Source organism: Larkinella insperata (assembly GCF_026248825.1).
In the GTDB taxonomy this organism is placed as follows: Bacteria; Bacteroidota; Bacteroidia; order Cytophagales; family Spirosomataceae; genus Larkinella; species Larkinella insperata.
Map to the genome: position 1 here is coordinate 4042171 of NZ_CP110973.1, position 461373 is coordinate 4503543.

General features: G+C 53.9%; 401 protein-coding genes, 2 tRNA genes and 1 other RNA gene (1 of these 404 only partly in view). 213 read left to right on the plus strand and 191 right to left on the minus strand.

What is annotated here, in order from left to right; translation table 11 throughout:
* Positions 1-181 precede the first annotated feature (181 nt).
* Both OQ371_RS16245 and OQ371_RS16250 read left to right on the plus strand, forming a co-directional pair.
* Entirely contained in the window at positions 182-2053 is a 1872-nt protein-coding gene (locus tag OQ371_RS16245; RefSeq protein WP_265989186.1) for a 3-keto-disaccharide hydrolase, read from the plus strand.
* A gap of 6 nt (positions 2054-2059) precedes the next feature.
* Positions 2060-4087 (plus strand): c-type cytochrome, encoded by a 2028-nt coding sequence (locus OQ371_RS16250; RefSeq protein ID WP_265989187.1) that lies wholly within the window; start codon positions 2060-2062, stop codon positions 4085-4087.
* 166 nt (positions 4088-4253) lie between these two features.
* On the opposite strand, the gene OQ371_RS16255 is transcribed toward OQ371_RS16250, so the two are convergent.
* A complete protein-coding gene (locus tag OQ371_RS16255; protein WP_265989188.1) occupies positions 4254-4796 on the minus strand; it encodes a DUF2911 domain-containing protein in 543 nt (180 codons plus the stop codon).
* A 239-nt stretch (positions 4797-5035) separates the two neighbouring features.
* Here OQ371_RS16255 and OQ371_RS16260 point away from each other — a divergent pair, with 239 nt between their 5' ends.
* The 4 genes from OQ371_RS16260 (at position 5036) to OQ371_RS16275 (ending at position 10035) form a co-directional block, all read left to right on the plus strand.
* Positions 5036-6037, plus strand: a complete 1002-nt coding sequence (locus OQ371_RS16260) for a YheT family hydrolase (protein WP_265989190.1) — start codon at positions 5036-5038, stop codon at positions 6035-6037.
* A 154-nt stretch (positions 6038-6191) separates the two neighbouring features.
* Positions 6192-8096 carry a phosphoglycerate dehydrogenase gene (serA, locus tag OQ371_RS16265; protein ID WP_265989191.1) on the plus strand — a complete coding sequence of 635 codons (1905 nt, stop codon included), beginning with the start codon at positions 6192-6194 and terminating at the stop codon, positions 8094-8096.
* 77 nt (positions 8097-8173) lie between these two features.
* Complete coding sequence (locus OQ371_RS16270) at positions 8174-9250, plus strand: aminotransferase class V-fold PLP-dependent enzyme (protein ID WP_265989192.1); 1077 nt, start codon at positions 8174-8176, stop codon at positions 9248-9250.
* A 119-nt stretch (positions 9251-9369) separates the two neighbouring features.
* Entirely contained in the window at positions 9370-10035 is a 666-nt protein-coding gene (locus OQ371_RS16275; protein ID WP_265989193.1) for an outer membrane protein, read from the plus strand.
* A gap of 59 nt (positions 10036-10094) precedes the next feature.
* On the opposite strand, the gene OQ371_RS16280 is transcribed toward OQ371_RS16275, so the two are convergent.
* Together OQ371_RS16280 and OQ371_RS16285 are read right to left on the minus strand one after the other, a co-directional pair.
* Positions 10095-12134, minus strand: a complete 2040-nt coding sequence (locus OQ371_RS16280) for a M13 family metallopeptidase (protein WP_265989194.1) — start codon at positions 12132-12134, stop codon at positions 10095-10097.
* Positions 12135-12954: 820 nt separating this feature from the next.
* The gene (locus tag OQ371_RS16285) at positions 12955-13467 is read right to left on the minus strand and encodes a hypothetical protein (protein ID WP_265989196.1); all 513 of its coding nucleotides are present in this window, start codon (positions 13465-13467) and stop codon (positions 12955-12957) included.
* Positions 13468-13799: 332 nt separating this feature from the next.
* Between OQ371_RS16285 and OQ371_RS16290 the strand changes: the two genes are divergently transcribed.
* A complete protein-coding gene (locus OQ371_RS16290; RefSeq protein WP_265989198.1) occupies positions 13800-14333 on the plus strand; it encodes a GNAT family N-acetyltransferase in 534 nt (177 codons plus the stop codon).
* A gap of 9 nt (positions 14334-14342) precedes the next feature.
* On the opposite strand, the gene OQ371_RS16295 is transcribed toward OQ371_RS16290, so the two are convergent.
* On the minus strand, positions 14343-14690 hold the full coding sequence (locus OQ371_RS16295) for a DoxX family protein (protein WP_265989200.1): 348 nt from the start codon (positions 14688-14690) through the stop codon (positions 14343-14345).
* A gap of 151 nt (positions 14691-14841) precedes the next feature.
* On the opposite strand from OQ371_RS16295, the gene OQ371_RS16300 reads away from it, so the two are divergent.
* Complete coding sequence (locus tag OQ371_RS16300; protein ID WP_265989201.1) at positions 14842-15639, plus strand: SDR family oxidoreductase; 798 nt, start codon at positions 14842-14844, stop codon at positions 15637-15639.
* A 12-nt stretch (positions 15640-15651) separates the two neighbouring features.
* Here the strand turns inward: OQ371_RS16300 and OQ371_RS16305 are convergent, their stop codons facing one another.
* From OQ371_RS16305 to OQ371_RS16315, 3 genes are all read right to left on the minus strand, one after another.
* Positions 15652-16824, minus strand: a complete 1173-nt coding sequence (locus OQ371_RS16305; RefSeq protein ID WP_265989202.1) for a glutathionylspermidine synthase family protein — start codon at positions 16822-16824, stop codon at positions 15652-15654.
* A 27-nt stretch (positions 16825-16851) separates the two neighbouring features.
* Positions 16852-17325: a hypothetical protein gene (locus OQ371_RS16310; RefSeq protein ID WP_265989203.1), complete on the minus strand. Its 474-nt coding sequence runs from the start codon at positions 17323-17325 to the stop codon at positions 16852-16854.
* Between the two features lie 76 nt (positions 17326-17401).
* Positions 17402-17860, minus strand: a complete 459-nt coding sequence (locus tag OQ371_RS16315) for a cytochrome B (RefSeq protein WP_265989205.1) — start codon at positions 17858-17860, stop codon at positions 17402-17404.
* 155 nt (positions 17861-18015) lie between these two features.
* On the opposite strand from OQ371_RS16315, the gene OQ371_RS16320 reads away from it, so the two are divergent.
* Positions 18016-18318, plus strand: a complete 303-nt coding sequence (locus OQ371_RS16320) for a DUF4286 family protein (protein WP_265989206.1) — start codon at positions 18016-18018, stop codon at positions 18316-18318.
* Positions 18319-18372: 54 nt separating this feature from the next.
* Here the strand turns inward: OQ371_RS16320 and OQ371_RS16325 are convergent, their stop codons facing one another.
* The 3 genes from OQ371_RS16325 to OQ371_RS16335 form a co-directional block, all read right to left on the minus strand.
* Positions 18373-20736, minus strand: coding sequence for an efflux RND transporter permease subunit (locus OQ371_RS16325; protein ID WP_265989208.1), 2364 nt, complete (start codon positions 20734-20736; stop codon positions 18373-18375).
* 145 nt (positions 20737-20881) lie between these two features.
* A complete protein-coding gene (gene hmpA, locus OQ371_RS16330) occupies positions 20882-22093 on the minus strand; it encodes an NO-inducible flavohemoprotein (protein WP_265989209.1) in 1212 nt (403 codons plus the stop codon).
* A gap of 71 nt (positions 22094-22164) precedes the next feature.
* On the minus strand, positions 22165-22599 hold the full coding sequence (locus tag OQ371_RS16335) for an RrF2 family transcriptional regulator (protein ID WP_265989210.1): 435 nt from the start codon (positions 22597-22599) through the stop codon (positions 22165-22167).
* Positions 22600-22989: 390 nt separating this feature from the next.
* On the opposite strand from OQ371_RS16335, the gene OQ371_RS16340 reads away from it, so the two are divergent.
* The 10 genes from OQ371_RS16340 (at position 22990) to OQ371_RS16385 (ending at position 37452) form a co-directional block, all read left to right on the plus strand.
* Positions 22990-25332 (plus strand): glycosyltransferase family 4 protein, encoded by a 2343-nt coding sequence (locus OQ371_RS16340; RefSeq protein ID WP_265989212.1) that lies wholly within the window; start codon positions 22990-22992, stop codon positions 25330-25332.
* Positions 25333-25433: 101 nt separating this feature from the next.
* Positions 25434-26924 carry a glycoside hydrolase family 130 protein gene (locus tag OQ371_RS16345; RefSeq protein ID WP_265994324.1) on the plus strand — a complete coding sequence of 497 codons (1491 nt, stop codon included), beginning with the start codon at positions 25434-25436 and terminating at the stop codon, positions 26922-26924.
* 548 nt (positions 26925-27472) lie between these two features.
* Positions 27473-30706: a SusC/RagA family TonB-linked outer membrane protein gene (locus tag OQ371_RS16350; RefSeq protein ID WP_374761419.1), complete on the plus strand. Its 3234-nt coding sequence runs from the start codon at positions 27473-27475 to the stop codon at positions 30704-30706.
* Between the two features lie 28 nt (positions 30707-30734).
* Positions 30735-32294, plus strand: a complete 1560-nt coding sequence (locus tag OQ371_RS16355; protein ID WP_265989214.1) for a RagB/SusD family nutrient uptake outer membrane protein — start codon at positions 30735-30737, stop codon at positions 32292-32294.
* Positions 32295-32456: 162 nt separating this feature from the next.
* Entirely contained in the window at positions 32457-32846 is a 390-nt protein-coding gene (locus OQ371_RS16360) for a VOC family protein (RefSeq protein WP_265989216.1), read from the plus strand.
* An 82-nt stretch (positions 32847-32928) separates the two neighbouring features.
* Positions 32929-33399 (plus strand): hypothetical protein, encoded by a 471-nt coding sequence (locus tag OQ371_RS16365; RefSeq protein WP_265989217.1) that lies wholly within the window; start codon positions 32929-32931, stop codon positions 33397-33399.
* 46 nt (positions 33400-33445) lie between these two features.
* On the plus strand, positions 33446-33817 hold the full coding sequence (locus tag OQ371_RS16370; RefSeq protein ID WP_265989218.1) for a hypothetical protein: 372 nt from the start codon (positions 33446-33448) through the stop codon (positions 33815-33817).
* Between the two features lie 119 nt (positions 33818-33936).
* Positions 33937-35574 (plus strand): ArnT family glycosyltransferase, encoded by a 1638-nt coding sequence (locus tag OQ371_RS16375; RefSeq protein WP_265989220.1) that lies wholly within the window; start codon positions 33937-33939, stop codon positions 35572-35574.
* A 45-nt stretch (positions 35575-35619) separates the two neighbouring features.
* Positions 35620-36564, plus strand: coding sequence for a glycosyltransferase family 2 protein (locus tag OQ371_RS16380; protein WP_265989222.1), 945 nt, complete (start codon positions 35620-35622; stop codon positions 36562-36564).
* 12 nt (positions 36565-36576) lie between these two features.
* The gene (locus OQ371_RS16385; protein ID WP_265989224.1) at positions 36577-37452 is read left to right on the plus strand and encodes a lysylphosphatidylglycerol synthase transmembrane domain-containing protein; all 876 of its coding nucleotides are present in this window, start codon (positions 36577-36579) and stop codon (positions 37450-37452) included.
* A 25-nt stretch (positions 37453-37477) separates the two neighbouring features.
* Here OQ371_RS16385 and meaB read toward each other — a convergent pair whose 3' ends face one another.
* From meaB to OQ371_RS16415, 6 genes are all read right to left on the minus strand, one after another.
* Entirely contained in the window at positions 37478-38458 is a 981-nt protein-coding gene (meaB, locus tag OQ371_RS16390) for a methylmalonyl Co-A mutase-associated GTPase MeaB (protein WP_374761454.1), read from the minus strand.
* Entirely contained in the window at positions 38455-39135 is a 681-nt protein-coding gene (locus OQ371_RS16395; protein WP_265989228.1) for a 2-C-methyl-D-erythritol 4-phosphate cytidylyltransferase, read from the minus strand. Before OQ371_RS16395 ends, meaB begins: the two co-directional genes overlap by 4 nt.
* An 83-nt stretch (positions 39136-39218) precedes the next feature.
* Positions 39219-40262: a tRNA preQ1(34) S-adenosylmethionine ribosyltransferase-isomerase QueA gene (queA, locus tag OQ371_RS16400; protein ID WP_265989230.1), complete on the minus strand. Its 1044-nt coding sequence runs from the start codon at positions 40260-40262 to the stop codon at positions 39219-39221.
* A 188-nt stretch (positions 40263-40450) separates the two neighbouring features.
* Positions 40451-40822: a hypothetical protein gene (locus tag OQ371_RS16405; protein ID WP_265989232.1), complete on the minus strand. Its 372-nt coding sequence runs from the start codon at positions 40820-40822 to the stop codon at positions 40451-40453.
* Positions 40823-40989: 167 nt separating this feature from the next.
* A complete protein-coding gene (locus OQ371_RS16410; RefSeq protein ID WP_265989233.1) occupies positions 40990-41643 on the minus strand; it encodes a 3-keto-disaccharide hydrolase in 654 nt (217 codons plus the stop codon).
* 107 nt (positions 41644-41750) lie between these two features.
* A complete protein-coding gene (locus tag OQ371_RS16415; RefSeq protein ID WP_265989234.1) occupies positions 41751-43250 on the minus strand; it encodes an acetyl-CoA carboxylase biotin carboxylase subunit in 1500 nt (499 codons plus the stop codon).
* Between the two features lie 221 nt (positions 43251-43471).
* Here OQ371_RS16415 and OQ371_RS16420 point away from each other — a divergent pair, with 221 nt between their 5' ends.
* Both OQ371_RS16420 and OQ371_RS16425 read left to right on the plus strand, forming a co-directional pair.
* Positions 43472-44782 carry an aminotransferase class I/II-fold pyridoxal phosphate-dependent enzyme gene (locus OQ371_RS16420; RefSeq protein WP_265989235.1) on the plus strand — a complete coding sequence of 437 codons (1311 nt, stop codon included), beginning with the start codon at positions 43472-43474 and terminating at the stop codon, positions 44780-44782.
* Positions 44783-44939: 157 nt separating this feature from the next.
* Positions 44940-45122: a BF3379 family histone-like protein gene (locus OQ371_RS16425; protein ID WP_265989236.1), complete on the plus strand. Its 183-nt coding sequence runs from the start codon at positions 44940-44942 to the stop codon at positions 45120-45122.
* A gap of 78 nt (positions 45123-45200) precedes the next feature.
* Here the strand turns inward: OQ371_RS16425 and OQ371_RS16430 are convergent, their stop codons facing one another.
* A complete protein-coding gene (locus OQ371_RS16430; protein ID WP_265989237.1) occupies positions 45201-45608 on the minus strand; it encodes a MaoC family dehydratase in 408 nt (135 codons plus the stop codon).
* Between the two features lie 17 nt (positions 45609-45625).
* On the minus strand, positions 45626-46057 hold the full coding sequence (locus tag OQ371_RS16435; RefSeq protein ID WP_265989238.1) for a YybH family protein: 432 nt from the start codon (positions 46055-46057) through the stop codon (positions 45626-45628).
* A 187-nt stretch (positions 46058-46244) separates the two neighbouring features.
* Here OQ371_RS16435 and OQ371_RS16440 point away from each other — a divergent pair, with 187 nt between their 5' ends.
* The 3 genes from OQ371_RS16440 (at position 46245) to OQ371_RS16450 (ending at position 49436) form a co-directional block, all read left to right on the plus strand.
* Complete coding sequence (locus tag OQ371_RS16440) at positions 46245-47120, plus strand: diacylglycerol/lipid kinase family protein (protein WP_310586580.1); 876 nt, start codon at positions 46245-46247, stop codon at positions 47118-47120.
* A 122-nt stretch (positions 47121-47242) separates the two neighbouring features.
* On the plus strand, positions 47243-48805 hold the full coding sequence (locus OQ371_RS16445) for a PQQ-dependent sugar dehydrogenase (RefSeq protein ID WP_265989240.1): 1563 nt from the start codon (positions 47243-47245) through the stop codon (positions 48803-48805).
* A 256-nt stretch (positions 48806-49061) separates the two neighbouring features.
* The gene (locus OQ371_RS16450; RefSeq protein ID WP_265989242.1) at positions 49062-49436 is read left to right on the plus strand and encodes a YegP family protein; all 375 of its coding nucleotides are present in this window, start codon (positions 49062-49064) and stop codon (positions 49434-49436) included.
* 12 nt (positions 49437-49448) lie between these two features.
* Here the strand turns inward: OQ371_RS16450 and OQ371_RS16455 are convergent, their stop codons facing one another.
* Both OQ371_RS16455 and OQ371_RS16460 read right to left on the minus strand, forming a co-directional pair.
* The gene (locus OQ371_RS16455) at positions 49449-49595 is read right to left on the minus strand and encodes a hypothetical protein (RefSeq protein WP_265989244.1); all 147 of its coding nucleotides are present in this window, start codon (positions 49593-49595) and stop codon (positions 49449-49451) included.
* Positions 49596-49737: 142 nt separating this feature from the next.
* Positions 49738-50832: a dihydrodipicolinate synthase family protein gene (locus OQ371_RS16460; protein ID WP_265989246.1), complete on the minus strand. Its 1095-nt coding sequence runs from the start codon at positions 50830-50832 to the stop codon at positions 49738-49740.
* Between the two features lie 314 nt (positions 50833-51146).
* Here OQ371_RS16460 and OQ371_RS16465 point away from each other — a divergent pair, with 314 nt between their 5' ends.
* The 8 genes from OQ371_RS16465 to OQ371_RS16500 all read left to right on the plus strand — a co-directional run bounded on the left by OQ371_RS16465 (position 51147) and on the right by OQ371_RS16500 (position 63574).
* A complete protein-coding gene (locus OQ371_RS16465; RefSeq protein ID WP_265989248.1) occupies positions 51147-54332 on the plus strand; it encodes a SusC/RagA family TonB-linked outer membrane protein in 3186 nt (1061 codons plus the stop codon).
* A gap of 15 nt (positions 54333-54347) precedes the next feature.
* Positions 54348-55919 (plus strand): SusD/RagB family nutrient-binding outer membrane lipoprotein, encoded by a 1572-nt coding sequence (locus tag OQ371_RS16470; RefSeq protein WP_265989250.1) that lies wholly within the window; start codon positions 54348-54350, stop codon positions 55917-55919.
* 256 nt (positions 55920-56175) lie between these two features.
* On the plus strand, positions 56176-56742 hold the full coding sequence (locus OQ371_RS16475; RefSeq protein ID WP_265989252.1) for a putative antibiotic biosynthesis monooxygenase: 567 nt from the start codon (positions 56176-56178) through the stop codon (positions 56740-56742).
* A 431-nt stretch (positions 56743-57173) separates the two neighbouring features.
* A complete protein-coding gene (locus OQ371_RS16480; RefSeq protein WP_374761420.1) occupies positions 57174-58403 on the plus strand; it encodes a glycosyltransferase family 1 protein in 1230 nt (409 codons plus the stop codon).
* A 43-nt stretch (positions 58404-58446) separates the two neighbouring features.
* Positions 58447-59715, plus strand: coding sequence for a family 1 glycosylhydrolase (locus tag OQ371_RS16485; RefSeq protein ID WP_310586581.1), 1269 nt, complete (start codon positions 58447-58449; stop codon positions 59713-59715).
* Between the two features lie 55 nt (positions 59716-59770).
* Positions 59771-60892: a UDP-galactopyranose mutase gene (gene glf, locus OQ371_RS16490; RefSeq protein WP_265989256.1), complete on the plus strand. Its 1122-nt coding sequence runs from the start codon at positions 59771-59773 to the stop codon at positions 60890-60892.
* A gap of 70 nt (positions 60893-60962) precedes the next feature.
* The gene (locus tag OQ371_RS16495; protein ID WP_265989258.1) at positions 60963-61364 is read left to right on the plus strand and encodes a response regulator; all 402 of its coding nucleotides are present in this window, start codon (positions 60963-60965) and stop codon (positions 61362-61364) included.
* 2 nt (positions 61365-61366) lie between these two features.
* Positions 61367-63574, plus strand: a complete 2208-nt coding sequence (locus OQ371_RS16500) for a bifunctional alpha,alpha-trehalose-phosphate synthase (UDP-forming)/trehalose-phosphatase (protein ID WP_265989259.1) — start codon at positions 61367-61369, stop codon at positions 63572-63574.
* A gap of 237 nt (positions 63575-63811) precedes the next feature.
* Here OQ371_RS16500 and OQ371_RS16505 read toward each other — a convergent pair whose 3' ends face one another.
* The 4 genes from OQ371_RS16505 to OQ371_RS16520 all read right to left on the minus strand — a co-directional run bounded on the left by OQ371_RS16505 (position 63812) and on the right by OQ371_RS16520 (position 66032).
* Complete coding sequence (locus OQ371_RS16505) at positions 63812-64048, minus strand: helix-turn-helix domain-containing protein (protein WP_265989261.1); 237 nt, start codon at positions 64046-64048, stop codon at positions 63812-63814.
* 65 nt (positions 64049-64113) lie between these two features.
* Entirely contained in the window at positions 64114-64524 is a 411-nt protein-coding gene (locus OQ371_RS16510) for a GreA/GreB family elongation factor (protein WP_265989263.1), read from the minus strand.
* Positions 64525-64662: 138 nt separating this feature from the next.
* On the minus strand, positions 64663-65343 hold the full coding sequence (locus OQ371_RS16515; protein ID WP_265989265.1) for an MCP four helix bundle domain-containing protein: 681 nt from the start codon (positions 65341-65343) through the stop codon (positions 64663-64665).
* A gap of 371 nt (positions 65344-65714) precedes the next feature.
* Positions 65715-66032, minus strand: coding sequence for a hypothetical protein (locus tag OQ371_RS16520; protein WP_265989267.1), 318 nt, complete (start codon positions 66030-66032; stop codon positions 65715-65717).
* Positions 66033-66164: 132 nt separating this feature from the next.
* On the opposite strand from OQ371_RS16520, the gene OQ371_RS16525 reads away from it, so the two are divergent.
* Both OQ371_RS16525 and pfkA read left to right on the plus strand, forming a co-directional pair.
* Positions 66165-67142 carry a hypothetical protein gene (locus OQ371_RS16525; RefSeq protein WP_265989269.1) on the plus strand — a complete coding sequence of 326 codons (978 nt, stop codon included), beginning with the start codon at positions 66165-66167 and terminating at the stop codon, positions 67140-67142.
* A gap of 141 nt (positions 67143-67283) precedes the next feature.
* Positions 67284-68258, plus strand: coding sequence for a 6-phosphofructokinase (gene pfkA / locus OQ371_RS16530; RefSeq protein WP_265994328.1), 975 nt, complete (start codon positions 67284-67286; stop codon positions 68256-68258).
* A gap of 119 nt (positions 68259-68377) precedes the next feature.
* On the opposite strand, the gene OQ371_RS16535 is transcribed toward pfkA, so the two are convergent.
* Positions 68378-69037, minus strand: coding sequence for an HPP family protein (locus OQ371_RS16535; protein ID WP_265989270.1), 660 nt, complete (start codon positions 69035-69037; stop codon positions 68378-68380).
* Positions 69038-69432: 395 nt separating this feature from the next.
* Here OQ371_RS16535 and OQ371_RS16540 point away from each other — a divergent pair, with 395 nt between their 5' ends.
* On the plus strand, positions 69433-69768 hold the full coding sequence (locus tag OQ371_RS16540; protein WP_265989271.1) for a translation initiation factor: 336 nt from the start codon (positions 69433-69435) through the stop codon (positions 69766-69768).
* 76 nt (positions 69769-69844) lie between these two features.
* On the opposite strand, the gene OQ371_RS16545 is transcribed toward OQ371_RS16540, so the two are convergent.
* Positions 69845-71335 (minus strand): peptide MFS transporter, encoded by a 1491-nt coding sequence (locus OQ371_RS16545; RefSeq protein WP_265989272.1) that lies wholly within the window; start codon positions 71333-71335, stop codon positions 69845-69847.
* Positions 71336-71556: 221 nt separating this feature from the next.
* Here OQ371_RS16545 and pckA point away from each other — a divergent pair, with 221 nt between their 5' ends.
* Positions 71557-73134 (plus strand): phosphoenolpyruvate carboxykinase (ATP), encoded by a 1578-nt coding sequence (gene pckA / locus OQ371_RS16550; protein ID WP_265989273.1) that lies wholly within the window; start codon positions 71557-71559, stop codon positions 73132-73134.
* 131 nt (positions 73135-73265) lie between these two features.
* Positions 73266-73907, plus strand: coding sequence for a peptidoglycan DD-metalloendopeptidase family protein (locus tag OQ371_RS16555; protein ID WP_265989274.1), 642 nt, complete (start codon positions 73266-73268; stop codon positions 73905-73907).
* Here OQ371_RS16555 and OQ371_RS16560 read toward each other — a convergent pair.
* Positions 73904-74491: a hypothetical protein gene (locus OQ371_RS16560; RefSeq protein ID WP_265989275.1), complete on the minus strand. Its 588-nt coding sequence runs from the start codon at positions 74489-74491 to the stop codon at positions 73904-73906. The two genes, OQ371_RS16555 and OQ371_RS16560, sit on opposite strands and share 4 nt — an antisense overlap.
* Positions 74492-74594: 103 nt before the next feature.
* On the opposite strand from OQ371_RS16560, the gene OQ371_RS16565 reads away from it, so the two are divergent.
* Complete coding sequence (locus OQ371_RS16565) at positions 74595-75317, plus strand: SIMPL domain-containing protein (protein ID WP_265989276.1); 723 nt, start codon at positions 74595-74597, stop codon at positions 75315-75317.
* A 16-nt stretch (positions 75318-75333) separates the two neighbouring features.
* Here OQ371_RS16565 and OQ371_RS16570 read toward each other — a convergent pair whose 3' ends face one another.
* Positions 75334-77571: a T9SS type B sorting domain-containing protein gene (locus OQ371_RS16570; RefSeq protein ID WP_265989278.1), complete on the minus strand. Its 2238-nt coding sequence runs from the start codon at positions 77569-77571 to the stop codon at positions 75334-75336.
* 553 nt (positions 77572-78124) lie between these two features.
* On the opposite strand from OQ371_RS16570, the gene OQ371_RS16575 reads away from it, so the two are divergent.
* Positions 78125-78529, plus strand: coding sequence for a VanZ family protein (locus OQ371_RS16575; RefSeq protein WP_265989279.1), 405 nt, complete (start codon positions 78125-78127; stop codon positions 78527-78529).
* Between the two features lie 172 nt (positions 78530-78701).
* Here the strand turns inward: OQ371_RS16575 and OQ371_RS16580 are convergent, their stop codons facing one another.
* Positions 78702-78899, minus strand: a complete 198-nt coding sequence (locus tag OQ371_RS16580; protein ID WP_265989280.1) for a hypothetical protein — start codon at positions 78897-78899, stop codon at positions 78702-78704.
* Between the two features lie 134 nt (positions 78900-79033).
* Here OQ371_RS16580 and OQ371_RS16585 point away from each other — a divergent pair, with 134 nt between their 5' ends.
* Both OQ371_RS16585 and OQ371_RS16590 read left to right on the plus strand, forming a co-directional pair.
* Entirely contained in the window at positions 79034-79252 is a 219-nt protein-coding gene (locus tag OQ371_RS16585; protein ID WP_265989281.1) for a hypothetical protein, read from the plus strand.
* 252 nt (positions 79253-79504) lie between these two features.
* On the plus strand, positions 79505-80917 hold the full coding sequence (locus OQ371_RS16590) for a hypothetical protein (RefSeq protein WP_265989283.1): 1413 nt from the start codon (positions 79505-79507) through the stop codon (positions 80915-80917).
* 120 nt (positions 80918-81037) lie between these two features.
* Here the strand turns inward: OQ371_RS16590 and mdh are convergent, their stop codons facing one another.
* Complete coding sequence (mdh, locus tag OQ371_RS16595) at positions 81038-81973, minus strand: malate dehydrogenase (RefSeq protein ID WP_265989285.1); 936 nt, start codon at positions 81971-81973, stop codon at positions 81038-81040.
* Between the two features lie 271 nt (positions 81974-82244).
* Here mdh and OQ371_RS16600 point away from each other — a divergent pair, with 271 nt between their 5' ends.
* The 7 genes from OQ371_RS16600 (at position 82245) to OQ371_RS16630 (ending at position 96077) form a co-directional block, all read left to right on the plus strand.
* The gene (locus OQ371_RS16600; RefSeq protein WP_265989287.1) at positions 82245-82649 is read left to right on the plus strand and encodes a YkvA family protein; all 405 of its coding nucleotides are present in this window, start codon (positions 82245-82247) and stop codon (positions 82647-82649) included.
* Between the two features lie 85 nt (positions 82650-82734).
* On the plus strand, positions 82735-82944 hold the full coding sequence (locus OQ371_RS16605) for a Sec-independent protein translocase subunit TatA/TatB (protein WP_265989288.1): 210 nt from the start codon (positions 82735-82737) through the stop codon (positions 82942-82944).
* Positions 82945-83097: 153 nt separating this feature from the next.
* Positions 83098-84537 carry an Asp-tRNA(Asn)/Glu-tRNA(Gln) amidotransferase subunit GatA gene (gene gatA, locus OQ371_RS16610; protein WP_265989290.1) on the plus strand — a complete coding sequence of 480 codons (1440 nt, stop codon included), beginning with the start codon at positions 83098-83100 and terminating at the stop codon, positions 84535-84537.
* A gap of 233 nt (positions 84538-84770) precedes the next feature.
* Positions 84771-86345, plus strand: a complete 1575-nt coding sequence (locus OQ371_RS16615; protein WP_265989291.1) for a lytic transglycosylase domain-containing protein — start codon at positions 84771-84773, stop codon at positions 86343-86345.
* Between the two features lie 209 nt (positions 86346-86554).
* Entirely contained in the window at positions 86555-87148 is a 594-nt protein-coding gene (gene ruvA, locus OQ371_RS16620; protein WP_265989292.1) for a Holliday junction branch migration protein RuvA, read from the plus strand.
* Positions 87149-87317: 169 nt separating this feature from the next.
* Positions 87318-94823, plus strand: coding sequence for a T9SS outer membrane translocon Sov/SprA (gene sov / locus OQ371_RS16625; protein ID WP_265989294.1), 7506 nt, complete (start codon positions 87318-87320; stop codon positions 94821-94823).
* A 219-nt stretch (positions 94824-95042) separates the two neighbouring features.
* A complete protein-coding gene (locus OQ371_RS16630) occupies positions 95043-96077 on the plus strand; it encodes a BamA/TamA family outer membrane protein (RefSeq protein ID WP_265989295.1) in 1035 nt (344 codons plus the stop codon).
* On the opposite strand, the gene OQ371_RS16635 is transcribed toward OQ371_RS16630, so the two are convergent.
* Together OQ371_RS16635 and OQ371_RS16640 are read right to left on the minus strand one after the other, a co-directional pair.
* On the minus strand, positions 96074-96400 hold the full coding sequence (locus tag OQ371_RS16635; protein WP_265989296.1) for a DUF2752 domain-containing protein: 327 nt from the start codon (positions 96398-96400) through the stop codon (positions 96074-96076). The genes OQ371_RS16630 and OQ371_RS16635 overlap by 4 nt on opposite strands.
* A 43-nt stretch (positions 96401-96443) precedes the next feature.
* Positions 96444-96974 (minus strand): CD225/dispanin family protein, encoded by a 531-nt coding sequence (locus OQ371_RS16640; RefSeq protein ID WP_265989298.1) that lies wholly within the window; start codon positions 96972-96974, stop codon positions 96444-96446.
* A 158-nt stretch (positions 96975-97132) separates the two neighbouring features.
* Here OQ371_RS16640 and OQ371_RS16645 point away from each other — a divergent pair, with 158 nt between their 5' ends.
* The 7 genes from OQ371_RS16645 to OQ371_RS16675 all read left to right on the plus strand — a co-directional run bounded on the left by OQ371_RS16645 (position 97133) and on the right by OQ371_RS16675 (position 103417).
* Positions 97133-99250 carry an outer membrane protein assembly factor BamB family protein gene (locus OQ371_RS16645; protein WP_265989300.1) on the plus strand — a complete coding sequence of 706 codons (2118 nt, stop codon included), beginning with the start codon at positions 97133-97135 and terminating at the stop codon, positions 99248-99250.
* A gap of 78 nt (positions 99251-99328) precedes the next feature.
* Positions 99329-99709, plus strand: coding sequence for a glycine cleavage system protein GcvH (gene gcvH / locus OQ371_RS16650; RefSeq protein ID WP_265989301.1), 381 nt, complete (start codon positions 99329-99331; stop codon positions 99707-99709).
* A 97-nt stretch (positions 99710-99806) separates the two neighbouring features.
* Entirely contained in the window at positions 99807-101102 is a 1296-nt protein-coding gene (locus OQ371_RS16655; protein ID WP_265989303.1) for a dihydroorotase, read from the plus strand.
* A gap of 6 nt (positions 101103-101108) precedes the next feature.
* Positions 101109-101702, plus strand: a complete 594-nt coding sequence (locus tag OQ371_RS16660; RefSeq protein ID WP_265989304.1) for a DUF4199 domain-containing protein — start codon at positions 101109-101111, stop codon at positions 101700-101702.
* Between the two features lie 14 nt (positions 101703-101716).
* Complete coding sequence (locus OQ371_RS16665; protein WP_265989306.1) at positions 101717-102244, plus strand: DUF4199 domain-containing protein; 528 nt, start codon at positions 101717-101719, stop codon at positions 102242-102244.
* A 95-nt stretch (positions 102245-102339) separates the two neighbouring features.
* Positions 102340-103068: a gliding motility-associated ABC transporter permease subunit GldF gene (gene gldF, locus OQ371_RS16670; protein WP_265989307.1), complete on the plus strand. Its 729-nt coding sequence runs from the start codon at positions 102340-102342 to the stop codon at positions 103066-103068.
* Position 103069: 1 nt separating this feature from the next.
* Complete coding sequence (locus OQ371_RS16675; RefSeq protein ID WP_265989308.1) at positions 103070-103417, plus strand: VanZ family protein; 348 nt, start codon at positions 103070-103072, stop codon at positions 103415-103417.
* Positions 103418-103501: 84 nt separating this feature from the next.
* Here the strand turns inward: OQ371_RS16675 and OQ371_RS16680 are convergent, their stop codons facing one another.
* Complete coding sequence (locus OQ371_RS16680; RefSeq protein ID WP_265989310.1) at positions 103502-104602, minus strand: alkaline phosphatase family protein; 1101 nt, start codon at positions 104600-104602, stop codon at positions 103502-103504.
* 158 nt (positions 104603-104760) lie between these two features.
* Here OQ371_RS16680 and OQ371_RS16685 point away from each other — a divergent pair, with 158 nt between their 5' ends.
* Positions 104761-106041 carry a Gfo/Idh/MocA family protein gene (locus OQ371_RS16685; protein ID WP_265989312.1) on the plus strand — a complete coding sequence of 427 codons (1281 nt, stop codon included), beginning with the start codon at positions 104761-104763 and terminating at the stop codon, positions 106039-106041.
* Positions 106042-106044: 3 nt separating this feature from the next.
* Here OQ371_RS16685 and OQ371_RS16690 read toward each other — a convergent pair whose 3' ends face one another.
* From OQ371_RS16690 to OQ371_RS16720, 7 genes are all read right to left on the minus strand, one after another.
* Positions 106045-107358, minus strand: coding sequence for a DUF4270 family protein (locus OQ371_RS16690; RefSeq protein WP_265989313.1), 1314 nt, complete (start codon positions 107356-107358; stop codon positions 106045-106047).
* Between the two features lie 183 nt (positions 107359-107541).
* Positions 107542-107865, minus strand: coding sequence for a DUF4907 domain-containing protein (locus tag OQ371_RS16695; RefSeq protein WP_265989314.1), 324 nt, complete (start codon positions 107863-107865; stop codon positions 107542-107544).
* A gap of 8 nt (positions 107866-107873) precedes the next feature.
* Positions 107874-108929: a Kelch repeat-containing protein gene (locus tag OQ371_RS16700; protein ID WP_265989316.1), complete on the minus strand. Its 1056-nt coding sequence runs from the start codon at positions 108927-108929 to the stop codon at positions 107874-107876.
* 102 nt (positions 108930-109031) lie between these two features.
* Positions 109032-109988: a hypothetical protein gene (locus OQ371_RS16705; RefSeq protein ID WP_265989317.1), complete on the minus strand. Its 957-nt coding sequence runs from the start codon at positions 109986-109988 to the stop codon at positions 109032-109034.
* Positions 109989-110111: 123 nt separating this feature from the next.
* On the minus strand, positions 110112-111578 hold the full coding sequence (locus tag OQ371_RS16710; RefSeq protein WP_265989318.1) for a S41 family peptidase: 1467 nt from the start codon (positions 111576-111578) through the stop codon (positions 110112-110114).
* Between the two features lie 96 nt (positions 111579-111674).
* Positions 111675-112511 (minus strand): PepSY-like domain-containing protein, encoded by an 837-nt coding sequence (locus OQ371_RS16715; RefSeq protein ID WP_265989319.1) that lies wholly within the window; start codon positions 112509-112511, stop codon positions 111675-111677.
* A gap of 46 nt (positions 112512-112557) precedes the next feature.
* Entirely contained in the window at positions 112558-113223 is a 666-nt protein-coding gene (locus OQ371_RS16720) for an SGNH/GDSL hydrolase family protein (RefSeq protein WP_265989320.1), read from the minus strand.
* Between the two features lie 244 nt (positions 113224-113467).
* Here OQ371_RS16720 and OQ371_RS16725 point away from each other — a divergent pair, with 244 nt between their 5' ends.
* From OQ371_RS16725 to OQ371_RS16735, 3 genes are all read left to right on the plus strand, one after another.
* Positions 113468-114070: an RNA polymerase sigma factor gene (locus OQ371_RS16725; RefSeq protein ID WP_265989321.1), complete on the plus strand. Its 603-nt coding sequence runs from the start codon at positions 113468-113470 to the stop codon at positions 114068-114070.
* Positions 114060-115607 carry a hypothetical protein gene (locus OQ371_RS16730; RefSeq protein ID WP_265989323.1) on the plus strand — a complete coding sequence of 516 codons (1548 nt, stop codon included), beginning with the start codon at positions 114060-114062 and terminating at the stop codon, positions 115605-115607. Before OQ371_RS16725 ends, OQ371_RS16730 begins: the two co-directional genes overlap by 11 nt.
* 70 nt (positions 115608-115677) lie before the next feature.
* On the plus strand, positions 115678-116097 hold the full coding sequence (locus tag OQ371_RS16735) for a DoxX family protein (protein ID WP_265989324.1): 420 nt from the start codon (positions 115678-115680) through the stop codon (positions 116095-116097).
* Between the two features lie 184 nt (positions 116098-116281).
* Here OQ371_RS16735 and OQ371_RS16740 read toward each other — a convergent pair whose 3' ends face one another.
* Together OQ371_RS16740 and OQ371_RS16745 are read right to left on the minus strand one after the other, a co-directional pair.
* A complete protein-coding gene (locus tag OQ371_RS16740; protein ID WP_265989325.1) occupies positions 116282-117988 on the minus strand; it encodes a carboxylesterase family protein in 1707 nt (568 codons plus the stop codon).
* 50 nt (positions 117989-118038) lie between these two features.
* Positions 118039-119229, minus strand: a complete 1191-nt coding sequence (locus OQ371_RS16745) for an esterase (RefSeq protein WP_265989327.1) — start codon at positions 119227-119229, stop codon at positions 118039-118041.
* A gap of 84 nt (positions 119230-119313) precedes the next feature.
* On the opposite strand from OQ371_RS16745, the gene OQ371_RS16750 reads away from it, so the two are divergent.
* Entirely contained in the window at positions 119314-120078 is a 765-nt protein-coding gene (locus tag OQ371_RS16750; RefSeq protein WP_265989328.1) for an NUDIX hydrolase, read from the plus strand.
* Between the two features lie 46 nt (positions 120079-120124).
* Here the strand turns inward: OQ371_RS16750 and OQ371_RS16755 are convergent, their stop codons facing one another.
* From OQ371_RS16755 to OQ371_RS16770, 4 genes are all read right to left on the minus strand, one after another.
* A complete protein-coding gene (locus OQ371_RS16755) occupies positions 120125-121102 on the minus strand; it encodes a sugar phosphate isomerase/epimerase family protein (protein WP_265989329.1) in 978 nt (325 codons plus the stop codon).
* Positions 121103-121117: 15 nt separating this feature from the next.
* Positions 121118-123979: a PQQ-dependent sugar dehydrogenase gene (locus tag OQ371_RS16760; RefSeq protein ID WP_265989330.1), complete on the minus strand. Its 2862-nt coding sequence runs from the start codon at positions 123977-123979 to the stop codon at positions 121118-121120.
* Positions 123980-124140: 161 nt separating this feature from the next.
* Complete coding sequence (locus tag OQ371_RS16765; protein WP_265989331.1) at positions 124141-124794, minus strand: YceI family protein; 654 nt, start codon at positions 124792-124794, stop codon at positions 124141-124143.
* A 105-nt stretch (positions 124795-124899) separates the two neighbouring features.
* On the minus strand, positions 124900-127599 hold the full coding sequence (locus OQ371_RS16770; RefSeq protein ID WP_265989332.1) for a TonB-dependent receptor: 2700 nt from the start codon (positions 127597-127599) through the stop codon (positions 124900-124902).
* A 757-nt stretch (positions 127600-128356) separates the two neighbouring features.
* On the opposite strand from OQ371_RS16770, the gene OQ371_RS16775 reads away from it, so the two are divergent.
* Complete coding sequence (locus OQ371_RS16775) at positions 128357-129427, plus strand: sensor histidine kinase (RefSeq protein ID WP_265989333.1); 1071 nt, start codon at positions 128357-128359, stop codon at positions 129425-129427.
* Positions 129424-130182: a LytR/AlgR family response regulator transcription factor gene (locus tag OQ371_RS16780; protein WP_265989334.1), complete on the plus strand. Its 759-nt coding sequence runs from the start codon at positions 129424-129426 to the stop codon at positions 130180-130182. The genes OQ371_RS16775 and OQ371_RS16780 overlap by 4 nt, the downstream gene beginning before the upstream one ends.
* Here the strand turns inward: OQ371_RS16780 and OQ371_RS16785 are convergent.
* The 4 genes from OQ371_RS16785 to OQ371_RS16800 all read right to left on the minus strand — a co-directional run bounded on the left by OQ371_RS16785 (position 130154) and on the right by OQ371_RS16800 (position 135153).
* On the minus strand, positions 130154-131698 hold the full coding sequence (locus tag OQ371_RS16785; RefSeq protein ID WP_265989335.1) for a tagaturonate reductase: 1545 nt from the start codon (positions 131696-131698) through the stop codon (positions 130154-130156). The genes OQ371_RS16780 and OQ371_RS16785 overlap by 29 nt on opposite strands.
* Before the next feature lie 183 nt (positions 131699-131881).
* Positions 131882-132553: a bifunctional 4-hydroxy-2-oxoglutarate aldolase/2-dehydro-3-deoxy-phosphogluconate aldolase gene (locus OQ371_RS16790; protein WP_265989336.1), complete on the minus strand. Its 672-nt coding sequence runs from the start codon at positions 132551-132553 to the stop codon at positions 131882-131884.
* Between the two features lie 79 nt (positions 132554-132632).
* The gene (locus tag OQ371_RS16795; protein WP_265989337.1) at positions 132633-133628 is read right to left on the minus strand and encodes a sugar kinase; all 996 of its coding nucleotides are present in this window, start codon (positions 133626-133628) and stop codon (positions 132633-132635) included.
* A gap of 187 nt (positions 133629-133815) precedes the next feature.
* Positions 133816-135153: an MFS transporter gene (locus tag OQ371_RS16800; protein ID WP_265989338.1), complete on the minus strand. Its 1338-nt coding sequence runs from the start codon at positions 135151-135153 to the stop codon at positions 133816-133818.
* Positions 135154-135301: 148 nt separating this feature from the next.
* On the opposite strand from OQ371_RS16800, the gene uxuA reads away from it, so the two are divergent.
* Positions 135302-136507, plus strand: coding sequence for a mannonate dehydratase (gene uxuA, locus OQ371_RS16805; protein ID WP_265989339.1), 1206 nt, complete (start codon positions 135302-135304; stop codon positions 136505-136507).
* A gap of 143 nt (positions 136508-136650) precedes the next feature.
* The gene (gene uxaC / locus OQ371_RS16810) at positions 136651-138063 is read left to right on the plus strand and encodes a glucuronate isomerase (protein ID WP_265989340.1); all 1413 of its coding nucleotides are present in this window, start codon (positions 136651-136653) and stop codon (positions 138061-138063) included.
* A gap of 42 nt (positions 138064-138105) precedes the next feature.
* On the opposite strand, the gene OQ371_RS16815 is transcribed toward uxaC, so the two are convergent.
* The 7 genes from OQ371_RS16815 to OQ371_RS16845 all read right to left on the minus strand — a co-directional run bounded on the left by OQ371_RS16815 (position 138106) and on the right by OQ371_RS16845 (position 147584).
* Positions 138106-138561 (minus strand): DUF4920 domain-containing protein, encoded by a 456-nt coding sequence (locus OQ371_RS16815; RefSeq protein WP_265989341.1) that lies wholly within the window; start codon positions 138559-138561, stop codon positions 138106-138108.
* Between the two features lie 128 nt (positions 138562-138689).
* Positions 138690-141947, minus strand: coding sequence for a DUF7948 domain-containing protein (locus tag OQ371_RS16820; protein ID WP_265989342.1), 3258 nt, complete (start codon positions 141945-141947; stop codon positions 138690-138692).
* Positions 141948-142153: 206 nt separating this feature from the next.
* Positions 142154-142768 carry an ABC transporter ATP-binding protein gene (locus OQ371_RS16825; RefSeq protein ID WP_265989343.1) on the minus strand — a complete coding sequence of 205 codons (615 nt, stop codon included), beginning with the start codon at positions 142766-142768 and terminating at the stop codon, positions 142154-142156.
* A gap of 82 nt (positions 142769-142850) precedes the next feature.
* Entirely contained in the window at positions 142851-143645 is a 795-nt protein-coding gene (gene lpxA, locus OQ371_RS16830; protein WP_265989344.1) for an acyl-ACP--UDP-N-acetylglucosamine O-acyltransferase, read from the minus strand.
* A 95-nt stretch (positions 143646-143740) separates the two neighbouring features.
* On the minus strand, positions 143741-145135 hold the full coding sequence (locus OQ371_RS16835) for a bifunctional UDP-3-O-[3-hydroxymyristoyl] N-acetylglucosamine deacetylase/3-hydroxyacyl-ACP dehydratase (RefSeq protein WP_265989345.1): 1395 nt from the start codon (positions 145133-145135) through the stop codon (positions 143741-143743).
* Between the two features lie 68 nt (positions 145136-145203).
* Complete coding sequence (lpxD, locus tag OQ371_RS16840; RefSeq protein WP_265989346.1) at positions 145204-146235, minus strand: UDP-3-O-(3-hydroxymyristoyl)glucosamine N-acyltransferase; 1032 nt, start codon at positions 146233-146235, stop codon at positions 145204-145206.
* A gap of 74 nt (positions 146236-146309) precedes the next feature.
* Positions 146310-147584, minus strand: a complete 1275-nt coding sequence (locus OQ371_RS16845; RefSeq protein ID WP_265994329.1) for an HD domain-containing protein — start codon at positions 147582-147584, stop codon at positions 146310-146312.
* Between the two features lie 174 nt (positions 147585-147758).
* Here OQ371_RS16845 and OQ371_RS16850 point away from each other — a divergent pair.
* Positions 147759-147832: transfer RNA gene (locus tag OQ371_RS16850), tRNA-Ile, on the plus strand.
* 152 nt (positions 147833-147984) lie between these two features.
* On the opposite strand, the gene OQ371_RS16855 is transcribed toward OQ371_RS16850, so the two are convergent.
* The 4 genes from OQ371_RS16855 to OQ371_RS16870 form a co-directional block, all read right to left on the minus strand.
* A complete protein-coding gene (locus OQ371_RS16855) occupies positions 147985-149286 on the minus strand; it encodes a sensor histidine kinase (protein WP_265989347.1) in 1302 nt (433 codons plus the stop codon).
* A 57-nt stretch (positions 149287-149343) separates the two neighbouring features.
* The gene (locus tag OQ371_RS16860) at positions 149344-149613 is read right to left on the minus strand and encodes a hypothetical protein (protein ID WP_265989348.1); all 270 of its coding nucleotides are present in this window, start codon (positions 149611-149613) and stop codon (positions 149344-149346) included.
* Between the two features lie 60 nt (positions 149614-149673).
* Positions 149674-149931 carry a hypothetical protein gene (locus OQ371_RS16865; RefSeq protein ID WP_265989349.1) on the minus strand — a complete coding sequence of 86 codons (258 nt, stop codon included), beginning with the start codon at positions 149929-149931 and terminating at the stop codon, positions 149674-149676.
* A gap of 245 nt (positions 149932-150176) precedes the next feature.
* Positions 150177-150359: a hypothetical protein gene (locus OQ371_RS16870; protein WP_265989350.1), complete on the minus strand. Its 183-nt coding sequence runs from the start codon at positions 150357-150359 to the stop codon at positions 150177-150179.
* A gap of 792 nt (positions 150360-151151) precedes the next feature.
* Between OQ371_RS16870 and OQ371_RS16875 the strand changes: the two genes are divergently transcribed.
* The 9 genes from OQ371_RS16875 (at position 151152) to OQ371_RS16915 (ending at position 158177) form a co-directional block, all read left to right on the plus strand.
* Positions 151152-151631 (plus strand): MgtC/SapB family protein, encoded by a 480-nt coding sequence (locus tag OQ371_RS16875; protein ID WP_265989351.1) that lies wholly within the window; start codon positions 151152-151154, stop codon positions 151629-151631.
* A 422-nt stretch (positions 151632-152053) separates the two neighbouring features.
* A complete protein-coding gene (locus tag OQ371_RS16880) occupies positions 152054-152872 on the plus strand; it encodes a response regulator transcription factor (protein WP_265989352.1) in 819 nt (272 codons plus the stop codon).
* Positions 152873-152984: 112 nt separating this feature from the next.
* Complete coding sequence (locus OQ371_RS16885; protein ID WP_265989353.1) at positions 152985-153845, plus strand: manganese catalase family protein; 861 nt, start codon at positions 152985-152987, stop codon at positions 153843-153845.
* 129 nt (positions 153846-153974) lie between these two features.
* Positions 153975-154328 (plus strand): hypothetical protein, encoded by a 354-nt coding sequence (locus OQ371_RS16890; RefSeq protein WP_265989354.1) that lies wholly within the window; start codon positions 153975-153977, stop codon positions 154326-154328.
* 47 nt (positions 154329-154375) lie between these two features.
* Positions 154376-155371, plus strand: a complete 996-nt coding sequence (locus OQ371_RS16895; protein WP_265989355.1) for a GRP family sugar transporter — start codon at positions 154376-154378, stop codon at positions 155369-155371.
* A 135-nt stretch (positions 155372-155506) separates the two neighbouring features.
* Positions 155507-155866, plus strand: coding sequence for an SPW repeat domain-containing protein (locus OQ371_RS16900; protein WP_265989356.1), 360 nt, complete (start codon positions 155507-155509; stop codon positions 155864-155866).
* Between the two features lie 36 nt (positions 155867-155902).
* Positions 155903-156430: a DUF2231 domain-containing protein gene (locus tag OQ371_RS16905; RefSeq protein ID WP_265989357.1), complete on the plus strand. Its 528-nt coding sequence runs from the start codon at positions 155903-155905 to the stop codon at positions 156428-156430.
* A 70-nt stretch (positions 156431-156500) separates the two neighbouring features.
* Positions 156501-157655, plus strand: coding sequence for a zinc-dependent alcohol dehydrogenase (locus OQ371_RS16910; protein WP_265989358.1), 1155 nt, complete (start codon positions 156501-156503; stop codon positions 157653-157655).
* A 3-nt stretch (positions 157656-157658) separates the two neighbouring features.
* Complete coding sequence (locus OQ371_RS16915) at positions 157659-158177, plus strand: hypothetical protein (RefSeq protein ID WP_265989359.1); 519 nt, start codon at positions 157659-157661, stop codon at positions 158175-158177.
* Between the two features lie 120 nt (positions 158178-158297).
* On the opposite strand, the gene OQ371_RS16920 is transcribed toward OQ371_RS16915, so the two are convergent.
* The 5 genes from OQ371_RS16920 to OQ371_RS16940 all read right to left on the minus strand — a co-directional run bounded on the left by OQ371_RS16920 (position 158298) and on the right by OQ371_RS16940 (position 163188).
* A complete protein-coding gene (locus OQ371_RS16920) occupies positions 158298-159401 on the minus strand; it encodes an alpha/beta fold hydrolase (protein ID WP_265989360.1) in 1104 nt (367 codons plus the stop codon).
* Positions 159402-159453: 52 nt separating this feature from the next.
* Positions 159454-161334 carry a glycoside hydrolase family 2 protein gene (locus OQ371_RS16925; RefSeq protein ID WP_265989361.1) on the minus strand — a complete coding sequence of 627 codons (1881 nt, stop codon included), beginning with the start codon at positions 161332-161334 and terminating at the stop codon, positions 159454-159456.
* Between the two features lie 45 nt (positions 161335-161379).
* Positions 161380-161736 (minus strand): SPW repeat domain-containing protein, encoded by a 357-nt coding sequence (locus OQ371_RS16930; protein WP_265989362.1) that lies wholly within the window; start codon positions 161734-161736, stop codon positions 161380-161382.
* Positions 161737-161825: 89 nt separating this feature from the next.
* A complete protein-coding gene (locus OQ371_RS16935; RefSeq protein ID WP_265989363.1) occupies positions 161826-162314 on the minus strand; it encodes a ferritin-like domain-containing protein in 489 nt (162 codons plus the stop codon).
* 52 nt (positions 162315-162366) lie between these two features.
* Positions 162367-163188 (minus strand): hypothetical protein, encoded by an 822-nt coding sequence (locus tag OQ371_RS16940; RefSeq protein ID WP_265989364.1) that lies wholly within the window; start codon positions 163186-163188, stop codon positions 162367-162369.
* Between the two features lie 246 nt (positions 163189-163434).
* Between OQ371_RS16940 and OQ371_RS16945 the strand changes: the two genes are divergently transcribed.
* Positions 163435-163854, plus strand: coding sequence for a hypothetical protein (locus OQ371_RS16945; RefSeq protein ID WP_265989365.1), 420 nt, complete (start codon positions 163435-163437; stop codon positions 163852-163854).
* A 138-nt stretch (positions 163855-163992) separates the two neighbouring features.
* Here OQ371_RS16945 and OQ371_RS16950 read toward each other — a convergent pair whose 3' ends face one another.
* Both OQ371_RS16950 and OQ371_RS16955 read right to left on the minus strand, forming a co-directional pair.
* Positions 163993-164886 carry a cyanophycinase gene (locus tag OQ371_RS16950; RefSeq protein WP_265989366.1) on the minus strand — a complete coding sequence of 298 codons (894 nt, stop codon included), beginning with the start codon at positions 164884-164886 and terminating at the stop codon, positions 163993-163995.
* 27 nt (positions 164887-164913) lie between these two features.
* On the minus strand, positions 164914-165666 hold the full coding sequence (locus OQ371_RS16955) for a succinate dehydrogenase/fumarate reductase iron-sulfur subunit (RefSeq protein ID WP_265989367.1): 753 nt from the start codon (positions 165664-165666) through the stop codon (positions 164914-164916).
* Between the two features lie 273 nt (positions 165667-165939).
* Here OQ371_RS16955 and uvsE point away from each other — a divergent pair, with 273 nt between their 5' ends.
* Positions 165940-166881, plus strand: a complete 942-nt coding sequence (uvsE, locus tag OQ371_RS16960; protein WP_265989368.1) for a UV DNA damage repair endonuclease UvsE — start codon at positions 165940-165942, stop codon at positions 166879-166881.
* Here uvsE and OQ371_RS16965 read toward each other — a convergent pair.
* Positions 166873-168036, minus strand: a complete 1164-nt coding sequence (locus OQ371_RS16965) for a hypothetical protein (protein ID WP_265989369.1) — start codon at positions 168034-168036, stop codon at positions 166873-166875. The two genes, uvsE and OQ371_RS16965, sit on opposite strands and share 9 nt — an antisense overlap.
* A 230-nt stretch (positions 168037-168266) precedes the next feature.
* On the opposite strand from OQ371_RS16965, the gene OQ371_RS16970 reads away from it, so the two are divergent.
* The 3 genes from OQ371_RS16970 (at position 168267) to OQ371_RS16980 (ending at position 170590) form a co-directional block, all read left to right on the plus strand.
* Positions 168267-168950: an MCP four helix bundle domain-containing protein gene (locus tag OQ371_RS16970; RefSeq protein ID WP_265989370.1), complete on the plus strand. Its 684-nt coding sequence runs from the start codon at positions 168267-168269 to the stop codon at positions 168948-168950.
* A gap of 123 nt (positions 168951-169073) precedes the next feature.
* Complete coding sequence (locus OQ371_RS16975; protein WP_265989371.1) at positions 169074-169976, plus strand: ROK family protein; 903 nt, start codon at positions 169074-169076, stop codon at positions 169974-169976.
* Between the two features lie 59 nt (positions 169977-170035).
* Positions 170036-170590: a D-sedoheptulose-7-phosphate isomerase gene (locus tag OQ371_RS16980; protein WP_265989372.1), complete on the plus strand. Its 555-nt coding sequence runs from the start codon at positions 170036-170038 to the stop codon at positions 170588-170590.
* 81 nt (positions 170591-170671) lie between these two features.
* Here the strand turns inward: OQ371_RS16980 and OQ371_RS16985 are convergent, their stop codons facing one another.
* From OQ371_RS16985 to OQ371_RS16995, 3 genes are all read right to left on the minus strand, one after another.
* A complete protein-coding gene (locus OQ371_RS16985) occupies positions 170672-171382 on the minus strand; it encodes a molybdopterin-dependent oxidoreductase (protein WP_265989373.1) in 711 nt (236 codons plus the stop codon).
* A gap of 167 nt (positions 171383-171549) precedes the next feature.
* On the minus strand, positions 171550-174096 hold the full coding sequence (locus tag OQ371_RS16990; protein ID WP_265989374.1) for a YfhO family protein: 2547 nt from the start codon (positions 174094-174096) through the stop codon (positions 171550-171552).
* Between the two features lie 201 nt (positions 174097-174297).
* Positions 174298-176721, minus strand: a complete 2424-nt coding sequence (locus OQ371_RS16995) for an endonuclease MutS2 (RefSeq protein WP_265989375.1) — start codon at positions 176719-176721, stop codon at positions 174298-174300.
* Positions 176722-176931: 210 nt separating this feature from the next.
* Here OQ371_RS16995 and OQ371_RS17000 point away from each other — a divergent pair, with 210 nt between their 5' ends.
* Positions 176932-177795, plus strand: coding sequence for a hydroxymethylglutaryl-CoA lyase (locus tag OQ371_RS17000; RefSeq protein WP_265989376.1), 864 nt, complete (start codon positions 176932-176934; stop codon positions 177793-177795).
* Positions 177796-177882: 87 nt separating this feature from the next.
* On the opposite strand, the gene OQ371_RS17005 is transcribed toward OQ371_RS17000, so the two are convergent.
* Positions 177883-178410: a DUF7935 family protein gene (locus OQ371_RS17005; protein WP_265989377.1), complete on the minus strand. Its 528-nt coding sequence runs from the start codon at positions 178408-178410 to the stop codon at positions 177883-177885.
* 170 nt (positions 178411-178580) lie between these two features.
* Here OQ371_RS17005 and OQ371_RS17010 point away from each other — a divergent pair, with 170 nt between their 5' ends.
* Both OQ371_RS17010 and OQ371_RS17015 read left to right on the plus strand, forming a co-directional pair.
* A complete protein-coding gene (locus tag OQ371_RS17010; protein WP_265989378.1) occupies positions 178581-178913 on the plus strand; it encodes an iron-sulfur cluster assembly accessory protein in 333 nt (110 codons plus the stop codon).
* 152 nt (positions 178914-179065) lie between these two features.
* Positions 179066-182746, plus strand: a complete 3681-nt coding sequence (locus OQ371_RS17015; protein WP_265989379.1) for a sensor histidine kinase — start codon at positions 179066-179068, stop codon at positions 182744-182746.
* Positions 182747-182790: 44 nt separating this feature from the next.
* Here the strand turns inward: OQ371_RS17015 and OQ371_RS17020 are convergent, their stop codons facing one another.
* Entirely contained in the window at positions 182791-183360 is a 570-nt protein-coding gene (locus OQ371_RS17020; protein ID WP_265989380.1) for an HNH endonuclease, read from the minus strand.
* Positions 183361-183710: 350 nt separating this feature from the next.
* On the opposite strand from OQ371_RS17020, the gene OQ371_RS17025 reads away from it, so the two are divergent.
* Positions 183711-184073: a CoA-binding protein gene (locus tag OQ371_RS17025; RefSeq protein WP_265989381.1), complete on the plus strand. Its 363-nt coding sequence runs from the start codon at positions 183711-183713 to the stop codon at positions 184071-184073.
* Positions 184074-184138: 65 nt separating this feature from the next.
* On the opposite strand, the gene OQ371_RS17030 is transcribed toward OQ371_RS17025, so the two are convergent.
* Complete coding sequence (locus OQ371_RS17030; RefSeq protein ID WP_265989382.1) at positions 184139-185140, minus strand: 3-oxoacyl-ACP synthase III family protein; 1002 nt, start codon at positions 185138-185140, stop codon at positions 184139-184141.
* 87 nt (positions 185141-185227) lie between these two features.
* Positions 185228-185920: a CDP-diacylglycerol--serine O-phosphatidyltransferase gene (gene pssA, locus OQ371_RS17035; RefSeq protein ID WP_310586638.1), complete on the minus strand. Its 693-nt coding sequence runs from the start codon at positions 185918-185920 to the stop codon at positions 185228-185230.
* A gap of 231 nt (positions 185921-186151) precedes the next feature.
* Between pssA and dinB the strand changes: the two genes are divergently transcribed.
* The gene (gene dinB, locus OQ371_RS17040; RefSeq protein WP_265989384.1) at positions 186152-187231 is read left to right on the plus strand and encodes a DNA polymerase IV; all 1080 of its coding nucleotides are present in this window, start codon (positions 186152-186154) and stop codon (positions 187229-187231) included.
* Between the two features lie 99 nt (positions 187232-187330).
* Complete coding sequence (locus OQ371_RS17045) at positions 187331-187705, plus strand: hypothetical protein (RefSeq protein ID WP_265989385.1); 375 nt, start codon at positions 187331-187333, stop codon at positions 187703-187705.
* Positions 187706-187753: 48 nt separating this feature from the next.
* On the opposite strand, the gene OQ371_RS17050 is transcribed toward OQ371_RS17045, so the two are convergent.
* Complete coding sequence (locus tag OQ371_RS17050) at positions 187754-190198, minus strand: DUF5060 domain-containing protein (protein ID WP_265989386.1); 2445 nt, start codon at positions 190196-190198, stop codon at positions 187754-187756.
* A gap of 407 nt (positions 190199-190605) precedes the next feature.
* Positions 190606-190679, minus strand: a tRNA-Asp gene (locus OQ371_RS17055).
* A gap of 103 nt (positions 190680-190782) precedes the next feature.
* On the opposite strand from OQ371_RS17055, the gene OQ371_RS17060 reads away from it, so the two are divergent.
* The 4 genes from OQ371_RS17060 (at position 190783) to OQ371_RS17075 (ending at position 194786) form a co-directional block, all read left to right on the plus strand.
* Entirely contained in the window at positions 190783-191304 is a 522-nt protein-coding gene (locus OQ371_RS17060; protein ID WP_265989387.1) for a DinB family protein, read from the plus strand.
* Positions 191301-192422, plus strand: coding sequence for a Nif3-like dinuclear metal center hexameric protein (locus OQ371_RS17065; RefSeq protein WP_265989388.1), 1122 nt, complete (start codon positions 191301-191303; stop codon positions 192420-192422). The genes OQ371_RS17060 and OQ371_RS17065 overlap by 4 nt, the downstream gene beginning before the upstream one ends.
* An 18-nt stretch (positions 192423-192440) precedes the next feature.
* Positions 192441-193190, plus strand: coding sequence for a zinc ribbon domain-containing protein (locus tag OQ371_RS17070; protein ID WP_265989389.1), 750 nt, complete (start codon positions 192441-192443; stop codon positions 193188-193190).
* A 102-nt stretch (positions 193191-193292) separates the two neighbouring features.
* The gene (locus tag OQ371_RS17075; protein WP_265989390.1) at positions 193293-194786 is read left to right on the plus strand and encodes a tetratricopeptide repeat protein; all 1494 of its coding nucleotides are present in this window, start codon (positions 193293-193295) and stop codon (positions 194784-194786) included.
* On the opposite strand, the gene OQ371_RS17080 is transcribed toward OQ371_RS17075, so the two are convergent.
* The 3 genes from OQ371_RS17080 to OQ371_RS17090 all read right to left on the minus strand — a co-directional run bounded on the left by OQ371_RS17080 (position 194764) and on the right by OQ371_RS17090 (position 197456).
* Positions 194764-195495, minus strand: a complete 732-nt coding sequence (locus tag OQ371_RS17080; protein ID WP_265989391.1) for a LytR/AlgR family response regulator transcription factor — start codon at positions 195493-195495, stop codon at positions 194764-194766. The genes OQ371_RS17075 and OQ371_RS17080 overlap by 23 nt on opposite strands.
* 98 nt (positions 195496-195593) lie before the next feature.
* A complete protein-coding gene (locus OQ371_RS17085) occupies positions 195594-196661 on the minus strand; it encodes a sensor histidine kinase (RefSeq protein ID WP_265989392.1) in 1068 nt (355 codons plus the stop codon).
* 156 nt (positions 196662-196817) lie between these two features.
* Positions 196818-197456: a histidine phosphatase family protein gene (locus OQ371_RS17090; RefSeq protein WP_265989393.1), complete on the minus strand. Its 639-nt coding sequence runs from the start codon at positions 197454-197456 to the stop codon at positions 196818-196820.
* A gap of 155 nt (positions 197457-197611) precedes the next feature.
* On the opposite strand from OQ371_RS17090, the gene OQ371_RS17095 reads away from it, so the two are divergent.
* The gene (locus OQ371_RS17095) at positions 197612-198031 is read left to right on the plus strand and encodes a hotdog fold thioesterase (protein ID WP_265989394.1); all 420 of its coding nucleotides are present in this window, start codon (positions 197612-197614) and stop codon (positions 198029-198031) included.
* Between the two features lie 189 nt (positions 198032-198220).
* Positions 198221-198688 carry a response regulator gene (locus tag OQ371_RS17100; protein ID WP_265989395.1) on the plus strand — a complete coding sequence of 156 codons (468 nt, stop codon included), beginning with the start codon at positions 198221-198223 and terminating at the stop codon, positions 198686-198688.
* A gap of 49 nt (positions 198689-198737) precedes the next feature.
* On the opposite strand, the gene OQ371_RS17105 is transcribed toward OQ371_RS17100, so the two are convergent.
* Entirely contained in the window at positions 198738-199784 is a 1047-nt protein-coding gene (locus OQ371_RS17105) for a sensor histidine kinase (protein WP_265989396.1), read from the minus strand.
* A gap of 1 nt (position 199785) precedes the next feature.
* The gene (locus OQ371_RS17110) at positions 199786-200553 is read right to left on the minus strand and encodes a LytR/AlgR family response regulator transcription factor (RefSeq protein ID WP_265989397.1); all 768 of its coding nucleotides are present in this window, start codon (positions 200551-200553) and stop codon (positions 199786-199788) included.
* 248 nt (positions 200554-200801) lie between these two features.
* On the opposite strand from OQ371_RS17110, the gene OQ371_RS17115 reads away from it, so the two are divergent.
* Positions 200802-202022: an isochorismate synthase gene (locus OQ371_RS17115; protein WP_265989398.1), complete on the plus strand. Its 1221-nt coding sequence runs from the start codon at positions 200802-200804 to the stop codon at positions 202020-202022.
* A gap of 53 nt (positions 202023-202075) precedes the next feature.
* Here OQ371_RS17115 and OQ371_RS17120 read toward each other — a convergent pair whose 3' ends face one another.
* The 5 genes from OQ371_RS17120 to OQ371_RS17140 form a co-directional block, all read right to left on the minus strand.
* The gene (locus tag OQ371_RS17120; RefSeq protein WP_265989399.1) at positions 202076-202234 is read right to left on the minus strand and encodes a hypothetical protein; all 159 of its coding nucleotides are present in this window, start codon (positions 202232-202234) and stop codon (positions 202076-202078) included.
* A 67-nt stretch (positions 202235-202301) separates the two neighbouring features.
* Complete coding sequence (locus OQ371_RS17125; protein WP_265989400.1) at positions 202302-202565, minus strand: hypothetical protein; 264 nt, start codon at positions 202563-202565, stop codon at positions 202302-202304.
* 306 nt (positions 202566-202871) lie between these two features.
* Entirely contained in the window at positions 202872-204272 is a 1401-nt protein-coding gene (locus OQ371_RS17130) for an efflux transporter outer membrane subunit (RefSeq protein WP_265989401.1), read from the minus strand.
* Between the two features lie 159 nt (positions 204273-204431).
* A complete protein-coding gene (locus tag OQ371_RS17135) occupies positions 204432-204725 on the minus strand; it encodes a hypothetical protein (RefSeq protein WP_265989402.1) in 294 nt (97 codons plus the stop codon).
* 232 nt (positions 204726-204957) lie between these two features.
* Complete coding sequence (locus OQ371_RS17140; RefSeq protein ID WP_265989403.1) at positions 204958-209607, minus strand: translocation/assembly module TamB domain-containing protein; 4650 nt, start codon at positions 209605-209607, stop codon at positions 204958-204960.
* 159 nt (positions 209608-209766) lie between these two features.
* Here OQ371_RS17140 and tsaD point away from each other — a divergent pair, with 159 nt between their 5' ends.
* Positions 209767-210762, plus strand: a complete 996-nt coding sequence (gene tsaD / locus OQ371_RS17145) for a tRNA (adenosine(37)-N6)-threonylcarbamoyltransferase complex transferase subunit TsaD (RefSeq protein ID WP_265989404.1) — start codon at positions 209767-209769, stop codon at positions 210760-210762.
* A gap of 35 nt (positions 210763-210797) precedes the next feature.
* Positions 210798-211634 (plus strand): MOSC domain-containing protein, encoded by an 837-nt coding sequence (locus OQ371_RS17150; RefSeq protein WP_265989405.1) that lies wholly within the window; start codon positions 210798-210800, stop codon positions 211632-211634.
* Between the two features lie 23 nt (positions 211635-211657).
* On the opposite strand, the gene OQ371_RS17155 is transcribed toward OQ371_RS17150, so the two are convergent.
* The 6 genes from OQ371_RS17155 to OQ371_RS17180 all read right to left on the minus strand — a co-directional run bounded on the left by OQ371_RS17155 (position 211658) and on the right by OQ371_RS17180 (position 221124).
* Positions 211658-212470, minus strand: a complete 813-nt coding sequence (locus OQ371_RS17155; RefSeq protein ID WP_265989406.1) for an endonuclease/exonuclease/phosphatase family protein — start codon at positions 212468-212470, stop codon at positions 211658-211660.
* A gap of 36 nt (positions 212471-212506) precedes the next feature.
* The gene (locus OQ371_RS17160; RefSeq protein WP_265989407.1) at positions 212507-213733 is read right to left on the minus strand and encodes a purple acid phosphatase family protein; all 1227 of its coding nucleotides are present in this window, start codon (positions 213731-213733) and stop codon (positions 212507-212509) included.
* Positions 213734-213882: 149 nt separating this feature from the next.
* Positions 213883-215613: a RagB/SusD family nutrient uptake outer membrane protein gene (locus OQ371_RS17165; protein WP_265989408.1), complete on the minus strand. Its 1731-nt coding sequence runs from the start codon at positions 215611-215613 to the stop codon at positions 213883-213885.
* Between the two features lie 22 nt (positions 215614-215635).
* Positions 215636-219238 (minus strand): TonB-dependent receptor, encoded by a 3603-nt coding sequence (locus OQ371_RS17170; protein ID WP_265989409.1) that lies wholly within the window; start codon positions 219236-219238, stop codon positions 215636-215638.
* A 204-nt stretch (positions 219239-219442) separates the two neighbouring features.
* Positions 219443-220471: a FecR family protein gene (locus OQ371_RS17175; RefSeq protein WP_265989410.1), complete on the minus strand. Its 1029-nt coding sequence runs from the start codon at positions 220469-220471 to the stop codon at positions 219443-219445.
* A 68-nt stretch (positions 220472-220539) separates the two neighbouring features.
* Positions 220540-221124 carry an RNA polymerase sigma factor gene (locus OQ371_RS17180; RefSeq protein WP_265989411.1) on the minus strand — a complete coding sequence of 195 codons (585 nt, stop codon included), beginning with the start codon at positions 221122-221124 and terminating at the stop codon, positions 220540-220542.
* Between the two features lie 358 nt (positions 221125-221482).
* On the opposite strand from OQ371_RS17180, the gene OQ371_RS17185 reads away from it, so the two are divergent.
* From OQ371_RS17185 to OQ371_RS17200, 4 genes are all read left to right on the plus strand, one after another.
* Positions 221483-222337 carry a hypothetical protein gene (locus tag OQ371_RS17185; protein WP_265989412.1) on the plus strand — a complete coding sequence of 285 codons (855 nt, stop codon included), beginning with the start codon at positions 221483-221485 and terminating at the stop codon, positions 222335-222337.
* 102 nt (positions 222338-222439) lie between these two features.
* On the plus strand, positions 222440-224197 hold the full coding sequence (locus OQ371_RS17190) for a phospho-sugar mutase (protein ID WP_265989413.1): 1758 nt from the start codon (positions 222440-222442) through the stop codon (positions 224195-224197).
* A gap of 214 nt (positions 224198-224411) precedes the next feature.
* Positions 224412-227669, plus strand: a complete 3258-nt coding sequence (locus OQ371_RS17195; protein WP_265989414.1) for a SusC/RagA family TonB-linked outer membrane protein — start codon at positions 224412-224414, stop codon at positions 227667-227669.
* A gap of 21 nt (positions 227670-227690) precedes the next feature.
* Positions 227691-229418 (plus strand): RagB/SusD family nutrient uptake outer membrane protein, encoded by a 1728-nt coding sequence (locus OQ371_RS17200; RefSeq protein ID WP_265989415.1) that lies wholly within the window; start codon positions 227691-227693, stop codon positions 229416-229418.
* A gap of 95 nt (positions 229419-229513) precedes the next feature.
* On the opposite strand, the gene OQ371_RS17205 is transcribed toward OQ371_RS17200, so the two are convergent.
* Positions 229514-230545 carry an oxidoreductase gene (locus tag OQ371_RS17205; protein WP_265989416.1) on the minus strand — a complete coding sequence of 344 codons (1032 nt, stop codon included), beginning with the start codon at positions 230543-230545 and terminating at the stop codon, positions 229514-229516.
* A 122-nt stretch (positions 230546-230667) separates the two neighbouring features.
* Between OQ371_RS17205 and tsaE the strand changes: the two genes are divergently transcribed.
* The 3 genes from tsaE (at position 230668) to OQ371_RS17220 (ending at position 232894) form a co-directional block, all read left to right on the plus strand.
* On the plus strand, positions 230668-231078 hold the full coding sequence (gene tsaE / locus OQ371_RS17210; protein WP_265989417.1) for a tRNA (adenosine(37)-N6)-threonylcarbamoyltransferase complex ATPase subunit type 1 TsaE: 411 nt from the start codon (positions 230668-230670) through the stop codon (positions 231076-231078).
* A 111-nt stretch (positions 231079-231189) separates the two neighbouring features.
* Positions 231190-232401, plus strand: coding sequence for an alanine dehydrogenase (locus OQ371_RS17215; protein WP_265989418.1), 1212 nt, complete (start codon positions 231190-231192; stop codon positions 232399-232401).
* Positions 232402-232486: 85 nt separating this feature from the next.
* The gene (locus OQ371_RS17220) at positions 232487-232894 is read left to right on the plus strand and encodes a hypothetical protein (protein ID WP_265989419.1); all 408 of its coding nucleotides are present in this window, start codon (positions 232487-232489) and stop codon (positions 232892-232894) included.
* Positions 232895-232936: 42 nt separating this feature from the next.
* On the opposite strand, the gene OQ371_RS17225 is transcribed toward OQ371_RS17220, so the two are convergent.
* The 3 genes from OQ371_RS17225 to thrA all read right to left on the minus strand — a co-directional run bounded on the left by OQ371_RS17225 (position 232937) and on the right by thrA (position 238103).
* Complete coding sequence (locus OQ371_RS17225; RefSeq protein ID WP_265989420.1) at positions 232937-234451, minus strand: capsule assembly Wzi family protein; 1515 nt, start codon at positions 234449-234451, stop codon at positions 232937-232939.
* A 190-nt stretch (positions 234452-234641) separates the two neighbouring features.
* Complete coding sequence (locus OQ371_RS17230; RefSeq protein ID WP_265989421.1) at positions 234642-235571, minus strand: homoserine kinase; 930 nt, start codon at positions 235569-235571, stop codon at positions 234642-234644.
* Positions 235572-235640: 69 nt separating this feature from the next.
* Positions 235641-238103 (minus strand): bifunctional aspartate kinase/homoserine dehydrogenase I, encoded by a 2463-nt coding sequence (thrA, locus tag OQ371_RS17235; protein ID WP_265989422.1) that lies wholly within the window; start codon positions 238101-238103, stop codon positions 235641-235643.
* Positions 238104-238425: 322 nt separating this feature from the next.
* Here thrA and OQ371_RS17240 point away from each other — a divergent pair, with 322 nt between their 5' ends.
* The 5 genes from OQ371_RS17240 (at position 238426) to OQ371_RS17260 (ending at position 243046) form a co-directional block, all read left to right on the plus strand.
* Entirely contained in the window at positions 238426-239529 is a 1104-nt protein-coding gene (locus OQ371_RS17240; protein ID WP_265989423.1) for a vWA domain-containing protein, read from the plus strand.
* A gap of 8 nt (positions 239530-239537) precedes the next feature.
* The gene (locus tag OQ371_RS17245) at positions 239538-239738 is read left to right on the plus strand and encodes a hypothetical protein (protein WP_265989424.1); all 201 of its coding nucleotides are present in this window, start codon (positions 239538-239540) and stop codon (positions 239736-239738) included.
* 6 nt (positions 239739-239744) lie between these two features.
* Entirely contained in the window at positions 239745-240134 is a 390-nt protein-coding gene (locus OQ371_RS17250; protein WP_265989425.1) for a type II toxin-antitoxin system death-on-curing family toxin, read from the plus strand.
* An 88-nt stretch (positions 240135-240222) separates the two neighbouring features.
* Positions 240223-241755 (plus strand): sigma 54-interacting transcriptional regulator, encoded by a 1533-nt coding sequence (locus OQ371_RS17255; RefSeq protein WP_265989426.1) that lies wholly within the window; start codon positions 240223-240225, stop codon positions 241753-241755.
* Positions 241756-241993: 238 nt separating this feature from the next.
* Positions 241994-243046, plus strand: a complete 1053-nt coding sequence (locus OQ371_RS17260) for a porin family protein (protein ID WP_265989427.1) — start codon at positions 241994-241996, stop codon at positions 243044-243046.
* Between the two features lie 50 nt (positions 243047-243096).
* Here the strand turns inward: OQ371_RS17260 and OQ371_RS17265 are convergent, their stop codons facing one another.
* Entirely contained in the window at positions 243097-243417 is a 321-nt protein-coding gene (locus tag OQ371_RS17265) for a heavy metal-binding domain-containing protein (RefSeq protein WP_265989428.1), read from the minus strand.
* 366 nt (positions 243418-243783) lie between these two features.
* Here OQ371_RS17265 and OQ371_RS17270 point away from each other — a divergent pair, with 366 nt between their 5' ends.
* Positions 243784-244338, plus strand: coding sequence for a lipocalin-like domain-containing protein (locus OQ371_RS17270; RefSeq protein WP_265989429.1), 555 nt, complete (start codon positions 243784-243786; stop codon positions 244336-244338).
* A gap of 57 nt (positions 244339-244395) precedes the next feature.
* Here the strand turns inward: OQ371_RS17270 and OQ371_RS17275 are convergent, their stop codons facing one another.
* From OQ371_RS17275 to OQ371_RS17285, 3 genes are read right to left on the minus strand one after another with little or no spacing between them, the layout of a single operon-like run.
* Positions 244396-245076: a uracil-DNA glycosylase family protein gene (locus OQ371_RS17275; protein WP_265989430.1), complete on the minus strand. Its 681-nt coding sequence runs from the start codon at positions 245074-245076 to the stop codon at positions 244396-244398.
* 1 nt (position 245077) lies between these two features.
* Positions 245078-245896, minus strand: coding sequence for a serine hydrolase (locus OQ371_RS17280; RefSeq protein WP_265989431.1), 819 nt, complete (start codon positions 245894-245896; stop codon positions 245078-245080).
* Entirely contained in the window at positions 245893-246834 is a 942-nt protein-coding gene (locus OQ371_RS17285; RefSeq protein ID WP_265989432.1) for a 2-hydroxyacid dehydrogenase, read from the minus strand. The genes OQ371_RS17280 and OQ371_RS17285 overlap by 4 nt, the downstream gene beginning before the upstream one ends.
* Before the next feature lie 139 nt (positions 246835-246973).
* Here OQ371_RS17285 and pdxA point away from each other — a divergent pair, with 139 nt between their 5' ends.
* Together pdxA and OQ371_RS17295 are read left to right on the plus strand one after the other, a co-directional pair.
* On the plus strand, positions 246974-248125 hold the full coding sequence (gene pdxA / locus OQ371_RS17290) for a 4-hydroxythreonine-4-phosphate dehydrogenase PdxA (RefSeq protein ID WP_265989433.1): 1152 nt from the start codon (positions 246974-246976) through the stop codon (positions 248123-248125).
* A 6-nt stretch (positions 248126-248131) separates the two neighbouring features.
* On the plus strand, positions 248132-249022 hold the full coding sequence (locus OQ371_RS17295) for a YicC/YloC family endoribonuclease (RefSeq protein WP_265989434.1): 891 nt from the start codon (positions 248132-248134) through the stop codon (positions 249020-249022).
* A gap of 58 nt (positions 249023-249080) precedes the next feature.
* Here the strand turns inward: OQ371_RS17295 and OQ371_RS17300 are convergent, their stop codons facing one another.
* On the minus strand, positions 249081-250136 hold the full coding sequence (locus OQ371_RS17300; RefSeq protein WP_265989435.1) for a saccharopine dehydrogenase family protein: 1056 nt from the start codon (positions 250134-250136) through the stop codon (positions 249081-249083).
* A gap of 64 nt (positions 250137-250200) precedes the next feature.
* Here OQ371_RS17300 and OQ371_RS17305 point away from each other — a divergent pair, with 64 nt between their 5' ends.
* Positions 250201-250800: a DNA-3-methyladenine glycosylase gene (locus tag OQ371_RS17305; RefSeq protein WP_265989436.1), complete on the plus strand. Its 600-nt coding sequence runs from the start codon at positions 250201-250203 to the stop codon at positions 250798-250800.
* 16 nt (positions 250801-250816) lie between these two features.
* On the opposite strand, the gene OQ371_RS17310 is transcribed toward OQ371_RS17305, so the two are convergent.
* Positions 250817-252730, minus strand: coding sequence for a CocE/NonD family hydrolase (locus tag OQ371_RS17310; RefSeq protein ID WP_265989437.1), 1914 nt, complete (start codon positions 252728-252730; stop codon positions 250817-250819).
* A gap of 122 nt (positions 252731-252852) precedes the next feature.
* On the opposite strand from OQ371_RS17310, the gene OQ371_RS17315 reads away from it, so the two are divergent.
* On the plus strand, positions 252853-255231 hold the full coding sequence (locus OQ371_RS17315) for a TonB-dependent receptor (protein WP_265989438.1): 2379 nt from the start codon (positions 252853-252855) through the stop codon (positions 255229-255231).
* Positions 255232-255274: 43 nt separating this feature from the next.
* Complete coding sequence (locus OQ371_RS17320) at positions 255275-256444, plus strand: PepSY-associated TM helix domain-containing protein (protein ID WP_265989439.1); 1170 nt, start codon at positions 255275-255277, stop codon at positions 256442-256444.
* Positions 256445-256531: 87 nt separating this feature from the next.
* On the opposite strand, the gene OQ371_RS17325 is transcribed toward OQ371_RS17320, so the two are convergent.
* Together OQ371_RS17325 and OQ371_RS17330 are read right to left on the minus strand one after the other, a co-directional pair.
* Positions 256532-258163 (minus strand): hypothetical protein, encoded by a 1632-nt coding sequence (locus tag OQ371_RS17325; protein WP_265989440.1) that lies wholly within the window; start codon positions 258161-258163, stop codon positions 256532-256534.
* A gap of 58 nt (positions 258164-258221) precedes the next feature.
* On the minus strand, positions 258222-258932 hold the full coding sequence (locus OQ371_RS17330) for a hypothetical protein (protein ID WP_265989441.1): 711 nt from the start codon (positions 258930-258932) through the stop codon (positions 258222-258224).
* Between the two features lie 198 nt (positions 258933-259130).
* On the opposite strand from OQ371_RS17330, the gene amaB reads away from it, so the two are divergent.
* Complete coding sequence (gene amaB, locus OQ371_RS17335; RefSeq protein WP_265989442.1) at positions 259131-260672, plus strand: L-piperidine-6-carboxylate dehydrogenase; 1542 nt, start codon at positions 259131-259133, stop codon at positions 260670-260672.
* A gap of 72 nt (positions 260673-260744) precedes the next feature.
* On the opposite strand, the gene OQ371_RS17340 is transcribed toward amaB, so the two are convergent.
* Entirely contained in the window at positions 260745-261710 is a 966-nt protein-coding gene (locus OQ371_RS17340; protein ID WP_265989443.1) for an aldose 1-epimerase, read from the minus strand.
* A 357-nt stretch (positions 261711-262067) separates the two neighbouring features.
* On the opposite strand from OQ371_RS17340, the gene OQ371_RS17345 reads away from it, so the two are divergent.
* Together OQ371_RS17345 and OQ371_RS17350 are read left to right on the plus strand one after the other, a co-directional pair.
* Entirely contained in the window at positions 262068-263090 is a 1023-nt protein-coding gene (locus OQ371_RS17345) for an acyloxyacyl hydrolase (protein ID WP_265989444.1), read from the plus strand.
* Positions 263091-263241: 151 nt separating this feature from the next.
* Entirely contained in the window at positions 263242-264075 is an 834-nt protein-coding gene (locus OQ371_RS17350; RefSeq protein WP_265989445.1) for a hypothetical protein, read from the plus strand.
* Between the two features lie 6 nt (positions 264076-264081).
* On the opposite strand, the gene OQ371_RS17355 is transcribed toward OQ371_RS17350, so the two are convergent.
* From OQ371_RS17355 to OQ371_RS17370, 4 genes are all read right to left on the minus strand, one after another.
* The gene (locus OQ371_RS17355; RefSeq protein WP_265989446.1) at positions 264082-264918 is read right to left on the minus strand and encodes a TIGR02757 family protein; all 837 of its coding nucleotides are present in this window, start codon (positions 264916-264918) and stop codon (positions 264082-264084) included.
* Positions 264919-264980: 62 nt separating this feature from the next.
* Positions 264981-265202 carry a hypothetical protein gene (locus tag OQ371_RS17360; protein WP_265989447.1) on the minus strand — a complete coding sequence of 74 codons (222 nt, stop codon included), beginning with the start codon at positions 265200-265202 and terminating at the stop codon, positions 264981-264983.
* Positions 265203-265332: 130 nt separating this feature from the next.
* Positions 265333-266385 (minus strand): LysM peptidoglycan-binding domain-containing protein, encoded by a 1053-nt coding sequence (locus OQ371_RS17365; RefSeq protein WP_265989448.1) that lies wholly within the window; start codon positions 266383-266385, stop codon positions 265333-265335.
* Entirely contained in the window at positions 266382-267245 is an 864-nt protein-coding gene (locus OQ371_RS17370) for a hypothetical protein (RefSeq protein WP_265989449.1), read from the minus strand. The genes OQ371_RS17365 and OQ371_RS17370 overlap by 4 nt, the downstream gene beginning before the upstream one ends.
* Before the next feature lie 94 nt (positions 267246-267339).
* On the opposite strand from OQ371_RS17370, the gene kdsB reads away from it, so the two are divergent.
* Positions 267340-268104, plus strand: a complete 765-nt coding sequence (gene kdsB / locus OQ371_RS17375; RefSeq protein ID WP_265989450.1) for a 3-deoxy-manno-octulosonate cytidylyltransferase — start codon at positions 267340-267342, stop codon at positions 268102-268104.
* A 376-nt stretch (positions 268105-268480) separates the two neighbouring features.
* Positions 268481-270037, plus strand: coding sequence for a T9SS response regulator signal transducer PorX (gene porX, locus OQ371_RS17380; protein WP_265989451.1), 1557 nt, complete (start codon positions 268481-268483; stop codon positions 270035-270037).
* 99 nt (positions 270038-270136) lie between these two features.
* On the opposite strand, the gene OQ371_RS17385 is transcribed toward porX, so the two are convergent.
* Together OQ371_RS17385 and fsa are read right to left on the minus strand one after the other, a co-directional pair.
* Positions 270137-270817, minus strand: coding sequence for a cell division ATP-binding protein FtsE (locus OQ371_RS17385; protein WP_265989452.1), 681 nt, complete (start codon positions 270815-270817; stop codon positions 270137-270139).
* A gap of 85 nt (positions 270818-270902) precedes the next feature.
* Positions 270903-271562 carry a fructose-6-phosphate aldolase gene (fsa, locus tag OQ371_RS17390; protein WP_265989453.1) on the minus strand — a complete coding sequence of 220 codons (660 nt, stop codon included), beginning with the start codon at positions 271560-271562 and terminating at the stop codon, positions 270903-270905.
* 498 nt (positions 271563-272060) lie between these two features.
* On the opposite strand from fsa, the gene OQ371_RS17395 reads away from it, so the two are divergent.
* Both OQ371_RS17395 and OQ371_RS17400 read left to right on the plus strand, forming a co-directional pair.
* Entirely contained in the window at positions 272061-272723 is a 663-nt protein-coding gene (locus OQ371_RS17395) for a tetratricopeptide repeat protein (RefSeq protein ID WP_265989454.1), read from the plus strand.
* Positions 272724-272798: 75 nt separating this feature from the next.
* Positions 272799-273149: a transmembrane 220 family protein gene (locus OQ371_RS17400; RefSeq protein ID WP_265989455.1), complete on the plus strand. Its 351-nt coding sequence runs from the start codon at positions 272799-272801 to the stop codon at positions 273147-273149.
* 123 nt (positions 273150-273272) lie between these two features.
* Here OQ371_RS17400 and OQ371_RS17405 read toward each other — a convergent pair whose 3' ends face one another.
* Positions 273273-276629 (minus strand): ThuA domain-containing protein, encoded by a 3357-nt coding sequence (locus tag OQ371_RS17405; RefSeq protein ID WP_265994330.1) that lies wholly within the window; start codon positions 276627-276629, stop codon positions 273273-273275.
* Between the two features lie 206 nt (positions 276630-276835).
* Here OQ371_RS17405 and OQ371_RS17410 point away from each other — a divergent pair, with 206 nt between their 5' ends.
* The gene (locus OQ371_RS17410; RefSeq protein WP_265989456.1) at positions 276836-277468 is read left to right on the plus strand and encodes a hypothetical protein; all 633 of its coding nucleotides are present in this window, start codon (positions 276836-276838) and stop codon (positions 277466-277468) included.
* A gap of 38 nt (positions 277469-277506) precedes the next feature.
* Positions 277507-277878: a transfer-messenger RNA gene (gene ssrA / locus OQ371_RS17415) on the plus strand.
* A gap of 852 nt (positions 277879-278730) precedes the next feature.
* Here ssrA and OQ371_RS17420 read toward each other — a convergent pair.
* Positions 278731-278979, minus strand: coding sequence for a hypothetical protein (locus OQ371_RS17420; RefSeq protein ID WP_265989457.1), 249 nt, complete (start codon positions 278977-278979; stop codon positions 278731-278733).
* Positions 278980-279411: 432 nt separating this feature from the next.
* The gene (locus OQ371_RS17425; protein ID WP_265989458.1) at positions 279412-279990 is read right to left on the minus strand and encodes a DUF2911 domain-containing protein; all 579 of its coding nucleotides are present in this window, start codon (positions 279988-279990) and stop codon (positions 279412-279414) included.
* 299 nt (positions 279991-280289) lie between these two features.
* Between OQ371_RS17425 and OQ371_RS17430 the strand changes: the two genes are divergently transcribed.
* The 3 genes from OQ371_RS17430 (at position 280290) to OQ371_RS17440 (ending at position 282911) form a co-directional block, all read left to right on the plus strand.
* Positions 280290-281174, plus strand: coding sequence for an oxidoreductase (locus tag OQ371_RS17430; protein ID WP_265989459.1), 885 nt, complete (start codon positions 280290-280292; stop codon positions 281172-281174).
* A gap of 24 nt (positions 281175-281198) precedes the next feature.
* On the plus strand, positions 281199-282038 hold the full coding sequence (locus OQ371_RS17435) for an SDR family oxidoreductase (protein WP_265989460.1): 840 nt from the start codon (positions 281199-281201) through the stop codon (positions 282036-282038).
* A gap of 63 nt (positions 282039-282101) precedes the next feature.
* Positions 282102-282911 carry a helix-turn-helix domain-containing protein gene (locus OQ371_RS17440; RefSeq protein ID WP_265989461.1) on the plus strand — a complete coding sequence of 270 codons (810 nt, stop codon included), beginning with the start codon at positions 282102-282104 and terminating at the stop codon, positions 282909-282911.
* Positions 282912-282920: 9 nt separating this feature from the next.
* Here the strand turns inward: OQ371_RS17440 and OQ371_RS17445 are convergent, their stop codons facing one another.
* Both OQ371_RS17445 and OQ371_RS17450 read right to left on the minus strand, forming a co-directional pair.
* Positions 282921-283691, minus strand: a complete 771-nt coding sequence (locus tag OQ371_RS17445; protein WP_265989462.1) for an MBL fold metallo-hydrolase — start codon at positions 283689-283691, stop codon at positions 282921-282923.
* Between the two features lie 264 nt (positions 283692-283955).
* Positions 283956-284363, minus strand: coding sequence for a hypothetical protein (locus OQ371_RS17450; protein WP_265989463.1), 408 nt, complete (start codon positions 284361-284363; stop codon positions 283956-283958).
* Between the two features lie 305 nt (positions 284364-284668).
* Here OQ371_RS17450 and OQ371_RS17455 point away from each other — a divergent pair, with 305 nt between their 5' ends.
* From OQ371_RS17455 to OQ371_RS17470, 4 genes are all read left to right on the plus strand, one after another.
* Positions 284669-285295 (plus strand): AlbA family DNA-binding domain-containing protein, encoded by a 627-nt coding sequence (locus tag OQ371_RS17455; protein ID WP_265989464.1) that lies wholly within the window; start codon positions 284669-284671, stop codon positions 285293-285295.
* Positions 285296-285429: 134 nt separating this feature from the next.
* The gene (hemF, locus tag OQ371_RS17460) at positions 285430-286329 is read left to right on the plus strand and encodes an oxygen-dependent coproporphyrinogen oxidase (protein WP_265989465.1); all 900 of its coding nucleotides are present in this window, start codon (positions 285430-285432) and stop codon (positions 286327-286329) included.
* A 5-nt stretch (positions 286330-286334) separates the two neighbouring features.
* A complete protein-coding gene (locus tag OQ371_RS17465; RefSeq protein WP_265989466.1) occupies positions 286335-286913 on the plus strand; it encodes a Crp/Fnr family transcriptional regulator in 579 nt (192 codons plus the stop codon).
* Between the two features lie 92 nt (positions 286914-287005).
* Positions 287006-287434, plus strand: coding sequence for a DoxX family protein (locus tag OQ371_RS17470; protein ID WP_265989467.1), 429 nt, complete (start codon positions 287006-287008; stop codon positions 287432-287434).
* Between the two features lie 22 nt (positions 287435-287456).
* On the opposite strand, the gene menC is transcribed toward OQ371_RS17470, so the two are convergent.
* Positions 287457-288566 (minus strand): o-succinylbenzoate synthase, encoded by a 1110-nt coding sequence (gene menC, locus OQ371_RS17475; RefSeq protein WP_265989468.1) that lies wholly within the window; start codon positions 288564-288566, stop codon positions 287457-287459.
* Between the two features lie 93 nt (positions 288567-288659).
* Between menC and lpxK the strand changes: the two genes are divergently transcribed.
* From lpxK to OQ371_RS17500, 5 genes are read left to right on the plus strand one after another with little or no spacing between them, the layout of a single operon-like run.
* A complete protein-coding gene (lpxK, locus tag OQ371_RS17480; protein WP_265989469.1) occupies positions 288660-289754 on the plus strand; it encodes a tetraacyldisaccharide 4'-kinase in 1095 nt (364 codons plus the stop codon).
* Between the two features lie 58 nt (positions 289755-289812).
* The gene (locus tag OQ371_RS17485) at positions 289813-291834 is read left to right on the plus strand and encodes a putative porin (RefSeq protein ID WP_265989470.1); all 2022 of its coding nucleotides are present in this window, start codon (positions 289813-289815) and stop codon (positions 291832-291834) included.
* Between the two features lie 9 nt (positions 291835-291843).
* Positions 291844-292794, plus strand: coding sequence for a DUF1835 domain-containing protein (locus OQ371_RS17490; RefSeq protein WP_265989471.1), 951 nt, complete (start codon positions 291844-291846; stop codon positions 292792-292794).
* Positions 292794-293381 (plus strand): MiaE family protein, encoded by a 588-nt coding sequence (locus OQ371_RS17495; RefSeq protein ID WP_265994331.1) that lies wholly within the window; start codon positions 292794-292796, stop codon positions 293379-293381. The genes OQ371_RS17490 and OQ371_RS17495 overlap by 1 nt, the downstream gene beginning before the upstream one ends.
* Before the next feature lie 28 nt (positions 293382-293409).
* On the plus strand, positions 293410-296367 hold the full coding sequence (locus OQ371_RS17500) for a PD-(D/E)XK nuclease family protein (protein ID WP_265989472.1): 2958 nt from the start codon (positions 293410-293412) through the stop codon (positions 296365-296367).
* A gap of 17 nt (positions 296368-296384) precedes the next feature.
* Here OQ371_RS17500 and OQ371_RS17505 read toward each other — a convergent pair whose 3' ends face one another.
* Positions 296385-296774 (minus strand): DUF1801 domain-containing protein, encoded by a 390-nt coding sequence (locus OQ371_RS17505; protein ID WP_265989473.1) that lies wholly within the window; start codon positions 296772-296774, stop codon positions 296385-296387.
* A gap of 125 nt (positions 296775-296899) precedes the next feature.
* On the opposite strand from OQ371_RS17505, the gene OQ371_RS17510 reads away from it, so the two are divergent.
* Positions 296900-298051 carry an efflux RND transporter periplasmic adaptor subunit gene (locus OQ371_RS17510; RefSeq protein ID WP_265989474.1) on the plus strand — a complete coding sequence of 384 codons (1152 nt, stop codon included), beginning with the start codon at positions 296900-296902 and terminating at the stop codon, positions 298049-298051.
* Between the two features lie 12 nt (positions 298052-298063).
* The gene (locus OQ371_RS17515; RefSeq protein ID WP_265989475.1) at positions 298064-301219 is read left to right on the plus strand and encodes an efflux RND transporter permease subunit; all 3156 of its coding nucleotides are present in this window, start codon (positions 298064-298066) and stop codon (positions 301217-301219) included.
* Between the two features lie 48 nt (positions 301220-301267).
* Here the strand turns inward: OQ371_RS17515 and OQ371_RS17520 are convergent, their stop codons facing one another.
* The 10 genes from OQ371_RS17520 to OQ371_RS17565 all read right to left on the minus strand — a co-directional run bounded on the left by OQ371_RS17520 (position 301268) and on the right by OQ371_RS17565 (position 311652).
* Positions 301268-302458 carry a S8 family peptidase gene (locus OQ371_RS17520; protein WP_265989476.1) on the minus strand — a complete coding sequence of 397 codons (1191 nt, stop codon included), beginning with the start codon at positions 302456-302458 and terminating at the stop codon, positions 301268-301270.
* A gap of 500 nt (positions 302459-302958) precedes the next feature.
* Positions 302959-303156, minus strand: coding sequence for a hypothetical protein (locus OQ371_RS17525; RefSeq protein ID WP_265989477.1), 198 nt, complete (start codon positions 303154-303156; stop codon positions 302959-302961).
* A gap of 137 nt (positions 303157-303293) precedes the next feature.
* Positions 303294-305945, minus strand: a complete 2652-nt coding sequence (locus tag OQ371_RS17530) for an ABC transporter permease (RefSeq protein ID WP_265989478.1) — start codon at positions 305943-305945, stop codon at positions 303294-303296.
* A 4-nt stretch (positions 305946-305949) separates the two neighbouring features.
* Positions 305950-306288: a PadR family transcriptional regulator gene (locus tag OQ371_RS17535; RefSeq protein WP_265989479.1), complete on the minus strand. Its 339-nt coding sequence runs from the start codon at positions 306286-306288 to the stop codon at positions 305950-305952.
* Between the two features lie 192 nt (positions 306289-306480).
* Complete coding sequence (locus OQ371_RS17540; protein WP_265989480.1) at positions 306481-307413, minus strand: aldo/keto reductase; 933 nt, start codon at positions 307411-307413, stop codon at positions 306481-306483.
* 14 nt (positions 307414-307427) lie between these two features.
* Positions 307428-307787: a glyoxalase superfamily protein gene (locus OQ371_RS17545; protein WP_265989481.1), complete on the minus strand. Its 360-nt coding sequence runs from the start codon at positions 307785-307787 to the stop codon at positions 307428-307430.
* Between the two features lie 38 nt (positions 307788-307825).
* The gene (locus OQ371_RS17550) at positions 307826-309157 is read right to left on the minus strand and encodes a PQQ-dependent sugar dehydrogenase (RefSeq protein ID WP_265989482.1); all 1332 of its coding nucleotides are present in this window, start codon (positions 309155-309157) and stop codon (positions 307826-307828) included.
* Positions 309158-309213: 56 nt separating this feature from the next.
* Complete coding sequence (locus OQ371_RS17555; RefSeq protein WP_265989483.1) at positions 309214-309594, minus strand: DUF3471 domain-containing protein; 381 nt, start codon at positions 309592-309594, stop codon at positions 309214-309216.
* Between the two features lie 30 nt (positions 309595-309624).
* Positions 309625-310614 (minus strand): alpha/beta hydrolase, encoded by a 990-nt coding sequence (locus OQ371_RS17560; protein ID WP_265989484.1) that lies wholly within the window; start codon positions 310612-310614, stop codon positions 309625-309627.
* Between the two features lie 78 nt (positions 310615-310692).
* Entirely contained in the window at positions 310693-311652 is a 960-nt protein-coding gene (locus OQ371_RS17565; RefSeq protein WP_265989485.1) for a YEATS-associated helix-containing protein, read from the minus strand.
* 111 nt (positions 311653-311763) lie between these two features.
* Here OQ371_RS17565 and OQ371_RS17570 point away from each other — a divergent pair, with 111 nt between their 5' ends.
* From OQ371_RS17570 to OQ371_RS17600, 7 genes are all read left to right on the plus strand, one after another.
* Positions 311764-312723 carry a sugar phosphate isomerase/epimerase family protein gene (locus tag OQ371_RS17570; protein ID WP_265989486.1) on the plus strand — a complete coding sequence of 320 codons (960 nt, stop codon included), beginning with the start codon at positions 311764-311766 and terminating at the stop codon, positions 312721-312723.
* Positions 312724-312840: 117 nt separating this feature from the next.
* Positions 312841-313527, plus strand: a complete 687-nt coding sequence (locus OQ371_RS17575; protein WP_265989487.1) for a response regulator transcription factor — start codon at positions 312841-312843, stop codon at positions 313525-313527.
* Between the two features lies 1 nt (position 313528).
* Complete coding sequence (locus OQ371_RS17580) at positions 313529-314896, plus strand: sensor histidine kinase (protein ID WP_265989488.1); 1368 nt, start codon at positions 313529-313531, stop codon at positions 314894-314896.
* Positions 314897-315188: 292 nt separating this feature from the next.
* The gene (locus OQ371_RS17585; RefSeq protein ID WP_265989489.1) at positions 315189-316442 is read left to right on the plus strand and encodes a TolC family protein; all 1254 of its coding nucleotides are present in this window, start codon (positions 315189-315191) and stop codon (positions 316440-316442) included.
* Between the two features lie 8 nt (positions 316443-316450).
* On the plus strand, positions 316451-317533 hold the full coding sequence (locus OQ371_RS17590; protein ID WP_265989490.1) for an efflux RND transporter periplasmic adaptor subunit: 1083 nt from the start codon (positions 316451-316453) through the stop codon (positions 317531-317533).
* A 107-nt stretch (positions 317534-317640) separates the two neighbouring features.
* Positions 317641-320775 (plus strand): efflux RND transporter permease subunit, encoded by a 3135-nt coding sequence (locus tag OQ371_RS17595; RefSeq protein WP_265989491.1) that lies wholly within the window; start codon positions 317641-317643, stop codon positions 320773-320775.
* Between the two features lie 757 nt (positions 320776-321532).
* Positions 321533-321946, plus strand: coding sequence for a response regulator (locus tag OQ371_RS17600; RefSeq protein ID WP_265989492.1), 414 nt, complete (start codon positions 321533-321535; stop codon positions 321944-321946).
* Here OQ371_RS17600 and OQ371_RS17605 read toward each other — a convergent pair.
* The 4 genes from OQ371_RS17605 to OQ371_RS17620 form a co-directional block, all read right to left on the minus strand.
* Entirely contained in the window at positions 321943-322905 is a 963-nt protein-coding gene (locus OQ371_RS17605; protein WP_265989493.1) for a threonine ammonia-lyase, read from the minus strand. The two genes, OQ371_RS17600 and OQ371_RS17605, sit on opposite strands and share 4 nt — an antisense overlap.
* A gap of 59 nt (positions 322906-322964) precedes the next feature.
* Positions 322965-323771: an alpha/beta fold hydrolase gene (locus OQ371_RS17610; protein ID WP_265989494.1), complete on the minus strand. Its 807-nt coding sequence runs from the start codon at positions 323769-323771 to the stop codon at positions 322965-322967.
* A gap of 206 nt (positions 323772-323977) precedes the next feature.
* Entirely contained in the window at positions 323978-324454 is a 477-nt protein-coding gene (locus OQ371_RS17615; protein ID WP_265989495.1) for a methylated-DNA--[protein]-cysteine S-methyltransferase, read from the minus strand.
* Between the two features lie 106 nt (positions 324455-324560).
* A complete protein-coding gene (locus tag OQ371_RS17620; RefSeq protein ID WP_265989496.1) occupies positions 324561-325814 on the minus strand; it encodes a PQQ-dependent sugar dehydrogenase in 1254 nt (417 codons plus the stop codon).
* Positions 325815-326075: 261 nt separating this feature from the next.
* On the opposite strand from OQ371_RS17620, the gene OQ371_RS17625 reads away from it, so the two are divergent.
* From OQ371_RS17625 to OQ371_RS17635, 3 genes are all read left to right on the plus strand, one after another.
* Positions 326076-326900 carry a serine O-acetyltransferase gene (locus tag OQ371_RS17625; protein ID WP_265989497.1) on the plus strand — a complete coding sequence of 275 codons (825 nt, stop codon included), beginning with the start codon at positions 326076-326078 and terminating at the stop codon, positions 326898-326900.
* Between the two features lie 72 nt (positions 326901-326972).
* Positions 326973-327524 carry an RNA polymerase sigma factor gene (locus OQ371_RS17630; RefSeq protein ID WP_265989498.1) on the plus strand — a complete coding sequence of 184 codons (552 nt, stop codon included), beginning with the start codon at positions 326973-326975 and terminating at the stop codon, positions 327522-327524.
* 78 nt (positions 327525-327602) lie between these two features.
* Entirely contained in the window at positions 327603-327947 is a 345-nt protein-coding gene (locus OQ371_RS17635; RefSeq protein WP_265989499.1) for a thioredoxin family protein, read from the plus strand.
* On the opposite strand, the gene OQ371_RS17640 is transcribed toward OQ371_RS17635, so the two are convergent.
* The 5 genes from OQ371_RS17640 to OQ371_RS17660 all read right to left on the minus strand — a co-directional run bounded on the left by OQ371_RS17640 (position 327934) and on the right by OQ371_RS17660 (position 331710).
* The gene (locus OQ371_RS17640) at positions 327934-328629 is read right to left on the minus strand and encodes a pirin family protein (RefSeq protein WP_265989500.1); all 696 of its coding nucleotides are present in this window, start codon (positions 328627-328629) and stop codon (positions 327934-327936) included. The two genes, OQ371_RS17635 and OQ371_RS17640, sit on opposite strands and share 14 nt — an antisense overlap.
* Positions 328586-329167 carry a hypothetical protein gene (locus OQ371_RS17645; protein ID WP_265989501.1) on the minus strand — a complete coding sequence of 194 codons (582 nt, stop codon included), beginning with the start codon at positions 329165-329167 and terminating at the stop codon, positions 328586-328588. Before OQ371_RS17645 ends, OQ371_RS17640 begins: the two co-directional genes overlap by 44 nt.
* Positions 329168-329178: 11 nt before the next feature.
* The gene (locus tag OQ371_RS17650; protein ID WP_265989502.1) at positions 329179-329892 is read right to left on the minus strand and encodes a dioxygenase family protein; all 714 of its coding nucleotides are present in this window, start codon (positions 329890-329892) and stop codon (positions 329179-329181) included.
* Positions 329893-330202: 310 nt separating this feature from the next.
* Positions 330203-330796: a TetR/AcrR family transcriptional regulator gene (locus OQ371_RS17655; RefSeq protein WP_265989503.1), complete on the minus strand. Its 594-nt coding sequence runs from the start codon at positions 330794-330796 to the stop codon at positions 330203-330205.
* A gap of 173 nt (positions 330797-330969) precedes the next feature.
* On the minus strand, positions 330970-331710 hold the full coding sequence (locus OQ371_RS17660; RefSeq protein ID WP_265989504.1) for a methyltransferase domain-containing protein: 741 nt from the start codon (positions 331708-331710) through the stop codon (positions 330970-330972).
* A gap of 130 nt (positions 331711-331840) precedes the next feature.
* Here OQ371_RS17660 and OQ371_RS17665 point away from each other — a divergent pair, with 130 nt between their 5' ends.
* Complete coding sequence (locus OQ371_RS17665) at positions 331841-332761, plus strand: ROK family protein (RefSeq protein WP_265989505.1); 921 nt, start codon at positions 331841-331843, stop codon at positions 332759-332761.
* A gap of 106 nt (positions 332762-332867) precedes the next feature.
* Here OQ371_RS17665 and OQ371_RS17670 read toward each other — a convergent pair whose 3' ends face one another.
* The 3 genes from OQ371_RS17670 to OQ371_RS17680 form a co-directional block, all read right to left on the minus strand.
* A complete protein-coding gene (locus OQ371_RS17670; protein ID WP_265989506.1) occupies positions 332868-335429 on the minus strand; it encodes a TonB-dependent receptor in 2562 nt (853 codons plus the stop codon).
* A 357-nt stretch (positions 335430-335786) separates the two neighbouring features.
* Positions 335787-336413, minus strand: coding sequence for a hypothetical protein (locus OQ371_RS17675; RefSeq protein WP_265989507.1), 627 nt, complete (start codon positions 336411-336413; stop codon positions 335787-335789).
* A gap of 8 nt (positions 336414-336421) precedes the next feature.
* Complete coding sequence (locus OQ371_RS17680) at positions 336422-336913, minus strand: RNA polymerase sigma factor (RefSeq protein WP_265989508.1); 492 nt, start codon at positions 336911-336913, stop codon at positions 336422-336424.
* Positions 336914-337118: 205 nt separating this feature from the next.
* On the opposite strand from OQ371_RS17680, the gene OQ371_RS17685 reads away from it, so the two are divergent.
* Complete coding sequence (locus OQ371_RS17685) at positions 337119-337619, plus strand: DUF4385 domain-containing protein (protein WP_265989509.1); 501 nt, start codon at positions 337119-337121, stop codon at positions 337617-337619.
* A gap of 78 nt (positions 337620-337697) precedes the next feature.
* On the opposite strand, the gene OQ371_RS17690 is transcribed toward OQ371_RS17685, so the two are convergent.
* The 3 genes from OQ371_RS17690 to OQ371_RS17700 form a co-directional block, all read right to left on the minus strand.
* Positions 337698-339965 carry an NADP-dependent malic enzyme gene (locus OQ371_RS17690; RefSeq protein WP_265989510.1) on the minus strand — a complete coding sequence of 756 codons (2268 nt, stop codon included), beginning with the start codon at positions 339963-339965 and terminating at the stop codon, positions 337698-337700.
* 233 nt (positions 339966-340198) lie between these two features.
* Positions 340199-340441 (minus strand): hypothetical protein, encoded by a 243-nt coding sequence (locus OQ371_RS17695; protein ID WP_265989511.1) that lies wholly within the window; start codon positions 340439-340441, stop codon positions 340199-340201.
* Positions 340442-340626: 185 nt separating this feature from the next.
* A complete protein-coding gene (locus tag OQ371_RS17700) occupies positions 340627-341880 on the minus strand; it encodes an MFS transporter (protein ID WP_265989513.1) in 1254 nt (417 codons plus the stop codon).
* Positions 341881-342149: 269 nt separating this feature from the next.
* Here OQ371_RS17700 and OQ371_RS17705 point away from each other — a divergent pair, with 269 nt between their 5' ends.
* The 17 genes from OQ371_RS17705 to OQ371_RS17785 all read left to right on the plus strand — a co-directional run bounded on the left by OQ371_RS17705 (position 342150) and on the right by OQ371_RS17785 (position 364694).
* A complete protein-coding gene (locus OQ371_RS17705; protein ID WP_265994332.1) occupies positions 342150-343286 on the plus strand; it encodes a Gfo/Idh/MocA family protein in 1137 nt (378 codons plus the stop codon).
* Between the two features lie 123 nt (positions 343287-343409).
* Positions 343410-344555, plus strand: coding sequence for a Gfo/Idh/MocA family protein (locus tag OQ371_RS17710; RefSeq protein WP_265989514.1), 1146 nt, complete (start codon positions 343410-343412; stop codon positions 344553-344555).
* A 107-nt stretch (positions 344556-344662) separates the two neighbouring features.
* Positions 344663-344818, plus strand: coding sequence for a four helix bundle protein (locus OQ371_RS17715; protein WP_265989515.1), 156 nt, complete (start codon positions 344663-344665; stop codon positions 344816-344818).
* 198 nt (positions 344819-345016) lie between these two features.
* Positions 345017-346069, plus strand: coding sequence for a sugar phosphate isomerase/epimerase family protein (locus OQ371_RS17720; protein WP_265989516.1), 1053 nt, complete (start codon positions 345017-345019; stop codon positions 346067-346069).
* A 187-nt stretch (positions 346070-346256) separates the two neighbouring features.
* On the plus strand, positions 346257-346460 hold the full coding sequence (locus tag OQ371_RS17725; protein WP_265989517.1) for a hypothetical protein: 204 nt from the start codon (positions 346257-346259) through the stop codon (positions 346458-346460).
* Between the two features lie 193 nt (positions 346461-346653).
* A complete protein-coding gene (gene modA, locus OQ371_RS17730) occupies positions 346654-347391 on the plus strand; it encodes a molybdate ABC transporter substrate-binding protein (RefSeq protein ID WP_265989518.1) in 738 nt (245 codons plus the stop codon).
* Positions 347388-348059 (plus strand): molybdate ABC transporter permease subunit, encoded by a 672-nt coding sequence (modB, locus tag OQ371_RS17735; RefSeq protein WP_265989519.1) that lies wholly within the window; start codon positions 347388-347390, stop codon positions 348057-348059. The genes modA and modB overlap by 4 nt, the downstream gene beginning before the upstream one ends.
* Complete coding sequence (locus OQ371_RS17740) at positions 348044-348919, plus strand: sulfate/molybdate ABC transporter ATP-binding protein (RefSeq protein WP_265989521.1); 876 nt, start codon at positions 348044-348046, stop codon at positions 348917-348919. The genes modB and OQ371_RS17740 overlap by 16 nt, the downstream gene beginning before the upstream one ends.
* A 643-nt stretch (positions 348920-349562) precedes the next feature.
* Complete coding sequence (locus OQ371_RS17745) at positions 349563-350399, plus strand: MBL fold metallo-hydrolase (protein ID WP_265989522.1); 837 nt, start codon at positions 349563-349565, stop codon at positions 350397-350399.
* A gap of 29 nt (positions 350400-350428) precedes the next feature.
* Positions 350429-351196: a patatin-like phospholipase family protein gene (locus OQ371_RS17750; protein ID WP_265989523.1), complete on the plus strand. Its 768-nt coding sequence runs from the start codon at positions 350429-350431 to the stop codon at positions 351194-351196.
* A gap of 411 nt (positions 351197-351607) precedes the next feature.
* Complete coding sequence (locus tag OQ371_RS17755) at positions 351608-354613, plus strand: SusC/RagA family TonB-linked outer membrane protein (RefSeq protein WP_265989524.1); 3006 nt, start codon at positions 351608-351610, stop codon at positions 354611-354613.
* Positions 354614-354690: 77 nt separating this feature from the next.
* Positions 354691-356088, plus strand: a complete 1398-nt coding sequence (locus OQ371_RS17760; protein ID WP_265989525.1) for a RagB/SusD family nutrient uptake outer membrane protein — start codon at positions 354691-354693, stop codon at positions 356086-356088.
* Between the two features lie 270 nt (positions 356089-356358).
* A complete protein-coding gene (locus OQ371_RS17765; RefSeq protein ID WP_265989526.1) occupies positions 356359-359403 on the plus strand; it encodes a SusC/RagA family TonB-linked outer membrane protein in 3045 nt (1014 codons plus the stop codon).
* Positions 359400-360779, plus strand: coding sequence for a RagB/SusD family nutrient uptake outer membrane protein (locus tag OQ371_RS17770; protein WP_265989527.1), 1380 nt, complete (start codon positions 359400-359402; stop codon positions 360777-360779). The genes OQ371_RS17765 and OQ371_RS17770 overlap by 4 nt, the downstream gene beginning before the upstream one ends.
* Positions 360780-360833: 54 nt before the next feature.
* Entirely contained in the window at positions 360834-361703 is an 870-nt protein-coding gene (locus tag OQ371_RS17775) for a Calx-beta domain-containing protein (RefSeq protein ID WP_265989528.1), read from the plus strand.
* An 8-nt stretch (positions 361704-361711) separates the two neighbouring features.
* Positions 361712-362218 (plus strand): lipocalin family protein, encoded by a 507-nt coding sequence (locus tag OQ371_RS17780; RefSeq protein WP_265989530.1) that lies wholly within the window; start codon positions 361712-361714, stop codon positions 362216-362218.
* A gap of 64 nt (positions 362219-362282) precedes the next feature.
* A complete protein-coding gene (locus OQ371_RS17785; protein WP_265989531.1) occupies positions 362283-364694 on the plus strand; it encodes a M43 family zinc metalloprotease in 2412 nt (803 codons plus the stop codon).
* A gap of 58 nt (positions 364695-364752) precedes the next feature.
* Here OQ371_RS17785 and OQ371_RS17790 read toward each other — a convergent pair whose 3' ends face one another.
* Together OQ371_RS17790 and OQ371_RS17795 are read right to left on the minus strand one after the other, a co-directional pair.
* A complete protein-coding gene (locus OQ371_RS17790) occupies positions 364753-365589 on the minus strand; it encodes a TIM barrel protein (RefSeq protein ID WP_265989532.1) in 837 nt (278 codons plus the stop codon).
* 87 nt (positions 365590-365676) lie between these two features.
* The gene (locus OQ371_RS17795; protein WP_265989540.1) at positions 365677-366006 is read right to left on the minus strand and encodes a DMT family protein; all 330 of its coding nucleotides are present in this window, start codon (positions 366004-366006) and stop codon (positions 365677-365679) included.
* 154 nt (positions 366007-366160) lie between these two features.
* Here OQ371_RS17795 and OQ371_RS17800 point away from each other — a divergent pair, with 154 nt between their 5' ends.
* The 4 genes from OQ371_RS17800 to OQ371_RS17815 are packed head-to-tail and all read left to right on the plus strand — an operon-like array spanning position 366161 to position 368234.
* Positions 366161-366481: an ArsR/SmtB family transcription factor gene (locus OQ371_RS17800; protein WP_265989541.1), complete on the plus strand. Its 321-nt coding sequence runs from the start codon at positions 366161-366163 to the stop codon at positions 366479-366481.
* Position 366482: 1 nt separating this feature from the next.
* Positions 366483-366950, plus strand: coding sequence for an SRPBCC domain-containing protein (locus OQ371_RS17805; protein ID WP_265989542.1), 468 nt, complete (start codon positions 366483-366485; stop codon positions 366948-366950).
* A 3-nt stretch (positions 366951-366953) separates the two neighbouring features.
* Positions 366954-367538: a DUF4256 domain-containing protein gene (locus OQ371_RS17810; RefSeq protein WP_265989543.1), complete on the plus strand. Its 585-nt coding sequence runs from the start codon at positions 366954-366956 to the stop codon at positions 367536-367538.
* 33 nt (positions 367539-367571) lie between these two features.
* Complete coding sequence (locus OQ371_RS17815) at positions 367572-368234, plus strand: endonuclease III domain-containing protein (RefSeq protein WP_265989544.1); 663 nt, start codon at positions 367572-367574, stop codon at positions 368232-368234.
* 152 nt (positions 368235-368386) lie between these two features.
* Here OQ371_RS17815 and OQ371_RS17820 read toward each other — a convergent pair whose 3' ends face one another.
* From OQ371_RS17820 to OQ371_RS17835, 4 genes are all read right to left on the minus strand, one after another.
* Positions 368387-369097, minus strand: a complete 711-nt coding sequence (locus tag OQ371_RS17820) for a LytR/AlgR family response regulator transcription factor (RefSeq protein ID WP_265989545.1) — start codon at positions 369095-369097, stop codon at positions 368387-368389.
* Complete coding sequence (locus tag OQ371_RS17825) at positions 369094-370137, minus strand: sensor histidine kinase (protein ID WP_265989546.1); 1044 nt, start codon at positions 370135-370137, stop codon at positions 369094-369096. Before OQ371_RS17825 ends, OQ371_RS17820 begins: the two co-directional genes overlap by 4 nt.
* 216 nt (positions 370138-370353) lie before the next feature.
* Entirely contained in the window at positions 370354-371217 is an 864-nt protein-coding gene (locus OQ371_RS17830; RefSeq protein WP_265994333.1) for a sugar phosphate isomerase/epimerase family protein, read from the minus strand.
* 239 nt (positions 371218-371456) lie between these two features.
* Positions 371457-372803, minus strand: a complete 1347-nt coding sequence (locus tag OQ371_RS17835; protein ID WP_265989548.1) for a D-arabinono-1,4-lactone oxidase — start codon at positions 372801-372803, stop codon at positions 371457-371459.
* 131 nt (positions 372804-372934) lie between these two features.
* Between OQ371_RS17835 and OQ371_RS17840 the strand changes: the two genes are divergently transcribed.
* Together OQ371_RS17840 and OQ371_RS17845 are read left to right on the plus strand one after the other, a co-directional pair.
* On the plus strand, positions 372935-373117 hold the full coding sequence (locus tag OQ371_RS17840; protein WP_265989549.1) for a hypothetical protein: 183 nt from the start codon (positions 372935-372937) through the stop codon (positions 373115-373117).
* A 134-nt stretch (positions 373118-373251) separates the two neighbouring features.
* Entirely contained in the window at positions 373252-374610 is a 1359-nt protein-coding gene (locus OQ371_RS17845; protein ID WP_265989550.1) for a M24 family metallopeptidase, read from the plus strand.
* A gap of 696 nt (positions 374611-375306) precedes the next feature.
* Here OQ371_RS17845 and fbaA read toward each other — a convergent pair.
* Entirely contained in the window at positions 375307-376386 is a 1080-nt protein-coding gene (gene fbaA, locus OQ371_RS17850) for a class II fructose-bisphosphate aldolase (RefSeq protein WP_265989551.1), read from the minus strand.
* 210 nt (positions 376387-376596) lie between these two features.
* Between fbaA and OQ371_RS17855 the strand changes: the two genes are divergently transcribed.
* From OQ371_RS17855 to OQ371_RS17865, 3 genes are all read left to right on the plus strand, one after another.
* Complete coding sequence (locus OQ371_RS17855) at positions 376597-378216, plus strand: tannase/feruloyl esterase family alpha/beta hydrolase (protein WP_265989552.1); 1620 nt, start codon at positions 376597-376599, stop codon at positions 378214-378216.
* Between the two features lie 113 nt (positions 378217-378329).
* A complete protein-coding gene (locus tag OQ371_RS17860) occupies positions 378330-378872 on the plus strand; it encodes an MOSC domain-containing protein (RefSeq protein WP_265989553.1) in 543 nt (180 codons plus the stop codon).
* A 149-nt stretch (positions 378873-379021) separates the two neighbouring features.
* Positions 379022-379378, plus strand: coding sequence for a hypothetical protein (locus tag OQ371_RS17865; protein ID WP_265989554.1), 357 nt, complete (start codon positions 379022-379024; stop codon positions 379376-379378).
* Between the two features lie 112 nt (positions 379379-379490).
* On the opposite strand, the gene OQ371_RS17870 is transcribed toward OQ371_RS17865, so the two are convergent.
* Both OQ371_RS17870 and OQ371_RS17875 read right to left on the minus strand, forming a co-directional pair.
* The gene (locus OQ371_RS17870) at positions 379491-379673 is read right to left on the minus strand and encodes a hypothetical protein (RefSeq protein ID WP_265989555.1); all 183 of its coding nucleotides are present in this window, start codon (positions 379671-379673) and stop codon (positions 379491-379493) included.
* A gap of 170 nt (positions 379674-379843) precedes the next feature.
* Positions 379844-380257 (minus strand): hypothetical protein, encoded by a 414-nt coding sequence (locus OQ371_RS17875; RefSeq protein WP_265989556.1) that lies wholly within the window; start codon positions 380255-380257, stop codon positions 379844-379846.
* Positions 380258-380542: 285 nt separating this feature from the next.
* Between OQ371_RS17875 and OQ371_RS17880 the strand changes: the two genes are divergently transcribed.
* A complete protein-coding gene (locus OQ371_RS17880) occupies positions 380543-381286 on the plus strand; it encodes a class I SAM-dependent methyltransferase (protein WP_265989557.1) in 744 nt (247 codons plus the stop codon).
* A gap of 44 nt (positions 381287-381330) precedes the next feature.
* Here the strand turns inward: OQ371_RS17880 and OQ371_RS17885 are convergent, their stop codons facing one another.
* The 4 genes from OQ371_RS17885 to OQ371_RS17900 all read right to left on the minus strand — a co-directional run bounded on the left by OQ371_RS17885 (position 381331) and on the right by OQ371_RS17900 (position 384346).
* Complete coding sequence (locus tag OQ371_RS17885; RefSeq protein ID WP_265989558.1) at positions 381331-381819, minus strand: outer membrane beta-barrel protein; 489 nt, start codon at positions 381817-381819, stop codon at positions 381331-381333.
* 251 nt (positions 381820-382070) lie between these two features.
* Positions 382071-382757, minus strand: a complete 687-nt coding sequence (locus OQ371_RS17890; RefSeq protein ID WP_265989560.1) for an HAD family hydrolase — start codon at positions 382755-382757, stop codon at positions 382071-382073.
* Positions 382758-382769: 12 nt separating this feature from the next.
* Positions 382770-383156 (minus strand): VOC family protein, encoded by a 387-nt coding sequence (locus OQ371_RS17895; protein WP_265989561.1) that lies wholly within the window; start codon positions 383154-383156, stop codon positions 382770-382772.
* Positions 383153-384346 carry an MFS transporter gene (locus tag OQ371_RS17900; protein WP_265989562.1) on the minus strand — a complete coding sequence of 398 codons (1194 nt, stop codon included), beginning with the start codon at positions 384344-384346 and terminating at the stop codon, positions 383153-383155. Before OQ371_RS17900 ends, OQ371_RS17895 begins: the two co-directional genes overlap by 4 nt.
* A 131-nt stretch (positions 384347-384477) precedes the next feature.
* On the opposite strand from OQ371_RS17900, the gene OQ371_RS17905 reads away from it, so the two are divergent.
* Entirely contained in the window at positions 384478-385326 is an 849-nt protein-coding gene (locus OQ371_RS17905; protein WP_265989563.1) for an AraC family transcriptional regulator, read from the plus strand.
* A 78-nt stretch (positions 385327-385404) separates the two neighbouring features.
* A complete protein-coding gene (locus OQ371_RS17910) occupies positions 385405-386283 on the plus strand; it encodes an SDR family oxidoreductase (protein WP_265989564.1) in 879 nt (292 codons plus the stop codon).
* A 16-nt stretch (positions 386284-386299) separates the two neighbouring features.
* Here the strand turns inward: OQ371_RS17910 and OQ371_RS17915 are convergent, their stop codons facing one another.
* Complete coding sequence (locus tag OQ371_RS17915; RefSeq protein WP_265989565.1) at positions 386300-388402, minus strand: outer membrane protein assembly factor BamB family protein; 2103 nt, start codon at positions 388400-388402, stop codon at positions 386300-386302.
* Positions 388403-388515: 113 nt separating this feature from the next.
* Between OQ371_RS17915 and OQ371_RS17920 the strand changes: the two genes are divergently transcribed.
* The 3 genes from OQ371_RS17920 to OQ371_RS17930 all read left to right on the plus strand — a co-directional run bounded on the left by OQ371_RS17920 (position 388516) and on the right by OQ371_RS17930 (position 392048).
* Positions 388516-389892, plus strand: coding sequence for an L-serine ammonia-lyase (locus tag OQ371_RS17920; RefSeq protein WP_265989567.1), 1377 nt, complete (start codon positions 388516-388518; stop codon positions 389890-389892).
* Positions 389893-390117: 225 nt separating this feature from the next.
* Positions 390118-391242 carry a sensor histidine kinase gene (locus tag OQ371_RS17925; protein ID WP_265989568.1) on the plus strand — a complete coding sequence of 375 codons (1125 nt, stop codon included), beginning with the start codon at positions 390118-390120 and terminating at the stop codon, positions 391240-391242.
* The gene (locus tag OQ371_RS17930; protein ID WP_265989569.1) at positions 391239-392048 is read left to right on the plus strand and encodes a LytR/AlgR family response regulator transcription factor; all 810 of its coding nucleotides are present in this window, start codon (positions 391239-391241) and stop codon (positions 392046-392048) included. The genes OQ371_RS17925 and OQ371_RS17930 overlap by 4 nt, the downstream gene beginning before the upstream one ends.
* 92 nt (positions 392049-392140) lie before the next feature.
* Here the strand turns inward: OQ371_RS17930 and OQ371_RS17935 are convergent, their stop codons facing one another.
* Positions 392141-392299, minus strand: a complete 159-nt coding sequence (locus OQ371_RS17935; protein WP_265989570.1) for a hypothetical protein — start codon at positions 392297-392299, stop codon at positions 392141-392143.
* Positions 392300-392582: 283 nt separating this feature from the next.
* On the opposite strand from OQ371_RS17935, the gene OQ371_RS17940 reads away from it, so the two are divergent.
* Positions 392583-395069 (plus strand): TonB-dependent receptor, encoded by a 2487-nt coding sequence (locus OQ371_RS17940; protein WP_265994334.1) that lies wholly within the window; start codon positions 392583-392585, stop codon positions 395067-395069.
* A gap of 176 nt (positions 395070-395245) precedes the next feature.
* Positions 395246-396313, plus strand: coding sequence for an AI-2E family transporter (locus OQ371_RS17945; RefSeq protein WP_265989571.1), 1068 nt, complete (start codon positions 395246-395248; stop codon positions 396311-396313).
* Positions 396314-396379: 66 nt separating this feature from the next.
* Here the strand turns inward: OQ371_RS17945 and OQ371_RS17950 are convergent, their stop codons facing one another.
* The 12 genes from OQ371_RS17950 to OQ371_RS18005 all read right to left on the minus strand — a co-directional run bounded on the left by OQ371_RS17950 (position 396380) and on the right by OQ371_RS18005 (position 409929).
* Positions 396380-396892: a dihydrofolate reductase family protein gene (locus OQ371_RS17950; protein ID WP_265989572.1), complete on the minus strand. Its 513-nt coding sequence runs from the start codon at positions 396890-396892 to the stop codon at positions 396380-396382.
* 57 nt (positions 396893-396949) lie between these two features.
* Positions 396950-397789: a helix-turn-helix domain-containing protein gene (locus tag OQ371_RS17955; protein ID WP_265989574.1), complete on the minus strand. Its 840-nt coding sequence runs from the start codon at positions 397787-397789 to the stop codon at positions 396950-396952.
* A gap of 239 nt (positions 397790-398028) precedes the next feature.
* Positions 398029-399984, minus strand: a complete 1956-nt coding sequence (locus OQ371_RS17960) for a glycoside hydrolase family 127 protein (protein ID WP_265989576.1) — start codon at positions 399982-399984, stop codon at positions 398029-398031.
* An 11-nt stretch (positions 399985-399995) separates the two neighbouring features.
* Complete coding sequence (locus tag OQ371_RS17965; protein WP_265989577.1) at positions 399996-403331, minus strand: UvrD-helicase domain-containing protein; 3336 nt, start codon at positions 403329-403331, stop codon at positions 399996-399998.
* 75 nt (positions 403332-403406) lie between these two features.
* Positions 403407-403934 (minus strand): hypothetical protein, encoded by a 528-nt coding sequence (locus OQ371_RS17970; protein ID WP_265989579.1) that lies wholly within the window; start codon positions 403932-403934, stop codon positions 403407-403409.
* A 12-nt stretch (positions 403935-403946) separates the two neighbouring features.
* Positions 403947-405044, minus strand: coding sequence for a histidinol-phosphate transaminase (gene hisC / locus OQ371_RS17975; RefSeq protein ID WP_265989581.1), 1098 nt, complete (start codon positions 405042-405044; stop codon positions 403947-403949).
* A 12-nt stretch (positions 405045-405056) separates the two neighbouring features.
* On the minus strand, positions 405057-405479 hold the full coding sequence (locus OQ371_RS17980) for a type II toxin-antitoxin system VapC family toxin (RefSeq protein ID WP_265989582.1): 423 nt from the start codon (positions 405477-405479) through the stop codon (positions 405057-405059).
* Between the two features lie 9 nt (positions 405480-405488).
* Positions 405489-405659 carry a hypothetical protein gene (locus OQ371_RS17985; RefSeq protein WP_265989583.1) on the minus strand — a complete coding sequence of 57 codons (171 nt, stop codon included), beginning with the start codon at positions 405657-405659 and terminating at the stop codon, positions 405489-405491.
* Positions 405660-405700: 41 nt separating this feature from the next.
* Positions 405701-406969, minus strand: a complete 1269-nt coding sequence (hisD, locus tag OQ371_RS17990; RefSeq protein WP_265989584.1) for a histidinol dehydrogenase — start codon at positions 406967-406969, stop codon at positions 405701-405703.
* A 93-nt stretch (positions 406970-407062) separates the two neighbouring features.
* Positions 407063-407923 carry an ATP phosphoribosyltransferase gene (gene hisG / locus OQ371_RS17995; protein WP_265989585.1) on the minus strand — a complete coding sequence of 287 codons (861 nt, stop codon included), beginning with the start codon at positions 407921-407923 and terminating at the stop codon, positions 407063-407065.
* 135 nt (positions 407924-408058) lie between these two features.
* Positions 408059-409093 carry an isoaspartyl peptidase/L-asparaginase family protein gene (locus OQ371_RS18000; protein WP_265989586.1) on the minus strand — a complete coding sequence of 345 codons (1035 nt, stop codon included), beginning with the start codon at positions 409091-409093 and terminating at the stop codon, positions 408059-408061.
* Positions 409094-409170: 77 nt separating this feature from the next.
* Positions 409171-409929, minus strand: a complete 759-nt coding sequence (locus OQ371_RS18005) for a hypothetical protein (RefSeq protein ID WP_265989587.1) — start codon at positions 409927-409929, stop codon at positions 409171-409173.
* A 173-nt stretch (positions 409930-410102) separates the two neighbouring features.
* On the opposite strand from OQ371_RS18005, the gene OQ371_RS18010 reads away from it, so the two are divergent.
* The 9 genes from OQ371_RS18010 to OQ371_RS18050 all read left to right on the plus strand — a co-directional run bounded on the left by OQ371_RS18010 (position 410103) and on the right by OQ371_RS18050 (position 421273).
* Positions 410103-413168: an amidohydrolase family protein gene (locus OQ371_RS18010; protein ID WP_265989589.1), complete on the plus strand. Its 3066-nt coding sequence runs from the start codon at positions 410103-410105 to the stop codon at positions 413166-413168.
* Positions 413169-413256: 88 nt separating this feature from the next.
* Positions 413257-414561 carry an amidohydrolase family protein gene (locus OQ371_RS18015; RefSeq protein WP_265989591.1) on the plus strand — a complete coding sequence of 435 codons (1305 nt, stop codon included), beginning with the start codon at positions 413257-413259 and terminating at the stop codon, positions 414559-414561.
* A 682-nt stretch (positions 414562-415243) separates the two neighbouring features.
* Positions 415244-416353 (plus strand): glycosyltransferase, encoded by a 1110-nt coding sequence (locus tag OQ371_RS18020; RefSeq protein ID WP_310586583.1) that lies wholly within the window; start codon positions 415244-415246, stop codon positions 416351-416353.
* A 105-nt stretch (positions 416354-416458) separates the two neighbouring features.
* Positions 416459-417355, plus strand: coding sequence for a hypothetical protein (locus tag OQ371_RS18025; protein ID WP_310586584.1), 897 nt, complete (start codon positions 416459-416461; stop codon positions 417353-417355).
* A gap of 270 nt (positions 417356-417625) precedes the next feature.
* Positions 417626-418198: a putative glycolipid-binding domain-containing protein gene (locus OQ371_RS18030; RefSeq protein WP_265989594.1), complete on the plus strand. Its 573-nt coding sequence runs from the start codon at positions 417626-417628 to the stop codon at positions 418196-418198.
* Positions 418199-418501: 303 nt separating this feature from the next.
* Complete coding sequence (locus tag OQ371_RS18035) at positions 418502-418870, plus strand: DUF4180 domain-containing protein (RefSeq protein ID WP_265989595.1); 369 nt, start codon at positions 418502-418504, stop codon at positions 418868-418870.
* Positions 418871-418949: 79 nt separating this feature from the next.
* On the plus strand, positions 418950-419702 hold the full coding sequence (locus tag OQ371_RS18040; protein ID WP_265989596.1) for a helix-turn-helix domain-containing protein: 753 nt from the start codon (positions 418950-418952) through the stop codon (positions 419700-419702).
* 30 nt (positions 419703-419732) lie between these two features.
* The gene (locus OQ371_RS18045; protein WP_265989598.1) at positions 419733-420872 is read left to right on the plus strand and encodes an FAD-dependent oxidoreductase; all 1140 of its coding nucleotides are present in this window, start codon (positions 419733-419735) and stop codon (positions 420870-420872) included.
* Positions 420873-420934: 62 nt separating this feature from the next.
* Complete coding sequence (locus OQ371_RS18050; RefSeq protein ID WP_265989599.1) at positions 420935-421273, plus strand: TfoX/Sxy family protein; 339 nt, start codon at positions 420935-420937, stop codon at positions 421271-421273.
* A 57-nt stretch (positions 421274-421330) separates the two neighbouring features.
* Here the strand turns inward: OQ371_RS18050 and OQ371_RS18055 are convergent, their stop codons facing one another.
* The 3 genes from OQ371_RS18055 to OQ371_RS18065 all read right to left on the minus strand — a co-directional run bounded on the left by OQ371_RS18055 (position 421331) and on the right by OQ371_RS18065 (position 424812).
* The gene (locus tag OQ371_RS18055; protein WP_265989600.1) at positions 421331-422068 is read right to left on the minus strand and encodes an SDR family oxidoreductase; all 738 of its coding nucleotides are present in this window, start codon (positions 422066-422068) and stop codon (positions 421331-421333) included.
* 86 nt (positions 422069-422154) lie between these two features.
* Positions 422155-423048, minus strand: coding sequence for an AraC family transcriptional regulator (locus OQ371_RS18060; protein WP_265989601.1), 894 nt, complete (start codon positions 423046-423048; stop codon positions 422155-422157).
* 24 nt (positions 423049-423072) lie between these two features.
* The gene (locus OQ371_RS18065) at positions 423073-424812 is read right to left on the minus strand and encodes an SWIM zinc finger family protein (RefSeq protein WP_265989602.1); all 1740 of its coding nucleotides are present in this window, start codon (positions 424810-424812) and stop codon (positions 423073-423075) included.
* 157 nt (positions 424813-424969) lie between these two features.
* Between OQ371_RS18065 and corA the strand changes: the two genes are divergently transcribed.
* Both corA and OQ371_RS18075 read left to right on the plus strand, forming a co-directional pair.
* Positions 424970-425920 (plus strand): magnesium/cobalt transporter CorA, encoded by a 951-nt coding sequence (gene corA / locus OQ371_RS18070; RefSeq protein WP_265989603.1) that lies wholly within the window; start codon positions 424970-424972, stop codon positions 425918-425920.
* Positions 425921-426007: 87 nt separating this feature from the next.
* Entirely contained in the window at positions 426008-426871 is an 864-nt protein-coding gene (locus OQ371_RS18075) for a mechanosensitive ion channel family protein (protein WP_265989604.1), read from the plus strand.
* A 74-nt stretch (positions 426872-426945) separates the two neighbouring features.
* Here OQ371_RS18075 and OQ371_RS18080 read toward each other — a convergent pair whose 3' ends face one another.
* Positions 426946-427809 carry an endonuclease/exonuclease/phosphatase family protein gene (locus OQ371_RS18080; RefSeq protein ID WP_265989606.1) on the minus strand — a complete coding sequence of 288 codons (864 nt, stop codon included), beginning with the start codon at positions 427807-427809 and terminating at the stop codon, positions 426946-426948.
* Between the two features lie 298 nt (positions 427810-428107).
* Between OQ371_RS18080 and OQ371_RS18085 the strand changes: the two genes are divergently transcribed.
* The 4 genes from OQ371_RS18085 (at position 428108) to OQ371_RS18100 (ending at position 433264) form a co-directional block, all read left to right on the plus strand.
* Positions 428108-428632 (plus strand): (2Fe-2S)-binding protein, encoded by a 525-nt coding sequence (locus OQ371_RS18085; protein ID WP_265989607.1) that lies wholly within the window; start codon positions 428108-428110, stop codon positions 428630-428632.
* A gap of 4 nt (positions 428633-428636) precedes the next feature.
* Positions 428637-429647 carry an FAD binding domain-containing protein gene (locus OQ371_RS18090; protein ID WP_265989608.1) on the plus strand — a complete coding sequence of 337 codons (1011 nt, stop codon included), beginning with the start codon at positions 428637-428639 and terminating at the stop codon, positions 429645-429647.
* Entirely contained in the window at positions 429644-431875 is a 2232-nt protein-coding gene (locus OQ371_RS18095; RefSeq protein ID WP_265989609.1) for a xanthine dehydrogenase family protein molybdopterin-binding subunit, read from the plus strand. Before OQ371_RS18090 ends, OQ371_RS18095 begins: the two co-directional genes overlap by 4 nt.
* 69 nt (positions 431876-431944) lie before the next feature.
* Positions 431945-433264, plus strand: coding sequence for a DUF6600 domain-containing protein (locus tag OQ371_RS18100; protein WP_265989610.1), 1320 nt, complete (start codon positions 431945-431947; stop codon positions 433262-433264).
* A 65-nt stretch (positions 433265-433329) separates the two neighbouring features.
* Here the strand turns inward: OQ371_RS18100 and OQ371_RS18105 are convergent, their stop codons facing one another.
* The 6 genes from OQ371_RS18105 to OQ371_RS18130 form a co-directional block, all read right to left on the minus strand.
* Positions 433330-433635, minus strand: coding sequence for a DUF3817 domain-containing protein (locus OQ371_RS18105; RefSeq protein ID WP_265989611.1), 306 nt, complete (start codon positions 433633-433635; stop codon positions 433330-433332).
* Between the two features lie 2 nt (positions 433636-433637).
* Positions 433638-434102, minus strand: coding sequence for a hypothetical protein (locus tag OQ371_RS18110; protein ID WP_265989612.1), 465 nt, complete (start codon positions 434100-434102; stop codon positions 433638-433640).
* A gap of 76 nt (positions 434103-434178) precedes the next feature.
* Complete coding sequence (locus tag OQ371_RS18115) at positions 434179-435084, minus strand: helix-turn-helix domain-containing protein (protein ID WP_265989613.1); 906 nt, start codon at positions 435082-435084, stop codon at positions 434179-434181.
* Entirely contained in the window at positions 435077-435571 is a 495-nt protein-coding gene (locus OQ371_RS18120; protein WP_265989615.1) for a DUF1905 domain-containing protein, read from the minus strand. The genes OQ371_RS18115 and OQ371_RS18120 overlap by 8 nt, the downstream gene beginning before the upstream one ends.
* A gap of 62 nt (positions 435572-435633) precedes the next feature.
* Entirely contained in the window at positions 435634-438204 is a 2571-nt protein-coding gene (locus OQ371_RS18125) for a DUF5686 family protein (protein ID WP_265989616.1), read from the minus strand.
* Between the two features lie 202 nt (positions 438205-438406).
* Positions 438407-438961 carry a GNAT family N-acetyltransferase gene (locus OQ371_RS18130; RefSeq protein ID WP_265989618.1) on the minus strand — a complete coding sequence of 185 codons (555 nt, stop codon included), beginning with the start codon at positions 438959-438961 and terminating at the stop codon, positions 438407-438409.
* A 272-nt stretch (positions 438962-439233) separates the two neighbouring features.
* Here OQ371_RS18130 and OQ371_RS18135 point away from each other — a divergent pair, with 272 nt between their 5' ends.
* Entirely contained in the window at positions 439234-439359 is a 126-nt protein-coding gene (locus OQ371_RS18135; RefSeq protein ID WP_265989620.1) for a hypothetical protein, read from the plus strand.
* Positions 439356-441077 carry a sodium:solute symporter family protein gene (locus OQ371_RS18140; protein ID WP_265989621.1) on the plus strand — a complete coding sequence of 574 codons (1722 nt, stop codon included), beginning with the start codon at positions 439356-439358 and terminating at the stop codon, positions 441075-441077. The genes OQ371_RS18135 and OQ371_RS18140 overlap by 4 nt, the downstream gene beginning before the upstream one ends.
* 62 nt (positions 441078-441139) lie before the next feature.
* On the opposite strand, the gene OQ371_RS18145 is transcribed toward OQ371_RS18140, so the two are convergent.
* Positions 441140-442051: a DUF2911 domain-containing protein gene (locus OQ371_RS18145; protein WP_265989623.1), complete on the minus strand. Its 912-nt coding sequence runs from the start codon at positions 442049-442051 to the stop codon at positions 441140-441142.
* 81 nt (positions 442052-442132) lie between these two features.
* Between OQ371_RS18145 and OQ371_RS18150 the strand changes: the two genes are divergently transcribed.
* The 3 genes from OQ371_RS18150 (at position 442133) to OQ371_RS18160 (ending at position 443456) form a co-directional block, all read left to right on the plus strand.
* Positions 442133-442675, plus strand: a complete 543-nt coding sequence (locus OQ371_RS18150; protein ID WP_265989624.1) for an NUDIX hydrolase — start codon at positions 442133-442135, stop codon at positions 442673-442675.
* Between the two features lie 84 nt (positions 442676-442759).
* Positions 442760-443143 (plus strand): hypothetical protein, encoded by a 384-nt coding sequence (locus tag OQ371_RS18155; protein WP_265989625.1) that lies wholly within the window; start codon positions 442760-442762, stop codon positions 443141-443143.
* Between the two features lie 31 nt (positions 443144-443174).
* Positions 443175-443456 (plus strand): hypothetical protein, encoded by a 282-nt coding sequence (locus OQ371_RS18160; protein WP_265989626.1) that lies wholly within the window; start codon positions 443175-443177, stop codon positions 443454-443456.
* Here OQ371_RS18160 and OQ371_RS18165 read toward each other — a convergent pair.
* The 5 genes from OQ371_RS18165 to mnmA form a co-directional block, all read right to left on the minus strand.
* The gene (locus OQ371_RS18165) at positions 443453-443965 is read right to left on the minus strand and encodes an O-acetyl-ADP-ribose deacetylase (protein ID WP_265989627.1); all 513 of its coding nucleotides are present in this window, start codon (positions 443963-443965) and stop codon (positions 443453-443455) included. The genes OQ371_RS18160 and OQ371_RS18165 overlap by 4 nt on opposite strands.
* 14 nt (positions 443966-443979) lie before the next feature.
* On the minus strand, positions 443980-445605 hold the full coding sequence (locus tag OQ371_RS18170; protein WP_265989628.1) for a S8 family serine peptidase: 1626 nt from the start codon (positions 445603-445605) through the stop codon (positions 443980-443982).
* Positions 445602-446123 carry a hypothetical protein gene (locus OQ371_RS18175; RefSeq protein WP_265989629.1) on the minus strand — a complete coding sequence of 174 codons (522 nt, stop codon included), beginning with the start codon at positions 446121-446123 and terminating at the stop codon, positions 445602-445604. Before OQ371_RS18175 ends, OQ371_RS18170 begins: the two co-directional genes overlap by 4 nt.
* A gap of 39 nt (positions 446124-446162) precedes the next feature.
* Positions 446163-446879 carry a hypothetical protein gene (locus OQ371_RS18180; RefSeq protein WP_265989631.1) on the minus strand — a complete coding sequence of 239 codons (717 nt, stop codon included), beginning with the start codon at positions 446877-446879 and terminating at the stop codon, positions 446163-446165.
* Between the two features lie 186 nt (positions 446880-447065).
* Positions 447066-448259: a tRNA 2-thiouridine(34) synthase MnmA gene (mnmA, locus tag OQ371_RS18185; RefSeq protein ID WP_265989632.1), complete on the minus strand. Its 1194-nt coding sequence runs from the start codon at positions 448257-448259 to the stop codon at positions 447066-447068.
* 373 nt (positions 448260-448632) lie between these two features.
* On the opposite strand from mnmA, the gene OQ371_RS18190 reads away from it, so the two are divergent.
* Genes OQ371_RS18190 through OQ371_RS18205 form a run of 4 tightly spaced genes read left to right on the plus strand, consistent with a single transcriptional unit; the run spans position 448633 to position 451519 of the window.
* Positions 448633-449379, plus strand: a complete 747-nt coding sequence (locus OQ371_RS18190) for a hypothetical protein (protein WP_265989634.1) — start codon at positions 448633-448635, stop codon at positions 449377-449379.
* Positions 449376-449795: a DUF2846 domain-containing protein gene (locus tag OQ371_RS18195; RefSeq protein ID WP_265989636.1), complete on the plus strand. Its 420-nt coding sequence runs from the start codon at positions 449376-449378 to the stop codon at positions 449793-449795. The genes OQ371_RS18190 and OQ371_RS18195 overlap by 4 nt, the downstream gene beginning before the upstream one ends.
* 14 nt (positions 449796-449809) lie before the next feature.
* Positions 449810-450829 carry a sensor histidine kinase gene (locus OQ371_RS18200; RefSeq protein ID WP_265994335.1) on the plus strand — a complete coding sequence of 340 codons (1020 nt, stop codon included), beginning with the start codon at positions 449810-449812 and terminating at the stop codon, positions 450827-450829.
* A 6-nt stretch (positions 450830-450835) separates the two neighbouring features.
* Complete coding sequence (locus OQ371_RS18205) at positions 450836-451519, plus strand: LytR/AlgR family response regulator transcription factor (RefSeq protein ID WP_265989638.1); 684 nt, start codon at positions 450836-450838, stop codon at positions 451517-451519.
* 89 nt (positions 451520-451608) lie between these two features.
* Here the strand turns inward: OQ371_RS18205 and OQ371_RS18210 are convergent, their stop codons facing one another.
* Positions 451609-451737, minus strand: a complete 129-nt coding sequence (locus tag OQ371_RS18210) for a hypothetical protein (protein ID WP_265989640.1) — start codon at positions 451735-451737, stop codon at positions 451609-451611.
* Between OQ371_RS18210 and trpF the strand changes: the two genes are divergently transcribed.
* The 4 genes from trpF to OQ371_RS18230 all read left to right on the plus strand — a co-directional run bounded on the left by trpF (position 451736) and on the right by OQ371_RS18230 (position 454656).
* Positions 451736-452362, plus strand: coding sequence for a phosphoribosylanthranilate isomerase (trpF, locus tag OQ371_RS18215; protein ID WP_265989642.1), 627 nt, complete (start codon positions 451736-451738; stop codon positions 452360-452362). The genes OQ371_RS18210 and trpF overlap by 2 nt on opposite strands.
* Before the next feature lie 143 nt (positions 452363-452505).
* Complete coding sequence (locus tag OQ371_RS18220; RefSeq protein WP_265989644.1) at positions 452506-453030, plus strand: PspC domain-containing protein; 525 nt, start codon at positions 452506-452508, stop codon at positions 453028-453030.
* Between the two features lie 4 nt (positions 453031-453034).
* Positions 453035-454033 carry a toast rack family protein gene (locus tag OQ371_RS18225; RefSeq protein ID WP_265989645.1) on the plus strand — a complete coding sequence of 333 codons (999 nt, stop codon included), beginning with the start codon at positions 453035-453037 and terminating at the stop codon, positions 454031-454033.
* A 227-nt stretch (positions 454034-454260) separates the two neighbouring features.
* Positions 454261-454656 (plus strand): immunoglobulin domain-containing protein, encoded by a 396-nt coding sequence (locus tag OQ371_RS18230; RefSeq protein ID WP_265989646.1) that lies wholly within the window; start codon positions 454261-454263, stop codon positions 454654-454656.
* A gap of 189 nt (positions 454657-454845) precedes the next feature.
* On the opposite strand, the gene OQ371_RS18235 is transcribed toward OQ371_RS18230, so the two are convergent.
* Together OQ371_RS18235 and OQ371_RS18240 are read right to left on the minus strand one after the other, a co-directional pair.
* Complete coding sequence (locus OQ371_RS18235; protein WP_265989647.1) at positions 454846-455349, minus strand: hypothetical protein; 504 nt, start codon at positions 455347-455349, stop codon at positions 454846-454848.
* Between the two features lie 16 nt (positions 455350-455365).
* Positions 455366-456514, minus strand: a complete 1149-nt coding sequence (locus tag OQ371_RS18240; protein ID WP_265989648.1) for a glycosyltransferase family protein — start codon at positions 456512-456514, stop codon at positions 455366-455368.
* Positions 456515-456700: 186 nt separating this feature from the next.
* Here OQ371_RS18240 and OQ371_RS18245 point away from each other — a divergent pair, with 186 nt between their 5' ends.
* The 4 genes from OQ371_RS18245 to OQ371_RS18260 form a co-directional block, all read left to right on the plus strand.
* The gene (locus OQ371_RS18245; RefSeq protein ID WP_265989650.1) at positions 456701-458059 is read left to right on the plus strand and encodes a GH1 family beta-glucosidase; all 1359 of its coding nucleotides are present in this window, start codon (positions 456701-456703) and stop codon (positions 458057-458059) included.
* Between the two features lie 260 nt (positions 458060-458319).
* The gene (locus OQ371_RS18250) at positions 458320-459018 is read left to right on the plus strand and encodes a DUF4369 domain-containing protein (RefSeq protein ID WP_265989651.1); all 699 of its coding nucleotides are present in this window, start codon (positions 458320-458322) and stop codon (positions 459016-459018) included.
* A 249-nt stretch (positions 459019-459267) separates the two neighbouring features.
* Positions 459268-459888 (plus strand): DUF6436 domain-containing protein, encoded by a 621-nt coding sequence (locus OQ371_RS18255; protein ID WP_265989652.1) that lies wholly within the window; start codon positions 459268-459270, stop codon positions 459886-459888.
* 2 nt (positions 459889-459890) lie between these two features.
* Positions 459891-461373, plus strand: the 5' portion of a protein-coding gene (locus OQ371_RS18260) for a response regulator (protein ID WP_265989653.1). The gene runs 776 nt beyond the window's last position; the window shows 1483 of its 2259 coding nt (coding positions 1-1483); its start codon is at positions 459891-459893; its stop codon lies off the right edge, out of view.

Here is a 461373-nt window from a genome sequence, read left to right on the forward strand (position 1 = left end):
AAAACTGTATGGGATTTATGTCTCTGAAAGATAGTCTGATTACCCAGCGGATTTGGGAATTTTGAGTCATATTTGTAACCCGAAAATTTACAGTTAGAAAAACAGTTTACGCCGATGGGGACAACTATTTATAAAAAAATTTAAAAATGTGGTAACTTTCCACCCCAAATTTCAAAACCATATGATCTTTAATTCTATGACCGCAACGATGGCTCGGGTGTTGTTGGGTGTCGGCTGGGTCTGCAACGTTGGGTTAGCAATTGCGCAACCCAAATCGGATCAGCCCAGTGCGCTGCCGCTCAACGACCTGAGCGCATTCCAGAAACCCGGAAAAAACTGGCAGATCGTCGGTGATGTTTCGGCGAACCTTAATCAGAACAACGTATTAACCAGCACAAAGGGCACCGGTGTGCTGGCCAACTTACCCGTCAAAGACGGTAACATCGATTTGGTGTCGAATTTTCAGCACGGTGACGTGGATCTGGACCTGGATTACCTGATCGCCAAAGGTTCTAATTCCGGCATTTACCTGCAGGGGCGGTACGAAATTCAGTTGCTGGACAGCTGGGGGGTGAAAACGCCCAAAGCGGGGGATAATGGCGGAATCTACGAGCGCTGGGACGACAGCAAACCCGAAGGGCAGAAGGGCTACGAAGGCCACCCACCCCGCCAGAACGCCAGCCGGGCACCGGGCTTGTGGCAACACCTGAAAATATCATTCCAGGCCCCGCGCTTCGACGCCAGCGGCAAGAAAATTGAAAATGCCCGGATGCTGCTCGTTGAACTGAACGGCGTGGCAATCCACGAAAACGTTGAACTCTCGGGACCGACCCGCGGGGCACTGGGCAACAACGAAGTGGCGATGGGACCGCTGCGGATTCAGGGCGACCACGGACCGGTGGCCATCCGCAACATCGTCATTAAAAATTACGACAAACCCCGTCCGGAGCTGATGAACCTGAAGTATGCGGTTTACAAAGGACGGTTTGACAAAGAGCCGGATTTCAGCAAGTTACCGCCCGAAGCCGAAGGTTCGTCGGTCATGCTGACGGCGAACGTAACCCGGATTCCAAACGATTTTCTGATTCGGTACACGGGCACGCTGCGCGTGAAAGAGCCGGGTGAATATGCCTTCAACCTGGGGGCCGCCGGTGGGGGTGGTATGATGAAAATCAACAACAAAGTGGTCATCACCCCGGGCGACCGTCGCCAGAACGGCAGCGTAACGCTACCGGCCGGAGATGTACCGTTTGAATTGATCTACGCCAAGCTGGAAGACTGGGCCAAACCGTCCATCGGACTGGCCGTTACCGGTCCCGGTATCCGCGAATACATCATCAGCGACGCCAGCAACAACAATTCCGGCGACCCAACCGACCCGATTCTGGTCGATGCGTCGTCGAACACCATTCTACGCAGCTTCATGGACATGCCCGGCTACAAGAACGCGCAGGGCCGGACGTTGCGGGTTGTACACGCGGTTTCGGTGGGCAGCCCCGAGCAGGTGCACTATACCTACGATATGGACAACGGTACGCTGTTGCAGGTTTGGCGCGGTAAATTTCTGGATGCAACGCCGATGTGGCACGACCGGGGTGATGGCTCATCGCGGCCAATGGGTATGGTACAGTGGTTGGGGACGCCGTTGCTGGGCTTGACCAACCTGTCGTCTCCGCAGGCCGCCTGGACCACCGATACGACCGGCAGTGGCTTCCGGCCAAGAGGCTACGTGCTCGACGAAAACGACCGTCCGACGTTCCGCTACCAAACCTACGGCGCTACCGTAACGGATGCCGTGCGGGTGCTCGAAAATGGCCAGGGGGTTCGCCGGGAGCTGACCGTGCAAAATCCGTCGGCTAATCTGTACGCCCGGTTGGTGGAAGGCAATAGCATTGCTCCGATGGAAAACGGCATGTACATCGTGGATGGCAAAGCCTATTACGTTCGCATCGACGATGCCGGGGGCGCAACGCCAACGGTGCGGAAAGTGGGCGAACGGCAGGAACTAATCGTTCCGGTGAAGGGAAAACTGAGTTACTCGATCTTGTTTTAACTATATATGAAGCGAATTAATACATCGATTCTTCGCCGGACGGCCTTCAGCGCTCTGCTATCAGCGGCCGCTTTCTCGATGGGTTGGGCGCAGGAATCGCCCAAGGAAGAAGATTTTTACAAAATTCTGAAAGTGTCGGCACCGGAAGGAACGCTGCTGGAAGTGGGCGGTTTGGCCGTGCTTCCGAACGGGGATCTGGGCGTGGCTACCCGCCGGGGCGACATCTGGATTGTTGAAAACCCAACCAGCCGCCGGCCGTTCTTCCGCAAATTTGCGTCGGGGCTGCACGAGGTGCTGGGGCTGGCCTACAAAGACGGTGCTCTCTACTGCGCGCAACGCGGTGAGCTGACCAAACTGGTCGACACCAACAAGGACGGCAAAGCGGATGTCATCGAAACCGTCACCAACATTCCGGTTTCGGGGCACTACCACGAATATACCTTCGGCCCGAAGCTGGCGCCTGATGGTTCGTATTTCATCTCGGGCAACGTAGCGTTTGGTGATGAGAAATGGTGGGCGGGCGAAAGCCGGGTCCCCTGGCGCGGCTGGATTATGCACATTACCAAAGACGGGCAAATCGAACCCTGGGCAACGGGCGTCCGGTCTCCGGCGGGTCTGGGCATGATTGACGGTGAACTGTTCTACGCCGACAACCAGGGCGACTGGATCGGTTCAGGCGGTGTTTGGCACGTTAAGAAAGGTGCGTATATTGGTCACCCGGCGGGTCTGCGCTGGAGCAGTGATCCGAAGTCACCGGTCAAACTGACGCAGGAGCAAGTGTACGCCAAAGTGAACCCCCGCGATAACCGCGACGAGCGGGGCCGGGCCATCAAACCGGAAAACGTGGTGGACGAAAAATTCGTGACTCTGTTTGAAATGAAGAAGGAGTTTCCGGAAATCCAGTTGCCGGTGGTGTGGTTGCCCCACGGTATTCAGGGAATTTCCAACTCCGAGATCACTCAGATTCCAGAAGGGTCGTTCGGGCCGTTCAAAGGCCAGTTGCTGGTGGGCGATCAGGGTCAGAGCAAGATCACGCGCGTGTTCATGGAAAAAGTGAATGGTGAATTCCAGGGTGCTTCCATTGATTTTCGCAGTGGTTTCCGCTCGGGCGTTTTGCGGATGGCCTGGGCCAAAGATGGTTCGCTGTTCGTGGGCGAAACCAACCGGGGCTGGGGCTCAGCGGGCGAAGCCGATGAAGGGCTGCAACGCCTGACCTGGAACAACCAGATGCCGTTCGAGATGCGGGCCGTTCGTGCCATGCCCGACGGTTTTGAGGTGGAATTTACGATGCCCGTTGACCGCAAATCGGCCGAAGACCTGGCTTCTTACTCCGTTGAAAGCTTCATTTATAAATACCACCCGGTATACGGCAGCCCGACGGTTAACAAACAAACCTGCGCGGTGAAAGGCGTAAAAGTGTCGCCCGACGGTTTGAAAGCCCGCGTAATTGTAGACAACCTGCGTCAGTATTATATCCATAACATCACGCTCGAGGGTGTTCGGGCGGTAGAAGGATCGTATTCGCTGGTGCACCCCACGGCGTATTACACGCTGAACAACATTCCGGAAGGACAGAAGCTGGCCATGAGCGAGGTAAGCACGACCAACTCGGCGGCTGCCAAAGCGGCTCCGGCCACGCCGGCCAAGAAAGGCGCTCCGGCGAAACCCGGCGCCAAAGCCGGTGCCAAAACCACGGCGGCTGCCGGTACAAAAACCGGGGTGCTGATCGCCAAAGCACCGACGTTTGAGGAGGTAAAACCGCTGCTGAACCGGCACACCTGCTCGGCCTGTCACAACGCCGAAAAACGGCAGGTAGGTCCGGCGTTTTCGGATGTTGCCAAACGGGGTTACAGCAACGAGAAAATTGTTGAGCTGATTTACAATCCGAAACCGCAGAACTGGCCGGATTATGCCACGGAAATGCCGCCGATGCCGCAGGTTCCCAAAGCCGACGCGCTGAAAATTGCGGCCTGGATCAATTCACTGGGCACCAACGGCAAAACAGCCGCCACCAAAAATCCAGACCAGCCTTAAAGGGTCATGAGTGAAGAAGTAAGAGTGAAGGGTCGCGCTGCGGTCACCAACTCATAACTCTTACTTCTTCACTCTTAATTTACTAAATGAAAAGAGCCCGGCCAGATGGCCGGGCTCTTTTCATTTAGTAAGGGCCTCGCTGGCGAGCTGCGCCGAGGGCTTTCCTTCAGTTGGTTCCGCCGGTTGGTTTAACCGGAATGGAAATAGAAGCCTGATCCCACGCAATGGTTACGTCCGATTCGGTGGGGGTGATCGTCAGTTTTTCCACCGGTGCGGAAGTTGTCTTGGCCGGAACCTTGATCTGGGCTACGTCCTTTTTCTTCAGTTCAGCGCCTTTTACCGGGTCGATGTAGTCATAAGCACCCCATTGACCGAGTTTGCTGTTCAGAATTACTGTCCACTCTTTCTCATCAGGGATGGTGAAGAGGGTGTACGTACCGGCTTTCACCATTTTGTCGCCGAACATAACATCTTTGGCAAACGTGATTTCGGTGGCTTCATCGGCACCCGTACGCCATACTTTACCGTATTTTTCCAGACCGTTCGGACCAAAGATAGCCCGTCCCCGTTTCGACGGCTGACCATAAACAACTTTTATGCTTTTGCCAGGGCTTTCGGCCTTTACGTGCGGACTTTTCGCCTGCGCCAAAACAAGGGAAGTGTTCGCGGTGAAGAGGAGCGCCAGAATGAATAACAATCCTTTTTTCATAGGTACTAAACTGTTTTAGGTGAATGATTTGTCACAAAGAAAACAAAACTTAGAGCAAAAAATAGTCAATTGGTTTAATTCGCCAGCAAAATAAGTTGAATTAACTGTAAAAATAATACAAACGTAAAGGCAAATACTGATAAATGGAGGGTTAAAAATAATCTCTTTGGTCTTTCCGGAGCTTTGATTTTCCCATTGATTCCTAACCGTGTACCTTTGTGTTTCTTCAATGAAATGCTATGCCGCTGATTGCTCCGTCAGATTACCGTCCGCCCGCTCATTTGTGGAATGGTCACCTGCAAACGATTATTCCGTCGCTGTTCCGGAAAGTCGAGGTACCGTACGTCCGCGAACGGATCGAGACGCCGGATGATGACTTCCTGGATCTGGACTGGAGCCTTTCCGGAGGTAAGAGTTCAGGAGCAGAACAACCTCTAATTCCTAACGCTGAAGTCTTAACGATTCTTTCCCACGGCTTGGAGGGTGACTCCCGGCGGCAGTATCTGGCCGGAATGGTGCGGCATCTGACGGCCAGCGGGTTTGACTGCCTGGCCTGGCATTACCGGAGTTGCAGCGGAGAAATGAACCGGCAGGCGCGGTTTTATCACCTGGGCGAAACGAGCGATCTACGGTTTGTGATTGAGTATGCTTTGCAGAAAGGGTATCGGCACCTCAACCTCATGGGCTTCAGCGCCGGGGGTAACATTACGCTGAAATACCTCGGCGAACAAGGGAAGCACATTCATCCGGTCATTGAAAAAGCCGTGGTGTTTTCGGTGCCGCTTCACCTGACCAGCGCATCCCGCCGACTGGAAGCCTGGGACAGTCAGATTTACAACAAACGGTTTAACCGGACGCTCAAACGGAAAGTTTTTGAGAAAGCTGCGATAATGCCGGGTGTGATTCATACGGACGGATTGCAAAAAGTGCGAACTTTGCGGGAGTTTGATAACCTGTTCACGTCCAGGCTGCACGGCTTTCGGGATGCGGAAGATTACTATCAGCAGAGCAGTTCATTGCAGTACCTGGATAAAATTGCGATCCCGACCCTGATCGTCAATGCTAAAAATGATCCTTTTTTGTCGCGCGAGTGTTTTCCCGAAGAACTGGCGCAGCAACTGCCCAACGTCTGGATGGAATTTCCGGCCCAGGGCGGTCACTGCGGTTTCGCTCCGGCCGACCGCCGTAAAGCAGCTTATTGGTCGGAGGAGCGGGCATTACGGTTTTTAAAAGGCGATTAGCGGGCGATAGCGGGGCGTTTGGGCGGTAAGGAATGCCGTCGTCACAGTGGTGTTGATTACGAGACTATCTGAAAAATAAGTATAGTTCATCTTCCGGTACTAAGGCAGGCATTGGAAGATAGTTTAAATGCCGACAATTATCAGGAGTAAAGCGATGTTAACCAAAACGCTCGAACAGACGTATTTCGTCATTGATTTCGACAGCACGTTCACCAAAGTAGAAGCTTTGGATGTACTGGGTGAAATCTCACTGGCTGCCCACCGTGACCGGGAAGCCATTCTCGAAAAAATCAAGATCATCACCGACCGGGGAATGTCGGGGGAACTTTCGCTGGCGCAGTCCATCGAAATGCGGCTGCAACTGCTGACGGCCCACCGCGACCACCTGCCCGCTCTGATCGAAACGCTGAAGAATGAAATCTCGGATTCTTTTCAGCGCAACCGGCATTTTCTGGCCGAACACGCCGATCAGATTTTGATCGTCTCGAGCGGTTTCAAAGAATTCATTGTGCCCATCGTTACGTTGCTGGGCATCAAAGAGGAAAATGTGTTTGCCAATACGTTTGTCTTCGACGAAGCGGGCAACATTGTCGGCTGCGACTGTGAAAATCCCCTGGCGACTGACAAAGGGAAAGTGAAGCTGATCAGGGACCTCAACCTGGACGGCGACATTTACGTAATAGGCGACGGATACACCGATTACGAGATTCGTGAGTCGGGGCTGGCCAACCGTTTTTACGCTTTCACCGAAAATGTTATGCGCCCAAAAGTCATTGAAAAAGCCGATTATGTTGCGCCTTCACTCGACGAGTTTTTATACCATAACAAATTGAACCGCAGTCAGTCTTACCCCAAAAGCCGGATCAAAGTGCTGCTGCTGGAAAACGTCCACCCCGTGGCCGTTCACCTCTTCGAAAGTGAAGGTTTCAATGTGGAAATCCTCAAAGGAGCGCTGGACGAGGACGAACTGATCGAAAAAATCCGGGATGTGTCTATTCTGGGCATCCGTTCCAAAACGCAGGTCACCAGCCGGGTGCTCGAACACGCCAACAAACTGATGTGTATCGGGGCGTTCTGCATCGGTACCAACCAGATTGACCTGAAAACCTGCACCGAAAAAGGGATTGCGGTGTTTAATGCGCCCTACAGCAACACGCGTTCGGTGGTGGAACTGGCCATCGGCGAGATTATCATGCTGGTGCGGAACATCGTACCAAAAAGCAACAAAATGCACGAGGGCGTTTGGGACAAATCGGCCAAGAACAGCTTCGAGGTGCGGGGCAAAAAACTCGGTCTGGTGGGATATGGTAACATCGGTACCCAGTTGTCGGTCGTGGCCGAAGCGCTGGGAATGGAGGTGTATTTCTACGACATTGTCGATAAACTGGCGCTCGGCAACGCCAAGAAGTGCAAGAGCCTGGACGAACTGCTGGCGATTTCGGACTTTGTCAGCCTGCACACCGACGGGCGGGCCAGCAACAAAAACCTGATCGGTGCGCGGGAGTTTGGCCTGATGAAGGAGGGCGTTATCTTCCTGAATTTGTCGCGGGGCCACATCGTGGATGTGCCGGCGCTGGTCGAAGCCATTAAGAGCGGACGGGTTGCGGGTGCGGGCGTTGATGTATTCCCGTACGAACCCAAAACCAACAACGAAGAGTTTATCAACGAACTGCGTGGTTTGCCCAATGTTATTCTGACGCCCCACATCGGTGGAAGCACGGAAGAAGCGCAGGAAAATATTGGTAATTTCGTGCCGGGTAAATTGCTTGAATACATGAACAACGGCAGCACCTACGGTAGTGTCAACTTCCCCGAACTGCAACTGCCCTTGCTGAAAGATTCGCACCGGCTGTTGCACATTCACGCCAACGTGCCTGGTATTCTGGCGAAAATCAACGCCATTTTTGCCAACTACCACATCAACATTCACGGCCAGTACCTGAAAACAAATGAGCAGATTGGGTACGTGATTACCGACGTTTCCAAAGATTATTCGGACGAGGTTGTGAGTGAGTTGCGGCACATTGACAATACCATCAAATTCAGATTGTTATACTAAAGAGTGCGGGTGTTGGGGAGTGAAAGCGCGGGTTCGTTCTTTCACTCCTGTACGCTTTCATCTTTCACCCTTTGACTATGAAACAAACCTACTTCACCGCGGGACCCGCAGAATTATATCCGACGATTTACCAGCATCTGCAAACCGCCATGGATGAGCAGATCGGGTCAATTTCGCACCGGAGTGCCAAATTTCGGAGTCTGTACCAGTTTTGCGTCGAGCAATTGCGCGAACTGCTGACCATTCCCGAATCGCACGGCATTTATTTTACTGGTTCAGCCTCCGAAGTGTGGGAGCGGATTATGCTCAATTGCGTTGAACACGAAAGCTTTCACCTGATCAACGGGTCGTTTTCGAAGAAGTTCTGCGAATACGCAACGGCGGTCCACAAGTATACCCACAAGCAGGAGAAACCGTTCGGGGAGGGGTTTGACTACGGCGAAGTGCAGGTGCCGGAATACGCCGAACTGATTGCCGTAACGCACAATGAAACCAGTTCGGGCGTGCAGATGCGGACGGTGGATATCCACAAGCTGAAGCGCAGCAACTCCAAGAAGCTGATGGCGGTCGATATGGTGTCGTCGGCTCCTTATCCGGATCTGGACTTTTCGCTGATCGATACGGCTTTCTTCTCCGTGCAGAAAGCGTTCGGGATGCCTGCCGGGCTGGGCGTCTGGATTGCCGGGGATAAGTGCCTTGAAAAAGCGGAGATGCTCAAGCACGGCGATCAGCACATCGGTGCCCACCACAACCTGCCGACCCTCTGGAAAAACTTCCAGACCTACGAGACGCCCGCAACGCCCAACGTCCTTTACATCTACCTGCTGGGCAAAATTGCGCAGGATTTCAACCGGATCGGCATTGAAACCATGCGCAAGGAAACGGAGGAGAAGGCCAAAATGCTGTATAAATTCATTGAAAGCCATCCGGAATTTTCACCCTTCGTCAAGGAAGAACGCCATCGTTCGCGAACCGTGGTGGTGGCCAACACCCAGCGGCCGTCGGCGGAGGTGATCAGTAAGGCGAAGGAAGCCGGTCTGATTGTCGGCAGCGGTTACGGCCAATTCAAAGATTCGCAGATTCGGATTGCCAATTTCCCGGCCACCAACGCTGAGCAGATCAGCCAGTTGATCGACGTATTGGGGCAAATCTAAACGTGTACACGCCAGATTACGGCGAATTACCGGAAGCGATTCCGTGTGATTCGCCGTTTTTTTGCTTAATAACAATTTTTGGATTGCTGAGTTGTAAGGGAACAACTCAATGCTAGCCAATGAAAACGTTTATTCACCGGATACTCTTTCTGGTAACAATAAGTCTGACAACAACCGCCATCGCACAGGCGCAGGAAACCGATACACTCCGGCGGGATACTCCTCCCGTAGCAACCCAGCCAGACACCACGTTGCGCTCAAACCGGGTATTTTTCGATGTTCGTCCCTCGTATTTTGACCGCACCAATTCGCCCTGGTTTCGCAGCGGGGCTTTCCTGCTGGGCGCTTCGGTTGGTTTCGCAACCGGTCGGGGTCAAGGATTGTATACAATATTTAGCCCACGGGCGGCCTGTTTTGTTCAGCGGGGCTTAGCAGTTGGTTTTCGGGGCGCTTTTGAAAACCGGGCCAACACCAGCTACCGGGCAAACTCAGCGGGGGCCTTTTTGCGGTATTACCCGGTACGCAACAACTTTTACGTCTACGGTGAAGGGGGCTTTAATGTGGGGAAATTCAAATCCAGTGATGTGGGGCCTAACGACCGTCGCGGTTTCAGCAGCATCAACATTGGTATTGGTATGGGCCTGAAAGTGGCAAATAGCCTGAGTGTGGAGGCCATGATCGAAAATAATTATTACGATAAAGCCCCGGTTTATTCGGGGAATAACCGGGGCCCACAGATCAAAGTTGGCCTTAATTACCACATCCCGGCCCGGGATCGGTATTGAAGAACTGCGGTTTTTCGCCCGTACGCAATTCAGCACGGGCGAAAAACCGCAGGTTTGCATTACCAGACTTTGGTTTGATCCACTTCGGGTTTGTACAGTTTCTGGCCGGATTTAACGTCAAATGCCCGGTAGAAAGGCGCAAAGTTAGTCAGCGGACCGTTAACCCGGAATTTGGCGGGGGAGTGCGGATCAACCTGCACACGAACCCGCTGCGCTTCGTCGCGGATGACGGTTCGCCAGATTTGGGCAAAACCCAGGAAAAACCGTTGGTCGGGCGTGAAACCGTCAATTTTCTCGTTGCTTTTGCCCTGATCGGTCAGCTTGAAGGCATCGTAGGAGATCGCCAGACCGCCCAGGTCGGCCAGGTTTTCTCCCAGCGTCAGGCGTCCGTTCAGGTTCAGGTTGTTCAGAACCGTGTAGTTGTTGTACTGAGTAACCACCTGATTGGTTTTGGCCGTAAACTTATCGGCATCCGATTTCTGCCACCAGTCGCGCAGATTTCCCTTCACGTCATATTGCCGTCCCTGATCGTCAAAAAGGTGCGTCAGTTCATGGCCGATAACCATCCCGATGCCTCCGTAATTGATGGCGTCGTCGGCGTCCTTGTCAAAGAACGGGAATTGCAGAATGCCGGCCGGGAATACGATCTCGTTGAACGTTGGGTTTGCGTAGGCATTTACCGTCGGCGGGGTCATTCCCCATTCGCTCCGATCCACCGGTTTTTCAATTTTACCCATGCTCTCCTTGTTGTCGTGTTTGCGGGCGCTCTGAATGTTGCCAAAATAGTCATCCCGGTTAATTTCGACATCCGAATAATCCTTCCACTTGTCCGGGTAACCAATCTTTTTGGTGATGCCGTCCAGTTTCTCGAGGGCAATTTTCTTGGTTTCCGGCGACATCCAGTCCAGTTTTTCAATCCGGTTCCGGTAGGCTTTCTGCAGGTTGTCAACCAGGGTCAGCATCCGTTCTTTGGCTTCGGGTGTGAAGTATTTTTCTACCCACAACTGGCCGAGCAGTTCACCCAGGTACGAATCGGTGTTATCAGCCACGCGTTTCCAGCGTTCTGACAGCGCTCTCTGACCGGATAGCGTTTTTCCGGCAAATTCGAATTTTGCCATCACGAACGGTTTGCTCAGCAGGCTGGCGTTGTTGTCAATAAAGCGAAACGTCTGCTGGTCTTTGATCACGTCGAAGGGCGTCGACGCCAGTAACGTACTGAGTGCCTGGTAGTATTCGGGCTGGCCCATCAAGACGGTATCGGTTTTGGCCGTCATGGTTTTCAGGAAGGCCGTCCAGTCGATGTTGGGCGTCAGTTTGTTCAGATCGGCTACCGCGTATTTGTGGTAATTTTTGATCGCATCGCGCAGGTCGGCCGCGGCTTTGTGCGATTTGGCTAAGTTGGTTTCGAAGGCCAGAATCCCGTCGGCTTTTTTGCGGGCCGTAGTCGAATCCACGCCGGTCAGCGTAAAGAGTTTGGTAATGTAATTGACGAAAGCCGCCCGGACTTTCTTCGTTTCTTCATCATTCTTAAAATAGTATTCCCGTTCCGGCAGGCTCAGGCCAGCCTGGCTGAAATTGATCCGGTTGATGTCGCTGCGCCGGTCGTCGGCCCCAACGTAAAACCCGAACAGGGCGCCCCCCCGGTCGGCTTCGTCGGCGGCTACGTAGTTCAGGTACTGTTGGTAGTCTTTCAAAGCCGCAATGGCCGCCAGACCCGGTTTCAGCGGTTCGTAGCCTTTTTTCTCGATGGTTACCGTGTCCATACCGCTGGCATAGAAATCGCCCACTTTCTGCTCCGTGCTTCCTTTCTTGGCTCCGGCGGCTGCGGCTTCTTCCAGAATGGACCGGGTTTTCTTCTGGTTTTCTTCGAACAAGGTGTAGAAGGAGCCCCATCCCGACTGGTCGTCGGGGATTTTAGTGTTTTTAATCCAACTTCCGTTGGCGTACGAAAAGAAATCGTTGCCCGGCGCAACGGTTGTGTCCATGCCGGTTTTGTCGAAAAAAACGGTTCGGGTCGCCGTTTCTTCTTTTTCCGTTTTGCAGGCGGTGAACAGCAGCGTTCCGCCAACGGCTAATAGAAGCGATTTTGAAAGGTTCATTTTTATGGTTTCGTATTGATTTAGCAGAAAGCCATAAAAGTAGTTTTTTTATTGATTGGTCCCTTCACCCGATCTGCCTTGGCGTGTAGAAGTTTATTGCCTAAAAGAAGGATGTTCGGCTTATTCAGGTGAAGTTCAGCCGGAGAAGGCTTCATCGTAAGAGCAATCCATTGATCCTTCTTGAGAGGAATGATCCGGGGCTGTTAACCGTTTTCGCAAGAGTAAACGGGTTGCTGACTTTTGGTATCATCAGGTATACGTTTTAGCCAGCTTACCAAGTCGAAACGGGAGTAATATCCATCTGGTAAGTACCGCCGTGTCGGATTATAGCGCGATTTGCTTCGCATCTTATAGAAATTGCTTCACCAGTTATAGTTTTTCTCAGACGTAACTCGGGCATTTTCAAGAACTTTACAACAGTCTTCGGGCTTCCTCTAAGGGCTGGAGCCACCCTTTGTCGTGGCGACGAAAGGGTACAAGCAGCGCTTAGAGAGATTCTTTTTCGGACTAATTAAGATGTTACAATACTTACAGGCCCGGCAGTTTTTGCCGGGTTTTGTTTTGGGTGGCCCTGTACGGTAATCCAGCATTCTGAATACGTCACGAATGGAAAACAACTCGATTGCGCTGCGGTCGGGTTTTGTTTTAACTGGGATTAGTAGACAATCGATAAAGCCGTTGAGAGTAGATCCAAGTAAGTTTAGGCGGCATTCGGGTGACTGCGGGGGCGATAGCGCTGGAGCGCAGAAAATGGGTAGGCAAAGTGCCTGGGTTCGCTGATCAAAGTAAAACCCGGACGTTTATACGTCCGGGTTTTGTCTCAGACCGCTTCGGCAAACAGGGCTTTGTACTCCTTCACTTCCGCGATTCCTTCGATCCGGCAGAGGGCATCGACAACCGCCATCAGACCGTTGTATTGATCCGCGCTGATCTGCTCTTTGGTGTGGGCGGGATAATCCTTTACGTGAATGGACGTATTGCGTTCAAAGGCGGCTTCAATCCGGGCCAGATCTTTAATGGAATAGCCGGTTATTTTGATGTTTTCCAGGCCCAGTTGAACAAAGTAAGGAACGATGCTGGGCGAGTTGATTAATTCTTTGTAGGAGTGAATCACCTGCCGCTTGCCGTGGGTAAAGAAAAAGCGGGCCCATTTGTTATTTTCAACTTCGCAGCGCAGTACGCCCAGCGAATCCTTATAAACTTTCGCACCGTAACCAGCTGCAACAATGTTGCCGACAGCACAGGCATTGCAATCTCCTTTGGCCAGCGTGTCGGTAAAATATGCGTTTACCAGTGCACTGATCGCACGGTTGAATCGTTCTGGGGTTTTCATAGACATTGCTTTTTGATGACAAAATCACTTGATCTATATAACTAGTCCCGTTTCATTCCGGCCCGTTTAGAATCCGTTTTTTTATTTAACAAGCCAGATTGTTACTCCCGTCAGTCCGTTCGACCTTGGGTGAGCCGTTGGCTCAAAACCTGAGCGGCAATTGGAGTGAATGCTTATTTTTGTATCGGTTTAAATAACTGCCTCTGAAAACGTTACTTCTTTACGGCTCCGTGCCGGGAATGGCTTACTGATTGATTAACGGGTCAAACCATCGCCCCTGGGGTGACATGCCCGCTATTGCCTTTTTTATCAATCAGTAAACCATTGCATCCATGACTCCCTTATTTTCAACGCGCTTACAACTCATACCGCTTAGCGAATCCGACCTCGAACACTTGCTTACTAGTCGCAGAGCCCTGGAAATTTCCCGGGGTCTAACGGTTTCGAACCTGGAACTGAATGCCGAAAACGGCTTCATGGAAGAATTTGCCGAAGCGACCCGGCATTTTGTCCTCCCCAATGTGAAGGCTCACCCCGAGGCCTGGTTTTGGTACACCAACTGGCTGATCGTCCACCGGGAATGGAACCTGACCATCGGGGGCATCGGAGTGGCTGGACCGCCGGACAATACCGGGCAGACAATGATTGGTTATTTCATGGACCGAAAATTTGAAGGCCAAAACTACACAACCGAAGCTGTCGGTTGTTTTGTGGATTGGCTTTTTCAGCATCCGGACGTGCAAACGGTGGTTGCCGATACGCCGGTGAACCATGTTGCTTCGCAGCGGGTGCTGCAGAAGAACGGTTTTCGGTGGGCCGGAGAAGTGGAAGAGGGGATTCGGTGGCGGAAAAGCCGTCCGGCCTGAACGGGTCGGTCAGGTAAATCGCCACGCCCACCAGATCAGGACGGCCTGAAGCGGTAACCGCCCCCAGCGGATCCAGGCGGGTATGCTGGCGAATTTATCGGCCGTTGCCATGTAAACATTCGCCGGAAAAACCGCAATCAACAGCAGAATCAGCCCCCATGCCGCCAGCGAACGGGTTGCCGGAAACAGCAACCCAACGCCCAGCACCAGTTCGGCAACCCCGCTGAGCAACACCATCAGCGAATGATAGGGAATGTAGGGCGGCATGATGTGGAGGTACGGTTCGGGGCGAAAAAAATGCAGTAAACCCGATATAATGTAAACGGCGGCAATGCTGTAAAGATTCAGGCTGTTCATGGAGGATAGAGATGGTTTGTGCCAAACGGTCCTGTACGATCCGTTTAAAACTATACGTTGCGTAGAAAATTTAGCATCATTTAGGGAATTTTCTAACAAAAGGGGCGGGGTTCGGGTAAAGTAGGATAGAAACACATAAGTCGCTGGTGACATGATGAGTCAAGATAAAGAATTTACCGGAAAAGTAGCGTTGATAACCGGGGCCGGTTCGGGAATCGGCAAGGCAGCCGCCCTGTTGCTGGCCCGCAAAGGAGCCCGCGTAGCTGCGCTGGGCCGCACCGACACCGAACTGAAGGAAACCGTTGAGGAAATTCAGCGGGACGGGGGCGAGGCCATGCTCGTGCTGGCCGACATCTCGAAGGCCGAGGACATGGAAAAGGCGTACGCGGACGTACAGCGTCAGTTTGGCGGACTGCATATTGTTTTTGCCAACGCCGGAATCAACGGCGTCTGGGCCCCTATCGAAGAACTGGAACCGGACGAGTGGGACAAAACCATGAACATCAACCTGCGCGGGACCTTCCTGACGTTGAAATACGCCATTCCACTGCTGAAAGAAAAAGGCGGTTCGGTTATTGTAACCGCTTCCGTGAACGGAACCCGGATTTTCAGCAACACCGGGGCAACGGCCTACTCGACCACCAAGGCCGGGCAGGTGGCCTTCACCAAAATGGCCGCCCTGGAACTGGCCAAACACCGGATTCGGGTCAACGTTATCTGCCCGGGCGCGATTGAAACCAAAATCGATGAGAATACCCAGAAACGCGACCTGGAGTCGGCCCGCGAACCGGTTGAATTTCCGGAAGGCGTTATTCCGTTGACCGACGGCGAGCCTGGCACCAGCGAACAGGTGGCCGAGCTGGTTGCGTTCCTGGCTTCCGACCGGGCCAGCCACATCACCGGTACGCCGATCTGGATCGACGGAGGGGAATCGCTGCTGATGGGGTAAGCAGTCGTTGCTTTACTCCACGATGTGCCCGACGAACTGCGCACCGTTGTCAAGAATGATCCCCCCGCGCCGGAAACCCAGCCCGCAGCCTTCGCCCGCGAAGAACACCCCGGCCTGGTACCGGTTGCCGGTGGCGTCCGTTGGCAGTTCAATGTATTCCTGATAAATTTTCGGGTAATCGCCATAGTCTCCTTCGGCTTCCGCGGTTACCCGACCTTTTTCATCCACGATACGAACGTTGGCCCCTTCGCGTCCGAACAGTACCTTCTCGACGTAAGGTCGGTCGGTGAGCGGTTGGGTATCGGTCTGGAGCAGCAGCGGGTGATACGGATACAACTCCCACAAAATCTTAAGGATGTATTTCGACTGAAACAGCAGCGAGTAGGCCGGGTTGATCACCACCACCTGCCGACGGCGTACGGCTTCGGTCAGAATATTGGCCAGATCGGCTTCTTCATAACCAATGTATTCCCAGGGAATTAGCTTAAACCAGAAGTTAAACTTGTCGAACTGCCCGTTCTCGGGGTTCTGCTTGTATATTCCTTCGTTGTCGGAAAACTCAACCCGGTCGATGTACTCGAAATCAACCGTAAAACCGGCTTCCCGGGCTGCTTCGCCCAAAACGGCCACATTGCTGTCGTCTTCGGGAAAACCACGCATGGCGGAAAGCAGCAGGGTCGGTGGCAGGTCGCTGTTTTGCTGCCGAACCTCGCGAAACTGGCTGACCAGCGTTTCGTAAACGGCATTAAACTGACGCTTCTCATCCAGACCGTTGGCGCGCAGGTGAGCATATTGAACCACCGCCGTTTCCGGAATGCAGGTGGCTGTGTCGGCGTTGAACTCGATGAGCTTGATGGGTTGACCGGCAATGCCACCGGCCAGGTCGAACCGCCCGTAGAGTTGAATGTTCCGATCATCATTCCACGATAGTTTGATCAGATCGACGAGGTTGGCGGGAATGCCCAGTTCGTTGAACCGATTGTTTTCGATGACGTGCTGCCCGGCTTCCACCAGCATCTCGAACAGTTGGTTGGCGGCTTCGTAGTAGGCGTCGGCTTCCTCCGGACTCACCACCACGGCTTCGTTGGTCAGGTAGGATAACGTGTCGGTGCCGAGCATCCAGTTCCAGCCAATGTTGCGGAGTTGCTGATCCGGCGATACGGATAGGGGACGGGTTTGTATCACGGTATGGGTTGTTACGTAAACGAAAAGTTAATGAAACCGTTTCAGCGATTGGGTCGCCAGAAAATAAATGCTCAGCCCCGCCAGCAGGGCCGACAAACCCGCGCGAATGGGGCGGTCGGGGGAGAAGAAGATCTGGCTCCGTTGCACCACCGCCCGCGGCTCTCCGTCGGCACTGCGCCAGATCCAGCGGCTGCGAAAAAAACCGGAAGACCTAAACCGCAGCGTGCGCCCATCTTCGAACGTCAGCTCCCGGCGCCCCCACCAGCCCGTCTGAATGGTCGCAATCAGCGAACCGTCCGCATCAGACACGGTAAGGGCCGTAAACTGGTTTTTTCGCTCGATGAGATAGATTCCGGAGCCGAATTCGAGGGTGGCCAGCCCAGGGCTGTTGATGGTCAGGACGGCCTGCGGAATGCCCAGCTCCGAATAAATTTCGTACCGTTCGGCCTGGGTTGGCTGAACCCAGGTCAGAACGGTACGTTGCTGGGGCGCAGGGTGCATTGATCCGTAAAATTGAGCGTAACTCCTGAACAACGAACGCCCCCGCGGCTGTAGTCTGTCGGTACGGAGCCAATTATTAAAACCAGCCCGCGCCGGGAATGCGGGAAGGCCACGGGATAGACGCCAGGATGAGGAGCAGGCCCAGACCAAAGAAAATGAAAACCGTGCGGTGTTTCTGAATGGGGCCGCTGAGCCGCCGGGACTTCGACCGGCCGATGGTAATCAGAACCACCGCGATCAGCATACCGGCGAGGTGTTCAACGGTGTAGAAGCGGTAAATGCTCTCGCGCATGATGCTGCCAAAATCAACGCCGGTGCCCAGGGGCACTTTCGGACTGATGAAGTACAGAATCAACCCGATCAGGAACTGGGTATGGGTGGCAATCAGGGCAAATAAATAGAGTTTGTTGTCGCCGGCCGTGTACTCATCGTGGGCCTGCCATTTGCGGAATGCCGTGACGATGGCAGCCAGTAACAGAATCAGTACAATCCAGCGGAGTCCCGAGTGGGCGTGTAGTAAAATATTGTAAAACATGGAGTGAGTAGTTTTGTCTCACGGCAAAGAAACAACATTTGCGGGTACGACAGATGAGAATCCCCGTAAGATTATGGACAAATCCGGGCAAATTGGTGTTATTTGATGAGCGGACTGGAAATTCCGTCAACCTCTATTCTCAAATCTTGAATTAAATGATTCTTTACAACCTGACAGTTAACATCGACAAGGGTGTTGAGCGGGAGTGGCTGAAATGGATGCGGGGAGAACACATCCCGGCGGTCATGGCCACGGGTCTGCCACAGGAGTACAAAGTTCTGCACCTGCTCACCGAAATTGACAACAACGGCGCTACCTACACCTTTCAGTATACCTTTTCGAGTAAGCTGGATTTCTTTCGCTTCCAGAAATACCATTCGGATGAATTGCTCGGCCAAATTCAGCAGCGGTACGGCAACCAGCACGTCACGTTCCAGAGCCTGCTGGAGGAAGTGTAGTGGTACCGAGCTATAAATGAGCAGCCCACGGTTTTGGCCGTGGGCTGCTGGCTTTTAAGCCGGACTTTCGTTGTTGGCAACGGCTTTCGGGCGGCTGCGTTTGTCGAGCGACAGCAGGAACGCCGGAAGCAGAATCAGGTTGGCGGCCATCCCCATCAGCAGCGTGATCGAGACCAGAACACCCAGCGCCACGGTGCCCTGGAAGGTGGAAAAAGCGAAAATGGCAAAGCCGGCGAAGAGGATAAACGCCGTGTAAATCATGCTGATTCCGGCCTGATGGATGGTGTTGGTGATGGCCTTGGAAATGCTTAAACCGCGCCGGAGTTCTTCCCGGTAGCGGGCTACAAAATAGATCGTACCGTCAGACGCAATACCGAACGCAACGCTGAAAATCAGGATGGTCGACGGTTTGAGCCGGATGCCGAAGTAACCCATGATTCCCGCCGTGATAAGTAGGGGCACGATGCGCGGCAGGGAGCAGATGATAACCGTGCGCACGTCGCGGAGCAGCAGCGCCAGCAGCGCCGTGATCAGGATTACGGCCAGGTAGACGCTCTCCTTCAGGTTGTCCACCAGGTACTCGTTACCTTTCGTAAAAATGGTGCTGCTGCCCGTAATCCGAACGTCGTACATGTCGCCGTTGGAAACCCGCTGGCCGGTTTCGCGGTCGATGTTGAAAATGGAATCTACTTTGGGTTGCAAGGTCGTCAAAAGCTCCCGGATGCGAACCGTGCCCACGTCGGCCATCTGGAAACTGACACGGGTATACCGCCGGGTGCTGTCCAGAAATCCTTTGAATACGTTGCTCTGGCCTTTCATCTGGGGAGCGTAGGCGGCCAGTTTGCTCATTTCCAGCGCCCCGGGCAGAACGTAGTATTTCGGATCGCCCCCGCGGTAGCCCTGGTACAGAAATTTGGCCGCTTCAACGACTGATAGCGGGCGCGTAAATTCTGGATATTTTTCAAACTCGCGCTGCAGAAGCCGCATCTTGGTCAGCGTCTGGGGCGTCAGAATCCGGCCCGGCTGACGGGAATCAATAAAGACCTCGAACGGTAAAACCCCCCGGAAATTTTTCTCGAAAAACTTCAGGTCGGTATAAATCGGATCGTTCTTCGGCAGGTCGTCAACCACGTAGCCCACGGCTTTGATTTGCGCGGCTCCAACCAGGCTGACGATGACCAGAATGCCAATGAACGCGTAAACGACCCGTCGGCGGTGGTGCACGATCTGATTCACCCAATTCAGGAACGAAACCACCCAGCGGCTTTCCAGGTGGCCGCGCTGCTTCGACGACGGCTCGGGCAAATACCCAAATACAATCGGAATCAGAATCAGGCAGATTGCGTAAGTGACGACCACGCCCAGGGCCGCTACCAGTCCGAACTGGGCAAGCATGGGGCTGCTGGCGAAATAGAAGACGAAAAATCCGATGGCGGTGGTTACGTTGGCGAAAAACGTCATCTCGCCGATGCGCTCCGTGGCGGTGTTCAGTGCCCGAACCTTGTCGCCGTGCTGGCTGAATTCTTCGAAGTATTTATTGATGAGGAAAATCGTGTTTGGAATCCCGATGACAATGATCAGGGGCGGCAGCAGACCCGTCAGCAGCGTAATTTTGTAGCCGAACAACACCAGAAAGCCCAGCGACCAGATGACGCCCACGCCTACGATGCTGATGGCTGCCAGTACCGCCACGAGGGAGCGAAAGAAAAACAGCAGAATCAGGGCCGTTACGCCAAACGCCAGCCCCATGAACAAAACCATTTCGTTGCTGACTTTCCTGGTAAACTTGGTCCGGATGTAGGGCATCCCGGATAGGTGCACCGGAATCTTGAACTTATCGCCGAAGGCCCTTACTTTCTTCTCAATTTCCAGCACGTAGCCAATGCGTTCTTTGGTGTTCACCGCTTTCGGGTCGAAGGTGACGGCCATCAGGTGAGACCGCCCGGCGCTGTCGGAAACAAAACCGCGGTAGAAAGGCAGCGAAGCCACCAGCGACTGCACGCTGTCTGCTTCGGCCTGGTTGGTGAGCGGTCGGGGAGAAATGGGCAAAACCTGAAACTGCCGGATGCTGTCGTTGCGGACAAGGCGGAACAGGCTGGCCGCCGACAGAACCGTCTGGACGCCCGGCGATTTCTTAATATCCTGATTCAGCGTGTGCCAGCCGTTGAAAACCGAGAGTTTGTACAGGTCCGGCGTATCAATGCCAATGACCATAACGCTGCCGTCTTCCCCAAACCGTTTCTTAAACGCTTCGTACAACTCAAAATCTGGATCGTTGGAGGGTAAAATCCGGGCCACTTCGTAGGAAAGCTGGATCTGGGTGACCTGGTAGGCCATGAATACCGTACCAACGAAAATGGCGATCAGGAGGGAGATGCGGTTTTTTAAGATAAAATCCGAAAGGCGGTGCCAGAACATTAAGAAGGAACTGAAGGTAAGGCCGCAAGGTACTAAAAGCGAAGGATTTTTTGAAGAAGAACCTGCGGCCTTTGGGCAAAACCGGACGGCTTTATACGGCCCAGACTGACGGGCTGCCGTCCGGTTACGGTTTTGTCGGTTTCTGTTAATTCAACGACAAAAGCTGCGGACCAAACTCTTCGTAATGAATCGCTTCTTTGCGGACGCCCAGAGCCAGCAGGTCCGCATACTGTCGGGTGATGAAGACAGGCGGGCCACACAGGTAATACTCGGCCTCCGTCGGCAATGAGTCGCTGGGCAAGCGGTTGAGATCTACGAAGCCCTCGTAAACCGGGTCTGTTTCGTTTAGTGTTTCCACTTCATCATAAAAAATGTGTTTCTCCAGCGGACGGTGATAGGATGCGTAGTAATCAACCACCCCTTTGAAGGCATGGACTGCCTGATTGCGACAACCGTGAATCCAATGAATTGGTCGGCTGCTGCCGTTTGCAACCAGGCTTTCGAGCATGCTTAGCAGGGGGGTCTGGCCGATTCCTCCGCTCAGGAAAACCACGGGTTTAGCTGCATCCGTTTTCAGGCTGAAATCCCCGGCGGGGGCACTCACATCCAGGCGGTCGCCCTCCCGAATGAAGGTGTGTAACTGGTTGCTGACCATGCCGTCGGGCGTGAGCTCCCGCCCACTTTCCCGCTTGACCGAAATGCGGTAGTATAACTGATTCGGGGCGTTGGAAATGCTGTACTGACGCGGCTGGAGCAGGTTGAGCTGGGGCACCAGCACCCGGACGCTCAGGTACTGACCCGGCAGGTGATCCGCAACTGGTCCGCCATCCGCCGGATACAGGTGAAAGGATGTAACTTCCTCTGATTCAATCACCTTGGTTTTGACAACAAACGGACGCCAGCCCGTCCAGCCCCCGGTTTTGTTGACCTGACTGGCGTAGAGTTGGGCCTCGGTTCCAATCATCAGATCGGCCAGCGCCTGATACGCGTTGCGCCAGGCTTCCAGGAGTTCGGGAGTGGCGCTTTCTCCCAGCACTTCGGCAATGGAAGCCATCAGGTGGCGCCCCACAATCGCGTAGTGCTCCGGCCGAATGTCCAGGCTGGTGTGTTTGTGGCCAATGTGCTCAAGAACCGGCAGCAGCACGGCGGGATTGTCGATGTGTTCGGCGTAGGCCAGTACGGCCATGGCCAGGGCGGTTTGCTGGCGGCCATTTTGCTGATTTCCCTGGTTGAAAACATTTTTTAACTCCGGATTAAAGGAAAACATCCGGCGGTAGAAATGAGACGTTAAGGCAACACCGGATTCGCGAAGCACCGGCACAGTGGCTTTGATGAGTTGTTTTTGTTCCGTAGTCATGATTTACGTGGTAATCAGGTTAAAAATGAAATAGTAAAATACCTTTTAGTCTTCTAATTGGTCAAAAAAAATCAACTCCGGCCCAAATACACCAATTGCTTGTCGAGCAAATCGTTGAACTGGCTAATGGTAGCCGATTCCAGCATCTGCTGCATTTGGTTACGGATGGCTTTGAATTCGTAATGAATAGGGCAGGGATTGCGCTCCGAGCAGTAGGTCAGTCCCAATCCACAACCCGTAAAGATTTTATCCCCATCGATGGCTTTTACTACATCGGCCAGGCTGCGTTGCATTCCCGCCTGATCGACAAAAAAGCCGCCGTGTGGACCTTTTGCCGATAGAATCAACTCCTTCCGGGCCAGATCCTGAAGAATTTTCGCAATAAACGGTTCAGGCGCGTCAACAGCCTGCGCAATCTGCCGGAAGCTAACCTTATTGCCTCCAACCGATTGCTGGGCAATGTAAATCATGGCCCGAATGGCGTATTCGCACGTTTTAGAAAACATAGCACGTTAAGCGTTTACGACTCCAAAAGTAGTATTTATTTAATAAAAGACAAATTTATCCTTTAATTTTTTGAAGAGCGTTCTGAAGGTGGATGCAATGGGCCAATCAGGAAATATGCAATTTTTAAACAAGGCCGGATTAAGTACGACAAAATGGTAAACAACGGGTCTGGTACTAGCCCGAAACTTTACGAAAAGAAAATGTCACTATTCTATAAACAGACAAATAAAAACGGGTTCAGAAATAATCAATTCAAGACTTTCCTAAACAACTGTGCAAATTTTCGAGTTTGACAGATGTACGCACCTGTCCGACCGCGAGCCTAGCTCTTTGATAAAAAACAGTCTGTTATCAGGATAATTAATCTACCATTATTTCTAGAAATAATTATGAATTATAACCCACTACCAAACGTAGCGCACAATGTGCACATGCCCACTAGTGTTGCGTTCATCGGTGATTACCTACCCCGTCAATGTGGTATTGCTACGTTTACCTCGGATCTCTATAAGTCGTTTACAAATTTTTATCCGGATGCATCGGCAATGGTAGTGTCGGTCAACGATGTGCCGGATGGGTATGATTATCCCGAGGAGGTTCGCTACGAATTTTACCAGCACGATCTGAATTCGTATAAAAAAGCGGCCGAGTTTCTGAACTCGATGAATACGGAAGTGGTGTGTTTGCAGCATGAATACGGTATTTACGGCGGCCCGGCGGGCAATTATATTCTAACGTTACTGCGGAATCTGACCATGCCCGTGGTGACTACGTTCCATACGGTTTTGCGCAACCCCGATCAGGACCAACTGATGGTATTGAAAACCATTGCCGACCTGTCGGCCCGGGTGATTGTGATGACCGAAAAAGGCCGTCAGTTCCTGAAAGATATTTACGAAGTGCCGGAAGATAAGATTGATGTAATCGCGCACGGAATTCCCGATATGCCTTTTGTCGATCCGCACTTCCACAAAGACCGGTTTGGAATTGAAGGCAAGCAGGTGTTGCTGACGTTTGGGCTGTTATCACCAAACAAAGGCATTGAAAATGTAATCAAAGCCTTGCCCCGGATTGTCGAACGGCATCCGGATACGGTTTATATTGTGCTTGGGGCTACTCACCCCAACCTGGTCCGCGATCAGGGTGAAGCCTACCGTGATAGCCTGAAAAAACTGGCTGAGGATTGTGGCGTCAAGGAGAACGTCATGTTCTTTAATCAGTTTGTTGAGTTGGATAACCTGATGGAATTTCTGGGCGCAGCTGATATTTACATTACGCCCTATTTAAATCCGGCTCAGATTACCTCGGGAACCTTGTCGTACGCCTTTGGCTGCGGAAAGGCCGTGGTATCAACGCCGTACTGGCACGCCGAAGAATTACTGGCCGACGGGCGTGGGATTCTGGTGCCGTTCAACAACTCGGAAGCCGTAGCCGACGAAATCATCAAGCTGATGAGTGACGATTCGTTGCGGCACGGTATGCGGAAAAAAGCATATATGCTCGGTCGCAGCATGATCTGGGAACGGGTGATGGAACGGTACGTGTCTACGTTTGTCCAGGCCCGCCAGCAGCCCATTGCGTTGCCCGGCAATCCGCAGTCGCTGATAAACGGCAGTGGAAGCGGAGCCTACAAATTACCGCCCATTCGGCTGGATCATCTTTACCGGCTGTCGGATTCTACCGGTATTATCCAGCACGCCCGCTACCATTTGCCGCACTACGATGAAGGCTACTGCACCGACGACAACGCCCGGGCGCTGATCCTGACCGTTCAGTTGGAAGAAGCCGGCATGGGCGACCACAAACTGTCGGAGCAGGCCGATGTGTACGCGGCTTTCCTGAATTATGCCTACATCCAGGGACGGGGGCAATTTCGCAATTTTATGAGCTACGACCGGCGCTGGCTTGAAGATGTGGGGTCCGACGACAGCACGGGCCGGGCGCTCTGGGCGCTTGGAACCTGCGTGGGCCGTACGTCGGATAAAAACCTGGTCACCTGGGCCATGCCCATGTTGCACCAGGCGTTGCCATCGCTCGTCGATCTGGCTTCACCCCGGGCCTGGGCGTTCGGAATTCTGGGAGCCTGTGAATACCTGAAACGCTTCGGCAACGACCGGCTGGTCAAGACGATTCTGCAGCAACTGGTCGACAAAATGCTTATCCGCTACAGCGATAGCAAATCCAAAGAGTGGCCCTGGTTCGAGGGTTATCTAACCTACGACAACGCCAAACTGTCGCACGCGTTGATCTGTGCTGGTGAAACCTTGCAGGATCATAAAGTAACGGATCTGGGCGTGAAGAGTCTGGATTGGCTTATTTCGCTGCAGATGAGTGGCAGCAGCGCCACCAATACGGGCTATTTCCAGCCCATCGGCACCAACGGTTTTTACGTCAAAGGAGCCGAACGCGCGTATTTCGATCAGCAGCCGCTTGAAGCCCAAGGGTCGGTATCGGCCTGTCTGGCGGCATACCGGGCCACGAAAGAGCCGATGTGGCTGAAGCGGGCTACCAAGATTTTCAAATGGTTTACGGGGCACAACGATCTTGGCTTATCCATTTACGACCCCAACACGGGTGGCTGCCGCGACGGTTTGCACGTAGATCGGGTCAATCAAAACCAGGGCGCCGAGTCGACGCTTGCGTATTTAATGGCGCTGACGGAACTTCATTTGTTCCAAAAACAAATTTCTGATACCGAAATTGCAAATGCGGCACTAACATTGTTAGTTTAAACGTTGAGGCAGAAACAGCGGGGGATTGAATCGGATCACCAAAATGGCCCCATTCAATCCCTCTTCCATTGGTTAACCTTCTGTCCGTCAAGATTTGTTTTATTATGATCAAAGCAACTCGCACAGGCATTGTACTACGTCCCGACCCTACTCGGGTTCTGTTTCGTCCGTTTGAACTCAGCAGTTCAACCCGTGTTCTGAAAATCATCGCCCGGGTGAACGCCATGACCGAAGAGGAAGTCGAGCGTAAACTGAATGAAGTAATCCGTGAATTTGGAAGCCGCCATTACAAACTGGAACGGTTTTTCTTAAAACGGTTCAATCATATAAAATCCCAGTTGCTGACGGACGAACCGTTGTCAACGGAGCGTAAATTGCTGCTCGGCGCGTATTTCACGATGGAATATTCGCTGGAGTCGGCCGCGCTTTTTAACCCGTCGATGGTTTGGCATCCCGATCAGACCAACGTGCCACCGGGCTTCAAACGCTTTATTTTAAGTATGCGTGCTACCGGTGAAGGGCATATCTCGTCCATCACGTTCCGGATGGGGTACATCGATCAGGAAAGCAAGATCATCCTGCGAAAGCCGTCGCGGTACGTAACTTCGCCGGAAATTGTACCCAATCACCGGTTTAACCGGGCGCAGTTTGAGCGAAAACTCTACGAACTGCGCATGTCGAACCCTATTTCGGACATGATGATGACGGGGCTAGGGGAGGAGTTTGGCCTGGAAGAAATGGAAGACCGGCTGAAACGCATCCTGAGCCAATACCGGCACCACGCCGAGTATGAGGCCATTGCCAGCAGCCTGCGGACACTGGCCCGCTCCAACTACGAGCTTGATTTTGACGAAGACCAAAGCTTGGATGAGCGCTGCATCTTCCCGACCTCCCCGAACGAAACCAACGGAATTGAAGATGCCCGCTTTGTGCAGTTTGTCGACGACGACGGCGAAGTGACTTATTACGCAACCTACACGGCCTACAACGGTCAGGTTACCTTCCCGCAACTGCTCATGACCAAAGACTTCACCCACTTCAGCGTCAGTACGTTGAACGGGGCCGAGGTGCAGAACAAGGGTATGGCGTTGTTTCCCCGGAAAATCAACGGGAAGTATGTGATGCTTTCCCGACAGGACGGCGAAAACATCTACCTGATGTATTCGGACGATCTGTATTTCTGGCAAACGAAGGAGGTGCTGCTGAAGCCTACTTACCACTGGGAATTTGTCCAACTCGGTAACTGCGGTTCGCCCATTGAAACGGAAGCCGGTTGGCTGGTTTTAAGTCACGGCGTGGGTCCAATGCGTAAATACGCCATCGGTGCTTTTCTGCTAGACCTAAATGATCCTTCAAAAGTGATCGGGCGGACGGTCGAGCCGCTGCTCAGTCCCGACGAAAATGAGCGCGAAGGCTACGTGCCGAACGTCGTTTACAGTTGCGGAGGGTTAATCAACGGCAATGACCTGATAATTCCGTATGCCATGTCGGATTACGCCAGCAGCTTTGCTACGGTTAACGTTCGGGAGTTGCTGGAGGTGCTGACGGGGAGCCAAAAAGAAGTGCAAGTAAACGTCGAGGAAAACAGCTAGTAATTTTCATCCCATAGCTACAAAGCCGCTCCTTATTTTCGGATGGGGAGCGGCTTTCTTTTGTCCGGTCCAGCCAATGCCGCTGATTGGAAAGCGTAACTTACAAATCTGCTCAATTATTTCTGCAAAATATGAAGAAATATACTCACCGTTTTTATCCGTTTCAGCGCCGGCTAGGGTAGGGGCTAATCCGAATGGTAACGATGTTTCCAAAAATCTCCCGCCCAGTTCTTTTGCTCCCGTCGGCAGAATTTTAAGACGGTCCTGCTTTGGATCAGTAATTCCATTTTATTGAGAATGAATGTTTTGCCAATAGGTAGACGGCTTTTATCCGCTTGGGGGTAAACCGAGATGCTTCAGGCGATAATTAAAGTAGCCGATATGGAATATCCAAGCGAGTTCACCATTTTTAATTTTTTTTAAGAATTATAAGAAATAGTAGGCGAATACGTGGATTGATTTCATTAGATTTACCAAAAAAATCGCATTTCTTTCCAATTAACTACCAGTCCATCTATTAGCCGCCGTATCAACGGTACAAAAAATCTATGGTGAAACACCTACTCCCTCCAGCTCAGCTTGGCAGGAAGATGAGCGTTTGTGTGCCTCAACTCCTCTTAGCTGTTCTCTGCACAAACTTCGCTCTCGCTGCGAAAGCTCCCGACCGGAACGTATCAGCCAGAAATCTTGTATCGGTCAAACTGATCGATCGGACGCTGACCGGTAAAGTAACAGACGAAACAAACTCTCCGCTGCCGGGTGTGAGTATCGTTCTGAAAGGAACCCAGCGTGGTACGGTAACTGATGCAAACGGCACGTATAAACTCGACGTTCCGGACAATGGCGGAACGCTGGTTTTCTCGTTTGTTGGTTACCTGCCGCAGGAGGTAAACGTTGGAACGCAGACCGCAGTGAACGTTAGCCTGAAAACCGACGACAAAGTTCTGGAAGAGATCGTCGTTATCGGTTACGGTACCGCCAAGAAAAGTGACTTGACCGGCGCCGTTGGCTCGGTGCGGGAAGCCGAATTGAAAGAACGTCCAACGGCTTCGCTGACCCAGGCGTTGTCCGGCCGGATGCCCGGTGTGCAGGTGAACACCAACTCGGGGCGCCCCGGTGGCCGGACTACCGTCCGCATCCGTGGTTTTAGCTCCATCAACTCATCGAACAACCCGCTTTACGTGGTTGACGGTGTGATGTTGCCCCAGGGAAACCAGAGCCAGTTTAGCTCGGCAATCGACTACATCAACCCCAATGATATCGTTTCGGTAGAGGTCTTGAAAGATGCTTCATCGACCGCTATTTACGGAGCTCGCGGTGCCAACGGGGTTATTCTGGTCACGACGAAAAAAGGAAAAGCAGGCGAAGGACAGGTCACGTACAACGCCGATTTCAGCGTGAACACGATTGGTCCGAACCGCCCCCAGGTGCTGAACGCCAAAGAATACCTGCAAGTGGAAGACCTGGCGTACGCCAACATCCAGAAATACGATCCGACGGGTTGGGCATCCGGTAAATATACAAGCCTGGACCCCATTGCCCGCAGAAGACGATTCAGCGAAGCCCACCCCGGTGTTTTCGACGCAAACCTGAACCCGCTTTACGATACCGACTGGTTCAAGGAAACCACGCAGAACAAACTTTCTCAAAACCACCAGTTGGGTTTCAGTGGGGGTAACGAGCGCACCCAGTACTCCTTGTCGATCGGCTACCGCAACGACGAAGGTCTGATCAAGACGTCGTACATGCGCCGGTACTCGGGCCGTTTTACCATTGACGATCAGGTTAAAAAGTGGTTGAAAATCGGTGGTACACTGAGCTACAACAACCAGACAGAGAACCTGGTGGACATCAACGATGCCGTTGCTCGCCAGATCGTGGAAGATTTCCCGTTCCTGCCGGTAAGATACTCGGATGGTACGTATGCTAGCAACCGTGATTACCCGAGCGCCGAAGGTTCGTTCAGTTCCATGCACCGGCTGATGGACCGGCGGTACATCCTGAACACGCAGACCACGCTGGGAAGCCTTTACAGCAACATTACCTTTGCTAAAGGGCTGGAAATGCGCACGGTATTGGGTGTCAACCTGATGACGCAGGAAAACAACGAATCGCAAACCCGGACGCTGAACCCCGGTCAGTTTGGGAACGCAGCCAGCCGGAACCGCCGGGAGAACTTCTGGTCACTGGAAAATTACCTGACTTACAACAAGCAGATCAGCGACAACCAGAACCTGACGGCCCTGCTCGGTTTATCGTGGCAGGAAACAAACTTCTTCAATATGTCAGCGACAGTTCAAAACTTCGCTACAGACTATTTTGGATACAACAACTTAGGAGCTGGAGCTACCAACCCGCAGGTGGGATCGGGTGCGTCACGGTTTGCATTTAACTCGTACTTCGGTCGGGTTAACTACAGCCTGATGGAAAAATACCTGTTCACCGTAACGGGCCGGGCCGATGGTTCGTCGAAATTTGGTGCCAACCACAAGTTTGCGTTCTTCCCGTCGGCTGCTTTTGCCTGGCGTGTATCGGAAGAAAGCTTCCTGAAAGGCAACCCGGTTATTTCCAACCTGAAACTTCGTACCAGCTACGGCTTAACGGGTAACTCCGAAATTCCGCCTTATACGTCACTGGCGCTGTTAAGCTCCAACTATGCAACCATTTACGGCGATACGCGCTTTAACGGAACGGGGATCGACCGCCTGGCCAACCCCGACCTGCGGTGGGAAAAAACGGCTCAGACCGACATTGGTCTGGAAATCGGTATCCTGAAAGGCCGCATCAACCTGGAAGCGGACTACTACTACCGTAAGACAACCGACATGCTGCTCGATGCGCCCGTACCGCGTACCAGTGGTTACGCAACCATTCGTCAGAACGTTGGCTCGATGCAGAACCAGGGCTTTGAGTTTGCGCTGAATACCGTCAACATCGACCGTCCCGGCTTCTCGTGGAATACGACGTTCAACCTGTCGATGAACCGCAACAAGGTGCTTTCGCTGGCTACGCCGTCGGACATCTTCAACGTGGGTGGCCCGAACTTCACCAACCCGACGAACATCATCCGCATTGGCGAGCCGGTTGGGTCATTCTGGGGTCTGACCCGTCTGGGTACCTGGAGCGAAGCGGAGCGCGAAGAGGCTGCTAAATTCACCAGCTACCGGAACAACCTGACCATGCTGCCGGGTGACATCAAATACCTGGACGTGAACGGTGATAAAATCATCAACGACGCCGACCGGAGCATTATTGGAAACGGTAGCCCGAAAGGCTGGGGTGCGTTCACTAACAACGTTCGTTTCAAAAACTTCGATGCAACGCTCGAACTTCAGTACATGTATGGCAACGATGTTATGCTGATGAACCTGCACGCCAGCGAAGACCGGCAGGCCCTGGCCAACAGCTATGCTTCGGTGTTGAACGCCTGGAGACCGGATAACCAGAATACGCCAATCGCCGAAATCCGGGAAACCCGGGCGGGCTACGTAACCAACGTAGACAGCCACTGGATCAAAAACGGTTCGTTCCTGCGGGGCCGTAACCTGCTGCTGGGCTACACCTTCCCGAGCCAGGTGACCGAGCGGATCAAAGTAAACCGGCTCCGGTTGTACGCTACGGTGCAGAACTTCTTCCTGCTGGTTGAAGATCCGATCGTTGGCGATCCTGAAGTAACGCCGACCAACCAGGGAGATGGCAACAGCGCCTTCTCACAAGGGATGATCTGGCACAACTATCCGAAGCCAACCACGTACATGCTGGGACTCCAGATTGGCCTCTAATTATTGATTATTCAAAAAGAAACTTGCAATGAAGCATACAATCATAAAAAAACTGAGTAAAGTGGCCCTGGTCGGTGCGGTTTTGCTTGGTCCCTCCAGTTGCTCCGATTTCCTGGAAGAACAGGCTCCCTCGAACCTGACTTCTGACATTTTCTATACCATTCCGGATCATGCCGAAGCCGCGCTGGCGTCGGTCTATGCCAGCCTGCGCTTTATTGGCGATGGAGCCAACATCTTCTCCAACAACTGGCAATTGCTGGAAGCCATGACGGGGACTTCCACGACGGAGACCGCCCAGAACTCGGACTTGAACAACCTCTACAGCCTTTCGCACGACGGAAACACCATCCACGTGGTAAACTACTGGAATGGGTTATACCGGGTTATCGCGCAGGTCAACCAACTGCTTGAGCGGGTGCCGGGTATCACGATGCCGGATGCGCAGAAAACCAAGATTTTGGGGGAAGCGCGGTTCCTGCGGGCGTGGGCTTACTTCACGGCTGTTCGGTTGTGGGGGGATGTGCCACTCGTCACCAAACCGCAGACCATCGAGTCGGCAGATTTCAAGCCAAGCCGGGCGTCTCAGGAAGAGATTTACAATTTAATTGTTGAAGACCTGAAGGCGGCTGAATCGGCCGGACTGGCCTGGATGGATGTCAGCGGACGGGTTAACCAGGCTGCCGTGAAAACGCAGTTGGCGAAAGTTTACCTGACGATGGCCGGTTTCCCGTTGAGCAAAGGGGCATCACACTACAAACTGGCTGCCGATAAGGCCTGGGAGGTCGTTCAATACGCCAACGCCAACCCGTCGAGCATCAACCTGTTCTCAACTTACGAAGAAGTTCACAGCGAAACCACCGAGAACCGATTGGAGCATCTGTTTATGCTGCAATACAACGCAATCGTGGCCAGCAACCCGATGGATAACTTCTACGGAAACTTCAAGCCGATCAACTACAATGGTCCGACCGGAACCGGTAGCTCCGTACCCACGAAATCATTCTACGATTCATTCGAACAGGGTGACCTGCGGGCAAAAGACCAGGAGGGGTATTTCTACACGACGTACTTTACCAACGGGACGGGTGCCCGGTTTGAGTTGGGCGCTCCGTATGTGTTCAAGCACTTCAACCGCATTGCCAACGGAACGTTTGGCGTAGCGGGAACGCGTTTGAACAACCTCAACGTACCGCAGATTCGTTACGCTGAAACACTGCTGATTTACGCCGAAGCGCAAAACGAAGTTGGCGGACCGACGCAGGCCGCTTACGATGCCATGAAGCGTATCCGCGACCGGGCCAAGTTAACGACGCCCGCGCTGGGTACCTACAACCAGGCCTCTTTCCGGGAAGCTGTTTGGCGGGAACGCTGGCACGAACTGTGCTATGAGCAGCTCACCTGGTTTGACATGGTTCGTTTGCGGAAAGTCTACAACGAGAAAACCAACGGGTTCGATAATTTCGTGGGTCACGTCAACCTGAATACGAACAAAACCTTGGAAGCGAAACACTTGCTGTTGCCGCTGCCAAGACAGGAGATGCTGAACAACCCGAACCTCCGGCCGCAAAATCCCGGTCATCCCGAATAGGTAAGGAATACAAACCATGAAAGCCGCCCCGATCGACGCTGTCAGTTGGGGCGGCTTTGTTTTTAAGCACGACAATCATATAACTTGTTGCCAAAACCGGGAAAGTTTCCTGCCAGTTTGAAGTCTTACTTGCTTGTGGGCTTTCCGTTTAGCCATTTTCCGATGAAACAGAACATTGCGCAGATCGCGCTTGTCGTTGACGATTACGATGAAGCGATTCAGTTTTATACCCAAAAACTAAGTTTTACGCTGGTCGAAGATACTGAACTGTCGCCAACCAAACGGTGGGTGTTGGTGCAGCCGCCGGGTTCAACGGGCTGTCGGCTGCTGCTCGCCAAAGCCGCCGATGAATTGCAGAAAAGTCGGGTAGGCAACCAGACCGGCGGACGGGTCTTCTTATTTCTGCACACCGACGATTTCTGGCGGGATTATCAGCGCCTGGTTGAAAACGAGATTGTCTTTGTACGAGAACCTGCCAGACAGACCTACGGAACGGTGGCCGTTTTCGAGGACTTATACGGTAATTTGTGGGATTTAATCGGGCCTGCGTGATGCCTTGGCATCACGAATTTCATAACCTTTTTTCCACTCGGTTGTTATAGATGTGTGGTCTTTACAACCAACAAACAACGGTATGGAAAAGGATAAGCAGATAAATGAAGAGGATATTGCCGCGATTGACAACCGACATCGTCATGATCAGGAAGATTCGGCAAACGCCATAGATAGCCGGGAAATTACTGGCGGTGAAGATGGTCGTAATGACCGCTTCATGGGCAGTACCGACATGGACAGTGGCAACGGTTTGTTGCGGTTTAACGATAGCGACGACCAGAATAACAGCCCGGCTGAAGATATCACGGAGGAAGGACAGAAAAGTGTGGTGAGTTCAGGCCCCACAACGAATTCGTCGATGGTGGAGGTCACAACCCACGGTCCAGATGATTACGCGTCTGCGGCAGATGTTCCGGTGCCGAATGCCCAGGAAGAAGCCAAAGAACAGGAAGAGGACGAGTTGGAGCCGGAAGTCGACCAGTCGGAGGAAAACACCGAAGATGAAGTGGCCCAAACCGGCACCGCCACCGAGCATAAACCAGTTTATTAATCTCACCTTACAGCCATCTGCCTGTAACATTCAACTCAACAACGTTATGAGCTTATCAAGCAATTCCCGGAAAGAAAGCACAGAATCATATGCCGCCCAACGCATGGGCAACACCATGGGTGTAGCACCCGAACAGAGCCAATTGGCCAAAACCGATCAGCCCGGAGACCTTCTGCCCTCCGAATCATACCAAACCGGTGAGATTGATGTAAGGGACCTGCAGCCTGTCGACGATGAACCCAACAAGGTTCAGAATGAAGGTGTAAACTCAGATACAGAACTAGTGGAAGTATCGGACGATGCCGTGGCTCGCGACGACGATGGCGGGCTGGGCGACTCAAAATGGGCGGAAGACCGCGTACCCGGTGCCGATTGGAACCGTGATACAGAAGAAACAAAAGAACTCGGCCATTCATAAGCAAACAGATTTGCACTTTTTTAAGCCCACCTCGTGTGGGCTTTTTTGTTGGATGGTGATTATTCCCCGCCGGTAGGTGCGGACGGATAGCAAATCCGTTCTACCTTTGCGGGATGCAAATGCCTTTCCATCAGAAACCGGTTTTCTGGCAACTGCTCAGTGTTGCACTGCTGATTCCGGCTCTTTTTTCATACCTGGGTTTTCTGCCGCTGGATACCGGAACCGACGAACCGCGCCGGGCGTTGGTGGCACTGGAAATGATTCTGTCGGGCGACTACCTGACGCCTACTCTGAACGGCGAGCTCTATTTCAATAAACCGCCCCTCTATAACTGGCTGATTGCGACCTCGTTTCAGCTCTTTGGGAACTATTCATCATTTGCACTGCGGTTTCCGATGATTGTTTCGCTGTTGCTCTATGGCGTAACCATCTACCTGCTCGTCAAACCGTATCTGGGTGGTCGGGTTGCGTTCGCGGCCGCGCTGATGCTTATCACCAACACCCGAATTTTATTGTACGATTCAATGTTGGGGCTGATCGACATTACGTTTTCGTGGCTTACCTACACGGCTTTTATCCTGGTGTATCGTTTCGACCAGAAGCGTAAGTATTGGGCGTTGTTTCTAAGTACGTATTTGCTGACAGCCCTCGGTTTCATGATGAAAGGACTGCCTTCGCTGGTGTTTCAGGGCTTTACTTTACTCGCTTATTTTCTCTACACAAAGCAGTTTCGCAGGCTCTTCAGCCCGGCGCATTTTGCGGGGATTGCGCTCTTTTTACTGATTGTTGGGAGCTACTATGTGGCTTATTTCGATCGGAACAACATTCCGCCGGAGAAAATCGCATCGGTTTTATTTGACGAGAGCGCCAAACGGACCGTCGTGAAGTTTGGCATCGGGGAGACGCTGCTTCACATGCTGACGTTTCCCTTCGAAATGCTGTACCATTACGCCCCCTGGATGCTGCTGGTGGTATTGCTGTTCCGGAAAGGGGCTTTGGCGTGGAAACAACCGGCCACCGCCCAGAGTCAGCCCACTGATCGGCCGTTAATCGCCGGGCAACCGTTTGTATTATTCAATGCCATTATTTTTCTGGCCAACTTTGTCATTTACTGGTCGTCTCCTCAGGTGTACGCCAGGTATTTGCTCATGTTGCTTCCCCTGCTCTTTACGATTTTTGCCTACGTTTATTACGAACGAACCTCTCCGACCGACTGGCGACGCCGGAGTTGGGAAGGGTTGCTGGGAATCGTTATGGTGGTGGTCACGCTGGGGGCATGGGTACCGTTATTTCACCCGGAAACGCAGGTAATACCGGGGGTATTGTGGAAATGTGGGTTGATGTTTGCGGGGCTTGGGTTCATTACATACCACTACATCCGGCAACCCGAACACCGGTTGATTATCCTGATTGCCTTTCTGGCGATGTTCCGTAACGGTTTCAACTGGCTGGTTATTCCGCCCCGGCTGGCGCACCGGCAGGAATACAAAGATTCTTCGGAGCGGATTGCGCGGCAGTCGCTCGGGAAACCGTTGTATGGTTATAAAGAAACCATCGGCGACGACGGGCAAACCGACGTGAACAGCTTTCACATCGAAGCGGTGCGCGGGGAAATCCTACGCAGAACCGACCGCAAACTGCCCAATGCCCTTTACATTGCCGACTCGACCGCGCTGTCCGGGGAGCGCTACCAAACTCTTTCTGATTTTGACTTGTTTGACAGACATCCGGCCAAGTTAGTTCGCTTTGCACCTTAGCAAGTGCTTCATTGACTCCGCGTTGTTCGTCCGAAAAAACATTCTATGCAACCGTATCTCTCCATTGTTATCTGTGTCTATAACGAAGAAGGCAATATTTTCCCGATGATCGAGCAGATTGAGCGGGCGTTGATCGGGTACGATTTTGAAATCGTGTACGTCAACGACGGCTCTACTGACCGGACACTGGTCGAGTTGAAATCCGTGCACAATGACCGGCTGGTGGTGGTCGATCTCCAAACGAATTACGGCCAGAGTCTGGCCCTGGCGGCCGGAATCGACGTTGCCAGGGGGGAGTACATCGTTACGATGGACGGCGATCTGCAAAATGATCCCGCCGATATTCCGATGATGCTCCGGCTGGCCGAAGAGGGCGATTATGACCTGGTAGCTGGTATTCGGGCCAAACGTCAGGACGGGGCGTTGCTGCGTAAATTACCCAGCCGCATCGCCAACTGGATCATCCGGCAAACGTCGGGCGTACACCTGAAAGATTACGGCTGCGCCCTGAAAGTGTTTCGGGCCGATCTGGCCAAAAGTCTCGGTTTGTACGGAGAGCTTCACCGGTTTATTCCCGTGCTGGCCCGGCTGGAAGGCGCGCGCATGACGCAGGTTGACGTACAGCACCACCCGCGTCGGATCGGGCAGTCGAAATACGGCTTGGGCCGTACGCTGAAAGTGGTCAGCGACCTGATCCTGATGCTGTTCATGAAAAAGTACCTCCGCAAACCGATGCATCTTTTCGGAAGCTGGGGGCTGATGGCGCTGGCCGTGGGACTATTGATCAACGGCTACCTGCTCTTCCAGAAGCTGCTGGGCCACGACATCTGGGGCCGTCCACTGCTGATTCTCGGAACCATTTTGGTACTAGCTGGTATCCAGTTAATTACCTTTGGTATCATGACGGAGCTGCAAATGAGAACCTATTACGAGTCGCAGGATAAAAAACCGTATAAAATCCGGCGGATCTATAAATCGGAGCTGGTATAAAGCGTTTTACTCATGCCAAAATTTGTAAAAACCGCCGTCAAAATTGCGTTATCCCTCCTTTCGTTATGGCTGGTATTCCGCAAGATTGAACCGGACCGGGTTTGGGAGGTAATAACGCGGGTACATCCGGCGTGGCTACTGGGAGCAGCGGCTCTGTTTGTGCTTTCAAAAGTGGCTTCGGCGGAGCGGTTACTACGGTTGTTTGAGCAGCTTGGCTTGTCCATTCGCCGTCAGGCCAACCTGAAACTGTATTGGCTGGGTATGTATTATAACCTGTTTCTGCCCGGTGGCATCGGCGGAGACGGGTATAAGGTTTATCTGTTAAATCGCCTGACCGGAACCCCGGTGAAAGCCCTGATTGGAGCCACGCTTCTAGACCGGCTGATCGGTCTGCTGCCGCTGATTTACGCCGTACTGGTGTTTGCCGTACTAGTGCCCGAGGTGTCGGTTTGGGTGGGGAGAGAGGCAGGCTGGTTCTGGCTGGCGGGCATACCGATTGTGCACTGGGGGGCCAAGTGGCTCTTAGGGCGGGTTATGCCGTCGTTTTCCCCGGCTTTCGAGCGGGCCGTCGGCTGGTCGGTACTGGTGCAGGGCTTACAGATGCTCCAGATTCTGGCGTTACTACGGGCCGTTGAAGCGGCAGGGAGACCAGAAACCTACCTGCTGATTTTCCTGATTTCGTCCGTGGTGGCCACCATTCCTTTCACGATTGGCGGAGCCGGCGCGCGGGAACTGACGTTTTTGCTGGGTGCCCAGTGGCTGGCAGTACCCGCCGATGCCGCCGTAGCGGTCAGTTTATTGTTCTACATCATTACGGCTTTGGTATCGTTAACCGGCCTGGTGTACAGCTTTCAGTCCTCATCACTAACTAAGGAGCTAAGCTCATGACAGGACAAAGCCGGATGAATTCGTTTCAACGCCACGACGCTAACAGGAGCTTGGCGGCCTGCAGCGGCAAGATTTCGCCTTTCTGGACCTGCTTTTCCAGTTTGGCCAGGTGCTCCGGCATACCGGGCTGTTGATAAAAACGGGTTTCGAGCTGCTGATGGATGGTGCGGTGAAGCCAGTCGAGATTTTGCTGCTGGCGGTTACGGTCGCGAAAACCGTTCTGGGTGAGCCGCGTCTGGTGTTCTATAATAAGCTGCCAGAGCTCTCCGATTCCCCGATTCTGAAGCGCCGAGCAAGTCAGTACGGGCGGGGCCCACTGCGACGGGGCAGGCGGGAAAAGGTGCAGGGCGTTCTGGTATTCCATCCGGGCGCGTTCGGCCGCGGCCGCGTTGTCGCCGTCGGCTTTAGTAATGGCAACGGCATCGGCCAGTTCCATGATGCCACGTTTCAGGCCCTGAAGTTCGTCACCGGCTCCGGCCAGCATCAGCAGCAGGAAAAAATCCACCATCCCGTGAACCACGGTTTCGGATTGCCCGACGCCCACCGTTTCAACCAGAATAACATCAAAGCCAGCCGCTTCACAGAGCAGCATCGTCTCGCGGGTTTTGTTGCCCACGCCCCCCGACGAGCCGCCCGAGGGCGAAGGGCGAATGTAAGCCAGCGGGTCCATCGACAGGGTTTCCATCCGGGTTTTATCGCCTAAGATACTGCCGTGAGATCGCTGGCTGCTGGGGTCAATGGCCAGAACGGCAATCTTTTTTCCCAACGAAGTCAGGTGCTTGCCAAACGCTTCGATAAACGTACTTTTACCCACACCCGGAACGCCCGTCACACCAATTCGGATTGAGTAGCCGGTTTGGGGCAAAACGGCCTCCAGTACCTGTAAGGCCAACGCCTGATCGCTATCCAACTGACTTTCAACCAACGTAATAGCCCGGCTTAGTACCAGTCGGTCACCGGCTCGAATACCGGTAATGTAGTGGTCGGGCGGCAGTCGGCGCATCAGCGGGCGGATCGGATTTTCTGTTCAGCAATTTCTAAATCTTCCGGCGTGGTAATTTTAATGTTGTCGTAAGAGCCGTCGATGAGCGTAACCGGAAAACCGGCATACTCAACAACGCTGGCGCAATCCGTGAAAAACGGTTGTTCTTCCACCTGAAAGGCCCTTCTGAAGAGGGGTAGCTGGAATGTCTGCGGGGTCTGTACCAGCCGGTAACTGGTGCGGTCGACGGCCTGACTACGACCATCCGGGTGAACCAGCCGGGCCGAATCCTTCAACGGAACGCAGGTAACGGCACTGCCCGTACGTTCGGCGGTTTCAAAGCTATTGCGAATGATCGCCGTGGTAACAAACGGGCGAACGCCATCGTGAACGGCAACGAGACCGTCTTCGGCCTGAATGAATTGTAACCCGTTACGAACCGACTGAAACCGGGTTTGTCCGCCTGGAATCAGTGTAATTAGCTCTCCAAACTGGTACTGCTGGCAAAGCTCCTCCCAAACTGGCAACTGGGCCGCGGGCAATACCACGATAATTTCCAGATTGGGGCTGTAGGACCGAAAGCGTCGGATGGTGTGCATCAGAATGGGTAAACCGCCAACGGGCAGAAATTGCTTCGGCGCATTTAGTCCCATCCGGCTGCCGTTCCCTCCGGCGACAAGTATCGCAAAACGGTTTTTCATACTGGACAATAAACAGAAAAGACAAGAGACAAAAGACCCGCAGAAAGCCGTCTTTTATCCCTTGTCTATTTTCTCTGGTCTTATTAGAGAATCAGCATCGCATCGCCGTAGCTGAAGAATTTGTATTTCTCCTGAATAGCCACTTCGTAAGCCTGCTTAACGAGGTCATACCCACCGAAGGCACTGGTCATCATGATCAGAATGGACTCGGGCAGGTGGAAATTGGTCAACAGGGCGTTGGCGATTTTAAAGTCGTAGGGCGGAAAAATAAACCGGTCGGTCCAGCCTTCGACGGGTTTCAACCGCCCATTGGCCGATACCGACGATTCGATCGCCTTGAGTGAGGTAGTACCAATGGCGCAAACTCGTTTTCCATTGTCCAGGGCCTCATTCACAACTTCGGCGGCCGATTCTGCAATTGAATAGTTCTCCGAATCGGTTTTGTGCTTCGTCAGGTCTTCCACGTCAACGGTCCGGAAGGTACCCAGGCCCACGTGCAGGGTGATCGGGGCAAAATGGATGCCTTTGATTTCCATCCGCTTCATGATGGTCTTCGTAAAGTGCAGACCTGCGGTAGGAGCGGCCACCGCCCCGACGTGCTGGGCAAAGATGGTTTGGTAACGATCCCGGTCAGCGTCTTCGGTTTTCCGTTTGATTTCGCGGGGAAGTGGGGTTTCGCCCAGTTCGTCGATGGCTTTCATGAATTCTTCATGTGAGCCTTCAAACAGAAACCGGATGGTTCGGCCGCGGGAAGTCGTGTTGTCGATTACCTCGGCAACCAGGTCGCTGTCACCAAAATAGAGTTTGTTGCCCACCCGGATTTTCCGGGCCGGATCCACCAGAACGTCCCACAACCGCATCTCACGGTTTAGCTCACGCAGGAGAAAAACTTCGATTTTAGCACCGGTTTTCTCCTTGTTGCCGTACAACCGCGCCGGAAACACCTTTGTGTCGTTGATCACCATGACATCGCCGTCCCCAAAATAGGAAATGATGTCGGAGAATTGTTTGTGCTCGATGGTTTTGGTTTTACGATCAACAACCATCAACCGCGATTCCCCGCGCTCGGATGGATAGAGGGCAACAAGACTTTGGGGTAAGTCAAACCTGAATTCGGACAGCTTCATACGGTCAAATAAAGAGCATCTCTTAAAAAGAGCGCAAAATTAGCAAAAAAACAGTTAGCAGTTGACGATGAGCCAATTGTATTCTACCGCCTATTTTGTAGAAAACGCGGTAGTAACAGGTGGGTCAACGGCAAATATACATTGCGCGGGGGGGGCATTGCAAGTATATTCTGTAAACGGTCCGCTCCTTACTGCTGATTTGCGTCCAGTCCGATGGCGTGAATGGGCTGTACGGACCCTTCGGTGTTGGTTTCCGGCCGTTCGGAAATCGAAAATTTCTGCATCAGTTCGGCGGTTACCTCGTTGGCGTATGTGCCCTGAGCCGATACGAAGACACCTTTCTTGCCGTCGGCGGTTGAGATGGCGTACAACGTCATTTCGTCACCGGGGTCGGAGGTGCCTTCAAAACGGTGAAACTCATCCACGTTAAATTCTTCGGATTTCAGTTTCAGACCGCTGCCACTTTCTTCCAGATAATCCCGTTTTGGTTTAAAATCGTGCGTGTAACCGCGCTCGCGCAGGTCTTCCATCGCTTCTGTCAGGGTTTCAAAATGCTGCATGGCGTTTCTAGTTATGTGACTACTTTAAGAAACCAGCAACCCCCAAAGTTGTTTTGAAACGACGGTGAAATATGAACGATGGACAATCGTGGGGCTGCTCACCCAGTACGTTGAAGCAGCGCAATCCACCGATTGTCCATCGTTCCGGTTTCAGCAATCTTTAAGGCTTAGTCTGGTAATACCTTTACCATGATGTCTTTGAAATAAACTTTGCTTTTCGGGTCGTGGGCCTGAAGGGCAAACGTGCCGCTGCTGATCTTACGCTCGGCCATGTCGTTGGGAAGGTTCACGTTATCCGGTTCGGTGTATTCGTTGACGACTTTGTCGTTGATTTTGATGGTCACTTTTTTGCCCTGAACCATGATTTCTTCGGTGTACCATTCATTGTCCTTGACGTAGGTTTCTTTCACGTCCTGAATGGCGTACAAGCTGGCGGTCCGGCGCCAGTCGGTGTGCGAGTTGTTGACCTGTACTTCGAAGCCTTTCTTCGGCCAGCTTTCCTCCTGATACTGCGTATGGAAATACATGCCGGAATTGGAGCCGGGCAGCGTCATCACTTTTGCTTTGAACTGAAAATTCTTGAAGTTATGGTCTTGAACGGGACCGACGTAGAAAAGGTGGGCCACCTGACCGTTAACGGCAATGGCACCGTCTTCAATTTTAAAGGATTGCGCATTTTTACCAACTTTCCAGCCGTTGAACGTTTTGCCATCGAAAAGGTTAATCCAGCCATCATTTCCCTTGCCCGCTTTCGGAGTTGATGATTTCGAGCACGCACCCAACAAGACCGCTAAACAACAAACTACAATAAGGTTTTTCATAGGGTTTATTGAAAATAAGTTTGATTTCCGGCACTAAGTTAAACAACCGGCGCAATTACTGTTGCCTTGCGCACCGATTGCCGTTTTATTTTTGACACCCTGACCGCTTACCGCAGCCGTCTTTCTTTCCATTTGCTTCTCGTTTGTTCGGTCGCAGGAAGGCTGCCCCCGGTTTTCGACTGATTGTTCTGAGACAACCAGGCCGCCAGTACGCCCGCCAGTTGCGCTTCTTCCGGACGGGTTTCCGGGAGCAGCTTCTCGGGCGTGAAATAATGACTGACAAAGTGCGTATCGAACTGCCCCGAGCGGAAAGCGTCGTGCTGCATCACGAACCGGCAGAAGGGTAGCGTGGTCTGCACCCCCGTAATGCGGTATTCATCGATGGCCCGGATCATTTTCTCAATGGCCTCGGCGCGGGTGGCCCCTGTTGTCACTAATTTGGCAATCATCGGATCGTAGTAGATCGGGATCGACATGCCCTGTTCAAAACCGTCGTCAACGCGAACACCGTTGCCCTGGGGCCGTACGTACGTTTCGAGCGTGCCGACGTCGGGCAGAAAATTGTTGGCCGGATCCTCGGCGTACACACGGATTTCGATGGCGTGGCCGTTGATCTGCAAATCTTCCTGTTTAATTTCCAGCGGTTTCCCTTCCGCGATGTAGATCATCTGCTTCACCAGGTCAATCCCCGTTATCTGTTCCGTTACCGGGTGTTCGACCTGCAAACGGGTGTTCATTTCCAGAAAATAGAAATTCAGTTGGTCGTCGACAATGAATTCCACCGTTCCGGCGCCGTAATAGCCACAGGCCCGCGCTACCTCAACCGCACACCGGCCCATTTCGGCCCGAATTTCCGGGGTCAGTACCGACGAGGGCGCTTCCTCAACCACTTTCTGGTGCCGGCGCTGCACGGAGCATTCGCGCTCGAAGAGGTGAATGATGTGGCCGTGCTGATCGCCCAGCACCTGAATTTCGACGTGCCGGGGCGAGGTAACGTACTTTTCAATGAACACCGATCCGTCGCCAAAGGCCGAAGTGGCCTCGCTGACCGCCCGTTCCATGCCTTCGTCAAAATCGGCCTCCCGTTCAACGATCCGCATGCCTTTACCACCGCCCCCCGCGCTGGCCTTAATCAGAATGGGGTAGCCAATCTGGGCGGCCGTTTGTTTGGCGGCTTCGCGGTCGGTGATGGCTTCCGGTGTGCCCGGCACCATCGGAATGTGGTAAGCGGCCACGGCGGCTTTGGCAGCCAGTTTGCTTCCCATGACTTCGATCGACTCCGGCGAGGGCCCCACAAAAATCAGCCCGGCGTTCCGGACGGCCTGCGCAAAGGCGGCATTTTCGGACAGAAATCCGTAGCCGGGATGAATGGCATCGGCCCCGGTCTGGTGGCAAACATCAATGATTACGTCGGTCCGCAGGTACGACTCGGAAGAGGGGGCCGGACCGACGCAAACGGCTTCGTCGGCGTAACGGACGTGGGGTGACTGGCGGTCGGCTTCGCTGAAAATGGCAACGGTCTGAATGCCCATCTCGCGGGCCGTCCGCATAATCCGCAGGGCAATTTCGCCCCGGTTGGCAACGAGCAGTTTCTTGATTTTTGTCATTGGGTTGTCGGCGCTATCCTCTCCACGGCGTTGCTGAGCCAATGAAAGAGCGCAACAACAGGCTAAAGATGCTTTTGCAAAAATATACTTCTGCCTGCCCGCTCCTAATTTTCCGCCCGTATTTCTAAGTCCAGCCCTGCTTTGCGGTTGGCAGATTTTAACTTACTTTTGTACTTATGTGGTTAATAAACTCATTATAAACCGATAAATAACGCAATAAAGTGGATTTATTTGAGAAATTACGCACCAACCTCGGACCCATCGGTTCGTCATCGCGGGAACTGAAAGCTCACCATTATTTCGCATTTCCGAAGCTGGAAGGCGAATTAGGGCCGCACATGACTTTTCGGGGAAAGCAGATGCTCAACTGGAGTTTAAATAATTATCTGGGGCTGGCCAACCATCCCGAAGTCCGGAAAATTGACGCGGAAGCCGCTGCTGAATGGGGGCTGGCGTACCCGATGGGGGCCCGGATGATGTCGGGTAATTCAGATTTACACGAAGAATTGGAGCGGCAACTGGCCGAGTTCGTTGGCAAAGAAGATGCCTTCCTGCTTAATTACGGGTACCAGGGCGTGATGTCAGCCATTGAGGCAGTGGTTGATTACCGCGATGTAATTGTGTACGATGCCGAATGCCACGCCTGTCTGATCGACGGTATTCGTTTGCACAAAGCCAAAATGGGCGAATACTACAAGTTTAACCACAACGACATCGATAGCCTGGAAAAAAATCTACAACGGGCGACCAAAAAAGCCGCTGAGAAAGGGGGCGGTATTCTGGTCATTACCGAAGGGGTGTTCGGGATGTCGGGTAAAGTCGGGAACCTGAAGGACATCGTCGCGCTGAAGGAGAAATACGACTTTAAATTGCTGGTTGACGACGCGCACGGTTTCGGAACTATGGGCGACACGGGAGCTGGTGTGGGTGAAATGCAGGGCTGTCAGGATGGAATTGATCTGTACTTCTCGACGTTCGCCAAGTCGATGGCCGCGATTGGGGCCTTCATCGCCGGGGATCAAGACATCATCATGTACCTGAAATACAACATGCGGTCACAAACATACGCCAAAGCGTTGCCGATGCCGTATGTGATCGGTGCCATGAAGCGGCTCGAACTGATCAAAAAGCACCCGGAATTGCGCGAAAAATTGTGGCAAAACGTTCGGGCTTTGCAGGACGGTCTGCGGGCACGCGGGCTGAATATTGGCGATACGACTTCACCCGTCACCCCGGTATTGTTACAAAGTGAGGGAGGGGTTCCGGAAGCTACAGCCATGGTTCGTGACCTGCGTGAGAACAAGGGAATCTTCTGTTCAATCGTGGTGTATCCGGTGGTTCCTAAGGGGGTCATTATGCTGCGGATCATCCCGACGGCCGCCCACTCACTCGAGGATGTGGAATACACCCTGAACGCCTTTAGTGAGGTGGCCGATAAGCTGTATCAGGGCTATTACCGGGAAAGTGCCCTGAATGGGCTCGGAGAAGGGGCTTTAGTACCCTCAGAAGTGGCAAAAACGGTCGCTGAATAACCGTTTAGTAAGGAATAAGGGTTTATTTGGACTTTTCCAACGATTTTTTTTGTGATTTTCTTGCGCTGAATGATAGATTGCGTATATTTCGTCAAAAACGCGGTTTTTGAGCGTTTTAGGGCATTTTTCCACAACTTAAAACCCATACAAATCAGTTATGGCACGCTTTGATGAAATAAAAGATCTGGTCTTGTCTTTGGAGGGCGATTTTGAAAAATTTTACGAAAAAGGCAATCAGGCTGCCGGTACTCGCGTACGGAAAGGCATGCAGGATCTGAAGACATTAGCCCAGAATATTCGCGCTGAAGTTCAAGATCAGAAAAATGCAAAAGAGTCGTAAGTAAAAGGTACCCCAAAACAACAAGCCCGGCCTGAAGGCCGGGCTTGTTGTTTTATAAGCAACAGGGTGTTTTGCGCATCATCCTTTTTTATACATCAGCGTTGCTACCCCGCGCGTGGTGACCTTGCCGGTCTGCCCATCTTTGATTTCGGTGGAAACCTCGGCCGTGTGCTTGTCGGGGTTGGTGGAAATGACGGTGAAAACGGCTTCGTAATCGGTATCGACAAACATCGGGCGCAGAAAATCCAGCGTCTGCTTCAGGTATACCGAACCGTGTCCTGGAAACTCCGTGCCCAGCACTTTCGTGAAAACACTAGCCCCGAGCATGCCGTGAATAATGGGTCGTTTGAACGGGGTCTGGCTGGCAAACTCCGGATTGAGGTGCAGCGGATTGTCGTCGCCGGTTACGCGGGCGAAAGCTTCCACGTCGGATTGGGAAAACCGGAACGGATGCCGGTGTACGGCGTTTAATTCAAAAGGTGTCATAGTGAAAAGAAGAACGGCTAGCTGGAATGATCGCTCACAATCACCCACTGGCCTTTAATTTTTCGCCAAAGTAAGGTAAAATGCCCTTCCGCATCGCCAACCTGGGGGCGGGTCAGGTGAAATTTCCCGATGACGTAGGCCACATCCCGGGCCGGAAATTCCAGTTTGAGGATAGTAAACTTCAGCGTTCCCATCGACGCCCGGTCGGGATACCGGCGTTTGTAGTTGCTCAGGGTAGCGCCATACCCGTAGGTTACACCGACCTTGCCCACGAACGTCAGCGAGTCCGACTTCCAGTACCCGTTCATAAAAGCCTCCGTATTACCAGCATTCCAGTCGGTAGTCTGGCGGTCGAGGATGCCCAGAATGGTTTTTCGTTCGGTAGCGGTTTGCGCCTGCGCAACGGTGAGGGTCAACAAAAAAAGGAGCAGGCCGTGCAGTTTTTTCATTTTATCACGAACTTTGATGGAGCCAGGTAAATCTGTATGGAACGGGCGTGTTGAATTTTCCTCCAATACTAATGAATAAAATCCGCAAATTTTACGAAGAATATAAGCCGTACATCTTTTCCGATGGCTGGTATTATGTTTTCATCCTCGTGTTTATTCTCTTCCTTTTCATCTTCTTTTCCTGATCGTGGCTCAAACGACTTTGCTGGCAATTGTCAACCCACTATCGGGCACGGCTTCGGTGTCCCAGAAGCAGCAATGGATCGACTTTCTCCGGAAAAAAGCCGCTGATGCCGGATTCAGCCCTGAAGCGGTATTTACCACCCACCCCGGTCACGCGACGGAACTGGCCCGGGAAGCCGTTCAGCAAGGAATCCGCCGGCTGGTGATCATTGGGGGAGACGGCACGATGAACGAAACCGCCCGCGCCCTCCTGCACACGCCAACCGCTTTAGGGATTGTTCCCGTCGGGTCGGGCAATGGCCTGGCGCGGCACCTGAATTTACCGCTCAACCCCCGGAAAGCCATCGAACGGGCCATTGACGGCCGCCCCGTTGTCATCGACAGCGGCCGAATCAATGACCACGCGTTCTTTTGTACGACCGGCATGGGCTTCGATGCGTACGTGGCTCAGGAGTTTGCCCGGCAACCCGTTCGGGGGCTGGCTACCTACATCCGGACGGCCTACCGGGCTTTCTGGAACTATCAGCCAGGCTCGTACGAAATCGGGCAGCAGCAGTATCCTTTGTTCTCCCTGACGGTTGCCAATGCGGGTCAGTTTGGGAACAACGCCTGGATTGCTCCGAAAGCTAATGTGGCGGATGGGCTGCTGGATGTTTGCCTGCTCAAACCGTTTCCGCGAACGGCGGCCGGAGGGCTGGCGTGGCGGCTTTTCAACAAAACGCTCGATCAGTCGGGGTACCTGACGGTGCGGCCGACGCGTTCGGTGGTAATAAAAGGCGAAGGGCCGCTATTGGTTCACATCGATGGTGAGCCGTTGCAGTTGACTACCGATACGGCAACCATACAGGCCGTACCGTCGAGTTTACTGGTCGTTGCATGAGAGGGGGTAGAATGACGGACGGCCGTTTCGGAATTACCCGGTTCCGTTGCGTTGTTTTTCGGGCTGAATCCTAACTTTTTGCCGGATCGGTTGGTATCCAAGTAGTGATTGAACCGATACCGATGGGCAGATTTGTTAGCGTGTTTTTCTTTTTTAGTTTGGTAATTACCCAATCCTGGAGCCAGATCATGACGGGGCCCCAGGGAGAGCGATTCCGGGTTCGGATTGTCAAAGACCGTTTGAGCGACCCCTGGGAGGTTACCTACGGCCCCGACCGGTTTCTGTGGATAACGGAAGCGAAAGGATACCGGGTTGGCCGAATCAACCCCGTAACCGGCACCCAGACCGTACTGATCGATCTGGGCCGGAACCGCAACTTTCCCCGTTACGATCAGGTTCCTGACTCCATCGACGGCGGAAAACCCTGGCCCCAGGGCGGGCTTATGGGCCTGGCGCTGCATCCCCAGTTACTCACCGGAAAACCGTATGTGTATCTGGCTTATGTGCACACCCACGAAGCGGCCGACCAGCCGGGCAGCGGTCGGGCGCCTAATTACGGCGGGCATTTTTTCCGGGCCCGACTGGTCCGTTACGAATACAATAGCAGGGGTCAGTCGCTCAGGAACCCCCGGGTACTGTGTGATACCATTGCGGCCAGCAATGACCACAATTCCGGTCGGTTGCTCATTGCGCCGGTTGACGGCCATCCTTATTTGTTTTACTCGGTGGGCGACTTGGGGGCTGGGCAGTTTGAAAATGCCGGGCGGCCAAACCACGCTCAGGATATAGCGGTGTACGAAGGGAAAATTCTCCGGTTTAACTTGGAACCCGATCAGGACGCCCGGCCCGATGATCAGTGGATCCCCAACGACAATCCCTTCAATTCGAACGGGCAGAATGCCGTTTGGAGTTACGGGCACCGAAACGTTCAGGGGCTGGCGTACGCGACGGTAGGCGGAAGGGGGACGTTTTACGCGGCCGAGCATGGCCCGTTTTCCGACGATGAAATCAACATCATTGAGAAAGGCGGCAACTACGGTCACCCGCTCGTCATTGGGTATGCCGATGGCAATTATAACGGACTGGCTGCCGGGGTGAGTGATCACGACAGTTTACCCGGTATCTGGCACACGACGTATCCCACCATTGGCAGCGAAAGCGAAAACCGTCGGCGCATCGGGGCGGCCTACCGTGATCCGATCAAAAGCATGTATCCGCTTTCGGCCCAGTTTCTGCAGAACCTGTTTGCCAAAACGCGGGCTAACGCCAAGGATAAACCCGACTGGCCGGCCGAAGCGCCCAGCAGCCTGACCGTCTATACGTCTTCGGCCATTCCAAACTGGCAAAATTCGCTGTTGCTGACGACGCTCAAAACGGGCCGTCTGGTTCGGCTGGCGCTGGATTCTGCCGGTACTCGTATTAAAGGCGACACGCTCGGTTACTTTAAACTACCCATTCGCTACCGGGACCTGGCAGTGTCGGCCGATGGGCGGAAGCTGTACCTGGCCGTAGATAGTTCCATTACGACATCCGGGCCTTCGCAGGAAGATCCCAAATCAACGTCGTACCGGGGCTGCATCCTGGAGTTTACCTACCTGCCGGACGGACAATCGGCGGAAGGGAGCCGGTCTCAGGCGACCCCGCCACCCGGGCGATCCCGGCGCAAGCGGGAGCAAGGTGGCTGAAGAAAGCGTTTTCAAAAATGGCATCCGGAATCTGGCATGGTCTTCGGAGCTGCTTGTCAATAAAAAGAAACCCGGCTTCGCACGAAGCCGGGTTGTCCTCCATACACTCTTTTACTGATAAGCTCTTCAAAGTTACACTTTTTAAGCGATAACACAGGAATGTTGTATATATATAATATATAAATTTCATAATGGTTGATATTTTGTTTCTTATGTATTATAGTTGCAATACGAAACTACCGTTATTGTCAATTACATGAGTCATAAGAATCATACAGATATGCATTTCATCATCGAAACTAACCCGCAGTCTGAAAACCAATATCAGTTCCGCCTGATGAGAAATGAGCAGGAAACGGTTATGACCAGCGAGTCGTTCAAGAGCAAGCTTGACTGTCTGACGGCCATCAGCGCCGTCCGTCGTGCCGGAAGTGATGCATCCAACTATCCCTTGTGGGATCTGGTCGGTAACATCCGTTTCAACCTGTTTTATGGCGATAATCGCCTGTTGATTGGCACCATCCGGTATAAATCTGTCGAGGATCGCGACCGGGCCTTGCAGGAAGTAGTGGATCAGGTTGCCAAAGCTCCGGCCCGTGATCAGGCTCCGCTAACGGCGCTGGCCGCTTAAGCCCGACTCCGGTTAGTTATAGTAAAACAGAAAGGTGGTGTCCAGCAGGCGCTTGTTGCCCATAATGAGCGCTGCCACCGGACTGGCTAAAAAGCCGGACTCGGATTCCGAATAAGTAATAAGATCAATCTGGGGAAGGTAATCCAAAAACCGAAGCATGCAGGTATTTTCTCTGATAACAAATCTACAGAGAAAAAAGCTGATAATCAATGCAAAATTAGGCTGTGGGCCAGCCCCGGTTTCAGCCTTGCCCAAGGGCTTTACGCCCAAGAAAACCGCAAAAAGCCCATTGAACGCATAGCTATTGCGGACCGTTCACCGCTTTGATTCCCAGCCGGTCGCACCAGCCGAGGAAGACGTCGTACGTTTTGTCCAGGACCGCCAGGTGTTCCGGTGGTATCGACTTTGCTTTCGCCCGACACACCAGTTCCAGCGGAAGACCCCGCTTTTTCAGAAAATACTTGGAACTAAGCGGGTAATACTTGGAGATGATGGGTTCAGTTCGGGTAATTTCGGCCTGGATCCAGTTAACCTCCGCCGACTTTGCCGGGTCGTTGGCATACTGGCAAAGCCAGCTATGAATTTCGGGGTAAAAATTTCCGGAGATTGGCGACATGCCTTTGGCGCCTTTTTGCAGCGATTCGGCCGCTGTAGCCGTGTGGGCGTTGTAAAATTCCAGTTGAGTTCCGCGCGCTAGGGCTAGTTTGGCTTCTATATTTTTAATGTCCTCTGAAGTGTCCTTGTGATAAATTAAACGCTTATCGGAAACGAGCGATCTGAAGACATCCGGCGCCAGCAACCGTTTATAAGGGACCGGACATTCGTACGTTCCTACTTTGATATCGTTCGTCAGGGAAAGAAACCTTTCAAAATTTTTCTCCAAAACGGCATCGCTTTCGTTGGCGAGGGCAAAATGACTGGAAATAAGAATAACGCCACGCGCACCGGTATCGTAAATCTTTTTGGCAAAATCTGCTTTCTCCTCGAGCGTATCCCCGAAAGAGCCCGTTGAGACCACTGCCGCTTTTCGGCCAACGTGTTTCACCACATGCCGGGTCAGGTCAATCCGCTCCTGATTGGTCAGGAGGTACATTTCACTGCTGAGGCAATTGGCAAAGAAGCCTTTGGCTCCGGCTTTGAGGTAGAAGTCGATCAGCATCGAAAGGCGATCGAAATCGATTTTCAAATGGGAATCGAACGGCGTGATCATCACCGGAACAAACTTTTTTTCATCCGATTGGGAAGGCTCAACGAGTCTTTGATCCGGCTGCGTCCGGCCGTTCCCGGCATACAGTGTCTGTCGTTGGAAGGGGGCGGCTCCCACGGCAATACCCAGGGAGGTGCGTGTTAGGCACTCCAGCAACGTCCGTCGGGAAATGGGTTTTTCTGCTTTCATCGATCTTGAAGGGTTAGGCAACTAAGCTTTGTGAAATCATTACTTTGAATTATGCCATTCGTACGTCTGGGAAGCGGCTGTTTTTTAGAAATTTTCGGTGCTTTTGGGTTAAATCCTGCTGGAATGGCCTAATCGGGTAATACCCAGTTTGAAACATAGGGACCGGTCCAATTAGGGATTATTCATTAGTTGTAATTTATTTTCTTTTAATTGAAAGAATCATAGTACGATAAGGGGGGTTTGGCGTATGGGAAATAGCGCGTTGATCTGTCCAGAGCAGTCAGACGCTGCGGCTATTCCAACCCTTAACTTTCATGAACAAGAAAACCCTACCAAAGAAGAGGGACCACAGCACCGTTCGGTGCAGTTGGTATACCCTCTTGGCCGCCGTTGCCGTCTTTTCGGCCACTACCCCCGCGGCCGTCGCACGGAAGCCGGAAACCCCGGAACGCAAAACAGAAAGGCCGGGCGCGGAGTGGCCCGCGCCCGTTGAAGTTATCAAGGGAAAAGTAACCGATGAAAAAGGGGAGGGCTTGCCCGGGGTCAGTATTATAGTGAAAGGCACGCAGCAGGGAACAACCTCCAACGCAACGGGCAACTTCTCCATCAATGTCCCGTCGGCCAATTCGGTGCTTGTTTTTTCGTTTGTCGGTTATACGGCTCAGGAAGTGCAGGTGGGCAGCCAGACGTCCCTGAACATCAGACTGCTGACCGAAAGCAAAGCCCTGGACGAAGTGGTGGTTACCGCCCTAGGTATCCGCCGGGAAACCAAGTCGCTGGGCTATTCCGTGACCAAAGTCGACGGTGATAATTTCACCAAAACCCGGGAAACCAACTTCGCCAACTCCCTGAACGGAAAGGTGGCCGGGGTGAACATCAGCCCGGCGGCTACGGGGCCGGCCGGCTCCAGCCGGGTGACCATCCGCGGCAACACGTCCATCTCGGGCAGCAACCAGCCGCTGTACATCATCAACGGCCTTCCGATGGACAACAGCCAGTTCGGCGGGCCAAAAGGAGATAATCCGGATTTTGGCGACAACATCTCCAGCATTAATCCGGATGATATTGAGGATATTACCGTTCTGAAAGGCGCTACGGCGGCCGCATTGTACGGTTCCCGGGCCAAAAACGGTGCTATTCTCATCACCACCAAATCCGGGAAGGGCAACAAAGGGCTGGGCGTGGAATTCAATACCAACAACACGTTTGAAGTACCCTTTTTTCTCTGGGAACTCCAGAAGGAGTACGGTCAGGGGTATGGCGGGGTCAAACCGGCGAGCCAGCAGGATGCGGCCAACCACGGTCAAAACCACTGGGGATCACGGTACGACGGTTCGGAGACGATTCAACTCGACGGGGTAAAAAGGCCGTATTCGTACGTAAAAGATCAGGTACTCGAAGACTTCTACGGCGTCGGTCACACCAGCTCCAACAACATTTCGTTCTCGGGCGGAGGGGATAAAGGCAGCTTCCGGTTGGGTATTACGGACATGCGCAACAAAGGCATTATTCCGAATGCAACCATGCGGAGAAACAACATCAGCCTGGGCCTTAATCAGAGCATCTCCAAAAACCTGAACCTGTCGGCCAACGTCGACTACGTCAACGAGCGTGTTGACAACCGGTACGTTTTTACGGGCACTTCCAGTAACAGCGCCGGAACTATCCTGTACGTGAACAGCAACATGCCGACGAGTGCGCTCTCGCCGGGTTACACCGAAGACTTCAAGGAAAAGGTGCTGGGCACGGATTTAAACGCGACCAACCCCTACTACACCCTCAACCGCATTAAAAACCGGACCGACAAGGACCGCTTTATCTCCACCGTTAACATACGGTATAACCTGTTCGACTGGCTGTTTATTCAGGCAAAAGCCGGGCAGGATTATTACAGTTTCATGGCCAACAAACTGGTTCCCGAAGGAACCGGCTACCGACCCAATGGTCAGCTTGATCAAATTCAGCAGAACTTCTGGGAGCGGAACTTCGAAGGGATGATTGGGTTCAACAAGAGTCTGAATAAAGATTTTGATCTGGCCGTAAACCTGGGCGGAAACCTGATGGCGCAGCACCGGTACACCACCACCATTGTCGGCTCCGGTTTTGCGGTTCCTCAGTTGCACGTAATCAACAACACCGTCAACCGGAACACCACCACGGCAACGTTCGATAAAAAGATCAACTCGGTATTTGCCACCGCCGAGCTAAGTTACCGCAACTACCTGTACCTGAACCTGACGGGCCGAAACGACTGGTTCTCAACGCTGAATCCTCAGTCGAACAATTTCTTTTACCCCTCGGCCGGGGTGAGTTTCGTGTTCTCGCAGGCGCTCAGCCTGCCCCAGGCCATCAGCTTCGGAAAGCTCCGGGTGGCGTATGCTGCGGTGGGCGGAGATACCGACCCGTACCTGCTCAATCTGACCTATGGCCTGCTGCCGTACAGTTACAACGGCCGTTCGCTCGGGACCATCAACCAGTTTACTGTACCCAACAGCCGGTTAAGGCCCCTGAGCGTCAACGAATTTGAGGCCGGTCTGGACCTGCGATTATTCAACAACCGGCTGGGCTTTGACATTGCGGCCTACAACAAATTGACGACCAACGATATTGCCGTCGAAAGCATTTCCTCCACCACCGGTTATTCGGGGGTGTCGGTCAATGTGGGCGAAATCCGGAACCGGGGCATCGAGTTGCTAACGACCGTAAAACCGGTTACGACCTCAAACTTTAGCTGGGACGTTTCGTTTAACCTGGCTTACAACAAAAGCCAGGTGCTGAAGATTTCGAATACCTCCAATGAGCTGATTCTGGCGACTTCTACCAAAGCTTTCATCAAACACGTAGAAGGGGAGGAGTACTCGCAGATTGTCGGGCGGACCATCAAACGCAATGAGCAGGGACAGGATATCATCGACGCGACTGGCCTGCCCATCGTCCCGGCCAACGTGGTTTCCTTTGGTTCGGGTATTCATAAATACACGACGGGGCTGATCAATACCTTCACGTACAAGTCGCTGACGCTATCGGCTCAGGTTGACGGCAAATTTGGCGGCAAGATTTATTCGGAAACCAATTACAGCCTCGACCACCGCGGAATGTCGCCCAAGTCGCTACTGGGCCGGGAAGCCGGGGCGATTCTGCCCGGTGTTACCGAAAGCGGGGAGGTGAACAACGTGCTGGTAACGGCAGACCGGGTTAACAACCGGGCCATCATCGTCCGCCGACGCGATGCCCTGGATGACTACATTTACGACGCCAGTTTCATCAAACTGCGGTACGTGTCGCTGACCTACAACCTGCCGAAAGCCGTTTACGAGCGCATTGGATTCCTGAAGGGGGCCAGTGTGTCGCTGGTAGGTCGCAACCTGGCAATTCTGCTCAAACACACGCCCGGCCTGGACCCTGAAACCAACATATCGGCGGGCAATGATCAGGGGATCGAATCCACGGCCTTACCACCCACCAGAAGTTACGGTTTCAACGTGAACTTGAAATTCTAGTTAACGCCAAAGACAATGAAAAAGACACTCTATACAGTATTGACCGGCAGCGTCCTGCTTTTTGCCGGTTGTGACAGTGGTTTTGAAGAGCTTAACAAAGACCCCAACGCCGTTACCGCCGACCGTTTCAACCCGGCTTATTTATTCACGACCGGGCAATACAACACGGCCAAGGGGGATGAGGTAAACAGCCTGAATTATGCCGAACCGTTCGTTCAGCACATGGCATCACTGAGTAACGTGGGTATTTTCGATTTTCAGGGGGATAAATACGTGTACCACAAAGCGAACAACGAAGCGCTGTGGAAGGCCACGTACAACGCTAATGCGGGTTCTTCCAAGCTGATTGAGGATGTCATTACGCTATCGAAAGACAAGCCGCAGTACCATAACCTCTACCACATGGCGAGAATCTGGAAAACGGTCATTTACCACCGGCTCACGGACATGTACGGGGACGTTCCTTATTTTGAAGCCAATCAGGGCTATTATCAGCAGATTTACAAACCCAAGTACGACGCACAAAAGGACATTTACGCCCACATGCTGGCCGAGCTGGAAGATGCCACCGCCAAGCTGAATGCTCAGCAACCCCTCTTCGGGACGGCGGATATTGGTTACGCGGGCGACATTCCCAAGTGGAAACGGTTTGGTTATTCGATGATGCTCCGGTTGGGTATGCGGCTGTCTAAGGTAGACCCGGCGGCCGCCGAGTCCTGGGTCAGGAAAGCGTATGCGGGCGGGGTTTTTGCGTCCATCGAAGACAACCTGCTGATCCGGGGAGCCGACAAGGTCGGTACGCAGGAAGTGCTGACCAACGGCCAGAGCTGGCTGTTGAGTGTTTCGCAGCGAAGCCCCGGCAAAATCGCCAAAACCTTTTTCGACTTCATGAAGAGCCACAACGACCCCCGGCTCAAACATACCGTTGCCGTGTACACGGACCCGACCAACGTGGCTACGAAAAATACCGATCCGGCCGTGCAGAAGGGAATGCCCAATGGCCTCGACCGGATTACCCTGCCCAACGACCCGAGCTACAACCCAAACACACCGGGTCAGGAACACCAGTTTTCGGGGGTAAACCGGGATGTGTTCGGCAAGCTGGACGGGCCGAGAATGCTCCTGACGTATGCCGAGGTACAACTGCTGCTGGCGGAAGCCGCCCTGCGGGGGTGGGTCGCCGGGGATGCCGCGCAATTCTACCGCAACGGAGTAACCGGCGCCATGAAGAGCCTCCAGCAGTACGACGCATCAGCCACGATTACGGACGCAGAGATCACGGCTTACTTAACCACCAACCCGTTTGTGGGCGTGGCCGACCGGGAGAAGGCGCTGGAGCAGATCAACTCCGAATACTGGGTGGCTACGTTTCTGAACGGGTACGAGTCCTACGCCAACGTCCGGCGCTCGGGCTATCCCAAACTAACGCCCATCAACTACCCGGACAACGAAACGGGGGGGACCTATCCCCGCCGTCTGCGGTATCCGGATGATGAACCGGTTTTGAACGCGGATCATTACAACGCTGCGGTAGCCCGCCAGGGGGCCGATACGTATAAAACCAGAGTTTGGTGGGACAAGCCGTAAAGGGGTAACCGGAGCGCAACAACCGAATGCGCCTGACGTATATGCCCGCAAGTGCGCAGCTTCGTGCGATAGCCGTAGATTTTTCGTCATAAAAACCGGGTTGCTGGGGAAGCGCCAGCAACCCGGAAAATACCGTTCTGGATTTTCCGCAGATGCGTTTTTCTGCGGATTTCTTTTTCCGTTTTTTGATTTCCTGCCGCTTCTTCCCGATCTTTTTCGCGGTAAAATCGACCGTTATCCCAAAGCAAGCATCTTTATGGCAGCCAGCATCCCCATCGACATCGACAGCGCTGTGACCACCATCATCGTTCAGCGACCCTTCAAAAATCAGGTTCACGTCTATGAAGACTGGTTAAAGGAAATGGTGACATTGGCGCAGGGAGCAACCGGGCACCGGGGGGTAAACATCATTCGTCCACACGGGCATAACGAAGGCTACACCATCGTCCTGCATTTTGCTTCGGAAGCAAGTCTGCGAACGTGGCTGGAATCCGACACCCGCCGGCAAATGATTGAGAAAGTGCGTCCGTTTCTGAATACGGAAGAAAAGATTGAAATCAAGACCGGCCTGGAGTTCTGGTTTACGCCACCGGAAGCCAAAAAACTGGCACCCCCCTACAAACAGTTTCTGCTGACCTGGTCGGCTATTTTTCCATTGTCCGTGCTGGTTCCCTGGCTGCTGACACCCATTTTGACGGCCCTGCCTTTTGGCTCTGTTCCGTTGCTGAAGCCCCTACTGACCAGCCTGGTCATTGTCGGGTTGATGACGTTTGTCATCATGCCCCGCTATGTTCGGCTTGTTGCCAAATGGCTTTATCGGTAATAGACGGCGAATTTTAACCGTAATGGAAGTCCTTCGTACTCCGTTTTTGTCGCTTTCTGCCGGGCGGCTACGGATGGTATTGTATGTAAAATAGGGTCGGTTTTCCAATTAATCTCTTTCTACCAGCCATCGTTTGGCCCTCTTTTCTCTGTTTGCTAGAATGTTTGCGCCTTATTGGACTAGTTAACGGACAGCAGATGCTTGTTATGCCTGGGAGTGCGTTGCAGCGTAAAAACAGACAAAGAGTAATCAGAGCTTGCTCCATTATGGTCACCGGCTGGGCCAGAACCTCACTTGGCGGTTGCCAAAACTCCCATTCTTACATTAATAGAGTTTACTAACTACCTGCGTTTCGCTGCCCGTGCGCAATCCATTTCACGTTCGTACACAGGTTGGCGTTAGCACCACATCATTCTTACCCTAACCAACGCATGTCTAATCAGCAGAAACAGGCTATAGGACAGCCATTTGCTCAGGAGCACGTTCAGCTCATGGGCTTAGCAAAGGATACGGTCATTCCATCTACCTCTTTTGCGCATCAGACCCAGGATTTAATTTGTTTTTCACACCTGCGCTGGAACTTCGTCTACCAGCGCCCCCAGCATTTGCTCAGCCGGGCCAGCCGCCACTTCCGCGTCTGGTTCTGGGAAGAACCCGTCGTCGACAACCGCTCCTGGCTGGAAGTGCGGCCCGTCAACGCCCAGCTCAACATCCTGGTGCCGCACCTGCCCGGCGGTACCGATGCCCACACCCAGCAGGCCATGCAGCGCAAGTGGCTCGACGAACTATTGACCCAGCACCAGATCACCGACTTTGTGGCCTGGTACTACACGCCCATGGCCCTCAACTTTACCGAGCATATCCAGCCCCGGCTGACCGTCTACGATTGCATGGACGAGCTGTCGGCCTTTCGGGGGGCGCCCCCGCAACTGCGGGAACGGGAGAAACAATTGCTGCAACAGGCCAAATTGGTCTTCACGGGCGGTCAGAGCTTATACGAAGCCAAGAAAAATCTGCACCCCTCGGTGCACGCCTTTCCCAGCAGCATCGACAACCACCACTTTGGGCAGGCCCGCCTGGGGCTGGCCGATCCGGCCGATCAGAGTTCGCTGGCTTACCCGCGCATCGGCTTCAGTGGGGTCATTGACGAGCGGCTGGACATCGCCCTGCTGGGCGAACTGGCGAAACGGCGGCCCGACTGGCAGTTTGTGCTGCTGGGTCCGGTGGTCAAGATTGACCCGGCTTCGCTGCCGCAGGGGCCTAACCTGCACTACCTGGGCATGAAGGCCTACGAGCAGCTGCCGGCCTATTTCAGCAACTGGCAGGTGGCGCTGTTGCCCTTTGCGCTCAACGAATCGACGCGCTTCATCAGCCCCACCAAGACGCCGGAGTACCTGGCTGCGGGTCTGCCGGTGGTGTCCTCGCCGATTCGGGATGTGGTCAGCACCTACGGGGAGTGCGGTCCGGTGTGGATTGCCGACGGGGCGGAGGAGTTTGAGCGTTCGATTGCTGCGGCGCTGGCAGATCCCGGGTCGATGTGCTGGAAACGGATTGATGCCCAGTTGGCGCAGAGTTCCTGGCAGCAGACCTGGAAAGATATGCATAAATTAATCATGGGGCAGTTCCAGTTAGAGCCCCAAAAGCAATCCCTGTATGAGTAAACAACCGGATATTAGATCATCTACAAATTCAGCTTCACAGCCCTTGGCGCTATGGGGGGGCATTGAGTGCACCGTCAACCGGGTTGGTGATACCTACCAGGATCAACTCCTGCGAAACGGACACGACCAGCGCGATCAGGACCTGTTTCAAATCGCTCAGCTTGGACTCAAGACGCTGCGTTACCCGCTGATTTGGGAGCGCACTGCTCCTCACTGCATCGACAAGCCCGACTGGCAATGGGCCGATCGTCGCCTTGGGTTGCTGCGGGAGTTGGGAATCCGGCCCATCGTTGGTTTGGTTCACCACGGCTGCGGGCCTCGGTACGCCACCTTTGCCGGCCTTGAGTTTGCGCAGCAGCTTCCCCGCTATGCCCGGCAGGTAGCCGAGCGCTACCCCTGGGTCGACGCTTACACGCCCGTCAATGAGCCCTTAACCACCGCCCGCTTTTCCGGCTTAAGCGGTCACTGGTACCCGCACGCCAACAGCCCCCGCGTGTTTGTCGATATTTTGCTCCGGCAGTGCCGGGCCACGGTTCTGGCCATGCAGCAGATTCGGCAGGTTCGGCCCGATGCCCAACTGATTCAGACCGATGACCTGGGGCAGACGCACAGTACCCCGAAATTAAGCTACCAGGGCGAGTGGGAAAATCACCGTCGTTGGTTGAGCTGGGATCTTCTCTGCGGCTTTGTCTCGAAGGAACATCCGCTCTGGGACTATCTGCGCTGGCTCGGAATTCCGCCCGCGGAACTGGCATTTTTTGTGGAGAACCCCTGTCCGCCGTCCGTGATTGGAATCAATCATTACATCACCAGTGAACGGTATCTGGATGAACGAATCTGGCAATACCCGGAACATCTGCGGGGCGGCAACGATCGCGATCGCTACGTGGATACGGAGGTCGTCCGGGCAGCGCCGGAGCAACGGGTTGGGTTGCAGGGGCTTCTGCTGCAAGCCTGGAAACGCTACCAGCGCCCCATTGCCGTAACGGAGGCTCATCTGGGATGTACCGTCGACGAGCAAATGCGCTGGCTGTGGGATATGTGGCAGCAAACCCAGCAGGCGCGTCAGGCGGGTGCTGACATTCAGGCGGTAACGGCCTGGGCTTTGCTGGGGTCATTCGACTGGCATTGTCTGCTGACGCGCCACGAAGGACACTACGAACCGGGCGCTTTTGACGTAAGCTCGGGACAGTTGCAGGCCACGCCCCTGGCGGAGCTGGTTCATTGCCTGGCGACGGGGCAAAATCCGGCCGCGCTCGTGCCGCCGGGGCCGGGCTGGTGGCAAACCGTACCGCAAACCGATCTTGCCTGAATCCGGCGCGGGTCATTTACAACTCATTTTATCACGTTAACCTTCTTATTTCTTTATGCAATATGATTTTGTAATTGTAGGAGCTGGATTTGCCGGGAGCGTACTGGCCGAACGATTAGCTACACAGGCCGGAAAAACGGTTTTGCTCATCGACAAACGGCCCCACATTGGCGGGAATGCGTACGATTGCCTGAACGAAGACGGAATCCTGATTCACCAGTACGGCCCCCACATCTTCCACACCAACTCGCCGGAAGTGATGGCTTATCTGTCGCAGTTTACCCAGTGGCGGCCTTACGAACACCGGGTGCTGGCGTCCGTTGACGGTCAGTTGCTGCCCATTCCGATCAACCTCGATACGGTCAACAGACTGTACGGGTATTCCTTTACCTCCGAAGAACTGGCCGATTATTTTCAATCCGTTGGTGAGCCGGTCGATGAAATCCGCACGTCCGAAGATGTGGTCGTGAGCCAGGTCGGTCGTGATTTGTACGAAAAATTCTTTCGGGGGTACACCCGCAAGCAGTGGGGCGTCGATCCCTCGCAGCTCGATAAAATGGTAACTTCCCGGATTCCGACCCGCACCAACCGGGATGATCGCTATTTCACGGACGAATTTCAATGTATGCCGCTGCACGGCTACACGAAAATGTTTGAGAAAATGGTCAGCCATTCCAACATTCACCTGCTGCTGAGCACGGATTTTAAGGAGATCAATAAACAGCTATCGTATAAGGAACTGATTTACACCGGACCCATTGACGAGTATTTTGATTACTGCTACGGCAAACTGCCCTACCGTTCGCTGCGCTTCGATCACCAGACGCTGGAGGTGAGCGATTACCAGCCGGTTTCCGTCGTCAACTATCCCAACGACCACGCTTATACCCGCATTACCGAATATAAGAAACTGACTGGTCAGGAACATCCCAAAACCAGCATCACCTTTGAATACCCGCAGGGAGAGGGTGATCCGTATTACCCGGTACCCCGGCCCGAGAATGCCGCGCTGTACCGGCAGTACAAACTATTGGCCGAACATCAGGAGAATGTCTACTTTGTGGGGCGTTTGGGTACATACCGCTATTACAACATGGATCAGGTGGTGGCTCAGGCGCTGACGCTGTATAAAAAACTAGTCGGTATGGAATCGCTCCAGGAAACCATTCAGAGCTGACGGTTTGACTCGTTCCACTGGTTAAAACCGTCCCCGGCGACCGGTTTTTGCCGGATTATGACCAGGTCTGATGACAACCCAGGGCCCCGTTATTTTTCTGGCGACCGATCAGGAGAGTGATCACTTCCTCTACCGTCAGGCATTGTACGAGGCCTGTCCCACGGCTGTTCTGTATTTTTTCGGCCGAAAGGGCGAAATGCTGCAAGCCCTGCGGGGTTCCGTTTTTCCGCTTCCTTCCCTGCTTATACTGGATTGGAAGATGGCGGAGCGCAACGGATATCCGTTGTTGAACCGGCTGAATCAGACGCCAGCCTGGCAGCATATTCCGGTTGTTATTATCGACAGTGATCCGCCGTCGGTGGATCAGCAGAAGTGCAAAGAAGCAGGCTACGAAATGGTCCTGCCCGCCGAGAAGGTGTATGAAAACGTGGTGGAACGATTACGTGGCCTGGCCCACGCCCTGATTTTATAAATATGAAAAACAATCGACTGGTCATTATTTCCCACCGCTTACCGTTCTCGTTCAAAACCGAAAACAGAGAGACTACTTTAAAGCCATCGGCCGGGGGCTTGGTAACTGCGGTAAAGTCACTGGACCTGTCTTCGTTCGCCGAAAAACCGGTGTGGATCGGATGTGCGGACTTCACCCAGCGAACCTGGGATAAGCACCGGGGTCTGGTGGATGATAGTTTTGAATACGTCCCGATTTTTATTGACAAACAGAGCCATAAAAGCTTTTATAACGGTTTTTCCAATTCGGTACTCTGGCCGCTTTTTCACTATTTTTCAACCTACGTTGATTACCACCACGAAGAGTTCAAGGCTTATCAACTGGTGAACGAGACGGTTTGTGATAGAGTAGTTGAAGTGCTGAAGCCGAACGACCTGATCTGGGTGCACGACTACCACTTCATTCCCCTTCCGCAGCTCATTCGCCAGCGGCAGCCCGACGCCCGGATTGGCTACTTTCTGCACATTCCTTTTCCGTCGTACGAACTGATGCGGTTGCTGCCCAGCGCCTGTCGGACGTACTTGCTGAACGGATTGCTGGGCGCCGATCTGGTGGGTTTTCACACCAGCGATTATTGCCTTCACTTTCTTCAGTCGGTCCAGATGGCTTTGGGGCAGCCAACTACTTTTGGCAGGGTGGCCTGCGGAAACCGGCTGGTTGAAACCGGCGTTTTCCCCATCGGCATCAACTACGCTCTTTACAACGAAGCCTACCACCAGCCGGAGGTTGTGCAGGAACGCGAGCAACTGCTGACTTCCTACCCGGGCAAATTGATTTTTTCCGTCGACCGGCTGGATTACACCAAAGGTGTTCTTCAACGGCTCGACGCCCTGGAAGCGTTTTTGAACCTGTACCCTCAGTGGCGCGAGCAGATTGTCTTTCTGCTGGTGGTGATTCCTTCGCGGGACGAAATCCAGCGGTACTCGGAGCGCAAGCAGATGATTGAACAGGCGGTGGGTCGTATCAACGGCAAATTTGCCACCTTGACCTGGCTGCCCGTGGTTTACCGGTATGCTCCGTTAAGCTTTCCGCAACTGCTGGCGTCCTACTCGGCCTGCGACGTGGCGATGATCACGCCCCTGCGCGACGGCATGAACCTCGTCGCCAAGGAGTTCGTGGCTTCCCGGCAGGATCAGCGCGGGGCGCTGGTGTTGAGCGAGTTAACCGGTGCGGCTAACGAGTTGGGAGAAGCCCTGCTGGTCAATCCGCTGGACGAATACGAAGTGGCTGAGGGGTTGAAGCAGGCCCTGGAGATGCCGCCCGAGGAGCAGGCCCGCCGGATGGTTGCGATGCAGCAGCGAATTGCCTTTTATGATGTCAAAAAATGGGCTTCTGATTTTATTCAGGTACTGCTAAACGCCCAATCGGCCACCCCTGTCGGCGCGGGCAAGGCACTGACCGGAAAAACAAAAAGTAGTTTGCTGGAGGCTTACGCGAAAGCCCAGTCCCGCTTGTTGCTGCTGGATTATGACGGAACCCTGGCTGAATTCGCGCCGGAACCGGAGCTGGCGGCTCCCTCGGCGGCCGTTCTGGAAACGCTGGATAAACTGGCTCGTCTACCCGAAAACAAGGTAGTCATCATCAGCGGACGCGACCGGCCGACGCTGGAAAACTGGTTGGGTGGATTGCCCATCGATCTGGTCGCTGAACACGGAGCCTGTCAGAGACAAAACGGAAACTGGCACGTCAATAGCGGGGATGAAACCCGCTGGAAAGCCAGCGTTCGGCCTTATTTGGAGGAAATTGTCAACCGGTGTACAGGCTCCTTTATCGAAGAGAAGGCAACGACGCTGGCGTGGCACTACCGTAATGCGGATGAGCACATTGGTTTTGAGCGGTCGCGGGAGTTGCTGTTCACCTTAAATCAGTTGCTTCCTCATGGACTCCGGATTCTGGACGGCAATAAGGTCGTTGAAATAAAATCAGCTGATTGGGACAAGGGGAAGCTGGCCGAACGGCTGATGGCGGAAAAACCGTATGATTTCGTTCTGGCCGTTGGTGATGACCAAACCGACGAAGACATGCTGGCGGTCTTGACCGAAAACCACCATTATCCCGTCAAAGTGGGCAAGGGAACGACCACGGCCGCTTTCCGGGTGGCCGATGTCAGCCAGGTGCTGGTGCTGCTCAATGCTTTTGTCAGGCAGTCAGATTCCGAGCCGGTCGGTTGACCCTCGTTAGAGCCGCAGCGTTTCAGTGAGCCGTATTGATATCTTTTCAATGCCGTCATTGGCATCCATCCGGCCATAAAAAAGAAGCCACCGGAGAAAATCGGGTGGCTTCTTTTTTATTTAGTATCAAAAGCCGCTGATCGACTAACGACCAGCAAGCGGTCGTTGACGAGCGGGCTGCCAGAAACTGCTACCTGAAAGCGGTATTTTGGGCCGGTTTTGCTACGGCTACTAGCCTTAAGTCTGAAAGCCTACCAGCAAATCCAACTCCAGAACCTGAGCGATTTTTGACAGCACTTCGATGGTGACCTGTTGTCCATTATTTTCATATTTGTTGACAGTCGGCGCTGATATGCCAAGCTTTTGAGCAAGTTCTTTCTGGGTAAGATCAGCCTTCAAGCGGCTCTCCCGGATGAGGTGCCCGATCTGCTGGAGGCTTGTTTCCTGGTCAGTGGCTTTGACCAGAACACACATTGAATGGACCATATAAGCTTTTGATAAACTGATCTTTCCAGAAATCGTGTCTCCCGATACGGCCGTTACAGGGTGTAATCGCCGGCGGCTTCGGGCTGATATACAATCTGATCTATTTTGATTTTAACCGTTCGGCTGGAAATGGGCAGGGTCACAATATCATGCTGTTTACACCCTAACAAGGCGGTTGCCAGGGGGGCAAATATGGAAATCTGGTTTTGATGAATGTTTACCTGTTCGGGATACACCAGCCGCAGTTCCAGGCTTTTGTTGTTTTCCAGATAGCTAATGCGCACCTGAGAGTTCATCGTCACCACATTCGCCGGAATTTCGGTGGGCTCAAGCAAGGTAGCCCGTTCTACACCCCGGGCCAGGTTCATGAGTTGATTTCGGGAAACAGAAGGGTCGGACTGGGCCTGAACGATCCGTTGCTTCAGGCGTTGATAATCCAGTTTACTGATGATTAAATTTTGCATAGTGTGAAAAGTTAAGCAGGAGTGGGGGCGTTGAAATACCGGACGACTGCCAAAAAAGCCAGCGGTAGTTGCTGTGCGTCATCGTCCTAGGTATCCGGTTGCACCCCGGCTTTTTCGGGAAAGCCGCCTGATTGGGTACTAATTAAGATGAAATGATGCCGGTCCCTGATCGGGCCGTTTTGCGTTGTGAATCAGCGACAGAATGATCAGGGCAATGATGATGGTAACGGCAACCTGTAGGGTTGAATTGGAATAAAAATGATTGGCCTCGCTGTGCGATCGTTTCAGGGTCTGCTGGCCAACGGTTGCCTGAATCTGCGCCAGTTCGTGCAGGGAATGGATTCCCTGCCGAAATAGAGACGCCCCCTGCTGATTGAACAACTCCAGGGCTGTCTGGTGCTGACCCGCCTGCTGAAGCCCTACCACAGTATGCTCCAATTGAGCATACCGGCTCAGGCTGGTTTTGAAAGACTGCAAATGCTTTACTTCGTCTTTGACCAGTACGGTCTTCTCAAATTCGCGAAGAATCCGCTTCATGGTGTCGTCACGCTGTTTTAACTGGGCATGCAAAAGCCGTACTGAGGGTTGTTGCGCGCCTAGATACGTGTCGAGCAGATGACGCTTGGTATGCAGGTTTTCACTCAGGTAAAGTACTTCAATGGCGGGTTGCAGGCGGTCCTGATAGACCGTTTTCATGGCCTGGTCCATATCCTTGACACTGTTTCGCATGCTGATAGAGGTGAGCACAATCACCACCAGCACGGGCAGGAACAACAAGACGGCTTTTAATTTTTGCTGGGTTAACGTAGATCGGTTCATGGTTTGATACTAGTAGGGCCGCCGTACCGACGGTATGTTCAAGGTAAGAGTTTAGGGCAGGGCGGTCAGTGGCCCTGCCCGGATGCCGCCCAATTTTTGCGTTCAAATGGACTTTCATGAATCTGATTCATCACCAGAAGCCCCGGTGATCAGACTACGAGCCCCACCGCTTCTGATGACGGCACCAGCGTAACAACTCAAGCCGCTCGGCGGGGGAAAGAAGCGCCAGCAGCTTACCCAACTCTTTTCGGAATAATCGGCGGTCAAAACCGACCTTTTTGAGGACCAGTTGACTATATTCTAACCAAGACATAAAGGTGTAGCGATAAAGGTTTTGAAACGATTTTCAAACCGGGCCTTTTCCGAGCGAGTCAGGCGGAAAAATCAGCTTCCTCACACAGAACGGGCCTTTGACAAAAGATTGCGTAATCCAGCGGACTCAAATGCACTTGTAAGTAATCTTTCAGGGAATAGCCCCGCCTTTCCAGCCAGTTTTGCCGAAAAGCATTGGCCGCCCGACACACCTGAAAGCCGAGCTTCCGGTAAAAAGCCTGCTCCTCTGGAGAAAGCTCTTGCAACCACTCCTGATACTCTCGAACCGTCGGCTCAAACGCCCCGGGAGCTGATAAATAATAGTGACAGATCACTCGCCCGATCCGACGGTAACAGTTCCGAAGTTCCTTGTCCATATCATCATCCGTTTAGTTTGAGAAGTCAATACCCAAAACAGCGCGTTAATTTTATGCTTTCCTGAATTTTGTTGGAATTCAAATTTTACAATTGTAAATTTACACTTGCAAAATATAAAAAGCAACTGAACGATGACCTATATTAGTGCTCAACCCCGCTTGACGGATTCCTGGGATGATATTTGTTTTCCGGTGGAATCGGTCTGGCTGGCTGACCTGTTACCTACCTACGATATTGTCGCCACCGATCGTCAGCAATTGATTGTGGGAAACATGGCCGGGGGGCGCAATACGATCTTTGGTATTCAAAGTGCCGATTATTCGGTTGTTCCCAATTCCGTTATCCGTCAGGTGGTTGACGAGTTGATTCCGAACTATAAGCTGCTGATCCAGCACACGCCAACCGGGGAGTTCAGTATCAATATTGTGCTGCCGGAAGTCTTTCGAATTGGAAAGGAATCCCTGCAACGGAGTTTGATTTTAACCAACAGTTACAACGGCAAAACGCCCTTCTCGCTTCAGGGGCAATCGTTTATTACCCTGCTGCATCCCGACTCCGCTCTGCGTAGCAGCATGTATCGGGGCGTATGTCAGAACGGTCTTTTAGGGTGGGCCGACCACTTTGAAGATGCCGCGGCTTACCAGAACTGGTTGGAGGAGTGGTCGGCTGCCAGCCCCAAAACCCGTGTGCCCAAAAACCGGCCGGTCGGCGGGCGGGCGGGTCGGCCAAGTCCGGGTATCCGAACGATTCACCACAGCGAACTGACCATCGACGTTTTTCGGCAACACCTGCGGGATTTGTTGATTGATCATCTCAAGCCGGAACTGACGCTTACCTCCGAAATCTACTCGCAGTTGCAACAGAGCGAAATGCGTCCGCGCGACGAGGGTCTGCTGAAGGAGTTACCGGTACCGGCTCAACTGGCTAAACAGGCGCGCGAACGTCTCCGGACGGAGGAACAACTGCTGAATGTCAGCCCTTCCTACTGGCTGTTGTACAACGCGGTCAACTATGCTCTTTTTACCAGCCGCAGCAGCCTGACCCTCAACGACCGATACCGGCTCGATGAGCAGGTCTTCCACCAGTTGGCGGCCCGTTCTTTCGCTTGACGGCTGATCGGTGAGTCGGGAAATCCACAAGCCTCAAGCTCGGTACATTCGGTTAAGCTATCCGCTCAACAACCCGTTTCGTTACGGTATTGATGGTCGGGGCAGCGGCCATTAACTTTTCTCAACATGAATCCATTCAGGATGAACCGGGTCGCAATCCTAACTTCCGGTAGCGATGCGCCCGGCATGAATGCCTGCATCCGGGCGGTAGTTCGGGGCGCCATTCACCACGGTATTGAAGTTGTTGGCATCCGCCGGGGGTACGGCGGGTTGATTCGGGGCGATATTTTCCCCATGACGTCGCACTCGGTCAGTAATATTATTCAACGGGGCGGTACCATTCTTAAATCCGCTCACTGCCCGGAGTTCATGACGGTTGAAGGCCGTCAAAAAGCTTACGAGCACCTGGTGAGTAATAACGTTGACGGCCTGGTCGTCATTGGCGGAAACGGAACGTTCGAAGGGGCTCTGCATTTCCATGACGAATTCCGGTTTCCGATTGTGGGCATCCCCGGCACCATCGACAATGATTTATTCGGAACCGATTATACCATTGGCTACGATACCGCCGTAAATACCGCGCTGAAAGCCATTGACCGAATCCGGGACACGGCCGATTCGCACGAACGGATTTTCCTGATTGAAGTGATGGGGCGCGATTCGGGCTACATTGCCGTTCAGTCCGGCATTGCCGGGGGCGCCGAGATGGTGATGGTGCCGGAAGTGTTGCTTTCGGCATCGGACCTGGTTGATGCCCTGAAAAAGGGATGGAACCGCTCCAAATCGTCGTCCATTATCATTGTGGCCGAGGGTGAAACAAAGGGCACTGCCGCGGCTCTGGCTGACCAGATTCGGGAGCAGGTCGACTGTCAGATCGATATGCGGGTAACGACTCTGGGCCATATTCAACGCGGAGGAGTACCCAGCGCCTACGACCGGACGCTGGCCAGCCGGTTAGGTCTGGGGGCACTGGAAGGCTTGCTGGAGGAAAGGACAAATGTCATGGTGGGAGTCATCAACAATCAACTGGTTTACACCCCGCTTCATGAAGCGGTTGGACGCCCAAAACCGATCCGAAATGAGTTGCTGCGGATGGTTACTATTCTGAGCGTTTAGGGCCGGGCATCTGGCCAAAGGACTCACCCAGAATTACAATTCCCACCCGGAAAACACCGCCTGCGCTCCTACTACCCACAGAGAAGAAGCGGATTGCAATCGACTCACTAGCCGCCCGTCTATTCGTTGAGTTCGCAGGATATGGACGCCGGGGCATTCGACGAGTCAGTTGTTGCTTTTGCCAGCTGCCCAGCCGTGCGTTTTTTCCGTTTGGTTACCTTACGACCCGGAATTATCGCCAGGGAATACGACCGGTTGGGCGGAATGTTGTTGACGATCAGGGCAATAACCAACAGGATCATCACGCCGGTCAGCACCGGGGATAGGGTGTACCAGAAGCCTAAACTTTTTATTTTTTCGGACCCAATGTTGGCAATAAGAGCCGTTGCGCCCGCCGGTGGATGCATGGTTTTGGTGATTTGCATACAGACAATCGAAAGCGAAACGGCCAGAGCAGAAGAGAGCCAGAGGTAATCCGGGAACAGTTTATAAACCGCCACCCCAATGATGGACCCCAGCAAGTGCCCGCCCACCAAATTTCGGGGTTGGGCAAGTGGGCTGTGGGTTGAACCGAAAATCAGGACGCAGGAAGCGCCAAAAGAACCAATAAGAAAAACATCATCCTGCTGCGTAAAACGCGATTGTTGCAATAAACCGATCAACGCGATGGCAATGAAAGCCCCCAGAAAAGTCCAGAAGTGGTCGGCTGGCTCCAGAATGGTTTGGCGGTAAATAACATAGCGGGCGATGCGGTAACGTCGTTTGATTCTTTGTTTCACAAGCAGACTTATAATTGGGCTGAACCGAATCAGCGAAAGCGAAGCATTAAAAGAGCTCAGAAAAGCCGTACCGGGACATGACCCAGCCCGTTGCCAGTCTCCCTTTCTGGCCGCAAAATTACGGAGACTAATTGGGAAAGTAGAAACAAAATGGGTTATTTGTTTCCAGTTTTTCGTCAGAAAAGCCTTTTTTTTGTTACTACGATAATTGTAGTTGATGGTATCCACTCAAAAAAGCAAATCGGCGGCTTCCTGCTTACGCCAGCGAAACCACCTCACAGCGTGGCCGGGTCGGATGCGTTTCTTTTACCAAATGGTGGTATTGGATAGATGATTTACAAGGAAGGAGCGTAATTTTGCTGATGCAGTAACATTCTGACTAGAGCGAAACCGTTATGAGCAAGAAAAACCGTACGGGGATTGTCTACTCGACGAATCCCGACTATCAATACCAAGACGATACTGATTCGGTAGCGGAAACGCTGCCACCCCAGCAGCAAAGTCTGAAAATCTGGCTTGATCGAAAAGGAGGGGGCAAAATTGTGACGGCCATCCGGGACTTTGTGGGCACGGAAGCCGATCTGACCGACCTCGCCAAACAACTGAAAGCCGCCTGTGGCTCCGGTGGTGCGGCCAAAGACGGAGAAATCCTGATCCAGGGCGACCACCGCGACAAAGTCCTGGTCTGGCTGACAAGCAAAGGCTACAGAGGCAAAAAAGCAGGAGGCTAAAGGAGTTAAGAATGAAGAGTTAGGAGTTAAGAGTAGGTTGACGCGCCCAACTAACTCTTCATTTTTAACTCTCCACTCATTTCACCCCCCCCAGCCAGTTTTTCAAGGGCCGTGAGAACAGCAGGATGAGCAGGGCAAAACCGAAGCTGAAGTAGACGACGCTCATAAACATGTCGGGCATTTGCTGGACGTTTTCTTCGTCGAAGCCGCCCGCAAACAAGCCCGCGATGAGGTTGCCCAGCGACGTTCCCACAAACCAGATGCCCATCAATTGACTCATGTATTGCTTAGGAGCCAGTTTGGTGAACGAACTCAGTCCGACCGGACTCAGACATAACTCACCCAACGTGTGAAATAAGTACGTAAACGTCAGGAAGATGGGGGTAGTGAGCTGGCCGGTCAGGGCGATTTTAGAAGCCACCACCATCACCAGATACCCCAGACCCAACAGCAGCAGCGCCACCGCAAATTTCAGGTGCGGAGCCGGGTTCTGGTTGCGATTGCCCAGGAAGATCCATAGGCTCGCCAGTACGGGCGAAAAGATCAGGATAAAAGCCGGGTTGAAATTCTGAAACCAGCTTGACGGCATCTGCCAGCCAAAAAAGGTCAGGTCGGTGTAACGGTCGGCGAAAATCTGGAGCGAGGAGCCCTGTTGCTCAAAACCGGCCCAGAAAATGGCCGATGCCAGAAAGAAGACAAACAGCACGCCAACCCGCTTTTTCTCCACGACCGTCAAGCCGCCCGCCAGCAGAATAAACAGGAAATAGCCTACGGCGGTCAGCGTAATGATCACGCCCGCTCCCTTGGCCAGCCCCTGCGCCGTCGTCAGGTCGAGAACACCGGTAAATTGCAGAACGAGCAGGACGCCCACCAAACCGATCAGGAAAAACAGACTACGGCTTTGGCTGCCTTTCTCGGTGTTTCCCTCCACTTTCGTCGGCACGTTGCCGTAGGCGCTCAGGTACTTTTGCCCGAAAAACCGGAAGACAATCAGGCCCAGCAACATCCCGACCGCGGCCGCGCCGAAACCGTAGTGCCAGCCCACCTTCTGGCCCAGGTAACCGACAATTGTGATGCCCAGGAACGAGCCCATGTTGATGCCCATGTAAAAAATGGAAAAAGCCGCATCGCGCCGGGCACCGCCTTCGGGATACAGCTCGCCAACGATGGAGCTGATGTTGGGTTTGAGCAGGCCCGTGCCGATAGCAACGGTGGCCAGTCCCAGGTAAAAGAGGGTGCTGCCGCCCGGAATGGCCAGTAGGATGTGGCCCAGCATAATAATAATTCCACCGTACCAGATGGATTTTCGCTGCCCCAGCTTGTTGTCGGCAATCCAGCCGCCGGGCAACGAGAGCAGGTAGGCCGAAGCGGTGTATAAGCCGTAAATGGCCGCTCCCTCCGCTTCGCTCAGCCCCATACCGCCCCGGACTTTGTCGATAAGAAACAGGAGCAGAATGGCCCGCATCCCGTAGTAGCTAAACCGCTCCCACATCTCCGTAAAGAACAGAACGTATAAACCGGTTGGGTGCTTATTGGAAGTGACTGGAGGTGAAACCGTTGCTTGCATTGTACTGAATATGTTGATGATTCTATAAAGTAGAAATTCTTCGTTTCTAACGATAGAAAGACATTAAAGATATACGTTGAACGGGAATCTCCCAAAAGTTGATCGGGTTACGGTGAAATCGGCCAATTAAATTCGGGAACGGTATCGTAGAAAGAAGGGCGGATTTAATCAATTTCCGGCGAAACGAGTTTCATAAGATACCATCAACCCTGCACCAGCGTATGACAACCCAACAGACCCTGCCGAAAACGGAAATGGTATCGAATGCCGCTGAACGCTTCGACAACCTGAGCCCGGCTGAACTGATCGAACACGCTGTTCGGAACGGAGAAGGCCAGTTAGCCGAAAATGGGGCTCTGGCGTGCGATACCGGGGAGTTTACGGGCCGCAGTCCGGAAGACCGTTATATCGTCAAGGATGAAATAACCGCCGATGCGGTTTGGTGGGGCACTATCAACATCCCATTCGACACCGACAAATTCGATTCACTGCACCGGAAAATGCTCGATTTTCTGGCCGGTAAACGGATTTACACCCGCTATGCCTACGCCGGTGCCCATCCGGACTACCGGCTGAAGCTGGAGGTGATTAATACGCTGGCGTGGCACAACCTGTTCTGTCACAACCTTTTCTTACGTCCGAAACCGGAAGAACTGAACGGCTTTAAACCGGATTTTACCATCCTCTGCGTGCCGGAGTTCAAGGCCAATCCGGCGGAAGACGGAACCCGCAACGAAAACTTTGCGATCCTGAATCTAAGCCGGAATATGATCCTGATCGGCGGCACCGCTTACGCGGGTGAGATGAAAAAAGGCATCTTTTCGGTGTTGAACTTCAAACTGCCGACCGAGCGCGCAACGCTTTCCATGCACGCGTCGGCCAACAAAGGCCAGAAAGAGGATACGGCGCTTTTCTTCGGCTTGTCAGGAACCGGTAAAACAACGCTTTCGGCGGACCCCCAGCGGCAATTGATCGGCGACGACGAACACGGCTGGGCCGAAGAAGGAGTCTTTAACTTTGAGGGCGGCTGTTACGCCAAAGTCATTGATTTGTCGGCCGAAAACGAACCGCAGATTTACCGCGCGGTGCGGTTCGGGGCCGTGCTGGAAAACACGAAATTTCAGGAGGGCAGTCGCGCCATTGATTACACCGACAGGTCGAAAACCGAGAACACGCGGGTCGCTTATCCTATCCATTTCATTGAAAACGCGCTGGAACCGTCGGTGGGCGGTATTCCGGAAAACATTTTTTTTCTAACGGCCGATGCATTCGGGGTGCTGCCACCGATTTCCAAACTGACCCCCGGGCAGGCCATGTACCACTTTATTTCGGGCTATACGGCCAAAGTGGCGGGTACGGAAGTGGGCGTCACGGAACCGCAAACTACCTTTTCGGCTTGTTTTGGAGCGGCTTTTCTGCCCCTGCACCCCACCCGATACGCCGAGATGCTGGGCGAAAAAATGGCAAAACACCAGACCAACGTCTGGCTCATCAATACGGGCTGGAACGGCACCCAAAAGCGGATTGACCTCAAGCACACCCGCGCCGTGATTTCGGCGGCTTTGAACGGAGATCTGGCAAAGGTGGATTACCAAAACCATGCGTTTTTCGGAGTATCGGTGCCGCAGTCGTGCCCGGAGGTGCCAAACGAAGTACTGAATCCGGAGAAAAGCTGGAAAAACCAGGGAGAATATGATAAGCAAGCAAAGCGGCTGGCGGAATTATTCCGGGAGAACTTCAGGAAGTACGAGGAATTTGCCAACGACGAAATCCGGGCGGGCGGACCGGTAAAAGCCTGATAGTGGATCAGGAGCCTGATCGGGGTTGAGTGCCCGGGCACTAGCCTGATGGCGTAGGAGCGGTGGTGGAGATTAGGCAGGATTCGATACATTGCAGCGCATTCTTTAAAATCCGCGTTCAGCCATTATTCATGATTCTTCCTTTTGACTTTCAAAAAGACCCTTTTCTGATTCTGGATTTCACCGAAAAAAATCCGGAGCTGACCGACCTCGACCTGACCAACACAGCGGTATTTTCTGACTACGTGTTTGGAAAAATCCGGCAGGCGGGGGCCGTCGTTGGGGTGGGGGGCTACGGCGAGCACCGGGTCATTTACCGGCGGAGTCCGCACTTTAACCAGATGGAAGAATCGCGCTGCATTCATCTGGGCATCGACCTCTGGGCCGCAGCCGGAACCCTCGTTTTTGCACCGCTGAACGGTATCGTTCACAGCTTTCAGGACAATAACAACTTTGGCGATTACGGCCCGACGATTCTGCTCGAACACGTCTGGAACGACAAGCCGCTGTATTCGCTGTACGGTCATCTCAGCCGCTCATCGCTGGCGGGGTTGCAGGTCGGCATGGCCGTCAGCGCCGGGCAGAGAATTGCCGAACTCGGGCCGTTTCCCGAAAACGGTGACTGGCCTCCGCACCTGCATTTCCAACTGATGACCGATTTATTGGGTCGTCAGGGTGACTTCCCCGGTGTCTGTACGCTGAGCGAACGTGAACGGTATCTGGCCATCTGCCCGAATCCGAACCGGCTGCTGAACATACCCGGCCTGGGCTAGTTCTTTTCGGTAATTGAAATCGTGATGGCGTGAGGGGCCACCTCGTCACCGCCAAAATACGGGTAAAGCCGGTAACGTTTGTTACTCTTGACGGTTGTGCATCCCCGGGCGATAACGGTTTCTTTACCCTGAAAAGTGAAAACGTAATTGCCCCCAACGATGCTGATTTGGTAATCGTTGGGCTGATTCAGGGCTACCGTGCCGAGTTCTTCCGTGATGCGTTCCCCGTTGCGGTAGCAGTAGGCGTGAATGTGCACCGCGTTATCCCGCCAGTTCCACCCAAAGCGGGCGCTGGCTGTGTTGTGCTGAGCCCCGCAGTCGGAAAAGCCGTAAAGCTTGTTGATGTCGTACTGATTTTCGGCAGTTTTGCTGGTGTAAATCGCTGAGTTGTCGAACGTGACGCTGAACGACAGCGTGGTTTTGGCGGTGTACGACAGCTTGCTTTTGTCGGAGGAATGTTCCCCGGCTTTAATCCGGTAAACTTTGGTGGCCGGTGAGGTAGGGTCTGCGGGAATACCGGGAGGCACTCCGCAGCCAAACAGTCCGATAAGGCCGATAACGACCAACTGAGAAGTAAGGCGCATGACAAAACGGACTCGGTGAGTCTTTGAGTACAACGGATACGGTGGTTTTAATTAAAAAAATAATACTTCAAGAACGGCAAACAACTAGTAATCTTTTATATCCATGCGTAAACTTTCTTTTGTAGTAATCAGTCTTTTGGGCTTTTTTTCGGCGACGGCCCAGGTCGCTCAGACCCCCGATTTGCCCATTAACCGAATTGTGGTGCTGGGCGATGCCGAACTCGAATTACCCGCCGATCAGGTACGCGTTGCCGTTAGCTTGCAATATTCAGACCCTACCGACGCCAAAAAGGCTTATAACGCGCATCAGGCTGCGGAAAAGCAGTTGGTAAAGTTATTAAAAGACTTCCAGATCAACGAGAAAGATATTCGGTATACCCTGCTGCAGGTGCAAAAAAACCAGAACGATATTTACGCAACCGGCGAACGGCGGCAGGAAATCGTCACGATGCAGCAGGTTATTTTCGAGCTGAACAAACCAGAGCGGTATCCCGCCCTGCAACTGGCGCTGATTAACGCCAATTTTCCGCGCTTTCAGGCTACTTATCGCTCGACCAAAGAAGAACAAAGCAAAAACCTGGTGTTGGAAAAAGCCGTCGAAGCCGCTCGTGAAAAGGCCGTTCTGTTAGCCAAAGCATCGGGCCGGACGTTGGGATCGGTGTTGAGCGTACGGGACACAGAAGAAACCGACCCCGTTTTGCAAAAAAGATACAGCATGGATGCGTTGAATGAAGTGGTGAGGGTTGGGTACGGAAGTAATTTGCTCGACATTCCGCAAACCATCCGAATTCCGGCGCAGGTGAAGGTGACGTTTGAACTGAAGTAATGGCTTCAGCCAAAGTTTAACGGACCAGCACGAGCTGCCCTTTTCGGGTATGGGCCTGAAGCTGGTTATGGGCATCGGGAAGGGAGGTTTCCAACTTCCAGAGATAAATACCCGCCGGACAGGCCTGCCCCTGGTAAGTGCCGTCCCAGGAGCCATCGCTCATCCTGAAAACGACTTCGCCCCATCGGTTAAATACCGTCAGAATAACAGCCGCCGGAAACCGCCCCTTGATTTCAAATACGTCATTGATTCCGTCGCCATTCGGGCTGAAGGCATCCGGAACCACCAGAACCGGGGCACAAAACTCCTGAACGGTGACGGAATCCGTTTGGCTGCATTGCTGATCGTTGGTCACCCGAATCCGGTAGATACCGGCCTGCTGAACCTCGACCGACCGGGCCGAACCGATGAGTCCGCCGGACGCCGACAACCATTCATAAACAACAGGACCACTGTCGCCCGCATCCAGCGTTAGCCCGCCGTTGGGGGAGGTGGCAAAGCAGACCGTGTAGTTTTTTGTCGGCAGGTTGATAACGGGCCGGGCTTTAACGGCAACGCGGGCTGTGGCTGGCCGACTGACGCAGCCCGTTGCCGCCGTTTGCGTCACAAAATAAGTCCACTCGCCGGGCTGGGTGGTCGTCAGATTCGGTTTGAAATCGTTTCCGGCGCCGACCGGGGTTTGCAGGGTTGAGTCGCTGTACCACCGGAGGTTGGCACCCGCTGCGGATAAAGTAGGCACCGACTCCCCGGCGCAGATGGCAACGTCGCCGGTGGCTGGCGCTGGCGAGTCGGGAGCCAGGTCGACCGTTACGGTGTCACTTCTGGAACACGAACCCGTTGTAGCGGTAACAATGTAGGCCGTCCTTGACGCCGGTTTAGCCACGGGAGCTTTGCTGCCGGGGTTATCCAGGCCGGTTGCGGGAGTCCACGAAAAGGAAGCGGCATTGCTGGTGGTCAGCAGTTTAACGGATTGACCCCGGCAGATGGCGGTATCGGAAAGGGTTTGCAGGGTGATGTCATTCGTCGATTCGACCGTCACGGGCAGGCTCGCCTGGCAGCCGTTGGCGTCTTTTACGTAAACCGTGTACGCTTTGGGGGAAACGTTGAAGGTATTGGCACTTTGGTAGCGGACGGAGTCCAGGGAGTACTGGTAGGGAGCCACGCCGTTCGTGGCCGTAATGGTAATGCTGCCGTCACTGGCTGCGGAGCAATTGCCTTTCTGCGTGGTGGCCGACAGCGCCAAATTGCCGATTACCACCGGCTTGGTTTTGGTGATGGGTTTGCCGCAGACAGTGCTGGTGATGTTCAGGGTGATGTTTTTAGAGCCTACCGTATTCCACTGCACCACGTAAGGCCCCAAACCGGACCCGGAGAGTACCGTACCGCCGTCCCAGTTCCACTGAAAAGCATAATTCGATTCCGGCGTCAGCGGGTCGCCCGCGTAGCGGACGGTTACCGGCTGATTGGAGCAACTGGGGTTAGGGCTGATGGAAAAATCAACAACCGGATTTTGATTGGCAATGGTGCAGATGTCCTTGTAAACGGCATCGACGGTCGATTGCGATGAGTATTGATTGGTAAATGACAAATAGGCAAAATTAGCTTCTCCCGATTCGCAACTGACGGCCCGATCATCCCGGTAAATGTAAATGGGCGTTCCGGTTTTTCCGACGTACCGGCCGGCCGTATCGTTGTAGGAAATGAAAAGTGTGTTGTTGACGTAAACATCGATTACGCCCGTCTGCCCGTTGCGGGTAAAGGTCAGCAAATAATAGGTCGAATTGTTGAAGTAGGGACAGGCCCCGACAATGCCGCTGGGGTAGAAGTCGAGGCAACGGTCGCCGGAACCCGACGTATTTTTAAAGTAAATCCCACTATCGGAAGCACCGTTCGAGAAGTCGATAATCCGGGCCCAGGTGGCGCTGCCCCAGTTGGTCGTTTTTACGTAAATATGAACGGTGTAGGTGTCCGTTATAGTGCCTTCGGTATTGGGATATTTCAATCCCCAGTGCAGGTTGGTGTGATAAACCGTTCTCCGGAGGCCGCAGTAGGGCAAGGTGTCGGAAACAAAACCACCGGGTGCTGCCGACGCCGGACAGTTGCCGAGTGCTTTCTCCGGCGTCAGATCGGGGCCACATTCGGGAGGTGGAACAGACAGCGTATTGTAAAACCGGTACGAGTGCCGGGCCATCTGAGCCTTGGAAAGCGCGGAAAAAAGACAAAAGCACAACAACAAGAAAAGTCGCGGTTTCATAGCAACAGAATGTAACCCATTGATTGTCTGGGTCCGGTTTGGACAGATTTTTAGAAGCGTCGAAACTAGAAAATAAAAAGGATGTGATCGGCTAACTAATGATGGAGCGGTTGTGATAATTAATCATACGGTAATAAGGATGCGTCAACAGGGGCTATCTTTTTCCGGTTTGTGCCCCAGAAGAGTGTTGATCAATACCGCTGCTTTCGCCGGACAGAATTGCATTTTTTGTATGTTTAGAAGTTAAACTGCCTACCCGGTCCGTTTCTTTTTTGCTTCCTGTTTTTTGTTTGATTCGTACCAGCTCAGACGCCGGGCCGGGGAGGAATCGCTACCTGGTCGGGTGGCTTTAGCCGGGTGAGAGAGGGGGAAGCTGGCCGAACAACGGATTCGGTAAGTAAAAAATAAACAGACGGTTCTGTACGCGGTTTGGCACACCGTTCGCTGCAAATAATGCAGGGCGAACCGGCTTGCGAATGGGAAAGCGAGCTGTTCCTTAAACGATGCAGCTTATTGAAGAGTTAAACACTGATATGATCAATAGTACTAACCTATGCGTCTGATTTTTATTTTGACCGTCTTGGGCATTGCTCTGGTTTTCTATTTGAGTTGGGTGCCAGATCCGCACATGAGATTTGTGTGGTTTTTGCCTAAATGGATTGCTCACTGGGCGGATATCAAACAAAACGAAGACCTGCGCACGGCGGTGCCGTTTGTATTTCTGGGTTTTCTGGTCGGAACCTGGTTATCCCGGTCGCAGCATCCGTGGTCGTGGTGGGTACTTTCTATTCTGGGACTTACCGTGGTGGCCGCCGTGGCTGAAGCCGGTCAACTGCTCTTACCCCGGCGTCATTTCAGTTGGGCCGATATCCTCTGGGGCGCTGCTGGTTCGAGCTTGGGACTCTTTGTTGCGCTCGTGTTTATGCTTATTAACCGTCAGTTAAAAGTACGGTATTAACACGAGATAGTATTATTATAGGATTGTTTGTAACTGTTATAATTTGTCTGGTAACACGGCATTGATTTTGCTTTTTTTAAGTTAATCTACTTTGGTGTAGAGAGGACAGAGAAACGAACTTACAACCCGGCTACGTAGGCCGGGCTTTGTTTTTATTGAGTACATACACACATCACTCAAACAGCCCGGCAGCATCTGCCGGGTTTGTCTTTTTATTGCACTTCTCGTTGGTGATGTAGTCTCTTATTGGAATGGTCTGGTTGCAGGACCGCCGTTCGTTCCCTGAAGCGGTACGAAGAGCAACGCTGAGGGCCAGACCAAAAAACATGATTTTTGTCAGTTTTGCCCAAAAAAGGCTGATAATTGTCACCAGAGGCCGTTTTTGGGTAACGTTGGCATTAGCCTTGCACAATTCTTTATACCCATCCGTAGGAGTGAAGTGACCCAAAAGTTGACTAAAATTGAACCGTTAACATGTTTGAATCAATCCGCTCTTACTTACGTTTGAGCAAACTCTCCAAAGCACTGCACGAAGCCCAGCAAAATCAGTATGATAACCAGACCGAAGCTATGTCTGCCTGTAATCGAAAGATTCGCAAAACGGGTAAGGATCACTCGGTCGTCAAACATCAGCAGGAATCGCTTTTCTGGGTGGTTTCTACCTCAATGGCCCGGTTGCTGAGTGAAGAAGGGCATGTGCTGCTGGAACCTTACCGAAAATAGTGCTGAACACAATTGACTGATCAAAACGAGTCATTGATCGGAATTTAACCGGAATTTGAAGATAGGACAGAGATAAACCAAACACCCCGGCTTAGCTTAAGCCGGGGTGTTTTTTTGCCTTCTTGGGCATATTGATAAACCAAATAGCCACCTTTGCGCCACAAAAGCAGAACAACAACGGGCTTAAACCGGGTAAATCGTGACTTCTTTTTTCTCTTGTCTATGCTCAATTACCTTTTTTGACCCTCCATTATGAGAAAAGTACTTGCTATCCTTGGCTTACTAAGTAATACGCTGGCTTTTGCGCAGCAATCCACCGACTCCCTGACCGCTACGGCGTCTCCCACACCGACTTCTGCCGCCGAGAAAAACGAATTAAAATACAACCTGAATGCGTCCGGATCTCATTTCTTCAAGGCCACTTTCCTGAACCAGACCTGGCTGCGGTACAACCAGAGCAATCCCGGAACGACCGTGGTGGGAGACCCCAAAGAAAATACCTTCGACATTGGCCTGCGCCGGACCCGGATTCAGATGTACGGGCAGATCAACGATCACGTGGTGTTGTACCTCCAGTTTGGGTTAAACAACTTCAATTTTCAGAACGGCTTTCCAGCCTTCAATACCGCCGGAACACCTTCAAACCGCAAGATTCAGGCTTTTTTTCACGATGCCGTGGGCGAATACCTGGTGTGGAAAAACAAAGATTATCTTAAAATCGGGGCCGGGCTTACCATCGTAAACGGTTTATCCCGGTTTAGTCAGCCGAGCGTCAGTTCCATCATGACGATGGATGTTCCGGTATTTGCGCAGGCGACGGTCGATCAGACGGATGAATTTTCGCGTAAACTGAGCGTGTACGCGCGCGGTCAGGTGGGGCCGATCGACTACCGATTTGCCGTTAGTGATCCATTTCCGGTACAGACGAGCGGCTCGGTTCCTCCGGCTCTGGGGCCCAACGCCAATTTTGCCCTCAAGGGGCATCACAAGCAGTTTCAGGGCATGGTGCTCTACCAGTTTTTCGACAAAGAGTCAAACCAGACGCCGGGGTACATGACCGGTACGTACCTGGGCAAAAAGAAAATCTTCAACCTGGAAGCCGGTTTCATCTCGCAGAAAAACGCGGTCTGGTACACGGGCGAAACGGCAACGGATACGGTTTACCAGAACCTGAATCTGTGGTCAGTGGCGGCCTTTCTGGATGTGCCGGTCAACCGTGCCACGGGGTCAGCCTTCAGTGCTTACGCCGGGTATTTCAACCTGGACTACGGTAAAAATTACCTGCGTTACAACGGCATCATGAACCCGGCGACGGGAACGATGCAGAGTGTAGGTGGCTTGGGGGGAACGCAGGGAAACGCCTTTCCGATGTTTGGAACGGGGAGCGTAATTTACTCGCAGGTGGGGTATCTGTTCCGGCAGGATCTGCTGGGTACAGCTGGTACGCTGATGCCGTACGCGCAGGCTCAAATCGGCAACTACGACCGGATAAACGGCAGCATGGGCGTGTACAACATGGGCCTGAACTGGCTGATCAAAGGCCACAACTCGAAATTGACGCTTGATTACCAGAGCCGTCCGTATTACCAAGCCCAACCTTCCGGACAACTTGACTCGCAGGGCCGTCGCGGACAGGTGGTGCTGCAATACCAGGTATTTATCTGATAACTGAAAAGAGACGAAAGAGTAAAGACGTGAGCCAAAAGACGAACGATCGGCGGTCTTTCTGCTCACCTTCTTACTCTTTCGTTTCTACTCCCTTGTCTTTACTCTTTGGTCTCTTTATTATAATTCCAGCGTTTTCAGAACATCGTTCATGTTCCGAACGGCATCGGCTGATTTATTGAAAGCCGCTTTTTCGTCGTCGTTCAGTTCAAAATTAACGATTTTTTCCCAGCCGTTGCGACCGATCACAACCGGCACACCCAGGCAGATGTCCGACTGGCCGTACTCGCCCTCCAGGTACACGCAGCAGGGGAACACGCGTTTCTGATCACGAACAATGCTTTCGACCAGAATGGCACCGGCCGCTCCCGGAGCATACCAGGCCGACGTACCAATCAGTTTCGTCAGCGTCGCCCCGCCCACCATCGTATCGGCGGCTACTTTTTGCAGCGTTTCGGCATCCAGAAACTGGCTTACCGGTACGCCCGAGTAGGTAGCGAGCCGCGTCAGCGGGATCATAGTCGTGTCGCCGTGGCCGCCGATCACCGTACCCTGCAGGTCGTTGGGCGAGCAGTCCAGCGCCAGCGACAGGTAAGTTTTAAACCGGGCGGAATCCAGAATACCGCCCATCCCGATGATGCGGTTTTTCGGCAATCCGGATGATTTCAGAGCCAAGTACGTCATGGTGTCCATCGGATTGGAAATAATGACGAAAATGGCATCCGGAGAGTATTTCAAAATGTTTTCGGTAACTCCTTTAACGATGTTGGCGTTGGTACCGATCAGTTCTTCGCGGGTCATTCCCGGCTTGCGCGGAAGTCCCGAAGTGATCACGACAACATCCGAATTGGCCGTTAATTCGTACTTATTGGAAGAACCGGTAATTTTAACGTCGCAGTCTAACAAAGTAGACGCCTGAAGCATGTCCAGACCTTTGCCTTCGCTCAGCCCCTCTTTGATGTCAAGGAGTACAACCTCCTCGGCTAACTCACGTCGGGCGATGTTATCGGCACAGGTCGCACCAACGGCCCCGGCACCTACTACGGTGATTTTCATAGAGTTAATGGTTTTAAGTTTTTGTTTGGGTGCATCCTCGAAGAGGAACGGCGATTTTGTAGGATGTCCGCCCGGCGGCAGGGAATGCATTGCTGGCCACCGATTTGAACGGTACAAAAATAGAAGAGCCAATGAACACTCATACCGTGGAATAGGCTTTTTTTTGAGAAATAAGACTTTTGCGGTAAAAAATGTGTTATAGGGGTGTCCAGATAGTTAGGACCTATCCAACGTTGTATTTATGGCAAACCGTCGATTATTAACGGCAATTTTGAGTTCTATTTTTTTTCGTCGTTCCACCAAAAAGGCCACCCGTTACGCGCGTAGTGGCAAAAGTTTACTGGAACTGGTGCAACGGGTTGCGGAGAAATCCCGGGTGTTGGGCGTCGGTGCGAGTTACTCAGCCGCCAAGGATCACATCAATGTGGTCGTGCGCATGATTCGGGCTTACGCGAAAGGGGAGTACCGGGCCATTTCCGGAAAAACGCTGCTCCGGATGGTCGCCGTGCTGGTGTATTTTGTTTCACCGCTTGACTTCCTGCCGGATGTGCTGCCGGTGATCGGGCTGACCGACGATATTGCCCTGCTGCTGTGGCTGGTTAGTTCACTGGCGGATGATATTGAGCGGTTCAAAGAATGGGAGCGGACCCACGCGTCGGCGATTAAAATTGGGTGAAAACCTTTTTTTGGTAGCACATTAAATCGTAATATTCGTTACATTTGTATAGAGTTTCTGCATACACTCAATAATTCATACTATCATGGCATTACTCACAATTTATGCATTCCTAGGCTCACTTGGTGGAACCGAACTTCTTCTGATTGGTCTGGTGATTCTTTTGTTCTTCGGTGCAAAACGAATTCCAGAACTGATGAAAGGACTGGGTAAAGGTATCCGCGAATTCAAAGACGCAACCAAAGACGTTCGCGAGAACATTGAAGAAGGACTTCGCGATACGAACACAAAATAAGAACTAATAGGAGTGCAAAGGAGTGGACAATAGCTAGTTGTCACGACCTTCTAGTCTATTATTCTCTCATTTGGTTATTCAGTATTTATGGACAACAGCTCGGCCTGCAGGGTCGTTCTGTTGTCTCTTTTTTTCTGCCAGCTGTACCTGATTATGCCCGTAAAACCGTACGAATCCCTTTCCGAAATTCAGCGCGATCTGGCCGCCGGATCGATTACCTGCCGCCAATTAGTTGAACAATACCTCCAACGGATTGACGAACACCGTCATTTGAACGCTTTCGTAGCCGTGTACGCCGATGAAGCCCGCCAGCGTGCCGACGAGGTAGATGCCAAACTGCAAGCCGGAACCGCCGGACGACTGGCCGGCATGGTGCTCGGAATCAAGGACGTACTTTGTTACAACGGACACGGTGTACAGGCCGGGAGTCGGATTCTGGACGGATTTAAGGCGCAATTTACCGCCACCGCCGTACAGCGGGTGATCGACGAGGATGTTATCATTATTGGGCGGCAGAACTGCGACGAATTTGCGATGGGCTCCTCCAACGAAAACTCGGCATTTGGGCCGGTTCGGAATGCAACGGACACCAGCCGGGTGCCGGGCGGGTCGTCGGGTGGTTCGGCAGTGGCGGTTCAGGCCGGTTTGTGCCTGGCGTCGCTGGGGTCAGATACGGGCGGGTCGGTGCGCCAGCCTTCGGCTTTCTGCGGCACGGTGGGCCTAAAACCAACTTACTCCCGGGTTTCGCGCTGGGGACTGATCGCTTACGCGTCGTCCTTCGATTGCATCGGCCCGATCACCCACACCGTCGAAGATGCGGCTTTGCTGCTCGAAATCATTGCCGGACCTGACGAGTTTGACAGCACCGTCAGCCAGAAACCAACCCCTCCATACAGCCAGGAACTAAGTCTGAACCGTAAACTACGGATTGGTTACCTGCGCGACGGCGTAGAAAGTGAAGGGGTGGATCCGGTAATCCGGCAGAAAACGCAGGAAATGCTTGCCTACCTGCGCGAACAGGGACATACCGTTGAGCCGGTGGATTTTCCGTTGTTAAAACACATTCTGCCCACGTATTACATTCTCACGACCGCCGAAGCCAGCTCCAATCTTTCGCGGTTCGACGGCGTTCGGTACGGTTTTCGCAGCCCCGAGGCCACCGATCTGGAGTCGCTTTACAAAAAATCCCGTACCGACGGCTTCGGCGATGAGGTGCGTCGTCGGATCATCCTGGGAACGTTTGCGCTCAGTTCCAGCTATTACGACGCTTATTATACCAAAGCGCAGCAGGTGCGCCGTCTGATCAAAGACGAAACCGACGCCCTGTTTGCCCAGTATGATCTGGTTGCGTCCCCCGTGACGCCCACTACGGCTTTCCGAATTGGGGAGAAAACCAGTGATCCGCTGCAGATGTACCTGGCTGATATCTTTACTGTTCAGGCGAATGTGGTGGGGTGTCCGGCCATTTCTATTCCAAACGGGACGGATGAAACCGGCCTGCCAATCGGATTTCAGTTAATGGCGGCTCCTTTTCAGGAAGCCAACCTGCTGGCCGCGGCCCAGGCGCTCACGCAACGGGTTGAAGCTGAGTAAGCGACTATTCTTTTTCAATTTCGTTCGGAAGGCTCCGCAATAAAGACACCGCAATTAGAGTTATTCTAATGGCTCACGGATAGAATTCGTTCTACAAACAGGGACGATTAGATAGTTTTGTTGTCATTTTTGCGATAAAGTTTGATGGCAACTGATTTTTGTCCTATTTTTAGCCGCCACACCGTCCATTCCTCTGAAAAGACTCAACTAAAATGTAACCCAAAAACCTGCTCATGTCGAACCTGAAGAAGACCCTTCACGGCCTCCGATTGGCTTGTACAATCTTTACCCTAATCAGTATTGGCCCCCGCAGTTGGGCCGCTTGTTTCCAGGCTGACACCAACGGTGTCAGCGCCGACACGCTCCAGGAAGCGATTGAAGTGCTCGACGTGCCGGAAGTTTTATCGGTCCCCGAAACTGTTTTACGCGCTCGGCTGGCCAAACTGGAACAGACCATCCCCCTGAACTATAACAAGACCGTTCACGGTTTTATCGATTATTTTACCTTCCGCAAACCTAGCTACACCAAAAAGGTGATGGAGCGGATTCCCATGTTTTTTCCGCTTTACGAGCGGGTACTGGCGCAGCACGAAATTCCCGAAGAGCTGAAATACCTGTCGATCGTCGAATCGTCGCTGGACCCCAAAGCCGTTTCGCGCGTCGGAGCGGGCGGGTTGTGGCAGTTCATGCCGTACACCGGTGAAGAATATCATCTGTATCAGGACGAGTACGTGGATGAGCGGATGGATCCCGTTAAATCGACGGATGCCGCCTGCCGGTATTTAAAACGACTTTACAATGTTTTTGGCGACTGGCACCTCGCTCTGGCCGCTTACAACAGCGGACCGGGAACGGTCAAACGGGCCATGCGCCGGTCTGGGGGGGATTCGTTCTGGACCATTTATGACTACCTGCCTAAAGAAACCCGGGCGTATGTGCCGCAGTTTATCGCATTGACGTACATGATGAATTTCGCCAACGACCACGGTATTTACGCCGAACAGCCAGAATATCCGATCCCCTGCGATACAATTCACGTCAACGGTTACCTGTCGATCGAGCGGTTCTGCCAGTACAGTGGGGTTCCGCTGAACGAGATTCAGAAAATGAATCCGTCGATCATGACCGGTGTCTTGTCGGATCAGACCCGCAATTTCGTACTTCGCGTACCCCGGGCGCATTTTGATCACTTTGCCGCTAACCGTCGCTCCATCCTCGATTCAGCCGGTCGGCTGCCTTCGGTAGCGACGAATATGCTGCTGGCGTCGACGGAAAGTATCAATTACGGATCCGAATCGGGGAAGAAACGTGATTATTTTCCATTCACGGACGCCAATGAAGAGCAGGCCCGCGAGTCGGAGCCGGTGGTAGCCGCCAACGCGATTGCCCCGCAGCAGGACGTCGAGGAGGTGGTGCGCCGGAGACCCAAAAAGTCCGTTCACGTAGTGAAGCGCGGTGATGGCTTGATAAGCATTGCCGATAAATACGGGGTTGAAGTGTATGACCTGAAAAAGTGGAACCGCCTGCGTTCCAATACGATTCAGCGCGGCCAGAAGCTGGTGATCCTGCGTGAACCGGCCATTCCCGAAACCTCCACCCGCATGGCAAGTTCGGGCAAAAGTCGCAGCAAAGCGGAAAGTGCGAAAAGCAGCAAAGCCTATAAACCGAAATACCACCGAGTACAGGAGGGCGATACCCTCTGGAATATTTCCCAGCGGTACAGTGATCTGACGGTTGAAGAACTCAAAAAAATCAACAAAATAAAAGGCAATTCGCTGAAACTTGGTCAACGTTTAATTGTAGGTTAAACCAAACTTTCAGCTTCAAAATAAAACCGTATTTCCGCAAAAGAAGTACGGTTTTTTCTTGCAAATGAATGGCTATTACAAGGGGAATTGTAGCGTGGGAGATACCGTATTTATCCCGAAATAAGCACCCGGAAGGCCTTATTAGTCAATCTTTATTTGTATATTTGTCTGTTTAAGACCCGTTTATAAATGGGTCGATAAAACCTTCTATGATTGCTTACATTACGGGTAAAGTTACCCATAAAGATCCAACGCTGACGATTCTGGAAGCGAACGGAATAGGGTACGAAATTCACGTTTCTCTCTATACTTCGACGGCCTTACCGAAGCTCGGCGAATCGTTTAAACTGCACACGTATCAGCACATTCGCGAAGACGCTAACATCCTGTACGGGTTCGGTAATCTCGACGAAAAAAGCCTCTTCATGGATTTGATCAGCGTGTCTGGTATTGGTCCCAATACGGCCCTCACCATGTTGTCAACGTTGTCGCCTACGGAACTCCGTCAGGCCATTCTAATGGAGAATATCAAAGCCATTCAGAGCATCAAAGGCATCGGCGGTAAAACGGCCCAGCGGGTTATCCTGGAGTTGCGCGACAAAATGAAGAAAGCGGGCATCATGGCACAGGCTGATGGGCCGACCTATCGGATGTCTGCTAATCCCGTCCGGGACGAAGCGCTGGCTGCCCTTGTGACCCTCGGCATTCCGAAGCCTGTTGCTGAAAAAAGTCTTGAAACTATTCTAAAAAGGGAGGGGGAAGATCTTAGCGTAGAGCAACTTATCCGGCTGGCCTTGAAGTAGTTGAAAATTAAAAGTTAAAAACTGAAAGTTAGAAAAAACGTGTCAACTCACATTTAACTTTTAACTCTTCACTTATAACTAAAATATTGGCAAGGTTTTCGCCGTTTGGTTGTATGTAAAAGAGTAAGTCTTTATAAGCAAACTACCTATTCACCGAATTTAACTATACGTGCCTCTCTTGGAATGTGTTGAGTACCAACAATGGACCCGGCTGTCGTCAGCAAAGGGCCGGTTTGGATCGTGCTTGGTTGGGCTGTGTGCGTTATTAGTGGGGCTGGCCTGGTTTAACCCGGTAACCGCCCAAAATCCCGCACGCCGACGTACCGTAACACCTGCCGATTCAATTGCCCGCGCTCGCCAGGACAGCATTCGGGCTACTCGAGCAGCCGAACGCCGGCCCATTATTCGCTGGCGGGATCGGTACGTGAGTCCGTTTTCGGTTACTCTGCCCAGATCACCCTTCCTGATGCGTGATCCCCGGGCGGTTACCACGAACGTCCAGCTGGATAGCGTCGGTCAGATTTCGGTTCTGGAGCGGATCGGTACTCCGCGGGATGCTACCCGTCCGAGCGCAGCAACCGCCACGCAGCCTGCCGCCACCACCGGCACCATTGGAGCGCCGACCATTCCGACGACGCCAACCCGTCCGGCGGGAGGATTGCCTTACCGACCGGCCGAAGTGATGTCGTTCCAAGACTATAACCGGTTACAGAACCAACGTGTTCAAAAAAGTTTGTGGCGCGAATACAGCGCGCGCGCGGAAGGGCAGAGTGCTGTCAGCGGGCGGGGCCTGTTGCCCAAACTGGAATTACCCCCGGTATTTGATCGCTTATTCGGTGGTAACCTCGTCGATTTTAAGCCCAACGGCTTTGTCATGCTGGATTTTGGGTACCTCTATCAGTTCATCGACAATCCCATTATTCCGGTCTTGCAGCGCCGAAACGGGAATTTTATTTTTAACGAGCAGATCAATATCAACTTCAACGGGAAAATTGGAGAACGGCTGGGCGTTACGGCCAACTACGATACCAAATCCAGTTTCAATTTCGAGAACGTCCTGAAACTGAATTACCGTCCGCCAATTCCGACGCTGCCCAATGCCAGTAATTTGCCCAACGGATTACCCAATGCTGACGGTCTGACAAATGGCCTCACCAACGGCCTGCCCAATGCGGGTAGCATGGTGCCGTCGGCCATTCCGCAGTTTCAGCCGCAAGATCCCAGCATCATTCAGGGACTGGAAGCCGGTAACATCAGCTGGCCCCTCAGCAGCCAGTTGATTCCGGGCGTACAGAACCTGTTCGGGGTAAAAACCCAGCTTCGCTTCGGTAAACTCTATGCAACCCTGGTGGCCTCGCAGCAGCGTTCGAAGCAGGAGGAAATCGTCATCAAAGGCGGCTCCATGCAGCGGCCCTACGAAATCCGGGTGGATACGTACGACGAAAACCGTCACTTTTTCCTCTCGAACTTCTTCCGGGATAATTACGAACGGTCCTTAAAAAGCCTGCCCCAGATTGTATCCGGTGTTACCATTACGCGTTTAGAGGTATACGTAACTAACCGGACCAACACCACCACGACCCTGCGGAATATCCTCGGTTTTGCGGATCTGGCTGAGGCTCAGCCCTACAACCGGAACAATCCGAATCTGCAACCCATCAGTTCCAACCCGGCGGCTCCCGCCGATAACACCACCGGCAACGGGTTGTACAACCGGGTGAAAGCCAACCCCGGTCTGCGGCAGGTAGACCAGGCGGCTTCGATCCTGGACGGAACGTTCAGCTTTGCGAAGGGTGTGGATTACGAACTGCTGCGGGGCGCCAAACGACTGACCGAAACCGAATACCGATTCCAGCCGGAACTGGGCTACATCTCGCTGGTGACGCCCCTGCGCAACGACGAAGTGCTGGCCGTGGCGTATGAATACACCTACCAGGGCAGGAAATACAAAGTGGGCGAACTGACGGAAGATTACCAGAACCGTCAGGATGACGAAGTGGTCATTCTGAAGCTGTTGAAGTCATCGACGATCCGCAACAACACGCAACTGCCGATGTGGAACCTGATGATGAAAAACATCTATGCGCTCAACACGACCCAGGTTAGCAAGCAGAATTTCCAGTTACGAATAGTTTACAAAGATGACCTGACCGGGATTGACAACCCGAACCTTCAGGAAAGTAACCTGGCCGGTATCCCGCTGGTGCAGGTCTTTAATATGGACCAGCTCAACGCCCAGCTTGACCGGCAACCCGACGGTAATTTCGACTTTGTAGAGGGTGTTACGGTCGATAGCCGGTATGGGCGCGTGATTTTCCCGGTTCTGGAACCGTTTGGTTCGTACTTATCCAGGAGATTAGGCGCCGGCGCTGATGCCGACGTTTACCGCTCCAAGTACGTCTACAACGAACTCTACCGCACAACGCTGGTGGATGCGCAGCAGGTAGCGAGTAAAAACAAATTCTTTCTGCGGGGAAGTTTCCAATCCTCCACGGGCGGTGACGTAACGTTGCCCTACGGCGTTGACGAAAATTCGGTTCAGGTCACCGCGGGCGGGGTTCCGCTGACACCGGGCGTCGACTTTGTGGTGGAATCCCAGATTGGCCGGGTACGTTTTCTGAACGAAGGACTGATGAACTCTGGCCAGGAAATTCGGGTGCGGTACGAACGGCCTGATCTGTTCCAGAACCAGATTCGACGGCTCATCGGTACGCGTCTGGACTACAAACTCAGTCCGGATGTAAGTCTGGGGATGACGGCCATGAACATGAAAGAAACCCCCGCCGGTTTCCTGACGCGCGTGGCCATCGGTAACGAACCGGTGAACAACACCATTCTGGGTTTTGATGCCACCATTCGCAAAGACTCCCGATTTTTGACCCGACTGCTCGACGGCCTGCCGCTCATCCAAACCAAAGAACTCTCAAACATTGCCTTCCAGGGCGAGGTGGCGCAACTGTTCCCCGGGGTGGCTCCGCGGGTCAACAACAACGCCTTCATTGACGATTTTGAAGCCGCCCGGACACTCTACGACCTGACCCGCCAACCAACCCGCTGGCGGCTGGGTTCGACACCCACCACGCCCGAACGCGCTTTTCCGCAGGGAACGCTGGCCGACCCACTGGCTTTTGCCTACAACCGCGCCCGGATTTCGGTCTATACCGTTGACAACACGTTTGCCGCGGCCAACACGATTCCGAATAATCGCGTACCGACCACCAACCTGGGCGAAAGGGATTTACAGAATTACTACGAACAGTTTTTTCAATCCAATGAACTGTTTAAAGGACGTTCGCTGCGGCTGGTCAACCTGCCCGAAAACATCCTGGATGTGGCTTACTTCCCCAGAGAACGCGGGATGTACAACTTCAACCCGAACCTGGACGCCGACGGTCGCTTAGCGGGCGATCCGAAGAAAAACTTTGGGGCGGTAATGCGGGCCATTACGTCCGATGCCGACTTTGACAACGCCAACATCGAGAACATCGACTTCTGGTTGATGGACCCCTTCCTGGGAATGTCGGGCGATACCAATGCCGTAATTCACGACGGATTTGAAAACCGGCCCAACCGCACCGGTGGTAAGCTGATTTTTAACTTGGGGGATGTCTCGGAGGACGTTATCAAAGATGGTCGTTTCGGTTTCGAAAACGGTTTGGCCGTTCCGAACGCCCTTTCACCCGACTCAACGGACTGGGGCCGGGTGACGCGCTCCCAGTTTGTGACCCAGGCGTTTGACAACGTTACCCGTACGCAGCAGGATGTCGGTCTCGACGGTTTGAGCAACCGGGATGAGAACACGTATTTCAGCAGTTACATCAATCAGGTGGCACCCCGTCTGAATGAGCGGGCCCGCGAACGGCTGCTGAGTGACCCCGCCAACGACGACTTTATGTTCTATTACGGACAGCGGGCCGATTCCGTGAAGTACATCGTCAGCCGGTACAAGCAGTACATGGGGATGGAAAACAACTCCCCCGAACTGGAAGACCGCAACCAGGTGATAACGCCGGCGTCAACCACCCTGCCCGACATCGAAGACCTGAACACGGACAATACCATCAACGACAACGAAGCTTACTACGAATACGAAATTGATCTGAAACCGGGTCAGTTGCAGGTTGGGCGTGGCTACATTGTCGACAAAGTTGAGGTCCAGAAAAATGGGAAAACGGTAACCTGGTACTTGTTCCGGATTCCCGTTCGTGAGAACGCGAAGAAGGTAGGGAACATCAACGGCTTTAAGTCCATCCGGTTTATGCGGATGTACCTGACCGAATTTGAGCAGCCGGTGGTGCTGCGGTTTGCCCAGTTGCAGATGACTTCCAACCAATACCGGAAGTACACCGGTGATCTGTCGGCGCAGGGGTTGCAGGAAGTGCCTGAACCGTACGATGCCCAGTTTAAGGTAGCCGCCGTGAACGTGGAGGAAAACAGCGCGCCCGGCCAGAACAAATACATATACCGGGTACCGCCGGGCTTCCAGCGTGACCGCGATTTCACGCAAATCAACCAGGTTGAACTGAACGAGCAGTCGATGAGCCTGAGCGTGACCAATCTGCGCGACGGCGATTCGCGGGCGGCTTTCAAAAACAACAGCCAGGATCTGCTGTTCCGCGAACGGTTGAAGATGTTTATTCACATGCACAGCGACGAGAGCGATATTAACGGTCAGGTGTCGGCTTTTGTGCGGCTGGGTACGGACTTCAAGGAAAACTACTACGAAATCGAAATTCCGAATCTGGTAGCAACGCCGGAAGGCAGCCAGCCGGATGACGTGGTCTGGCCAGTCAACAATGAACTGGACATCGCGCTGAGTGAACTGGTCAACCTGAAGGCGGAACGCAACCGGCAGTATTCCCGAACCTATGCGCAGCCGTTTTCCATGAATAGTCTCGATGGCAGGCACAAATTGACGGTGGTCGGAAGCCCGGATTTGAGTGCCGTGCAGATCATTATGATCGGGATGCGGAATCCCAAATCGGCGGACGAGCGGACGAGGGGCTTTACCATCTGGGTGAACGAACTCCGGGCCAACGGGTTCGACCAGACCGCCGGGCGGGCGGCTGTTGGGGTGCTCAACGCCAAACTGGCGGATGTGGCCACCGTGACGGCTTCGGGTAAAATCACCACCTTTGGTTTTGGCGGGGTGCAGCAGCGCATCGCCGAGCGATCACGCGAAACGTCAACCGAATACGGGATTCAATCGCAGATTGCGGTGGATAAACTGCTGCCCGAAAAGTGGGGCCTGCGGATTCCATTGTACGTTAATTACGATCAGCGGCTGGTTCAGCCGCATTTCAATCCGCTCGACCCGGATACACCGCTGGAAACGACTTTGGCAACCTTCGACAACCAGGAGGAACGGGATCGGTACCGGAGGCTGGTGGAAGACCGTTCCATCCGAAAGGGATTCAACCTGTCGAACTTCCGGAAGGTAAAAACCAACCCGAACGCCAAAAACCATTTCTACGATTTTGAAAACTTCTCGTTTACGTACGCTTTCAACGAAGCGACCCGGACCAACATCCTGACCGAGCAGTTTATTCAAAAGCAAACCCGGGGCGGGATTGCCTACGTCTACAGCGCCCAGCCGAAACCGTTTGAGCCCTTTAAACAATTCCAGGCCCTGGAACGGCCTTACCTGCGCTGGCTGCGCGACTTTAACCTGACTCTACTGCCTACCCAGGTGGCCATTCGGGGCGAGGTAGACCGGAGTTTTATCAAAACGCAGCTCCGTAATTCCGAGCTGACGACCGCCGGGATGGTGCCGCAGTTTGAAAAGTATTTCTGGTTTAACCGGTACTACGATTTGCAGTGGAACCTGACCCGTAACCTGGTGCTGACCTACAACGCCCGCACCAACGCCATCATCGATGAACCGGCCGGCGACTTGAACACGCAGGCCAAAGTTGATTCGGTTTGGGCGAACGCCAGACGGTTTGGCCGGACGAAAAACTACGAACAGAACATCCGGACTACTTACCGAATGCCGTTGGACAAACTGCCACTGCTCGACTGGATTGCCGCTGACCTCACCTACAATATGGGGTACCTGTTCCAGGCCAATTCCTTCGGCATCACCGACACGCTGGGCGTTCCGTTTGGAAACACCATCCGCAACAACCGCGAGTGGGGTGTGCAGGGGCGCGTGGACTTTATCCGGCTGTACAATAAAATCAAGGCCCTTCGGTTTGCCAACACGCCGAACGTGCCGCGCAAAAACTTCACCCGCAACCCCGGTGACGTCGAAGATATTCAACGGACGGAGAGCCGCGTGCTGAAGAGTTTCGTCCGGACTCTGCTAACCGTGCGGGGCATTAACTTCAACTATACCGTTCAGGAATCCACGTTCCTGCCGGGCTTCATGCCTACGCCGAGGTTCTTCGGTATTTCGCGCGAAAATGCGCCGGGGCTGGGGTTTGTGCTCGGTAGTCAGGACCGGAACATTCACCACCGCGCGGCCGAACGGGGATGGTTGTCAAAAAGTGTGGTTCAGAACCAGCCGTTTACCCAATCGATTGCCAAGAAGTTTGACGCCCGCACGACGCTGGAACCCTTTAAAGATTTCCGGATCACGGTGGAAGCCCGGCTGACCCGTCAGGATAGCTATCAGGAGTTTTATCGCCCGGATTCAACCGGCCTCTTCCGGAGCCAGAGTCCGCTGCGAAACGGGCAGTTCAGCATGTCGTTCCTGTCGTTCAAGACGGCCTTCACCAAGCTGAATCGCGACAATTCTTCGCCCATTTTTGACCGGTTTGCCGAGTATCGCAAGATTATCCTGAACCGGTTGATGGGAATCAATCCGGGCGTGGGAGGTGGTGGAGAATACAACCTGACGTCGCAGGACGTTCTGATTCCGGCCTTCTTCGCGGCTTACAGCGGAAAAGACCCGAATACCGTCAAGATCAATCCGTTCCTGCGCTTCCCGCTGCCCAACTGGCGGGTCGATTACAACGGTCTGGCCCAACTGAAACCGTTCCGTAAACTGTTCAGCGCTTTCACACTTTCGCACAGTTACAACTCAACCTACAGCGTCGGTAACTTTATCTCGTCGCTGGATTACGAAGCGCTGTACGTCAATCTGGCGGTGATGGGCTATAATCTCGGAACGCGCTACAATGCCGATAAACAGTTCATCCCGATTTTTGTCATGAGTACCATTACCATGACCGAACGGTTTGCGCCGTTGATCGGGGCGACGTTCCGGACGCAGAGCAAAATCAGCGGGGGGCTGGAATACAACCAGGACCGCAGCGTGGCCCTGAACCTGTCCAACGCGCAGGTGGCCGAGCTGACCAACAAAGACATTACGTTCCGGTTTGGTTTTACGAAGTCGAATTTCCGGATTCCGTTCAAAATCAACGGAGCGTATCGCCGGTTGAAAAACGATCTGACGTTTAACTGCAACCTGACGTTCCGCGATACCCGCACGGTTCAGCGGAAGTTCGATGATTCAAATACGCAGGTGAACGACAATGGGGTTGGCGAGCAGATTATTACGGCGGGTAACGTTAACTTCCAGTTGCGGCCGCAGGTCAGCTACGTGGTCAATCGCCGGTTGAACGTGCAGGTGTACTTTGACCGGACCTTCAATGATCCGCTGGTGTCGAACTCCTTCCGGCGGGCTACCACGGCGGGCGGGGTGCAGGTCCGGTTCAACCTAGCCGAGTAGCCATACTTTTACCAATTTCAACAGGGAAATACCCGAACGCAGAATCATTCTGACCGTTTTTCCAGTTATTCATTAAAATCCCATTAAAACGCTTGTGAGCTGGGAGCAAAAATGCATATGGAAATTCGCCGGACGGGTATTTCATTTCTGTTGATTTATGGTTTACTGAATTCACCCGTTTGGGCACAGGGAAAAGTAGTTCAGTTCGTAAAAAGAATTTTGAACGACACTTCATCGGCGGCCACCTCCAAATTACTGGTATTTCCAACGGCCGGTTTTGCGCCCGAAACCAGTGTTGAAGTAGGGATTCGGGCATTTTCTCTGTTTTACGCCAAAAAAGACACGGTTGTTAACCGGCTGAGCGAAATTGTTCTCTACTCCTTCGTCACGTTTCGGGGGCAGTTTGGCGCGGTGCTGGAGAATGCCGCCTACACAAACAAAAACCGGTACTTCTTTCTGGGTCGGGCGCGGTTTCAGCAGTTCCCGCTGTTGTATTACGGGATTGGTCCCAACACGTCCTCGCGCAATCCGGCACTGGTCAACTCCAGCTACGTTCAGATCCGCCAGCGCATACTTCGACAGGTCAAAAACAACTGGTACGCGGGCATTGAAGCCGATTTCCAGAACATCAGCCGGGTTTCGTTCGAAGTTGAAAACCAACCCAGTGTTGATTTACCGCCCGGCGCGGACGGCTCCAACACCGTAGGACTTGGCGCGGCCCTGGTGTACGACGATCGTAAAAATGTCCTGAATGTGCGAAAAGGAAATTTTCTGGAAACCGGTATTCTGTGGTATCGTCCCGGTTTTGGCAGCGATTTCCGGTACCGGAGTTTGATTCTGGACGCCCGGGCCTATCGTCCGCTGGGTCGTTCCAACCGGGTGCTGGCGTTGCAGATTGCCGGAACATTTATGAACGGGATCATCCCCTTCAACAACCTGGGCCTGATCGGGGGCGAATCGCTGATGCGCGGGTATTACCTGGGCCGGTACCGCGACCAGAACGTGCTGGCGGGTCAGGCCGAACTACGCTGGTTGCCCTTCGGCTTCAGCAAACGGTGGGGCGGAACGCTGTTTGCCGGATTGGGAACGGTGGCGCCAACGGTTCAAACTTTCCGGATTGATCAGGTTCGCTGGGCGGCCGGGGGGGGCATACGGTTTCTGTTCTTCCAGAAAAAAGACGTTTTCCTGCGGGCCGATCTGGGCCTGACCCGCGAAGGCACCGGTTTCTACGTATCGCTGGGGGAAGCGTTTTAAAGCACATTTCTTCCAATCCCGTACAGAACTACGATGCCGAAGATCAGCCAACTGGCGGTTTTTCCGTACAGCCGTTGGTGCAGTCCCGGCCGTTTGGGACCAAGCGGGGTGTATTCCAGCAAAAAACCGAGAAGCAAATAGGGCAACGACAGCACCAGCAGCGGGTTGTAGCTAAACGCCTGCCCAACGCGGCCGTGTAGCAACTGATGCAAACACCGTTGCGAACCACAGCCTGGGCATTCCAGACCGGTCAGCAGCTTGAACGGGCAGGGCGGGAAAAACGATACCTGAGCTGGATTGAACCAGCCGTAGCTGCAAACCATCCCCAGAAGGACGATCAGAACGGCGAACCCCCCGAACCGCTTTTTACTGATATGACTGAAGAAGTCCGCCAAAGATGCCGAGGAAAAAGAGTAAGAAGTAAAGCACCCAAAGACCGATCGAGACAAAGAAGCTTACTTTGGTCCACTTGGCCGCTTCGGCAGACGCCCGTTGCGCCCCGATAAAATCACCGTTGGCGTAGCGGGAATCGACATTAGCCGCGTTGACGATGCCGGCAATTCCGAAGGGAAGGCAGCAGAAGAGCGTTGCCAGAATCGACTCAACCAGCCAGTTTTTGGGCTTGGGTGGTGCCGATCCGAGCGGTTGATTGGGCGTATACGACTCCTGAAAAGGACGGCTGACGGGCGGAACGACGGAAGGCTGGGTGGGATTAACCGATGGAAAAGCCGCCCCCGAAAGCCATTCATTAATTTCCGGAACGCTTTGAGCATCCATCCAGTCGGGCAGGCCCTGAGTCCAGACTTTGGTAGTCGGTTGGATGGGTTTAGACCGTAATTCGTCCAGACTAAAGGGGCCAAATTGCTGATTGCCTTCCAGGTAGTAATACTGCTTCATGAAAAGAGTAGGAGGGGTTTAAAATCGGGTCAGTAAGATAGAAAAAGATGCCGACTCGCGGATGAAAGCCACCTCTTTTTTATTAACGGTTTCCAACAGTAATAATGACGTTCATTCGTCTTTAAACCAATCAGATAGGACTGCTTTACTTCTTTCTGATGCGTCAAGACTTTGTTATAAAGGCAACGATGGGCCTGCTGACGGTGCTGTGGGCCGTCTCGTTTGTCCCAATTTCCAACCTGGAGGGAGTTGGCACGGACTGGCACGAATACAACGGCAACGGCGAGCAAAGCCACTACAGCCCGCTCAATCAGATTACTAAAGCCAATGTGCGGCACCTGACGAAAGTGTGGGAATACGCTTCGGGCGGGGCCGATTCGCTGAGGAATCAGACGCAGATTCAGTGCAATCCGATTGTGGTTGGCGGTGTTCTGTACGGTGTTTCGGCGGGTTCTCAGGCGTTCGCGCTCGATGCTGCCACGGGAAAAGAACGCTGGAAAACGGCCCTGACCGACGAAACGTTTAAAATGACCAGCCGGGGCGTTACCTATTGGACCGACGGCACCCAAAAACGGATTTTCTTCGCCTACGGACACCTGCTATACGCCCTCGATGCCACGACCGGAAAACCGGTGCCGACGTTTGGACAGGCCGGAAAAATAAACCTGCGAGACGGACTGGAGCGACCCGGGGCCGATGATTACGTGGTGGCCAATACCCCCGGAATTGTATTCGAAGACCAGATCATCATTGGCGTTCGGGTGGCGGAAGGCCCGACGGCCTTGAAGGGCGATATCCGCTCGTACGACGTGCGGACGGGGCGGCTTGTCTGGACATTCCGGACCATTCCGGAGCCGGGTGAGTTTGGGTACGAAACCTGGCCGAAAGACGGCTACCGCAACGTGGGCGGGGCCAACAACTGGATGGGAATGGCCATCGACCGGCCGCGGGGCATCGTCTACGCGCCGACGGGTTCGGCGGCTTTTGATTTTTACGGCGGCAACCGGCTGGGGGCCAATTTATTTGCCAATTGCCTGCTGGCGCTGGATGCCCGGACCGGCAAACGACTCTGGCATTTTCAATTTGTGCACCATGACATCTGGGACCGCGATCCGCCCGCTCCGCCTAACCTTCTGACGGTGGTACAAAATGGACGAAAAATTGACGCCGTGGCTCAGGTTACCAAGCAGGGGCAGGTGTTTGTCTTTGATCGCGTGACGGGAAAACCGGTGTTTCCCATTGAGGAAAAACCGTTTCCGGCGTCGGACATTCCGGGAGAAGAAGCCCATCCGACGCAACCCATTCCGCTTAAACCGGCACCGTTTACCCGCCAGACGTTTACGGAAAAGGACCTGAACGAAACCGTGGCGGATCGGGAGGAAGTGATAGCGCAACTGCGGGCGAGCCGGACCGGCACACCGTATTATCCGGTGGGGCGTCAGCGGACGATTTTCTTTCCCGGAACCGACGGAGGCGCGCAGTGGGGTGGGGCGGCAGTCACTCCCGATGGGATGCTGTACGTTCCGGCCAAGGAAATACCGGTTTACTCCACGCTGATCGACGCACCCAAACCCACGGCGGTTAGCAGTGCCGAAACGTTATATGCGACCAACTGCGGAGCCTGCCACGGAGCCGACCGCCGGGGCGACCATAGCGGAGCCTATCCCTCGCTGCTGGCCGTCAATGAGCGGATGAAACCGGAGGCCATTCACGAACTGCTGAAAAAGGGTCGGGGCATGATGCCGGCGTTTTCGCACTTATCACCGGACGAACGCAAGGCCATTGTGGATTTTATCTCCGGGAAAACAAACGCTCAGCATACCGTTGCGGCCACGCAGAGCCGCACCTGGCTGCCCTACATGCACACGGGCTACAACCGCTGGTACGACCGCAACGGCTTTCCGGTGAGCCGCCCGCCCTGGGGTACGCTGACGGCCATTGACCTGAATACCGGCGAACACCGCTGGCAGATTCCGCTGGGGGAATTTCCGGCGCTGACCAGGCAGGGCGTTCCGCCAACCGGAACCGACAATTACGGCGGCCCGGTCGTAACGGCCAGCGACCTGCTTTTTATTGCGGCCACGCCCGATGAAAAGTTTCGTATTCTGGACCGTCAGACCGGCAAACTGCTCTGGGAAACCCAGCTTCCGGCTGCGGGCTACGCCACTCCCGCCGTGTATGCGGTGGGGGGAAAGCAGTACGTGGTGATTGCCTGCGGAGGTGGAAAACTAAAAACCCGTTCCGGCGACCGCTACGTGGCTTTTGCGCTGCCTTGACCGGAAACAAAGGCCGGGACGAGGGTTTGTAAAACCGTTTTACGTGTGTAACTTGCAGCGCTAAACGAATTGTTACCAATGAATTTTCCCGAAGAACTGAAATATACGCAAGACCACGAGTGGATTCGCATTGAGGGCGACACCGCCGTTGTTGGTATTACCGATTTTGCCCAAAGTGAATTGGGAGACATTGTATTTGTGGAAGTCACCAGCGTCGGGCAAAGCTTGCCGAAGGGCGACATTTTTGGATCGATTGAAGCCGTCAAAACGGTATCGGATCTGTTTCTGCCCGTGGCGGGCGAAGTGCTTGAAATCAATCCGGAAGTGGAAAAATCACCCGAACTGGTCAACGATGATCCGTACGGCCGGGGCTGGATTATCCGGCTGAAACTGACCGACAGCGCCGAAACCGATGAGTTGTTGTCGGCCGGAGCCTATAAAGAGTTGGTGGGCGCCTAACGCCCGATTTGATCAGGAAGCTCCAACCGGGGCTTTTTTTTTGCATTCCCGCCCGCCCGACACCGGCTCAGCGCCCGCGGGTGGATCCCAAAAAACCATGAAGCTACTTATCCGTGCCGCCCGAATCGTAGACGCGCAGTCGCCCTTCAATGGACAGATTCGTGACGTATTGATTGAAAATGGTCTCATCCGTCAGGTTGGCGAATCGATCGCCGTTGAGGAGTCGGAGGCAGCCCTGAAAGTGATTGAACAGGACGGGTTGTGTGTCTCGCCCGGTTGGGTTGACCTGCGGGTGTCGGCCAAAGACCCCGGCTACGAACACAAGGAAGATTTGAGCACGGTTTGCAAGGCGGCCGCGCGCGGAGGATTTACCGATATTGCCATCCTGCCGAATACCAAACCCGTCCTGGATTCGAAAGATACGCTGGGGTACATCCGGCAGGCCACGCAGGGGCACCCGGTGAACGTGCACCCCATCGCAGCCATCACCAAGAAAACCGAGGGAACGGATTTTACGGACATGATCGACCTGCATCATGCCGGAGCGGTGGCTTTTTCCGACGGCGAAAAGCCGTTGCTGAATGCCGACCTGCTGCTGAAAACCCTGCAATACCTGCAACCGCTTAACGGGTTGTTGATGAACCGCCCGGAGGAACAGAATCTGACGCATTTCGGGCAAATGAACGAAGGGCTGACCAGTACGCTGCTTGGCCTGAAAGGAATGCCCAGCATGGCCGAAGAAATGATGATTGAGCGGGATCTGCGGCTGCTGGAATACGCCTGTGCGCAAAACCTGGATCGGTCCGCCGGTTCGGTATTGCACTTTTCGACGATTTCGACGGCCCGGTCGGTTGAATTAATTCGGCAGGCAAAACAACAGGGCTTGCCGGTCAGTTGCGACATTGCGGCCCACCAGCTTGCCTTCGAGGATACCGCCCTGATGGGATTCGATACGAACCTGAAAGTCAACCCGCCGTTCCGCGGGAGCGCCGACCGCGAAGCCCTGAAGCAGGGGTTGGCCGACGGCACCATCGACGCCATCGTGTCGGATCATAATCCGCAGGACGACGAGAGTAAAAACATCGAGTTTGACCATGCCGATTTCGGTATCATCGGGCTGGAAACGGTTTTCGCGGTGGCCCGGACGCATTATGGCGACTTGCCGCTGGAGCAGTTGGTTGATAAACTAACGCACAGCCCCCGCCGGATTCTGCGGCTTCCGGCGCTGACCATTGAGGAAAACCAACCCGCCACGCTGACGGTTTTCGATCCGGACCTGGAGTGGACGTATGAGCGAACGGCTTCGCGCTCAAAAAACTCGCCTTTTTTCGGCAAGACCCTGCGCGGGAAAGCGTTATGGATTATAAACAAAAGCTTTGCTGAACAGCTATAAATTCGAGTGAAAAAACTATTTTCCTATTTCAACCACCCGCTTTTGAAGCTTCCCATCCTGTTTGGGCTGGTGGCAGGTGTGTTGTGCTTTATTTATTTTCTGGTGCTGTATTGGCTCGGCATTACACCGCTGGGCAACGTGCGGGTGCCGGATTTTGGCTTTCAGATCATCATGATGGTGTCGGCGGTCTGGTACTACCGGAAGCACATCGGCAAGGGCTTTCTCCACTTATGGGAAGCGCTCACCATCTGTTACGTGGTCAACACGGTAGGGGCGCTGCTGACGGCCTGGCTGATTTATCTGTTTATCAACTACGTCGATTACAAAGTTTTTACGCAGTATCTCGCCGATATGCGGCAGTTGATCGTCTCAACGAAGGGGCATCTGGTGGAATCGCTGGGGCAGGCTGAATACCTGAAAATGCTCAAGAACGTCGATACAATTACCCCCGAAACGCTGGTGGGCGACGAGATCAGCAAGAAAACCGTATTGGCCGTTCTACCGGTACTGATCATTTCCTTACTTTTCAGAAGGCAGGACTACAGTTTGTATGACCCCTCGCCCGAATCGCCAAACCCTCCGAAATCCTCCCAACCCTAAACGTGTAACGTATCATGGAAGAAAAACCCTCTACCGCTCGTCTGGCCCTGAAATGGGGATTAATTTCCGGTGTTGTTTTTATGGTTTATACGACGATCATCAACCTCACCGGTCAGTTTGCAAATCAGTCGTTGTCCTGGCTGAGCTTGCCCATTTCGGTTGCCATTATCGTATTGGCGATGCGGGAGTACCGAACACTGAACGGCGGCTTCATGAGCTTCGGTGAGGGTGTTAGCCTCGGAACGCTGGTATCGGTGATTAGTGGGTTAATTTCGATTACCTACAACCAGATTTATACCAGCTTCATTGATCCCACCATCCGGCAGCAAATCATGGACAACGCGCGGGAGCAACTAGAAAGCCGCGGCATGACCGACGAGCAGATTGACCAGGCCATGGAGTTCACCGAAAAGCTGCAAAGTCCCGGCTTGCAATTTCTGATTGGGGTGCTGGTAGCGGCTTTCTTCGGTGTCATTATTTCACTGATTGTGGCCGCTTTCATGCGCCGAAACAAACCACCGTTTCCGGATTTTCAGAACTGATAAGGAGAGACAAAAGAGAATACACAAGAGCGGAAAGACTTATTACCCCGCCCTGTACGTTTATCTCTTGTCTGACTTCTTTGGTCTATTAGCTTATGTTGCCTGTTTTTCGAAAAGAAATCAACGGCTTTTTCAGCTCATCGGTTGCCTACATCATCATGGCCGTGTTCCTGACGGCGGTGGGGCTGATGGTCTGGGTGTTTCCGGATACGAGTCTGCTGGAGTACGGGTACGCAGACATGGGTGTTTTTTTCAACCTGGCGCCCTACGTTATGCTGTTTCTGATTCCGGCCATCACCATGCGTTCCATTGCCGAGGAAGTGCGGACGGGCACCATCGAGTGGTTGCTGACCAAACCGCTGTCCCGCTGGCAATTAATTCTGGCGAAGTTTGTTGCCAACTGGCTGCTGGTGGTACTATTGTTGTTACCAACCCTGGTATATTATTATTCTGTATATCAACTGGGTAATCCACCCGGTAACGTCGATTCCGCATCGGTCTTTGGCTCCTACGTCGGGTTGCTGCTGCTGGGTGGGGTGTTTGTGGCCATTGGTTTATTCGCGTCGTCCATTAATGAAAACCAGGTTGTGGCCTTTGTCATTGGTGTTTTCCTGTGTTTTCTGCTGTACGTCGGCATCAGTTCGGTAGCCGGGCTGGAATTCTGGGGTTCTTTTGCGTATCCGCTGACCTGGATCGCGCTCGATGAACAGTACCAGGCACTGGGCCGCGGCCTGATCGACTCCCGAAATGTGATTTATTTATTGAGTGTTATAACCGTATTCTTGTATTTGACCGAGTGGCGAATGACCGCCCTCACCCGCTAACATGCGACTGGATGCTTTACTTAAATGGGCCGCCATCGGCTGGACCATCGTCATCTTCATTGGCTGTGCCTGGCCCAGCGAACACCTTTCCGAAGGGCTGACGACCAACGATAAATTTATTCACATCAGTATTTTTGGTCTCTGGGGCTTCCTGTGGGGAACGGTTTCCCGGCAGCCAGTCCGCGTTTTTATCATCGGGGTTTTGTACGGCCTGGCGATTGAAATTTACCAGCTGGTGATGCCCATCAACCGCAGCTTCGAATGGCTGGATCTGGCGGCTGATTCGGTTGGGATTGCGCTTGGGCTGGTGGCCAGCGTTCTGCTGATGCGGGTGCTTTCAAAAGGTTGATTTTCTCTTTGCTACAAAAAACAAAACCGTCAGGATGCCTCTCCCGACGGTTATAGAATGCTGCTTGGTCGTTTGCTCCGACGGCTACGGCTTTAATACCGTCAGAACCGGCGGGCCGACCGGGTGTTCGCATTTAAAGTCCTGCCCCAGCAGCTGGGCCAGGGTAGCCGCCAGCTGGTTCTGAAACAGAACGGGTCCGCCGGATTGTTCGCCCGTCGGTGGGGTATCGGGCCCGATTGCGGCAAACCACATCTGGTACGAATCGGGTGTTTTGGTCCCGTGTCCTTTCCAAGTGGCTTTCGGCGTGTGGCCCCGGCCGTGGTCTGTCGTCACAATCAAGGTCGTTTTTCCGGCGTATTGCGGTATTTGCTGAACGGTTTTCCAGAGATCGGCCAGGAACGCATCAACGGCATTCACCATGCGCAGGTCATCGGCGTAGCGCCCGGCGTGGGCCAGCCCGTCGGTTTCGTCGAACTGCATGAACATCACGCGCGGATGGTTTTGCCGCAGGTAGTTTTTGGCGACATAATACGTCAGGAAATCACTGCGGACGGTTTTGTCCCAAACCTGCGGGGGAATGGTGGTCATCATGCTGTTGAGCAGGGAATCCGTGGCCGTTTTGGGGTTTTCGATCCGTTCGTTGCCCGCGCTGGCGTAGATTCCCGTTTTCTTCTCATTAACGGCCGCTTCGATCACATCCCAGGACGCAAAAGCCGCAATCTTTCCCTTGAAGTCGGGTTTGTTGTTTAGAAATTCGAGAACGGTCGTGTTCGGGTTATCAATTTTGTCGTTGGATTTAATGCGATCATCGGCGTAGCCGGACAGAAGTTCGTTGTAGCCCGGGTAGCTGAACCAGTGGGGGTTGGCATTGTTGACTTTGCTGCCTTTCAGCCGATTGCCGTACAATTGTCCTTCCTTCGCAACGGTATTCCAGAGAAACGGAAAAATCAGTTTACGGCGTTCCTGCGGGTTTGAAGCCCAGAAGAATTTGCGGGCCGAAGCCGTATCGGGCGAATAGGCGGCATCGAACAGCAGCGTGGAGTCGGCACCGGAGAAGACTTCCTGCCAGCGAACACCATCGAGCGTTACCAGAATAACGTTTTGGGTTTGCTGGGCGCTGACAAGCGAAAAAGGCGCGCCAGTCAGTAGGAAAGTCAGGCAGAAAAGACGGCGTAGTACATTCATACGGTTTGATGAGCGGGGGAGTGGGTTAGATGAAATGTAAAATAACAAAAAGCCGTTAGACCCACTGGTTACCAGGCTGTTAATTTTTTGTGAAAAGTGGGAGCCGGCATGAGCATTTTTTGTACCTTGAAATCGTAATTTCCGACCCTTACTACCGTATGAATCACCCGCTTACCCGTCGAACCTTTCTTAAACAAAGCAGCGCCGGTGCCCTCGGGCTGGCCTTGTTTCCGGCCGTTAAAAAAGTGGCGCCGAGCGATCGGCTGCGCATCGCCCACATCGGCTTGGGGGGCATGGGCAACAACCACATGGGCTGGTTTGCCAAACTGCCCGAAGTCGAGATTGTGGCCCTGTGCGATCTGGATCAGGACCATCTGAACGGCAGTCTGAAACGCCTGTCGGAGCTGAACCCCGGCACCCGGGCGCAGGGTTACGACGATTTTCGGCGCGTCCTCGACCGCAAGGACATTGACGCCATCACCGTCGCAACGCCCGATCACTGGCACGCCCAGATTGCCATTCTGGCGTTTCAGGCCGGCAAGGATGTGTACGGCGAAAAACCGTTGTCGTTCGATGTGCGCGAAGGGCAGAAAATGCTGAAAAGCCTGAACCGGCACAACCGGATTTTCCAGCTCGGCACGCAAATTCACGCCGGAGACAATTACCACCGCGTCGTGGAACTGATTCGGGGCGGGGCCATCGGCAAGGTGCATACCGTACGGTTGTGGAAAACCGGTTTGCCGCCCGATCTGGGTCCGGCCAACTACCAGACTCCGCCCGCAACGCTGAACTGGGATATGTGGCTCGGCCCGGCTCCGCAGTCGCTTTATACCCCGCAGCGGTGCCATTTTACCTACCGGTATTTTCTGGATTATTCGGGCGGGGTGTTCCAGGATTTCTGGAGCCACATCGCCGATGTGGTCTGGTGGTCCATTGAACCCAAAAACCTGAAGAGCGTCAGCGCAACCGGGGAAGCGCCGGGCGGGATTGCCGACGCGCCCCGATCAATCAGCATTGACTACGAATTTGAAGACCTGAAGCTTCACTGGACCTCGGTGCCGCCCCCGGTTCCGGGCGCCGAAAAAAAAGGAATTGGCGCGTATTTCGAAGGCAGCAAAGGTACCCTTCTCTGCGACTACGGCTCCCGCGAAATAAGGGTCAATGGAATCGTCATGACGGATGTTCCGGAAATTACCCAATCCATTGCGCGTTCGCCCGGCCACCAGCAGAATTTCGTTGACGCCGTTAAATCCCGCTCGCAGCCGGAATCCAACCTGGAATACGCCCGGCAAATGACGATGCCCATGCACCTGGGTCTGATTTCGTACCGCCTGGGGCGCCAGCTGGCGTGGAATCCCAGAAAGGAGAAGTTTGTCCGCGACCGGGAAGCCAACTCGTATTTGTCGAGGGAATACCGCAGCAAATGGGATTTGATTTAGCCGTCAGGCATCCGACGTAACGTAGAGTTTCAGCCGCACGCGGTCGGTGGTGTTTTGCCGGTTGCCCAGCACGGCCCGTTGCAGCCGGCTCCTCAGCGTGAGGCTTCCGCTGGGCACCTTCAGCAGCATGGGCCGGTTGGCCGACTCGCCCCGCAGCACCCGGTTGATGTGGTTCGTCAGATTGAACACGTAGCCATCCTGCAACTCGATTTCATTGGGCAGGTAAGAATAGGTTGCCACCGCCGAGGACTCGCCGGAGGTGTTACCGGGAACTGCTTCGATGGTTTCGTTCTGGGTATTCGTGAAATAAAGGCCCAGTTCCGCCGGGGGAGGAGCGTTATCGCGGACATCCCGCCGAATGGGCTCGAGTAGGAGTTCCGCCAGATTCAGGCCCAGGAAGTCTTCGGGTTTCACAAATTGGGTCAACGACGGTATTTCGATGCGGGTATAAAGGGAGGCCGCCGGCAGCACAAACGAGGAATTCTGCGTGGTTCGGCTGGATAGGGCATCCGTCGCCCGCTGCAAAGCCTGCAGGCCGGTGCCTTGCCGGTCGTTGGTTAGCTGGGTAAACGGCCCGGTCTGAAACGGAAACAGCAGGTTGTACGCCGTTTGACTGATTTCGTTGTTGCGGTAATACAACCGGATGCCGGAGTTGGCCGAACTCAGGTTGAATGCCAGAAAAACATTGTTGGGCGATGCGCTCAGGAACGCGAAACCTTTCCAGAAATCGTTCATGGTTTCAACACTGTTGATTTCTTTGCTGATCAGCTTGGTGTAAAACGACCGGGCCAGCACGTCGGGGATGCGCACCCGAACCTGCCGGGTTGCCGATTTAAATTGCGGAATAAACGACTTCCGGATCAGCGGCTGGGTGGTGTAGGCGACCGACTGGGTGTTGTAGTGAACCGCTCCGCTTTCGAGCGGCTTCTGAAGCTGGTGAATCTGAAGCGCAAACGAATTCAACGTATCACCTACCGAATAGGCATAATCCATTTCCAGCACCAGGGAGTCGAAGCGAATGCCTTTCTGATCGGGCAGATCATTGGTGGTGTACGACAACGACGCAAAGCCGTTGGCCTGCATCAGACCCGTCTGGGCGTCGGTCCAGCGGCCGACCAGTACGCTGCTGTCGGAAGAGGTAATGAACGAGTCGGGTACCATCACGGTGGAAAGGTTGACGGTGACCGTATCAATGTACTGAATCTGCATTTCGTCGGGCTGAATCAGGCTCTGACCAACATCCAGATCGCCGTTCATACAGGCCGAAAAAAGCAGGCAGACCAGCACGAGGAGCGCCAGGCGCAAAAAAGTTTGCATGGGGAAGAATTGCTGAAAAAGAGGATACATTTCTGCCCCGAATCGGTTGGGGCCAAGAAAAAGAGTAACTGGGAGCAACGGTTTCAGCGATTCCGGAAGGCTAAAACCGTTGCGGATACTGTTCGAGTCGTGGCGCATCACGACGCGGGCACGGGGTATGGCCGGGGTAAATTCAACGACTGATTAGTGAACCAAGACCCCTAATTGCGCCAGTTCAGACGGCGTGAGCGTTGGGGGAAATTGCCCCCGGCGCAGTTTGGAAACTACGCACTCGCCCACCCGACGGGCCAGTTGTTCACTGGAAAAACCACGCTGACCGGCCCGACCCGGAACCGTGGGCTGGTCGATGACGGTTTTGCCGTCGGAAACAATCTGATAGCCCCAACCCGCCGGGGTCGTAACCGTCTGAAGTTCATATTGCGGCCGGGGATGATACGGGCTGTAGACCGTAATCACGGCCAGCCCTATCAATAGAATCGTTAGCGATTGCACCTGTTTGCGGTTCATGGCGTCGATTAGTTGCTGTCGGTATCCTGGGTGACGTTCGGATCAAATTCCCACAAGTCGTCGAAGCGGCCGGAACCGCTGCTGCCCGTAGTGACGTACCCTTTGCCGCTGATGGCAAATCCAAAAGCGTATTGCCGCGCTGATCCTTCGAACGTTCCCTGTTCGTACCAGTCGTCGGTGGTCGGGTCGTAAACCCAGACGGCGGTGCTGCCGTCACCAAGGGTCACGTAGCCGCGGTTACCGATGGCAAAACCAACCCCGTAACTCCGCTGCACCAGTTCATCGTCTTCAAAGTCGCCTTTTTCGATCCAGGTATCCTGGGCGGCATCGTAGGCCCACCAGTCTTTTTCGGCCGAGCCGTTGTTGTTGCCGGTACCGACATACGCCAGCCCGTCGATTACGAACGAAACGGCACCCAGGCGCTTGGCTCCGCCGTAGCTGGCGGTTTTAGTCCAGGCATCCGTTGCCGGGTCATACGCCCAGAAATCTTTCAGGTAATTGCCGTCGAAGCCTGTTCCGACGTAGCCTTTGTTGCCCACGGCGAAAGCCACGGCATTCCGGCGGGCGGTCCCCCCGAAGTCGGCAATGCGCTTCCAGGCGTTGGTCGCGGGGTTGTATTCCCAGAAATCTTTCAGGCGGTCGCTGTTGGCGTTCAGGCCCGTTCCCAGATACCCTTTCGCTCCGACGGCAAAGCCAACGGCGGTGTTGCGGGCCTCCCCGGCGAAGTCCGCCAGTTGAGTCCAGGTGTTGCGGGACGGATCGTACGACCAGAAATCTTTCAGGCGGTCGTTATCGGCGTTCGTGCCCGTACCCATGTAGGCGATGGTGCCGATGACAAAACCGGCCGTAGCGTTGCGGGCCACCCCCTCGAAGTCGGACCGGCGCTGCCAGTCGCCCAGAACGGCAACGTCTTCTTCGTTGCTGCAACTGACCATAACGCTGCCCCACAGGCTCCAGATCAGGGCGTAGGCCAGGGTGGAAAAAACCGCCGAACGACGGGTCTTAACACCAGTAATACGTAGTGTGGATGAATAACGCAACAGGCGTTGAACGAAACGTTTCATAGAAAAAGGGGAAAGTGAGTAAACAGAAAAACCCGTCGCCAATCCGGCAACGGAGGGGACACATTAAAAAGACGGTAAAGGCGTAAGAGTCATGGTATTGGTCTACAACGTACGGCGTCGTTTTTCGGACGCAGGTTCGGTACGGTTACCCCGCAGGTGGAACACGCTGGGCATTTTGCGCAAATCATAGCGGAGGGCGTAGGTATATCGCACGGATACACCCACGCTCCAGCCACGGCCGTTGCCCCGGAGAACGGCGGCTTGCGGCTCCCCGCTGTTCACGCGATAAACGAGGTTGGTGGTTAACGCATGGCCGATGCCCCAGTACTGGCGGGCAAACAGGCTCAGATCGACGCGTCCGCCGAGCTTGATGAGGTACTCCGCCGAAAGTTCCACCAGACCGCTGATTCGGGGGCTTTCCCGGGTTTCACCGCTCATCGAAAGGGTGTCGATCCGGCTGCGGCCCGGCTGACGGTAGCTACTCCCGTAGCTGTAGCCTTCCACCAGAAAGCGGCTGACCGTTTCACCGGTGTTTGGAATGAGCCCGGCCCCGGCACCTAGCCACAAACCCGCTTTACTGGTCTGTTTGCCAAAGCGCATGAGCCGTTTTCCGCGCACGACAAAACCGTTTCGGTGGTTTTCAAACCGCAGATCGAGAGCGTTTACGCCCTCGCCGACGATCAGCGTGTTGTGAATGGGGGAGCGGGCGTAGCCGCCTTCGATGGCCCAGCGTTCGTTGCTGACCCAGCCGATGACGGCGCTCCAGCCGGTTTGGGTGGTGGCTCGGGTACTGATCAATCCGTTGAATGTTTGACTAAGCTGGCCCCGATCCGACCGGAAGAAACCCTCCATTTTTACATACCAACGCTCCTTTATATACGCTTCGCCGTATCGGGCGACCAACTGCGTTAAGAAGGTCCGGCGTGCGCTGGCCGAGCGACGCGTCAGATGAGGCTCATCCGGGTACTGGGCCGCAGCGCGGTAATAGTCGGGAACGCTCTGGGCAAAAGCCGGACAAGCCAGCACGGTGAGCCAGAAGGAAGTGAGAACGGTTTTCATGGCGGGAAAGCCAGCTTAGAGGTGTTGCTTATACGAATCAGGGAAAAAAGTGCCTACAAAGTGTACGAATAAGGTGCTGCACCGGCAGCCGGAGGTTGGCAAAGGGGGCCGTCCGGCGTTTGCTCATTGGGGCAACTTGGCGGTTTTAAAGGCGGTCAGGCTTTTGATCATGCGCCCTCCTCCGGCTTTCCGTTGAATGGATGAGCCCAGCGCCGGTAGCGAATGGCCCGTGGCAACGGCCCGACGAGCCAGGCGATTTCCGGTGATCTGGTACAATGCTTCGTTGAGCAGCGGTTCGGTGATGTCGCCGAGCGGTTTTAAGACCAGCGGCTCCTGCACTTCTATGCTGGGGGCAAAACCGGCCGAGTAGTCGGACTGCCCCTGGCTGTTGAACGACTTAAAAACGATTGGCTGCATTCCCCATTTTATCTTTCCGGAATCATCAACGATCGTGATGGACCCCACGTTCTTGCCGTAGGTTGTCGTACCGATGGTGGTTACCGTCATGTAGGGGCGAAGGCCGTTGATAATCAATTCGCTGGAGGAAGCCGTTCCGTCGGTTGTCAGAACGAACACCCGTTGGAGGTTGCCGCCGATGTTCTGCGATTTGTTTAAAAACCGCTGCACGAAGAACTCATCCCCGTACTCCTGTTTGATGTAGGGCGTCAGCGTCGAATTCCATTCTTCCCGAAAATACACGCTGCTGGTGCTGATGTTTTTCCCGATCAGGCTGGCGAGGTTGGCCGAGGACGATGTATACCCGCCCGGGTTGTAGCGCAGATCGAGAATCAGTTCGTTGACGCCCCGGGCTTTGAAGTTGCTGAAAATAGCATCCACCTGATCGTCGTATTCAGTGCCGCTGCTGTTGTTGGGAGCCGGAACGAACTGGTTGTACACCAGATAACCAACCGTTTTAGTACCTGCGGTATAGATGGAATCCAAAAATACCGGGTTGGCCTGAAAAACCGTAGCCGTTACCGAAAGGGTCTTGTCGGTATCAACGAGCGCGCTGTTCTGAACCTCCGCCAGCCCGAACGAGTAGTTGGTGGCCCCGGAGTACAGCAGCGAAGCGTAGTTGGTGGTGGTGATGGGTTGCCCGTTGACCTTGCTGATGATGTCGCCCCGCTTGAAGCCCGCCCGGGCCGCCGGGGAGTTGGGCAATACGTACAAGACCTGCGCAATGACGTCGGTTGAACCCTGTGAACGCAGGTACAGCATAAATTCCAGGCCCGTGGTGGTTGATTCGCCACTCAGCGATGCCGACAGATCATCGGCATTCTCCTCAATCCACGAAAACCGGTCGCCGTCGGGGGCGGCCGTGGCGCTGTACGTGTACAGCAGGGAGTCAAAAAAATCGGAAGGCGCCAGCGTCAGGTCGGGACTGGCCGGAATTTTATCGTTCCAGTAATAATAATCCCGCATGTTTTCCAGAATCCACTTGTTAATGGTTTCGTTTTCTGCGGTATTTGAAACGGTTGTGTTCGTGGTCGGTTCAACGAGGTCGGTTTCTCTCTGGCAGGCTGACAGCAGCCAGACCAGCAGCAGCGTCATGCTCAACCAGACGGGTTTGAGAAGTGGTGTGTGTGTCATAAGAGTATTTCGAGTTGTATTCGGGTGCGTTGGGTAGAAACGCAAAGGTGCTTTTCACCGGCCGCCGTACCGCTAAGCCGGGGAGATAAAGGGCATTTAACGCCGTTGTTTCAGGATCTGTTTGAAAGCGCCATCGGCTCCAAACAGCAGAGCCACCAGTTTTCCGTCGCTGGTTTTTACCCAGACCACCCACTCGCCATTCGCATTTTTGGCGGCTTTCTGAAGGGTCGAACCGGCGTAATTCTGTGTAACGTGAGACGTTACGGCCGCGGGCAGATCAGCCACGGCCACTTCCGTATAATTGCCGCGCAGCGGTTTCGTTACTTCCTTGTTGAACGTACCGTCGGTGTTGAACAGCAGGGTTTTCGACTGGTCGCTCACCACAATCATCACCAGATAACCGCGCGTGCTGTCTTTGGCCGCCGTTTTTAGTTCGGCACCGGCGTAGTTCGCCGTGATGTAGCTGGTAATGGCCGCCGGAAGGTCCGTCAGGGCAATCTGCTCCAGGTTACCTTTCGAACCGTGCCCCCGGCCTTTTCCGCCCCGGCCGCCGTGCTTACCACCGCCCGCTTTGATCGCCAGTTCCTCGTTGAACGTACCGTCGGCGTTGAACAACAGCGCTTTGGCTTCGTCGTTCTGCGTAATGGCGACCAGGAAGTTTCCGGTATCGTCCTTGGCGGCATACTCAACGGTCGCTCCCGCGTAGGTGGCAGAAATGTAGTTGGTGACGGCTGCCGGCAGGTCTGTTACGGCAATCCTGGTAATCTTACGCTTGCAGAAAAAGCCCGAACTATCGGAAGCCAGGCGGGCGGTGCTGGTGGTAGCGATGGCTGAATCAGAATCTGGCGTAATTGACTGTACCTGCTCATTCCGATTACACCCGTACAAAACAACACCCAGAACGGTCGACGCGATTAAAATGAATTGTTTCATGTTTAACGTATATGAGATAATTGGTTGGTAATGCGATGGTTGATACTCAGGAATCCTGTTTCAGCGAACCCGTCGTGATGCTGGGTTCGGTCCGGTAAAAATCGTAAAGACGCCGGCCAATCAGCTCGTGGCTGATGGCGTTCAGCCGTTCGCGGTCGCCGGTGATAAAAAACTCCTCCCGCGAATCGATCAGCGCCTGCACATCGAACACCCGAAAGCCCCGGTAACGGCCTTCGCTTTTCAGGAGGTCGCTGCCTTTCCGGCGCAGCCAGCCGCTGACCGGTTCGCGGTGGGGGAAGGGCGTCAGCAGAATCACCCGGTGCCGGTGAAACCGCAGCGTTTCCAGGATGCGCGCCAGTTGCTGATGAACTTCGCGCAGGGGCCGAACCCGGTCGAGCCACCACTGGATGCGGACGGCCCACGCCATGGCGTACTCCCGGAGTCGCTCGCCGGTTGTGGGGCGGAGCGCCAGCCCGGAGTCGCGCAGGTGGCGGTTGGCCACCTGCAGAATAATCAAATCATACCGCTGAAGCGGCACCCGCTGCAAAACGTCCGCGATGGTACACAGCGCCATCGGAGCGTGGTAGGTTACAACGACCTCCTGACCACTGCGCTCTAGTTGTTGCACAAACTGGTCGAGGTAACTTTGTCGGGAAGTCAGGCCTGCGTCGTAGTGAAGACTGTCCGCAATGACCAACAAATGCATTTTCATTGCTTGGTAAATTCTGGCGTCCGGGTCGGAGGGGAGACGGCCCTGTTCCGCGCCGACCCGATTTCCAACGATACAATTGCCATTACGCCCGGGACCGGTACACCGTTGCAGCGCAGGGCGAAAAAAAACAGAAAATCTTGGGGTGAAAAAAAGTTGAAAAAAATGGCCGACGGCTGCAACACCGGGCCTGATGTTGGCGTATTGGTTAAGCATGAGCGAATCATTTACTTAAATCGTTACGGCCTTGTTTTTTCGAAAGCGCCCTTCCTTCGCGGAAAACGATATTGATAGTGTGATTGAAGCCTGCCGCAACCACGACGCGCAGGCTCAGCGGGTGTTGTTTAAAAAGTTTTACGGCTATTCCAAAAGTATCTGTCTGCGGTATTCGGCAACTTCGGAGGAAGCCGAGGAGGTGTTGAACGAAAGCTTCCTGAAAGTATTTCAACGGTTGCATCAGTACGATGCGTCTCACCCCTTCAAGGCCTGGTTGCGGTCGATTCTGATCAATACGGCCATCAGCTATTACCGCAAATACCACAAACTGGATATGAGTGTGCTGGAAGCCGGACAGGACGTGCCGTTCGAAGACAATGTGATTGATCGAATCTCGGCTGACGAAATTCTGGCACTGGTTCAGCAACTGCCACCCGCTTACCGTACGGTGTTTTCCATGCATGTAGTCGATGGCTACAGCCTTCGGGAAATTGCCGAGGTGTTGCAGAGCAACGAAGCCACGGTCCGCTCTCATTTTCTGCGGTCACGGCAGCGCCTACAGCAGGCAATTCGGTCTGCTTATCCACATCTCTTTCCATCCGATCCTGCTCCAGTACGTTACTATGAAAACTGATAAATTTGAGGAATCTATACGAAAAAAGCTGGAGGACATAGAGCCTCCTTACCGGGAAAGCAACTGGCTAACCCTGCGGTCTTTCCTGCGTCGCAACGGCGTGCCCTCCATTGGCCTGACCACCACGCAGTGGCTGACGCCCATGCTGAGCGCGGCCAGCGTGGCCGGTCTGATTGTGTTGTCGGTCTGGCAATACCGAGTCAATCAGCAGCTGGAACAAACCGTTGAGTCCCTGAAAGATACCGTCAATCTGCTCCAACAGGCTCCGCCGGTGGCCGCCGTTCCAAAACCCGATACGGTGTACATTACGCGGGAAGTACCGGTGCCGGGTTTGTCGCCCATTGCTCCCCACTATCGGCCGGACGACCGCCGGCTGGCTGATCGCTCGGATGTGGACGACCGCCGAATGGACAGGGATGAATCGGCCCCGACCCATCAAACCGGACCACCATCAAACCGGGAGCCGTCGGAACCGGACCACCGGCTGACGGAGTCAGGCCAGCCGCCAATCGGCCGTGAGGTAATCGAACCGGCTGGGCGCAACACTGTGCCTGCTTACTCACGGCCCCGATCGTCGGCGACAAATTCCTCTGTCACGGATAACGAACGGTATGCGGGCAACAGCCGGTACACGAATCCCCGGAAAGACAATGATTTAAAAACAGACCGGGCGTGGCCAACCGAAACCGGGATGCCCGGATCAAATGATCCATCCGGTACGGGAACAACCGGATCGGTACCGCCCGGAGCGGGAAGCCGTGAGTCGGTGGCCCTTTCCTGGAATTCCGTTCAGAACCGCATTCCGTCGTTTGATTCAAGCTATTACGCTGAAAACTACCAGCGTCGCGTTCGCCGGATTTGCCCGTTGTATACGCCCTCGGTGATCAATACCGTACCGCAGCAAACCCGGCAACCCGCCGTGGAAGAACCCGCGCCGTTGGTCAAATTCCGCCTTGGGGGCGGGGCCGAGATCGCGGGAGGACAATCCGGGTTTGGACTGGTTGGGGAGGTGCTGTTCGGGGATCACCTGACGATTGGATTGGGAATAAGCCGGCTCAACGTCACGGGCGATAATTTCAAGAGTGACCAGGAATATAACAAAAAGCGCCTGAGCGATTTCCGGAGGGATTTCCCCGGTCGTGTACCGGTTGATCCGCGCATTGAGGTGCTGAACATCCATCAGAGTGGACAATCCTGGCAGCTGCCCGTTACGATTAGTTACCGGCTTCCGCTGGGAAATACCGTTGCGATTCTGCCGTCGGCCGGGCTTAGCTTTAGCCTGAAAGCGCGCGAAGAGGTTGAATTTATGCGTCGGAAAGGCGTTGGCGGGTATTACGACTTTTACAAGACTACGTTTGCGCAGGAGTGCGAGCCCAGTCTGTACAACAGCTGGCAGGTCAGTGTTGGGTTGGAGAAACAGGCAGGCCACTGGGCGTTTCAGGCACTGCCGTATGTATCGAACCCAATGCTGAGCACCCGTAACAGTCTGAATCAGACCACCGCCGGGGTTCGGGCGCGGGTTCTGTACCAGTTTTAAGGGTTTTTGACATATGACAAAACAAGACTCATAGAAAGGTCGTTTAGCAAGTAAACTATTCGACCTTTCTATGAAAACCCTCTTCGGAACAAAAGCCAGCCCCTCCGCCGTTCACGGTTCCCTGTTGTTGCTGCGTGTTGGTGTCTCGGCGCTGATGCTGACGCACGGCTGGCCAAAAGTCGCCAAAATTATGGCGGGCGACATGGCCTTCGGTGATCCCATCGGGATTGGCAGCACACCGTCGCTCATTCTGGCTACGATCGCCGAGTTTCTTGGGTCCGTCCTGCTCATCTTCGGCTTCCAAACCCGTGCTGCGGCCCTTATTCTGGCAATCAACATGCTGGTTATTACCATCTTTGCTCACGGCAGCGATCCATTTAGTAAAAAGGAGATGCCGTTGCTTTATTTCCTGATCTACCTGACCATTTTCTTTGTGGGCCCGGGCAAATACTCGGTAGACGGCCAGGCCAACAAAACGTGGCCCGGGTGATGGGCAACGAGAAAGTTCGTGAAGGAAGCCGTTAAGAAATTATTAGCGGAGAAATTCGTTACGACACCCTCCGCCCGCCCGGACTCAGCTGCGGTATCAAGTGGCGGGACGCCTGAACACCGCTTTTTTAGTCAATACCAAAAAGCCGGACGTAAGCCCGGCTTTTTGGTATTGGTAACGTTGCTTAGCGCTTGGAAGTCGTCGCGCCCGTTGCCACCGTAACGGCACCCGATTCGGTTAGTTTGCTGGCGTCATCCGCTGTCAGATGCCAGTCGTTGTCGAAATAACCTTCGGCCACCGGCGTTTTGTACGTTCCTTTGAACAGGATAAAGTCCTTGAAGCCCGAAGTTACGGCCATGGCCCGGTTAGTCAGCGAGAAGCCGCCCGTTTGCGTTTGGGCGTCGGTCCACCAGGGCAGCCCGGAATTTACGGTTACGTAATGGTTGTTGACCGGGAAAACGTAGAACAAGCCGTAATCCGTGGTGTTGGGGTTCAACTGGATGGGCAAGCGATCGCTGAATTTGGCTACCTGAGAGTTGGTTTCTTTTGTGCCGAACAGCACCAGATTGGCGCTTTCCAGATCGCTGGGCCGCACCTCTTTGTCGGCCAGAATGCGCGGAAAGACCATGATCCGACCCAGAAATTCACCCCTGTAGGCTGACCAGTTGGCCGCCTGAAACGCCTGATCCTGACGGTTTTTGAGTTCTTCCGGGGACGGATTGTCGGCGGTTCCGTAGATGTACACGTGCCGGTCGGCAAAGGGGGCGCTCAACGGTCCTTCGGCCCCCGGACGCTTGGCTGTGGCCGTGGCCTGATACGGCGCGGCTTCCCAACCACCTTCGCGTTTGACCAGCGTGACGGCATCGCTCGCCGGAGTGCTAACGGTTTTGCCGTCGATGATAATCTCCAGCGGTTTTTTTGCTTTGAAACGAGGATGTCCGGCCAGTTTAAAGGTAAGAGCGTCGATGTTGGACGTCGTTACGTCCAGGTGGTTCTGGCTACTGAGTCGGGCATCCACCGTAGCCAGATTTCCGGGCGTCAACTGGTCAATCTGAACCCAGTAAGCGGTATTATACTTGTATTGTCGGGTAGTAAACCGCACGCGCTCCGGAAAGCGGTTGCGCTTGAATTTGTCAAACCAGGTAAAAATAAAACCGTCCTGGTAGGCATTCACCCAGCTATCGTGCTTGACGCCGGGGTATTCCTGATACGTAAGATTAACGCCCGCATCCTTGAACCGCTGCACCCATTCGCGCGTGCCTTCCACTTTGACCGCCGGATCGGCGTCGCCCTGAAAAATGTGAACGGGATAATTGAGCGCATTGCCCGCCAGCGCATCCGTGCCTTTGGGTGGGGCGGGGCAAACCGGCGCAATGGCCGCCCACACGTCCGGACGGCTCAGGCCAATCCACAACGTGCCGCCACCGCCCATCGAATAACCCGTCAGGTACACCCGGTCGTCGTCGATGCTGAATCGCTTTTTCACGTCGGCCAGTACATCATACACGTCCTTTTCGGCAACGCCTTGGTAACCAATAGTTCCGCGCGCAAAGGGCGAGGCTACAATGTAGTTGACATCGGCCCATTCCGGAAAGTATTTGGTGGCTTCCACGTCGGTTTCGCCGTTGAGGTTGCTTTTACCGAACACCCGCCGAAGCGAAAGCCGGTGGTTCGAACCCGCACCGTGGAGCATGATCACCAGCGGGTATTTCTTTTTGGGATTATAGTTTTTCGGAAGGTATAACCCGTACGGCTGCTCGGTGTCATCAACGTCGGAGAAGATGGTCAGGACCTGCGGGCCGGACGGGAGTTTCTGGGCAATCAGGCGGCTGCCTGCTCCCAGAAACAGAAAAGTAAGCAGCAAAAAACGAAAAATCCGATGGCGAATCATGGGCGAAAAAGGGAAAAAGGGAAAAAGGTTAAAGAGGGCGGGTTTGAAGGTTATTTCGTTTGCCAGAGGTTGGGCAGAAGCCGGTAGGAGAGCAAATGCCGCCAGGTGCCCCAGTCGTGCGCTCCTTCGCCACCCACGTAGTAGTCGTGTTTGATGTTGTGCTTCTGCAGGGCTTCGTGCAGGGCAATGGTCCGCTGGCCAATCGTGGCGACTTCTCCCGGCCCCTGACCCACCAGAAGGTAATCCACCTTTTTATTGACGTCCGGATCGTTCAGAAACCTGGCGCTGGTTTGCTCGGTATTGACATCCCCGGAACTTAGGCAGCCAAACGAACTGAATAAATCCAGGCAGTTAAAACCGACCAGTTGCGTATGCCGTCCGCCCATCGACAACCCGGCCAGTGCCCGGCCTTTGGGCCTGGTAACCGTACTATAATTTTTGTCGACAAAAGGCACAATCTGTTTGCGCAGTTCTTCTTCAAAAAGGTTGAATGTCAGTTCCGTATGCCTGGGGTCGCTGCGGTGCACTACCTGGTTGTTCGGCATGGCGATGATCATCGAAACGGCCTTTCCTTCGGCGATCAGGTTGTCGGCAATAAAGTTGGCCCGACCGTCGATTGCCCAGGTAGAAGCCAGTTCGCCACTACCGCCGAGCAGGTACAAAACCGGATATTTTTTCTTAGGATTGTAGCCGGGTGGGGTGTAGACGTAAATTTCGCGCTCCCCGTTCAGCACATCGGAGTGGTAAACATGGCGGATTACGGTGCCGTGAGGAACCGGGCGGGCGTCGTAATAGGCCGGTCCTTCGCCGTGCACAACCAGCTGGCTGTACCCCGGCTGATCGGAAAAACCCGTGAGCGTGTTGTTGGGGTCGACCACGGTTACGCCGTCGACAATGAACCGGTAAACGTACATATCCGGTTTTACGGGGCCGACCGTCAGGGTCCAGAGCGTATCCGTCTCTTTTTTGAACGGTATCGGCTGGGTGGCTTTGAGGGCCAGCAAAATTGGGCCGCCCGTCAGCAATACCTCCCGGGCCTGCGGTGCCTTCAGCCGAAACGTGACCTTATGGTCGTCACTAACGTCCGGAGAAATGACGTTGGCTCCGAAAGGATTGAGGTTTTGGGTATTTTTATGCGGATTCCAGTCTAAGTTGACGTGGGCCTGCTGCGCCCGCACCGCGGGAATCAGCGCCAGAAGGTAAAGGCTGAAGAACAGTCGAAGAGGTAGTTTTTTCATCATAGTACGAAGCGTGATGCTGACTGGGTCTAAAATAAAGACTGAATATGTACGGCATACATAAAGATTAATTTTTATTTTTTCCTCATGGATTACCAAAAACAACTGCAAGTGTACTTCGCCGAAGCGGATGAAAACTGTCTGCCCGGTTTGTCGGTGGATTGCGTCATCTTCGGTTTTTCCAACAACCAGTTGAAAGTGTTGCTGTTACGGTGGAAAGACACCGAAGAGTGGGGGCTGCCCGGCGGTTTTATCTACAAAAACGAATCAGTGGATGTGGCGGCTCAGCGAATTCTGAAGGAACGAACGGGTATCAATAAGCTTTTTCTGCAACAGTTCCACACCTTTGGTGACGATGTACGCTACAACCGGGAAGAAGTCAGCCGGAAGCTGCACTGGCCGGACCCTTCGACGCGCCGGTGGCCCAACCGAACCGTGTCCATCGGTTATTTTGCCCTGGTTGATTTTTCAAAAGTAACCCCCACGGCCGATTTTCTGACGGACGAATGCCGGTGGTGGGACGTTGAAAATCTGCCGTCTCTGCTGTTTGACCACAACCACGTCGTTGAAGTGGCGCTTAAAACCCTGCGCGTTCAGTTGAGCTGGCAACCGGTCGGCTACAATTTGCTGCCCGAAAAATTTACCATGCCGGAACTGCAGCGGCTCTACGAAACCATCCTGAACCGGCCGCTCGATCCCCGAAACTTTTCCAAGAAAATGCGGGCGCTCGGCATCATTGAACGGCTGGAAGAACAGCGAAGGGGAGGGGCTTACAAGTCGCCGTACCTGTTCCGATTCGATAAAGAAAAGTACAAAAAGGCGCTGAAGGAAGGCAACCTGGCGTTTACGTAACGGGTTAGGAGTTGAGCGCCATGGACCCAACTCCCAACCCGTGCGCTCAGGCCAGCATGTTGGCCAGATTCCGATAACTGGTCGTGACGTTCTCCATACCGACGGCACCGTCCTGTTCGACAAAATGGTATTGCAGACCCGCCGTTCGGGCCGCCGTAAAAATCCGTTTGAAATCGACCACACCGTTGCCGACTTCGGTAATGGTTTTGAGGTCCTGCTTGATGTCCTTGATGTGCCAGAGCGGAAAGCGCCCCGGTTGCTCCTTAAACAACGCCACGGGGTCTTTGCTGGCTTTGGTGGCCCAGGCCAGGTCCAGTTCCATCTTGACCAGCTCCTTATCCGTCTGGGACAGAATTAGTTCATACGGCGTTTTGGAACCCTCCACCGGATCGAATTCGGTGGCGTGGTTGTGGTAGGCAAAAGCCAGACCGGCTTTTTTGCAGGCTTCTCCGGTTTTCTGGAACACCTCGATGGATTTCTTGATCTCGTCCATCGTGGAAACGGGCGTGCTGGCGCAGACCAGAAAGCTCAATCCCCCTTCGGCGGCTTCATCGACCAGTTGCTGGTAGTTGTCCCGCAGGTTTGGGCGTTTGGCCATGGCGGCAAACAACGCCCGGCGGTCTTCGCTCATGGGGGCCGGAGCCGCTGCGGGCGGGGTAGCACCAACGGGAGCACCGCCGACGTTGGGTGGGGTGCGCGGACGAAACGGGGCGCCACCTGCGTGGTGGGCCCGCCATTTCATTCCCAAATCTTCCACCAGCGCCTTAAACTCCTTGGGCTTGAAGCCGTAGTAACCCTCTTTCAAACCGCCCGCCGTTTCGATTTCCTTGTAGCCGATGGCCGCGACTTTCTGCAGTGTGCCCTTTGCATCTTCGGCCATCAGCTTGGTCAGCGTGTACAACTGCAACCCAATCGGACCTGGGGCCAGCAGGCCGTTCAGACCGGTGCGGGCCAAAGCCGGGACCATCAGGCCGCTCAGGGCCAGCGCACCGGTATTTTTCAGAAATTCTCTTCTTGAAGCCATTGGTGTTGGTAAGGCTTATTTTTGAACTGGGCTGAACTTTACACTGGATAGTGACAAGAGCGGTTCGATGGCTTTGGCCTGATCGTTTTTAAAGACCAGATAAACATCATGAACCCCGTTTGTTTCCTTCAGATCGATTTTGGGCGAACCGGCACTGCGGGGGGCCGAAGCCGGTGCTGCTGCCGTGGTCGATTTGGGTTGGGTGGTGCCGCCCGCGTTCTGAATGGAAGTAGCCGTTGGTGCAGCGGTTCGCGGTTGGGCTACGTTGACGGTGGTTTGCCCGATCAGTTCGCCCGTCGGAGCGTCCAGCCGGACTTCCACGGTTCCGCCAACGGCACCTTCGCGCTTCTGGGCCGAAGCCATCAGTTCCAGCTGCTTGATGTCGGTCAGGTCAAGTTTTTTAAACCCGATATAACCGTTCGAGAACGCCATCAGACTGACACCGGCGCCCATGCCCCGGGCTTTGAGGTCAACGCCTTTGGCAATTTCGGCCTGGTCGGGACTCATTTCCGGATTGCGCAGGATGATCTGATTCTCGGCGGTTTGCGAAGGAATCGCCTTGACGGGCCGGTCGGTGTAGGCTGCCCGCACCAGAACCGAGCCTTTACCGTTGTCGCCTTCCGGAATTTTAACGGTATAGCTGCCCTGAGCCGGTAAAGTGCTCAATGTTTTTTCGGTGCTGTTGAGGATGTATTTCACAATCGCAGCGGCATCGCCCGCGGGCATGGCCGGGTGAGCCGGCATGGCGACCTCGCCCCAGACGCCCGCTCCGCCGTTGATGACTTTCTTGACCAGCCGGTCCGCAGCTTCACCCTGGCCTTTGTAGCGGTCGGCAATGTCGTGGAACGACGGACCCACGGATTTCGACGCAACCTGGTGACAAACTTTGCAATCACTCTGGCCAATGAGTGTCTGCGCCACGGCAAACTGCGTAGAAGCGTCGACACTGCGCTGACTTTGAATTACTTCGGCGTAATCAAAACCCTGCGAGGTGTAGTCGATGCTGATGGCTACCCGCGACGGATTGATTTGGCCCGGAGCCGCGTTCGATTTGGCAAGGCTTCCGTCTTCCTTGTCCGTTACCTGAACCGCGTACTGAATCGGTTGGTTGGGGAAGAAGAAGGTTTTGTTGCCGGCTATGTTTACGGCGACCGTGGGCGGTTCGTTGCCCGCAATGATTCGGACGGACTGGCTGTTGCTGGCTCCTTTCGGATCGGTGACGGTCAGCGTAGCGGTGTAAACCCCCGGTTTGGCGAAGGACACCGTCGGATTGGCCGTTGTGAACGTACGGGCTGCAACGCCGGGAGCGGCTACTTTCCACACGTATTTCAGCGCATCGCCGTCAAAATCCCTGGTGCCTTCGGACGACAATGCAATCTGGAACGGAACCGTACCGCCTTTTTTGCTGGCCGACGCCTGCACGACGGGTTTGCGGTTGCCGCCGTTGTATTCAATGCGCACCAGCCGGGAGTTGTCGCTTTTGCGGAACCAGTTGCTGCCGTATTCCAGAACGTACAGATCGCCGTCCGGTCCGAATTTCATATCGATGGGTTCGACGGGGCGGTAACTCGGCAGCACCCGCTCCATTGATTTGTAGTCGCTGTTTTCGTCCATTGTGATGGCCATGATCCAGCCCCGCGAGAAGTCGGTGGCAATCCATTTGCCTTCGTAATAGGCGGGCCAGGGGCGTTTGGGGTTCTTAAAGTCGGAGCGGTGGTAAATCGGACCGCCCGTTGCCGAGCGCGAACCGCTGCCCACCAGCGGGAATTTCTCGGAAACACCGTACGGGTAATAAATGAAGTTGGGCGCAACCGGCGGAAGCTCCGTCAAACCGGTGTTGTTGGGCGAGTTGTTGATGGGCTTGCGGGGGTCTTTTTTCTCCAGCGGTTTGTTGTTGGCGTAATCGTAAACCGGAAACGCCTGATCATTGCCGACAAACCAGGGCCAGCCGAAGTTACCGGGTTTGCGGGCCTGATTTAACTCATCGTAACCGCGCGGGCCGATTTCGGAGTCTTCGTTGGCGTCGGGCCCCACTTCTCCCCAGTACAGATAACCCGTTTTGCTGTCGATAAAAATACGCCAGGGGTTGCGGTGGCCCATCGAGTAGATTTCCGGCCGGGTTCGGCGGTCGCTACCGTTGGCGGTACCTTTCGGAAACAGGTTGCCTTCCGGAATGGTGTACGTGCCGTTGGGTTCGGGATGGATGCGCAGGATTTTACCGCGGAGGTCGTTGGTGTTGCCCGCGTGGCCCTGATCATCCCAGCTGGCGCGTCCGGGGCGCTCGTCGGTCTGGGCCGCCTGCTGGTTTCCGGTGTTGTTTCCCACCGTCAGGTAGAGGTTACCAGCTTTGTCCCAGGTCATGCCCCCGCCCGTATGGCAGCAAACTTCACGCTGCGTGGTCACTTCCAGCACCACCTTTTCAGATCCTTCAACGAGCTTGTCGTCGACCAGATCCCAGCGGGTCAGCAGGTGTTTTTTCTCGGTTGGGTGGGCATAGTAAAGGTATACCCAGTGATTTTTCTCAAAGTTCGGGTCCAGCGAAAGGCCCATCAGCCCCTCTTCGGCTTCGCGCGACACCCCCTCGGCGCTGGTGTACTTGGTGTTCACCGGGATGGTGGCAATCAGGCTGACGGTTTTGCTGGCCGGGTCGTATTTTTTAAAGCCCCCTTTGCGTTCGACGATGTAAACCGCGCCGTTCGGAGCAACTTCAAAAACCATTGGTTCATCCAGCCCTTCGGTGACAACGACCGGCGTAAACCGGCTTTCGTCCGGCTTCTGATCCCGGGGGTTGTCTTGGCGGGTAAACGAGGCCAGTCCAATCAGGAGCGTGGCATTGAGCAGAAAGGAAAAAGAGTTGGAACGATAATTCTTACGCATTCTAAGAAAAGTTGAAAATACTCCTATCATCGGTTAGTTGTTGATACCGATTTACCAAAAAAAGTCATTCGTTGTTACTAAATCTTTTTCTTTTTGTATAAAAAGTAGAAAAGATCCGAACAACGAATGACTTTGACTAGTAAGCGAAATGGGGAAACCGGTTACATTGGTTTCGACTTTTTGCCTACCAGTTTCAGGTCAAGGGTGAATGTGTCTTCAATGATTTTATCGGCCGCCGTACCGATCAAGGCCGCCCGGTATTTGATGTCGTAATCCAGCCGGTTGACGGTCAGTTTGGCGGCTGCTTCCACGTTGTCGCCCTCCAGCTTCACCGTGGCCGGGAACGTGATGGGCTTGGTCGCGCCTTTGATCATCAGGTCGCCGGTCACGGTGTAGTTCGGCTGTCCGGCTGCCGCCCCGGCAATCGGCGCTAGTTTATTGATCTTAAACGTAGCCGTCGGGTTTTTGTCGACGGCAAAAAAGTCGTCGTTTTTCAGGTGGTTGACGACCCGCTCACTGCCTTTGTTTTCGCTGATGGTCGTCATGTCGGCGGTGAAGTTGCCCGCCGTCAGTTTGTTGCCGTTAAAGACGAACTCGCCTTTCGACAGTTTGATGTTCCCCGTATGCTCACCGCCCACTTTCTTGGCGTTCCAGACGATGGTGCTTTGTTCGGTATCGACGGCATACGTAACGGTTTTGGCGACCACGGCACCGGGGCGTTTGTCAGGGCCGTGGTTTCCGGCGATGAGGGTCAGCGGGGTCGAAGCCAGCATGACGATGGCGAGTAGTCCGGCAAAAATTCGGTTGGTTTGCATAATAGAGAGAGGTTTTTGTTAAAAAAGGGTTTTCAGAAGCAAGATAAACAGAATTACAGAATGAAACATCCTGTAATTCTGTCGGTAAGGTGGAATAGTCAGAAATTATCTTTGTCGGGGACGACTTCCGCCCTGGGCACCGCCCGAAGCCGGTTGCGCCTGCTGCACGCCACCGCCGTTGTCGTCGCCACCGCTCTTCTGGTCGTCGTTGTTGATGGATTTTTTCCGGCGGCCCAGGCTGAAGCCCGATCCGTCCATGCTCATTTTACCCAGTCGGTACGAGAAGTTCACGCGCACCCCGGCGTTGTACATGCTGTTGACGCTGCGCTGCGAAACGAGCGGTGAAATCGTCTCGGAACGAACTTTGAACGGGTGGTTGAAGAAGTTTTCGGCACCGATACCGATGCTGCCGCGTTTGTTGTTGAAATCTTTCTTTACACCCAGGTTGTAGAAGGCAAAGCTGCCCTGATAGCCCTGCAGGTTGAGCTGCCGTCCGCGACCCCCGCCAAAGCCCTGGATACCCCAGCCGTTTTTCAGGGTGATGCTGGTAAACAACCGGCCACCCAGCACCCAGCCGGAGTTGGAAGCGCCGTAGAGCGCACTGGCGTTGTTGTTGGTCAGGTAGGCGTGGTAGAGGTCAAAACCGCCACCCAGTTGCCAGATCGAGAACAGTGTTACGTTCGTGAAAACGTTCACCCCATAGGCGCGTTCAGTTCCGATGTTCTGCGTGGTGGTGCTGACAACAGTCTGGAAATTCGGGTTGGTTTCCGTGCCGATGTTTCGGGTTGCGGTATCCCGAAGGCTCATGATGGAATTGTCCGTAATTCGGGCAAATAGCGTGGCATTCAGGTAAAACTTCTTGATCTGACCGCTTAAGCCCAGCTCTACGTTGTCGGTGTATTCGGGCGACAGATTCGGATTCCCCTGGCTGATGTTGAGCGGGTTGGCGGCATTGATGTTGGGGTTCAGGGACTGGATGCCCGGCCGCTGAATCCGGCGGTTGTAGGCCAGTTTGATGATTTTTCCGCCCTTAATTCCTTTCGAAATGTTGACGCTCGGAACAAAAACGCCGTAATCCGGAATGTCCCGGACGTCGCCGGTTTGCTGCTCGCTGTTGTTTTCAAAGCGGGCGTTGATGAAGGTATACTCGTAGCGCCCCCCGGCTTTCAGGGTCCATTTGGTTTTAGTCGACAGGGTATAGGCGGCATAAAGGGCCGTGATGTTCTGATCGTAGTTCAACCCGTTGGACGGCTGAATGGGGCTCAGTTCGTAATTTTCGTTGTCACCGGCAGTGGTGTAGAACTGGTAATCGCTGTTCATTTTCCGGAAAATACCTTTTCCCCCAAATTCCAGCAACTGGTTGCGTTTGATCGGAGTTTGGTAGTCGACCTGCAGGGTTGATTCTTGGTTGTAGCTCAGGTTGTCGTTGCGCTGGCGGCTCATGACCGTGTGCATATCCGTGCCGTTGAGCAATTCCGTCACAAAATTGTTGGTGTTGTTGTTGCGGCTGTAGAGACCCAAAACGCTCAGTTCCTGGTTAGGTTTGTAGGTTTTGCTGTAACTAACGTTGGCATCCACGGTACCGGACAGGTTTTTCGACGCAACGTTCCGGCCGGACTGGGTGACCAGCTGATTGATGTACGACACCGTTTGCAGGTTGTCCTGGTAGTTGATCATGTTCCGCAGCCCGTACCGCACCGTGGCCGACAGCGACGTATTTTTATCAATGTCGTAATCCCAGCCGAACTGGTAGTTGCCAAACATGCCGTTCTGCCGGGTATCGGCCGTCTGGATGGTCGTGGTGTTGCCTGTTGGTCCAACGGTGGTCTGTGTGTTGTTGAATGCGCCCCGGACGTTGTACATGGCCCGGCCAAAACCGCCGAGGTTGAAGCCCATTTTGCCCTGACGGTAGCTGGCGTTCAGGTTCAGGTTCGAGCTCCGGTTGCCCGTTCCCATATCGACGTTCAGCGTGCCGCCCTGCAGCGTGTTCTTCTTGGTGATGATGTTGATGATCCCGGCTGAACCTTCGGCGTCGTACTTGGCGGATGGCGAAGTGATTACTTCCACCGACTTGATCATGTCGGCCGGAATTTGCTTGAGGGCGTCGGCTACACTGCTGGCGATGATCGTCGACGGTTTGTTGTTGATCAGAACCCGAACGTTACTGCTGCCGCGCAAACTAACGTTCCCGTCCAGATCGACGCTCAGCATCGGTACCTTCCGCATGATGTCGGCGGCATCGCCCCCCTTGGACGTAATGTCTTTTTCGGCGTTGTAAACCAGGCGGTCGACTTTTTCTTCAATCAGGGCGGCCTGTCCCGTTACGACTACTTCGTTCAGCGTGCGGACATCCTGCGAAAGCTTCACGATGCCCATGCTGATGTCCGACCCTTTTTCAATGGTGAACAGATTGGACGTTTTGTTCTGATAACCCAGAAAGGAATATTGCAGTCGGTATTCGCCGGGGGCCAGTCGGTTCAGGCTAAATTTGCCTTTGCCGTCCGCCGTGGTTCCGTCGATGGGCTTACCGGTTTTGTTGTCAATCAGGGCGACGGTCGCGAATTCAACGGGTTGATTCGAGGTGGAATCCATCAAAAAGCCGTTGATCTTGCCGTTGCCCCGTGGTTTGTCGTCTTCGGCGGTGCCGGGAATGAATGTTTTTTCTTTCTGATTATCACGCTGACCCGGTTGGCTGAACCGACCCGGTCCGCCAAAACCGCCACCTCCGCCCGGAAACTGAGCGAATGACTGTACTACTATCAGATTTAAAATTCCTAGGAATAGTGAGAAGGAAAACTTTGACATGAGTTCGAGTTCATGGGAAAATGAATATGCAAAACAATCCTAGCGCGGCATATCTATAAAATGGAATAGACTAAAAGGGCAGGAACATCGCCGGATGGCGTCTTTTTACCGATGAACTCGGGCGGTATTTTTGGCTGTTATAGTATTTTAGGGGGTTAGTATACCCGTCTCAACGCCTTAGTATCAGCGAATTGGAAGGGCTGTTCGGGCGTGGACGCGCTGGTGAAGCCAGCAGCTGGACGGTTCGAGCGAAGGATCGGGAAGGAGGCCAGTGCAATTTTTGATGATTTAGACGGTTGGCTGCGGGTCGGCAACGGCCCGCGCATTGGGTAGGAAAAAGCGGGAGAAGATGGCCCGTTTCGCAAAGCGCGATAGAACAGGGCCCGGTAATACCGATCGAGGGCGGCATTGAACCGATTGAGGCTCGAAAGGGAGCAGTGAAAACGGTACAGGGGCCGACCGTCGATAATAGGCAAAAACCGGCCATTGGTCGGGATAAGGTGGCAATTTGTCGATTCTACCGTGCGTTTATGCCCTGCGTGCCGTAAAATTGTCGAATAATTGACGCCCTTAAACGTCCCGATATATCCTTAGTTCCTGCGTTGTCGGACGATCTTATACATATTCGTGGTACACGATAAAAAAGATTATTAATAGAGATGGTAGTTGGACAACCTGATTTCGCTGAAATCAGGTTGTTTTGTCATTTTCGGAGTCGTTTTCCAACCTGAAATTAGCACTTAAGCCTTTACATCTCATGAATTTACTCACGTTACGCCGTAGTGTTCCAGTTTTGATTCATATCCTGGCCTGGGGACTGCTGGGATTTGCCCTGCTGGTGTATCAACCCCTGAACTGGGATATCACCGCTCCTCCGCAATTCTGGGTTAAACAAGGAATTTACTTTAGTTTGTTGGTCGGCTCGTTTTACCTGAACACCCAGTTGTTGGTGCCTTACCTGCTTTTTCGCGACCAAACCAGTTTGTACATAACCTCGTTGTTTGTGACCGCCGTTTTTGTGGTGGTGATTCTTTTACACGTTGACAACTGGCTGAATCTGCCGGAACTCATGCACCGGGCCTGGCACCCCGAGGGCGGCCCCCGCAAACCGCGAAACGTCTGGGCATGGAGCCAGCCGATTCTGGTCACTACCTTTCTGATGCTCGGGATCGGCACCAGCATTGCGTCCGTGCAGAAGTGGCAGGAAGACGCCCGGCTGCGGTTGGATCTGGAGCAGGCCAAGGTCAGTTCTGAATTATCGTTTCTGAAAGCGCAGATCAATCCGCATTTCTTTTTCAATACGCTCAACAACATCTACGCCCTGACGCTCATCGACGGGGAAGCCTCGCGCGAGGCCCTGCACCGGCTGTCGCGGATGATGCGATACGTGCTCTATGAAACCGGGAACGACACCACCATGTTGAGCAAGGAAATTGATTTTGTGCAGGACTACATCCAGCTCATGCAGCTCCGCCTGACCGACAAGGTTACCGTGGCGCTCGAACAGCCCACGCCCCTGAAAGACGTACCAGTGGCTCCGATGTTGCTGCTGCCGTTTGTCGAAAATGCGTTCAAACACGGTGTTAGCGCCATCATGCCCAGCCGGATTGTGATCAGCATCCACCAGGAAGGGAACCAACTGGAAATGAAAGTGAGAAATACGATCTTTCCCGAAAAAAATCAGTCACTCGAAGTCGGCAGTGGCATTGGGCTTACCAATACGCGTCGGCGGCTCGACCTGCTCTATCCCGAACGGTATCAGCTTTCGGTGATGGAGGATCAGCCCGCTAACGAGTACCTGGTGCACCTGAATTTAAATCTCTCATGATGCTAAACTGCATTGCGGTCGACGACGAACCGCTGGCTCTTGGGCTGGTGTGTGCGTTCATCGAAAAAACCCCTTTTCTGAATCTGGCCGGACGCTACAGCAGCGCGGTGGAGGCATTACAGGGCTTGCACGATCACCCGATTGATCTGCTGTTCCTGGATATTCAGATGCCCGATCTGACGGGGATGGAATTGGCCCGGGTCATGGAGCGCAACCAGTCCGGTTATACGCCCCGGGTGATTTTTACGACGGCTTATAACCAGTTCGCGCTGGAAGGCTATAAAGTTGATGCTCTGGATTACCTGCTCAAACCGTTTAATTACGAAGAGTTTCTGCGGGCGGCCAACAAGGCCAAAACCTATTTCGAGTTGATCAAGCGGCCCGCTGTTGCTCCAGCACCCGTCGTGCCCGAGCCGGAAGAAGAGTATTTATTTCTGAAGGTGGAGTATCAGCTGGTCCGGATTGCGTTCAACGACATTCTTTACATTGAGGGCCTGAAAGATTACGTGAAGGTGCATTTGCGCAAAGAGCGGCCCGAAGCCGCTCCCAAGCCAATTCTATCGCTGACCAGCCTGAAGGCGCTGGAGGATAAACTCCCCGCCCGGCGCTTCATGCGGGTGCATCGTTCATTTATCGTGGCGCTGGACAAGATTGAAGCCGTAACCCGAAATACCATCCAGATCGGACCGGCTACCATTCCCGTCAGCGATCAGCACAAAGATGCGTTCAACCAATTTCTGAGCCGCTGGTCGTAGACTCCGGCGTCGCAACGTGGCGTTCCAGGGTCGCTTCGACGCCCAGGGTCAGCAAACTGCTGAGGTTGTCGGCAACGGCATCCCCGAAGCCACTGAGTGCGCTCAGGTCGGTTTCCCAAAGCAGGGTGTCGGCGCAGAGCGTCTGCACGAAGTTACGGACCGAGGCTGCATCGTGCACATCGACCTGCTGCCACAGCTTGTAAAAGTATTCGGCATGGTCGTCGCGGATGGGGTAGGTGATGATTCCGCCGGTGGGCGTTGTGGTTTCGCCCAGGTAGACGCCATCTTCCTCCCGAACGGCTTTCATAAACCGCAGATAAGCCGCGAAGCCCAGGGCCATGCGCTGCGGAGTCTGTCCGTTCTGCTCCACAAACCGCTGGATGGTCGCCAGGTTACGGGCCCGCATTTTCAGGGTTTCCTGAAGGGTAATGTTTAGCAGCAGGTGCTCGATGTAGGGGTTGCGGAACCGGTCGAGAACGTCGGCGGCAAACTCCCGGACGGCCTCCGGATTCTCCTCCGGAATCATCCATTCGGGCAGGGTCGGTACGATCTCCTGCGCAATCACCTCTTCCACAAACCGGCTCATCAGCGGGTGCTGCATCATTTCGTTGACGGTTTCCAGTCCCAGCAGATACGCCAGCGGAACGCTGATGGTGTGGCCGCCGTTGAGGACGCGCAGTTTGCGTTCGCGGTAAAAATTAATGTCTTCGTCGATGATGACCCCCGGATCGGTCTTGGCGAAGGTCAGGACGTTTTTAACCCGATCATCCCCTTCAATCGCCCACAACCGGTACGGTTCGGCCATAATCAGGAGCTTGTCGTTGTAGCCCAGTTCCTGTTGCAGTTGGGCGTGCGTTTCGGCGTCGGGTTTGCCCGGTACAATGCGGTCGACCAGTGAGTTACAGAAGCGGACATGGTATTTCAGCCACTTCATGAACAGCTTGCCCAATTCGTTGTGCTGGGCGATTTTCTCAACGATGTCACGCAGTTTCAGGCCGTTGTCGCTAATCAGTTCCGTCGGGATAACGACCAGCCCTTTGTTGCGCCCACCGCCGAAATTCTTGAACCGTTCGTACAGAAAAGCCGTCAGTTTGGCCGGGTAGGACTGGGGTGGATTCTGGAAAATGCTTTCTTCCACGTATTGAATCCCGACCTCGGTGGTGTTGGAAATAATAACCTGCAGGGACGGCTTTTTCGCGACATCCAGGACAGCTTTCCAGTCTTCCTGCGCCGAAAGTACGCGGCTGACGGCCGACACCACCGTGTGTTTATCCACCAGCTGCCCTTTCTGAATTCCCCGGCTGACCACGATATACAGGCCGTCTTGTTCCGCAAATTCGTCGGTTGCACCCCCGGTTGACTTGACAACCACAATGCTGCCGTTGAAGATCCCCTGCTGATTGGCTTTGTGAATCAGGTAATCGGGCAGTCCACGAAGCAAAACGCCCGTGCCGAATTGCAGCACGCGCTCCGGATGAATAGGGGCCGGATGGTTGGAACGGTTCAGTGGTGTCATGGGATGATGCGTTTCGCGGTGGTCTCGACGGAATTAAAATAGATTGTAATGTGTAAAAGTAAGGTTAAAACGCATTGGGCGCAAACAACCTTAGGGAACGACAAATCGGGAACGATGAGTTATGAATTGATTTCCACCGGGCTGCCCGGCCTTCAGCCTGCCTCGTTCCGCTCGCATCACTTATTATTTGGCACGCAGGGACTCGATAATCGAAAGAACTTCCCTGGCTTTGGCTTCAATCTGGTCGAATTGCCGGTTACTCAGGAGGTCTTTCGGGAACAGCTGCGATCCCATTCCAACGGCGGTCACGCCCGCTTTAAACCAGCTTCCGAGACTTTCCTGGGTCGGCTCAACGCCCCCCGTCACCATCACGCTGGTCCACGGCATGGGGCCTTTGATGGCCTTCACGAAACTGGGGCTGAGCGTATCACCCGGAAAGATTTTTACGATTTCTGCGCCCAGTTCTTCCGCCGTCGAAATTTCGGTCAGCGTGGCGCAGCCGGGCATGTAAGCAACTTTCCGACGGTTGCAGGTGCGGGCGATGGACTCGTGAAACGACGGCCCCACGATGAAATTTGCGCCCGACTGAATATACAGCGCGGCTGTTCCGGCTTCGACGAGCGTTCCCGCCCCGAGAATCAGGTCCGGAAAGTCGCGGGCGGCCATTTTGACCAGTTCACCGAAAACTTCGTGGGCGAAGTCGCCCCGGTTGGTAAATTCGAACGCCCGAATGCCCGCCCGGTAGCAGGCTCCCAGCACCTCACGGCAAACATCCGCATCGGCATGGTAAAAAACCGGCACCATCGGCACCCGCCGGATGGTTTCATAAACGTCTAATCTTGAAAATCGAGACACAGCTTTTGGGGAGTTATGAGTGAAGCGTAAAGAAGGATGAGTTTACAGCGTCCGCCAACTCTTCACGCTTCATTTATAGTTATCTTCTCAATCGTCCGGACTTGTCCCCCTGTACCAGGGCTTCAATTTCCGGGACGGTAACCAGGTTGGCGTCGCCTTCGACGGTGTGTTTGAGGGCCGAAGCGGCTGCACCAAATTCAACGGCGTATTGCGGGTCGTCGGTGGTTAGCAAACCGTAGATCAGCCCTGCCAGGTACGCATCGCCCCCGCCAATGCGGTCGATGATGTGCGTAATGTCGTAGACTTCGGAGGAAAACATGGTGGTTCCGTCGAAGATCTTGGCCGTGAGCCGGTTGTGCGACGCGCTGACCGATTCCCGTTCGGTATCCGTAAAATACCGGATGCGGGGAAACAGCGCCTGCATACCGTGGCAGGCATCGTCGAAGGTACCGGCTTTAACCCCGTAAAGCTCTTCAAAATTGGCCTGATTGCCCAGCACCAGATCACAACCGGCAGTCAGCGCGGGCAGGATTTCCTGCGGTGTTTTGCCGTATTTCCACAAATTACTCCGGAAGTAGATATCGCCCGAGACCTTGACGCCCAGCCGGTTGGCGGTTTGGATGGCTTCCAGCAGGCAATCAGCGGCTTGCTGCGAGAGCGCCGGGGTGATACCCGACCAGTGGAACCAGTCGGCACCGGCCAGAATAGCGTCCCAGTCGAAATCGCCGGGCTGGATCAGTGAAAAGGCCGAATCGTAGCGGTCGTAGATGATCTGGCTGGCACGGCTGACAGCCCCGGTTTCCAGGAAGTACAGCCCCAGCCGCCCCGGACCATACGTGATGCGGGACGTGTCGACCCCGTGGAACCGTAATGTGGCGGTTGCGGCCCGACCCAGCGCGTGATCGGGGAAGCGGGTGACGTGCACCGCCTGACAACCGAAGTAGGCCAGCGAAACGGCCACGTTCGCTTCGGTGCCACCGTAGACCACATTCAGGGAATGCGCCTGATTGAACTTCGCAAAACCCGGCGGAGCCAGTCGCATCATGACCTCGCCGAACGTAACTATTTTTTTCAAGTATGATATAGGTTGTTAATGGTTAGGTGGTTTTATGGCTAAAAATGGCTGGACGGCTCGAGTGATTCTGCCGTAAGGATGAGCCGAAAGGACTATTATACCCTTGCAAACACAAACCATCCCATCCTTTTTAACCCGAACAGACAGGAGACGGCTGCCAGCGCTCCAGCCTTCTTTATGTAAATGCTTAAACACCAATGCTTTCCAGTTCTTTCTTGGTCACCGGTTCCAGCGTGGGCGACAGCAGGTGAATGATCACCAGGGCTATCAGGTAGGTCGAGCTGGCAATGATGAACAGGGGCAGGTACCCGAAGCTAACCCGGATATTGCCCGCGACGGCCGCCAGCAAAATGCCGCCCATTGCCCCAAACATACCCCCGATGCCGGTTACGGAAGCTACCGCACTTTTGGGAAACAGATCGGACGCAAACGTGTAAATGTTGGCCGACCAGCCCTGGTGCGCTGCCGTTGCCAAAGAAATTAAGGCAATGGCTACATAAATACTACTGGTTTGGGCGGCAAAAAAGATCGGCGTTACGCAAAGCGCGCAGATCAGCATCGTCGTTTTTCGCGCCCGGTTGGCCGACCAGCCCAGCTGAATAAACTTGGACGACAGCCACCCAAACAGGACGCTTCCCCCGTCGGAAACGATGTAGATGACCAGAAACGGCAGGCCGACATTTTTCAGATCCAGCCGCTGGTCGAGCGATTCGCTGCTGTTGAAAAAATCGGGCAGCCAGCTCAGGTAAAACCACCAGATCGGATCGCACATAAACTTGCCGACGATAAACGCCCAGGTTTGCCGGAAGCCCAGCAGCCGCCACCACGATAGTTTTTCTTCGGGAATATCTTCTTCATTATCCTGCTGAATGTAAGCCAGTTCTGACCGGCTGACGCGCGGATGTTCTTCCGGACGGCGGTAAGTTTTCAGCCAGGCAATCAGGACCAGAAAGCCCAGCAGACCCGTTGCAATAAAGGAAAACCGCCAGCCAAACTGCAGCGTGAGCCAGGGAATCAGGGCCGCCGTAACGATAATGCCGACGTTGGTTCCGGCGTTGAAAAGTCCCGCGGCAAACGAGCGTTCTTTTTTGGGGAACCATTCGGCTACCGATTTGATGGCCGAGGGGAAATTGCCCGCTTCGCCAATGCCCAGCATGAACCGCACCATGCTCAACCCGCGCAACGAGCCGATAAACGCATTCAGAACGCCCGCAATGCTCCAGACAACGATGGAAATGGAAAAGCCGCGTTTGGTGCCGACCCGGTCGATGAGCCAGCCCGTCAGCAGAAAACCGAGCGCGTAGGCCACCTTGAATACCGTGTCGATGTAGCTGTAAAGAACCTTAAACTGGTCGAGATCGCTCTCGGTCAGGGCTTCCTCGCCGGTTTTGCCCATCATCTCCCGCCGGAACGTTTCGTCGATCATCGTAAACGAAAGTACCTGCCGATCGATGTAGTTGATTGTTGTTGCGAAAAACAGCAGGAGCACAATCCGCCAGCGAAAATTTCCGGAAAGGTTGGGCATTCGACAAAAAGGTTAGCAGGTCTAAAAGACAAAGTTTGATCAAACTTACCGAAATGCCGCGAAAAAATAGTAGATCGCAGGTCCGTAAGGCGAAATGAGTAGAGCCGTTGGGCCTCATTCTTTTTCTAGCAACATTACCCCCAAACAAATGGCATTAGAACAAACCTGGAGATGGTTCGGACCCGCCGATCCCGTCAGCCTTGCCGACATTCGACAAGCTGGAGCAACGGGGATCGTGACGGCTTTACACCATATTCCAAACGGACAGGTATGGTCCGTCGATGAAATTACCACCCGCAAAGCCCTGATCGAGGCCGGTGCGCCCGGTGAACACCGGCTGACGTGGTCGGTCGTGGAGAGCATTCCGGTTCACGAAGCGATCAAGACCCGCACCGACGGCTTTCAGCAGTACATCGACAATTACAAGGAATCAATTGCCAACCTGGGGCGTTGCGGCATCGACACGGTTTGCTACAATTTTATGCCGGTGCTCGACTGGACGCGCACCGACCTGGATTACCTCATGCCGGACGGTTCAACAGCTCTGCGTTTCGACGCGGCCGAATTTGCGGCTTTTGAACTGTTTATCCTCAAACGCCCCGGTGCCGAAAAGCACTACTCGTCCGAGCAGATTCTGAAAGCCCGCAACCGGTTTGAGTCGATGGACGAAGCGGCCGCCCGGCGCCTGCAACGAAACATCATCGCGGGGCTGCCGGGTTCGGAAGAGAGCTACACCGTCGAGCAGTTTCAGGAAACTCTCGACACGTACAACTACACCGGCGACAGAGAATTGCGCGAAAACCTTTACGCGTTTCTGCGCGAAATTGTGCCGGTTGCGCAGGATGCGGGCGTTCGGCTGGCCATTCACCCGGATGATCCGCCGTACCCGATTCTGGGGCTGCCCCGCGTGGTGAGCACCGAAGCGGACGCCCGGATGGTTCTGGATGCCATCGATGTGAGGGCCAACGGATTGTGTTTCTGTACGGGCTCCTACGGCGTACGGCCCGACAACGACCTAGTGGGCATGGTGGACCGGCTGGGTTCGCGCATCCATTTTATTCACCTGCGGAGCACGAAGCGCGATGAGGAAGGCAATTTCTACGAAGCCAACCACCTCGACGGCGATGTGGATATGTTCGGCGTCATGAGTGCGCTGATCGGCGAGCAGCGCCGTCGGCAGGAGATAGGCCGCGGAGACGACAGGATGCCCTTCCGGCCCGACCACGGCCACAAAATGCTCGATGATCTGAATTCCGGCAAACGAACCAATCCCGGCTATACGGGCATTGGGCGGCTGCGCGGACTGGCCGAACTGCGCGGTTTGATGCTGGGCATCGAGCGGGCCAGCCTTTGACGATTAAGCTGTTTAACGGTTGGGCAATGGGAACGTCGAAAACGGGCGATCCTCCATCTCAACCGTTAAACGGCAATGATCGCGGCCCCGACGGGTAAAAAGCCCGGACAATCGCCTTTCCTTTCAAACGAATCCATACGATCATGCTGGCTGATCATCCGATAAAATCTTTTCTCGACGAAGACTTTTTGCTTCAAACCGATACCGCCCGGCGGCTCTACCACGATTACGCCAAGGCGATGCCCATCATTGATTACCATTGCCACCTGCCGCCCGATCAGATTGCCGCCGACAAGCGGTTTGAGAATCTGACCCAGATCTGGCTCTACGGCGACCACTACAAATGGCGGGCGATGCGCACCAATGGCGTACCGGAACGGTATTGCACCGGCGACGCGTCGGATTACGAGAAGTTTGAAAAATGGGCCGAAACCGTGCCGTACACGATGCGGAATCCGCTCTACCACTGGACGCACATGGAACTCAAAAATCCATTCGGCGTCGAAACGATTCTGAATAAAAATACCGCCCGGGAGGTCTACGATGCCTGTACCGAACAACTCACCGGTTTGTCGACCCGTGCTCTGCTGCGGCATTTCAACGTGCGGACGGTCTGCACCACCGACGACCCCACGGATTCGCTGGAACACCACCGGAAAATTGCCGACGACGGTTTTGACATAAAAGTTCTGCCGACCTTCCGGCCCGACAAAGCCATGGCCATCGACGATGTGGCGGCTTTTCAGGCGTATGTCAGGCGGGTGGGCGAGGTCTGTAATCAGGAGATTCGCACGCTCGATGCGTACTTGGATTGCCTGAAACAGCGGCACGATTATTTTGCCGCAGCGGGTTGCCGGTTGTCGGACCACGGTCTGGAAACCGTTTATGCGGAACCCTACACCGAGTCGGAGGTACGGACGGTTTTTGAAAAAGCACTGAGCAGTACGGCACTGAGCGAAACCGAACGGCTGCGGTTTAAGTCGTACATGCTCGACCGGTTTGCGGAATGGGATTGGGAGAAAGGCTGGACGCAGCAATTTCACCTGGGTGCCCTGCGGAACAACAACCAGCGGGCTTTGCGGACGCTGGGGCCGGACACGGGCTGGGACAGCATCGGCGATTTTCAGCAGGCCCGGCCCCTGGCCCGTTTCCTGGGCGGACTGGACAACCGCGACCAACTGGCAAAAACCATCTTGTACAACCTCAATCCCGCCGATAATGAAATCATGGCGACGATGATCGGGAATTTTAACGACGGATCGGTGCCGGGCAAAATTCAGTTTGGCTCGGGCTGGTGGTTTCTCGATCAGAAAGACGGTATGGAGAAGCAGATTAACGCGCTGTCGAACATGGGTCTGTTGAGCCGGTTTGTCGGAATGCTGACCGATTCACGCAGCTTTCTGTCGTACCCGCGCCACGAGTATTTCCGCCGGATTCTCTGCAACCTCTTTGGCCGAGACGTTGAAAACGGCGAATTGCCCAACGACATCGAGTGGATCGGTAAGCTGGTGCAGGACATTTGCTACCGAAACGCGGAGGATTATTTTGGCTTCTAATAAGCCGGAGTCGGGCCTAAACAAGTCCGACTCCGGGCATACTTATTTTTTGACAATCACGCCGTCGGCCATGAACGTAATGGCTTTGACGGGTTCAGTGATTTTGGCAATTTCTTCCTTGCTTTTACCCGCATCTTCGGCGTAGTGGCGCAATTCGGCTACGGACGTCGTCTTGGTTTCGGCGGTCCCCTCAAACACCACGTTTTTACCGGCAATATCTTTCGGAACAAAGAAACCGTAGTCGCGGAACCGCACCAGCATGGTCTGGTTGTCGGCGGTTTTGACCCGCATCCAGCAGCCTTTCACCTGGCAAACCGACTCAACGGTGCCTTCCACTTTCGTCGCCAGTTCTTTTTTGTCGGTCATTTTTGCGGCCAGTTCGGTCGAGGGAATAGCGTTATCGGCCGTGATTTTCTTGCCGTGGTAGCTGGCGTTCTCCTGCGCCAGCGCGCCGTAGGAAAGGCCGAGCGCCAGCGCCCAGATGGCTAAATGCTTCATAATCTGATGCGGTTTTGGAAGTGATACAGAACAAAAATACTAAAAAAGCCGTCGCGCACACCAACCATGACGACTTGGACTAAAAACAAAATAAGTGAAGACCGTACTACTCGTTCGTGCAAGTTATTTCACTCCAGTACCTGCACCCATCCTTTGCACTTGGTCCCCCGCTGCGTCGTAATCAGGTAGTAATACAGGCCGTTAGGCGCGTCGGGTCCCCAGTTGTTGGAGTAGTTGTCGCTGCGGTAGATCAGCTTGCCCCACCGGTTGAAAATTTCCAGCTTTGCACCCGTAAACCCGACGTTAAAGACGTCGTTTTTGCCGTCGTCGTTGGACGTAACTACGTTGGGAACCTCGCTCATGTTCTCAATATCAACCGGCAGATTGAGCGTCAGGCTACATCCGTTTTTGTAGGTTGTCAGCGAAATCTGGTACTGCCCGGAGTTGGCATACTGGTAGGAGCCCGGCGTGTTTGCGCGCAGCGTGTCGCCGTTGCCCATGGCCCACTGGTAATTGTCGGCCCCGGCGGTTTTATTGACCAGTTCCACCTTCATCGGTTGCCCGCATTCGGAATTCAGCCGCACTTCGGCCACCGGGCGGAACGCATCGTCGGTTTTGATCGTCACTTTCTTTTCCGCCGAACAACCGCTTTCGTTCGTCATCTTGACGGTGTAAGTGGTGGTTTGGGTTGGCTGGACCGTCGGGTTGTTCACCGTTGCGCTGGCCATGCCCTGAGCGGGGGACCACTCGTACGTCTTGCCACCGTCGGCGAGCAGTTGCACCGGCTTTCCGGGGCAGATGGTCGTGTCGCTGCTGACCTTGAAATTCGCCGGATAGACTTTGATAATTTTCTGAGCGACATCCACCTGCTTGCAGGTCAGCTTGTTAAAAGCGGATAGGGTGACGGTGTATTCGCCCGGTTTATCGAAGGTGTGGCTGACCTGACCCGCGCTGGAGGAGGTGCCGGTGCCGCCAAAATCCCAGGCGTAGGTGATTCCGCCCTCGCTGGTGTTGACGAAGTTGAGCGTCAGCGGGGTGCAGCCCTCCACCACATCTTTTTTCGTTCCTTCATACGCATCAAAAGCCGCTTTCAGCCGGTCGATGTCAAACTTGAAGGCGGCATTGTTGCAGTTCGGGCTTTTGTTGGTTGGCGACCAGACCTGCGCCGTGGCCGGAAAGTTGGTGCCTCCGCAGGCACAGGCCGCGTGGTAAATTACCCCGCTCTTGTCGAAGCGGCTGGTTCCGCCGTCGACGTGGTCCCCGCGGCCCTGGGGGTTCTGACTGCCAAAAAAGGTGGCATACAGCAATGATTTTCCGCCCCGTTCCAGCAGGGCCAGCCAGTAGTTGCTGCCATCGGTCGTTCGTCGGTGCGCTTCCGGCGTGACGGGTAAGCCCCGCGTAGAGCTGCTGCCGTTACCGCTCCGGACGTTGACAACTCCGCCCCAGCCCGACAAGTAAATGTTGCCGCACTCGTTGACCAGAAAAGCCGTGGGCGAAATATCCGGCGACGAGCGGCCCGAGCCAATGACGGTCGAAAAGAGGGTTTTGGAAAGTGATGGATCAAGGGCGTGGATAAACTGGCCGCTCCGGGCGTTCTGGTACACACTGTCGGAAACCGGGTACTGGCCGCGGGTCAGCCCGAATACGTGCGGGTTTTCCTGCGCGTCGAGGTCGATCAGGTACGCTGCGTCGTCGGCGCTGGTGCCCAGGTACGTGCTGCGCTCAACCCGATTGTTCACGAATTTTACCAAAAAACCGTCTTCCTGACCACCCGGCTGGGATTGGTGCGCCCCGGTTGTGCCGGGCAGGTCGTTGCTGAGGGTGGTTCCTACGGCGTAGACGGCCCCCGAATCACCCACCCGAAGTGCATAGGAAACATCGTAACCAGATCCGCCGAAAAAGGTACTCCAGCGCAACTGGCTCAAATCCGGACTCATTTGCAGCAACACCGCGTCGGCCGGGCCCAGCAGTTTCGACTGCGAGGCATTGGCCGTGACCGGGAAATCGGCGGACATGGTGACGGTCGCAACGTACACATTATCGTTTTTGTCGAGGATGACTTCGCCCCGCAGGTCGTCGCCGTAATTGTAGATGCCCAGATGGAGATCGGCATAATTTAAACCGTCGTTCGACGAACCGCCGACGTACGTGCTGCCCTGTAGTGCCCGTCCATCGGGGCTAATCTTGGCCAGAAACAAATCCGTTCCGTTTCGGAAATAAATGGAACCGTACAGGCTGGAAGGGTCGGGCGTCTGGTTGCCAATGGGAATGTACGACGAGCCGCCCGCGAATTTCCGGTTGTAAGCCGAAGCGGTCGTCGGGAAGTTGGTGGAGGACGTAACCCCGTAGATGAGCAGTTCGTTTTTGCTGTTTACAATCAGGCTGTGGGGCGTTTCGCCGGTTGAGCCGCCGAGGTAAGCCGCGTAGAGGAGTTGCTTACCGTCCGGGCTGAATTTCATGATGGCGATGTCGATCTCGGCCCCGTAGCGGGTTTGGAAGGCCCCCGTGGTCGGTACGAAGCTGTTGCCAAAAACCGTCCCGGCGGTATACAGATTTCCCTCGTTGTCGTAGGTGGCGGTGTGCCCCCAGTTGTCGCTGACCGACCCGGAATACGTCGAAAAAATCAGCGTGGGATCAATGGTGAGCGGCTGCTGCGAATCGTAACCACTTGGAAAACCGAAGGCAGCGGTTTGCCCATCCAGGAGCCACTGGGAGGCCACCTCCGTCGTTTTGCCGTTTTTTTCGGTAAACGAATACGGTTTTTCCTCCCGAAAGGGAAGCAGGCTGGTCTGGATAATGAGCTGGCCGTTTTCCTGACGGACGGCCGTTGCTCCGTTGTAATGCAGCCGAATGACGGATGGGTCAGCGCCGGGGCGGACGATGAACTCGTATTTGAGCGTCTGGTAGTAGGCAAACAGGCGCAGGTTGATGCCCGGGTAAATGTCGTGGTAAATGACTTCGCCAAATGCCGGGACGGCGCTGGCCCAGCGGCTGGATTCGTTCCCCAGAAAATAGTTGATGTTGTCGGAGACGCGGTTTTTGCTTTCGATCCGGGCCGTTGGCTGGCTGTTTTGCAATTGCACGTCCACGCCGTGGGCACGGACCATCGGTTCGGAGCGGGTGGGTGGTGGGGCTGTTCGGGCGGCCGGCTGGCTGGAAGGTCCGGAATGAAGGCGGTCCAGGGATTCGGAATCGTAGAATAGGTAGTGCAGCGACTTCTTTTTCAGGAAGAGAAAACCGCCCGGCAGTTCGGCGCGGTACAGCACATCCGGTGACCACTGGCCTTTATTCTGCACAAACCGTACAGCGCCCGGTGTATCGGCAAAGGCCCGACCAAACCATCCAAAAAGCAGAAAGAGAAGAGAAAACGTAAAGCTTTGACGCATAGACCGGCAACACAAGTGGTGATGAAGATACCAGTTTCACACGAGAGATTCCAGGCCGGAGGCAAAAGACTTTTTCCGCTCCTCCAATCGGCTCCCTTTACTCTTACTTATGACTCCATAACGCGGTAAAACGTTGCAACGGTATTACGCCGAATGGGAGATTTGATCAGCCTACGGTTTTGGGGCAACTCCTGGGATGGCCGGGGTTATTTCCAGCGGCTGATGTCGATTACGCTGGGGCAAAAATCGTATTCGTCGGGCTGGTTGGATCCAATCAGCAGCAACTGGCCGGAAAGCTGGCGAACCCGCTCCTGGTACCAGGCTACGCCCTGTTTGTCGAGGTTGGAGGTGGGCTCATCGAGAATGACAACGGAGGCTTCGGAGTAAAAAGCCAGCCCTAACTTAACCCGCTGCTTCATGCCGGACGAAAACGCTTTGATTTCCTTGTGCCGGGCGTGGGTGAGGAACATCAACTCGCAAAGTTGCTCGGGTGTCAGGCGGTTTTTAAACGGTTTAAACGACTGGTGGAACGTCAGCAGTTCGAGCAGGGTCAATTCCTCGATCAGCTCGAGGTACGGAGCGGCCACCACCAGGTGACGGAACCAGTTGTCGACCTCCACCGACTTCCCCTCGAGGGTGTAGCGAATGGTGCCTTCCGAAGCGGGCAGCACACCGGCCAGGGTTTGCAGCAGGGTCGATTTTCCGCTGCCGTTGGGCCCCACGAACGTGTAGCTCGAACCCGCCTGTAGGTTCAGGTCAACGTTCCGGAAAATCCACTCGCGCCGGAAGCGCTTGCCAAGTCGTTCGGTGGTAATGTTCATGGGAAGTATGAATTCTGCAATGATGAACGATGAAGGGTTGCATACGTTTGTTCATCATTGCAGAATTCATCATTTAAAAAAATCACTCGCCTACTTCGCGGCCCGAAGGGCCTTTCATGATGCCGCGTTCGGAGTTGCGGATGAAGTTGACAATTTCGTCGCGTTCGTCGGAGGGAGGCAGTTCCAGTTCGATGCGCGTCAGGGCTTCGGCGTTGTTCAGACCGCGCAGGTAAATGTAGCGGTAGATCTCCTGAATCTGGTTGATCTGCTCGTTGGTGTACCCGCGCCGACGCAGCCCCACCGAGTTGATTCCGGCGTAGGTGATGGGTTCGCGGGCGGCTTTCGAAAACGGCGGAACGTCTTTCCGCACCAGCGTACCACCCGAAATAAAGGCGTGGCTGCCAATTTTTGCAAACTGATGCACCGCACTGAAGGCGCTGATGATCGCCCAGTCGCCCAGGTGAACGTGACCGGCCATCTGAACGGTATTGCCAACGATGCAGTGGTTGCCAATCCGGCAGTCGTGGGCGACGTGGGCGTAGGCCATCACCAGGCAGTCGCTGCCAATTTCGGTTCGGCGGTGTTCTTCGGTGCCCCGGCTGACGGTGGCGTATTCCCGGATGGTGGTGTTGTCGCCAACGAAGGTCAACGTGTATTCTCCCCGAAATTTCAAATCCTGAGGAATCGCTGAGATGACGCCACCGGGATAAATCCGGCAGTTTTTGCCGATGCGAGCCCCTTCGTTAATGACGGCATGGGAGCCAATCCAGGTTCCTTCCCCGATCTCCACATCCTTGTGGATGATCGCGAACGGCTCGATTACGACGTTATGAGCAATTTTAGCCTCAGGATGAACGTATGCAAGTGGTTGAAGCATCAACTGTGTGGTTTAACGTTTCAGGTTGATTGTTGCGGAATAGGGGCATGTTGAAGTTCAACGGTTCCCCATTCCGGATATTTCAAACCTTAAACCTATTTTTTCTTAACTAGACTGGCGATCATTTCGGCCTCACAGACGAGCTGACCGGCCACGTAACCCCGTCCGGACATCTTCACAATGCCCCGCTTCATGGGTGAGATAAACTCACAGCGGAAAATGACCGCATCGCCCGGAACCACATTCCGACGGAAACGGCAGTTTTCGATACCGATCAGGTAAGGCCAGTAATTTTCGGGATCGGGAACCGTGCTCAGGACCAGAATACCGCCGGTCTGGGCCATGGCTTCCAGTTGTAGAACGCCCGGCATGACGGGATTCCCCGGAAAATGGCCCATAAAATACTGCTCGTTCATGGTGACGTTTTTGACGCCGACCACGCTGTTTTCGTCCAGCGCGATGATTTTGTCGATCATCTGGAACGGGTAGCGGTGGGGGAGCAGGCTGGCAATTTTCTGAAAATCGTAGACGGGAGGCTGCTTCGGATCGTACGTCGGAATGTTGTTCGACGCATTCTTGAGCATCAGCTTCTTGATTTGCTTGGCAAACGCCACGTTGGCCGCGTGGCCGGGCCGGGCCGCCAGAATCTGCGCTTTGATGGGGCGTCCGACCAGCGCCAGATCACCAACGAGATCAAGCAGCTTGTGGCGGGCCATCTCGTTGGGGTAGTGCAGGTCGAGGTTGTTCAGAATGCCTTCCTTCTTGTTAACACTGACTTTCGGTTTGTTCAGCAGTTCGGCCAGGTAATCCAGTTCGCCTTCCCGCACATCCCGGTCCACAATCACAATGGCGTTGGTCAGATCACCGCCTTTGATCAGGTCCTGTTTGTAAAGCATTTCCAGCTCGTGCAGAAACACGAACGTCCGGCACATGGCAATCTGCGAGGCAAACTGGCTGATGTCGTTCAGGAAAGCGTGCTGGCTCGTAATGACCCGCGAATTGTAATCCACCATGACGGTCAGCCGGTAATCACTGAGCGGCAAAGCGGCAATTTCAATGTCTTTTTCGGAATTCTTGTAATGAACGTACTCGTTGATTTCAAAGTAGTTGCGGTAGGCATTCTGCTCTTCAATACCGGCATCCTGCAGGGCTTCGATAAATTTAATCGAGCTGCCGTCCATGATGGGCGGTTCGGGACCGTCGAGCTGAATCAGGACGTTGTCGAGCTGTAGACCGACCAGCGACGCCAGCGTGTGTTCAACGGTGTGAATCCGGGCTCCGTTCTGTTCGAGCGTTGTGCCGCGGGAAAGATCGACTACGTTGTCCACATCGGCATCGACAATCGGCTGGCCCGGTAAATCGACGCGCTGAAATTTATAACCGTGGTTTGCCGGAGCGGGCAGGAACGTCATTGTTGCCACCACGCCGGTGTGCAATCCGACACCCGAGACGGAGACGGCTTTTTGAATCGTTTGCTGTTTGGTGTTCATTCCGTAAACTTCTGACCAGAAGAAGGTTAAACCATCGGTAAACGGCTGAAAAAACCGTTTACGGGTGATTACTGATTAGTTAATTTATTTTCTAACGCATGGATGCGTTTTTCGAGATCCGGCAGCCGTTGATAAACCACCTGCGAACGCAGCGCTTCCTTCAGCTCAACGGCGGGTGCTCCGAACAACGATAAGCCTTCTTTATGGATCGACTTCATAATACCCGACTGGGCGGCAATTTTGGTCTGATTGGCAATCATCAGGTGACCACTGACGCCGACCTGCCCGCCAATCTGGCAATTTTCGCCAATTTTGGCGGAGCCCGCAATACCGGCCTGGGCCGCAACGACCGTATTCCGGCCAATCTCAACGTTGTGGGCCACCTGAATCAGGTTGTCGATTTTGACGCCCTGCCGAATGACGGTGGATCCCATCGTGGCGCAGTCGATGGTGGTGTTGGCGCCGATGCTGACGTTATCCTCAAGAATGACGTTACCCAACTGCGGGATGGGCCGGTACGTTCCGTCGGGCTGGGGCGCAAAGCCGAAGCCTTCGCTGCCAATGACGGCATTGGGTTTTATGACGCAGTTCTGACCAATCACCGTGTTGTCGATGATTTTGGCCCCGGGGTGAACAACCGTGTTGTCCCCGATCGTAACGTTTTTGCCGATGTAGGCCTGCGGGTAAATTTTAACGTTATTGCCAATCCGGCAATTTTCGCCGATGTACGAAAAAGCTCCCCGGTAAATACCGTCACCCACCTGCGCGCTGTCGGCCATGAAGGACGGTTGTTCAACACCGGTTTTTTCGGCGTTCCGGAGCCGGTTTACCTGTTCGAGTAAAGTCGAGAAGGCGGAATAGGAGTTATCTACGAAAATCAGGGTTGCCTTAACGGGCTGCCGGGGCTGAAAATGCTTACTGACAATGACGGCCGAAGCGGCCGTGGTATACAGGTATTGTTCGTATTTGAGATTGGATAAAAAGGAGATGCTGCCTTCTTTGCCCTCTTCGATTTTGGACAGTTGATTGATTTTCAGGGAATCGTTCCCATCAACTGTACCGCCGAGCAGGGCAGCAATCTGCTTCACTGTAAATTCCATAGAGTTGACGTTGTCGTCGTTGGAGCTATGTAAGCGTTGGATAATCGTGCCGCTAAGGTAGAGAACAAATTGAACTATACCAACCGGACCGTTTGTTGTGTCAGGTTTTTCGCCCAGCAGACGTAGTATCGTTTGACCATGTTGGTGAGCGCTTTAATACCCGGAAGGTCGGACGCATCGGCAATGTCGATGATTCGGCCGTCTTTCATTTTGATGTTTATGTTGTCAATGGAAGGCAAATACGCCGAGTTGGTTGCTACTCGCTCCACCAGAAAATACGACAGTTCATCCTGCTGAATGCCGGCATCCAGCAACTGCTGTTCAATTTCGCGGACCAGTTCTCCGGCAAACGGAACATCCGACATGATAATTTTAAAAAGCCGCCGGTCGAGCAGCATCTGGCAGAGCGTCGACAAAACCCGGTCGGGGTGCTGACTCCAGAATTTAATGCACGTCCAGATGTCGTAATCGTCCAGCAGGGTGAAGGCCCGAAGGTACTCCGGATGCTGTTCAAAATCGTCCATTGTAATTTTTCGGGACAGAAACGTGTGCAGGGCCGGGGTCGTAAATACCGTCTGCCCGCCGGAGGAGTTAGCCTCGGCCTGGTTCAGCAGAAACCGCGCCCGCCGGATAATCTGCAGCAGCATGGCTTCGGCGCAGAGCGAGGTTTTGTGGAGGTAAACCTGCCAGTACATCAACCGGCGCGAGCTCAGAAAATTTTCGATGCTCAGAATCCCCTTTCCCTCCACCACCAGGTGATCATCCACCAGGTCCAGCATTTTAATGATGCGGTCGGCCCCGATGGTTCCTTCGGCCACGCCGGTGTAAAAACAGTCGCGGTTCAGGTAGTCCATGCGGTCCATGTCCAGCTGACTGGAAACCAGTTGGTGAAAAAAGGGCCGGTGGTAAGTTCCCTCAAACATCTGGATGGCCAGCGTCAGCCCCCCGTTAAACTGCTGGTTTAATTCCTGCATCAGCAGCAGCGACAGCCGTTCGTGGGGAATTCCTTCCAGAATCGTATATTCCAGTACGTGCGAAAACGGGCCGTGGCCAATATCGTGCAGGAGAATGGCAATCTGGGCCGCGTCGCACTCCGCTTCCGAAATCCGGTGGCCTTTGCTGCGCAGGGTCTGGATGGCCTGTCCCATCAGGTGCATCGCGCCCAGAGCGTGATGAAACCGGGTGTGCAGGGCGCCGGGATAGACGAGTTCCGACAGGCCGAGTTGCTTAATTCGCCGGAGCCGCTGAAAATACGGGTGTTCGACCAGATCAAACGTCAGATCGTTTGGCAGGGTAATAAACCCGTAAACGGGGTCATTGAGGATTTTTTTCTTGTTCTGAGAGGCCAACGGCGAATGGTGCAGGTTCACAGGCAAATATACGCCAAATGGGTACAAAATGTTGCAGCGTGGCGGGTCCATCCAGCGTACGGACTTTTCGCCGAACAATTTGAAGCGAAACCTGATTTTTATATATTTGCAAATGCTTTCTCCAAGCGGGGAAAGCGGCCGGTTTACCGGTTCGGGCCTATAGCTCATTCGGTTAGAGCAACTGACTCATAATCAGTAGGTGCTTGGTTCGATTCCAAGTGGGCCCACAACTTCCAAACACAGGCTGCCGAATCGTTACGATTCGGCAGCCTGTGTTTTTTTGTGTTGATGGACCTTAACAGCGGGGAACCATCCGCAAATTTCTCGCCCACGGATGGCTCCGTCGTACGGCGACAAAGGCCAAGCCAGGCCAAACCAATCATCGGGATTGGTGATGAATCAGCATGCGAAGGCGGAAAATCGTACCCCGGCCCTGAATGCTTTCCACTTCTAAACTGGCTCCTATCTGTTCGCACAGCCGTTTGACGATGTGCAAACCCACCCCATCACTCCGGGTGGGTGATACCCTGGGCGGAATGGTATGATCCTGATCGGGATAAACCGGCGTGGGACGCCCTTCTTCCGGAGAAAGTACGCTGGTTGGTTCCACGGTGGGCTTGAGCTGCTGGTGAAACAACTCGATCAGGCCCGCCGGTAAACCCGGCCCCGAATCCTGGACACTAAATCCCCACCGCCAATCATTTTCCGCCGACCAGGTAACCGATACAATGCCCGAATGGGTATACTGCAGGGCATTCACGACCAGGTTCTGCGCGATCCGGTAGATTTTTACCCGGTCGGTTTCGACCTGTAAAGAAGGTGGCCCGTCGGCCCGTAAGATCAAGCCCCGCTCAATGGCCAGCGGCTGAGCACCCGTAACCAACTCCTGGAGCAATGCTGCCGCATCAAAGGCTTCGTTCTGAAGAGGGTCCAAACCGGCCTCCAGACGGGCCAGGTCCATTAGCTGACCCAGCATCGACTGAACATTGCCCAGATTGCGGTTTAACATTTCCTGGTACTGAAGCCGTTCTTCATCACTAATCGTTTCCAGGTTGATGAGCTGGGCCGCCCCCCGAATGATGCTCAATCCTCCGCGCAGATCGTGGGAGGACGTGCGCAAAAGATCGCCCCGGTGCCGGGAAAGCGCATTCATATGCTCCAAAGCATGCTGAAGGCTGGTTGCCCGGCTGGTGGCTTCCAGCCGTTGCAGTTCATCGTATTTGCTGATGCTTCCCAGAATAATCGTTCGCAACTGTTGATTGATCTGAACCTGAGCTTGCAGGACCCATTTGGTGTCCTGTTCGGGGTAGAGCTGGCCATACAGCAGCAATTCCTGTTCAATCATGGCCGCCAGATGATTCAACTCCCGGATCAAAGCCGCTAAACCGTTGGCCTTCTGCCAGCGGTGCAAGCCGTGGGACAAAGCCGCCATCATAAGCTCATCCGTTGGGGGCTGTCCTAGCAGTTGTTTTTCCATGATGTCGAGCATCAGGGGCATGAGGTTGTTGAACTCTTCGCGGGTCAATATTTCAATCTGAGGTAGTTCAGGGTCTGCTTCACAGGCGGTTCGCCAGTTGTTTAACAGGGGTTCCCGGCGACTGAAGAGAAAGGCAACTAGGGCCTGAATGGGGTGCTGATCAGCGGAAGGAGTAGCCATGATGGGGCCGGTGAGATCCAACATCCGGTTGTGCGGTTCGACTGGAAGACATGATCCCAATTGGGCAACCAGGCGAAAAAATCATTGCCTTTCAATGGAAAGGTATATACCGGGTAACCGGTCCGGCTGACCTGTTTGGTAAAAACGGCCCGCGAAGTGAGGCAGCGGCCAGGAAGCAAAGCGCTCGTTTTTGGATGATTCAATTAAGTTGCGATAGAGACGAATCAAGTATATGGCATCGTAAATGATGGATAGCTCGAACGGGTTGGTGGGATGATGCCGCAGCGTAAAGCCCTTGGCAACGATCGCTTCCAATTCTTGAAGATGACTATGCATACGTTCCGGGGTCATAAAAGATTTTTCTCTATTACCGGTCTGTCAGGCAATAAGTCTTCTTTATGGTCCTAATTGTTAGGATTCGGACTTTTCTAACTGTTCTACGGCTTGCTGCTTAAAGGATTTGAGCTTTTCGAGGGCTTTTTGCAGGCTTTCGGTATGATCTTCAAATGGGGTAGTTGTTAATGGCTTTACAGGCAAATGGTTGGCTGCAAACTCTTTAGGCGAAGAGGGTTGCAAAGTGGCCAACTCTTGCTCCAAACGGGCGATGTGCTCCTGAAGAGAATTGATGTGATACCGAAGCCATGCCTTATTACGTGATTGATCCGCCATAGGGCTGACAAGATAGGAGATTCTCCTACAGACCAATCCGTTATTTTTTTTTAACGGTTACCTCTTGATTCCACCAGGCTTGGTAGGCCGCACCGTAAAGCCTGACTTCAAACAATGAGAAAGGCCTAATTACAGAAAGTCCTTGCTACCGTATTCTGCTCCAATGACGGCCTGCATCAAAAGAAGTCTAAGTAAGTTCAGGGAAAGGATCTTGGCATTCCTCCGTTTTAAGTCCCTTGCAATGCTTAATCGAGCAGCTGCTTTACCTTGTCGATTCCGATCTGTTTCTGCTCCATGAGTCGTTGTAGCCGTTCGGAAAGTCGTTCATTCCGGGCCTGTAGGGCTTCTATCCGGGTTCTTAACCGACTACAGTTCTGTTGGAAGGTTCGAAGGGCGGTGGAATTTTTTTCCAGGTCAAACGGAGTCATGGGATGTCGATTTAAGGAGGGCCTTGCCCCGCAGTTTGAACACCAAAGGGGGAGAAGAGGCTCGGATGGAACGGATTAGTATCGAGCAGTAGGACGAAACAACGGTAGCAATATACGATTAAATAAGCAAATACCCTATGGCTTGTCAATGATTCAAGAACGCCCGACCGGGATGTGGGCTGCCTTCCACCCCGGACTTAGCGTAGGGTAAAAATCGGAAGGCCCAGCCGGCAGGCTGTTGAAAAACGGCCGGGCTATGCTGTTACTAAAGACTATCTATTGTCTGGATGAGCCCTTCCCAACTGCGGGTTTCGCCTGCGTATAGTCCCCGTTCCCTCATTTGTACCGTCCACTAATTCCCCATTCCGGTTTTAGACTGTGACGTTGTGGAAGAAAGAACTTCCATAAAGGTGTGAATTGAAAGGAAAACCCCCGGCTGTTAGCTGGGGCGCTTTCTGGGTTCTCTCTGTCAGCCTGCCGAATTCCCAATCAGGATCGCGATATATACTTGTTTATGCTTATGCTTTGTTCCGAAACGCCCCGGCTACTGGCTGGGGCGTTTTTACGCGGTGAAAAGATGGGTTACCGCCGGCATTCATGACCGTTAGAGTCCATTGCGACAGGGGCCAAACAGGCTGTTAGCGGAAAATGCGTGCGCTTTCAGCGTAGCGTCAACGGTTTGCTGACCGCACCATTTTGCTCATTTTTCGCTCTTTTCAACGCCGGTAATGAGCAAACCGATCTTCTTATTAGTTGATGCATCAGTTCGAAAAATTATTAATTCTTTCTTCAATGGACAACGTATTCTGGGAAGAAATCACCGCGGGTTTGCCCTCCACCCGGCAACTGATTCAAGTGGTCATCCGGCTGCTGGCGGCTACCCTGCTGGGGTCTGCAATTGGTTACGAGCGGAAGCGGGCGGGCAAACCCGGTGGCGTCCGGACCCACTCGTTAGTTTGTTTGGGAACGAGCGTGCTGTTGCTTTCCTGTTGGCAGGCGGGAATGGAGCTGGAGGATGTATCCCGCGTTTTGCAGGGCATCATTACCGGCATCGGCTTTTTAGGTGGAGGAACCATTCTGAAGCTGAGTGCGCAAAAAGACATTCAGGGTCTAACCTCGGCGGCCAGCATCTGGATGACGGCCGCTATCGGAATAAACGTAGGATTGGGAGCCATCGCCGTGGCTTTTTTGGGTACTGTAATCGCCTTGTTAATTTTGACGGTAACCGGGCGGTTCGAAACGCGAACCAGTGACGCTTCAAAGAACCGCTAGAAATCCTTCCATCCTTTTTCCATTCATTAAGGGGTAACGTGTAAGTGCTAACGTAGCGGCAGTGGCGAACCTGGGTATCTGACAAACGGACCGTCGGGCACGGTTTCCCGTGGGCAGACAGCCAAAACTGCCCGTCAGGTTTTGCTGCCCGGTCTTAAGGGGTAGGGGGGCCGTTAACTCATTCTTTCCGGCATTTGCGCCCCCCGTTTTTTTACGCCGGTTAATCTATACGAATAACGAGGGTCAAAACTAGCTTCAGAACCGGCCGGCCAATCAATCCGGCCGGTTCTGCTGGTGTACAAACCCGAATACCTGTTGTTCATACTCATTCAAGTCAAGTTTATGCCTGTCTCTTGAAAGCATCATCTTTCAAAGGACTATACCATTGTTCAACTGCTCAACTTTACCTGATTACCTTTCTCATGAGTTGCATTCTTGATTCCATTAGTCAACCAGCGCAGATTGTTTATTTGCAGGGGGCCAGCAACTATACCTGGGTTCACTACCGGGACGGTCAGAAACTGTTGCTTTCCAAACCCCTGCTGTATTTTGAAGCTGCCCTGCCCAGTTTTTTGCGCGTGCATAAAACGGCCCTGGTCAATCCGCGGTATATTCAGGATGTTACGGCTCCTCCCCGGCGGAAAATGCCCGGCAATATTCACCTGATCAATGGCATTACACTGCCGGTAGGGCGTCGCCGGTGGCACCCGCTGTTGCAGGACATCAGCCAGGCCGTTCAGCTTTCGGATGAAGGCAAAAACAATTTCTACACGCATATAAGCACCGGAGGGCCGTTTAACCAGCCCGCCGTTCAGCAGCGGCTTTACGTAGCAACGGCGAATGAAATCAAGGCCGGCCTGGTCCAGCAGCTGATCGAAGACCACTGGCCCGAGTGGGGCATTCACTTTTTTGATTCCGGGTCGGGCCTGCTCAAAACCCTGGCTGCGAGCGAAGAAACCAACTTACCGGGGATGATTCTGCTGGATGCGGGTCCGCAACCGGCCCGCAGCTTATTTGTGCTGGAAACCATCAAAAACGCGGGTAAACTCAAACGCATTCCTACGCTGCTGATGGCTGAGTCGGACAACGGCGATCTGGTTGAGCAGGGCTACGCCGTGGGGGCCAATTCGGTCATTCTGCATCCGACGCACCCGTCTCATTTTGTGCAGGCGCTGGAACGCGTGTGCCGGTACTGGCTGCGGATGGCCTCAGCGCCCCGGTTTGCGGCTTTTCTCAATTAAAAGCCGCAGGACCCGAGGCCGAAAACTCATTAAGCGGTCTAATTCTAGCGCTTTGGGAAGAGACCTGGTTCTTTCACCGAGCGGATTTGCTCCATAAAATCACTATCAGATCATGTTCTATCACGACAAAAAACTGCAGTATAAAGTCCGGGTTGAAAAGCCAAACCCGACCTTTGCCCGGGCACTTCAACAGGCTATTGGCGGTATTGAGGGCGAAATTCGGGTATGTTTACAATATTTGTTTCAGGCCTGGAACACGCGCGGGCCGGTGCGCTACCGGGATATGCTGCTGGATACGGGTACGGAAGAAATCTCCCACATTGAAATGCTGGCTACGGCCGTAGCACTGAACTTGGAAGGGGCGTCGAACGATGTCATTGATGATCTGGTGGGTAAAAATCCGGTTGTAGAAGCCATTATGGGGGGTATGGACCCGCGTCAATACCTGTCAGGCGGCCTGGGCGCCATGGCCGCTGATGCCAACGGGGTCCCCTTCAACGGCTCCTGGGTGGTAAGCTCGGGCAACACGGCCGCCGATATGTACGCCAACGTCATGGCCGAATCAACCGGGCGGCTGCTGGCCACGCGGCTGTATGAACTGACCGACGACGCCGGTATGAAAGATATGCTGTCCTTCCTGATCGCCCGCGACACGATGCACCAGAACCAGTGGCTGGCCGTTCTGGAAGAACTCGGACACGGCGATCTGCGGACTGTACACCCCATTCCGAATAGTTTTCCGCAGGCCAATGAACACCAGGAGTTTAGCTACACCTTCGTCAATACAAACGTGGATAAAGAAGCCTCGGTAGGTCAAAACCGGCGCTGGACCGAAGGACCTTCTATCGACGGCCGGTCGACCTTCCGCGAGATGCCTGCGCAACCCTTCGGGGATGAGCCTAAACTGGCACCACCCGCACCGGAAGGCTATGCCCAGATTGAGCAGATGCAGCACGCGGGCGAAAAGCGCTGACAAACAAGAAGTGATTTTTGCGGTTTGTTTAGGAAACGGTTCCTCCGGCAGGCTTTTCTCAGAAGGTCTTACGGGGAACCGTTTTTTTAGAAAAGTTACCGCCGTGAGTTTTCTAAACAGAGAATAACCATGCTTGTTCTGACCGCTGCGGTGCAGGCTGTCTATTACGTCCTGACCGGCATCTGGCCCATACTGAGCATCGATACATTTCAGCAGGTAACCGGTCCGAAAACCGATCGCTGGCTGGTTAAAATGATCGGGGCGTTATTCGCCGTCATCGGCCTGACCATTGGCCTTGCCGTCGTGTATGCCGACATCGACCTGACCGTGGCCTTTTTAGGCATGAGCAGCGCCGTAGCCGTTATCCTCGTTGATGTCTGGTACGTGAGCCGGCGGGTCATCAGTCGGGTTTATTTACTGGATGCCTTCGCAGAAATCATCCTGCTGACTGGCTGGATTCTGGGCCTCTTCCTGGCGGACTAGGTCGTATACCCGTTTCCGAAAAGAAACGCTAACCGGATTGCTTGCTTATGTTTGTTGTTGATCAATCGGCTTTTGCTATTATACTCTGTCTGCTAACCATGTTGTTCTGGGGCTCCTGGACCAACGGGCAGAAAATGGTGACCCAATCCGCGCCGTTGCCGGTTTTCTACCGCGACTACGTCTACGGCATTGTCGGCACGGCGGTTCTGGTGGCTTTTACCCTGGGAAGTCTGGGCGATAAAGGACGCTCGGTCTGGGCCGATCTGCAACAGGCGGAAGCCGTCAGTCTGGCGCTGGCGTTTGCCGGTGGGGTGGTTTTTAACCTCGGTAACTGGCTGCTGGCTTCGGGAATCAACCGCTCCGGAATTGCCATTGCCATGCCCATTGGAACGGGGCTTTCCCTGGCCGTAGGGCTGGTGGTCAACTACATTGCCGAACCCACCGGAAGCCTGCCGCTGCTGATTGCGGGCGGGGTGTCGGTGCTGGTCGCCATTGCCTTCAGCGCCCTGGCTTATCTGGCCAAAGAGGAAAGCGAGTCTTCGGACGATTCCGATAAAACGGGGATCTGGATTGCGCTGGCGGGCGGTCTGGTCGCCGGTTTTTTCTTTCGGACGGTTTCCGCATCCATTGCTGCCGACCTCAACAAACCCGAACCCGGTATGCTCACGCCTTATTCGGCTCTGCTGCTTTTCTCCATCGGTATCGGCCTGAGCAACCCGTTGATTGAACGGCTGGTGAAGCGCTTCAAGCTGGCCGGTGACGAGGAGCCGGCCAACGGGGTCACGCTCCGTCAGCGCGGGATCGGCCTGGCCAGCGGTTTTATCTGGAGTCTCGGCATGGCGGCTCTGTTGGTGGGTTCACCCGAAGCGGGCGATGCAGTTTCTTACGGGCTGAGCCAGGGGGCTACCATCGTCTCTGTGCTCTGGGGATTGTTTCTCTGGAAAGAATTTGAAGGCGCTCCGGCCAAAGCCAACCGGTACCTCTGGCTGATGGGGGCCACCTACGTTGCCGGACTCATCCTGATTATTCTGGCCCGCTCCTGAACCGGTGCCGCCCGCGGTTTTTATCAACTTCTGAAGCTTGTTGCAGAAGTGCCCCCGTTGACTCATTAACCGGTCGGATTGGCGGACCAATCGGGGAGTGGAAGGTTATGGTAGCAAACTGACAATCCACAAATTATGGAAAAGCCCATTTCACGTCAACAACACGGTTTCACCGATTACAGTTACATTCCGCTGGTTGCAGCTGCACCCGCCCTGGCGAATTTCAAAGATCAGCCGACGGCGACCCTGCTGACCCGCGTACTCAGCGGCAGCATTTTAGCCACCTCGCTCATGACGCGCGCCGAGTGGGGAGCGTTCCGGATTCTGCCGTTTAAAGCTCACCTGGCAGCGGACGCGGCCGTTGGTACAATGACCTTGGCGGCTCCGTGGCTGTTTGGGTTTGCCGGACATCACCGGGCCCGCAACGCTTTTCTGGCCATCGGCGCTTTCGGGTTGATGGCGGGGCTGCTTTCCCGGCCTGATGAAATGAAATAACAACAATTCACCCCTTTACAATCGGCTCAATCGGTTATGGAAAGCAAAGCAAAGGTGCTGGGGCATCCGGCACATCCCATTCTTATCGTGTTTCCGCTGGGCCTGCTGGCTACCTCGGTAATTTTCAGTCTTATCTACCTGTTTACGGACAACGACACCATGTCGGTGGTTTCCTACTGGATGACCGTCGCCGGTATTTTGGGCGGGCTGGTGGCGGCCGTACCGGGCGTCGTTGACTGGATCGCCATTCCGTCGGGAACCCGGGCCAAGCGGGTAGGGGCCATTCACGGGCTGGGCAACGTGGTGGTCCTGGTTCTGTTTGTACTGAGCTGGCTTCTCCGGCGGGATGAGCCGTCGTACGTGCCATCCACCCTGGCGCTGATTATTTCCCTGCTGGCGTTTGTCATCGCCGGGGTAACGGGTTGGTTGGGGGGCGAACTGGTCGACCGGCTCGGCGTGGGCGTGGATCGTCACGCTAATCTCAACGCACCCAACGCTTTAACGGTGCGGCACGTACCGGAAAGCGAAGTAAGTCCATCCGGGCCACATTCTCACTCGTTGTAACAACCTACTGTGGTCGGAGTTCCGCTACTGATGAGCTGCTTTTGGTCAGTAGACAAAAACCGATAACCGTATGTTAGCTATGAATTATCGCGGACCCCAACGCGTCCGCGTCAGTCAAAAACCCATGCCCGAAATAAAGCATCCGGAAGATGCGATTGTCCGGGTGACCCGATCCTGCATTTGCGGTTCGGATTTGCACCTGTACAATGGCAACGTGCCCGACACCCGGGTTGGCATGACGTTTGGACACGAATTTATCGGGATTGTTGAGGAAATTGGCCCCGAGGTTCACAAAATAAAAGTGGGTGATCACGTTATTGTGCCGTTCAACATTGCCTGCGGAAAGTGTCACTTCTGCCGGCAGGGACTGTACGGCAACTGCCACGAGTCCAATCCGCAGGCTACGGCGGTGGGCGGTATTTTTGGCTATTCCCACACGGCTGGCGGCTTCGACGGCGGACAGGCCGAATTCGTTCGGGTGCCCTACGCCAACGTCGGCCCGACCGTGATTCCGCCGGGCATGGACCCGGATGATGCCGTTTTGCTGACGGACGTGGTGCCGACGGGTTACCAGGCCGCCGAAATGGGGGGTATTCAGCCCGGTGATACCGTGGTTGTTTTTGGAGCGGGTCCGGTTGGAATCATGGCCGCCCGGTGTTCCTGGCTGTTTGGGGCCGGACGGGTCATTGTTATCGACCAGTATGATTACCGGCTGGAGTTTGTGCGTAATTACGCCCCCTGCGAAGCGTACAACTTCAAGGAGATGGACGATCCGGTCGTGTTTGTCAAGAAAACCACGGACTGGATGGGGGCGGATGTGGTGATTGATGCCGTGGGGGCCGAGGCCGCTGGTAGTGCACTGCAAACGATTACGGGCCGCAAAACGCTGCTTCAGGCGGGTTCGGCGACGGCCTTGCACTGGGCAATCAACTCGGTCAAAAAAGGCGGTATCGTTTCCATCGTTGGGGTGTACGGTCCGACGGATAACCTGGTGCCGATTGGCAACGTGGTCAACAAAGGCCTGACCATCCGGGCCAATCAGGCATCGGTCAAGCGGCTGCTGCCCCGGCTGATCGAACACATCCAGAACGGGGTGCTGAATCCCAAAGCGATGATCACCCACCGCATTCCGCTGGAAGATGCCGCCGATGCGTACCGGATTTTCTCCGATAAGCTGGACAATTGCATCAAACCCATTCTTATTCCACCATCAGCCCGAATTTAAACTATGGAAAACCCAGTAAAAGATCCTACCGCCGATCTGGCTCAGAAATACGCTCACATAAAGGGTTGGGGCATCGACGCCGATCCGAAAAACGACCCGACGTACCCCCTCAAACACCGGACGGACGACGAGCAAACGGGGTACAGCTGGGAGCGGCCTACCCAGCAGCCGGTTGATACCGAGGTGCTTCGCTCCATTGAGCGGCCAAACGTGAGTGCCGTTTTTGGCACGTCTTCCCCCCCGTCCGGCTTGAGCGGGTCCATCCGCCGGTATGCGTTTAAATTCAGCGAGTCGGAGTACGGCCACTGGCTGCCGTTGCTGCTTGCCGACCGCGTCAACGCCGTGGAAGGCATCATTGATGACATCAGGCAGGGGCACGTGCCGAACTTTTTCGCCGAAAGAGGCTGGAAAGCGCAGTGGCAACACAATCCGAAAGGGCTCGCCCGAAAAGTTCTGATTGGAGCGGCTGCCGCCCTGACGGTTTATATGCTGGTGAGCCGAAACGATAAAGACAACGACTAGGTAATTCGAGTCAGAACGTGAAAAGTCGGCAGACGGATTGGCCAAGCAGGGCCGGTCGGTCTGCCGACTTTTTAATGAACAGTGAACTGTGCGCTCCGGGTCAAACGGTTACGGACGGGTCTATTTTGCCTGTATGGATGCCAGAGCGGTGTTCAGGCAGTGCATAAACCGTTCGGGTTCTTCGAATATGGGGCTGTGGGCGGAGTTGGCAAATGTAAACAGTTGTTTTCGGGGTGCCTGAAGCTGGTTGAAATACCGCCGGGCAATGACATACGGCGTCTGGTAGTCGTGCACCCCCTGAAACAGAACGTAGGGAACCTTCAACTCGGGAGCCGTCGTCGATAAATCGATGTTCACCACGGCGGGCCACAAATACCGGACGGATTCCCGCGCACCCCGTGCATACCGAATTTTATCGGCTAGGGTATACTCCCGGCTCTGCAAAATACTCCGGATAAACAGGGGGAAGAAGTGGCCCCGGTACATGCCACCACCGTAGCGCGCGACCAGTTCCCGCTGCCAGGTCAGGTAATCCAGCCAGGCATCCGGCGGATAGGGCGGGCGGCCCTGACGCAACAGTTTATCGACCTGGCGGTCGTTTCCGTGCTGGCGGGCCTGTTGCAGTACCCAATCATACGAAACCTGTTCGGCCTCCAGTTGCCGGGCAATCTGGCTGATGCAAAACAACGCCCGAAACAGTTCGGGGTGTTGTTTGACGGTCAGCACGCCCAGGAGCGTCCCCCAGGAATGGGCCAGCACGTAAATTTTGGGCTGACCAAACCGCCGGGACAGGTAACGACTGACTTCGGCCGCATCGTTCACCAGCGTCTCCACCGTGAAGGGCAACCCGCCGGGCTGATGTTGGAATACCTCGGCTGCATAAGACTTCCCGGAACCTCGCTGGTCCCAGTTGACCACCACAAAGCGTTTTTCCAGTTCATGCCCCGTCAGCAGCGATAGTTCGGGCAAGCCGGGGCCCCCGTGCAGAAACAGCAGCACGGGTTTGGTGCGGTCCTGTCCGCGAATGAGCAGCCATTGCCGGGTACCGTTGACGGTCACCGGGGTCCATTCGGCGATGCTTTGCGGCTGTGGCTCCCCGTTTGGGCCGGTGATTGGGGTGGTTTGGCCGGAACTGCGCCAGGCAAGATACCCCAGCCCGGTAAGCAACAGGAGGGCAATTGTTCCGGCCAGCCAGCCTATCAGTCTGCGAATGCGTTTGCCCATGCTATTCGTCATCCACTAAAAACTGTCCCTGAATTTTGTTTTGCCAACCGGGTCACGATTCGGTTGGCGGGCCAGAGGTACCTGACGGTTTGGTCTTCTGGCTCATCCTGGCTGGGTAAGCATCCCGGGAGTTCAGCAAGCCAGCCGGGACGCTTAGCTCACCGGTTTTGGGATCAATCAGCCCGTTGCGTTCGTCTTCGATGTTCGTGGCCTGGGTGTAAATATCCCCCGCAATGTCGTGTTGCCGCAGAGCCTCTTTGAACTGTTGAATCCGGGTGGTCCGTTCGGTCGAATCGGCGGGGCCGCCGTAATCGGCAAACCCGAAACCACCCCACTCACTGATCACAAAGGGCACTTGTCGCCGGTAAAAAAACGGGTCGCCGACCACCAGCGGCAAAACCGCGACGCCCGAAAGTTCGCCCGCCGAAAGCCGGTTGAGGAGTTCTTTCCAGCGCGTCAGATCCGGTGTGTACAGGTGGGCTGTCAGCAGATCGGACTTCAGCCTTCCTTCGAAAGAAACATGCTGCCAGCCGTCGTTATCAACCACCAGAAACTGGGGATATGCCAGTTGCATGTAGTGGTACATATCCATGATGTACTGGCGCGTCTGTGGATTGGTAGCAACGTCCTGCGCGCCCCAGTCTTCGTTGTACAGGCTCCAGATCACCACCGAAGGATGCGTACCGATCAGGGCCACCATCCGCAGCAGTTCCGCGCGGTGATTTTCGCGGCTGCGGGCGGTGGAAACGTGCGTGCTGGGTACTTCCACCCACAACAGCAGTCCGAGTTCGTCGGCCAGGTTGTAAATGCGCGGGTCAACTCCGGCAATGTGCACGCGCACCAGGTTGCAACCCAGCTCTTTCATCGCCCGCATGTGCTGCTGCATCTCTTCAAAGGTGGCCGTACCGGGCTGATACAGAATACCGTCCAGATAGATGGGCTCGTTGTTGAGGTAGATGTACCGGCCGCGGGCTTCAATTTTTCGCAGGCCGAAATGGGTTTCGATCTGAGCCGCGTACCCCTCCTGATCGATGAGTTGGGCCACCAGTTTGTAGCGGACGGGATTTTCGGGCGACCAGAGTTCGGCATTGTCCAGATCGAGCACAACGCGCTGCTGCTTTTGCCCCACATTCAGGCGCAGCGGATAATCGGAGGTGGCCAGTGGGGTTGTTGCGCCGGGTGCAAAGACCTGCAACCGCAGCACATAATCGCCCGGATCGTGAATCCGGGTGGTTACGCTAAACCGCACGAGCTGGTCTTCCACGATGCTCACCACCCCCACACGCGAACGCAGCCGGTTCCGCTCGACGGTTTCCAGCCACACGCTGCGCACGGCACCCGTGTAGGTATGGTACCAGATGCCACCCCGTTTATAGACGTGAGATTCCTGCTTGCCCCGCGGAATTTCGGCGTCCATGGTGTCGGCAATGCGCACGGTCAGCCGGTTGACCGGCCGCAGGTATTCCTCGGGTAATTCGTAGGAAAAGGAAGTGTATTCCCCAAAATGCGCTTCTTCGTCTTCAATGGTCCGGAGCGGGTGACCGTTGAGCCAGACGCGGGTTTCATATCCGCAGGCACCGAAGGTGAGCTGGATCATCGACCGGGCCGGGGATTCACTGCGGGAGGGAATGGTAAATTCCCGTTCGTACCAGGCCACCACGTTGTCCTGCCAGCCGGTTGAGTCCACGTGCTCATGGGCCTGAGCGATGTGTTCTTCCACGGATCCGGGCCAGTGGGCCGTTACGGCGTAGGAATGACCCAGACACCACTGATCCTGGATTCCCCGGTCGTCGGGGTCGAGGGCGAAACGCCATTCACCGTCCAATAATAGGTAATCGTTCGGTCGCAAAACCGCTCTGGGAAGTTGGTTGACCGGTTCAGCGGCCTCAGAGCGACTGGCCGAAAAACTCGTATTAGGGTGCTTTACCTCCATAGAAACAAGAAATTGTGAAAACCGTCTTTGGTTAAAGATACGGTTTTATCGGGTAGCGTACGGTGTCCGCTGAGTCATTAAACCGGCTCCGATCTCGAATACCCCCAAAATGACATGGGGCAGGTAAACATGCTCGGCGAAGCCGAACAACCAGGGCGAAGCCGCCAGAACTACGCCACTCAGCACATCCATCGTAAGATGCGCCGACATGGGTAGCCGCCGGATAAGGCCCCATTCGTAATCGGTAAAAATGGAGTAAATAATAGCCATGACCCCTAACACCACGGGGACCCACTGCTCGGGGCCGCGGTTGGCGAAGCGAAAAACCCAGGGCGAAATAGCGATAAAAGTCCCGGCAATGTAATCTATTATGCCGTGAATTCGGGTTGGAAGCAGACGCATAAGTAGAAAAAGCTTGGTTCAGAGTTGAATAAAAAAAGGCAGATGGATGGGCTCCCTGAAAAAAGCGCATCCATCTGCCTCCGGGTATATCAGGACTGTACGGCTTTCTGATTGGCCTGGCTGGTGGCAAGGACCGTCAGTTTTTCATCCGTCGCTTTTTCCTCATCCAGCGTCTGCTGAAACAGTTCGGCAATTTGATCCTGACCGGCCTGTTGGGCCAGGGTGCGGGCCGTTCCGTAGGCGGCAATTTCGTAGTGTTCCATTTTCTGGGCTGCCCCGATAATGGCGGCATCGGCCAGTTGGTCGTCCTCTAACTGCTCCAGCAGGTCCTGGGCTTCGTCGATGAGCCCCTGCATGGCCAGGCACGTTTCCCCCTCCGGCTCAACTCCCAGTTGCTGAGCGATCTGTTCCAGGCGTTGGACCTGCTGCTCCGTTTCGCGCTGGTGCACCTCGAAGGCCTGCCGCAGCTCCTGACTCGTCGCCCGTTCGGCTAGTTCGGTCATGGCGTCGAGCGCCTGCGTTTCCGCCGAGTACAGATCCTGGACCATGTGCTGCATTAAATCCTGCATTGTTTTCATAGCAATTGACGTAAGTTGTTAGGGATGCGTTAAGTTTATTCAGTCCAAAGGATCAGTAAATGGGGTCTTCCCCCCGGTCGGTTTCAACGTCCACCTGCTTAACCAGCAACGAGCCCAACTGAGCTGCGTGCAGGCTATCAGCCTTGAGGGTGGGGCCGTGATTGACCGTGACATGAAAGACGTGTTCCAGATTCAGGATGTGCAGGGTGCGGGTTTTTGGGTTCCAGACGGCTTTTTCCCAGGCGCCCGGAACCGGCTGACTCCCCGACCTCATTTCGTCATTATCGTCAAGCTGTGCGTTTGGGGGGACACCGGGTTCGGAGTGGACCTGGGTGGAGTCGGTCGGGGCTCCGGCAACCGCAGCCTGATTGCCCGTGGCCGGATTACCTACCCCGCCCGACGGACTCTCGGCGCCGGTGCCTTCCGGTTCCGGTCCCGTATAAAACTGTTTCCGTCCCCGGTTGTCCAGGGCCGAGGGGTCATAAAGCCGGTCAAAATAATATTCGGCGTGGAAAACCGATTCGAAGGGCCGCGGGCTGGTGGTCGAAAGAAGAACCAGCTTTTTATTGTTGACGGAAACTTCACACCCGGCCTCGGAGTCGGTCCAGGTAAGTTCGGCCCCTTCTTCCAAACCGAACATGGCCACCAGTGACGATTGATTGATGTAATCGCAGGGGAGGCTGTACTGGTAGTATTCGCTCATTCGCCGACTACCGCTGACCAGCCGACCCAAGTCTTCGACCCGGCGGTCGCCCCCGCCCGTATCACCGGTGGCTCCTCCAGTCGTGTCACCACAGGCCAGCAATCCGCAAAGAGGCAATAAGGCCCAATACTTCTTTATCTGAATGGTTGATTTTAAAATGGTGTTGTACATAGCACTGATTGGTTGTTTAAGGAAACCCTACACTGTAGAATGGGAACTCGTTTGGCCGGTATCTGGCAAGAATCCCGTCTTTCAAATTAGCTTTTGGTCCACCCGGTGCGTAGAGCCAGAATCCCGAACGCTGCCTTTAAAAAGGAGTAGACCGAATCCTCATTGATGCTCACCCGGACAGGCTTTTTGCCTTGAATACGAGTTAATCAGCTTATTTACCAGTATAAACTGTAGTCAACCAGAGCGATGAAAAGGAACGTATTAGCGGCCGCGGTGATCGTAGGAATGACGGCCCTTCAGGTGCAGGCCCAGACTACTTCAAGCAGTAGTTCTCCCAGCCAGCAGGCACTGGGGGCCAGCGCAAGCGGTCAAACCAGCGGATCTGTTGGTTTAAACCCGGGTTCTAAAGATCAAAGCCAGAAACCGACCGGGAAAATACCCGGTGGAGGAGGGCAGACTGCCGGTACGAGCGGCAAACAGGGAGCGGGAACGCAGTTTACGACACCGGACGGGGAACTCACCGTCGGCACCCGCAACCAGACCAACTCGACGGCTACCAGCAATGCCGGCCAGCAGAGCCGGGACCAGCGTTCAAAAGCCCCATCGGCGGCTGGTGCAGGGAACGATAAAAAAACGAAACGTCCGCAGAAGCCGGGCGATAAGTAACTCGGCGGGGCCAATGGTTTATGCGGTTTCCGGTGGGAGAAACCCCGTGCGATCAGACAATGAGTTGGTGAATGAAATGAACGGAGCCAGGGTATCGGTTCCGTTCATTTTTTGTAAAGTAACGGCTGACGCGTCCGCTTATTTATTGTTTTCGGCCACGTCAACCTCGGACGTTTTGGCAAAAGAACGTTCTTTCAGGAAGTAGGAGGCCCCCCGGGCCAGAATCGTTACGCGCAGGTTGTTGAGGTACACCGGCTCAAGCTCGGGAACCTCATGGTAGTTGGTTTCCCCGACTTCATCGGCATCAATAATAAAAACTCCGCCGGAGCCGATGGCCCGCATCATATTCCCCTGCGAAATCACAACGCCGGAGTCGATGCAAAGCCCAATACCAATCATCCCGGGATTCCGCAGCAGCGCTTCGGTCAGGCGGGGGAACCGACTGCGTTGCATAAAGTGCGTGTCGATAATGGCATTGGGTAAAAAAGAAAGCCCTTTTTCGGTTTCCATCATGCCCTTGATGAGCGACTCGCCCCCTTTGCCTTCCTTAATGGCTAGCCGGGCCATGGCCATGGCCCCGGCGCTTGTACCGGCAATGACGAAATTGTCGTTCATGTAACGCTCCTGGATTCGCTGGATGAGCTGGGTGTCGAGCAACTTTTCAATCAGCTGGTTTTGGCTGCCGCCCGTAAATAACACCCCGTCCGCCTTCATGATCCGGCTAAGATTTTCTCCGCGGTCAGCGTCTTCGTAGGAGTCGATGGGCATGACGTGTACGTTTTTGCACCCCAACTGGTGAAACGCTTTCAGGTATCCTTTACCCATTTCGTCGGGAATTTCCGAGGCCGCCGGTATGACTTCAATTCGGGAGTCGTTGCCCTTAACCTCCTGCAAAAATTCAGATAGAATACCGGATTCAAAGAAGTTAGACTGCCGGAGTTCGCTGGAGGATTCGTTATCACCCTGATCTTTCGATTCACTACCGCCAATTGGAATCAACTTGCCTTTGGGAGTAGCCTTACTGTTAATCATATACTTTCAAGGGCTCTCGGGCCCCGTTTACACGTTATTGGAAGTCAATTTAGCACCGATGTATTCCCGGTTGAGCCGGGTGATGTGGTCCAGCGAAATGGAAGCCGGGCATTCCACCGAGCAGGCACCAATGAACGAACAGGCCCCGAACCCTTCGGCATCCATCTGGGCGACCATTCGCTCAACCCGGAGCTGGCGTTCGGGCTCACCCTGCGGCAGTACGGCGAATTTGGAAACCTGGGCGGCCGTGAACAGCATCGCCGAGGCATTTTTGCAGGCCGCAACGCAGGCTCCGCAGGCAATGCAGGCGGCTGCGTCCATCGACTGCTCCTGTTTTTCGCGGGGAATCGGTATTTCATTGGCGTCGGGGGCGGCCCCGGTATTGACGGAAATGTACCCGCCCGCCTGAACAATCCGGTCAAAAGCAGACCGGTCGACGGCCAGGTCCTTGATGACGGGAAAGGCCCGCGCCCGCCAGGGTTCGACCACAATGGTGCTGCCGTCGGCAAAACTGCGCATGTGCAGCAGACAGGTGGCTCCGCCGGTTTGCGGACCGTGCGCCCGGCCGTCGATAAACATCGCGCAGGAGCCGCAGATGCCCTCGCGACAATCGTGATCAAAGACGACCGGATCTTCACCCCGGTGGATCAAATCCTGGTTCAGGACGTCAAACATCTCCAGAAAGGACATATCAGGAGACAAATCCTTTACGTGGTATTCTACGAGTTTGCCGGGTGACTGGCTGTTTTTCTGCCGCCAGACTTTCAACGTGACGTTCATATGGATAACGATTTTTTAAACTACTCGGCGCGCTCGACTCCGGTTTCTGTTTGGAATCAAAAACAAGGATATGGCCCCGTCTGGGGATAAGCCCAATAAGACCGGACAGAAGCCGGGGGCTGGTTTGGGTACATCCGGATTCACCACCGGCCCGGGTAGAAACCAGCAACGACTTGATCCTGGGAAACGGCTTTCGGGTCGGACGGGTTGCGGTGCAGGCCAACGAAACTAATATTCGCAAAACCGCCGGGGCTGATTTTCGGTTAGACCGTTATGATGTCGTCACCAGTCAACATGGGATATGCCTGTATCAATCTGAGTTTACAGGCGCAGAAGATCACCACCAACCGGGGGATGATCAAGAAGACGTTTCTGGAGCGCGGTCTGGCGTATGCCTCCGAACTGGCCCTGAAGAACGTACAGGACTTGTTAACCATTGTCGACTGGAACCTGCAACACGGTTTTCGCTTGTTTCGTATCTCGTCGGACCTGTTTCCCTGGGCGTCGGAATACCGGATTATGAACCTGCCGGACTTTCCGGCCATCCGGGCCACGCTGGAAGAAATCGGTCGACGGCCCATCCGCCTGACCACGCATCCGGGTCCGTTCAATCAACTGGCCGGACAGGGCAAGGTGCTGGACAATACCCTGATCGATCTGGAATACCAGTCGGAACTGTTCGACCTGATGGGGCTAAAACCGTCGCACTGGAACAAAATCAATATTCACGTCGGCGGCACCTACGGCGACAAGGCTGCGTCGCTGGCTCGGTTTGCCCAGAATTTTAAACTGCTGTCCGAAAACCTGCGGGCGCGTCTGACGGTGGAAAACGACGATCGGCAGAACCTATATTCTGTAGCCGATTTGCGGCCGCTTCACGAAGCCGTGGGCATTCCTATTGTCTTTGATTATTTCCACCACTCGCTCAACCCCGGTAGCCAGACCGAAGAAGAAGCCTTTCTGATGGCTTACAACACCTGGGATGTGCGCCCGGTTTTCCATTATTCCGACTCCCGCCAAAACCGCGAAAACCCGTCTGCCCGGCGCGAAGCCCACGCCGACTGGCTTTATTCGACCGTCAACACCTACGGCAAGGAGGTGGACATCGTCTTTGAATCGAAGATGAAAGAACTCGCCGTGATGCGCCTGCGGGGTGAGGAGCCCGCCATACCGCCCGCCGTACAAAAACTAATGAAGCTCCAGCAGTCAGAATAAGCGCAGGAACAAGTACGTCTTGGGAAGGGCATGAAGCATGGCCAGGAGGCAGAAGGCAACCAAGGGAAATTTAATCCGCGCCAAGACGGCCCGGTTCGAATCGTCGGTCAGCCCGATCAGGAGGCCAGTCGTGAAAAGAAACGAAGCCGGGGCCAGCCGCCGGAAACGCAGGTCTTCAATCGACACATCGGTCAGGTAAATAACAACCATCACTGTGACATAAACGGCTCCGGTCAGGAGAAAGAATGCGGTTGCTCGGTGGAGCGGCTTCACCGTACCAACCTGTTTCAGCGCCCGGATCAGGCGGTAGATCAGGAGCAGAAGCACTACCCCCTGCACCGCAGACACCATCAGAATAAACCAGCGAACCGGGGGCGGCAGCGAAGGGTTCTTTAGGTCCCAGTCGCGAAACCACGCCAGCGTTTCCTGCGCAATTCCCTGCAACCCGACCGCAATTCGTTGGGCCAGCGGCTCTTCAAGTGGGTAGCCGTGCCCGCCGGAAAACGTGCCGGTCTGGTGGTAATTGTTGGCAAAGTAAGCCAGCATAACCACCAGAAGACTGGTCAGCGCGTAGAGTTCGCGCCGGAAGGGTTGTTGCCGAAATCGCTGATACCCCGTCAAGAGAAGCAACTCGATGACGACAAAACCACCGATGTACCGGACCAGAAAAAGAAAGCTTCCCCAAAGCACAAGTACCCACCAGGCAACGGCGGGTTTGGCAACGGCGATAACAAACCCCACCAGGCCAAACAGAAAAGCCGTTTCCGACCAGGTGTTGGCGTAAAGCTGAAGCAGAGACGGACTGCACAAGGCCAGCGTTATCAGAAAAGCACGGTCTTTAAATTCTCGCCAGACGAGGAGGAAACAACCGCCCACCGCCAGCAGATTGACGGTTTTGGCCGACCAGTACGGCGAAAGCGAACTAAGCCAGGAGCCTGCCGCAATCAAACCCGGATAGCCAATTGGCCAGATCGCGCAGTAACGGTTTTGCCCTTTAAAATGAATTTGGTACGAAAAATCGTTCAGCAGATTCGTTGCCGCCTGCAAGTAATAATGCGAGTCCGGAGTTAGATAATAGCTGGGCATTGCGGCAATTTTCAGGATAACCAGGGCGCAGATACTCAGGAATAAAAAAAACAGGGCGAACAGTTTCATACGGACACGGAAAAGAACCACACCAATGCAGCGACTTCAAGGACGTAAGTAAAAAATCCGCACTCCGAAGGCCAGCGTCTGAAACGGAAATGGCAGGTATCGGAGCAATGTTCCGGCTTCCGCAATTCTACATACTATTTGGGTTCAAACGTCGGAGAATATGTTTATTTTTGTTCTTCTACAAAAAGGAGAAAGAAGCTTTCTTTCTGGGTGTCAGCAAGCTATAGTCTATGAAGTGGTCGTTTATTATTCAGCAAAAATTAAAAGCCGCCGTTTTGTTAACCAGCATTATGGCGCTCGTTGTGTTGTGTTCGTTTCTTTCTAAAAATGCGATAAAACACATCAATACATCGTTCTCATCCATTTATCAGGACCGGCTTATCCCCGCGGTTGACATGGTTTATCTAAGCGAAAATCTGTACACCAAACGGCTTTCACTGGAAAAATACCTGCTTTCGGATACGGATTTGACGCTGGCTCAGGTGAGTCAACAGCTGCAAAAGCAGGACCACGCCATTGATTCATTGCTTAGCGATGTGGAAAAAACGTTTCTGGTGGCCGAAGAGGCCAAGAATCTGCATACGTTTAAAGACCGGGTAAAAGCCTATACGGTATTGGAAGCCAGGATTCTGCGGTTGAGCCAGACCGGACAGAAAGCCGCCGGGAGCGCCTTGTTCAATGGGCGCGGGGCCGCCATGTTTCAGGAATCCATCCAGTGTCTGAATGCCTTAACCCGTATTCAATCGACTGTTGGGCGGAGCCTGATGAAAGAATCGCAAAGCGAATCTTCTCAATTCAACCTTCTTTCTTCTCTACAGATTGGCGTTGCCATTGTTATTGGTCTGGTGGTGCTGGGGCTGATCTATAACTCGAAAATGGTTAACCACGAAAAGCAACCTTTTCACCTGAATTAAGAAGCGCCAGACGCGCCTTGCCGGATCAAACCGCCAAAATGAACCGGATCTTTCAGAAAGATACTTGTCCTACCGTTTTTCTTTTTTACTTTGGCGCGACGGATCGGGTATCCACTTATTATAATGAATCTTGGTATTGAAATTGGCGGTACGAAACTTCAGGTTGTAACGGGCACGGGCACCACCATCCAACAACATTTTCGCTACCCGGTTGACAAGGCGCAGGGCGCTAACGGTATCTTAAGACAAATAGACGAAGCCATTCGGCAGGTTACCGAGCCATTGGAAACCGTCGGCGTCGGGTTTGGTGGCCCGGTGGATACGCACACCGGTCAGATTGCCACCTCCCACCAGATCGCGGGCTGGTCGGGGCTGAACCTGACGGCCTGGTTGCGTGAACGGACGGCAGCCGCGCCGGTCCGGGTGGAAAACGACGCCAACGTGGCGGCATTGGGCGAGGCCCTGCACGGGGCCGGGCGCCAGTTCCGGCAGGTTTTCTACGTCACCCTGGGCAGTGGCGTCGGGGGTGGGATGGTGATTGATGGTAACATCTACCACGGGGTTCCGCCGGGTGAAACCGAAATTGGCCACATCCGCCTGGACAAATCCGGCAAAACCGTCGAGTCGGTTTGCTCGGGCTGGGCCGTCGATCAGGAAATTCGGCGGGCCATCGCGGATCTTTCTTCCGATTCCATTCTAAAGCAACTGGTCGGTTCGGCGACGGCGGGGGAGGCCCGGTTTCTACGGGAAGCCTTCGACCGGGGAGACCCCACCGCCGGCCAGATTTTCGAGCGACTGGCCGACGATCTGGCTTTTGGGCTGTCGCACGTAGTCCATTTGCTGCATCCCGACGTAATTGTGTTGGGGGGTGGGCTTTCGCTGACCGGCGAACCGTTGCGGGCGGCTGTCGAATCCAACTTGCCGCACTACATCATGGGCGCTTTTCAACCCGGTCCGGCGGTTCGGCTGGCGGAGCTGGGCGAAAACGCTGTTCCGATTGGGGCGTTGAATCTGTCATCAAAATAAAAGGGCAGCGTAAGGTTGCCGGGCCGCAATGCCGTTCGTCATTTCCATAATTCAAGCGTATGCAAACGTATTTTAACCAATACCTCAGCCATCACCAGGCGGCCATTGATTCGATTCCGGTCGATCAGGTGGAACGGATCGTAAACCTACTGAAAACCTGCTGGGAGGAAGACCGGCAATTGTTTGTGTTTGGCAACGGCGGCAGTGCGGCCAATGCCTCCCATTTTATCACCGATTTAGGCAAGGGCGCTTCCGATAAGCTCGGCAAGCGGTTTCGCTGCCTGTCGCTGAACGATAATACCGCCTGGCTGACGGCTCTGGGCAATGATTATTCGTACGACGATGTGTTTGCGGGACAATTGCAAAACTACGCCCAGCCGGGTGATCTGGTCCTGACCATGAGCGTCAGCGGCAGTTCGCCCAATCTGGTCAAAGCCGTTCAGTGGGCCAACGACCACGGCCTCACCAGTGTTGCGCTCGTCGGCGGGAAACGCGGGAAACTCGCCGATCTGGCCCATGAAGTCATCGTAATCGATTCCGAACACTACGGCCGCGTGGAAGATGCGCACATGACGATCTGCCACATGCTGTGTTACGCGTTTATGGAGAATTGAAAAGGGGTGTTTCGCAGAGTTTAGCGGAGAAGTCCGAGGGGCGCAGAGAAAAACTCCGCTAAACTCTGCGAAATCATGCTTTTAACTGTACCGGTCGTTCCGCCAGGGATAGGCCGTGTTCGAGTAGCCCCGCTCTTCCCAGAAACCCAGCCGATTACCGGCTAAAAATTCAATGCGTTTGATCCATTTGGAGCCTTTCCAGGCGTAAAGTTGGGGGGTGATCATCCGGAGCGGGCCACCGTGTTCGAGCGGTAGGGGCTGGCCTTCGACGGTATGCACGAGCAGCACGTCCGGCTTGAGGGCCTCTTCCAGCGAGAGGTTGGTAGAATACCCGTCAAAGCCGTAGCACATGACGTGGGTTGCGGTTTCTTTGGGCATCACCAGCGCTGCCAGATCGGAAAACCGGACGCCCACCCACGATACGTCGAGCTTCGACCAGGTGGTTACGCAGTGGAAATCACTCATGTCTGCCGTTTGGGGCAGGGCCATAAAATCTCCCCATTTCAGCCGAATGGGGTGTTCTACTTCGCCGTCAATGGCCAGTTGCCACTTGTCCAGCGGGATATTTGGGTGATGGCCCAGATCCAGAACCGGCCATTTTTTTGTTACCGTCTGGCTTTTAGGTATCTGCGGCATCCCGTGGCGGTTCGGTGGTCCGGAACCAAGGGGCTTATCGTCAGCCATTGACGGTGTATTTTGCATGGCCTCCTCAAACCGGCGTTTCAGCTTCATACGGGCTTCTACAATCCGGTCGAGTTTATCAGATTCCGGTGCAATTTCTTCAGGTTCCATGATTTCTTGTTTGAAGTGTAACAGCAAGTAAACCGTTCTGGTTTTATTGACCAAAAAAGCAGTGAAAAAGCATACGGGGCGGATTGGACATTGGATTGGTACCGCAGAAAATAAAAAACCGGGAAGGCCGCTGCTTCCCGGTTTTGAATAACACAAATGGCGTTCGTCTAGGCGGTTTTTTTGCGGTTTTCGATGAAAACGGCGGTTCCGATGAACGCGATAATCAATAAGGAACAAACGAGGTCGACCACCTTTCCGACCCGGATCGAGACCGGATCAAATTTGAAGACGATGGTGTGTTTGCCCGCCGGAACCCGCATGGCCCGCAGCACGTAATTCGCCCGCAGGTGCGGCACTTCCTTGCCGTCGATGGTGGCTTTCCACTCGTCGCGGACGTTGTAGTAGATCTCCGAAAAAACCGCCAGCTGCTCACTGGTAGCGTTGCTTTCGTACGTCAGTTCGTTGGGCTTGTAGCTGATCAGGCGAATGGAATTAGCCGCCGAATCCGGCTGAATTTTCAGGCCGTTCAACTGTTCGGCAAACCGCTGATCGACCACGGCATTTCGGCGGGTATCCAGCGTATCGAGGGCCTGCATTTCGGCGTTTGCGTTTGGCACCAGCCGGTAATTCTGAACAAACCAGGCATTCCCCAGTGCACCCGGATTCGGCACGGCCACCGGAGGCCCCGGCGCCTGTTGCTGTTCGGGGTTTGCCGCCTGCGACTGCGTAATAAAATACTTGGTGTTGAGCATGTTGATGACGTTGTACGCATTCGGAGCGTTTGGCGACTCCCGCAAATTCCGGTAAAGCTGGAAATCGGCCAGCTCCTGATACCGGCGCATTTTGGCGGCATGGTATCCGCCAAGAGACTTGTGGAAGTAAGAGGCTTTGGCGTCGCTCATGAAAGACGTCGTTACATCCAGCACCCGGTAATCCAGCGACTTGTCGGCCAGAATCTGCTCGTCGGCGGGCGTCGGAGAAACCGTCTCCTGAATGGCCTGTTTGTTAACAAAATCGTCGTTGTTGAAATACCGTTTATCCACGCCGAACAAATCAAAGATCACCAGCGCCAGCAGAACCGGGTAGAACACCACCGGCTTGATCCGGTTTCGAACCAGCAGCCAGATCAAGCCACCCACCAGCAAAATCAGGATAGCCGACCGGAACGCATCCGAACGAAGCATACTGATGCGGTCGTCGATGATGGCCGCCATCACCTGTTCGGCGAGGTTTTTATTTTGCAAACCTTGTTCCAGATTGCTCACCGCCATATCATCCATTGGTCCCCGGAAATCCTGGAAAACCGTCGGAAGAAGTGCTATGAGCAACGACAGGCCAGCGGTAAGCGCCAGACCAATCATCAGAGGACGATTTAGCTGCTCAGCGGTTAGTTTTTTATCGCTAATCTGCTTAACAGCCACAATGCCAAGCAAAACAAGGGTCAGTTGAGCCAGATTAAGCGTCATCGTCACCGCCCGGAATTTGTTGAAGCCCGGAAAATAGTCGAAGAACGTGTAGTTGAGCGCCGGAAAGTTCTTCCCCCACGCCCAGCCAATGTACAGGAGGGTAATGCCCAGTGCCCACCATTTCAGGCGTCCGGGAACGATGAGCAGGCCGAGTACAAATAGAAAAATGACAATAGCGCCCGCATAAGCCGGTCCACTCTGGCTGTACAAGTTTCCGTGATACAGGTAAAAAATCTGTTGCACAAACTGCTGGGCCATCGTTGGATCGACACCAATGCCGACCATCTTTTTATAGGTCTCGGAACTGGTGGTCAATGATCCCACTGAAGGACCGCCCGCGTAGTTTGGAATCAGCAGCGTAAACGTTTCACCAATGCCGTAGCTGTACTGAAAAGCGTAGTCTTTCCCCAAACCGTCTTCGGGGGTGGTGGTCGGCGGGGCCTGTTGTGCGCCGGGTTCGGCTTTGGGCTTGATGGTTAGTTCGGATTTGCCGCGGGTTGAAACCGTTACGTAATCGGCGGCATTCCAGAGCCGGGTGGTGTGGGTTCCGACGGCCAGCACGGCGGCAACGGCCAGGGCCGACAAGGCCAGCAACAACTGACGGACGCGGCCTTCCCGAAGGGCGGCAACGCTTTCAATCAAAACGTAAACGAGAATACCAAAGGCCAGGTAGTACGTAATCTGGACGTGGTTGGCGTAGAGTTCGAGTCCTAAAAACAGGGCCGTCAGGGCCGCTCCGGCCAGGTAACGACCGCGCAGGGCGATCATGACTCCGCCCAGAATGCCCGGGGCGTAGGCCAGTGCCAGAATTTTGGAAACGTGACCGGCTTCCAGACTAAGCAGATCGTAGGACATGAACGCGTAGGCCACCGCCCCCACCGCCGACAGCCAGACGTTGGCTCCCAGCGCCAGCATCAGGACGAACCCGCCCACCATCATCAGCCAGATGTAATTGGCCGGGTCGGGCAGCAGCAGGTTGATGTATTGGCCCAGCTTGTGGGTCAGGCTGGTGGGGTAGTCGCCGGAAATCATGTAAGCGGGCATGCCGCCAAACATGCTGTTGGTCCACCAGGCCCATTCGCCGGTTTGTTTGTGGTAGTCAACGACTTCGCGCCCGGCGGCAATGGACTGAATGATGTCGTGCTGGTTCAATCGTTTGCCTTTCAGGACGGGCGAGCAATACACAACGGCCAATACCGCAAACCCAATGATGGCAAGTAAATGGGGGAGGAAGCGTTTGAAATTCATACTATCGATACGATGCGAAGCTAAAAGCAGCCTGTTCAATTAACGGGTAAAGAAACGCTTTTTCCGCCAAGGCGAAAACTCCCTCCGTCACTTTTTCCGTCCGTAGCGTCCTGAACCGGACTGCAATGAACGAAAGGATGAACCAGGGTGCCTTGAACGGCAGACTCCCGGTTCATCCTTCCGTTGGCGCGTAAGCTGAGTTTACGACAGTTTTACGACCGTCACCCCGGCGCCCCCGCGGTCGGCGTGTTCGTCCTGCATGGAAGCCACCTGCGGGAACGTCCGAAGCTGGTTACGGACCAGCGTACGCAGAATACCGTCGCCCTTGCCGTGAACAATCCGGAGTTCGGAGTAGCCCAGCATCAGGGCGTTGTTGATGAAATTGTCCAGTTCCACCAGCGCTTCTTCGCCCCGTTTGCCCCGAATGTCGAGGTTGAAGCTGAAGTTCATCATCTTCTCATTCAGGTCGATGCCCTGCAGTCGGGGACGGTTCGATTCGCCCACGGCTTCGCGGTAAACCTTGCGGCTAACTTTCTCCAGACGGTTGAGCTTGATGTTGGATTTCAGGTCACCAATCCGGATTTCGGCGTCTTTCCCGCGCAGGGAAAGCACCTCGCCAATGGTGGTCTGGCCCTTGATCCGGACAAAACTACCAACGGTAATGGCGGTATTATCGGGTAGAAACTCCTCTGTTTCAGTTTTATCGGCGTTGCGGGTCGGTTCGTCGGCCAGTGCTTCCTGTCGGAGTTCTTTTTTATCAAACTGCTCGAGTTCCTGCCGGACCAGCCGGGTCATGTCGCGTTCGGCCTTGTTTTCCTTAATCTCGCGAATGGTATTTTCAATCCGCTGATTGGCTTCGGCCACCAGCGCTTTCGCCTTCTGCTTGGCTTCGTTCAGAATCCGTTTCTGGTCGTTGTCGAGCCGGGTTTTCAGGGCGTTGGTTTCGGCCAGTTGCTGCGCCAGTTTCCGCTGATTAATCCCGACTTCCAGGTTCTTTTCGGCAAAGACCCGCTTCTCAATATCGAGTTCTTTCAGCAGTTTTTCGAGGTTTACCTGCTGGGAGCCGAGCTTTTCCTTGGCCCGGTCGATCACCGGTTTGGGCAGACCGATCTTCGAAGCAATTTCAAACGCAAACGAGCTACCCGGACGGCCAATTTCGAGTTCGTACAGCGGCTCAAGATTTTCCCCGTCAAACCGCATGGCCCCGTTCACCAGACCCGTCGTTTTGTCGGCAAACAGTTTCAGGTTGGTGTAGTGCGTATTGATGACCCCATACGCCCCGGATTTGGTCAACTCTTCCAGAATGGCTTCGGCAATGGCGCCCCCCAGACCCGGTTCGGTTCCGGTACCAAATTCGTCGATGAGAAACAGCGTCTTGCGGTTGGCGAAGGTCACAAACGCCTTCATGCTGGTCAGGTGGGAGCTGTAGGTACTGAGGTCGTTTTCCAGCGATTGTTCGTCGCCAATGTCGATAAACAGGTTCTGGAAAATACCCGCCGTTGAGCCTTCAATGACCGGAATCAGCAAACCGCTCTGGAGCATGTACTGCAACAATCCAATGGTTTTGAGCGCCACGGACTTACCCCCGGCGTTCGGCCCGGAGATGATCAGAATGCGCTGGCTGGTATCGAGCCGCAGGGTGAGCGGAACGACCTTCTTGCCTTGTTTCTGGAACGACAGATGCAGCAGCGGGTGCCGGGCCTGAAGCCAGTCGACCATCGGCTGGTTGACCAGTTTGGGCATGTCGGCATCAATCTGCACGGCCAGTTTGGCTTTGGCACGAATGAAATCGATCAGACCCAGAAACGTGGTAGCCCGCTGCAAATCCGGAAGGTAGGGGCGGAGCAAGGCCGTCAGCTCGCGCAGAATCCGGGCAATTTCGCGCCGTTCCTCGTATTCCAGTTCGCGGATTTCGTTGTTGGCGTCCAGCACTTCCGCCGGTTCGATAAATACCGTCTGTCCTGTGGATGACTCATCGTGAATAAAGCCTTTCAACCGTCGTTTGTGTTCGGCGGCAATCGGAATAACAACCCGTCCGTTCCGGATGGTCAGCGAACTGTCTTCCGGCATCCAGCCCTGCTGGCGGGCGCTTTTCATGATGCTGTCCATTTTTCGGCGCAAAGCCGCCTGTTCGCTGATGATGCGTCGGCGGATGTTGGCCAGTTCGGGGGAAGCCGAATCACGAACGTTTCCACGGTCGTCGATGACGCGCTCGATGGCTTCCGTCAGCTTTTTATCAACGCTAATGGATTCGGCCAGCTCGGTCAGGTACGGAAAGCTTTCTTTTTCCTTTCCGGCCAGAAAACGCAGGCACTGCTGGATGGTCCGGAGCGTCAGTTTGAGATCAAAGAATTCCTGCTCCGTGAGCATCATGCCCTCAATCCGGATTTTGCCCAGTTGCGGGCGAATATCCAGGTAGTTGGACGACGGAAATTCCGGTTCGTACTGCACGATGGTTTTGAACTCGGACACCTGCCGCAGCATTTTGTCGATCAACTGGAAGTTGTCGGAAAACCGTATTTTATCAACATACGACTGTCCGAGCGGACTCAAACAAGCTTCCCGGAGTAAGTCGCGGATTTTATCAAAACCTAATTTTTGTTCGAATGAATCAGGGTAAAGCATTTAAATTGTTTTCTTGTTGTTACTACAGACCACTGGTCCATGTATTAACTAACACCAACGGCGCGCAAGCAGTTCTTTATAATTTGATTCTGTTGGGCGTAAAAAGCCGCAAAGCTACGGAGTAAAAACGAATTCCAGTTTTGTCCGCCGGTTGGTTACCGAAAACCGGCGCTGTAGCCCAAATTTCACCAAATGATGCCATCTTGACGTATGGATTCGTTTAAACTGATTGAATGTCCCCGCGATGCGATGCAGGGGTTACACGGTTTCATCCCGACGGAGGACAAAATCCGGTACCTGAACGCCCTGTTGTGGGTGGGTTTTGATACGCTCGATTTCGGCAGTTTTGTGTCTCCCCAAGCCGTTCCGCAGATGCGCGATACAGCCGAAGTACTGGCCGGACTGGACCTGAGCGGCACCCCGACGAAATTGCTTGCCATTGTAGCCAACCTTCGCGGGGCCGAGCGGGCGGTGACGTACCCCCAGATTCAGTACCTGGGTTTTCCGCTGTCGGTTTCGGAAACGTTTCAGCTGCGCAACACCAACAAGACCATTGAACAGGCGTTTGCGGAGGTACAAAATATTCAGAACCTGTGTGTTGAGCACGGGAAAAAACTGGTCGTTTACCTGTCGATGGGGTTTGGCAATCCGTACGGAGATCCCTACAGTCCTGAGTTAATTGGACGATTTACCGAGCGGCTGGTTCAACTTGGCGTTACCATTATTGCGCCTTCGGATACCGTTGGCACTTCGACGCCCGATGGCATTGAAACCCTGTTCCGGCATTTGCTGCACGCATTTCCGGCCGTCGAATTCGGGGCTCACCTGCATTCCCGGCCCGATCAGGTGGCCGAAAAAGTGCAGGCCGCCTGGCGGGCGGGTGTCCGCCGTATCGACGGCGCGTTGCTCGGTTTCGGTGGCTGTCCGATGGCGGCCGATGAGCTAACCGGCAACCTGCCCACCGAGCAGGTGGTGGACCTGCTCGGACAGGCCGGTGTTACATTGACGATTGATCGAACCCGCTTGGCCGAAGCGCTGGTTTTATCGGCCGAAATCCTGGGCGCGCGCCCTTAGGAACGGGCTGTTGATCCGGGTGAAAGAGACTCAATTCCGCAACATCAGCTAAACCACACGATCAGCCCTACGCGGTCCGACCAGCGATCACGAAAGAAAAATCGATTGAACTTCGTCCTTGACAGCTTTCAGACCACCGGCGGTCGGTTGGATGTCCTTCTGAATGATTTTGTCGAAAATGCGCTTGGACAATTCCAGGGCGGGGGCGTCGGGAGCAACTTCGCCAGCCGCTTCGTTGATCAGGATAACCACCTCATTCATAGCGGTCTGAATGGATTCCCACACAGTCTGGCTCATGTAAATCTGTTGCGAAACGTTGTGGTTGTATTCCTCGCGAATCTCACGCAGCAGCAATTGTTGAAACTCCAGGGCCGCTGCTGCCTGGCCGCTCAGCCGCAGCAGCAGGTTGTTGGGGGTTATTCGTTCCAGAAACAGCGCCATGCGTTCGTAGGCCTGAAGCCGCAACGGGGTTACTTCACTGGCGTAACGGGTTTTCAGCTCGACGCGTTGTTTCTCGGCTTCCCGTTCCAACAATAATTTGACCGTCAGATACATTCCGTATAAAACCAAACCGGCCGGAACCAGCAATTTTAACAGATCGGCAAAAATATCCATAGGGGTTTCAAGAGCAGTGATTCGATTCGGTTTTGCCGTCGCGGGGTAATTGCCCGACCGGGGCAGAAAGTTAACCAGGATCGTGCACTATAAGCTGAAATAATTAGTTATTGACTAAATTGTGAGCAAAGTTTGTAATTTTCATTCAGCAAACGGAATTTTTACCTAGTATGTTTTTTGATGAGATCAAAAATCCAGTCCGTCTAACGCCCGAAGCCCGTACGCAAATTCAGGACACTTTCCGGGCCAATAAAATTCCGGATACGTATGGTTTACGGGTTGGTGTCCGGGGTGGAGGATGCGGTTCATCGTGGCTCTTAGGCTTCGATCAGCCCGGCCAGACCGACGAAGTGTTTGAAATTGACTCTATTAGGATCATTATTGATAAAAAGCATTTGTTGTACGTCTTTGGCGTCGAGGTTGGGTATGAGAATACCGAAGAGGAGCGCGGTTTCACAATTCAGAAGCCCGACGAAAAATTAGCCGGCCGTTCAGTAAAGTAAAGGGCTTGTTTTAAAATTTGGCATGATTTTGGGGTTAAATAAACGAAAAGCATCGCCCTTTCATCAATCCTGGTGTGAGTCTACTCAACAAACATATATTCTTAATCTTGTCGCTGCTGGCATTAGGTCTGTCAGTTTTCTTCTATTCGGTCTTGGAAAGAGGAGCAATCAGTGCGGCCGACGAGCAATACCTGCATACCACCCAACAACGGATTAAAAAAGAGCTGGCCATCAGTTCGGAGGAGCTTCAACTGGTCACGGAGCGCCTTAAAGAAGAAAAACCACCCTATGCGTTTACGGAGTTATACCGGGAAACGAAATATCCGTATTACATTTTTCGCAACAAAAAGCTTCTTTTCTGGTCTGATCACCGGTTTGTGCCGGGGTATAAGCGGCTCAAAAGCATCCTTTATCCCAGGCTGGTGTCTTTCCCCCGGGGCGATTATTTGGTCAGCCGGCAGTTTATCAAACACGGCGCGGATTCGCTGGAGATCTTTTCGCTGGTGAACGTTCAACGCAACTACCGTAACGAAACGAACTACCTGCGTTCGGGGTACAATCCGGACCTGTTCTCGCTTGATCCCGCGGAGATCAAGATGGAGAAAAGCAACGTCCACCAAAGTATGTTTGACCAGACGCCCGTCTATCTGTTTTCGGTGGTGCCTCCGCAACTGAAGGATTACCAGAATCAAACTTCACCGGTCAATACGGTCATATTGGCGCTGCTGTCGGTGTTTTTCATGGGAATCTACCTGGTTCGTAGCACGTTACGATTACGGCGCAGACGGCATTACGGTGCGGGATGGATCATTCTGGCCCTGTATTTAGTGATGTTGCGCGCGGTGATGCTGTATTTCGGCGTTCCGTTTCTCTTCTTCGAATCTGACCTCTTTAACCCCAAATATTTCGGCCCTTCTCCGGGCGCTCCATCCCTGGGCGACTTGCTGTTGAATTGCCTGGTGATTGTGTTGCTGGCTTTGTATCTGGCCAACACGTTTTACCGCACCCAGTCGTATTATTGGCTGCTCCGGCAGTCGGATGGTTTAAAGGCCGTGGTGTCGGTGATTACGGTTATTCTGAGCTACGGCGTCTTTTTTGTCTGTTTCAGAGGAATCAGTACCTTGTACGAAAAAGCGGATTTTACGCTCGATATCACGCGGAGTCTTTCGTTTAACAGCCTCAAATTGGCTTGTCTGCTAGTTTTTATTGGCATCTCGACCGCTTTCTTCCTCCTGCAACACGTTTTATCGAGTTTGTTTATCCGGCTGAATTTATCTTACCTGCGCGGTTTGCTCTGGTTCAGCGTGGGTACGGCGCTGGCCGTGTTGTTCTTCTGGCAATTTCCGGAGCCAATGCCGTGGCTTTTAAGTATTCAGGCGCTGCTCTTTGTGGTGCTGTACCTGAGTCGTTTTCCGCGGGCGCTTTACGCATTTCGCTTCAAAACAACGCTCTATCTGTTCTTCTCGGCTTTTGTCTGCGCTGCCGTAGCAACATTTGTTGTGTATCAGCAGGGCATTCAAAAAGACCTGATTGACAAGCGTGAGTTCGGCCAGCAGTTGCTGGTTGAAAACGACGCATTTGGTGAATTTATGCTCAACCGATCGCGGGTGGCCATTAGCCGGGATACGCTTATTCTCCAGTCGCTGGCCAGTGATACGGCTTCGGGAGGGTCCATCGAGCAGCGAGTAAAATCGCATCTGGACAAGTATTTCGAGCGGTATACAACTGAAATACAGGCTTTCCAGGAGAAGCCCCGACTGGACAACGACCGTCAGACGGGTGTTAGCTACGCCAGTTATGCCAAACGGTATCGGCAGGAAAAATACGAAACTCAGTACGAAGACATCTTTTTCATTAACGGAGCTGGTAATGATTTCCGGAAGCATTACGTACAGTTCATCGACATGAAAGAAGGTGATAGATTGGTGGGCCGTGTGGTACTTGATCTGAAACTGGGTCGTAGCCAGTCCGATAGTCTTTATGCTGAACCGCTGATCAGTAAACAGTTTATTCTGGCACCGGAAACACAAGCGTATGCCTACGCCGTTTATAATCCCGATAAGCGGTTGCTTTACAGCAATTCCGGGTATAATTACGAACGCCAATTATCGGATAAAACGCTGGCTTCGGCCGATCTGTATGAAACGGGCACCGTCCAAAATAACTTTAAGCATGTTGGAATAAAAGACCAGAGTGGCCGGATCGTCATCGTTTCCTCCAAAAGCTATCCCGCTCGGAATATTCTTTCCAATTTTTCGTTTCTGTACCTGGTTCTGATTGTATTTATTTTAACCCTGGTTGTTCTTTATACCATCCGCTTTGGTCTTTCCCGGTTTTACATCAATTATTCGACAAAAACGCAGCTCTATCTGAATGTCGCCTTCTTTCTCCCGATGGCGTTGGTTGTAGCCATTACATTCGGTGTTATTAGCTCAAATTACAAAGATTACCAGGAAAATAGCTATTTGTCTGACGCCAAAAATATCAGCGGCAACCTCGTGGGAAGCTGGACTAACTTGCAGGCAACCATTCGGCAGGGCGATCAGACCCGCATTGAGGCCGAACTGCAGAAGGTTACCCCGGGCGACCATGTCGGCATTAGTGTGTTTAACACCAAAGGACGCTTGGTCTGTTCTACGCAACCGCTGTTGTACGTAAACGGAAGTTTATCCAAACGCATCAATCCGGAAGCTTATATTCATTTGATTGAAGAAAAAGACAACCTGATGCTGTTGCTTGAATCTCTGGGCACGAAGCAGTATAAAACAGCGTATGCCACCATTCAGGGGTACGACGGACAACCGCTGGGCATTCTGGCCGTTTCCCATTTTGACTCCGAATCTGAACTGGAGCGCCAGTTGATCGACGTTGTTACGACGGCCCTGAGCGTATTTATTGGTTTGTTTCTGGTCTTTTTGCTCGTCTCTTACTGGGCTTCCAACCTGCTGACGAAACCGTTGAAGATCATCACCCAGAAAATCCGGAAAACCAATCTCGACCGGCTCAACGAACCACTGGACTGGAAATCGGACGACGAAATTGGCCTTCTGATTGGCGAGTACAACCGGATGCTGGTCAAGCTGGAAGAGAAAAAACAGGCGCTGTCGCAAAGTGAAAAACAGTCGGCCTGGCGGGAAATGGCCAAGCAGGTAGCGCACGAAATCAAAAACCCGCTGACTCCGATGAAGTTAACGCTTCAGCACCTGCAACGGACGCTGCAATCGGACAATCCGGCGGCCAAGCGGGTGTTGCAACGGACGCTGGACACGCTGCTCGATCAGATCGACAACCTGAGTGCCATTGCCACTTCGTTCTCCGATTTTGCCAAAATGCCATTGCCCAAAAATGAATTGTTTGAACTCACCTCGGTCATTCACAAGGCTGCGGACCTGTACGCCGATGACGGGAAGATTACCCTCATTCGCGATATTTCTCCCTATCCGGTGATGGTAATGGGCGACCGGCAGCTGATTGGCCGGATTTTAACCAATCTGATTATCAATAGCGTACAATCCGTCTCCGGAGACCGTAAGCCCATCATTCATTTACGTCTTTCGGTCAATGAAGAGTACATCAACGTCGAAATCAGTGACAATGGCGCGGGCGTTCCGGAAGCCATTCGCAACAAAATATTCCTTCCCAACTTTACTACGAAAGAAGGAGGTTCAGGGTTGGGTCTGGCTATTGCCAAACGGGGTATTGAACATGCCGGTGGTAGCATCTGGTTTGAAACGGAAACCGGCGAAGGAACTACCTTCTTTATTACCTTACCGCACATACTTTCCGTTGGAGCGGGAAGTGGTTTGAAAGGGGAGAGCGTAGGCCAAAGTTGAGACACTAGCGAAGTGCCATGATAAAAGTAAGCTCGGTATAAGGCTTATTCATCGTCAATTGTAACGTGCTTCCAGTTTTCGCCGGAGCGAATCCGGTTCAGTTGGGTGTGGGTAATACCAAACTGCTTGGCAATCATCTTCAAACGGTTTTTCTCATTTTTCAGCAGTTTCTTAATCATCTTTACCTTCGATTCCGTGAGCTTGTAATTGCGGGTCCGGCGGGGAATTTCCCGGTTCAGAATGTTTGGACTGGTGCGGTTGTGCTCAATCATCTCCTCTTTCGATACCCACTTCAGATTTTGATAATGATTGTTCTTCTTATCGTGGTCGAGATGGATGACAAACGTCTGGTCCGAATGTTCGCGCGTTAAGAACATCTCGGCGACCAATTTGTGAAAATACCGGTTGATGGTTTTCCCCCCCGTTCGAATATTAAGTGAGCGATACCCCTGAATGGTAGAGCCATTGATGAGCGTACCCTCTTTGGGGGCATTTTGAAAGCTCTTCATGCGGCCGAAGTTGGAAACTTCGTAGTGCGGTGGATTTTCGACTCCGTCAAATTGGACTTGTACCCATTTTTCATTCCAGTAATTACTGGTACGTTTATCTGTCATTTTGGGATTAATGGTTAGTAACTAGGGCTGGGTTGTTGAACAATATATTAACGTAACTTCTAATCAACTGTTCGAGGAAATTTACAAAAAAATAGTATCAATCCATCAATATGCGACTATAACGAAAGGAATAAAACAATTTTTCCGATTCGGATGATCATGTGTTTGTTTAAGAATTGCACGAAAAGGTCTAAACAAACGAAACTTTTTAGGCGGAGACAGGCTAGGACAGTAGAAATGGTTTAATCAAGTCTGGAATGTATGTACGAAGTCTGGACGAATTGAGATTTGAAATATGAAACTAAACTGCCTCAATATAGTTTACAGATTAGTTACTTAGTAGCGTAAAGATGAAAAGAAAAACACTCGTTATAGGTGCCACTGAAAACCCGGAACGGTATTCTAACCGGGCAGCTAATCGTTTGGTGCAGCAGGGCCATGAAGTAGAATTGCTTGGTTCACGACCCGGAACAATCCGCAATAACCCCATCCACACCGGACAACCGGATCTGGCTGACATTGATACGGTTACGCTGTATGTGTCGGCCAAGAATCAGACAAACTTATACGACTATATCAAAAAAATAAAGCCCCGGCGCGTTATTTTTAATCCGGGAACAGAGAATCCTGCCTTTCAAAAAGAATTACAGCAGGAGGGAATTGAGCCTGTTGAAGCCTGTACGCTGGTTATGCTGTCAATCGGAACGTATTGAAAGCCGACAAAGGAAAAATCTTTAATAAAAATTTAACCCTTTAAGGCCGATAATTTAATCTGCCCTTACCACTTCAAAAGGGCTGAAGCCCAAGTAAAACCGCTGCCAAAAGCGGCCAGGCAAATCAGGTCACCCGGCTGGATTCGACCCTGCTCCCAGGCTTCGGTGAGCGCGATCGGGATGGATGCCGCTGTGGTATTGCCAAACCGCTGAATGTTGTTCACAACTTTCTCGGGTGGTAATTTCAGTTGCTGCCGGACGTAATCCGAGATGCGGATATTAGCCTGATGGGGCACCAGCAAGGCAATGTCCTCGGGGCTGTATCCGTTAGCCTGCAGCGCTTCCTGAATGACTCCCGCAAAGTGCACCGTTGCGTGTTTAAAAACCGCATTGCCGTTCATAAATACGTCAAAACCGCCCTCGTCAATCATTTCCTTCGTGGCCGCGCGTGAAGGTCGGCTGCTGCCCGGCTCACGGATGTAAAGCTCCTCAGCGTAACGGCCGTCGGCGTGCAGGTGGGTTGATAAAATACGGTGTTCGGGATCGTCGGTGGCCTGCAAAACGGCCGCACCCGCGCCATCCCCGAAAATAACCGCTACATTCCGGCCCGCTGTGCTTTTGTTGATCCAGGTGGACTGAATCTCCGAACCCACCACCAGAACCGTTTTGTACATACCGGTCTTAATAAACTGATCCGCAATGGAAAGCGCGTATACGAAGCCGGAACACTGGTTTCGAATATCGATGACGCCGATGCCTTCCAGACCCATCTCGCGCTGCATCAGAAAGCCCGACCCGGGGAAAAAGTAGTCGGGCGTAATGGTGGCAAAAACAATTAAGTCAATATCCGACGGCTGTAGCCCCGCCCGTTCGATGGCCATGCGGGAGGCCGCCGTGGCCATGCTGGCGTTGGTATCCTTGCCGTACGTAAAATACCGGCGCTGCTCAATACCCGTGCGCTCCCGAATCCACTTGTCCGACGTGTCCATGTATTGCGTCAGATCCTGGTTGGTAACGACGTTTTCGGGAACGTAAAAACCCAGCCCGGTGATTGTTGAATAAGCCATTGTTTATGCCTTAATTTCCTTCAGTAAGGAATACTCTTCCCTAATTAAATGGGCCAGCGGTTGATCGCGGGCCGTATCGGCACCCCGTTACTGCTTTACTCCCTTATTTCTAACGAAAAATGAAACCAGGATGTATAAGAAAATAACCAACGGAAACCCCGCGAATCGCAAAACTAACAAGAGCAGGGCCGATGCGATCAGGAAAATGAATTTTACCTGATTGTCCCGCCAGCCGAAGGTTTTAAACTTGAACGCCAGCAACGGCAATTCGGCCACCAGCATGAACGAAAAGCCGACCAGAAAAAACAACGTAATGGGATTTTGCCACAGAAAAGCAAACTGGGGCTGGTAAGAACTCATCAGCGGAAAAGCCGCAATCAGGAGCGAATTGGCCGGAACGGGCAACCCGATGAACTGGTCGGACTGGCGGGTGTCGATGTTGAAATTAGCCAGCCGGATGGCCGACAGAAGCGCAACCAGATAAGCCGCATATGACCAGGTTCCGAGTCCCAACGACCACAACTCCTGGAAGATCAGGGTGGCGGGTAAAACCCCAAACGTCACAACGTCGGCCAGTGAATCCAGTTCTTTTCCGAAAGGACCCGACACGCCCGCCAGCCGGGCCACAAAACCGTCGCCAAAATCGAGCGCCCCCGCCAGCAGGATGAGCCAGGCCGCCAGCTCGGAATGCCCGCGTAGCGTCATGACCAGGCCGATGCAGCCGCAGAGCAGGTTGCCACAGGTCATGGCATTGGGGAGTTGTCGGAAAAGCGTGTTAATCGACTTTCAGTAGCTTAGGTGAAACGTTGGTTCGGTCAGAATCGGACTGGATACGGAAAATACCCTGTCGGAAATAACCGCGTAAATCTACGGGAGAGAGTTGTCAACTCAAATTTTTGGACGGAAGAAAAGAATTTTCTGTGGTAATCCCGCTGCACGAATGATTGGCAAAAACCGTTATTTCGTAGTAAATTGAAAGATTATTGGCATCAGAAATCATCGTTTTTAAGTGTGGAAGAGTCCGCCGTACGAAAGATAATTCACATTGATATGGACGCGTTTTACGCGTCCGTTGAGCAGCGGGACAATGCCGAATTGCGGGGGAAACCCGTGGCCGTGGGTGGTTCGCGCCAGCGGGGGGTGGTGGCGGCAGCCAGTTACGAGGCCCGGCAGTTTGGCGTCCGCTCGGCCATGGCATCTTCGGTGGCCGTTCGGAAATGTCCCGTATTGATCTTTGTCAAACCGCGCTTCGACGTTTATAAAGCCGTTTCCAGCCAGATACGGGCTATTTTTGCCGAATATACGGCGCTCATCGAACCGTTGTCGCTGGACGAAGCTTATCTGGACGTAACCGAAAATCTGAAAGGGATTCCCTCCGCGACGCAGATTGCCCAGGAAATCCGGGCTGAAATTCAGCAGCAAACTCAGTTGACGGCTTCGGCGGGGATTTCGTACAACAAGTTTCTGGCAAAACTAGCCTCCGACTTCCGTAAACCCAACGGATTTTATGTGATCAAACCCGCGCAGGGCCTGGCGTTCGTTGAGACGCTGACCGTCGGGCAGTTTCACGGTATTGGCCGGGTGACGGCGGCCCGGCTCAACGAGCTTGGCATTTTTACCGGCTGGGATTTGCGGCAGCAAACCGAAGCCTTTCTGAAACAACACTTTGGCAAGGCCGGAAGCTATTATTACACCATTGCCCGGGCGATTGACCACCGGCCCGTTACGCCCGACCGGATTCGCAAATCGATTGGTTCGGAAAATACGTTTGACCGGGATTTAAGCGCAGATTCTGAACTCGTTGAGGGGTTGCAACCGATGCTCGATTCGGTCTGGCGGTCGTGTCAACGCCTGGGGGTGGCTGGCCGTACGGTAACGTTAAAGGTGAAATTTGCCGATTTCGAGCAAATAACCCGCAGCCGGACAGCGTTGGGACCTATACTGCAAAAAGAGTTTCTGGATCGGATCGGCGTGGAGTTGTTAACGGCGCTTTTTCCGGTGCCCAAGGGGGTGCGGCTGCTGGGTATTTCGGTTTCGAACCTGGAAACTACCGATCAGCCCACCAGCCAGCAACTGCTGTTGCCTTTTTAAGAAAACGACCGTTACCGGTTTGTAAAAATACCGTCAGGTACCATACATCGGCTATTTTTTTATGTAATTTGTAGCCACTTTTTTTTCACCGAACACGCTATGAACGCCCGACCGAAACCAAACCGTTATTACATGATGTCGAACGGCCCGGCATTGATGACGGAATGGAGTCTGAAAGAACTTAAGCCGACTGATAGCCCCCTGCCCATCAAACTGACGAAGCAGTGGCTGCTGGCTTTTGGTTTTCGGCCCGACGCGCGGGGGCAGTACTGGACGCTGGAAGACTGCCGGTTAATTCCGGGTGTCAACTGCTGGCTGTGCGTGCATTCGCGTCGGTATCTGCGGTTCGTGCATGAACTGCAGGATTTGTTCGACGATCTCTATAAATATACGGAACTGAGGCTGAAAACTGGCCTTAACAGCCTGCATGTGCCGACCATTCTGCCAACATCCGTTCGTGCTTCTAAGCTTTAGCGGTGTAACCCACGTGTCACTAAATACTGAAAGGAGCGACTATTGGGTTTATTGAATCATGATTTTTTTCGTATGCAGATTGCCGCACAGATTAACGCGTAAAATATAGACGCCCGCACTCAAGCCATCCAATCGTACTTCCATATCTCCAGGTGACTTCAGGGCGCGGTAGGGGACTTTGTACGCCCTCCCCTGGGCATCGGTAACGGCTACATTCACCTCCGTACACTGACTATCAATTCCCTGGATGACTACATGGTTAGCGGTGGGATTGGGGTAAATCGCAAAGGGTTTGGCAACGGGCTGAGACGGTACTACCTCAATCAACGCCACCCAATCCTCATTCACGGCATCCGGGGGCGTACCAATGGATTGCGGACCGCTACCGGCGACCGAACGCACCGAACCGTCCTGCAGGGAGCCGCCGTTGCGGGGATCATACCATTTTACCGAGTAGGTATCCTCCGTGCTTAAGGTAATGGTGGCTGTTCCGCCGTCTTTGAGGTAAACCACATACAGCTTGCCTTCCTGGCCTAACACCCAGCCCCGGCTGACGTTGTTTAAGACCGTAGCCTCTTTAACGGGTACGTGCGCATTGAAAAAATTCAGGGCATTCCGGTTGAAGCGCCACATCTTGGCCCGTGAGCGGAAGTCTTCGGCGGCCAGATCGGTTTCGCCGGTGTTGCCACCAAAATAGTATTCAATACCGGCTCCACCAGCCATCAGGTTGCCCCACAAGCACTCCTGCCGCATACCATCCTGATTGTCGGCCACAGTACCTCTTTTGCCTTTGTAATCGGCATCGGTGGACACGCCCACGGAATTCTGCTCATCGTTGGCCACAATCCACTTCTTGCTCGCCAGATTCGACTGCTGCACCCATAGTTTGGTTTCCTTGTAAACATTGTTCCAGTCGGTCTGGATCGAAACCCCACTGTAGTCGGACTGATTGCCCAATAAAGGGGTGTAGGCTTCGTTCTGCTGTTTCACGTTGGTGTGCAGGACGATGTTGCTCTTGTACGGGTCATGCTCGTAGAAGTACTGGGCCATGTCCTTGCGCTGCTGGGTGGTCTGAATGTTTTCTTCACCGATGTTCCAGTTCAGGGCCAGGTGATGACCAAACCGGGCGATCAGTTCGCGGTAGTACAGCCTGCGCTGAACCCCCACCTCGCCACCGTCCAGCAACGTGCAGTTTTCCTTCTCCTGGGTTTTGAAGTGCAGATACATCCCGAGCTTTTCACTGTGCTCAAAAACCATTTCCCACTGATCCAGCTTCGAGCAGTCCATCCGGGTGAAATCTTCCGAACTCACGTACGGATACACATTTTTGTCATCGCCCTTGATGTTCATCGTCAGAAACGAGAAACTGTTGAGCTGCTGGCTGGCCAGGTAATTGATTGCCCCGATGATGCCCTTACCTTTGCTGCCCTGCCAGGTAGGGTCGCCCTCTTTCCAGTCCTGCACGTGAGGTCCCCAGGTTTTACGCCGACCCGCAATATTGGGCGTATTGTCAAAGTCGTTATAGGCCAGAAAGTTCTCCGGTGAGTCGACACCCCCTTTCACAAAATAGTCGCCGGTTTCGGCAAACTGCAAGTAGTGTTCGCCCACGTAGCGCAGACGGCCCTTGGCCCGAAGGTCTGTTCCTTTTTTGTCGGTTGCGGAGACGGTAATAGTTCCCGATTTACCGTCAACCAGTGACACGGCGGTTCCTTCAGCATCCTCGTCACTAACGGCAATATTATCGCCTTTCCGCATGGAGATGGTGTAGTTCCAGATGCCGGTTTCGTCGGGTGAGAAATGCACTTTCCAGCTATTGCCAAAAGTAGCGCTGGTCTGGCCCGCGTTGCCATCGGCGGCAAAATAGCCCGGCACCACAAAGCGTTTGGTTCCTTTGGTAAAGGTTACGTTCAGACGGTAGTTCAGGAAGGGGTTTTCGGCTGCGGATTCGGCGGTCGCCGGGCCGTCAATGACCAGCGTTATTTTATGCCATTTCTTCAACTCCCCTTCGACAAGAACATTTCCTTTGCCTTCCGGGCCGTAATTGGGGGCGTCATCGGGCGGGGTGATGGATACAACCGTGAAGGTAACCGTCATTGATGTGCCGGCCACACCGGAAGCGTTGTAGGGCGTGGCTTTCAGGGTATGCACGCCCAGCGTAGGCGTCCAATTGTTGGGAGAACCCTGGGAATCGCCCGCCAGAAAATAGGGGGCATCCCGTTCGGTGCGGAAGTTCTCGTTACCGTCCAGGGCAAAAACCACCCTCCCGATGGTAGACGGATTGGTATTAGCCCGAACGTTGAGCGAGTTGCCGGTTACTTTCAGGTTGATTGTATCGCCATTTTTTAACGGCTTCAGGTCGGTATTGGTGGTGGCGCTAACCAGCGTAAGGCCGCTTATTTCATCGGCGTACGCGAAAAAGGGGAGCAGGTTCAGGATGATTGTACAACAGGCCAGAAACCGCTGCAACCCTGTTTTTGGTAATTGTTTTTTCATAAAAATAATGGTGGGGGTATCCGTATGCTATTAACCGGTCTATCCGTTGGCGTTAGCGGGTGCTCCCTGACTCAAACACACCCTTTTAAACTGGTTACGTTCTGAGACGATTGGTTGCAGCCCCGTACTGCCAAAGGTGCCTGCGCAATTCTGTCCTATTAATTTATGCCCGAATTATACTTATAAGATAGAAGCAAGAATACTTAAGCAAAGTAGCGAAAATTTTTGGTTTTGGACGAATTAAGTTCGGGAACGGTTACCGGCGTTTGAAGGGGTAGACCGCTTAGATGGCGAAGCGAAGCGGGGGTATCCTTGCCAGCAAGTCGGTCAACAGGGGAGGGAAGGTGAGGGGGCGTAAAAACAAAAAAGCCCTTCAGGGTTCTTCCTGAGGGCTTTTTGTCTTGGAGCGGACCGGACGGGACTCGAACCCGCGACCTCCGCCGTGACAGGGCGGCATTCTAACCAACTGAACTACCGATCCAAGTTTTTCTTTTTTGCCTTCGTGATTCCGAAAACGTGGTGCAAAGGTAGTGGCTTTTCGATATAACGCAATACCTTTACTGAAAAAAAATGAAGAAAATTTAATGAAGAAACCTTCCACGGCTGAGTATCCGGTCGAGAGCTTTTTCGCTAGATACATCGATTTAGTTGATACCGAGAATGTTATCGACCTGTTGCGCCAGCAATGCGCTATTGTAGAAAGTTTGTATAAAAATTTAACGGTTGTGCAGCAGGACTACCGGTATGCGGCCGGAAAGTGGTCGCCCAAGGAAATGTTGGGACACATGATCGATACCGAACGCATTTTTGCCTACCGGGCCCTGTGCATTGCCCGGGGGGAACAACAGTCACTGCCGGGTTTCGACGAAAACACCTATGTCGATAACGCCAACTTCAGCGCGCAATCGCAGCAGCAACTGCTCCACCAATACGGGTTGGTGCGTCAGTCGACCCTGGCCTTTGCCGAAAGCCTGACGGAAGAAGCGCAGGAGCGGGTGGGAACGGCCAACGGGGCGCCCCTGTCGGCACGGGCCTTCTTTACGATCACCGCCGGGCACGAACGCCATCACCTAAACATATTAGCCCAACGGTACGGTTTGAAATGAACATAAAGGAGGTAACAAGCCATCTCGAAGCCTGGGCGCCACTGGCCTACCAGGAAAGCTACGACAACGCGGGACTCATCGTCGGCGATCCCGGAGCGAGCGTAACGGGCATTCTAATAACCCTCGACATCACGGAGGCCGTCGTGGACGAAGCGGTTCGGAAGAACTGTAACCTCATCGTGGCGCACCACCCGATTGTTTTTCGGGGATTAAAAAAACTCACCGGCCGCAATTACGTTGAACGGGTGGTGATCAAAGCCATCAAAAACGACGTGGCTCTGTATGCCGCCCATACCAACCTCGATAACATTGCTGGGGGGGTGAGTTTTAAGATTGCCGAAAAGCTGGGGCTGGCAAACGTGCAGATCCTAGCGCCCAAATCCGATGTGCTGATGAAACTGGTGACGTTTGTGCCGACCGTACAGGGAAATCCGGCGTTTCGGGGAGCCACCCAGGCGGTGCTGGACGCTTTGTACGAAGCCGGCGTGGGGCAGATCGGGAAGTACGACCGGTGCAGCTTCCGGGCCGAGGGTACCGGGACGTTTCGCGGAAACGCCGAATCTAATCCCACGCTGGGGGAAGCGGGCGAAGACGAAGAGGCCCACGAAAATCGGATTGAAGTTATTTTTCAGGCGCATCGGCAGAAAACGGTGCTGGCCGCTTTGCGAAAAGCACATCCGTACGAGGAAGTCGCCTATTACCTGACAACGCTGGTAAATGAAAACCAGGAGGTCGGGTCGGGGGCGGTTGGTGACTTGCCGGAAGCGCTTAGCGAAGCTGAATTTCTGGCGTACCTGAAAAACCGGATGAATCTTTCCGTGATCCGGCATACGGCTTTGCGGGGGCAGCCGGTCCGCCGGGTGGCCGTGTGCGGAGGAGCCGGTGGCTTTTTGCTGAACGACGCCGTTGGAGCCCGTGCCGACGTGTTTGTGACGGCGGATTATAAATACCACGAATTCTTCGATGCGGACGGACGGATCATCATTACCGATATCGGGCATTACGAAAGCGAAGTATTTACTAAAGAGTTGATTCAACAGTATTTATTGGAAAAGTTTATTACCTTTGCGGTAATTTTGTCCGACATTGACACCAACCCGGTGCTATACTACTTATAGGCAGATAAAACAGCACGAATGGAACTCACGATTGCTCAAAAACTCGAAGCACTTCTTAAACTTCAATCGATTGATTCTCAACTTGATGAAATAAAAAAGATCCGCGGTGACCTGCCGGAAGAGGTACGCGATCTGGAAGACGATATTGCCGGCTTTGAAACTCGTATCGGCAAATTTAACGCCGATATCCAGGTACTGGAGGAGGAAATTGACCGGAATCGGGCTGTTAAAAAGGATGCCGAAAAGTTGATTACCCGTTATAAAGATCAGCAGATGAACGTCCGCAATAACCGCGAATTTGACGCCATCTCTAAAGAAGTTGAACTGCAAACGCTGGAAATTGAACTGGCCGACAAGAAAATCAACGAGGCCTCGTTTAAAATCCGCAACAAGCAGGAAGAAATCAAAGCAACGCAGTCGGCGCTGGATGAACGCAAGGAGGACCTGAAAGCCAAGATGCAGGAGCTAAACCAGCTTACTTCCGAAAGCCAGGACGAAGAAAAAGCCCTGATCGCCGAGCGTGAAGATCAGATGACGCATATCGAAGAGCGGTTGCTGAAATCGTACACCAAAATTCGGGAGAATGCGCTGAACGGTTTGGCGGTGGTCGTGGTCAAACGCGGTGCCTGCGGTGGCTGTTTCAACGTTGTTCCCCCGCAGCGGCAGGCCGACATCCGGGATAAAAAGAAAATTATTGTTTGCGAGCATTGCGGCCGGATTTTCGCCGATGTGGAAGGCGTTCCCGAGCCCGTGTCGTCGCGCCGATAACAGGATACTTCTTTTCCATCAAGAGGCTGCCTTCGGGTGGCCTTTTTTTGTTTTCTCAGTCTAAACGGAAGCCGTTGGCGACAAATGACTTATTTTCGCGCCATGCGAATCATATTGTTCCTGTGGGTATGGGTGGGAGTGGTTGGCTTGGTTCAGGCCGCTGATTTTGAATTAACGCCCAACCTGCAACGCGGGTACACCGACGTATTGAAGCTGAAAGTGCAGGAGGGTCGGCGGATGATTGCCGGAGAGGTCGCCAGCCAGAATGGCGTTGCCATCTACATCGATAATCTGGCCGATATGGTGACCCTGCTGGTTTCGGACGACCGGAAGCTGTATGAGCAGTGGGCCGACCGGGAAGACCAGCGGCTCGATTTGCTGCGGAATCTGGACGCTGGTTCGCCCTGGCAGCGGTTTACGCAGGCCGAAGTGCGGTTGCACTGGGCGTTTGTCAAGCTGAAGTTTGGGCAGGAGGTCAGTGCCAGCTGGGATGTTATTCGGGCGTACAAACTGCTGGAGGAAAACCGCAAGAAGTTTCCCGGTTTTCTCCCAACGTATAAATCCTTGGGCTTGCTGCACGTTATGATTGGCGCGGTACCGGACAATTATACCTGGGTAACCCGTATGCTTGGTTTGCGGGGAAACATCCGGCAGGGTCTGCAGGAAATCCGGACGGTGGTGCAGAGAGACACCCTTTTCCAAACCGAAGCCCGCTTAATCGACCTGCTGATTCGGGCGTATGTGCTGAAGTTTTCGGCGGCCGATGCGGGCAACCTCAAAACAATGGTTCAGGACAATCCGGACAACCTGCTGCTGCACTTTTTTGCCACCTCCGTTCTGATGAAAGACGCGCAAAGCGAGGACGCACTGGCTTTTCTGAACAAACGGCCAACCGGCCCGGATTACCTGCCGTTTCCCATTCTGGAATACCTGAAAGCCGATATTCTGGTTCAGAAGGCTCAGTACGCCCAGGCCGCTGGTTCATACCGGGCCTTTATCAATCAGTACAAAGGGGTCAACTTTCTGAAAGATACCTACTACAAACTGTTTTTGTGTTACTGGCTGAACGACGACGATACCCGGGCGCTGCCGTACCTGCGACAGGTTGGGAGCGTAGGCAGTGCCGTGGTCGAATCGGACAAGGCCGCCCAGAAGTTTGCCGAATCATACTTCAAGAAAGGGGTTTCGGCCCGGCAGAAAATTCTGATGAAGGCCCGGCTGGCTACCGACGGCGGTTATTACGAGACGGCCTTAACCACCCTGCGACCTTACGCGGAGTCTTCGTTTTCGCTGACGAGCGAAAAAGCGGAGTTTAATTACCGCAAGGGCCGCATCTACCAGCGCCGGGGCGATGCGGACGAAGCCATACCGTTTTTTGAACGATCGATCAGCCTGAGTGAAGCCAACCAACTTTCCTACGGGGCGACGTCCGCGCTGCAACTGGGGTATATTCACCAGCAAAACCGGAATCCGGCCAAAGCCCGGTCTTATTTTCAGAAAGCCCTGAGCTATAAAAAACACGAGTACAAAAACAGCATCGACAACAAAGCCCGCGCGGCCCTGAACGAGCTGTCTACAGACTCATCAACTCCTTGAACCGAATTGCCTGCCGACGGCTGATTTCGATCTTGTCACCACCTTTCAGCGTCACAAGCAGCCCCCCGCTGAACCACGGCTCGATTTTTTCAATCCAGGGCAGGTTGATGATGTGTTTGCGGTTGGCGCGGAAAAAGGTGTTGGGGTCCAGACGGTCTTCCAGGCTATTCAGGGATTTAAGAACCAGCGGTTTCTGATCGTCGAAGTGCAGCCGGACGTAGTTGCCCATTGATTCAAACAACCGGACTTTGCCCAGTTTCACAAACCAGCATTTTTCGCCGTCTTTCACGAACACCTGGTCGTTTTCACCCAGAATTTTATTGGTATCCCGGCGGGGTGCTTCGGTTTCGGGGTGGTGGTTATTTTCTTCAATGCGGTTAATGGCTTCCGAGAGCCGGTTTAATTCAATCGGCTTGAGCAGGTAATCCAGCGCGTTGTACTCAAAAGCGGTAATGGCGTATTCGTCGTAAGCCGTCGTGAAAATGACTTCCGGAGCTTTCCCGTCGATGGACGACAGCAATTCAAAACCGTTTTTGCCCGGCATCTGAATGTCCAGAAAGAGCAGTTCGGGTTGCAACTCGTCAATCATTTTGAGGGCTTCGTCGGCGTTGGCAGCTTCGCCAATGACTTCAATTTTGGGAAAGTTGTCCAGCAGCCGGCGGAGTTCGTTTCGGGCCAGTCGCTCGTCGTCAACGATCAGTGTCTTCATGTTTTGAGGTTTAAATGCTGAGGTTGGAGGTTTAAGGTACAAGATTAACGGTTACGGCCGTTACCGATCCGTACATCCTGCGCACGAAACCATAAAGGCTAAACTCGTTTCAATTCTTCCGTGCGTTTGAAGACGCCCGCCGACTGCATGGGAATCACTACGTCAGCGCAGACGACATCGGCGGTTTCCTGCTGAATCCGGAAGCTGGCTTCGGAACCGTAAAGCAGTTCGAGCCGTTGGGCCGTATTCTTGAGGCCAAAGCCCCCCGACGCTTCCGTATTGCCGAGTACGCCCGTGTTGCGAATGCGAATATACAGCAGGTGGTCTTCCAGCCAGGTGGTCAGTTCGACAAAACCGCCGTGAATCGCTTTCTGAACGCCGTGTTTGATGGCGTTTTCCACCAGCGTTTGCAGCATCATGGGCGGAACCTGGAGGTAGTACGTTTTGGGGTCAATTTCCAGACTGCAGTTCAGACGGTCTTCGTAGCGAACTTTTTCGAGGGCCAGATAATCTTCTACGGTTTTGATTTCCTCGCGGAGTTCCACGGTTTTGCGCCGGTCGGCCAGCAGCGAGTTGCGAAGAATATTGGAAAGCTGGGTGATGCTGTGCTGTGCTTTGGTCGGGTTTTCGAGCACCAGCGCGCGGATGCTGTTGAGGGCGTTAAAGACGAAGTGCGGGTTGAGCTGCGACCGTAGCACCTTGGCTTCAGACTCCCGGATGGAGGTTTTCAGCAGAATTTTTTCAATTTCGGCGTCGCGCGACCGCTCCACGTAATGGTAGGCCGTGTAGCTCAACACCCAAGCCAACATGCTTTTGCCCCAGTTCAGAAGGTAGCCCAGCACATTGGAAGGGTCGTCGGCCAGGTATTGCGGCAGCAGGTGTTTGTCGATCGGTAGGTTGATGATGGTCATGATCACCGCCAGCACAAAGACCGACAGAACAACGCGGGGAACCAGCTGAAAGAACGGCAACTGCACCCAGCGCCATCGTTTAATCATCAACCGGTATAAATGCGTCAGTAAAATGCAAAGAATAATGGTGGCAATGGCTTCGTAGAAATAGTCGGATCGGTACCCTTCTTCAAACGTAAAAATGGCAAACTCCGCCATGATGAGCATCGTCCACCCAACAATCTGACAAAACCAATATATTCTATTCTTTGACATGCTTTCACCACTGTAAGCTACTTCAATGACACGGTATCTATAGCGAATATAGTATTTTGTGGATGAAGTAGGGCTTTTATTACAGGAGTGGCAATATAGAAATTTCAGCTGCCGCTTTTTCGGTATACGCTATTGTTTCCTGCAACAGTAGAATGGTTACTGATGCATGACCAGCGCCAGCAGGTGCGTGCTGTCGTTGGAAAGTTCGATTGTAAACTCCTGGGTGTCGTAGGAGTAATTCAGTTTATACAGACACAAGTTGCTGTGTTCGTACATATCCATCGTGGCCAGCGTATGATTCATCAGCCACGACAGCAAAATCCGGATAGCCCGGCCGTGCATACAGATCAGGATGGGATTTTCGTCCGTCTGGGCCAAAATGTGCTCAATAACCGGCCGCTGGCGTTCCATCACCTGATTCGGACTTTCGCCCTGTTCCGTCGGATAGTCGGTATGGCCGGCGGACCAGTTTTCGATCAGGGTCCGGTAATATTCGTTGTCGAAGCTGTTCGGCATTTTTCCCTCCCGGGCGCCCCAACTGATCTCGTTCAGCCCAGCGTAGCTTTCGTGGGGAATACCGGCATCGAGAAAAAACTGCACCGATTGCATCGTCCGCCGAAGTTTCGACGTGTAGACTTTCTCGAACGGAATGTGCTGATAAGCCTGGTAAAAAGCCAGTGCCTGGGCCTGGCCCATTGCATTCAGATCCGAGTCAACACCGCTGCCCTGGACAATGCCCTGCCGGTTATAATCGGTTTCGCCGTGGCGAATGAGGTATATTGTTTTTTGTTTCAACCTTGAAATAGGAAATAAAAAATACTAAATAGCAATTAAGGCGGACGGTGTACAATTGATTTTACGTATACTCACTCGACGTTAATTACTATTCATTATTTTGATCTGAACTTATCGCAAAAAGGTCTGCAAAATTACGAAATAAACTTCATACAATGAAGCCAGATTGGACGATAGAATCATTGCAACAGTTTCACATTAACTCCATTGTAAGTCATTTGGGTATCGAATTGGTCGAACTTGGCGACGGTTTTCTAACCGCCCGAATGCCGGTGGACCACCGGACTCATCAACCCTTCGGGATTCTGCATGGGGGGGCATCGGTGGTGCTGGCCGAAACCCTGGGCAGTGTCGCGTCGGTAATGCAGCTCGAGGATCCCAACCGGCAGCGGGCCGTCGGACTGGAGATCAATGCCAATCACGTTCGTTCCGTTAAGGAAGGCTGGGTGTATGGTAAAGTAACGCCCATCCACCTTGGCCGCACAACGCACATCTGGGATATCCGCATTACCGACGAAGCCGGCAAACTGGTTTGCATAAGCCGCCTGACGGTCGCCGTTATTGAGGGGCGTTAAAGAGCTCAGAATGAAGACTAACCAGTGCGGAGTTTCACACGACGGGGTTTATTAACTTGGCTATTTGGTAGCGAAGTAACCTTTTGTTTACCGGAAACTCACTAAGTATATCTTTCATGTTAATTTATTTACCAATAGTTTGCTCGTCAACTGCTTAAGTATTTATCTTTAGGCGGTTTTTGTAAAAACATGGAAAACTCGGAGTCTCATAACTCGCTCCCCAGACTTGCTCAGAAAAGGTTGGTCGGTATAAATCCATCACTCTACATCATCGATGACAACGATGATAATCTGTTTTTGTATGAGTGGATATTTACGCGCTATCTGCCTGACTATGCGTTACATCTGTTTTCAGATGGACTATTTGTCCGGCAAAGTCAGGATTCCAGCAGACCCAAACCGGATTTAATTTTGCTGGATCTGAAAATGCCCCACATCAGCGGGTTTGAATTATTAAATGAACTAAAACAGAATCCCGGCTGGCAACATATTCCGGTTGTGGTTTTTACAAATTCTACTTCCCCAAAAGACGAGGAAGATTGCTACAAAGCCGGGGCCAGCGCTTTTGTTCAGAAGGCGTTTTCGGTTAATACCATCAAGGCGCAACTGGAAGAAATCTGTCAGCGCTGGCTGGGCAAGAAACGCCTTCCACTCTAACCGACCGCGGGTCGATCCATCCGGCACACCGCCGAACCCCCTCCTTCAACTACGCATTAATCACCACCTCGGCGGTTGGCTTAAGCAAAGGAACGCCAACCAGGAAGCGTTCGTCATCGTAGTGTATCGTGACCGGAGAATGAGCCAGGAGCTTGTACTTGATCATGATGTTCTGAAGCCCAATCTGGTTGGACGGAACGGCTATTTTTTTCTTCTGTAAATTATTTTCCACGTACAAATTGTTGTCGCGGGCGTACAGCCGGATCGTAAGCGGCCGGCTGACGGCAATGATGTTGTGTTTGATGGCGTTTTCGAGCAGAATCTGAAGCGTAAGCGGGGGAATCAGGTAATGCAGGTAATGCGGTTCGATGTCGATGTCCATGAAAATACCGTCGCCGTACCGGGTTTTGAGCAGGTGGAAGTAAGCTTTGATAAACTGAATTTCATCGTTTAGCGGACACAGATCCCGGTTGTTTTGCTGGAGCAGATACCGGTAGACCGAGGAAAGCTCATCCACGAAAAGCTCGGCCTGCTCCGTATCGCTCGAAATCAGTGACGAGAGTGAATTCAGGTTGTTGAACAGAAAATGCGGGTTGATCTGGGTTTTGAGCGAGTCGAGCTGGCTTTGGAGGTTTACTTTTTTCAGATCCTGGGCTTCCGTGTAGGCTACTTTCCACCGCCGGTACAGGTAAACACCCTCGTAATAGGCGGCAATCTGGATGGTGCCCACGAAGGAGACGAGCGTGTTGAAAAAATAGGGTTTAAACAACAGAGGATCGTCCGAGGGCCAGAGTCCGATGAGCTCGTAAAAAAAGGTTTGAGAGATGCGGATCAGACTCGCGAAGAAAGCAAACCAGACCAGTTGGTAGAGAACCCGGCGCCGGGTCTGGGTCAGCTCGGGGTATTTTCGCCGTGACAAAATGATGCCCCAGCGGTTGGTTTCCCAAACGAACACGCTACCCAGGATAAAGAAAAACGGAATTCGCCAGTCGTCGGGATACGGAACATTCGTGTACCCGTACATGGTCCACTGTCCCACAAACGCCAGCAAAGGGACGCCAAGCAGGCGCGTCCACTTATCATTCAGCTTTTGCATTTCACCTTCCGATCCATTCTTTAAACCCCTTGGTGCGGTCACGGCTGACCAGTATATCCTGGGCGATACCGCCGGATGCCAGGTCTATTTTAAATTGCCCATTAAGGTAGGAATGAATTCGTGAAACTGCTCGGAGTTCAACAATAAACTGGTCATTTATGCGAAAAAAGCGGGTGGGTTCCAGAAACTCTTCCAGGGTGTCGAGCGAGTATTCCACCACGTAGCGGTTTTTGTCCCGGCTGTACAGATACGTAACCCCGTCTCTGGCGTAGAAAAAAGCAACTTCAGCGGCATCAATGGAGATCAGCCGCTGGTGGTTCTTGGCCAGGAACTGGCTTTTGAATTCTGGTTGCCGGTTTTGCTTGCGGAGGTCATCAACCAACTCGTCAATGTCGGCGGGTTTGATCCCGGGAGCGTGATACTGCCGGTATTTGGTCAGCACCTGCTCCAGTTCGTCTTTTTTGATGGGTTTGAGCAGGTAATCGAAACGATTGGTTTGAAATGATTTTACCGCCGATTCATCGTAGGACGTTGTGAAAACAACCGGGCAGTCTATGGAAATGAGGTTGAAGATCTCGAAGCTCTGACCGTCGGAAAGTTCGATATCCATCAGAATCAGGTCCGGTAGGTCATTCGTTTTCAGCCAGTCAACCGTGGATTCAATCCCGTCCGTTGCAGCAAGAACACGGCAGGTGGGATCAGTCTGGTTCAGAAGTTTAATTAATTTCTGAACGGCCAGCGGTTCGTCTTCAACGATCAGGATATCCATGAATCCGGTTACGGTTAAAATGAGACTAAATACGCGCTAATGTGCTTACCCGCCAACCCAATTGCGGATGAATTGGTATAAAAGCCTACTGAGTTGTCTTTTTCCTTTCTCGTGTTGCAAATGATCGGTAACCAACGGAAATTTCGTGAATAATTTGATTTTCGCGCACAAAAAATAAGTCCAAGCTGTTATCTAAATAGGATTAAATTTGCATCGGCTTTATTTCGATAATGCAATTTTCAGCACACTTGTCATCAACTCTACAAACGCAGCAAACCGGTCAGGCGCTCTGGCAGGCGGCTGTTCAGGCTGGGTATCCGGCCGCCATCTGGCGCCTGCCCAACCATTCTGAACGTGAGTTAATTATCGACGCTTCCGGTACGGTTTCTACCGTCGCCATGGATTTTGAAGAACTTCCCATGGGATTTGCCGTTAGCCCGTTTATCAATCCGGATGCGGAACAGACCCTTTTTCTAAAAGCGGACTTCTACTGGCGTTTCGACGAAAACGGTACCATTCTGGCCGCCGAGCACAAACACACCGACAAACATCCGGCCCTCGATGCGTTGTTTCATCCGGCGCCCGCAACGGCCCGCAAAGAAACGATTCCGGCCATCCAAATCCTGGGGCCGTCGGGGGAGCAGCAAGCCCAATTTGAAAAAACCGTAGCCCAGGCCATCCGCCAGATGGAACGCGGAAAATTTCGGAAAGTGGTCTTATCGCGCACCAAGACCATCCAATTCGATGAGCAGCCCGACGTTCTGATGCTGTTTAACCGGCTGTGTAAAGCTTATCCGAACGCCTTTGTATCGGCCGTTTACCTGCCCGAACGCAACCAGATCTGGCTGGGGGCTACGCCCGAGCGGCTGGTCAGCATGGATACCGACGGTATTTTTCGCACGGTGGCGCTGGCCGGAACCCAGTCGGCGTTTGATTCCGAAGGACGCCCCAAACGGCCGGCCGACGCGCCCTGGACGCAGAAAGAAATCGAAGAACAGGCGCTGGTTGGCCGCTATATTATTGGTTGCTTCAAGAAAATCCGGATTCGGGAATACATTGAAGAAGGGCCGCGAACGGTCGTTGCGGGTAATCTGATGCACCTGCGTTCCGATTATTCGGTGGATATGCAAGCCGTTAATTTTCCGCAACTGGGAACCGTAATGCTGCGGCTGTTGCACCCGACTTCGGCAGTTTGCGGAATGCCGCGCGAAGCCGCTCAGGAGTTTATTCTTCAAAGCGAAACGCACGACCGTGAATTGTACAGCGGCTTTCTCGGGCCGGTTAATATCTTCCGAAACGAAGGCCCGGAGTCGCACCTGTTTGTGAATCTGCGCTGTATGAAGCTTGAGGGGCAGGAGGGAACGCTCTACGCCGGAGCCGGGCTGACGGAGGATTCCGTACCGGCTAAAGAATGGCGCGAAACCGAGCTGAAGTGCGATACCCTGTTGTCGGTCGTTACCAAATCTTGACTGACCATTAAAGCGTTATGAGTTCGCAACGGGACTCATAACGCTTCATGCCTTTATTCGCGTGCTCCTTCGGCCGGATCATTGGGTGCCCGGTGGTCATCCGTGGTGCGGTCGGCCTGCGCACTCACGCCCGGCGATTCAGAATCCTGATCTTCATTATTTTCCTGATCCTGCAATTCTTCTTCAGGCTGGTTGGTTTCCTTGGGTTCCATCCGTTGTCTGCGTTTATCGATTGGGTAAATGATGAGCGTTCTGCTAATTACTGGTTACCGCCGACAACTAGAGTTCGTCGTCGTCGTCATTCTCATCTAAATCTTCATCCAGTTCCTCATCATCCTCGTCGATGGTGAGATCTTCCTCGTCATACTCTTCGTCATCGTCCGGACCGGTTGGCATGGATGCCGAGCCGCCGTAACCGCTGCTGCTCATTTCGCCCGGGTAGCTGGCTCCCGACTGTTCCTGGTTACGGGTGGTGGCAGTAGTTGAAAAATCGAGATCCGTTGCTGCGGTGCCGTTCGGGTCCATGTCAGCAGTCGTTGGCATTTCGATGGTTTGGCGTTCCATAATTGTTGTATTAATTGATTAGAGTGAAATAGAGAAGAAACACCACTTAAACCCGCCGGGTCACAGAAGGTTTGAAAGATTCGTGCGCTTTAATGGAATGGGAAAATTTCTTTTCAGAATCGAATGAGACTTTTCTTTTCGCACGAAAGAATTAGTCATTGATTATGGCTTCTTTTGCCCTCCGACTTCTCCTTATTCACCCTCTGAACGGGTTCACAACTCCGTAAAAAAGAAAAGCAGGAAAGAGACCGCTCTTTCCTGCTTTTCTTTGAAAGTTGATCGGCTTTAGAAACTTCCCCCCAACGCCTTGAGCAGGGCCACCGTATAAGAAGCCCGCTGCCCTTGCAGAATAACTAACTGACGTTCGGAATCAAGCACGGTCCGCTGGGCGTCCAGAACTTCCAGGAAGGTTGTCAAACCTTTTACATATAGCTCGCGGTTCAGCCGTTCGGTGTACCGGGCCGATTCAAGGGCAATGTTCTGCGCGTCGATCTGCTGACGGGTATTCTGGAGGTTATCCAGTGCCGTTTCTGCTTCGCGTTGGGCCGTCAGAAACCGCTGTTGATAAGCCGCGTCGGCAGTACGGTATTGTTGCCGGGCCAGCGCGACGTTCTGTTGATTGCGTTTGCCTTCAAAAATCGGTACGCTGGCGTTGACCCCGAGCAGATACGTCATACTGGCCGGAAAAAACAGACCCCCAATCCGCCCCGTCAGCGTTCCGCCCGAGCCCAAAAGGTTGATACGGGGATACAAAGCCGAGCGGTTGACCTGAATCTGTACATCGGCCACCTGCGTCTGCTGTTCGGCCTGCAAAAGATCCGGGCGACGGCGGAGTTGGTCGGCGGTGATGGCCGCAAACGGCAAGTCCGGGAAAACCGTTCCCAGCCGGCCGGGCGCTACTGCGAAGGTGGCCGGGTTTTGCCCGCAGAGGTTCGACAACCCGTTCACCAATTCGGTACGGCTGCGCTCCAGACCCAGCAAAAGAACCCGGATGTTGGCCAGATCGGTTTCGGCTCGTTTGGCATCAATTTCGTTGGTCAGACCCGCCTGAAAACGGGCGCGGATTATGGAGATTGTTGAGTCGCGCAGGTTGATGTTCCGGCGGACCACGGTTTGTTCGCTGTCGTTGGCGCGGATGAGGTAATACAGCCGGGCAATTTCCGACGCAACGATTAATTGAGTGATTCGTACATCGGACTCCGACACCTGCCGTTGCAGATCCGTCACCCGAACCGTGTTGCGGATGCGTTTAAACAAATCGACTTCGTAGCTGGCATCGATCGGCAAAATCTGAAGCGTATTAAGTTGCAACCGGGGCAATCGTTCGCTGGCCACCGGAACCGCCACCGGACGGTATTCTGACAGGCTCTGGGTGCCGAAGTTCAGGCTGCTGCGGATCGAAGGCACCAGATACGACTCGGCCACCCGCACCCGAATCCGGGCTTCTTCAACCCGGCTGACGGCCACCCGAATATCGGGGTTGCTGGTCAGGCCCAGGTCAATCAGTGAATCGAGCGTCACATCCCGAAAAACCGCCCAGCCATCGCGTACCGGGTCGACCTGTACAACCGCCGGGGCCCCTGACCCGCCGGGGGAGCTTCCCGACGATGCTACCGATTGGGCGAGGGAAGCCGTAATGCTAAACCATAAAACCGTAAGACAACTGTAACAAACTGCTTTTCTCATACTTTTTGTTTTGTGGGCAAATCTCGGCCCCGCAATTGAATTCAAACCTGCTGCTTTGCTCTGTGCCGATTGCTGGGATTGGTAACTACCTGGTTCTGCAAGCTGACCCGTCTTCGAGTGTCGTACCAAATCCGGATGCGTCGCATGGTGGTGGATGAGTTACGTAAGGAACCTGTCTGTAAAATTCCGACGGTAAACCGATGAAAGCAAACGGGTTTTGGTTTTCTGCGTATTACCGCCAACAAACAGGCTTTCTTTCCGATCAGATGTCTGAATAAGACCGGTACAAACGGCGATCGTATAAACATTGCCAGCCGTAAACACAGAAATAGGAATGCGTAGGAAATGATCGATGGGTAGCCGGACGAAGAAAATGCCACTTGTAATCCGAATAAGCAATCCCAATACGGCGATGATGGGCTTCTTTTCAAGCGCTGAACGAACAATCCACATGAGTTAGTACGGAAAAAGAGGAATGCTGTACGAATCGAAACTTGGATGGAATAGGGAGAGATGGCGCAGAACCGGATTAGCCTGACAACACTATTCTACTTTATAAAGGTTTCGACAACCCCATATAGTTATGTTAATTCTTTAAATAGCCAAGTAGAATTCTGCGTATGACCACCAAAGTTTGAAGATTAAACGCATTTAAATGAATCCGCAAGCCAGCTTTGTCAGTGAATTAAAATTGATCGTCCTCCCGGCTCTGTAGGGCGGAGGTTGCCGTAGCCGGTGTTGGTACGGGCGTAGAAGGCCGTTCGATGGGCGTAGGGCTGGGCTGCACCCCGGGGCGGGGTGGCTCCGGCGCCGGACCAAACAGGCGGTTGAACGAGCGGGTATACTGGATACTCATACCGCCCCCGGTGGTGAGCGTGCCGTAGGTAGTGGCACTGTAGATACCGAGCTGGTTCTGGTTCCGGTTATACATTTTCAACCGGAGCTTTCCGTCGGGCGACAGCCAGTATTCCAGTGTCCATTCGCCCAACAAACTGGCAACGCTGGTCTGATTCTGGCCGTAGGTAAACCCGCCGTCCCGGCTGATCCGGAAGCGGTCGTTGAACCGGTAGGAGAACCGAAACTGGAGATTATTGACCATGTTCTGATCCAGGCCGTTCAGCGAAACGCCCACGTCGAGGTTTTTGTCCAGCGTAGAAGCCAGGCGGCTGATCTGGTTCGAAATCAATTCGCTCAAACTGTTGGTCAGACCCGACCCCACCATGCTGTTGGTCGTCGCGGCCGGATCGATCAGGCCCATGCCTTCGCCGGGTGCCAGCTGACTGAAGAGCAGAATACTGCTCACCTGCCGCCCCAGTTCCTGATCGTTGCTCTTCAACCGGGATTCGAAAGCGGCCACGGCCTGCCGGAAATCCGGCTGCTGCGGGTATTCTTTCACTTTCAGGTCGTAAGAAATGTCGGGCTGCAAAAGCCGGCCGTTGAGGTTGATCAGCAAATCAACCGGATACCGGCGGTTGCGGTCGGGGTTGTTGGAGTTGCTCGAGGAATAAAATTGCAGAATGGGGGCCAGCGACGCGTACTGCGTATACGCCGTCTTGACGTCAACCATCGCTTCGTAGGGATCGCCGGTCCAGGTGATGCGGCTATTGGGTAGCATCTGAAACCGTTTGTTGATCACGTTTTCGAAGGTGAAGGTGTACTCGCCCTGCTGAATTTCGTACGCACCGGTCATTGTGAAATCGCCTTTGGTATCAATCCGCATGGCCAGCTGCCCCGTGCCATAGGCTTTGATGATGTCGCCGGTCTGGCGGTCAAGCTGAATTTCGCAGTACGCATCCGGCGTGATCGACAGGTTGAAATCCATGCGAATGCCCGACAGATCAACCACCGGTTCGTTGGGGCGATTCACACTGTCGCGCCGGGCCGGGTTTACGTTGATAAACCGGATTACTTCTTCCTGCGAAACCGTCGCGGCCTGGTCGAGCGGAATGTAAATCCGGGTTCCGCGGTTGCTGGTGACGTTGGCCCGAATCGCCAGGTTGTCGAAAGGCCCTTCGATGCTGGCCCGTCCGCTGGCAACGGCGGTGCCGTAGAAGTCTTCGTTGTCTTTCAGCGTCGTGTTCATGATCTTGAAGTTCTTCATGTCCAGGATATTCATATCCACCGTGAAGTACTTGAAACCGTCGTGAAAAACACCGCCCCGCAGGGTAGCACGGCCCCCGTTCAGGTCTGTCAGCACCATGTCGCGGGCAACAATCTCGTTGGGGCCAAAATAGATTTTATCCGAAAAACCAACATCGGCTTTCAGGTAATCAAGCGTCAGTCTGCCGTTTGTAATGTCAACTGTCCCCCCCAGAACCGGACTTCTGGCGGGCCCCTGAATGGTAACCGTACCGCTGGCTTTGCCGCTGATGTTCGTGCCAATTCCCTGCAGGAAGGGTTCCAGGATCTGGAGGTCGGTATCCTGCAGAACGGCTTTCAAATCCAGGGGGTCGGCCGCCGATTTGCTCGGGGTATAAACGCCGGTAATGGCCAGCACTTCGCGGTCCAGCCGCCGAATCCGAGTGTCCAGATTGATCCGGTTCGACTGGTCGAGGGTGCTGCGGTTGACGACATTACCAATCAAAAAATCGTTGTACTTCAGCGAATCGATGGTGATATCGCCGTTGAGCAGGGGCAAGCCGTACAGGCCCCGTACGGCTACTTTGCCGTTGGCAAGGCCCGCAATTCGGGTGTTGAATACCGGGTTAAGCGTCGACAGTGCAAAGTTTTTGGCCTCAACCTGCAGGGCTTGCAACGAATCGCGCGATACGTTGCCGCTGATCGAAATCTGCTGGTTCAGGTTGGAAACCGCCAGGTTCCGGACGGTAATTTCCGGACCGACAAACCGGATCAGGTTTTCGGGCGAAATGGCCCAGGTGCTGTCCAGCAGCCGAAACCGCGAACGTTCGAGTTCAATGTCAATGGCGTCGCCCTTAAACGTCAGCGAACCGTTCAGGTCGGCGCGGTTGGTGCTTTTCTGCTGTTGTAGGCTCGTGGTGAAATCGATGTGATTAACGTCCCAGGATGCTTCGGCCTGTAGTTTTTCGGTAGCTGCCAGGGAGCCGAATTGCTGCTGATTGGAATTGATAATCAGCGACGCCAGGACGTCCGGAGAGTTAACGTATTTCGAGGTATTGAGGTCAATCGTGCTTTTGTAAAAATTATACTCGTCCAATTTCAGTGTATCAACCGTTCCGTTGACGGTCAGCAGCGACGTCTGATCCACCCCGAAGCGCCCTTCGAGCCGTGTATTGGGCGACACGTACAGCGACGGGTACACCAGCGCCAGCAGCGGCTGTGAGTTTTTCAGCAAAAAGGCGTAGTCGATGTTGTAGGGCGAAACCGGTACTGGCTTGCGGAGTTTTTGCTGGTAATACGCGGCCAGTCCGGCGGCATTTCCGGCAAAATTCAACCGGTATTCCTTCGCGATCCGGTTCAGGTCGTCGGCGACCTGCGTAAGCTGGAAATTACCGTTCAGATCCGCATCGAGGTAATCCGAATTGATGGAAATCGAACGCACGCTGTCGGTCATCGACGACGCCAGAAACAGGGTGTCCAGCACCAGGCTACGCTTCCGGTAGGTCATGGATGTATTCAGCAACCGGGCGTTCCCGACCAGCTCATTAAGCGTGTTCCCCTCCAGTTTTACGTCCAGATCACTCCGGACCATCAGGCTGTCGTCGAGCAGTTTGGTCGCCAGAAAGTCGGCTTTCTGGACCGTGCCTTTCACCTGAAACTGATTTTTGGCGCCCCGCAGGTCGAACTCGCCGTCGAGGTTGAATGTCAGGTTGGTGTCCTGAACGCTGACCAGACCGCGGAAAAACGATTTCTGCAAGTTACCCTTGACCACCATGTTGCGGTAGTTGTACTCACGGAAACCGACGCGGCTGAACCGGGCGTTCAAATCCAGCGAACCGTCCTTGATGGTCAGTCCCCGGCCTTCAAACGTTCCCTGACCGTCGATGCGCTGCACCAGTTCGGGCCGGTCGATGAGCGAACCCACGTTGACGTCCGTCAGCTTCAGATTGCCCCGGTAGGTAGTGGCCCGGTCGCCGTTGAGGTGCAGGGCCAGGTCGCCGGTCACGGTGCCAATGCCGGTGCGGAAGGTCCCGACGGTTTTGAAGTCGATAAACCGCCCGGCGTAGGTGGCGGCAAAGCTAACGGTGCCCAGTTTGCGGGCGATCTGATTAAAAGCTGAGTCGGAATAATAGGGCCGCAGATCGGACATGTTAACCTGCGAGGGTTTAAACCGAAAATCGACCTGCGTATTGACGTCCGTGTCCGGTAGTCCTTTGAACGACAGATCGCCCACCAGCCGGCTCCGGCGGTTCTGGCCAAACCGGATATCGGCGTTGGTGACCTTAAAATTCCGGATGTACCCCACGTAATCACCCGATGCCTGGGCCACGTCAAAGTTCTGGTCGAAGTAGGAGGTGAACGGGGCCAGGTCCTGCGCCCGAACCACGGCATTACGCAGGCTGGCCCGCATAATTACCTGATCATTGAATTCGTTGAAGGCCGAAAAACTATCGTAGGAGAATACCAGTCGATTGCGAACCGTAGAGCCATTGATGCGGGCCAGCAGCCCGTCGAGCCGCATTTCCTTGGCGCAGTAGAGGAATTTGGTATCGAGCCGGTGAATGCGCAGACTGGCCTGTTTTTCAACGCCTTTCATCCGTTTGATGTCCACGGAAATGGTGTCGCCCAGCAGCAGAAAATCCTTTAGGTTGGCACTCAGGCCGTTGACCACAAAGTGGTTGTAGTCGAACCGGCGGCCGCTCATAGCCGGTTTGCGCTGGTCGTGGTAGGTGAACTTTCCGTCGATCAGGGTGGCTTTGCCGATGGTAAACGGCACGTTCTGGTTGGGAATAGACGGTTTGGTGGTGTCGCGGGTCAGTTCGCTGATGCGGGCCAGAAAATCGTCCATGTTGAGGTTGCCGGTTTTGGCGTCCTTCACCAGGACCACGTCGGGTTTATAAAGCAGCACCTCATCAAGGTGAATGTCGCGGCTGGCGTTGTTGATCAGCGTTTCGAGTTCGAGCGAAACTTCGAGCCGCCCCACGTTGATCATCGGTTTCAGGTCGCGGTTCCGAATCGTAACTTCTTCGAGGGCAACGGAATTAACCCAGATGTTGGGAAAGGAAAAGTTAATGTCAACTTTTTGAATATCAACCGGAAACAGGAGTGTTTCGGAAACTTCTTTAGCGGCATACCGTACTACTTGCGTTTGTACGGCTGGTATTTGCAGGCTAACCACCACAATTCCGACGGCCAGCAATACAACCAGAACGGTGTAAAGCAGCGTCTTGAGAAGTATGGTGAAGAATGACCGCATTTAGCTCTGATGAACAAGTAACAATGTACAATAAAAAAGAACAAAATCTACCCGTTTAGACGTACTGTTGGGGGTAAAGTTTAATCAAGTTCAGCGGGTTTTACGGTTCATTCTTCATCGTCCATTTTTCATTACTCCAAGATTCATTAATTTTGAAAAATGACAATTCTGGCAATTGAGTCTTCCTGCGACGAAACGTCGGCTTCCGTGTGTGTTAACGGAAAAATACAATCCAATGTTGTAGCTACGCAGTTAATCCATGAACAATACGGTGGTGTTGTCCCCGAATTAGCTTCGCGTGTGCATCAGCAACGGATCGTGCCGGTCGTCAAACGGGCTTTGCAGGAGGCAAATATAGAGAAAAACGCGCTAAATGCCGTTGCTTTTACCCGCGGACCCGGTTTGCTGGGTTCGCTGCTGGTCGGTACGTCCTTTGCCAAGGCCCTGGCGCTGGCGCTGGATGTACCGCTCATCGAAGTGCACCACATGCAGGCCCACGTGCTGGCTCATTTCATTGATGAACACCGTTCTCCCCGGTTTCCGTTCCTGTGCCTGACGGTGAGCGGGGGCCACACGCAGATTGTGCTGGTGCGCGATTACCTCGACATGGAAATTATCGGCCAGACGCAGGACGATGCCGTGGGCGAAGCGTTTGACAAAACCGCCAAGCTGCTGAACCTGCCGTACCCGGGTGGGCCGCTCATCGACCGTTACGCCCAGCAGGGCAATCCCACGGCTTTTTCGTTTCCGGACGTGGAAATGCCGGGCCTGGACTATTCGTTCAGCGGGATCAAAACGGCTTTTTTGTATTTCTTGCAAAAGCAAACGAAGGCCAATCCGGATTTTGTCACCCAGAACTTACCGGACATCTGCGCCAGTATGCAGCACACGCTCATCAAGATTCTGCTGACTAAACTGCGGAAAGCCGCCCGGCAGACCGGTATCCGCGAAATTGCGCTGGCGGGCGGGGTATCGGCCAATTCGGGGCTGCGGGCCGCGCTGGCCGAGATGGGTCAGCAGGAGGGCTGGAACGTCTACATTCCGAAGTTTGAGTATTGCACCGACAACGCGGCCATGATTGCTATGGCGGCTCATTTCAAATACCTGAAGGGCGAATTCACCTCGCAGGAAGTCAGCCCGCTGCCCCGTTGGTAAAATGTCCGCTAAACTGATATGTTTACTTGCACGCCATGAATACACCCGTCTTAAAGGAAATCTGGATTTATCCCATCAAATCGCTGGGCGGTATTTCGCTCACCGAAGCCGCCGTTGAACAAAAAGGGTTTCAATACGACCGCCGGTGGATGCTGGTGGAGCCGAACGGAACGTTTTTGACCCAGCGCGAAAATACCGTCATGGCACTGGTGAACGTGGAACTGACCGACCACTCCCTGCGGGTTTACCACCGCCACCGCCCAGACGATGTGCTGGAAATTGCGCTCGGTCAGACCTCCGGAGAAGCCCTGACGGCCTACGTTTGGGGGAAGCAGGCCGTGGATTCGTTGGTGGTGAGTCCGCAGGCCGACGAGTGGTTCAGCCGTCTGCTGGGTTTTCCGTGCCGGTTGGTTTACATGCCCGAAAACTCGCTGCGCCCGGTTGATCCGGACTACGCCGAACCCGAGGATGTGGTCAGTTTTGCCGACGGGTTTCCGTATTTGGTCATCAGCACCGATTCGCTGGACGAACTGAACCGCCGGGCGGGGGAGACGCTGGAAATGATCCGGTTTCGGCCCAACCTGGTGGTGTCCGGTACGAATCCGCACGAGGAGGAAAGCTGGTACCATTTTCAGATTGGCGATCTGACCTTCTACGGGGTCAAACCCTGCGCCCGTTGCGTGCTGACGACGATCAATCCGGAAACCGCCGAGAAAGGCAAAGAGCCGCTTAAAACCCTGGCCACTTACCGACGGCTGGACAAAAAGATTTTGTTTGGGCAAAACGCGCTGGCCGAAACGACGGGAATGCTGCGCGTGGGCCAGTCCGTTACGGTGCTGGAACGGCGCCCGGCGCGGTTGCCCTTTCCGTGATCAACCGGCGCCCGGGCCGTGGTTTAGTTTACCTGAAGCTTCACCACCACCGGCAGGTGATCGGATGCGTACTGCTCGTCAATCACCTGCGTTGACAGCGTTTTGAACGTTTCGCCCGGTTTGTACATGATAAAATCAATCGCCCGACTGGGATTAACCACCGGAATGGTCGGGGCGCAAGCCTGACAACTGCGGACGAAATGCCCGTCCAGAAACTGGATTACCCGGCTGTCGGCCTGGGCGTTGAAATCCCCACCCAGAATCATGGGCAGATCCGACTTTCCGAAGTGCTGAACGATTTGTTCGGATTGGGTAAGCCGGTTGGGTTCTTTCAGGTCGAGGTGGGTACTGGCAAAAATGATTTTCCTGCCTTTGGCAATTTCCACCGTCACGGCCGCGATGGTGCGGGTTTCGCCCCCGATGGCCGGATCGACGGGGAGAATAAACCGGGTGGAATCCAGAATGGGAAACCGCGACAGCACGGCCACACCGTAGTCGCCCCCCTGGTGATCGATGGCTTTCGAAAAAAAATAGTGCATACCCGTCAGCCGGGCCAGTTCCCGCGCCTGGTTGACGCCCTTGCCCGAACGCTCCGTATGGACGTCCACTTCCTGAAGGGCCACAAAATCCGGTTTTGCTTTCGTGATCACCCGGGCGATGGCGTCCACCTCAATTTTGGCCCCGGCCGAGGGAGGATTGCAGTGGTGAATGTTGTAGGTCATCACGGTCAGGGTCTTTGCCTTCCGGCTGGGGCGGTTGGTTGGTTTCGGAGTTCCGTTGTGGGCAAAAGCGACGGTCGAAACCAGGGCTAAAAGGGCGAAGAGGGCTTTTTTCATGTGTTTGAATGAAGGTCAGGATGCGTGCGGCAGTTTTCAGGTTCTGGCTTTTTTCGGAAGGGTGTATGTACTCACAACCTCGCCATCATCCCGAATCATTTTCAGGTGTAGTTCTTTGGTCGTTGCGTGCAATTTAATCAGCGTGCGGTTACCTTCCAGCGGACCACCGCCGATGACGATGGGGTAGTTGTGATCAGCATCCGGGTTGTGCGTACCGTAGCGGTGCGTATGGCCCGATAGCTGGAGATCGATTTTGGCCTTATTGAGCAGCGGACCGAACACCTCCCGGCAGTGCATCGGGCCGTGCCAGTCGCCAGAATGGTACGGGGAGATGTGAATCAGCACAATCCGGAACGGGGCTTTCTTGAATTCCGGGCTTTCAATTTCTTTTTCCAGCCATTTCTTCTGCGTTTCCCGGTAACGATCGAAGGCCGACAAGCCGCCGTATTCCACGCTGTCGTCGGTTTTGTCTTCGCCCGAATCCAGCACCACAAACCGCACCGGGCCGCGGGTGAAGGCGTAGTAGTATTTGTTTTCGGGGTAAGCGTAGTAGGCCGGAATCTGGCGGGCGAAGCTGCCCCGGCATTCGTGGTTGCCCTGCGTCAGAATGAACGGAAACTCGGTGGCAAAAATATCGACCGACGGTTTGATCAGGTGCTCGACCATCTGTTTTTCCTCCGTTACCCAGTCGAAGCAGTCGCCGTTGAAAACCACGAAATCATAATCCCGTTTGTTGCCCGTGTAGCCGTGGCGGTAGAGCAGTTGCGGAATGATCTGCGGGCGGTCGTGGATATCGTTGAACACCACCATTTTGAATTCTGCCTCGTTGTCTGCCGGGGTTTTAAAACCGTACAGCGGGCTGCTGATGGTTTCCCCAAACTCGACCTTGGAGCCTTGGTAGCCCAGGATTTCGGTGGAAACAATTTTGTACTTGTGGCTGGTCCCCGGTTTCAGGCCGGACAAGGTGACTTTGTTAATCCGGTTGTTGGCTTCGATCAGGCCGTTGGTGTAGCCAAACTCCCGTTTGCTGGTGTAGGTTCCGGCTCCGTATTCCACCCAGCTAAAGCAATTTTTGTGGGTTATCCACATGATGGTTACTTCGGTCGTGCCCAGATTCTGGAGGTAGGGCCCCACCACGAAATGATTTTTCTCTTCCAGCGGAGCCGCAGCCGACGGTTCGGTCAGGGGGGAAGAAACGGGGATCAGGCTCAGCGCCCCGACCCGCGACATTTTTTCAAGAAACGATCGTCTGTCTGCCAGCATGAGTCGCCAGGAGTTTAGAAGTTATTGGTTTCATTTTACCGCAGAACCAATCCCGCCGGGGTTGAGCTGGATACCCTCGTGTGGGGCTTGGGACGGCCCCGGATGCCATCCGGGGCCGTCCAGCGTCAATCCTTGCCGGGGTGTTTGGTTTATTCCCAGTTTGGGTTTTGGGTTAAGTTCGGATTCAATAGGCGCTCCTGCTTCGGGATGGGGTAGAGGTAATCCCGGGCTTCGTTGAACTTCTTGTTGATGTGCCCGTTGACCACGATGTTGCCCCCTTTGTTGCCGTTCTCGAGCAGAATTTCGCTGCCCAGTTTCAGGAGTTGAGCGCCCGATACGGTTGGTTTGGTTCCTTCATAAATGACCAGGTCAACCTTGCCGTTCTTGTCCAGGTCGTAGCTGCCGGGTCCGGGGAAATACATCCCTTTGTAAGTTTTGGTCAGCAACTGGCCTTCTTTCCAGCGGATGATATCGTCCCAGCGAAAGAAGTTTTCCATCACCAGTTCGACGCGCCGTTCCCGCCGGATCTCCAGAATTACCCCAGTATTGGGGCCGCTCAACTGGGTGTACTGCTGCGCCTGGTAGGGGTCCGGGTTGGCGTTAGCCGCGGCCATGTTGATGGTGGGCATTCCCACCCGGTCGCGGGTCAGTTTGGTGGAAAGATCCAGATCGGCCTGCGTCAACGTACCCCGTTCGGCTTTGGCTTCCGCGTAGTTGAGCAGTACTTCGGCGTACCGGAAAATCGGCATGTCGGTGATGTCTTTGTTGAACGTATCCCATTTGGGGGCGGAAACAAACTTGATCAGTTGGTAGCCGGTCACCGTCGCGCCGAATTCCGGCACCAGCGGAGTGGTTTCCCCAATGCGGGTGTACCCCGGCGTGCGGATGGTCTGCGACAGGCGCGGGTCGCGGTTCTGAACTTCCTCCGCGAACTGCATGGTTTCGTAACCCTTGATGTCCGTAAAGCGGGTTCCGTCGGCCATCAGGTAGCTGTTGACCAGTTTCTTTTCCAGCCCCGGCTTGCCGTACGAAGCCGTCATGGTGTAGTAGTTCAGGTTGTGGTAAACCTGCAGCTCGTCGCTGAAATCGCGGGCCAGAATCACCTCGTCGGCAATGGCGTTGTCGGACGAAAACAGCTTGAGGTAAGCCGTCGTCGGGGTGGCTTTGTAGATCGTGTAGCCGCTGTTTTTCATTAAGTCCTCGGAGGCCGCAATGCTTTCATCGAGGAATTTATCCGCGTTCGGCAGGCTGAACTCTTTATGGTATTTCCGAAACGTTCCTTCGTAAAGGGCAATGCGGGATTTCAGGGCCAGGGCGGTCCACTTGGTCACGGTGTTGAGTTGCCGGGACGCATCCAGGTTGGCGATGGCGTAATTGATGTCGGCCATGACCGAATCCATCACCATCGTTCGCGGATCGCGCGCCTTGGTCAGCATGTCCTGGTCGGTTATCTCAATCGTGTGTGAATACCAGGGCACGTCGCCAAACCGTTTGACCACGCCAAAGTAAAAATGCGCCCGAAAGAACCGCGCCAGCCCGTTGTACTTGGCCACGGCTTTTTTATCCGGACATTTACTGGAGTTCGCCAGAAAGTAATTGATGTTACGCAGGTTGCTCCAACTCCAGCCGCCCCCGCTGGTGGGCACAATCCGCGTGCCCTGCAACTCATCGCGCAGGCTGTTTTTGACGACATTATCCACATCTTCGTTGTACACGTCCTCGGCCGAGGGCAGGGCGTTGTAAAACGAATTGGTGTAAAGCAACAGGTCATTTTCGGTGTTGAAAAACGTCTCGGGCGAGATGGCATCCTGCGGCAGCAAATCCATGTCACAGGAAGCCAGGCCGAGACAAATAGCAAGGAAGCTTATGATTTTTTTCATGAAAATACGGAGTAAAATCGGTTTAAAACGTGATGTTTAGGCCCGCCGAAAGGGTTTTGGACAGCGGGTAGGTCCGTCCATTGGTGCCATCGCCATCCAGTTGTTCCGGGTCAATGTATTTGGTTCTTAGCGGGGTGAAGGTGAGCAGATTTTCGCCACTCATGTAAATGCGGGCGTAGGGAATCCGGATTTTTTTGGTCAGGGTCTGCGGAAGCGTGTACCCAACTACCAGGTTTTTCAGCCGGAGGTACCCAATGTTCTGGATATACCGGTCGTTGGGCGAGTTGAGGTCTCCACCGCCGTTCAGGGCCGTATAGCCCCGCAGAACCGGGAAGTAAGCATCCGGATTTTCGGGCGTCCAAACGTCATCTTCAAAATGTTCCGGAATGAACGAGTAATACGGGCGGGAGTAGGGCCCCCAGAACTTATCGGCATTGGGGCCCGGGTACCAGTTACGACGCAAGATGCCCTGAGTCAACAGCGAAACATCGAACCCGTTCCAGGACGCCCCCAGATTAATACCGTACCGGTAGCGCGGACGGCTGTTTCCGATGATGCTCAGATCGCCGTGGTCGGCCAGCGTATTCGCGCCCTGGTCGATTTTGCCGTTGCCGTCCAGATCGATAAACTTCAGGTCGCCCGCCCGCAACTTACTCCATTCACCGGGAGCACTCAACCGCTGCCGGTTTACCAGGGTCTGATCGACGGTATAGGCCTGGGCCTCTTCATCGGTTTTGAAGTAGCCGTCAATTGAATAGCCCCAGATCTCGCCGATAACTTGCCCGACGTAGCGGCTCGACAGAATTTTGTTTGGGTTGTCGAATTTGGTAATGGTCGATTTGGAATCCGACAGGATAAAAGAGGCATTGTAAGAGAGCGTTTTACCCGCCACTTTGAATTGATCCCGCCAGCCCAATGACAACTCAAAGCCTTTCGTACGCAAATCACCGGCGTTCTGGGTTGGCACCGTTGCGCCGTAGACGGCGGGCAGCACCTGACCCGGTATGAGCATGTCCGTGGTGTTCCGGATGTAAGCATCCAGCGAGAAGTTCAGGCGGTTTTTCAGCAGATCGGCATCCAGACCCAGGTTGGAAGTCGTGGCTTTTTCCCAGGTCAGATTCGGTGAAATGGGATTGGGACTATCGACGTAATACAGTTTCTGGCCGTTATTGATCCAGCTTGACTGCGCCGTTGGCATGATCGACACATAAGGATAAAAGCTGGACGAGTTCGTATTGGAAGGCAACTGATTGCCCAGCGTTCCGTACGACGCCCGGATTTTCAAATTGTTGACTACGTTCCGGACCGGCTCAAAAAAGTTTTCTTCGCTGATCCGCCAGCCTGCCGATACGGAGGGGAAGAACCCGTACCGCCGACCTTCGCCGAACCGGGAAGTTCCGTCATACCGTCCATTAACTTCCAGCAAATACTTGCCGACGTAATCGTAGTTCAAACGGAAAAAGGCCCCAAACAGGGAATACCGGTAAGAACCGCCCCCCGACAACTGCTCACCCGTTCCCAGTTCCAGTTCATTCAGGCTTTCGGAAAGCAGGTTTTTCCGGGCACCAAACAACCGCTGGTGCTTCTTCGACTCGTAGTTAATCCCGGCCGTTGCCGACACGTAATGTTTCCCGAATGTGTGGTTATACGACGAGTACACGTTTGTAACGTGCATGGGGTCGAACCACATGGTTTGCCGGTACTGATCGGTATTGTAATTGGGCACCGTAGTCAGAATGCCGGGCTGAATCGAGTACTGCGCCACGGCCGACCGGTACCAGTCGTCGGCGATGTAAAACGAGTACGAGTGGTTGGCCACCAGGTTCCAGGTCTTGGTGAAGTCGACCGTCACGGAGTTGATCGTGGTTAGCTCATGCACGCCTTTTTTTCCGCCCGCAACGCCTTTCAGCAGGTTCGCAAACAAACCGTCACCGATGGAGTAATTGTTTTTCAGGGTATTATACGTAGCGGTTCCGTCCGGGTTCAATGGTGCATAGGCCGGTAACGCGTGGACCGTGATGGCCGTAAAATTGGCATTGGCGCCCCCTTCCAGACCGGGGTAGGTGTATCTGGAATCAAAATACTGCGTGTTGTTGCTCACCCGCAGCCAGGGCGTCAACTGGGCGTTGATTTTGCTGCGCAGGGTATACGACGTGAACTTATCGGTATTGGTGCGCATGATTCCCTCTTTTTCGTAAATCGACCCCGACAGATAATAATTGATTTTGTCGGTTCCGCCGGACAGATTGAGGTTGTGCTGGCGGGAGGGCTGCGTCATGTTGAAGAGCGTGTTCCACCAGTCGTAGTTCCCGTAGTAATTGTAAATATCCTTGCCGTTGACGTTTTTAACGACGACCCACGGCCGGGCCGGGTTTTCGGTTTTGTCGTACCGGCGCGCTTCCAGTTCCTTATAATCTTCTTCCGTATACCGGGTGTAGGTGTTGCCCGTTGCCCGCACAAACGCTTCGTCGTTCAGCCGCACGTGCTCGTACCCATTCGTCAGAAAGTCGGTGCTCACCGTGGGAGTCGACCAGCCGAAATTGTTGCTGTAAGCGACGGTGGTTTTCCCGTTCTTGGCGGTTTTCGTGGTAATCAGCACCACCCCGAAAGCCCCGCGCGCGCCGTAGATGGCCGAAGCCGCGGCATCTTTCAGGACCGATACCGACTCCACGTCGTTCGGGTTGATGCGGTTGATGTCGCCCGGCACTCCGTCGATCAGCACCAGCGGACCACCACCGTTGATGGAGGTTTCGCCCCGCACGTTCAGGCTCCCGCCCTGACCCGGCTGCCCGGTGCTGAACGTGATGTTCAGGTTTGGAATCATCCCCTGCAGAATCTGTGACATGTTGTTCAGGGGACGGTTTTCCAGGTCTTTGGCCTGCACCTGGGAAACGGCTCCCGTCAGGTTTACTTTTTTCTGGGTCCCGTAACCAACCACCACCAGCTCTTCCAGACTTTTGCTGTCGGGGTTCAGGGTGACGTTGACCGCCGTGCGATTGCCGACCGTTACTTCCTGCGAGGTGTAGCCGACGAAGCTGAAAATCAGGACGGACGATGCGTTCGGGACCGTCAGTTCGTAGTTGCCGCTGCCGTCGGTGGTGGTGCCCCGCGTCGTTCCTTTCAGGACGACGGTTACACCCGCCAGCGGTTCGTTCTGGCCATCCGCAGCCCGCACGGTTCCCTTCAGGCGGATTTCCTGCCGGGCCAGGTAGGTATCCATCTTTTCGGCCAGATTCGGCAGCAGGGTTTCCGGCTTAAAGCCCTTTTCGCGGGCCAGCACAATCTGCTCGTTGATGACTTTGTACGTAATCCCCCGGGGCATCAGCAATTGATCCAGAATCCGGGACAGCTTCTGATTCCGGACATTAATGGAAACCGCATCCCGGAGCGATACCCGGCTGCTGTAAACAAACTTCGTATTGGCTTTTTCCTGGATTTGATCCAGTGCTTCCTTGAGCGTGACATTCGTAAGCTGGAGCGTCATATCCTTACTCAGGACCGACTGTGCCGCCGTTTCCCGGCCGTAACTGATGCCGGTCAGGAGGAGGGCAAGTATCCAGTGAAGTAATCCGATACGCATGATTTTTCGCCAGTCGACCGACTGGTTTGGGATAAAAATTTGCATAATTTTGATTGTCTGATGGTTAGCGCTGTTGGATAAATTGGCCTTTTTGCTTCGGTGGCACGAAGCGGAAAGGCAACCCGTTGAGGCCGGGGGTGGTGGCACACTCCCGGTTTTTCGGGCTTATGGCGGGGGCGGATACATGTCGGGCATACAGATGAGTTATGGTTGAGAATTGATCGGGAATAGGCAAAAATCGGTTCGCCGTTAGTCGCAGGGCAGGCCGTCCAGGGTAACTACTTTACCGGAGAGTGTATACGTTGCTTCCAGTGCCGTGCAAAGCATTTCCATGATAAAAGGCAGCGGCTGCTCTTCGAAATCGGCGTTGACGAGGCAGGTTGCCAGTTTCGGATTGGTGAACCGGATCCGGATGTCAAACCGTTTTTCCAGCTGCCGGACAACCTGGTCCAGCGGAGCGTTTTCAAACACGACCGTCACCGGCTCGTAGATTTGTTTTTTGTTCTGCACCGGCGTGGGGGAGTAGGTCAGCCGCCGGGATGCGGTTTCAAACGTGGCCTGCTGCTGGGGTTTCAGAATCACCTGCTGCTCCTTCTGCTGCGGGTCGGGGGCGCTCACCTGAACCCGTCCGGTCACCACCGAAATCTTGAAAACCGTGTGGCTCTCCGGAGCTTTGACGTTGAAACTGGTGCCCAGCACTTTAATCTGCATTTCCCCGCTTTGAATCAGGAACGGTTGGGCGGGGTTCTTTTTCACCTCAAAAAAACCTTCGCCGGAAAAGGTAACCAGCCGTTTGGCTTTGTCGAATTGCTTGGGATACGTAATGGCCGCGCCGGAATGCATCCAGACCGTGCTGTTGTCGGGAAGAAGATGCTTCACCAGGCGGGGTTTCTGGTTAACGAAATGCACCAGATCGGCCGGATTGCTTTTCGGTTGTTGAACCGCGACCGGGGCCGGTTCGGTGAGCGAACGGTTTGAATCCGTGGCGTACCGGGATGCAAAATAAAGGCCGATGACCAAGGCGACGGAGGCCGCCAGCCCGGTTATCCAGCCCCACGGTAAGGTTCGGCGCAACGGTTTTTCGTCGGCCCAGATCCCGCGCTGAATGTGGCGAAAGGTTTCGTCCTGCAGGTGGTCCTGCGCGGATTCGGGCAGAGAGTCAAGGTAATCCGGATTGCCCGAAAGCGACGCGTACCAGGCTTCCACCAGTTCCTTTTCCTGGTCGGTGCACTCGTTCCGCAGGTACTTATCCAGTAAGTGGGGAGAGATTTTCAGCATGTTTAGGAATGTTTCAACTCCTAAGTCGCGCGCCGGAAAGGCAACCCTTAGCCGGTTGTAAAAAAAGTTTAAAAAAGCGAAACGAGGAGCAGGGCGTAGACGAAATGTTCTTTCAGGTACTGTTTCAGCAGGCGCAGGGCTTTGGTGATGTGCTGTTCAACCGTCTTTTCGGAGATCGCCAGTTGCAGGGCAATTTCCCGGTTGGAATGTCCTTGCCGGCTCAGGACAAACACTTCCTTGCATTTCTGGGGCAACCGGTGCAGCCCCTGTTCGTACCGGTGCTGCAAATCCGCGGTCAGAATCGGCTGGTCGGTCAGCGCGCTAGAATCGCTTGCCTGGATTTCCCACTGGTTGTAGTGATACTGGCGGGTAAACTCTTTTCGGTAGTGTGAAATAATCAGGTTTTTGGCGCTGGCAAACAGGTACGACCGGCAAGACTGGATGGTGCTGCGGTGGCGCTGCTGCCAGAGGGTAACAAACAGTTCCTGGATGATTTCCTGGGCAACAAACTGATCGTTTACCTTGCTGAAGGCATAGTTGAACAAGAGCCGGAAATACCGGGAATAAAGTTCCGCAAAGGCGAACTCGTCGTTGCTTTCGCCAATCGACCTCAGGATGTCTTCGTCGGAACAGGTGCTATAACGTGAGTTCATACCCTGAATGTCCTACGTCATTTACGGGATTAGACAGACTTTTTTGCAAAATTCGGGCTCTTTTTCGTTTGATCGCTCAATTGCTCATTAAGGAATCGCGCACTTTTCAGCCACATAATAACAAAAAATTAACACAAAATTTAGACTCTGCCAAACCCGGGCTTCCCGGCAGCCTGTCCAAACGGGGTACGTACCCGATCACGGAATACGTTAAAATTACGGCTAATTTTTGAGTCTGCCAGGTCGATTTTACCCACTAAAAGATAGCTTTGCACGGAATTTCTACTCTTCCATCATTCAGATTAACGATTTAGCTTCTGGTTCGTTGATGGAGAAGAAATAGGACAGAAGCCATTTTATGAAGTTTTGGAAGTCTACGAAAGCGTATTTACAAACCGCGCACTACCTCAGTCTGGATGTGGTGGCGGGTGCGGTATTTTCGCACGTCATGGTGGCCCGCCTGCCGGATGGGCGTCGGCCCGTGGACTGGGCGACCACGGTTTTGCTGGGAATCTGCGTATTCATCATTTATACCGCTGACCGCCTGTACGACGTGCGCAAGGGCTTGACTTCCAGCGCATCGTTGACCCCCCGCCACCGGTTTCACGCCGAACATAACCGGGTACTAATTCGGGTTCTGCTGGGGCTGGTGGTGGTTTGCGTCATCCTGCTCTTCTGGCTGCCCAGAAGCGTAATCTGGTTCGGAACGGTACTGGCGCTGGTTTCGGGAGCTTACGTCTGGGGTGTTTCGCGCCTGCCGGAGTCGAACCGAAAGCTGGTCTGGAAAGAACCCGCCGTCACCTTACTTTATACGGTAGGGGTCTGGGGCAGTTCATGGGCGCAGAAACCAACCATCGGCTGGTCGGAAATCGGGCTGGGGATTCTGTTTTTGATTGTTGTTTTTCAAAACCTGCTGCTGTTTTCGGTCATGGAAGCGCAGGAATTTCCAGACAACTCGTTTTCGCTGGCCACCCTCTGGGGCTTCGAGCGGAGCGACGTGGTGCTGCGGACCTTTACGGTGGTTGTGACGGTTTTGGCGCTGGTTATCTTTTTTCTGGCCGAAGACCGGTTTGCGCAGCGGGCCGCCATCATTGAAGGATTGATGAGCGCGGTTTTGTACGCCATTCAGCGCTACCCGAAGTCGTTTTTGACCAACGAACGCTACCGCTGGATCGGCGACGGCGTATTTTGGCTTCCGGTTTTGATTCTTTGACCCCGTTTCCAACAATTTGCGGCCCGAAAAGCTTTTACCAAAAGGATTTGACTCCTTCATTAAGAACTGTAAATTGGCAGCCGATTCTAACTTCTATTCCATATGACAACTGCATTTGATTCTGCAACGCAAGCTACCATCGACCAATGGCTCAACGGCAATTACGACGCTGAGACAAAAGCCGAAATCCAGAAATTACTGGACAACGGTGAAACAACAGAATTGACGGATTCTTTCTATAGAAGTTTGGAATTTGGTACGGGTGGTCTGCGCGGGGTCATTGGCGTGGGTTCCAACCGCATGAACCGCTACACCGTTGGCGCAGCTACGCAGGGGCTGGCCAACTACCTGAATGCCGCTTTCCCGGAACAACAAATTAAAGTAGCCATCGCGCACGACAGCCGCCGGATGAGCCCGGAGTTTGCCCGGATTGTGGCCGATATTTTCTCGGCCAACGGTATTGAAGTTTATCTGTTCAGTTCGCTGCGCCCGACGCCCGAACTGTCCTTTGCCATCCGCCAGCTGGGCTGCCAGAGCGGTATTGTCGTAACGGCTTCTCACAACCCGCCGGAATACAACGGCTACAAGGCTTACTGGAGCGATGGCGGTCAGGTGGTGGCGCCCCACGACAAAAACATCATCACCGAAGTCAATAAAATTACCTCCATCGACGAAGTGAAATTTGAGGGCGTGCCCGAGAAAATCCACCTGATCGACGAGGAAATTGACAGCGTGTACGTTGAGCGGATCAAGTCGAACTCGATCAATCCGGACGTGATTGCGCGCCAGAAAGACCTCAACATTGTTTATACGCCCATCCACGGCACCGGCATTACCCTGGTTCCGCGCGTGCTGGAAGCGCTCGGTTTCACCAACGTGAACATCGTAGAGGAGCAGGCCAAACCCGACGGTAATTTTCCGACCGTCAAATCGCCCAACCCCGAGGAGCGGGATGCCATGCGGCTGGCCCTCGAAAAAGCCGAAGCGCTGAACGCCGACTTGATCATGGCAACGGACCCCGACGCCGACCGCGTGGGGTCGGGCGCCCGCAACCACCACGGCGAATTTGAACTGCTGAACGGTAACCAGATGGCCAGTCTGATCATCTACTACCTGTTGCAGGCCTGGCAGGACGCCGGCAAACTGACGGGCAAGGAGTTTGTGGCCAAAACCATCGTGACCACCGACCTCATCGACAAGATGTGCGAGCAGTACGGGGTGTCGTGCTACAACACGCTGACCGGTTTTAAATACATCGCGCAGATCATTCGCGAACTGGAAGGCCAGCAGCAGTTTATCGGCGGGGGCGAAGAAAGCTACGGGTACCTGATCGGCGATTTCGTCCGCGACAAAGACGCCATTGCTTCCTGCGCCATGATTGCCGAGCTGACGGCCTACGCCAAAGACAAAGGGCTGAGCCTGTTTGATTTGCTGATGGAGATGTACCAGAAATTCGGGTTCTACTACGAAGGGCTGATCTCGCTGACCAAAAAAGGTAAATCCGGGGCCGAAGAAATTCAGCAGATGATGGCCGACTTCCGGGCCAATCCGCCGAAGCAAATCGCGGGTTCGGAAGTGATCCGGGTGGACGACTACAAAGCCCTGGAACGGACCGACCTGAAAACCGGAGAGAAAACCGCCATCGAAGCGGGCAAGATGGGGATCGAAGCCTCAAACGTCTTGCAGTTCTTCACCGCCGACGGCAGCAAGGTTTCCGCCCGCCCGTCCGGTACCGAACCGAAAATCAAGTTTTACGTCAGCGTCAACGAACCACTGGCCAGCAAAGAAGATTTCGACGCGGTTTACGACAAGCTGAAACAAAAAGTGCAGTCTGTCATGACCGATTTGAACTTGCAATAGGTTGTTAAAATCCTATCGCTGCATCATTCCAAGAACAACGACCGGGGCCATGTCCCGGTTTTTTTATATCCCTTCTTCAAAGATTGAAAAGTTGTTAAAATTCCGCTTGGTTATTACTTGAATTTTTGCTGGAAAAAACTTTATTTTCGTAAGCTTTCACGGCCTACAGTACAACAGGAAGTATCCTTTTTACTAACCAATTACCATCTCTATTATGCAACACAATTACCCTCGGCCGCTGCGCGTCTGCGCAGTGGTGGCTTTGGCGTGGTTCCTCACAATTGCTGCCTGGGCGCAGGATCGGAAGGTTAACGGCCTCATCACGGACGGCAGCGACAATAATCCGCTTCCCGGCGCCAACGTCGTTGTCAAAGGAACCACCATCGGGGCTTCTACCGATGCCAACGGACGATTCACCCTGAATGTCCCCACCGGACGTGACGTACTGACCATCTCGGCCATCGGTTTTGCCGGGCAGGAAGTCACCATCGGAAACCGTTCCGAAATTACTATTACCCTCCAAACCGACATTAAAACCCTTTCCGAAGTGGTGGTGACGGGCTACGGCGCGCAGTCGAAAAAAGACATAACCGGGGCCGTTGCGACCGTGGATACCAAGCAGTTACTGTCGGTTCCGGCCACCAACGTCGGTCAGGCCTTGCAGGGGCGCGTAGCGGGCGTACAGGTCGGAAACGAAAATTCACCGGGCGGGGGCGTCATGGTCCGGATTCGCGGGTTTGGCACGATCAACGACAACTCTCCGCTGTACGTGATCGACGGAACGCCCACCAAAGGTAATCTCAACACGCTGAATCTAAACGATATCGAGTCGCTTCAGGTCCTGAAGGATGCGTCGGCGGCTTCGATTTACGGATCGCGGGCCGGCAATGGAGTCGTGATCATTACCACCAAAAAAGGAAAGATCGGTAAGCCCCGGTTTTCGTACGACGTATACTATGGCACGCAACGGCCCGGCAAGTTCCTCAACATGCTGAACACCAACGAATACGCGCAGCTGGTCTGGGAGTCCCGGCGAAACTCCGGGGCGGTGGCGGCCAACGGCAACCCGTTGCATTCGCAGTTTGGCAACGGTCCGGAGCCTGTTATTCCGGACTATATTTTCCCCAGCGCGGCTTCGGCGAACGATCCGCGGGTGGCGCAGGATGCCAGCGGGAAGTACATTAATTACTCCAACAACATTGATGCCGCCGACTTCAACAAAACGAAGTGGCTGATTACCAAAGCCAACAAGGAAGGCACCAACTGGTTTGACGAAATTTTCGATCCGGCACCGATTCAGAATCACCAGCTTGGCGTGTCGGGCGGAACCGAAACCGGGCGGTATGCCATGTCGCTGAACTACTTCAACCAGCAGGGAATCATGAAGTACACGGGCTACAAACGGTATTCACTGCGGGCCAATACCGAATTTACGGTCACCAAACGAGTCCGGGTGGGGCAGAACTTTCAGGTAGCGTATGGCGAGCGGATCGGCCAGCCAAACGGCAACAGCAACGAAAGCAACCCGATTTCGTTTGCGTACCGGATTCAACCGATTATTCCGGTGTTCGACGTAACGGGTTATTACGCCGGGGCCCGCGGGGGCGACTTGGACAACGCCCGGAACCCGGTGGCCGACCTGTGGCGAAATAAGGATAACATTCAGAAGGAAGTCCGGCTGTTTGGCAACGCCTACGCCGAGGTGGACATTCTGAAAAACCTGACGGCCCGCACCAGTTTCGGGATCGACTACAACCTTTTTAACTTCAAAAACTACACGCTGCGCGACATTGAATCGCCCGAGTCGAGGGGTTCCAACAGCCTGCAGACGAGCAACAACTACGAGTGGACCTGGACGTGGTACAACACGTTGACCTACAACCGGGCGTTTGGGGAGCGCCACCGGCTGAACCTGATTGTGGGAACGGAAGCCATCAAGAATTACTACGAATTCTTTGACGCCACCCGGACTAATTTCGCCATTGATGACCTCGATAACCGGTATCTGAGCGCCGGAACGGGCATACAGACCAACAACGGCGGGGCCTCCAACTGGCGGCTGGCATCGGAGTTTGCCCGGGCCAACTACGCCCTTGACGATAAATACCTCCTCGACGTGACGATCCGGCGCGACCGTTCATCCCGGTTTGCGCGGGATTTCCGGGTGGCTTACTTCCCGGCAGTGAGCGCGGGCTGGCGGCTGTCGCAGGAAGCGTTCATGAAGTCGCTGACGTGGATCGACGACGCTAAAATCCGGATTGGCTGGGGGCAAACCGGTAACCAGGAAATCGGGAATTACAACCCGTATACCCAGTTCAGTACCAACCCCATTACGTCGTTTTACGACATCAACGGTACCCGCACGTCGGCCGTGCCGGGCTACGAGCTGACGCAGTTCGGAAACGCCAACGCCAAGTGGGAAACCACCACCAGCACCAACATTGGTCTGGATGCTACCCTGCTGAAAAACAAGCTAAACGTCGGTTTCGACTGGTACACCCGCACGACCTCCGACATGCTATTTCCGGTGCAGATTCCGCTGACACAGGGGGTGGCAACGGCGCCGTTTCAGAACATTGGAGAAATGCGCAACCGGGGGATCGACCTGATGCTGAACTACAACGGCAAACTGGCCGGCGGTCTGACGTATAATGTTGGTTTGAACCTGGGCACGTACCGCAATGAAGTCATCCGAACCACCGGCGATCCGAGAACCCAGTATTTCGGCATCAACGACGAACGGATTCAGAATTTTGTGGTCACGCAGCAGGGCTACCCGATTTCGTCCTTCTTCGGCTACACCATCGACGGTATTTTCCAGTCGGATGAAGAAGCGGCCAACCATCCCGTGCAGTTTGGCAATGCGGGCGTTGAAAACAAGGCCGGACGGTTTAAATTCCGGGATGTCAACGGCGACGGTGTGGTAAATTCGGGCGATCTGAGCATCATCGGCAACCCGCACCCCAACTTCAACTACGGGGTGAACGTAAACCTGAATTACAAGAATTTTGGTCTGACGGTTTTTGGGCAGGGCGTACAGGGAAACGACATTTTCAATTACGTGAAGTACTGGACGGATTTCCCGACGTTTGCGGGTAACCGCAGCACCCGGATGCTGTACGACTCCTGGCGGCCGGGTAAAACCGACGCCATTCTGCCCCAGCTCCGGTCGAGCGATCAGGTGAGCATTCTGCCCTCGACCTACTACCTGGAAAGCGGTTCTTACTTCCGTTTCAAAAACATTCAGCTGACCTATTCGCTGCCCGCCAAATTGTTGTCGAAACTGGGCATGGGTCAGGCGTCGGTGTACGTGCAGGGACAGAATCTGGTGACCATTACCAACTATTCGGGCATGGACCCCGAAATCAACCTGCGGAACTACGCGGCCGGTAATGATCGCCAGATCGGGGTGGACGGTGGTGCGTATCCCATCGCCAAATCCCTGATACTGGGCCTGAACCTGAGTTTTTAACCAATCAAGAGACGAAAAATCATGAGAAAAATAACCTTGTTTCTGTTTGTCGTCTGCTGCATGGTGGGGAGTTCGTGCTCAGACAAATTTCTGGAAGTACAGCCCAAAGCGGCTCTTTCCAATACGGCTTTGCAAAATAAAGCCGGTATCAACGCCCTGCTGATCGGTGCGTACTCGCTGCTCGATGGCTGGGCCACGGCTGAGGGCGCCTACCGCTCGTACCAGTCATCGGGCGACAACTGGGTATTTGGCAGTGTGGCTTCCGACGATGCCTACAAAGGAACCATTGCCGGCGACCAGCCGCCCATTTCGCTCATCGAGCAGGGCAACATTCAGTCGGATAACATTTACTTCCGGGGCAAGTGGCGGGGCATGTACGATGGTATTGCCCGCACCAACGACGTGCTGCAAAACCTGGCAATGGCCAAAGACCTGACGGATGCGGAAAGCAAGCAGATCGTCGCCGAAGCGCGGTTTCTGCGGGGGCACTACCATTCTGAACTCAAAAAGATGTACAATAAGGTGCCCTACATTGACGAAACGATTTACAATCCGAACGATCTGGAGAGCACCAAAGTCCCGAACACCGAAGACATATGGCCCAAGATCAACGCTGACTTACAGGCGGCTTACGAGGTGTTACCGGCTACGCAAACCCAGAAAGGGCGCGTTACCAAATGGGCGGCCGCGGCTACGTTAGCGAAAGCGTATCTATTCCAGAAAAAATACACCGAAGCTAAGACACTGCTCGAAGCAATTGTCGCCAGTGGGCAGTACCGCTTGATGCCGCTGTACCACGACAACTTCCGGGCCGTTACCAACAACAACGCCGAATCAATTTTTGAAATTGAGCACTCGGTAAACGATGGAGCCTCCGGCGGGGAAAACGGTAACATCGGGGCTACCCTCAACTACCCCTACGGTGGTGGGGGCGTAACGACCTGCTGTGGTTTTTTCCAGCCTTCGCAAAACCTGGTCAACGCGTTCAAAACCGACGCCAACGGGTTACCGCTGCTCGATACGTTCAACAATGCGGATATCAAGAACGACCAGGGCATTGAGTCCACGGCGGCTTTTACGCCCTACGACGGAACGCTGGACCCTCGACTGGATCATACCGTGGGACGCCGGGGCATTCCCTTTCTGGATTGGGGCATCCATCCGGGCAAGCTTTACATCCGTGATCAGGCCTACGGCGGGCCGTATTCTCCCAAAAAACACGTGATGTACCGCTCTGATGTCGGCACGAACACGTTTGTCAGCAACCCGCGTCTGAACGCCAACAACTACCGGATGATTCGGTATTCGCACGTTTTGTTGTGGCTGGCCGAAGCGGAAGTGGAGGGGGGCAGTCTGGAAAAAGCCCGGGAGTACGTCAACCAGATCCGTCGGCGGGCGGCCAATCCGGACGGTTTTGTCAAAACACCGGACGGCAAACCGGCGGCCAATTACGTCATTAGCGAATACACCGCCCCCTGGACCGACCAGGCCGTGGCCCGGAAAGCCGTGCAGTTTGAAGAGCGACTGGAATTCGGGATGGAAGGCCACCGCCGGTTCGACCTGGTGCGCTGGGGCATTGCCGATCAGGTGCTGAATGCGTATTATGTGGACGAGGCTAAAAAACGTCCTTACCTGAACGGGGTGAAATTCATCAAAGGCAAGCACGAGTATTTCCCCATTCCGTTGCAGGAAATCCTGAACAGCCAGAAAAACGGTACGCCCACGCTGGTCCAGAATCCGGGCTATTGATGGGTGGGAAGTGAGAAGAAAGACAAAAGAGTAAAGACAAGAGAGAACAGACGAAAAGCGGTCTTTCTTCCCTTGTCTTTACTCTTTTGTCACTATCAAAACTCCAGTACTTTTTGGGTCTGGCTGCTTTCGTTGGCCAGTTCAATAATCCGGATGACGGCAATGGCCTGCTCAGGAGTCACTTCCTGCGGTTTTTCGCCGACGATGGCCTGGTAGAGGTTATCGTAAAAATGGTGGTAGTTGCCCGGCTGGCTCGGGAAGGTAAAACGGCCTTCGGGAGTAGTGAGCGTACCGTACTGGCTTTCGGGTTCGGCGCCCCAGTCCGGCGTACTGGGCAAAATATTTTTGCGCTGGGTTTCTTCCTGGATGTCCAGGCCGTGTTTGATAAACGAGCCTTTCGTGCCGTGGATGATGTAGCGCAGGCTGCTGTCGATGGTCAGCATCGACGATTTCAGAATCACGCGCTTATCGGGGTAAAACAGCCGAACATCAAAATAATCGTCCAGCACACCGCCTTTCCGAATGACCCGGACATCGCCCGAAACCGCTTCCGGCAGCCCAAACAACGCAACGGCCTGGTCGATCAGGTGCGATCCCAGGTTAAACAGGTTGCCACCGCCCTCGGCATCCTGTTCTTTCCAGCTAGCGGCCACCTCGGGCCGGAACCGGTCGTAGCGGCATTCGTACTCCACAATGTCGCCCAGTTGATCTTCCCGCAGGAGTTGTTGAATGGTCAGAAAATCCGCGTCGTAGCGCCGGTTCTGGTACGGTATCGCCACCAGCCCCTTCTGCCGGGCGAGTTCCAGCAATTCGCGGGCCTGGGCCGAGGTGTTGGCAAACGGTTTTTCGATCAAAACGTGCTTTCCGGCTTCCAGGGCGGCTTTGGCGTACGAAAAATGGGTGTCGTTGGGCGAACTAACAATGACGAGATCGATATCCGGGTCGGCCAGTAAGTCTTCGTGGCTGCGCACGGTTTGGATCGTTGGGTCAAACGCTTCGGCTTCGTTGCGGTGCCGCTCAACCACTTTCACAATTTTAAAATGGGGGTTAACCGTCAGAAAAGGCGCGTGGAAATACCGGCCCGACAGTCCGAAACCAATTATTCCAACCTGAATGGTACGAGACATGGGATAGAGGAAACAAAGTTGCGGGCCGAAGATGGCTAATTTTGCCCAGAAGGTCAACAATGGGGCATAATCTGTCGGAGACGAAGAAAAATGTTATCTTTGGAAGTGAATTATGGTACGGAATGACATTACGCTTTCAGAGAATTGATGAATTAGAGACCGTCGCCGGGCAATTGATCGACGCCGGACGCTCGCATTCCGTCTGGCTGTTCGAAGGCGAAATGGGGGCGGGCAAGACCACGCTGATCAAAGCGGTCTGCCGGCGGCTGGGGGTAGTCAACACCGTTCAGAGCCCCACTTTTTCGATTGTAAATGAGTATGTTACCCAGACCGGTGAGCCCATTTATCACTTTGACTGTTACCGGCTTCGGGACGAGGAGGAAGCCCTCGACAGCGGTCTGGAAGAGTACATTGATTCGGGAGAACGCTGCCTGATTGAGTGGCCGGAGCGAATCGCTGGCCTGTTGCCGCCCGATGCCTGGACCATTCAGCTCCGGGTAGAAAATGAAGAACGAGTATTAGAAACTAAATAGACACACAAAGTACGAATTAAGAGAGACGAATCATTCAAGATGTTGGGGCGGCTGAACCGCGTTTGAAAAAATTGTCTTTCAGAGTTCGTAATCCATAAATCCCGTTTATAAGTGACTGGGTTTGAAGAATTAGCGAAGCAAACGGCACTTTATCCGCAGGAAGCTCCTGCTGCTGTTAAGAAGCAACAAGGTAGCCTGATGATCGGGTTGCCCAAAGAGGTTTCCCTGCAGGAAAACCGGATTGCGCTCACCCCCGAAGCCGTCGCCATTCTGGTGCGAAACGGCCACGAAGTACTGGTCGAAAAAGGGGCTGGCATAGGGGCCAAGTTTTCGGACAATGACTACAGCGAAGCGGGAGCGTTGATTGCTCCGTCGGCCAAGGAAGTCTACAACGCAAACCTGATTCTGAAGGTTGAGCCCCTGGTGGAACAGGAATTTGAGTACATCAAAGCCGGGAGTACGCTGATTTCGGCCGTTAACCTGCCCAACCACGACCGGAAATACTTCGAACGGCTGAACAGCAAAAAGATTACCGCCCTTGGTTACGAATACATCGAGGATAAGGTCGGCGGAATGCCGGTTATTCGGGCGATGAGCGAGATCGCGGGCAGCACGGTTATGCTTATTGCCGGGGAGTACCTGAGCAGCGCCAACAACGGCCGGGGCGTAATTCTGGGCGGTATTACGGGCGTTCCGCCCACCAAAGTGGTCATTCTTGGCGCGGGCACGGTGGCCGAATATGCCGCCCGGACGGCGCTGGGGCTGGGCGCCGAAATCAAGGTGTTCGACAAGCATATTTACAAGCTGCAACGGCTGAAGTACGCCATCGGACAGCATATTTACACGTCGATTATCGAAACGGATACCCTATCGGAAGCCATCCAGCGGGCCGATGTGGTGATTGGTGCCATGCGGGCCGAAGACGGGCTGAGTCCGGTGGTGGTGACGCAGGAAATGGTGTCGCACATGAAACTCGACGCGGTGCTCATCGATGTTTCAATCGACCAGGGCGGCAATTTTGAAACCTCCCGGATGACAACCCACAAAGAGCCCACTTACAAGCTCAACGATGTCATTCATTACTGCGTTCCGAACATCCCGTCGCGGGTAGCCCACACGGCTAGTCTGGCCCTGAGCAACATTTTCCTGCCGTTTTTGTTGAAAACAGGGACCCTCGGGGGGATTGAGGAGATGATGTTTGCCAACCGCTGGTTTATGAAGGGAGTTTACAGCCATAACGGGCTGTTGACCAACGCTTATATCGCCAAGAAATTTAACATGCGCTACAAGGACCTGAGTCTCTTGCTGGCCGCGCGAATTTAGTTGAACGGTTTATTGTTTTCTAGGCAGGGAGTCGGTTTTCCGACGCCTAGAGCCGGAAATGCGTGTCTTGTAAACTGTCAATAAAATGATTCATCATAGCAACGAAAATACCCTTCTCGACGACGCGAATTCGCCCGAAATCAACCGGAAGCTGATGAGCGCGGTTTCGTCGGATTTTATCAAAGTGGCCGATACGCTGCGCGAGGCTTCGTACCAGATACGGAAGCGCGGTTTTTCGGAAAATCCCATTTTTATCGCTTCCCGCCGGGCCACGGAAATTGGTCAGTTGTTGCTGGGCCCGAACGAGCTGGCCGGAAATACCTGGACGTACCGGGCCTCGTTGCTGGACGAGTTTGTGCAGCGCCGGTTGGTGGGCCAGGAGTCGGTGGAGTTGTTCAGGGAAAATTATAAGAACCCCGACGAATTCTGCTGTCTGTTCGTCATTGACGGCGATTTTGCCGGATTTATTTTTATCCCCTTCCCGGAAGACTAATACCGCGATACGGTTTTCACGCCAAAAACCGTATCGCAGCTGCTATTTGCCAATCCGGTATTTATGGTAATCCCACGTTTTGCGGATTCCGGCGTACACGGCGTTGCTGTACCGGAACAGGTCACCCTGGTCGGCGGCTGCGGAAAAGTTAACTCGTAAGCCGCGCTGCGTGAGGGGCAGTTCAAGCATCATGTAGGACGAAAATTGCCGGATGGTTTCCGAAAACGGGGCCTCATAGGTGCCGTAGTTCTGGCTGTAGGAAAACTTGAACTGGAAACCGCAGTTGGTCGCAAACTTTCCCTGAATACCGGCGTGGTAGGCCCGTACCCGGTTGTTGCTGAAAAAACCGTACTGCGACAGTTCGGGCCTGGTGTCGGTGACGGGGGTGATGAACGGGGTGCCGATGGTCCGGCCGAAATACGACCAGCCATCGCGGTACTGGGCGTGGTTGAAATAATTGTCGCGCCCCCGGAGTTTGTTGTGATCGTCGAATACACTTCCGCCCTGGCTTTTGGTGTACAGAAATTCAACGACGGCCCCGGTGATCCGCAGGCCCGACGGAGCCGCGTTCAGATTGCGGAACCGCAAACCCGTCAGGCCGTCTTCAATGTTGGTCAGGTAATACAACGAGCCGTCTTCGTAAACGCTCTGGTGGTACAGCAGAAGCGAAACGGCTTTTGAGCTATATTCTACTCCTATATCAATGCTTCCCAGGTGGTTGCCGATCCGGTTTTCGCGGTCAAAACGGCTGTAACGGGCGGTATCCAGTTCAATCAACCGGCCCAGGCTATTGCCGGTCAGCACAAACAGATAATCCTGAAACCGGGAGGGAAGCCGGCCATTTTTCGCCAGCGACTCGGGCAGTTCATCCGTTAGGCCGCCCCACTGCGCCTGGTGGTTGAATCCGGCGTAAAACTTAACGGGCCAGTTGGGTTTTCCTAGCCGCGCATAGAGCGATTTCTGGTGCAGGTACGAATGAGTGACTTTGCGGTTGTGATTGCCAAACCAGCCGTGAGCAAATGTGCCCCGGAAGGCCAGCAGCCCCTTTGTGAAACCGATGGGCGTGTAATCGGCCAGGCTGATCTGCACTTTGGGCATGGGAAGCGCGTTACCCGACCAGCTATACGAACCGGAACTGAGGGTGGAATCGATCAGTCCCACAATTTCGCGCCGACGCCCGGCCGTAATGTCAAAAACACCGGCCCGAACCTTTACATACGCTTCCGGCAGCAATACTGACATTTTTGCTTGAGCATCAAAGTTAGAGATCAATTCAAAACCGTATCCAATGCCAAACCGATCGCGTCGTTTGGTCGTGGGCGTATCCGACAGCGGATAAAACCGGTAATCCTGCTGGACACCCGCCCGCAAACTGGCGCAGGGCAGCGTACTGGGAATAATGCCGTACTGGTTGGTACGCATCCAGAAGGGAGTTGGTTGGCCGGGAGCGTAAAAGCCGCCCAATTCCGCAAAAAATTGCGTTGGCCGGGTTTCAACGACGGGCTGACCAAAGGCAAAAGGCGGACAGAGAAAAAAGAGAAGTAGCGCTCTTATCATGGCTCATTGAATAGACACAGTTCAATTGAGCATTTCGGGCGCTGGGAAGTATAGCTTCTTCTAATCCGTCGGCTACTAGCCGAGTCAACACCGATGCGTATCCGCGTCGATAAAACCGGAATGGCTATGCTTACGCAAACAACCAGAAAACTCGTTATTTGTATAAGCAAATATAGTTCCAGTTTTTGGTTTACCCAATGATTCGGGGACCTTCCTGGTTGATGCCGGATACGTACACTTCGCTGCCGATACCAACGGTCTGGAAAGCCGCCTGCATGCTGACGCCAACCCGTTGGGCCGTGTCCTGGTCGCGGCTGAGGGCAAACATGGAAGGACCGGAGCCGGAAATGCTGCACCCGAGGGCACCCGCATCGAGGGCCGCGTGTTTAACTTCGTTGAATTCGGGGATAAGAATGGAGCGGATCGGCTCAATGATCACATCAACCATCGAGCGGCCAATCAGGTCGTAGTCGGGTTTCATCAGTCCCGCAATCAGGCCCGCCACGTTGCCCATCTGAATGATGGTGTTTTTCATCGACACCTCATTTTTCAGGATATGGCGCGCGTCTTTGGTGTTGACCTCAATTTCCGGGTGAACAATGGTCGCGTAGAGCTGCGCGGGGGTATTGATGGTAATAATGTCGAGGGGGGTGTAGCTGCGAACCACCACGAAACCACCCATCAGGGAAGGCGCTACGTTGTCGGCGTGGGCCGAGCCGCAGGCCAGCCGCTCACCTTCCATCGCAAACGGAAGCAGATCGATTTGCTTGAGCGGACGGCCCAGTAACTCGTTGATGGCGAACACCCCGGCCACGGCGCTGGCGGCACTGGAACCCAGGCCGCTGCCCAACGGCATTTTTTTGTGCAGAATGACGTCCAGTCCCTGGTCGGATTCGATGTGTTTCAGGTACGTTTGAATGGCAATTCCGGCAGTATTCCGCTCGGTTTGCTTGGGCAAACGGCCTTCGTCGCCCACGATGGCTTTGATCCGGACGCCCGGCTGGCTGCTCTTGCGGATAATAATTTCGTCACCGGGATTATCGACGGCAAAACCAAAGATGTCAAAACCGCAGGCAACGTTGGCCACGGTGGCGGGGGCAAATACTTTTATAGAATCCACGGCTTTAAATTATTGCCAGTTGCAATAACGCTCTTTTATCTAAGATACAAATTCGTCTGGCGATTTGGTTCACGCCAGGTAACTACCAATGCTAACCACGTCGGCAAACACCCCCGTGGCCGTTACTTCAGCACCCGCGCCGGGGCCTTTGATAACCAGGGGCCGTTCTTTATACCGTTCGGTCGTAAACGAGATGATGTTATCGGCGCCCGACAGGGAATAAAACGGGTGCTCGAACCCGACCGACCGCAGTTCAATCGTCACTTTGCCGTTTTCGAAAGTTGCCACATACCGCAGTTTTTCGTTACGGTTTTCAGCTTCCTGGAGCAGGTTTTCGAAGAAAGCGTTGTTGCGTTCCAGTTCCTCGAAAAAGGCCGGGATGCTGGGCGCTGCGATGCAGCTTTCGGGCAGCAGGTTGTTGATGGTCACATCCGACGGCTCAAGTTCAAAACCGGCTTCGCGGGCCAGAATCAGGATTTTCCGGGCCACATCCATACCGCTCAGGTCTTCGCGCGGATCGGGTTCGGTAAAGCCTTTCGCTTTGGCTTCCCGCACCACCTCGGCAAACGAAACGCCGGGTCTGAAGGTGTTGAAAATGTACGACAGCGTACCCGACAGGATGGCTTCGATTTTCAGAAACCGGTCGCCGGAGGTCATCAGGCCCTGCAGGGTATTGATGATGGGCAGCCCCGCGCCGACGTTGGTTTCGTACAAAAACTTGACACCCCGCCGGACCGTTGCCCGTTGCAGGCGCTTGTAGTCGGCGTACGGACCGGAGTTGGCCACCTTGTTCGGCGTCACGATCGACACGTTGGCGTTCAACAGGGGTTCGTAAAACAACGGGATGTCCTTGTCAGCGGTGCAGTCGATGAAAACGCTGTTGGGCAGGTTGTAGTCTTTCAGCTTGTCCACAAAAGCGGGTAAAGACGTAGTGACGCCCTCGCTGGAAAGGCGCTCCTGCCAGTTGGTCAGGTCGATGCCCTTCGGATCGAGCAGCATCTTTTTGGTGTTCGAAACCCCAACCAGACAAATCCGCAGCGACTTTTCGGTCCGCAGGTATTCGTACTGCGCCTGAATCTGTTGCAGCAGCGTCCGGCCAATCAGGCCCGCGCCCACCAGGTAGAGGTTCAGAATCCGGGCTTCGGACTGGAAAAAGACGTTGTGCATCGCGTTGAGCGCCTTCGAGAGGTTGTTCTTGTTGATCACCACCGAAATGTTGATTTCCGAAGAACCCTGCGCGATGGCAATGATGTTGACCCCGTTTTTACCCAATACCGAAAAGAGTTTTCCGGCAATCCCGGAGCTTTTTTTCATGCCCTCACCCACCGTGGCAATGATCGACAGGTCGCGTTCGATGCTGATGTTGTCGATGTGGCCGTGCAGGATTTCGGTCGCAAACTCGGCTTCCAGAATTTCACGGACGCGGTCGGCGTTGCGCGGTTCGATGGCGAAACAGATGGAGTGCTCCGACGACGCCTGCGAGATCAGAATGACGCTGATTTTGTAATGCGCCAGCGTGCTGAACAGCTTGGCCGACACCCCAGCCACTCCGATCATCCCGCTGCCCTGGATGTTGACCAGCACAATGTCGTCGATCGACGAAATCCCCGTGATGGTGAAATCGCGCCGGTCGGCGGTGCGGCTAATGACCGTTCCCTCGTGGCTGGCGTTGAATGTATTCAGAATCCGGATCGGAATGTTTTTGGCAAAAGCCGGTTGCAGCGTGGGCGGGTAAATCACTTTAGCGCCGAAGTGGCTCAGCTCCATCGCTTCGGCGTACGTGATGGTCGGGATGTTGAACGCGTTCGGCACCTTGCGCGGGTCGGCGGTCATCATCCCGTCCACGTCGGTCCAGATGTCGATGAAGTCGGCATTCAGGGCCGCGCCCAGGATGGAAGCCGTGTAGTCGGAGCCGCCCCGGCCGAGCGTCGTGGTTTCGTTCTGAGCCGTCGAACCGATGAAGCCGGTAACAATGGGCAGATCAGCCCCGATGGTGGAGAAATAATCCTTGATTTGCTGATTGGTTGCGGTCTCTTCCACTTCCGCCATGCTGAACTGCGCGTCGGTGCGGATCAGCTGGCGGGCGTCGCAAAACCGGGCCGGAACGCCTTTACTTTTCAGGCATTCGCTGATGACCAGGCAGGACAGCCGCTCGCCGAAGCTCATCACCAGGTCCAGCGTCCGGTCGGACAATTCGCGGATCAGCGAAACGCCCCGCAACAGATCTTCCAGTTCGTTGACCGTCCCGCGAACCGTAGCAAATACCTTGCTCTGCTCCTTGATCGGAATCAGGCTTTTAATGACGTTGAAATGCCGCTCCTCAATGCCCCGAATCAGTTCCAGATAATCCGGATTGTTGGTGGCAGCCATCCGGCCAATTTCAATCAACTGATTGGTAACGCCACTCATTGCAGATAAAACAACCGCACCGAGTACATCGCCGTTCTGGCGGTGGTTTAGGATGATGGAAATGACCTTTTTAATGTTTTCAGCGGACTTTACCGACGTTCCGCCAAATTTGAGGACGTTCATACAGTGGGAAATTATAAAATGATTGATTGTGGGTCAACCGACCGACAATCCGGCTTTCGAATGGTGATGAAGAAAAGGAGCGCAAATATAGGGAAAAAGCAGCTTGTGTGCTGAAAAGAAATCAAAACCAAAGCCCGCCAGCGGCCAGATCAAATGGCTGCGCGGTCGTTTAGGACGGTCGGATTGTCATTTTACGGGGCGGTGAGTAGCCTTAACCGGCCGGTGTGGCAAAAATGCCGGAAAGTTCGTACTTTCACTAAGCGAACAAATCCGCGTAACACACTGTTGTCTCATCAACGACTGCTGACTAACGACCGTATTCATGAAAGGCTTCCAATTCTCTGATTATATTCCGCCTGAAAAAAAAGAAGGCAGTAAATTTGACCAGCTACTCAACATTTTCCAGCAATTGCTGCTGATGACGTCGGGAAATGTGGAGCAGGCACTGGCGTACCTGAACGACCTCGACCGACGCTACGGCCTGACCGACGATCAATACGGGATTGGCAATTTCGTTGAGGAAATGAAAGAAAAAGGCTACCTGACCGAGCAGAACGAAGAAGGTACGCTCGCGATGACGGCCAAAAGCGAGCAGTCCATCCGGCGGTCGGCGCTGGAAGAAATTTTCGGCAAACTGAAACGTTCCAAGTCGGGCGGCAACCACCACACGCCGTATACGGGCGTGGGCGATGAACTGAGCAGTGACCTGCGCGATTTTCAGTTTGGCGATACGCTTGAACAGATTTCCATGACCGAATCCATCCGTAACGCCCAGATCAACAGCGGAGTAGAAGAATTTCGGTTGATGGAGCGCGACCTGGAGGTGGTCGAGAAAGAACAGAAAACGCAGACCTCGACCGTGCTGATGATCGACGTCAGCCACTCGATGATTCTTTACGGCGAAGACCGGATTACGCCCGCCAAAAAAGTGGGCATGGCGCTGGTGGAACTCGTCAAACAGAAGTATCCCAAAGACACCCTCGACATCATTGTGTTCGGCAACGACGCCTGGCAGATTCAGGTAAAAGATTTGCCGTACCTGGAAGTGGGGCCGTATCACACCAACACCGTGGCCGGGCTTGAACTGGCGATGGATTTGCTGCGACGGCGCAAAAACAAGAACAAACAGATCTTCATGATCACCGACGGAAAGCCGACCTGCCTGAAGGAAGGCATCCGGTATTACAAAAACAGTTTTGGGCTGGATCGCAAGATCGTTTCGAAAACGCTGACCCTGGCCGCCCAATGCCGCCGGCTCGACATTCCGATTACAACCTTCATGATTGCCTCAGACCCCTACCTGAAGCAGTTTGTGCACGAATTCACGAAAGTCAACAACGGCCGGGCCTACTACAGCAGTTTGCAGGGCCTGGGAAACATGATGTTTGAGGACTTTCAGCGCAACCGACGCAAGAACATTAAATAACTGCAACGATGGCAACCATTCAAATTTCTTTGGAAGAAGCGGATATGACTCGGTTAGAGCAAAAAGCGCTGTCGCTCGGTTACGAGTCGGTGGATGAATTGATTCAAAAAACAGTTCATGGTTTGTTGGAGACGGAAGAGCAACGTAAGGCACGTTTAATGCATTACATCATCGATAAAAATGCCGAATTGTATCGACGTCTGGCTTAACGAACGATGAATTACCCAGATGTTGAAGATATTATTTCACTACATAAGCTTATCATTCAACAATCTGGCGGGAGTGCAGGCATTCGTGATCAGGGCGGACTGGGTGCGGCTGTGGCTCAACCCCGAATGACCTTTGCCAGTAAAGACCTCTACCCGACGATTGGAGAAAAAGCATCGGCCATCTGTTTCTCATTGGTATTGAATCATCCTTTTGTGGATGGAAACAAGCGAATTGGGCAGGCCGCTATGGAATTCTTTTTGTTGCTCAACGGATATGAAGTGGAGGCTGATGTGGATGAGCAAGAACGAATAATTTTGGATTTAGCGGCTGGTCTATTAGACCGGGATGCATTTACTCAATGGTTAAACAAACGAATTGTTTCGCTTAATTATTAACATCTTAGTTGTTGACTAACAAAAACTAATTCCGGCCAAACCCCGTTAATTCATAAAAGCCACTATTTCGACGTTACACAACGAATTCATGAGCTATTCATCTTTGAAGAGTAAAGAGTTATTAAAAATAAAAACCCTCGGCGAGCTAAAAGCCACTGGTTACAAATCAAAATCCATCAAACAGGAACTTCGCGACAACTTAATTGAAAAAATTAAGGAGAAAGAAGTGGTCTTCCCGGGCATCTGGGGGTACGAAGATACCGTTATTCCGGAGGTCGAACGGGCCATTCTGTCGATGCACCACATCAACCTGCTCGGATTGCGCGGTCAGGCCAAAACCCGGATTGCGCGGCTGATGATCAATCTGCTGGACGAATACATCCCGGTGCTGGAAGGGTCGGAACTCAACGACGATCCGCTTCAGCCGCTTTCCCGGTATGCGCACGACGTGCTGGCCGAGAAAGGCGACGAAGCTCCGATTGCCTGGCTGCACCGCAACGATCGGTATACTGAAAAACTGGCAACCCCGGACGTTTCGGTGGCCGACCTCATCGGCGATGTCGATCCAATCAAGGCCGCAACGCTGAAACTACCGTATTCGGACGAACGCACCATCCATTTCGGTCTGATTCCGCGCTCACACCGCGGCATTTTCGTCATCAACGAATTGCCGGATTTGCAGGCCCGGATTCAGGTGTCGCTGTTCAATATTTTGCAGGAAGGCGATATCCAGATTCGCGGTTTCAAACTGCGGTTGCCACTCGACATTCAGTTTGTGTTTACCGCTAACCCCGAAGATTACACCAACCGGGGCAGCATCGTAACGCCCCTCAAAGACCGGATTGATAGCCAGATCGTGACGCACTATCCGAAGTCGCTGGAAATTGGCAAGAAGATTACGTTGCAGGAAGCCATTGTTAAAACCGAACAGAAAGGAATGGTCAAAACCAACGACCTGATTACCGATCTGATCGAGCAGGTTGCAATGGAAGCTCGTGAGAGCGAGTATGTTGACGCCAAAAGCGGGGTGTCGGCCCGCTTGACCATTGCGGCTTACGAGAACCTGCTGTCGGCGGCCGAACGCCGGGCGCTGCTCAACGCTGAAAAAGAAACGTACGTCCGGATTACCGACCTGTACGGGGTGGTTCCGGCCATCTGCGGCAAAGTTGAACTGGTGTACGAAGGCGAAGTGGAAGGGCCGGTCATTGTGGCCCAGAACCTGATCGGGAAAGCCATTCGGACGCAGTTCCTGAATTATTTTCCCAATCCGGAAAAAGCCAAAAAACAGAAAGGCGGCAATCCCTATAAGAAAATAACCGACTGGTTTGGCGACGGCAACATCATGGATTTCCTAAATGAGATGCCGACCCGCGACTACGAAAACCGCCTGCGGGCCATTGATGGGCTGGATGATCTGGTCGATTCGCTGCATTCGCGCCTGAGTCGTCAGGAAAAGCTTTTCATGATGGAGTTTGCGCTGCACGGTCTGGCCGAACACTCGCTGGTTGGCAAGAAATCCCTGGATACCGGTCAACAGTTCAAAGACCTTCTGGGCAGCATGTTCAGCCCCGGCAGTTCGTTCGGGGAAGACGACGACGATGACGACGAAGACCGGTTTTAAAGAGGTAAGAATGATGAGTTATGAGTGAAGAGTTATGGAAGCGATACGTTAGTGCGTCAGCCAACTCATCACTAAAAAAAGGCAACCCTCACCGAGGGTTGCCTTTTTTTGTGTCGTGAAATGCTACAGGGAAACTACGCAAATTGAAAATCGCGTAGTTTTTCTCTACTCCAGCCTTGCCCAGCGCTATACTTTTGTGCCAACAGTAACACAACAAATACACTCTACTTACTTATTCATGAAATCATCCTTGTTGACCGTTTGTCTGGTCGCAGTCGGCCTGTTGGCGGAGGCTCAGACAACGAAGCCCAAAACCACGGCCCCGGCCGCTAAACCGCAGTCAGCCGCTACGGCACAAAAGAAACCGGCAGCTACCGCACCGAAAAAAACGACCACCGCCTACAAGCCTAAAACGACCGCCAAAAAACCGGTTGCGAAACCGGCCGTAGCCACTGCGCCAAAAGCCGCCACAACGGCCGTCGCTTCGGCCCCGGCAGCCGCCGAAACGGAACCCGTGCTAGCTCAGCAAACTGCGGTAGAAACGACGCCGGTTGAAGCCGTCGAGAAGGAAACCGGCAAACGGTCGAAAAAATCCAAAGCGGAAAAACCGGAAAAAACCAAAGCACCCAAGGCTGAAAAAGTGGCAAAGGTGAAACCGGAACAACCCGCCAGGGTCAAAACGGAAAACACCTACTCCGGCAAGGGCCTGTCGGTCGGTATTCGGGGTGGGGCCAATGCCTGGCTTAACGAATTTGTGTCAGAAGATATGGGTAGTAATGGTGAGCAGGTCCTGGCACCCGGTTTCACGGGCGGTTTGGTGATCAACTACGGCCTTGGTAATGTCTTCTCGATTCAGCCGGAGATTTTATATACCCGCCGGTCGGTAAAAACTACCGGAGAAGCAGAAGGTCAGAAAGCTTCCCTGATCTTATCAACCAGCGCTATTGAAGTTCCGCTTTTACTGAAATTGTCTTTCGGTCGGAAGGTTCGGGTTTTCGTCAATGCCGGTCCGTACGCGGCTTACGGCCTTGATGCACGTGCCAAGCTAGTGGTTAACGGTGAAACGGTGGCTGAAGACACCCAGAAGCTAACCAAAGATGACGCCCGCTTGGAGTACGGCGCAACCGGTGGACTGGGCGTGGCATTTCCCGTCGGACCGGGCCGACTGACGGTCGAAGGGCGGTATACCTACAGCCTGGGAACTAACGCCGATCCACAACCGGCTGGATACATCAGCCAGCAGATTTCTACCGTCTCGGTCGGGTACGTGATCCCGCTCGGAAGAAAATAAGCAACGGAGCGCGGGAAGCGTCCAGTTAGGGCTTCCCGCCCTACCAACGGTTAGTCGACCACCACCGCCGTCCCGTTGGCGCTGACCATGAGCAGACCGCCGTTGTTTCCAATCGTTTGGTAATCCAGATCGACGCCGATAACGGCATTGGCGCCCAGCCGCTGAGCCTGCTCAATCATTTCTTTCATGGCAATGCTTTTTGCTTCACGCAGGGCCTGTTCGTAAGCCGCTGAACGGCCGCCCACGACATCGCGCACGGTAGCAAAGAAGTCTTTGATGAGGTTGGAACCGATGATGGCTTCGCCGTTGGCAAGGCCCAGGTACTTCGCAATTCGTTTGCCTTCGATGTTGGAGGTAGTTGTTACCAGCATAGAATTAAATAGAGTGTAACCGCCTGGCGGCTCCTGATTTTGAGATGACGCGATGGGTCAAAATTAAATACCGGAAGAACACGGTTTTACAGAGTTACACAGAAGATTATTTTTTAAGTATGGGGCATTTGTTTTCCCGTACAGACGGTAGTAGTACCGTAAAGTCAGAACCGAACGTCTTACCGCTGGTCTGCCCGTCCGGCCGGAACGAACGGCACCGTTAGCCAGTGTAACATTTCATACGGCGGATGTTACTGTTTAAGCATAAAGATACGCATTTCATAAGAAAGGTACTGGCTGAAAGAAGCGATTTTGCCCAATTTTGAATCACAATCCAAATTTTTAACAATTCAACTTAAAACAACAATGAAAAAGACAACAGTACTCTTGAACCGTGTGAATTTCCGTTATGGCTGGACCCTGGTGATGTTATTGGCCTTGCCGCTGTTTTTTGCCAGCTGTAGCAAAGACAAGGATGGCAATGGCGAGCCGGATGTAAAGCCTTCGGCCGTGAGCGGAAGCTGGAAAATTTCGGGCATGAAAGTTAATCCAGGTATGGATATGGGTAACGGACAGGTCGTTACGGACCTGCTGGATTTTTTGTCGGAGTACGGTGATGCTGATGCAATTGCCTGCCTGACCGATACCAAAATAACGTTTAACAACAACGGAACCATTACCGGTACTCCTTCTCCGAACTGCAAATCAGACGATATGGATGATCTTAACCCGGCTGAAAATAATGCGAAATGGTCGGTTAACGGTAATAAGCTGACGATCACAGATAGCGATGGTGCTCAGACCTACGATCTGGAAACTTCCGGCAACACAATGAAGTGGAGCGTGCTGCAGGAAGACGACATGGATGGGGACGGGAAAGCTGATAAATATACGATGACGATCGAATTCAAAAAGGCGTAAGCTGAGTCCGACGATAGAGTAAGCCGCCCACCAATCACCTGGTGGGCGGCTTTTGCTTTATAGGGAAACGCAATCGGCCAGCGTCGTGACGTAATTGTCAACGTACGAGTCGATGTCCCGGCTGCGGTATTGCAGGATGTAACGCGGGTGATCAAGAGTAACAATCCGCCCGAAAAAGCCGTGCTGCTGATTGAGTTTATGCAGAAACGCTTCGTTCTTCCGGCCCAGGCAAACCGCCACGTTTCGGTTGCAGCCAAACGCCAGTTGCTGCTGAACCGACGCAACAATGTCGGGCCAGAGTGTCGCTGTGGTGGCTTTGTCGTCGTAAAAGTTATAATTCTTGCCCTCTTTGACCAGCGCCAGCGGGTAGAGCGAACTGAGGAAAAACCGGCCGTAAAAGGCTTCGGCACCGCCAAAGGCTTCAACAATCTGGTAGATAAACCGGCTCGAAAGTTCCGGCGTGGGCGGCAGGTTGTTATCAATACCGCAATACCGTTTCAGGTTCTGGGGCGTCGTAAAGGAAATACCCGTCACCCCGGCTCCAAACCGACCCGGATTGATGCCCAACACGTACACTCGCGGGCTGGTGTCGCTGAAAAACTTGCCGTAAAACTCCCGGCAGATTTGCGCTACTTCCAGCTGGCGAAACGGGTTCAGCACCCCGACACCCGGCGGCAGGCTCGGGGGATCGGTCAGGTTGAGGTAATACGGGATGGCCCGGTCGGCGAAGGTTTTCATCTTACTGAAACTGGTTGTAACAAATCTGGGCAATTTCGCCGATGATTCGCTCGGCGTCTTCGGTGGTGGTGCCTTGCACAAAAACCGACAGCAGGAACGGCTTGCGGACGTAGAAAATCCCGACATCGCCCCGCACGTACGTCAGTTCGCCGGTTTTGTGGGCAATAACCGTTGAAGGGGGCAAAAACAGCCGGAATGTTTTCTGGTCCCGGTTGCCCTTCAGAATCTCGATCATCTGGTCGCAGAGTTCGGGCGTAGCGACTTCCTGGCGGTAAATTTTCCGGAGCAGTGCGTTCATTTCGCGGGCGGATACCCGGTTTTCGCGGCCCTGTTTAACCGCCAGTGTATCGAGCATAACGCGGTTCAGTTTGCTCTGCGTCAGTCCCAGCGACCGCATCCGCTGGTTGATGTTATCCATGCCCAGTTCGCGAATCAGGATGTTGGTGGCGGTGTTGTCGCTGTGGGTCATCATCAGCGTCAGCACTTCGCGGTTGGTCAGCCTGCTCTGGTCGGGGTACGTCTTTAAAACGCCCGAACCGCCGGTTTTTTCGGCCTCCTGCAGGACGTGAATTTTCTCCAGGTCAAACCGCCCGGCTTTCACCTGCTCCATGGTTTCCACCATGATCGGTAGTTTGATCACGCTGGCTGCGGGGGGCAGCTCGTCGGCCCGGTGGTAAAATTGCGTTTTCCCTTCCAGCTCCTCGACGGCCACATTTACTTGAACCGTGTTGGGGATTTTCTGCAGATAAGCCTTCAAGTGTTGCGGTAGTTTTTGGGCCGTTGCCAGGGCCGGTACCAGCAGGAAAAGGAGATACTTCATATTACTTCTTTCAGTTGGTTCACCAGCACTTCGTTGATCCGGACGTAGCTTTCGTGGGTCCAGCCCGCAACGTGGGGCGTCAGCAACACCTTGTCGGAGTTTCGCAGGTAATCGAAAACCGTTTGCTGCTCGGGCGTCAGCTTCGCGATCTTCTCATTCTCAAGCACATCCAGACAAGCCCCGCGCACCTTGCCGCTTTCCAGCCCGCGCACCAGCGCCGGCAGCGACACGATTTCGCCCCGCGCAATGTTGACCAGGTAAAACGGCTTTTCAAACCGCTCAATGAACGCATCATCGACCATCAGCCGGGTTTCCGGGGTCAGCGGAATGTGCAGGCTCAGCACATCGGCTTCCTCCATAATCTGTTCCAGTTCCGCTTCCTGCGCAAACGTTCCGCCGTACCGGGTCAGGTATTTATCGTAACACAGCACCCGGCAGCCGAAGCCGCTGAGCCGGCGGGCGGTGGCCCGGCCGTTGTTGCCAAACCCAACAATGCCGACGGTCAGGCTACCGAGTTCGTAGCCCCGGTTGCCTTCACGGTCCCAGACGCCCCGGCGAACTTCCCGGTCGCCTTTCGCAAGGTTGGCCAGCAACCCCAGCAGCATTCCCACGGTATGTTCGGCAACGGCGTCGCGGTTGCCTTCTCCCGCGTGAAAAACCCGGATGCCCCGGCGTTGGGCGGTGTCCAGATCGATCAGGTCCAGCCCGGCGCCCGCCCGGCCAATAAAGCGCAACTGGCGGGCCGCGTTGAGCACCTCGGCATCGACTGCCGTTTTACTGCGAATAATCAAACCGTCGTACCCGGAAATCTGCTCAATCAGCGCCGGGCGCGAAATGTTGGGTTCGTACTGGTAGTCAAATCCGGCCTGCTCGAGCATTGAAAACAACGAAGGGTGCATCTCGTCGGCAATCAGGATTGTGGGGCGATTCTGGGACATCCGTATGCTTTTTGTAACTTGCGAAGAAAATGAATCATGAACAAGAAGTGATGAACGCTAAAAAACGGCTTCTACGCTTTTTAAGCCATCTTTTTGATTTCCTGTTCATTTGAAACCAACGGCGAAACTAATAACTTAAATGGAACCGCGCCAATCGGAAAAAAATAACGAACGTCATCCGGAGCCCCAAACCCGTCGACCCGTCATCGGAATCACCCTCGGCGATTACAACGGCATTGGTCCGGAAGTTATCCTGAAAGCTCTGCAACACAACCGCTTGCAGAGACTCTGTACCCCCGTCATCTACGGATCGATGAAGGTCCTGAACCGGTATCGGAACATCCTGCAACAAAGCGGTTTGTCGCTAAAAGACTGGAACCTGAACGGCATTCAGCACGTGGGACAGGCCAATCCTAAACTGACAAACGTCATCACCTGCTGGAGCGATCAGGGCGGTCAGGACCGGCAGAATCAGGAAGTACAGCCGGGGAAAGTGACCCCCGAAGCCGGAGAGGCCGCGCTGGCATGCTTGCAGCGGGCTACGGAAGACCTCAAGGCGGGCCATCTGGATGCCATCGTAACGGCTCCGATCAACAAGTACAACATCCAAACCGAAACCTTTAAATTTCCGGGCCACACCGAGTATTTTGCCGAAGCCTTTGGCGTGACAGACAACCTGATGTTTCTGGTCAGCGACGTGCTGCGGGTCGGGGTGGTGACGGGCCACATTCCGCTGGGGCGCGTCCGGTCGAACATCACCAAAGAGAAAGTCCTCCAGAAACTGCAGCTGATGCACCAGTCGCTGCGGGGTGATTTCGGGATCCGGAAACCGCGGATTGCGGTACTAGGCCTGAACCCGCACGCGGGCGAAGAAGGCTTGCTGGGCAACGAAGAACAGGATGTCCTGAAACCGCTGATCCAGGAGTTGCGCAACAAAGGGCAGTTGATTTATGGTCCGTTTGCGTCTGACGGCTTTTTTGGCACCCGTTCGTACCGGAAATACGATGCCGTTCTGGCCATGTACCACGACCAGGGGTTGATTCCGTTCAAGACCATTGCGTTCGATGAGGGGGTTAACTTTACGGCCGGAATGCCGGTTGTTCGGACTTCGCCCGATCACGGCACGGCCTACGATATTGCCGGAAAAAATCAGGCCGACGAAACCTCCATGCTCCAGGCTATTTACCTGGCCTGCGATGTGTCGCGTTACCGGAAAGAAATGGCTGAAATCGAAGAGAATGCCCTGAGTAAGAAAACAATCAGTGGAAAAATAAGTGAGCAGTCTGCTTAACATACTATGCTAAAATCAATGACGGGCTTCGGCAGCGCCACCCAGGAAGCCAACGGACTGACAGTAACGGTAGAGATCAAAACGCTGAACTCCAAATTTCTGGACATTTACTGCCGGCTTCCGCGGACGTTCTCCGACAAAGAAGTGGAATTACGAAATCTGCTCACGCAACGACTTGAGCGGGGCAAAGTAGAGCTGTCGCTGAACGTCAACCGGCTGACGGAGGTGCGCCCCGGTGTAACCGTCAACCGGCCGCTGGTGGAAGCCTATCTGAAAGACCTGCGCGAAACCTCGCAGGGACTTTTGCTGGATGTGTCAGACAGCGACCTGTTCCGGCTGGCCCTGCAGCAGCCCAACGTATTCAACTCCGAAGCGGTGGCCGCTTCGGATACCGCAACCAGCGACTGGGAACTCATTCAACTGACCGTTCTGGAAGCCATCCGGAAGTGCGACGAATTCCGTCAGCAGGAAGGAAACGGGTTGGAGGGCAAGTTTCGCGAATACATTCAGATCATTACGGACCGGCTGACGCTCGTTGAAGTGCAGGACCAGAAACGCATTCCCGCCGTTCGCGAACGGATTCGGAACATGGTGACCGAACTGCTGGTCAGCGACGAATTCGACCAGAACCGGTTTGAGCAGGAACTGATTTACTACATCGAAAAATTCGATATTTCGGAGGAAAAAGTCCGGCTCAAAAATCATTTAAGCTACTTCATGGAAGTGCTGGCGGCCGAGGAAGCCAACGGCAAAAAGCTCAACTTCATTGCGCAGGAAATTGGCCGGGAAATCAACACCATTGGTTCGAAAGCCAACGATGCCTCCATCCAGCGGCTGGTGGTGCAGATGAAGGATGAGCTGGAAAAAATCAAGGAGCAGACGCTGAACGTGATCTGACGGCCGGGCTTGCCGGTGAACCAGCGGCCCAGTCTCCGGCGAAAACCGGAGACTGGATTTAATTTTCAAAAAAGGCTCCGTTCTGCGTTCCCAGAAACAGGCCAAGCGGTATTTCTTCCTGCTTGAGAAAACCCCGCTGCGGCAGCAGACCGTCGGCCACCAGTTCCACCACGGCGGCTACTGAACCGGCGGTGGTCCAGGAGATGGCCCGCCAGGACTGGCCGTCGATGTCGCGCGGGTGATACGCCCGGAAAAACTCCTCCCGTTCGAGTACCGGCCCCTTCCAGCCTTCCACGACGGCGTAGACATACACCACATCGGCCTGAACGGGCGGCTTGGCTTCCGTCAGAATCTGCTCCACGAGTACGCGTTTGTCTTTCAGGATCAGTTCGTAAAGCAGGAAACGCATCAGTTTCGCGTGTCCGGGGTAGCGAATGGTCTTGTAGTTGAGCGTATCGACCCGCCCGGCGTAGGTTTCGCACATGGTTCCCAGGCCGCCCGAAGTGCTGAAGGCTTCAAATTCCTGCCCTTCGATGTTGATCACTTCGACCCCATCGAGCGCCGGAACGGATTTAATATCCCCGTTTGCAATCACTTCGCAGTCATTGAGGTATTCGTTGATTACCCCGGCGGGCGACCACGTAAACGAATACCCGAGCAAGCCGTTGGGGTAACGCGGCAGGGCACCCACGCGCAACTCGATGTCGCGGAGTTTGGTAAAGCGTTTGGCCAGATCAGCCCCGACGATCCCGATCAGGCCGGGAGCCAGCCCGCACTGCGGAGCCATGACGGCCCTGGCGGTTTCGGCCATGCCCCGGATGGCGGTGGTGGTCGGAACGTCTTCGGTGAGGTCAAAATAATGAACGCCCAGTTCCCAGGCGACCCGGGCGATGGGCAGGTTCAGACTATAGGGCAGGCACGACACCACGCCATCGAAATCGGACAGGGTAGAGCGGAGCGTGGCTTCGTCGGTCACATCGCCCAGTACGACCGGGAAGGGGAGGTCGTGGGCCGGTTGCAGTTTATCAAAACCCGTTACGTTGAAGCGTTTATGGAGCAGAAGCCCGACCAGTAAACCAACTTTTCCCATCCCAACAACCAGAATTTTGTTCATAAGGATGTTGATGCGTTAACGAATGAAAGTTGGCAAGGTACTAAGTTTTGCACAAATTGGACCCATGAAACTTCCTGTTGAATTTTATCAAGAACACGACACCATCACCCTGTCGCAACGACTGCTCGGCTGCGAACTGGTGCACGAAAGCCCGGAAGGAACCACCGCCGGGATTATTGTGGAAACGGAAGCGTATTTGACCGGCGATCCGGCCTGCCACGCGTACCGGCGCCAGACCGTCCGCAACGCGGCTATGTTTGGCCCGGCGGGCACTTTGTATGTTTACCTCATTTACGGCTATTACCACTGCATCAACGTGGTGGCCGGGCCGGAGGGAATCGGGGAAGCCGTACTGATCCGGGCGCTCGAACCCACCGAAGGCATTGACTTGATGGCGGAGCGCCGAAAGCTGGACCCGACCACCAAAGCGGGCCTGCGCGGACTGACCAGCGGCCCCGGCAAGCTGGTGATTGCGATGGGCATTTCGCGCGCTCACAACACCCTGTCACTGACGGGCCCAACCGCCGTTTCGCCCATTTACATCCGCCCCCGCATCCTGGACGGTTTTGACATGGTAACGACCACGCGCATCGGTATTACGCAGGGCGCGGATTTGCCGTATCGGTATTACGTGAAAGGAAACCGGTTTGTGAGTAAACCATAAACCGGTTTCTGGAACCTTATTTCAGCACCTGTACCTCAAGGACGGAGTTGTTGTAAACCCGGTGGGTGGCTTTCTGGAAATCTTCCGCATTGGCTTTGAAGATGTTATCGACGTATTTCTGCGGATTGCGGTCGATAAGGGGAAACCAGGTACTCTGCACCTGCACCATAACCCGGTGACCCTTTTTAAACGTATGCAGCACATCCTGCAGCCGGAACTGGACGTCCGTTACCTCGCCGGGTTTAAACGGTTCGGGTTTCTCAAACGAGTTGCGGAAGCGTCCGCGCATCGCTTCGGAGCGTACCATCTGCTGGTAGTTGGCCAGCAATACGTTCTTGTTGAGCACGTACGGATGGTTGGGTTCATCGGGTGGGTACACATCGATGAGCTTCACAACCCAGTCGGCGTCGGTGCCGGTTGTGCTCACTTTCAGTTTGGCCGTCACCTCGCCCCCCAGGGTCAGGTCTTCGGTTAGGGGTTCGGTCTGAAACACCAGCACGTCGGGCCGTTTACCGGCAAATCGCTGATCCTCCGACATGTAGTTGAAGGGCGTAAAACTTGCCGTCGTCGACAGGTCTTCCGTGTAGGGCACGGGCTTCATCGGGTCGCTGATGAATTCGAGAAACCCCCGGCCGTCGCCAGCTTGCTGAGTCAGTTGCCCCGAGTTGTCCAGGCTGAACGTTCGTTTCTGGGCGGTGGCTGCGGGCCACTGATCAAACGTTTTCCATTCTTTCCGACCGGTATCAAACAGGTAGGCATCCGGCAGGCCGGTTTTTCCGTCGCCGGGGCCTTTCAGGAAATGGTTAAAAAACGGGGCTTCAATGTTTTTCTGGTAAAACGTTGCAATGCTGTCGCCGAAATAAACGTTGCTGTGCAGTGTATGGCCCGTTTCCTGCGACCAGCGGCCGTGGCCAAACGGCCCCATGACGAGGGTGTTGTAAGTCCCGGGGTTGTTCTTTTCCAGCGTCTTGTACACATTCAGCGGGCCGTACAGGTCCTCCGCGTCGAACCAGCCGCCCACGGTCATCACGGCGTGTTTAACGTTTTTGAGGTGGGGTAGAATGTTGCGTTTCTGCCAGAATTCGTCGTAGTTGGGGTGATTGACGGTTTCCTGCCAGAAAAAATTGTCCTTATAATACCGGTCGGCGTTCTTCAGCGGACCCAGGTCATACTGCCATTGATAGCCATCTTTGATGGTCGCGTTAAACATGGCTGGCATAAACCAGCTTTCGGTGGTGGGTTTTGGGTGCTGAATGCCAAACACCGGGTAAGCGAAAATATAGGCCTGAATAAACGCGCCGTTGTGGTGGAAATCGTCGAAGAAAAAATCCGAAACCGGGGCCTGGGGTGATGATGCTTTCAGGGCCGGATGCGCATTGACGGCACCCGCCACGGTGTAGAAACCGGGGTAGGAGATGCCCCACTGACCCACCCGGCCGTTGTTGAACTCTACATTTTTGAGCAGCCACTCGATGGTATCGTACGTGTCCGAGCTCTCATCGGGCGAACCAGCCGTTGAAACCGTCTTGGTTTTAGCCTTCTTTTTGGCCGGTGACGGATCGGGTAGGTTGGGGGTCATGTTTGTCCAGACGCCTTCGCTCATGTACCGGCCTCGCACGTCCTGGTAAACGAAAATAAATTTGTCCCGCATGAGCGTCGGTGAAGGGCCCAGCCGATTTGGATACTGATCGGCCCCGTACGGCGCGACGCTGTAGCAAGTCCGTTGCATCAGGATCGGGTACGGCTTGCTAGCCGATGCGTCTTTCGGGACATAAACGGCGGTGTGCAGTTTGGTGCCGTCGCGCATCGGTATCTGGTACTCGGTTTTCTGATAATGCTGCCGGACAAACTCGGCACTGGGGCTGGCCTGCTGCGCGCATACCGAAAAACTTAGAAAAGCGAGAAGCAAGGAGAAAAGACGGTTTTTCATGGGATGTAAGCCGGTTTCCACCAAACATAATTAATTTTTTAGAGAAAAGATTTGGAGACAACGATGCGGACTTTACCTTTGTAATTATAATTAGTCTAAATAACTCCCTGGATACGGCCTACATGCGCATCTCTACTCGAAAATTACAGTTATTACTGCCTCTTCGGGCGATTTTTTTAAGTCTTCTCAGTTTCTCAGTATTTGCTCAAACAGCCGGTACGATCACCGGAAAAATAGTTTCATCTGAAGGTAACCCCCTGTCGCAGGTCAACGTCCGGGTTGCAGGAACCCGTCTGGGAACCATCACTAACGATTCCGGTGAATACCAGATCAACAACGTACCGGCGGGCGAACATACACTGGTTATCACCCGGATTGGTCACCAGCGCATTCGGCACACCCTCACGGTATCGCCTGGTCAGGCAACGCAGGTATTCGATCTGACCATGAGCGAAAACACAGAACAGCTTCAGGAAGTAGTGGTGGAGGGCAAAAGCTCGTACAAAACCGACGTTCCCTCGAACAGCCTGCGCCTGAAAACTCCGCTGCTTGAAGTGCCGCAGAACATTCAGGTGATAAATCGGCAATTGATCGCTGATCAGCAGATTTTCGACATGCTGGAAGGGGTTTCCCGCAACGTTAGCGGGGTTACCAAAAACGAACACTGGGGCAACTACGCCCGGCTGAACATGCGCGGATCGCGGGTTTCACCGTTCCGGAACGGCATGAATGTCACCTCCGTCTGGGGACCGCTGGCCGAAGATATGTCGATGGTGGAACGGATTGAATTTGTGAAAGGTCCGGCCGGTTTCATGATGGCGAACGGCGAACCCAGTGGTTTCTACAATATTGTTACCAAAAAGCCAACCGGCGTAACAAAAGGGGAGGCCACAATGAACGTCGGCAGCTTCGATACCTACCGGGCCACGGTGGACCTGGACGGTAAAGTGAGCCAGGACGGTCGGTTGTTGTACCGCCTGAATGTGATGGGTCAGTCGAAAGGTTCTTTCCGGGATTTTGAATACAACGACCGGTATACTGTAGCGCCGGTTTTGAAATACAAGCTCAGCGACCGCACTTCACTGACCGCCGAGTACACCTACCAGTTCTCGCGGATGTCGGCCATCGGTTCGGCCTACGTTTTCTCGGCCAACGGGCTGGCCAGCCTGCCGCGCTACTCGACCATTGCGTCGGCGAATCTGGAGCCAACGAACATCAACGACCACAGCGCCTTCCTGTATCTGGAACACCAGATCAACGACAAATGGAAGCTGACGGCTCAGATGGCGTACCTGAACTACAGCCAGGTGGGTTCGTCGCTCTGGGCTGATTCGGCCCGGGTGACGGGTGAAGTCTACCGGACCGTGGGCATCTGGGACGCCCTCGACAACAGCAAATTTGGACAGATTTTTGTCAATGGCGAAGTAACGACGGGCCCCGTTACGCACCGCATTCTGGGTGGTCTGGACCTGGGTACCCGGAAATACATGGCCGACTGGAGTTCTACTTTCCAACAGTACGACAGCGCCTTTGTCTTCAACGCCAACACTCCGAATTATTACCTGCCCACCCGGTTGCTGCCCCGGTTCGACCGGTCGCGCAGCCTGCTGCAACGCGCGGGAACCAACGTCATGTCTCAGTCGTACGCCGGTTTGTACGTGCAGGATGAACTGCGTTTTCTGAACGACCGGATTCGCTTAACGCTGGCCGGCCGGGTGACTACAACCCGAGACAGCCAGTACGGCGCCGGTACGGACGAAACCGTGTTTACTCCGCGAATTGGGGCCAGCTTTTCCGTCAATAAGCAAACGTCGGTGTACGCTCTGTACGATCAGGCTTTTGTTCCGCAGTCGGGTACCGACCGCAACGGCCGGGCTTTCGATCCGATCACCGGAAACAACCTGGAAGCCGGTTTGAAAAAGGACTGGATGGATGGCCGCTGGAACTCAACGGTGTCGGTTTACAAGATCACCAAAAACAACGTGCTGGCGACGGATCCCACCAACCCGAACTTCTCGACGCAACTGGGCCAGACCCAGGCCAGTGGGGTGGAAGTGGACGTACGGGGGGAAATTATCCCGGGCATGAACCTGGTTCTGAACTACGCCTATACCGACGCCAAAATCAGCAAGGACACCCGCGAGGAGAATGTGGGTATGCCGGTGCCGGGCTTCGACCGCCACGTGACCAACGCCTGGCTTTCGTACCGGTTGCAGCGGGGCGGTTTGAAAGGACTCGGTCTGTCGCTGGGCTACCAGTGGGAGCTCGACCGCTACGGTTGGTTTAGCGATGCCACGTCCAAAGACCCGACGCTGCCCAACGTATTCCGGGCCGATGGTTCAATTTCGTGGAGCAATCCCCGCATGACCGTGGCGCTGAACGTCAATAACATTTTCGATGTATCATCGTATTCAGGCGCTTATTATTCCTGGAGCAAGGCGTACTACTGGCAGTATGACCCCCCGCGTAATTTCCGTCTGAGCATTGGATATCGGTTCTAATTTTTTGTAGAGTACACATTTTTGTCAGCAATCCGCCTTACATATGACGGTAAAAAAAATGGTTGGAAAACTGCACCTTTGGCTCGGACTATCGTCCGGGCTTTTGGTGTTTATAGTGGCCATCACGGGCTGCATCCTGGCTTTCGAGCACGAAATCAAAACGGTGGTTCGCCCTTTTCAGTACGTTGAACCCGTTGCCAACGCCACGGTTCTGCCGCCTTCCCGGTTGCAGGCCATTGCGGAAAAACAAGTGCCCGGTAAACCGGCCAAGGGCGTTAATTACGGCGAACGGGGCCACAGTGTCAACGTGCCGTTTTACGGGGCCGCTCCGGATTATTACTACCAGGTTTACCTGAACCCGTATACCGGCGAAGTGCTGAAAGTAGTGGATGAGGAGACGGATTTCTTCCATTTCATTCTCCACGGACACTACTACCTGTGGTTACCCGAGGAAATTGGGCAGCCGGTGGTCGCGTACGGTACCCTGGTTTTCACGATGCTGCTGATCACGGGAATGGTGCTCTGGTGGCCTAAGAACCTGAACAAAACCAATCGCAACAAAAGCTTCAGAATCAAGTGGAAGGCCCAGTGGCGCCGGGTCAATTACGACCTTCACAACGTACCCGGTTTTTACGCTCTGACGATCTCGGTGGTTCTGGCCGTTACGGGTATGATCTTCGGCATTGAGTGGCTTTCCAACTCGATTTACTGGGCTACTACGGGCGGAAAAACGATGCCCGTATACCGCCAGCCCCTTTCCGACTCCACCGCGGCCCGGCAGTTTACCGACCCGGTCGACCGGCTGTGGTACCGGTTTTATCCAACCAAGGCCGAAACCGCCAGCCTTTTTATCTCTACGCCCGAACTGGCTTCGGAGTCGATCAGCGTGTCGATCAATCACCGGCCGGGGACGTATTACAAAACCGATTACTACAATTTTGACCAGTATACGCTGAAAGAATTGAAGGGGGAAGGACCGTATTTCGGAGTTTATGACAAAGCCGGTTTGGGCGACAAGCTCCGCCGGATGAATTACGATATTCACGTGGGGGCCATCCTGAGTTTACCCGGTAAAATTCTGGCTTTCTGCGCCAGCCTGATCTGCGCCAGCTTGCCCGTTACGGGTTTCATTATCTGGTGGGGACGGCGGAAGAAAAAGTCCGTCAAACCGCAGCGTCGGGTTGCCCGGCCGCAGCAGCAGGTCAGGGTGTAAAGCTCCAATTTATGAAACAAAAAAGTCCGCTGACAGTCTTGCCAGCGGACTTTTTTGTTGCCAATCAGAAACTACGGTATACCTGACTTACGGCTTGCAGTACGGTTTGCTCTCTTCGGCCGTTAGTTTGATGGGCCAGTTGGTGCTGGTCACCTTGTAGTTGTTGTACTCAAGATTCAGGTGGTCGGGAGCGGAACCGGCCCGCAGATCGTAGGCTTTATTCAATTCCACAAACACTTTGGTGCTGAGCGTCGGCCAGTTCAGGGTTGGCAGGTCTTTCCATTCCTCCTTGCTTCCGGAAGCCCGGTATTGGGCGTACAACACCTTGAAAGGCAGTTTATCCGGGTCAACGCTCTGGTTGCCGCAGTTAAACACCAGCGAAATGGTGACTTCCTTGCGGGCATCGGGCGCCGGTTTGGGAAGCGGGGTAAACGAAACCGATTTTACGTCAAAAAGCACTTCCGTGTTTGAACAGGCGTCAATTTCGGGCGATACGTAGGTCTTGCTTTCCTTGTCGTACAACCGAAGCCGAACCTTCATGTCTTTCTTCAGGTTGGCCACCCGAACGGACGTACCATCGTTGATGGCCCGCCAGAAGCTTACGTCACCGCCCGCGCGCACGACTACGTTGCCCGCCTGATCAATCACCTCGAAGCGGTATTCCGGGCTGCGGCCCGAATACTCGCCGGTGTACTTGCTGCTGAATTTAAACGTCGGGCCTTCCTCACAGACGGCTTCCGTAAAAGCCGCCACCCAAAGCGAGAGGTGGCTGATCGAAGCTACGTACTCGAGTTTGCCGCTGGCGCTGCGCTGCACCTTACCGGGTTCTTCCTGCGTCCAGCGGTTGGTTACTTCATCAAAGCTGAACAGCGGGATGGCGTCGCCCACCTGAATGGCTTTCCCCGTTATCGGATTCTTCATCTGGGTATTAAGCGCAAACGCGATCTGAATCGGTTTGGAAAACGTTTTGGCCAACTGATAGGTGTCGTTGTAGACGGTAATGTGAACCCCACCGGCAACGACCAGAATCTGCTGATTGCCGACGTATCCCCCCGCGGGCGTGGATGCGTTGATAATTCCTTTGCCGGGCATGTCGGCGGCTGCTTTGGCCGTAGTGCTGTTGTTGATCGGGTCCGCCGTGATGGTCAGGGAGCCACCCACGGGATGGCCCGCTATGTCTTTGATCTCGCTGCCCTGCGGTACGGTAACCGTGGCCTGGCTGACATTAGCCTGGGCTTTGGTCTGGATGCTGGCCGTCGTCTGCACCGTGCCGTTGTCGTTTCCTTTGAAGGATTGCCGGGCGGGTTGATTCGTGCTCTGTTTGCTGAGCAGGGAGATGGCCAGGTTACGCTGCGTTGTATTTTCGAGTTGCACCGGCTGGATGTTGTCAACCAGTTGATCGGATAGCGTCACGACGTTGAAGCGAATGGGAGCAGCGGCCGACGGCGTTACGGAAGGAGCCAGGCAAAGAAACAATTTGCCGTCTGGTGTCGGTTTGAATTTTTTCGTGTTGAGCGTCGTCACCACTTTGTCGGCGTCCGGCCCGGCAATTTTGATGGTCAACTTATCCGGGGTCAGGCCGGTTGGAATGCTGTATCTGACCTGCAGGGCGACCGCCAGCGGGTCTTTAAATTTCAATTCGACATTTTCGACCGGATTCCGGCAGGCATCCAGGAAAGCCGCAACCAGCACAAAAGCAAGGGATAAAAAACGTTTCATAACAGCTAATTCAGGTTATTGATGGATAAACAAGTAGGTGGGGAGGCCAGCGGGGCGTTTATTTCCGACGGAAAAGACCGTAGGTGACTAAAAATTGAAGAGAGGGTAAAAAGCGGTAGTTCTTGAGATTATTCTGAATAACCGGTATTTGCTCGTCGATCGTCGTGGTTTCCAGAAATCCCGTGTATTGCAGATCGACCGTTGGCGCGCCCAGGTAATAACAGCCCAGTTCCACGGCAAATCCCAACCGCCGGACGGGTGTAGAACGACCGTAACCCAGTCCAGCATAGCCCAGGGCGTTGCGCCAGCGCAGATTTGCATTGATGACTCCGACATTTTCTTCCGAGATTTCCAGCCCGCCGAATTTCACTTTTCCCTCGGCAACGAGGTTGGCTTTCACGTCGGGGCGCCAGGTATAGCCGGCCCCGCCGGTCAGAAAAAATGGGTTGGTTTTAAAAGGGTGCCACTTCACCGACGCCAGGGCGATGCCCATAACCAGGTCGGGCGTAATGTGCAGTTTGCCTTCTCCGGCTTTTACGCGGAACGGCCGGTTGTAGGCGAAATAACTAACGCCAACCCGGCCAATCAGCCGCGAATCCGGAGTCAGTACCCGGGCCAACTGAATACCGGCCCCGGTTGTACCCAATTGCAAGCCAACCGAATAGGGAGCAGGGGCGGGATTGGCCTTAAAATCCGATTGCGCCAACCCCCGCAGGGAACTGATGGCTAATAAAACGGTGAAAAAGAGGAATGTAGATTGTTTGTTCATAACGTAGATTTGCTAATTAACAGATTGACAGGTGAGTGCTTGTTAATTATCAGACGATAGCGGTAACGAACAAAAATGATACCAGTAATTTACTTAAAATACACTATAATGGTGTCGGGAATATTTGTAATAATTTTGCGGCCAAATTAATTGAAGAACATTTTTTACTTATTCGAACGACCTTGAAAAAGTAACAGTATGCAACAATTCCTTCAAAAACTGAAAACTCAGCCCGTGATGTCGGGCACCAGCACGGGGCAGGCATTCTGGCACGCTACAGCGGCTGATGGAACGGATTCACTGCTCGATTCTTATTCGCCCGTCGATGGGCAGTTGATGGCCCGCGTTTACCCGACGGTTCGCGAAGATTATGACAAAGTAGTTGAAACTGCCCGGGCGGCTTTTCTGACATGGCGGGCGGTTCCGGCCCCCCGCCGGGGCGAAATCGTCCGGCAGATGGGCGAGCAGTTCCGGCAATATAAAAAAGAACTGGGGACCCTGGTTAGCTACGAAATGGGCAAATCACTGCAGGAAGGCATGGGCGAGGTCCAGGAAATTATTGACATCTGTGACTTTGCCGTGGGGCAGTCGCGCCAGCTTTACGGCCTGACGATGCATAGCGAGCGGCCCGATCACCGGATGTACGAGCAGTGGCACCCGCTGGGGGTCGTCGGTATTATTACGGCCTTCAATTTTCCGGTGGCGGTCTGGTCGTGGAACGCGATGCTGGCCTGGGTGTGCGGCAACGTCTGCATCTGGAAGCCGTCGGAAAAAACACCCCTGACGGCGCTGGCCTGTCAGCAAATCATCAAAGAAGTTCTGGAGCAGAACGACGTGCCCGAAGGCGTTTCGTGCCTGATCACCGGCGGACGTGACACCGGGACGTGGCTGGCCGAAGACCCGCGAATTGCGCTGGTGTCGGCCACGGGTTCCACCCGGATGGGAAAAGCCGTGGCGCAAACCGTGTCGGCCCGGCTCGGACGGTATCTGCTCGAACTCGGTGGTAACAACGCCATTATTTTGACTGCCCACGCGGATCTGAACATTGCCATTCCGGCCATCGTTTTTGGGGCCGTCGGCACGGCCGGACAGCGGTGTACCTCCACCCGTCGGCTAATCATCCACGAATCGATTTATGAAGATGTAAAAAACCGGCTGGTGAAAGCGTACGGGCAACTTCGCATCGGCAACCCGCTGGACGAAAACACCCACGTCGGGCCGCTGATTGATCAGGCTGCGGTGGCCGGGTACCAGGCTGCGCTGTTTCAGATCAAGGAGCAGGGCGGGCGGTTGCTGATCGATGGAGAAGTGCTGGAAGGCCCCGGTTTTGAGTCGGGTTGCTACGTTCGGCCCGCCATTGCCGAAATGCCTGCCCAGACCGCCATTGTGCAGCACGAAACGTTTGCGCCAATCTTGTACTTGCTCAAATACGGTACGCTGGACGAAGCCATTGAACTGCAAAACGGCGTTCCGCAGGGCTTGTCGTCGGCTATCTTTACGCTGAATATGCGTGAAGCCGAGCAATTTCTTTCAACGGCCGGATCGGATTGCGGCATCGCCAACGTCAACATCGGAACTTCGGGCGCCGAAATTGGGGGAGCGTTCGGGGGCGAAAAAGAAACCGGCGGAGGCCGCGAATCCGGCTCGGATGCCTGGAAAGCCTACATGCGCCGACAAACCAATACCATCAACTACGGTACGTCATTGCCCTTAGCGCAGGGAATCAGATTTGAATTATGAGTAATGAACGATGAACGATGAACGATGAATGGGCTGATGCAAATCCATTCATCGTTCATCATTCTGTTTGTTTTAGCTAAGCCACACCCGGATGGTTCCCCGGGTACTTTCGTTGGGGGCCAGCTTGATCAGTCCTTGTTCGTTGTTGAACGCGTTAACGTTGCTGGTCAACGATTCAATAGCAATTTTGTCGCGTACAATGGGCGTAAAAACCACCAGATAATTAAATTTCTGCGGACCGGTTTCCTGCCAGACGTTCAGGGTCAGGTTTTGCCGCGCTGACCGCAATACCGTCGTAGCACCGTCCGCCGTTTGGTCCTCAATAACAAAGGCCGCATCCAGCGCCCGCTCCCGCAGGGCTACGTCTCCTTTTTGCGTCAGCAGTTCGTCACCCGTAGGCAGCAGATTATCGTCGAGCCGGATTTGCCGAACGCCCGGTAATTCAATAGAAAGCTGATCGATTGGTTCTTCGTTGAGGGTAAAATACGGGTGCCACCCAAAACTCACCGGTGCCGACCGATGACCGGTGTTTTGAACTTCGTACGTCACCGACAAGCCCGCTGCCGATAGCGTGTATGTAATCCGAAAGTCAAACGGAAAAGGATAGCCGGTGTAAGAGCCGTCGTGGATGTACCCCAGCGTAAGCGATGCTTCGGAATCACTGATCTGCTGGCTGACCAATTCAAACGGTTTCCCCGCCACAAAACCGTGGATTGCGTGGTCCTGTTTGGCTTCATTCATGGGCAAGGTAAACATTTCCCCTTCGTAGGAATAAATACCGTGTCGGATTCGGCTTGGGAACGGGAACAGCAGCGCACTCGAGTAGCCTTCGTCGGCCGCCAGCGCCTGCTGTGAATTCGGCGCTTTAATCAGGGAAACCAGACTTTGTTCGTGGCCCGGGCCCGGATGGCGCAGCATCAATTGCCGGACAACGGCTCCGTAGGCGGGCAAAATACTCACAAACTCTTTGGTTTCCGTATTCTGTATAAAGTATTCGGTGAGTGCCCCAAAGGGCTGGTGTAGGATTTCAAAAGGCATTTTTTAATCAATTTAGGGTGTTAAAAGGGAAGTGTTTACACTAAAAAGACAACGGTCTGGACCCGCTAACTGTTTGGCGCAGCGCTGGAAAGTAATGATTCTACCGCAAAAAAAGAACAGCGGACCGATTGACTCATTCAATAAGAACATACAGAATTTAAGCCGCACAACCGGTATTTGCGGTGCAATTAGCACATTATTTGTTGTAGTTGTAAGTCGTCTAAAATAACGTAACCAGTTACCGAATAATAGTTAACATATCGTTTATAAGACATTAGGATGGTAAGATTCTGTACGGTTTTTCTAGTAGCACTAAACTTCACTTGCCTGGCTTTCGGCCAGGCAGGCCCAGACACGTTGACGGCTCACCGGCAATTTGGTACGGCTTGGCAGCAGGGCATTTCAACGTCGAACCAGGTTGTTCCGGCTTCCCGGCAAACTCCCATTGGTCTGGAACTGACGTATAGCCAGGTTAGTTTACGCCGTCGTGCGTGGGAAAACTGCCGGTGTTTTGCCCAGGTTGGGGGGTACGTCAATTACCTTACGTTCCGGAATCCCATACCGCTGGGCCGTACGGCGGGAGCGGGCCTGTTTTTTGAACCATTGATCAATTACTCCAGACGGCTCTATTATTCCGTTCGCGTGTTGGCAGGGCTCACCTATCTGACCCGTGTCTATGATCCCGTCAGCAACCCAACCAACGACCATTTTAGTATGCCCGTGAGCGCCTTGATCGGTAGTGGTTTTACGGCGCATTACCGGCTTACCCAACAATGGAACCTTACGCTGGGCGCTATTTATAACCATATTTCAAATGCCGGAACGCGGTTGCCCAATCAGGGCATGAACATTCCGATAGTAGCCGTGGGGGCACAGTACCAGCTTAGCCCGGCGGTTTTGCCTGATACCCGCGAATGGGGCCGGGCGCCGTTGGGCCGACGCTGGATGAGCCGCGCCCTGCTGATGGGGTCCATTCGGGTTCTGCCCAAAACCGATAAAAAGCCGGAAATGGCTCTGCCGGTCTTTGGGCTAAATGTCGTCGGTGGCTACCGCATCACCCGGAACCACGCATTTTCGGCGGGATTTGAACTGGTTGACGATCATTATTTTAAGGAACAGGTCATTACCTGGACGAGAGGCCGCGTGACGGATGCCCGCCAGGCGACGGTGTTGGCGGGGTATGAATTCTGGCAGGGGCGTTTCATCTTCACCGCGCACCACGGCTGGAACCTGATTCGGCCTATTCGATACAAGCCTGCTACTTACCAGCGTTATAACCTTCTCTACCAGTTTCCGAACCGAATTACGGCGGGGATGAGCGTAAAAGCGTACGGCGACAACACCAAAGGGTTTAGTGTGGTAGCAGGCTATACGTTGTAACCAGCCAGGTAGAGCGAAAAACAATAGGGCGTTGGATAAAATCGGAATCTCCGTGGCGGAGGCAAAATGTAAGGCAGTTGTAGTGACTTCGTAGGTCGGTTTACGTATAGTATGTAGCATACTTTCCTTGTCACTTTATTTGATCCTTGCCGTGTTTGCATCCAAAGAAGTTCTATCACTCGATGAATTATATAAAGCGCAAAATGAGATCAACCGCATTAAACAGTCGTTGCTGCGGGCGGCTTTGTTTGGTGAGGGGAGCGAGCCGTCCGACGTGGTAGAAAGCCGCGAGAGGCTGCATAATTTCCTGTATTTTCAACTGTCGATGTCGGCCCGGCTTATTACGATTTATGACTTTGTCGGCCAGCCGTTTTACCGGCCTTCCGCCGAGTTATCCGCCGTTGAATTAAGTCAAGAAGTAGACCGGCTTCTGCTGTTACTGGCGCAAAACGGTATCGAAATCACCGTTTCAGATCCACACGCTAACGCGGACGACCGGAAGTTACATTCGTTTATCACGGAAGTCGTTTTTTCGAAAGAGGTTAGAGACATTCGCCTGCCCGGAATTTGTTACAGCATCGACTACAATTACTACTGCCCGGACCACACCCACGCCTGTATTTATGTCGTCGATGAGTTTCTGACAGGGCTGTTTAAATCAGACTACCGGCGTTTTGAATTTTGTCTGGCGGAGAATTTTTTCATTAATAATGACCCCCGTGAAGAGTTATACCGGTATGTGAGGACGGCCTTTGATGCCTATAAAAAGGACCGCAGTGACTACCGGCTGGTTGGCTGGACGGTTGAGAGCGTCGATCTGGACGAAGGGCAGCGGAAGGGCGTTGTTCACCTGGAACTACACTATGGTCTGAAAGGACATAAAACCCCGCTGATTACCGAAAAAGGCTTGATGGAATGTTATGGCCAGGAAAATAACTGGTGGTTTATCCACCGCATCGACTGGCCGGGCTTATTGCTGGAATGATCGTTCTTACATTTCCCCTTCAACGCCCAGACCGAATAAGGCGAAATCGTACTTCACCGGGTCGTTCGGATCAAACTGCTTGAGAGCGTCAGTTAACTCCAGTGCGGCTTTCCAATCGGTTTGCGGACGGTTTAGCAGCCCTAATTTACGGGCTACCCGTCCAACGTGGACATCGATGGGAATAACCAGTTGAGACGGTTTGATGCGGCCCCAAAGACCAAAGTCAACGCCCCGGTCATCGTGCCGAACCATCCAGCGCAGAAACATATTCAGCCGTTTGCAGGACGAATTCCGCTCGGGGGTGGAAACGTGTTTGCGGGTTCGCTCGGGAAAAAACGGATCGTCACAAAACCGGTTGTGAAACGCTTCCAGAAACGGACCGACCGACGGAAGACCGTGAATCATCAGCCCTTCTTTTGAGTCCGGTGCACAAAGATTCAACGAATCTGCCCGCTGGTCCGTGGGTGCGTTGAAGGGCACAAAGGCATCTTCCAGCGTGTCGTGCTGCTGGTAATAGGTGTGAAAAAAATGCAGGAAATAAAGCGTGTCCGTGGCGTTGAACGTCCGGTGCTTGAAGAGTAAAAACCGTTTCAGATCGGTTTCCTGGTGGTTTACCACAAAATCGTACGGGGCCCCGTCCATGAGCTCCACCAGTTCGTTGGCCTTTTTCAGGATGACCGGACGTTGTCCCCAGGCCAGCACGGCGGCCCAGAAGCCCATAATTTCGACATCCTGTTTGCGGCTAAACCGGTGCGGAATGCTGATGGGGTCTTTTTCGATAAAGGAGGGCTGGTTGTATTGCTCGACCTTCCGGTCTAGTAATTCCTGAACTGAATCGTGCATTGGAATGGGAAAACCGCGCCGAACTCAGTCGGCGGGTGAAACGAACAAACGGTTGGGGAACATCAGCGGCTTTTGCCTCCGCTCAGTACCCACACAATAGCTTGTGAAATTTTAGAAAAGACGGAAACAACAACCGAAAAGATCGCGGTGAACGTGGCAATAATGGGGTATGAAACCGTAAAAACCGCACTGAATACTTTGTATCCTGCAGTAGTTTTCATCTTTTCATCCCGTTCTCTGTGCCGACGGGCAATTCGCTCGGCTTTTTGTTCTGGAGTAAGCATACTTAACGGTAACGTCGAATAAAATCGTTTAAATGGATAAACAGTTTAAAGAGCCCACTTATTGACTGGCCTGAAAAGTTGACGGTTGGTACTGACTCTTCAGCCGTTTTGGCCCCGAAACGGTTTCTTTTTAAGGTACTAAGTAACTGACCTCAGCACGAAAACGCCGATCGACGGGAGAAAGTTTCTCAAAGGCGCGGGCCGAGATTTTTACAATCACTTTCTCGTTGACACTGGTGTCGGGCAGGCGGCCAATCACTTTCACCCAGATCGATTGCTGGTTCATATCATTCCGGACCAGAACGAGCGTTCCGATGGGCGCGGTTCGGTGTAAAGCCAGGTATTTGTTTGAATTGCCGGATTGATCAATAACCTCCGCCATACCAATTTCCGACATCCGGCGCGCGTTTCCGCCCGGATTCGGCAGCGGACCGGAATCGCCGGGACGAATAATGCGCGGTTCAGCCGGCTCCGAACTGGTGGGTTCAGCCGGTGTACGTTCGGCTTCGGTGGGCCGGGGGGCTTCTTCCCGCGGGGCCGGCGGCAAGGTGCGCGGGGGAGCGGGGCGCTCGGTCTTGGGCGAGTCGTTGCGCGACGTTCGGGCCGCTTCGGCCGCCGGTTCCGTGCGGTGCGGGGTCGCGGGCTTGGCCAGCGGTTCCCGGACGCGCCAGGCTTTTTCGGATACAATCAGGGCCTGGCCGCTGACGATGTTGTCGGACGGAAGATTGTTCCACCGGCGAACGGCGTCCATCGAGACGCCGTACCGGGTGGCCAGACTGTACAGGGTTTGCCCCGGTTCAACCTGGTGAATACCGCTGTTGGCTTCTTTTGCGGTTTCCGTTTTTACCTCCCGCTCTTCGCGTTGCTGTTCCTTTTCTTCTTTCTTAATCGCCTTGGTCACTGCTTTTTCCTGCTTTCGCGACAAGTTGCTGGCCGGAACCCGGACAACCTGGTTGTAGCGGACATTGTCGGGCAAACCGGGGTTGGCTTCCTTAATGGCCTGAAGGGTGGTTTTGTACTTCCGAACGAGCGAAAACAACGTTTGACCCTGCTCAACGCGGTGCAGGACGTACAATTTTCCCTCTTTCTTTTCCATTCCCAGCGAATCCGGTAGGATGGGGTGAGCTTGTGCAACCATACTGGTCAGACAGCCAGCTAACAACAGCGGTAACAGTCGCTTCATGGTGTTGATGTCAAAAAATAACTGGTAAGTGAATGCGATGCAGGTTGAATGATGATCTGGTTTCCCCAAACGCAGAAAGCGCCATCTCCGAACAACGACGAAGCGGTTGATTCGGGAGCCAGTCGGGTGGTTTCGAGCTCCTGACCGGTGTGCTGGTGTAACCAGATCGTTTGTTGGCGGTCGATGATCAACAGGGATGAACGGAGCTGCTCGTTTGTTTCACGATAATAATACGAAAAAATCAGTTTATCGCCAACTTCCAGGTAGTCGATGGAATCAAGTGCCTGTTGATGAACCACTTTTTTTATAAATCGGTCAAGAACCGGCCACCAGGTGCTGGTCGTTGTATAGGAAACGGGGAAAAGCAGCCGCGAATTGTGGCCAAAAGCCGGTTTTTCGGCGGACTCGGCAGGTTCACCGTCGGTCAGCCGGAGCGCAATGCCGGGGGTGGAACCTGTGTCCGTCAGGGAAGCCCGTCGGGCCCAGACCCATTCTGAACTGGCTCCCACCAGCACGTGCTGCGACCATTCCCACTGCGATCGGCCAGTCTGCAGATTTACGTTTCCCAGGGCAGTGGGCGCCGGTAACCGGTTGTTGTCGAAGCGGTGGTAGAGCGCCTGCCCGTTCCAGACTCCGACCAGTGAGGAGTGAAAAGGCAGTGCGGGCTGCACCTCAGACCGGATGGTGCCGTCTGGCAGGCTGACCGTTGCTAGCTTCAGCGTTTGCGTATCCCGGCTTCGGAGTTCGGCAACCAGCAAACCCGGCGCGGTGTCAATCTGCTCAAAAACCAACCGCCAGATCGGTTGCGAAAAACGGATCTGGAAGGCAAGAGGCAACGGATTGGAAATAGGGTCGCTCATGGCACAATCGGGTTATTGTAACAATCCGGACTTCAATGAACTGGTGTAAGCGGAGTTCGGAGTATCTTGCGCCAAAATTACCGAAAAGCAACGAATGAATATCCTCGGAATTGTCCCGGCCCGGTTTGCGTCGAGCCGTTTTCCGGCCAAAGCGCTGGCCGATATTGACGGAAAAACCATGATTCAGCGCGTGATGGAACAAGCACGGAAAGCCGAATCGCTCAGTCGGGTGGTGGTGGCGACCGATCACGAAACCATCGCCGATCACGTTCGCTCGTTTGGCGGAGAAGTCATCATGACTTCCGAAAACCACCAGAGCGGCACCGACCGTTGCTTTGAAGCCCTGCAGGCTGTTGGGGAAGAGGTGGATTATGTGATCAATATTCAAGGCGATGAGCCGTTTATCAAACCCGAGCAAATCAATCTCTTGGCGTCGGTCCTGGACGGTACTACGGAACTGGCAACGTTGGTGAAAAAAATCGACGACCCTGCGGTTTTGTTCAATACCAGCACGCCGAAAGTGGTGTTGAACAGCCGAAGCGAAGCGTTGTATTTCAGTCGGCAGACGCTTCCGTTCCTGCGCGAACGCCAGCCCGAGGAGTGGTTGCAGCACCACATTTTCTACAAACACATCGGTATATACGCTTACCGGGCCGATATCCTGGCCCAGATCACCCAGTTGCCGCCCTCACTGCTGGAGAAAGCCGAAGCGCTTGAACAACTCCGCTGGCTCGAAAACGGCTACCGGATTCGGTGCGTCGTTACGGAACTGGACAGCTACGGCATCGATACGCCCGAAGATCTGGAACGGCTGGAGCGCCACCTTTCCCGTGCAGAGACCAAAGGAGAAGGTAGTTAACCGGAAGTGGCATCTTACGAAAAGGTGAGTAATAGGGGCCGGTTTTACTTCGTAACCGTTAGCGGTTTGCGGTCCACCTGTATTTAACCGTATACTTGCTTTTTTCGCCTGTGGTATGATTCATGCGTAAAGCTACGCAGTTATAATTGTTGATAGTTAAATCGCCCTGTTCGCACTTTGTGCCGGGGCGATTTTGTTTGCCGAAATCCGAGCCAAGCCCGCCTACCTACCCTCGACGCCCCGAATCAGATTGTTTCTTTCAGTTTGTTAAATGTTCTTAAATACTGTTAAAATTGAACCCGCTAAACAGTTTGGGGCGTTACCAAGTTGAACTACCGTAAGTAATTTGAATTTAACCACACAGAATTACCTTATCATGCAGAACTATTCCATCCTCTGGGCCGACGACGAAATCGATTTATTGAAACCCCATATTCTCTTTTTGAATAACAAAGGGTACACCATTACCCCCGTGAACAGCGGGGCCGATGCGCTCGAAAAAGTGGATCAGGAAAATTTCGATCTGGTTTTTCTGGATGAAATGATGCCGGGAATGACGGGGCTGGAAACCCTACAGCAAATCAAGCAGATCCGCCCTAATTTGCCCGTGGTAATGATCACCAAGAGCGAAGAAGAACACATCATGGAGGGGGCCATCGGGGCTAAAATAGCCGATTACCTGATCAAACCGCTGAACCCCAATCAGATTTTGCTGTCAGTCAAGAAAATTCTCGATAACAAACGGTTGGTGACCGAACGGACTAACCAGAGCTACCAGCAGGATTTCCGGAACCTGTCCATGCTGTATAACGACCGGATCGATTTTGACGACTGGGTTGAAATTTACAGAAAGCTCATTTTCTGGGAGCTGGAACTGGACGGGACGCAGGACCGGAGCATGGCGGAAGTGTTCAACATGCAAAAAAGTGAGGCCAACTCAACGTTTTGCAAGTTTGTGATGGACAGCTACGAAGACTGGCTGAACGAACCGAAAATGGACAAGCCGATCATGTCGCACCAGTTGATGCGCAAGAAAGTTTTTCCGTTGCTGGAGCAAAACAACCCGCTTTTCTTCGTTCTGATCGATAACCTGCGCTACGACCAGTGGAAAGTCATCGAACCGATCATGTCGGAGTACTTTACGGTGGAGGAAGAGTCGTCGTATTATTCAATTCTGCCAACAACAACGGCTTTTGCCCGCAACGCCATTTTCTCCGGAATGCTGCCGAGCGAAATGGAAAAGAAACACCCCGACCTCTGGGTGAACGACGACAATGAAGAAGCCGGTTTGAACAACAACGAAGACCAGTTTCTGAAACGTCAGATTGACAGCAGCCGGTTGAACATCAAGTTTTCGTACAACAAAATCCTGAACATTAATCAGGGTAAATCGCTGGTCGATAACTTCAACAACCTGATGCAGAACGACCTGAACGTGATCGTTTACAACTTTGTGGACATGCTGTCGCACGCCCGGACGGACATGGCCATGATCAAAGAGCTGGCACCCGACGAAGCGGCTTACCGTTCGATTACCCGTTCGTGGTTCAGCCACTCGCCCTTGCTGGAACTGGTGCGTAAAATCTCGGAGAAAGGCGGACGACTGATCATTACAACCGACCACGGGATGATCCGGGTGCAGAAACCCGCTAAAATTGTCGGATACCGCGATACCAACACCAACCTGCGCTACAAACAGGGCAAAAACCTGGGCTTCGACGATAACCATATTTTTGTGTGCCGCAAACCGGAAAATTTCTTCCTGCCCCGGATTCACGTTTCAACGGCTTACGTCTTCACGCTGGAAGATTACTTCTTCGCGTATCCCAATAATTACAATTATTACGTCAACTACTACCGCGACACCTTCCAGCACGGGGGCGTCTCGCTGGAAGAAATGATCATTCCGTTCGTGTACCTGAAAGCGAAATAAGATAACGCGCGGAGCGAACAAAAAACGGTGAGTGATGAAATACGGACGCGCATTGGGTCCGTATTTCATCACTCACCGTTTTTATTGATTTCTTCCTGCTTAAAGCCCCTGCTCGGTTACCTTGCCGTCTTCTACGCGGAGGGTGCGGGCGGGGTATTTGCGGAGAAAATCGTAGTTGTGGGTCGCCATCAAAATGGCAGTGCCGGAATTGTTGATGGTCTGAAACACCTGCATGATCTGTTCGCTGACGGCCGGGTCCAGGTTTCCGGTCGGTTCGTCGGCAATCAGGATCATGGGTTCGTTGAGCATAGCCCGGGCCACCACCACGCGTTGTTGCTCACCCCCCGAAAGCTGGTGCGGCATTTTCTTGTGCAGCGTACCCAGCCCGACCTGCATCAGCACATCCGAAATCCGGTTTCGCATTTTCGTCTGATCGGTCCAGCCGGTGGCTTTCAGCACAAACCGCAAATTTTCCTCCACGTTGCGGTCCATGAATAATTGGAAGTCCTGAAAGACGATGCCGATTTTCCGGCGCAGGTACGGCACATCCTTGGGCTTGAGCTTTTCCAGCGCAAAACCGGCCACGCGCCCCGAACCGGACTGCAGCCACAAATCGGCGTACAGCGTTTTGAGCAGAGAACTTTTTCCACTGCCCGTCCGGCCGATCAAAAACACAAAATCACCTTTGTTGATATCAAACGTTACATCAGCCAGGACAATCCGGCCCCCCTGGTAAATATCAGCCTGACTCAGTGACAGAACGGGTTCGGTAGAAAACATACTTTTGAGTGAAGCGTGATGAGCGAAGAGCGAAGAGTTATAAATGCATCAGCCAACTAGTCATTCTTCACTCTTAATTCTTAACTTATTTTGCGCCAGCTTTTTGGTGGTCAGCCAGAAATTTGGCGAGACCGATGTCGGTTAGCGGGTGGTTGAAGAGGGCCATAATGGCGCTCAACGGACCGGTCATGACATCGGCTCCAACTTCGGCGCACTGAATGATGTGCATCGGGTGGCGAATGGAAGCCGCCAGAATTTCGGTCGGGTAGTTGTAATTCCGGTAAATCAGCGCAATTTGCTCAATCAGGGCCACCCCATCCACCGAAACATCATCAAGACGGCCGATGAAGGGCGAAACGTAGGTGGCTCCGGCTTTGGCCGCCAGCAGCGCCTGCCCCGCCGAGAAAACCAGCGTGCAGTTGGTTTTAATGCCTTTTTCCGAAAAGTAATTGATGGCCTTAATGCCTTCCTTGATCATCGGCACTTTGACAACGATCTTATCGTCAATCTCGGCCAGTTCTTCGCCCTCGGCAATAATTTCCCGGTAAGTTGTGGCAATTACTTCCGCACTGACATCCCCGTCGACAAGGTCGCAGATGGCTTTGTAATGCTGCATAATCCGGTCTTTACCGGTAATGCTTTCCTTCGCCATCAGCGAGGGATTGGTGGTAACCCCGTCTAAAATGCCCAGGTCCTGAGCCTCCCGAATTTCGTTTAGATTGGCCGTATCAATAAAAAATTTCATGTTATCTGTTTAAGCAGAACGTAGGTTCAGTTTACGGTTACCAAACGCTGCCCATTCCGAGCCGTTTTTGAAATACCGTGATCTGAAAACCGTAAGCTGTTAAGTGTATGATTAGAATTGCTCCAAAAGTAAAGATAATCTTGCATTAAGATAGCCTGAACTTTTGTTTATCTGAAATCAAACGAAGAATGCGGGAGGGAAGCGCCGGGAGTGGAGGAGTCCGGAAATAAAAAAAGGCAAACCGACATCTCACCGCTACGACCACCTACCCTTGCTTCCGTCAAGACCTGGGGGATTCAGCAGGAGCTGGTAGTGCCTGTTTGCCGGGTGCAAAATTAGGAATTTTTGTTAGAAAATAAAAGCGGCCCGCTACTTTTGTGACAATTTCAATCTTTCATCATGATAAAAACTGTTTTAGATACCATCAGAGGGCTTTTCCAACGCTCCAGGACGAAAAAAAAACTCCGGCTGTACGGCTGGCTTCTTGGCGTATCCCTGATGCAAGCCTGTACCTCCTCGGAAGAGAAGCTGGCGGAAGGGCGGGCGCTGATGCAGCAGGGTAAATTTCGGGAAGCCATTCAACCGCTCAATGACGCCATCAACACCGACGGCGGCAATTTCGAAGCGTTCAACAGCCGGGCCGTGGCTTATTTTGAGCTGAAAGACTACGAAAACGCCCTGCTCGATTATGATCAGGCCATCAAGCTTAGTCCGGATTTTTACAAACCGTATTACAACCGCGCCAAGCTGAAAACCGCCCGGGGCGAAACCGATCCGGCTTTGAGAGATTTTTCGGAAGCCATCCGCCGGGCTCCCGACATTTCGGATATTTACCTCGATCGCGGCCAGTTGTTTGCCAACTCGGGCAATTTAACCTCGGCACTGTCGGATTTTAACCAGGCCATTCAGCTGGATCCGAAAAACTCGCTGGCGTATTTCAACCGCGGTAACATCCGGTTTCAGCAGGACGAATTTGCCGAAGCGCTCAAAGATTTTACCAAAACCGTTGAACTGGACGCCAAATTTGGCAAAGCCTTTAACGCCTTGGGGGTCACACAAATCATGCTGAACCAGCGGGAAACCGGCTGTCTCAGCCTGAAACAGGCCAAACAGCTTGGCTACGCCGAAGCCGATACGTACATTACGGAATACTGTCAATAAGAATGAGGAGTTAGAAAGGATGAACGGCGTTGTGCCAGCCCATTTCTAGCTCCCCATCCCTAACTCCTAACTCCTATGCGTAAAGCAATTTCCATCTTTTTCGGGCTTATTTTTCTACTATTTGCCGCCTTTCAATACAATGATCCGGATCCGCAGGTCTGGGTTCCGATCTACGGGGCAGCGGCTTTCGTGAGTTTTCTGGCGTTGGGCAACGCGGTCCAGCCGTGGTTTTTCGCCCTAGCCGGACTGGCGTATGTCGTGGCAGCCATCTACCAGTGGCCCCCGGCTTTTGAAGGGTTTTTACTCGACGAAATGGGGATGAAGACCATCAACATTGAGCTGGCCCGCGAATCGGGCGGCTTGGGAATCTGCGCCATTGCGATGTTTATTTTGGCGGGGCTGACCCGGAAAAAAGCCTATTCGTAATTGGATCACCCAGGTTCAGCGGAGCCCCTGATCATCCCCGGTGTCTCTGTGTAATAGCTCTAAATCAAAAAGCCGCCGGAACCATGAGCTCCGGCGGCTTTTGAACGTTAAAACCGGCTTGTTTTACATCGTCTCGGCATTGAACTGAATACCGTCCAGTGCAAACAACGGTTTGCTGCCGGCATTCGGATTGACATAGACAAAATAGAGTTTGTGCAAGCCCGTCACGGGAGCCTTGATGGCAATATCCACCGACTCCATTTTGTCGCTTTTCACTTCGCCGGAGCCCAGCAGCGTTCCGGTGGGCGAGTCGAGCCGAACTTCCAGCTTGCCGCCGGCCATGTATTGTGGGGACGCCGAACCCGTTACGGTCAGGCTGCGGATACCGGCCAGGTCGATGTCATTGAAGAAGAAATAGCTGTTCGATTTGGCACCGAAAACGATTTCGCTGCCCGACGGCAATTTGTATTTGGATACATCCTTGCTGCCGTCGAAGCTGGCGGCTTTCATTTTCGCGCTGCGCAGAGCTACCGTTGAGGTGCCCGTCAGCGGACCAATGGCGCTGCTGCCTTTGTCGGTGTAGCTGGCCGAGAACAGATAGGAACCGTCTTTCTCCTTGGCCGATGTGGTATACGTACCTTTCAGCGGTTTTTTGTCGGCCTTCTTCGTATCGGCCAGCGACATGACGTAGCTTACCATTTCTTTCGCTTCGTCTTCTTTCAGCTGCGGGTGGGCGCTCATGGCCTGTTCCCCCCAGACACCGCCACCGCCTTCAATGACTTTCCGAGCTAGTTTGTTAACGATTTCCGTCCGGCGTTCCTTGGCGTATTTCTTGGCGACGTCCTGATAAGCCGGTCCAATCGACTTTTTGTCGATGCTGTGGCAGGCTTTGCAGTCGCTGAGTTCGATCAGGCGTTTGCCGGTTGCAAAACCAACGTTGGCCTGGTGGCCCTGCGCCAGCAGCGTTTTGTCAAAGCCTTCCAGGTAGTTGATTGTCATGGTTACGTCTTCCGGGCTGATTTTACCCGCCGACAGCGCGCCATCTTCTTTATCCACTACTTTTACCTCGTATTCAACGGGTTTGTTGTCGAAATAGAAGGTTTTATTGCCCTTCACGGCAACTTCCACTTTCGGCGTTTCGTTACCGACCCGAACTTCGAGTTGCTTGGTCGAAACGTTTCCGGCCGCGTCGGTTACTTTCAACGTCGGGTAGTAAACGCCCGGTTTGGCGTAGGTGAACGTCGGATTGGGCTGGGTGCTTTTCGGCAAGCCTTTGCCAAACGTCCACTCGTATTTGATAGCGTCGCCGTCGTAATCCAGCGAACCTTTCGACGTGAACCGAACGGCCAGCGGAGCCGCACCCACCAGTTGGTTGGCACTGGCCAGGGCTACCGGTTTGCGGTTTCCGGCGTTGTAGGTGATGTGCGTCAACCGGGCGTCGTCGTTCTGGGCAAACCAGTTCTGGCCATATTCCAGCATGTACAGCGAGCCGTCTTTGTGGAACTGCATGTCGATCGGGTGGCTGAACTTCGTGCTGGGCATGAAGGTTTCCATCTTCACAAAATCGCCTTCTTTCGTCATCGTGACCGGGTGAATCCAGTCGCGAATCCAGTCGTAGGCGAAGAATTTACCGTCGTAATGGCGTGGGAATTTCACCGAGCTATTTTCGTAATCATCGTAATAATACACCGGCCCCCCCATCGCATTCCGGCCGCCTTTGCCCACAATTGGGCCAAACTCCGGCGAGTCGGCGTACGGGTAATAAATAAACGCTTTCTGGGCCGGGGGCAACTCCCGCAAACCCTGAATCCGTTGCGAGGGGTTGATCGGTTTGGCCGGATCGTACGACGGACCGGAGGTGCTGTCGGCAAAATTAAACTGGCGATACGCCCGGTTGTCGGCTACGAATAGCGGCCAGCCGTAATAACCGGCTTTGCGGGCCTGATTTACCTCGTCATGACCGCGCGGCCCGAATTTTTCAATGTCGTTGGCGGCATCCGGTCCCACTTCACCCCAATACAGGTAGCCGGTGCGCTGATCCACCGAGATGCGGTACGGGTTCCGGTTGCCCATCACGTAGATTTCGGGCCGGGTGTTGGGCGTTCCTTTCGGGAACAGGTTGCCTTCGGGTATTTCGTACGTGCCGTTATCGAGCGGCTTGATGCGCAGGATTTTACCGCGCAGATCCATCGTGTTGCTCGAAGTCGTCAGGGCGTTGTATCCTTCGCGGCCCGGGCGGTCGTCGGAGGGGCTGAAGCCTTTGGATTCGAACGGGTTGGTATCGTCGCCGGTTGACAGGTACAGGTTGCCCGACTTATCCCAGGCAATCGAGCCCCCGGTGTGGCAGCATTTGTCGTCGCGCTTTACCGTGACCCGCAGCAGAACCTGCTCGGTTTCCGATTTCAATTCCCCTTTTTCGGCATCGAATTTAAACCGCGACAGGTGCTGGGCCGTATCGGCTTTCCACTTGGCCGCGTCGGGCGAGTAATACAGGTAGAGCCACTGGTTTTCCTTGAATTTCGGGTCGATGTTCATACCCATCAAACCGTATTCCTGCTTGGTATACACCGGCAGGTTGGCAACCACTTTTGTGGCTTTAGTTTTGGGGTCATACATCTTCAGGGCGCCTTTGCGTTCGGTGAACAAGACTTTGCCGTTATCGAGCACCACCAGTTCCGTCGGTTCATCCAGTTTTTCGGCCAGGATTTCCCGGTTAAACCGGTTTTCTTCCGGGAACGGCATCGTTTTGGCTTTGGCGTAGTCGAGCTTCGCAGCGGCTACCGACTGAATACCGCCCAGCAGGTGTTTCAGGTAAACGGGGTTCGTAAACGTCTCGTCGGGGTGACCGAAGTTGGTGTAGAACACCTTACCGCCGTCGTAATCGTGGTACCACGACATCGGGTGGTTGTCGCCCATTTTTCCTTCCTTGTACGTTTTCTCGTCAATTTTCACGAGCACGTTTACGTCGGGATTGAAATTTTTAAAGTCGTAAAACTCGTCTTTGATCTTCCACTTTTCGGGAAAGCCAAACATCGACGCGTGATTTTTATTGGTCACGTACGCTTCGCCTTCCTGCACGTTGGGGTTGCCGGGGTGGCTGGCGAAGTAGCCGCCAACCAGTTTGCCGTACCAGGGCCAGCCGTATTCGGTATCGGCGGCCGCGTGAATACCGACGTAACCGCCCCCCGCCTGAATGTAGCGTTCAAAAGCGGCCTGTTGCGCATCGTCCAGTACGTCGCCGGTGGTGCTGAGGAAGATGACGGCACTGTAGCGTTTGAGGTTGTCTTCGGTAAACTTGGCCGAATTTTCGGTTGTATCCACTGCGAAACCGTTCTCCTTGCCCAGCTTCATGATGGCTACCTGTCCGGCGGGAATGGAAGTGTGGCGGAAGCCCGCGGTTTTGGAGAAAACTAATAAGCGTTTCTGGGGTGCCTGCGCCACCGCCCAAAAGGACGAAGCCGCCAGACAACACACCAGCATCCACGACCGGAGCGCCCGTAAACGCAACGAGGATAGGGGATTGAAAGAATACATAGAGGTTAGTTAGAAAACCGTGTTGTAGGAAACCCGCCTTATAAAAATTTGGATTTCAAATAGACTTTTACAAAGCTTCAAAAGTACAAAAAAAACGGCCCGATAGCCAAGCCTGTGCCGTATCTTTGCGGCAGAATTATTCAAGTTTTCAAATGGAATTTACACACCTGCTAACCCAAGTTGTGGCCGACGATGCGCTGCACGCCCGCTGGCTGAATACCCTGTCGATGATGGAAAATACCGGTGCCCGCAAGATTTCGGCGGCCGAACCCAAAACCACCGTCGATCTGCTGATGCTCAAACACGCGGCCGAAGAAGCCCGCCATGCCTACTATCTCAAGAAACAGATTCAGAAACTTTCCAAATCGGACTGCCCGACCTACGAACCCGTCTATCTGCTGGCCCCCACCGACAGCCACGCGTACCTGAACCGGCTCGATGTGCAGGTGTGCCGGTATCTGAAGGAAACGATGGGCCTGTCGGGTGCCGAATTGAAATACGCGGCTTACCTGCTGGTAACGTACGCCATCGAGGTACGCGCCGACGAATTGTATCCGGTCTACCAGGACGTGCTGACCGAAGCAGGCAGCAAGGTGAACGTGCGATCGATTATCGTGGAAGAGGAGGGGCACCTGGCCGAGATGCTGCGGCAGATGGAAACCTTCTTCGGAGACGACTGGCAGCGGCACGCCGGGCGGGCCGTGGAAATTGAGACGGGTTTATACAACGCCTGGCTGGAAAGCCTGACGGCTTTGGGAAAAATTGATGCTGGGAGAGAAAACTAAATTTTCTACCTTTGTGTTATCTACTAGAACACGCATCTGGGGACGACCGGAATTGACAGCTTGTTGATGCTGCGTGTAAGCATGTCGGGAGTTGAGGGCATTTCCTGTATAACAAACCTTCGAACAATAACTGGCGAATATAACTACGCCATGGCTGCCTAATCCGGAGGATTAAGCAATAGCCATTGTCTCCCCGGCTTCTGTGCTGCTGGCTGGATCAGGAGGCATCGACTCGCAGTACTGGCTCGGTTTATGGTGTTAACGGCCGAGTAAGACACAAGCACCTACGGATGAGGTTTGGCCTGATGCGAGCCGGTCCGATTCCCGACAATTCCAATCGCATCTAAACATGTAGAAAGCACGACGGTTTCCTTGTCTGGACCAGGGTTCGACTCCCTGCGTCTCCACCCAAAAACCTCTACGACGCTGTAGAGGTTTTTTTTATGGGGTATGTGTGGGGGCAAGTTCCGGCTCCTGAATGCTCCGACTCGTCATAGACTGAAGGTATCGGGGAGGAGGAGCTTGAGTAAGTTCCACTAAACCCCATAAAACAAAATCGCCCTGGCACAGTGCGCAGACAGGGCAATCAAAAAAGGAAACGTTATAATTTGTCTAAATCAGGCACATAAATCGTACCAAGAGACAAAAAAACAAGTATACGGTTATCGGTTGGGATCTACTGTAACTCGAATTGCGTAAAGGTAAGGATGGCGGCCAACGTATTTGAAAACGAATGCAGTACGAGCTTGGCCTTAAAAATTGTTTAAATTCCGCTTCGAAGATTTTTATTTATTACCATTTCAAAGTCAACTTGGGCTGGTTCTTCCCAAATTACAAGTAAATTAAATAAACTTTCATAAACAGAACCCGGCAAACTACCGGGCCTGTAACCTATCTAACATATTGGAAAGCACAAGGCTTTCGATACCAATTTATTAGCTGGAAATTAAACCCGGTTAAAAGTGGAGTTAAACGTCCATTAAATCCCCGTTGGCAAGTATAAACATCGCTGTTTAATCCGGTTGAACTGATCTCCGAACAGTAGATTTATTGGTAAACCCTTAACTATTCTTGTTAAGATCTCTTAAAGCTCAATGGCTATACATCAATCTCTCGTTGGTTGATTCAGGACATTTAGCATCGCTCGTTCTTCGTTGCAGCGGATATAAAAAAGAGGGTCGGGGCTCCTGATCCGACAGTATTAAAAAGAAACCCGGCTAGCTGCCGGGCCTGACTTCTTATCAATAACCTGGATTTATAAATTATACCCGAAGACTTAACAGGGCTTTGCCGCCTTCCTTGACCAGCGCCTGGGCCGATTTAGTACCTACCACCCAATAGATGAGTTCTTGTTGGTGTTTAATCACGGTATGCTCTTTTCCGGTTCCGCGGTGTTTGCGGATGCAGGCCACCATCGCTTCGATTCGGTCGGTATACTGATTTTGCCGGGCCTCTTCCAGCGCACTGGCAAGCTTACTCAGGTGAATGTACGCGCGGATAGAATTGATCATATCTTTTTGGGTTGTATCATTGATTCATCACACTTAAACTATTTGAGGGCAATTTATCGTCGTTTAATTGCGGCTCCAAATTAATGGCATCAACAGCAGTTTCTGGTACATGAACGGTTAAATTGAGTACCTAAACGTGGATTCATAGACATAGGGAAAAAAGGGGAGCGTATGGGTGCCATCAAGGCTTGTCTGGGAATCGGGCATAGTTTAAAAGCCTTTTGGCTGACTTTCGCGGACGGATTTATAATCGGAGAAAAGAACGATTGGAGTTTATACCCGTTTTCCTGATTCAACGGACCTGACTTTTAACACCAGAGGGTTTGCTATAGCTTCCAACCGGCGTTTCTGGCAAAACAATGGCCAACGGATGTCCGTTGGCCATTGTTTTTTTGTTTTTATGAGCAATTCTTACTGCCAGCAAGAGTTCGATTACATTGAAATTGGCAGTGCGACGGTTGCTGTATCCCACCCCATGTACATCACGGCGGTTTTGGCGTCTTTTTTGGCAAATTGAATCGAGAAATTCTCGACGATGCTGTCTGATTTTTGCACCGGTACGGTTACACGCGCCACGTCCAGGGCTTGATTGTAACTGTAGGCTCCCCACTGATCCACATCCGAACTGATGATGATTGTCCACTCGGTTTCGTTGGGAATCGCTAACAGCGCGTAGATACCCGCCTTGATTTTTTTACCGCCGATTGTTACGTCCTGATAAAATTTGATTTCCGGGGCTTCGTTTGCGCCCACTCGCCAGACTTTTCCGTACGGCGCAAGTTTTTGGAAAACGTCCCGTCCGTTTTTTGCCGGACGACTGTAGGTGATCCGAATCATGGCTTTGTCGGTACCAATTTTAGCGGGAGCAAATTTACGGTCGTGGGCGTAGTCGTCCGGATAGTAAGCCATGTCCATCGGTGATTTGTCAAGGCCGCGGAACGTAAACGATTGGGCATGAGCGTCCATGACGGAAAGAAGAAGCAAGCTTACAAGTAAAGCAGTTTTTTGCATAATGGATTAGAAAGTTGGTAATCGGTGTATGACCCGGAAAGCTGGGCAAGATACTAAACTCATGACTCATCATACTACTGGAAGATGAGAAGGCCACGCAAATCATTGTCCGGCGCGGCTTTCCATCGGCCAGAATGCTCAAAAAAGAAAATCCCGCCTATACCAACAGAATGCATTGAGGAAAGGCTCGCTAAAACCTGACACCATGGTGAGCGTTTCAACAAACTAACATTGAGCTTTACAACAAAGCCGTTTGCGGAATTTTGGCCGACTTTTGTCGAAAATTAAAAGCAAATACCATGACAAATGTTTGGTTTATAACCGGCAGCGCCCGCGGACTCGGCCGTAGCCTGACCGAAGCCGTGCTGGCGAAAGGCGACCGGGTGGCCGCAACCGCCCGCAACCCGGAACAGTTAAAAGATCTCACCACTCAATACCCGGATCAGATTTTACCGCTGGCGCTGGACGTAACGAACAACGACCAAATCCGCTCGGCCGTTGAGCAGACCGTAACACATTTCGGGCGTATCGACGTGCTGGTGAACAACGCCGGTTTTGGGATTATCGGCGCGGCCGAAGCCTTCACCGACGAGCAGGTACGCAGCCAGTTGGAGACGAACCTGTATGCACCCATTGCCGTAACCCGACTTGTGCTGCCCTACATGCGCAAACAGCGTTCCGGCCGGATCCTCCAAATCAGTTCCGCCGGTGGACGGGTCGGAAACCCCGGTATTTCCATCTATCAGGCGGCAAAATTCGGCTTGAGCGGTTTTAGCGAAGCACTGGCCAAAGAGGTGGCTCCGCTGGGTATCCGGGTTACTGCCGTTGAACCCGGTGGATTCCGTACCGACTGGGCGGGTGCGTCCATGACGTATGCTCCCACGATCGAGGGCTACGAAACGACCGTGGGGGCGCGGGCCGACTTCTTTAAAAGTGGTAAATTTGTTCCCGTTGGTGATCCCGACAAAGCCGCCAAGGCCATGCTGGATCTGGTTGATCATCCCGAACCGCCGGTGCATCTGGTGATGGGAAGCGAAGCCATCGGTATTTTGAAAAGCGCCGATGCCGCCCGAACGGCCGAACTGGAAAAATGGTTACCAGTCAGCCTGTCTACGGATCACGAAGAATCCACTGATTTTCTGGCGACAAAAGAAGGACAGTGGTACATCAGTCAGAAGAAGTAAAGACAACCTGAATGCCGTTTAGAAATGAATAAAACCGTAGTAATTACCGGAGCATCTTCGGGCATTGGAAAAGCCGCAGCCAAAAAATTTGCGGCAGAAGGCTGGAACGTCGTTGCCACCATGCGAAATCCGGAAAAGGAGCAGGAACTGAGCCTGCTTAAAAACGTGCTGGTGACCAAACTGGATGTCCAGCAACCGGATACCATTGCAACGGCCATCCGGGAAGGACTCGATCGCTTTGGGCAGATCGACGCGCTGATCAACAACGCGGGCTACGGTCAGAACGGTATTTTTGAAGCCATGACGCCGGAGCAGATTCAGCAGCAGTTTGCCGTAAACGTTTTCGGCGTTATGGACGTCACGCGGGCCGTTCTGCCGCATTTCCGCCACCGAAAACAGGGAGTAATCCTGAACATCAGTTCGGGGGCGGGGCGCTTTACGCTGCCGATGCTGTCCCTGTACTCGGCTTCCAAGTTTGCACTGGAGGGGTTTTCGGAAGCGCTTTCGCACGAGTTGTTGCCGTTGAACATTTTCGTCAAGATCATCGAGCCGGGCGGTACCGAAACTAATTTTAGCAACGTAACCCGCGAAGGTTTTGCCTACAACCCGGAGCTGACCGATTATGAACCGTTTCGGGAGGCCGCCGGTCAGCTATTTGCCAACCTGATCGGGCAGCGGCTGGTGACGGCCGACGAAGTGGCGGGTGTCATTTATTCGGCGGCTACCGACGGCACCGATACCTTGCGGTATGCTATTGGTAACGACGATTTCATGGGGCGGCTGACAGCCCGGGCGACCCTGCCGGATCAGGAGTACATCAACATCATCCGGCAGGGGTTCATGCGGTTTTTACCGACCCCCTGACGTGTTGAGAACCGGACTTTGTTTCGCGACGATTCCGGTTTTCTTTTCAAAATCTGATTTACCATGAACGAGGCTGTCGAGGTCAAAAAACTGCCGCAGATTCTGTATTCCTGCTACCTGGCCCGGAATCGGGAAGGGGAGCAGTTTGTGCCGGAACATATTTTTAGTTATCAAATTGCCGGATCTATTGTATTCAGCGATGGCGCAACAGAGCAAACGTTTAAGGAGGGCGAATTCCGGTTTCACAAACGGAATCAGCTCATTAAATTCGTCAAACAGCCGCCCGGAAACGGCGAGTTTAAAGCGCTGTCGGTCTATCTGGATCAGGATACCCTGCGTAGTTTCAGCATGGAGTACGGCTATAAAGCCGAAAAACCGCACGAAATTGGGAGCGCCATCCTACCGTTGAAGCCGCACCCCTTGTTGACGAGTTACATGGAATCCCTTGCTCCCTACCAGCAACCCAATCCGCCCACCGACGAAAATTTGATCGCTCTCAAATTGCGGGAAGCAATCCTGGTGTTGTTGCAGGCCAATCCGGAGCTGAAAGATGTGCTGTTCAATTTTGCCGAGCCGGGTAAAATCGACCTGGAAGCGTTCATGAACAAAAACTTTCACTTTAACGTGGAGCTAAAGCGGTTTGCTTACCTGACGGGCCGCAGCCTGGCCACGTTCAAGCGGGATTTTGAAAAGAAATTTCACCTTTCGCCCAGCCGCTGGTTGCAGCAGCGCCGGTTGCAGGAGGCCTACTACCGCATCAAGGAAAAAGGGGCTGCCCCCTCGGACGTTTACCTCGATCTGGGTTTTGAAGACCTGTCGCACTTTTCGTTTGCTTTCAAAAAGATGTACGGCGTCGCTCCGTCCAGGCTCTAGCGCCAACGCCTAATTCGCGCTGATTCGGAAAACCGGGGTTTCTTCGTTGCGGGACGCCACAATCAATTCCGTGGTGTTGAGGTGGGGCAGAAACAGATCCCGAACCAGTTGCGGGCAGTTGTTGTCTTTCGACAGGTGTGACAGCAGAACGTGGCTCATAAAAACCGGTTTGTGCGCCCGAAACAGCTCAAGAGCCTGCTGGTTGGACAAGTGACCTTTGCCGCCCCGGATTCGCTGTTTCAGAAAATGCGGATACCGCCCCTGGGCCAGCATTGCTTCGTCGTAATTGGTTTCCAGAAAAGCCGCATGGCACTGGCTGAAGTGGTGAATGAGCTGGTCGCAGGCTACGCCAATGTCGGTGAACACCCCCACCCGGGTGTCCTGGTAGGATACCGTAAAGCTGTGGGGATCAGCCGCGTCGTGGTATTTTGGGAATGCCGTAATGCAAAGGTTACCAATTTGAACGGGCTCGTGGCTGCTGAAAGACCGGATCGGGAAAACGTGCCGCACGAGTCGGGTGTTTTGCAGCGTTTGGGGCGTAATGAAAACCGGTAGTTGGTATTTTCCGGCCAGTTGCGAAAGACCGCTGATGTGGTCGGAGTGTTCGTGGGAAATAAAGATGGCTTTTATGTTCCGGATCGGTAACCCCAGCCGCCGGAGTCGCGTTTCGGCCTGACGGCAGGAGATCCCCGCGTCGATCAGAATGGCTTCCTGCTCATTGCCGACGTAGTAGCAATTTCCGTTGCTGCCCGAATTCAGGGAAGAAATAAATAGTGACATACCGTCGGTAAAGGTACCAAAAATAATCGGGAGTTTGTCTGAAAAACAAAACCCGGCCAAGCTGACCGGGTTGTTCCACTTACCAATCTCTATTAATAAGAAGGAGAAACGGGTGTTATCCTTCAAATAATAAGAGACCAATCGTGTTGTTTTATCACCACTTTTTTCAGATTAAATTTTCTCTAATCTCATAAGTGGCAGATAGTTAACTTGTTAGAATATGTACAAAACACACATTAAGCACCGTCGATAACCCCGTTGAGCCTATTTTTCAGGTTCTGCCTGTTCAGCAATTGCGTGGACGATCGTAACCGTCGACGATTTGGCCCCGGCCTGAGCCTTACCATCCTGAATTTTACCCACGATCAGCGCAGCCCGTGGACCAATGGTTTTGTCTAGTATTTTCTGCGAGGAACCGATTTTATGGTAGGTGCTGTCGAAATAATCAAACCGCACTTCAATCTGCCGGTACGCATAGGCGTCGGAAGTATTGGTCAGCGTGAAGTTGTGTTCATTCGTTGGCGGCTCGCCTGGATTGCCAGAATCGCTTTTTTTCCAGACCACCCGGTCAATCAGTAAATCGCGGTACGCATTGGAGGGAGGCTGGTTTTCCCGTTGTCCGGACTGGCAGGCAGCAAGGCTATAAAAAAGCAGACCGTAGATAAATTTCATTGCCAAAGTAGAAGTGATGTGTTATTAAGGGCTTAAATTGCAAAGAATAACGCAGGTTTTCTTACTTTATTAAGAAACTACAAAGCCCGGCTGCAAGTGCAACCGGGCTTTGCTAGATTTATCTATCGTACTATGAAATGAACTCATTCACACCAATACAGAAAAATCTAAAGAAAGATTATTCCGTGATGGTCTGAATAGCAAATTTAAGTAAATAGGGTAGAAAAACTTGGATGTACACGAATGAATATTTGTGGTGACATTAATTATCGAACAAAGACTTTGATTATTCCGATTTAAAATGTATGCGTTACAACCTCACCGAATTGATTGCTCAGGGAGAGGGTACCCGACTCGAGTTTAAATCAACGATTCATACGGCATACCGGATCGCCCGAACGCTGACGGCTTTCTCCAACACGTCGGGCGGTTTACTGATTGTCGGTGTGACGGACGACGGCCGGGTATCGGGCGTTGAATCCGAACTACACGAAATGCAAAAGATTGAAAAAGCAACGGATTTTCTAATTGATCCCGCCATCTCAATTAGCTACGAAGTGGTGCAGCAAGCCGGTCGGCAGGTTCTGCTGATTGATGTTCCGGAAAGTGACGAAAAGCCGCATTACGCCATTGATGAACGTGGTAATCGCACCATATACGTCCGGGCAAAAGATAAATCCATTCCTACTAATCGGCTGATGCTGACCAGTTCCAGCTTACCAGACAGCCAGTTGCTGCAATCAACAAACGTTCGCAACCTGATTCAGGTACTTCGAAAAACCGATTTCATTACGGCCAAACAATACGCTCAGTTGGTAAACATTTCGGAATACCGGGCTAACAAATTGCTCCAGCAACTGACCGAGCAAGGCCTGCTGATCATGGTTGATAAACCCCGACCCGTACGGTTTTCGCTCAAGATAACGGAGTAGCGATTACCCCACCGGTAGCCGCTAATGTCAATTAGTTACCAGACAGGTTACATACGGAGATTTCTTAAAATAAATTAAAAAAGTTATCGAATGGGCCATGTATTTTTGCCCATCTAAAACAGCCGCACTTTCGAATGGTAGTTGATAAACAACGAATTACCCAATTTTTTACCGAATTACAAGACACTATCTGTCAGGCGCTTGAGCAAACGGATGGACAGGGGCGCTTCCAGGAAGACCTTTGGGAACGTCCGGAAGGGGGCGGAGGGCGTACGCGCATTCTGCAAAGTGGCGCCGTAATTGAAAAAGGAGGAGTGCTGTTTTCGGCGGTTCATGGTCCGGCTTCGGAGGCCGTTCTCAAGCAGATGAACTCCCACGAACCGGCTGACTTCTACGCTACCGGGGTTTCCATCGTACTGCACCCGCATAGCCCGCTGGTACCGATCATTCACATGAACGTCCGGTATTTTGAGCTTAGCACCGGGCACAGCTGGTTCGGGGGCGGTATTGACCTGACACCCCATTACGTGGACGCCGAGGATGCCCGCTGGTTTCATCAGCAGTTAAAAGCTGCCTGCGACCGGCACGACCCGGCGTATTATTCCAATTACAAAACCTGGGCCGACGATTATTTTTTTATTCGTCACCGGGCTGAGACGCGGGGCATTGGCGGGATCTTCTTCGATTACCTGCGTCCGGAAAACGACGACCACAAGGCGGCTCTATTTGCTTTTGTTCAGGAGATCGGGAACACCTTTGCGCCGATATACACTCATTTTATGCAAAAAAACCGGTCCTTGCCTTTTGGCGAGAAGGAGAAAAAGTGGCAGATGCTGCGCCGGGGGCGGTATGTGGAGTTTAATCTGGTTTGGGACCGGGGCACCAAGTTTGGCCTGGAAACCAACGGTCGTACCGAGTCTATTCTGATGAGCATGCCACCGCAAGCCAACTGGATTTACGATTACCACCCCGAACCGGGTAGTCGGGAGGAGCAAACGCTCTTCGCGCTGAAGAAAGGCGTCAACTGGGTATAAAAGCCATGAATCCGCGTTATCCCGATCAGCCACGCGCTTATAAGAACCGCACCATCGGGCCCAAATCCGATCAGTGGCAGTCGTTTAGCACGGCGTTCGAGTACGTCGAGTATTCTAAAAAGAGCTTTCTGACGCGGGCGGGCGAACTCGAAAATTACCTTTATTTTATTGTGGAGGGAGGAACTTCCTCTCTCTTTTCGAAAGAAGGCCGGGAGGTGTGCCTGGATTTGTGGTTTGCTGACCATTTTGTCTCATCCTACGTCGCTTTTCTAACCCGCCAGCCTTCGCAGATTTTCATTCAGGCGTTATTTTCCACCAAAACACTGCGCATTCACTACGATGTTTTGCAAAAAATTTACGAGCAGGACGACGAAAGCAACAAAGTCGGGCGGCTGTTTGCGGAAGGGCTGTACATTGCCCGGACGCAACGGGAAATCCGGCTACTGAGCCAGACCGCCGAAGAACGGTACCTGGATTTACTGCAACGCCAACCCGAACTGGTTCAGCAACTTCCCGTTAAAACCATCGCATCCTACCTGGGTATTCATCCCGAAAGTCTGAGCCGGATCCGGAAGCAGGTGTAGACTCGATTTTCTAACATAGGTTATTTTTTGCGCTTCAGGCCCCGACTAATTTTGCCCATGATCATTCGAATACGGACATGGCATTTTTTCTGTTGTTACTCATCCTCTGGGCGGTTTTCTGGCTCACATCCCGATTTGCCTTTCGCCGGATGCTGGCATCGCATCCTAAAAAAGGCCGGCTGGCCGCAGCACTGGCCTTTTCGTTTATTGGGATCTCCCACCTGATAACACCCGAAAAAATGGAGTACATGGTTGCCGGCTGGCTTCCCTACGCGCGTGAACTGGTCATAATCAGCGGTGTTGCGGAAATAGCGGGTGGCATTGGGCTCTTGATTCCGCGGTTTCAGCGGCTGGCGGGATGGGGACTTGTTCTGTTACTGATCGCGATGTTGCCAGCCAATATCAACGTGGCCGTCCATCAGTTGCCTCCGCCGGGGGCCTACCCGCATCGCCCTGGTACGTCTGGTCACGGTTGTTGTTTCAGCCGCTCTACATCGCCTGGATCGGGTGGAGCGCGCTGAACAAGGAACATCAGGTCCGGATTTAATTTTCCACCCGGACGCTCTTGTCCGTTTTCAGGGCCTGAAGTTGCCACGGTTTCGACAAGTCGGTTTTCAAGAAACCGTTTTCAATCGTCAGCGGACTTTCAACGTTGTTGTGGTAAAGCTGGCCGGTGCCGAGGCCCTGCGGAAGCGAATTTTTAAACTGAGCCGTAAACTGAGCAATGGCATTGAGACCGATATTGGACTCCAGCGCCGACGTAATCCACCAGCCGATGCCGAGCACATTGGCGATTTCGATCCACTGACTGCAATGGATAAAGCCGCCAAGCAAGGTAGGTTTCAGGATAATAAATTGCGGTTGAATCTTTTTCAGTAACCGCTTTTTATCAACGTATTCCATGTGCCCGATCAGCTCTTCATCCAGCGCAATCGGAATCGGAGACTGGCGGCACAGTTCGGCCATGAGCTCCGGTTGGCCCTGGCGAATAGGCTGTTCGATGGAATGAATGCCGTAAGTAGCCAACTGGTTGAGTTTGGCCAGGGCCTGGTCGGGCGAAAAGGCGCCGTTAGCATCAACGCGTAGGGCAATCTGATCGGGACTGAAACGGGAGCGGATGGATTCGAGCAGGGCGCATTCCTGCTGAAAATCAAGGGCGCCAATCTTTAACTTGATGGTAGTATAACCAGCTTCCAGCTTTTCTTCAATCTGCCGACGCATAAAGTCCGGTTTTCCCATCCAGACCAGACCGTTGATGGGGATGGCCCGAACGCCGGTGCCAAACTCGTTTTCAAAAACCGTGCGGGTGCCGCCGTTGATGTAATCGCGCATGGCGGTTTCGAAACCAAACTGAATGGACGGCAGCCGATCGCTGATGAGTTGCAGCACAATCGGAATATTCCAGTGGAAAAGCTGCAAATCCAGTTGATTGAACAGATCGCAGGTGTGACGAAGCTGTTCAGCAAAGTCAGGACGGTCGTCAATGCTCAGGCCCCGAAGCGGCCCGCACTCCCCCCAACCGACAACCGCCGGATCTTCGTCGTCGCAGATTCGGATGAAGTAACTGTCTTTTTGGGTTAAGGTACCCCGCGACGTTCCGGCCTCGAACGTAAAATGCAGTGTATATTTAAAGAAGTCGGCCTTGAGACTCATGGGATACGGTTGAAGAACGGGCTTTCACCATTAAAAGTAGTAATTTTGGGGGTTACTGGATAGGACTGTTAATAAAATATTACGTAAATCTTAGTGTTTAACCACCTGCTGAAACCTTTAAGCTGGCTGTACGGCGGAATTACCGACGTTCGTAACCTACTGTACGACAGGAAGATTATTTCAGTGTTAACGCCCGCAACCTACACCATTGCTGTAGGGAATCTGACGGTTGGCGGAACGGGCAAAACTCCCCACGTCGATTATCTGGTCAGCCTGCTCAAACAAACCGGACCGGTTGCCACCCTCAGCCGGGGCTACGGTCGCCAGACGCGCGGTTTTCGGGTCGTGACGGATGCGGACACCGCCGATACCGTAGGGGATGAACCGCTGCTGCTGTACCGGAAACACGGCAAAACGGCGGAAATCGGTGGGGCGGATGTGCTGGTGAGCGTTGGCGAAAAGCGCGCGGAGGCCATCCCGAAGCTGTTGACAATCCGACCGGATTGGCGGGCAATTGTGCTGGATGATGCTTTTCAGCACCGTCCTGTCCACCCGCAGCTGAACCTGCTGCTGATGGATTATAACCGGCCATTTTATGCTGATCAACCTTTCCCGAGCGGGCGGCTGCGCGAACGGCGGCACGGTGCCCTGCGGGCGGATGTGGTGCTGGTAACCAAGTGCCCCGATGAACTGGAAGCCGCCGAACAGCGGGCAATTCAACAGCGAATCCGGACGTACAGCCGGGCGGACGTACCGGTATTTTTTACGGGTTTGCGGTATGGAAAACCCGTCGGGTTTGCGGATTCTTTCGTAAAAAACGAAGGACCACGGGAGAGACGCGTGGTGCTGGTATCGGGTATTGCCCGGCCTGAACCGCTGGAACAGTACGTAAAAACGCATTTCACGCTGGCCGGTCACCTGCGGTTTGCGGATCACCACCGGTATACCCCGGCCGATCTGGAACGAATTGTGCGGGAGTTGCCCGGGGATGGAACGGTTCTGACCACCGAGAAAGACTTTGTGAAACTGGCTCCTCTGCTGGCTGAAACCGGTCTGGATGCTTCCCGGTTCTGGTATCTGCCGATCGAAATAATGTTTCTGAGCGGTGAAGCGGAGTTCAGACAAATCGTTGAGCAAACCGACCTAGATCGACCAAGCCAGGCGGGCGCCGGTGTTAAAAAAATATAATAACCGAAAAAGTAGTCGTCGCGAATCAATAAATTGGCGAAATCCTAGTTCAGACAATATGCGTCTTGTTTATATTCTGAGTGTAAGTATTCTGTTTATCTGGGCAACCTTGCCCGCGAAGGCCCAGTTGCCAACCCGCATGCCGCAGTTTGGCGGTAACCGAATGGGGGCCAGCGGGCAGGCAACCAGCACGGGCAGTCAGGGAGGAAATTCCGGAGGACCAATCCTCGACGACTCGACCAAACTGATTTATGGGCCCACCACCACACGGTATTTTCTGGAAAGCGACGTACTGAACAACCGCAAAACGCTCATTCCGATTGATACAACGCTGGAAGACGTTCAGCGAACCAATTACCTCAGTCGCTATAACTACTTGTATACGGATTTGGGCAACCTGGGAACTGCTTTGCGCTCCGTGTTCTACGCAACGCCGGCCATCGGTTCCCAGACTGGCCTGAATGCCTACACGCTCTACGGTTATCAGACCCAGACGGTTCGGTATTTCGATACCCGCTCACCCTTCACCAATATGTATCTGGTGCTTGGAGGACGCGGTCAGAACATGGTAAATTTTGATTTCGCCCGAAACATCAATCCACGCTTGAATACCGGCTTTAACCTCCAGCGGATGACATCGGACGTGCAGTTTGTGGGGGGAAGTGGCAATGTAACGACGACACCGCGGCTGGTGGAAAACTGGAATTTTGTGGTCCACGCCAACTACCGCTCCCGCACAAACAAGTACACCTTGCTGGCGCATTATAACAACCTCAACCACCGTTCCGTTGATCAGGGGGGCATCACCGAACCCGCTAGTACCACCGCCAACGTCGCTGACCCTACCCTGGACCGCGACCCTATTCTGACGAATGCGAACTCCCACGAAAAGCGAAATGAGTTCCATCTTTATCAGCAGTACGTTCTCGACACGGCTTTTCAGGTTTATCAGACCCTCGATTTACGGGCGCAGAGCTACCGCTATACCGATACCGATCTGGCTCAAGGACTGGCGTTTCCCGAACCGTCGAATCCGGCCCGAAAACCGCTGTATCCCGATTTTGTGTACGACAGTGTCGAAACCCGCCAGACAACGCTGTTTCAGTCACTGGATAATCAGATTGGGCTGAAAGGCCAGTTTTCGTTTCGTCGGTCGGCGTTCAATTACCGGGCCTGGCTTCGAAACCGCCTTTACGGTCTGACGAATCAATACAATGCCGCCCGGCTTTTGCCGGATGAAAGCTACAAAAGCAGTCGGTTCGAAACCTACGTGGGGGGCTGGCTGGGCTATTATTTTCCCGACAGCCTGACGCGCGTTACGGCCGAAATGGAATACCTGTTGGGGCGCGACTTCCGGTTTCAGGGCCGAATCGAAAGCCGTTTTCTGGTGGGGGGATACGAAAGTATATTTGCCTCACCGACCTTGCTGCAGGAACGCTACATCAGCAACATCTACCAGTGGGACCACCTCAGCCGCTTGTCGTCGCAGTTCGGGTTACGCGGTACGCAACACATTTACGGCCTGCTGAATGTGCGGCTGGGGAAACTCAAGCTAAGTCCCAGCCTGGATTATTACCTGCTGACCAATTACATTTATTTCGATACGCTGGCCATGCCGCGGCAACTCCCGGAGGCATTCAGTGTTTTCCGGACGGGGCTGGGGCTGGAGTTCCGGGCGGGCAAATTCAGGCTGCTGGGGCAGGGTTATCATACGCTGGTTTCGCGCGACGACGTGCTCCGGATTCCGCAGTTGTTTGCCAATGCGCAGGTGGAATACGGTTTTCTGCTGTTCAAGAAACTGTACGTGCTCGTGGGGGTTCAGGCGCATTACAAATCCGCGTATTTTGCCGATCAGTACATGCCGCTCACCCAGCAATACCACCTGCAGGACGAGGTTCGACTGGATGATTTCATTCTGGCTGAACCGTTTGCCAACTTCCGCATCAACCGGGTGCGGCTGTTTGTCAAGTTAGCCCACGCCAACCAGGAGCTCTTGGGGCAGGTGTATTACAGCGCCCCGTATTTCCGAACCATCAGCCGTTCGTTTTCTTTTGGGGTACATTGGTTATTATTTGATTAAATTCGTACTGTGAAAACCCTGCACATCCTCAACGGCGACGCAACGGCCGAAGCCTTTGCCCAGTCAAACATCGTCCGGCCCTCCGATCCGTCCGATGTCCTCATCTGGCGCGAAGCGCTGTCGGAAGGTCCGGTCAAGGCGGAAGGCCCCCTCGACGAATTCTGGGGCATCCGGCGGGCGTGGCTTTCCGTTTACGCCGGAGAACCGGCCGCGGACAGTTATGATCAGCAAGTGGTTCAGGAACTGAAAAAGCTGGCGAATTCGGCCGATTACGACGAAATTTACCTCTGGTTCGAGCACGATCTGTTCTGCCAGATCAACCTGGTTTTCTTACTGGCGCAACTGGCCCAGCAACCGCGAAAGGCCGCCAAAATCAAACAGGTATCAGTGGATTCGGTACCGGGCGAACCATTTTTCAAAGGCATGGGCCAACTGACCGGAGCCCAACTGGCGACCCTCTATTTGCAGGCCGAAGAACTAACTTCGCACGAGCTGGATGCCGCGGCACGGGTTTGGCGGGCCTACGCCGGGCCGGATCCGATGGCGGTTCAGGACCTGCTGGGTGCGGATCTGGGGCGACTACGGTTTCTGAAAACCGCGTTGACCTACCATTTGCAGCGGTTTCCGTTTACCAGCAACCACCTGAACCTGAACGAACACCTCCTGACGGCTATTCTGATGGAAGGCCCGCTGACCGAAGACCGGCTGATTGAGCGCTTCTTGCAACAGGACCGCGTTTATGGCATCACGGACCTGAGCGTTGCCGAATACATCCGGCAGTTGAACGGCAAACTCTGGGCGTATACCGACGAGGGGGTGAGTCTGACCGAAGCCGGGGCCGACATCATTTCCGGGCGTCGGCAGCTTAACCCGGTGGAACGCTGGCTGGGGGGCTTCTACCAGACCCCCGACTCACCCTATCGCTGGGATTCTGAACTGGAAAAACTGATTGAAGTGTGATTACGACCTTAGGCTTAGAGCTTCCGTCCGATCCGCGTTGGGTCGATGTTGCCAAAATGAACCTGGGCGACATCCTGATCGATCACGCTTTTTGTGAACAGAAAGCCGCATCGTCGTGTATTTCGCTGATCGTGCAGTATCCCGAACACGAGAAACTGGTGGAGGTGCTGACGCCGGTGGTGGCCGAAGAATGGGGGCACTTTCAGCGTGTTTTGAAGGAACTTCGCAAACGGAACATTCCGTTGGGGAAACCGCGCAAAGACGAGTACGTGAATCAATTGCAGGCGATTCTGCGCAAGCCGAGCGATCGGAACGAGCAGTTGATGGAAAAGCTCCTGCTCAACGCCCTGATCGAAGCCCGCAGCGCCGAACGGTTTAAGCTGCTGTCGGAAAGCCTGACGGACGAATACCTGCAGAAGTTTTACCGCGAACTGATGATTTCGGAAGCCGGGCATTACCGTAATTTTATTGAGCTGGCCGAAGAATACGTGCCGAAGGAGAAGGTCCGCAAACGCTGGAAGGAGTTTCTGGAAGCCGAAGCGGAAATTATGAAGACGATGGAAGTGCGGGCCGACCGGTTTCATTGAGTCGGCATTACCCTATTAGTTTCGTAAAATGTCATTTTTAAGCGAGGTTGCCCAGCACATTTTCCAGCGCCATCAAACGCGGATGGACAACGTGTGGGTAATTGTGCCGACGCGCCGGGCGGTTTCTATTTTTCAGCAACACCTCTGTGAGCAAACCGATACGCCATTTTTGTCGCCCCACGTGCTGGCCGTCGATGACTTCATCACCCAGAGCGCGGGCGTGCTGCTGATTGATCCGGTCAGTCTGCTGTTTGAATTATACGAAGTTTTCAAGGAAATCGATGCGTCGCTGGAATTCGGACGGTTTCTGAACTGGGCCAGCGTGCTTTTGACCGATTTCGACCGCATCGATCAGTACATGATTTCGCCCTCGGAGCTGTTTAGCTACCTGACGGCGGCCAAAGCCCTTGAGCGCTGGAAACTGGAAATCCCCGATGGCCGCCCGGCGAAACTCGAAACCGCCGGTACGCAGCGGTATTTCAAGCTATTCGAGAACCTCGAAACGGCGTATCAGGCCCTGCACGAACGGCTGCTGGCGAAAGGCTGGGCCTACCGGGGCATGGCCTACCGGCTGCTGGCCGAACAGATTGAGGAGAAAGTGCGCGATAATCCGGCTTATGAACAACTCTACTTCGTGGGATTCAACGCCCTGAGCCGGTCGGAGGAGCAAATCGTGAAAACGCTGGTGAAGGCGCAGAAGGCCGAAATGCTCTGGGATACCGACGCTTACTATATGCAGTCGAGACGGCAGGAAGCCGGTAAAATGCTGCGGACTTATAAAGCCGAAGGGTGGAGCGGCCCCTGGACCTGGGAGCAGAGCCTGCTGACGAATAAGCCCAAACATATTCAGGTCATTGGCGTTCCGAATGCCAGCATGCAGGCAAAAGTAGCCAGCCAGCTCTACCGGCAAAAGGCGGGTTCCGACCCGGACGGCGGCACCACGGCCTTGGTGCTGGGCGACGAAACGCTGCTGTTGCCCGTGCTCTATTCGCTCGGCGGACTAGTCACCGACCTGAACGTAACAATGGGGCTTTCGTTGCAGAATTCCCACCTTTACACCCTGGTTGATGCCCTGTTCGAAATGCAGCGGACGGTGGTGGGCTTCCAGAAAAAAGATGGCAGCGGCACGGTTTTCATCCCCAAATTCCACTACCGGCACGTCGTCAAAATCCTGAATCACCCGTTTGTCCGGCAGTACGAACGGGGGCGGTTGGCCGCGTTGACGGAAGACGCCCCCCGCATTGTCCAGAAGACGCTCACGGCCATCACGACCGATAACCTGGTGTATCTGGACGAGCGGCAACTGATTCAGATGGGCGAAAATGATCCACTGTTCGAGGTGCTGTTCCGCCGGTGGCCCGACGACAAACCGTTGGTGGTGATCCGGCAGTTTTACGCGCTGATCGACGTGCTGAAAGGCGTCTATGCCGAGCAGCAGGACGCCATCGAGGCCGAATACTTGTACCTGTTTCAAAACTTGCTGCGGCAACTGGAAACCACCCTCGAGCGCGAAGACCGCAACGAACTGGTGGATATCCGGAGCCTGAAGCAGTTTTTGTACGAACTGATTCGGCAGACCAGCATTCCGTTTGAAAGCGAGGGGGGGAGCGCCCTGCAGGTAATGGGGATGCTCGAAACCCGGGCGCTGGATTTTGACCGGCTGATCATTCTGTCGGTGAACGAAGGGGTGCTGCCTCAGTCGCGTAAGCTGAATTCCCTGTTGCCCTTCGATGCCTGCACGGCCGTTGGCCTGCCGACTTACCAGGACCAGGAATCGGTGATGTCGTACCATTTTTACCGACTCCTGCAGCGGGCCAAGGAGGTTTCACTGCTTTACGTTACCTCCGCCGACGCCTACGGGACCAGCAAAGGCGAGAAAAGCCGGTTTATCCGCCAGCTTGAACACGAACTGGTTCCGACTTCGAAAGGAATGATAACCCTGAGTTACCCGACGGTGCGTTTTGGTCAGATGGCCGAGAAAAAGCCGTTGCTGGACGCGTACGATTCGCTCGACATTCCGAAAAGCGAAGCCATTCTGGAAAAACTGAGAAAGGAATTGGAGGGCCAATTCAACCCGGTCAAAAACCGCACGTTTGGCGGCATATACCCCACATTGCTGAACAATTTCCTGAGTTGTTCCCTGAAATACTACTTCAGCCGGGTCATCAGCATGCAGGAGGATGAGGACGTCAGCGACGAAATGGACGCGGCTGAGTTTGGGCAGTGGATTCACAACACGCTCGAAATGCTCGACCAGCAGTACCGGATGACGGGCCAGGAAGTCAGCGCCGAAACCGTGACCACCACGCTGAAGCGCAATTACGAAGAGCAGTTTAAAAACCGCGTCACCGAATCGGGCGTCAACCGTCTGCTGTACCGGATTGGCGAAGACCTGATGGTGCGTTTCAACGACTTGCAGACGGAACGGTACGGCCAAAATCTGGAAGTGCTGCAAACGGAAGAGGAATGGGACACGTTTCTGGACGTTGACACGGCTATTGGCCCCCTGCGCATCCGGATTGCCGGAAAAATTGACCGGGTTGAGCGGCTGCGGCAACCCGACGGCACGACGCTCATCCGGGTGGCCGACTATAAAACCGGCAAGGTGGAAGCCAAGGATGCCGACGTCAAAAGCATTGACCTGCTGCTGGCTGATTCGCAGAAAGACAAGGCCCGCCAGTTGTGGCTGTACCAGTACCTGGTTTACAAAAAAATGCTGCAAAACCGGGGCCTGCAGTTTGATAAGGAATGGATCGACGGAACCAATACGCGGGTCGTGGCCGGTTTTTATTCCTTCCGCAACCTGGAGGGCGGTTTTCTGGAAAACAAACTTTATTTGGGGCCACCCGAAGAATTTGTACGGCAGACGGAAAATCACCTACGAAAAATTGTTGCAGACTTGTTTGATCCCGCCCGGCCATTCCAGAAAACGAGCGAAAAAAAGATTTGCGAATGGTGTGAATACCGGAAACTGTGCGGCCGTTGAGCCGCACAGTCGGCCGGTCAGTCCTCCCGTTTTCGCTGCAAAGTAGCCGGTTTTTCCTTCGATGTTTCGTTGAGCAGCACGGCTTGCTGCAGGAGCGTCCGGATCAGTTCCTCGTTTACCTCGCCCGCCCGGACAACCAGCGAACGGACGGTCCGGCGCCCCCGGTTTTCGAGGACGTTTTGATCATCAGCCAGTTCGTAACCGCGTAGAAAACAGAGATCAACGGCCACCTCCGGACTCCGCAGCGGATTGAGGTAACATAACTGTCCTTTATGCGAATAAAAGGGCACTCCCCAATTAATTTTCTCCTGAATACGAGGGGCTGCTTCCAGGATTAATCGGCGTATATGGTCTAATAGGCGATGAATTTCGGGGTTTTGTCGATTTATGTATTCGTCAACTGTCATGGTTTGTTGTTATGCCGTAATTTCGGTGCTAAGTTAGCTGAAAAATCAAAATTCGACAGTAGAGCGCTGCCGGACGTTACTTTCCCAATGGGCGTAATACCGCGCTCAGTTCAACATTTATTTCTGTGAAAAGGTGGATTGCAATTGGATTAGTGCTGCTGGTTGTTGGCGGCATTATTTATTACAACAAGTTCTACAAACAGCAGCCGGGGGGCAATCCGGGCGGCCGGGGTGGTGCCCAGGCTGGCGGTAGCCCCGGTGGGCGCGGTGCGGGTGGTCCAACATCGATCAACGTGTTTGTAGTGGCTTCGCAGAATTTGAAAGATGAAGTGGTGGCAACGGGTTCGCTTATTGCCGCCGAACAGGTCGATATTTACCCGGAAGTTTCGGGCCGGATTGTGCAGCTAAACATTCAGGAAGGGCGTTCCGTTAGCCAGGGAACCTTGCTGGTGAAGCTGTACGACGGTGATTTACAGGCCCAATTGCTGAAGTTGAAAGCCGTTGAGGAAAATAATCGTCGAACCGAAGAGCGTAACAAACAGTTACTCGATCGGGGTGGAATCAGCCAGCAGGAATACGACATTGCGTCCACGAATTTGAAGAGTGCCCTGGCTGATATTGAATTGACCAAAGCGTCCATTCGGCGGACGGAAATCCGGGCTCCGTTTTCCGGAACGATCGGTTTGCGGAACGTGAGTCTGGGCGCGGTGGTATCGCCGAATACGTTAATCGCGCGGTTGCAGCAAACCAGCTCGATGAAGCTGGATTTTTCGGTTCCGGAAAAATACGGTCCGGCGGTCAAGATTGGCAGTACGATTTCGTTTATGATCGACGGTTCCGACAAAGTATTTAACGGTGCAGTGTACGCCATTGAACCCGGCGTGGAAGAAGCCACCCGGAATTTGCGGATTCGGGCGCGGGTTGCCAACAACTCCGCGAGTTTACGGCCCGGTACCTTTGCCAAAGTGAATCTGGTTATCAACACCACCGACGCGCTGGTGGTACCGACCCAGTCGGTGATTCCGCAAACCCGGGGTAGCCAGGTCGTTGTCATCGAAAACGGGAAAGCGGTTTTCAAGGATGTGAAAATCGGTCTACGGAATGCCAACGTGGTGGAAGTGACGCAGGGGTTGCAGCGGGGGGATTCCGTGGCGACGACGGGTCTGATCTTTTTGCGGCCCGACTCCCCGGTTAAGGTGGCCAAAGTGGACAAGCTGACGGGGCAAAATGGACCTGCTACCGGGGGGGCGGCAGGAAATAGTGCAAGCATGAGATAACGAAAAAAATCGATGAGTCTACCTTCCATAAGCCTGCGACGACCGGTTTTCGCCATGGTCATGTCGATCGTGATCATCCTGTTTGGGGTGATCGGTTTTACTTTTTTGGGCGTACGCGAATACCCGGCCATCGACCCGCCGATCATTTCGGTACGGACCAGTTACGTCGGGGCCAACCCGGATATTATCGAGTCGCAGATTACCGAGCCGATTGAAAAATCGCTCAACAGCATCGAAGGCATCCGGACGATTTCGTCGACCAGCGCCCTCGGCAGCAGCAACATCACCATCGAGTTTGACCTGGGTGCCGACCTGGAGCGGGCGGCTAACGACGTGCGCGACAAGGTATCGCAGGCCCAGCGGCAGCTTCCGCAGGATATTGATGCCCCGCCGGTGGTGAGCAAGGCTGATGCCAACTCCGACCCCATTATTTTCATGCCCGTGCAGAGTTCAACCCGTAACCCGATGCAACTGTCGGATTACGCCGAGAACGTGTTGCAGGAGCGTCTGCAAACGATTCCGGGCGTTAGCCAGGTTATGATTTACGGGCAGAAACGCCCCGCCATGCGGCTCTGGATCGATCCGGCCAAGCTCTCAGCCTACCGGTTGACTTCTCAGGATATTCAGGACGCCTTGACGCGCCAGAACGTCGAATTGCCGGGCGGTAAAATTTACGGGAACAACACCGAGCTAACGGTGAAAGCGGCCGGACGGCTGGTTACCGAAGAAGATTTCAACAACCTGATTTTGCGGCAAACTTCCAACCAGATTATCCGTTTCAAGGATGTGGGCTACGCCGTGTTGGGACCGGAAAACGAAGAATCGGCGGCCAAACAGAACAACGCATCGGGGGTAATTCTGGTGATGATTCCCCAGCCCGGAGCCAACTACGTGGCCATTGCCGATGAATTTTACAAACGTTTGGAAGACATCCGGCGGGAACTGCCGCCCGACATCCGGATTCTGAACGGGATCGACCGGACCATTTTCATCCGGAAATCAATTGAAGAAGTAACCGAAACCATCGCCATCGCGTTTGTGCTGGTGGTCATCGTCATTTACTTGTTCTTCCGCGACTGGCTGATTTCCATCCGCCCGCTGATCGATATTCCCGTTTCCCTGATCGGGACGTTCTTTGTTATGTATATTTCTGGGTTCAGTGTCAATGTGTTAACGCTGCTTGGGATTGTACTGGCTACCGGTCTGGTGGTCGACGACGGGATTGTGGTTACGGAAAACATCTTCAAGAAGATTGAAGGCGGCATGGACATGAAACGGGCAGCCAAGGAAGGCTCCGAAGAAATTTTCTTCGCCGTTATTTCAACCTCGGCCACGCTGGCGATTGTGTTCCTGCCCGTAATCTTTTTGCAAGGGTTCACCGGACGGCTTTTCCGGGAGTTTGGGGTAGTTGTCGCCAGCTCCGTTCTGATTTCGGCTTTTGTTTCACTGACCCTGACGCCGGTATTGAGCGTTAAGCTCGTCAGCAAGGACCACGGGAAAGGTTCCTGGTTTTACCGGAAAACCGAACCGTTTTATCAATGGCTCGATAATTCCTACCGATCGGCCCTGACGGATTTTATGAAACGTCGGCGGTGGGCCTTTGCGCTGATTGCCGTTTGTCTCGCGCTGGTTTTTGGTCTGGGTTCCCAACTGAAGTCGGAGCTGGCTCCGCTGGAAGACCGTGGACGGGTTCGGATTCCGATCACGGCCCCGGAAGGAACGAGCTACGAAGCGATGAGCCGCATTACAGACCGGGTGAACCAGTTTGTGCTGGATTCGGTACCGGAAATCAACTTTACGTTTAGTGTTATTGCCCCCGGTAACTCCGGGGCCGGCGCTGTCAACTCGGGCTTTGTGTCGCTCAACCTGGTCGATCCGACCGAGCGGGAACGTTCACAACAGGAAATCACTGATTACCTGAGCAAAAACCTAAAAGGTTTTAGCGAAGCCCGGATGAACGCGACCCAGGAGCAAACCATCCAGGTGGGCCGCGGTGGCGGTGGACTTCCCGTTCAGTTTGTCATTCAAAACCTGAATTTCCAGAAACTTCAGCAGGTGCTTCCCAAGTTCATGGACGAGGTTCAGAAAGACCCGACGTTCCAGGGCTTCGACGTAGACTTGAAATTTAACAAGCCCGAACTGAACCTGAGCATCGACCGCGAAAAAGCAACCAGCCTCGGGGTATCGGTACAGGACGTGGCGCAGACCCTGCAACTGGCGCTGAGTAACCGACGGCTGGCGTACTTCCTGATGAACGGGAAACAGTACCAGGTCATCGGGCAGGTATTACGTGACGACCGTGACGAACCCGTCGACCTGGCCTCGTTTTACGTCCGCAACAACGTTGGAGAACAGGTGCAACTCGACAACCTGGTGAAGTTCTCGGAAGTATCGAGTCCTCCGCAAGTGTATCACTACAACCGGTTTAAGTCCGCAACGGTCTCGGCCGGTCTGGCACCGGGCAAAACCATCGGCGACGGGGTGGAAGCCATGCAGGCCATTGCCGCCCGCACCCTGGACGATACCTTCCAGACGGCCCTGTCGGGTTCCTCGCGTGACTACGCCGAAAGTTCATCGAACACGCTGTTTGCGTTCGTGCTGGCGCTGGTGTTGATCTACCTCATTCTGGCGGCTCAGTTTGAAAGCTTTACCGATCCGTTTATCATCATGTTAACGGTGCCGCTGGCGATTGCCGGAGCCGTGTTGTCGCTCTGGATGTTTAACCAGACGCTCAACATTTTCTCGCAGATCGGAATCATCATGCTGGTTGGTCTGGTTACTAAAAACGGTATTTTGATCGTGGAGTTTGCCAATGAGAAGCGCAAGGAAGGCATGAGCAAGCTGGAAGCAGCCATTGAAGCTTCAGCGCTGCGGCTTCGCCCGATTCTGATGACCAGTTTGGTGACGGCCTTTGGCGCCCTGCCGATTGCGATGGGCCTCGGAGCCGCGGCCAAAAGCCGGATTCCGCTGGGGATCGTGATCGTGGGCGGCATTGTCTTCTCACTGATCCTGACGCTGTTTGTCATTCCGGCGATGTATTCCTTTATGTCGCGGTATAAACCCGTTGATAATTCCGCCTACGAAGACCATCCGCAGCCGCTGCAACCGCTGCCGGAACCGGAGCCCCGCAAGCGCAAAAGCGAGGAGCTGTACGGCGAAGAAGTATAAAATGAAAAAACCGGCAGAGATGCCGGTTTTTTCATTTGCAGGGATTGCTCACACTTGCGGAGCGCGGGCCATGCCGGTGCCCACGTCGGCGGGGTCAAAACCGGCTTTGATGCCCGTTTCCGTTCCGGATGCGATCAATTTTGCCATCAGGGTCGCAGGAGTCAGCAAGCCGGTTTTCATAATCTTTTCAGCCCACAGAGCCGCCACGCCCGCTACGTGCGGAGTCGCCATGCTGGTGCCGCTCATCTGCGCAAAACCGCCACCGGGTTTGGCCGACAGAATGTTTACGCCCGGTCCGGAAATATTGGCCCCGGTATTGGAGAAGGGAGCCACAATGAAGCCCTGCGCGCTTTCGCCCAGAGCCGCCACTGAAACCATGCCTTCCGATACGGCCGGTGGGCTTACCGAAATTTCAAAATCCGGATTGACATCGCGCTGGCTTTCGTTACCGGCCGCAGCAATGAGAACCGTCGCCTGGGCGAAAGAACCCTGAATGCGAATCAGGGCCGCCAGCCGTTCGAACAATTGCACGTTGGCCCGGTAGCCTTCGAGGGCGTAGGAGGTTGCCAGTTCGACCGGATAACCCTGGTCGATCAGTTGTTTGACAAAGCCGGGAAAATCCATTCCCAGCGACATTGAAATCACGTTGGCGCCGTTCTGCCCCGCCCACTGAATGGCGCTGACAATCTGGTCGCTGGAACCACCGCCGTTTTGGCCGAGCACTTTGCCGATCAGCGCTTTCTCAACACCGGGCGCAACCCCAATCCGGGTGTTGTTGGTCGCCCGCCCGAAGATGGTACCGGCGCAGTGGGTGCCGTGGCCGTGTGGATCGCCATTGCCTTCGCCCGTAAAGTCCTGTTCGATCACCTGAACGCCCGCGAACGCCGGGTGACTGGCGTCAATACCGGTGTCCAGCACGGCCACCACCACACCCGAACCGGTGAACGGGGAGGTGTCGGCTCCTACGGCTTTGATGCCCCAGGCAACGGTCTGAGCCGCCGGTTTGACCCTTGTCTTGACGTTAAGCGGTTCGATCAACCGCATCGGAATGGCCGGTGCAACCGCCAGCACGCTGGAGTCGCGCGTTACGGCCGACACCCTGCGGGGCTCAATTTCGTCCACTTCAACGGCCAGCCCGGCGGCTACCGACTCAACCGTACGAACTTGCGAAAGAACCCCTAGAAAGGGGTCACGCGTGGCGGTTTGCGTGGTTCGGAGAATAATGTGTTTCTGTTTCATGGGACTGGGGTCGGGACTTATGATGAATAATAAGGTAGGTTTTCTGGGCGAAATGGAAAGCCACTTGGACGCATTCTTCCGGGCGACTCGATCGACTTCCGGACTGTTAAACCGCCAGGTCGACCCGTTTTAAAAATACGATAATCCGTTTACGGACGCATGCAATTGCCGCAAAACCGACCGTATGGGATACATCCAGCGGGCGGGGCGTCATTGTCTGCCGATTGGCGCGCGCAACCCTACGCTGCTACTGACTTCAGGAAGTATGGAAACTGTCTAAAAGCCGTTGAAAGCAGACCAAAGTTAACGTGGTAACCAATTATAAAACAGCGTATTTATGCCTGATTTTTTGGTTGCGTAATTTCACGTACGGCAGGTAAAAGGTACTTGGTCACGAGGGGAAATTAAAGAAGGTAGCCTGAATTTCTCGTCAATTCGGTTTATGCTGCTTGTAATCAAAACGTTATCTGTTGGATAACTCGTTCAGGATAGGAAGCTCGTTAGAAGATACTTTTGGATGGCTTCTGCCGGTTGTGTTTCCGAAAAAGGGCACTTACGACAAAAACGAGGAGCAACTCGATAAAGCCCCACTTGGCCACCTCCAGGGCGTTGAGCATACGGGGCTGCTCGGCAGGGACTTCCTGGAAAGAAGTCTTTTGGAAAGATGCGGGCGATTGATCAATCGATACAGGTTCCATAACGTCCTTTTTGTATTAGACGCCCCTGTACGGGAAAAGTAACAAGTTTTGGCCTAAATTCGCCGAAGTATGAGGAGAAGTCAGGGGAGGGAAATCCCTTTGGGGCAGAGGGATTTTTCCTCCGCCCCGGTTTCTGTTTACTCGCTTCGCAGGGCCTTCACCGGATTCATTCCGGCGGCTTTCAGGGATTGGAAACCGACGGTAAGGAGCGCAATCAGGAACGTGCTGGCCACGGCGATGGCAAAAATGCCGGGGCCCAGATCGATGTGAAACGTGAAGTGCTTCAGCCAGGCATTCATTCCGTAGTAAGCCACCGGAGCGGCTACGGCAAAAGCGATCAGGATCAGGCGGGAAAACTCTTTGCCAAAAATCCACAGAATTTGCCCGGCGCTGCTGCCCAGCACTTTCCGAATCCCAATTTCCTTGGTTTTTTGAGCGGCCATAAACGATACCAGCCCGTAAAGACCCAGGCCACCGATGAAGACGGCAATGGCAGCAAAGGTTTGAATCAGCTTGAGCATGAGGTCTTCAGCCTTGTAAAAATTTGCGATATGCTCATCCAGAAACTCGTACTCGTAAAGCTGATCGGGATGTAGCTCGCTCCACGTTTTTTCCAGCGCAGCGAGCGTAGGTTTTACCGTTGCTCTATCAATTTTAACCGCGTAGCTCCCGTACAAATCGCTGGCCGACATAATGCAAATGGCGTTGATGTCTTCGTGAAACGATCGGTCGTGGAAGTCGCTCACCACCCCGACAATTGGTCCCGTTGTTTGACCTTTGTCTAAACTGAGGGTTTTTCCGATGATCTCCTGCGAGGATTTTAGCCCCAGTTTTTTAGCAAACATCTCATTGACCAAGAACTCACGGGCGGAATCGGCCGGAAACAGATTTCGCCCAGCTACCAGCTTTAGCCCAAACATCGGGAGGTACTGCTCGTCGGCGGCTTTTACGCTGACACTGAATTGCTCCTCTTCAATTCGGTTGTCGTACCGTGGAGAGGTATTCCAGACGTTGTAATTCGAAGCCGGTGCCGACTGGCAGACGGACACGGTTTGGACACCCGGAATCTGGGCAAGCTGGTTTTTGACGGTTTTGATGGTCACGGGCTTCGATTCGGGCGCAATGGGCAGCATAACAACGGCCTCCTTATCGAAACCCAGATCGGATTGTGTGGTAAACCGCATTTGATCCGTAATGACAATCATGCCAATGATCAGCGCCTGAGAAATCGCGAACTGGCCCACAATCAGCGTACGCCGGGTATTGAAACCACCGATGTGCTGCTGCGACACTTTGCCTTTTAAGGCCAGAACCGGCTGAAAACCCGCCAGAATCAGGCCGGGGTAGGAGCCGGCAAAGAGCGTAACGACAAGCGCCAGCGCAGGCAGGAACAACGCCAGACGCCAGTCTTCCAGCGGATTGAGGCTGATCTGCACCTGAAACCAATTGTTGACGGAGGGCAGCAGCAACCAGGCCGCAGTGCACGCCAGAAAAATGGCCAGCGTGGTAATTAAACCGGTTTCGGCGATGAACTGCCAGAAAAGCTGCCCGCGAAAACTTCCCAGCACTTTTCGGACGCCCACTTCCTTGGAGCGGTTGAGGGCCTGCGCCGTAGCCAGGTTAATAAAGTTGATGCAGGCGGTGATGATCAGAAAGAAGCCGATACCGCCCAGAATCCACAGATTGCTTTTGGAGATCGTACCGCCGTAACGGGGGTTGAAATGGATATCGGCCAGCGGTTGCAGCTTATAATGGTGGACGTTTTTGCTGGTTGGACGGTATTTCTTAACGTACGCGGGCAGCACCTGCTCAACCTGCTCGGGCGAGACCCCGGGTTTCAGCCGGACGAAGCACTGCATGGCGCTGTTCATGCCGCCCCACGATTCATCGCTGGCCATCCATTCGTCGTACTGCTTCAGGGTGTTGTAGGAAAGGAAAATCTCGGTTTTTCGATCGGTGTTAACGGGCAAATCCTTCAGAATACCGGTAATGCGGAATTGAACTTTGTTGTCCAGGCGGAACGTCTGGTTGATGGGATTCCGATCACCGAAATACTTTTTAGCCATTTTCTCCGTCAGAATGGCCGTGTTGGGTTCGCTCAACACCGTTTTGAAGTCACCCCGCAACAACGGATAATTGAAGATGTCGAAGAAGTCGGTTTCAACGAAAGCCACGCCCGCGTTTTCCTTGAACTTCTGGATTTGCCCACCATTTCGGAGGCTGATCAGAACATCGTTGGAGCTGGCAATCCGGGCTACTTTCTCGCCGAAGGTGTAGTCATTCCGAAATACCTTGCCGAACGGGTTCGGAACGTTGGGCTTGTAGCTGACGGTTTCGCGGTGTTGCTCCGTGACGAAGCGGTAAATCCGGTCGGCGTTCGGGTGAAAAGTATCGAAGTTCAGGTGGTAGCTAATGAGCTTGAAAATCAGAATCCCGCAGGTCATGCCCAGGGCCAAGCCCGATACATTGATGAGCGTGTACGCTTTTTTGCGCTCCAGATTCCGCAGCGCAATTTTGAAATAATTACGAATCATGGCCGTAGGGGTCGGTTTGGGGTAATCAGTTGGTTTTCGTCTGAAAAAGAAGGGATTGAGGTAGTTTAGAACGGCCCAGACAAAGGCCCGCCGGGCTTTGGTAACCCCGTCCTGCTTAAGCTGTTTGTAAAAGACCTCGTGCAGATCGCCCTGCACGTCTTCCCGCAGGTGGGGGGCCACCAGGAGTTCCAGCAGGCGGTCGGCCCAGCGCGGGGGCCGAGGACTGGCCGGTCGGTCGGATGAGTTAGCTCGCATGGGATTAACCGCCAATTAGTTGAAACTTACCCGGCGGAATGGCCTGCCAAAGTCGGCTGCGGACTTCCTGAATGTCGTTCAGAGCCCGCACCCCGGCGTTGGTCAGGGCGAAAAACCGTTTGCGTCGCCCCCCGCGTTCGGCCGTTGCCCCGCCCATCTGCGACGACAGAAAACCTTTCTCTTCCAGTCGGTAGAGGGTGGCGTGAACGGCGCTCATCGTAATCGACCGGCCGGTTTGCTGCTGAACGTCTTCCCAGATTGTTACCCCGTAGGCTTCGGCCGGGCAAGCCGCCACGACCAGCAGAACAATCTCTTCGAACTCGCCTAAAAAGGACCTTCGCATGATGAGGACAAGCTAGATTAATTAGTTGTAATTTTGCAAAACAAATAAGGTGCCACAGGGAGAAAAGAGCATTTGGAGTGTTTGGGAGGGGATTGTAGCGGAAGAAGGTGTCCGAAACCGTACAGTTTTTTGTCCAGGTGCGGACAGTGTCCCTACGGGCTGGACTAACGGTAATCGGTGATGAATTCAGGATCAGAACGACCGAATCAGGGCGGCCATTTTTTCGCGCAGCGCCGAATCGGGCTGCCGACCGTGACCGGCCAGCATGTTGTCGGCGGCATGGCGTGGGTTGCTCGTACCGGGAATGACACAACTGACGGCGGGGTGGCCGATGAGAAATTTAAGGAAAAACTGCGCCCAGCTGTTGATCTCGTTTTCTTTGGCCCAACCGGGCAGTTCTTTGCCTTTGACGAGCGAAAACAAACGCCCTTCCGCAAACGGTTGGTTGATGATTGTTGCCACGCCCTTGTCCTGCGCGGCTGGCAGGAGTTTCTTCTCGGCGTTGCGGGAAAGAATCGAATAATTGAATTGCACGAAGTCGATCGGGTACTTGGTGAAAATCTCGACCAGATCGTCGTGCATGGAGTCGGTGTAATGTGTGATGCCAATGTAGCGGATTTTTCCGGCGGCTTTCCAGGCTTTGAGCGTTTCCAGGTGCGTTTTCCAGTCGACCAGGTTATGAATCTGCATCAGATCCATTGTCGTCCGCTTCATTTTCCGCATCGAGTCCTCCATCTGCTGAATACCTGCTTCCCGGCCCCGCGTCCAGACTTTGGTGGCGTAGAAAAAATCGTTCGGAATGCCGCTTGCTGCCGTTAGCGTGCCCACCACTTCCTCCGAGCGGCCGTACATGGGCGACGAGTCGATGAGTTTGCCACCCGCCTGGTGCATGGCTTTGAGCGCCTGTAGCAACGGTTCCTGTTCCGTCTTTCCGGCAACATCAAATGTCTGCCAGGTACCGATGCCAACCACAGGCAGTTTTTCTTTGCTGGCAGGAATGGGGCGGTTTAGCATGGTAGTCTGGTTTGAAAAAGCCGTCAACCCGCCGGATGCCAGCGTTGCGGCCGAAGCTGACAGCAAGCGGAGGGTTTCGCGCCGGGAATACCGCTGGTTGGAGGTTTTCATAGAACCGTTAATTTCTATTTCCGTTCAAAAAACTCAAGCCGATTACCGAACGGGTCCGTAACGTTGACGGTCCAGGCGCCCCAGAAGGCTTCGTGTAAACCGGGCTTCATGTAAGTGTAATTCTTGGCGGTCAGTTCCTGGTGGAACGCGGCCAGTTGCGGGTACTCAATCAGGACCTTAGAACCGGGGCAGCAGTCGCCGTGGTGTTCGGATAAATGCAGCCGCAGATCCCCTTTCGTGATTTCCAGGTAGATCGGAAAATTCTCTTCAAACCGGTGTTCCCAGGCGATGCTGAAACCGAGCCAGTCGACGTAAAACGCCACGGCTTTCTGATAATCAAAAATGCGAAAAATCGGGATGATGGGAGAGGGCATGGGGCGGGGCCAGGGGAGATAACCGTGGCCCCGCTAAGTTACTGTTTTGTGCTCACCCGCCAAATACGGTTGCCCGCATCATCGGACACCAGCAGCGCGCCGTCCGGGGTTACGGTAACACCCACCGGCCGACCGTGCACATCCTTGTCGTCAATGATAAACCCGGTCAGGAAATCTTCGGGTTTGCCGCTGGGTTTTCCGTTTTCAAACGGTACAAAAACAACTTTGTAACCCGAGAAGGCCGACCGGTTCCACGAACCCCGCTGACCAATGAACGCGCCGTTGCGGTACTTTTCCGGGAACGCTTGCTGGTCATAAAAAGCCAGTCCGAGCGAAGCCGTGTGCGAACCCAGCGGAACGTCGGGCACCGTCGCTTTCTTGACCAGATCAGGCTGCTCGCCTTTGCGACGGGGGTCTTCGTGCTGGCCGTAGTAGGAATAGGGCCAGCCGTAGAATGCGCCTTCTTTCACGCTCGTGATGTAATCCGGCACCAGATCGTCGCCCAGTTCGTCGCGTTCGTTGACCGCCGTCCACAACGCTTTCGTACCTGGATTCCAGTCCATACCAACCGGATTGCGGAGGCCGCTGGCGAAGATGCGCTCGCCGGTTCCGTCGGGGTTGATCTCCAGGATGTTGGCCCGGCGTACTTCGTGTTCCATCCCGTTTTCGCCCACGTTACTACCCGAGCCCACGGAAATGTAAATCTTCGAGCCATCGGCGTTGGCCAGCAGGTTGCGGGTCCAGTGGTTGTTGTACCCACCGGCGGGCAGGGCCATGATGGATTTGCCTTTGGCGGTAATTTTGGTCTGACCGGCCTGATAGGGGAACGTCAGAACCCCGTCGGTGTTGGCTACGTACAGCGTATTGCCAATCAGCAACACCCCAAACGGCTGATTGAGGCCCTCCAGAAAGGTTTCGCGGAGCTCCGGTTTGCCATCTTTGTTGGCATCGCGAAGAAGCGTGATGCGGTTGGCGCTTTTGCCCGACGCTTCCGAATCCGCCTTTCCGCTCACGGCGCTGGCTACTTTTTTAACAATTCCTTTCCGCTCGGTTTGCGATTCCACCACCAGCACGTCGCCGTTCGGCAGGATGTAAGTGGTCCGCGGATTTTTTAGGTCGCGGGCAAATTCGGTTACCACAAACCCATCGGGGGCCTTGGGGGTTTGCCCATCTTTCCAGCCAATAACGTTGCTGAAATGATTGGACGATTCGCCCGGGGGCGGCAAATCAGGGGCCGCCGGTCCTTCGGTGGTTGCTACGGCAGTTGTGGTCGTATCGGTATTTTCGGCGCTTTCGGATTTTTTGCTCTGGCACGAAACAAATCCCGCCAGCAGCAGTACGTAGGTGAAAAGAACGAATGGTTTTTTCATTGGTGATGAACAGAATTAAACATATTCTGTATCAACCGACTGTACAATGGCTTTGTTTACCGGGCGTCTTTCTTTGCCGTAAGGGTGTTGCCCATAATTTCCATCGAAAAACCCGTTACCTGCTTGGTTGCCGCGTCGCGCTTGAATGTAAATACGGAGCCGTATTCGCTCGTCGACTTGAAGGTATCAGCCGCGGCTTGTTTGACAAGCTTGCTCTTGGGATAGGTGTCGACCGCCCCGTACAGTTCGCCGTTTTCGACGGTAACGACCATCTGCTTCAGGTTGTCGTTGGCGTCAAAAGTGTAGGTTCCGGCGAACGGTTTGAGATCTGTTGAGTCGGCGGGCTGCACGGTTTGCGCCGGAGCACCGGGGCGGGGTGCGGCAAAGACCAGCGTGGTTGCCGCCAAAGCGATGGCGAGGAAAAGAAGCGTTTTCATGCGTATGTCCTGGTTATGAGTGGATTGTAGTTAATGCGTCTGAAGTTCCGCAGTGGGCCTGGCGGCCGGTTGCGGACTGACCTGTAAAAAACGGCTTACCGTGGCCCGCCATTTCTCCGGTTCGTTGGTGCAGTACGACTGGTGGGTGGAATTTTCAAAAATGACCAGTTGTTTTTGCAAAGCGCCCAGATTTTCAAAAATAGCGTCGGTTTCGTGGCGCAACACCCGCGGGTCCTTGGCCCCCCAGTTGAGCAGAACCGGCATGGTCAGGTCTTTCGCGTATTCCGACGGGCGAAAGCCGTAAGCGCTCATGCTGCGCTCCATACCACCCCACAAAAGCAGTATTTCTGAAGCGGGATGTGCGGGCAGGTTCATTGAACGCAACCGGCCCTGAACGGCATCGTACAGCGAGGCAAACGGGCATTCCAGAATCACCCGCGCCGGTTTCAGGCTGTGTTCGGGAATGGCTTTCAGAATGGTGGCGGCCCCCATCGATACGCCCCAGAGAATGATGTTTTTCTCGCCACTCCGGCTCACAAAGCCGTAAGCTGTTTTCAGGTCGTTGGTTTCGCGAAAACCGATTGTGCAGATGTTGCCCTGGCTGTTGCCGTGGGCCCGGAAATCGAACGCCAGCGTGTTGTACCCCAGTTCGTGAAAATAATCCATTTCGCAGAGCACCCGTGATTTGTTCGACGCGTGGCCGTGGCAGAGAATCACGGTGCCTTTTGCCTGCTTCACCGGAATATACCAGCCTTCCAGTTTCTGGCCCAGTTCGTTGGTCAGCCGAATCGTTTCGTACGGGATTTTAGGATAATCCGTCACGACTGATTTCTTTAGCTTCAGTCCGAAAAAGGCGGCATTCAGCTTTTCGCTGGTGGAATAGTTCTCCGGTTTTTTTGAGGGCGTTTTCTCGGGATTGTCGTAAAAATACGTGAACCGGGCGGCATGAAACGCCAGGATGACGTTCAACAGGGCAAACAATACGAGTAAAACCAGACCGATACGGCGGAGGGCAAGCATAAGGTTCAGCGAAAGTTAAATTCTGGCAAACATACCCATTTTTAGCATCTGTTGGTCGGTAGGTTGCTTCGGAAGCCTTCAGCGGTGGCGAAACGACGCGGGCACATCCGGAACGGCGGCCGGATCGCCCAGGTCCAGTTCCAGCTGCGTACCATCGGCGGTTTCGGCACCCACCGTGAAAGCACTCCAGGCCGTTTCCTCCGTAAAGGCGCGGTTGTTCCGGGCTACAACCGTCCGGGTGTTGGGCACCAGCGTATCGGGCAGGTAAAAAACAACGTTGCCCGTCAGCGGATGCGCGTCCGGGTCGGTCGACATCACTTCAAGGCGCACGGTAAACCAGTCTTCATCTTCGTCAATCGGCGTAATCGTGGCCTGTAGTCGTTTGAAGTTATTGACGGCCTGGCCGCCCCACCGCCCTTTCTGCGGATCGGTGGCCGGGCGAACGGCCGGGGGAGTCGGGGCCGGGCTGCGGGAAATGGATTCGCGCGGATCGGGCCGGGGGGCGGATGGGGTGGTTTCCAGAGTCGTGCGGACCAGACTCTCTTCCTGAATCTTTTTCTTAACGGCCTGTAACGTTGCCCGGTTATCGATTGCTTTTTTCTGGGTTTCCTCCACCTTCTGATCGGTGGCCCGGACGGCCTGTTTCGTGGCATCCACCTCCTTTTTCAGTTCGCTGAGCAACCGGTCGCTAACGGTCGTAATAAACCGGGTCGAGGTGATGGCGGCAATGGTGCAGAAGCTAAAAAACACCAGGTAGTTCTGAACTTTCAGGCTGATGGCCTGCGAAACCGCCTGAGCCGACGCGTTTTCGGGAAGCACCCTGACCAGTTCATCCAGAATTTTACTCTGGGTGAGAAACAGAAAAACCGGAACAATCAGGGAGGCTCCCAACCCCGTCAGAATACATTTCCACCAGATTTTGACCGGTTCACCCTCCGCCGTGGGCAAAAAACCGTTGACCAGACCGCCGATGATGCCCGCCAGCACCATTGTTCCCAGAATGGTCCACAGGTCAGGTGAGGAAAGAATGGAGTACATACGGTTCCAGAAAAGGTAGTAGGGAAGGGGTGTAAGGTAGCGAATAAGAAGACAGGTCGAGTAGATCAACAGATAAATTTTCTTATCGGGAAAAGTTATTCACGAAATGCCATGCCTGCTCCGCTTCAACGACGTGAATTGTTAAAAGGACTCTTGGCGACCGGTCTGGCCGGAGCAGTGTCCAAATCGGTAGCCGGGGCGGAACCGCTCGCCGACGAAAAGCCCTACAGCATTCACATCTTTTCGAAACACCTTCATTTTCTGAATTATACCGAGCTGGCAACTACGGCTTCCGACCTTGGTTTCGACGGGGTTGACCTGACGGTGCGCCCCGACGGACACGTTGAACCGGCCCGCGTTCGGGAGGATTTACCCAGGGCCGTGGCCGCTCTCAAGCAGCGGAACCTGCGGGCGTCTCTCATGACGACCGCCGTAGTCAGGGCCGACGATGCCGCCAGCCGTGCGGTCCTGGAAACCGCCAGCCAGCAGGGCATCCGGTATTACCGCACCGGCTGGCTGCCGTATCCGGCCAATCAATCCATGCCGCAGGCCCTAAAGCAATGCGGGCAGCAACTTGGCGAATTGGCCAGACTGAACCAGCGGCTGAACCTGGCGGGCGCGTATCAAAACCACGCAGGCACCAACTTTGGCTCGGCCGTCTGGGATCTGGCGACGGTTTTGCAGGAAATCAACAACCCCGGCCTGGGCAGTCAGTACGACATTCGGCACGCGACGGTCGAGGGAGGAACGTCCTGGCCGACGGGGTTACGGATGATTCACCCGCACATCCGGTTTATTGCGGTGAAGGATGTCATCTGGGAAAAAGTGGACGGCAAATGGAAGGCCGTGAGCGTACCGCTGGGGCAGGGCATGGTTGATTTTCCGGCGTATTTCGCGCTGCTCAAGCAGTTGAACGTCCGGGTGCCGATTTCGCTGCACTTGGAATACCCGCTGGGCGGGGCCGATCAGGGCAAACGGAACCTGACCATCCCCCGCGAGAACGTGTACCAGGCGATGCAGATGGATTTGCAGACCCTGAGCGCAATGCTGAAAAAAGCGGAACTGGTCTAAGCGACTGGTAACGAAGGTAGCCGCATCCAACATTAGAATACGCTTAGAAATACTGGCTGTACGAACCGTGCACGGTTCTTGTGGCGTTAACTAAACGAACGTCGATTCAAAAACCGTATGAAATCTATTCTGATCGTTGAAGATGACCGCCGGATTGCCCAAAATATCAGCCGGGGCCTCATGGAAGAAGGCTACCAGACCGAGGTAGCTTATGAAGGCTACAATGGCCGTGATCTGGCGCTGAACAAACCCTTCGATCTGATCATTCTGGACATTAACCTGCCGGGCCTGAACGGCTACGAAATCTGCCGGAACGTGCGGGCCGAAAAACCGTATGTGCCCATCATTATGCTGACGGCGCTGGGCGAAATTGAAGATAAAGTGGAAGGGCTGGAACGCGGAGCCGACGATTACCTGGTCAAACCGTTTGATTTTCGGGAGCTGAACGCCCGGATTGCGGCCTGTTTCCGGCGGGTGGATTTTCTCGATAAAGCTTCGACGGATGAGGTGCTGCGCATCGCCAACCTCGAAATCAATGTGTCAACCAAGCAGGTCCGGCGCGATACGACGCTGATTGACCTGACCGCCCGGGAGTTTGCGCTCCTCGAATACCTGGCCCGCAACCGGGGGCGGGTGGTTTCCAAAATGGACCTGGCTGAGAAGGTCTGGAGCCTGAATTTTGACCCCGGAACAAACGTGGTTGAGGTGTATATCAACTACTTACGTAAAAAAATCGACCGGGATTTTGAACCCAAACTGATTCATACCCGGGCCGGAATGGGGTATCTACTAAAAGTGGAGTAGCATGAAAATCAGAAACCGGATTGCGCTTCAGTTTTCGCTTATTGTAGCCTCCATTCTGCTGGTTTTTTCCCTGATCATCTATTTTACAACGGCTACCTACAGCCGGGAGGACTTCTACGAACGGCTGAAGAAAAAAGCCAATACAACCGCCGGTTTCCTGGTGCAGGTCAAGGAAGTGGATCGGAATCTGCTCAAAATTATCGACCGCAACACCCTGACGGCGCTGTACGACGAAAAGGTACTGGTGTTTGATGAGCGAAACCGATTGATCTACGCCAGTGTCGACGACCACATCATCCATTACCAGCGCAGCCTGCTCGACGAAGTAAGGGAATTGAAGGAGGTCGAAACCTGGAGCGACGACAACCAACTGGTTGGCATTTTCTACGACAAAGGCGGGCGCAAACTGGTCGTGCTGGCGTCGGCCTACGATCAGGTGGGGCGCAGCAAGCAGAAAAATCTGCGGCTGACGCTCATTTGGTGCCTGATGGGCGGTATTGGGCTAACGGTTGGCTTGGGGATTTTCTTCGCCGGGCAATCGCTCCGGCCCATCGAAGAAATCAATACGCAGATTTCGACGATCACGGCCCGCAACCTGCGCCAGCGGCTCGACGAAGGGGATCGGAAAGATGAAATCGATCAGTTGGCCGTTAATTTCAATGCCGTGCTGGAACGGCTCGAACAGGCTTTCGAGCAGCAGCGCAGCTTCGTGTCCCACGCTTCCCACGAACTGCGCACTCCGCTGGCGGCCCTCAAATCCGAGATTCAACTGGGCCTGCGCCGACGGCTGAGCCCGGGCGAATACGATGATATTCTGACCAACCTGATGTCGGATACCGACCGGCTTATTGCGCTGACCAACAGTCTGTTATTCCTCGCCCGGACACTCGAAAATATCAGCCAGATGCCCCTGGCACCCGTGCAGATGGAAGAGGTTATTCTGCTGGCACGGGATGAACTGCTGAGCGCCAAGCCGAACTACCGGATTGAGTTTGACTATGAAAATCTGCCCCAGTCGGAAACGGCAACGACGGTTTCGGGCAACGAGGAGCTGTTGAAACGGGTGTTGCTGAACCTGATGGACAACGCCTGCAAATACTCTCCGGATCATATGGCCCGCGTACGCATCCGGACCGACGAGCGATCCTGCTGGGTGAGCGTCGCCGACGAAGGTATTGGCATGAGTCTGGCCGAAACCGAACGGATTTTTGAGCCGTTTTACCGCACCACCACCGCAGCCAGGTACGAAGGGTTCGGCATTGGCCTTTCCATTTGCCAGCGCATCGTCGAACTGCACCAGGGCCAGATCACCGTCAAGAGCCGTCCGAGCGAAGGCAGTCAGTTTACCATTCAACTGACTCACTTGTAGGCGTTTTGCCTTCTTCTTTTCCCCAAAATACTAAAAGATCTGTCACCGGGTAATTCCGGCTGCCGCCCCGGGCCCATGCAAAGCCCGGGAGCTTAGGGTTGGGCTTTGTAATAAAGCTCTGGCGTATAGAGCGTTATTTTACATGGCGTCAGCGTTGTCCACAATCCATTCATCGGCTTTAGTGCCATTCTAATTTTTTTTTAACCACGATCTAACATCTTTCTAATTTGCTTTTAAGGGTCTTCTAACGTGGGTTAGTGAATCTTGCAGGTGCAATGTGCAACCCATTTGAATGCGTTTTTTAATCATTATTACTCTTTGCGGTCTGCTTTCCGGGAATGTCCGGGCGCAGGATTCTCTTCGTCTAAGCCGTCGGCAGGCGGATAGTTTATTTTTCAAAAACAACCTGCTGCTACTGGCCGGCCGGTTTCGGATCGAAGCCGGGCAGGCGGAAATCATCCAGGCCAGCCTGTACGACAATCCCACGGTGGAAGTGGAGTTGAGCGCCTACAACACCGAGAGACAGCGTGCGTTGGATGTGGGTCGTCAGGGGCAAAAGATTGTCTCCGTTCAGCAACTGCTGTACACAGCCGGCAAGCGCAACAAGCGAGTTGCGTATGCGCAGGAATCGGCTCGGCTCAATGAATATGAGTTTGCGGATTTGCTGCGTTCTCTTCGCTTTGAACTGCGTACCCGATTTTTCGAACTCTATTTCCAGCAACAGACGCTGGGGCGTTACGACCGGCAAATCAGCACCTTGCAGGGGACTGTAACGGCTTTCGAGCAGCAGTACGACAAAAACAACGTGTCGCTGCGCGAATTGCTCCGGCTCAAGGCGCTTCTTTTCCAGTTGAACAACGACCGGCTGGAAATCCGGCTCCGGCTGGCCGAAAACCAGCAGGTGCTGCGGACGTTGCTGTCGATCGATCAGCCGATTCTGCCGCTGGTCGATGAAACGCAGTTGGGACAATACCGTTTGCCGAGCCAGCCGGTTGATTCGCTGCGGGAAATGGCGCTACGCCACCGCGCCGATGTGCTGGCGAGCCAGTCGCTCACCCGGCAATCGGAGCTGAACTACACCCTGCAAAAATCGCTGGCCGTACCGGATGTGCGCGTCGGCGGCATTTACGATCAGGCGGGCAGCTACATAGCCAACTACGTCGGGGTTTCGGTGAGCATGGACCTGCCGTTTCTAAACCGCAACCAGGGAGCTATCAAAGCCGCCCGTAGTCAGATCAATTACCAGAAACAGCTTCAGGCCCAGAAAACCGTGCAGGTGGGCAACGAAGTGAGGGCCGCCCTGCAGAAAGTGCAGGAGGTGGAGCGAACGGTGCAGTCGGTCGAATCCCGGTTTTCGGAGCAATTCGAGCAACTGAATCAGGGGCTGTTTACCAACTTTCAGAAACGCAACATCTCGCTGCTGGAGTTTATCGACCTCATTGAAACGTACAACGAAAGTACCCGGGAACTCAACCGGCTGAAAGCCGACCGCATTAGTGCGTACGAGGAATTGAATTATGTCGTGGGGGAGGAATTATTTAATTAAAAATAAGAATGAAAGCAGTTGTTAGTTACGTGTTTTTGGGAATGATCGGACTGGCGACGGCCTGCCATCAGAAACCGCAGGTCGAAGAAGCGCAGGCTTTCATGATGTCGGATACGATGATGAACCGCATTCGGCTGGATACCGTCGCGAACCTGCCGGTCCGGAGTGAGCTGACGCTGGTGGGCAAAGTAGCCGCCGACGAGAACAAGGTCATCAAGGTATTTCCGCTGGTTGGTGGCGTGGTGGAAGAAGTGGATGTGGAGCTGGGTGATTATGTGAAGAAAGGCCAGCAGTTGGCCGTAATCCGCTCGGGCGAAGTGGCTGATTTTGAGCGTCAGATGATTCAGGCGCAGTCGGATCTTCTCCTGGCGCAGAAAAACCTGAGCGTGGCCGAAGACCTGTTTGAAAGCAAGCTGAATTCCCAGCGCGAGGTCATTAGCGCCAAGAAAGACGTCGAAACCGCGCAGGCCGAGCTTAGCCGGGTGAAAGAAATCTTCCGGATTTACGGACTGGGTAAAACGCCGACCTACATCGTCCGGGCGCCGATCGACGGCTTCGTGATCGAGAAAAACGTCAACCGGGAAATGCAGCTGCGGTCTGACAATGCGGACAACCTGTTTACCGTCGGCCAGATCAGCGACGTCTGGGTGCTGGCCAACGTCAACGAAACCGACATCAGTCGCGTGAAAGCCGGGATGCCCGCCAGCGTCCAGACGCTGAGTTACCCGGATCAGCGCTTTAACGGGCAGGTTGATAAAATTTTCAGTGTGCTGGACCCCACCACGAAAGCCATGACCATCCGAATCCGGCTGCGCAACGAGGGAATGAAGCTCAAGCCTGAGATGCACGCCACGGTGGCGCTGCGGTTCGACGAAGGCCAGCACATGACAACCGTGCCGTCGAATGCCGTCATTTTCGATAACTCGAAGTATTACATCATGGTGTTCCGGAGTCGCTCGGACATCGAAACCCGCGAAGTCCAGATCCATAAATTTCTGGGTGATATTGCCTACGTCAGCTCGGGTTTGAAACCGGGAGAGAACGTGATCTCAAAAAATCAACTGCTGGTATACGACGCGCTTAACGACTAACGGAAGGCTTGGGGCTTGGGCATCCGCAGACAACCTGCTATATCCACACCTTTTTTGCTTGCTGCCGGAATCCCAGGCCCGAAGCCTTCCGTCCCTTCTCTCTTTACATGAATAAATTCATTCGGAATATTGTCGGTTTTTCACTCAAAAACCGGTTTTTTATCTTCTTCCTGACCGCCGGACTCGTGATTGCCGGAGTGGTCAGTTACCTGAATACGCCCCTCGAAGCGTTTCCGGACGTTACCAATACCCAGATCATTGTCGTGACGGAATGGAACGGCCGGAGTGCCGAGGAAATTGAACGATTTGTTACCGTTCCGATTGAGGTGGCCATGAACGCCGTTCAGCGGAAAACAAACGTCCGCTCCACGACGATGTTTGGGTTGTCGGTTATTAAAGTCATCTTTGAGGATGATGTTGAAGACTTTTTTGCCCGACAGCAGGTTAACAACCAGCTTCGGAATGTTTCGCTGCCCGACGGGGTAGAGCCCGATGTTCAGCCGCCTTACGGGCCTACGGGTGAAATTTTTCGGTATACGCTCCAAAGCCCCCGGCTGGACAGTCGCGAGTTGCTGACGTTGCAGAACTGGGTGATCGACCGGCAACTGCGCAGCGTTCCGGGCGTGGCCGATGTGGTGGCGTTTGGTGGTCAGGAGAAAATCTACGAAATCCGGGTGAACCCCACCCAACTGACCAAATACGACCTGACGCCCCTGGAAGTTTACCAGGCCGTCACCCGCAGTAACATCAACGTCGGCGGGGATGTGATCGAGCGTAACGGCCAGGCTTACGTCGTACGCGGTATTGGTTTGCTGACATCGACGGAGGATATTCAGAACATCATCATCCAGGAAATGAACGGCAACCCGGTGCTGGTGGGCAACGTGGCCGACGTGGTCGAATCGAGTCTGCCGCGCGTCGGGCAGGTGGGGCTCAACAAGAACGACGATGTGGTGGAAGGCATCGTGGTGATGCGGAAAGGCGAAAATCCCAGCCAGGTGTTGGAACGCGTCAAGGCCAAAATTGACGAGCTGAACAACCGGGTGCTGCCGGCGAACGTAAAAATGGTTACGTTTTACGACCGTGACAACCTGATTGAATTTTGTACCCGCACGGTCATGCACAACCTGACCGAAGGCATTGTGCTGGTGACGGTGATTGTCTTTCTGTTCATGGCCGACTGGCGGACGACCGTTATCGTGTCCATCGTTATTCCGCTGGCGCTGCTGTTTGCGTTTATTTGTCTGCGGCTGCGGGGCATGTCGGCCAATCTCCTGTCGATGGGAGCCATTGATTTTGGGATTATCATCGACGGGGCGGTGGTGATGGTGGAGGGGATTTTTGTCTCGCTCGATCACCTGGCGCACCACCGGGGTATGGACCGTTTCAACCGGATGTCGAAGCTCGGGCTGATCAAGAAAACCGGCGGGGAGCTGGGGAAAGCCGTCTTTTTCTCCAAGCTGATCATTATTACGGCCCTGCTGCCTATATTTTCCTTTCAGAAAGTGGAAGGCAAAATGTTTTCCCCGCTGGCCTGGACCCTCGGTTTTGCCTTGCTGGGCGCCTTATTGCTGACGCTGACGCTGGTGCCGGTGCTGTGTTCAATTTTGCTTAGAAAAAATGTTCGGGAAAAAAATAATCCCATCGTCAATTTCTTCAACCACATTGTCAGCCGCGGGTTTGACTGGTGTTACGCCCGCCGGAAGCTGAGCCTTTTTCTTTCGTTTGTCTTGATGGGCGTTACCTTCTTTTCAACCACGCTGCTGGGGACGGAATTTTTGCCGCAGCTGAACGAAGGCGCTTTGTGGGTGACGGCGGAACTACCCATGAGCATGTCGCTGCCCAAAAGCGTGGAAATGGCGCAGGTGATCCGAAATGATTTGCAGCGTTTTCCGGAGGTCAAGCAGGTGCTGTCGCAGGTGGGACGTTCCAACGACGGAACCGACCCGAACGGCTTCTATTTCTGTCAGTTTCAGGTCGATTTGATTCCCAAAGAGGAGTGGGCCAACAAACGACCGGTTGAAGAACTAACCGACGAGATGGACAAAGTGCTCCGCAACTACGCCGGGATTACCTACAATTATTCCCAGCCGATCATCGACAACGTGGCCGAAGCGGTGGCGGGTTACAAAGCCAGCAACGGGGTTAAGATTTTTGGGTCAGACATCCGGCAGCTGGAAAACTACGCCAACATCGTTCAGGAAGCCATCAAGGATGTGCCGGGAATCAAGGACCTGGGCGTCATCCGGAATGTGGGTCAGCCGGAAATCAGTGTGCACCTGCACGACCACCTGATGGCCCTTTACGGGGTAACGACGGCCGATGCACAGGCCGTTATTGAAATGGCCATCGGCGGAAAAACGGCTTCGATCCTCTACGAAAACGAACGCAAGTTCGACATTCGGCTGCGGTATCAGGAGCCCTATCGCCAGACCGAGGACGACATTATGCGGCTGATGGTGCCGACGCTCAAAGGCGGCAAAATTCCGCTGCGGGAGATCGCGTCCATTCAAAAAGTAACGGGGCCGGCTTTCATTTACCGGGATAATAACCAGCGGTTTATCGGGGTGAAATTTTCCGTCCGGGGGCGCGATTTAGGCAGCACCATTGCCGAAGCGCAGCAGAAGGTGCGCCAGAAACTGGATGTCAGCAAGGGCTATTCGGTGGAGTGGGTTGGTGAATTTGAGAATCAGGTCCGGGCCACCGACCGGCTGGGGCAGGTGGTTCCGATCTGTCTGGCGGCAATTTTCGTCATTCTGTTCGTGATGTTTGGAAGTGTCAAGGATGCCGGGCTGGTGTTGCTCAACGTGCCGTTTGCGCTTATGGGCGGCATTCTGGCGCTGCACGTTACGGGCATGAATTTCGGGATTTCGGCGGGCGTCGGCTTTATTGCTCTATTCGGAATCTGCGTGCAGAACGGGGTTATTCTGGTGTCGGTGTTCAACCAGAACCGGTCCAGCCGCCTGCCCCTCGACGAGGCCATCCGGCAGGGCGTACGCTCCCGAATCCGGCCCGTGGTCATGACGGCCCTGATGGCGGCCATCGGCTTGCTTCCGGCGGCAGTCTCGACCGGCATTGGCTCGGAAACCCAGAAACCGCTGGCGATCGTGGTTATTGGCGGGCTGATTACGGCTACGATATTGACCCTGTTAATTTTCCCGATCTTATACCGGTTTTTCTACCGAAAAGCCCAATCTAAAGTCAAACCGTGGCGTCGGGAGCCGCAACCCCTGGAAAATTAACTTTTTTCTAAGATTGCTCTAAGGCTTTTCTAATTCTGCAATGCCTACTTTGTAATAGAAACACGGGACGACAGACAGAAACATCCCGGCGCGTTTCTTCGAGTGCGGTTCAACCTTCTAGGGCAAACACCGAACGAGCATGCGAGTGGAAAGATGTCATTAACGGTACGGGTTTGCCCTGGATTTTTTTGACTTTAAATCTTAGTGTTAGATAGAAGTTTTAGCGAGTAATTGCTAATTTCAGGTGATTTCGATAGCCGGTTTCTTCTTAGAGACCGGCTATTTTTTTAAAGAAAAATCTAATTTTTTTCTAATCGCCTTCTAATGGGTATTTAAGTACGGGGTGGCATCTTTGTAACAAGACTAACCCTTATGAACTATGTCCTGGTTTGAATATAGTCAGTGTGTACTGAACAAAGTAGATTTCGACCGGCGGCTGTTCCGAAAGGAATTGCGTAAACTACTGCGGTGGCTTTCTCCGCCGGAACGTCTGCAGCTACTGCGGTGGTGCAGACAACAGTTAGAACGAAAAGGGCGGCTGCAAACCAGCCGCTGATCTTTGGATAGAAGTTAGCCGGTAAGAGACAAAGAGTCATTCTATCTTTTGTCTTGCTCTATCGTTTATAGTCTTCCTTACTAGTAGTGTTTTCTTTAGCGTTTTAGGTAGAAAGTGATTAGCCGATTCAGCCATTGGGTCGGCTATCTTGTTGCAGTCCATTCCACTAAAAACCGATGTACTATGTCGTTGAAACACCGTATGATTTTTATTGTCGATGATGACGACGATGATTGCTCCATGCTTTGGCAGGCATTTCAGAAACACCATCCCGGCTGCCTGTTGTTCGGCTTTTCGGACGGCCAGGAGTTGCTGGATCATCTGACCAATTATTACGACGTACCGGACCTAATTATTCTGGATCTGAACATGCCGGTGATGGATGGGGTCACGACGCTGAAACGGTTGAAAAGGAGCAGCCGGTTCAGCGCCATTCCCACGGTTCTGCTGAGTTCTTCCTTCGAAACAAACGACAACCTGCGGATCCACGAATTGGGCCCCGGGGCGTTGCGGTTCAAACCGACCAGTTACAACGAACTCGTTCAGTTGACGAATCAGCTTTATCCGGCTGAAACGGTTCCGGGGTTTACTACATCTCTACCGGCAACCGGTTAAAACGGCAGCTTGCCCAGGTCGACATTCCCGCCGGTCAGGATAATTCCTACTTTTTGACCGGCAAATCGCTCGTTGTTTTTCAGCAAAACCGCCAACGGAACGGCGGCCGAGGGCTCAATGATGATCTTCATTCGTTCCCAGACCAGGCGCATGGCGGCCCCGATTTCCGCATCCGAAACCGTCAGAATGTCCGTAACGTGTTCGCGCATGTAACCCAGGGTGCGTTCGCTGAGGCTGGTCATGAGCCCGTCGGCGATGGTTTTGATGAATGGAGCTTTTTCAACCTTGCCGCTCTTGAACGACAGAATGGCATCGGCCGCCCCTTCCGGCTCCCCGGCCACAACGCGGGTTCGCGGGCTTATAAAATGGGTGACCAGCGCCGTGCCGCTCAGCAACCCACCACCCCCAACCGGCGCCATGATCACGTCGAACGGTTTATCCAGACCCGCATCCTCTATTAATTCCTTGGCGGCCGTTGCCTGCCCAGCAATCACGCGGTCGTCGTCAAACGGGTGAATCAGCGTAGCACCGGTGCGCTCCATCACTTCCCGAACCCCGGCTTCCCGGGCTTCGAGCGTGGGTTCACATTCGATGATGTCGGCTCCGTACCCCAGAACAGCCTCTTTTTTAACCTCCGGCGCCGTACGGGGCATCACGATATACGCCATGGTGCCCACCTGCCGGGCCGCGAACGCAACGGCCTGCGCGTGGTTTCCCGACGAGTGGGTTGTAACCGGGCCCAGGGTGCGGCCGTGGTAGCGTTCCTGTTCCGACAGGTGCAGAACGGCGTTCAGACCGCCCCGTGCTTTAAAGGCACCAATTTTCTGGAGATTTTCCGGCTTAAAATAAAGATCGACGCCACTAAGGCCGTTGAGGGTTCGATTGGTCAGAACGGGCGTGCGGTGGATGTGCGCCCGGATGCGATCGTGGGCCGCCTGAATGGTTTCGAGCAAGATCATGACTAGCGGAATAGCGTAAAAACAGCAATATGCAGGCAAAGATAGGGCTGCTTTCCGCCTTAATTGGCCGAGACCTCGTTAATTTTCGGTGTTTGATGACCTCCGCTGCGAAGAATCAGATTTTTAACCATGTCGGCGTGGGAGCTGGTGATCAGGTGACCGGCTTCGGGCAGGAAGATGTACTCCGCGGGTTTGCCCGCCAGCACTTTTTTGGCGAAATCCAGGTTGGTCGGATCTACGAGCCAGTCTTTTCCGCCCTGCACCAGCGTAACCGGTACGTTGAGCTTGGTCCACAACGGTCGAAGCTGGCGCAGTTCGGTAACGTGGGTGTACTTTTCGGCGGTCGCCAGGTTCAGGTGCCGGTGCAGAAAGAGCTTGACGGGGGCCATGCGTCCCCATTTCGAGAACCAGAAAAACTTTTCCTTATCCGGATCGAGCGGAGAGGCAATCAGAAAGAGGTGTTTTACCCGACTTGGATACATGATTGCCAGTCGGGCCGCCACCGGCGAGCCGTAGGAGCGACCCAGGACAATCGCCGGTTTGCCCGAACGGTTCAGGTTCAGGGCGTGGGCAATCCACTGCGCCTGTTTGGTCAGGGAGGTGATGGCTTTGCGGCCTTTGCGGGATTTGCCGTAGCCCGGCCGGTCAACGGACAGAATATGAAACTTGGTATGCAGCAAACTGTCGTCGAACATGCGCAGGTAACCGTACCACGACCCCGGTGCGCCGTGAATCAGCAGCAGGGGAGGCAGGGTATCCGCGCCGATGCTGGCAACGTGCAGCTTCAGGCTGTCGTTTTCGACGGTGAAAAAAGTAGGCTTGACCGCTCGGTTGGCAAAGTGCTTCTGAATCTGACGGTCGCTCATTCGCCAGCGACGAAAACAGCCGGAAAGACTAAAAAGAAGCAAAAGAAACAGAACGCTATGGAAAACTCTCACGCAACAGAATAAGCTACAATGGAAGAATGTACGGGACACGGTTTGCAAAGCACCACCCGCGCCAATATCTAAATTAAAAACGTGTTAGTCAACAGAAATTGTATACTAAAGTATAGTAAACTGTAAACCAGAACTTAAAACAAATTCAACTGGCCGTTGGCTAGCTGCTCGTGTTCCAGCAGCCACTTTTTGCGGCTCAACCCGCCCGCGTAGCCCGTCAGGTCGCCATTGGAGCCAATAATCCGGTGGCACGGAATAATAATCCAGATCGGGTTTTTGCCGTTGGCCGCAGCTACCGCCCGAATGGCTTTTTCGTCGCCCAGCCGCCGGGTCAGTTGCATGTAGGACATGGTTTTGCCGTACGGCACTTCGGCCAGCATTTGCCAGACCGACCGCTGAAAAGGCGTTCCCTGCGGACAGAGCGGAAGCTCAAACGACTTACGGCGGTTCTGAAAATATTCTTCCAGTTGCCGCGCACACTTATGCAGCACCGTGGGCACGAACGCCGAATCCGGGCCGGGTTGGTCGCTGCACCGAACGCTCGTAATGCCGTCTTCGTTGCCGCTGATGACCGCAAATCCAACCGGCGTATGAATCGTTGTCGTATACATGGCGGAGGGGGTAGCGTTCATAGCGACCAATCTACAGAAAATACGGTAAAAAAAAACAGACCCCGACCGGAATCTGTCTATAAATCTACTGGCAAAACAGGAGTGATTACTTGGCCGTAAACCGCTTAACCGTTCCGCTGCTGTAATCCAAAAGATAGATTTCCTGCCGGGCGTCTTCTCCAAAAGCCGACACCGATCCGCCTGCGTTGACGAGCAGTTGGTTGCCCGTTTTCTTGTCGCCTTCAAAACTGAGCGCCCACACCTTGCCGCTTCCAAAATCGGCATAAACGTATTTCCCTTTCAGGGCCGGTGTGCTATTGCCGCGGTAGACCACCCCGCCCGTGACCGAAATGCCTTCGTCACGCGGGTACTCATGGATAGGGTCGATGAGCTGGCCCTGGTTGCAGTCGTTATTCGGATTAAAACAATCCTTGGCTTCTTTCAGCCGCCAGCCGTAGTTGCCGCCCTTTTTAATGATGTCAATTTCTTCCAATCGGTTCTGGCCTACATCGCCCGTCCAGAGCTGCCCGGTTTCTGGGTCAAAACTGAAGCGCCAGGGGTTGCGCAGGCCGTAGGCATAAATCTCCGGAAACGCGTTGGCATTGCTCACAAATGGGTTGTCGGCAGGAATACCGTATGCGCCTTTATCGGTCTTATTAACGTCAATTCGGAGAATTTTCCCCAGATAGGTTTTCAAGTTTTGCCCGTTATTTTGTGGATCGCCACCGCTGCCGCCGTCGCCCGTGGCAATGTAGAGAAAACCGTCGGGACCGAACGCCACTTTCCCGCCGTTGTGGTTGGAATACGGCTGCGCAAATTTGAGCAGAATCGTTTCCGTTCCTGGATCGACGCGGTTGGAGGTCGGCGACGCTTTAAACCGTGAAATGACGGTTTCGCGGGGATTGTTTTTAGTATAGTTGACGTAAAAATAGCCGTTCTGCTTGAAGTCAGGATGGAAAGCCAGACCCAGCAACCCCATTTCCCCGCCCGAAGCCACTTTGGTTACGATGTCCAGGTACGTTTCGGCGGTTTTCGTCGCTGCGTTATTTTCAAATACCCGTATTTTTCCTTCCTGTTCGATTAGGAACAGGCGGTTGGTTCCGTCGTTGGCATGCGTTAGTTCGACCGGCTGCTTGAAGGTCAGACTGGGAAACGCATTCTGCAACTCCACCGCAACGGGTGCGGTTGGTTCGGTGCCAACGGGTCCTGCGGCTTTCTCCTCGTTCGAATCGTCCGGCTGACAGGCCATCGACACCAGAAAGGCGAAACCCACTGTTGCAGCCAAAGAGCCCATCAGCGTAGTAGCCGTTTTTTTTAAATAAGTCATCGAAGTGTTGATGAAGTTCGTTACTTTCGTCATAACAACATTATAGCCAAAAGGGCAGGGCGAACTTTTTAGCACTGTTTTTGTTTCTTTTTCAACCGATTACCGGAGAAGTTGTTTTCATGTTTGCTGCCAGACAAATCACCGCCTGTTGTTGTCGTTCCTCAAACCGAGGAAGGTGATCTACGGTATTTGTCCCGGCTGTTGACCCTTCGAAAGAAGGATTTTTTTTGCACTGAAGTTTGATTACTCGATCGAATTGATTCTTTCTATAGACTTTTACTGAGCCGTCATTCCATGACTCCTGCCGAACAGCAACATTTCTTTGAACGAATGGCCACGCAAAACGCCAGCTTTCGATACCGTTTGCCCTCCAAACCGGATGTGGGCCGGTTCATCGACAGTCTGATTCGTTTTCTGTTTCCCATTACCCAGGATTGCAAACAATTCGTTGTCAGTACCGCCGACACGTACCGGGAACTAAACCGGCAACTGGGTTGCCTGCTGAAGCCCCTGGAGGAACACCTGCCGGTGGACAAGGAGTTAACCACGGAACGGTTTTTCGACCAGCTGCCCGATACCTACGACGCTTTGCTGCTGGATGCACAGGCCATTGCCGCGTTTGATCCGGCGGCCGCGGGCGTTGAAGAGGTCATTGCGATTTATCCGGGTTTTTACGCCATCGCCGTTTACCGGATTGCCCACATGCTGACGAACCTGGAGGTGCCTCTGCTGCCCCGGATGATGACCGAGTACGCCCACGGCCACACGGGAATTGATATTCACCCGAATGCTAAAATCGGGTCGTCGTTTTTTGTCGATCACGGAACGGGGGTCGTCATCGGGGAAACGGCCACCATTGGTTCAAACGTGAAGATTTATCAGGGCGTAACGCTGGGTGCTACCAACGTAGCCAAGTCGATGGCGTCGCGGAAACGACACCCAACGATTGAAGATAACGTCATCATCTACGCCAACGCCACGATCCTGGGCGGTCGGACGGTGGTGGGGCACGATTCGGTCATTGGCGGAAACGTCTGGCTGACCCAGAGCGTCGAACCGTACTCCCTGGTCTACCACACGAGCCAGATCGAAGTCCGCTCGCTGGCTGCCGAATCCTAAAAAGTTAAAAAAATCGGGAACCAACGGGTGATTGTTTGCGGCTTTTCGGTATAAAGGCTAAATCAATCAGCCATGAACTGCATCTGTGATCATAGCCTGCTGGAGTTGCTGCGGGCGGGCGATACGGCGGCCTACGAGTGGGTCTACAAAAAGTATTACCCGACGGTCGCCCGGTTTATTCAACGCAACCGCGGCAACGAGGGCGACGCGGAGGACATTTTTCAGGAATCGGTTATTCTGCTCCACCAAAAAGTAACCGCTCCCGAATTTGAGTTAACCGCAACGCTAAAAACCTTTCTATTCTCCATTGCCAGGAATCTCTGGCTGAAAAAGCTGCGGGATGAAAAGCTGGTAACCATCCCGGATGATCAGCTGATGGCTTTGCAGGATACACACGATCTTACGGTGGAAGACACCGATTCCGCTGAGTTACAGCATGAACGCTTGAGCGCCTGGATGGCCCGCATAACGGGACACTGCCAGCGCGTAATTAAATCCATTTACTTCTCCCACGAACCGATGGACCACCTCATGCTGACGATGGGCTGGAAAAACCGTCATACCGCCGTCAACCAAAAGTATAAATGCATCCAGCAGTTGAAACGCGCTTCGGGAGTCGGATAAAATTTTAGAAATACGTTTTAAAACCGGGTGATTTTCGGCCGTCGATTGGAATCAACAGGAAACAAACATTTCAAACCGATGACACTTGAAAATACCAAAGCGGTTTACGCAACCGACCAAACCTGGGATGATTTATTGGCCAAACCAGGCGTTATGCTCGTCGACTTCAGCGCGGAGTGGTGCCCGCCCTGCCGCCGACTCGAACCCATTATCCATGAATTAGCCGGCGATTTTGCCGGGGCCGCCACCATCGCCACCATCGACGTGGAAATGAACCCAGCGGTAACGGCCCGGTACAACGTTCGCAACATGCCAACCCTGCTGATTTTCAAAGACGGCCAGCTCGTCAACCGGCAGGTGGGATTTGCAACCAAGTCCGTTCTGGTCGGTCTGATTGAGAGCCAGTTGATTACACTTCCATAACCAGCAGAATGGCATCATTGGAGAGCGCTTCGAATTCCAGCGCTTCCAGGGGCCACAAAGCGAGCCCGTCGCGGGGATGCAGCAACCGGTTTTGTGCTTCAAAAGCGCCTTCAATGCTGAAGACGAAAAGGCGCTTTTGAGGATTACCAACAACATACGTTTCTTCCTGCCGTCCGCCGTATTTGCCGATGTAAATGTGAGCGCTTGTCCCCGCGAAAAGCGGAATCAACTGATTACGGTTGGTCAGATCGAACGTGGTAGCCGGAAATGGGCCGGTATTTCCGGAAGCCGCCGGGTCGGCTTTCAGGCCGATGACCAGAAAATTGACGGCTTCCGTCTCGAAGGGATTTTCAATGGTGTAGGATTGGTCCGGGAAGGCGGTGAACTGGAAAACTTCCCCCGCCCCCAGAAAAGCCCGTTCCCCCAGCTCGTCCAGCAGTTCGATCCCCCCCACGACCGGGAGCAGTAGCAGGTCAGTCGGTTCTTCGACGGTAAGTCTGTGGCTCTTTCCGGCCAGCAGCGTATCGTCGTTGAAAACCGTCAGGTTGCCGAAGGGCTGGCGGTTTTCGTGTCGGTAATCACCAAAGTTGAACGTGTGAAAGCTCCGGTAGTCCGCTGACTGCGTACGGCCCCGCTGTTCAGCGAGGTAGATTAGGGCTTCCGGTTGCGTAAGCATGGCCATTGAAAAACTGATTTGCGGGGTGTGCCGGTGGTGAAAAATGAGAAATGCTCAGAAAAGGACTCAGCGGAATCAGGTCGGTTTCGATTTCCTGACCCGCCGTCAGGTCATCCGTTTTATCGCCGTAAGCGATCAGAAGCTGGTTGCCGACGGTATCAATCCAGGTAAGCGGTTCGCTGTAAAACCAGATGGCGATGCGGTGCTGGCTCTTGTCCTCCAGGTGCGAATCGATGATTTCAAACCGAAACTGTTTGAAAGGCAGGCACGTTTTGCCGCTTTGGTTGGCTACATCCGGAACAAGATCGTTCAACTGACGGATGTAGCCGATGGCGGCCGTACTCGTCAAGTACTGGAGCTGATCGGCGTGGCCAAGGTTGTCCCGCAATTGCCGGAACGTAAAATATTTCCCCTCCGGGTCCAGCCGCTGGGCCTGCATGTAAAATTCCAGATGCGTGTCGTTAAAAACAAACGTGTCCCAGGCTGTGCGGGAGGACGCGTCGATGATCTTCCGGTAACTTAACTTGACGATGCCTTTGTACATGATGGTGCTTCTTACGCGGCTACAACGATGGCCCAGGTTAGTTCGTAGCCGTCGGACGTATTACCAGTAACGGTAGCCAGGTTGGTGCTGATTCCATCACTGAATATGTTATCCCGGGCGTTGGTCGTATCCGCTTGCCCGTGGCTGGCATATACCCCCTGGGCATACACCACTTTACTGATGTCTTCCGGAAAGGCAATCTGGGACACTTTCAGCGATTTTCCGCTTGAGTTGTAGACGTGAACGTGGATGTGGGGCGCCCGGCCCTGGTACCAACCCGGATAAATGCTCGTGAACGTAACCAGACCGTTGCTGTCGGAGGTTTGCCGCCCGCGCAGGAAGTGGACGCTTTGGTAGTTGGTGGACTGCATCTGGGTGCCGCCGTATTCGGAGTAGTTCCCGGCTGCGTCGCAGTGCCAGATATCGACCAGCGCCCCGGCCAGTCCGGCGCAGCTAGTGTTCTTATTCTGGACGGTAATTTTGACGGTGAGCTTGGTGCCCTGCCGGTCGGAGCGGATGTCGGCGGTGACCAGGCTGGCCGGGGTTTTGGTGGGGAAGGGACCTGCGGTTTCGTTGGAAGTTTCGGTACAGGTGCTGGTTCCCGAGCCGGTTTCGGTGGTCGATTCGGGCGTAACGTCATTTTCTGACGAGCAGGAAATCAGGGGCGCGATGGTGGCAATGCCGAGGGCTGAAAAACTTCTTCTCAAAAAATCTTTACGTTGCATGGTTTTAATGAACTATAGGTGAGTTGTGTTAAGAATGATGTTCGGACTGGTTGTTCATGCCGCTGACGGCGATGGCTCTTTTCCACTATATCGCAGGATGTGGGCATTTCGTTGCACGAGCGCTCACTTTGTAGGTGAATCGAGGGAATCTGTCGGTGAATGGAGGGAGAAGAAGAATAGGAAAGACACACTGAATCATGCACTGATGAATGGTCAGCCTAACTGGATAAAAAACAGGAACAGGGCAATGCGCTCGCGGCATTGCCCTGTTCCTGCAACGGAAGATTTGAGAACAATTGGTAAAATGGAGTTACCGCAATCCGCGGACAAACCGGCGGATGGAGTCCCGGTAAATCTGTTCGGACAGTTCCAGCGACTGCCGGTCCTGCAGCATCAGAGCGAGGCTGATCATCCCGTGCGACAGCGACCACCACTCGAAATAAAGCTTTTGAATGCTTTCCTGCGACTTGGGAATGAACGTGAAAATAATCTCCCGAATCAGCACACTAATAGCTTCCATTTCGCTGGATTCGCAGAGGGGGCGGTTGCAATAGGCCCCGTTCAGGTTGTGCATAACCTGGTAGATTTCGGGGTGGTCCATGGCAAATTGCCACTGCGCAACCGACATTTCAAACAACCGCTTTTCAGGATCACGGTACAGTTTCTTGATCCGTTCGTATTCGTGGTTCAATTCTCGAAAGCCGTCATTCCGGATTTCGTCCAACAGTATATCTTTACTATCGAAATATTCGTAGACAATCGGGGCACTGTAGTCAATAGCATCAGCAATCTTGCGGATCGACACGGCTTGCCAACCTTCCCGGCGAGCGATGTCCTTAGCTGTCAGAACAATAGCAGCGCGGGTTTGCTCCCGGCTGCGTTGTTTGCGCTCAAGTGTCTCCATTCGGTGTTTTGTCAAGTTAACAGTGTTAAATTGCCGTTAAACTACGCATAAGTAACCAAATCCTCTAATTAAATTGCAATTTTTCTTGTTAATGTTCAATATTTGCACTGAATAGTTTTGTTAACTTCTTCTTTTTCAGGTGTAACCAATAGTGCCTGATAAAATACAGCAGATTACCCGTTTTTCTGCGCAATCAGCAGCAGACGGTCGTCGCCCAGCAGAAAATCCGAGCCGTCCAGGTTGCTGTATTTTTCAGTAACAGTGAAACCGGCCTGCGAAAAAAGGCGCTGTAATTCAGCCATTGTATAGACATAATGCTTTGCCTGACGCTGTAAGGTTTGTCCGTTTCGCAGGTAAGTGAGCTGGGCGTTGATGCAGCTCTCCTGGAGGTCATATTCATTTTCCATCAGAAACGTAATGTCACCGATCTGCATCCAGCTTCGTTCCTGAAAATCGGGCAGAACGCTTTCGGCAATCATGGCGGTGTCGGCGACAAACTGGCCGCCCGAAACAAGATGGTCCGCAATTTTCCGGAGAAACGCCAGCATCTGATCGTGCGGGAAAAAACTGAAACTGTTGCCCAAGCAATAGGCCCCTTCATAATCGTTGCCCAGCGATGTGGTCAGAAAGTCTCCCAGGTGGCCTTCAACGGGCAAATCTTCGCGTTCGGCGGCTCTCTGAAGCTCCTCGATGGACTCCGGAGAAATATCCACGCCGGTTACGGCATACCCCATGCGGGCCAGTTCGAGGGCGTGTCGACCGTGGCCGCAGAACACATCGAGCACCCGCTGACCGGGTTGTAATTCCAGGATGTCGTTTAAAAAATCGCATTCCAGTTCGGTTTGCTCGTCCGTTTGGGCGGCTTTCCAGGCTTCCTGCACCAGCCCACTAAAAAAGTTATCGTACCAGGCCATGAGAGAGTGATAAGGTAAGAAGGAAGAATTAGAGGTTATAATGAAGCGAGTCGGTAACTCTTCGCTCATAACTCTTATTTCTTAACTCCTTTTTTTCGTAATTCGCGAGTCAAAATTCTTGAATCCATTCATGCAAACCTATTGGGGGATCGATTTAGGCGGCACTAAAATTGAAGGAGTGGTGCTGTCGGCACCTTCGCCGGATGCCGTTGTTATTCGTAAGCGTATTGATACTGAGGCTGATAAGGGCTATGAACACATTGTAAGCCAAATTGCGAAGCTGGTCGATTTACTCAAGGCCGAAACCGGCTACCAACCCGATCACATCGGCTTTGGAACGCCCGGCACCTTCGATCCGGCCCGTCACGTGATGAAAGGCTGCAACACGACCTGCCTGAACGGAATGCCGCTGCCCCAGCAACTGGAAAAAGTGCTGGGCGTTCCGGTGTCGATTGCCAACGACGCCAACTGCTTTGCCCTGGCGGAAGCCACGCTCGGTGCCGTGCCGGAGGTAGTGCCGGATTTTCGCGCCGTCTTCGGGGTCATTATGGGTACGGGCGTTGGCGGTGGAGTGGTTTTTCGCGGAAAAGACGGTCAGCCTTTTGTGCAGAACGGTTTACAGGGCATCGGAGGGGAGTGGGGCCACATTATTCTGGAAGAAAACGGGTACCCGTGTTACTGCGGCAAGCGCGGTTGCAACGAGCAGGTTTTCTCCGGCCCGGCGCTGCAACGGTATTACGAAGATGTCAGTGGCGAAAAGCGGAAGATGAAGGAAATTGTCGAGCGGCATTACGCGGGTACGGATCCGTATGCCACGCAAACCATCGACCGGCTTCTGGAGAATTTCGGTAAAGCTATTTCGGTCATAATTAATGTGCTCGATCCCGATGCCATTGTGTTGGGCGGGGGCGTTGGCAACATTGACCTGCTCTATACCGAAGGCGTTGAACGGGCCAAAAAGTACGTCTTCAACGAAGGCCGGCTGGAAACCAAATTCCTTAAACCCAGACTCGGCGACAGCGCCGGCGTCTTTGGCGCAGCGATGTTGTAAAGTTAAAAGAGTGAAGAGGTAAGAGTTAAGAGGGAAGACGGGGCCGTCTGGCGGTTAGCCGACGCATTGATAACTCTTCACTCATAACTCTTACCTCTTCACTTAATTACCGTTGCCGGTTATTCTCACCGCTTGGCTGGCCCCCGCCGTCTTTGACGTCGTCGTTGTTAACCGATTTTCTCCGGCGCTGGGGTTGGTCGAAGCTCATTTTACCGATCCGGTAGCTAAACGTCAGGCGCACACCCCGGTTGTAGATGTAGTTGATGTTACTCTGCTGGAAAGTCGGCGAGGAGAGCTGGGTTTGCATTTTAAACCGGTTGGCCAGAAAGTTCTCGCCCGCCAGGCCCAGGCTGCCTTTCGTCTGACCTTTGTCGTCTTTGAAGTCCTTTTTGATTCCCAGCGTGTAAAATCCGAAGCCTGACTGGTACCCCTGTAGCTGCACGCTCCGGCCCTGCATAAAACCAAATCCCTGCACACCCCAACCATTTTTCAGCGTCAGGTTGGTAAACAGGCGTCCTGTTACGACCCAGCCGGAATTGCTGGCGTTCAGCGAGGGCGTCGGGCTGTTGTTGGTGATGTAGGAATAGTAGGTATCCACACCCCCGCCCAACTGCCATTTTGAGAACAGGCTGATGTTTCCGAACACGTTGGCGCCATAGTTCTCCTTGTGACCGATGTTCTGGTACGTGGTCGTAATGACACCCTCCTGGGTGGTCGACCGGACGCTCTCGATGGAGTTGTCCGTCCGGCGGGCAAACAGCGAGAAATTCAGGTAGGTTTTCTTGATGTAGACGCTGGAACTCAACTCCACGTTGTCCGTCAGTTCGGGCTCCAGGTACGGGTTCCCGAAGGTTATGTTTTGCGGGTTAGACGCGTTTACGTTCGGGTTCAGGAACTGGATGCCCGGCCGTTGCAAACGACGGTTGTAGGCGATCTTCACGGTTTTACCACCTTTCAGTGCTTTCGAGATGTTGATGCTCGGAACCAGGTTGCCATAGCTCGGAATGTCGATGGTCTGGCCGGGGGTTTCAGACCGGAAATTGGCATCGATCACCGTGTATTCGTAGCGCGTTCCCGCTTTGATGGTGTACTTGCTTTTTGACGTGTAGGTATACGAGACGTAACCACCGGCTACGTTCTGGTTGTAATCCAGACCGTTGTTGGGGCGCAGCGGATCCTGGCCGTATTCGCCGTCGGGTCCGGTTGATACGAAGTACTTGTAGTCACTGTCAACCTGCCGAAAAATGCCCTTTCCGCCGAATTCAAGCTGCTGGTTGGTCTTAATCGGTGTTTGGTAGTCAATCTGAATGGTCGATTCCTGGTTGTAGCTCAGGTTGTCGTTGCGGTCGCGGCCCGTAATGATGGTCGAATTGCCAAACAGTTCGGCTTCAAAATCGTTCGTCCGGTTGTTGCGGCTGAACTGGGTCAGGATACTGAGTTCCTGCTGCGGTTTTTTAAACGTCCGCGTGTAATCGACGTTCAGATCGACGGTTCCCGACAGGTTTTTGATATCGACATCCCGACGGGACGTTTCGCTGGGAACCAGACCACCCGGGAACAAAACCGTCGCCAGGTTTTGCGATGTTTTTCCGTTCTGCGCACCGTATCGCAAGCTGGCCGTCAGGCTCTGATTTTTGGCAATGTCGTAATCGAAGCCCAACTGGTAATTTCCAAACAGAAACTGGTTTTTCGAATCCGCCATTTGCCGGGTTTCAACGGTTGCTGTTTCGAAAAAGCTGCGTTGTATGTTTTCCGATTTGCCAATCATGTTGTAATTGGCGCGGCCAAAACCACCCAGCGAGAAACCGACTTTTCCGGCTCGGTAATTACCGTTCAGTCCCAGGTTGGAGCCCCGGTTTCCGACGCCCGCATCCACGTTCAGCGTCAGGCCCTGCAGCGTGTTTTTCTTGGTAATGATGTTGATGATCCCGGCCGACCCTTCGGCGTCGTATTTGGCCGATGGGGAGGTAATAACTTCCACGGATTTGATCATATCCGCCGGAATCTGCTTGAGGGCGTCGGCCACGCTGGCGGCCACAATCGTCGACGGTTTGTTGTTGATCAGCACCCGGACGTTGGTACTTCCGCGCAGACTGACGTTTCCGTCCAGATCGACCGACAGCATGGGCACTTTTCGCATCACCTCGGCGGCATCCCCGCCTTTGTTGGTCACGTCCTTATCGGCATTGTAGACCAGCCGGTCCACTTTTTCTTCGATCATTTGAGCCTGCCCGACCACGTTCACTTCCTGAAGCGTTTTAACATCCGGCGACAGGGCGACGTTTCCGACGTTGATGTCCGTCCCGCGCTCAATTTTCAGCAGGCGGGTTTCTTTGTTTTGATACCCCAGAAACGATACCTGAAGCCGGTATTCGCCGGGAGCCAGTTTCGTTAAAGCGAATTTTCCTTTTTCATCGCTGGTCGTCCCATCAACGGGTTTGCCGGTTTGTACACTAATCAGGGCGATGGTGGCAAATTCAACGGGTTTGTTCGTCGTTGAATCGGTCAATACTCCCGTAATTTTACCGTTGCCGCGTGGGGTTTCGGAGGTAGCCGTTCCGGGAATGCCGGTAGCGGGTCGGGTGCCCTGCGGAGGCCCCGAAGGAGGCTGCTGGGCAAATGCAAAGGAAGAGCAGCAAATAATACTAAAAAGTATTAAATTTTTCATAATTTTTATATAAAAACTAGTTAGGTTCCTGAGAGGGCGAGATGGAATTGAACTATACAAAGATATAGCTAACTGCAGTCAATAAGACAAGCGATTTAGCTACCGTTCCTGCGAATATGTGGAACGGTCAATTTTGTACTCGGGTGGTAGATCAAATGGATAAACGGAAATTCATTACTTACCCGAAAAATACTCTCAAATGTAGGTCTGCGGGATGGTTTCACCGAGCGGATTTCGACGAATGGCTGTTTTAGCGAGACAGACTACTTATTTTCCTGGGTAGGTTAAAACAGCACCTAAAAGCAACGGTGTTTAAAGCAGGTGATCGGTCGGTGAGATCACTCATAAAGAGGTCATTTACAAAATAGATTTTACTTGTTCCAGCTCCTGGATGTTTTCTCTTAGTTCCTGGCCTATTTGGTCTTCAAAAGCATTGAAAAGCCACCTTGCAAGGCCGTAAAACAGCAGGACAAGCGCAGCCTGCGCTCCCAGGGTCAGACTGATTTTTAAGGGACTGTACGTTTCAAATTTTCGGGCGATCATGGAAAACGTAAACATAAACCCCGCCAAGATGCACAGCATCCAGACCTTCGACAAAGCGGACTGGGCTTTTTCGTGCCATTGCAAAACCGTCTTCAGGCTATCGTAAAGGGTATGCTGGTTTAGGCTGACGCGGCTCAGATTGTAATACGTTTTTACGACGATCATCAGCGCAACGGTGGCCAGACCGATGTAAAAAACCGACGGGATGTATAAATACCAACGCTCGTAGTCAAACGCGTTGCCGACGATGGCCGCCGAGAAAAAGACGATAACGGCCGTCATTACGATACCCGCAAGTTGCAGATGACGCGCCATTCGGGCCAGCGTTCCTTTTGATCGGTCTTTAAGCATCAGTAGAATCATTCGCTCGTTCAATTGCCGGCTGGCCAGGAGCTTGTCATCGTAAGCTTTCCAGGTGGATTTTAGTTCGTCCAGGTTCATGGTGTTGATTAGTAACGGGTTGATAGATTAATCATTTTCTCCAGTTTCGCCTTAATCCGGTTCAGCTTGACGCCAACGTTGGTCTTGCTGATGCCGATGATGGCCGCGATTTCGTCGTAACTCCGGTCGTCGAGGTACAGCGTGATGACGGCTTTTTCGATGGGCGAGAGTTGTTCAATGGCTCCGTACAGTGCTTTTACCGCTTCGTCGGATGCCTCCTCCCGTAAATCCGGAATCTGAAGTTCATTAGCTGAGAAAGGGACAGCCTGCACCTTGACGGCTTTCCGGCGGTAATTCGAGATGGCGGTGTTCAGCGCAATCCGGTACATCCAGGTGGTTACGCTTGATTCGTTTTTGAACGTGGGGTAGGCCCGCCAGAGTTGCAGAACAATCTCCTGGAAAAGGTCTTCCCGGTCAGCGGATTCCTTACAATACAGCGAACAGACCTTGTAAAGGATGCCGGGGTGACGGTTTAGTAAGCTGACAAATTCCTTTTCCATGATCGAGCATTGTAGCAGGCTTTCACGGTATTAGTCGCATAGGAGCAGGGAATATTACAGCGGCCGGCAAAAAACGGCAAAATTTTAAAAAAACCGTGTGAGTTGAAAACCACCGAACCAAAAGCCATCACTCCGGTTTATTCAACACAATTGAAACCAAGAACGGTATTTCCAGGAATCCGGCTAACCCTTTACCTCGTGGCGCATGAAGGCTGACGAACGAAAATTCAACTACGATCTTAATTACAAAGAACTGGACTTGCGCCAACAGCCGGAGCTATACCGCGTCGGCAAAGGCGAGCAGGGCGTGTTGCTTGTTCAACCCTATAAATCCGAAATCCTGCCGCACTGGCGGTTCAAAACGCCGGAAATTGCCCGGCAGTCGTCGGAGAAGATTTACGAGTTGTTTCTGAACTACAAAAAGAATGACGATTTTATCGGTATGGACATGGCCCGTAAGTTTCTGCAAATGGGCGTGACGCGCTCCCGACGGTATGCCAACCACCGCACGGGGCAGAAGTACGACGGGCCGGTTCCCGACGATAAAAAAGGCCGCAGCGGAAGCCACGGCCGGGATCAATTACCGCTCGATACCGACCCGATCAAGGCCGAAAGCGCTGCCATTTTCCGCGAAAAGTACCTCCAGGCCCGCGAAGACCCCGATTACAAACGGCTAAGAAAAGAGTGGCAGGAAAAATATGGATAAGTGAAGAGTGATGAGTGAAGAATTAAGAGTTGGCTGACGCATTTATTAACTCTTAATTCTTCACTCATCACTCTTCACTCATTTCCCTTGGGCTTCGACGACCGCGATGGCAACCATGTTGACGATTTCGCGTTCGGAACTGCCCAATTGCAGGACATAAACGGGTTTGCGCAGACCCAGCAGGATAGGACCGATGGCGTCGTTTCCGGCGGATTCCGTCAGCAGGTTGTAGGCAATGTTTGAAGCCGCCAGGTTCGGGAAAATCAAGGTATTAGCCCCTTCGTCCACCAGCTTGCTGAACGGGTGGTTGAGCTTCAGCAAATCCGTATTGAACGCCAGGTGCGCCTGAATTTCACCGTCAACAATCAGATCCGGGTGTTTGCGCTGCAAGATTTCAACGGCCTGGTTCATCTTGACGGCATCATCGCCCTTCGCACTGCCAAAATTGGAGTATGAAACCAGCGCGATCCGGGGTTTGATGTTAAACCGCTCGACGGCCCGGGCGGTCAGCTCCGTGATTTCGACGATCTCATCGACGGTCGGGTTGAAGTTGACGGTGGTGTCGGAGAAAAACAACGGTCCGCGTTTGGTCAGCAGGATGTACATCCCGGCCACTTTTTTCACACCGGCTTCTTTTCCAATGACCTGCAGGGCCGGGCGAATCGTATCGGGATAGTTGCGGGTCAGGCCCGAAATCACCGCGTCGGCTTCACCAGCTTCGACCATCATCACCCCGAAATAATTCCGGTAGTACATCTGTTTGGTCGCTTCCGTCGCGTTGACGCCCTTGCGCTGGCGTTTTTCGTAATAAATGGCGCTGAACTTCTGAATCAGTTCATCCTGCTCCGGGGCCCGTGGGTCCAGGATGGGCACATTGCCCAGATCCAGGTTGTTCTCCGTAATGATCGACCGAATGCGGCTGACTTCACCGAGTAAGATTGGGAATGCAATTCCCTCATCCCGAACTTGCTGGGCGGCTTTCAGCACTTTAAGATTCTCGGCGTCAGCAAATACCACCCGTTTGGGGTCCGATTTGGCTTTGTTCAGAATAACCCGCGAAATCTGATTATCCTGACCCAGCCGCCGGGCCAGTTGGTGTTCGTAGGCTTCCCAGTCCGTAATCGGTTGTCTGGCGACGCCCGAATCCATGGCCGCTTTTGCCACGGCCGGTGCTACGGTGGTCAGCAGGCGGGGGTCAACGGGTTTGGGGATGATGTACTGCCGGCCAAACATCAGGTTCGACTCACCGTAGGCCAGGTTGACCAGATCCGGCACCGATTTTTTCGCCAGATCGGCCAGCGCGTGAACGGCGGCCAGCTTCATGGCTTCGTTGATCTCCGTCGCCCGCACGTCCAGGGCGCCCCGGAAAATGAAGGGAAAACCGAGAACGTTGTTGACCTGGTTGGGGTAATCGGAACGGCCGGTTGCCATGATAATGTCTTCGCGGGCGGCCGTAGCGTCCGGATACGATATTTCGGGCGTGGGGTTGGCCATGGCAAACACAATGGCGTCTTTGGCCATCGAGCGCACCATGTCCGGCGTCACCACGTTGCCTTTCGAAAGGCCGATAAACACGTCGGCTCCCACCATGGCTTCCTCCAGCGTGTGCAGGTCGCGGCTGGTTATAAACTGGCTTTTGCGTTCGTCGAGGTCGTTGCGATCGGCGCGAATAACGCCTTTGCTGTCGCACATGACAAAGTTTTCAACTTTGGCCCCCAGCGAAATGTAGAGTTTTGAACAGGAAATGGCCGAGGCTCCCGCGCCGTTGACCACAATTTTAACGTCTTCGATTTTTTTGCCGGTAAGCTCCAGTGCATTCAGCAGGGCGGCTGCCGAGATGATGGCCGTACCGTGCTGGTCGTCGTGCATAACCGGGATGTTCAGTTCCCGCTTCAGACGTTCCTCAATCTCGAAGCATTCCGGGGCCTTGATGTCTTCCAGGTTAACGCCCCCGAACGTCGGTTCCAGAATCTTGACGGTGCGGACGAACTCGTCCACATTTTTGGTGTTCAGTTCGATATCAAATACGTCGATATCGGCGTAAATTTTGAACAGCAGCCCTTTCCCTTCCATGACGGGTTTACCGGCTTCGGGGCCGATATCGCCCAGACCCAGAACGGCACTACCGTTGCTGATCACGGCCACCAAGTTGCCTTTGGCGGTGTATTTATAAACGTCTTCGATGTTTTCGGCAATGGCCAGACAGGGTTCGGCCACTCCCGGCGAGTAAGCCAGCGTCAGGTCGCGCTGGGTGTTGTATTCTTTGGTGGGAACAACTTCAATTTTGCCCGGGCGTCCTTTGGCGTGGTACTCGAGGGCGTCTTCCCGGCGGATTTTCTTCTCCATAGAGTTATAGATAGGGATGGTATAACAGGCCTAGCGTGTCAAGGTGCCGACCGACGGCCGGACTGGTTGGTTGGTTGGTTGGTTGGTTGGTTGGTTGGTTGGTACTCGGGCCGCTAAGGTAAGGAAAAAAGTGGGCGATTATGGTTTCTTAAAATAAGATGACCCGCTGTGCACAGCGGGTCATCGGGGAGTAGAGATCAGTAGGTGTATAGTTCTTGTCAAATTGGGAGTGTTTAAAAAGATGCTTTAAGGGTTTTGGATTGGGTTAAGGTATTTCGGGCAACCGATTGGTCATTTAGTTTCCCGGCGTCTTTCAGAACTAGCTGAACAGGGGCTCCTTTCGGCAAAATTTGTTCATACTGCAATTTCCAGAAAGACATACCGGCTATCAGGGCAGAAAGCATCGTCAACTGAATTATCTGCCAGCGTGACAAATGCAATTTCGGCCATTCACGGTTTGGGGTCAATTGATTCATTGTGAATACGTTAGGGCTAGAGTGATCAACTTGAAAATTCTTCCGGAACTGGCTCAACAGCGATCTGATGAGTTATATGATCAAATATACTAAAAATAGAATATAATGCTACTAAATCTGCGAAAAATTAAAAAGCGGGCTGTCGTTTCGATCAGCCCGCTTCTTGAAATCTATTACTAAGGGTATTACAACTGAGGTTGCTGGGCAACTATTTTCTCATCGACATGGCCCGGCTTACGATTGCGCATCCAGAACCACAGAATTGTGAACGCGACGATCAGGATAATTGGGAAGGTCGTCATCTTAGCCAGGGTAGCTTGCCCAGCAGCCAGCTCAAGGGCGTCACCCGACAGGCCGGTAGTGGCTTTTTCGGCCCGTTCGCCGTCAATCCAGCCTCCGATGATCGGCTGGAAGATGGAGGTCGAGAACATCCCGACACCCCCGATAACCGACATACCCAGCGCTCCGCTCAACGGGATCCGCTCGGCGACGAAACCGACCATCGTTGGCCAGAAATAACAAACGCCCAGCGCAAAGAAGATAGCGGCTACGTAGGCCATGGCGCCCGTTTGGGTGCTAAACAGGTAGATACCGATGAGGGCGAAAACGGCGCCACCCAGCAGCACCCCCGTTTGGTCAAGCCGGTGAATAAGCGGGCCACCGAAATAACGGCCAATGGCCATCAGAAGCGTCGTGAGTGCCAGGATCAGCATCGGAGCAGCGCCACTTTTGGCCATGATCAGACCCACCCACTGTTGCGGACCGAACTCGGAAATAGCCGTCAGAGCCATGCAGCAGAACATAAACAGGTAAAGCGGAGTCAGCATGGCCTGGAAGTTTTTCGACAGGGAAGTGGCTCCTTCTACTTTGGAAGCCGGGAATGCCTGGCCGAAGAATAAGAACGCGTAGAGCACGGTCGGGATCATGATCACCCAGATCTGGGTCTGCCATGACATGCCCGCATCCGTCATGAATTTGGAAATCAAGCTACCGATGAAAATACCGCCCGGGAACCACATGTGGAAGCGGTTCAGCATTTTGTTCATGGTGTTGCCCGAATACATATCGGCAATCAGGGGATTACAGGCCGCTTCCGTACAGCCGTTGCCAATTCCGATGAACAAGGTCGAAATCAACAGGGTGGTATAACCACCGGCGTAGATGGTCAGCAGGATGCCCAGCGTGTGACAAATGAAGGCAACCGACATGATAATCCGGGGTCCTACAGAGTGGTAGACCAACCCACCAACAATCATTGAAATAGGGAAACCCAAAAACCACATGGAGTTAATGAAACCTAACTGCTCAGCAGTCAGTCCGAATTCAGTGCCTAATTGAGGAAGGATACCCGCCCGGATACTAAAAGAGAAGGCTGTGGTAATAAGCGCGAAACAACTGGCATTAAAAAGTCGTGACGCGTTGACTTGGGTAGTCGCCATAAGGTGTTGTAGGGGTTTAGTTGGAAAATTTTCGGTCGATACTAAGTTTTATTGAATGGAAATATACAAAATTTCCGAAAAATAAGTGAATCTGCTAATTTCCCCGCCAAATTCTTCTGATTTTAAATTTTCAAGTTTTTGATGGGGAAATAGTAGGAACTGATTTTTTAAACCTTCACCTTTCAAAACTCGAAATCTTCGGTCAGAGAATCAACGATACTAACCAAATCTTCAGTTTATTCTACATTATGGCGCACAGAAAAATGCGGATGGGCATGATTGGCGGTAGCCTTGAAGCTTTCATTGGAGCCGTCCATCGCCGGGCAGCCGTCTTCGACGGGGAAATTGAACTGGTCTGCGGAGCGTTTAGCTCGAATCCGGAAAAATCGAAAGCAACCGGTCATGCCCTGTATTTGCCCGAAGAACGGGTTTACGGGAGCTACGAAGAAATGATTCTGAAAGAAAAAGAACTGCCGGAAGGTGAGCGAATGGATTTTGTGTCGATCGTGACGCCAAACCACGTCCACTTCCCACCGGCCAAACTGGCGCTTGAAAACGGTTTTCACGTGGTATGTGACAAACCCATGACCCTGAACCTGGAAGAGGCCAAAGAACTGGCCCGCATCGTCAAGGAAACCGGTAAGCTATTCTGCCTGACGCACAATTATACGGGGTATCCAATGGTGAAGGAAGCCCGCGAGATCGTGCGCAGCGGCAAGCTGGGTAAACTCCGGAAGGTGGTGGTTGAATACCCGCAGGGCTGGCTGTCGACGCTGGAAGAAGCTACCGATTACAAACAGGCCATCTGGCGGACCGACCCGGAGAAATCGGGCGCGGCTGGCTGCATGGGCGATATTGGAACCCACGCCGAAAACCTGGCCGAATACATCACAGGCCTGAAAATCACCGAACTCTGCGCCGACCTGAGCATTTTTGTGGAGGGCCGGAAGCTGGACGACGACGGCAACGTCTTGCTGCACCTGGAAAACGGGGTGAAGGGCGTTCTGCACGCCAGCCAGATTGCCAACGGCGAAGAAAACAGTTTGAACATCCGGATTTACGGCGAATTGGGGGGCCTGGAATGGCACCAAATGGAACCCAATACGCTGCTTTACAAAACCCAGGAAGGCAAGCGGATTTTCCGGCCGGGCGTGGGCGACCTGTCGGCGGCTGCCAAAGCGCACATCCGCGTTCCGGCGGGCCACCCGGAAGGTTTCTTCGAAGCGTTTGCCAACCTTTACCGCAACTTCGCTATTACCCTGCGCAGTACGCTGGAAGGCAAAGAGCCCGATCCGATTTACGCCGATTTCCCGTCCGCCGAAGACGGGGTGCGCGGATTGGCCTTCATCGAAACCGTTATCCAGTCGAACAAGTCTACCGAGAAGTGGACGAAGTTTGTCGAGTAGAATTTACCATCACGCGGGGTTGATCAGGGGCCTGGGCATAAACCGTAACAACCTCTGATCCATTCCGCGCCACCGCCAAAGCATTCTCTTTTTAACCCCCAAATACATTCTTATATCTCGCAAATGGAAAAAATCAAAGTTGGTGTAGTTGGTACGGGCTTCATTGGTCCGGCTCACATTGAAGCCCTGCGTCGGCTTCCGAACGTTGAGGTAGCGGCTTTGTGTGAAGTCACGGCTGAGCTGGCCAGACAGAAAGCCGATTCGCTCGGCATTGCCCGTTCCTACACCTTTGAGGAATTACTCAAACAGGACGATATTCAGTCCATTCACATCTGTACGCCCAACTTCCTGCACTATTCGCAGTCGAAAGCTGCCCTGGAAGCTGGCAAGCACGTCATTTGCGAAAAACCGCTGGCGAAAGACCTGAAAGAAGCCGAGGAACTGGTGCAACTGGCGGCCCAGACGGGTCTGGTCAATGCCGTTCACTTTAACTTACGGTATTATCCGCTGGCCCGGCAGATGAAGGTAATGCGCGAAAAAGGCGACCTGGGCGAAATCTATTCCATCATTGGCTCGTACCTGCAGGACTGGCTGTTCTACGAAACCGATTACAACTGGCGGCTCGAACCCGACAAGTCGGGCGACTCACGGGCGATTGCCGACATCGGTTCGCACCTGATGGACATCATCGAATACATTACGGGGCTGAAAACCACCGCCGTACTTGCCGACTTCAACACCATTCACAAAACCCGCAAAAAGCCGTTGAAGCCCGTGGAAACGTATTCGGGCAAGATGCTGCAGCCGGAAGATTACGCCGATGTGCCCATCAACACCGAAGACCACGCCAACGTGCTGCTGCGGTTTGATAACGGCAACAAAGGCGTCATTACGGTATCGCAGGTGTCGGCGGGTCGGAAAAACCAGATGAAACTGGAAATTGCCGGAGCGAAGAAAACCTTCGCCTGGAACTCCGAAGCGCCGAACGAAATGTGGATCGGTAACCGCGACGGCTACAACGAAAACCTGATGCGCGATCCGTCGCTGATGTATTCCGAAGCCCGCTCGGTGGTTTCGTTCCCCGGTGGTCACAACGAAGGCTTCCCCGACACCTCCAAGCAGATGTTCAAGGAAGTTTACGAAGCGATTGCCGCCGGTAAACAACCCGAAAACCCCACGTTCCCGACGTTCGCCGACGGCTACCGCGAACTGCTCATCTGCGAGAAGATTCTGGAATCAAACCGGAAGCAGGCGTGGGTTGAAGTATAATTTTAAATGAGTGAATGAGTGAAAAACCGCTTCCGCAGCCTATGGAGTCTTCCCGAATAGAGAAAGGCTAATTTGCCGATAGCGTCGAGAAGCGCCTTAAGGCGTATATGCTGCGGTGTATTCAGGTTTTTCGCTCATTACCCAACTCGTTTGAAGCACAACATTTCGGGAAACAGCTACTGCGTTGTTCCTCATCGTCAGTAGCAGACTACCGCGCCGTCCGGCGAGCACGAAGTCAAAATGAGTTTTTCGCCAAGATGTAGTATTGTTGTAGAGGAGCTGGACGAATCACTCTTTTGGCTCGAGACCTTAGTTGAAACCTCCATTGTTTCAGAAACCCGATTAAGCGATTTGTTGAATGAAGGAAGTCAGCTCTTGAGAATACTTTCAAAATCAAGAAGCAGTACAAAAACGAACTGACTTTCACTCAATCGCTCAATCACTAATTCACTCAATAGATCATGAAAACCATTCAAGGACCCGCCATTTTTCTGGCACAATTCCTGGGTGATACCGAGCCCTTTAACTCACTGGAGTCCATTGCCAAATACATGGCCGATCTGGGCTACAAAGGCATTCAGATCCCGACCTGGGATCCCCGCATGATTGACCTCAAGCAGGCCGCCGAAAGCACGGGATACTGCGACGACCTGAAAGGCAAACTGAAAGATATCGGCGTGGAAATCACCGAACTTTCAACCCACTTGCAGGGCCAGCTGGTGGCGGTCCACCCGGCTTACGGCGAAATGTTCAACGGGTTTGGACCGGCCGAACTGGCGGGCAAACCGAAAGAGCAGCAGGAGTGGGCCACGCAGCAACTCCTGTGGGCGGCCAAAGCCAGCCAGAACCTGGGCCTGACTTCGCACGTCACTTTCTCCGGCGCTCTGCTGTGGCCGTATGTGTACCCGTGGCCGCAACGTCCGGCGGGGTTGGTAACGACGGCCTTCCAGGAGCTGGCCAAACGCTGGACCCCAATCCTGAACGCATTCGACGAAGCAGGGGTGGATGTAGGCTACGAACTGCACCCGGGCGAAGACCTGCACGACGGGGTCACATTCGAGATATTCCTCGATCACGTCAACGGTCACCCGCGCGCCGGGATCAACTACGACCCCAGCCACTTTATCCTGCAACAACTGGATTACCTGCAGTTCATCGACTTCTACCACGACCGGATTTACGCCTTCCACGTCAAGGATGCCGAGTTTAATCCCACCGGCAAACAGGGCGTTTACGGCGGCTACCAGGGCTGGGTCGAGCGCGCGGGCCGGTTCCGTTCGCTGGGCGACGGTCAGGTTGATTTCGGCGGTATTTTCAGCAAACTGTCGCAGTACGACTACGACGGCTGGGCGGTATTGGAGTGGGAGTGCGCCATCAAGCACCCCGAGCAGGGCGCGGCTGAAGGGGCGCCGTTCATCCAGGATCACATCATCCGGGTAACCGAGCGGGCCTTCGACGACTTCGCCGGAACGGGCGCTGACGAGGAATTTAACAAGCGCGTACTGGGCTTGTAAGCGATGTTGAGGGAGGGGTAGTGAGATTCTGCATCCAGACTTTTGCTGCAACTCCCTCAAAATTTTAAACCGACCCCGGTTTTTGCCGGTTTAAAGGGCTGGGATTCCGCTGGTCATTAAGCCAGCGGATCGCTCGCGTAGCAACCCTAGATTCGCTTCGTGAATAGCACTTTAAACGCTCAAAAGCATGGCAGGTCAAGGATCGGGCGGCAATGTACTGGCAGCCCTCTGTAGTTTTTTTATCCCCGGATTCGGGCAGTTGTTGCAGGGGCGTCTGCTCATGGCGTTTGTGCAGTTTGCTTTGGCGGGCGTACTCTGGTTTTTTCTCCTCGGCTGGCTGATTCATCTCTGGTCCATTGTTGACGCAGCCCGGTTTGATCCGGCAAAATAGGATAGGTCCGGCCCCGGTTTTTGCCGTCGATCCCGGTACGTGACTCCGCTCCGTAGAACCTCAAGTTTTCCCTGACGTGTAAAACGGAACGTGTGATGGGGGCTTCGTGTCCGCATCCTACAGTCATAAATACAGGCAAAGTCCTTCATTCTTTCAAGAACTCGTTATATTTGAACAACCATAACGAGTTTCTATGCGCCACTGGCTAATTCTCCTTCTTTTCGTCCTGGCTGGGCCTTCCAACGCCCAGAAAGTCCGGGTGGCGGTGGCGGCCAATGCCCAGTTTGTGATGGAGAAGCTCCAGGCTGGATTTAAAAAGAAAACCGGGCTGGAAATCGAGCCCATCGTCAATTCGTCGGGTAAGCTGACAACCCAGATTCAGAACGGCGCCCCCTTTGACGTTTTTCTGTCGGCCGATATGGAGTACCCCGCAGCGGTTGACAAAGCCGGAATGGCGGCAACCAAACCGAAAATTTATGCCTACGGACTATTGGTGCTCTGGACCCGGGCCGACATCGACCCCGCGCCGGGAATTGCCGTCCTGAACGACAAACGAATTCATAAAATTGCCGTCGCCAATCCCAGAATGGCTCCCTACGGTGCTGCGGCCGTAGCGGTAATGGCTCAGCAAAAACGGTTGGACATCTTACAACCCAAAATCGTTTACGGTGAAAGCATCGCACAGGTCAACCAATACCTGATTTCGGGGGCGGTCGAAGCGGGTTTTACGGCGAAATCCGTCGTTCTGGAACCGTCGATGCAGGGGAGGGGAAGATGGGCCAACGTCAAAGGGGCCGCGCCGATCGCGCAGGGGGTGGTTTTACTGAAAGGGGCCAAAGCCCATGCCCGCCAATTTTATGACTATCTGTTTTCGCCGGAAGCCCGGGCTATTTTCCGGCGCTACGGCTACCAAACGCCCGTGCACCCATGACTGATTTCGACTGGCAGCCTTTGTTACTGACGCTGCGGCTTGCTACGGTTACGACCGGGTTGCTGCTGCTGGCCGGGATTCCGCTGGCCGGTTGGCTGGCGGAATCCCGGTTTCGGCTCAAACCGGCGGTTGAAGCCGTGATTAGCCTGCCGCTGGTGTTGCCGCCGTCGGTTCTGGGGTTTTACTTCCTGCTGGCGTTTAGCCCCACGGGGTTGCTGGGCAAGAAACTGCTTGCGTGGTTTGATCTGCGTCTGCTATTTACATTTGAGGGGCTGGTGGTGGCATCGCTTTTTTACAGCCTGCCGTTCATGGTTCATCCCGTTCAGGCCGGGCTGGAAAATCTGCCCGCATCGCTGCGGGAAGCCTCTTATACATTGGGCAAATCGCGCTGGGAAACGTTTGTGCGGATTTTGCTACCCAACATAAAACCGTCGTTGCTGACGGGGGTTGTGCTTTCGTTTGCGCACACGATCGGTGAGTTTGGGCTGGTCCTGATGATTGGCGGCAACCTGCCCGGCCAGACCCGCGTGGCTTCCGTTGCGATTTACGACGAAGTGGAATTGCTGCATTATGACACCGCCAACGTTTACGCGCTGTTGCTCCTGGCCGTGTCTTTCGGAATTTTACTGGCGGTTTACGCCATCAACCGGCGATGGGTGATATTCTGATGCCCACGATTCGGCTGCACGCCCGCATGAACCTGCTGTTTGCCAGCGGTCCGGCTCCCCTCGATGTTGATTTTACGCTGAAAGCCGGAAGTCTTACGGGGTTATACGGTCCTTCCGGTTCGGGAAAAACCACGCTGCTGCGTATTCTGGCGGGACTGACCGGGCCGGAGACGGGGATTATTCAGGTGGGTGACCAGATCTGGCTTGATACCAGCCGGCGAATCAACGTGCCGACGCAGCAGCGAAACGTGGGAATGGTGTTCCAGGATGCTGCGCTGTTTCCAAACATGACGGTTCGGGAGAATGTGCAGTATGCCGCCGAAAACCGGCGGGATCCCATTGTCGATGAACTCCTGGAACTGGCCGGTCTGATGAATCTGGCTGGTCGGAAACCCGCCAGCCTGTCGGGGGGGCAGCGCCAGCGGGTGGCACTGATCCGGGCACTGGCGCGTCGGCCCCGGATGCTGCTGCTGGATGAACCCTTCTCGGCCCTCGACGTCGAAACCCGCGAACAACTGCTGGCCGAACTGGTCCGATTACACCAGCGTTTTGGCACCACTACGGTGTTGGTATCCCATCATCAGGAAGAAATCCAGCGCGTTGCGGACCAGGTTATCAGGCTGGAACAGGGGAAGGCTTATTTGGTAGAACCGGCCCTCAGCGCACGTAAAAAAGACCCTTTGTCAGTACACGGTGTCATTACCGCTCTTCGCACCGAAGCAGGGCTGGCCCAGATTCAGATTCAGGTAGGAAACGAGCGGATAACGCTGGAAGTACCGTTAAATACGTCGGAATGGCAGCCCGGACAACCCGTAATGGTGTCCATCACGTCTGCTGCCCAAGTACGGAAGATGGATTGATGCCAAAGAAAAAGCCCCGAAACCTCAGGGCTTTTTACTACCATTTTCTCTGTCCTACCTACCTTACCCGGTTAGGAGTAAGGCTCAAAAAAGATTGAATAACCCGTCCAGCCGATTGCCTCGGTGAATCGTTGCCGCTAATGGAACCGCCTGAACTTTCCGGCTGATCACTCAGAAGCAAGCGAGGTTAAAAATATCGTTAAATCCACACCCTTTTAGCGGGCTGTCCTCGAGCCGGGCTGCACATGGTGTGGCCTACTTATCTCTAAAAGATTGGATGAAAAATCGAGCGTGGGAACACAAAAATTCAATGTCGATACTGGCTCAAAACGAGCAGTATGGCAGGGGATTTCATCATGTTCATACACGTTATACACTTAACTAACGCCTAAAGGTAGGTAAAGTGTCTGGTAAATGCAAGCGGTAAAGGCTAGATAATCATAGAAAAAGTGCAGTTTTTTTTCCAATGGTATTATGATCAATTTTTTATACTGTTTTAAAACATTTTTCACTATTGTTGGACACCAACGTCTGTTTATTGACTATTTACCCGAAAGTTTCAATCAATACAACTAATTTACCCGCCGGAACAAGTTGTTCACCGCTGATCGATTAGTTGGCTTTGACGGATAAAAATGCAATTATGACCATAAAGACAATTGACACTGGTTTTTTTAAGTTAGACGGGGGAGCCATGTTTGGGGTTGTCCCGAAAACGCTTTGGAGTAAACAGCATCCGGCCGACGACGCCAACCGCTGCACCTGGGCAATGCGGTGTTTGCTGGTGGAAAGCGGCCGGCAGTTGCTGCTGATCGATACCGGTATGGGCAACAAACAGGACGCCCGGTTTTTCAGTCATTACGATCCCCACGGTGAGGCATCCCTGTTGAAGTCCATCCAGCAGGCGGGGTATTCCGAAAAAGACGTTACGGATGTGCTGCTGACGCATCTGCATTTCGACCACGTAGGCGGAGCGGTTCGGCGGATGGGGGAGCAGTTGGAGCCGACCTTTCCGATGGCCACCTACTGGAGCCACAGTGACCACTGGCAATGGGCCGTTCATCCGAACCCCCGCGAAAAGGCGTCGTTTCTGACGGAAAATATCACGCCCTTGCAGGAGAGTGGTCAGTTGCAGTTTGTCGACCAACACCCGTTTCCCTTTCCGGATGTGGAGCTGTTGCCGGTTGATGGGCATACCGAGAAGATGACGCTGCCGATCCTCCGGGTGGGGAACCAAACTGTCGCGTATGTGGCGGATCTGATCCCCTCCGCGGCCCACGTTCCGCTGCCCTGGGTGATGAGCTACGATGTGCGGCCGTTGCTGACCATGCAGGAAAAAGCGCAGTTGTTGCAACGGGCCGCCGACGAAAACTGGATCCTGGTTTTCGAACATGACCCGTTGATCGAAGCGGCAACCGTCGAATCCACTGAAAAAGGCATTCGGATTCGTGACAAAGGCGCGCTGGCTTCGTTCTTATAGATGAATGATCTAGAAACCAACCGATTGATATGAAATTTGGCTTAGTGCTTTCCGGGGGAGGGGCGCGGGGCATTGCGCACCTGGGTGTTTTGAAAGGCTTAGTGGAGGAGGGATTCTCGTTCAGTCAGATTTCGGGGACCAGTGCCGGGGCCATCACCGGTGCTCTGTTTGCCAATGGCTATACGCCCGACGAAATCCTGAAAATCATCGAAACCACCCCGTTGTACCGGCATATCCGGCCCGCCTTTACCCGGATGGGGCTGCTGCGCATCGACAAAGCGGAAGCCGTCTTCCGGACTTATTTGTCCCATGACAGCTTCGAAGCGCTGCAAATTCCGATGCACATTGCGGCCACGGATTTAACCGAGGGCTGTTTGACGGTATTTGAAACCGGCGAGCTGGTCCGACCGATGCTGGCTTCCTGCTGTTTGCCCGGTATTTTCGAGCCTTATTCGATCAACAGACACCAGTACGTCGACGGGGCTGTGCTCAACAACATGCCGGTGGAAGTGATCGAGGAAAAAGTAGACTTCATTGTGGGCGTACATTGCAACCCGTTCACCCTGCAAAAACCCATCACGTCAATCAAGGGCGTGCTGGAGCGGAGCCTGATTCTGGCCGTTCGGAGCAAAACCCGGGAACGCCTGACCCGGTGTAACCTCCTGATTGAACCGCCCGAACTGAGTCGCTACGATGTTTTTGACTGGCGACGCGCCCGGGAGATCTTCCGGGTTGGTTACCAGTACACCCAGTCCATCAAACCGCAATTGATTCAAACCCTTGCTTCTGCGATTTAAAATTGAAGTATTATAATCTTTTTTAGTGATTTCATTAGGTTGCTGAATTAGGACTCAAAAGGTATTTTATGTCTGGAAAAAGGAGGTAGAGGAATTGTGCCAAAGACCGCTGTCTCATTTTAATCAACAAATTTAGCCCAAAATCAGAAAATTAAGTAAGCGGTTTTTCTGCCGGTAAATGCCTTTCTGAAAATCAGCAATCCGCTGTTCAATAAGCGGTTGAAAAAGTCTGGTTATTTTCATGGGGAAACCTTAAGAGTCCTCAAAACTGGAGGTAGTATGCCAGCATACATTTTTTTTGGGAATGGCGCTCCAGATATTTCTTGATTTGCATTAAATTGCGATAAAGTTCCTTATCCGTAATTGGGTGAGAACTGATTTTTCCATCTTTTTTTCAACAAACCTATTTGTATGAGAAGATCATTACTGCTTAGCTTCCTGCTAACGACGCTGGTATGGGTCTCAGCGATCGCGCAGGACCGGCAGGTTACGGGCAAGGTTGTCTCTGCGGAGGACGGATCGTCCTTACCGGGTGTTTCCATTCAGGTGAAGGGAACCGCACGCGGAACGCAAACGGATGCCAGTGGGAATTATACCCTCAACGTGCCGAATTCGGGTGCGACGCTGGTTTTTAGCTTTATTGGAACCACGACGCAGGAAATTGCCGTCGGAAACCGCAGCACCATCGACGTGAAGCTGGCGAACGATACCCGCGCCCTGAACGAAGTGGTGGTGGTTGGATACGGCACGCAGCAGCGTCGGGACCTTACGGGGTCGCAACTGACGGTCAAGGGCGACGAAATTGCCAAGCTGCCGGTTCAGACTTTTGAAACGGCTCTGCAGGGCCGCACCCCGGGCGTTCAGATCACGCAGGGAAGCGGTAAACTCGGGTCGGCCTTACAGATTCGCGTTCGGGGGGCGGCTTCCATTTCCGCCGGTAACGAACCGCTGTACGTTCTGGACGGTATTCCCATCACCTCGCAGGATGTAAACACGACCGACACCGAATTATTCAGCCCGCTGGCCGACATTGATCCCAACGATATTGAATCCATTGAAATCCTGAAAGATGCATCGGCCTCCTCGATCTACGGCTCACGGGCCAGCAACGGGGTTGTGCTGATTACGACCAAACGCGGAAAAGCGGGTCGGACCAACGTTCAGATCGGCTATTATACGGGTATTACGAACGCAACCCGCAAGCGGGAGTTTTTGAATGCCGCCGAATACAAAGAGCTGTTCTCCGAAGCCTTAACCAACGCTGGAATCGATCCGAACGATCCGCTGGACGGTTTTCCGGGGTACGGTATCGATCCCAACTCAACCGCCGACAGCGACTGGGCCGGGGTGGCATTTCGTCAGGGGTCGGTTAATCAGGCCAACTTCGGGATCAACGGCGGGAACGAGAAAACCCGTTTCAGCCTGACCGGCGCGACTAACAAGCAGGTCGGTTTTATCATCGGTAACAACTTCCGCCGGAACAACATGCGGCTGAACGTCGACCACACGATCAGCAACAAGTTCAACGTAGGGGCCAGCATTGCCTTTTCCAGCATCAACAACAAAAAGGTATCGGGCGACAATGCGTTCTCGAACCCCATTCAGTTGAACGCCCTGCCTCCGCTTCAGCCAATCTACAACCCCAACGATCCGACGGGCTATAACCGTGGCACGCTGTATTACAACAACCTGGTTGAGCTGGATAACGCCTACAATTACGCCCGGACGTTCCGTACTTTTGGCAATTTATTTGGTCAGTACCAACTGGCACCGGGCCTGTCGTTCCGCAGCGAATATGGATTTGACATTCTGAACCTGCAGGAGGAAATCTACCAGGGCCGCGTAACGGAAGACGGTGCGCCGACCGGGTACGGCTACCAGGCCATGAGCCGGGTCAACAACTGGACGACCAATAACACGCTGACTTACCTGAAAAACATCGGCACCGACCATTCGTTCGATGTGCTGGCGGGGATAACCTACCAGGAGCAAAACGTTCAGACGGTATCCGCAACGGGCCGCAACTTCCCCAACGACAGATTCAAGGAGTTGGCCAGCGCCAGCCAGAAAACCGATGCCAGCTCGACCGAAACCGGGTACAGCATCCTGTCGTACCTGGCACGGGCGAACTACAAATACAAAGACCGTTATCTGGTAACTCTGACGGGCCGGGTCGATGGTTCGTCACGCTTCGGTGCCGACAACCGGTACGGTGTCTTCCCCTCGGCTTCGCTGGGCTGGATTCTGAACGAAGAGGAGTTCATCAAAAACGCGCTTCCGGTTCTGAGTCTGCTGAAACTGCGGGCCAGCTACGGTCTGACCGGGAACTCGGAAATCGACAACTTCGCATCGCGCGGTCTGTACGGAACCATCAATTACGGTGATCAGGTGGGAATCCGCCCGTCGCAGGTAGCCAATGCGGCCCTGCGTTGGGAAAAATCAACGCAGTTTGACCTGGGTCTGGAATTTGGCTTCCGTAACAACCGCGTCAACGGCCAGATTGATTTCTACAACAAAATTACCGACGACCTGCTGCTGAACGTACCGCAACCGGCCACTAACGGTTTCTCGAACATCTACCAGAACATTGGTAGCATGCGCAACCGGGGTATTGAGTTCAGCATTACGTCCCAGAATCTGATTGGGGCGTTGCGCTGGTCGACCAACTTCAACATTTCGTTCAACCGCAATAAAGTAACGCGGCTCAACGTATCGCCGATTCGGGCCAACTCGCGCTTCCTGAGCTACGTGACGGAGGGCCAGCCGCTGGGGGTATTCTACGGCAAAAAATACGTCGGGGTTGACCCCAATAACGGAGATGCCCTGTACGAAGGTGCCGATGGCCAGCCGACCAGCAACTATGCTACGGCGCCCGAGCTGTTTGTGGGTGATCCGAACCCCGATTTCACGGGTGGTTTGAACAACACCTTCTCCTACAAAGGATTTGATCTGAGCTTCTTGTTTCAGTTTGTGTACGGAAATGATCTGTTTAACGTGGCCGGTATCTACCAGTCGGTAAATGGTAACTATTTCGATAACCAGAGCAAAGATCAGATGAATCGCTGGCAGAAGCCGGGGGATGTTACCAATGTTCCGCGGGCGGAATTTGACGCGGCAAACGGCTCCGGTTTATCGTCCCGCTGGATGGAAGATGGATCGTTCCTGCGGTTGAAAACCGTTTCGCTGGGGTATAACCTGCCGAGCTCGCTGCTGAAAAAAGCGTTCATTCAAACGGCGCGGGTGTATGTATCCGGCCTGAACCTGCTGACGTTTACGAAGTATAGCGGCTACGATCCGGAGGTAAACACGCAGTACGTCAACACGACGAATCAAACGGCTAACGTTGCCCTGGGTCACGATTTTTACACCCCACCGCAAGCCAGAACGTTTACGTTTGGTGTTAACCTTGGTTTTTAAAAACGGTTTTCAGCCCGGTTTTCCGGCAGTTTAACGGAGTGCCACAGCGGCTGATGGATTAAAACCACAACCAGAAAATGAAAAAAACAATCATATCTTTAAGTCTGGCCATGATTCTGGGCGTCAGTGCCTGCGACAAAAGGCTGGATATTGAACCCCGTCAGTCGGTTGATGCCGCCACGGCTTTGGCCTCGGAGCAGGACATTGAAAGTGCCCTGATCGGCGCATATGGCGTCTTAGGTGGAACCGGTGGCGGATTGGCGGATGCGGAATTGTACGGCACTAACCTGCTGCTGCTGCCCGATTTGCTGGCCGCGGACAGCTACGTGGAGTGGCGTGGTTCGTTTGCCAGCTACCGTGAGGTGACCAGCCGGCAGATGCTGGCTACCAACGCCGAAGCACAGCGAACCTGGATCACGGCGTATCAGGTCATCAACGTAGCCAACAACATTCTCGGATCGCTCGACAAGGTGTCGAACCCCGACCGCAAAACGGAAGTAGAAGGCGAAGCGCGTTTCCTGCGGGGCATCATGTATTTTGAACTGGTTCGTCTGTTTAGTTTGCCCTGGGGCGCTACGGCCGCCAACAGTCAGCCGGGGGTTCCGCTCGTGTTGCGGGCAACCCTGACGCAGGAGCAGGCGGCCGAAACCAAGGCCCGGAATACGGTGGCCGAAGTCTACGCGCAGGTGATTGATGACCTGACGAAGGCCAAAGACGCGATGCCGGAGGACAACGGGCTGCGGGCCAACCGATTTGCGGCTCTGGCTTTTCTGTCGCGGGTGTATCTGCAACAATCGGACTACGCCAAAGCCCTGGCAGCGGCCAACGAAGTAATCGAGTCGGGTAACTACCAGTTGAACAACGACGTTACCACGGTTTTCCGGAATAAAAACACGGACGAAAGCGTATTTGAAATTCAGGAAAACACCCAGAACAACCCCGGAACCAGCAACGACGGTCTGACTACCTTCTACGCAAGCATTCCGGCCGGTGGGGCTGCCGTAGGCCGGGGCGATGTTCAGGTTCTGAACGCGTTCGTGGAGTCGTACGCTACGACGGACAAGCGCCGGACGGAACTGTTTTACATTGGGGTAAAAGGCAACGGAACGCGGTATTACAGCGGAAAATGGGCCGATTTTTACGCCAACATCCCGGTAATCCGGTTGTCAGAAATGCTGCTGACCCGCGCCGAATGCAACCTGCGGCTGGCCTCCACCACGGGCGCTACCCCCGCCGAAGATCTGAATACCGTTCGGACCCGGGCCGGTCTTGCACCGATTGCCGCCCCAACCCTGGCCGACGTGCTCAAGGAACGTACCCAGGAACTGGCTTTCGAAGGTCAGCGCATTCACGACATCAAACGCACGAAAGGCAAAACGGGAACCCTGAACTGGGATGATCCAAAACTAGTCATGCCGATTCCGAAACGGGAAATTGATGCAAACAATCAGTTGGTTCAAAATGCCGGTTACTAAGCCATAAAAAACAGGGGCAGACGTTTGCTCTTTGGTTTCTGTCTTATAAAAGCCGTCTCTTCGCAGGGACGGCTTTTTATTTGGTTCGACTACAACGGTTCTTTAAAAATCTGCGTCCTTGTTACTGTTACATAAATTTTTATTTGGTATACATCGATAAACACTACTTCGTCGTTTATTATTCTGGAAAATAAGTATATTGAACGGCCGAGATAGAGGATCCTTACCTTCCCCATACCTGGGCATTTCGTTAACACCCTGTAATCGTAGATGATAAAACGTTTTACTTTTTTAAGTTGTTGGTGCTTACTCATTGTCCTGACGGGAAGTCTGGCATTTGGGCAAACCCGCCGGGTGACGGGCCGGGTAACCGCAGCACAGGACGGAACAACGCTGCCGGGCGTGAACGTCGTTGTGAAAGGAACGACCGTGGGTGTTAGCACCGATGCCGACGGAAATTACAGCATCAACGTCCCCGACGATAAAACAACCCTGACGTTTTCGTCCATCGCCCTGGTGGCTCAGGAGGTTCCAATCAATAACCGGTCGGTTATCAACATTCAGATGGCCGAAGCCGTCAATGAGTTGGCGCAGGTTGTGGTAACGGGCTACAACTCCGTTCAGAAAAAAGACATCACCGGCTCGATGGTGTCGGTGACCAGCGAAAAATTCAAGGAAATCCCGGTCGCCAGCTTTGATCAGGCCTTGCAGGGGCAGGCCGCGGGGGTGCAGGTCACCCAGTCGTCGGGTACTCCGGGTGGAGGAATTACCGTCCGGGTTCGGGGAAGCACATCCATCACCGCCAGCAACCGGCCGCTGTTCATTGTGGATGGGGTGCCGGTAGAAGACGGTCTGCTGTCGTCGCGGGATTTTGGCGGGCAGAACGATAACGCATTTGCCCTGCTCAATCCGAACGACATTGAGTCGATTCAGGTGTTGAAAGATGCTTCGGCCAAGGCAATCTATGGTTCCCGGGCGGCTAACGGGGTCGTGTTGATTACGACGAAAAAGGGAAAAGCGAATCAAAAAACCACCTTCACCGCAGAAGTGCAGCGCGGGATAACCGAGATCGTAAAACGGCCGGATCTGCTAAACTCCAGCGAACTCATTGATCTGCAGCGCGAAGCGGTGATCAATGCGAGTCAGGACCCGGATAAACTGGGTCTGATCAAGGGAATAACCGATGGTGTGAATACCGACTGGGTCGATGCCGTTCTTCGGCGGGGCGTCTATCAGCAGTACCAGCTTTCGGCGAGTGGCGGCAACGAGAAGACACGCTTTTACCTGAGTGGCAACTACCGGGACGAAGAGGGCATCCAGTTGAACAACCGGTTCTCCCGGATGTCGGGCAAGTTTAGTTTCGACCACAAGGCCAATTCGGCTCTCTCCTTCGGTACGGACGTGACCCTCTCGCGGGCGCTTAACAAACGGGTCAAGGGCGATAACTTCCTGGATGGTGTGTATTCCGGCGCCGTAAAAAGCCTGCCCTACTATTCGCCCTACAACGAACAGGGAAAACTCTACGGCCCTAACGATCCAAATTACCAGGGGTTTCCAAACTTTAACCCGGTAGCGCAGGCGTTACTGCCGCGTTTTGATACCTACACGGTTAAAATTCTGGGTGGGCTGTGGGCCGAATACGAGTTGCTGCAAAATCTCCGGTTCCGTTCCAAGGTAAGTGTTGATTACAATCAGGTAACGGAAGATCAATTCGAATCCTCGCAAACTGCCATTGGAGGCTACCTGGAAAGCGTCGGTGGCCGGGGGTACGGGGTATTCAGTTCGGGAACCTACAACACGTTTATCAATACCAATACCCTGAGCTACAATTTCCTGCTGGACGAAAAACACCGGTTCAATGCTCTGGCCGGGTTTGAAGTGCTGCAACGGCTGGAACGGTCGTCGAGCGTATCGGGGCGGTTGTTTCCGAGCGACGACTTCACCTACATCACCTCCGCGGGAATTGTTGACAATGGAAGCTCGAACCTGCTGCGGAGCGGACTGCTTTCCACTTTTGGGGAGGTCCGGTATGATTACGATGACCGGTATCTGGCGACGCTGACTGCGCGCTACGATGGGTCGTCCCGGTTTGGGCAGGACCGTCAATTTGGGTTATTCCCGTCGGTGTCGCTGGGCTGGCGGATTTCTCAAGAGAAATTCATGGAGCCGTTCCGTTTTCTGAACGACCTGAAACTGCGGGCCAGCTACGGTTTTACGGGAAATGAGCGGATTGGCGATTTCCAGTTTTTGGGCACCTGGGCGTCGGTTACCTACAGCGGGGCCTCCGGTTTGGGCCCGGCCGCCCTGGCGAACCCGACGCTGCAGTGGGAGCGGACCCGCGAAGCCAACATCGGTCTGGACGCCAATTTCTTCAACGGCCGTCTGAACGTGTCGCTGGATGTGTACGATAACCTGACCGACCGACTGCTGTTTGCCCAGCCCATTCCGTCGACGACTGGTTTTGGAACCCTGCAGGGAAACATCGGGAAAATTTCAAACCGGGGCGTGGAATTAATGCTTTCAACGGTCAATTTCGACCGGGGCGGTTTCCGGTGGAGCACCGATCTGAACGTATCCCGTAACCTCAATAAAGTTGTGGAATTAGCCAACGACGGGCCAATATTTCGTGGTTACACCGCCGACGGAGTAGGTAATACCAACGTCGTTTTGCAGGGGCAGCCGCTGGGATCGTTTTGGGGATTGAAATTCCTGGGGGTCGATGCGGCCACGGGCGATGCAATCTACGAAGATCTCAACGGCGACGGCCGGATTTCGCCCGACGACGGTCAGGTGATCGGTAACGCCCAACCCAAGCTATTTGGCGGTCTGACCAACCGGTTTTCGTACAAGGGCTTTGATCTGAACGTATTTTTTCAGGGATCTTACGGAAACAAAATGCTGAATTTCACGAGCGTTACCTCCATCAATACCGGCGCCGACCTGCAAAGCAATCAATCGCGGAAGGCACTGGAGCGTTGGCAGAAACCGGGTGATATCACCAGCGTGCCGCGTTATGTCTATCAGAATAGCTACAACAACTACCACAGCAGCCGATTCCTGGAAGACGGCTCGTACCTGCGTCTGAAAAACGTGGCGCTGGGCTACAACATTCCTAAAAAATACGTAGAGCGGTTCCGGATCGTTTCGGGCGCCCGCGTCTTCGCTTCGGCTACCAACCTGTGGACCCTGAGCCGGTACAGCGGACCGGACCCGGAAGTGAGCACGCTGGATGGGTCGACAACCGCCCAGGGTATCGACTTTTTCACCATTCCGCAGTACAAAACCTTGATGGTGGGAATCTCTTTGAACCTATGAAACAATTACTTCACTATACGGCCATTCTGGCAACGGTCTGGCTGGCGTCCTGCACGACAGTGCTGGAGCCCAAACCGGTGGATTTGCTGGTTGACAACTTGGTATTGAACGAACCCGCCGACGTTGAGCCGGCCCGCATCGGCGCCTATAATGCCTTGCGGGGCATGTCGGCCACCACCATGATGGCGGGCGATTTTACCGCCGATTATATTCGCAACAACGGGACTTTCACGGACTACCGGGAGTTTGGTACCAAGCAGATTACGTCGTCGAATGGGGCGGTGGCTTCGTTGTGGAGCAACATGTACCGCACAATTTACGTAGCCAATTTTGTGCTGGAACGCCTGCCTGAAATCAGTGGGGTTCCGGAGTCAACCCGGCGGCAGGTACTGGCTGAAATGCGGTTTCTGCGCGGATATGCCTACTTTATTGGCGCAAATACGTTTGGGGATATTCCGAACGTAACGACTACCGACCAGGCTACCAACCGAACCATTCCGAAGTCGCCCAAGGCTGAAATTTTAGCCTCCGTTCTGGCCGACTGGCAGGCGGCCGAAACCGATCTGGCCAACGCGGTGACGGGAACGTCGGCTCAGATTACCAACGCAACGTACGCCAACAAAACCAGCGCCCGGGCCATGCTGGCCCGGTATTACCTCTACCAGAAAAACTGGGCGCTGGCCGAGCAGTACGCAACGCAGGTCATCAATGCCAATGTGTATCAGATAGAACCCAACTACTCCGATATTGTCAGCAAGGACTTCACCAAGGAGTCGATTCTGGAAGTGGGGTATGCCCTGTCGGACGACCCCGGTACCAGCAGTTTCGGATTGACCAACCTGTATCTGGGGCGTCGGGAGGTGATTCCTACCGATCAGCTGGCGCTGGTAATGCTGTCGACGGAGTCGGGCACCCGCCGGACCACAATTGCCTTTAATCCGGAAAACCAGGGTGGCGACGACAACGGGTGGACGGTCCAGAAATACGGTACGGCGGATAACGACAACAACAATATTGTGCTGATGCGGCTGGCTGAAATGTACCTGATCCGGGCCGAAGCCCGGACGCAGCAAAACAAAATAACGGGGGACAACGGAGCCGTCGCCGACCTGAATGTGCTGCGGGCCCGGGCCAAAGCGCCCAATGTGGCCGCTGCCAGCCAGGCCAGTATGCTGCTTACTATCGAGCGGGAGCGGGTCTATGAACTGGCCTTTGAGGGCCACCGCTGGTACGATCTGGTACGAACCGGGCGGGCGCAGGCGGTGATGTCGGCTTTTACGCCCAACTGGAACAGCCGCTACGAACGCTGGCCAATACCGCAGGGGGAGATTCAGCGCAACCCGGCATTGAAAGACGCCCAGAACCCGGGATACTGATATAAAACGTGAAGAAGTGGTAACCCGGGCTACCGGGTTCGATCCTTAAGTAAGATGAGAAATTACAAATACATTCTAACGGTTTTCATGACATTGCTCCTGGCTTGGGTAGTGGTGGCCTGCGAAGAACAGGATATGGACCGCACGTTTGAAGGGCCTTATTTCGTGCGTTTTACCGACTCCTCGCTGACGTTCAAGGAAAGTTACAACCAAACCATTTCCGTACGGGTGCACAACGCCGGCCCCCAGCTGGGCGAACCCATCACGGTTCGGTATGCCATTTCCGGAACCGCCCGGGAAGGCAAGGACTACGCTTTCGAGGGTACCAAAGGAACCGTAACGATACCGGCCAACCAGAGCTTCGGGGAAATCAAGCTTAAATTGATCAATAATGCCAATAACATCCTGGAATCCCAGACCGTCGTTTTTACCCTGACGGACGTTGAGCCCGCGTCTCTGCGCGTTGGTTTTGGCAAAGAAGGACTACTGGGCAAAAGCATCACATTTACCATCGAAGATGATTGCCTGCTTAGCGGCAATTACACGGGAGTTCGGCAAAATGGCGCTTACGCTAATCTGCTGGGAATTACACCGGCAACCGCAACCCTGCGGGATATTGCCATCACCAGCACCGATTGCAAAACCTATACAATCACCAACTGGAACATTGGTCTGCCCGACCTTTTCGGCTACAACGCCATCAAACCTTCGTTTACCTTTGTCGATACCGGGGATAATACGCTGACCATTCCGACCCAGTCAAATTCCGAGCTGGGAGGGGATACGCTTTCGGGAACAGGGTCCTGGAATCCGCAAAACCGTCAGCTTTCTTTTAACCTGCGCTGGAAGGCAAACCTAAGAACAAATGCCGGAAAGGATACGACTCTGACGATTACCTTTCCATTTACGTACACTCCGCAATGATGTTTAGTATGAAACGATCCTTACAAATAACAATCCTATTTCTGGGTATAATAGGCTTGTTTGCCGGATGTTCTGAAAAACTGGACCCCAAACCGATTACTTACAGTCAACTGCTGACGGGCACCGAGAAAAAGACCTGGCGACTGGTCACTTTCGAAGTGATTGACCAGAAAGAAAGATCGGGCGTGATACCCGTTCAGAATGCGATCAATCCCTGCCGGGCGGATGACCAGTACGTTTTTTACGCCGACGGAGGGCATAAATTTGAGTACCAAAATGGCTCGACAAAGTGTACGGCAAACGAAGGCGACCTGCTTTTTGAAGATAGCTGGGCATTGACCAACGGAAATGCCACCCTGGAATTCGTAATTCCAATTTTTGAAGATGCAGTATTGCCCTACACCATCAAGAACCTGACCGAAAACTCCATGACCGTAGAAATCTATTTCGATAAGATCTATGCGGACCCGATTGACGTCAGTTACCGATTTACCTTCAATTCGAATACGAGATAAGGGCTGAAAACAGGTGGATCGGAGGCTATCCGTCGTTTGTAAGCCGTAAACTGGACTGCTTTATATGTTAAAACAGATACTTCTTTCTTTCAATCTTTTCACTTGTGCGTGGGGTTCGCTGCAGGCCCAGTCGATTCCGGCCTGGCAGCACCTGGCCGCCCAACCCGCCCGGGAACAGTGCGCCACCGTGCAAATGGACAGCGCCCTTCGCGCTAAATATCCCGACATGGGTAGCCGGGCGGCTTTTGAAAAAACGCTTCAGGAACGAATCAAACAGATTCAGAAACTCGAACGAACGGGCCGCCTGGCCGATGCAGTCCTGACGATTCCGGTTGTTGTGCACGTTGTTCACGCTGGGGAGTCGGTCGGGACGGGCCGAAACATCAGTGAAGCGCAGGTGAAAGCCCAGCTGGAAACGCTCAACGAAGACTTTCGCCGGAAACCCGGAACCCGGGGCTTCAACGAAGACGCCCGGGGCGCCGACATTGAAATTGAATTTTGTCTGGCCGCCATCAATCCGACGGGCGGTACGATAGCCGAACGCGGGATTGATCGGGTGAACGGCGCGGCTAATTTTGGCAAAAGCACCTGGAGCAAAACCGACATTGACGGGGTTTTGAAACCCAATACGTACTGGGACCCCGAAAAATACTTTAACATTTGGGTGGTTGATTTTGCCGCTACCGACGACCGGCTTTTGGGTTACGCGCAGTTTCCGAGCCAGTCTACCCTGCCGGGCCTTTCGTCAAACATGGGGGCGGGAAGCACCGACGGCGTGGTGATTCGCTATCAATCGTTCGGAAACGCCGAAAAAGGCAACTTCCCGGTTATGCAGGCTCCTTACAACCTCGGGCGGACGCTGACCCACGAAGTAGGCCACTGGCTTGGCCTGATTCACATCTGGGGGGACGCCAACTGCGGCAATGACTTTGTGGACGATACGCCGACGCAGGCATCCGAAAGCCGGGGTTGCCAGAAAGGGCGGACCAGCTGCGGCACCACCAACATGGTGGAAAACTACATGGACTACTCCGATGATGCCTGTTTCAACATTTTTACACGGGGGCAGAAAACCCGTATGCGGGCGGTCATGCAGTTTGCGGTTCGGCGGGCCAACCTGGTCAATTCCAACGTTTGTGGCACGTCGGTTGTCGCTCGTCCCAACTCCAACTTCCGGGCCGAGAATGTGCGGGTTCTCCTGGGCGGACAGGTGCGCTTTACCGACCTTTCGACCAACTTCCCGACCCGGTGGGAATGGACGTTTGAAGGGGGAAATCCCTCGTCCTCCACGGAACAAAACCCCGTTGTAACCTACAGCCAGCCGGGTAAATTTAAAGTAACGCTGGTGACGGCCAACGCTGCCGGAACGTCAACGCCGGTGGTCCGCGAACAATACATCGAAGTGCTGAACGTCGGCCTGTGCGCGAGCCAGACCAATTTCAACGGCACACGGACGGTATTGCGGCAACCGGGGGGAACCGGCTATCTGGCCGGGCAGAACAGCCGTAAAATTCGCGCCGTTTCGGAGTTGTTCAGTAACTCCTTGGGGTATACGAATATGAACAGCGCATCGATCCGGTTCGGGGTGGCCAAAGCCGCCAAGGGCGCTGAAACGGAATCGGTTGTAACCGTCACGGTCTGGAACGCCCGGGGCTTCCAGAACGGACCCGGCGCCGTGCTGGAAACAAAGGACATTCCGCTCCGGACCATCCTGGAGGATGTGGCAAACAACCGGGCTACCACGATTGTCTTTGAGCGAAATGTTCCGTTGAGTGGATTACCGTTCCACGTTGGCGTCGAACTGGCTCAGGCGGCTGGTGACACGGTGGCGCTGGTGAGTACCAACAACGGAGAATCGCTGAACGCCAGTTCGTGGCTGCAGAGCAGCCAGGGCAACTGGGGCCGCTACCGGGATAGTTTGGGGGTCAACATCGCCTTTGATATTTCGGCCAAGGTTGGTATGAAACCGTCGGTGCAGATCACGACTTCGGCGCAGTTTGTTGATCCCGGGCAAGCCGTGACGCTGAACGCGCGCGGGGCCAGTATCTTCAGCTGGTCGGGTCAGAACCTGAGCCGAACGCTGGGCGCTCAGGTGATTGCCCGCCCAACGCAAACGACCTCATACACCGTAACGGGAACCGGTCTGGATATGTGCGATACCATCGCGACCGCCCGAATTTTCGTACGGCCGGGTACGATTACCGAAGTGCCGACTACCTTACCGGATCAGAATTTGACCGTTTCGCCTAATCCCAGCGATGGACTGGCTAAACTAGCCTTCCGAAACACCGCGCGGGGTTTGCTGACGCTGACGGTGCGGAATGTAACCGGGGTGGTGGTGCTGAAACAGCAATTCCAGAAAACCGAGGACGGGTTTCAACGGGACCTGGACCTGCGAACCATGCCCGCCGGTTTTTATCTGATTGAACTCAGGATCGGCGACCAGGTGGTCAGGAAAAAGATGGTGAAGCAGTAAAAAAGGGAAGGTCCAGCTAAGTGCTGGACCTTCCCTTTTTTATGGGCTACCGACGGGATCAGTAATTCAGCTTGGCCAGGTAGTCGAAGTCGTATTTGGCGCTTTCCATGGCGGTTTTCGGGTATTCTTCCTGCTCAACGAAGAAGTACTTCATACCGGCTTTGTCCATGTTTTTGAGCATCTTGACGATGTTGATCTGCCCCTTACCAAACTCGGTGCTTTCCTTGGTTTTCGCGTCCATGTCTTTCAAATGCCAGAGCGGGAAACGTCCCGGGTACTTGGCGAAGTACTTCAGCGGATCGTTGCCGGTCAGGATGGCCCAGCCCAGGTCCATTTCCATTTTTACCAGCTTCGGGTCGCTTTTCTCAATCAGAATGTCGTACAGCACCTTGCCGTTTTTCTTTTCAAATTCGTAGTCGTGGTTGTGGTAGCCAAACACCAGTTTAGCCTTCTGGCAGTCTTCGGCGGCTTTGGAAAACAGATCGGCGCAGCGCTCGTAGTTGGAAACGGTCTGGCCCTCCGATGGCAGGGACGAACAAACCAGGTACGATTGCCCGGCTTCGGCGGCCATGTCTACCGACCGTTTCCAGTCTTTGTCGATGTGCACGTGCCCGCTGCGGACGTTCATGCCCAGGTCGTTGGCAATTTTCTTGATTTCTTTTGGTTTTAGACCGTAAAAATTCCCTTTGTCGCTCCGGGCCGATTCCAGTTCCTTGTACCCGATTTTTGCCAGTTGTTTCAGCGTTCCGACGGCGTCGGCCAGCATTTCCTTGCGGACGGTATAGAGTTGAATTCCGACATTTTTCACTTTAGCGGCTTCGGAAAAGGTGGGGAGCAAAAGCGCCCCGGCGGCCAGGCTGCCCGATGTTTTCAGAAAGTTTCTTCTGCTTGTCATCCTAGTTTGATTGAAAATACGATTGCGGTAACGGCACTATAAGTCGTGAAGCGGAGAAGTCTACTAACCCGGCTTTCGGGCTGCAACCTACCACTTTTTAAACACAAAAAAGACCGCCAGCACGATGAACAAAAAGCCAACAATGTAATTCCACTTAATCTCTTCCTTCAGGTACAGAACCGCAAAGGCAACAAACACCAGCAGACTGACCACTTCCTGAATCGTTTTGAGTTGAAACGCCGTGAACTGGTAGGAGCCAATGCGGTTGGCGGGCACGGCCAGGCAGTATTCAACGAAGGCAATCAGCCAGCTAATCAGGATGACTTTCCACAGCGATTCGCCTTTGTAGCGCAGGTGCCAGTACCAGGCCGTGGTCATAAACAGGTTGGAAAAAATTAATAAAACGACGGTTCGCATGATGGTTTTATGAAGCGTTATGATAGACTGTAACAAGTACAGCAATGCGGGAGAATTCGCAAAAATTACGGGACGTCTTTTTTATAAAAAACGATTTGGAAAATCTTGTGTAGTTAAATGGCTACACGTATATTTGTAGTCAAATGACTACGCGATGAATTTACGAAGAGATGTGTTCCAGGCCATAGCGGACCCCACCCGACGGGCCATCCTGCTGTTGGTAGCTTCCCAGTCGATGACCGCCGGGGCCATTGCCGCCAACTTCGACACCGCCCGCCCAACCGTTTCGAAACACCTGCAAATTCTCACCGAGTGCGAATTGCTGCAACAGGAGCAGGCTGGCCGGGAAATTTACTACCACTTCAATGCCGACAAAATGAAAGAAGTCGCCGACTTCATTGAGCCGTTCCGCCAAATGTGGGAGGACCGGTTTAACAAACTGGAAGCTGTCATGAAAAACTACAAGGGCCAATAAAATGGGGCAGAAAACACGAGTCGATGCCGAAGAAGGCAAGCAGGAGCTGGTGATAACCCGGGAGTTTGACCTGCCCCTGGAGCTGCTTTTCAAAGCGTATACAGAGCCCGAACTAGTGGCGCAGTGGATGAGTACGAACGTGCTGAAGCTGGAAAATAAAAGGCATGGCGGCTGGCAATTTGAAACCACCGATGCGCAGGGCAACGTGGTGTTCAGGGCCAATGGAACCATCCATGCGTTTGTTCCGAATCAGAAAATCACGCGCACGTTTGAAATGGAAAACACGCCCTTCGGCGCTCAACTGGAGTTTCTGGAATTTGAACAACTGACGGAGACCACCAGCCGGCTCACGATGCATGTCATCTATCGATCCGTCGCGCTCCGGGACCAGCTGCTGAAGCTGCCCTTTGCCAAAGGCATCAACATGGCACACAACCGATTGGAGGAAATCGTACGTAAACTAGCATAACCCATGACGACAGAAAAAACTAACATCAGCGAAGACAAAGAGTTGTCTCCCGAACAGCGTGAAGCATTGCTGAGCACACTGAGAGTCCGGTTTGAGAAAAACACAAACCGCCATCAGGACCTGCAATGGGCCGACGTGCAGGCCCGGCTGGAAGCAAACGATGAAAAGCTGTGGTCGCTCCACGCCATGGAAGAAACCGGTGGTGAACCGGATGTGGTCGACTACGATCAAAAGACGGGCGAATACGTTTTCTATGACTGCTCCGCGGAGAGTCCGAAAGGCCGCCGGAGTGTTTGTTTCGACCGGGCGGGCTGGGAGTCCCGAAAAGAAAACAAGCCGGAAAATACCGCCATGGAAATGGCGGCTGACCTGGGGATCGAGCTGCTGTCCGAAGAAGAATATCGGGCGTTGCAGCAACTTGGGAAGTTCGATACAAAAACGTCGAGCTGGGTGCAAACGCCGGCTGAAATCAGAAAACTCGGCGGAGCCCTCTTTTGTGATCGTCGCTACGACACGGTTTTCCTGTACCACAACGGCGCAGAATCTTATTATGCCGCCCGGGGGTTCCGTGGCTCGCTAAAAGTCTGAAAACTTCGCGGTCTTTTTTGGGTTAAAGATTGCGTGAAGCCCAATTTTGATTTAACGCTGGTTCTGAGTCGGGTGGAGGAAGCCATCCGACCGTATCCGAAAGCCGCCATGTTCGACCTGTACGAGCGGGGATACAACACGGTTTTTGAACAACTGATTTCCTGCATCATCTCCATCCGGACGCTGGACGAAACTACCATTCCGGTTTCGCTGCGGCTTTTCGACGTGGCCCGCACGCCCGAGCAGTTGCTGAAACTCGCCCCGGCGGCTCTGGCCCAACTGCTCTACGGGACGCAGTATCCGGAGCAGAAAGCTTATACGATGCTGGGAATTGCGAAGCGGGCGGTGGAAGAGTTTGGCGGCCAGATTCCCGCCGATTTCGAAACGCTGACTTCGTTTAAGGGCGTCGGCCCCAAGTGCGCCAATTTGACGCTGGGTGTGGCCACTGGACAGGCCGCCATCAGTGTGGACATTCACGTTCACCGCGTCACCAACCGCTGGGGCTACGTCCGGACGGGGCAACCCGAACAGACGTTAAAAGTACTGGAGAAGCAAGTGCCCGTCGCGCAGTGGATTGACATTAACCGGCTGCTGATGCCGTTTGGCAAGCACATCTGCACCGGCACCCTGCCGCGCTGCTCCACCTGCCCGGTACTGGAATACTGCGAGCAGGTGGGGGTGACCAAACACCGCTGAAACGGCTGGGGCAGACAGCTTCCGTCCGCTGTGTCTAAAATGCCGGGCAGGCTGTACCGTGCTCAGGCGATGGGCTAGGATGCTAATCGGTTTGCCGAGTTGCCAGAGCGGCTGGACGCACTGCTGCGAACCGAGGCAGCGGAGCCTTTTTCTTATGGTTGAAACCGCTTGAAGAAATCGGCTTCATAGCTCATTCCAATCGGAATTTCTTCACCAGCGAGCGTAATGATCCGGTTGCGGACCTGCTCAATCCGGCTGAAGGGTACAATGTAGGACCGGTGAACACGGATAAACCGTTTGCTGTCCGGGTCGGCTTCCTGAAGTTTCTGCAACATGGTTTTCATCGTCATGCGGGCCACAATCGGGTGATTGCTGGGCTGGAGGTGTATCTTCAGGTAATCGTCCAGTCCTTCGATGAACAGAATGTCGGACAGGGCAATTTTGTGGAGCGTATAATCGGCCCGGATGTACAGATAGGCTTCTTTGGCGGGGTCGGCGGGGTGGCGCAGGCGGTAGTGCTCGCTGGCTTTGCTGACGGCCTGCTGAAACCGTTCGAACGTAAAAGGCTTGAGCAGATAATCCACGGCGTTCAGGTTGAACCCTTCGACGGCAAATTCGGCGTAGGCCGTGGTGAAAATCACCATCAGGTGGGGCGGAATGGCCTTATGAAATTCAATGCCCGAAACCGACGGCATATTGATGTCCAGAAACAGCAGGTCGGTTGGCGTGTCGTGCAGGTGCCGAAGGGCTTCGTCGGGGCGCAGAAACGTTTTTTGCAGATCTACGGTGGCAATCTGGCCGCAAAAATGGGTCAGGACCCGCAGGGCGGGCGGTTCGTCGTCTAAGGCAATCGCTCGAATCATACCAGATCAATCGTTAAATCAACCGTAAAACCGTTAGCCGTATTGCTGATCGCCAGCGTATGGCGGTTGGGGTACATCAGGTGCAGACGGGTTCTGGTGTTTTTAAGGCCAATGCCGCCCGCCGTTTCGGCATCGTAGTGAACCCGCACTTTCCGGTTGAACACCCGCAGGTTTACGCGGCTGTTCTGCACCGTGACGGTCACGGTGATCTGGGATTTTTCCTCCGGATTAACGCCGTATTTGAACGCGTTTTCGATGAACGAAATCAGGATCAGGGGCGCAATTGGCTGGCCGTTGGGCTGGCCGTTGACCGTAAACTCCACCTGGACCGTGTCATCCAGCCGCAGTTGTTGCAAATCAATGTAATTTCGGATGTACTCCAGTTCTTTCGACAGCGGTACCTGGTGGTGGCCCGCATCCCGGATCACGTACCGCATCAGCGACGAAAGTTTGACCACCGCATCGGCCGTCCGGTCCGACTGTTCGATGGCCAGGGAATAGATGCTGTTGAGCGTGTTGAACAAAAAATGCGGGTTGATCTGGGCCTTCAGGTACGAGAGTTCCGTGGCTAGTTTTTCCTGTTCGGTCTGCCGCCAGCGGTTGTTGCTTTGCAGGAAAAGCGACACAAATATGCCGACCAGAAACAGAAACAGCGCGTGACTCAACTCAAACCCGACCGGCGGTTTTCGACTCAGACCCGGACCCACGGGGGCCGGTCGGCTGGGCGGTGGTAAATGGGAAAATACATCCTGGCGGTCGAGGAGGAGCACGGTAATGATAATGACCAGAAAACAGCCGGCCGCAACGGTGATGTATAAGGCGTATTTTTCCTCAAAATAGAGTTTCGGAATCAGGTAATAATAGTTGGCGTAAAAAAAAGCCAGCATAAACAGGTACGACAGAACGTTCGTCCGTTCGTGCGGGTTGCGGGCCAGTTGCGACCATCCCGGAAAGCCCACCGGTGCAAAAATGTAGGGGAGCGCCAGAAAAGCCAGGCAAATCAGAACATGGAGTAGAATCGGCGGAATCGTGCGTTTCATCCAAGGGGTTGCTAGTCACCCGAAACTACAAAAACCGGTATCAGAATAAAAAGGCGTGCGGTAGAAAGCAGAAATGTGTCGGTAAACCGGGTAGGGAGAGGGACGAAAGCCGTGCTGATGAAGCGGAAAGGCGGTCATCGGTTAACCCCGCAATGCCTGCGACGAATGCCGATAACCGCCCTTCCGTAAACCGTCAATCCTGGCGAGCTGGCCCGTTTATTCCGTCAGGTTTTTCAGGTACGCAATGCTTTTCGGTACCTGATCCGCCCAGATGTTGCTTTCGTCTTCGATGAAATAATGCTTGATACCGACTTTCTTCGCTGTTTTGAGGACCATCGGCATGTCAATCTGGCCCGTTCCCAGAATCACGTCGTTTTCCTGCGGGGTGCCGCCGGTCAGATCGCCTTTTACGCCTTTTTTGAGGTCCTTCAGGTGCATCAGTTTCCAGCGGCTGCCGTATTTGTTCAGCAGTTTCACCGGATCGGCGCCCCCGTGTGTGGCCCACAGAATATCCATTTCGAAGGATACGTATTTGGGATCGGTGTTTTTTACCATGTAATCAAACAGCGTTCCGTCTTCGTAGGGCTGGAATTCGAAACCGTGGTTGTGGTAGCAGAAGGTCAGGCCGTTCTCCTGCAACACTTTGCCGACGCGATTAAAATCCTCAACGGCTTTTTTGGCGTTTTCGAGCGTAAAGTTGCCTTTTTGGTGCGGAATCCAGGCACACATGACGTATTGAGCGCCCAGCTCTTTCGCGTTTTTGACAACTTCCATCGGATCTTTCACCAGTTGCTCATACCCAGCGCCGGTACCCGGTATGCTGATGTTCCGTTCTTTCAGCAATTTCTTGAATTCGGCGGTGGTGATGCCTTTTGGGGTGCCGCCTTCCATTTCGGTAATGCCCAGGGATTGGATGGTGTCGAGCGTCGCCACGATGTCTTTCGGGAAACTATGGCGGTATGTGTACGCCTGAATGCCAATTGGGAAGGTGTAAATCTTTTTGCCTTTCTGGGCGAAGCCGTCGCTGAAAGTAAGCAGAGATGCCGCCAGGAGAGCAATCGCAACGTGGTTCTTTGTCATCATGGGCTTAGTAGAGAAAGTAATTAATGGTAGTTGGTTTAGTTAACGATTCACTTTGTAATCTTGACACCCCGTCTAGACCGTTGGCTGAATCACTCGCTGATCGTCTGCGGTTTGATGCGGGGTCAGAGGTACGAAAGTACAAAAAAACAACGGATGTCCGTGGGGTGAAGAAGTCCCAATGCGGGCGGGGTCCGAAGCCCCGAACGGCCCACCGATACACCTTTAGGACCGGTTTTTCAGGACCGGCCAAAAATGTTTTTGTCTAAAAACGCGTTCCGGAATTTGCCTTTGGGGTCGTATTCGGTCAGCATTTTGCGGAAATCGGGCAGCTTGGTGTACCGCTCCTGAAGCTGGGCTGGGGTGATGGAAAAGAGCTTGCCCCAATGAGGCCGGGCTCCAAAAGGTGCCAGTTCCTTTTCGATCATCGGCAGAACTTTCCGGACCGAGTTCCAGTCGGGTTTCCAGGTGAAGTGAATGGCTACCGAGCGCTGTTTGTAGCACGGACTCATCCAGAAGTCGTCGGCTTCGATGGTACGGATTTCCGAAATGAACAGGTGCGGGCTGATGTGGTCGCGGAGCCGCTCAACGGCCAGAATCGCTTCGACCGCGTTGCGGTAAGGCACAAAAAACTCCGATTGCAGCTCTTTCCCGCTGCTGGGCGTGAAGCCCATGCGAAAGTGGGGCAGCCGTTCGTACCACGGGCCGGGAACGCCCATTTGTTCGGTGCAGTTGACGGCCGAAAGCTCGGCGATGGGGTGCAGGTTCTTTTTGGCGAGCTGGGCCCCGTAAAATTCCGGTTTTGGTGCCGGCGATTGCCCTTTTTCAAGGCGTTCTTTCAGCCAGACTTCGTTGACGCGACCTTTCTGCCAATCGGTAAACAGGCTGACGCTGTAGGCACTCGATTCAATAGCTTCGAAGTGATCTTTAAGCTGGCTCATCGGCAGATTTACGTAAACGAACTGCCGCATTTTATACGTCGGCTGCACATCCAGTGTAACTTTCGTAACCACGCCCAACCCGCCCAGGTGGACGACGGCCGCCCGGAAGTCTTCGCCGTCTTTTCGGGACAGCGTCCGCACCTCGCCGTTGGCCAGCACGATTTCCATAGCCGCCACCGCCGTCGATAAATTGCCGTTTTTAAAGCCCGAACCGTGGGTGGCCGTTGCACAGGCCCCGGCGATGGAAATGTGCGGCAAGGAAGCCAGATTGTGCAGCGCAAATCCTTTGCTGTCGAGGTAGGTGGCCAGGTTACCGTATTTCATGTTGGCATCTACCGTGACGGTTTTGGCCTGGGTGTCCAGGCTATGAACCTTCGTCATGTCCACCAGCGAGATCATCTGGTGGGAGCTGTCGGCAATCCCGTTGAAGCAGTGGCGGGTTCCCAGGACCTTCAGTTTATCGTACTTTTTAACCAGATTTTGGGTCTCTTGCAGGGATTTGGCCGGGTACAGGCGGTTGGTACTATAGGCGTAGTTACCCGCCCAGTTTAAGAGTTTTTTATCGTCCATCCAGGTTTCGAGGGAGGGAAGCACCGGCGTTGCCAGCAGGGTGGAAGAGATTTTTAGAAAAGTTCGTTTTTTCATGGGTTCGGAATAGGTTACCGGCTGTGCCGGAAAATAAACTTCTTCGCCAATATACCAGAATAAAAAATGGAGTGCAGATCTTGGGTACAGTATGGTGAAAATTTAAACACGACTCAACGCAAAATTCCTCCATGAAACTAACGGTAGAAACAACGCAGAAAGAACTCGAAGTGGTCAACACCACGCTGACCCGGCTGATTAATGAACTAAAAGGGCAACCGGTGACGCTGGAAAGGTGGGGCCTGAACCAGATCGACCTGGGTCGGATCGAGCGGTTTCGCGATGCCCTTCGTTCAGCACCGGTAAGTGAATAACCGCTGACCGGGCCCCGCCAGCCGCCGTTTTTAGTTTTTAAACGGTAAAGCGGACTGGTACCGCCGGAAATTTGATCGAAACGGTAATCCATGCGGAACTTACGTTATTTTAGCAATTGATAACGTTTGCGCCCATGAATCACCGTTTCCTTTTTCTGCTGCTCCTTCTTTTTTCTGCCTCCAGTTTATCGGCCCAGCCGCTTTCCCCGACGGTCGTTCTGAATGAACGCGAACGGGCCCGGGTGGTCGATGAAATTCTGGAAGACCGCTTCATCAACCTGTTGCCGCAGTTGATGCGCCGGGAGGGCATCGATATGTGGGTGCTTATTTCGCGGGAATACAACGAAGATCCGGTCCTGAAAACGATGCTGCCCAGCACCTGGCTTTCGGCGCGACGCCGGACCATCCTGGTTTTCTTCGATCCCGGCGCGGGAAAGGAACTGGAAAAGCTGGCCATTGCCCGGTATGATGTTGGAACGCTGCTGAAAGGCGCCTGGGACATTGACGTGCGGCCGAATCAGTGGGATGCGCTGGTCAAAACAATTCAGGACCGCAAACCGAAAAAGATCGGCTTGAATTTCTCCAAAAATTACGCCCATGCCGACGGCCTGACGTTTACCGAGCGCAGTGAATTCATGGAAAAATTACCGCTAGATTATCAGAAACGACTGGTTTCGGCGGAAAAGCTGTCGGTGGGCTGGCTGGAAACACGCACGGAAAAAGAGATGGTGATCTATCCGCTCATTTGTCGGTTGTCGCATCAGATCATTCAGGAAGGTTTCTCCGAGCAGGTCATCCAACCCGGCGTGACGACCACCGACGACGTGGTCTGGTGGTTCCGTCAGCGAATTACGGAACTGGGTCTGGAAACCTGGTTTCACCCGACGGTGGACGTGCAAAGGGCCGATTCACCGGAATTTGAACACCTGCGGACGTTTTCCAAGCAACCTTCCGGACAGGTTATCCGGCCCGGCGACCTGCTCCACGTCGATTTCGGGATTACGTACCTGCGACTCAACACCGATCAACAGCAACATGCGTACGTTCTCAAACCGGGCGAAACCGAGGTACCGGAGAGCATTCGCCGGGCCTTCCGGCAGGGAAACCGTCTGCAGGACATTTTGACGGAACGGTTCAAGGCCGGCAAAACCGGGAATCAACTGCTGCTGGAAGCGCTGGAACAAGCCAAAAAAGAAGGCATTCGGGGGACGATTTACACCCATCCGATTGGCGTTCACGGCCACGCGGCCGGCCCGACCATCGGGATGTGGGATCAGCAGCAGGGCGTTCCCGGTTCCGGCGATTATCCGCTGTTTGCCAATACCGCCTATTCCATTGAACTGAATGCCGCCGTTGAGATTCCGGAGTGGAAGAAAACCGTCCGCATCATGCTGGAAGAAGACGGTTTTTTTGATGGCACTGCGTTTCGCTACATCGACGGTCGACAATCGGACGTATTGACCATTCCGCGGAAGCTAGCGCATGTAAAATGAAAATGAAGCTGTCTTTAAATGGTAAATAACAGACAAGATTATGAGGGGTTGGCTAACAATGTTTATAAAAGTTATCGTCATTTTTTGAGAATTAGTGAATGGTCAATCCTCTCCGATTTTAATGAATTTTTTCCGGCAGCCCTGACATCGATAGGAGCGGTGAGGCACAAAAAATAAAAGCGTTCGGGTCAGCAACGATCGGGGAATGCGCTCGGCGGCCGCTTCGTTTCGCCCGCAGTGAGGACAGGTCTTTTCGGTGGTAAACCGGCGGGAAAGAAACATAATGTTCAGTCCACCAGATAATAGAGATAAAGCTTTCATGAGCACGTTTCGTGGGTTGTACCCTTGAAGATACTGTACTCGCTACAAATAAGGCCACTGATTACAAATTATTACCAATACATTCTTGGTTAGTTTTTATAAATTCGTAATTCTGTTCAAAAACCTGCTTGGGAGATGGAGATCAAAGGCAATAATTATTTTGTAAATGGGTAAAGGATGCGCTGAGTCGATGTTAATAATCAGACATCGAAACGTGTTTATTTTCTCTAGATGATGCGGCCGACTTGCTCAACTCCTACGGATACATGCTGTTAAGGCCGTTTCGAGTAGCTCCATTTTACTTGCCTAATAAAAAAGGTTACGAGCCTCACGACCCGTAACCCCTTCAACGTTTAATTCTTAACGCATCACTGCTTACGCCAACCGGTTGATGCAGTTCAAATCTTCGAACGCTACTTTCAGCCGTTGAACCACGCTTTCTTCGGCTTTGCGCAGCCAAACGCGCGGATCGTAGTATTTTTTGTTCGGTGCATCGGCGCCGGTCGGGTTACCGAGTTGGCCTTGCAGGTAATCTTTATTCGCTTCGTAATAATTCCTCACACCGTCCCAGGTAGCCCACTGAATATCCGTGTCGATGTTCATTTTGATGGCTCCGTACCGGATGGCTTCCCGGATTTCCTCGCGGCTCGATCCTGAACCGCCGTGGAATACAAAGTTCACCGGTAGCGGACCCGTACTGAATTTCTCCTGAATGTAATCCTGCGAGTTTTTCAGAATGATCGGCGACAGCTTCACGTTACCCGGTTTGTAAACCCCGTGTACGTTTCCGAAAGCCGCAGCGATGGTGAAGTTTGGCGAAATTTTCGACAGTTCTTCGTAAGCAAACGCTACTTCCGAGGGTTGGGTATACAGTTTTGAATCGTCAACGTCGGAGTTATCAACGCCGTCTTCCTCGCCACCCGTCACCCCGAGTTCGATTTCCAGCGTCATGCCCATTTTCGACATCCGCTCGAAGTATTTCGCGCAGATTTCCAGGTTTTCTTCGATTGATTCTTCAGACAAGTCGATCATGTGCGAGCTGAACAGCGGTTTGCCCGTCTGATCGAAGTGTTTTTCACCGGCATCCAGCAGCCCGTCGATCCAGGGCAGCAGCTTCTTGGCGCAGTGGTCGGTGTGCAGAATCACGGGAACACCGTAGAGTTCGGCCACGTGATGAACGTGCAGGGCTCCGGAAATTGAGCCGGCAATAGCTGCCTGCTGGTTGGCGTTGGACAGGGTCTTGCCCGCATAGAATATACCACCACCATTCGAAAATTGAATGATAACCGGCGAATTGACGGCTTTAGCCGTTTCCAGCACAGCATTGACGGAATTAGTACCGACGACATTCACGGCCGGAAGGGCGTAATCATTTTCGTTGGCGTGACGAAAAATTTCGCTGACGCCTTCGCCGGTTACGACACCGGGCTTAAATCGGGTGGCTACTTCGCTCATAGTCAATAGGAAAAAATAGATTAATGCAAGAAAAAATTAACTGATTCTGAGATGGCTCTTAACCAATGAATTCCGCGTGCAAATTACAATTTATTTTATGGTTATTGCACAGAGTGGAGCGGAGGATAGCAGAGATTATCCGAGAAAAATGCCGCTTTCCCTGTGTGAACTTTTGACAGGCCCCGTTTATCCTTAACCCGCATTAGCCGGATGCACAGAAAAAAATACGTTCTGCTGACCTTCTTTCTGCTTTCCTTTTTCCGTTCGTCCACCGCTCAGGATTGCGATTGCCAACGTCTTGCCAGCCAGGCGTTTCCGAATGCGATCGTGACAACGGCCGAGTGTGTGGCCGTGGGCGCTTTTCGAATACCGGGGAGTAACCACGTGGTCCCGGATCTGCCCGCCTTTTGCCGGGTGGCCGCTACGCTCAAACCCGTACCCGAGTCGAACATCCACATCGAAGTCTGGCTGCCCAGCACGGGTTGGAACGGGCGGTTTCTGGGGACGGGCAACGGGGGCGGGGCCGGTAACATCGGCTATTCGGCGCTGATCAACGGGTTGAAGCGCGGATTTGCCACCGCCAATACCGATATGGGAACCGCACCCACCGCCAACGAAGCCGTGGGGCACCCCGAGCGCTGGGTCGATTTCGGACACCGGGCCACGCACGAGATGACGGTAACGGGCAAAGCCATTACGCAGGCGTATTACCGGAAGCCGTTCCACCACGCGTATTTTGCGGGTTGCTCGACGGGCGGGCAGCAGGCCCTCATGGAAGCCCAGCGGTATCCGGAAGATTACGACGGGATACTGGCCGGCGCCCCCGCCAACAACCGCACGCACCTGCACACGGGCTTTGTCTGGAACTTGAAAGTGACCAACCAGTTTCCGGGGGGCGCGTTTCTACCGAAAGAAAAACTGACGCTGATCACCAACGCCGTCCTTAAAGCGTGCGCGGGCAAGGACGGCGGGGCGCCCGGCGATAACTTTCTGACCGACCCCCGCGCCTGCCGGTTTGATCCGGAAACGTTGCCCCGTTGTCCGGACGGGGTGGACGACGGCACCTGTCTCACGGCGGCCCAGCGAACGGCGTTGCAAAAAATATACGCCGGACCGACCAATCCGCGTACGGGCGAACGGCTGTATACCCCCATTCCCCTAGGTAGTGAAGCAATCGCATCCGGTCTGGAAATGCAGCAAAATCCGAAGCAGGCTCCCAATTCGCTGTTTTACCAGTACAAGTGGGTGTTTGGACCCAACTTCGATTACGCTTCGTTCGACTTTGACCGCGATCAGGACAAAATGGATTCCGTACTCGCTCCGATCCTCAACGCGAATGATCCGGATTTAAGGCCGTTGAAAAAACGCGGTGGCAAACTGCTGATGTACGCCGGAACCGCCGATCCGCTAGTTCCCTACCAGGATGCACTGGCCTACTACGAGCGGGTGGTAAAAGCGCAGGGCGGCCTGAAGCCAACGCAGGAATTTTTCCGGTTTTTTCTGATTCCGGGCATGGCGCATTGCGGTGGAGGGCCGGGCCTGAACGACTGCGGGCAAAACCTGGCGCTGAACGTTCCGCAGGATCGGGCGCACGATGTTCTGACGGCCCTGATCAATTGGGTGGAACAGGGCACCGGCCCCGATCAGTTGGTGGCAACGGCTTACCAAAACGAGCTTCCGGCCAACGGCGTACGGTTTCGGCGGCCTGTCTATCCGTACCCAAAGCTGCCCAGATACATCAAAGGTGACCCGAACCTGCCAACCAGCTATCGGGGTGTGGCCTATCCCAAAAGAACGGTTTTGACGCCCGCCGGGAAGTACCTCCGGTAAGGGTTTTGCCATTGCGTCATTCCGGATAGCGGTGGCCGGGCGGGCCGGATAACATTTCCTTTTGCCATTGGTTAAACTTGTACCTATTTTTCTGCCTACTAAACAAAAAAGTTGTGGAAGCGCCCTTGAAACAATTGCTGGAAGTGTTCCCCCGGTCCGGCCGGGTTGAGTGGATCGGGATCCGACCGATTCGAAAAGCCCCCCTTCAATCGGTATCGGAAGTGGACGTATCGGAGAAAAACGGCCTGATCGGAGATCATTACAGCGGCCGGAGCGGCAACCGGCACGTGACCCTGATTCAGGCGGAACACCTGCCCGTAGTGGCCTCCCTAACCGGGCACGACTCCGTTGATCCCGGCTTGCTGCGGAGAAACATCGTTGTTTCGAAACTGAACCTGCTGGCGCTGAAAGACCACAAAATCCAGATCGGGGATTCGGTTATTCTGGAAATCACGGGTTACTGCCATCCCTGTTCCCGCATGGAAACCAACCTGGGGCCGGGCGGTTACAACGCCATGCGCGGCCACGGCGGTCTGACGGCCCGGGTGGTGCAGGGCGGTACCATCGAGGTAGGCGATGACATCACGGTGTTGCCAGCTGATCAGCCGGTATCAGACGGTTTACCCACTCCCGAAACCGGATCGGCATACCAGTGACGATTCCGCGAACTCACTAAGCGCCGAAGCTCATCGAGAGGGCCTGAGCAGGAGGGGCGGCTCGGCAAGGGGTTGTTCCCCGGCTTATCCTGTAAGAGGGGCCGCGATCGCTCAAGGAGACCGATCGCGGCCGCTTAACGAACGGATTCATGAAGATTTCACTATACCCCGGAGAATTTTTTGGCTTGGTTGAATTTCTGCGCGTTCGGATAGAAAGTGCCCTGACCTTGTCAATTCACGAACGAACCATCTACGAGCAAGTCCTGATTGAGTATTGGGAGAAAGGCAATATCGGCAAGAGTGCTATTGCCTGGGGGCTGCGCAGCCCCCGACAACGCTACCGTTTTTCCGTCCCGATCAGCGTCATGCGGATTCTTCATCAGGAGATGCAGCACTATGACCTTTCAATGTACGGCCAGGCTTTTCTGGCCAGGCTGGATCAGGAACTGATCAACAATTCCGATCGGCAGTACCAGCTTATTCGGGGTAAAACACGAATCAAGTAATTCCGCCGGTCGGCCGGGATTGTCAATAAGCACCGTTTTCGGGACGAAGCTTACTAACCACGCCCTGTTGAAGGATTGACGAAAAAGCCCGTGATTGAAACAATAAGCAACTTTACGGCAGAAGCTTCCGGACTTTATCCGTGATCCGCTCATTTTTGCTGAGCAGCTTTTGCAGCCTCTCGGAGAGCAGAACGTTTTGGCTGTGTAAGAGCTGGATGCGTTCCTTCAATTCCTGACACTGCTGCTGGTAGTGTCGAAGGGTACGGTTGTTTTCCTCGTGATTAAACGGAGTCATGGTCGGCTGGTTAGGGAGAAACTAGACCGACAGCTTAGACCACAGGGGGCGGAAAAGAGACTCAGCGTGAACTGATTAGGATGGGGCGGTAAAACAGTGCGCCCGTTAATAATTGTTTAACAGACTGACCGATTAAAAAGTTTAAATTTTCAGAAGCCAGCTTTCCGGAATTAGCTTTTCAATAGTTGAATTTTTTCCTCAATACGATCCATTCGTGCGAAGAGTCTATCCGCTTTTCGCTTCCAGTTTTTTTTTTCTTCTTCAACTCGTTTGGCGGTTTGCATCGCGTAGGAAACGTTGCCTTGAAGCCGAATAACCCGGGCGGTAGTATAGTGATAATCCCAAACCCGAACGGCCAAAACTTCCTGATATTGCTCTTCGATTTGCAACATGCCCTGCGCAAAGGCCGGCCCCCTGAAAGCATCCAGCGGTAATTCCGTTCGGTTACCATTTTTTTCAATTAGAAGGGCGGAATGAACGTTTTTTCCACTGGCCAGAAAGGCATTGAGTGTATCTAAGCCCACTTCGATTGTTGCGCAGAGACAGAAGGTTTTAAAATCAGCAAACGTAATGTGAAACATCATATTGATAGCCCTTAGGGTAGAACAAATCAACAGCTATCTAATGAGGTTTATGGCATTTCTAATTAATTGTAAGGGAATGGCCCATTAGCTGGACGTGTTTTAACTCCTAACGGCAACAAAATTGATAAGAATAAGGGGAGGTAATCCTCACCAAGCGTCTGCAAATTGAGTTAATCCATGTCGGTTAATAGATGGTATCTGGAAAAATTTATTTCGTCTGTTTATTGGATAAGCGTTGATACGTATCTTAGCGGGCCATTATTTAGCCCGCTAACCCTATTCCATATGACGATTTCCAGGGATGATGTTGTCCGGAAAATACACGAGATGTATCCCGGGGATGGTTATACGCTTTATCATGCTCAACGCTACGCAACGCTGCTAGATTTATTAAATCGCTTTGCAAATCCTCAATCGAGCTTGCTTGATATCGGCGTTTCCAGATTCACCGAAATAGTGAGAAATCATTTTGATCGTCCCGTCGATACACTTGGATTTGACAAAGAAGGACCAACTCGCTATGGTAATCATTATTTTTTTAATTTGAATGATTGCCAGTTTCCCGATCGTTATCGGAAAGATTTGCCGCAGTATGGAGCCATTGTAATGGCGGAAGTACTTGAGCACCTATACACATCGCCGTTACTGGTTTATCCGTTTTTAAAGTCAATATTAAAGCCCAACGGAATCCTGATTGTGCAGACCCCCAATGCCGTAGCAATTCATAAGCGGATTAAAATGATTCTCGGGAAAAATCCGTATGAGTTAATCCGAATTCAACATGATAATCCAGGGCATTTTCGGGAATATACGGCTGAAGAATTGTTCGACTATGGTGAACAGGTAGGACTGCCACCCACGCACATTTCTTTCAACAATTATTTTGATTATCGGTACCGCCCAGTCGGTGGAGAGCATCCATCGACTCCTATGCAGAAATGGGAATACCTGAATAAACTCTTTGATATGATGCCCAGGGGCTTTCGTCCCGGACTGACTGTTGTCTACCAAAATCGTCTCGCAGGCTAGGAAGAGTACACGTACTTTATTTCGATTTCCTTTAAGCTGACTGCTTAGCTCAACCCGGCAGACAACAGGACATTTCGATTAAAGAAAAAGGCCACTCCGGCACTCGGCGTCAGATTATCGTCGTACCCTTTGGATACGGACTCGTTAGCCGGATTCGGATCACTCCACTTTGTGTAATTCCAGTTGTAGGTATAGCCAAGGCCAACAAAAGGTTTGACATTGACATTTCCGACATAGTACTGGATGCTTGGACCGATCCCAACGCTTCGACTGAAGTAGCTTGCGCTGTATCCCAAGTCTGAATTGTTCACCGTGACGGGCACAACGACGCCAATGGACAAGTTTTTGACCAGAAAATAGCCCACCGATGGCGTCAGACTGACCGTAAAATTATTTCCCAAATCGTTTTTCATTTTTCGATACGCCAGATCACCCACCTGAGCGCCCACGAGCCAGCGCCCTTTTTCGGTTTGAGCTACCGCATTTGAAAGAAAGGCCAGGAACAGAAGGGCCGTGACATAGACCGTCCGCATAGTTTTTACTTTTGTGAGGTGTGAAACTATCCCAATAGTAGCAAATCTTATGAATTAATTTCAATAGGTAAATGAATTTAAGGTTGCTAGTTGTGTAAATAAAACAGTCCATGCTTTCGGGGCATGGACTGATGTAGAAAATGGTCGGCGTTACCGGGGTATAGCTAAAACGAAGCGGAGCTGTAGGCCCAACTCCTCCGAAATGCCCAAAATCTGGGATCGGACGGAGTTTCCGCCACCGGCTTTTGCAATTAACTCTTAAGCTTTGAAAGGCCCGAGGCAAACCAGGAGGGAATTGCGATGGGAACCTGTAGCTCCGTAAAATCCCGGACTACCTCGTTGGCGCCCGCCTGGAGAAGTTTCTCCGGCGATTCCGTCGTTGCCAGCCCCACCACGTAGGCACCCGCGCTGCTGGCCGCCCGGATTCCGGTTGTCGAATCCTCAAAAATGACGCTTTCCTGCGGCTCAACGCCTAAAAAGCGCATGGCTTGCTGGTAAATTTCCGGATCAGGTTTGGGACGGGTGACCTTGCTTTCATCGAGCAGCACGTCAAAATACGACCGCAAATTCAGCGCATCCATGACAAAATCCAGGTTCTCGACCGGGGCCGACGTGCCGACCGCCGTACGAATACCGGCCTTCCGCAGTTTTTGCAGAAATTCGGGCAAACCGGCAACGGGCGAGATGTCGGGCCGGTATAAATCCCGGAACAGCGATTCTTTTTCCGCGGCCAGTTGACGGGCTTCGTCCGGAGAGAGCGTCCGGTCGGCAAACAGGTGGCGGAGGATGTCGTCGTTGTGCTTGCCCGAAACGTAATGGACAAAATCATCGTCGGTCAACGGTTTGCCGTAGCGTTCAAAATACCGGCGCCAGGCCAGGCGGTGGTGCGGATTGGTGTCGACAATAACCCCATCCATATCAAAAATTGCAGCTTTCATCGTGTTTTTTGGTTAAACGGTGATCTCAATCCGGTTATTTTCCGGGTCGAGAACCACACTTTCATAATAGCCGTCACCGGTCGTTCGCGGCCCATCGATCCGCGCATATCCGTCCGTATTCAACCGTCGGGTAAGCGCATCGACCCGCTCCGGGCTACCCACCGACAGGGCAAAATGGATCAGCCCGGTTCGTTGCGCCAGCGGGTCACTGGTATCATCGGGCACGTCCGGCCGGTGCATCAACTCCAGTTGACAACCTGCACCGAACGAAAGAAAATAGGAGCGGAACTGCTTCGTCGGATTGTGGTACAAAGGCGAAGCGGTTGCGCCGAAATACGTTTCATAAAAGACCCGCATGCGTTCCAGGTCACGCGTCCAGATGGCCAGGTGAGCAATCATAGGGTCAGTTTGCGGGTTAGAACCGCCGAAATCAGCAGAATACCGGCCACGAGTCCGAAACCGTAGGCCAGTCCGTACGCTTCGGCCACAAAACCGATGACGGGAGGGCCCGCCAGAAAACCGATGAAACTAAACGTCGCGAACGTGGCCAGACCGGTCGCTGCCGGAATCCCGGCTACGTGCATGGAAGCTTTGTAAAGAATCGGTGCGCCCAGCGAACAACCCGCGCCCAGCAGGGCGAAACCCGTCAGCGCAACCACGGGAATGGGAACGGCAATGGCCAGCAGCAAACCGGAAGCTGCCACCAGGCTGCCTATTCCCAGAATCCGCTTTACTCCGATGCGCGGTATAACGGCGTCGCCAATAAAGCGGCCGAGCGTCATCACCAGCGAAAAACAACCAAAGCCCAGCGCGGCTATCTGGCTGGAAGCCCCCGTGGCTTCGTGAAGATAAACGGCGCTCCAGTCGAGGGCGGCCCCTTCGCCCATTGCCACCCCCAGGCCAATGATGATCATCAGCAGTAACATCATGTTGGGACGCACAAAAGCGGCCGAGGATTCGGTGGGCGGTTGCGCCGGGATTGTTTTCAGGATGGGCCGGAGTGTAAACGTGAGCAGAACCAGCGCCAGCGTCATGCCCAGCATGTGCAGGGACGGCGATACGTGTAGGGCAATACAAATCCCGGCCAGGATCGAACCGACCATGCCACCCAGGCTCCACATGCCGTGGCAGGAAGACATAATCAGGATGTTGTGTTCGCGCTCGACATCGGCCGCGCTGGTGTTCATGGCCACATTGAGCAAGGCCGCACTCAGCCCCACAAAGAACAAACCGACGGCCATCAGGGCGACGTTGGGTGCATTAATCGGAATCAGCGTACTCAGGCACAGGACCAGCGCGCTGAGAAAGCAGGTGCGGGCGGCCCCAAGCCGGGCGATAATCCAGCCCGTGAAGGGGTTCATGAGCAGCAGACCCACCGGCATCGCAAAGAGCACCATGCCCAGCCCGGCGTCGGTCAGGTGGAGTTTCTGTTTAACGTGGGGAATGTGCGCCACCCAGCCACCCAGCAGCAGGCTTTCGGTCGTGAAAACCAGACCAACGGCCCGGGCGTGCGGATGCGTAAAGAACGTTAGGAGGCTGCCAAACAGCGATGGCGTGGAAGGGACTTTTTCGTCGATGGTTACATTCATGACCGTTTCTTATGATAGGGCAAAAGTAAGACGGTTTTTTGAGTTGGTTTTTGGTTTAATTACCTTATTTTGGTGCTCTGTTGATGTTCTTTACTCAAACGAGGGCAATGAAATGTTAATAGCGCATCTGTATGAAGCCACAGTTTGAGAAAATTGAGCCCGAGTTTGGCAGTTCGTTCCGGCTGATTCATCACACCGAGCCGGATAGCTGCTGGGTGTATTGGCATTACCATCCCGAGTACGAAATTGTTTATATTCCGCGGGGTAACGGAAAGCGGCACATCGGCCACCACATTTCCACGTACGAAGACGGCGAACTGGTTTTTCTGGGCCCCAACCTGCCGCACCTGAATTTCAGCCACGGTATTGTGGGCGATTTTGAAGAGATCGTCGTGCAGTTGCGCGAAGATTTTTTAGGCAAGGACTTTCTGCAACGGCCTGAGCTGGCCGCTATCCGGCGGTTGTTCGAGCGGGCCCACCGGGGCATATCGTTTTCGGGAGAAACCAAGCGACGGGTGGGGCAGCAGGTGGCCTCGCTGGTGAGCTTACCTCCGTTTGATCGCATGATGACCCTGCTGACGATCTTCCAGCGCCTGGCCGTTTCAACCGAATACCAGCTACTCAATGCCGATAGCGTCAGTCTGGACCTTAACGGCCGGGAGCAGGAGCGCATCAACCGCATTTACGGCTTTGTCGAAACGCACTACGGGCAACCGATTGAGATTCAGCAGGTGGCTTCGCTCGCTAACATGACGGTTCCGGCTTTCTGCCGGTATTTCAAAAAAATGACCCAGATGACCTTCACCGACTTTGTTAACGAATTTCGGATCACCCAGGCCCGTAAACTCCTGACCGGCGACCGCAGCATCGGTGATGTCTGTTACGAAAGCGGCTTCAATAACCTTTCCCATTTCAATAAAGTTTTCAAGCAACGAACGGGCCAGACGCCGGGTGAATACCGCCGGGCGCTGGCCGTTTAAAAGTGGGCCGTCGTTTCGTTTTCTTACAATTTTTTGCCCGTGGGAAGGGAGAACTTTGTCGCATCAATCTTAGCAATCATGACAAATTCAACCTCACCTTCCATTCTCCTTACCGGAGCCACCGGCACGATCGGTTCCGAACTCGCCCGGCAGTTAGCCGCCAAAGGTGTCGCATTTCGTGTGATGGTTCGGTCACTGGAAAAAGCCCGATCGTTGCCCCATCTTGCCGGAGCCGAATTAGTTGCGGGCGACTTTACTGATGCGGCAAGTGTCGCCCGGGCCCTCGACGGCATGGAGCGGGCTTTTCTGCTGACTAACTCGTCGGAGCAGGCCGAGTCGTTGCAAATCGGGTTTGTTGCCCTCGCCCGGCGGGCCGGGGTGCGGCATATTGTCAACGTTTCGCAATTGGCGGCCAGCCTGGATTCGCCGGTTCGTTTTCTACGGTATCATGCCTCCGTTGAACAAAAAATAAGGGAGTCGGGGCTGGCGTACACCGTTCTTCGACCTAATTTATTCATGCAGGCTCTGCTGGGTTTTCGCGATCCAATCATAAATCAGGGCCAGTTTTTCGCCACGGCGGGGGAGGCCGCCGTCAGTGTGGTAGACGTTCGGGACATTGCCGCCGTAGCCGCCGAAACCCTGACCGGCCGCGGGCACGAAGGCAAAACCTACGACCTCACCGGTCCCGAAGCGTTGACGCATCCGCAACTGGCCGCCCAGCTTTCCGAAGGGCTGAATCGTCCGATCCAGTACGTTGATGTTCCGCCGTCCGCCCTGCGTCAGGCTCTGTTGTCGGTCGGTTTTCCTGAATGGCAGGCCGACGGTTTATTAGAGGATTATGCGCATTACGCCCGCGGTGAAGCCTCCGCAGTTTCCTCCGCCATAATGGAGGTAACCGGCCAGCCGCCCCGTAATTTTCGAGGCTTCGTGCGGGAGTATGCGGCAGCGTTTTCGTAAACTGGCGGAGCTGCTATTACGGCAGGGCAAACGCGACGTAACTATCGCCTTTCTTCGTGCCCAGTTTGGTGCCTCCGCAGGCGATGACAATGTACTGCTTGCCGTTTACTTCGTAGGTGCTGGGCGTGGCGTACCCAGCCGCCGGAAGTTCGGTTTGCCATAATACGTTACCGGTTTTCTTGTCGATCACCCGGAACATACCGTCCTTGCTGGCGGCAATGAACAGCAATCCGCTGGCCGTGACCACCGGACCGCCGTAACTCTCGGCCCCGGTTTGCGGAATGCCTCTGGCGGTCAGTTCTTTCAGTTCGCCAAACGGTTTTTGCCAAAGGTGTTCACCGGTATTGAGGTTGATGGCCGTCAGCGTTCCCCAGGGTGGGCGGATGCCGGGATAGCCCTTATTGTCGAGGAATTTCGTGTATCCGTTGAATTTGTAGGGTACGTACGGTTCTTTGCTGCCGGGTTTGGCCGAACTCGCTTCCACTTTTTCATCCCCGAACAAAAACGCCACCAGCGCCTGCTTTTCGATCTCGGTCAGTCGCGTAAAACCCGGCATCATGCCTTTGCCCGTCGTGATCGTTTTGTGAACAAAATCACGGTCCCGGCGCTGGCCGATGTTGACCAGCGAGGGGTAGCCGCTGGTGGGATTGCCTTTGCGGTCGGGGCGGTGGCAAACCGAGCAGTTGACCGTGTAAAGCCGTTCGCCGGGGCTGAGGTGCGCCAGTTCCTCGTCTTTAGGCGTATCGCGCAGGCTTAGCAGCCAGGCCATTTCGTTGGCGTTTACGTACATAATACCGTCGGGATCAACGGCAGCACCACCCCATTCGGCCCCACCGTCTAGGCCCGGATACACGAGCGTCGGTGTTTTGCCCAGCGGCTGGAACGGACCCACTTTGGCGCGTCGGTAAGCGGCCAGCAGCGAATCCCGGTTCTCGGCGTATGGGCTCAGATCGGCTTCGGAAATGGTCTGGCGGGCAAATGGGGCCGGTTTTGTCGGAACGGGCTGGGTCGGCCAGGTGGGTTCGTCGGGCAACTCTGATTTCGGATAAGGTACTTCCTTAATCGGAAACAACGGTTTTCCCGTCACCCGGTCAAACACAAACACGTGGCCGGTTTTGGTCACCTGCGCTACGGCATCAACGGTTTTGCCGTTCATCCGTAAGGTCACCAGATTGGGGGGAGCGGGCAGGTCGCGGTCCCAGATGTCGTGGTGAACAAACTGGTAGTGCCAGAGCCGTTTACCGGTTTTGGCATCCAGCGCCAGCAGGCAGTTGGCAAACAGGTTCTGCCCCTTGCGGTTCCCGCCGTAAAAGTCGAAAGCTGCCGAGCCGGTGGGTACGTATACAATGCCGCGCTTGCGGTCGATGGACATGCCGGACCAGTTGTTGGCCCCGCCAACGTTAGTGTTTTTGTAGGTATCCTTCGGCCAGGTGTCGTAACCAAACTCGCCGGGGTTCGGGATCGTCCGGAATACCCAGGCAATCTGGCCCGTCCGGACGTTAAACGCCTGAATGTACCCCAGGGCCGCATCGGACCCTTCGGAAAGCCGCAGCGGCATGATAATCAAGTCGCCGAATAGGGTGCCGGGGGTGTTCGAAATCACAAATTTATCGGCTGCGGTGGGCCCCAGTCCGGCTTTCAGGCTGGCTTTTCCGTGGGTACCAAAGCCGGGAATCAGCACGCCCGTCCGGGCGTCGACGGCGCAGAGTGAAGCGCCCGAGCCAAACAGAATGCGCTTGTCGTCCTTGTCGCTCCAGTACGTGACGCCCCGCAGGGTGTTGACGCCCCCTTTGCTGGATTCATTATACCGCCATTTTTCCTGACCCGTGGCCGCATCCAGCGCAAACACCTGATTAGAAGCCGTAACGCCGTACAGCGTGCCGTCGACGATGATGGAATTGCACTGCACCTGCCCGGAGTCTTTGGAGTGGTATTCCCAGGCAACCCGTAATTTACTGACGTTGGAAGCGTTGATCTGGTCGAGTGGAGAGTAGTGGTTGCGGTCGGGGCCACCCAGGTATTCGGGCCATTCGCGGGAGGTGGGCGTTTCGGTTGTCCATCGTGCCGCCGTAAACAGCGCAGCCGACAAAAAAAGGGTCGGCAAAAGCAATCGTTTCATTCGGTTTAGGAAAAGCTTAAGTGGGTTTCACTAGCTTTGTCCTACCGTTGGTTGCGACAATCGGCTAATGAACCAGAAAGATACAACCTGAATACCATTCCTGCCCAACATTCATGAATAATTCGCCCATTACCACGTCCCTTTTTGACCTCTTTAAAGTGGGTCCGGGACCGTCGAGTTCGCACACCATTGGACCCATGAAGGCGGCTTTCGACTTTCTGGAGCGGTTGCGTCACCTGCCCGAATCAACCCTGCAAACGGCGGATTCTATTCACATTTATCTGTACGGTTCGCTGAGTGCAACCGGCAAAGGCCACGGAACCGACCGCGCCCTGGTGGCTGGACTGCTGGGTTGGCAACCCGAATCGACCGACCCGGTGGCTTTGCTGGCGTTGTTGAAAGATCCGGCCGTAACCTATCCAGTGCAGGTAGGCGAACGGGAGTTTGCCCTGGGCGTTGAACACATTCATTTTGAGCGAAAAAAATACGAGTCGCCGTACGCCAATACCGTGGTTTTCCGGCTGACGAAAGGCGATGCTACGCTTTTCGAACAGGAATATTACTCGATTGGGGGCGGTTTTATTCTGCGAAAAGGTGAAGAGGCTGCGGAGAAACCAGCGTCCGAAATACCGTATCCGTACCGGACCATGAAAGAATTGAAAACCCGGCTGTACGACCACCAACTGACGCTGGAGCAACTCATGCTGGCGAACGAAATGGCGTTGACGGGTTGGTCGGCCAAGGACATCAATAACCGCATCGACCTGATCCTGGACTTTATGCACAAAGCCGTCCGGCGTGGACTGCGGCACAAAGGAACGCTGCCGGGTTCGATCAAATTGCGCCGGAAAGCGCCGGTGCTCTACCAGCAGGCGCGGGGCCTGGCGCAGTCGTCGGATAGCTTTCTGATTTTCCTCAATGCGTATTGTCTGGCGGCTTCGGAGGAAAACGCGGCTGGGGGCATTGTCGTGACGGCTCCCACGTCCGGCGCGTCGGGGGTTATTCCGGGGTTGACGTACCTGGCCCGCAACCATTTTCACTACGATAAAGCCACCCTGCGCAGAGGCATGTGGGCGGCTGCGGCTGTCGGTTTTCTGGTGAAGCACAACGCCAGCATTTCCGGGGCCGAGATGGGGTGTATGGGCGAAATCGGCACGGCATCGGCCATGGGCGCGGCTTTTCTGACCTACTGCGCGGGCCAGCCTATTGACGCCGTGGAGGCAGCCGCTGAAATCGGCATTGAGCACCACCTCGGCATGACCTGCGATCCCATCGGCGGGTACGTTCAGATTCCCTGCATCGAGCGGAATGCGATGGGGGCGGTGAAAGCCTACAACGCCTTTTTGCTGGCCACCGCCGGAACGCCCGCCAACCAGAAAATTTCGCTCGATGCCGTCATTAAGGTCATGAAAGCTACCGGGCGCGACATGTCTACCAAATACAAAGAAACCTCCGAAGCCGGTCTGGCACTCAGCGCAACGGAGTGCTAAGACGATCCGGATCGCCACCCAACCCCTGGCGGGGTTGCGACAGACGGGGCGGGGGAGCTGAGGACTCCGCCCGCCAAACGCCGGGTTCCGGTGTCCAAAAACCGTATTCTGCAACTTTCTTTTTTCTTTCCGGAAGCGGAGTCTGAACTTCGTAATTCAAGCAGACTTGGGTCTCAACCCATTGACCGTTAACTTACGGGCGGAGGTTGAGCAACGTAACGGAATATGAATTCAAAAACCACTTACCGGCTTTCCACCCGCCAGATTGCCCAACTGGCGCTGAGTGTGCTGGTGATTTATTACCCCATCCTGCTGTACGTCAACCTGCCGGAACGAACCTGGCTGTTTGTGCTGCAATCACTCCCGTTTTTGCTGGGGCAGGGGGTGGTCACGTTTGCGCTCTATTTTGCCTGGATTTACATCACCGAAATTGTGCTGGACTGGACGGCCAACCGATTCGGGGAGGAGTTTCTGGTGGACTTTAAGCTACGGACCCAGTTCCTGGCGCTGCTGATTGCGATTACGGCCAGCCTGGGCCTGAATGTGGTCGGGGATTACGCCCGGCGCGAAGTGCTGCGGTTTATTCCGCGACCGGTTCCGGCAATGGCCCGAAATGAGCAGGTACCAAATTCCCATCCGCCGAGGCATGGGCGCTGGGAGTTCTTCGAACGGTCGAATAACGGCCTGACCATCGTGATCATGCTGTCGATTTTCTACCTGTCGGCCAATCGCCGGGCCAACCGTCGGCTGAAGGATGTGCAGATTCGGGCGGAGCGGCTGGAAAAAGAAGCCGTACTGACGCAGTTTGCGGCCCTGAAAAACCAGATTAGTCCCCATTTCCTGTTCAATAGCCTTAGCATCCTGTCGTCGCTGGTGCACGTTGACGCCGACCTGTCGGAGCAGTTTATCGACCAGCTTTCGCGGGCGTACCGGTATATTCTGGAGCAGAAAGACAACGACAAGGTGCGGCTGAAAACCGAGCTGGACTTTATCCGGTCTTACACGTTTTTGCTTAAAATCCGGTTTGAGGAAAGTTTCGATGTGCGGATCGACGTACCCGAAACCGTGGTCGAACGCTATTACATGGCCCCGCTGACCTTGCAGTTGCTGGTCGAAAATGCCGTCAAACACAACCGGATGAGCCCCGAGCTGCCACAACACGTTTATATTCAGACCGAGGGTGAGTACTTGGTGGTGCACAACCGCATCCAGCCCCGCGAACAACTCGAACATTCGACGGGTTTGGGCTTACAAAATATCATCAACCGCTACGCCCTCCTGACCGACCAGCCCGTGTGGGTGGGCGAGCAGGACGGTTCATTTGTGGTTAAAATCCCCCTGATTCCATGAATGTCGTTATTCTTGAAGATGAACGCCTGACGGCCCAGCGGCTGGAAAGCCTGCTGCACCGCTACGATTCCGAAATCCGCATCCTGGCCGTTCTGCCGTCGGTCGAAAAAGCCGTGGCGTGGTTCTCGGAGCCGCAGCCGGCGAAGACCGATCTAATTTTTATGGACATCCACTTGCAGGACGGACTGGCATTCCGGGTCATCGAGCAGGTGAAGCTGACGACGCCCATCATTTTCACCACGGCTTTCGATGAGTATGTGATTCAGGCGTTTAAAGTCAACAGCATCGATTACCTGCTCAAACCGCTGAACTACGACGAGCTGGTGGCGGCCATTACGAAATTCAAGGCGCTGCGGGAACAGTTCGCCCAACCCGCGCAACCTGCTCCCGCGCAGCCCGCTCCTCCGCTGGTGGCTCCGGATATGGACGCCCTGGTGCGGATGCTGGGGGCATTCAAGGAAACAACCTACAAAGACCGGTTCATGATTACCGTCGGCTCAAAAGTCCGGAGTGTGGAGACGAGCGAAATCGCTTATTTCTTCCTCGACGAACGCATGGCTTTTCTGGTCACCCGAGACGGCTCGACGCTGCCGGTGGACTACAGCCTGGACAAGCTGACCACGCTCCTGAATCCCAAACAGTTTTTCCGCGTCAGTCGGCAATTTCTGGTGTCGTTGCCGGCCATTCAGACCATCCAGATGTATTCGGCGGGCAAATGGAAGCTTGATCTGCTGCCGAAACCCCGACTCGAAGTGTTTGTCAGCGGGGATCGTCTGGCGGATTTGAAGGAGTGGCTCGGCAAGTAACTATTCTCAACCAATGAAGCCAAGACCGTACGTAGGGGTACTGGACCTGCATCGCAGCAAAACCCGGCACGATTTGCTGGGTTTTGCTGCTTTTATTTTTGTTTGTCCGCCAGCCAATTGGTAACAATTGAAAGGGGCCAGAAAATGGTAGACACAATTGCCTTATTCCAGTTCGGTTTGCCCGGAGCGCGCAGGGCTTTTCCGCAGTAATAGGCCAGGACAACGCCCGATATAATCCACGCAAGTGCCATGTTGTGAATGGTTTAGTTGTTGTAAGTAATGAAAACTACGGCAAATTGGCAAGTAAGTAATCTCTTTAACGCTTACCGGGGGCGATCTGTTCTGCACCGAAATAAGCCGATTCCGCCCCCGAAAAAACCGACTGGGCAACATTCATTTTCGCAGACCACGGGGCCGTGTCATCTTTGTACACTGCTACTTTAAAGCGGCCCGATTATGAAAACGCAACCTGCTCCACTCTTTATCCGTCCGGTGTTATTCGCCGTCTTTCTGTTGACTAGTTTCTCGGCTGCGATGGCGCAGTTTGGCCCTCCCGGTGGTGGACCAGGTGGTGGTTTCGGCAGCCAGGACGGCGGACGTAAAAAGCAGGAATTTACCGGTGTGGCGGAAGAAGCACCCAAAGGCAACGGCAAAATTACCGGGATGCTCCTAGATTCGACTTCCGGCAAACCCGTTGAATACGCCACCGTTGCGTTGATCAACACCCAAACCGGCAAACCCATCGACGGTACGACTTCTGACGACAAAGGAAAATTCTCGCTGAGCAAACTGGCCCCCGGCGAATACCGGCTGCAATATTCGTTCATCGGCTACAAAAACGCCGATTCCAAACCCTTCACCATTGCCAAAGGCACGGACCTGAATATGGGCAATGTGCAGCTTCAGCCCGACGTAAGGACGTTGAGCGAGGTGGTCGTAACGGGGCAGGCGGCTTTGATTGAGGAAAAGGTAGACCGGCTGGTGTTCAACGCCGAAAAAGACTTGACTTCCAAAGGCGGTGACGCCACGGACATTCTGAAGAAAGTGCCGATGCTTTCGGTGGACCTCGACGGCAACGTTAGCCTGCGGGGCAGCCAGAACATCCGGGTGCTGATCAACAATAAACCGTCGACCATCGTAGCCAGCAACGTAGCCGACGCCCTCAAACAACTCCCCGCCGACATGATTAAGTCCGTGGAGGTCATCACCAGCCCGTCGGCCAAGTACGATGCCGAGGGGGCCGCCGGGATCATCAACATCATCACCAAAAAGAACACGCTGCACGGTTTGATGCTGAACGTTGATACCGGGGTCGGCATTCGGGGCTCCAACCTGGGGCTGAACGGTTCGTACCGGCAGGGAAAGCTGGGCGTTAGTCTGGGCGGTTTTGGCCGGGCCATGTACAACCGGGCCTCGTCGAGCCTGGAGCAAACCACGCTGGTCAATGGCGTGCCGATGAGCACCAGCCAGACGGCCACGGCTTTCGATAAACCGCTGTTCGGGCAATATACGCTGGGGCTGGATTACGATCTGGCCAAAAACCAGTCGCTGTCGGCCAACATCCGCTACGGAACCCGGAATTTCGTTCAGGAGCAGAACCAGTTAACCAACTCCTACATCGGCGATTCGCTGCTGAATTTTACCAACCGCAACGTGGACCGCAAGGATTTGTCGAATTCGGTTGACATCAACCTGGATTACATCCATACCTTCAAACCGCAGCAGGAGTGGAGCATTTCGACCCAGTACAGCCGCACGGGACTGACCAATAATTTTAACGCCGACCTGCTGGGCCTCGGCGGTGAGCTGACCGCCCGCCAGCGCAACCTTAATGACAACACCAACCAGGAAATTACCTTCCAGACCGATTACCAGACCCCGATCCGCAAGAACCAGCTGCTGGAATTTGGCGCAAAAGCCATTCTGCGGCAGGTCGACAGCCGGTATCAGTACCAGATTGGCGGTCCGACCGGCGCCCTGGTTTTTGATCCAACCAACCCGGCGGGCTCGCTGAACTATTCGCAGAACATCGGCGCTGGTTACGTTTCCTACACCTACGTGACGCCCAACAAGTACACTTTCAAAGTGGGAACGCGCTACGAGCATACCGGCATCGACGCCACCAGCGACGAAACGACGGCCCTGGCCATTCCGAATTACAGCAACTTGGTGCCGAGCATCAACGTGTCCAAAAGCCTGAAAGGCGGGGTCACGCTGAAAGCCGCTTATAACCGCCGGATTCAGCGCCCCGGTTTGCAGCAGTTGAACCCGAACCCCAACGCGGCCAACCCGCAGAACATCAGCATCGGGAATCCCATTTTGCGTCCGGAACTGACCGATAATTTTGAACTGAGCCTGAGTTCGACCATTAAGAAAACGTACATCAATGCCGCCCTGTTTGGCCGGTTGACCAACAACGCCATTACGCAGATTCGGCTGCCGTCGGATTCGCTGGCGGGCGGGATCATTACCACCTTCCAGAACATCGGGGTGCAGCGGACCTACGGCGCCAACGTCTTTTTCAACACCAACCTAACGCCAAAGTGGAGCATCAACGGCGGGCTGGACGGCTACTACGCTTACATGCAGGGCATGACGGCGGGCGTCGATGGCCGGTCGCAGCAAATCAGCAACGACGGGTTTAGCCTGGGGGGGCGGCTAATGTCGCAGTGGACGCTCAACAAAGGCTGGGGCATCCAGGGATTTGGTTTCTGGCGCTCGCCCATGCCGCAGTTGCAGGGAACGATGGGCGGTATGTACATGTATTCGCTGGGCGTCAAGAAGGATTTTGCCAACAAACGGGGCAGCGTCGGACTGGCGGCTGAAAACTTTGCCGGCAATGGCGTAAAAATGCGGACTTCGTTGAACTCCCCGCTGCTGGCGCAAAACAGCGTGATGCACCTTTACAACCAGAACGTAAAAGTGACGTTCTCGTACCGCATCGGAAAAATGACTTTTGAAGAAAAACGGAAAAAAGGCCGGTCGGTAAACAACGACGACGTGAAGGGCGACGCCAATTAACCAGTCGGAGCGTTGCGTACAACCAACTTATCATTTGCTTCGAACGGCGTTACGCTCTAGCGGTAACGCCGTTTCTTCATAATCGAAAAGGTTCGTTATCAGCAGCTTGGCTAATTTGCCTAAACAAAAATCGCCACGGGGTGTAGTATGGAGGTGAAGTTACTTACAAACGTGCTATGGCCACCATTTATACCCCCAAACAACAACGTATTTTACTCATCGTCAGCCTCATCATCATTGCCGGATTTATCCTGATCGGGCTGCGGCAGTACACGATTGCTTTATTAGGCTCGGGAATTATTTACGTGATTTTCCGGCCCTGGTTTACGAATCTGGTGCACAAGCGGAAGTGGAACCGGCTGCTGGTTACCATCCTGCTCATCCTGTTCTCCGTCGTCGTAATCATCATGCCGTTTCTGGCGCTGAGCCTGTTGCTGATCAATCGGATTCAGTATTACAGCCAGCATACGGACCAGATTCTGGGCTTGATCGAAAAGCTGGAGAAGGCCACCGGTATTCAGATTACGGATCAGGCTAACGTTAAAAATCTGGTGCAGCAGGGCGCCGGTTTTGCCAGTCGGCAATTTCCTTCGCTCCTGAGCGGTACGCTCGACGTGGTTATCTCGCTGGGGTTGCTCTACGTCGGGTTGTATTTTATTTTCATGGAAGAAGAGAAGTTTATCAAGGGACTGCGCAAGTACCTGCCTTTCGAAAACGATACGCTTGATCAGCTGGGCGAAGACCTGAAAAACATGGTGAACGCCAACATCCTGGGGCAGGCGCTGGTTTCGCTGGTGCAATCCCTGCTGACCGGGTTGACGCTCTGGATTTTTGGCGTGCCAGATGCAGCCTTCTGGGGCGTCGTTGCGTTCTTCTTCGCGTTCATCCCCATTTTAGGGACGCCCATTGTGTGGGGGCCCGCCGGTATTTTAATGATTTCGCAGGGCGAAACGGGCAACGGTATTGGCATTCTGGTTGTGGGGGCCGTGGTGATCATCAACGTCGATAACCTGCTGCGGGTGGTGCTGGCCAAGCGCATGGGCGACGTTCACCCGTTCGTTACCCTAACCGGTATCGTGCTGGGGGTACCGATTTTTGGCATTCTGGGTCTGGTGATCGGGCCGCTGCTGCTGGCGTATTTTGTGGTGCTGTTTAAGGTATTTGAAAAACAAAACCAGAAGCTCCGGCTGGAAGCGGCCAAGGAGCATGAAAGATTGGAGCAACAGGCCAAGCGAGCCGTCTAAAACCTTGTTAATGTTAAACAAAAAAGCCACGTTTAAAACCGTGGCTTTTTTGTTTTGGCAATTCAATCACGCTTTCACGTAGTGAAGTTCAACCAAACCGCGTTCGAAAGATCTGCTTTCCACCAACTGCCAAGCGTGCATTTTTTTAGTCGGCCGAAAAAGGGGAATGCCCTGGCCCAGGATAATCGGGTGAATGAAAACCTGAAGCTCGTCGATCAGCCCGGCTTCGAGTAAAAGGGTGTTGATCTGACCACCACCGACTAGAAAAATGTCCTTACCCGGCTGCTGCTTGAGTTCGGCGACAAAAGCCGCAATGTCGCCCGAGACAAAATTGACATACGGTTCTTCCGGCGCGTCGGAGTTGCGGGTGAAGACATAATTGGTCAGCGATTTGTAAGGAAAGTCCCCGAAACTGGCCGTAAGTTTAAACGTTTCGTTGCCCATCAGCGTCGTGTCGACGGTTTCCATAAAGGCGCTGTAACCAAAATCTCCGTCGGTGAATAACCAGTCGATTTCGCCGTTCGGACCGGCAATAAAGTGATCGAGACTGGTGGCGATAAATAGTTTTACGTTTCTCATCAGCTGTTGTTTTTCGGCAAAGGTACCGCGCGCTGCCAACGAAAACTTGTATAAAAATTACCCTTGCGCCTTTCCTGCCTGCAGGTAACAGGGCGTATCGGGCCGGATACGACCGGCCAGCACCTGCTTACGGTATTCGCCCGGCGTCAGGTCAGTGAGCGATTTGAAAAGGTGGTTCAGGTGGGCCTGATCGAAAAAACCGTGCTCCTGGGCCAGTTGGGTGAACGACTGCCGGGGGTGGTTGGCCAACTTCGTCACCACATCGTTGAACAGCCGAAGGTGCAAAAAACGACCCGGCGGAATGCCGATGTGTTTGTTAAAAGCCGCCGTCAGTGATTTCGGACTGATGCGAAGTTCGCGGGCCAGTTCCCGGATCATGCCGTCGTGCCAGCGGTTTTGCTGTAGGGACTCAGCCGCATAAATGAGGTAAGCGGGTACGTCTTTGTCCAGAAACCGTTGGGTTAGAAATCGTTCGAGCAGCGTCAGTTTGGTGTGGGCATCCGGTATCTGGTGCAGTTGCTCACTGATTTCATCAACCGGACGACGAAAAACCGTGTTACCCGCAAGAATCTGATCCGTCAGCTCCGAAGCTGGTATGCCCGTCAGGGCCTGGAGCGCCCACGGTTTCAGAAACACCCCGAACGTCTCATGCCGCCCCCAGGTTTGGCTCCGTTGCGGACGCGTATAGAGGCTACTGAGCCAGTTTTCCGCATTTTGAATCACCGGCGGCTGGTTGGCCTGACCCACTGAAAAATGCTCCGAGAAATTAAAAATCAGTTCGTGTTGCAGAACCGGAAAGCCAATGTCCTGCTGGTTAAAGTAATCCGCCGAGATATACCACAGCTTGTCCACAAATAGGCGAAGCGGTGCGGACGGTTCTCGGACAATGACGTTCATACAGCTGTTTAGAAGTTCTCTGGGTCAACGTCGAGGGCGGGCGTTAAGTTTCGGAAAACGGGTTCCCATTTTTGGGCGATGGGCCGGTAGACACCGCTCACGGCAATGGGGGAGAGAACGATTAGCGAAATAACCGTTGAAAAAAAAGTAACGCTTGATGCGTTACTTTTCTAAACCTACTGCGTCTAAGGAATTTCGCTTTTCGTTTTGGAAAATAATTTGACTATTTTTCATGGGCGTTATTTGCCCATCTGGCCGAACCAGACCGTCATCTCGGTGGTCCCCCGGTTGTTCCAGGCATAATACGGTATCAGCGTAACCGGTTTGGCCCCCTGCGTTTTCAAAACCGTAACCCCACCCAGAAAACCCTTCCGAACTTCCGGGGTATAGTGCTGGTTGGGCGTTTGGGTGATGTTCAGCGCCTGTCCATTGTTATCGAATCCTTCCGCGCAGTAAACAATCGGTCCGCGCTCAATGGCTACTTTGCCGTTATCCGCCTTGACTTTGGCGTTGGCAACGACCTCACGCACGGGCATATCCAGCGTCAGCATCACCACATCATTCGGTTTCCAGGTCCGTTGTAGTTTAAGATAGCCGTTCTCCACCGTTACGGGTGTTGCTTTGCCGTTGATGGTCAGCTTGATAGCGGGTGTTTGCGGGGTGGTGTACCGGTACAAATCCCCCGGCATGGGCTGGTTGGTGGCCCAGCCCGGCACCCGGATCAAGACCGGAAACGCAGTAGCTTTTTTGGGCGATACAGTTAGTTTAATTGCGCCATCCCACGGATACAGCGTCTGCTGCTGGATCTTGACCGCTGTTTCGGCTAGCTTCACTTCGGTCTGGCTGTCGGCAAATAGGTTGACAAACAATTCGTTGTTGCGTAGGGCGTAAATGTAGCCCGGTAGCGCGGGCAGAAACCGGACCACGTTGCTCGGGCAGCAGTTGATGCCAAACCAGGGTGATCGTTGGGCGGGTTGGCCGTTTCCGAAATCTTTCTTGCCGTTCGACGACATCGGATTGACGTAGAAAAACTTGTCACCTTGCAGGGATAATCCGCCCAGAAAACCGTTGTACAGCACCCGCTCAAACACATCCATGTACTTTGACTCGCCCGTCAGCAAAAACAGGCGGTGGTTCCAGAGCAGGTTGGCCACGGCCGCGCAGGTTTCCGCGTAGGCGGCATCGTTGGGCAACACGTACGGATCGTCGAAGGATTCCCCGTTTTCCCGCGCGCCAACCCCCCCGGTGACGTACTGCTTGCGGGTGGTGGCATCCTCCCAGATTTTCATCACCACATCCCGAATGGCCTGATCGTTTTGCAAAGCCGCCAGATCCGTCATTCCGGCGTAGAGGTACTGCGCCCGCACGGCATGGCCCACGGCTTCGTTTTGCTGCACCACGGGTTTGTGATCCTGGAAATAAGCCGGGCCGAGGTTGTGAGCATCCTGAAACAACGCCCGTTTATCACCGCGCCCGCGCATGTCCACGAAGAAACGAGCGAGATCAAGGTAGTTTTTGGTGCCCGTAACCCGGTAAAGTTTAACGAGGGCGATTTCAATCTCTTCGTGCCCCGGTACGACGATGATCTGACCCGGTTTGGGACCAATGGTTTTAACTAAATGGTTCGCATTTTTGATGGCAACCTCCAGTAGCGACCGTTTGCCGGTGGCCTGAAAGTGGGCGACGGCGGCTTCGTAGAGGTGCCCGACGTTGTACAACTCATGGCTGCCATTTTCGAACCCGTACCGATAAGGGCCCGCAATCCAGTCTTTCAAACCCGTGCTGTCGCCAAAAATGGTGCGGATGGTGTACAGATAGCCATCGGGTTCCTGGGCCGCTGCGAAGAGGGTAATCAGGCTATCGAGGTAGCGGTCGAGTTTGGCGTCGTACCGGTTCTGGAGCGAGTAAGCGGCTCCCTCCACCACTTTATAAACATCGGATTCATCGAACCGGACGCCGTTGAAGGTACCCTTTTTTAGTCCGCCGGCCACGGCAAAATTCTCGAACTTGCCGGTTTCTTCCAGTTTATGAAAGGCGTGGGGAAGGGTGACGGTTCGGGCTCTTTCCAGCCGGTCGTACCAGAAACCGGACTGCACTTTTACCTGCGAGAGCGGAACCGGAGTAATGGGATAATCCTGCGAAAAACCACGCAGGGTTACAAACAGAAGAAAGAAACCCCAAAAAGAATGCTTCATACGTTGAGAAATCAGGTTAGTTTAAGGACACTGCGGTCCGGGATAAACACCAGCCAGCCTTCCACCCGCGCATGGCCCATTTGCTGATACATCCGCATAAACGACCGCATCCGGGCGTGCTGGGCATCGTCGGCCGGCTCGGTCAGGTAATTGGCCAGAACCGTTTTGTCCGGAAAATGAACCACCCGGTTTGGGCCGCTCCGCTGCGATTTGCCCCCGTTGCTGCTCAGAATCCGCCGGTTGTTGTCACCCCGACTGGCCGGGGTGAAGAGCGACCCCATGTCCGGATCGGCCAGCAGCGTGTGGAGCGCCGACTGCATGGCTTCCTGCTCCGAAGCCCGCAACAGCCCCTCGGCCACCATCCGGCGAATCGTCCCTTCTGCATCATCGGGCGTCTGAATCAGCGACAGGGCGGTGCAGACTTTCTGCCACCAGGCCCGGGCTTTTTCGAAAGCCGTCGGGTCGAACGTCCGCTCGATGCGCCGGAGCCGGAGCGGCTGCGTGCCTTCGCGGTTGCCCACCCAGACCGAAAAAGGTTCACTAGGTAGTAACGGTCGGTGGGTGGGTTGAGTTATATAATCGTACAAAGAATAGCTCGCTTTGCCGTCTTCCCAACACGGATTGCCCCGCAAATCAGTCAGATACGTATACAGCCAGAAATCAATGCCGTTGGCGTTTTTGTAGCCGCCGTCTTTGGTCGTCGAGAAATCCTGCTTGGCCGCAATGATGTACAGCCGGTCGGTGGGGCGGGTAAAGGCCACGTACACCAGGTTCATGCACTCCACAAACGTCCGGTAGAGTTCGTCCTGGTACTGAGCCGCCAGCGGAGTTTCGTCCAGATCCTTCCGGATCGTGATGGTTGCGGTTTTCAGCCGCTTGATTTCCTGCCGCGCCGTGTCCGGAATCGCCAGTTCGTCCAGTTCGCCCAGCGGTCCGAGTTCGGCCCACATGGTTTCGTTGTTGCGGGGTTTGTAGGACCAGTCGGCAAACGGAATGATAACGACGGGGTATTCCAGCCCTTTGGATTTGTGGATGGTTTGGATGGTCACGGCGGAGTGGTCGGGCGGGGCGCTGACCGATACTTTCTCCTGGGCGGTTTCCCAGTAGGCCAGAAAATCGGGGAGGTGGCTGCTGTACCGGCTGCTGTAACTCAGGACTTCGTCGGTGAACCGGAACAAGTAGGCGCAATCCCGTTCGTTTTCGTAGAGGTCGAAGTACTCGGCCAGCTTTTCGGTCAGTTCGTAGATGGTAAGCTGTTGGAGCGTAACCGGGTCGAGCGGGTCTTTGTCGATTTTCGAGATCAGCCGGAAAATCTCCTGCACATCCTCGGCCTTCGCCATTTCGTCCATGAACTCCATCAGCTCGGCATTGGGCCGGTCTGGGTTGATGAGCCGGGTGTAGAGAAACAGCATGTCGTAGCGCACCATCCGGTTTTCGGGCTGGTGCAGCAGTTGCAGCAGCGACACCAGAAACCGAACCCGTTCCGATGACTGGAGTGTCAGCGAATCTTCCGAAGTCAGCGGAATGTCGTTGGCTTCCAGGTAGTCGGCAATTTTCCGGGCGTTTTTCTTGAAACGGCACAGCACGGCAATGTCGCCGTATTGATACCCGTCGGCCACGGCTTTCCGGATCAGCGCCAGCGTCCGTTCGACCATCTGCGTATTGAAATCCGGTCCTTCTTCGTCGTCGGTTTTGGCGGCAAACCGGTCGGGTTTCTCAATGAAGTCGATCTGCACGTGGCCCGGCACCCCGGCTTTGGCCGACGCCTGCCGGAATTGTTCGTCGAACACCTCCGTCACTTTCTCGAAATCCGTGCCGGTGTAGAAATCGGCCATGAACCGGAAAAAGCTGTTGTTGAATTCCACGATCGACTCGGCGCTGCGCCAGTTGGTTGCCAGCCGGTCGGGTTGCAGGTGGGGTTGGAGACCCGAAAGCCGTTCGAGTGTCATTTCACTGGTTTCGTGCGCCGACAGTAACGGGTCGAGTTTGCCGCTGTGCAGGGCCACAATCTGGTCCATATCGCCCCCCCGGAACCGGTAAATAGCCTGCTTGGCGTCGCCCACGGCCAGGTTAAACCGCTGGTAGGCCAGGTTGTTGTCGATCAGCGGCAGCAGGTTGACAAACTGCAGTTTGGACGTATCCTGAAACTCGTCGATCAGGATGTGATGAAACCGTTCGCCCAGCCGCTCGTAGATAAACGGCACCGGTTCGTCGGTGACAACTTTCACAATCAGCCGGTTGAACTCCGAAATGTGAATGCGGTTCTGTTCCCGCAGCAGATCGTCGCATTCCTGCTTGATCTGTTTCAGCAGGGCCACTTTTTGCAGGTGCTGCTCAATGGCCCCGAACGTCCGGTAACGCAGTCGACTGTCCTGCCGGAGTTTTTCAATTTGCAGAATGTATTCCCGGAGTTGTTCCTTGATGGCTTCAATCTGAAGCTGTTCGGGCGTTAAGGTCTTCTTGCCGGAGTGCCAGACATCTTCGTCAACCGCTTTCCGCACGTACGAATTGGGATCTTCCGGAAAGCCCGCGAGCGAAATCCGTTTCTTGAAATACGCCCCAACGCCCTTGTCACCGTAATAAAAGGCTTTTTCGGAAATGCCGGCCTGCTGAATTAGCCGGTGACCGTCCTGCGCCAGTTGCTCGATCTGTTTTTCCACTTCGCGGTTTTTTTCGCGCAGATTCCGCCGGATGGTTCGGAAGTGGCCCGGATTCAACTCCTTCAGTTTCTGAACGTAATCGTAATTGCGGTCGCCCAACTGGCCTTTGGAAAAATCGGCGAGGGTGCCCGCCAATCCATACCAACTCCGGCCGTCGGTGGCGTTTTCGAGGTAAAATTCTTCCAGCGCTTCCGACAGATAGGGGTGGTCTTCCTGGCCCACTTTTTCCAGCAGCCGGTCGATGGCCGTTTGCAGAATGGCGTCGGTGTCCATCTCGACCTCGAAACTGTAGGGCAATTCCAGATCGTCGGTAAAAGCCGTCACGACGCGCTGCACGAAACTGTCGATGGTCAGCACGGAGAAGGCGGAGTAGTCGTGCAGAATGGTGTGAAACGTCTGCCGCGCCCGGTTCTGGAGTTCCGCCGGTTCCAGCTGGAGTTCTTCGGAGAGGTCCCGGAGTTGGGAGTTGAGATCGCCCGCCGTAATCTTTTGAAGCTGTTCCAGAATCCGGTCCTTCATGTCCCGCGCAGCCGCGTTGGTGAAGGTGACGGCCAGAATGTGCTTAAACTGGTGGGCTTCAAACGATTTACCCAGTTCGGTCCGGTCACGCAGGGCCAGTTTAAGGTATTCCTTGGTCAGCGTGTAGGTCTTTCCTGATCCGGCGGATGAACTGAAGACTTTAAACATAAGAAAGGGTACAGGAAAGGAAGAAAGGAGAACCGGGACGGTTTTGATCGCTGTTCCTTCCTTCCTTTCCCAATTTTATAAATTCAGACGAACACCCAGACCGGACTGTAAGCCGAGAAAAAATGGTGCCGGAAGCACCTCGACGTACGCGCCGGTTTCCAGAAAAACGGACAACGGTTTGTTGGGTAAAAAATACTCAAGACCCGCCACACCCGATCCGCCGAGGGAAATTTCGGGCACCCTTTCGTTGGAGTTTCGATTTAAGTAATAATTGCGTCGGTTTACCTGGCCCCCAAAACCGTAGTAATAATGGAGTGTTTCCAATTTGCCGATGGAGCCGTGCCAGAGGTAATGCCCCTGAACGCTCACCCCGACATTTCGGTACATTCCTCTCCGATAGCTGCGCCGATTGCCGTAAATCCCACCGTAGGTACCAATATTTAAATCAAAGGCGTGGTTTTCGCCGAAATATTTCCGGATGTTGATACCGGCTGGCTCGCCGATGCGGAAACCGACGGCCCAGTTGTTGGTTTGGGCGTGGGCCTGCTGGGAAATGGTCAGGCCAAGCAGGAGTACGATAAACAGAGAAAGCGTTTTTTTCATAGGGTACGTTCATTAAACGGTGGTGGATAGCTGGTCGGCGTAGGTTTGCAAGAGGCTCAGCACCTGCTGGTTTTCCGACTCGGTTCCGACGGTGATGCGCAGGCAACCTTCGCAAAGTTTGACGCGATGCCGGTCGCGAACGATAATTTGCTGGCCGATCAGGTAATCAAAAACCGCTTTCGGATCGTCGAATTTCACCAGGACGAAGTTGGCATCCGAAGGGTAAACGTGCCGAACCAGCGGTAAATTGAGCAGATTGCGGGTTAATTCTTCCCGTTGAGCCAGAATCCGGGCCACCATGTCATCCTTACTGGAGACGTTGCCCAGGGCCATAAGTAACAACTTCTGGGTTGGACCACTCACGTTGTAAGGTGGTTTGATTTTGTTCAGAACGTCAATCAGGGCCTCCGACGCAAAGCACATCCCGGAGCGCAGAGCCGCCAGCCCCCAGGCTTTGGAGAAGGTTTGCAGCACGACCAGATTCGGGTATTGGTCCAGCAGGGTGGTGAAAGACGGCGTGTCGGCAAAGTCAATGTAGGCTTCATCGACCACCACCAGTCCCTGAAAGCTGGTCAGAAGCGTCAGCACGTCGTCGCGGTTGATCAGGTTGCCGGTCGGGTTGTTGGGCGAGCAGACAAACAGCAGCTTGGTCCGGGGCTGAATAGCCGCCAGCACCGCCGGAACGTCCAGTTGAAACGCCGGCGTCAGCGGGACTCTGATGAGCAGCACATCGTTGATGGCCGCGCTCACTTCGTACATGCCGTAGGTCGGCGGCACAATCAGAATGGAATCCTGACCCGGTACGCAGGTTGCCCGCACCAGCAGATCAATGGGTTCGTCGGAGCCGTTGCCAATGAAAATCTGCGTGGGCCGAACGCCCTTGATCGGGGCCAGTCGCTCCTTGATGGCATATTGGTGCGGGTCCGGATAGCGGTTGTAATGATCCTCCATTTCCGAATCACCAGACGTTGAACGGGTAACCGCCGACCCGAACGGGTTTTCGTTGGCGTCCAGAAAAACGCCCTCTTTACCGGTGTACTCGTCGCGGGCCGAGGAGTAGGGGGTTAGCGTCAGGATGTGGGGACGAAGGAGGGTATTGAGATCAAACATAGAATCTAAAACTTAGGAAATCGACTGTAAAGAAATCATCCGCAAACCCGAAATGTCTTCGAAATCAACGGTATTGTTGGTCAGTAAGGATAGCTGGTGGCGCAGAGCCGTTGCCGCAATGATGGAATCCCTTACTGAACGTTTTCGTTGTTGCCGCAACCGGATGGCTTCAATAATGACGTTTTCGTGAAGAGAAAACGCCGGAACTAGCTGAAAAAAGCGCTCAAACTTCTTCTGATCCCGAGGGGCGAGTTTATAATACCCTAATGTTTCAATTTTGGTAATTAATGACACCCGTAAATCCTCCTGATTAGCTACTAAATAAGCACGCAGTGAATCAAATTTTGGTTTGATCGAATAAATGACAATGTTCGTATCAAGTATCATTCTTCTCGTCCAGCTAGAGGCCGATCTTTCCTGACTTCGCGTTGCCATTCGCAAGGATCACCAAATTTTTTCTGCCACCCCACTTTGTGACAATTCTTCCAGAACATCCTTTAAAGAAGGCTTACTGCTCTCTTTTTTTTCCAGTACCCGGGCGTTGAACTTGGGTAGAATCGCAAGCAATAACTTTTCATCCTCCGGCGAATCGATTTCAATCACTAGCTGACTCATGGTTCTTCTTTTTTAGCAAGATAACAATTTTGCTGCCCTGTTCATTGCAAACTCGCCAGCCGCAGACTCACCGCGTGCTTGTGCGCTTCCAGAGATTCGGCTTCGGCCATGGCTTCAATCGTGGGCCCCAGCGCCTTAATACCGTCCTCGGTAATCGATTGAACTGTGATTTTCTTGACGAAGCTATCCATCGAAACCCCGCTGTAGGCCCGGGCAAAGCCGTTGGTCGGTAGCGTGTGGTTGGTACCGGATGCGTAGTCACCCGCCGACTCGGGGGTGTAATTTCCCAGGAAAATGGACCCGGCGTTGGTGATCCGTTCGGCCACGGTTTCGGCGTTCTCGACGCTCAGAATCAGGTGTTCGGCGGCATAGGCGTTCAGCAGGTCGATGGCATCGTCATCCGTCTCCACCAGAATGGCCTTGCTGTTTTTAATGGCCTGCGCGGCCAGTTCATGCCGGGGCAACCGCTCCAACTGCGCGATCAAGGCCAAATGAACGGTTGAGACGACGTGTTTATCCGTAGAAACCAGCAGCACCTGGCTGTCGGCTCCGTGTTCGGCCTGCGACAGAAGATCGGCGGCCACAAAAGCCGGAACGGCAGTTTCGTCGGCGTAAATGGCTACTTCTGAGGGACCAGCGGGCATGTCAATCGCCATGCCTTCTTTGGCCACCAGCATCTTGGCCGCCGTTACGTACTGATTACCCGGGCCGAAGATCTTGTAAACCTTCGGAATGGATTCGGTGCCGTACGCCATAGCCGCAATGGCCTGCGCCCCCCCAACCCGAAAAGCCTTGGTAATGCCCACCAGTTGGGCCGCGTACAGGATGGCCGGGTGGTCGCTGGGCGTGCAGAGGACAACCTCTTTGCAACCCGCCAGTTGGGCCGGAATGCCAAGCATCAATACCGTACTGAACAGGGGAGCCGTGCCACCCGGAATGTAAAGCCCGACTTTCTCGATGCCCACACTCCGGCGCCAGCACGTAACGCCCGGCATGGTTTCGATTTTCTCGATGGGTTGCCGCTGGGCTTCGTGAAATTTCCGGATATTCCGGTAAGCCTGCTGAATGGCGGCTTTCAATTCGTGGGAAACCTGGTTTTCGGCCGCTTTAAAATCAGCGGGCTGAAACGGGCGGCCGGTGTAGGCCAGTTTATCAAACTTTTCCGATAGTTCGGCCAGCGCCTGATCACCCCGGTTGCGAACCTGTTCCAGAATGGGCGCAACGGCTTTTTCAATCGCTTCGGTCGACTGCACGGGCCGGGCCAGCAGCCGGGGCCACTCCGCACGGGAAGGAAACGCAAGAATTTGCATTGTTAGACAAAAGAGAAAAGACAAGAGAGAAGAGACAAAAGCATAAATGAATGGAAATCTTTTTCTCTTGTCTAGGCTCTCTTCTCTATGAAATCAATAAATCATTTTTTCAATCGGGATCACCAGGATACCCTGTGCACCTGCAGAACGAATGGCTTCGATGTTTTCCCAGAAATCATTCTCAGTAATGACCGAATGGACTGAACTCCAGCCCTCGGTAGCGAGGGGCGTAACCGTCGGGCTTTTCATGCCCGGCAGCAGCGAGGTGATCTGCTCCAGCGCACTATTCGGCGCGTTCAGAACGATGTATTTGTTGTTCTTGGCGGCCTGAACGGCTTTGATCCGGAACAACAACTTCTCCAACAGCGTCTGTTTCTCGGCTTCCAGCGTCGGACGGGCAATCAGGATGGCTTCGGAACGGAAAATTACTTCCACTTCCTTCAGGCCGTTGCTCAGCAGGGTGCTGCCCGAGCTTACAATGTCGCAGATGGCTTCCGCCAGACCAATGCCTGGTGCAATCTCGACCGATCCGCTGATCTCGTGAATCTCCGCCGAAATCTGCTTTTCCTGGAGGTAATTGCCCAGAATCCGCGGGTAAGAAGTCGCAATGCTTTTACCGGCCAGGTCGTGAATACCGTTCCAGTCGGTGGCGCGCGGGATGGCTAACGACAGGCGACACTTCGAAAAACCCAGTCGATGGACGGTTTCGACCTGATGCGTGGACTCAACGGCCACGTTTTCGCCCACGATGCCCAGATCAGCCACGCCATCTTCGACGTAGCCCGGAATATCATCGTCGCGCAGGAACAGAAACTCGGCGGGGAAATTCGATGAAACGGATTTCAGCTTGCCGGTGCCGTAGTCGAAGCGAATGCCGCACTCTTTAAACAACTGGTACGAATCCTCGCTCAGTCGACCGGACTTTTGTAAGGCAATACGGAGAATAGAAGACACTTTGAATCGGGTCTGAATTTGAAAGCGCAAAGGTACTAAATAAAAAGCTACCCAAGCCGCCAACTTTACGATTATCAAGCCCGCAACTTCGTTACATGGGCGGTCATCGGTTATGGTATCTGCACGGACTCTTTCCTACAAATAATGCTCGGCGTTGAAAATCTGCTGCTGAACCGTGGCCGACGTGACGGTATAATTAAAGCCCTTCTGTACCGAAAACGCCCCCACTTCGCCTTTCCGGTTGAGGGCGATGAACCCCACCTGAAAGTCTTTGGCCCGCGCCGGATCACGCTTGACAATCCGCTCCACGGCCCGGCGGCAGGCTTCTTCGGGCGACAGGCCCTGCCGCATAAATTCAACCACCAGGTGCGAACCGCACATCCGGATCACCTCTTCGCCCTGGCCCGAGCAGGTCACGGCCCCCACCTCGTTATCGACGTACAAACCGGCCCCGATGATGGGCGAATCGCCGACGCGGCCGCGCATTTTGAAGCCCATGCCGCTGGTGGTGCACATGCCCGAGAGGTTGCCCGACGCGTCGAGGGCCACCGTTCCCATCGTGTCGTGGTTGGGGGCGCCGTTGTCGAGCTTGTTGGGTGCGAAAGCTTTTTTGTTAGCGGGCTTTTTCTGATTTAATTCAATATTGATAACCGGTTTGTATTCCGATTTTTCCAGCCATTTCCGGTAGCTTTTGTCCGCGTCTGCCGACAGCTTGCCGGATTCGAGCGGAAAGCCGTTGGCCACCGCAAACTGCTGGGCACCTTCGCCGACCAGCATGACGTGGGGCGTGGTTTCCATGATTTTACGGGCCACCGAAACCGGGTGCTTGATGCGTTCAAGAAAGGCCACGGAGCCGCAGTTGAATTTGTCGTCCATGATGCAGGAGTCGAGCGTCACACGCCCGTCGCGGTCGGGGTTGCCGCCCAGCCCCACGCAGCAGTTGATGTCGTTTTCGATGGCAATCCCGGCCAGTTCCACCGCGTCGATTGCCTTTCCTCCGCGTTGCAGAACCGGCCAGGCGGCCCCGTTCGCAATGGTTCCGCTGTCCCAGGTGGAAACAACGATGGGTTGACCCGCTACCAGCCCGCCCGATAAGCCCGGCAGGCGGTTAAAACTCAGAAAGGGCAGCGAAAACGTGCTTAAACGAAGAAAGGAACGACGGCTTTTCATGGATGACACAAAGAGGTTAGCAAACGATGCCGCAATTTACCAGCAAATTTTGATCAAAAACAGGCCGAAGATGCGCTTTACAGCGAATTATAGTACACAAATACTGCCGTCAGTGCTCTACGGTCTTTCAGGTCCGGCTTTTTCTCCTTTAAATACGCTCTGATCTGAGCTTCCTTGTCGGGCATGGCGCCCAGCAAACCTTTTCGGCTGGGCGAAAACTTCGTCAGATTCGGGCCATCGCTGGTGTACCAGACGGCTTCCCGAATCAGTTCGGTATCCTTCGTGCCGACGCTCAAGGCGGGGTTGTATGTTGGCTTTTTGACGTAAATCTGGTGCCGGATCAGGAGCTTCAGTTTGCCGTCGGTTACCTGCTCAAAAAAGCCGCGCAAGTCGGCGGGGGCGCCGGCTTCGGTGGCGTTGATGAAATGCCTCATCTGGCCGTTGCGTTCCATCGTAAACTGCCGCACCCGTTCGCCACTGACGGCCTTGACGGTTCGGGGATTGACCAGAAATTCGAGATCGTTGGCCTGGAGATTGTACCGAACCGGGGCGTCGGTGATCTCGGTGAACGGTTTGGTGCCGGGTTTTGCCATGTTCTGGTAAAAGGTAACGGTTGTTCGGGCAAAAGCCGTGTCCAGATACGGGTAGCCAAGAATTTTGCCGTCGGGGCCGGCCAGGGTGTAGATGGGCGTGATGTCGTAATTCGAGGCTCTGAAATAAGGGCCGCGGTTTAGCAGGTCGCGGGTTACGTCCGGAAGTTGCGCGCTGGCGGACCAACCCGTTAGCAGAAGGCTGGCGAGAAAAGTCGGCCAGTTAAGAGAAAAAACCGTGTTCATCTGGCTCATCGGGTTCAATAGCATGAAATTCTGCTTTTCGAATAAACGGAAAATTGACGGTGTCTACTAAAGGATTCCGCAAAATAGAATTTGGTTGTTAGGACAATAAAGTTACTCCTTTCGTAACTTCGTACCGTTATTTAACCTGTTTCATCACCTAGCTAATTCTTTACATGCGGAAACTCTTCCTGACTGGCATACTGGCCTGGGGACTCGCCCAGGCCGGCTGGTCGCAGGTAACGTTTCCCCGGAACGGCGTCTACGACGAACGACCGGGGCTGTATGCCTTTACCAATGCCACCATCATCGTTGATCCGAAAACCACCCTCGAAGGCGCCACGCTGCTGATCCGCAACGGTCGGATCGAAGCCGTGGGCAAAACCGTCAGCATTCCGGCGGGCACGGTGGTGGCCGACCTGAAGGGCAAGCGAATTTACCCGGCCCTGGTCGATATTGAGTCGGATTACGGAATGCCCGCCCTGCAACGGAATGCGCCCGGCGGGGGGCGTGGCGCTCCGCAGTACGATTCCAACAAAAAAGGCGCCTACAACTGGAACCAGGCCATCCAGCCGGAAGTTGATGCCGGGGCAATTTTTAAAGCCAATGTGCAGCAGGCCAACGAACTTCGGCGGCTGGGCTTCGGGGCGGTGGTCACGCACCCGCACGACGGCATTGCGCGCGGCAACTCGGTGCTGGTGACGCTGGCTGACGACCGCGAAAACAACGTGGTCATCCGCGACCGGGTTTCGGCGCACTACTCGTTCAGCAAAGGCACGTCGACGCAAACGTATCCGAATTCGCCGATGGGCGCGGTGGCCCTGCTGCGGCAAACGTACTACGACGCTGACTGGTACAAAAAGGCCGGAAAAACCGTCGAGTCGAACCTTTCGCTGGAAGCCTTCAACCAATTGCAAAGTCTGCCTTCGGTTTTTGAGGTACCGGATCGGCTGGGCGTTTTGCGGGCGGATAAAATCGGGGAGGAGTTTGGCGTTCAGTATATTATCAAAAGCGCCGGTGACGAATACCAGCGGCTCGACGAGATAAAAGCGACGGGGGGCTCGCTGATTGTGCCGCTGAATTTTCCGCAGGCATACGACGTAGAGGACGCCTGGGATGCCGACAACGTAACGCTGGCCGAAATGAAGCACTGGGAAATGGCACCGGCCAATCCGGGGATGCTCGCCAAAGCCGGGGTGCCGTTCGCGCTGACGACCGCCAACCTGCGCAACAAAACCGATTTCTGGTCCAACCTGCGCAAAGCCATCGAATACGGGTTGACCGAACAACAGGCGCTGACGGCCTTGACCACCACGCCCGCGCAACTGCTCAAGATCGACAACGAAGTCGGGAGCCTGAAACCGGGGCTGCTGGCGAATTTTCTGGTTACGTCCGACAACCTGTTCAGCGCCGACAACGTCATTCTGGAAAACTGGGTGCGGGGCAGACAGTACGTCTATCTGGATAAAAACGCCCCCGACTGGCGCGGAACCTACAACCTGACCATCGGCGACCGGAGCAACCTGAAGCTGAATATTACCGGAAAACCGGGTAAATTGGAATACCAGATTCTGGCCGACACCGCCAAGATTACGCCCAAAGTGGCGCTGGCGAACGACCTGATTTCGCTGCAAATTCAACTGAACAAGAAACAAGGGGGTACCACCCGACTGACGGGTTACCGTGAAGGAACGACTTTAAAAGGCGAGGGCGAACTGCCGGACGGAAAAGCCGTGAAGTGGTCGGCGACGCTGGCGCAACCCTTTACGGCTTCGGCCACAAAACCGGATACCGTAGCGACGGACCGGGCGAAGAAAACTGCTCCGGAATACGGCAAATTGCTGTACCCGTTCGTTGGGATGGGGAATCTGGAGAAACCCAAAGCGCAGACGCTGCTGATCCGGAACGCGACGGTCTGGACCAACGAAAAAGACGGTATTCTGACGAGCGCGGACGTGCTGGTGCAGAACGGGAAGATTGCGAAGGTGGGTAAAGGACTGGCAGCTCCGGCGGGGGCGCAGGTGGTCGACGGAACGGGAAAACACCTGACTAACGGAATTATTGACGAACACTCGCACATTGCGCTGTATTCGATTAATGAGGGCGGGCAATCCAGCTCGGCGGAGGTCCGGATGGGCGACGTGATCAATTCCGAAGACATTAACATCTACCGCCAACTGGCCGGGGGCGTCACGACCTCGCAATTGCTCCACGGTTCGGCTAACTCGATTGGCGGGCAGTCGGCGATTGTGAAACTGAAGTGGGGGGAAGCTCCGCAGGACCTGCTGGTGAAGGGCGCCGACGGGTTTATCAAGTTTGCGCTGGGCGAAAACGTCAAGCAGGCCAACTGGGGCGATGCGGTTCGGATCCGGTTTCCGCAAACCCGGATGGGCGTGGAGCAGGTTTACTTCGACCACTTCACCCGCGCCCGCGAGTACGACAACGCCTGGAAAGCCTACAATTCGATGAGTGCGAAGGAAAAAGCCAAAGCCGTGCCGCCCCGCCGGGATGTAGAGCTGGATGCGCTGGCCGAAATCCTGAACAAGAAACGGTTTATCACCTGCCACAGCTACGTGCAGTCGGAAATCAATATGCTGATGAAAGTGGCGGATTCGCTGGGCTTTAAGGTCAACACGTTCACGCACATTCTGGAAGGGTATAAAGTGGCTGATAAAATGGCGAAACACGGCGTGGGCGGCTCGACGTTTGCCGACTGGTGGGCCTACAAAATGGAGGTGAAAGACGCCATTCCGTATAACGCGGCCCTGATGGCGCGGGCGGGTGTGGTGGTTTCCATCAACTCCGACGACGCCGAAATGGCCCGCCGACTCAATCAGGAAGCCGCCAAAGCCGTGGAATACGGCGGAATTTCGGAGGAAGAAGCCTGGAAAATGGTGACGCTCAACCCTGCCAAACTGTTGCATCTTGACAACCGACTGGGCAGCATCCGGTCGGGCAAAGACGCTGACCTGGTGCTCTGGAACAACAACCCGCTGGCGGTGTACGCCCGGCCCGAGAAAACGATCATCGACGGCACGATTTACTTCGACGCGCAGGACGACGACCGCAAACGCGACGACCTGCAAAAAGAACGCGCCCGGCTGATCCAGAAGATGCTGACAGCCAAAGCCGGTGGAGCTCAAACCCAACGTCCGACGTTCCGGCGGCAGCGGATGTGGCATTGCGAAGACGTGGAAGGCGTTATGGCCGAAGGAGAAGAACAGACCGAACAAGGGAAGTGAAAGATAAGAGAGAAAAGACAAGAGAAGATAAACGCGAACGTCAGTTAAAAAATCTCCTGTCTCCTGACTCTCTTCTAAAAGCTGAAGCATGAAAAAAATAACACTATCGATACTGCTGCTGGCGTCGCTGAACGGCTTTGCGCAGAACCCCGCCCCGGCGGGTCCGCAGGCGCGGGCGGTGGCCCTGACCGGCGCGACCATCCACGTCGGCAACGGCCAGGTGATTACCAACGGCACCATCGTTTTCGATAAAGGCGTCATTACCGCCGTGGGAAATGGCGATACGCCGATCAACGGCGCGGAACGGATTGATGCCACCGGCAAACACATTTATCCGGGATTGATTTCTCCGGCGGCCACGGTCGGTTTGCAGGAATTTGCGTCGGTGCGGGCCACGCTCGACTACCAGGAAACGGGTTCGCTGAATCCGAACGTCCGGTCGCTGATTGCCTACAACACCGATTCGGAGGTGATTCCGACGATTCGGAACAACGGCTTGCTGATGACGCAGGCCGTGCCCGATGGGGGCGTTATTGCGGGGAGTTCGTCGGTGATGCAGACCGACGGCTGGAACTGGGAAGACGCCGTACTGAAAGCCGACGACGGCTTGTGGCTCCAGTGGCCGGGGTATTTCGCCCGCAGTTTCGATTACGAAACCTTTGCGGTCAGTCTGAAAAAGAACGAACAGCGGCAGGACGCCATCAACGCGCTGACGGCCACGTTCTCGGATGCGCGGGCCTATGCCGACCTGAAAAACCCCGCGCCGAAAAACCTCAAACTGGAAGCCATGAAAGGCCTTTTCGACGGAACACGCTGTTTGTACATCCGGGCCAACTACGGCAAGGACATCATCGAAGCCGTCAAGTTTGCCAGACAGATGGGCGTGCGCAAACCGGTGCTGGTCGGGGCGGAGGACGCGGGCCGGGTGGTCGATTTTCTGAAGGAAAACAACGTGCCGGTGATTCTGGGGCCGATGCACCGTCTGCCGACGCTGGAGGATGAGGACGTGTATCTGCCGTACAAACTGCCGGGTATGCTGCAAAAAGCCGGGGTGCTGGTGAGCCTGAGCTACGACGGCGAATGGTGGCGAACCCGCAACCTGCCGTTTCAAGCCGGAACCGCCGTTGGTTTTGGGGGTATCGATAAGGAGGAGGCCTTGAAAATGCTCACCTCCAACACCGCCAAAATCATGGGCATCGACAACGTGGTGGGCACGCTCGAAAAAGGCAAACACGCGACGCTGGTGGTGTCCAAAGGCGATTTGCTGGACATGCGGACCAACGTCATCGAACACGCGTTTATCCAGGGCCGTCACATCAACTTGGACGACAAACACAAACGGCTGTTTCATATGTACCGCGAGAAGTACGGCCAGCCGGATATTGGAAAGTAAGTTTGATTTTAGCTATTATTGGGGAGCCTAATTGGGCTCCCTTTTTTGCCACTTAATAAAGAAGAGTACCAATATACAAGTAGGTGCAAAATCACTTACAACGAATACGATTTGCAAATGGCTAAGACTACTTTTTGGGATATTATTGAGCAAACAATCAATAAACAGCCAACGCCGGAAGAATAACCGCGCAGAACTTCCTGTCTGAATATCCATTGGTAGACGGATACGCTCGAGTGAGTAAGGTGTCTTGTAAAGTTGATAGGTTCTTTATTTCATTCGCCATTCATGCATTTTACCTCATCCGCAGTAGGCTCGGCAAGTTACCGCATCATTGCCTGATGGGCTCACTATTTTGTGTACGGGTACCCGACATTTCTCATGACTGTTGTTTGTCCCACAAAAGGCAATGGTCACCACTATACGTATAATGATTAAAGGGTTGTATTTCAGTTAATTTTAATAATTTTTTGCGTATTGTTGGTTTCATTATAAGGTATAAACGCAGTCGTATTTAAGTCCTGCCAGGCCGGAATTCTGGCATAGAAGTTGATCGTTATCATACGTTGTCTGCATTCTATAAAATGGCCAATTTCGTGTGATGGGAAATGATTTTGATAGTATAATTTGTATTAGTCAAACGCCCTGGAAAGGTAGATTTCAGAACTCGGCGGTTCAACTGATGTCCGAGTTGGCCCAACGTCACCGAATTCTGTATGTGGACTATCAATATACGATCAAAGACTGGTGGATGGGCGTCACCGGCCGTCGGGATGTTCCCATCCGTACGCTCTTAAAACTTAGTGACCCGCTCACAAAATTAAAACTGGAAAACGGCAGTGAGATTTACCTCTGGGTGCCGCCCATGATGCTTCCGACGAACTGGCTTACAAACCCATCCCACGACAAAGTGCTTCAGTGGAATGTAAACTATCTTACCAGAGAGTTGCGGAAGGTAATGGCGCGGCTGGGGCTGAAGCAGCCGCTGGTGGTGAATGCTTTTAATCCGGTTTGGGGGCCGCCCATGATTGGGAAATTAAACGAGTACGCGACGGTTTATTACTGTTACGACGAAATCACGGCGGAAAGCTGGATCAGTCGGCATGGACAGCGGTACGAAATCGATTACCTTCAGCAGGTGGATGCGGTTATTACCACTTCTGAGGCATTGCGCCAATCGAAGTCAGCCTTACAGCCCATTACGTTCTGCATTAAAAATGGCGCCAACTTCGACCTTTTCCATCAGGCTCGTCAACTGGCCGATCAACATCGTCCTGAAAAATTAACAGTAGGCTATTTAGGTACTGCTGATAATCGAATAAATATTGATATAGTCGAGTATTGCGCCCGGGTAATGCCCGATGTGGAGTTTCAATTTATCGGAGAAGTAAATGAGCCCCAACTTAAGATACGACTGTCCACATTTCCGAATGTCGTCTTTACTAAATCGCTCCCGGTGACAAAGCTCCCTCCCTTGCTTGCCAATCTGTCGGCGGCTATTATTCCTTTCGTTTGTAACGAGCACACTTATACAATATACCCCTTAAAAATTAACGAATACTTGGCGGCCGGTTTGCCCGTGGTCTCAACGCCTTTTTCTATTCTGGATGAATTTGAGGGAGTCATTGAATTAGCGGATAACGCGGAAAGTTTTGCCCGGGCGTTACGGCGAGCTCTGCACGATAACACCCCGGAACGAATCAGGCAGCGAGTTGAAGTAGCAAAAGCAAACTCCTGGCAGAAAAGGGCGGAGGAATTTGAAGACATTATTCAACAAATAGCCAAAGAGTAAAAAGGGACCGCCAGTTTCGATAAAACAGCAAGTTAGGGTTAGCCGATTATGCAAAGAATATTATTGAAGTCATTGTACGTAGTTGCCTCCGTTAAGTACCCCCAGATGCGGTCTGATTTGCGGTATTTTATCCGCGACAATTACTATTGCAGGCTCAACCAGGTTAAGTATCTATTTAAAGATTACTTTGTTAAAAAGCAATACAAAGTAGTTGATTATCATGGGGAGTTTGATCAGGAGTTGAGGTATATTCTACCGTTTGCTTATTGGCATCATGTAAATGGTACGCTTGAAAAAACCATTTCCTGTAAAAACACCAAAGAGTTTTATTTTTTCAGTAAAAACCACGAGGAAAAATATACGGAACGCGTCTGGCAGGCGGGGTATAATTACTACGAAGTGCCCAATATGACGCATAGTAATACGTTCGATTACAGCAAATGGCTACGAGTACCTTTAAAAAAACAGTACACGAATTCGATCTTTGTATACGATAAGCCTATTTTAATTATTGCTAATAAATATAACATAGAGTGGGATAAACCTCCCGTTAACTACCTGGATATCCCAACGCTTGATAAACTTATTTCATCACTGAAAGGCAAATACCAAATTATTTACAATCGGCCTCTTGCTCAGCAAATCGTAGGGGATAACAGTGAGACGTTGGATTTGAACGAGCATGACTGGATTCGGAAAACTCACCCCGACGTGTTGCTCATGAGTGATCTCTACCAGCAGCATTCTTCCCAGGTAAATAACTACAATCACCTTCAATTGATGGTGTATGCCAACTGCAACCGGTTTATCTCGATGCACGGAGGCACAGCCGCCTTTGCCAGTTATTTCGAAGGAATCAACATTATATTGTCTGATCCCATTGGCGGTATGGAGCACCATTTCAACGAATATGAAACAATTTTTCCCCAGCTATCGGGCGCAAAAATCCTCCACGCCAGAAACCGCGAAGAAGTGCTCCAGCATGTGTTTACCCACTACTGAGTTGACCGGGCCTGCTGCCCCGGCGCACGGATCGGATTAAAAACCGACAAGTGCCCAGAGCCATTCAGTTACGGTTACCTTTCAAAAACGTTTACGGCTTTCGCTTGTTGGTCTGGTCGGTATAGCCTTATTTTTCGGGCCGAATCGTTTCCTGCACAACCTGCCAATACCGGGTTACGAAGAGCCCAACAGATGGGCCGCGTGCTGCGTAGTGAACGATCGACGAAAAAGACAGGTATCCTGAACGTTTTTAGCCAGTAGAAACCGATCATGCAGCTCAACCTTCTCTGGACCGGCCGAGAATACTATTCCCTGGAAAACTGTTTGGTCGAGACGGGGGAAAGCGGTTCGCAAATCACTTCCACCATCATCGGGCAGTACGAAGGGAAAATTTACCTGGTCGACTACCGCATTCAAACCAATCCGCAGTGGCAAACCGTTTTATTAGAAGTCAGGAGTCGGCACAGCAATCAAGTTCAGGCCATCCGGCTGGAAGGCGATGGCAAGGGCAATTGGCGGCAAAACGGTCAGGTAGCCGACGCGTTTGCGGGCTGCCTCGATGTCGATCTTCCGCTGACCCCGTTCACCAACACCTTGCCCATCCGCCGGCTTGGGCTGCAGCCAGACCAGTCGCGGCAAATCGGGGTTATCTACTGTGATCTGCTGGCAGGCCAATTTACTCCGGTTCAGCAGCAATACACCCGACTGGCCGAGACCGCCTATCATTACCAGAACGTTCCGAACAATTTTGAAGCCATTATTCAGGTGGACGAATACGGGCTGGTTGTTGACTATCCGGAACTGTTTGTCCGAACGGCGGCTTTAACAACAAACTACCGGTAGCGTTTCCGGTATGGCAATTGTAAAGTCCTCAAACCCGTTGAGAAATCACCTGGTTCGAAGCTCTTTTTAAAGCGAAAGGAAGCCCGAATTAGTGCGGGTGCATGGGGTGGCGAAGTCTACCGGATAGAACCCGATTCAACCAGCCACCAGCGCATGGGGGTTGTCCCGATGTTTGAAAAAGCCGATTTCACCTTCCTCCAAAAAGCTGGAACCCGGCGGACGTCATGGCCTGTAAACTCGGGCAAAACCAACGGATGGCCTTTAGGCGGGGTCTTGGCAGTATTTACTGATAATACATAAAAAATGCAGATTGAATCACACCAGATCAACGAGGCCTCAATCGCCGAAGTAATTGCTGATGAGACGGTAATTGCGACAACGGAAGACGGCCTGGACTTATTGGGAAATTTATACTATCAGGGTTTCGACAACATTGTGGTGTACGAGAAAAACATCACCCCGGCGTTCTTCGATTTAAAAACCGGCATCGCGGGCGAAATTCTGCAAAAATTCTCCAATTACCGGGTTCGGCTGGCCATCGTCGGTGACTTCTCCCGGTACCCGGGCAAAAGCATCCAGGACTTTATTTTTGAAAGCAACAAGGCCGGTCATATTAATTTTGTTCAATCAAAAGCCGAAGCACTGGACTGTCTATCGAAACGCGGCCGGTAACCGGTTAAGCCCTTGGAAATCATCTGGCGCAATGGTTGGCACTGCGGCAATCGTTTAACCAGGACGCCCTACCGAAGCTATGTTTGTCAATGACATCGAATACAAATTCATCCAGCCGCCTGCATTTCTTGCGGAGTTCGTGGAAAGCTACTGGATGCTGGTGAACCATTCAGAGGAAGAAAAGGCCGTTGTGCTGGTGCCGGATGGCCGGGTGGATGTGTTCTTTTCCTATTCGTCCGCGGAGCCGTTTCATACCACCGTTGCCGGTGTCGAACGGGAAGCGTCGTCGGCTTCCATTCGGCCCCGTACCGTCATTTTTGCGGTCAGTTTTAAGTTGCTGGCCGTCGAATACATCCTCGATACGACGGTTTCGGTCAACGAAGTCCGGTATTTGCCCGCCGGTTTCTGGGGAATCACGGCGGATGATTTGGCCGACTTCGGCCGTTTTTGCCAAACCATTTCGGATATTCTGAAAGGGCTGGCCGACAAAGCGATGGATGGGCGAAAAGTGAAGCTGTTCGAATTGATTTATGGCTCCAACGGCTCGCTGCCAATCCGTGAACTAGCCGAACGGGCAGCCTGGAGCAGCCGCCAGATCAACCGGTATTTTAACCAGCGGTTTGGGATTTCTTTGAAAGCGTATTGCGACATTCTGCGGTTTCGGGCGTCGTTTCAGGACATCAGGGCGGGTAAGCTGTTCCCGGAGCAGAATTTTACCGACCAGGCGCATTTTATCCGGGATGTCCGGAAGTTTTCGGGTGTTACGCCGAAAGGGCTCCGCAAAAATCAGAACGACCGATTTATACAATTTTCGACCTTGGAGAAGCGGTAGGTTTGTCGCATCAAACCAACAACTTCAACCATGTTGATCCAAGACAAAAAAATAGCCATTGTGGGCGGAGGTCCCGGTGGACTGACGCTGGCCAGGTTGCTGCAACGCCGGGGTGCCACGGTTCAGGTGTACGAACGGGACGTGAACAAAGGTGTCCGGGTGCAGGGGGCCACGCTGGACCTGCACGAAGAATCCGGCCTGGAAGCGATCCGGCAGGCCGGTTTACTCGACGCCTTCCGGGCCAATTACCGTCCCGGTGCCGACAAGATACGGATTGTGGATCCACACGGCGCCGTTCTTTTTGACGACAATTTCAACGCCGACGATCAGCTGTTTCGCCCCGAGATTGATCGCGGCCCTCTGCGGAACCTTCTCCTGGAATCGTTGCAGCCGGGCACGGTGGTCTGGAACAGCCACCTGGTGGCGTTGACACCTCAGGGAGACAGCTGGAAACTGGCATTCCAAAATGGCACCTCGGCCGCGGCCGACCTGGTCATTGCGGCCGATGGGGCTAACTCCAAAATCCGGCCGCTCATTACGCCCATTAAACCCTTTTACTCCGGGGTTACCATCGTGGAAGGCACGGTGTATCATTCCGAAAAAGCCGTACCCCGCATCCACCAGTTGCTGAATGGCGGGAAAATATTCGCTTTAGGCGACTCCAAGACGCTGATCGTGAGTTCAAAGGGCGACGGTAGTCTGGTGTTTTACACGGGTTGTAAGACCGACGAAGACTGGGTACACCGCAGCGGAATCGACTTCACCGACCGGGCCCGGGTTACCGCCTGGTTTCGGCAGGAATTTACCGGCTGGGATACCCTCTGGCTCGAATTATTCGAAAACGCGGAGGGCGGTTTTATCCCCCGGCCACAATACTGCATGCCGCTGGACCAGACCTGGGAGACGCTGCCGAATCTGACGATGCTGGGTGATGCGGCCCACCTGATGCCGCCGTACGCTGGCGAAGGCGTCAACATGGCCATGCTCGACGCCCTGGAACTATCCGATTGCCTCACCAATAGCGAATGTCCGGATCTGCGCACGGCGCTGATGGCCTATGAAACCCGTATGCGTGCCCGGGCCTCCGAAATTGCCAGAATGACCCTGGAGCAAACCCGGCAACTGCATTCCGGTCAGGGCCTGGCCCGTATGCTCGAAATGTTTGCTTAGCAGCGTTTGGCCACGGTTTTGGGATTATGTATTTTGACGATACTAATTCCAAATCGTTTGATATGCCTTATAGCGAAGCATTAGCCGACCGGGTCCGGGAGCGGCTGGCCGATCTGCCCAACCTGGAGGAAAAAGCCATGATGGGCGGCCGGCTCTTTCTGTACAACGACAAAATGTTGGTGGGAGTCATTCAGGACGACTTGCTGTGCCGCATCGATCCTGCTATTTACGAGCAGATGCTCGAAAAAAACGGGTGTCGGGTTATGTACTCGGGCAAACGGCCCATGAAAGGGTACGTGCTGGTGGATGAAAGCGGCAGGCGAACCCAGAAAGAATTCGACGAATGGATCAACCTGACGCTGGATTTTAATCCCAGGGCGAAGTCATCCCGGAAAAAATAACGGATCGGTCGCCTTTCGTTCAGCCCACCAGACCTCTATCTGGCGGGCTGAACGGTTTTACCACGGACTGACGCCCGTTTCGGGGTTATTGTCCAGGCTGAAGAATCCGCCCGTGGGGCCATCCGCATCCAGCGTAGCGTATTTGACGAGCTGGGCGGCAGCGTCGTCGACGGTCCGAAAACCGCTGTGGTGGTTGAAATCGGTGGCTGTGTATCCCGGGTCGACAGCATTGACCTTGAAGGCCGAGTCGCGCAGTTCGTACGCCAGTGCGATCGTGTACGCGTTCAGGGCCGTTTTCGACGGACCGTATGCCGCGCCTTTGACCGCGTAGTAGCGCCAGGTCGGATCGCTGTGCAGCGTCAAAGACCCTAAGCCGGAGGTGACATTGACAATCCGGGGAGCTTCGGATTGCTGGAGCAGATCCAGAAACGCCTGGGTGACCTGAATAGGACCGAAAAAGTTGGTGTCGAACACCTGCCGGATCAGGGCCGGGTCGGTGGTGGTGGCGGCCTGGGCCATGCCTCCGCTAATGCCGGCGTTGTTGATCAGGACATCCAGCACGTCGGTTTTCTGACCAATTTCCTGCCGGGCCGCGGCTACCGATTCCGCGTTGCTCACGTCAATTTCAACGGCTTCAACCTGCGTGAGTCCTTCGGCGTTGAGCGCTTCAACGGCCTGTTGCCCTTTCTGGCGGTCGCGGCTTCCTAAATACACGTAATAGCCCTGGCGGATCAGCTGGCGGGCGGTTTCGTAACCAATGCTTTTATTGGCTCCGGTGATTAAGACTTTTTTCATGGGTTGGTGACGGTAAAAACCGTGTTGGTGATTCCGCTACAAACCTACAACCGCCCTTCCGAAGCCACGCTGCACGGTTTCCGGTTTCAATGGTACATTTCGCGGATGCTGGTTCGGTACTCCACGGGGGTCCGGGTGGTCAGGCGTTTGAAGAAGCGGTTGAAGTAGGAGGCATCTTCGAAACCCAGCCGGGCCGTAATTTCCTTGACAGAATGATCGGTATGAAACAGCAGCCGTTTGGCTTCCAGCACCAGCCGCTCGTGAATGAGTTCAATCGCCGTTTTGCCGCTTTGCTGCTTGATGGTCTCGCTCAGATGGCCCGCCGACAGGTGCAGCAGGTCGGCGTAGTCGGCCACCTGATGCAGTTCTTTAAACCGGGCTTCCACCAGCGACTGAAACCGTTTGACCAACTGCCGGTCGACCTGCTGCTGGGCCTGGGTGAATTGTTCGGTATAAAGCCGGCTCAGGTAAATCAATAGCACCCGCAGGTGGGCCGATGCCATCTCGTGTTGCCAGTCGGCGGGGTACTGGTATTCTGCCGTCATTTTCGCCAGGGTTTCTTCGACAAACGCAATATCGCGGGCGCTGAGGAGCAGTTCGTGGCCGTTGTACGGATTCTGGATGATCGGGAGTTTTTTCAGCAGGCGGTTGTCGTCGAGCGCCAGAAATTCTTCCGTAAACGCAACCAGGGTACCGTACATTGGGCCCACTTCTTCTTTCAGGTGGACCTGATGCGGAATGGTAAAATAGAAGGTCTGCGGCTTTAGCGTATACGGCGTCATGTCGACCCAATGCCGCGTGTTGCCGTCGCGGACGTACGCCAGAAAGTAGTAATCTTTGCGGTGGGGAATGAGCAGCGCATCCTGCTGGGACGGCAGCTGGCCGGTGCCTTCCACGACCTGAAACATCGAGTTGCCAGCCCCGTCGAGTGGATTGAGTGCATACCGGGGGATTTCGTGGTCGGTTCTGATCGGGTTCATGGGGTAAAACGTTGGGAGTGGGGCTTACTGCACCGCGTTCAGTTCTTCCAGAAAAGCGAGTCGTCGGGGATTTCGTTCCTTCAGTACTTGAATCAGCGCGTTCATGACCGGGACGCCTTCCGGAATGTCATTTTTGATCTGGGCAATGAGCTGCGCCAGCCGCCGGTAGTCCGAACGGTCGTTGGCTTTCTGCCCGAGTTTTTCGAGCACCGGCAGATACAGGGCGAGCATCTCGGCCGGAACACGGGAAGCCAAGTACGGATGGGCCTGCTGAAGCCGCTCCAGACTGGGCTGAGTCTGCACCAGATCGAGCAGCGCTAGCCACTGTTTTTCTTCCACAAAAATAGGCGCCAACTGATGAAACAGCGTATCGGGCTCATAAAACCAGACGGCTTTTCGCTGACTGGCGTTCTGGGCCGCCGTTTGCGTCATGGCCTGAATGAGTTTCCGGTATTCACGCGCCCAGTCGCGGGCTGAAAAGGTTTGCTTCCACTGGCGGTAATAGGGAAGCGAAACCTCCTGACCCGGCTCGAACGCAAAGGCTTTCGTCCAGGATCGAACCGTTGGAAGATCGTTTTCCCGGTAAGCAATGGCCAGAAGCTGCTCCTGCCACCGCCGAACCGTACCGGAATGCTTTTTCTGTTCGGCCAGCCGAATGCCTTCCTGAACCAGCACCTTCGCCCGTTCAAAATCCCCCGCGTCGACGGCTTCCGCTACCACTTCCTGCCGGACTTCAACAATCTCCAGATTTTCCAGCGTGAGCCTGCGAACTTCGTCGGTGCGGCCAAGGGTTTTTAGAAACCGGATTTGGGTGGTTCGAAGCAGGTTTTGAGTATACTCGTCGTATTCGTCCCGGTATAATGGAATCAACTGGTCGATCAGCACCAGAAAGCGGTCCGGTTCACTGAGCTTCATCGTCGCCCGAAAGGCGGCATCAAGCAGTCTGGCCCCAAAATCGGCGTACTCAAAATAAGTTGAAAGTTTCAGTTCAGCGGCCACAAAATCAACCAGTTGCTGCCGGAGCGGCTGGGCGGCTTCCTCCGAATCGGCCAGTTGACCCAGCAGGTTGATCGCGCTGGAAACCGTGCTGCTGAGGTGGCCCGCCGAGTCGTCGCAATGGTCGAACAGGTTCACCAGTTCAACCACGATCACCCGGCTGACGGTCAGCGCATCCCGGTAGTTTTTCCGGGCCAGAAACTGCTGACCCGTTGCGAGGATAGCCCTGATCTCCCGGGCCAGTTTTCCGGTCTCCCGGTATTCGACAAAGCCCCGGCGGGCGTGGGTCCGGATCGCCTTCCGGACCAGTTCGGTATACTGCTTTCCAACGTCGATGCGCGGATCTTTGTCGGCAAAATGAAGCTGAATCTTGCTGGCAAAGCTCTTGTCCGCAGCCGCGTAATCGGCCACAAACTGCCGAAGCTCCTCTACGGTCACTTGGTGCAGCAGATCGTCGAGTGTCAGCTTTTTGGAAGCCCGTTTGGCTTTCGGTTGGCGCTGTTTCAGCTTTTCGCGGAGGGCAAACAGCGCGGCTACGGTATGCGGACAGAAAGAATCCTCCGCCGGGCAGTCGCAGAAGGCATCCGTGATGGCTCGGTCCTGCAACTGGATTTCAACCGAATAGACCTCCGATTCCTCCACGTCGGCATTCCACCGTGCCTGGCCGGTCTGCTCAAGGGACAAAACCGCCTGTTGGGTAAAAAAACGGCGTCCTTTTTGCACGGTGGTTGGGGCGAGTTGACGGTCGAACGTATCAAGTATCAGCATGGGCGGGGCGGGAATGTTCCTGCTACGGTTCTGCAAAAGTAAGAGAGTTCAGGGCGGCAATGGTCAACTTCGCTTTTTTTCCCAACTTTGCGGCCAAGTCGTCGTTCTGGTAACGGGCGGAGACCCGCCCGTTTGTTCATCAGCTAACTACTGATCCATGATTCGTATATTTCAACAGGATGAAACCGCCGTTCGGAAGGTTCGGGACATTGAATCGTTTTCGGATACCGAACGAACCCTTTGGGTGGATTTACAGAACCCCTCGCGCGAGGAAACCAAGAGCGTGGAGGAAAAATTCGACGTCAACTTTCAGACCCAGCAGGAGCAGGCCGAAATTGAGAGCAGCTCACGGTACATTGAGGAAGACGACTTTCTGATTGCCAACTCCAACTTTCTGATTCCGGATAAAGAGCATATGTACGTGACGGTGCCGGTCAGTTTTATGCTCAAGGACGATACGCTGTTTACCTACCGCAACGCCGACCTGCGGTCGTTTGCCGATACCGTCAAAAAAATCAAATCCCGGCGGTCGGTGTTTAACGACGGGGCTCAAATTCTGATCACCATTTTCGAATCCCGGATCGACCACGACGCCGATTTGATCGAGATGGTTTCGCAGGAAATTAAAGCCATCAACCGCAAACTGGATCTGGATGCCGCGCTGGACCGGGAAATGCTCCTGAAAATCAACGATTACCAGGAGTTAACGATGTCAATCCGGGAAAACGTTGTCGACAAGCAACGGGTAATCTCGGCCATGATCCGCAGCGATGGCTGGTTTACCAACGACGAACAGCAGCGGCTTCGGACGCTCATCAAGGACATTAATTCGCTGATCGACCACACGAACTTTATTTTTGAACGGCTGGAATTTTTGCAGAACACCTTCCTTGGTTTGATTGATCTCGATCAGAACCGCATTGTGAAAATCTTCACGGTGGTTTCGCTGGTGTTTCTGCCGCCAACGCTGCTGGCGAGCATCTGGGGTATGAACTTCGCCAGCATGCCGGAGCTGAGCTGGCAGCTTGGCTATCCACTGGCGCTGGCATCCATTGTGTTATCCTCGCTGGTTACGCTCTGGATTTTCCGGCGAAAAAACTGGTTATAAAACCGTTAGCGGTTAATTAATGCCCGAACAAGCGTTACTTTTTGAAGCTTCAACCTTCTCAACAGGAGAAACTTCAAAAAGAATTTTATGGAATCCCCCGCTTTTTCGTTGCAGAGTGTGTATGATCAGGTAGCGGCTTTTGCTACGCTTTACGGCTTTAAAATTTTACTGGCGATTATCATTCTGGTTATCGGCCTGTGGCTCACGAATCAGGTGGTTAGGATGCTTTCGGCGGTGATGAGCAAACGGCATGTTGATCGTGATGTACAGCCCTTTCTGCTTTCGCTGGTCAACGTCTTGTTGAAAGTGCTGGTGCTGCTCAGTGTGGCCAGCACGCTCGGCGTTGAAACAACCTCATTTGTGGCCATCATTGGTGCCGCAGGCTTGGCGGTTGGTCTGGCCTTGCAGGGCAGTCTGGCCAATTTTGCCGGTGGGGTCCTGATTCTAACCTTCAAGCCGTTTCGGGTGGGCGATCTGATCAGTGCGCAGGGATTTACCGGAACCGTCGAAGCCATCCGGATTTTTGATACGGTGCTGATAACGCCGGATAACCGCACCATCGTTTTGCCCAACGGGGCGCTGTCCACGTCGCCCATGACGAACATTTCGGGCAAAGGGACCATCCGCGTTGATATGGTTTTTGCCGCCGGTAATGCCAACTCCGTCGACAGCATCAAGACCTCGATCGCGCGTGTGATCGATACCTGCCCGTACGCGCAGAAAGACCGGACCCACGATATTCTGGTAACCAAACTTACGGAACTGGCTTTCCATTTCGACGTCCGGGTCTGGACCAGCAGCGATACGTACTGGGAAACCTACTACTACATCCACGAAGGCATCGCCCGGCAATTTGCCAAGGATGGCATCAAAGGACCGGAGCCGAGCATTACGGTTATGGGGAATTTCAGCAACGCCAGCAATGGCTTGTTGACCAGACAGGCTGCTTGATTAAGCCAATTACACCGCGTAAATCAGAAAGCAGGAGGAGAAAAGAAAACGCTTGATTTACGCGGTGTAACAACTTACTCCAGCATGACTCGACTCAGCACCGGCCAGTGATCGGAGATAAAAACGTTGTCTTTCAGGATGGGCAGGTAATCGTGCCGGTTCACGTCAATGCCCGGCCCCACAAAAATAAAATCGATCACCGGTCCGCGCTGATCGGTTTTGAAGCCGTTGTAAGTGGTTTTCCCACCCGTGTGGGGATTCTTGGATAAGCGCTCGGTGTTGGCGAGCTTCAGAGACGAATCACCCATCAGCGCCTGGATGGCTGGCGAAATTTCCGGGGTGTTGAAATCGCCGGTTAAAATCACGGGTAAATCCTGACCTATTTTTTTTATCTGGGCGATCAGAAGGTTGGCGCTCTTTTGACGGGCCGTTTCGCTGAGGTGGTCGAAGTGGGTATTGATCACAAAAAGTTCACTTTCATTTCGTTTATCCCGGAAAATGCCGTAGGTCGCTATGCGGGGAAAAGCCGCTTCCCAGGATTTGCTGCCCGGTATGTCCGGGGTCTCGGAAAGCCAGAATGTTCCGTGTTTAAGAAGCTCAAATTTTTGTTTGTTGTAGAAAATCGGTGAAAATTCACCCTGCGTCTTACCGTCGTCCCGCCCGGCGCCAATCCACGCGTAGGCTGGCAATTGGTCCTGCAAATCGGCAAGCTGCCCCGCTAATGCTTCCTGCAACCCGGCAAAATCGACCTGATAATCCTGGATGACACCAGCGGCCATCTCTTTACGGTTGGGCCAGGCATTCAGTCCGTCCTGTGGGGTGTTAACCCGAACGTTAAACGAGAGAATATTCAGGGGAACCCGGGCGGTTCCGACGGAAACGGTCTGGGCCGAAACGGTCGAAACAAGAACCGTCAGAAGCAGAAAGGCTACTCGCATGCAGATAGACTTTGGTTGCGACGAAGTAAGCCGCCAGCCACCGGAAAAACAACCACAAGGCCAAGATTCCGGCAACCACTTCCCAACCCGGACGTTGTGTTTCCCTGATTTTCCAGTCCGCCGAACCGGACCGGAAACGTGTCGATCCACCCGATCCGGAGGGCCCAGATTTGTTGTCGGACCTGTGAGGTCCTACCCATTGCCGCCCGGATTCAGACCGGGGCCTAAGTAAATCGCCAAATTTCCAACATTTAGGGGGTAATCGGGCTTTGCATACGTATTGAAATCCCTACTCACTATGCAAACAATCCTGCCTCCAGAAACCGAAGCGAGTCCTGCTGCGCTGCCGGAAAAAACGACGATTCAGCTAACGATCAACGGCTCCGTTCACCAGCTGGAACTGGAACCGTGGACCTCTCTGCTTGACGCCCTGCGGGAGTATCTGCACCTAACCGGCACCAAAAAAGGGTGCGATCACGGTCAGTGTGGTGCCTGTACGGTCCTGGTCGACGGCAAGCGAATCAACTCCTGCCTGACGCTGGCCATTATGAAAGATGGCTCCGAGATTACGACGATTGAGGGGCTGGCCGGTGAAAACGGTTTACACCCGCTGCAAACGGCTTTTGTCGAGCACGATGCCTACCAATGCGGTTACTGCACACCGGGCCAGATCTGCTCGGCCGTGGGCATGATCAACGAGGGGCGGGCCAAAACAGCCGACGACATTCGCGAATTGATGAGCGGCAACCTCTGCCGTTGCGGGGCCTATCCGCACATTGTCGATGCCATTCAGGAAGTGATGCAAAACCAGACCCAAGCCTGACGTTATGAACCGATTCTCGTATTCCCGGCCCGGCAACGTCGATACGGCTGTGGACGAACTGGCCCACCGCGAGGGGGCGAAATTTATCGCGGGCGGTACCAACCTGCTCGATCTGATGAAAGAAAATGTTGAGCGGCCCAACCACCTCATCGATATCAACCACCTGGCGCTGAAGACCATCGAAGAGACTGAAGACGGAGGGCTCCGGCTCGGCGCGCTGGTTACCAATGCCGACACGGCCTACCATGAAAAGGTCGAAAGCCGGTATCCGCTTTTGTCGCAGGCTATCCTGGCCGGAGCGTCGGCGCAGTTGCGTAACATGGCGACCAACGGCGGAAATCTCTTTCAACGGACCCGCTGCTATTATTTTTACGATACCGGCACGCCCTGCAACAAGCGCGAACCCGGATCGGGCTGCGGAGCCATCAATGGGTTTAACCGCATTCACGCCATTCTGGGTACTTCGGACGAAAACCCGGAAAGCCGCTGCATTGCGACCCATCCGTCGGATATGTGCGTGGCGCTGGCGGCCCTGGATGCTGTTGTTCGGATAACCGGCCCAACCGGCGACCGGACCGTACCCTTTGCGGATTTTCATCGGCTGCCCGGCAACACCCCCTGGCTGGACACCACCATTCAGCCCGGCGAACTGGTGACGGCGATTGACCTGCCCGCCAAAGGATTTCCCGACTATTTCACCTACCTGAAACTCCGCGACCGGCAGTCGTACGCCTTTGCGCTGGTGTCGGTGGCCGTCGGGCTGGAAATCGAAAACAACCAGATCACCGACGCCCGGATTGCACTGGGTGGCGTAGCGCATAAACCGTGGCGCAAGCCGGAAGCGGAAGCGATGCTGGTCGGAAAGACGGTTAAGGAGTCTGATTTTCAATCCGTAGCCGAAACGATTCTGAGCGGAGCAAAAGGGTACGGACACAACACGTTTAAAATCGAACTGGCTAAACGCGCCATCGTACGGGCGTTGCAACGGGCTGCTAAAATCGAAACGGAATCATGACAAAATACATCGGAAAATCCATGAGCCGCGTCGATGGCGTGGCTAAAGTGACGGGAAAAGCGAAATATGCCGCCGAATATTTTGCGCCGGATCTGGCCTACGGTTACGTGGTGTCCAGTACCATTGCCAAAGGAAAAATCATCCGTTTTAATACCGACGAGGTGCTGCAAATACCGGGGGTGATTCAACTCTTTACGCACGAAAACCGTCCCCGTCTGGCGTGGTTCGATATTAGCTACAAGGATCAAGATGCCCCGCCGGGGTCGCCTTTCCGGCCCCTGCGCGACGAAAAAGTGGTCTACAACGGCCAGCCGATTGCGCTGGTGGTGGCCGAAACATTTGAAATTGCCCGGTATGCGGCTTCGCTGGTGAAGGTTGAGTACGAGGAGGAAGACCATGATACCGCGCTGGAACACAACCTGCATCGGAGTCGGAAGCCGAAATCGGGCGTGGCCAGCTTGCTGAAATCGCCCCCGCCCAAACCCCGGGGTGAATTTGACAAGGCGTTTCAGGCGGCCCCCTTCCAGACGACAGGACAGCATGTTCACTCCGTTGAGCACCACAATCCCATGGAGATGTTTTCCAGCACGGTTGTCTACGAAAAAAATGGAAAACTGACGATCTACGACAAAACGCAGGGTGCTCCCAACAGCCAGCTGTATGTGTCCCAGGTGTTCAACCTGCCGTTTAAGGATGTGCGGGTGATTTCGCCCTACGTCGGTGGAGCGTTTGGGTCGGGGCTGCGCCCGCAGTACCAGCTCTTTCTGGCGGTTCTGGCCGCACTGGAATTGAAGCGTTCCGTTCGGGTTTCGCTCACCCGTCAGCAGATGTTTACCTTTGGCCACCGGCCCGCTACCGTTCAGAATCTGTCCCTGGGTGCAAAGGCCGACGGCACCATCGACGCCATTCAGCACGACGCTATTGCCGAAACGTCCCGGTTTGAAGATTACTTTGAAATTGTGGTCAACTGGTCCGGAATGCTGTACCCGGCCGAAAATACCAAGTTTACCTACAACCTCGTGCCGCTGGATGTCTTCACTCCGCTGGATATGCGCGCGCCCGGCGGGGTAACTGGTGTTCCGGCCATCGAAATGGAGATTGACGAACTGGCGCATAAGGTGGGGATGGATCCCGTTGAATTCCGGTTGAAAAACTACACCGAAAAGGACATGGACCAGGACCTGCCGTATTCGAGCAAGGAGCTTCGGGAGTGTTTCCGGCAGGGCGCCGAACGGTTTGGATGGTCGGGCCGGAAGCCCGAACCGCGTTCAATGCGCCGGGGGCACACGCTGATCGGCTGGGGGATGGCAACCGGTATCTGGGATGCTACCCAGGGACCCGCCCGGGCGGAAGCCGTGCTGACGGTAAACGGAAAACTTCGGGTGACCAGCGCTACCGCCGACATCGGCACCGGTACGTACACCATCATGACCCAGATTGCCGCTGATACACTCGGGATGCCCATTGAAGATGTGATTTTCCGCCTGGGCGATTCGGACATGCCGCTTGCACCCATCGAAGGAGGATCCTGGACGGCCGCTACCGTGGGTACGGCCGTGAAGGTGGCCTGCGAAGAACTTGGCAAAAAACTGTTCAAGATGGCGCAGAAAATGAAAAATTCGCCGTTTGCGGATGTGAAGCCGGAAGACATTGTTTTTGCTGATGCACATCTTCGGCTTAAAGACAATCCTTCGGTGGCCGTTTCCCTGCGGGACATTGTCGGGACAAACGGGGGCCGGGCCGTTAGCGAAACATCGACTTCGCTGCCGAATATGCTGCAACAGCGCAAATACGCCCGGGCCGCTCACTCGGCGGTGTTTGTGGAAGTGGAAGTGGATGAGGATTTTGGCACCGTCCGGGTGACGCGGGCCGTTACGGCCGTGGCGGGGGGGCGCATTCTGAACCCTAAAACGGCCCGGAGCCAAATTATCGGCGGTATGGTGTGGGGAATCAGCAAGGCTCTGGAAGAAGAGAGCGTCATGGATCACCAGTTCGGGCGGTTCATGAACCACAACCTGTCGGAATACCACGTGGCCGTCAACGCCGATATTCAGGAGCTGGACGTTGTTTTTGTGGAAGAAAATGACACCATTGTAAACCCGCTGGGCGTAAAAGGGCTGGGTGAAATTGGCATTGTCGGAATGCCGGCTGCCGTAGCCAACGCTATATTCCACGCGACGGGCAAACGGGTTCGTAGTCTGCCGATTACGCTGGATAAATTGTTGTAGATCTGATTAAACCTTCGGGGTCGTTCTGGCATCTAAGGGGTATAACGCATTTATAACGTCCGCTGGGCCATGAAAACACGACCAATCTTACCAGCCTTTGGTATATTCATATTCTTTTTCATCGCGCTGGTTGGGCCGCAGAAAACCGTGGCCCAACCCGGCGTTGACATACCGGTTGAGTCATTTTACGACGAACTGGCGCCGTATGGCGAGTGGGTGCGTAACCCCGAATACGGCCAGGTCTGGATGCCCGAAGTAAACGACGATTTCCAGCCGTACGCGACCAATGGTCACTGGGCCGTCACCGAATACGGTAACACCTGGGTTTCCGATTACGACTGGGGCTGGGCGCCGTTTCACTACGGTCGCTGGCTCTTCGACGACTACTACGGCCGCTGGATCTGGGTGCCCGACAGCGAGTGGGGACCGGCCTGGGTGAGCTGGCGGTCCGGTGGCGGCTACTACGGCTGGGCTCCGCTGGGCCCGGGAATGGGCATCAACGTGAACATCAACATCAATCTGCCGTTCAATTACTGGACGTTTGTCCCACAGGTCTATTTCACCAGTCCGCGGGTGTACAGCTACTGCGTACCGCGCACGCGGGTGGTCAATGTTTACCACAACACAACTATTATCAACAACGTATACCGGTACAACAACCGCTCGTACGGCTACGGTCCGCGCCGGGAAGAAATTGAGCGGTACACGCGCCGGAACGTGCCGGTTTACCGGGCCAACGAGGTAATTCGGCGTACTAACGCGGGTCCGCGGGGCAGCTACGGATCGTCTTATTCAACCGATCGATTCAACAACCGCGGCAGTTATACCTACAACGGCAATCGCCGGGGTGAGGTAGCCGAAAACAACCGGATTGAAGACCGCGCGGGCTGGGGTGCCTACCCGGGTAGTCGGGGAAATGGCTCGTATAACCGGCCAGATGGTTTTAACAGCCGCCCCGGTAACGCCAATCGCCCGGATTTCGGAAACCGACCTAACCCGGAAAATAACAATCGCCCGGATTTTGGAAACCGCCCGAATACTGATCACAACAGCGTTGAACGCCCCAGCCGCAATGACTGGAACGGCAACCGTTCAAACCGATTTGAAACGCCTTCCGAAAACCGGGGTAATCCGGGGTACGCCCCGCGGACCAATTCACCCTCGTTTGAACGTCGGTCGGAAAACCGTTCATTCCAGCAACCGGAACCATCCAACCGCCGGGAAGGCTGGTCCGGAAACCGGGGATTTGAAGGAACTCCGCAGCGGGTAGAACGCAGCCGGGAGTCATTCCCGCAACGGTCGGCGGACTCGGCTCCCCGGCCGTACCAGGAGCGCCAGAATTCGGCCGGCCGTGGCGATGGTGGCGGCAGCCGTCGGGGACCGAACTAACTGGATTTACCCATTGGGAACCGGTGGGCCAGGGCGACAACTCTATCGCCCTGGCCCATCGGTTTTTATTTAATGCGGGACAGAATCGTGTAATCGATGTAAAACGTTCCGAACGGAATGAAGCAGGCCAGGATCACCTTCCAGGTAGTTTCCAGAAACTTCCAGTGGCGCTCGATGCCGACGCTCAGCGTATTGATGACAAACAGCAGAAAAAACAGGCCGTGAATGGGGCCGACGGTTTTTACCAGCGAAGGATCCCCGCCCGAATATTTGAGCGGAACGGCAATGCCCAGCAGGACGATTAGCGAGATACCTTCCAGAAAGCCGATCAGTCGGAGTCGGCCCACTTTGTTTTGAAACAGGTTGATCATGGTTAAAAAGGACGAAAGTAAGGGCGGTTGGCCAGTGGCGAAAAGGGCCAGGGTATGGCCGTGAAAATGATCAGCAGCGCCAGCAGGAACCAGACCGTCATGGTTTTGAATTTGGCCTCATCGGTTTCTCTGCGTTTCGCAGCGGCTGATCCGATGGTAATGAAAAATACCGCCACCGTCATTAAAGTGATGTGTATCAGACCGAAAAACAGGAACTCCAACTGGCGGCTGGCCTGGCTGAAATTAGCCCGGAAATAGCTAATAATGGGGCTGTTGAAATACAGCGTGTAGCCAATCATCAGTTGGATGTGCGAGATCGTGGCGGTAATGTGCCGAACGGAATTGTCGGATTTAGAGTACGGTCGGTGGCCGAGCCAACCGGTGAGTCCCCGGTACAGAGCGTACAACAGACTCACCAGGACCAGCCACCGGAAGGCGGAATGAAAAAATAGTAATGCGGAATACATGCTGTTTTTGGACCTTTCAGATGGGCACAAAGGTCGAGAAACCGTCTGTTGCAGGGTAGGATGGATAAGGCAGCTTCTAGGACTTTTCAATCATTCGGCGAAATTCGGAGGGCGTCTGGTGTTCGTACTTTTTGAACAGGCGGGTAAAATAGGAGGGATCGTCGAGGCCAACTTCCAGGGCAATCTCGCTCACCGTCAGGTTGGTCTGGCTAAGCAGTACCTTGGCTTCGAGCAGCACGGTTTCGTCAATCCACCGGGTTGGCGATTTACCGGTAACGGCCTTTACGGTTTTGTTGAGGTGGTTGGGGGTGATGTTCAGCAGCGATGCGTATTCAGTCACCCGTTTTTTGGTGCGAATCCACTTGAAAAGCAGCTCGCGGAACCGGTTGGTAATCGTTACACCCGTCACCGGGCCGGAGCCGGATGCGGGCCGGTAAATTCGGTTCACTTCGCACAGCAGGGTGAGCAAATACGACTGGAGCAGGTCAAGGTTCTGGAGACCGTTCTGCGAGTAATCGATCAGCAGCCGGGTAAGCAGCCGCCGGATAAACTCCGCCGACTGCCGATCGGGCTGAATCATCGGGTTGCCCCATATCTTGAGAAAATCAAATTCGTTTAACAGGTTGTTTTTCAAAAGTTTTCCAACCAGAAAATCCGATTGAAAACCGCAGATGTAGCCTTTATTAATTTCACCTTCCCGGAACGAAAATACCTGACCGGCAGGAACAAACAACATTTCGTCAGCGTGAATGGTGTACAGTTCGCTGCCGATTTTTATGCTGGCTTCGCCCTCGGTGATGTACAGGCACGAGGTGATAGTGGAGCGGGAAGCCGGTACCGCCCGGGTGACGAACTGGTACATGTCTTCCACACGCATGATGAAAAACTTACCAACGTCGCCCCGGAAGAACGCATGGAGTTCTTCCGAGGGCATAAACTTGCCGGTAAACGCCCGCGTATCGTACAGCTTGATGTCACTCATGCTGGCCGGATGGGTTGATTTTCAGTCGGTTGATCATCATAATGGCCCGGTCCACGCGGACCTGAGGGCTCTTCGCACCATCGACATAATAAATAATACTCCGCTGCCGGTTGGGGGTCAGGGCGTGAAACAGCCGGTTGCCTTCTTCGTCAATGGCCAGCAGTTCCGTTAACTCTTCGGGCATTTTGCGGCCGTATTCGCTTTCGTCCTGCCAGATGGCGATCCGGAGTGTATCGCCCAGCCGGAGCTTGCCCTGCTGCCGGATGGGCGTTCCGATGCTGATGAAAAACGAGCCGTCGCCCCTGGGTCGGAGGGCGCAGTGAAACTCGATGCTGTCGTTCAGCAGGCACATCATCCGAACCGGCTGGGTGCGCGTAAACTGCTGGGCCACTTCGTCGGGAACGTCGATGTAGTGGGTTCGGTCGCGTTGCTCAAACCGTTCCAGAACGGCTTCAAAACGGACCGACTGAAGAGAATCAGGGTTCATGGTAACAGGCCGTGGCGGTTTTCATTCGCCACGGCCTGGCAAATTACCGGTTTTAACCGGGTTTACAAACCCACCTGAAACGACACTTTTACGGCAAACGGCGTCACGTTGGGTTGCTGGCGGTAGGTCAATCGGTGCATTCCTTCCACGCGCACCAGCTTGAAAATGTTCTCAATTCCGTAGCCCACTTCCACGTACGGGTCATGCTGGAGGGAGTAAACGGGAGCCAGCGCTTTTCCTGCGGCATCGTGGGTCGCAATCAGGTTTCGATTGGACTCGCTGAGGCCACCCCACAGCAGTTTACCCGTCACGAAACTGCGCCAGCCCAGCCGCCGGATCAGCGGAAGCCGGTTGGTAAACAAGCCTTCGAATTTGTGTTCCAGCGAAACGGATGCATAGCGGTCGCTGACAAACTCACCAAAGTTCATCAGGTTGTAGGCATTGCGGTTGTAGAACGGCGTCTGGTTGCCAACGTGCACCTGCAACAGCGGATAGGGCAGGGTAGAGGGAATATAACCGGCCTGAACCGTATACTGCGTCCGCCCAAATAACCCCCACCGCAGCGTATGATCCAGCTGAAACTGCCATTTGTGGTAGTCGCCAAACGTTCCGCCCTCAAACGAAGCCGTTCCGTACGTATACCGCAGGCTGACGATAGGCGCGGTTTCGGTGGGTCGGCGCTGAATCCGGCGCTTGGTCACCCGGCGGCTGGGAATCCGGCCGGGTGCGTACCGCAGTTCCAGAAAGGCTTCCCGGCTCCAGAAGTCGGAACTACACACCGTTTGCTGGGTGTCCGGCACGGGTTGACGGAAGGCAAATGGAAAAAGTGGGTCGATGCGCCGGTACCGAATCCCCGCGGTCTGGATAAAATCAGTTCCCAAATCGCGTTGGACCGACAGGGCGGTTTCGTTCTGGTAATAAGCCTGGGGGTAGCGCCCAAACCGGCTGGTGATGCGCAGAAAAGGATTATCGGCTAAATCTTCGGTCCGCAAACCGAGCTGCTCCAGATCGTAGCTGCTTTTCAGCGTAATGAGCGTCAGCGGCTGGTGGGTCGGAATGTAGTTGATTTCGCCCCCCATCTTCCAGATCTGATCACGCGTACCGTAGGCACTGTAGGCCGCCAGCTGCCAGTTTCGGCTAAACTGGTTGTTGGTCTGCAAACCCATCCGCAACCGGTGGCCTTCAACCGGATTGTAAGCCCACATCGAAAAAACCGACCCGGCCTCTACGCCTTTGAACAGTGGAACATACCCGCCGTTGAGAACAAACTGGCCCGTGCGGCTGATGAATTTAATGAGCGGCAGGTTCCGGACGGTATCCAGCACGGCGCGCGTCTGTTTGTTGGCTTCGGACTCCGCTGCGCTCTCACGTTGCGCCTGCCAGTAGTCGGCGGAGGCTTCGGCACGGTCTTCGGCTATCTGCACCTCGGTGTCAAAGAAACCAACGGGCTTGGGCTGCCCCACCAGCGGCTGCCGAACCGTAGTCCGGTACTCGACCGTGGCGCCAAAGGTGTGCTTGACAACCTCACCCACCTGAACCGTCAGGTGGGTCGTTTCGGGCAGCCAGGCGCGGGCGGACTCACCGGCGGTTTCGTACGTTTGTTCAATGTCAATCTGCTTGATGAAATTAAGGTTGGCGGCTGCGCCAACCTGCGCGTCGATCTGCACGAGGGCGTAGCTGACGGTGTCGATCCACACTTTGCCCCTGAAAACCAGGTCGCGTTCGTTTTTAGGGTCGAAGTCCAGGACGAAGCAGGTGTGCAAACCTACCTGCGCGGTATCGGCCAGAAAGTACGAGTAAGCAGCCCGGCTGTTGTCGGCCAGGGGCGAAATAAATTCCTTTTTGAACAGGCTGACGGTATTCTGGTAAAAGTTGAGGGTATTAAAACCGGCGCCCGTGAACATCGTGATGAAGCTGTCGTCGGTCAGCCCGGCGCTGCTGATGGCCGTTTTCAGGATGTGTTCCTTCTGGCGTTCGGGCTGGCGCCGGGCGTAGAGTTTCGAAACGGTTTCGGAGAAAAAGATCGGCAGTTCCGTCACGGTTTTTCCGGCCTGTTTTTTCTCCACGGCCCGCAGGATGGTCTGCACGGGTTTGCGCCGGCGAAACCGCTCGGCCATCTGGTTGATGCTGATCGAAAGCTGGCTGTAGGCGTCGTACTCGTAACCGTCGAGCTTCCGGAAATCATTCTGCGACCGGTGGGCCGCTACTTCGCGCAGGATGCGGTAGGCCGGATTTTCGCCCGCCCGGATCACCACCTCGTTCAGCTGGGTTGCCACCGGTTTTAAAACGACTTCAAGGGGTTTTTCCGGACTGGCTGCGTTGATGGCGACGGTGGTCGTCTGGTAGCCCATCGCCGACACCAGCAGCGAATCCACGCGCTGGCCAACCGCTAACCGAAATTGACCGTTTTCATCGGCCTGCGTTCCGATGGGTTTGCCTTTGACGGCCACTGCGGCAAACGGGACCGCGGCTCCGGACGGGGTTTCGGTGATGCGCCCGGAAAGGACCCGTGCGTCGGAAGGGGTTTGTCCGCAGGCAGCCCACGCTGTTATGACCACCCCCAGCAGGGCAGATAAAATACGGGTGAAAATCAGGCGAAAGCCGTTTGGTCGAGTTTGCAAACGCAGGTTCATTCTCTTCGTCGTGTTGTTTACTGTGATTTATGCCACTATGACGACGAAGGTGACCTTTACCCCTACGCCCAAAAGAGGACGGGGTGCGTGAACAGGGATTTTCTGCGTTTGAATTGCAGATTTAGGGATTTGAACTGAAGCCCTTTTTGGCCGGATTTGGCCGTCCGGGCAGGCCCGGGTCCGGCGGAACGGCATCCGGCTGTTAGAGTTCGGACGCCAGCCGGGCGTAGTAAACCGAGTCCAGAAACCGGCCGTTGAAGTATTTATCTTCCCGAAAATGACCTTCTTTCCGAAAGCCGCTGCGTTCCAGCACCCGGGCCGAAGCCGTATTGCCGGGATCGACGATGGCTACGATGGAATGCAGCCTCATGGCCCCAAACCCGTAGTCGACCACGGCTTGCAGGGCTTCCTGCATGATTCCCAGGCCCTGGTAGTCGGGGTGCAGTAGGTAACCGACCTCGGCCCGAAAGTTTTCCGGGTTGATCCGGACAAAGCCGATGGTTCCGATGACGCCCGGTTGATCCTGGAGCGTAATGCCCCAGGTGATGCTCTCGTTGCGCCGAATGGCATCGTTAAAAACCTGAATCAGCCGGACCGCATCCTCGACGCAGGTCGTCAGCGGTCGGGGAATAAACCGCATCAGCGCCGGATCGGAGCGAAGCTGGTGGAGATTATTTCCGTCCGATTGTTTTAAGCGCCTGATGATCAGACGATCCGTTGTCAAGGTTGGGCATGGGCCCAGGTTAATGGTCAACATAGGTATGAATAAAGGGTAAACGGCCGACGGAACAGGGCAGATTGGTTTGCCGCTTAAACCGGATCCCGCTCGTTCTCCAACTTTCCCGGGAAAGATACTTCTTTTCGGTTTATCTTGCCCAACTGCGGGAAAGCGGGGTACGAACGAGCGTTAAAATTGCACAATTTGGTAATAATATAGAATCGTTTTTGTCGCCGGGTACCCAATCACATACGAGAGATTTACTATTTTCGTTGCCTAAACACGAGTTCAGATCCAACCACCGTTTCGTTATGCACCAGCCAGACCCTGATTTGCCACCCTTCGTCCGCTCCTGGCGGCAGCTCTACATGCTCGTTATTGGCAGTCTGCTGCTGGAGATCGTCTTGTTTTACGGGTTTATGCGGTATTTTTCATGAGTGGTATCGATTGGCTGATTCTGGCGGGTACGCTGACGCTCATTATCAGTTACGGTGTGATTCGCAGCCGGGGCAACCGCAGCATGGATGACTACTTGCTGGCCGACCAGTCGCTGCCCTGGTACCACGTCTGCCTGTCGGTGATGGCGACGCAGGCCAGTGCGGTTACGTTTCTTTCGGCGCCCGGTCAGGCTTTTACCGACGGGATGCGGTTTGTGCAGTTTTACTTCGGCCTGCCGCTGGCAATGGTGGTGCTGGCCATTACTTTCGTTCCGATTTTTCACAAACTAAAGGTTTTTACGGCCTACGAATACCTTGAATCCCGGTTCGATGCCCGCGTCCGGGTCTTTACGGCCCTGTTGTTTTTACTCCAGCGGAGTTTATCGACGGGGCTTTCCATCTATGCGCCTTCCATCATTTTATCGACCATTCTGGGCTGGAACATCGTCTGGACCAACATCATCATGGGCGGTGTCGTGCTGGTTTATACCGTTTCGGGCGGAGCCAAAGCCATTTCGCACACCCACTTGCAGCAGATGGTCATTGTAACGGCAGCCATGTTTGTGGCCGGATGGATGACGGTGCACCTACTCCCGGCGGATGTGGGGTTTCTGGATGCGCTCCAGGTGGCCGGTAAATCCGGGCGACTCAACACCATCGACCTCGAATTTGATCCCAGCAGCCGTTACAACCTCTGGTCGGGGCTGATCGGCGGTTTTTTTCTGCAATTGTCGTACTTCGGTACCGATCAGTCGCAGGTGGGCCGGTACCTGACCGGGCAGTCGGTGGGGCAGAGTCGGCTGGGGCTGCTGGCAAACGGGATGCTGAAGGTGCCGATGCAGTTTCTGATTCTGCTGATTGGAGCGCTGGTTTTTGTTTTTTACCAGTTTAACCCTTCGCCGGTATTTTTCAATAAAGTTGAAACCGATCAACTGCTGAAAAGCCCGTACGCCGAGCAATACCGTCGGCTGGAAACGGAGCACCAGGCCATTGCCGCCCGACGGCAGCAGGCCGTTCTGACGCTGAATAAGGCGCTTTCCAACGACAATGCGCAGGGCGTGGAGCAAACCCGCATGCTCATCAGCCAGCGCGATCAGGAAGCCAAAGCCGTTAAAAACCAGGTCGTTGATTTAATCAAAAAGAACAATCCCGTCGGCGACACCAGCGACGTAAACTACGTCTTTTTGCGGTTTGTGCTGGATTTCCTGCCGCATGGTCTGATTGGTCTGCTCATTGCCGTCATCTTCAGTGCATCAATGGGGTCAATTGCGGCTGCTTATAACTCGCTGGCTTCCACGACGATTGTGGATATTTATAAACGGCTTTTCTGCAAAAGTTACAGCGATGGGCATTACCTGAAAGCGTCGCGGGTTGCCACGGTCATCTGGGGCTTGTTCTGCATCGTTGTGGCCCAGTTTGCCACCAAGCTCGGCAGCATGATCGAAGCCGTCAACATTCTGGGTTCGCTGTTTTACGGAGTCATACTGGGGATTTTCCTGGTGGCCTTTTATTTTAAAACCATCGGCGGGCGGGCTACATTCTGGGCCGCCGTGCTGACGGAAGCAATCGTTATCTGGTGCTGGTGGGCGGAGGTGACGGCTTTTCTGTGGCTCAACGTCATCGGCTGTGTGCTGCTGATCGGCATTGCCTGGCTGCTGGAAAACGTCATGCCCTCGAAAACCGTACGGCCGACCGAAAGTCTACCGACTTCCCAATAAAAATACAGCCCACGGTTTAAGCCGTGGGCTGGAAAATTCAGAAACGCGGGTCCTGCACCTGTTTAGGCTTTCTTCTTTTTTCCTTTGACGGGTGTTGCCGGCATCATCGCTTGGTAATCGCTAACACCTTTCTGAATACCGTCTTTGTAGAACCGGAAAACCGGGTCGTTTGAAGCCTCGCCCAGCGCCAGCGCCTTTTTAGCCAGCGGCAGAGCCTCGGCAACTTTTCCCATTTTCGACAGAAGCTGCGCCTTGATCCAGACGTTGGCGTAGGTTTCTTTCAGGCCAATCGATTTGTCAATCCAGGATAGCGCCTGATCGAGGTTCCGGTTTTGGAAAAGGTTCCAGTTGGCCGCAGCTTGCAGCACCCCGGCGTCCTCGGGCTTATCGGCAACGGCTTTTTCGATGTTGGCCTGCGCATTAGCCAGAACGTTGACTCTCAGGTTGGCCGTGGCCCGTGTATCGGCCCAGTCCAGGTTGAAATTGGCGGTGCTGTCGGTCAGGTCGCTGAAGCTCAGGCTGAACGTTTCCGTCATTTTGCTCATTTTTTCGGCTTTAATCTGAACCCGAAGGGCATCTTCCTCCTTTTTATAACCATTAGGGATTCCTTCTTCCGCACTCGCCGTTGGGTTTTTGTTGAAGATGAGGGTCCATTCGCCCTGGTTCGGAATTGAAAAAACCGAGTAGGTGCCAGCCGGGAGTTTCTGCCCCTGAACCATAACGTCCGTGGAGGTTTTAAAGTTGGTTGCAGCATTGGCACCCGTCCGCCAGAGCTGCCCGATGGGGGCCAGGGGCGTTTGAGCTCCCAAAGCCGCACGGCCTTTCAGGCTGGGTCGGGAGTAGGTAACCGTGAAGTCGGTGGTGCCCACCGTCTGAATCAGGGTTGCGCCCGGACTAGCCTGCGGTAATTTGATTTGCGCGAAGGTAAGCTGTGCCCCCAGCGTCAGCATGGCCAGAATGGATAATTTCTTCATGACGTAAATTAATTGTATGTCGTAGTATATTGAGGACGAAATTGCAGTTTTTTAAAGTCAAAGCCAACATTCCTTTTCGAAATGCACCGTAAACCGCTATTAAATCTGCTGCTCAACCACCAACCCGCCGATGAAAATGAACAGCGGATGCTGGAACAAACCATCCAGTTCGTCCAGAATCACGCTGATTGTTTTGAACGCCATCTTCAGATCGGGCACGTGACGGGTTCGGCCTGGATTGTCAGCCCGGATCGTCAGAAGGTGGTTTTGCTGCACCACGCCAAACTCGACCGCTGGTTTCAGCCCGGTGGACATGCCGATGGCGACCCGGATGTGCTGGCGGTGGCCCTGCGGGAAGCGGAAGAAGAAACGGGGCTGCTGGATTTGAACGTAATCGGTCCGGGTATTTTCGATGTGGATGTGCACACCATTCCGGCCCGGCAGAATGAGCCCGAACATCTGCATTACGACATCCGGTTTTTGCTGGAAGCCGCCACGGACCATCCCTTCATCCGGACGCGGGAAACAAAAGACGTCCGGTGGGTTGCCTATGGCGAAATTGAAAGTTTAACCTCCGAAAAGTCAATTTTAAGAATGAAAAATAAAGTTATTGCTAAAAACTAAAAACATAGTTATGTTTTTGCTGTTATATTAGCATCGGAAACGGATTGTTTAGTTTTCGCAGTACAACAAAACCACAGGAAAATCATGAAGACGATATTAGGGACCTGCCTGGGTCTGTTAGCGATAGCTTTGGCTATCCCGGCCCTTGCGCAGGATAAACTGAAGAATGATCCGACCTACTCGACGTCTAATTATAAGCATCCTAATAAAGCGGCAGCTGCCCGTCAGTGGGAGCCGGAGAAAGGCATCGAGTTTAAAAGGCGTAAAGCACGGCCGCAAAACATTGCTTCCTACCGCGAACAGCAGCGTCGGGGAGGCATCGGAGACCCGGCCATTGCTGTACCGGCAACCCCCTCCGTGGCCAACCGGAATTACAAGCAGCAAAACCGGATGGTGAACCCGCAGCCGGCCAACAAACCGGAGGTAGCGACCACGCAACCCGAAGCCGACGAAAGTGTGGGCAACTAATAAAAACGATTCAGAAGAGACCACCTCAGCAATGGGGTGGTTTTTTTATGCCCACACTCTCGGCCTGGACAAGCAATTACAGTTGGTTAAACAGTTGAAAAGCCGTTCGGGCTTCAAGAAGAAGAAAAGCATCTACCGGGCTGCCGTTCAGCACGACGAAACGTTTCTGCAGGAAGGGTTTGAAACCCGCCGAAAACACAGTTTCAACGTGGAATGGCTCGCCCGCACGGCGTTGCGCAACTGGTTTGGCCTGATTGGTGTGGCCGCCATCTGTTCGTCGGATGCCGCCAAAATTACCGGTTTTGGCCGTTAAGCCGTTGTGGAAAGCCCCTGCTGGTAGAGCCGGAAGTTTTCGTCGTCAAAGCAAACGAATTGGACCTCATGAACCGAAGTCTCCCGCTGTTGGCCGAATTCCTGAACGGTTTTCAGGGCGATGGCGCAGGCCTGGTCTTTCGGGTACCGGTAAACGCCCGTGCTGATGTTGGGAAATGCCACGGTGATGAGCCCCCGTTCCGTGGCAATTTCCAGCACCCGGCGGTAGCAGCTGGCCAGCAGTTCCGGCTCGCGGCTGTTGCCACCGCGCCAGATCGGCCCAACGGTATGAATGACGTACCGGGCGGGCAATCGGTAGCCCCCGGTGATTTTGGCCTGGCCGGTCGGGCAGCCGTTCAGCATCCGGCATTCGGCCAGCAAGTCCGGACCAGCCGCCCGGTGGATGGCGCCATCGACACCACCTCCGCCCAGCAGGCTCGAATTAGCCGCGTTGACAATGGCATCAACCGCGCATTTTGTGATATCTCCCTGAATAACCGTAAGTTTCATGCGTCCGTGGGCCGTTAGTACTTCATCAGTTTTACCGTCCGCTGGGCACTGGGCGTCGAAAGCGTCAGAAAATACAGGCCGGGGGAAAGGCTGAGGGCCTGCAGGGAAAAATGGCTAGCCTGGTCGGATGCGTACTTCTGCTGCCAGACCACCTGACCCGCCGAATTGGTTACCGTTGCGTTGATGGTTTGGTTCAACGGGATTTCGTTCCACTGTACCGTAAGGCGATCGGCGCTGGTGAATGGATTTGGGTAAACCAGTAACGAATACGACTCAGCGGCAACGGTCAAGGCCCGTTCGAAATTTGGAATGCCGTAACCGAGTTCATTGTCGGGCTGGGTCCACTGGCTGCCCGACTGGCGCAGGCATTCGATAACCTGTTGAGCGGTCAGGCGCGGATTGGCCTGCCAGAAACCCGCTGCCAGAGCCGCCACCAGGGGAGCGGAATAGGACGTACCGTTGCCGGTGGTAATCAACCCCGATGAGGAACCCAGGGCGGTGCCTAAGCCGTAGGCCACCAGATCGGGTTTAATCCGCCCGTCGGCCGTGGGACCAAACGAACTGAAAGGCGCCCGGATGCCCTCGCGGTCGACGGCGCCGATGGACAGGATGGTGGCCACGTCGGCCGGGGCGCCGATGTAGCGCCAGGGGTCGTTGCCTTCGTTCCCCGCCGAAACCACCACCAGCATCCCCACTTCGGCCGCCCAGCGGGCGGCCCGGCTGATGAGTGTTGTTTGCCCGTTCAGATCGTTATAAGAATGGTTTTGCGTGGGATCATCGAAGGTAGTGTAACCCAGCGACGAGTTGATGACATCAACCCCCGAACTGTCGGCGTACTCAGCACCGAGCAGCCAGTTTACCTCCTCAACCGGCGTTTCACTCGTGGCGTCTTCCGTGCGCAGCAGAAGGTAAGAGGCTTTGTGGGCGGGTCCCACCAGCTGGTTTTCCTGATAACCAGCCATGATCGACAGCACGTTCTGCCCGTGGGAATCGTCTTCGAACACGCTCGTTTCTTTCTTCACGAAATCGTACGTACCGACCACGCACTTTTCGCTAAAAAGCTGGCTTAGGAATGGCACCTGATTGGCATTGCGAAAACCGGCATCCAGAACGGCTACCAGCATTCCTTCGCCCCGGTAGCCTTGCGCGTGCATTTTATCGACGCCAAGCTGAAGTAGCTGCTCGCGGGAGTTGCCGTACACTTGCGGGTCGTCTACCTGCCCGCGTTTGTCCCGGCGCCGGTTGGCCGCAAACTGTGCAAATCCGACCCGGGCCCGGCCGATGGAGCGGTTGCTTTCAAGGCCGGCCACAAACGGCAGGGCCCGAATGACCGTCAGATTGGCGTCGGTCGTTTCGACCAGAACGGCATTGGCCCAGCGCGAACTAAACCAGATTTTAGCCCCCGCCTGCTGAAGAGCCGATACATAAGCCGGATTGACCGGCAAATCCTTTTCCTGCACCAGAATGCCCTGTTTTTCCCGGCGGAGAATGGCCCGCTGGGAAAGAAATTGCTCCGGTCGGCTGACCGAGTAGGGCGAGTTGGCCTTGTCTTTCAGCAGAACCAGGTACTTGCGGTTCTGGGCCTGCGCCGACCAGCCTCCGGCTCCAAGCAGAAGCAGGAAAAGCAAAAGGTGTTTCATAAAGAATTGGTTTCCAGTGTGCCTGATAAGTATTTAGACTCATCGTAAACGGTTACGCCGAGTAATTTCCAATGGATTGTTCCTGATACTCCATACGCTATCGCGTGGTCTTTCGTTGCTTTCACGGAAACCAGTCGGGGTTCCCAGATATAGCCGCTAATTAAACCCGATAGATAAGTGTTGGCCGATATCACAACGGCTTGACCAGACGTGGAATCGGTGCCGGTTTCTACCATCAACTCTATCCTGTTGACCCAATTTTCGTCAAGCGTGCTGCGGCCAACCCGGTGGGGGGCGGGTAGTAGATTGCTGCCCGCATCAACGCCGAATGTCTTCGTCTGCTTGTTTTCCCGAACGTTGCTAACGCGGCTTGAACTGGCAGAAAGCAGTCCGACAACGAAAATAACGGCGGCAAAGAGGCCCATTTTTTCCCGGATCAGCTTGGTCGCCCGGAAGCAGATTACCAGAAAGAAAATAATAAGACCGATGTTCAGTAAAGTCCAGAAGAGGGGTAGCATCAGGTTGAGGGTAGTGTGTCTCCAAATCTACGCATCCTTTTACAATTTCCCGTATGAACGGAGCCACATATAATACCGGATGCCGTAATCAATCTGGGCCTTGCCGACACAGACCGGAGTTGACGAACAGAACTGCAACTGTACTTTTTCCCGGTAAATCAGCCCCACGTTCCGGGCGTATACTTCCAGGCGTTTGTCCTGATTAACCAGCGTGGAATCATTTTGTTGGATGACCGTGGCCGTTTCGGGAAACGTCTGATTCAGAACGCTGAACGGCTGGCCGGTATTGCGAAGCTGGTAGGTATCTTCCCCCAGCGTGTTGTAGGCATTGCCGTTCCACTGCAGCTGATCGGTCGGCGGAAAAAGGAGCTTGACGTAAGCCACATTGTTTTCCGTGCGGATGAGTTGATCGTCGGCAATCCGGACGCTGCTCACCGAGTCGGGTTGCCAGGGCTCCTGCTCGTTTGCCCGGCGGTAGCGTTCGATGCGAAAGGCGCTGCCGTTGGCCAGATCGATGGGCGAATCGGTCGTTATTTCGCGCAACTGGTAAGTCTGGGTCACCGGAGGTCCGTTGAGCGCAAAGCGTTGTTCCGTTACGTCGTACACGCGGAAAGAACCCGTCTCCAGCGAAACGTATTCGTAGCCGGGCGTGTGCGGTTCTGTGCTGGTTTGGCAGGCATACAGCCAAATAGATGTTAGAGCAAGCAACAATGCAGAGCGAAAATGAAAAATGGAGTGGCGTTTGGAATAGGACATGGATGTTGGCGTTAGAAAACGAAAATAAACAGTTTGGGCCAACGGAACAAACCGGGCTTTCCGAGCCGGGTGGCTTTTAAACTGTTGCGTCAATAATTTTGCCGATTGCCCAATTCCGACACCTGGATAGTAAAAAAGCCGTTCCAGCTTCGGGACGGCTTTTTTACTATTAGGAAACGCCGGTTATCAGGCCGTATGACCAAGGGCGGGCATGGCGAACGGTGTCGTTTCGTCCCCCCGTCCCGATTGGCGGAAGCTTTTCATGATCCAGCCACCCCCGATGACATCATCGCCTTCGTAGAAAACGGCGGCCTGTCCGGGAGCGATGGCCGAAACGCCCTGTTCGAAGAGAACCTTGATGCGGTCATCGGCTTCCTGCGTAATCAGCGCCGGTGTGCCCGGATCTTTGTAGCGAACTTTGGTAACGGTTTCCAGCGGTTTTTCGAGCGCGGCATATTTTTGAAGGTTCAACCGGCTGACAATCATACCGTCGCGGTACAGGTCTTTATCAATGCCCAGCACTACTTCGTTGGACTCCTTCCGGATGTCGGTAACAAAAACCGGGAAGCCCAGGGCAATGCCCAGCCCTTTCCGCTGGCCGATGGTGTAAAAAGGGTATCCTTCGTGCTTGCCAACCACTTTCCGGGTGCCGGTTTCGGCATCTTCCAGGATAAAATTGCCCCCCGCAACCGACTGTTCCAGCCCCGGAACGCGCCGTTTCAGGAAGCCCCGGTAATCGTTGTCGGGCACGAAGCAGATTTCGTAGGATTCTGATTTGGTAACCAGTTCAATAAACCCGCGGTCTTTGGCCATTTCGCGGATTTCCGATTTCCGCAGGTGTCCCAGCGGTAATTTGGTCCGGCTCAGGCTTTCCTGCGAAACGCCCCACAGAACGTAGGATTGATCTTTCAGGTTGTCGATACCGCGTGAAATAACAAAGCGACCGTTGGCGGTACTTTCATCGTTGACCTGCCGGATGTTGGCGTAGTGACCCGTTGCGATGAATTCGCAATCCAGCCGGTCGGCCCGGCGTAGCAGCGCATCCCATTTGATGTGGGTGTTGCAGAGCACACAGGGGTTCGGCGTCCGGCCTTCCAGGTATTCGCCCGTGAAATGGTCGATCACCGCATCCCCGAATTCGGAGCGGATGTCCAGGATGTAGTGCGGAAAGCCGAGGTTGACGGCGATGTTTCGGGCGTCGTTGATGGAGTCGAGGCTGCAGCAGCCGGTTTCTTTTTTGGTACCGCCCGACGAGGCATAATCCCAGGTTTTCATGGTCATGCCGATTACTTCGTAGCCTTGTTCGTGCAGCAGCACTGCCGCCAGGGAGGAATCGATGCCGCCACTCATGGCGACCAAAATACGTCCGTGTTTGCTCATGGTTTATCTAACAAGGTTCAAAGCCTTGCGATACGTGAATGTGTAAAAATGATTGGTAAAGCGTTCAAAGTCATTCTGGTGAACCCCTGGTAAGCAGCGGCAACGGCTCTTGCGCTGCTTACTTTTATTGGGCTAAACCGGCTTTCTGAGTGCAAAGATACTTTTTAACAAACTTTTCCCGAAATCCATTCCGCAATTGGTACTTGTTTCGAAACACCCGCCCGGGCGGGTGCGGCCTGTTTGAAAAGCTGCGGAGAGATCACAAAGTTATGGGGTTTCCCCACAAACTTTACGCGGGTGGTCCCAGGTGCTTGGCGAACCGGAGGAGTCGTGTTTGTTTTGGCGCATCAACGCTTGTTAAAACAGCTCCGCCATGAACCGCTTCCTGATTCTTATGCTTCTGACCACCTCGAGCGTGATGGCGCAATCCGTCGATTCGACGACAACGCCGACGATCCCGCCCAAAAGCAGTTACAAGTTTGGCTGGAGCGCGGAAATCGGAATCACTTACGCGATCACGAGCCTGCCAAACGTCCGATCATTCTTTGAAAGCAATCGTATTAAATCGCAGGGGAGCCTCGAGCCGTTTATCCACTTTGGGGTCAGCGCCCGGTATCAGCGACTCAAACTGACGGCGCAGGTTGGGATCAATTACAGCCATTTGAATGTGCCCCGTGATGAGGATTCTGTGGTGGCCCGGCTGGTCAAAGCTGGCTATACGGGGCTGTTAATCGGTTTCGACGTGGTCAATGGGCGGAATCGGCGCTTGTACATCAATGCGGGTGTGGGCGGTATCGGATACGAATACAGTGTGTACCGCCGAACTCGTCAGGCAGTTGCCGCTCAGAGCTTGCCGCAGTATAGTCAGCCGGGAAATGTTCCTTCTCTATTTCTGAACAACGGATATTGGGATGTTAATCTTGACTATGTACTCCGCGAGAAGCGCCCGCTAAGCTTTCTAACGGCTGTGCGGATCGGCTACCGGCGGGCTCTGCAACGCGAAGTCTGGCAGTCCGATGCTTTTCAACTCATCGGTGGCCCTTCTGATCGCATCAGCCAGTTTTATTTCCAGACCGTATTCGGCTTTTCAACCAATTATTTGAAAAATAGCCAGCGATGATGACGCTCCTGTTGATCGGTTTTTTGGGATGGCTGGGCGGGTCAGCCGACGAACGCGGGCAACCCCGGAGCGGCCAGGCCCGGCTGATTATCTACCGGCAACGCGAGTTTGGGGGGAATAACTATGGCATCAGGCTGAACGACCGAAAACTCGGTACGCTCTCGACCAATCGCTTTCTTCAGGTAGACCTCCCGCCGGGCCGCGTGAAGATTGAATCTGTGAAAGATTATTTCTCGGAAAATCAGCAACTGTTGCTCAACTTGCAGCCCGGGCAGACGTATTACGTTAAAGCCGTGGAAGATATTGATTTTTTGACCCGGACGCTGCTCATGGCACCCATGAAGCCGGAGCAGGCCGAACGCGAACTACGCAACCTCAAACCAGCCAAGTCTAATTGGCCTGATTCAAACCCTTAACGTGTAGTTTGGCAATGCCGTCGCGCCCGAAGCCCTATTCGATCCTGCTTTTCACCGTTGTTGCTGGCGGTCTGCTCAGCTATTGGGGAGGGTTGCTGTACAAGGGCGTATGGCAGCAAACCGATGAACTCCGGCCGAATGTGGGCGGACTGGCCCGGTATCTGCTGGGAATTCTGTTGCTGCTGGGGATCATCTGGGGCATTGCCCACCTTAGTTACCGGCTGGCGTTCCGGCGGTGGCTGACTCGCCGGGAGACGCGGTTTTATTACGGGATCTGGCTGTGCGTGTTGGCGGATCTGCTGTTCGAACTGCTGCAACTACGGACGGATCGGGAACCCGAATTTGTGGATGAAAACCTGCTGGTTACGGGAGTTCTGCTGGCGTTTGTTCTTGCTTACGGCTACGTAGCTGACGCGCTCCGGACCCGCCGGGAACAAATCGAACTGGTGCAGCAAAAAACCGAAGCCGAGCTGACCGCCCTGAAAGCGCAGATTAACCCTCATTTTCTGTTCAATGCCCTCAATACCATCTACAACGAAGCACAGCGGGTTGATAACGAGAACGTGGCTGACATGATCCAGCAGTTGTCGGGCATCATGCGTTTTACGCTGCAGGAATCCAAACAACCGCTCACCTCGATCGATAAGGAACTGCAGTTTCTGGAAAAGTACCTGGCGCTGCAACGGGCCCGGTTGCCCGAAAGTTCTTATTTTCGCCTGTCAGCGCAACTGGACTGGGATGGCCAGCCGGCCCAGATTCCGCCGTTATTGCTGGTTCCGTTTGTCGAAAATGCGTTTCAGTACGGTATCAGTCTGACCCAATCGTCGTACATTGAGCTGGAGATCACCATCGAAAACCGCGTAATGCGAATGCAAATCGTCAACAGCCGGACCCGGGCCAGCACCCGACACGGCACGGGTACGGGCATTACCAACGCCCGGCAGCGACTGGCCCTGATGTATCCCAACCGGCACGAGCTGCGCATCAGCCAGACGGCCAGTTCATTCCGGGTCGAGCTGACCATTAATCTGTAAGGAGCTATGCTTGAAGCGATTGCCATCGACGACGAACCCGCGGCCCTGGAGGTAATCCAGCGTTACGCGGCAAAAGTGCCGTTTCTGAACCTCTCACAAGGCTTCCTGAACACCACCGAAGCGCTGTCGGCTCTGCACACGCAGCGGGTCGACCTGTTGTTTCTGGATATTCAGATGCCCGACGTGCTCGGAACCGATTTTGCCCGGCTGATTTTGCCCTTCCACAAAGCGGTTATTTTCACCACGGCTTATGCCGATTACGCCGTTGAGGGGTTTACCCTGCAGGCACTCGACTACCTGTTGAAACCCATTGAATTCGGGCGGTTTTTACAGGCCTGCAACCGGGCCTATGCGCAATTGAAACCACAGGGCGAAAATTCGTCCAGCATTTTTGTGAAAGATGGGTACGACTGGATTCGCATTCATCTGGATGAAGTGCTGTACATTCAATCGGACACCAACCTGCTCTTTATTCATGAGCAAAACCGGCAGGTTTGTACCCGCATGACCATCGCCGACATGCTCGCGACCCTGCCCGCCGATCGGTTTATCCGCGTTCATAAATCCTACATCGTGGCTCTGAAAGCCATCCGCCGGATCGAACGGCATCAGCTTACGGTGGGCAACGTTACCATCCCGTTGGCGGGGAGCTACCGCGACGTGGTCGGGCAACGGCTCCTGCGGAAATAGGGTGGGGCCAAGTGCATCCGTGAGGGTGAAAAGCCGTCTTCTCGGGAAGAATATTTTACCGGTAGCTGGTTTCCATTTATAAACCCGGTTTACATTTGCTGAACCAGTTGCTGATCGCTGGTTTGCCGCTTGACGCTGTGCCGCAACTTGATCAGATGCACTCGGATGGGGCAGCCACCGTCAAACGGCAAACCGGAAATCGTAAATCGAAATTTCATGGCTTTAAAAACAATCGTTAAAATCAGTAATGTAACCAACCTGAGCGATGCCCGCTATTGCGCTGGCATGGGTGTCGACCTGTTGGGTTTTTCAATGGACGAAAGTTCCGAACAGTATGTGGCCCCCGAAACCTTCAAGGAAATTCGTTCGTGGGTGGCGGGTCTGCACATTGTCGGGGAAACAACCTCCATAGACCCGCTGGAAATCGAGCGGCTGCTGGAACTGTACCAGCCGGATGTGCTGCAAATTGAGGAGCCCGCCCTGCTACCTTACCTGTCGACCTTCGACAGTCGGCTGATTCTGAAAGCGGATCTTGCCCTGCTCACCCTCGATCAGCTCGAAACCTACTTCTCGGCTATCCAAACCGATCAGGTCGATTATTTCCTGCTCGAAAGCAAAGGCAATTTCCATCTCGACGACGATCTGAAGGCCATCCTTCAGCGGCTGGCGACCCACTATCCCATTCTGCTCGGTACCGGTTTTACAGCGGAGTCCGTCCACGACCTTCTGACCGAGCTTCCCATCCAGGGCATTGCCCTCACCGGCGGGGACGAAGACCGGCCCGGCTCCCGCGATTTTGGCGAACTGATGGACATTCTGGAAGCCTTGGAAACTGACGATTAAATTATTAGGTTAAACCCGGTAGTATGTATTACCTATTATCCGGTTTAGCGTACTTCCATCCGGACCCGCGTCCACTCTTCCCTTCTTTCTTTTAAGCTACCGAAAACGGCTCTAGGTTTACAGCGTGTTCAACAAATACGATCATGACCAAACGCTTAGAACGTTATCGCGACGAGGCCATGCTGGGCGGGGTAGCCGCCGGTCTGGCCCATTATTTCAATATTGACCGGACGCTGATCCGGGTGCTGTTTGTAGCCGGTTTTTTCCTGCCGCACGTGCCGTCCCTGATAATTTATGCTATCTTGTGGATCGTGCTACCGGAACGGGTCGCCGGCTACTACACGGCTTATCAGTCCGAACCTTCAACTAATGTGTACACAACTATGAATACAAATGAACGCAATGGTAACGTCGTGGGGGGAGCCATTCTGGTGGGAATCGGTTTTCTCTTTCTGCTCGACCGCTGGTTTGACATCAATTTTGGCGATATGTGGCCGCTGATCCTGATCGGTATTGGTGCGTGGCTGATCGCCAAAGACCGCAACCGGAACAACGACAACGATGTGCCCCCTCCGCCAAACCGCTACACCAGCGGCAATGACCCCTATAACCCGGGGCCCGGCACCACGGATCCTTATTCGACGAATCCACCGCAAAACCCCCTCTAACCACATGAACCGAACAGGCTTATTCTGGGGAATCGCGCTGATTACGCTGGGCGTGGTATTTCTGGCTCACAATTACAATTGGTTTGAGATAGACTGGAGCTTCTTCTCCAACTTCTGGCCGGTGCTGATCATCCTGGCGGGTTTAAACCTGATCTTTGCGCGCCGGAATTCGGGAGCCGCCGTTGTAACGACGGTCCTGTTGGCGGTATCCGTGCCGCTGGCGATAGTCGGAGCCTTCCACGGGGATCGCTGGGATAACGATCGCAACGGTTTTCATTACAATTACGACGAAGAGAGCGACGAGGAAACGGATGAGCGGCAGGAACGCGCGCAAGAAGACAACGATGGTGAGGAGAACGACCGGCCTAAAGTACAAACCAGCCACATTGCCGAACCGATGGACCCCACGATTACGCAGGCCACCCTGAAGTTTGAAAGCGGAGCCGGACGGTTTTACATCGGTTCTTTGTCGGATAGCCTTGTGGAAGCCGATACCCGCATGAGCGTCAGCAAGTACAGTGTTTCGGTGAGCCGAAATTCTGAAAGCAACTCGGCGGATGTGCACGTAAAGCTGGACGACGACAACATCGACCTGAAATCCGGCGAACTGATTAATCAGGTGGATTTACGGCTGAACCAAAAACCGTCGTGGTCGTTTGATTTTGGCATCGGTGCCGGGCAGGCCAACTTTGATTTGAGCGCCTACACTGTCCGGTCGGTGAAGCTGGAAGCCGGTGCCGCCGATCTGGACCTCAAACTGGGCGATCGGGCACCACTTTCTGACGTGAAAATCGAGTCAGGAGTAGCCTCCGTTACGATCAGAATTCCGAAGACGACGGGTTGTCAGGTGGAAACCAAAGGCGCTCTGAATATTAAAAAGCTGGACGGTTTCGTTGAAATCGGCGGGGGCATTTACCAAACGCCCGGATACGCAGCCAGCCCCAAAAAGATCAACGTTGACTACGAAGGCGGGGTGTCACGCTTTGCCATCGAACGGTATTGAAACCCTATTACAGAACAAAAAAGGCCGCCCGGAATTCCGGGCGGCCTTTTTAATATCCTGAAACTGGAGTGGGTGGGCATCGGTAAACCGCTTGCCGCTCACCCGGTATTTTAACCGTTAAAGTACTATGTATAGCAAGGTACCTTATATTAATGTACATTTAGAATAACAAAAGTAGAGTTCAGCTTAACAGGCGGTTCTTAACAAACGCACAAACAACAAATACCATGAAAACGCTAGTTACTACCACCTTCATTGTGCTGATTTTAGGAATGGTTTCCGTTTGCTTTGCCGATGGTAACGAAGACGTTGTTGAGGGAAAATCATCGTTTCACTCTGCGGTGTATCCGGTAGCCAGCACCATGAAACTAAGTGTAAAGGTCAATAAGGCCCAAAACTGCCAGGTTGATATTCGGCTGCTGAACCAAATGTGGGAGACACTGACGGTGTTGAAACTGGGCAAAGACAACGAATCTTCAACCATTCGGTTTGACCTGAATACCCTGGAAGACGGCCAATACCGGGTTGAAGTGTCGGACGGGATCAGAACCGAAGTCAAAACGGTAACCCTGCAAACCCGCCCCCCCGTTGCAATCGCCTACCGGTCTGTCTGTCTGAATTAAAGACGGTGAATCTTTACAATTTGATAATCCACCCGCGTCGGGATTCGGGTACATTTGAACCACATTTGTCTTCTCTGGTTCATTGGGTAACAAACATGTAGAGAGGCTCGGGCAGCCGCTGTTTCAACGCTTGCAATTACAAATCCGGGCCCTTCGCCGGGATTTATTTTTTGGAGTCTGTAAAATCCGCTATTCCGCCGGAGTTCCGGTGGTTTGGTGATGCAGATACCGAATGTGGGATTGCAGGTCGGCAATTTGTTTAGAAAGAAAACGGGTCGATGCTTTTTGCTGAAGCGATTGCCGGAGCGCCAGGCAGTGGTTCATCAGTTGGTCGTCCGCATCGGTCAGCAACGTTACTTCATGCGCCTGCTGCCGGATTCCCTCGGTCAGGCCCAGCAAAATGGTTTCTGACTGGTCGGTCATAACGGCCATACGCAGCACGGTTACGGATGAGTCGAGCGAAGAAATGGATTGAAGCTGATGCCGTTGCAACTCGGTTGTTGCGGGAGCGACCCGCCGTGGGGTGGTGGATGGAGCCAACTGACAGAAGCGCCAGGCTCCCCAGGCGGTTAATCCCATGAGCAGAAGCAGCCAGAAGACCTGATTGAGCCTTCGGAGCAGCAGAATTCGGAAAGAATGCGTCACGTTGAGTGCTAAAAATTTGGGGGCGTACGGGATGCGCTGGTGTTTCATTCTAATACCTTAACAATCAACCACCAATAAGGTTTTCAGCCGCGCCGGTGGGGTGGGGTTGCCGGGGCGTTTGTTTGTCGGGATTGACCGCCCGGTTCAGGGCCGCCAGAAACAGGTAATAGCCCCGGTGGTACCAGGTTCGGAACCGTTCGCTGGCTTCCGGGTTGTAGTTTGGCACGAAGCTGAGCAGGCGGTCCAGATCAAAGGAATCGGCCGCGACACCCGCACCGGCCCGCTGACCGTCCAGCGCGTTGCAGGCTTGCTCGAAATGGTTGGGCTGCGGAATCATCAACACGGGTTTGCCCAGGTAAAACGCTTCGCAGACGGATTCAAAACCGGCCGTGGTAACCACCGCCCGGCAGTTCTGCATGGCATCCAGAAACCGTTGTCCGTCGATGGCGTGGTAGGTCAGGGTGGCGTCAATCGGTTGTTCAGCGGCTTTTGTGGCCGAATGGAAACACCGCAACGGCAGGTCCGGATGCCGGTGATGCGCGTCGACCAACTGTTCGACCAGCCCCGGATTGGTGGTGTAGGCCAGCAAAAAGTCGCCGTTGGAAGGGGTTCGCTCAATGGCGTCCCGGCGCAGCAGGGGAGGAACCACCCGCAGCCGGCTGCGGGGCACTTCGGCTTGTTCGTCGAACGACAAGGCCAGCAGTTCCCGGGCACCCCAGGCCGTTAGGGTTGAGGTAAACTTAAACAGCAACTGATCGATGACCTGCCCGGCCGGAAAGACAAAATTGGGGTGAAACGCCAGGTATTGGTGGGCGATGCAAATCATGGGCACCGCCGGGCGGTAAAAACCGTAGGTCAGCCCGCCCAGTAACTCGTAAAAATTAACGACCAGGTCCGGTTTGAGCGCGTCGATGGCATCCCGAATCTGACGCAGGCTGCGCCGGTAAGTACGGATGTGCCGGAGGGCTTGCCAGGCGGTTTTTGACGGCTGGAGGGCGTGGGTTTGCGTATGGTAGACCAGCCCGGGACTGAGCAGAGGGGTAACCGGGGCCGGAAACTGATCGGTGAAAAAGGCCGGAGCCGGTCGGTTTCGGGTGACGCCCACCAGCGCTCCCACCACTTCGTGGCCAGCCGATCTGACCAATTCGGCTAACGAAAGCGCCTGGGTCAGATGACCACGGCCTTCTCCCTGTACCAGAAACAAAATGCGCATAAGCGAATTAATGGACGGTTTCAGGTACGAAGCTAGCTTCTGAACATTACATGAATTTTACGGCCAAATGACCAAACCGCTCAAATTCAACGGCTTTTTAAACGTTTCTTAACACTTTCTTAACAATCTCTTTTTTCGGATACCGACGCAAACCCGTTACCTTGCCAGCTCCTATTTTTTCGTCAGTTGCAGTCGTTATCATCATCTTTTTCCCGGCATGATTTTGGGCCGGATTTCGTCTGGGGAACCGCCACGGCGGCCTATCAGGTAGAAGGGGCGCACCAGACCGACGGGCGTGGACCTTCCATCTGGGATACCTTTACACACGACCGGCGCTGGGGGCGTTTTCGGGATCACGGCGATGTGGCCTGCGAGTTTTACCACCGCTACGAATCCGACCTGGCCTTAATGAAAAGTATGGGTTTCAAAGCGTTCCGGTTTTCGCTGTCGTGGTCCCGGATTATGCCGGACGGTACGGGGCGGGTCAACGAAGCGGGGCTGGCGTTTTACGACCGGCTGATTGACACCTGTCTGCGGCTGGGCATCGAGCCCTGGGTGACGCTTTACCACTGGGATTTGCCGCAGGCGCTCGAAGCCAAGGGCGGCTGGACCAACCGGACCGTTCTCCGCTGGTTTTCCGAGTATGTTGAGTGCTGCACCAAAGCCTTTGGGCATAAGGTGAAAAACTGGATGGTGCTGAACGAGCCGCTGGTGTTTACGGCAGCCGGTTATTTTGCCGGGATTCACGCGCCGGGCCGCCGGGGTTTGTGGAATTTTCTGCCGGCGGTTCACCACGTCGTGATCTGCCAGGGCGAAGGGGGGCGAATCATTCGCCGGAATGTTCCCAACGCCCGCATTGGTACCACTCTTTTCTGCGCCCCGGTAGAACCCTACACGCCCAACATCCGGGATGTGCGAACCGCCGACCGGATCAACGCCCTGGGCAACCGGCTTTTCATCGAACCCAGCCTTGGCCTGGGCTACCCGGTGCAGGACGCCCCGTTGCTGAAGCAAATCCTGACCAAGTACGCCAAACTGGGGGACTTGCAGCGGGCGGTTTTTGATTTCGATTTCATCGGGTTGCAAAATTACTTCCGGCTGGTGGTGCGCCACGACTGGTTTACTCCTTACGTCTGGGCGCGGGAAGTAAAGCCCCGGCAGCGACGCGTATCCGAAGTTACGGCGATGGACTGGGAGGTGTATCCGGAAGGAATTTATCAGATCATCCGGCAGTTTGCTCAGTACGAAAAGGTGAAGGAAATCATCATTACCGAAAACGGAGCGGCTTTTCCGGATCGGCTCGTCAACGGCCAGGTGGACGATCCGCAGCGGGTAACATTCTACCAGAATTACCTCCGCCAGGTTTTGCGGGCCAAACAGGAAGGACTGAAGATCGGGGGGTACTTTGCCTGGTCACTGATGGATAATTTCGAATGGGCGGAAGGCTACCGACCCCGTTTTGGGCTCATCTACGTCGATTACCCCACGCAGCAGCGCATCATCAAACAATCGGGACATTGGTTTCGGCAATTCCTCACTAGTTGACAAATTGTTGCCGGTTTAAGGGGCCAGCTCCTTCCGTTAAGGTACTTTTTGCGAAAATTTGAAAAATAGTTTGGGGAAAACGGTGATTTCTGGTGCTCACCTGTCTCTATAGTTGTGAAGGCAGTAGCCTCTCATCATAGGTTGGTTGAGCACAGGCTCCGGCGCTTGCCGGAGTTTTGTGTTTTTAAGGGGCCGTTCGAAATGTAATGAAAACCCGCTGCGGTCGTCTATGCCTGAAAGCAAACTTACTCCCTGGACTCATGAAAATAGCGCAGTTGTTAACGGTTTTGGTTTTTGTCTTAACAGTCGCAGCAGGTCTGGCACAGCCACTGACGGGCTATCAGATCAACGGGCACGTTCGGGGCTTGTCCGACCAAGCGAAAATTTACCTGATCGACGGTGGAAAGGGTAAGGTCCTGGATTCGGCGGTGGTACGGCACGAACGGTTTGCCTTTAGCGGGACTGTGCCGGAGCCGGTTTTTGTTTATCTGTATGCTGGAAAAGGCCCTGTAAGCCTGAAACTGACCGATATTCTCTTGGACAACCGGACGCTGGCGGTGGAGGCACCGAAACCCGTGTACGATAGTGTGGTGGTCAGCGGCTCGGACATTGACCGGCTTTGGAAGGAATGGTGGCGCAAAGATCAGCAAATTGGTTACCAGCGCATCCGAATCAAAAAGGTGTATGAGACCTTACTGGCGAAAAACGATACCGCTAACGCCCGCCCGTTGAAGCAAATCGTGGACGAGATGACCGCCCATCGGATTGATTTACTGAAAACGTACGTAAAACAGTATCATACTTCCGCCGTTGGGGCCGTGCTGCCGACCCTCTGCGCCCTGGGCAAGTACCTGACCCGGGCCGACTACCTGGAAATGTACCAGATGCTATCCGTAAACTGGCAACAATCCCGTTTCGGCCGGGAAATTCTGCAAGAAGCCGGGCGGCAAACGCCCTAATCCGCCAGCCTGGGCCCGATCAAAAACGGATCAAAACGCAAGGGATACGGCCTTGCTGGTCGAGACTGAGGGTCAATCGGTTAGACTGTCAGGCAACCGAGTAAAGTAGCTGTAATGAAAACAAGATACATTAAATGTAACCAATGATTGATTAGTTGTAAACATGGCATTGTTATTGCCCTTTCGTGAACCTATGGCTACTCTTGCCGCCTGTCAGCGGTTAATTGAACAAGCGTAGCAAGCACATACATGACGCGAAAAGGTCTGGTATTAATATGGTTGGGGGTGCTGCTGTCAGCGGTACTAGCGTTATTCTGGTACAGCGACTGGATCTACCAGTTGCCGACGCCCGTACCCGAAAATTACAAACCGGTGAAAACCGGAACCGTTATTGCCCTGGAAAACCGACCGGATATACCGCCGACTCAACCGGTTCTCCTGCATTTCTTTAACCCGGACTGTCCCTGTTCGCGGTTTAACAAGCCTCATTTCCTGTCCCTGGTGCGGCAGTTTGGTCAGCAGGTAGCTTTTGTCGTGGTCGTTATGAGTACAAAAAGTTACTCGGTGCGGCAGATCCAGGAAAAAATCGGGTTGGACATACCGGTATTATTCGATGCGTCCCTTGCCACGGCGTGCGGGGTGTACTCGACGCCCCAGGCCGCGCTGCTGGACGCTCACCACCGCTTGTACTACCGGGGAAACTACAACCGCAGCCGCTACTGTACCGACGAAAAGACCAGCTACGCCCGAATTGCGCTGACCGAATTACTGCAGAAAAAAGCCCGGGTGAACCTTGATCCGCTGGCCCTGACGGCCTACGGCTGCGGTGTCACGTATTGCACAAACGACTCTCTACTACCAAAAAAATAAACATGAAGTATCCGTCAGCCGTAGCCGGTAACCTGGCCCGCGACCTTCTTTCTGGCGTTCAGGAGCGATCCGACCGCCTGATGAATTTCTTTTTATCGGGCTATTTTCTGATCGGCCTGGTCTTCGCGGTTTTTTACGACACCTGGCTCATTGCCCTCGGGGTGGGCGGTCTCTCGCTGCTGGCGTATTACTCTGTCAAACGACTCCTGCCCGATTCGGATCTTTACCAGTATGTCTTGAGCGTCGTACTCGGCGTTTTCATGGCCCAATATATCTACCAGATGCACGGGCTTTTTGAAATGCATTTTTTTGCGTTCATTGGCAGCGCCCTGCTGATTACGTATCAGAAATGGAAGTTGCAGATTCCGATGCTGGTGGTCGTGCTGGTGCATCACGCGGTGTTTGGCTATTTGCAGAACGCTGGGTTTGAGGAAATCTATTTCACCCGGCTTGACTATTTTGACCTGTCGACCTTCATTATTCACATTCTGCTGGCGGCCGTCATTTTCTTTATATGCGGGCTGTGGGCCTACATGCTCAACAAATACCACGAGTTGCAATTCCAGCAGACGATGGAAATGGTGGAGTTGCAGAAGGAAGCCCAGCTCTCGCTGGAACGCAAACGCAACGAAGAAAGCCAGAAGAAGGCCAACGAGCAACTCCGGGCGTCTAACCTGGAGCTGGAAAAAGCCCGCCAGGAAGCCGAGCAGGCCAATCAGGCCAAGAGTATTTTCCTGGCCACCATGAGCCACGAGATTCGCACGCCGATGAACGGGGTGATCGGGATGGCAACGCTGTTGCAGGAAACGGAGCTGACCGAAGAGCAGCGGATGTTCACCGAAACCATAACCACCTGCGGAGATACGCTGATCAACGTCATCAACGATATTCTTGATTTCTCAAAAATCGAATCCGGCAACTTGGAGCTGGAAAACGAGGATTTTAACCTGCGGCAGTGTATCGAAGACGTGCTGGATATCTTTGGAACCCGGGCCACCAAACTCGGCCTTGACCTGATTTACGACATTGCGGAAGACGTACCGGTGCAGATCGTGGGCGACCTGTTGCGGTTGCGGCAGGTGCTGACCAACCTGGTTGGCAACGCCATCAAGTTTACCGAACGCGGTGAGGTCTGCGTTCTGGTCAGTCTCGAACCGAATCAGCCGACGGATAAACTCCAGGTCCGGTTTGATGTAAAGGACACAGGTATTGGTATCCCGGCCGATAAAATGAGCCGGCTCTTCAAATCGTTCTCTCAGGTCGACTCGTCAACAACGCGCAAGTACGGCGGTACGGGGCTTGGTCTGGCCATCTCCCAGAAGCTGGTTCGGTTGATGGGCGGAGACATCCACGTCAGCAGCGAACCCGAAAAAGGATCAACCTTTTCGTTTACCATCAGCACCTACCCGGGCACAAAAAAACTGACTCCCTACACCAGCGGTAGCATGGCCGATCTGGAAGGGAAGCGCATCTTGGTGGTGGACG

Bases quoted from the DNA above. Each gene is read 5' to 3' on its own strand.
- OQ371_RS16245 (WP_265989186.1), top strand. From the start codon at position 182: ATGATCTTTAATTCTATGACCGCAACGATGGCTCGGGTGTTGTTGGGT.
- OQ371_RS16250 (WP_265989187.1), top strand. From the start codon at position 2,060: ATGAAGCGAATTAATACATCGATTCTTCGCCGGACGGCCTTCAGCGCT.
- OQ371_RS16255 (WP_265989188.1), bottom strand. From the start codon at position 4,796: ATGAAAAAAGGATTGTTATTCATTCTGGCGCTCCTCTTCACCGCGAAC.
- OQ371_RS16260 (WP_265989190.1), top strand. From the start codon at position 5,036: ATGCCGCTGATTGCTCCGTCAGATTACCGTCCGCCCGCTCATTTGTGG.
- serA (WP_265989191.1), top strand. From the start codon at position 6,192: ATGTTAACCAAAACGCTCGAACAGACGTATTTCGTCATTGATTTCGAC.
- OQ371_RS16270 (WP_265989192.1), top strand. From the start codon at position 8,174: ATGAAACAAACCTACTTCACCGCGGGACCCGCAGAATTATATCCGACG.
- OQ371_RS16275 (WP_265989193.1), top strand. From the start codon at position 9,370: ATGAAAACGTTTATTCACCGGATACTCTTTCTGGTAACAATAAGTCTG.
- OQ371_RS16280 (WP_265989194.1), bottom strand. From the start codon at position 12,134: ATGAACCTTTCAAAATCGCTTCTATTAGCCGTTGGCGGAACGCTGCTG.
- OQ371_RS16285 (WP_265989196.1), bottom strand. From the start codon at position 13,467: ATGAAAACCCCAGAACGATTCAACCGTGCGATCAGTGCACTGGTAAAC.
- OQ371_RS16290 (WP_265989198.1), top strand. From the start codon at position 13,800: ATGACTCCCTTATTTTCAACGCGCTTACAACTCATACCGCTTAGCGAA.
- OQ371_RS16295 (WP_265989200.1), bottom strand. From the start codon at position 14,690: ATGAACAGCCTGAATCTTTACAGCATTGCCGCCGTTTACATTATATCG.
- OQ371_RS16300 (WP_265989201.1), top strand. From the start codon at position 14,842: ATGATGAGTCAAGATAAAGAATTTACCGGAAAAGTAGCGTTGATAACC.
- OQ371_RS16310 (WP_265989203.1), bottom strand. From the start codon at position 17,325: ATGCACCCTGCGCCCCAGCAACGTACCGTTCTGACCTGGGTTCAGCCA.
- OQ371_RS16315 (WP_265989205.1), bottom strand. From the start codon at position 17,860: ATGTTTTACAATATTTTACTACACGCCCACTCGGGACTCCGCTGGATT.
- OQ371_RS16320 (WP_265989206.1), top strand. From the start codon at position 18,016: ATGATTCTTTACAACCTGACAGTTAACATCGACAAGGGTGTTGAGCGG.
- OQ371_RS16325 (WP_265989208.1), bottom strand. From the start codon at position 20,736: ATGTTCTGGCACCGCCTTTCGGATTTTATCTTAAAAAACCGCATCTCC.
- hmpA (WP_265989209.1), bottom strand. From the start codon at position 22,093: ATGACTACGGAACAAAAACAACTCATCAAAGCCACTGTGCCGGTGCTT.
- OQ371_RS16335 (WP_265989210.1), bottom strand. From the start codon at position 22,599: ATGTTTTCTAAAACGTGCGAATACGCCATTCGGGCCATGATTTACATT.
- OQ371_RS16340 (WP_265989212.1), top strand. From the start codon at position 22,990: ATGAATTATAACCCACTACCAAACGTAGCGCACAATGTGCACATGCCC.
- OQ371_RS16350 (WP_374761419.1), top strand. From the start codon at position 27,473: ATGGTGAAACACCTACTCCCTCCAGCTCAGCTTGGCAGGAAGATGAGC.
- OQ371_RS16355 (WP_265989214.1), top strand. From the start codon at position 30,735: ATGAAGCATACAATCATAAAAAAACTGAGTAAAGTGGCCCTGGTCGGT.
- OQ371_RS16360 (WP_265989216.1), top strand. From the start codon at position 32,457: ATGAAACAGAACATTGCGCAGATCGCGCTTGTCGTTGACGATTACGAT.
- OQ371_RS16365 (WP_265989217.1), top strand. From the start codon at position 32,929: ATGGAAAAGGATAAGCAGATAAATGAAGAGGATATTGCCGCGATTGAC.
- OQ371_RS16370 (WP_265989218.1), top strand. From the start codon at position 33,446: ATGAGCTTATCAAGCAATTCCCGGAAAGAAAGCACAGAATCATATGCC.
- OQ371_RS16375 (WP_265989220.1), top strand. From the start codon at position 33,937: ATGCCTTTCCATCAGAAACCGGTTTTCTGGCAACTGCTCAGTGTTGCA.
- OQ371_RS16380 (WP_265989222.1), top strand. From the start codon at position 35,620: ATGCAACCGTATCTCTCCATTGTTATCTGTGTCTATAACGAAGAAGGC.
- OQ371_RS16385 (WP_265989224.1), top strand. From the start codon at position 36,577: ATGCCAAAATTTGTAAAAACCGCCGTCAAAATTGCGTTATCCCTCCTT.
- OQ371_RS16395 (WP_265989228.1), bottom strand. From the start codon at position 39,135: ATGAAAAACCGTTTTGCGATACTTGTCGCCGGAGGGAACGGCAGCCGG.
- queA (WP_265989230.1), bottom strand. From the start codon at position 40,262: ATGAAGCTGTCCGAATTCAGGTTTGACTTACCCCAAAGTCTTGTTGCC.
- OQ371_RS16405 (WP_265989232.1), bottom strand. From the start codon at position 40,822: ATGCAGCATTTTGAAACCCTGACAGAAGCGATGGAAGACCTGCGCGAG.
- OQ371_RS16410 (WP_265989233.1), bottom strand. From the start codon at position 41,643: ATGAAAAACCTTATTGTAGTTTGTTGTTTAGCGGTCTTGTTGGGTGCG.
- OQ371_RS16415 (WP_265989234.1), bottom strand. From the start codon at position 43,250: ATGACAAAAATCAAGAAACTGCTCGTTGCCAACCGGGGCGAAATTGCC.
- OQ371_RS16425 (WP_265989236.1), top strand. From the start codon at position 44,940: ATGGCACGCTTTGATGAAATAAAAGATCTGGTCTTGTCTTTGGAGGGC.
- OQ371_RS16430 (WP_265989237.1), bottom strand. From the start codon at position 45,608: ATGACACCTTTTGAATTAAACGCCGTACACCGGCATCCGTTCCGGTTT.
- OQ371_RS16435 (WP_265989238.1), bottom strand. From the start codon at position 46,057: ATGAAAAAACTGCACGGCCTGCTCCTTTTTTTGTTGACCCTCACCGTT.
- OQ371_RS16445 (WP_265989240.1), top strand. From the start codon at position 47,243: ATGGGCAGATTTGTTAGCGTGTTTTTCTTTTTTAGTTTGGTAATTACC.
- OQ371_RS16450 (WP_265989242.1), top strand. From the start codon at position 49,062: ATGAGTCATAAGAATCATACAGATATGCATTTCATCATCGAAACTAAC.
- OQ371_RS16455 (WP_265989244.1), bottom strand. From the start codon at position 49,595: ATGCTTCGGTTTTTGGATTACCTTCCCCAGATTGATCTTATTACTTAT.
- OQ371_RS16460 (WP_265989246.1), bottom strand. From the start codon at position 50,832: ATGAAAGCAGAAAAACCCATTTCCCGACGGACGTTGCTGGAGTGCCTA.
- OQ371_RS16465 (WP_265989248.1), top strand. From the start codon at position 51,147: ATGAACAAGAAAACCCTACCAAAGAAGAGGGACCACAGCACCGTTCGG.
- OQ371_RS16470 (WP_265989250.1), top strand. From the start codon at position 54,348: ATGAAAAAGACACTCTATACAGTATTGACCGGCAGCGTCCTGCTTTTT.
- OQ371_RS16475 (WP_265989252.1), top strand. From the start codon at position 56,176: ATGGCAGCCAGCATCCCCATCGACATCGACAGCGCTGTGACCACCATC.
- OQ371_RS16480 (WP_374761420.1), top strand. From the start codon at position 57,174: ATGTCTAATCAGCAGAAACAGGCTATAGGACAGCCATTTGCTCAGGAG.
- glf (WP_265989256.1), top strand. From the start codon at position 59,771: ATGCAATATGATTTTGTAATTGTAGGAGCTGGATTTGCCGGGAGCGTA.
- OQ371_RS16495 (WP_265989258.1), top strand. From the start codon at position 60,963: ATGACAACCCAGGGCCCCGTTATTTTTCTGGCGACCGATCAGGAGAGT.
- OQ371_RS16500 (WP_265989259.1), top strand. From the start codon at position 61,367: ATGAAAAACAATCGACTGGTCATTATTTCCCACCGCTTACCGTTCTCG.
- OQ371_RS16505 (WP_265989261.1), bottom strand. From the start codon at position 64,048: ATGTGTGTTCTGGTCAAAGCCACTGACCAGGAAACAAGCCTCCAGCAG.
- OQ371_RS16510 (WP_265989263.1), bottom strand. From the start codon at position 64,524: ATGCAAAATTTAATCATCAGTAAACTGGATTATCAACGCCTGAAGCAA.
- OQ371_RS16515 (WP_265989265.1), bottom strand. From the start codon at position 65,343: ATGAACCGATCTACGTTAACCCAGCAAAAATTAAAAGCCGTCTTGTTG.
- OQ371_RS16520 (WP_265989267.1), bottom strand. From the start codon at position 66,032: ATGGACAAGGAACTTCGGAACTGTTACCGTCGGATCGGGCGAGTGATC.
- OQ371_RS16525 (WP_265989269.1), top strand. From the start codon at position 66,165: ATGACCTATATTAGTGCTCAACCCCGCTTGACGGATTCCTGGGATGAT.
- pfkA (WP_265994328.1), top strand. From the start codon at position 67,284: ATGAACCGGGTCGCAATCCTAACTTCCGGTAGCGATGCGCCCGGCATG.
- OQ371_RS16540 (WP_265989271.1), top strand. From the start codon at position 69,433: ATGAGCAAGAAAAACCGTACGGGGATTGTCTACTCGACGAATCCCGAC.
- OQ371_RS16545 (WP_265989272.1), bottom strand. From the start codon at position 71,335: ATGCAAGCAACGGTTTCACCTCCAGTCACTTCCAATAAGCACCCAACC.
- pckA (WP_265989273.1), top strand. From the start codon at position 71,557: ATGACAACCCAACAGACCCTGCCGAAAACGGAAATGGTATCGAATGCC.
- OQ371_RS16555 (WP_265989274.1), top strand. From the start codon at position 73,266: ATGATTCTTCCTTTTGACTTTCAAAAAGACCCTTTTCTGATTCTGGAT.
- OQ371_RS16560 (WP_265989275.1), bottom strand. From the start codon at position 74,491: ATGCGCCTTACTTCTCAGTTGGTCGTTATCGGCCTTATCGGACTGTTT.
- OQ371_RS16565 (WP_265989276.1), top strand. From the start codon at position 74,595: ATGCGTAAACTTTCTTTTGTAGTAATCAGTCTTTTGGGCTTTTTTTCG.
- OQ371_RS16570 (WP_265989278.1), bottom strand. From the start codon at position 77,571: ATGAAACCGCGACTTTTCTTGTTGTTGTGCTTTTGTCTTTTTTCCGCG.
- OQ371_RS16575 (WP_265989279.1), top strand. From the start codon at position 78,125: ATGCGTCTGATTTTTATTTTGACCGTCTTGGGCATTGCTCTGGTTTTC.
- OQ371_RS16590 (WP_265989283.1), top strand. From the start codon at position 79,505: ATGAGAAAAGTACTTGCTATCCTTGGCTTACTAAGTAATACGCTGGCT.
- mdh (WP_265989285.1), bottom strand. From the start codon at position 81,973: ATGAAAATCACCGTAGTAGGTGCCGGGGCCGTTGGTGCGACCTGTGCC.
- OQ371_RS16605 (WP_265989288.1), top strand. From the start codon at position 82,735: ATGGCATTACTCACAATTTATGCATTCCTAGGCTCACTTGGTGGAACC.
- gatA (WP_265989290.1), top strand. From the start codon at position 83,098: ATGCCCGTAAAACCGTACGAATCCCTTTCCGAAATTCAGCGCGATCTG.
- OQ371_RS16615 (WP_265989291.1), top strand. From the start codon at position 84,771: ATGTCGAACCTGAAGAAGACCCTTCACGGCCTCCGATTGGCTTGTACA.
- ruvA (WP_265989292.1), top strand. From the start codon at position 86,555: ATGATTGCTTACATTACGGGTAAAGTTACCCATAAAGATCCAACGCTG.
- OQ371_RS16635 (WP_265989296.1), bottom strand. From the start codon at position 96,400: ATGGTTTGCAGCTACGGCTGGTTCAATCCAGCTCAGGTATCGTTTTTC.
- OQ371_RS16640 (WP_265989298.1), bottom strand. From the start codon at position 96,974: ATGAAGCAGTATTACTACCTGGAAGGCAATCAGCAATTTGGCCCCTTT.
- OQ371_RS16645 (WP_265989300.1), top strand. From the start codon at position 97,133: ATGCGTCAAGACTTTGTTATAAAGGCAACGATGGGCCTGCTGACGGTG.
- gcvH (WP_265989301.1), top strand. From the start codon at position 99,329: ATGAATTTTCCCGAAGAACTGAAATATACGCAAGACCACGAGTGGATT.
- OQ371_RS16655 (WP_265989303.1), top strand. From the start codon at position 99,807: ATGAAGCTACTTATCCGTGCCGCCCGAATCGTAGACGCGCAGTCGCCC.
- OQ371_RS16665 (WP_265989306.1), top strand. From the start codon at position 101,717: ATGGAAGAAAAACCCTCTACCGCTCGTCTGGCCCTGAAATGGGGATTA.
- gldF (WP_265989307.1), top strand. From the start codon at position 102,340: ATGTTGCCTGTTTTTCGAAAAGAAATCAACGGCTTTTTCAGCTCATCG.
- OQ371_RS16675 (WP_265989308.1), top strand. From the start codon at position 103,070: ATGCGACTGGATGCTTTACTTAAATGGGCCGCCATCGGCTGGACCATC.
- OQ371_RS16680 (WP_265989310.1), bottom strand. From the start codon at position 104,602: ATGAATGTACTACGCCGTCTTTTCTGCCTGACTTTCCTACTGACTGGC.
- OQ371_RS16685 (WP_265989312.1), top strand. From the start codon at position 104,761: ATGAATCACCCGCTTACCCGTCGAACCTTTCTTAAACAAAGCAGCGCC.
- OQ371_RS16690 (WP_265989313.1), bottom strand. From the start codon at position 107,358: ATGCAAACTTTTTTGCGCCTGGCGCTCCTCGTGCTGGTCTGCCTGCTT.
- OQ371_RS16695 (WP_265989314.1), bottom strand. From the start codon at position 107,865: ATGAACCGCAAACAGGTGCAATCGCTAACGATTCTATTGATAGGGCTG.
- OQ371_RS16700 (WP_265989316.1), bottom strand. From the start codon at position 108,929: ATGAAACGTTTCGTTCAACGCCTGTTGCGTTATTCATCCACACTACGT.
- OQ371_RS16705 (WP_265989317.1), bottom strand. From the start codon at position 109,988: ATGAAAACCGTTCTCACTTCCTTCTGGCTCACCGTGCTGGCTTGTCCG.
- OQ371_RS16710 (WP_265989318.1), bottom strand. From the start codon at position 111,578: ATGACACACACACCACTTCTCAAACCCGTCTGGTTGAGCATGACGCTG.
- OQ371_RS16715 (WP_265989319.1), bottom strand. From the start codon at position 112,511: ATGAAACAATTCATTTTAATCGCGTCGACCGTTCTGGGTGTTGTTTTG.
- OQ371_RS16720 (WP_265989320.1), bottom strand. From the start codon at position 113,223: ATGAAAATGCATTTGTTGGTCATTGCGGACAGTCTTCACTACGACGCA.
- OQ371_RS16730 (WP_265989323.1), top strand. From the start codon at position 114,060: ATGAAAACTGATAAATTTGAGGAATCTATACGAAAAAAGCTGGAGGAC.
- OQ371_RS16735 (WP_265989324.1), top strand. From the start codon at position 115,678: ATGAAAACCCTCTTCGGAACAAAAGCCAGCCCCTCCGCCGTTCACGGT.
- OQ371_RS16740 (WP_265989325.1), bottom strand. From the start codon at position 117,988: ATGATTCGCCATCGGATTTTTCGTTTTTTGCTGCTTACTTTTCTGTTT.
- OQ371_RS16745 (WP_265989327.1), bottom strand. From the start codon at position 119,229: ATGATGAAAAAACTACCTCTTCGACTGTTCTTCAGCCTTTACCTTCTG.
- OQ371_RS16750 (WP_265989328.1), top strand. From the start codon at position 119,314: ATGGATTACCAAAAACAACTGCAAGTGTACTTCGCCGAAGCGGATGAA.
- OQ371_RS16755 (WP_265989329.1), bottom strand. From the start codon at position 121,102: ATGGCTTCAAGAAGAGAATTTCTGAAAAATACCGGTGCGCTGGCCCTG.
- OQ371_RS16760 (WP_265989330.1), bottom strand. From the start codon at position 123,979: ATGCGTAAGAATTATCGTTCCAACTCTTTTTCCTTTCTGCTCAATGCC.
- OQ371_RS16765 (WP_265989331.1), bottom strand. From the start codon at position 124,794: ATGCAAACCAACCGAATTTTTGCCGGACTACTCGCCATCGTCATGCTG.
- OQ371_RS16770 (WP_265989332.1), bottom strand. From the start codon at position 127,599: ATGTCAAAGTTTTCCTTCTCACTATTCCTAGGAATTTTAAATCTGATA.
- OQ371_RS16775 (WP_265989333.1), top strand. From the start codon at position 128,357: ATGAATTTACTCACGTTACGCCGTAGTGTTCCAGTTTTGATTCATATC.
- OQ371_RS16780 (WP_265989334.1), top strand. From the start codon at position 129,424: ATGATGCTAAACTGCATTGCGGTCGACGACGAACCGCTGGCTCTTGGG.
- OQ371_RS16785 (WP_265989335.1), bottom strand. From the start codon at position 131,698: ATGACACCACTGAACCGTTCCAACCATCCGGCCCCTATTCATCCGGAG.
- OQ371_RS16800 (WP_265989338.1), bottom strand. From the start codon at position 135,153: ATGCCCAACCTTTCCGGAAATTTTCGCTGGCGGATTGTGCTCCTGCTG.
- uxuA (WP_265989339.1), top strand. From the start codon at position 135,302: ATGGCATTAGAACAAACCTGGAGATGGTTCGGACCCGCCGATCCCGTC.
- uxaC (WP_265989340.1), top strand. From the start codon at position 136,651: ATGCTGGCTGATCATCCGATAAAATCTTTTCTCGACGAAGACTTTTTG.
- OQ371_RS16815 (WP_265989341.1), bottom strand. From the start codon at position 138,561: ATGAAGCATTTAGCCATCTGGGCGCTGGCGCTCGGCCTTTCCTACGGC.
- OQ371_RS16820 (WP_265989342.1), bottom strand. From the start codon at position 141,947: ATGCGTCAAAGCTTTACGTTTTCTCTTCTCTTTCTGCTTTTTGGATGG.
- OQ371_RS16825 (WP_265989343.1), bottom strand. From the start codon at position 142,768: ATGAACATTACCACCGAACGACTTGGCAAGCGCTTCCGGCGCGAGTGG.
- lpxA (WP_265989344.1), bottom strand. From the start codon at position 143,645: ATGCTTCAACCACTTGCATACGTTCATCCTGAGGCTAAAATTGCTCAT.
- OQ371_RS16835 (WP_265989345.1), bottom strand. From the start codon at position 145,135: ATGAACACCAAACAGCAAACGATTCAAAAAGCCGTCTCCGTCTCGGGT.
- lpxD (WP_265989346.1), bottom strand. From the start codon at position 146,235: ATGGAATTTACAGTGAAGCAGATTGCTGCCCTGCTCGGCGGTACAGTT.
- OQ371_RS16855 (WP_265989347.1), bottom strand. From the start codon at position 149,286: ATGTTGGATCTCACCGGCCCCATCATGGCTACTCCTTCCGCTGATCAG.
- OQ371_RS16860 (WP_265989348.1), bottom strand. From the start codon at position 149,613: ATGACCCCGGAACGTATGCATAGTCATCTTCAAGAATTGGAAGCGATC.
- OQ371_RS16865 (WP_265989349.1), bottom strand. From the start codon at position 149,931: ATGGCGGATCAATCACGTAATAAGGCATGGCTTCGGTATCACATCAAT.
- OQ371_RS16870 (WP_265989350.1), bottom strand. From the start codon at position 150,359: ATGACTCCGTTTGACCTGGAAAAAAATTCCACCGCCCTTCGAACCTTC.
- OQ371_RS16875 (WP_265989351.1), top strand. From the start codon at position 151,152: ATGGACAACGTATTCTGGGAAGAAATCACCGCGGGTTTGCCCTCCACC.
- OQ371_RS16880 (WP_265989352.1), top strand. From the start codon at position 152,054: ATGAGTTGCATTCTTGATTCCATTAGTCAACCAGCGCAGATTGTTTAT.
- OQ371_RS16885 (WP_265989353.1), top strand. From the start codon at position 152,985: ATGTTCTATCACGACAAAAAACTGCAGTATAAAGTCCGGGTTGAAAAG.
- OQ371_RS16890 (WP_265989354.1), top strand. From the start codon at position 153,975: ATGCTTGTTCTGACCGCTGCGGTGCAGGCTGTCTATTACGTCCTGACC.
- OQ371_RS16895 (WP_265989355.1), top strand. From the start codon at position 154,376: ATGTTTGTTGTTGATCAATCGGCTTTTGCTATTATACTCTGTCTGCTA.
- OQ371_RS16900 (WP_265989356.1), top strand. From the start codon at position 155,507: ATGGAAAAGCCCATTTCACGTCAACAACACGGTTTCACCGATTACAGT.
- OQ371_RS16905 (WP_265989357.1), top strand. From the start codon at position 155,903: ATGGAAAGCAAAGCAAAGGTGCTGGGGCATCCGGCACATCCCATTCTT.
- OQ371_RS16910 (WP_265989358.1), top strand. From the start codon at position 156,501: ATGTTAGCTATGAATTATCGCGGACCCCAACGCGTCCGCGTCAGTCAA.
- OQ371_RS16915 (WP_265989359.1), top strand. From the start codon at position 157,659: ATGGAAAACCCAGTAAAAGATCCTACCGCCGATCTGGCTCAGAAATAC.
- OQ371_RS16920 (WP_265989360.1), bottom strand. From the start codon at position 159,401: ATGGGCAAACGCATTCGCAGACTGATAGGCTGGCTGGCCGGAACAATT.
- OQ371_RS16925 (WP_265989361.1), bottom strand. From the start codon at position 161,334: ATGGAGGTAAAGCACCCTAATACGAGTTTTTCGGCCAGTCGCTCTGAG.
- OQ371_RS16930 (WP_265989362.1), bottom strand. From the start codon at position 161,736: ATGCGTCTGCTTCCAACCCGAATTCACGGCATAATAGATTACATTGCC.
- OQ371_RS16935 (WP_265989363.1), bottom strand. From the start codon at position 162,314: ATGAAAACAATGCAGGATTTAATGCAGCACATGGTCCAGGATCTGTAC.
- OQ371_RS16940 (WP_265989364.1), bottom strand. From the start codon at position 163,188: ATGTACAACACCATTTTAAAATCAACCATTCAGATAAAGAAGTATTGG.
- OQ371_RS16945 (WP_265989365.1), top strand. From the start codon at position 163,435: ATGAAAAGGAACGTATTAGCGGCCGCGGTGATCGTAGGAATGACGGCC.
- OQ371_RS16950 (WP_265989366.1), bottom strand. From the start codon at position 164,886: ATGATTAACAGTAAGGCTACTCCCAAAGGCAAGTTGATTCCAATTGGC.
- OQ371_RS16955 (WP_265989367.1), bottom strand. From the start codon at position 165,666: ATGAACGTCACGTTGAAAGTCTGGCGGCAGAAAAACAGCCAGTCACCC.
- uvsE (WP_265989368.1), top strand. From the start codon at position 165,940: ATGATGTCGTCACCAGTCAACATGGGATATGCCTGTATCAATCTGAGT.
- OQ371_RS16965 (WP_265989369.1), bottom strand. From the start codon at position 168,036: ATGAAACTGTTCGCCCTGTTTTTTTTATTCCTGAGTATCTGCGCCCTG.
- OQ371_RS16970 (WP_265989370.1), top strand. From the start codon at position 168,267: ATGAAGTGGTCGTTTATTATTCAGCAAAAATTAAAAGCCGCCGTTTTG.
- OQ371_RS16975 (WP_265989371.1), top strand. From the start codon at position 169,074: ATGAATCTTGGTATTGAAATTGGCGGTACGAAACTTCAGGTTGTAACG.
- OQ371_RS16980 (WP_265989372.1), top strand. From the start codon at position 170,036: ATGCAAACGTATTTTAACCAATACCTCAGCCATCACCAGGCGGCCATT.
- OQ371_RS16985 (WP_265989373.1), bottom strand. From the start codon at position 171,382: ATGGAACCTGAAGAAATTGCACCGGAATCTGATAAACTCGACCGGATT.
- OQ371_RS16990 (WP_265989374.1), bottom strand. From the start codon at position 174,096: ATGAATTTCAAACGCTTCCTCCCCCATTTACTTGCCATCATTGGGTTT.
- OQ371_RS16995 (WP_265989375.1), bottom strand. From the start codon at position 176,721: ATGCTTTACCCTGATTCATTCGAACAAAAATTAGGTTTTGATAAAATC.
- OQ371_RS17000 (WP_265989376.1), top strand. From the start codon at position 176,932: ATGGATTCGTTTAAACTGATTGAATGTCCCCGCGATGCGATGCAGGGG.
- OQ371_RS17005 (WP_265989377.1), bottom strand. From the start codon at position 178,410: ATGGATATTTTTGCCGATCTGTTAAAATTGCTGGTTCCGGCCGGTTTG.
- OQ371_RS17010 (WP_265989378.1), top strand. From the start codon at position 178,581: ATGTTTTTTGATGAGATCAAAAATCCAGTCCGTCTAACGCCCGAAGCC.
- OQ371_RS17020 (WP_265989380.1), bottom strand. From the start codon at position 183,360: ATGACAGATAAACGTACCAGTAATTACTGGAATGAAAAATGGGTACAA.
- OQ371_RS17025 (WP_265989381.1), top strand. From the start codon at position 183,711: ATGAAAAGAAAAACACTCGTTATAGGTGCCACTGAAAACCCGGAACGG.
- OQ371_RS17030 (WP_265989382.1), bottom strand. From the start codon at position 185,140: ATGGCTTATTCAACAATCACCGGGCTGGGTTTTTACGTTCCCGAAAAC.
- OQ371_RS17045 (WP_265989385.1), top strand. From the start codon at position 187,331: ATGAACGCCCGACCGAAACCAAACCGTTATTACATGATGTCGAACGGC.
- OQ371_RS17050 (WP_265989386.1), bottom strand. From the start codon at position 190,198: ATGAAAAAACAATTACCAAAAACAGGGTTGCAGCGGTTTCTGGCCTGT.
- OQ371_RS17060 (WP_265989387.1), top strand. From the start codon at position 190,783: ATGAAGAAACCTTCCACGGCTGAGTATCCGGTCGAGAGCTTTTTCGCT.
- OQ371_RS17065 (WP_265989388.1), top strand. From the start codon at position 191,301: ATGAACATAAAGGAGGTAACAAGCCATCTCGAAGCCTGGGCGCCACTG.
- OQ371_RS17070 (WP_265989389.1), top strand. From the start codon at position 192,441: ATGGAACTCACGATTGCTCAAAAACTCGAAGCACTTCTTAAACTTCAA.
- OQ371_RS17075 (WP_265989390.1), top strand. From the start codon at position 193,293: ATGCGAATCATATTGTTCCTGTGGGTATGGGTGGGAGTGGTTGGCTTG.
- OQ371_RS17080 (WP_265989391.1), bottom strand. From the start codon at position 195,495: ATGAAGACACTGATCGTTGACGACGAGCGACTGGCCCGAAACGAACTC.
- OQ371_RS17085 (WP_265989392.1), bottom strand. From the start codon at position 196,661: ATGTCAAAGAATAGAATATATTGGTTTTGTCAGATTGTTGGGTGGACG.
- OQ371_RS17095 (WP_265989394.1), top strand. From the start codon at position 197,612: ATGAAGCCAGATTGGACGATAGAATCATTGCAACAGTTTCACATTAAC.
- OQ371_RS17100 (WP_265989395.1), top strand. From the start codon at position 198,221: ATGGAAAACTCGGAGTCTCATAACTCGCTCCCCAGACTTGCTCAGAAA.
- OQ371_RS17105 (WP_265989396.1), bottom strand. From the start codon at position 199,784: ATGCAAAAGCTGAATGATAAGTGGACGCGCCTGCTTGGCGTCCCTTTG.
- OQ371_RS17110 (WP_265989397.1), bottom strand. From the start codon at position 200,553: ATGGATATCCTGATCGTTGAAGACGAACCGCTGGCCGTTCAGAAATTA.
- OQ371_RS17120 (WP_265989399.1), bottom strand. From the start codon at position 202,234: ATGGAACCCAAGGAAACCAACCAGCCTGAAGAAGAATTGCAGGATCAG.
- OQ371_RS17125 (WP_265989400.1), bottom strand. From the start codon at position 202,565: ATGCCAACGACTGCTGACATGGACCCGAACGGCACCGCAGCAACGGAT.
- OQ371_RS17130 (WP_265989401.1), bottom strand. From the start codon at position 204,272: ATGAGAAAAGCAGTTTGTTACAGTTGTCTTACGGTTTTATGGTTTAGC.
- OQ371_RS17135 (WP_265989402.1), bottom strand. From the start codon at position 204,725: ATGTGGATTGTTCGTTCAGCGCTTGAAAAGAAGCCCATCATCGCCGTA.
- OQ371_RS17140 (WP_265989403.1), bottom strand. From the start codon at position 209,607: ATGCGGTCATTCTTCACCATACTTCTCAAGACGCTGCTTTACACCGTT.
- tsaD (WP_265989404.1), top strand. From the start codon at position 209,767: ATGACAATTCTGGCAATTGAGTCTTCCTGCGACGAAACGTCGGCTTCC.
- OQ371_RS17150 (WP_265989405.1), top strand. From the start codon at position 210,798: ATGAATACACCCGTCTTAAAGGAAATCTGGATTTATCCCATCAAATCG.
- OQ371_RS17155 (WP_265989406.1), bottom strand. From the start codon at position 212,470: ATGAAAAAAGCCCTCTTCGCCCTTTTAGCCCTGGTTTCGACCGTCGCT.
- OQ371_RS17160 (WP_265989407.1), bottom strand. From the start codon at position 213,733: ATGCTGGCAGACAGACGATCGTTTCTTGAAAAAATGTCGCGGGTCGGG.
- OQ371_RS17165 (WP_265989408.1), bottom strand. From the start codon at position 215,613: ATGAAAAAAATCATAAGCTTCCTTGCTATTTGTCTCGGCCTGGCTTCC.
- OQ371_RS17170 (WP_265989409.1), bottom strand. From the start codon at position 219,238: ATGCAAATTTTTATCCCAAACCAGTCGGTCGACTGGCGAAAAATCATG.
- OQ371_RS17175 (WP_265989410.1), bottom strand. From the start codon at position 220,471: ATGCTGAAAATCTCTCCCCACTTACTGGATAAGTACCTGCGGAACGAG.
- OQ371_RS17180 (WP_265989411.1), bottom strand. From the start codon at position 221,124: ATGAACTCACGTTATAGCACCTGTTCCGACGAAGACATCCTGAGGTCG.
- OQ371_RS17185 (WP_265989412.1), top strand. From the start codon at position 221,483: ATGAAGTTTTGGAAGTCTACGAAAGCGTATTTACAAACCGCGCACTAC.
- OQ371_RS17190 (WP_265989413.1), top strand. From the start codon at position 222,440: ATGACAACTGCATTTGATTCTGCAACGCAAGCTACCATCGACCAATGG.
- OQ371_RS17195 (WP_265989414.1), top strand. From the start codon at position 224,412: ATGCAACACAATTACCCTCGGCCGCTGCGCGTCTGCGCAGTGGTGGCT.
- OQ371_RS17200 (WP_265989415.1), top strand. From the start codon at position 227,691: ATGAGAAAAATAACCTTGTTTCTGTTTGTCGTCTGCTGCATGGTGGGG.
- OQ371_RS17205 (WP_265989416.1), bottom strand. From the start codon at position 230,545: ATGTCTCGTACCATTCAGGTTGGAATAATTGGTTTCGGACTGTCGGGC.
- tsaE (WP_265989417.1), top strand. From the start codon at position 230,668: ATGACATTACGCTTTCAGAGAATTGATGAATTAGAGACCGTCGCCGGG.
- OQ371_RS17220 (WP_265989419.1), top strand. From the start codon at position 232,487: ATGATTCATCATAGCAACGAAAATACCCTTCTCGACGACGCGAATTCG.
- OQ371_RS17225 (WP_265989420.1), bottom strand. From the start codon at position 234,451: ATGATAAGAGCGCTACTTCTCTTTTTTCTCTGTCCGCCTTTTGCCTTT.
- thrA (WP_265989422.1), bottom strand. From the start codon at position 238,103: ATGAACGTCCTCAAATTTGGCGGAACGTCGGTAAAGTCCGCTGAAAAC.
- OQ371_RS17240 (WP_265989423.1), top strand. From the start codon at position 238,426: ATGAAAGGCTTCCAATTCTCTGATTATATTCCGCCTGAAAAAAAAGAA.
- OQ371_RS17245 (WP_265989424.1), top strand. From the start codon at position 239,538: ATGGCAACCATTCAAATTTCTTTGGAAGAAGCGGATATGACTCGGTTA.
- OQ371_RS17250 (WP_265989425.1), top strand. From the start codon at position 239,745: ATGAATTACCCAGATGTTGAAGATATTATTTCACTACATAAGCTTATC.
- OQ371_RS17255 (WP_265989426.1), top strand. From the start codon at position 240,223: ATGAGCTATTCATCTTTGAAGAGTAAAGAGTTATTAAAAATAAAAACC.
- OQ371_RS17260 (WP_265989427.1), top strand. From the start codon at position 241,994: ATGAAATCATCCTTGTTGACCGTTTGTCTGGTCGCAGTCGGCCTGTTG.
- OQ371_RS17265 (WP_265989428.1), bottom strand. From the start codon at position 243,417: ATGCTGGTAACAACTACCTCCAACATCGAAGGCAAACGAATTGCGAAG.
- OQ371_RS17270 (WP_265989429.1), top strand. From the start codon at position 243,784: ATGAAAAAGACAACAGTACTCTTGAACCGTGTGAATTTCCGTTATGGC.
- OQ371_RS17275 (WP_265989430.1), bottom strand. From the start codon at position 245,076: ATGAAAACCTTCGCCGACCGGGCCATCCCGTATTACCTCAACCTGACC.
- OQ371_RS17280 (WP_265989431.1), bottom strand. From the start codon at position 245,896: ATGAAGTATCTCCTTTTCCTGCTGGTACCGGCCCTGGCAACGGCCCAA.
- OQ371_RS17285 (WP_265989432.1), bottom strand. From the start codon at position 246,834: ATGTCCCAGAATCGCCCCACAATCCTGATTGCCGACGAGATGCACCCT.
- pdxA (WP_265989433.1), top strand. From the start codon at position 246,974: ATGGAACCGCGCCAATCGGAAAAAAATAACGAACGTCATCCGGAGCCC.
- OQ371_RS17295 (WP_265989434.1), top strand. From the start codon at position 248,132: ATGCTAAAATCAATGACGGGCTTCGGCAGCGCCACCCAGGAAGCCAAC.
- OQ371_RS17300 (WP_265989435.1), bottom strand. From the start codon at position 250,136: ATGAACAAAATTCTGGTTGTTGGGATGGGAAAAGTTGGTTTACTGGTC.
- OQ371_RS17305 (WP_265989436.1), top strand. From the start codon at position 250,201: ATGAAACTTCCTGTTGAATTTTATCAAGAACACGACACCATCACCCTG.
- OQ371_RS17310 (WP_265989437.1), bottom strand. From the start codon at position 252,730: ATGAAAAACCGTCTTTTCTCCTTGCTTCTCGCTTTTCTAAGTTTTTCG.
- OQ371_RS17315 (WP_265989438.1), top strand. From the start codon at position 252,853: ATGCGCATCTCTACTCGAAAATTACAGTTATTACTGCCTCTTCGGGCG.
- OQ371_RS17320 (WP_265989439.1), top strand. From the start codon at position 255,275: ATGACGGTAAAAAAAATGGTTGGAAAACTGCACCTTTGGCTCGGACTA.
- OQ371_RS17325 (WP_265989440.1), bottom strand. From the start codon at position 258,163: ATGAAACGTTTTTTATCCCTTGCTTTTGTGCTGGTTGCGGCTTTCCTG.
- OQ371_RS17330 (WP_265989441.1), bottom strand. From the start codon at position 258,932: ATGAACAAACAATCTACATTCCTCTTTTTCACCGTTTTATTAGCCATC.
- amaB (WP_265989442.1), top strand. From the start codon at position 259,131: ATGCAACAATTCCTTCAAAAACTGAAAACTCAGCCCGTGATGTCGGGC.
- OQ371_RS17340 (WP_265989443.1), bottom strand. From the start codon at position 261,710: ATGCCTTTTGAAATCCTACACCAGCCCTTTGGGGCACTCACCGAATAC.
- OQ371_RS17355 (WP_265989446.1), bottom strand. From the start codon at position 264,918: ATGCACGATTCAGTTCAGGAATTACTAGACCGGAAGGTCGAGCAATAC.
- OQ371_RS17360 (WP_265989447.1), bottom strand. From the start codon at position 265,202: ATGCTTACTCCAGAACAAAAAGCCGAGCGAATTGCCCGTCGGCACAGA.
- OQ371_RS17365 (WP_265989448.1), bottom strand. From the start codon at position 266,385: ATGAAGCGACTGTTACCGCTGTTGTTAGCTGGCTGTCTGACCAGTATG.
- OQ371_RS17370 (WP_265989449.1), bottom strand. From the start codon at position 267,245: ATGAGCGACCCTATTTCCAATCCGTTGCCTCTTGCCTTCCAGATCCGT.
- kdsB (WP_265989450.1), top strand. From the start codon at position 267,340: ATGAATATCCTCGGAATTGTCCCGGCCCGGTTTGCGTCGAGCCGTTTT.
- porX (WP_265989451.1), top strand. From the start codon at position 268,481: ATGCAGAACTATTCCATCCTCTGGGCCGACGACGAAATCGATTTATTG.
- OQ371_RS17385 (WP_265989452.1), bottom strand. From the start codon at position 270,817: ATGTTTTCTACCGAACCCGTTCTGTCACTGAGTCAGGCTGATATTTAC.
- fsa (WP_265989453.1), bottom strand. From the start codon at position 271,562: ATGAAATTTTTTATTGATACGGCCAATCTAAACGAAATTCGGGAGGCT.
- OQ371_RS17395 (WP_265989454.1), top strand. From the start codon at position 272,061: ATGCAAGCCTGTACCTCCTCGGAAGAGAAGCTGGCGGAAGGGCGGGCG.
- OQ371_RS17400 (WP_265989455.1), top strand. From the start codon at position 272,799: ATGCGTAAAGCAATTTCCATCTTTTTCGGGCTTATTTTTCTACTATTT.
- OQ371_RS17405 (WP_265994330.1), bottom strand. From the start codon at position 276,629: ATGCTGGTGTGTTGTCTGGCGGCTTCGTCCTTTTGGGCGGTGGCGCAG.
- OQ371_RS17410 (WP_265989456.1), top strand. From the start codon at position 276,836: ATGGAATTTACACACCTGCTAACCCAAGTTGTGGCCGACGATGCGCTG.
- OQ371_RS17420 (WP_265989457.1), bottom strand. From the start codon at position 278,979: ATGATCAATTCTATCCGCGCGTACATTCACCTGAGTAAGCTTGCCAGT.
- OQ371_RS17425 (WP_265989458.1), bottom strand. From the start codon at position 279,990: ATGCAAAAAACTGCTTTACTTGTAAGCTTGCTTCTTCTTTCCGTCATG.
- OQ371_RS17430 (WP_265989459.1), top strand. From the start codon at position 280,290: ATGACAAATGTTTGGTTTATAACCGGCAGCGCCCGCGGACTCGGCCGT.
- OQ371_RS17435 (WP_265989460.1), top strand. From the start codon at position 281,199: ATGAATAAAACCGTAGTAATTACCGGAGCATCTTCGGGCATTGGAAAA.
- OQ371_RS17440 (WP_265989461.1), top strand. From the start codon at position 282,102: ATGAACGAGGCTGTCGAGGTCAAAAAACTGCCGCAGATTCTGTATTCC.
- OQ371_RS17445 (WP_265989462.1), bottom strand. From the start codon at position 283,691: ATGTCACTATTTATTTCTTCCCTGAATTCGGGCAGCAACGGAAATTGC.
- OQ371_RS17450 (WP_265989463.1), bottom strand. From the start codon at position 284,363: ATGAAATTTATCTACGGTCTGCTTTTTTATAGCCTTGCTGCCTGCCAG.
- OQ371_RS17455 (WP_265989464.1), top strand. From the start codon at position 284,669: ATGCGTTACAACCTCACCGAATTGATTGCTCAGGGAGAGGGTACCCGA.
- hemF (WP_265989465.1), top strand. From the start codon at position 285,430: ATGGTAGTTGATAAACAACGAATTACCCAATTTTTTACCGAATTACAA.
- OQ371_RS17465 (WP_265989466.1), top strand. From the start codon at position 286,335: ATGAATCCGCGTTATCCCGATCAGCCACGCGCTTATAAGAACCGCACC.
- menC (WP_265989468.1), bottom strand. From the start codon at position 288,566: ATGAGTCTCAAGGCCGACTTCTTTAAATATACACTGCATTTTACGTTC.
- OQ371_RS17485 (WP_265989470.1), top strand. From the start codon at position 289,813: ATGCGTCTTGTTTATATTCTGAGTGTAAGTATTCTGTTTATCTGGGCA.
- OQ371_RS17500 (WP_265989472.1), top strand. From the start codon at position 293,410: ATGTCATTTTTAAGCGAGGTTGCCCAGCACATTTTCCAGCGCCATCAA.
- OQ371_RS17505 (WP_265989473.1), bottom strand. From the start codon at position 296,774: ATGACAGTTGACGAATACATAAATCGACAAAACCCCGAAATTCATCGC.
- OQ371_RS17515 (WP_265989475.1), top strand. From the start codon at position 298,064: ATGAGTCTACCTTCCATAAGCCTGCGACGACCGGTTTTCGCCATGGTC.
- OQ371_RS17520 (WP_265989476.1), bottom strand. From the start codon at position 302,458: ATGAAACAGAAACACATTATTCTCCGAACCACGCAAACCGCCACGCGT.
- OQ371_RS17525 (WP_265989477.1), bottom strand. From the start codon at position 303,156: ATGGAACCTGTATCGATTGATCAATCGCCCGCATCTTTCCAAAAGACT.
- OQ371_RS17530 (WP_265989478.1), bottom strand. From the start codon at position 305,945: ATGCGAGCTAACTCATCCGACCGACCGGCCAGTCCTCGGCCCCCGCGC.
- OQ371_RS17535 (WP_265989479.1), bottom strand. From the start codon at position 306,288: ATGCGAAGGTCCTTTTTAGGCGAGTTCGAAGAGATTGTTCTGCTGGTC.
- OQ371_RS17540 (WP_265989480.1), bottom strand. From the start codon at position 307,413: ATGAAAACCTCCAACCAGCGGTATTCCCGGCGCGAAACCCTCCGCTTG.
- OQ371_RS17545 (WP_265989481.1), bottom strand. From the start codon at position 307,787: ATGCCCTCTCCCATCATCCCGATTTTTCGCATTTTTGATTATCAGAAA.
- OQ371_RS17550 (WP_265989482.1), bottom strand. From the start codon at position 309,157: ATGAAAAAACCATTCGTTCTTTTCACCTACGTACTGCTGCTGGCGGGA.
- OQ371_RS17555 (WP_265989483.1), bottom strand. From the start codon at position 309,594: ATGAAAACGCTTCTTTTCCTCGCCATCGCTTTGGCGGCAACCACGCTG.
- OQ371_RS17560 (WP_265989484.1), bottom strand. From the start codon at position 310,614: ATGCTTGCCCTCCGCCGTATCGGTCTGGTTTTACTCGTATTGTTTGCC.
- OQ371_RS17565 (WP_265989485.1), bottom strand. From the start codon at position 311,652: ATGTACTCCATTCTTTCCTCACCTGACCTGTGGACCATTCTGGGAACA.
- OQ371_RS17570 (WP_265989486.1), top strand. From the start codon at position 311,764: ATGCCTGCTCCGCTTCAACGACGTGAATTGTTAAAAGGACTCTTGGCG.
- OQ371_RS17575 (WP_265989487.1), top strand. From the start codon at position 312,841: ATGAAATCTATTCTGATCGTTGAAGATGACCGCCGGATTGCCCAAAAT.
- OQ371_RS17580 (WP_265989488.1), top strand. From the start codon at position 313,529: ATGAAAATCAGAAACCGGATTGCGCTTCAGTTTTCGCTTATTGTAGCC.
- OQ371_RS17585 (WP_265989489.1), top strand. From the start codon at position 315,189: ATGCGTTTTTTAATCATTATTACTCTTTGCGGTCTGCTTTCCGGGAAT.
- OQ371_RS17590 (WP_265989490.1), top strand. From the start codon at position 316,451: ATGAAAGCAGTTGTTAGTTACGTGTTTTTGGGAATGATCGGACTGGCG.
- OQ371_RS17595 (WP_265989491.1), top strand. From the start codon at position 317,641: ATGAATAAATTCATTCGGAATATTGTCGGTTTTTCACTCAAAAACCGG.
- OQ371_RS17600 (WP_265989492.1), top strand. From the start codon at position 321,533: ATGATTTTTATTGTCGATGATGACGACGATGATTGCTCCATGCTTTGG.
- OQ371_RS17605 (WP_265989493.1), bottom strand. From the start codon at position 322,905: ATGATCTTGCTCGAAACCATTCAGGCGGCCCACGATCGCATCCGGGCG.
- OQ371_RS17610 (WP_265989494.1), bottom strand. From the start codon at position 323,771: ATGAGCGACCGTCAGATTCAGAAGCACTTTGCCAACCGAGCGGTCAAG.
- OQ371_RS17615 (WP_265989495.1), bottom strand. From the start codon at position 324,454: ATGTATACGACAACGATTCATACGCCGGTTGGATTTGCGGTCATCAGC.
- OQ371_RS17620 (WP_265989496.1), bottom strand. From the start codon at position 325,814: ATGACGAAAGTAACGAACTTCATCAACACTTCGATGACTTATTTAAAA.
- OQ371_RS17625 (WP_265989497.1), top strand. From the start codon at position 326,076: ATGACTCCTGCCGAACAGCAACATTTCTTTGAACGAATGGCCACGCAA.
- OQ371_RS17630 (WP_265989498.1), top strand. From the start codon at position 326,973: ATGAACTGCATCTGTGATCATAGCCTGCTGGAGTTGCTGCGGGCGGGC.
- OQ371_RS17635 (WP_265989499.1), top strand. From the start codon at position 327,603: ATGACACTTGAAAATACCAAAGCGGTTTACGCAACCGACCAAACCTGG.
- OQ371_RS17640 (WP_265989500.1), bottom strand. From the start codon at position 328,629: ATGGCCATGCTTACGCAACCGGAAGCCCTAATCTACCTCGCTGAACAG.
- OQ371_RS17645 (WP_265989501.1), bottom strand. From the start codon at position 329,167: ATGTACAAAGGCATCGTCAAGTTAAGTTACCGGAAGATCATCGACGCG.
- OQ371_RS17650 (WP_265989502.1), bottom strand. From the start codon at position 329,892: ATGCAACGTAAAGATTTTTTGAGAAGAAGTTTTTCAGCCCTCGGCATT.
- OQ371_RS17655 (WP_265989503.1), bottom strand. From the start codon at position 330,796: ATGGAGACACTTGAGCGCAAACAACGCAGCCGGGAGCAAACCCGCGCT.
- OQ371_RS17660 (WP_265989504.1), bottom strand. From the start codon at position 331,710: ATGGCCTGGTACGATAACTTTTTTAGTGGGCTGGTGCAGGAAGCCTGG.
- OQ371_RS17665 (WP_265989505.1), top strand. From the start codon at position 331,841: ATGCAAACCTATTGGGGGATCGATTTAGGCGGCACTAAAATTGAAGGA.
- OQ371_RS17670 (WP_265989506.1), bottom strand. From the start codon at position 335,429: ATGAAAAATTTAATACTTTTTAGTATTATTTGCTGCTCTTCCTTTGCA.
- OQ371_RS17675 (WP_265989507.1), bottom strand. From the start codon at position 336,413: ATGAACCTGGACGAACTAAAATCCACCTGGAAAGCTTACGATGACAAG.
- OQ371_RS17680 (WP_265989508.1), bottom strand. From the start codon at position 336,913: ATGGAAAAGGAATTTGTCAGCTTACTAAACCGTCACCCCGGCATCCTT.
- OQ371_RS17685 (WP_265989509.1), top strand. From the start codon at position 337,119: ATGAAGGCTGACGAACGAAAATTCAACTACGATCTTAATTACAAAGAA.
- OQ371_RS17690 (WP_265989510.1), bottom strand. From the start codon at position 339,965: ATGGAGAAGAAAATCCGCCGGGAAGACGCCCTCGAGTACCACGCCAAA.
- OQ371_RS17695 (WP_265989511.1), bottom strand. From the start codon at position 340,441: ATGAATCAATTGACCCCAAACCGTGAATGGCCGAAATTGCATTTGTCA.
- OQ371_RS17700 (WP_265989513.1), bottom strand. From the start codon at position 341,880: ATGGCGACTACCCAAGTCAACGCGTCACGACTTTTTAATGCCAGTTGT.
- OQ371_RS17705 (WP_265994332.1), top strand. From the start codon at position 342,150: ATGGGCATGATTGGCGGTAGCCTTGAAGCTTTCATTGGAGCCGTCCAT.
- OQ371_RS17710 (WP_265989514.1), top strand. From the start codon at position 343,410: ATGGAAAAAATCAAAGTTGGTGTAGTTGGTACGGGCTTCATTGGTCCG.
- OQ371_RS17715 (WP_265989515.1), top strand. From the start codon at position 344,663: ATGCTGCGGTGTATTCAGGTTTTTCGCTCATTACCCAACTCGTTTGAA.
- OQ371_RS17720 (WP_265989516.1), top strand. From the start codon at position 345,017: ATGAAAACCATTCAAGGACCCGCCATTTTTCTGGCACAATTCCTGGGT.
- OQ371_RS17725 (WP_265989517.1), top strand. From the start codon at position 346,257: ATGGCAGGTCAAGGATCGGGCGGCAATGTACTGGCAGCCCTCTGTAGT.
- modA (WP_265989518.1), top strand. From the start codon at position 346,654: ATGCGCCACTGGCTAATTCTCCTTCTTTTCGTCCTGGCTGGGCCTTCC.
- modB (WP_265989519.1), top strand. From the start codon at position 347,388: ATGACTGATTTCGACTGGCAGCCTTTGTTACTGACGCTGCGGCTTGCT.
- OQ371_RS17740 (WP_265989521.1), top strand. From the start codon at position 348,044: ATGGGTGATATTCTGATGCCCACGATTCGGCTGCACGCCCGCATGAAC.
- OQ371_RS17745 (WP_265989522.1), top strand. From the start codon at position 349,563: ATGACCATAAAGACAATTGACACTGGTTTTTTTAAGTTAGACGGGGGA.
- OQ371_RS17750 (WP_265989523.1), top strand. From the start codon at position 350,429: ATGAAATTTGGCTTAGTGCTTTCCGGGGGAGGGGCGCGGGGCATTGCG.
- OQ371_RS17755 (WP_265989524.1), top strand. From the start codon at position 351,608: ATGAGAAGATCATTACTGCTTAGCTTCCTGCTAACGACGCTGGTATGG.
- OQ371_RS17760 (WP_265989525.1), top strand. From the start codon at position 354,691: ATGAAAAAAACAATCATATCTTTAAGTCTGGCCATGATTCTGGGCGTC.
- OQ371_RS17765 (WP_265989526.1), top strand. From the start codon at position 356,359: ATGATAAAACGTTTTACTTTTTTAAGTTGTTGGTGCTTACTCATTGTC.
- OQ371_RS17770 (WP_265989527.1), top strand. From the start codon at position 359,400: ATGAAACAATTACTTCACTATACGGCCATTCTGGCAACGGTCTGGCTG.
- OQ371_RS17775 (WP_265989528.1), top strand. From the start codon at position 360,834: ATGAGAAATTACAAATACATTCTAACGGTTTTCATGACATTGCTCCTG.
- OQ371_RS17780 (WP_265989530.1), top strand. From the start codon at position 361,712: ATGAAACGATCCTTACAAATAACAATCCTATTTCTGGGTATAATAGGC.
- OQ371_RS17785 (WP_265989531.1), top strand. From the start codon at position 362,283: ATGTTAAAACAGATACTTCTTTCTTTCAATCTTTTCACTTGTGCGTGG.
- OQ371_RS17790 (WP_265989532.1), bottom strand. From the start codon at position 365,589: ATGACAAGCAGAAGAAACTTTCTGAAAACATCGGGCAGCCTGGCCGCC.
- OQ371_RS17795 (WP_265989540.1), bottom strand. From the start codon at position 366,006: ATGCGAACCGTCGTTTTATTAATTTTTTCCAACCTGTTTATGACCACG.
- OQ371_RS17800 (WP_265989541.1), top strand. From the start codon at position 366,161: ATGAATTTACGAAGAGATGTGTTCCAGGCCATAGCGGACCCCACCCGA.
- OQ371_RS17805 (WP_265989542.1), top strand. From the start codon at position 366,483: ATGGGGCAGAAAACACGAGTCGATGCCGAAGAAGGCAAGCAGGAGCTG.
- OQ371_RS17810 (WP_265989543.1), top strand. From the start codon at position 366,954: ATGACGACAGAAAAAACTAACATCAGCGAAGACAAAGAGTTGTCTCCC.
- OQ371_RS17820 (WP_265989545.1), bottom strand. From the start codon at position 369,097: ATGATTCGAGCGATTGCCTTAGACGACGAACCGCCCGCCCTGCGGGTC.
- OQ371_RS17825 (WP_265989546.1), bottom strand. From the start codon at position 370,137: ATGAAACGCACGATTCCGCCGATTCTACTCCATGTTCTGATTTGCCTG.
- OQ371_RS17830 (WP_265994333.1), bottom strand. From the start codon at position 371,217: ATGACAAAGAACCACGTTGCGATTGCTCTCCTGGCGGCATCTCTGCTT.
- OQ371_RS17835 (WP_265989548.1), bottom strand. From the start codon at position 372,803: ATGAAAAAACGAACTTTTCTAAAAATCTCTTCCACCCTGCTGGCAACG.
- OQ371_RS17840 (WP_265989549.1), top strand. From the start codon at position 372,935: ATGAAACTAACGGTAGAAACAACGCAGAAAGAACTCGAAGTGGTCAAC.
- OQ371_RS17845 (WP_265989550.1), top strand. From the start codon at position 373,252: ATGAATCACCGTTTCCTTTTTCTGCTGCTCCTTCTTTTTTCTGCCTCC.
- fbaA (WP_265989551.1), bottom strand. From the start codon at position 376,386: ATGAGCGAAGTAGCCACCCGATTTAAGCCCGGTGTCGTAACCGGCGAA.
- OQ371_RS17855 (WP_265989552.1), top strand. From the start codon at position 376,597: ATGCACAGAAAAAAATACGTTCTGCTGACCTTCTTTCTGCTTTCCTTT.
- OQ371_RS17865 (WP_265989554.1), top strand. From the start codon at position 379,022: ATGAAGATTTCACTATACCCCGGAGAATTTTTTGGCTTGGTTGAATTT.
- OQ371_RS17870 (WP_265989555.1), bottom strand. From the start codon at position 379,673: ATGACTCCGTTTAATCACGAGGAAAACAACCGTACCCTTCGACACTAC.
- OQ371_RS17875 (WP_265989556.1), bottom strand. From the start codon at position 380,257: ATGATGTTTCACATTACGTTTGCTGATTTTAAAACCTTCTGTCTCTGC.
- OQ371_RS17880 (WP_265989557.1), top strand. From the start codon at position 380,543: ATGACGATTTCCAGGGATGATGTTGTCCGGAAAATACACGAGATGTAT.
- OQ371_RS17885 (WP_265989558.1), bottom strand. From the start codon at position 381,819: ATGCGGACGGTCTATGTCACGGCCCTTCTGTTCCTGGCCTTTCTTTCA.
- OQ371_RS17890 (WP_265989560.1), bottom strand. From the start codon at position 382,757: ATGAAAGCTGCAATTTTTGATATGGATGGGGTTATTGTCGACACCAAT.
- OQ371_RS17895 (WP_265989561.1), bottom strand. From the start codon at position 383,156: ATGATTGCTCACCTGGCCATCTGGACGCGTGACCTGGAACGCATGCGG.
- OQ371_RS17900 (WP_265989562.1), bottom strand. From the start codon at position 384,346: ATGAATGTAACCATCGACGAAAAAGTCCCTTCCACGCCATCGCTGTTT.
- OQ371_RS17905 (WP_265989563.1), top strand. From the start codon at position 384,478: ATGAAGCCACAGTTTGAGAAAATTGAGCCCGAGTTTGGCAGTTCGTTC.
- OQ371_RS17910 (WP_265989564.1), top strand. From the start codon at position 385,405: ATGACAAATTCAACCTCACCTTCCATTCTCCTTACCGGAGCCACCGGC.
- OQ371_RS17915 (WP_265989565.1), bottom strand. From the start codon at position 388,402: ATGAAACGATTGCTTTTGCCGACCCTTTTTTTGTCGGCTGCGCTGTTT.
- OQ371_RS17920 (WP_265989567.1), top strand. From the start codon at position 388,516: ATGAATAATTCGCCCATTACCACGTCCCTTTTTGACCTCTTTAAAGTG.
- OQ371_RS17925 (WP_265989568.1), top strand. From the start codon at position 390,118: ATGAATTCAAAAACCACTTACCGGCTTTCCACCCGCCAGATTGCCCAA.
- OQ371_RS17930 (WP_265989569.1), top strand. From the start codon at position 391,239: ATGAATGTCGTTATTCTTGAAGATGAACGCCTGACGGCCCAGCGGCTG.
- OQ371_RS17935 (WP_265989570.1), bottom strand. From the start codon at position 392,299: ATGGCACTTGCGTGGATTATATCGGGCGTTGTCCTGGCCTATTACTGC.
- OQ371_RS17940 (WP_265994334.1), top strand. From the start codon at position 392,583: ATGGCGCAGTTTGGCCCTCCCGGTGGTGGACCAGGTGGTGGTTTCGGC.
- OQ371_RS17945 (WP_265989571.1), top strand. From the start codon at position 395,246: ATGGCCACCATTTATACCCCCAAACAACAACGTATTTTACTCATCGTC.
- OQ371_RS17950 (WP_265989572.1), bottom strand. From the start codon at position 396,892: ATGAGAAACGTAAAACTATTTATCGCCACCAGTCTCGATCACTTTATT.
- OQ371_RS17955 (WP_265989574.1), bottom strand. From the start codon at position 397,789: ATGAACGTCATTGTCCGAGAACCGTCCGCACCGCTTCGCCTATTTGTG.
- OQ371_RS17960 (WP_265989576.1), bottom strand. From the start codon at position 399,984: ATGAAGCATTCTTTTTGGGGTTTCTTTCTTCTGTTTGTAACCCTGCGT.
- OQ371_RS17965 (WP_265989577.1), bottom strand. From the start codon at position 403,331: ATGTTTAAAGTCTTCAGTTCATCCGCCGGATCAGGAAAGACCTACACG.
- OQ371_RS17970 (WP_265989579.1), bottom strand. From the start codon at position 403,934: ATGAAAAAAACGCTTTCTCTGTTTATCGTACTCCTGCTTGGCCTGACC.
- hisC (WP_265989581.1), bottom strand. From the start codon at position 405,044: ATGTTTGATCTCAATACCCTCCTTCGTCCCCACATCCTGACGCTAACC.
- OQ371_RS17980 (WP_265989582.1), bottom strand. From the start codon at position 405,479: ATGGCAACGCGAAGTCAGGAAAGATCGGCCTCTAGCTGGACGAGAAGA.
- OQ371_RS17985 (WP_265989583.1), bottom strand. From the start codon at position 405,659: ATGAGTCAGCTAGTGATTGAAATCGATTCGCCGGAGGATGAAAAGTTA.
- hisD (WP_265989584.1), bottom strand. From the start codon at position 406,969: ATGCAAATTCTTGCGTTTCCTTCCCGTGCGGAGTGGCCCCGGCTGCTG.
- OQ371_RS18000 (WP_265989586.1), bottom strand. From the start codon at position 409,093: ATGAAAAGCCGTCGTTCCTTTCTTCGTTTAAGCACGTTTTCGCTGCCC.
- OQ371_RS18005 (WP_265989587.1), bottom strand. From the start codon at position 409,929: ATGAACACGGTTTTTTCTCTTAACTGGCCGACTTTTCTCGCCAGCCTT.
- OQ371_RS18010 (WP_265989589.1), top strand. From the start codon at position 410,103: ATGCGGAAACTCTTCCTGACTGGCATACTGGCCTGGGGACTCGCCCAG.
- OQ371_RS18015 (WP_265989591.1), top strand. From the start codon at position 413,257: ATGAAAAAAATAACACTATCGATACTGCTGCTGGCGTCGCTGAACGGC.
- OQ371_RS18020 (WP_310586583.1), top strand. From the start codon at position 415,244: ATGTCCGAGTTGGCCCAACGTCACCGAATTCTGTATGTGGACTATCAA.
- OQ371_RS18025 (WP_310586584.1), top strand. From the start codon at position 416,459: ATGCGGTCTGATTTGCGGTATTTTATCCGCGACAATTACTATTGCAGG.
- OQ371_RS18030 (WP_265989594.1), top strand. From the start codon at position 417,626: ATGCAGCTCAACCTTCTCTGGACCGGCCGAGAATACTATTCCCTGGAA.
- OQ371_RS18035 (WP_265989595.1), top strand. From the start codon at position 418,502: ATGCAGATTGAATCACACCAGATCAACGAGGCCTCAATCGCCGAAGTA.
- OQ371_RS18040 (WP_265989596.1), top strand. From the start codon at position 418,950: ATGTTTGTCAATGACATCGAATACAAATTCATCCAGCCGCCTGCATTT.
- OQ371_RS18045 (WP_265989598.1), top strand. From the start codon at position 419,733: ATGTTGATCCAAGACAAAAAAATAGCCATTGTGGGCGGAGGTCCCGGT.
- OQ371_RS18050 (WP_265989599.1), top strand. From the start codon at position 420,935: ATGCCTTATAGCGAAGCATTAGCCGACCGGGTCCGGGAGCGGCTGGCC.
- OQ371_RS18055 (WP_265989600.1), bottom strand. From the start codon at position 422,068: ATGAAAAAAGTCTTAATCACCGGAGCCAATAAAAGCATTGGTTACGAA.
- OQ371_RS18060 (WP_265989601.1), bottom strand. From the start codon at position 423,048: ATGAACCCGATCAGAACCGACCACGAAATCCCCCGGTATGCACTCAAT.
- OQ371_RS18065 (WP_265989602.1), bottom strand. From the start codon at position 424,812: ATGCTGATACTTGATACGTTCGACCGTCAACTCGCCCCAACCACCGTG.
- corA (WP_265989603.1), top strand. From the start codon at position 424,970: ATGATTCGTATATTTCAACAGGATGAAACCGCCGTTCGGAAGGTTCGG.
- OQ371_RS18075 (WP_265989604.1), top strand. From the start codon at position 426,008: ATGGAATCCCCCGCTTTTTCGTTGCAGAGTGTGTATGATCAGGTAGCG.
- OQ371_RS18080 (WP_265989606.1), bottom strand. From the start codon at position 427,809: ATGCGAGTAGCCTTTCTGCTTCTGACGGTTCTTGTTTCGACCGTTTCG.
- OQ371_RS18085 (WP_265989607.1), top strand. From the start codon at position 428,108: ATGCAAACAATCCTGCCTCCAGAAACCGAAGCGAGTCCTGCTGCGCTG.
- OQ371_RS18090 (WP_265989608.1), top strand. From the start codon at position 428,637: ATGAACCGATTCTCGTATTCCCGGCCCGGCAACGTCGATACGGCTGTG.
- OQ371_RS18095 (WP_265989609.1), top strand. From the start codon at position 429,644: ATGACAAAATACATCGGAAAATCCATGAGCCGCGTCGATGGCGTGGCT.
- OQ371_RS18100 (WP_265989610.1), top strand. From the start codon at position 431,945: ATGAAAACACGACCAATCTTACCAGCCTTTGGTATATTCATATTCTTT.
- OQ371_RS18105 (WP_265989611.1), bottom strand. From the start codon at position 433,635: ATGATCAACCTGTTTCAAAACAAAGTGGGCCGACTCCGACTGATCGGC.
- OQ371_RS18110 (WP_265989612.1), bottom strand. From the start codon at position 434,102: ATGTATTCCGCATTACTATTTTTTCATTCCGCCTTCCGGTGGCTGGTC.
- OQ371_RS18115 (WP_265989613.1), bottom strand. From the start codon at position 435,084: ATGAGTGACATCAAGCTGTACGATACGCGGGCGTTTACCGGCAAGTTT.
- OQ371_RS18120 (WP_265989615.1), bottom strand. From the start codon at position 435,571: ATGAACCCTGATTCTCTTCAGTCGGTCCGTTTTGAAGCCGTTCTGGAA.
- OQ371_RS18125 (WP_265989616.1), bottom strand. From the start codon at position 438,204: ATGAACCTGCGTTTGCAAACTCGACCAAACGGCTTTCGCCTGATTTTC.
- OQ371_RS18130 (WP_265989618.1), bottom strand. From the start codon at position 438,961: ATGTTGACCATTAACCTGGGCCCATGCCCAACCTTGACAACGGATCGT.
- OQ371_RS18135 (WP_265989620.1), top strand. From the start codon at position 439,234: ATGCACCAGCCAGACCCTGATTTGCCACCCTTCGTCCGCTCCTGGCGG.
- OQ371_RS18140 (WP_265989621.1), top strand. From the start codon at position 439,356: ATGAGTGGTATCGATTGGCTGATTCTGGCGGGTACGCTGACGCTCATT.
- OQ371_RS18145 (WP_265989623.1), bottom strand. From the start codon at position 442,051: ATGAAGAAATTATCCATTCTGGCCATGCTGACGCTGGGGGCACAGCTT.
- OQ371_RS18150 (WP_265989624.1), top strand. From the start codon at position 442,133: ATGCACCGTAAACCGCTATTAAATCTGCTGCTCAACCACCAACCCGCC.
- OQ371_RS18155 (WP_265989625.1), top strand. From the start codon at position 442,760: ATGAAGACGATATTAGGGACCTGCCTGGGTCTGTTAGCGATAGCTTTG.
- OQ371_RS18160 (WP_265989626.1), top strand. From the start codon at position 443,175: ATGGGGTGGTTTTTTTATGCCCACACTCTCGGCCTGGACAAGCAATTA.
- OQ371_RS18165 (WP_265989627.1), bottom strand. From the start codon at position 443,965: ATGAAACTTACGGTTATTCAGGGAGATATCACAAAATGCGCGGTTGAT.
- OQ371_RS18170 (WP_265989628.1), bottom strand. From the start codon at position 445,605: ATGAAACACCTTTTGCTTTTCCTGCTTCTGCTTGGAGCCGGAGGCTGG.
- OQ371_RS18175 (WP_265989629.1), bottom strand. From the start codon at position 446,123: ATGCTACCCCTCTTCTGGACTTTACTGAACATCGGTCTTATTATTTTC.
- OQ371_RS18180 (WP_265989631.1), bottom strand. From the start codon at position 446,879: ATGTCCTATTCCAAACGCCACTCCATTTTTCATTTTCGCTCTGCATTG.
- mnmA (WP_265989632.1), bottom strand. From the start codon at position 448,259: ATGAGCAAACACGGACGTATTTTGGTCGCCATGAGTGGCGGCATCGAT.
- OQ371_RS18190 (WP_265989634.1), top strand. From the start codon at position 448,633: ATGAACCGCTTCCTGATTCTTATGCTTCTGACCACCTCGAGCGTGATG.
- OQ371_RS18195 (WP_265989636.1), top strand. From the start codon at position 449,376: ATGATGACGCTCCTGTTGATCGGTTTTTTGGGATGGCTGGGCGGGTCA.
- OQ371_RS18200 (WP_265994335.1), top strand. From the start codon at position 449,810: ATGCCGTCGCGCCCGAAGCCCTATTCGATCCTGCTTTTCACCGTTGTT.
- OQ371_RS18205 (WP_265989638.1), top strand. From the start codon at position 450,836: ATGCTTGAAGCGATTGCCATCGACGACGAACCCGCGGCCCTGGAGGTA.
- trpF (WP_265989642.1), top strand. From the start codon at position 451,736: ATGGCTTTAAAAACAATCGTTAAAATCAGTAATGTAACCAACCTGAGC.
- OQ371_RS18210 (WP_265989640.1), bottom strand. From the start codon at position 451,737: ATGAAATTTCGATTTACGATTTCCGGTTTGCCGTTTGACGGTGGCTGC.
- OQ371_RS18220 (WP_265989644.1), top strand. From the start codon at position 452,506: ATGACCAAACGCTTAGAACGTTATCGCGACGAGGCCATGCTGGGCGGG.
- OQ371_RS18225 (WP_265989645.1), top strand. From the start codon at position 453,035: ATGAACCGAACAGGCTTATTCTGGGGAATCGCGCTGATTACGCTGGGC.
- OQ371_RS18230 (WP_265989646.1), top strand. From the start codon at position 454,261: ATGAAAACGCTAGTTACTACCACCTTCATTGTGCTGATTTTAGGAATG.
- OQ371_RS18235 (WP_265989647.1), bottom strand. From the start codon at position 455,349: ATGAAACACCAGCGCATCCCGTACGCCCCCAAATTTTTAGCACTCAAC.
- OQ371_RS18240 (WP_265989648.1), bottom strand. From the start codon at position 456,514: ATGCGCATTTTGTTTCTGGTACAGGGAGAAGGCCGTGGTCATCTGACC.
- OQ371_RS18250 (WP_265989651.1), top strand. From the start codon at position 458,320: ATGAAAATAGCGCAGTTGTTAACGGTTTTGGTTTTTGTCTTAACAGTC.
- OQ371_RS18255 (WP_265989652.1), top strand. From the start codon at position 459,268: ATGACGCGAAAAGGTCTGGTATTAATATGGTTGGGGGTGCTGCTGTCA.